The sequence below is a fragment of the Pseudomonas sp. B21-053 genome, from assembly GCF_026016365.1.
In the GTDB taxonomy this organism is placed as follows: Bacteria; Pseudomonadota; Gammaproteobacteria; order Pseudomonadales; family Pseudomonadaceae; genus Aquipseudomonas; species Aquipseudomonas nunensis.
Genome location: NZ_CP087205.1, coordinates 3442629 through 3904001, shown reverse-complemented (window position 1 = coordinate 3904001; position 461373 = coordinate 3442629). Strand labels below are relative to the sequence as shown.

358 protein-coding genes, 3 tRNA genes and 9 pseudogenes (2 of these 370 running past the window's edge) are annotated in these 461373 nt (G+C 59.7%); 164 read left to right on the top strand and 206 right to left on the bottom strand.

What is annotated here, in order from left to right; translation table 11 throughout:
- The 12 genes and pseudogenes from LOY68_RS17605 to LOY68_RS17585 all read left to right on the top strand — a co-directional run.
- Positions 1–3599: the end of an amino acid adenylation domain-containing protein gene (locus LOY68_RS17605; protein ID WP_413787158.1), read on the top strand. 11335 nt of this gene lie to the left of the window's left edge; the window shows 3599 of its 14934 coding nt (coding positions 11336–14934); the start codon falls outside the window, past its left edge; it ends in the stop codon at positions 3597–3599.
- Positions 3557–3706 (top strand): hypothetical protein, encoded by a 150-nt coding sequence (locus tag LOY68_RS32315; protein ID WP_413787211.1) that lies wholly within the window; start codon positions 3557–3559, stop codon positions 3704–3706. The genes LOY68_RS17605 and LOY68_RS32315 overlap by 43 nt, the downstream gene beginning before the upstream one ends.
- Positions 3694–3918 (top strand): annotated as a pseudogene (locus LOY68_RS32310) (AMP-binding protein); the annotation flags it as partial. The gene LOY68_RS32315 and the pseudogene LOY68_RS32310, both read left to right, overlap by 13 nt.
- Before the next feature lie 311 nt (positions 3919–4229).
- A pseudogene (locus LOY68_RS32305) lies at positions 4230–4307 on the top strand (hypothetical protein); the annotation flags it as partial.
- 3 nt (positions 4308–4310) lie between these two features.
- Positions 4311–4553, top strand: a complete 243-nt coding sequence (locus tag LOY68_RS32300; RefSeq protein WP_413787157.1) for a hypothetical protein — start codon at positions 4311–4313, stop codon at positions 4551–4553.
- Positions 4466–4735 (top strand): phosphopantetheine-binding protein, encoded by a 270-nt coding sequence (locus LOY68_RS32295; RefSeq protein ID WP_413787199.1) that lies wholly within the window; start codon positions 4466–4468, stop codon positions 4733–4735. Before LOY68_RS32300 ends, LOY68_RS32295 begins: the two co-directional genes overlap by 88 nt.
- A gap of 453 nt (positions 4736–5188) precedes the next feature.
- Positions 5189–5449, top strand: a complete 261-nt coding sequence (locus tag LOY68_RS32290; protein ID WP_413787156.1) for a hypothetical protein — start codon at positions 5189–5191, stop codon at positions 5447–5449.
- On the top strand, positions 5446–11169 hold the full coding sequence (locus tag LOY68_RS32285; RefSeq protein ID WP_413787155.1) for an amino acid adenylation domain-containing protein: 5724 nt from the start codon (positions 5446–5448) through the stop codon (positions 11167–11169). The genes LOY68_RS32290 and LOY68_RS32285 overlap by 4 nt, the downstream gene beginning before the upstream one ends.
- Complete coding sequence (locus LOY68_RS17600; protein ID WP_265038752.1) at positions 11166–24293, top strand: non-ribosomal peptide synthetase; 13128 nt, start codon at positions 11166–11168, stop codon at positions 24291–24293. The genes LOY68_RS32285 and LOY68_RS17600 overlap by 4 nt, the downstream gene beginning before the upstream one ends.
- Positions 24294–24630: 337 nt before the next feature.
- Positions 24631–55464 carry a non-ribosomal peptide synthetase gene (locus tag LOY68_RS17595; RefSeq protein WP_265038750.1) on the top strand — a complete coding sequence of 10278 codons (30834 nt, stop codon included), beginning with the start codon at positions 24631–24633 and terminating at the stop codon, positions 55462–55464.
- 167 nt (positions 55465–55631) lie between these two features.
- Positions 55632–56783: a macrolide transporter subunit MacA gene (gene macA / locus LOY68_RS17590; protein WP_163910374.1), complete on the top strand. Its 1152-nt coding sequence runs from the start codon at positions 55632–55634 to the stop codon at positions 56781–56783.
- 2 nt (positions 56784–56785) lie between these two features.
- Complete coding sequence (locus LOY68_RS17585; RefSeq protein WP_054050453.1) at positions 56786–58747, top strand: MacB family efflux pump subunit; 1962 nt, start codon at positions 56786–56788, stop codon at positions 58745–58747.
- 325 nt (positions 58748–59072) lie between these two features.
- Here LOY68_RS17585 and LOY68_RS17580 read toward each other — a convergent pair whose 3' ends face one another.
- Positions 59073–60413 (bottom strand): diaminobutyrate--2-oxoglutarate transaminase family protein, encoded by a 1341-nt coding sequence (locus LOY68_RS17580; RefSeq protein WP_265038747.1) that lies wholly within the window; start codon positions 60411–60413, stop codon positions 59073–59075.
- 536 nt (positions 60414–60949) lie between these two features.
- On the opposite strand from LOY68_RS17580, the gene LOY68_RS17575 reads away from it, so the two are divergent.
- The 3 genes from LOY68_RS17575 to LOY68_RS17565 are packed head-to-tail and all read left to right on the top strand — an operon-like array spanning position 60950 to position 66554.
- A complete protein-coding gene (locus tag LOY68_RS17575; protein ID WP_320110077.1) occupies positions 60950–62371 on the top strand; it encodes an efflux transporter outer membrane subunit in 1422 nt (473 codons plus the stop codon).
- 50 nt (positions 62372–62421) lie between these two features.
- Positions 62422–63483 (top strand): efflux RND transporter periplasmic adaptor subunit, encoded by a 1062-nt coding sequence (locus LOY68_RS17570; RefSeq protein WP_265045803.1) that lies wholly within the window; start codon positions 62422–62424, stop codon positions 63481–63483.
- Positions 63480–66554, top strand: a complete 3075-nt coding sequence (locus tag LOY68_RS17565; RefSeq protein WP_265038745.1) for an efflux RND transporter permease subunit — start codon at positions 63480–63482, stop codon at positions 66552–66554. Before LOY68_RS17570 ends, LOY68_RS17565 begins: the two co-directional genes overlap by 4 nt.
- Positions 66555–66615: 61 nt before the next feature.
- On the opposite strand, the gene LOY68_RS17560 is transcribed toward LOY68_RS17565, so the two are convergent.
- Positions 66616–67464, bottom strand: coding sequence for a helix-turn-helix transcriptional regulator (locus LOY68_RS17560; protein ID WP_163910370.1), 849 nt, complete (start codon positions 67462–67464; stop codon positions 66616–66618).
- Positions 67465–67599: 135 nt separating this feature from the next.
- Entirely contained in the window at positions 67600–68286 is a 687-nt protein-coding gene (locus LOY68_RS17555) for an acyl-homoserine-lactone synthase (protein WP_054614550.1), read from the bottom strand.
- 541 nt (positions 68287–68827) lie between these two features.
- Here LOY68_RS17555 and LOY68_RS17550 point away from each other — a divergent pair.
- Entirely contained in the window at positions 68828–69427 is a 600-nt protein-coding gene (locus tag LOY68_RS17550) for a LysE family translocator (protein WP_265038744.1), read from the top strand.
- A 120-nt stretch (positions 69428–69547) separates the two neighbouring features.
- Here the strand turns inward: LOY68_RS17550 and LOY68_RS17545 are convergent, their stop codons facing one another.
- From LOY68_RS17545 to LOY68_RS17530, 4 genes are all read right to left on the bottom strand, one after another.
- The gene (locus LOY68_RS17545; RefSeq protein WP_082356697.1) at positions 69548–70273 is read right to left on the bottom strand and encodes a helix-turn-helix transcriptional regulator; all 726 of its coding nucleotides are present in this window, start codon (positions 70271–70273) and stop codon (positions 69548–69550) included.
- 283 nt (positions 70274–70556) lie between these two features.
- Complete coding sequence (locus LOY68_RS17540) at positions 70557–70991, bottom strand: hypothetical protein (RefSeq protein ID WP_163910369.1); 435 nt, start codon at positions 70989–70991, stop codon at positions 70557–70559.
- A gap of 141 nt (positions 70992–71132) precedes the next feature.
- Complete coding sequence (locus tag LOY68_RS17535; protein WP_265038743.1) at positions 71133–71906, bottom strand: L-iditol 2-dehydrogenase; 774 nt, start codon at positions 71904–71906, stop codon at positions 71133–71135.
- 63 nt (positions 71907–71969) lie between these two features.
- Positions 71970–73280: an ABC transporter substrate-binding protein gene (locus tag LOY68_RS17530; protein ID WP_265038742.1), complete on the bottom strand. Its 1311-nt coding sequence runs from the start codon at positions 73278–73280 to the stop codon at positions 71970–71972.
- 244 nt (positions 73281–73524) lie between these two features.
- On the opposite strand from LOY68_RS17530, the gene LOY68_RS17525 reads away from it, so the two are divergent.
- Positions 73525–74415 (top strand): helix-turn-helix domain-containing protein, encoded by an 891-nt coding sequence (locus LOY68_RS17525; RefSeq protein ID WP_054614554.1) that lies wholly within the window; start codon positions 73525–73527, stop codon positions 74413–74415.
- A gap of 4 nt (positions 74416–74419) precedes the next feature.
- Here the strand turns inward: LOY68_RS17525 and LOY68_RS17520 are convergent, their stop codons facing one another.
- Together LOY68_RS17520 and LOY68_RS17515 are read right to left on the bottom strand one after the other, a co-directional pair.
- Complete coding sequence (locus tag LOY68_RS17520) at positions 74420–75223, bottom strand: putative hydro-lyase (protein ID WP_265038741.1); 804 nt, start codon at positions 75221–75223, stop codon at positions 74420–74422.
- Between the two features lie 91 nt (positions 75224–75314).
- Positions 75315–76262: a LysR family transcriptional regulator gene (locus LOY68_RS17515; protein ID WP_054050478.1), complete on the bottom strand. Its 948-nt coding sequence runs from the start codon at positions 76260–76262 to the stop codon at positions 75315–75317.
- A 261-nt stretch (positions 76263–76523) separates the two neighbouring features.
- Between LOY68_RS17515 and LOY68_RS17510 the strand changes: the two genes are divergently transcribed.
- Positions 76524–77765 carry an OprD family porin gene (locus LOY68_RS17510; protein ID WP_265038740.1) on the top strand — a complete coding sequence of 414 codons (1242 nt, stop codon included), beginning with the start codon at positions 76524–76526 and terminating at the stop codon, positions 77763–77765.
- Between the two features lie 155 nt (positions 77766–77920).
- Here the strand turns inward: LOY68_RS17510 and LOY68_RS17505 are convergent, their stop codons facing one another.
- The 3 genes from LOY68_RS17505 to LOY68_RS17495 all read right to left on the bottom strand — a co-directional run bounded on the left by LOY68_RS17505 (position 77921) and on the right by LOY68_RS17495 (position 80373).
- A complete protein-coding gene (locus LOY68_RS17505) occupies positions 77921–78709 on the bottom strand; it encodes a transporter substrate-binding domain-containing protein (protein ID WP_265038739.1) in 789 nt (262 codons plus the stop codon).
- Positions 78710–78778: 69 nt separating this feature from the next.
- Positions 78779–79486 carry a cupin domain-containing protein gene (locus tag LOY68_RS17500; RefSeq protein ID WP_265038738.1) on the bottom strand — a complete coding sequence of 236 codons (708 nt, stop codon included), beginning with the start codon at positions 79484–79486 and terminating at the stop codon, positions 78779–78781.
- A gap of 41 nt (positions 79487–79527) precedes the next feature.
- Positions 79528–80373, bottom strand: coding sequence for a GNAT family N-acetyltransferase (locus LOY68_RS17495; protein WP_265038737.1), 846 nt, complete (start codon positions 80371–80373; stop codon positions 79528–79530).
- 241 nt (positions 80374–80614) lie between these two features.
- Between LOY68_RS17495 and LOY68_RS17490 the strand changes: the two genes are divergently transcribed.
- The 13 genes from LOY68_RS17490 to LOY68_RS17430 all read left to right on the top strand — a co-directional run bounded on the left by LOY68_RS17490 (position 80615) and on the right by LOY68_RS17430 (position 96839).
- Positions 80615–82087 carry an aldehyde dehydrogenase family protein gene (locus tag LOY68_RS17490; protein WP_265038736.1) on the top strand — a complete coding sequence of 491 codons (1473 nt, stop codon included), beginning with the start codon at positions 80615–80617 and terminating at the stop codon, positions 82085–82087.
- A 574-nt stretch (positions 82088–82661) separates the two neighbouring features.
- On the top strand, positions 82662–83330 hold the full coding sequence (locus LOY68_RS17485; RefSeq protein ID WP_265038735.1) for a haloacid dehalogenase type II: 669 nt from the start codon (positions 82662–82664) through the stop codon (positions 83328–83330).
- A 25-nt stretch (positions 83331–83355) separates the two neighbouring features.
- Positions 83356–84630 carry an NAD(P)/FAD-dependent oxidoreductase gene (locus LOY68_RS17480; RefSeq protein ID WP_054050492.1) on the top strand — a complete coding sequence of 425 codons (1275 nt, stop codon included), beginning with the start codon at positions 83356–83358 and terminating at the stop codon, positions 84628–84630.
- An 83-nt stretch (positions 84631–84713) separates the two neighbouring features.
- On the top strand, positions 84714–86351 hold the full coding sequence (locus LOY68_RS17475; protein WP_163910358.1) for an ABC transporter substrate-binding protein: 1638 nt from the start codon (positions 84714–84716) through the stop codon (positions 86349–86351).
- A 45-nt stretch (positions 86352–86396) separates the two neighbouring features.
- On the top strand, positions 86397–87353 hold the full coding sequence (locus LOY68_RS17470; RefSeq protein WP_265038733.1) for an ABC transporter permease: 957 nt from the start codon (positions 86397–86399) through the stop codon (positions 87351–87353).
- On the top strand, positions 87350–88225 hold the full coding sequence (locus LOY68_RS17465) for an ABC transporter permease (protein ID WP_054050498.1): 876 nt from the start codon (positions 87350–87352) through the stop codon (positions 88223–88225). Before LOY68_RS17470 ends, LOY68_RS17465 begins: the two co-directional genes overlap by 4 nt.
- Before the next feature lies 1 nt (position 88226).
- A complete protein-coding gene (locus LOY68_RS17460; protein WP_265038731.1) occupies positions 88227–90068 on the top strand; it encodes an ABC transporter ATP-binding protein in 1842 nt (613 codons plus the stop codon).
- Complete coding sequence (locus LOY68_RS17455; protein WP_163910356.1) at positions 90065–90373, top strand: (2Fe-2S)-binding protein; 309 nt, start codon at positions 90065–90067, stop codon at positions 90371–90373. Before LOY68_RS17460 ends, LOY68_RS17455 begins: the two co-directional genes overlap by 4 nt.
- Complete coding sequence (locus LOY68_RS17450; RefSeq protein WP_265038729.1) at positions 90355–91731, top strand: NAD(P)/FAD-dependent oxidoreductase; 1377 nt, start codon at positions 90355–90357, stop codon at positions 91729–91731. Before LOY68_RS17455 ends, LOY68_RS17450 begins: the two co-directional genes overlap by 19 nt.
- The gene (locus LOY68_RS17445) at positions 91728–92882 is read left to right on the top strand and encodes an NAD(P)/FAD-dependent oxidoreductase (protein ID WP_265038728.1); all 1155 of its coding nucleotides are present in this window, start codon (positions 91728–91730) and stop codon (positions 92880–92882) included. The genes LOY68_RS17450 and LOY68_RS17445 overlap by 4 nt, the downstream gene beginning before the upstream one ends.
- Positions 92879–94036, top strand: coding sequence for an acetylornithine deacetylase (argE, locus tag LOY68_RS17440; protein ID WP_265038726.1), 1158 nt, complete (start codon positions 92879–92881; stop codon positions 94034–94036). The genes LOY68_RS17445 and argE overlap by 4 nt, the downstream gene beginning before the upstream one ends.
- A gap of 238 nt (positions 94037–94274) precedes the next feature.
- Positions 94275–95732 (top strand): NAD-dependent succinate-semialdehyde dehydrogenase, encoded by a 1458-nt coding sequence (locus LOY68_RS17435; protein WP_265038724.1) that lies wholly within the window; start codon positions 94275–94277, stop codon positions 95730–95732.
- Between the two features lie 27 nt (positions 95733–95759).
- Entirely contained in the window at positions 95760–96839 is a 1080-nt protein-coding gene (locus LOY68_RS17430) for a tartrate dehydrogenase (protein ID WP_163910351.1), read from the top strand.
- Positions 96840–97101: 262 nt separating this feature from the next.
- Here the strand turns inward: LOY68_RS17430 and LOY68_RS17425 are convergent, their stop codons facing one another.
- A complete protein-coding gene (locus LOY68_RS17425) occupies positions 97102–98028 on the bottom strand; it encodes a 2-hydroxyacid dehydrogenase (protein WP_265038723.1) in 927 nt (308 codons plus the stop codon).
- Positions 98029–98300: 272 nt separating this feature from the next.
- On the opposite strand from LOY68_RS17425, the gene gabT reads away from it, so the two are divergent.
- The 10 genes and pseudogenes from gabT to LOY68_RS17380 all read left to right on the top strand — a co-directional run bounded on the left by gabT (position 98301) and on the right by LOY68_RS17380 (position 107780).
- Positions 98301–99593: a 4-aminobutyrate--2-oxoglutarate transaminase gene (gene gabT / locus LOY68_RS17420; RefSeq protein WP_265038722.1), complete on the top strand. Its 1293-nt coding sequence runs from the start codon at positions 98301–98303 to the stop codon at positions 99591–99593.
- Between the two features lie 95 nt (positions 99594–99688).
- Positions 99689–100345, top strand: a complete 657-nt coding sequence (locus tag LOY68_RS17415; protein WP_265038720.1) for a 2-haloalkanoic acid dehalogenase — start codon at positions 99689–99691, stop codon at positions 100343–100345.
- Between the two features lie 45 nt (positions 100346–100390).
- A complete protein-coding gene (locus LOY68_RS17410; protein ID WP_027616181.1) occupies positions 100391–100879 on the top strand; it encodes an Lrp/AsnC family transcriptional regulator in 489 nt (162 codons plus the stop codon).
- Between the two features lie 392 nt (positions 100880–101271).
- The gene (locus LOY68_RS17405; protein ID WP_265038715.1) at positions 101272–102042 is read left to right on the top strand and encodes a DUF4198 domain-containing protein; all 771 of its coding nucleotides are present in this window, start codon (positions 101272–101274) and stop codon (positions 102040–102042) included.
- Positions 102043–102069: 27 nt separating this feature from the next.
- Positions 102070–103275 carry a DUF1624 domain-containing protein gene (locus LOY68_RS17400; RefSeq protein ID WP_163910346.1) on the top strand — a complete coding sequence of 402 codons (1206 nt, stop codon included), beginning with the start codon at positions 102070–102072 and terminating at the stop codon, positions 103273–103275.
- Positions 103276–103341: 66 nt separating this feature from the next.
- A complete protein-coding gene (locus tag LOY68_RS17395; protein ID WP_265038713.1) occupies positions 103342–104685 on the top strand; it encodes an OprD family porin in 1344 nt (447 codons plus the stop codon).
- Positions 104686–104914: 229 nt separating this feature from the next.
- Positions 104915–104988: transfer RNA gene (locus tag LOY68_RS17390), tRNA-Cys, on the top strand.
- A gap of 195 nt (positions 104989–105183) precedes the next feature.
- Positions 105184–105270: transfer RNA gene (locus tag LOY68_RS17385), tRNA-Leu, on the top strand.
- 758 nt (positions 105271–106028) lie between these two features.
- Positions 106029–106682, top strand: a pseudogene (locus tag LOY68_RS32280) (Tar ligand binding domain-containing protein); the annotation flags it as partial.
- Positions 106668–107780, top strand: a complete 1113-nt coding sequence (locus tag LOY68_RS17380) for a methyl-accepting chemotaxis protein (protein ID WP_413787198.1) — start codon at positions 106668–106670, stop codon at positions 107778–107780. The pseudogene LOY68_RS32280 and the gene LOY68_RS17380, both read left to right, overlap by 15 nt.
- 24 nt (positions 107781–107804) lie before the next feature.
- Here LOY68_RS17380 and LOY68_RS17375 read toward each other — a convergent pair whose 3' ends face one another.
- Entirely contained in the window at positions 107805–109790 is a 1986-nt protein-coding gene (locus LOY68_RS17375; RefSeq protein ID WP_265038711.1) for an acyltransferase family protein, read from the bottom strand.
- Positions 109791–110112: 322 nt separating this feature from the next.
- Here LOY68_RS17375 and LOY68_RS17370 point away from each other — a divergent pair, with 322 nt between their 5' ends.
- Positions 110113–110331, top strand: a complete 219-nt coding sequence (locus LOY68_RS17370; RefSeq protein ID WP_163910292.1) for a hypothetical protein — start codon at positions 110113–110115, stop codon at positions 110329–110331.
- Between the two features lie 53 nt (positions 110332–110384).
- Here the strand turns inward: LOY68_RS17370 and LOY68_RS17365 are convergent, their stop codons facing one another.
- The 10 genes from LOY68_RS17365 to LOY68_RS17320 form a co-directional block, all read right to left on the bottom strand.
- On the bottom strand, positions 110385–110669 hold the full coding sequence (locus LOY68_RS17365; RefSeq protein ID WP_054050529.1) for a hypothetical protein: 285 nt from the start codon (positions 110667–110669) through the stop codon (positions 110385–110387).
- Positions 110670–110957: 288 nt separating this feature from the next.
- Positions 110958–111188 (bottom strand): hypothetical protein, encoded by a 231-nt coding sequence (locus tag LOY68_RS17360; RefSeq protein WP_054050531.1) that lies wholly within the window; start codon positions 111186–111188, stop codon positions 110958–110960.
- A 129-nt stretch (positions 111189–111317) separates the two neighbouring features.
- Entirely contained in the window at positions 111318–111539 is a 222-nt protein-coding gene (locus LOY68_RS17355; RefSeq protein ID WP_054050533.1) for a hypothetical protein, read from the bottom strand.
- Between the two features lie 298 nt (positions 111540–111837).
- The gene (locus LOY68_RS17350) at positions 111838–112875 is read right to left on the bottom strand and encodes a DNA topoisomerase IB (RefSeq protein ID WP_265038710.1); all 1038 of its coding nucleotides are present in this window, start codon (positions 112873–112875) and stop codon (positions 111838–111840) included.
- A 75-nt stretch (positions 112876–112950) separates the two neighbouring features.
- The gene (modC, locus tag LOY68_RS17345; protein WP_265038709.1) at positions 112951–114030 is read right to left on the bottom strand and encodes a molybdenum ABC transporter ATP-binding protein; all 1080 of its coding nucleotides are present in this window, start codon (positions 114028–114030) and stop codon (positions 112951–112953) included.
- A 3-nt stretch (positions 114031–114033) separates the two neighbouring features.
- On the bottom strand, positions 114034–114714 hold the full coding sequence (modB, locus tag LOY68_RS17340; protein ID WP_163910289.1) for a molybdate ABC transporter permease subunit: 681 nt from the start codon (positions 114712–114714) through the stop codon (positions 114034–114036).
- On the bottom strand, positions 114715–115482 hold the full coding sequence (gene modA / locus LOY68_RS17335; RefSeq protein WP_265038708.1) for a molybdate ABC transporter substrate-binding protein: 768 nt from the start codon (positions 115480–115482) through the stop codon (positions 114715–114717).
- 279 nt (positions 115483–115761) lie between these two features.
- On the bottom strand, positions 115762–116826 hold the full coding sequence (locus LOY68_RS17330) for an NAD(P)H-dependent flavin oxidoreductase (RefSeq protein ID WP_265038707.1): 1065 nt from the start codon (positions 116824–116826) through the stop codon (positions 115762–115764).
- Positions 116827–116944: 118 nt separating this feature from the next.
- On the bottom strand, positions 116945–117538 hold the full coding sequence (locus tag LOY68_RS17325; protein WP_163910286.1) for a hypothetical protein: 594 nt from the start codon (positions 117536–117538) through the stop codon (positions 116945–116947).
- Between the two features lie 32 nt (positions 117539–117570).
- Positions 117571–120027, bottom strand: a complete 2457-nt coding sequence (locus LOY68_RS17320; RefSeq protein WP_265038706.1) for an autotransporter — start codon at positions 120025–120027, stop codon at positions 117571–117573.
- Positions 120028–120205: 178 nt separating this feature from the next.
- On the opposite strand from LOY68_RS17320, the gene LOY68_RS17315 reads away from it, so the two are divergent.
- Positions 120206–121189, top strand: a complete 984-nt coding sequence (locus LOY68_RS17315) for an MDR family oxidoreductase (RefSeq protein WP_265038705.1) — start codon at positions 120206–120208, stop codon at positions 121187–121189.
- 52 nt (positions 121190–121241) lie between these two features.
- Here the strand turns inward: LOY68_RS17315 and ada are convergent, their stop codons facing one another.
- The 6 genes and pseudogenes from ada to LOY68_RS17285 form a co-directional block, all read right to left on the bottom strand.
- Entirely contained in the window at positions 121242–122309 is a 1068-nt protein-coding gene (gene ada, locus LOY68_RS17310) for a bifunctional DNA-binding transcriptional regulator/O6-methylguanine-DNA methyltransferase Ada (protein WP_265038704.1), read from the bottom strand.
- 78 nt (positions 122310–122387) lie between these two features.
- Positions 122388–123068: a DNA oxidative demethylase AlkB gene (alkB, locus tag LOY68_RS17305; protein ID WP_265038703.1), complete on the bottom strand. Its 681-nt coding sequence runs from the start codon at positions 123066–123068 to the stop codon at positions 122388–122390.
- Positions 123058–123747 (bottom strand): 2OG-Fe(II) oxygenase, encoded by a 690-nt coding sequence (locus tag LOY68_RS17300; RefSeq protein ID WP_265038702.1) that lies wholly within the window; start codon positions 123745–123747, stop codon positions 123058–123060. Before LOY68_RS17300 ends, alkB begins: the two co-directional genes overlap by 11 nt.
- Positions 123744–124016: pseudogene (locus LOY68_RS32275) on the bottom strand (methylated-DNA--[protein]-cysteine S-methyltransferase); the annotation flags it as partial. The pseudogene LOY68_RS32275 and the gene LOY68_RS17300, both read right to left, overlap by 4 nt.
- 357 nt (positions 124017–124373) lie before the next feature.
- The gene (locus tag LOY68_RS17290) at positions 124374–124544 is read right to left on the bottom strand and encodes a hypothetical protein (protein ID WP_204280823.1); all 171 of its coding nucleotides are present in this window, start codon (positions 124542–124544) and stop codon (positions 124374–124376) included.
- A gap of 35 nt (positions 124545–124579) precedes the next feature.
- Positions 124580–124885 (bottom strand): DUF1883 domain-containing protein, encoded by a 306-nt coding sequence (locus tag LOY68_RS17285; protein WP_054050556.1) that lies wholly within the window; start codon positions 124883–124885, stop codon positions 124580–124582.
- 211 nt (positions 124886–125096) lie between these two features.
- Here LOY68_RS17285 and LOY68_RS17280 point away from each other — a divergent pair, with 211 nt between their 5' ends.
- A complete protein-coding gene (locus LOY68_RS17280) occupies positions 125097–125453 on the top strand; it encodes a hypothetical protein (protein WP_163910279.1) in 357 nt (118 codons plus the stop codon).
- 69 nt (positions 125454–125522) lie between these two features.
- Entirely contained in the window at positions 125523–125753 is a 231-nt protein-coding gene (locus tag LOY68_RS17275) for a hypothetical protein (RefSeq protein WP_054050560.1), read from the top strand.
- 11 nt (positions 125754–125764) lie between these two features.
- On the opposite strand, the gene LOY68_RS17270 is transcribed toward LOY68_RS17275, so the two are convergent.
- Together LOY68_RS17270 and LOY68_RS17265 are read right to left on the bottom strand one after the other, a co-directional pair.
- Positions 125765–126046 (bottom strand): hypothetical protein, encoded by a 282-nt coding sequence (locus LOY68_RS17270; RefSeq protein WP_054050561.1) that lies wholly within the window; start codon positions 126044–126046, stop codon positions 125765–125767.
- 137 nt (positions 126047–126183) lie between these two features.
- Positions 126184–126372, bottom strand: a complete 189-nt coding sequence (locus LOY68_RS17265; protein WP_054050563.1) for a hypothetical protein — start codon at positions 126370–126372, stop codon at positions 126184–126186.
- Between the two features lie 258 nt (positions 126373–126630).
- Here LOY68_RS17265 and galU point away from each other — a divergent pair, with 258 nt between their 5' ends.
- Both galU and gorA read left to right on the top strand, forming a co-directional pair.
- The gene (gene galU, locus LOY68_RS17260) at positions 126631–127470 is read left to right on the top strand and encodes a UTP--glucose-1-phosphate uridylyltransferase GalU (RefSeq protein WP_054050566.1); all 840 of its coding nucleotides are present in this window, start codon (positions 126631–126633) and stop codon (positions 127468–127470) included.
- 130 nt (positions 127471–127600) lie between these two features.
- On the top strand, positions 127601–128959 hold the full coding sequence (gene gorA, locus LOY68_RS17255; protein WP_265038700.1) for a glutathione-disulfide reductase: 1359 nt from the start codon (positions 127601–127603) through the stop codon (positions 128957–128959).
- Here gorA and LOY68_RS17250 read toward each other — a convergent pair.
- Entirely contained in the window at positions 128956–129966 is a 1011-nt protein-coding gene (locus LOY68_RS17250; protein ID WP_265038699.1) for a DNA-binding protein, read from the bottom strand. The genes gorA and LOY68_RS17250 overlap by 4 nt on opposite strands.
- A gap of 178 nt (positions 129967–130144) precedes the next feature.
- Here LOY68_RS17250 and LOY68_RS17245 point away from each other — a divergent pair, with 178 nt between their 5' ends.
- The 3 genes from LOY68_RS17245 to ahpF all read left to right on the top strand — a co-directional run bounded on the left by LOY68_RS17245 (position 130145) and on the right by ahpF (position 133495).
- Positions 130145–131089: a site-specific integrase gene (locus LOY68_RS17245; protein WP_265038698.1), complete on the top strand. Its 945-nt coding sequence runs from the start codon at positions 130145–130147 to the stop codon at positions 131087–131089.
- 145 nt (positions 131090–131234) lie between these two features.
- Positions 131235–131798: an alkyl hydroperoxide reductase subunit C gene (gene ahpC / locus LOY68_RS17240; protein WP_054050573.1), complete on the top strand. Its 564-nt coding sequence runs from the start codon at positions 131235–131237 to the stop codon at positions 131796–131798.
- A gap of 131 nt (positions 131799–131929) precedes the next feature.
- A complete protein-coding gene (gene ahpF / locus LOY68_RS17235) occupies positions 131930–133495 on the top strand; it encodes an alkyl hydroperoxide reductase subunit F (protein ID WP_265038697.1) in 1566 nt (521 codons plus the stop codon).
- A 150-nt stretch (positions 133496–133645) separates the two neighbouring features.
- Here ahpF and gloA read toward each other — a convergent pair whose 3' ends face one another.
- Positions 133646–134167 carry a lactoylglutathione lyase gene (gene gloA / locus LOY68_RS17230; protein WP_265038696.1) on the bottom strand — a complete coding sequence of 174 codons (522 nt, stop codon included), beginning with the start codon at positions 134165–134167 and terminating at the stop codon, positions 133646–133648.
- A gap of 145 nt (positions 134168–134312) precedes the next feature.
- Between gloA and LOY68_RS17225 the strand changes: the two genes are divergently transcribed.
- Complete coding sequence (locus LOY68_RS17225; protein WP_265038695.1) at positions 134313–134837, top strand: DUF4946 domain-containing protein; 525 nt, start codon at positions 134313–134315, stop codon at positions 134835–134837.
- 215 nt (positions 134838–135052) lie between these two features.
- Here LOY68_RS17225 and LOY68_RS17220 read toward each other — a convergent pair whose 3' ends face one another.
- The 3 genes from LOY68_RS17220 to LOY68_RS17210 form a co-directional block, all read right to left on the bottom strand.
- The gene (locus LOY68_RS17220; protein WP_054050582.1) at positions 135053–135418 is read right to left on the bottom strand and encodes a histone-like nucleoid-structuring protein, MvaT/MvaU family; all 366 of its coding nucleotides are present in this window, start codon (positions 135416–135418) and stop codon (positions 135053–135055) included.
- Between the two features lie 224 nt (positions 135419–135642).
- Positions 135643–137178 carry an EAL domain-containing protein gene (locus LOY68_RS17215; RefSeq protein ID WP_265045802.1) on the bottom strand — a complete coding sequence of 512 codons (1536 nt, stop codon included), beginning with the start codon at positions 137176–137178 and terminating at the stop codon, positions 135643–135645.
- Positions 137179–137239: 61 nt separating this feature from the next.
- Positions 137240–138112 carry a LysR family transcriptional regulator gene (locus LOY68_RS17210; RefSeq protein ID WP_265038694.1) on the bottom strand — a complete coding sequence of 291 codons (873 nt, stop codon included), beginning with the start codon at positions 138110–138112 and terminating at the stop codon, positions 137240–137242.
- A 70-nt stretch (positions 138113–138182) separates the two neighbouring features.
- On the opposite strand from LOY68_RS17210, the gene LOY68_RS17205 reads away from it, so the two are divergent.
- Together LOY68_RS17205 and hppD are read left to right on the top strand one after the other, a co-directional pair.
- On the top strand, positions 138183–139127 hold the full coding sequence (locus LOY68_RS17205) for a DMT family transporter (RefSeq protein WP_265038693.1): 945 nt from the start codon (positions 138183–138185) through the stop codon (positions 139125–139127).
- A gap of 253 nt (positions 139128–139380) precedes the next feature.
- Complete coding sequence (gene hppD, locus LOY68_RS17200; RefSeq protein WP_265038692.1) at positions 139381–140457, top strand: 4-hydroxyphenylpyruvate dioxygenase; 1077 nt, start codon at positions 139381–139383, stop codon at positions 140455–140457.
- Between the two features lie 179 nt (positions 140458–140636).
- On the opposite strand, the gene rarD is transcribed toward hppD, so the two are convergent.
- The 3 genes from rarD to LOY68_RS17185 all read right to left on the bottom strand — a co-directional run bounded on the left by rarD (position 140637) and on the right by LOY68_RS17185 (position 144512).
- Entirely contained in the window at positions 140637–141518 is an 882-nt protein-coding gene (rarD, locus tag LOY68_RS17195; RefSeq protein ID WP_054614594.1) for an EamA family transporter RarD, read from the bottom strand.
- A gap of 473 nt (positions 141519–141991) precedes the next feature.
- On the bottom strand, positions 141992–143005 hold the full coding sequence (locus LOY68_RS17190; RefSeq protein WP_265038691.1) for an aldo/keto reductase: 1014 nt from the start codon (positions 143003–143005) through the stop codon (positions 141992–141994).
- A gap of 196 nt (positions 143006–143201) precedes the next feature.
- Complete coding sequence (locus LOY68_RS17185) at positions 143202–144512, bottom strand: MFS transporter (RefSeq protein WP_265038690.1); 1311 nt, start codon at positions 144510–144512, stop codon at positions 143202–143204.
- Positions 144513–144682: 170 nt separating this feature from the next.
- Here LOY68_RS17185 and LOY68_RS17180 point away from each other — a divergent pair, with 170 nt between their 5' ends.
- The 5 genes and pseudogenes from LOY68_RS17180 (at position 144683) to LOY68_RS17165 (ending at position 150342) form a co-directional block, all read left to right on the top strand.
- Positions 144683–145795 (top strand): sugar diacid recognition domain-containing protein, encoded by a 1113-nt coding sequence (locus tag LOY68_RS17180; protein WP_054050595.1) that lies wholly within the window; start codon positions 144683–144685, stop codon positions 145793–145795.
- Positions 145796–146005: 210 nt separating this feature from the next.
- Entirely contained in the window at positions 146006–147148 is a 1143-nt protein-coding gene (locus LOY68_RS17175; RefSeq protein ID WP_265038689.1) for a glycerate kinase, read from the top strand.
- 307 nt (positions 147149–147455) lie between these two features.
- Positions 147456–148256: pseudogene (locus LOY68_RS32270) on the top strand (MCP four helix bundle domain-containing protein); the annotation flags it as partial.
- A complete protein-coding gene (locus LOY68_RS32265; RefSeq protein WP_401322605.1) occupies positions 148251–149114 on the top strand; it encodes a methyl-accepting chemotaxis protein in 864 nt (287 codons plus the stop codon). The pseudogene LOY68_RS32270 and the gene LOY68_RS32265, both read left to right, overlap by 6 nt.
- A 40-nt stretch (positions 149115–149154) precedes the next feature.
- Positions 149155–150342: a pyridoxal phosphate-dependent aminotransferase gene (locus LOY68_RS17165; RefSeq protein ID WP_163910265.1), complete on the top strand. Its 1188-nt coding sequence runs from the start codon at positions 149155–149157 to the stop codon at positions 150340–150342.
- Positions 150343–150482: 140 nt separating this feature from the next.
- Here the strand turns inward: LOY68_RS17165 and LOY68_RS17160 are convergent, their stop codons facing one another.
- The 5 genes and pseudogenes from LOY68_RS17160 to LOY68_RS17140 all read right to left on the bottom strand — a co-directional run.
- Positions 150483–151460, bottom strand: a complete 978-nt coding sequence (locus LOY68_RS17160) for an NAD(P)-dependent oxidoreductase (protein WP_265038687.1) — start codon at positions 151458–151460, stop codon at positions 150483–150485.
- Positions 151461–151481: 21 nt separating this feature from the next.
- A complete protein-coding gene (locus tag LOY68_RS17155; RefSeq protein WP_265038686.1) occupies positions 151482–152780 on the bottom strand; it encodes an MFS transporter in 1299 nt (432 codons plus the stop codon).
- Between the two features lie 124 nt (positions 152781–152904).
- A complete protein-coding gene (locus LOY68_RS17150; RefSeq protein ID WP_163910262.1) occupies positions 152905–153888 on the bottom strand; it encodes a sugar kinase in 984 nt (327 codons plus the stop codon).
- A complete protein-coding gene (locus LOY68_RS17145) occupies positions 153881–154663 on the bottom strand; it encodes a sugar phosphate isomerase/epimerase family protein (RefSeq protein ID WP_163910261.1) in 783 nt (260 codons plus the stop codon). The genes LOY68_RS17150 and LOY68_RS17145 overlap by 8 nt, the downstream gene beginning before the upstream one ends.
- A gap of 192 nt (positions 154664–154855) precedes the next feature.
- Positions 154856–155869 (bottom strand): annotated as a pseudogene (locus LOY68_RS17140) (LacI family DNA-binding transcriptional regulator); the annotation flags it as partial.
- 218 nt (positions 155870–156087) lie between these two features.
- Here LOY68_RS17140 and LOY68_RS17135 point away from each other — a divergent pair.
- The gene (locus tag LOY68_RS17135) at positions 156088–158976 is read left to right on the top strand and encodes a hypothetical protein (protein WP_265038685.1); all 2889 of its coding nucleotides are present in this window, start codon (positions 156088–156090) and stop codon (positions 158974–158976) included.
- A 194-nt stretch (positions 158977–159170) separates the two neighbouring features.
- Positions 159171–161444: an autotransporter outer membrane beta-barrel domain-containing protein gene (locus LOY68_RS17130; protein ID WP_265038684.1), complete on the top strand. Its 2274-nt coding sequence runs from the start codon at positions 159171–159173 to the stop codon at positions 161442–161444.
- Between the two features lie 82 nt (positions 161445–161526).
- On the opposite strand, the gene LOY68_RS17125 is transcribed toward LOY68_RS17130, so the two are convergent.
- From LOY68_RS17125 to LOY68_RS17100, 6 genes are all read right to left on the bottom strand, one after another.
- Complete coding sequence (locus tag LOY68_RS17125) at positions 161527–162033, bottom strand: hypothetical protein (RefSeq protein ID WP_265038683.1); 507 nt, start codon at positions 162031–162033, stop codon at positions 161527–161529.
- Between the two features lie 180 nt (positions 162034–162213).
- Positions 162214–162828 carry a LysE family translocator gene (locus LOY68_RS17120; protein WP_265045801.1) on the bottom strand — a complete coding sequence of 205 codons (615 nt, stop codon included), beginning with the start codon at positions 162826–162828 and terminating at the stop codon, positions 162214–162216.
- Between the two features lie 52 nt (positions 162829–162880).
- Positions 162881–163720, bottom strand: a complete 840-nt coding sequence (locus LOY68_RS17115) for an AraC family transcriptional regulator (RefSeq protein WP_265038682.1) — start codon at positions 163718–163720, stop codon at positions 162881–162883.
- A 76-nt stretch (positions 163721–163796) separates the two neighbouring features.
- Positions 163797–164438 carry a DUF1345 domain-containing protein gene (locus tag LOY68_RS17110; protein WP_054050623.1) on the bottom strand — a complete coding sequence of 214 codons (642 nt, stop codon included), beginning with the start codon at positions 164436–164438 and terminating at the stop codon, positions 163797–163799.
- A gap of 178 nt (positions 164439–164616) precedes the next feature.
- Positions 164617–167715 (bottom strand): efflux RND transporter permease subunit, encoded by a 3099-nt coding sequence (locus LOY68_RS17105; RefSeq protein WP_265038681.1) that lies wholly within the window; start codon positions 167713–167715, stop codon positions 164617–164619.
- Between the two features lie 14 nt (positions 167716–167729).
- The gene (locus tag LOY68_RS17100; protein ID WP_054050627.1) at positions 167730–168887 is read right to left on the bottom strand and encodes an efflux RND transporter periplasmic adaptor subunit; all 1158 of its coding nucleotides are present in this window, start codon (positions 168885–168887) and stop codon (positions 167730–167732) included.
- A gap of 271 nt (positions 168888–169158) precedes the next feature.
- Here LOY68_RS17100 and LOY68_RS17095 point away from each other — a divergent pair, with 271 nt between their 5' ends.
- Positions 169159–169860 (top strand): response regulator transcription factor, encoded by a 702-nt coding sequence (locus tag LOY68_RS17095; protein WP_163910253.1) that lies wholly within the window; start codon positions 169159–169161, stop codon positions 169858–169860.
- 4 nt (positions 169861–169864) lie between these two features.
- Complete coding sequence (locus LOY68_RS17090) at positions 169865–171166, top strand: ATP-binding protein (protein WP_163910252.1); 1302 nt, start codon at positions 169865–169867, stop codon at positions 171164–171166.
- Positions 171167–171635: 469 nt separating this feature from the next.
- Here the strand turns inward: LOY68_RS17090 and pncA are convergent, their stop codons facing one another.
- The 5 genes from pncA to LOY68_RS17065 all read right to left on the bottom strand — a co-directional run bounded on the left by pncA (position 171636) and on the right by LOY68_RS17065 (position 174823).
- Complete coding sequence (gene pncA / locus LOY68_RS17085; RefSeq protein WP_265038680.1) at positions 171636–172277, bottom strand: bifunctional nicotinamidase/pyrazinamidase; 642 nt, start codon at positions 172275–172277, stop codon at positions 171636–171638.
- Positions 172278–172327: 50 nt separating this feature from the next.
- On the bottom strand, positions 172328–173104 hold the full coding sequence (locus LOY68_RS17080) for an anti-sigma factor family protein (protein WP_265038679.1): 777 nt from the start codon (positions 173102–173104) through the stop codon (positions 172328–172330).
- A complete protein-coding gene (locus LOY68_RS17075) occupies positions 173101–173640 on the bottom strand; it encodes an RNA polymerase sigma factor (RefSeq protein WP_082356791.1) in 540 nt (179 codons plus the stop codon). The genes LOY68_RS17080 and LOY68_RS17075 overlap by 4 nt, the downstream gene beginning before the upstream one ends.
- A gap of 12 nt (positions 173641–173652) precedes the next feature.
- The gene (locus tag LOY68_RS17070; RefSeq protein ID WP_054055355.1) at positions 173653–174183 is read right to left on the bottom strand and encodes a tetratricopeptide repeat protein; all 531 of its coding nucleotides are present in this window, start codon (positions 174181–174183) and stop codon (positions 173653–173655) included.
- A 79-nt stretch (positions 174184–174262) separates the two neighbouring features.
- Positions 174263–174823 carry a cytochrome b gene (locus LOY68_RS17065; protein ID WP_265038678.1) on the bottom strand — a complete coding sequence of 187 codons (561 nt, stop codon included), beginning with the start codon at positions 174821–174823 and terminating at the stop codon, positions 174263–174265.
- A gap of 135 nt (positions 174824–174958) precedes the next feature.
- On the opposite strand from LOY68_RS17065, the gene LOY68_RS17060 reads away from it, so the two are divergent.
- The 3 genes from LOY68_RS17060 (at position 174959) to nudC (ending at position 177593) form a co-directional block, all read left to right on the top strand.
- The gene (locus LOY68_RS17060) at positions 174959–175732 is read left to right on the top strand and encodes a class I SAM-dependent methyltransferase (RefSeq protein ID WP_163910248.1); all 774 of its coding nucleotides are present in this window, start codon (positions 174959–174961) and stop codon (positions 175730–175732) included.
- 211 nt (positions 175733–175943) lie between these two features.
- The gene (locus tag LOY68_RS17055; RefSeq protein ID WP_265038677.1) at positions 175944–176756 is read left to right on the top strand and encodes a crotonase/enoyl-CoA hydratase family protein; all 813 of its coding nucleotides are present in this window, start codon (positions 175944–175946) and stop codon (positions 176754–176756) included.
- Positions 176757–176762: 6 nt separating this feature from the next.
- The gene (nudC, locus tag LOY68_RS17050; protein ID WP_054045794.1) at positions 176763–177593 is read left to right on the top strand and encodes an NAD(+) diphosphatase; all 831 of its coding nucleotides are present in this window, start codon (positions 176763–176765) and stop codon (positions 177591–177593) included.
- On the opposite strand, the gene LOY68_RS17045 is transcribed toward nudC, so the two are convergent.
- Positions 177561–178340 carry a TSUP family transporter gene (locus LOY68_RS17045; protein ID WP_054614618.1) on the bottom strand — a complete coding sequence of 260 codons (780 nt, stop codon included), beginning with the start codon at positions 178338–178340 and terminating at the stop codon, positions 177561–177563. The genes nudC and LOY68_RS17045 overlap by 33 nt on opposite strands.
- 181 nt (positions 178341–178521) lie before the next feature.
- Positions 178522–179760: an acyl-CoA dehydrogenase family protein gene (locus LOY68_RS17040; RefSeq protein WP_265038676.1), complete on the bottom strand. Its 1239-nt coding sequence runs from the start codon at positions 179758–179760 to the stop codon at positions 178522–178524.
- A 355-nt stretch (positions 179761–180115) separates the two neighbouring features.
- Here LOY68_RS17040 and sfnG point away from each other — a divergent pair, with 355 nt between their 5' ends.
- Positions 180116–181210, top strand: a complete 1095-nt coding sequence (gene sfnG / locus LOY68_RS17035; protein WP_054045800.1) for a dimethylsulfone monooxygenase SfnG — start codon at positions 180116–180118, stop codon at positions 181208–181210.
- Between the two features lie 122 nt (positions 181211–181332).
- On the opposite strand, the gene LOY68_RS17030 is transcribed toward sfnG, so the two are convergent.
- A complete protein-coding gene (locus LOY68_RS17030) occupies positions 181333–181812 on the bottom strand; it encodes a DUF1348 family protein (protein ID WP_054045802.1) in 480 nt (159 codons plus the stop codon).
- A gap of 57 nt (positions 181813–181869) precedes the next feature.
- Positions 181870–182433, bottom strand: a complete 564-nt coding sequence (locus LOY68_RS17025; RefSeq protein WP_163910244.1) for a TetR/AcrR family transcriptional regulator — start codon at positions 182431–182433, stop codon at positions 181870–181872.
- 218 nt (positions 182434–182651) lie between these two features.
- Here LOY68_RS17025 and pssA point away from each other — a divergent pair, with 218 nt between their 5' ends.
- A complete protein-coding gene (gene pssA / locus LOY68_RS17020; protein WP_265038675.1) occupies positions 182652–183995 on the top strand; it encodes a CDP-diacylglycerol--serine O-phosphatidyltransferase in 1344 nt (447 codons plus the stop codon).
- Positions 183996–184155: 160 nt separating this feature from the next.
- Here the strand turns inward: pssA and efeO (LOY68_RS17015) are convergent, their stop codons facing one another.
- From efeO (LOY68_RS17015) to efeU, 4 genes are read right to left on the bottom strand one after another with little or no spacing between them, the layout of a single operon-like run.
- A complete protein-coding gene (efeO, locus tag LOY68_RS17015; RefSeq protein WP_054045816.1) occupies positions 184156–184980 on the bottom strand; it encodes an iron uptake system protein EfeO in 825 nt (274 codons plus the stop codon).
- 36 nt (positions 184981–185016) lie between these two features.
- The gene (gene efeB, locus LOY68_RS17010; protein WP_265038674.1) at positions 185017–186324 is read right to left on the bottom strand and encodes an iron uptake transporter deferrochelatase/peroxidase subunit; all 1308 of its coding nucleotides are present in this window, start codon (positions 186322–186324) and stop codon (positions 185017–185019) included.
- 18 nt (positions 186325–186342) lie between these two features.
- Positions 186343–187542: an iron uptake system protein EfeO gene (gene efeO / locus LOY68_RS17005; protein WP_265038673.1), complete on the bottom strand. Its 1200-nt coding sequence runs from the start codon at positions 187540–187542 to the stop codon at positions 186343–186345.
- A gap of 8 nt (positions 187543–187550) precedes the next feature.
- Positions 187551–188390, bottom strand: a complete 840-nt coding sequence (gene efeU, locus LOY68_RS17000; protein ID WP_265038672.1) for an iron uptake transporter permease EfeU — start codon at positions 188388–188390, stop codon at positions 187551–187553.
- Positions 188391–188676: 286 nt separating this feature from the next.
- Between efeU and LOY68_RS16995 the strand changes: the two genes are divergently transcribed.
- From LOY68_RS16995 to LOY68_RS16970, 6 genes are all read left to right on the top strand, one after another.
- On the top strand, positions 188677–189693 hold the full coding sequence (locus tag LOY68_RS16995; RefSeq protein WP_265038671.1) for an AraC family transcriptional regulator: 1017 nt from the start codon (positions 188677–188679) through the stop codon (positions 189691–189693).
- A gap of 249 nt (positions 189694–189942) precedes the next feature.
- On the top strand, positions 189943–191607 hold the full coding sequence (locus LOY68_RS16990; protein WP_265038670.1) for an AMP-binding protein: 1665 nt from the start codon (positions 189943–189945) through the stop codon (positions 191605–191607).
- A 16-nt stretch (positions 191608–191623) separates the two neighbouring features.
- Positions 191624–192385 (top strand): SDR family NAD(P)-dependent oxidoreductase, encoded by a 762-nt coding sequence (locus tag LOY68_RS16985; RefSeq protein ID WP_054045828.1) that lies wholly within the window; start codon positions 191624–191626, stop codon positions 192383–192385.
- 12 nt (positions 192386–192397) lie between these two features.
- Complete coding sequence (locus LOY68_RS16980) at positions 192398–193591, top strand: acetyl-CoA C-acyltransferase (protein ID WP_265038669.1); 1194 nt, start codon at positions 192398–192400, stop codon at positions 193589–193591.
- Between the two features lie 166 nt (positions 193592–193757).
- The gene (locus LOY68_RS16975) at positions 193758–194885 is read left to right on the top strand and encodes an acyl-CoA dehydrogenase (RefSeq protein WP_265038668.1); all 1128 of its coding nucleotides are present in this window, start codon (positions 193758–193760) and stop codon (positions 194883–194885) included.
- Between the two features lie 13 nt (positions 194886–194898).
- Positions 194899–195672, top strand: a complete 774-nt coding sequence (locus tag LOY68_RS16970) for an enoyl-CoA hydratase (protein WP_265038667.1) — start codon at positions 194899–194901, stop codon at positions 195670–195672.
- Between the two features lie 116 nt (positions 195673–195788).
- Here LOY68_RS16970 and LOY68_RS16965 read toward each other — a convergent pair whose 3' ends face one another.
- From LOY68_RS16965 to argH, 11 genes are all read right to left on the bottom strand, one after another.
- Positions 195789–196940 carry an acyl-CoA dehydrogenase family protein gene (locus tag LOY68_RS16965; protein WP_265038666.1) on the bottom strand — a complete coding sequence of 384 codons (1152 nt, stop codon included), beginning with the start codon at positions 196938–196940 and terminating at the stop codon, positions 195789–195791.
- Between the two features lie 3 nt (positions 196941–196943).
- Entirely contained in the window at positions 196944–198050 is a 1107-nt protein-coding gene (locus tag LOY68_RS16960; RefSeq protein ID WP_265038665.1) for an enoyl-CoA hydratase/isomerase family protein, read from the bottom strand.
- A gap of 284 nt (positions 198051–198334) precedes the next feature.
- A complete protein-coding gene (locus tag LOY68_RS16955; RefSeq protein ID WP_265038664.1) occupies positions 198335–199030 on the bottom strand; it encodes an HPP family protein in 696 nt (231 codons plus the stop codon).
- Between the two features lie 156 nt (positions 199031–199186).
- Positions 199187–200365, bottom strand: a complete 1179-nt coding sequence (locus tag LOY68_RS16950) for an MFS transporter (RefSeq protein ID WP_054045841.1) — start codon at positions 200363–200365, stop codon at positions 199187–199189.
- Positions 200366–200516: 151 nt separating this feature from the next.
- The gene (locus tag LOY68_RS16945; RefSeq protein WP_265045800.1) at positions 200517–201860 is read right to left on the bottom strand and encodes an MmgE/PrpD family protein; all 1344 of its coding nucleotides are present in this window, start codon (positions 201858–201860) and stop codon (positions 200517–200519) included.
- A 29-nt stretch (positions 201861–201889) separates the two neighbouring features.
- A complete protein-coding gene (locus LOY68_RS16940; RefSeq protein WP_265038663.1) occupies positions 201890–202777 on the bottom strand; it encodes a polysaccharide deacetylase family protein in 888 nt (295 codons plus the stop codon).
- Positions 202770–203618, bottom strand: a complete 849-nt coding sequence (locus LOY68_RS16935; protein WP_265038662.1) for a polysaccharide deacetylase family protein — start codon at positions 203616–203618, stop codon at positions 202770–202772. Before LOY68_RS16935 ends, LOY68_RS16940 begins: the two co-directional genes overlap by 8 nt.
- A gap of 274 nt (positions 203619–203892) precedes the next feature.
- Positions 203893–204717, bottom strand: a complete 825-nt coding sequence (locus LOY68_RS16930) for an ABC transporter substrate-binding protein (protein ID WP_054045846.1) — start codon at positions 204715–204717, stop codon at positions 203893–203895.
- A gap of 39 nt (positions 204718–204756) precedes the next feature.
- Entirely contained in the window at positions 204757–205521 is a 765-nt protein-coding gene (locus tag LOY68_RS16925) for an amino acid ABC transporter ATP-binding protein (RefSeq protein WP_054045848.1), read from the bottom strand.
- A 10-nt stretch (positions 205522–205531) separates the two neighbouring features.
- Entirely contained in the window at positions 205532–206410 is an 879-nt protein-coding gene (locus LOY68_RS16920; RefSeq protein WP_054045850.1) for an amino acid ABC transporter permease, read from the bottom strand.
- A gap of 151 nt (positions 206411–206561) precedes the next feature.
- A complete protein-coding gene (argH, locus tag LOY68_RS16915) occupies positions 206562–207989 on the bottom strand; it encodes an argininosuccinate lyase (protein ID WP_265038661.1) in 1428 nt (475 codons plus the stop codon).
- Between the two features lie 362 nt (positions 207990–208351).
- Here argH and LOY68_RS16910 point away from each other — a divergent pair, with 362 nt between their 5' ends.
- The gene (locus tag LOY68_RS16910) at positions 208352–209317 is read left to right on the top strand and encodes a LysR family transcriptional regulator (RefSeq protein ID WP_265038660.1); all 966 of its coding nucleotides are present in this window, start codon (positions 208352–208354) and stop codon (positions 209315–209317) included.
- A gap of 246 nt (positions 209318–209563) precedes the next feature.
- Here the strand turns inward: LOY68_RS16910 and LOY68_RS16905 are convergent, their stop codons facing one another.
- From LOY68_RS16905 to arnB, 12 genes are all read right to left on the bottom strand, one after another.
- The gene (locus LOY68_RS16905; protein ID WP_265038659.1) at positions 209564–210304 is read right to left on the bottom strand and encodes a DUF4225 domain-containing protein; all 741 of its coding nucleotides are present in this window, start codon (positions 210302–210304) and stop codon (positions 209564–209566) included.
- On the bottom strand, positions 210292–210786 hold the full coding sequence (locus LOY68_RS16900) for an Hcp family type VI secretion system effector (protein WP_265038658.1): 495 nt from the start codon (positions 210784–210786) through the stop codon (positions 210292–210294). The genes LOY68_RS16905 and LOY68_RS16900 overlap by 13 nt, the downstream gene beginning before the upstream one ends.
- 113 nt (positions 210787–210899) lie before the next feature.
- Positions 210900–211298 (bottom strand): GNAT family N-acetyltransferase, encoded by a 399-nt coding sequence (locus LOY68_RS16895; RefSeq protein ID WP_320110076.1) that lies wholly within the window; start codon positions 211296–211298, stop codon positions 210900–210902.
- Positions 211299–211513: 215 nt separating this feature from the next.
- Positions 211514–213040 (bottom strand): ArnT family glycosyltransferase, encoded by a 1527-nt coding sequence (locus LOY68_RS16890; protein ID WP_413787197.1) that lies wholly within the window; start codon positions 213038–213040, stop codon positions 211514–211516.
- A gap of 62 nt (positions 213041–213102) precedes the next feature.
- Positions 213103–214482, bottom strand: a complete 1380-nt coding sequence (locus LOY68_RS16885) for a UDP-glucose dehydrogenase family protein (protein WP_265038655.1) — start codon at positions 214480–214482, stop codon at positions 213103–213105.
- Complete coding sequence (gene arnF / locus LOY68_RS16880; protein ID WP_265038654.1) at positions 214479–214892, bottom strand: 4-amino-4-deoxy-L-arabinose-phosphoundecaprenol flippase subunit ArnF; 414 nt, start codon at positions 214890–214892, stop codon at positions 214479–214481. Before arnF ends, LOY68_RS16885 begins: the two co-directional genes overlap by 4 nt.
- A complete protein-coding gene (gene arnE / locus LOY68_RS16875; RefSeq protein WP_265038653.1) occupies positions 214889–215233 on the bottom strand; it encodes a 4-amino-4-deoxy-L-arabinose-phosphoundecaprenol flippase subunit ArnE in 345 nt (114 codons plus the stop codon). The genes arnF and arnE overlap by 4 nt, the downstream gene beginning before the upstream one ends.
- Positions 215230–216879 (bottom strand): lipid IV(A) 4-amino-4-deoxy-L-arabinosyltransferase, encoded by a 1650-nt coding sequence (arnT, locus tag LOY68_RS16870; RefSeq protein WP_265038651.1) that lies wholly within the window; start codon positions 216877–216879, stop codon positions 215230–215232. Before arnT (LOY68_RS16870) ends, arnE begins: the two co-directional genes overlap by 4 nt.
- The gene (gene arnD, locus LOY68_RS16865; RefSeq protein ID WP_265038650.1) at positions 216876–217760 is read right to left on the bottom strand and encodes a 4-deoxy-4-formamido-L-arabinose-phosphoundecaprenol deformylase; all 885 of its coding nucleotides are present in this window, start codon (positions 217758–217760) and stop codon (positions 216876–216878) included. The genes arnT (LOY68_RS16870) and arnD overlap by 4 nt, the downstream gene beginning before the upstream one ends.
- Positions 217760–219751, bottom strand: a complete 1992-nt coding sequence (gene arnA / locus LOY68_RS16860) for a bifunctional UDP-4-amino-4-deoxy-L-arabinose formyltransferase/UDP-glucuronic acid oxidase ArnA (protein WP_163910218.1) — start codon at positions 219749–219751, stop codon at positions 217760–217762. The genes arnD and arnA overlap by 1 nt, the downstream gene beginning before the upstream one ends.
- Positions 219748–220767 (bottom strand): undecaprenyl-phosphate 4-deoxy-4-formamido-L-arabinose transferase, encoded by a 1020-nt coding sequence (gene arnC / locus LOY68_RS16855; RefSeq protein ID WP_265038649.1) that lies wholly within the window; start codon positions 220765–220767, stop codon positions 219748–219750. The genes arnA and arnC overlap by 4 nt, the downstream gene beginning before the upstream one ends.
- A complete protein-coding gene (arnB, locus tag LOY68_RS16850) occupies positions 220764–221912 on the bottom strand; it encodes a UDP-4-amino-4-deoxy-L-arabinose aminotransferase (protein ID WP_265038647.1) in 1149 nt (382 codons plus the stop codon). Before arnB ends, arnC begins: the two co-directional genes overlap by 4 nt.
- 375 nt (positions 221913–222287) lie before the next feature.
- Here arnB and xerC point away from each other — a divergent pair, with 375 nt between their 5' ends.
- Positions 222288–223226 (top strand): tyrosine recombinase XerC, encoded by a 939-nt coding sequence (gene xerC, locus LOY68_RS16845; RefSeq protein WP_265038645.1) that lies wholly within the window; start codon positions 222288–222290, stop codon positions 223224–223226.
- 6 nt (positions 223227–223232) lie between these two features.
- Here xerC and LOY68_RS16840 read toward each other — a convergent pair whose 3' ends face one another.
- The 13 genes from LOY68_RS16840 to LOY68_RS16780 all read right to left on the bottom strand — a co-directional run bounded on the left by LOY68_RS16840 (position 223233) and on the right by LOY68_RS16780 (position 239278).
- Positions 223233–224285 (bottom strand): ABC transporter ATP-binding protein, encoded by a 1053-nt coding sequence (locus LOY68_RS16840; RefSeq protein ID WP_265038643.1) that lies wholly within the window; start codon positions 224283–224285, stop codon positions 223233–223235.
- Positions 224282–225880, bottom strand: a complete 1599-nt coding sequence (locus tag LOY68_RS16835) for an ABC transporter permease (protein WP_265038642.1) — start codon at positions 225878–225880, stop codon at positions 224282–224284. The genes LOY68_RS16840 and LOY68_RS16835 overlap by 4 nt, the downstream gene beginning before the upstream one ends.
- 3 nt (positions 225881–225883) lie before the next feature.
- Positions 225884–226897: an iron ABC transporter substrate-binding protein gene (locus LOY68_RS16830; protein ID WP_265038640.1), complete on the bottom strand. Its 1014-nt coding sequence runs from the start codon at positions 226895–226897 to the stop codon at positions 225884–225886.
- A gap of 311 nt (positions 226898–227208) precedes the next feature.
- Positions 227209–228711, bottom strand: coding sequence for an ArnT family glycosyltransferase (locus LOY68_RS16825; protein WP_265038639.1), 1503 nt, complete (start codon positions 228709–228711; stop codon positions 227209–227211).
- A gap of 139 nt (positions 228712–228850) precedes the next feature.
- Positions 228851–230569 carry a lipid IV(A) 4-amino-4-deoxy-L-arabinosyltransferase gene (gene arnT / locus LOY68_RS16820; RefSeq protein WP_265038637.1) on the bottom strand — a complete coding sequence of 573 codons (1719 nt, stop codon included), beginning with the start codon at positions 230567–230569 and terminating at the stop codon, positions 228851–228853.
- Between the two features lie 159 nt (positions 230570–230728).
- Positions 230729–231406: a histidine phosphatase family protein gene (locus LOY68_RS16815; RefSeq protein ID WP_413787154.1), complete on the bottom strand. Its 678-nt coding sequence runs from the start codon at positions 231404–231406 to the stop codon at positions 230729–230731.
- Between the two features lie 298 nt (positions 231407–231704).
- Complete coding sequence (locus tag LOY68_RS16810) at positions 231705–232253, bottom strand: membrane integrity-associated transporter subunit PqiC (protein ID WP_163910209.1); 549 nt, start codon at positions 232251–232253, stop codon at positions 231705–231707.
- A 17-nt stretch (positions 232254–232270) separates the two neighbouring features.
- Entirely contained in the window at positions 232271–233926 is a 1656-nt protein-coding gene (locus tag LOY68_RS16805) for an intermembrane transport protein PqiB (protein WP_163910208.1), read from the bottom strand.
- Positions 233907–234563: a paraquat-inducible protein A gene (locus tag LOY68_RS16800; protein WP_265038635.1), complete on the bottom strand. Its 657-nt coding sequence runs from the start codon at positions 234561–234563 to the stop codon at positions 233907–233909. Before LOY68_RS16800 ends, LOY68_RS16805 begins: the two co-directional genes overlap by 20 nt.
- Positions 234560–235156: a paraquat-inducible protein A gene (locus LOY68_RS16795; RefSeq protein WP_163910206.1), complete on the bottom strand. Its 597-nt coding sequence runs from the start codon at positions 235154–235156 to the stop codon at positions 234560–234562. Before LOY68_RS16795 ends, LOY68_RS16800 begins: the two co-directional genes overlap by 4 nt.
- Before the next feature lie 226 nt (positions 235157–235382).
- Positions 235383–236684, bottom strand: coding sequence for an NAD(P)/FAD-dependent oxidoreductase (locus LOY68_RS16790; RefSeq protein WP_265038633.1), 1302 nt, complete (start codon positions 236682–236684; stop codon positions 235383–235385).
- A complete protein-coding gene (locus LOY68_RS16785; protein WP_163910204.1) occupies positions 236681–237769 on the bottom strand; it encodes a polyamine ABC transporter substrate-binding protein in 1089 nt (362 codons plus the stop codon). Before LOY68_RS16785 ends, LOY68_RS16790 begins: the two co-directional genes overlap by 4 nt.
- Before the next feature lie 150 nt (positions 237770–237919).
- Positions 237920–239278 (bottom strand): glutamine synthetase family protein, encoded by a 1359-nt coding sequence (locus LOY68_RS16780; RefSeq protein WP_265038632.1) that lies wholly within the window; start codon positions 239276–239278, stop codon positions 237920–237922.
- Positions 239279–239440: 162 nt separating this feature from the next.
- Between LOY68_RS16780 and LOY68_RS16775 the strand changes: the two genes are divergently transcribed.
- The 4 genes from LOY68_RS16775 to LOY68_RS16760 all read left to right on the top strand — a co-directional run bounded on the left by LOY68_RS16775 (position 239441) and on the right by LOY68_RS16760 (position 243494).
- The gene (locus LOY68_RS16775) at positions 239441–240349 is read left to right on the top strand and encodes a helix-turn-helix domain-containing protein (RefSeq protein WP_265038631.1); all 909 of its coding nucleotides are present in this window, start codon (positions 239441–239443) and stop codon (positions 240347–240349) included.
- A gap of 201 nt (positions 240350–240550) precedes the next feature.
- Positions 240551–241750, top strand: coding sequence for an alpha-xenorhabdolysin family binary toxin subunit A (locus LOY68_RS16770; RefSeq protein WP_265038630.1), 1200 nt, complete (start codon positions 240551–240553; stop codon positions 241748–241750).
- A gap of 27 nt (positions 241751–241777) precedes the next feature.
- The gene (locus tag LOY68_RS16765) at positions 241778–242821 is read left to right on the top strand and encodes an alpha-xenorhabdolysin family binary toxin subunit B (RefSeq protein ID WP_265038629.1); all 1044 of its coding nucleotides are present in this window, start codon (positions 241778–241780) and stop codon (positions 242819–242821) included.
- A 169-nt stretch (positions 242822–242990) separates the two neighbouring features.
- Positions 242991–243494, top strand: coding sequence for a cupin domain-containing protein (locus LOY68_RS16760; RefSeq protein ID WP_265038628.1), 504 nt, complete (start codon positions 242991–242993; stop codon positions 243492–243494).
- Positions 243495–243724: 230 nt separating this feature from the next.
- Here the strand turns inward: LOY68_RS16760 and LOY68_RS16755 are convergent, their stop codons facing one another.
- From LOY68_RS16755 to LOY68_RS16745, 3 genes are all read right to left on the bottom strand, one after another.
- Positions 243725–244495, bottom strand: coding sequence for a molybdopterin-dependent oxidoreductase (locus LOY68_RS16755; RefSeq protein WP_265038626.1), 771 nt, complete (start codon positions 244493–244495; stop codon positions 243725–243727).
- Positions 244488–245090, bottom strand: coding sequence for a cytochrome b/b6 domain-containing protein (locus LOY68_RS16750; RefSeq protein ID WP_265038625.1), 603 nt, complete (start codon positions 245088–245090; stop codon positions 244488–244490). Before LOY68_RS16750 ends, LOY68_RS16755 begins: the two co-directional genes overlap by 8 nt.
- A 72-nt stretch (positions 245091–245162) precedes the next feature.
- A complete protein-coding gene (locus LOY68_RS16745; protein WP_163910452.1) occupies positions 245163–245768 on the bottom strand; it encodes a hypothetical protein in 606 nt (201 codons plus the stop codon).
- Between the two features lie 189 nt (positions 245769–245957).
- Between LOY68_RS16745 and LOY68_RS16740 the strand changes: the two genes are divergently transcribed.
- Together LOY68_RS16740 and LOY68_RS16735 are read left to right on the top strand one after the other, a co-directional pair.
- Positions 245958–246653 carry a heavy metal response regulator transcription factor gene (locus tag LOY68_RS16740; protein ID WP_265038624.1) on the top strand — a complete coding sequence of 232 codons (696 nt, stop codon included), beginning with the start codon at positions 245958–245960 and terminating at the stop codon, positions 246651–246653.
- Positions 246626–248020 (top strand): heavy metal sensor histidine kinase, encoded by a 1395-nt coding sequence (locus tag LOY68_RS16735; RefSeq protein ID WP_265038623.1) that lies wholly within the window; start codon positions 246626–246628, stop codon positions 248018–248020. The genes LOY68_RS16740 and LOY68_RS16735 overlap by 28 nt, the downstream gene beginning before the upstream one ends.
- Positions 248021–248027: 7 nt before the next feature.
- On the opposite strand, the gene LOY68_RS16730 is transcribed toward LOY68_RS16735, so the two are convergent.
- Both LOY68_RS16730 and LOY68_RS16725 read right to left on the bottom strand, forming a co-directional pair.
- Positions 248028–248786, bottom strand: a complete 759-nt coding sequence (locus LOY68_RS16730; RefSeq protein WP_265038621.1) for an SDR family oxidoreductase — start codon at positions 248784–248786, stop codon at positions 248028–248030.
- Positions 248759–250225, bottom strand: a complete 1467-nt coding sequence (locus tag LOY68_RS16725; protein ID WP_265038619.1) for an MFS transporter — start codon at positions 250223–250225, stop codon at positions 248759–248761. Before LOY68_RS16725 ends, LOY68_RS16730 begins: the two co-directional genes overlap by 28 nt.
- Positions 250226–250406: 181 nt before the next feature.
- On the opposite strand from LOY68_RS16725, the gene LOY68_RS16720 reads away from it, so the two are divergent.
- Positions 250407–251258 carry a LysR family transcriptional regulator gene (locus LOY68_RS16720; protein ID WP_265038618.1) on the top strand — a complete coding sequence of 284 codons (852 nt, stop codon included), beginning with the start codon at positions 250407–250409 and terminating at the stop codon, positions 251256–251258.
- Positions 251259–251262: 4 nt separating this feature from the next.
- On the opposite strand, the gene LOY68_RS16715 is transcribed toward LOY68_RS16720, so the two are convergent.
- Together LOY68_RS16715 and LOY68_RS16710 are read right to left on the bottom strand one after the other, a co-directional pair.
- The gene (locus LOY68_RS16715; protein WP_265045798.1) at positions 251263–251904 is read right to left on the bottom strand and encodes a dTMP kinase; all 642 of its coding nucleotides are present in this window, start codon (positions 251902–251904) and stop codon (positions 251263–251265) included.
- 33 nt (positions 251905–251937) lie between these two features.
- Positions 251938–252537, bottom strand: coding sequence for a TetR/AcrR family transcriptional regulator (locus LOY68_RS16710; protein ID WP_265038616.1), 600 nt, complete (start codon positions 252535–252537; stop codon positions 251938–251940).
- 168 nt (positions 252538–252705) lie between these two features.
- Between LOY68_RS16710 and LOY68_RS16705 the strand changes: the two genes are divergently transcribed.
- The 4 genes from LOY68_RS16705 to LOY68_RS16690 all read left to right on the top strand — a co-directional run bounded on the left by LOY68_RS16705 (position 252706) and on the right by LOY68_RS16690 (position 256838).
- Positions 252706–253806, top strand: a complete 1101-nt coding sequence (locus tag LOY68_RS16705; RefSeq protein ID WP_265038615.1) for an alkene reductase — start codon at positions 252706–252708, stop codon at positions 253804–253806.
- Positions 253807–253858: 52 nt separating this feature from the next.
- On the top strand, positions 253859–254647 hold the full coding sequence (locus LOY68_RS16700; RefSeq protein ID WP_265038613.1) for an SDR family NAD(P)-dependent oxidoreductase: 789 nt from the start codon (positions 253859–253861) through the stop codon (positions 254645–254647).
- 97 nt (positions 254648–254744) lie between these two features.
- Positions 254745–255743 carry an NADP-dependent oxidoreductase gene (locus LOY68_RS16695; RefSeq protein ID WP_265038611.1) on the top strand — a complete coding sequence of 333 codons (999 nt, stop codon included), beginning with the start codon at positions 254745–254747 and terminating at the stop codon, positions 255741–255743.
- Positions 255744–256025: 282 nt separating this feature from the next.
- Positions 256026–256838, top strand: a complete 813-nt coding sequence (locus LOY68_RS16690; RefSeq protein WP_265038609.1) for an oxidoreductase — start codon at positions 256026–256028, stop codon at positions 256836–256838.
- Positions 256839–256952: 114 nt separating this feature from the next.
- Here the strand turns inward: LOY68_RS16690 and LOY68_RS16685 are convergent, their stop codons facing one another.
- From LOY68_RS16685 to LOY68_RS16650, 8 genes are all read right to left on the bottom strand, one after another.
- Positions 256953–257393, bottom strand: a complete 441-nt coding sequence (locus tag LOY68_RS16685) for an SRPBCC family protein (protein ID WP_265038608.1) — start codon at positions 257391–257393, stop codon at positions 256953–256955.
- Between the two features lie 118 nt (positions 257394–257511).
- Positions 257512–257898, bottom strand: a complete 387-nt coding sequence (locus tag LOY68_RS16680; RefSeq protein WP_265038606.1) for a nuclear transport factor 2 family protein — start codon at positions 257896–257898, stop codon at positions 257512–257514.
- A 59-nt stretch (positions 257899–257957) separates the two neighbouring features.
- Positions 257958–258338, bottom strand: a complete 381-nt coding sequence (locus tag LOY68_RS16675) for a nuclear transport factor 2 family protein (protein ID WP_163910186.1) — start codon at positions 258336–258338, stop codon at positions 257958–257960.
- A 70-nt stretch (positions 258339–258408) separates the two neighbouring features.
- A complete protein-coding gene (locus tag LOY68_RS16670; protein WP_265038605.1) occupies positions 258409–259152 on the bottom strand; it encodes an SDR family oxidoreductase in 744 nt (247 codons plus the stop codon).
- Between the two features lie 79 nt (positions 259153–259231).
- A complete protein-coding gene (locus LOY68_RS16665; RefSeq protein ID WP_265038603.1) occupies positions 259232–260338 on the bottom strand; it encodes an alkene reductase in 1107 nt (368 codons plus the stop codon).
- Between the two features lie 57 nt (positions 260339–260395).
- A complete protein-coding gene (locus LOY68_RS16660) occupies positions 260396–260977 on the bottom strand; it encodes a TetR/AcrR family transcriptional regulator (RefSeq protein WP_163910183.1) in 582 nt (193 codons plus the stop codon).
- A 110-nt stretch (positions 260978–261087) separates the two neighbouring features.
- Complete coding sequence (locus LOY68_RS16655; protein WP_265038601.1) at positions 261088–262347, bottom strand: cation:dicarboxylate symporter family transporter; 1260 nt, start codon at positions 262345–262347, stop codon at positions 261088–261090.
- Between the two features lie 113 nt (positions 262348–262460).
- On the bottom strand, positions 262461–262886 hold the full coding sequence (locus tag LOY68_RS16650; RefSeq protein WP_265045797.1) for a VOC family protein: 426 nt from the start codon (positions 262884–262886) through the stop codon (positions 262461–262463).
- Positions 262887–263092: 206 nt separating this feature from the next.
- Here LOY68_RS16650 and LOY68_RS16645 point away from each other — a divergent pair, with 206 nt between their 5' ends.
- The 3 genes from LOY68_RS16645 to LOY68_RS16635 all read left to right on the top strand — a co-directional run bounded on the left by LOY68_RS16645 (position 263093) and on the right by LOY68_RS16635 (position 265662).
- Positions 263093–263971, top strand: a complete 879-nt coding sequence (locus LOY68_RS16645; RefSeq protein WP_163910181.1) for a LysR substrate-binding domain-containing protein — start codon at positions 263093–263095, stop codon at positions 263969–263971.
- Between the two features lie 304 nt (positions 263972–264275).
- Positions 264276–264656, top strand: coding sequence for a hypothetical protein (locus LOY68_RS16640; protein ID WP_265038599.1), 381 nt, complete (start codon positions 264276–264278; stop codon positions 264654–264656).
- Between the two features lie 109 nt (positions 264657–264765).
- A complete protein-coding gene (locus LOY68_RS16635; RefSeq protein WP_265038598.1) occupies positions 264766–265662 on the top strand; it encodes an NAD(P)-dependent oxidoreductase in 897 nt (298 codons plus the stop codon).
- Positions 265663–265780: 118 nt separating this feature from the next.
- Here the strand turns inward: LOY68_RS16635 and LOY68_RS16630 are convergent, their stop codons facing one another.
- A complete protein-coding gene (locus tag LOY68_RS16630) occupies positions 265781–266770 on the bottom strand; it encodes an isopenicillin N synthase family dioxygenase (RefSeq protein ID WP_265038597.1) in 990 nt (329 codons plus the stop codon).
- Positions 266771–266980: 210 nt separating this feature from the next.
- On the opposite strand from LOY68_RS16630, the gene LOY68_RS16625 reads away from it, so the two are divergent.
- Complete coding sequence (locus tag LOY68_RS16625) at positions 266981–269017, top strand: NADH:flavin oxidoreductase (RefSeq protein WP_265038595.1); 2037 nt, start codon at positions 266981–266983, stop codon at positions 269015–269017.
- A gap of 35 nt (positions 269018–269052) precedes the next feature.
- Here the strand turns inward: LOY68_RS16625 and LOY68_RS16620 are convergent, their stop codons facing one another.
- Together LOY68_RS16620 and LOY68_RS16615 are read right to left on the bottom strand one after the other, a co-directional pair.
- Entirely contained in the window at positions 269053–269829 is a 777-nt protein-coding gene (locus tag LOY68_RS16620) for a pyrroline-5-carboxylate reductase family protein (protein ID WP_265038593.1), read from the bottom strand.
- Positions 269819–270526 carry a TetR/AcrR family transcriptional regulator gene (locus LOY68_RS16615; protein WP_265038591.1) on the bottom strand — a complete coding sequence of 236 codons (708 nt, stop codon included), beginning with the start codon at positions 270524–270526 and terminating at the stop codon, positions 269819–269821. Before LOY68_RS16615 ends, LOY68_RS16620 begins: the two co-directional genes overlap by 11 nt.
- A 232-nt stretch (positions 270527–270758) precedes the next feature.
- Here LOY68_RS16615 and LOY68_RS16610 point away from each other — a divergent pair, with 232 nt between their 5' ends.
- The gene (locus tag LOY68_RS16610) at positions 270759–271526 is read left to right on the top strand and encodes an SDR family NAD(P)-dependent oxidoreductase (RefSeq protein WP_265038590.1); all 768 of its coding nucleotides are present in this window, start codon (positions 270759–270761) and stop codon (positions 271524–271526) included.
- Positions 271527–271538: 12 nt separating this feature from the next.
- Positions 271539–272294, top strand: coding sequence for an SDR family NAD(P)-dependent oxidoreductase (locus LOY68_RS16605; protein ID WP_265038589.1), 756 nt, complete (start codon positions 271539–271541; stop codon positions 272292–272294).
- A gap of 41 nt (positions 272295–272335) precedes the next feature.
- Here LOY68_RS16605 and LOY68_RS16600 read toward each other — a convergent pair whose 3' ends face one another.
- Genes LOY68_RS16600 through LOY68_RS16590 form a run of 3 tightly spaced genes read right to left on the bottom strand, consistent with a single transcriptional unit; the run spans position 272336 to position 276100 of the window.
- Complete coding sequence (locus LOY68_RS16600) at positions 272336–273682, bottom strand: NAD(P)/FAD-dependent oxidoreductase (RefSeq protein ID WP_265038588.1); 1347 nt, start codon at positions 273680–273682, stop codon at positions 272336–272338.
- Positions 273679–275196: an aldehyde dehydrogenase gene (locus LOY68_RS16595; protein WP_265038586.1), complete on the bottom strand. Its 1518-nt coding sequence runs from the start codon at positions 275194–275196 to the stop codon at positions 273679–273681. The genes LOY68_RS16600 and LOY68_RS16595 overlap by 4 nt, the downstream gene beginning before the upstream one ends.
- Positions 275189–276100, bottom strand: a complete 912-nt coding sequence (locus LOY68_RS16590) for a dihydrodipicolinate synthase family protein (protein WP_163910170.1) — start codon at positions 276098–276100, stop codon at positions 275189–275191. The genes LOY68_RS16595 and LOY68_RS16590 overlap by 8 nt, the downstream gene beginning before the upstream one ends.
- A 594-nt stretch (positions 276101–276694) precedes the next feature.
- On the opposite strand from LOY68_RS16590, the gene LOY68_RS16585 reads away from it, so the two are divergent.
- Positions 276695–277930, top strand: a complete 1236-nt coding sequence (locus LOY68_RS16585) for an aromatic ring-hydroxylating oxygenase subunit alpha (RefSeq protein ID WP_123508397.1) — start codon at positions 276695–276697, stop codon at positions 277928–277930.
- 53 nt (positions 277931–277983) lie between these two features.
- Here LOY68_RS16585 and LOY68_RS16580 read toward each other — a convergent pair whose 3' ends face one another.
- Positions 277984–278946 (bottom strand): LysR family transcriptional regulator, encoded by a 963-nt coding sequence (locus LOY68_RS16580; RefSeq protein WP_163910168.1) that lies wholly within the window; start codon positions 278944–278946, stop codon positions 277984–277986.
- A gap of 448 nt (positions 278947–279394) precedes the next feature.
- Between LOY68_RS16580 and LOY68_RS16575 the strand changes: the two genes are divergently transcribed.
- The 9 genes from LOY68_RS16575 (at position 279395) to LOY68_RS16535 (ending at position 290811) form a co-directional block, all read left to right on the top strand.
- Complete coding sequence (locus tag LOY68_RS16575) at positions 279395–280432, top strand: quaternary amine ABC transporter ATP-binding protein (RefSeq protein ID WP_123508352.1); 1038 nt, start codon at positions 279395–279397, stop codon at positions 280430–280432.
- 46 nt (positions 280433–280478) lie between these two features.
- Positions 280479–281444 carry a glycine betaine/L-proline ABC transporter permease ProW gene (gene proW / locus LOY68_RS16570; RefSeq protein ID WP_123508353.1) on the top strand — a complete coding sequence of 322 codons (966 nt, stop codon included), beginning with the start codon at positions 280479–280481 and terminating at the stop codon, positions 281442–281444.
- Between the two features lie 109 nt (positions 281445–281553).
- Complete coding sequence (proX, locus tag LOY68_RS16565; RefSeq protein ID WP_239512035.1) at positions 281554–282552, top strand: glycine betaine/L-proline ABC transporter substrate-binding protein ProX; 999 nt, start codon at positions 281554–281556, stop codon at positions 282550–282552.
- A gap of 86 nt (positions 282553–282638) precedes the next feature.
- A complete protein-coding gene (locus LOY68_RS16560) occupies positions 282639–283988 on the top strand; it encodes an MmgE/PrpD family protein (RefSeq protein ID WP_163910165.1) in 1350 nt (449 codons plus the stop codon).
- Positions 283989–283990: 2 nt separating this feature from the next.
- Entirely contained in the window at positions 283991–285025 is a 1035-nt protein-coding gene (locus tag LOY68_RS16555) for a GlxA family transcriptional regulator (RefSeq protein ID WP_265038582.1), read from the top strand.
- Positions 285009–286160, top strand: coding sequence for an MFS transporter (locus LOY68_RS16550; RefSeq protein ID WP_265038580.1), 1152 nt, complete (start codon positions 285009–285011; stop codon positions 286158–286160). The genes LOY68_RS16555 and LOY68_RS16550 overlap by 17 nt, the downstream gene beginning before the upstream one ends.
- 128 nt (positions 286161–286288) lie before the next feature.
- Positions 286289–287698, top strand: coding sequence for a putrescine-ornithine antiporter (gene potE / locus LOY68_RS16545; protein ID WP_265038578.1), 1410 nt, complete (start codon positions 286289–286291; stop codon positions 287696–287698).
- Positions 287695–289980, top strand: coding sequence for an Orn/Lys/Arg decarboxylase N-terminal domain-containing protein (locus LOY68_RS16540; protein ID WP_265038577.1), 2286 nt, complete (start codon positions 287695–287697; stop codon positions 289978–289980). Before potE ends, LOY68_RS16540 begins: the two co-directional genes overlap by 4 nt.
- A 180-nt stretch (positions 289981–290160) precedes the next feature.
- Positions 290161–290811 carry an MliC family protein gene (locus tag LOY68_RS16535; RefSeq protein ID WP_265038575.1) on the top strand — a complete coding sequence of 217 codons (651 nt, stop codon included), beginning with the start codon at positions 290161–290163 and terminating at the stop codon, positions 290809–290811.
- Between the two features lie 18 nt (positions 290812–290829).
- Here the strand turns inward: LOY68_RS16535 and LOY68_RS16530 are convergent, their stop codons facing one another.
- Complete coding sequence (locus LOY68_RS16530) at positions 290830–292248, bottom strand: aldehyde dehydrogenase family protein (protein WP_265038574.1); 1419 nt, start codon at positions 292246–292248, stop codon at positions 290830–290832.
- Between the two features lie 108 nt (positions 292249–292356).
- Between LOY68_RS16530 and LOY68_RS16525 the strand changes: the two genes are divergently transcribed.
- Positions 292357–293253: a LysR family transcriptional regulator gene (locus LOY68_RS16525; protein WP_265038572.1), complete on the top strand. Its 897-nt coding sequence runs from the start codon at positions 292357–292359 to the stop codon at positions 293251–293253.
- Position 293254: 1 nt separating this feature from the next.
- Here LOY68_RS16525 and LOY68_RS16520 read toward each other — a convergent pair whose 3' ends face one another.
- A complete protein-coding gene (locus LOY68_RS16520; RefSeq protein ID WP_265038571.1) occupies positions 293255–294160 on the bottom strand; it encodes a LysR family transcriptional regulator in 906 nt (301 codons plus the stop codon).
- Between the two features lie 115 nt (positions 294161–294275).
- On the opposite strand from LOY68_RS16520, the gene LOY68_RS16515 reads away from it, so the two are divergent.
- On the top strand, positions 294276–295271 hold the full coding sequence (locus LOY68_RS16515; RefSeq protein WP_265038570.1) for a zinc-dependent alcohol dehydrogenase family protein: 996 nt from the start codon (positions 294276–294278) through the stop codon (positions 295269–295271).
- 25 nt (positions 295272–295296) lie between these two features.
- The gene (locus tag LOY68_RS16510) at positions 295297–295872 is read left to right on the top strand and encodes a chorismate mutase (protein ID WP_265038568.1); all 576 of its coding nucleotides are present in this window, start codon (positions 295297–295299) and stop codon (positions 295870–295872) included.
- A 4-nt stretch (positions 295873–295876) separates the two neighbouring features.
- Here the strand turns inward: LOY68_RS16510 and LOY68_RS16505 are convergent, their stop codons facing one another.
- Positions 295877–296755 (bottom strand): LysR substrate-binding domain-containing protein, encoded by an 879-nt coding sequence (locus LOY68_RS16505; protein ID WP_265038567.1) that lies wholly within the window; start codon positions 296753–296755, stop codon positions 295877–295879.
- A gap of 100 nt (positions 296756–296855) precedes the next feature.
- On the opposite strand from LOY68_RS16505, the gene LOY68_RS16500 reads away from it, so the two are divergent.
- Complete coding sequence (locus tag LOY68_RS16500; RefSeq protein WP_265038566.1) at positions 296856–297272, top strand: ester cyclase; 417 nt, start codon at positions 296856–296858, stop codon at positions 297270–297272.
- On the opposite strand, the gene LOY68_RS16495 is transcribed toward LOY68_RS16500, so the two are convergent.
- Positions 297245–298168, bottom strand: a complete 924-nt coding sequence (locus LOY68_RS16495) for a DMT family transporter (RefSeq protein WP_265038564.1) — start codon at positions 298166–298168, stop codon at positions 297245–297247. The two genes, LOY68_RS16500 and LOY68_RS16495, sit on opposite strands and share 28 nt — an antisense overlap.
- Before the next feature lie 126 nt (positions 298169–298294).
- Between LOY68_RS16495 and LOY68_RS16490 the strand changes: the two genes are divergently transcribed.
- Positions 298295–299140: a LysR family transcriptional regulator gene (locus LOY68_RS16490; protein WP_265038563.1), complete on the top strand. Its 846-nt coding sequence runs from the start codon at positions 298295–298297 to the stop codon at positions 299138–299140.
- A gap of 12 nt (positions 299141–299152) precedes the next feature.
- Here LOY68_RS16490 and LOY68_RS16485 read toward each other — a convergent pair whose 3' ends face one another.
- The 3 genes from LOY68_RS16485 to LOY68_RS16475 all read right to left on the bottom strand — a co-directional run bounded on the left by LOY68_RS16485 (position 299153) and on the right by LOY68_RS16475 (position 302033).
- Positions 299153–299932, bottom strand: coding sequence for a creatininase (locus LOY68_RS16485; protein ID WP_265038562.1), 780 nt, complete (start codon positions 299930–299932; stop codon positions 299153–299155).
- An 80-nt stretch (positions 299933–300012) separates the two neighbouring features.
- Positions 300013–300564 carry a VOC family protein gene (locus LOY68_RS16480; protein WP_265038560.1) on the bottom strand — a complete coding sequence of 184 codons (552 nt, stop codon included), beginning with the start codon at positions 300562–300564 and terminating at the stop codon, positions 300013–300015.
- Between the two features lie 38 nt (positions 300565–300602).
- Positions 300603–302033 (bottom strand): purine-cytosine permease family protein, encoded by a 1431-nt coding sequence (locus LOY68_RS16475; RefSeq protein ID WP_265038558.1) that lies wholly within the window; start codon positions 302031–302033, stop codon positions 300603–300605.
- A 333-nt stretch (positions 302034–302366) separates the two neighbouring features.
- Here LOY68_RS16475 and LOY68_RS16470 point away from each other — a divergent pair, with 333 nt between their 5' ends.
- Entirely contained in the window at positions 302367–303035 is a 669-nt protein-coding gene (locus LOY68_RS16470; protein ID WP_265038557.1) for an FMN-dependent NADH-azoreductase, read from the top strand.
- Between the two features lie 36 nt (positions 303036–303071).
- Entirely contained in the window at positions 303072–304436 is a 1365-nt protein-coding gene (locus LOY68_RS16465) for an amidase family protein (RefSeq protein WP_265038555.1), read from the top strand.
- Here the strand turns inward: LOY68_RS16465 and LOY68_RS16460 are convergent.
- Together LOY68_RS16460 and LOY68_RS16455 are read right to left on the bottom strand one after the other, a co-directional pair.
- The gene (locus tag LOY68_RS16460; RefSeq protein ID WP_265038554.1) at positions 304404–305345 is read right to left on the bottom strand and encodes a LysR family transcriptional regulator; all 942 of its coding nucleotides are present in this window, start codon (positions 305343–305345) and stop codon (positions 304404–304406) included. The two genes, LOY68_RS16465 and LOY68_RS16460, sit on opposite strands and share 33 nt — an antisense overlap.
- An 82-nt stretch (positions 305346–305427) precedes the next feature.
- On the bottom strand, positions 305428–306042 hold the full coding sequence (locus tag LOY68_RS16455; RefSeq protein ID WP_265038553.1) for an urea carboxylase-associated family protein: 615 nt from the start codon (positions 306040–306042) through the stop codon (positions 305428–305430).
- A 131-nt stretch (positions 306043–306173) separates the two neighbouring features.
- On the opposite strand from LOY68_RS16455, the gene LOY68_RS16450 reads away from it, so the two are divergent.
- Positions 306174–307043 carry a LysR substrate-binding domain-containing protein gene (locus LOY68_RS16450; protein ID WP_163910146.1) on the top strand — a complete coding sequence of 290 codons (870 nt, stop codon included), beginning with the start codon at positions 306174–306176 and terminating at the stop codon, positions 307041–307043.
- Positions 307044–307052: 9 nt separating this feature from the next.
- Here the strand turns inward: LOY68_RS16450 and LOY68_RS16445 are convergent.
- The 3 genes and pseudogenes from LOY68_RS16445 to LOY68_RS16435 all read right to left on the bottom strand — a co-directional run bounded on the left by LOY68_RS16445 (position 307053) and on the right by LOY68_RS16435 (position 310452).
- Positions 307053–308194: pseudogene (locus LOY68_RS16445) on the bottom strand (patatin-like phospholipase family protein).
- A 169-nt stretch (positions 308195–308363) separates the two neighbouring features.
- The gene (locus LOY68_RS16440; protein WP_265038550.1) at positions 308364–308999 is read right to left on the bottom strand and encodes a response regulator transcription factor; all 636 of its coding nucleotides are present in this window, start codon (positions 308997–308999) and stop codon (positions 308364–308366) included.
- 4 nt (positions 309000–309003) lie between these two features.
- A complete protein-coding gene (locus tag LOY68_RS16435; RefSeq protein ID WP_265038548.1) occupies positions 309004–310452 on the bottom strand; it encodes a sensor histidine kinase in 1449 nt (482 codons plus the stop codon).
- A 229-nt stretch (positions 310453–310681) separates the two neighbouring features.
- Between LOY68_RS16435 and LOY68_RS16430 the strand changes: the two genes are divergently transcribed.
- From LOY68_RS16430 to phaR, 6 genes are all read left to right on the top strand, one after another.
- A complete protein-coding gene (locus tag LOY68_RS16430) occupies positions 310682–312304 on the top strand; it encodes an acyl-CoA synthetase (RefSeq protein WP_265038547.1) in 1623 nt (540 codons plus the stop codon).
- A gap of 126 nt (positions 312305–312430) precedes the next feature.
- Positions 312431–312757: a DUF485 domain-containing protein gene (locus LOY68_RS16425; RefSeq protein ID WP_213939546.1), complete on the top strand. Its 327-nt coding sequence runs from the start codon at positions 312431–312433 to the stop codon at positions 312755–312757.
- Positions 312757–314427 (top strand): cation acetate symporter, encoded by a 1671-nt coding sequence (locus tag LOY68_RS16420; RefSeq protein ID WP_265038543.1) that lies wholly within the window; start codon positions 312757–312759, stop codon positions 314425–314427. The genes LOY68_RS16425 and LOY68_RS16420 overlap by 1 nt, the downstream gene beginning before the upstream one ends.
- A gap of 60 nt (positions 314428–314487) precedes the next feature.
- Positions 314488–316260 (top strand): acyl-CoA dehydrogenase C-terminal domain-containing protein, encoded by a 1773-nt coding sequence (locus tag LOY68_RS16415; protein ID WP_265038541.1) that lies wholly within the window; start codon positions 314488–314490, stop codon positions 316258–316260.
- Between the two features lie 130 nt (positions 316261–316390).
- Positions 316391–317659, top strand: coding sequence for an OprD family porin (locus LOY68_RS16410; RefSeq protein ID WP_265038540.1), 1269 nt, complete (start codon positions 316391–316393; stop codon positions 317657–317659).
- Positions 317660–317886: 227 nt separating this feature from the next.
- Positions 317887–318408, top strand: coding sequence for a polyhydroxyalkanoate synthesis repressor PhaR (phaR, locus tag LOY68_RS16405; RefSeq protein WP_054045976.1), 522 nt, complete (start codon positions 317887–317889; stop codon positions 318406–318408).
- Positions 318409–318443: 35 nt separating this feature from the next.
- Here phaR and phaP read toward each other — a convergent pair whose 3' ends face one another.
- Entirely contained in the window at positions 318444–319013 is a 570-nt protein-coding gene (phaP, locus tag LOY68_RS16400; protein WP_163910141.1) for a TIGR01841 family phasin, read from the bottom strand.
- A gap of 244 nt (positions 319014–319257) precedes the next feature.
- On the opposite strand from phaP, the gene LOY68_RS16395 reads away from it, so the two are divergent.
- On the top strand, positions 319258–321594 hold the full coding sequence (locus LOY68_RS16395) for a DUF3141 domain-containing protein (RefSeq protein WP_265038537.1): 2337 nt from the start codon (positions 319258–319260) through the stop codon (positions 321592–321594).
- Positions 321595–321784: 190 nt separating this feature from the next.
- Here LOY68_RS16395 and LOY68_RS16390 read toward each other — a convergent pair whose 3' ends face one another.
- Positions 321785–322822 (bottom strand): AraC family transcriptional regulator, encoded by a 1038-nt coding sequence (locus LOY68_RS16390; protein ID WP_163910139.1) that lies wholly within the window; start codon positions 322820–322822, stop codon positions 321785–321787.
- Between the two features lie 241 nt (positions 322823–323063).
- On the opposite strand from LOY68_RS16390, the gene phbB reads away from it, so the two are divergent.
- The 5 genes from phbB (at position 323064) to LOY68_RS16365 (ending at position 329001) form a co-directional block, all read left to right on the top strand.
- The gene (phbB, locus tag LOY68_RS16385) at positions 323064–323810 is read left to right on the top strand and encodes an acetoacetyl-CoA reductase (protein WP_163910138.1); all 747 of its coding nucleotides are present in this window, start codon (positions 323064–323066) and stop codon (positions 323808–323810) included.
- A gap of 57 nt (positions 323811–323867) precedes the next feature.
- Complete coding sequence (locus LOY68_RS16380) at positions 323868–325046, top strand: acetyl-CoA C-acetyltransferase (RefSeq protein ID WP_265038535.1); 1179 nt, start codon at positions 323868–323870, stop codon at positions 325044–325046.
- 94 nt (positions 325047–325140) lie between these two features.
- Positions 325141–326844, top strand: coding sequence for a class I poly(R)-hydroxyalkanoic acid synthase (gene phaC, locus LOY68_RS16375; RefSeq protein WP_265038534.1), 1704 nt, complete (start codon positions 325141–325143; stop codon positions 326842–326844).
- Between the two features lie 132 nt (positions 326845–326976).
- A complete protein-coding gene (locus LOY68_RS16370) occupies positions 326977–327630 on the top strand; it encodes a hydrolase (protein ID WP_163910135.1) in 654 nt (217 codons plus the stop codon).
- A 60-nt stretch (positions 327631–327690) separates the two neighbouring features.
- The gene (locus tag LOY68_RS16365) at positions 327691–329001 is read left to right on the top strand and encodes an OprD family porin (RefSeq protein ID WP_265038531.1); all 1311 of its coding nucleotides are present in this window, start codon (positions 327691–327693) and stop codon (positions 328999–329001) included.
- Positions 329002–329274: 273 nt separating this feature from the next.
- Here LOY68_RS16365 and LOY68_RS16360 read toward each other — a convergent pair whose 3' ends face one another.
- Positions 329275–329919: a hydrolase gene (locus tag LOY68_RS16360; protein WP_169369454.1), complete on the bottom strand. Its 645-nt coding sequence runs from the start codon at positions 329917–329919 to the stop codon at positions 329275–329277.
- A gap of 144 nt (positions 329920–330063) precedes the next feature.
- Between LOY68_RS16360 and LOY68_RS16355 the strand changes: the two genes are divergently transcribed.
- Complete coding sequence (locus LOY68_RS16355; protein ID WP_265038528.1) at positions 330064–330951, top strand: LysR family transcriptional regulator; 888 nt, start codon at positions 330064–330066, stop codon at positions 330949–330951.
- Positions 330952–330954: 3 nt separating this feature from the next.
- Here LOY68_RS16355 and LOY68_RS16350 read toward each other — a convergent pair.
- From LOY68_RS16350 to fdnG, 7 genes are all read right to left on the bottom strand, one after another.
- Positions 330955–331050: transfer RNA gene (locus tag LOY68_RS16350), tRNA-Sec, on the bottom strand.
- On the bottom strand, positions 331051–332955 hold the full coding sequence (gene selB / locus LOY68_RS16345) for a selenocysteine-specific translation elongation factor (protein ID WP_265038527.1): 1905 nt from the start codon (positions 332953–332955) through the stop codon (positions 331051–331053). It abuts the tRNA gene before it with no gap.
- Complete coding sequence (gene selA, locus LOY68_RS16340; protein ID WP_265038525.1) at positions 332952–334358, bottom strand: L-seryl-tRNA(Sec) selenium transferase; 1407 nt, start codon at positions 334356–334358, stop codon at positions 332952–332954. The genes selB and selA overlap by 4 nt, the downstream gene beginning before the upstream one ends.
- 51 nt (positions 334359–334409) lie before the next feature.
- On the bottom strand, positions 334410–335336 hold the full coding sequence (gene fdhE, locus LOY68_RS16335; RefSeq protein ID WP_265038523.1) for a formate dehydrogenase accessory protein FdhE: 927 nt from the start codon (positions 335334–335336) through the stop codon (positions 334410–334412).
- 4 nt (positions 335337–335340) lie between these two features.
- Complete coding sequence (locus LOY68_RS16330; RefSeq protein ID WP_163910129.1) at positions 335341–335991, bottom strand: formate dehydrogenase subunit gamma; 651 nt, start codon at positions 335989–335991, stop codon at positions 335341–335343.
- Entirely contained in the window at positions 335988–336923 is a 936-nt protein-coding gene (gene fdxH, locus LOY68_RS16325) for a formate dehydrogenase subunit beta (RefSeq protein WP_265038520.1), read from the bottom strand. Before fdxH ends, LOY68_RS16330 begins: the two co-directional genes overlap by 4 nt.
- The gene (gene fdnG, locus LOY68_RS16320; RefSeq protein WP_265038519.1) at positions 336924–339989 is read right to left on the bottom strand and encodes a formate dehydrogenase-N subunit alpha; all 3066 of its coding nucleotides are present in this window, start codon (positions 339987–339989) and stop codon (positions 336924–336926) included.
- A 288-nt stretch (positions 339990–340277) separates the two neighbouring features.
- On the opposite strand from fdnG, the gene LOY68_RS16315 reads away from it, so the two are divergent.
- From LOY68_RS16315 to LOY68_RS16295, 5 genes and pseudogenes are all read left to right on the top strand, one after another.
- On the top strand, positions 340278–341423 hold the full coding sequence (locus tag LOY68_RS16315; protein ID WP_265038518.1) for a MalY/PatB family protein: 1146 nt from the start codon (positions 340278–340280) through the stop codon (positions 341421–341423).
- Positions 341424–341590: 167 nt separating this feature from the next.
- Positions 341591–341746, top strand: a pseudogene (locus LOY68_RS16310) (SDR family oxidoreductase); the annotation flags it as partial.
- Between the two features lie 89 nt (positions 341747–341835).
- Positions 341836–343182, top strand: coding sequence for a cation:proton antiporter (locus LOY68_RS16305; RefSeq protein WP_265045734.1), 1347 nt, complete (start codon positions 341836–341838; stop codon positions 343180–343182).
- A 130-nt stretch (positions 343183–343312) separates the two neighbouring features.
- Positions 343313–343609 (top strand): hypothetical protein, encoded by a 297-nt coding sequence (locus LOY68_RS16300; RefSeq protein ID WP_265045733.1) that lies wholly within the window; start codon positions 343313–343315, stop codon positions 343607–343609.
- 262 nt (positions 343610–343871) lie between these two features.
- Positions 343872–344348, top strand: coding sequence for a hemerythrin domain-containing protein (locus LOY68_RS16295; protein ID WP_054614760.1), 477 nt, complete (start codon positions 343872–343874; stop codon positions 344346–344348).
- Positions 344349–344387: 39 nt separating this feature from the next.
- On the opposite strand, the gene LOY68_RS16290 is transcribed toward LOY68_RS16295, so the two are convergent.
- Both LOY68_RS16290 and LOY68_RS16285 read right to left on the bottom strand, forming a co-directional pair.
- Positions 344388–344924, bottom strand: coding sequence for a hypothetical protein (locus tag LOY68_RS16290; protein WP_163910447.1), 537 nt, complete (start codon positions 344922–344924; stop codon positions 344388–344390).
- Positions 344925–344997: 73 nt separating this feature from the next.
- Positions 344998–346920, bottom strand: coding sequence for a PAS domain-containing sensor histidine kinase (locus LOY68_RS16285; protein ID WP_163910123.1), 1923 nt, complete (start codon positions 346918–346920; stop codon positions 344998–345000).
- A 157-nt stretch (positions 346921–347077) separates the two neighbouring features.
- Between LOY68_RS16285 and LOY68_RS16280 the strand changes: the two genes are divergently transcribed.
- Positions 347078–347851 (top strand): type 1 glutamine amidotransferase domain-containing protein, encoded by a 774-nt coding sequence (locus LOY68_RS16280; RefSeq protein WP_265045732.1) that lies wholly within the window; start codon positions 347078–347080, stop codon positions 347849–347851.
- Here LOY68_RS16280 and LOY68_RS16275 read toward each other — a convergent pair.
- Both LOY68_RS16275 and LOY68_RS16270 read right to left on the bottom strand, forming a co-directional pair.
- Positions 347757–350069 carry an ATP-dependent DNA helicase gene (locus tag LOY68_RS16275; RefSeq protein WP_265045731.1) on the bottom strand — a complete coding sequence of 771 codons (2313 nt, stop codon included), beginning with the start codon at positions 350067–350069 and terminating at the stop codon, positions 347757–347759. The genes LOY68_RS16280 and LOY68_RS16275 overlap by 95 nt on opposite strands.
- Positions 350066–351733: a VRR-NUC domain-containing protein gene (locus LOY68_RS16270; RefSeq protein WP_265045730.1), complete on the bottom strand. Its 1668-nt coding sequence runs from the start codon at positions 351731–351733 to the stop codon at positions 350066–350068. The genes LOY68_RS16275 and LOY68_RS16270 overlap by 4 nt, the downstream gene beginning before the upstream one ends.
- A gap of 459 nt (positions 351734–352192) precedes the next feature.
- On the opposite strand from LOY68_RS16270, the gene LOY68_RS16265 reads away from it, so the two are divergent.
- Positions 352193–352417, top strand: a complete 225-nt coding sequence (locus tag LOY68_RS16265) for a YgdI/YgdR family lipoprotein (protein WP_163910119.1) — start codon at positions 352193–352195, stop codon at positions 352415–352417.
- Positions 352418–352523: 106 nt separating this feature from the next.
- Here the strand turns inward: LOY68_RS16265 and LOY68_RS16260 are convergent, their stop codons facing one another.
- The 14 genes from LOY68_RS16260 to LOY68_RS16195 form a co-directional block, all read right to left on the bottom strand.
- Positions 352524–352889 carry a hypothetical protein gene (locus tag LOY68_RS16260; protein WP_265045729.1) on the bottom strand — a complete coding sequence of 122 codons (366 nt, stop codon included), beginning with the start codon at positions 352887–352889 and terminating at the stop codon, positions 352524–352526.
- Positions 352890–353114: 225 nt separating this feature from the next.
- A complete protein-coding gene (locus tag LOY68_RS16255) occupies positions 353115–354968 on the bottom strand; it encodes a polyurethanase (protein WP_265045728.1) in 1854 nt (617 codons plus the stop codon).
- A gap of 97 nt (positions 354969–355065) precedes the next feature.
- Positions 355066–356760, bottom strand: a complete 1695-nt coding sequence (locus LOY68_RS16250; protein ID WP_265045727.1) for a polyurethanase — start codon at positions 356758–356760, stop codon at positions 355066–355068.
- A gap of 23 nt (positions 356761–356783) precedes the next feature.
- On the bottom strand, positions 356784–359855 hold the full coding sequence (locus LOY68_RS16245) for an autotransporter domain-containing protein (RefSeq protein ID WP_265045726.1): 3072 nt from the start codon (positions 359853–359855) through the stop codon (positions 356784–356786).
- A gap of 202 nt (positions 359856–360057) precedes the next feature.
- Complete coding sequence (locus LOY68_RS16240; protein WP_265045725.1) at positions 360058–363015, bottom strand: autotransporter serine protease; 2958 nt, start codon at positions 363013–363015, stop codon at positions 360058–360060.
- Between the two features lie 135 nt (positions 363016–363150).
- Positions 363151–364515, bottom strand: coding sequence for a TolC family outer membrane protein (locus tag LOY68_RS16235; RefSeq protein ID WP_265045724.1), 1365 nt, complete (start codon positions 364513–364515; stop codon positions 363151–363153).
- A gap of 2 nt (positions 364516–364517) precedes the next feature.
- On the bottom strand, positions 364518–365867 hold the full coding sequence (locus tag LOY68_RS16230; protein ID WP_163910112.1) for an HlyD family type I secretion periplasmic adaptor subunit: 1350 nt from the start codon (positions 365865–365867) through the stop codon (positions 364518–364520).
- A complete protein-coding gene (locus tag LOY68_RS16225; protein ID WP_163910111.1) occupies positions 365864–367642 on the bottom strand; it encodes a type I secretion system permease/ATPase in 1779 nt (592 codons plus the stop codon). Before LOY68_RS16225 ends, LOY68_RS16230 begins: the two co-directional genes overlap by 4 nt.
- Positions 367643–367855: 213 nt before the next feature.
- Positions 367856–368278 carry an AprI/Inh family metalloprotease inhibitor gene (locus LOY68_RS16220; protein WP_163910446.1) on the bottom strand — a complete coding sequence of 141 codons (423 nt, stop codon included), beginning with the start codon at positions 368276–368278 and terminating at the stop codon, positions 367856–367858.
- Between the two features lie 97 nt (positions 368279–368375).
- Positions 368376–369830, bottom strand: a complete 1455-nt coding sequence (locus LOY68_RS16215) for a serralysin family metalloprotease (RefSeq protein WP_265045723.1) — start codon at positions 369828–369830, stop codon at positions 368376–368378.
- Between the two features lie 557 nt (positions 369831–370387).
- Positions 370388–371473 carry a polyamine ABC transporter substrate-binding protein gene (locus tag LOY68_RS16210; protein WP_265045722.1) on the bottom strand — a complete coding sequence of 362 codons (1086 nt, stop codon included), beginning with the start codon at positions 371471–371473 and terminating at the stop codon, positions 370388–370390.
- 53 nt (positions 371474–371526) lie between these two features.
- Positions 371527–371868, bottom strand: a complete 342-nt coding sequence (locus LOY68_RS16205) for a cupin domain-containing protein (RefSeq protein ID WP_163910107.1) — start codon at positions 371866–371868, stop codon at positions 371527–371529.
- A gap of 31 nt (positions 371869–371899) precedes the next feature.
- On the bottom strand, positions 371900–373306 hold the full coding sequence (locus LOY68_RS16200; RefSeq protein WP_265045721.1) for an NAD(P)/FAD-dependent oxidoreductase: 1407 nt from the start codon (positions 373304–373306) through the stop codon (positions 371900–371902).
- Between the two features lie 50 nt (positions 373307–373356).
- On the bottom strand, positions 373357–374172 hold the full coding sequence (locus tag LOY68_RS16195; protein ID WP_265045720.1) for a helix-turn-helix transcriptional regulator: 816 nt from the start codon (positions 374170–374172) through the stop codon (positions 373357–373359).
- A gap of 264 nt (positions 374173–374436) precedes the next feature.
- On the opposite strand from LOY68_RS16195, the gene LOY68_RS16190 reads away from it, so the two are divergent.
- The gene (locus LOY68_RS16190) at positions 374437–374712 is read left to right on the top strand and encodes a DUF1652 domain-containing protein (RefSeq protein ID WP_054046061.1); all 276 of its coding nucleotides are present in this window, start codon (positions 374437–374439) and stop codon (positions 374710–374712) included.
- Between the two features lie 139 nt (positions 374713–374851).
- Here LOY68_RS16190 and LOY68_RS16185 read toward each other — a convergent pair whose 3' ends face one another.
- The gene (locus LOY68_RS16185; protein ID WP_265045719.1) at positions 374852–377326 is read right to left on the bottom strand and encodes a UvrD-helicase domain-containing protein; all 2475 of its coding nucleotides are present in this window, start codon (positions 377324–377326) and stop codon (positions 374852–374854) included.
- Positions 377327–377606: 280 nt separating this feature from the next.
- On the opposite strand from LOY68_RS16185, the gene LOY68_RS16180 reads away from it, so the two are divergent.
- Positions 377607–378302: a pirin family protein gene (locus tag LOY68_RS16180; RefSeq protein WP_265045718.1), complete on the top strand. Its 696-nt coding sequence runs from the start codon at positions 377607–377609 to the stop codon at positions 378300–378302.
- A 179-nt stretch (positions 378303–378481) separates the two neighbouring features.
- Here the strand turns inward: LOY68_RS16180 and pgm are convergent, their stop codons facing one another.
- Positions 378482–380128 (bottom strand): phosphoglucomutase (alpha-D-glucose-1,6-bisphosphate-dependent), encoded by a 1647-nt coding sequence (gene pgm / locus LOY68_RS16175; RefSeq protein WP_265045717.1) that lies wholly within the window; start codon positions 380126–380128, stop codon positions 378482–378484.
- 193 nt (positions 380129–380321) lie between these two features.
- Between pgm and LOY68_RS16170 the strand changes: the two are divergent.
- The 6 genes and pseudogenes from LOY68_RS16170 to LOY68_RS32260 form a co-directional block, all read left to right on the top strand.
- Positions 380322–380502, top strand: a pseudogene (locus tag LOY68_RS16170) (integrase); the annotation flags it as partial.
- Between the two features lie 149 nt (positions 380503–380651).
- The gene (locus LOY68_RS16165; RefSeq protein ID WP_265045716.1) at positions 380652–381491 is read left to right on the top strand and encodes an SDR family oxidoreductase; all 840 of its coding nucleotides are present in this window, start codon (positions 380652–380654) and stop codon (positions 381489–381491) included.
- A gap of 137 nt (positions 381492–381628) precedes the next feature.
- A complete protein-coding gene (locus tag LOY68_RS16160; RefSeq protein ID WP_265045715.1) occupies positions 381629–382642 on the top strand; it encodes an SDR family oxidoreductase in 1014 nt (337 codons plus the stop codon).
- A gap of 128 nt (positions 382643–382770) precedes the next feature.
- Positions 382771–383145: a DUF1330 domain-containing protein gene (locus LOY68_RS16155; protein ID WP_265045714.1), complete on the top strand. Its 375-nt coding sequence runs from the start codon at positions 382771–382773 to the stop codon at positions 383143–383145.
- An 87-nt stretch (positions 383146–383232) separates the two neighbouring features.
- Positions 383233–384303, top strand: coding sequence for an alpha/beta hydrolase family protein (locus LOY68_RS16150; protein ID WP_265045713.1), 1071 nt, complete (start codon positions 383233–383235; stop codon positions 384301–384303).
- Positions 384300–384590: a hypothetical protein gene (locus LOY68_RS32260; protein WP_413787184.1), complete on the top strand. Its 291-nt coding sequence runs from the start codon at positions 384300–384302 to the stop codon at positions 384588–384590. Before LOY68_RS16150 ends, LOY68_RS32260 begins: the two co-directional genes overlap by 4 nt.
- Here LOY68_RS32260 and LOY68_RS16145 read toward each other — a convergent pair.
- The 4 genes from LOY68_RS16145 to LOY68_RS16130 form a co-directional block, all read right to left on the bottom strand.
- Positions 384557–385474: an AraC family transcriptional regulator gene (locus LOY68_RS16145; protein ID WP_265045712.1), complete on the bottom strand. Its 918-nt coding sequence runs from the start codon at positions 385472–385474 to the stop codon at positions 384557–384559. The genes LOY68_RS32260 and LOY68_RS16145 overlap by 34 nt on opposite strands.
- A 162-nt stretch (positions 385475–385636) precedes the next feature.
- Positions 385637–387037, bottom strand: a complete 1401-nt coding sequence (locus tag LOY68_RS16140) for a PLP-dependent aminotransferase family protein (RefSeq protein WP_265045711.1) — start codon at positions 387035–387037, stop codon at positions 385637–385639.
- A 67-nt stretch (positions 387038–387104) separates the two neighbouring features.
- Positions 387105–388559 carry a hypothetical protein gene (locus LOY68_RS16135; protein ID WP_265045710.1) on the bottom strand — a complete coding sequence of 485 codons (1455 nt, stop codon included), beginning with the start codon at positions 388557–388559 and terminating at the stop codon, positions 387105–387107.
- 572 nt (positions 388560–389131) lie between these two features.
- On the bottom strand, positions 389132–390154 hold the full coding sequence (locus LOY68_RS16130; RefSeq protein WP_054046080.1) for a zinc-dependent alcohol dehydrogenase family protein: 1023 nt from the start codon (positions 390152–390154) through the stop codon (positions 389132–389134).
- 270 nt (positions 390155–390424) lie between these two features.
- Here LOY68_RS16130 and LOY68_RS16125 point away from each other — a divergent pair, with 270 nt between their 5' ends.
- Together LOY68_RS16125 and LOY68_RS16120 are read left to right on the top strand one after the other, a co-directional pair.
- Positions 390425–391339, top strand: a complete 915-nt coding sequence (locus LOY68_RS16125) for a LysR family transcriptional regulator (protein WP_054046082.1) — start codon at positions 390425–390427, stop codon at positions 391337–391339.
- Positions 391340–391530: 191 nt separating this feature from the next.
- Entirely contained in the window at positions 391531–391914 is a 384-nt protein-coding gene (locus LOY68_RS16120; RefSeq protein ID WP_265045709.1) for a putative quinol monooxygenase, read from the top strand.
- Positions 391915–392152: 238 nt separating this feature from the next.
- Here the strand turns inward: LOY68_RS16120 and LOY68_RS16115 are convergent, their stop codons facing one another.
- From LOY68_RS16115 to LOY68_RS16105, 3 genes are read right to left on the bottom strand one after another with little or no spacing between them, the layout of a single operon-like run.
- Complete coding sequence (locus LOY68_RS16115) at positions 392153–393388, bottom strand: nucleoside permease (RefSeq protein WP_163910096.1); 1236 nt, start codon at positions 393386–393388, stop codon at positions 392153–392155.
- 42 nt (positions 393389–393430) lie between these two features.
- Entirely contained in the window at positions 393431–394534 is a 1104-nt protein-coding gene (locus tag LOY68_RS16110; protein ID WP_265045708.1) for a sugar phosphate isomerase/epimerase family protein, read from the bottom strand.
- The gene (locus LOY68_RS16105; protein ID WP_265045707.1) at positions 394531–395697 is read right to left on the bottom strand and encodes a Gfo/Idh/MocA family protein; all 1167 of its coding nucleotides are present in this window, start codon (positions 395695–395697) and stop codon (positions 394531–394533) included. The genes LOY68_RS16110 and LOY68_RS16105 overlap by 4 nt, the downstream gene beginning before the upstream one ends.
- 185 nt (positions 395698–395882) lie before the next feature.
- Between LOY68_RS16105 and LOY68_RS16100 the strand changes: the two genes are divergently transcribed.
- The gene (locus tag LOY68_RS16100; RefSeq protein WP_265045706.1) at positions 395883–396899 is read left to right on the top strand and encodes a LacI family DNA-binding transcriptional regulator; all 1017 of its coding nucleotides are present in this window, start codon (positions 395883–395885) and stop codon (positions 396897–396899) included.
- 154 nt (positions 396900–397053) lie between these two features.
- Here the strand turns inward: LOY68_RS16100 and LOY68_RS16095 are convergent, their stop codons facing one another.
- Positions 397054–397947 carry a LysR family transcriptional regulator gene (locus tag LOY68_RS16095; protein WP_265045705.1) on the bottom strand — a complete coding sequence of 298 codons (894 nt, stop codon included), beginning with the start codon at positions 397945–397947 and terminating at the stop codon, positions 397054–397056.
- Positions 397948–398064: 117 nt separating this feature from the next.
- Between LOY68_RS16095 and LOY68_RS16090 the strand changes: the two genes are divergently transcribed.
- Positions 398065–399057 carry an aldo/keto reductase gene (locus tag LOY68_RS16090; RefSeq protein ID WP_265045796.1) on the top strand — a complete coding sequence of 331 codons (993 nt, stop codon included), beginning with the start codon at positions 398065–398067 and terminating at the stop codon, positions 399055–399057.
- A 163-nt stretch (positions 399058–399220) separates the two neighbouring features.
- Here the strand turns inward: LOY68_RS16090 and LOY68_RS16085 are convergent, their stop codons facing one another.
- Positions 399221–399967: a YkgJ family cysteine cluster protein gene (locus LOY68_RS16085; RefSeq protein ID WP_265045704.1), complete on the bottom strand. Its 747-nt coding sequence runs from the start codon at positions 399965–399967 to the stop codon at positions 399221–399223.
- A gap of 525 nt (positions 399968–400492) precedes the next feature.
- Between LOY68_RS16085 and LOY68_RS16080 the strand changes: the two genes are divergently transcribed.
- From LOY68_RS16080 to LOY68_RS16055, 6 genes are all read left to right on the top strand, one after another.
- Entirely contained in the window at positions 400493–401596 is a 1104-nt protein-coding gene (locus LOY68_RS16080) for an alpha/beta hydrolase (protein ID WP_054046112.1), read from the top strand.
- Positions 401597–401704: 108 nt separating this feature from the next.
- Positions 401705–402424 (top strand): NADPH-dependent F420 reductase, encoded by a 720-nt coding sequence (locus LOY68_RS16075; RefSeq protein WP_265045703.1) that lies wholly within the window; start codon positions 401705–401707, stop codon positions 402422–402424.
- A 79-nt stretch (positions 402425–402503) separates the two neighbouring features.
- The gene (locus LOY68_RS16070) at positions 402504–402977 is read left to right on the top strand and encodes a (2Fe-2S)-binding protein (RefSeq protein WP_265045702.1); all 474 of its coding nucleotides are present in this window, start codon (positions 402504–402506) and stop codon (positions 402975–402977) included.
- Between the two features lie 12 nt (positions 402978–402989).
- A complete protein-coding gene (locus tag LOY68_RS16065) occupies positions 402990–405230 on the top strand; it encodes a xanthine dehydrogenase family protein molybdopterin-binding subunit (RefSeq protein ID WP_265045701.1) in 2241 nt (746 codons plus the stop codon).
- Between the two features lie 59 nt (positions 405231–405289).
- Positions 405290–405667, top strand: coding sequence for a c-type cytochrome (locus LOY68_RS16060; RefSeq protein ID WP_239511995.1), 378 nt, complete (start codon positions 405290–405292; stop codon positions 405665–405667).
- Positions 405668–405722: 55 nt separating this feature from the next.
- A complete protein-coding gene (locus LOY68_RS16055; protein WP_265045700.1) occupies positions 405723–405971 on the top strand; it encodes a twin-arginine translocase TatA/TatE family subunit in 249 nt (82 codons plus the stop codon).
- Between the two features lie 186 nt (positions 405972–406157).
- Here LOY68_RS16055 and LOY68_RS16050 read toward each other — a convergent pair whose 3' ends face one another.
- The 7 genes from LOY68_RS16050 to LOY68_RS16020 all read right to left on the bottom strand — a co-directional run bounded on the left by LOY68_RS16050 (position 406158) and on the right by LOY68_RS16020 (position 413185).
- On the bottom strand, positions 406158–407051 hold the full coding sequence (locus tag LOY68_RS16050; RefSeq protein ID WP_413787196.1) for an AraC family transcriptional regulator N-terminal domain-containing protein: 894 nt from the start codon (positions 407049–407051) through the stop codon (positions 406158–406160).
- Positions 407052–407091: 40 nt separating this feature from the next.
- Entirely contained in the window at positions 407092–408060 is a 969-nt protein-coding gene (locus LOY68_RS16045; RefSeq protein WP_265045699.1) for an XdhC family protein, read from the bottom strand.
- A 219-nt stretch (positions 408061–408279) separates the two neighbouring features.
- Positions 408280–409578, bottom strand: coding sequence for an NTP/NDP exchange transporter (locus tag LOY68_RS16040; protein ID WP_265045698.1), 1299 nt, complete (start codon positions 409576–409578; stop codon positions 408280–408282).
- Between the two features lie 65 nt (positions 409579–409643).
- Positions 409644–410000, bottom strand: coding sequence for an antibiotic biosynthesis monooxygenase (locus LOY68_RS16035; protein WP_163910084.1), 357 nt, complete (start codon positions 409998–410000; stop codon positions 409644–409646).
- 52 nt (positions 410001–410052) lie between these two features.
- On the bottom strand, positions 410053–411147 hold the full coding sequence (locus tag LOY68_RS16030) for an NADH:flavin oxidoreductase/NADH oxidase (RefSeq protein ID WP_163910443.1): 1095 nt from the start codon (positions 411145–411147) through the stop codon (positions 410053–410055).
- Between the two features lie 150 nt (positions 411148–411297).
- Complete coding sequence (locus tag LOY68_RS16025; protein WP_265045697.1) at positions 411298–412191, bottom strand: LysR family transcriptional regulator; 894 nt, start codon at positions 412189–412191, stop codon at positions 411298–411300.
- Positions 412192–412204: 13 nt separating this feature from the next.
- Complete coding sequence (locus LOY68_RS16020) at positions 412205–413185, bottom strand: LysR family transcriptional regulator (RefSeq protein ID WP_265045794.1); 981 nt, start codon at positions 413183–413185, stop codon at positions 412205–412207.
- Positions 413186–413338: 153 nt separating this feature from the next.
- On the opposite strand from LOY68_RS16020, the gene LOY68_RS16015 reads away from it, so the two are divergent.
- Positions 413339–413965, top strand: a complete 627-nt coding sequence (locus LOY68_RS16015) for a flavodoxin (protein WP_265045696.1) — start codon at positions 413339–413341, stop codon at positions 413963–413965.
- 105 nt (positions 413966–414070) lie between these two features.
- Here LOY68_RS16015 and LOY68_RS16010 read toward each other — a convergent pair whose 3' ends face one another.
- From LOY68_RS16010 to LOY68_RS15935, 16 genes are all read right to left on the bottom strand, one after another.
- Positions 414071–415213 carry an efflux RND transporter periplasmic adaptor subunit gene (locus LOY68_RS16010; RefSeq protein WP_265045695.1) on the bottom strand — a complete coding sequence of 381 codons (1143 nt, stop codon included), beginning with the start codon at positions 415211–415213 and terminating at the stop codon, positions 414071–414073.
- 1 nt (position 415214) lies between these two features.
- Entirely contained in the window at positions 415215–418409 is a 3195-nt protein-coding gene (locus LOY68_RS16005) for an efflux RND transporter permease subunit (RefSeq protein ID WP_265045793.1), read from the bottom strand.
- A gap of 86 nt (positions 418410–418495) precedes the next feature.
- Positions 418496–418780, bottom strand: a complete 285-nt coding sequence (locus LOY68_RS16000) for a LysR family transcriptional regulator (RefSeq protein ID WP_265045694.1) — start codon at positions 418778–418780, stop codon at positions 418496–418498.
- Positions 418770–419087: an antibiotic biosynthesis monooxygenase family protein gene (locus tag LOY68_RS15995; RefSeq protein WP_265045693.1), complete on the bottom strand. Its 318-nt coding sequence runs from the start codon at positions 419085–419087 to the stop codon at positions 418770–418772. Before LOY68_RS15995 ends, LOY68_RS16000 begins: the two co-directional genes overlap by 11 nt.
- A 623-nt stretch (positions 419088–419710) precedes the next feature.
- Positions 419711–420925: an OprD family porin gene (locus tag LOY68_RS15990; protein WP_265045792.1), complete on the bottom strand. Its 1215-nt coding sequence runs from the start codon at positions 420923–420925 to the stop codon at positions 419711–419713.
- 265 nt (positions 420926–421190) lie between these two features.
- On the bottom strand, positions 421191–422192 hold the full coding sequence (locus LOY68_RS15985; protein WP_265045791.1) for a branched-chain amino acid ABC transporter permease: 1002 nt from the start codon (positions 422190–422192) through the stop codon (positions 421191–421193).
- Between the two features lie 5 nt (positions 422193–422197).
- Positions 422198–423085, bottom strand: a complete 888-nt coding sequence (locus tag LOY68_RS15980) for a branched-chain amino acid ABC transporter permease (RefSeq protein WP_265045692.1) — start codon at positions 423083–423085, stop codon at positions 422198–422200.
- Positions 423086–423156: 71 nt separating this feature from the next.
- Positions 423157–424371, bottom strand: a complete 1215-nt coding sequence (locus tag LOY68_RS15975) for an ABC transporter substrate-binding protein (RefSeq protein WP_265045691.1) — start codon at positions 424369–424371, stop codon at positions 423157–423159.
- Positions 424372–424479: 108 nt separating this feature from the next.
- Positions 424480–425202 carry an ABC transporter ATP-binding protein gene (locus LOY68_RS15970; RefSeq protein WP_265045690.1) on the bottom strand — a complete coding sequence of 241 codons (723 nt, stop codon included), beginning with the start codon at positions 425200–425202 and terminating at the stop codon, positions 424480–424482.
- Entirely contained in the window at positions 425199–425975 is a 777-nt protein-coding gene (locus LOY68_RS15965; RefSeq protein ID WP_265045689.1) for an ABC transporter ATP-binding protein, read from the bottom strand. Before LOY68_RS15965 ends, LOY68_RS15970 begins: the two co-directional genes overlap by 4 nt.
- Before the next feature lie 276 nt (positions 425976–426251).
- A complete protein-coding gene (locus LOY68_RS15960) occupies positions 426252–426686 on the bottom strand; it encodes a heme-binding protein (RefSeq protein WP_163910073.1) in 435 nt (144 codons plus the stop codon).
- Between the two features lie 67 nt (positions 426687–426753).
- Positions 426754–427536 (bottom strand): ABC transporter substrate-binding protein, encoded by a 783-nt coding sequence (locus LOY68_RS15955; protein WP_265045688.1) that lies wholly within the window; start codon positions 427534–427536, stop codon positions 426754–426756.
- Between the two features lie 157 nt (positions 427537–427693).
- Positions 427694–428047 carry a RidA family protein gene (locus LOY68_RS15950; protein ID WP_054046155.1) on the bottom strand — a complete coding sequence of 118 codons (354 nt, stop codon included), beginning with the start codon at positions 428045–428047 and terminating at the stop codon, positions 427694–427696.
- Positions 428044–429444, bottom strand: coding sequence for an FAD/NAD(P)-binding oxidoreductase (locus tag LOY68_RS15945; protein ID WP_265045687.1), 1401 nt, complete (start codon positions 429442–429444; stop codon positions 428044–428046). The genes LOY68_RS15950 and LOY68_RS15945 overlap by 4 nt, the downstream gene beginning before the upstream one ends.
- Positions 429437–429769: a (2Fe-2S)-binding protein gene (locus LOY68_RS15940; protein WP_265045686.1), complete on the bottom strand. Its 333-nt coding sequence runs from the start codon at positions 429767–429769 to the stop codon at positions 429437–429439. The genes LOY68_RS15945 and LOY68_RS15940 overlap by 8 nt, the downstream gene beginning before the upstream one ends.
- Positions 429759–430883, bottom strand: a complete 1125-nt coding sequence (locus LOY68_RS15935) for an NAD(P)/FAD-dependent oxidoreductase (RefSeq protein WP_265045685.1) — start codon at positions 430881–430883, stop codon at positions 429759–429761. The genes LOY68_RS15940 and LOY68_RS15935 overlap by 11 nt, the downstream gene beginning before the upstream one ends.
- 166 nt (positions 430884–431049) lie before the next feature.
- Here LOY68_RS15935 and LOY68_RS15930 point away from each other — a divergent pair, with 166 nt between their 5' ends.
- Positions 431050–431955 carry a LysR substrate-binding domain-containing protein gene (locus LOY68_RS15930; RefSeq protein ID WP_054046161.1) on the top strand — a complete coding sequence of 302 codons (906 nt, stop codon included), beginning with the start codon at positions 431050–431052 and terminating at the stop codon, positions 431953–431955.
- Here LOY68_RS15930 and LOY68_RS15925 read toward each other — a convergent pair.
- Positions 431952–432737 carry a GntR family transcriptional regulator gene (locus LOY68_RS15925; protein WP_265045684.1) on the bottom strand — a complete coding sequence of 262 codons (786 nt, stop codon included), beginning with the start codon at positions 432735–432737 and terminating at the stop codon, positions 431952–431954. The genes LOY68_RS15930 and LOY68_RS15925 overlap by 4 nt on opposite strands.
- A gap of 248 nt (positions 432738–432985) precedes the next feature.
- Here LOY68_RS15925 and LOY68_RS15920 point away from each other — a divergent pair, with 248 nt between their 5' ends.
- The 5 genes from LOY68_RS15920 (at position 432986) to hisM (ending at position 437100) form a co-directional block, all read left to right on the top strand.
- Complete coding sequence (locus LOY68_RS15920) at positions 432986–433999, top strand: SIS domain-containing protein (protein WP_265045683.1); 1014 nt, start codon at positions 432986–432988, stop codon at positions 433997–433999.
- Positions 434000–434001: 2 nt separating this feature from the next.
- Entirely contained in the window at positions 434002–434856 is an 855-nt protein-coding gene (locus tag LOY68_RS15915) for a PfkB family carbohydrate kinase (protein ID WP_265045682.1), read from the top strand.
- 61 nt (positions 434857–434917) lie between these two features.
- Positions 434918–435688, top strand: coding sequence for an ABC transporter substrate-binding protein (locus tag LOY68_RS15910; protein ID WP_265045681.1), 771 nt, complete (start codon positions 434918–434920; stop codon positions 435686–435688).
- A gap of 24 nt (positions 435689–435712) precedes the next feature.
- Positions 435713–436402 carry an ABC transporter permease gene (locus LOY68_RS15905; protein WP_054046171.1) on the top strand — a complete coding sequence of 230 codons (690 nt, stop codon included), beginning with the start codon at positions 435713–435715 and terminating at the stop codon, positions 436400–436402.
- Positions 436399–437100, top strand: a complete 702-nt coding sequence (hisM, locus tag LOY68_RS15900; protein ID WP_265045680.1) for a histidine ABC transporter permease HisM — start codon at positions 436399–436401, stop codon at positions 437098–437100. Before LOY68_RS15905 ends, hisM begins: the two co-directional genes overlap by 4 nt.
- 42 nt (positions 437101–437142) lie before the next feature.
- Here the strand turns inward: hisM and LOY68_RS15895 are convergent, their stop codons facing one another.
- A complete protein-coding gene (locus LOY68_RS15895; RefSeq protein ID WP_265045679.1) occupies positions 437143–438006 on the bottom strand; it encodes an aldo/keto reductase family oxidoreductase in 864 nt (287 codons plus the stop codon).
- 99 nt (positions 438007–438105) lie between these two features.
- On the opposite strand from LOY68_RS15895, the gene LOY68_RS15890 reads away from it, so the two are divergent.
- The 4 genes from LOY68_RS15890 to LOY68_RS15875 all read left to right on the top strand — a co-directional run bounded on the left by LOY68_RS15890 (position 438106) and on the right by LOY68_RS15875 (position 445123).
- On the top strand, positions 438106–439014 hold the full coding sequence (locus tag LOY68_RS15890; RefSeq protein WP_054046177.1) for a LysR family transcriptional regulator: 909 nt from the start codon (positions 438106–438108) through the stop codon (positions 439012–439014).
- Positions 439015–439259: 245 nt separating this feature from the next.
- Entirely contained in the window at positions 439260–440513 is a 1254-nt protein-coding gene (mexE, locus tag LOY68_RS15885; protein ID WP_054614810.1) for a multidrug efflux RND transporter periplasmic adaptor subunit MexE, read from the top strand.
- Between the two features lie 12 nt (positions 440514–440525).
- Positions 440526–443705: an efflux RND transporter permease subunit gene (locus LOY68_RS15880; RefSeq protein WP_054046181.1), complete on the top strand. Its 3180-nt coding sequence runs from the start codon at positions 440526–440528 to the stop codon at positions 443703–443705.
- On the top strand, positions 443702–445123 hold the full coding sequence (locus LOY68_RS15875; RefSeq protein ID WP_163910060.1) for an efflux transporter outer membrane subunit: 1422 nt from the start codon (positions 443702–443704) through the stop codon (positions 445121–445123). The genes LOY68_RS15880 and LOY68_RS15875 overlap by 4 nt, the downstream gene beginning before the upstream one ends.
- 210 nt (positions 445124–445333) lie before the next feature.
- Here the strand turns inward: LOY68_RS15875 and LOY68_RS15870 are convergent, their stop codons facing one another.
- From LOY68_RS15870 to LOY68_RS15860, 3 genes are read right to left on the bottom strand one after another with little or no spacing between them, the layout of a single operon-like run.
- A complete protein-coding gene (locus tag LOY68_RS15870) occupies positions 445334–446284 on the bottom strand; it encodes an HlyD family secretion protein (RefSeq protein WP_054614813.1) in 951 nt (316 codons plus the stop codon).
- A 4-nt stretch (positions 446285–446288) separates the two neighbouring features.
- Entirely contained in the window at positions 446289–446489 is a 201-nt protein-coding gene (locus LOY68_RS15865) for a DUF1656 domain-containing protein (protein ID WP_054046186.1), read from the bottom strand.
- Positions 446479–448626 (bottom strand): FUSC family protein, encoded by a 2148-nt coding sequence (locus LOY68_RS15860; RefSeq protein ID WP_265045678.1) that lies wholly within the window; start codon positions 448624–448626, stop codon positions 446479–446481. Before LOY68_RS15860 ends, LOY68_RS15865 begins: the two co-directional genes overlap by 11 nt.
- 204 nt (positions 448627–448830) lie before the next feature.
- On the opposite strand from LOY68_RS15860, the gene LOY68_RS15855 reads away from it, so the two are divergent.
- The 4 genes from LOY68_RS15855 (at position 448831) to LOY68_RS15840 (ending at position 454245) form a co-directional block, all read left to right on the top strand.
- Positions 448831–449730: a bestrophin family protein gene (locus LOY68_RS15855; RefSeq protein WP_265045677.1), complete on the top strand. Its 900-nt coding sequence runs from the start codon at positions 448831–448833 to the stop codon at positions 449728–449730.
- Between the two features lie 76 nt (positions 449731–449806).
- On the top strand, positions 449807–450862 hold the full coding sequence (locus LOY68_RS15850; RefSeq protein WP_265045676.1) for a tetratricopeptide repeat protein: 1056 nt from the start codon (positions 449807–449809) through the stop codon (positions 450860–450862).
- Positions 450863–451075: 213 nt separating this feature from the next.
- Positions 451076–452578 carry an ATPase domain-containing protein gene (locus tag LOY68_RS15845; RefSeq protein ID WP_054046194.1) on the top strand — a complete coding sequence of 501 codons (1503 nt, stop codon included), beginning with the start codon at positions 451076–451078 and terminating at the stop codon, positions 452576–452578.
- Entirely contained in the window at positions 452575–454245 is a 1671-nt protein-coding gene (locus LOY68_RS15840; protein WP_265045675.1) for an ATP-binding protein, read from the top strand. The genes LOY68_RS15845 and LOY68_RS15840 overlap by 4 nt, the downstream gene beginning before the upstream one ends.
- 105 nt (positions 454246–454350) lie before the next feature.
- Here the strand turns inward: LOY68_RS15840 and LOY68_RS15835 are convergent, their stop codons facing one another.
- The 5 genes from LOY68_RS15835 to LOY68_RS15815 all read right to left on the bottom strand — a co-directional run bounded on the left by LOY68_RS15835 (position 454351) and on the right by LOY68_RS15815 (position 460905).
- Positions 454351–454728, bottom strand: coding sequence for a response regulator (locus tag LOY68_RS15835; RefSeq protein WP_054046198.1), 378 nt, complete (start codon positions 454726–454728; stop codon positions 454351–454353).
- A gap of 77 nt (positions 454729–454805) precedes the next feature.
- Entirely contained in the window at positions 454806–455987 is a 1182-nt protein-coding gene (locus tag LOY68_RS15830) for a hybrid sensor histidine kinase/response regulator (protein WP_054046200.1), read from the bottom strand.
- Positions 455981–456574 (bottom strand): chemotaxis protein CheB, encoded by a 594-nt coding sequence (locus tag LOY68_RS15825; RefSeq protein ID WP_265045674.1) that lies wholly within the window; start codon positions 456572–456574, stop codon positions 455981–455983. The genes LOY68_RS15830 and LOY68_RS15825 overlap by 7 nt, the downstream gene beginning before the upstream one ends.
- Positions 456571–457386 (bottom strand): CheR family methyltransferase, encoded by an 816-nt coding sequence (locus tag LOY68_RS15820; RefSeq protein WP_163910052.1) that lies wholly within the window; start codon positions 457384–457386, stop codon positions 456571–456573. Before LOY68_RS15820 ends, LOY68_RS15825 begins: the two co-directional genes overlap by 4 nt.
- Before the next feature lie 27 nt (positions 457387–457413).
- Positions 457414–460905 carry a response regulator gene (locus LOY68_RS15815; RefSeq protein WP_265045673.1) on the bottom strand — a complete coding sequence of 1164 codons (3492 nt, stop codon included), beginning with the start codon at positions 460903–460905 and terminating at the stop codon, positions 457414–457416.
- A 264-nt stretch (positions 460906–461169) separates the two neighbouring features.
- Here LOY68_RS15815 and LOY68_RS15810 point away from each other — a divergent pair, with 264 nt between their 5' ends.
- Positions 461170–461373, top strand: the 5' portion of a protein-coding gene (locus LOY68_RS15810; protein ID WP_163910050.1) for a response regulator. It continues 159 nt past the right edge of the window; 204 of the gene's 363 nt are visible here — the first part of the coding sequence; it begins with the start codon at positions 461170–461172; its stop codon lies beyond the right edge, outside the window.

Below are 461373 nucleotides of genomic sequence, written 5' to 3'. Positions count from 1 at the left end.
CGCTGGATCCGGCTTATCCGCTGGACCGGATTGCCTACATGCTCGAAGACAGCGCGCCGGCTGTGGTGTTGGCGCAGACCGCAACTTTGGGTCTGTTAGCTGAAGCGTCGATGCCGGTGATCGATCTGGATAGCAGCGTTTGGCAGGACGAATCCGTCTCCAATCCTGTGATTGAAGAGCTGACGTCGTCGCATCTGGCGTATGTGATCTACACCTCCGGTTCAACCGGTTTGCCGAAAGGCGTGATGATCGAACACCGCAACACGGTGAACTTCCTGACGTGGGCGCATCGTTCATTCGATGACGCCACGTTGGCGAAAACGCTGTTCTCGACTTCGCTCAACTTCGACTTGGCGGTCTACGAGTGCTTCGCGCCACTGACGTCCGGCGGCAGCATCGATGTCGTCACTAATGTGCTGGAACTGCGAGACGACATCACGCTGATCAACACTGTGCCGTCGGCGCTCAAGGCGTTGCTGGAGTCCGGCGGACTCAGCAAAAACGTGCACACGGTCAACGTCGCGGGTGAAGCGCTCAAACGCAGCCTCGTGGAAAACCTGTTTGACCAAACCGGCGTTAAGCGTCTGTGCAACCTCTACGGCCCCTCGGAAACCACAACCTACTCAAGCTGGGTCTCGATGGACCGCGAAGACGGTTTCGCCGCTCACATCGGCAAACCGGTGGCCAACACCCAGTTCTACTTGCTGGATGAACACCAACAACCAGTCCCTCTGGGCGTCCCAGGCGAAATCTACATCGGCGGAGCCGGAGTGGCACGCGGGTACTTGAACCGCGACGACCTCACCGCTGAACGCTTCCTCACCGATCCATTCCGCACTAACGCCCGGATGTATCGTACCGGCGACCTCGGCCGTTACCTGAAAGACGGCAACATCGAATACCTCGGCCGCAACGACGACCAGGTGAAAATTCGCGGCTTCCGCATCGAACTCGGCGAGATCGAAGCCAAACTCGCGCAACACGCTGACATCAACGAAGCCACCGTCCTGGCCCGCGAAGACGTGCCGGGCGAAAAACGCCTGGTCGCGTACTACACCGCGCAAGCATCACTGGACATCGACCAACTCCGCCGTCACCTGCAAACCCAACTCCCGGACTACATGGTCCCGGCAGCCTACGTCCACCTCGACACCTTGCCACTGACCCCGAACGGCAAACTCGACCGCAAGGCCCTGCCAGCACCAGACCTGGATTCCGTGATCACCCGAGGCTACGAAGCCCCACAAGGCGAAACCGAAACCACCCTGGCGCAGATCTGGTCAGACGTCCTCAACGTCGACCGCGTCGGCCGCCACGACCATTTCTTCGAACTCGGCGGCCATTCCCTGCTGGCAGTCACGCTGATCGAACGTATGCGCCAGGCCGGCCTCAGCGCCGACGTGCGCGTGTTGTTCAGTCAACCGACACTCGCCGCACTGGCCGCCGCAGTCGGTAACAACCAAGCGGTCAGCGTCCCGGTGAACCTGATCCCGGACAACTGCGAGCACATCACCCCAGCCATGCTGCCGCTGGTCACGCTGACCCAGGCGACCATCGAGCGCATCGTCGCCAGCGTCCCCGGTGGCGCGCGCAACGTGCAAGACATCTACCCGCTGGCGCCGTTGCAGGAAGGCATCCTCTACCACCACATCTCGTCCGAACAGGGCGATCCGTATGTGCTGCAAACCCAGTTTGCGTTCGCAACCCGCGCTCGCCTGAATGATTTTGCGCAAGCGCTACAGCAAGTCATCAACCGCCACGACATCCTGCGCACCTCGATGCTGTGGGAAGGCCTCGACCAGCCATTGCAGGTCGTATGGCGCGAAGCACAGCTGATCCAGGAACAAATTGAGGCGCTTGGCGACGATGTCGCGGCGCAACTGCTTGAGCGTTTCGATCCAAGGCATCACCGCCTCGACATCACCCAGGCGCCGATGCTGCGTCTGGTCTACAGCCACGACGCCGCCAGCAACCGCTGGCTGGCGATCTTGCTGTTCCACCACATGGCCCTCGACCATACGGCGATGGAAGTGGTGCAGCACGAGATGCAAGCGTTCCTGCTGGGTGAAACCGAGCAATTGGGCGCCGCGATGCCGTACCGCAACTACGTGGCTCAGGCTCGGTTGGGCGTGAGCCTGGAAGAACACGAAGGATTTTTCCGCGAGATGCTCGGCGACGTCGACGAACCGACGCTGCCGTTCGGCCTGAACGATGTGCAAGGTGCCGGGCAGGGGATCGAAGAGGCCACGCTGGCGCTGGAAAACAGCCTGAGCCTGCGATTGCGCGGGCAGGCCCGTCAGCTTGGCGTGAGTGCCGCAAGCTTGGTGCATTTGGCCTGGGCGCAGGTGCTGGGTCGGGTGTCGGGCAAGGACGATGTGGTGTTCGGCACCGTGCTGATGGGCCGGATGCAGGGCGGCGAGGGTGCTGATCGTGCGCTGGGTATGTTCATCAATACCTTGCCGTTGCGGGTGAATGTCGGCGTTCAAGACACCCGCGCCGGGGTCAAGGCAACCCATGCGCGGCTGACCGGGCTGCTGGGGCATGAACATGCCTCGCTGGCCCTGGCGCAACGTTGCAGCGGGGTCGTCGCGCCGCTGCCGTTGTTCAGTGCATTGCTCAACTATCGCCACAGCGGTGTGGCCGAAGCGATTTCAGCCGAGGCGATTCGTGCCTGGGAAGGGATCGATGTGCTGGGTGGCGAAGAGCGCACCAACTATCCGTTGATGCTGTCGGTGGATGACCTGGGTGACGGCTTCAGCCTGACGGCGCAGGCCAGCCTTGGCGTCAGTCCGCAGCGGGTTTGCGCTTATATGCGCACGGCGCTGGAAAGTCTGGTGGCGGCGTTGGAGCAGAAGGCTCCGGTGCCGCTGCACAGTGTGACGATTGTGCCGCAGGATGAGCGGGCGAAGTTGCTGGTTGATTTCAATGCGACTGAGGCGTCGTATCCGCTGGACGAGACGGTTCATGGGTTGTTTGAGGCGCAGGTAGAGCGCACGCCGGATGCGGTGGCGGTCGTTCATGTTGGCAACACGTTGAGTTATCGCGAGCTGAATGAGCGGGCGAACCGCTTGGCGCATTACCTGCGTGGGCAGGGCGTAAGACCGGATTCGCGGGTGGCGATTTGCGTTGAGCGCTCGGCGGATATGGTCGTCGGGTTGCTGGCGATTCTGAAGGCGGGTGGCGGTTATGTGCCGCTGGATCCGTCGTATCCGCTGGACCGGATTGCCTACATGCTGCAGGACAGCGCGCCGGCCGTGGTGTTGGCGCAAGCCGCAACTTGGGGTCTGTTAGCTGAAGCGTCGATGCCGGTCATCGATCTGGATAGCGGGATTTGGCAGGACGAATCCGTCTCCAATCCTGTGATTGAAGGTCTGACCTCTGCGCATCTGGCCTACGTGATCTACACCTCCGGTTCGACCGGTCTGCCGAAGGGCGTGATGATCGAACACCGCAATACCGTGAACTTCCTGACCTGGGCGCATCGTTCGTTCGATGACGCAACGTTGGCCAAGACGCTGTTCTCGACCTCGCTCAACTTCGACTTGGCGGTCTACGAATGCTTCGCGCCGCTGACGTCGGCGGCAGCATCGATGTCGTGACTAATGTGCTGGAACTGCGCGACGACATCACGCTGATCAACACGGTGCCGTCGGCGCTCAAGCGTTGCTGGAATCGGGCGGACTCAGCGAAAACGTGCACACGGTGAACGTCGCCGGTGAAGCGCTAAAACGCAGCCTCGTGGAAAACCTGTTCGAACAGACCAGCGTGCAGCGCCTGTGCAACCTCTACGGCCCCTCGGAAACCACGACGTACTCAAGCTGGGTCTCGATGGACCGCGAAGACGGTTTCGCGGCGCACATCGGCAAACCGGTAGCCAACACCCAGTTCTACCTGCTGGATGAACACCAACAACCGGTTCCTTTAGGCGTGCCAGGCGAAATCTACATCGGTGGCGCCGGCGTAGCGCGTGGTTACCTGAACCGCGACGACCTGACTGCCGAACGCTTTCTTAACGATCCATTCCGCACCAACGCCCGCATGTACAAACCGGTGACCTCGGCCGCTACCTCCGGATGGCAACATCGAATACCTCGGCCGCAACGACGACCAAGTCAAAATCCGCGGCTTCCGCATCGAACTCGGCGAGATCGAAGCCAAACTCGCGCAACACGTCGATATCCAGGAAACCGTAGTCCTGGCCCGCGAAGACGTGCCCCGGCGATAAACGCCTGGTCGCGTACTACACCGCGCCGACAACCCTCGATATCGACGCGTTACGCCGTCACCTGCAAACCCAACTCCCGGACTACATGGTCCCGGCAGCCTACGTCCATCTCGACAAACTGCCACTGACGCCCAACGGCAAACTCGACCGCAAGGCCCTGCCAGCACCCGACCTGGACGCCGTGATCACCCGAGGCTACGAAGCCCCCATCGGCGAAACCGAAACGACACTCGCACAGATCTGGCAAGACCTGCTCGCCTGCCGCAAGTCAGCCGCCACGACCATTTCTTCGAACTCGGCGGCCACTCGCTGCTGGCCGTCAGCCTGATCGAACGCATGCGCCAGGCCGGATCTAAGCGCCGACGTACGCGCATTGTTCGGCCAGCCAACCCTCGCCGCGCTGGCTGCCGCCGTCGGCAGCGGCAACGAAGTCGTGGTCCCGGCCAACCTGCATCCCGTCCGACTGCGACGCACATCACCCCGGCCATGCTGGTCACTGCCACGAGCTGACTCAAGCACGCTATCGACAGCATCGTCGCCAGCGTCCCAGGCGGTGCGCGCAACGTGCAGGACATCTACCCGCTGGCGCCCGTGACAGGAAGGCATTCTCTACCACCACCTCGTCCGCCGAGCAGGGCGATCCGTACGTGCTGCAAGCGCAGTTTGCACTGGACAGCCGGCAGCGTCTCGACGATTTCGTGCAGGCGTTGCAGGCGTGATCAACCGCCACGACATCCTGCGCACCGCGATGGCTCTGGGAAGGGCTCGACGAACCGCAGCAGGTTGTCTGGCGCCATGCGCAACTGGGCCTGGACGAAGTAGCGCTGGCAGCGGCCGAAGGCGACGTCGCCGAACATACTGCGACAGCGTTTCGACGCGCGCCACTATGGCCTCGACATCACCCAGGCGCCGCTGCTGTGCTCAGGCTTTGCGCAGGATGCGGTCAACCAGCGCTGGGTCGCGATGCTGCTGTTCCACCACATGGCACTCGATCACACGGCGCTGGACGTGGTGCGCCACGAAATGCAGGCGCATCTGCTGGGTCAGTCCGACCAGTTGGGCACCGCCGTGCCATATCGCAACTACGTGGCCCAGGCGCGTCTGGGCGTCAGCGAACAAGCGCACGAAACCTTCTTCCGCGAGATGCTCGGCGACATTGACGAGCCGACACTGCCGTTCGGTTTGACCAGGTCCAGGGCGACGGACGCGGGATCGAAGAAGTGACGCAAGCCGTCGATCAGGCCCTGAGCCTGCGTCTGCGAGCACAGGCCCGGCGCCTCGGCGTGGGTGCCGCGAGCCTGGTGCATCTGGCCTGGGCTCAGGTGCTGGGCATGGCTAGCGGTCAGCCGGACGTGGTATTCGGCACCGTGCTGATGGGCCGGATGCAGGGCGGTGAGGGCGCCGATCGTGCCTTGGGCATGTTCATCAACACCTTGCCGATCCGCGTGCAGATTGACGCACAAAACGTCCGCGCCGCCGTCACCGCCACCCACGCACGACTGACCGGGCTGTTGGGGCATGAGCATGCCTCGCTGGCCCTGGCCCAGCGTTGCAGTGGCGTGGCCGCACCGGCGCCGCTGTTCAGCGCACTGTTGAACTACCGCCACAGTTCAGTCCAGCTGACCGATGAAGTGCTGTCCGCCTGGAGCGGCATGCACCTGCTGGCCAGCGAAGAACGCACCAACTACCCGCTGACCCTCAACGTTGATGACTTGGGCCAGGGCTTCAGCCTGACCGCGCAGGTCGAGGCGCAGATCGGCGCGCAACGCGTCTGCGGCTATATGCAGGTCGCGTTGGAAAGCCTCGTCCACGCCCTGGAGCACGCACCGCACAGCGCGATGCGCGATTTGGCTGTGTTGCCGATGGCAGAACGTCAACAACTGCTCGAGACCTGGAATGCACCGACCGGCGAATACGCCCATGACTCCACCATTCATGGTCTGTTTGAAGCGCAAGCAAGCGCACAACCTGATGCAGTGGCCGTGGTGTTCGGGGATCAATCGCTGACCTACGGCGAACTCAACGCCCGGGCCAATCAGGTCGCCCATCGCCTGCTGTCGTCGGGCATTCGCCCGGATGACCGGGTGGCGATTTGCGTCGAACGCGGCGTGGAAATGATCGTCGGCCTGCTGGGTATCCTGAAATCCGGCGCCGGCTACGTGCCGCTGGACCCTGCGTACCCGGCAGAGCGCATTGCCTACATGCTGGAAGACAGCACGCCCGTGGCGATCCTGGTTCACGCCGCCACCCGCGAGTTGCTGGCGGAAGAATCGGTGCGGGTGATCGACCTCGATTGCGCGTCGTTGCACAGCCAATCGACGACCAATCCGCCGATACCGGAGCTGACTTCGGCGCACCTGGCTTACGTGATCTACACCTCGGGTTCCACCGGCCTGCCGAAAGGCGTGATGGTCGAACACCGCAACGTCGCCCGGCTGTTTACCGCGACGCAGGCATGGTTCGATTTCGGCCCGCAGGATGTCTGGGCGCTGTTCCATTCCTTTGCGTTCGACTTCTCGGTCTGGGAAATCTGGGGGGCGTTGACCCATGGCGGCCGTCTGCTGGTGGTGCCGCAAGCAACCAGCCGTTCGCCGGACGAGTGTTATGCCTTGCTGTGCGAGGCCGGTGTCACGGTGCTCAACCAGACGCCGAGCGCGTTCCGTCAACTGATCGCCGCCCAAGGCGAAAACCCTAGAGCCCACAACCTGCGCCAGGTGATTTTCGGCGGCGAAGCGCTGGAGCCGGGCCTGCTCAAACCATGGTATGCCCGCGCGGTTAACGACCAGACGCAACTGGTCAACATGTACGGCATCACCGAAACCACGGTGCACGTTACTTATCGCCCACTGACAGCTGCGGATGCGCAACGGACCGGCGCCAGCCCGATTGGCGGGCGCATTCCGGATTTGCAGTTGTACATCCTCAATCCACAGCGCGAGCCGGTGCCGGTAGGTGTCATCGGTGAAATGTACGTCGGCGGTGCCGGCGTCGCCCGGGGTTACCTGAACCGCGACGAATTGACCGCCGAACGTTTCTTGAGCAACCCATTCAGCACCGAGCCGAACGCCCGCATGTACCGCACCGGTGACCTCGGTCGCTGGCTGGTGGACGGCACGGTCGAATACCTTGGCCGTAACGATGAGCAGGTGAAGATTCGCGGTTTCCGCATTGAACTGGGTGAGATCCAGGCCACGTTGGCTACCTGCGCAGGCGTCAGTGAAGCGCTGGTCATCGCCCGCGAAGATGCGCCGGGTGACAAGCGCCTGGTGGCGTATGTGATTGCCGAGGACGGCGCGCAACTTAGCGCCACCGAGTTGCGCGCCCAACTGCTGGACACCCTCGCCGACTACATGGTGCCAAGTGCGTTCGTGACGTTGACGGCGTTCCCGCTGACCGCCAATGGCAAGCTCGACCGCAAGGCACTGCCGGCGCCGGATCAGGCCTCGGTGGCGTCCCAGGCCTACGCCGCCCCACAAGGCATCGTCGAAACAACACTCGCGTCCATCTGGCAAGAGCTGCTGGACCTTGAACAAATCGGCCGTCACGACAACTTCTTTGAACTGGGCGGCCACTCGCTGCTCGCGGTGAAGTTGATCGAGCGCATGCGCCACGCCGGTTTGAGCGCCGACGTGCGGGTGCTGTTCGGCCAACCGACCCTGGCGGCGCTGGCGGCTGCGGTCGGTGGCTACACCGAAGTGATCGTGCCGCTGAATCGGATTGCTGCCGATTGCCAACGCATCACCCCGGACATGCTGCCCCTGGCGCGTCTGGAGCAGTCGGCGATTGATCACATCGTCTCGATGGTGCCTGGCGGCGTCAGTAATGTGCAGGACATCTACCCGCTGGCGCCTTTGCAGGAGGGGATCTTGTATCACCACCTCGCGGCCGCCCAGGGTGATCCGTACCTGCAATACGTGATGTTCGGCTTCGACAGCTTCGCGCGCCTGAACAGTTTCAGTCAGGCGCTGCAAGCCGTGGTCGCCCGCCACGACATCCTGCGCACCGGTGTGCTGTGGGAAGGTCTGGCCGAACCGATGCAAGTGGTCTGGCGTGACGCGCGACTGGTGGTAGAAGCGGTGGAGCTGGAACCGGTGGCCGGCGATATCGCCACCCAGCTGCACCAGCAATTCGACCCACGGCACTATCGCCTGGACATCCGCGAAGCACCGATGATGCGCATCGCCTATGCGCAGGACACGGCGAATCAGCGCTGGGTCGGCATCTTGCTGTTCCATCACCTGGTGGACGATGCCACGTCGCTGGCGGTGCTGGCCTCGGAAATCGAGGCGCATATGCTCGGCCAGGCACAACGCCTGCCGATGTCGGTGCCGTACCGCAATTACGTGGCCCAGGCTCGACTCGGTGTCAGCCGCGAGGCCCACGAAGCGTTCTTCCGCGACATGCTCGGCGAGGTCGACGAACCGACCTTGCCGTTCGGCTTGCAAGACGTGCAAGGCGATGGCAGCGGCATCGAGGAAGTACGCGAGGACATCGACGCCGACCTCAGCCGTCGCTTGCGAGTGCAGGCCCGTCAGCTCGGGGTGAGTGCGGCGAGCCTGTATCACCTGGTCTGGGCGCAGGTATTGGCCAAGGTTTCGGGCCGCGACGACGTGGTGTTCGGCACCGTGCTGATCGGCCGCATGCAGGCCGGCGAGGGCGCTGATCGTGCCTTGGGCATGTTCATCAACACCTTGCCGTTGCGCGTGCAAGTGGGCGAACAGGCGGTGCGTGCCGGCGTGAAAGCCACGCACAAACAACTGACCGCGCTGTTGGGCCACGAGCACGCCTCGCTGGTGCTGGCACAACGTTGCAGCGGCGTGGCAGCACCGACGCCGCTGTTCAGTGCCTTGCTCAATTACCGCCATACCGGAGCGATGACCTCGAAGGAAGCGTTGTCAGCCTGGAATGGCATCGAATTGCTCAGCGGCGAAGAACGCACCAACTACCCGTTGACCTTGTCGGTGGATGATCAGGGCGAGTCGTTCAGCTTCACCGTCATGACCCCGGCGCGGATCGGTGCGCAGCGTATCTGCGGTTATGTGCAGCAGACGTTGCAAGGCCTGATCGGCATGCTCGAACAGACCCCGGATGCGCCGCTGCACCAATTGTCGATCCTGCCGACTGCCGAATCCGAGCAGTTGCGGGTGACGTTCAACGCCACCGAGCGCGATTACCCACGGGACCTGTTGATTCACGAACTGATCGAGCAGCAAGTCGCACGCCGTCCCGAGGCCTGTGCGGTGAGCGATGACAGCGGCGATGTCCTGACCTACGCCGCGCTCAATCGCCGGGCTAACCAAGTCGCCCATCAGTTGATCGAACTCGGCGTCGGTCCTGATGCGCGGGTTGCCGTGTGCCTGCGCCGTAGCCCGGAAATGGTGATTGCGCTGCTGGCGATCCTCAAGGCCGGCGGCGCCTATGTGCCAATCGACCCGGACCTGCCGGACGCTCGCCGCGAATACATGCTCGACGACAGCGCGCCGTTGGCGGTGTTGAGCAGCGCAGAACTGGCGCAAACCCTGCCAGAGCTGAGCGCGCCGGTGTTGGTGCTGGATCGCGATTCCCCTGACTTCCCCGATACCAACCCGCAAGTGTCGGGCCTCAACGCCACGCACCTGGCCTACGTGCTCTACACCTCGGGCTCGACCGGCATGCCCAAAGGCGTGATGAACGAGCATCGCGGCGTGGTCAATCGCCTGCTCTGGGCGCGAGATGAATACCGCGTCGATGAAACCGACCGCGTCCTGCAAAAGACTCCATTCGGCTTCGACGTCTCGGTCTGGGAATTCTTCCTGCCGTTGCTGGCCGGTGCGCAACTGGTGATGGCGCGTCCCGGCGGCCATCAGGAACCGGATTACATCGCGCAGACCATTCGCAGCGCTGGCATCACCCTGTTGCACTTCGTGCCGTCGATGCTCGAGCTGTTCCTGGAACGTCGCGACAGCCAAGGCTTCCCTGGCTTGCGTCGAGTGCTGTGCAGTGGCGAGGCATTGCCCCGCAGTTTGCAAAAACGCTTCGAACAACAACTGGCCGAGGTCGAGCTGCACAACCTTTACGGACCGACAGAGGCCGCCATCGACGTCACCGCGTGGCAGTGCCGTCCGACGGATCAGGGCGACAGCGTGCCGATTGGCCGACCGATCGCCAACATCCAGATCCACATCCTCGACAACCACGGCGCGCCAACGCCACTGGGCATTGCCGGAGAAATCAATATCGGTGGCGTCGGCGTGGCTCGGGGTTATCTGAACCTGCCGGAACTGAGCGCTGAGCGCTTTGTGGCTGATCCGTTTTCCTCGGATCCGCATGCTCGACTGTACAAAACCGGTGACCTCGGTCGCTGGCTGCCCGACGGCTCGGTTGAGTACCTGGGCCGTAACGACTTCCAGGTGAAGATTCGCGGTTTCCGCATTGAGTTGGGCGAGATTGAAGCCAAGTTGGCCAATCACCCTGAGGTCAAGGAAACCGTGGTACTGGCCCGTGAAGACGTGCCGGGCGAGAAACGCCTGGTGGCTTACTACACGACCCCGGGTGGCGCGCTGGAGGTGGAAATCCTGCGCTCGCACCTGCAAAGCCGGCTGCCGACCTACATGGTCCCGGCGGCTTATGTACACCTCGAGGCCTTGCCGCTGACCGCCAACGGCAAACTCGACCGCAAGGCGCTGCCGGCGCCGGACCTCGCGTCACTGATCACCCGCGGCTACGAAGCGCCTATCGGCGACACCGAAATCACCCTGGCCCAACTCTGGGCGGAAGTTCTCAACGTGGAGCGCGTTGGCCGTCACGATCACTTCTTCGAACTCGGCGGGCACTCGCTGCTGGCCGTCAGCCTGATGGAGCGCATGCGCCAGGAAGGCCTGGAAGCGGATGTCAGGACGTTGTTCGAGCAACCCACGCTCTCGGAATACGCAGCAACGACAGAAAAAATGGAGATTGTCCTGTGACTGTGATCGAACTGTTGGCAACACTAAAAGAAAAAGACGTACAGCTCTCAGTCAAAGGTGACCAGCTTGTTGTTCGAGGCCGCAAACAGTCTCTGGGCGAACCGGCCGTGCTGGCCTTACTGCGTGAGCACAAAGCGACGCTGATCGAGTTGATCCAGACCGGGCAATACGACGCCAGCAAGGCCGGCGAAATCGAGATCCCTGGCAACGGCATACCGCTCGGCTGCACGCGCATCACGCCGTCGATGCTGACCCTGGTGAGCCTGGATCAACCGGCCATCGAGCGCATTGTCGCCACGGTGCCGGGCGGTGCGGCCAACGTGCAGGACATTTATCCGTTGGCGCCGTTGCAGGAAGGGATTCTTTATCACCACCTGACCGCCAGCCAGGGCGATCCCTACGTCCTGCAAGCACAGTTCAGCATCACCACCCGTGAACGCCTGGCGGATTTTGCCGACGCGTTGCAAAGCGTGGTCGATCGTCACGACATCCTGCGCACCGCCATCGTCCGCGAAGGCCTGGATGAACCGGTGCAAGTGGTGTGGCGCCATGCGCGCCTGGGCCTGCAAGACATCAGCGCCGAGATTGTCGACGGCGATGCCATGGCGCAACTGCAAGCGCGTTTCGACCCACGTCATCATCGGCTTGACGTCAGCCAGGCGCCGCTGCTGTTGCTGGTGTTCGCCGAAGACCCGCTGAACCAGCGCTGGGTCGCGATGTTGCTTTTTCACCACATGGCCCTCGACCATGCGGCGCTCGCCGTGGTCCAGCATGAAATGCAGGCGTACCTGATGGGGCAGGCCGAGCAGTTGCAAGCTGCCGTGCCGTACCGCAACTACGTCGCGCGCACTCGGCAGGCCGGTCAGCGCCAGGCCGACGAAGCGTTTTTCGGCGAGATGCTCGGTGATGTCGACGAACCGACCTTGCCCTTTGGCCAGCAGGATGTGCTGGGCGACGGCAGCGCCATCGAAGAAATCCAGCGTCCATTGCCATCGGAACTGAGCCGTCGCCTGCGAGCACAGGCGCGATTGGTCGGAGTCAGCGCCGCGAGCGTGATCCACCTCGCCTGGGCTCAAGTGCTGGGCTGTGTGTCGGGGCGTGAAGATGTAGTGTTTGGCACGGTGATGCTGGGGCGCATGCAGGCTTCGGAAAACATGAGCCGGGCGCTGGGCATGTTCATCAACACCTTGCCGCTGCGGGTCGGCGTGGGCGCGCAGAGCGTGCGCGACGGGGTCAAGTCCACCCATGCGCGGCTCAGCACCTTGCTCAGTCACGAATACGCGTCCCTGGCATTGGCCCAGCGCTGCAGCGGAGTGGCGGCGCCGACGCCGTTGTTCAGCGCCTTGTTGAATTATCGCCACAGCACCAGCGCGACCCAGGCGATCCCGGCCGACGCGAGCCTGGCCTGGCGCGGCATCGAAACCCTCAGCGCTCAGGAACGCACCAACTACCCGCTGATTATCTCGGTCGACGACTTCGCCGATGACTTTGCCCTGACCGTGCAGGCGAGTGCGCAGATCGGTGCGGCGCGCCTGTGCGACTACATGCAGACCGCCGTCGAAAGCCTGGTCGCAGCGCTGGAAGAGGCCCCGGATTCGCGGCTCAACAGCCTGTTGATCCTGCCGGCCGCCGAGCGAGAACAGGTGTTGCTCACGTTCAACCAGACCGATCGCGAGTACCCCCGGCAGCAGACCGTTCACGCCTTGTTCGAAGCCCAGGCCGAGGCGCGCCCCGACGCGCCTGCCGCCGTAGAGGCCGGGAAAACCCTGACCTATGCCGAGCTGAACGCCAAGGCCGAACGCCTGGCCGCACACCTGACCAGCCTTGGCCTGCAACCCGGCGAAGCGGTGGCGATCCTGTTGCCACGCTCTTTGGATTTGCTGGTCAGCCAACTGGCAATCCTCAAATGCGCAGCGGTGTATGTGCCGCTGGACATCAATGCGCCCGCCGAACGCCAGCACTTCATGCTGCAAGACAGCCGCGCCGTCCTGGCCTTGACCCGCAGTGGCGAAGTATTGGCCGATGGCGTGCGCCGGGTGGATCTGGATACGCTTGATTTCGCTAATCAATCAGCCCGCAACACACCGAGCCTGCAGTCCAGCGAAACCCCGGCGTACATCATGTACACCTCGGGCTCTACCGGCACCCCCAAAGGCGTGCTCGTACCACACCGGGCGATCAGCCGACTGGTGATCAACAACGGCTATGCCGATTTCAATTCAGCGGACCGGGTGGCCTTCGCCTCCAATCCGGCCTTCGATGCCAGCACCCTGGAAGTCTGGGCACCGTTGCTCAATGGCGGTTGCGTGGTGGTGGTCGAGCAGGAGGTGCTGCTGTCCCAGTCACGTTTGCGCGAATGGTTGCTGGCGCAATCGGTGAGTGTGTTGTGGATGACGGCGGGGCTGTTCCATCAATACGCCGATGGCCTGATGACGGTGTTCGGGCAGTTGCGTTACCTGATTGTCGGGGGCGATGTGCTGGATCCGGCGGTGATCGGCCGCGTCCTGCGGGACGGCGCGCCGCAGCATCTGCTCAATGGCTACGGCCCGACCGAAGCCACGACCTTTTCCACCACGTTCGAGATTACCTCGGTCGGCGCCGGCAGCATTCCGATTGGCCGGCCGATCGGCAACACGCGGGTCTACGTGCTCGACGCACAGCTTCGCGCCGTACCCTTGGGCGTGCCCGGTGAGCTGTTTATCGCTGGCGCGGGGGTTGCCAACGGCTATCTGAACCGTCCCGAATTGAGTGCGGAAAAATTCATCGCCGACCCGTTCAACGGTCAATCGATGTACCGCACCGGCGACCTTGGGCGCCACTTGCCGGACGGCAGCATTGAGTACCTGGGCCGCAACGACGACCAGGTGAAAATCCGTGGCTACCGCATCGAACTGGGTGAAATCGAAGCCCGCTTGGCGCAACACGAAAGCGTGAAAGACGCGGTGGTGCTGGTACGTGAAGACGTGCCCGGGGAAAAACGCCTGGTGGCCTATTTCACCGGCAATGGCACGGCGGACCTCGACAGCCTGCGTACTCATCTGCAATCGGCGCTGCCGGACTACATGGTACCGGCCGCCTATGTGCAGCTCGACCGCTTGCCGTTGACCGCCAACGGCAAGCTCGACCGCAAGGCGCTGCCGGTGCCGGACCTGGCGTCCATCGTCACCCGGGGTTATGAAGCGCCGCAGGGCGAAATCGAAATTACCCTGGCGCGGCTCTGGGCGCAGGTGCTTAACGTCGAGCGCGTCGGTCGTCACGATCACTTCTTCGAACTGGGCGGGCATTCGCTGCTGGCGGTCAACCTGATCGAGCAAATGCGTCAGGTCGACCTCAGCGCCGACGTGCGCGTGCTGTTCGGCCAGCCAACCTTGGCAGCCCTGGCCGCCGCTGTGGGTGGCGGCAACGAAATCCAGGTGCCGGCGAATGGCATCACCCCGGACTGCCAGCGGATCACCCCGGCGATGTTGCCGCTGGCCACGCTGGATCAGGAAGCGATTGATCGCATCGTCGCCACGGTTCCCGGCGGCACGGCCAACGTGCAGGATATTTACCCGTTGGCGCCGTTGCAGGAAGGCATTCTCTACCACCATATTTCCGCCGGGCAGGGCGACCCTTACGTCCTGCAATCGCTGTTTGCCTTCGACAGCGAGACGCGTCTTCAAGCGTTCACCCAGGCGTTGCAAGGCGTAATCGACCGCCACGATATCTTGCGCACGGCGGTGCTTTGGGAGGGCCTGGAGCAACCGGTGCAAGTGGTCTGGCGCCAGGCCCGGCTCGGCGTCGAGCACGTGGCGTTGAACACCGACGACGGCGATGTCGTGACCCAGTTGCACGCGCGTTTCGACTCGCGTCATCACCGTCTCGATATCCGCCAGGCGCCGCTGATGTGCCTGCGGGTGGCCGAGGACCCGGCCAATCAGCGTTGGGTCGCGATGTTGCTGTTCCACCACATCGCCCTCGACCACACCGCGCTGGAAGTGGTGCAACAGGAAATGCAGGCGCATTTGCTGGGTCAGGAAAGTGGTCTGTCCGCGGCGATGCCGTACCGCAACTACGTGGCCCAGGCACGCTTGGGTGTCAGTCAGATGCAGCACGAAGACTTTTTCCGCGAGATGCTCGGCGATATCGACGAGCCGACGCTGCCTTTCGGCTTGCAACAGGTGCAGGGCGACGGCAGTGGCATTGAGGAAGCCAAACTTGAGGTGAACGCCGAGCTGAGCCGACGCCTGCGGGCCCAGGCGCGGCAGCTTGGCGTCAGCGCCGCCAGCCTGCATCACTTGGCCTGGGCGCAGGTCATCGGGCGTTTGTCCGGGCGCGAAGACGTGGTGTTCGGCACCGTGCTGATGGGCCGGATGCAGGGCGGCGACGGCGCGGACCGTGCGCTGGGGATGTTCATCAACACCTTGCCGCTGCGGGTCAATTTGGACGAGCAGGGCGTGCGCGTCGGGGTCAAGGCCACGCATGTGCGGCTGACGGCATTGCTCGGTCACGAACATGCTTCGCTGGCCTTGGCTCAGCGTTGCAGCCGCGTGGCATCCCCGGCGCCGCTGTTCAGCGCCTTGCTCAATTACCGCCACAGCGCGACCGGCGAAGTCTCGGCTGAAGCCACGAGCGCGTGGCAGGGTATGGAAAACCTTGGTGCCGAAGAACGCACCAATTATCCGCTGACCCTGTCGGTGGATGACCTGGGCGCTGGTTTCCTGCTGAGCGCCCTGGTGCAGAAAGGCATCGGCGCCGCACGTATCTGCGCCTACATGCACACCGCGCTGGAGCAGTTGGCCCAGGCGCTGGAACAGGCGCCGCAAACACCGCTGCGTCACCTTGAGATTTTGCCGGATGCTGAGCGCCATCAATTGCTGGTGGATTTCAACGCCACCACCCGCGCCTATCCCCAGGACAAAACCGTCCTGGCGCTGTTCGAAGCGCAAGTGGCACGTACACCGGACGCGGTCGCGGCGGTGCACGGTCAGGAAACGTTGAGTTATGCCGCATTGAATCTGCGGGCCAACCAACTGGCGCATCACCTGATCGGCCTGGACGTGCAACCGGACGATCGCGTGGCGATCCTGCTGCCGCGTTCCCTCGACTTGCTGGCCAGCCAACTGGCGGCGCTCAAATGCGCGGCGGCCTATGTGCCGCTGGATCGCAATGCGTCCCTGGAACGCCAGCGCTTCATGCTGGAAGACAGCCAGGCCTCGGTGTTGCTGACGTTCAGCGATCAGGATGCGCCCGAGGGCGCGCGCCGTATCGATCTGGACGCATTGGATCTGCACGGCGAGGCCATCCACGATCCGGCGCTGAGCCAGTCCGCCGAAACCATCGCCTACATCATGTACACCTCCGGTTCCACCGGCCAGCCCAAGGGCGTGCTGGTGCCGCACCGGGCGATCAATCGGCTGGTGATCAACAACGGTTATGCCGATTTCAATGCGCAGGACCGCATCGCTTTCGCTTCGAACCCGGCGTTCGACGCCAGCACCATGGACGTGTGGGGCGCCTTGCTCAATGGCGGCCGGGTGATTGTGATCGACCACGAAACCCTGCTGGAACCGTCACGCTTCGCCGCCGTCCTGACCGAATCCGGCGCGACGGTGTTGTTCGTCACCACGGCGATCTTCAATCAATATGTGCAGCTGATCCCGCATGCCATCGGTGGCCTGCGCATCCTGCTGTGTGGCGGTGAACGGGCGGATGCGGCGTCCTTCCGGCGCTTGTTGAGCCTGGCGCCGAATCTGCGTCTGGTGCACTGCTACGGCCCGACCGAAACCACTACTTACGCCACCACCTATGAAGTGAAAGCCGTGGCGCCCGACGCTGAAAGCGTGCCGATTGGCGGGCCGATTTCCAACACGCAACTCTATCTGCTCGACGCTCGCCAGCAGCTCGCCCCGCTGGGCGTGGTCGGCGAAATCTACATCGGTGGTCGTGGTGTGGCGAAGGGTTACCTCAATCGCCCGGAACTGACGGCGCAGGCGTTTATCGCCGACCCGTTCAGCGATGAGCCCGGCGCCTTGCTGTACCGCACCGGCGATCTGGGACGTTGGTTGTCCGAGGGCCAGTTGGAATGCCTGGGACGCAATGATGATCAAGTGAAGATTCGCGGCTTCCGCATCGAACTCGGTGAGATCGAGGCCAAACTGGCTGCTTGCGCAGGCGTGAAGGACACCGTGGTATTGGTCCGGGCCGATGAGTCCGGCGAAAAACGCCTGGTCGCCTACGTGGTGGCGCAACCCGAGCTCACGCCGACGGTGGCGTGGTTGCGCGAGCAATTGTCCGCGTCCTTGTCCGAATACATGGTGCCGAGCGCGTTCGTGATCCTGCCGGTGTTTCCCCTGACCCTGAATGGCAAGATCGATCGCAAAGCGCTGCCCGCGCCACAAGCCGACGCCTTCGCGAGTCAGGCCTACGAGGCGCCGCAAGGTGAGATCGAACAGACCCTGGCCGGTTTGTGGGCAGACCTGCTGAATGTGGAGCAGGTCGGTCGTCGCGATAACTTCTTTGAACTGGGCGGGCATTCGCTGTTGGCCATGCGCCTGATCGAACGGATGCGCCAGGTTGATCTGGCTGTGGATGTGCGGGTGCTGTTCAGCCAGCCGACGCTGCTGGCGCTGGCCGCCGCCGTGGGCGGACACGCCGAAGTGGTGGTGCCGGCCAACGCGATCGTCGAAGGCTGTGAACGCATTACCCCGGCGATACTGCCGCTGGCGACCTTGAGCCAGTCGGCGATAGACCGGATCGTCGAAAGCGTGCCCGGCGGCGTCGCGAATGTGCAGGACATCTATCCACTGGCGCCGTTGCAGGAAGGCATCCTGTTTCACCACCTTTCGGCGGAACACGGCGATCCCTACGTGCTGCAATCGCAATTCGGCTTTGAGAGCCGTGCGCGTTTCAATGATTTCGCCCAAGCGCTGCAACAGGTAATCAACCGCCATGACATCCTCCGGACCTCGATGGCCTGGGAAGGACTGGCGGAACCGATGCAAGTGGTGTGGCGCCAGGCACCGCTGGTGTGCGAGCAGTTTGAGCCGGCCAGCGGCGATGTCGCCCAGCAGTTGTATGCGCATTTCGATGCCCGGCATTACCGCCTCGATGTGCGTCAGGCGCCGATGCTGCGCCTGGTGTTTGCCGAGGACGTGGCCAACCAACGCTGGGTCGCGACGCTGTTGTTCCACCATATGGTGCTCGACCACACGGCGCTGGAAACCCTGGAACATGAAATGCAGGCGCATTTGCTCGGTCACGGGCAGCGTCTGGGCGCTGCGGTGCCGTATCGCAACTACGTGGCGCAGGCGCGGCTGGGTGTCACTCAGGATCAGCACGAAGCGTTCTTCCGCGAGATGCTTGGCGATATCGATGAGCCGACCCTGCCGTTTGGGTTGCAGGATGTGCAGGGCGATGGCACCGGCGTGACTGAAGTGAAACGCGCGGTTGATGCCGGGTTGAGCCAGCGCCTACGCGCCCAGGCCCGGCAACTCGGGGTTAGCGCCGCCAGCGTGGTGCATTTGGCCTGGGCCCAGGTGTTGGGGCGGGTCAGTGGTCGCGACGAAGTGGTTTTCGGCACCGTGCTGTTGGGGCGGATGCAGGGCGGCGAGGGCGCCGACCGCGCGCTGGGGATGTTCATCAACACCTTGCCGTTGCGGGTCAGCCTAGGCGGGCAAGGTGCAGGTGCGGCGGTGAAAGCCACCCACATGCGCTTGACCGGCCTGCTCGGTCACGAACACGCGCCGCTGGCATTGGCCCAGCGTTGCAGCGGCGTGGTCGCGCCGACGCCACTGTTCAGCGCCATGCTCAACTATCGCCATAGCGCTACCGAAGTCACTGAACAAATGGTCTCGGCCTGGCAAGGCATCGAGGCGCTGGGCGGTGAGGAACGCACCAACTATCCGCTGACACTGGCCGTGGATGACGAGGGCCAGGGTTTCAGTCTGGTAGTTCAGGCCGTGGAAGGGATCGATGCGCAGCGGATCGGCGATTACATGCAGATTGCGCTTGAGCGTTTGGTTAACGCACTGGAACAGGCGCCGGAAACGCCGCTGCATCAACTCGATAGCCTGCCGGACGCAGAGCGTCGGCAGTTGCTGGAGACCTTCAACGCTACGGCGGTCGAGTATCCGCAGGGTTTGACCTTGCATGGGATGTTTGAAGCGCAGGTGGCTTCGGGGCCGGATGCGATTGCGGTGAGCTTTGAAAACAGTCACTGGACGTATACCGAACTGAATCGCCATGCCAACCAGATTGCCCATCGCTTGATTGAACTGGGTATTCGCCCGGATGACCGCGTCGCGATTTGCGTGGACCGTAGCCTGGAGATGGTCGCGGGGTTGCTGGGGATTCTGAAATCTGGTGCCGCGTATGTGCCGCTGGATCCGGATTACCCGGCTGATCGGTTGGCTTACATGCTGGAGAACAGTGCGCCGGCGGTGGTTCTGACGCAGCATTCATTGCAGGCAAGCCTGCCGGCGACAAATGCACAGATTCTGCTGCTGGACGGGGACGGTTTCTCGACGCAGCCGACTGTGGATCCTTTGGTAGAAGGACTGAAATCAGAAAATCTGGCCTACGTGATCTACACCTCCGGCTCAACCGGGATGCCCAAAGGCGTGATGAACGAACACGCCGGTGTGGTTAACCGTCTGCTGTGGATGCAGGACGAATACCAACTGACGCCGTCAGACACCGTGCTGCAAAAGACCCCATTCAGTTTCGACGTCTCGGTCTGGGAATTTTTCTGGCCACTGTTCACCGGCGCACGCCTGGTCATGGCGCGTCCCGGTGGCCACCGCGAGCCTTCCTACCTGCGCGAAGTGATCCAATCCGAACGCATCACCACGCTGCACTTTGTGCCGTCGATGCTCGACGTGTTCCTCGCCGCTGGCGACGTCAGCGACTGCAAAGGTCTGGTGCGAGTGATGTGCAGCGGCGAGGCGCTACCGGGTCAACTGGTTCGGCGCTTCAAGCTGCAACTGCCGGGCACCGAGTTGCACAACCTCTACGGTCCGACCGAAGCCGCCGTCGATGTCACCGCGTGGAACTGCGCCGGTCCCGATACGCCGGACAGCACGCCCATCGGTAAACCGGTGGCCAACACCCAAATCTACCTGCTCGATGCCCATCAACAACCTGTGCCCATGGGCGTAGCGGGGGAGATCTACATCGCTGGCGTTCAAGTCGCCCGTGGTTATCTGCACCGTCCTGAGCTGACAGTCGAACGCTTCCTGACCGACCCGTTCAGCACCACGCAAAATGCACGGATGTACCGCACCGGCGACCTCGGTCGCTATCTCGCGGACGGCAATATTATTTACCTGGGCCGCAACGACGATCAGGTCAAGATCCGCGGTTTCCGAATCGAACTGGGCGAAATCGAAGCCCGTCTCGCCGAGCATCCAGCGGTCGCGGAAGCGGTGATCCTGGCCCGGGAGGACGCCAGTGGCGACAAGCGTCTGGTGGCCTATTACACAACACCGACAACGGACGAACCCCTCGACATCGAGACCCTGCGTGCCTACCTGCAAGCCCGACTGCCGGAGCACATGATCCCGGCAGCCTACGTGCATCTCGATGCATTGCCGCTGACCCCGAACGGCAAACTGGATCGCAAGGCGCTACCGGCGCCGGACGCGGATTCGGTGATCAGCCGTGGTTATGAAGCACCGCAGGGTGAAGTGGAAATCACCCTGGCGCAGCTCTGGAGCGACTTGCTCAACGTCGAGCAGGTCGGGCGTCACGATCATTTCTTCGAATTGGGCGGGCACTCATTGCTGGCGGTGAAGCTGATCGAGCAGATGCGTCAGGTCGGATTGAGCGCCGACGTGCGCGTGCTGTTCGGCCAGCCGACGCTGATGGCGCTGGCGGCGGCCGTGGGCGGAAGCAGCGAGATCGTGGTGCCGGTCAACGGCATCCCGGACGGCTGTGAACGGATCACCCCGGACATGCTGCCGCTGGCGCAACTGGATCAAGCGACGATTGATCAGATTGTCGCGAGAGTGCCCGGTGGCGCACGCAATGTGCAGGACATCTATCCGCTGGCGCCGTTGCAGGAAGGGATTTTGTATCACCACCTCGCGGCGGCCCAAGGCGATCCGTACTTGCAATACGTGGTGTTCGGTTTCGACAGCTTTGCCCGTCTGGAAGGTTTCAGTGAGGCGCTGCAAGCCGTGGTCGCCCGTCACGACATTCTGCGTACCGGCGTGCAATGGGAAGGCCTGGCCGAAGCGGTGCAAGTGGTCTGGCGCGATGCGCCGTTGGCCTTTGAGTCCGTGGCGCTGGACCCGGCGCACGGCGACATCGCCACGCAACTGCACGAACGTTTCGACCCGCGCCACTATCGCCTGGACATCCGCCAGGCGCCGATGATGCGTATCGCTTACGCGCAGGACACCGCGAACCAGCGCTGGATCGGCATGCTGCTGTTCCATCACTTGGTCGACGACGCCACCTCCCTGGCGGTGCTGGCCTCGGAAATCGAGGCGCATATGCTCGGCCAGGGGCAACGTCTGGCGGCGTCGGTGCCGTACCGCAACTACGTGGCCCAGGCGCGGTTGGGTGTCAGCCGTGAAAAACACGAAGCGTTTTTCCGCGAGATGCTCGCCGATGTCGATGAGCCGACGTTGCCCTTCGGTTTGCAGGATGTGCAAGGGGATGGCAGCGGTATAGAGGACCTTCGCCAGGACGTCGACGCCGACCTCAGTCGCCGTTTGCGCCTGCAGGCCCGACAGCTCGGCGTGAGTGCGGCGAGCCTGTATCACCTGGTCTGGGGCCAGGTGCTAGCCAAGATCTCGGGCAAGGACGATGTGGTGTTCGGCACGGTGCTGATCGGCCGCATGCAGGGCGGCGAAGGTGCCGATCGGGCGCTGGGGATGTTCATCAACACCTTGCCATTGCGGGTGACGCTGGGCGCGCAAAGTGTGCGCGACGGCGTCAAGGCCACCCATGCGCGACTCACCGCGTTGTTGGGGCACGAGCACGCTTCCCTGGCGCTGGCGCAACGTTGCAGTGGCGTGGAAGCACCGACGCCGCTGTTCAGCGCCTTGCTCAACTACCGTCATGCGTCCGCGACGGCCTCGACCGAGGCGCTGTCGGCCTGGAGCGGGATCGAGATGCTCAGCGGCGAAGAGCGCACCAACTACCCACTGACTTTGTCGGTGAACGACCTGGGCGAAGGCTTCAGCTTCACGGTCATGACCCCGGCGCGGATCGGCGCGCAGCGTATCTGCGGCTATGTACAGACTGCGTTGGAAAGTCTGGTGCGGGCGTTGGAGCATGGACCGAAGGCGCCGCTGCATGGTTTGCGGATTTTGCCGGCGGATGAGCGGTTGAAACTGCTGGTCGAGTTTAATGCGACTGAGGCTGCGTACCCGTTGGACGAGACGGTTCATGGGTTGTTTGAGGCTCAGGTGGAGCGTACGCCGGATGCCGTGGCCGTGGTTTATGGCTTGGAACAGTTGAGCTATCGCGAGTTGAATGAACGGGCGAACCGGTTGGCGCATTACCTGCGCGGGCAGGGCGTAAGGCCGGATTCGCGAGTGGCGATTTGTGTAGAACGTAGTGCCGACATGGTCGTCGGGTTGCTGGCGATTCTGAAGGCGGGCGGGGGTTATGTGCCGCTGGATCCTGCATATCCGCTGGATCGGATTGCCTACATGTTGCAGGACAGCGCGCCGGCGGTGGTGTTGGCGCAAGCCTCGACATTAGGACTGTTAGCTCAAGCGTCGATGCCGGTGATCGATCTGGATAGCAGCATTTGGCAGGATGAATCCGTCTCCAATCCTGTGATTGAAGGGTTGACCTCTGCGCATCTGGCTTATGTGATCTACACCTCGGGTTCGACCGGTTTGCCGAAAGGCGTGATGATCGAACACCGCAACACGGTGAATTTCCTGACTTGGGCGCATCGTTCATTCGACGGTGTCACATTGGCTAAAACCCTGTTCGCGACCTCGCTGAACTTCGACCTGGCGGTCTACGAATGCTTCGCGCCGCTGACCTCGGGCGGCAGCATCAATGTCGTGACCAACGTATTAGAACCGCGAGACGACATCACCCTGATTAACACCGTGCCTTCAGCACTCAAGGCGTTACTGGAATCCGGCGGACTCAGCAAAAGCGTGCACACAGTCAACGTCGCCGGTGAAGCGCTAAAAAGAAGCTTGGTCGAAAACCTGTTCGAACAGACCAGCGTTCAGCGCCTGTGCAACCTCTACGGCCCTTCGGAAACCACCACGTACTCAAGTTGGGTATCAATGGACCGCGAAGACGGTTTCGCCGCCCACATCGGCAAACCCGTGGCCAACACCCAGTTCTACCTGCTAGATGAACATCAACAACCGGTTCCATTGGGCGTCCCCGGCGAAATCTACATCGGCGGCGCCGGCGTGGCGCGCGGTTACCTGAACCGCGACGACCTCACCGCCGAACGCTTCCTCACCGACCCATTCCGCACTAACGCCCGCATGTATCGTACCGGCGACCTAGGCCGTTACCTGAAAGACGGCAACATCGAGTACCTCGGCCGCAACGACGATCAGGTCAAAATCCGTGGCTTCCGCATCGAACTCGGCGAGATCGAAGCCAAACTCACCCAACACGAGGACATCCACGAAACCGTCATCCTCGCCCGCGAAGACGTGCCCGGCGAAAAACGCCTGGTCGCCTATTACACCGCCCGGGCAACCCTCGACATCGACGCATTACGCCGCCATCTGCAAGCGCAACTCCCGGACTACATGATCCCGGCGGCCTACGTGCATCTCGACAACTTGCCGCTGACCCCCAACGGCAAACTCGACCGCAAGGCGCTGCCGGCACCCGACAGCAGCGCGTATTCCACCCGTCACTATGAAGCCCCGGTGGGCGACATCGAGACGAAACTCGCGGTGCTGTGGGCCGAGCTGCTGAAGGTCGAACGGGTGGGGCGCCATGACCACTTCTTTGAACTCGGCGGGCATTCGCTGTTGGCGGTCAGCCTGATCGAGCGCATGCGTCAGGACAACATGGAGGCCGATGTCCGCGTGCTGTTCGGTGCGCCGACACTCGCGTCGGTGGCGGCCGCCGTGGGCCAGGTGCAACGGGTCGACGTGCCGCTGACGACCATCCCCGCGCTCACGCGCAAACGCCGTATCTGATTGATCCGCGATCCCGATCCGATGGGGTTCTCCCATCGGATTGCCGGCCTCCGCACAAATCTGCAGCGCTCGACGCCGGGGCTTGTCCCTGCTTCCCATGACAGACATTCAGCCCCGAATGTTCTAATTTTTTCGACCAGTAAAGGGCGTCATTGCTGCGAGTAGACCACTCCCGATCAGCGATCGCTTTTGACCCGATATTCATTCAAAGCCCTGACCCAAGCGCCGCCCTCGGCCCCTGAAACGCTGCCGATTCCCGCGTTCAGGCGCCACGCCGTATCTGAAAAGCACAATTTTCATCGTCAACCACCCCCGAATTCACACAGCAGGTTCTTCGATGCAATTCAGCGATTTGATGGCCGTTCTTTCTCTGCACCCGATCCGTCTTCAACTGGATGATGGCGACCTTGTGATCCTGGGCGATGACGAAGGGCTGGACAGCGCGCTGTGGGACAGTCTTGGCCTCCACAAGAACGAATTGATCGCGCTGGTGACGAGAAATGGCGGTGACTGGCTCAGCCCGGCGTTCCGCATCACCCCGGACATGCTGCCCCTGGCCAGCCTCAGTCAGGCGGAAATCGACCGCATCGTCGAAACCGTGCCCGGCGGCGCCGGCAATGTGCAGGACATCTATCCGCTGGCGCCGTTGCAGGAAGGCATTCTTTACCATCACCTCGCCGCCGAGCAGGGCGACCCGTACGTGTTGCAGGCGCTGTTCGGCGCCGAGCAACGTTCGCACCTCGAAAACTTTACCCAGGCCTTGCAAGGCGTGATCGATCGCCATGACATCCTGCGCACTTCGGTAGTGTGGGAAGGGCTCGACGAGCCGGTGCAAGTGGTCTGGCACGCGGCAACCCTGCCTTTGGAAGAGTTAGCGCTCGACCCGGCACACGGCGACATCCTCGCGCAACTGCGTGAACGCTTCGATACCCGCCAGCATCGTCTGGATGTGGGCCAGGCGCCGCTGATGCGCCTGGTCTGCGCCCAGGACCTTGAGCACAAGCGTTGGGTCGCGATTCTGTTGTTCCACCACATGGCCCTGGATCACGCGGCACTGGAACTGGTGCAGCACGAAATGCAGGCCTTCCTGCTCGGCGAAGGCGACGCCTTGCCCGCCGCGATGCCGTTTCGTAACTACGTGGCGCAGGTTCGGCTGGGTGTTGGCCGCGATGCGCATGAGGCGTTTTTCCGCGACATGCTGGGCGAGGTCGATGAACCGACCCTGCCATTCGGTTTGGCCGGTGTGCCTGAACTCGACCCGGTCATCGAAGAGGTGCATCTGACGGTCGATGCCTCGCTCAGCTTGCGCCTGCGCGCCCAGGCCCGGCAGTTGGGCGTGAGCGCCGCGAGCCTGCATCACTTGGCGTGGGCGCGGGTGTTGGGCTGTGTTTCGGGACGTGAAGACGTGGTGTTCGGCACCGTGCTGATGGGCCGGATGCAGGGCGGCGATGGTTCGGATCGGGCCTTGGGCATGTTCATCAACACCCTGCCGCTGCGGGTCAAACTGGCCGGGCAGGGCGCGCGCGACAGCGTCAAAGCCACGCATGCCGACCTGGCGGCGCTGCTCGGGCATGAACACGCCTCGCTGGCACTGGCCCAGCGTTGCAGCGGGGTGCCGGCACCGGCGCCGTTGTTCGGTTCGCTGCTCAATTATCGCCACAGTGGCACCGCACAAGTGCCGACCACCGATTCGCTGAAAGCGTGGGCGGGTTTGCAGTCGCTGGGCGGTGAAGAACGTACCAACTACCCGCTGACCTTGTCGGTGGACGACCTGGGCGAAGGCTTCAGCCTGAGTGTGCTGGCGTTGGCCGAGATCGGCGCGCAGCGGGTCGGCGATTACATGCTGACCGCGCTGGCGGGACTGGCACGGGCGCTGGAACAGACGCCGGAGTTGCCGCTGCATGAGCTGTTGGTTTTGCCGGACGCCGAGCGTCAGCACGTGTTGCTGGATTTCAATGCGACCACGCGCAGCTATCCGCAGGACCAGACCGTGCATGGGCTGTTTGAAGCGCAGGTCCTGGCTCATCCTGATGCGACAGCGGCGATCCACGACGGGCAACGCCTGACGTATCGTGAACTCAACGCCAGGGCCAATGGCCTAGCCCATTACCTTGTCGACCTCGGCGTGCGGCCGGGCGAATCCGTGGCGATTCTGCTGGAGCGTTCCCTTGAATTGCTGATCAGCCAATTGGCGATCCTGAAATGCGCGGCGGTGTATGTGCCGCTGGACATCAGTGCGCCGATTGAGCGCCAGGATTTCATGGTGCAGGACAGCGCGGCACGAATGGTGCTGACGTTGAGCACGGAATCGGTGCCCGAAGGCGCTCGGCGCGTGGACCTGGACACCGTTTTGCTCGATGACTTGGCCGCTGACCTGCACCTGCCACAGTCCAGCGAATCGCCGGCTTACATCATGTACACCTCGGGTTCAACCGGCACGCCGAAGGGCGTTTTGGTCCCGCACCGGGCGATCAACCGACTGGTGATCAACAACGGCTACGCGGACTTCAACGCCGAGGATCGCGTGGCGTTTGCCTCGAACCCGGCGTTCGACGCCAGCACCCTCGACGTCTGGGCTCCGTTGCTCAATGGCGGTTGTGTGGTGATCGTCGAGCAGGATGTGTTGTTGTCCCAGGAACGTTTCCGCGCGCTGTTGCTGGAGCAAAAGATCAGCGTGTTGTGGATGACGGCAGGTCTATTTCATCAATACGCCGCCGGTTTGATGTCGGTATTCGGTCAGTTGCGTTACCTGATCGTCGGCGGCGACGTGCTCGATCCCGCCGTGATCAGCCGCGTCTTGAAAGAAGGCGCGCCGCAGCACCTGCTCAACGGCTACGGCCCGACGGAAGCGACCACGTTCACAACGACTTATGAAATCAACGCCGTGGGCGAGGGCAGCATTCCGATTGGTCGCCCGGTCGGCAACACCCGGGTTTATGTGCTGGACGCCTGGCAGCGGCCAGTGCCCGTCGGTGTGGCGGGCGAGTTGTATATCGGTGGCGACGGCGTGGCCAACGGGTATTTGAACCGTCCAGAGTTGACCGCCGAGAAGTTTGTCGCCGACCCGTTCAGCGCAGACCCAAGCGCTTTGCTTTATCGAACCGGTGACCTGGCGTGTTGGCTGGCGGACGGCAATGTGGAATACCTGGGTCGCAATGACGACCAGGTCAAGATCCGTGGTTTCCGCGTCGAACTGGGCGAAATCGAAGCCCGATTGAGCGAATGCGCGGGTGTGAAAGACGCCGTGGTGCTGGCGCGTCAGGACGAATCGGGCCCCAAACGTCTGGTCGGTTATGTGATTGTCGAGCCGGGCATGAGCCTGTCAGCGCAGGACTTACGCGCCGAACTGATCGCCTCGCTGGCCGAGTACATGGTGCCAAGTGCCTTCGTGGTGCTGGAAAGCTTCCCGCTGACCGCCAACGGCAAGCTCGACCGCCGCGCGCTGCCGGCCCCTGATGCAGACGCTTATGCCAGTCGCGAGTACGAAGCGCCACAAGGTGAAGTCGAGGAAATCCTCGCACGCCTGTGGGCTGATGTGCTCAAGGTGGAACGCGTGGGTCGTCACGACCACTTCTTCGAGCTCGGCGGCCATTCGCTGCTGGCGGTGACGCTGATTGAGAGGATGCGTCAGGCCGAATTGAGCGCTGATGTACGCATTCTGTTCAGCCAACCGACATTGGCGGCACTCGCCGCTGCTGTGGGTAGCGGTAAAGAAGTCAGCGTTCCCGAGAATCTGATTCCGCTGGACTGCGCGCACATCACCCCGGACCTGCTGCCCCTCGCCACTCTGACTCAGGACACCATCGACCGTATCGTCGCCACCGTCCCTGGCGGCGCGCGTAATGTGCAGGATATTTATCCGCTGGCGCCGTTGCAGGAAGGCATCCTCTATCACCATTTGGCCGCCGAGCAGGGCGACCCGTACGTGCTGCAAACGCAGTTCGCCTTTGAAAATCAGGAACGCCTCGATGCGTTCATTCAAGCGTTGCAGGTGGTGATCGATCGCCACGACATCCTCCGCACCGGCGTGGTGTGGGAGGGTCTGGAGTCCCCGGCCCAAGTGGTCTGGCGCGAGGCGAAGTTGCACCTTGAGGCAGTCGACCTCGATCCGGCGGCCGGCGATGCCGTAGCGCTGTTGAGCCAGCGACTCGATCCTCGTCATCACCGACTCGACGTTAGCCAGGCCCCGATGATGCGGTTGGCTTACGCGCAGGATGAAGCCAATCAGCGCATTGTCGCGACGCTGTTGTTCCACCACATGGCGCTGGACCACACCGCCATGGAAGTGGTGCAGCACGAGATGCAGGCGTACTTGCAGGGTGAAGCGGATCAACTCACCGACGCCGTGCCGTATCGCAACTATGTGGCCCAGGCGCGCCTTGGCGTCAGTCGTGAAGAACACGAAGCGTTTTTCCGCGAGATGCTTGGCGATATCGATGAGCCGACGCTGCCGTTCGGTTTACAGGATGTGCAGGGCGATGGCCGGGATATCGAAGAACATGCGCGGTTTGTCGAGACTGCGCTGGACCTGCGACTGCGGGCACAGGCGCGTCAGCTCGGTGTGAGCGCGGCGAGCCTTGTCCACCTGGCGTTTGCCCAGGTGCTGGGCAAGGTGTCGAGCAAGCAGGACGTGGTGTTCGGTACGGTGCTGATGGGCCGGATGCAGGGCGGCGACGGCGCCGACCGCGCGCTGGGGATGTTCATCAATACCCTGCCGTTGCGCGTGGATGTCGGCGCCCAAGGGGTGAAGGCCGGAGTCAAGGCGACCCATGCAAGGCTGACTGCGTTGCTCGGTCATGAGCATGCCTCGCTGGCATTGGCCCAGCGTTGCAGTGGCGTGACCGCACCGACGCCGCTGTTCAGCGCGCTGCTCAACTATCGCCACAGTGCGACGGACGCGGTATCGGCCCAGGCCGTGGACGCGTGGCGTGGGATGCAAGTGTTGAGTGGTGAGGAACGCACCAACTATCCGCTGACGTTGAACGTGGATGATTTGGGTAATGGCTTCAAGTTGACGGTGTTGGTGGCCGCGCAGGTCGGGGCGCAGCGGGTTTGCGCGTATATGCAGGCGGCGCTGGAAGGATTGGTGTTGGCGCTGGAGCAGACGCCGCAGGCTGCGTTGTATCGGTTGCCGATATTGCCGGCGTCGGAGCGGGAGCAGGTGTTGGTCGGGTTCAATGCGACTGAGGCTGTGTATCCGTTGGACGAGACGGTTCATGGGTTGTTTGAGGCGCAGGTAGAGCGCACGCCGGATGCGGTGGCGGTGGTTTATGGCGAGCAACGGTTGAGTTATCGCGAGCTGAATGAGCGGGCGAACCGCTTGGCGCATTATCTGCGCGGGCAGGGCGTGCGGCCGGATTCGCGGGTGGCGATTTGTGTAGAGCGTAGTGCCGACATGGTCGTCGGGTTGCTGGCGATTTTGAAGGCGGGCGGGGGTTATGTGCCGCTGGATCCGGCTTATCCGTTGGATCGGATTGCCTACATGCTTGAGGACAGCGCACCGGCCGTGGTGTTGGCGCAGACCGCAACGCTGGGGCTTCTGAGTGAAGCTTCGATGCCGGTTATCGATCTGGATAGCGGCATCTGGCAGGACGAATCCGTCGCCAATCCTTCGATTGAAGGCCTGACATCGGCGCATCTGGCGTATGTGATCTACACCTCCGGTTCAACCGGTTTGCCGAAAGGCGTGATGATCGAACACCGCAACACCGTGAACTTCCTGACGTGGGCGCATCGTTCATTCGATGACGCCACGTTGTCGAAAACCCTGTTCTCCACCTCGTTGAACTTCGACTTGGCAGTCTATGAGTGCTTTGCACCGTTGACGTCCGGCGGCAGCATCGATGTCGTCACTAATGTGCTGGAACTGCGAGATGACATCACGCTGATCAACACTGTGCCGTCGGCGCTCAAGGCGTTGCTGGAGTCCGGCGGACTCAGCAAAAACGTGCACACGGTGAACGTCGCTGGTGAAGCGCTCAAACGCAGCCTCGTGGAAAACCTGTTCGAACAAACCGGCGTCCAGCGCCTGTGCAACCTCTACGGCCCTTCGGAAACCACAACCTACTCAAGTTGGGTATCAATGGACCGCGAAGATGGTTTTGCGGCGCACATCGGCAAACCGGTAGCTAACACCCAGTTCTACCTGCTGGATGAACATCAACAACCGGTTCCACTGGGCGTGCCGGGCGAAATCTACATCGGCGGCGCTGGCGTAGCGCGGGGTTACCTGAACCGCGACGACCTGACTGCCGAACGTTTTCTTAACGATCCATTCCGCACCAACGCCCGCATGTACAAAACCGGCGACCTGGGCCGCTACCTGCCAGATGGCAACATCGAATACCTCGGCCGCAACGACGACCAAGTCAAAATCCGCGGCTTCCGCATCGAACTGGGCGAGATCGAAACCAAACTCGCCCAACACCCCGACATCAACGAAGCCACTGTCCTGGCCCGCGAAGACGTGCCGGGCGAAAAACGCCTGGTCGCCTATTACACCGCACAAGCATCGCTGGACATCGACGCACTCCGCCGCCACCTGCAAACCCAACTCCCGGACTACATGATCCCGGCAGCCTACGTCCATCTCGACAAACTGCCGCTAACCCCCAACGGCAAACTCGACCGCAAAGCCCTGCCAGCCCCGGACTCCGCAGCCGTCATCACCCGCGCCTACGAAGCCCCGGTCGGCGAAGTCGAAATTGCCCTCGCACACATCTGGCAAGACCTGCTCGGCCTGCCGCAAGTCGGCCGTCACGACCATTTCTTCGAACTCGGCGGCCACTCCCTGCTGGCCGTCAGCCTGATCGGGCGCATGCGCCAACTCGACCTGTCGGCGGACATCCGCGTGCTGTTCGGCCAGCCAACCCTGGCCGCGCTTGCCGCAGCGGTGGGTGGCAGCAGCGAAATCGTGGTGCCAGCGAACAATATTCGCCTGGGCTGCACGCACATCACCCCGGACATGCTGACCCTGGTCAAACTTGACCAGGACGCCATCGACCGCATCGTCGCCAGCGTCTCGGGCGGCGCGCGCAACGTGCAGGACATCTACCCGCTGGCGCCGTTGCAAGAAGGCATTCTTTACCATCACATCGCCGCGTCTCAGGGCGACCCCTATGTACTCAAAGCCACGTTCACCGTTGCCGATCGCGAGCGGTTGGACGCCTTCGCCCATGCCCTGCAAAGCGTCATCGACCGCCACGACATCCTCCGCACTTCGGTGGTGTGGCAGGGCCTCGACGAGCCGGTGCAAGTGGTGTGGCGCAAGGCGCAACTGGCGGTTGAGGAAATCAAGTTCGACGCCGGCGAAGGCGAGATTGCTGATCGCTTGCGCGCAGAATTCGACACCCTGCATTACCGTCTCGACATGCAACAGGCGCCGCTGATGCGCATCGTGTTCAGCCAGGACGTCCCCAACCAGCGTTGGGTCGCCATGCTGTTGTTCCACCACATGGCCCTCGATCACGTGGCGCTGGAAGTGGTGCAGCAGGAAATGCAGGCGCATTTGCTCGGTCAATCCGAGCACCTCGGCGATGCGGTGCCGTATCGCAATTACGTGGGCCAGGCGCGTCTGGGTGTCAGCCGCGAAGAACACGAAGCCTTCTTCCGCGACATGCTCGGCGATATCGACGAGCCGACGCTGCCGTTCGGTTTGCAGGATGTGCGCGGCGATGGCAGCGACATCGAAGAGTCCGCGCTGGACCTCAGCGCCGACCTGAGCCGCCGTCTGCGCGCCCAGGCCCGTCAGTTGGGCGTGAGCGCCGCGAGCCTGCATCACCTGGCCTGGGCGCAAGTGCTGGGCCGGGTGTCGGGTCGTGAAGACGTGGTGTTCGGCACTGTTTTGATGGGCCGGATGCAGGGCGGCGAGGGCGCCGAACGGGCGCTGGGCATGTTCATCAACACCTTGCCGCTGCGGGTCAGCCTCGGCGAACTTGGTGTACGCGACGGGGTAAAAGCCACCCACGCGCGGTTGAGCGGTTTGCTGGGGCACGAACATGCCTCGCTGGCCCTGGCCCAGCGTTGCAGCGGGGTGGTCGCGCCATTGCCGTTGTTCAGTGCTTTGCTCAATTACCGCCACAGCTCCGTCCAAGCGCATTCAAGCGAAACCCTGACGGCGTGGGAGGGGATCGAATCCCTGAGCAACGAAGAACGCACCAACTACCCGCTGACCCTGTCGGTGGACGATCTCGGTGAAGGCTTCCGCGTGACCGCGCTGGCCATGCCGCAAATCGGTGCCGAGCGTATTTGCGCCTATCTGAATATTGCGCTGGAGCAGTTGGTCGATGCCCTGGAGCAGGCGCCGCACACCGCGCTGCTCAGCCTGCCGATCCTGCCGCCCACCGAGCGCGAGCAACTGCTGGTGGGCTTCAACGCCACGACGCGCAGCTATCCGCAGGACCAGACCGTTCATGCATTGTTCGAAGCGCAGGTCCACGCCCAGCCAGAGGCCACAGCGGCAGTCCACGACACGCAAAGCCTGACCTACAACGAACTCAATACCCGGGCCAATCAACTGGCCCACCACCTGATTGGCCTCGGCGTACAACCGGGGGATCGCGTGGCGATTCTGCTGGAGCGCTCCCTTGAGCTGCCGATCAGCCAGTTGGCGATCCTCAAATGTGCGGCGGTCTATGTGCCTCTGGACTTCAGCGCACCCACCGAACGTCAAGGCTTCATGGTGCAGGACAGCGGGGCACGAATGGTGCTCACGTTGAGCACAACCACGGTGCCCGTAGACGCGAAGCGCGTGGATCTGGACAGCGTAACCCTCGATAACCTGACCACGGACCCGCAACTGCCACAGTCCAGCGAATCGCCGGCCTACATCATGTACACCTCGGGCTCGACCGGCACGCCAAAGGGCGTTTTGGTCCCGCACCGCGCCATCAACCGCTTGGTGATCAACAACGGTTACGCGGAATTCAATGCCGAGGATCGCGTGGCGTTTGCCTCGAACCCGGCCTTCGACGCCAGCACCCTCGACGTCTGGGCGCCACTGCTCAATGGCGGTTGCGTGGTGATCGTTGGGCAAGACGTGTTGCTCTCGCAAGAACGCTTCAGCGCATTGCTGTTGGAGCAAAAAATCAGCGTGTTGTGGATGACGGCAGGTCTGTTCCATCAATACGCCGCCGGTTTGATGTCGGTATTCGGCCAGTTGCGCTACCTGATCGTCGGTGGCGACGTGCTCGATCCCGCCGTGATCAGTCGTGTATTGAAAGAAGGCGCGCCGCAGCACCTGCTTAACGGCTACGGCCCGACGGAAGCGACCACGTTCTCCGCGACTTACGAAATCAAGAAAGCAGGCGAGGGCAGCATTCCGATTGGTCGCCCGGTGGGCAATACACGGCTTTACCTGCTGGACCCACAGGGCAATCCGGTGCCGATTGGCGTCGCGGGCGAGTTGTATATTGGTGGCGACGGCGTGGCCAAGGGGTATTTGAACCGTCCCGAGCTGACTGCCGAGAAGTTTGTGGTGGACCCGTTCAGCACTGCGCCGCAAGCCTTGCTTTACCGCACTGGCGACCTCGGTCGCTGGCTGCCGGATGGCAATGTCGAATACCTCGGCCGTAACGACGACCAGGTGAAAATCCGTGGTTTCCGTATCGAACTCGGCGAGATCGAGGCGCGATTGGGCCAGTGTGCCGGCGTGAAAGACGCCGTGGTGCTGGCACGCCAGGACGAATCGGGACCAAAACGCCTGGTCGGTTATGTGATCGCCGAACCGGGCAACACCCTGTCGGTACAGGACCTGCGCGCCGAACTGGCCGCCTCACTGGCCGACTACATGGTGCCCAGCGCCTTCGTGGTGCTGGACCTGTTCCCGCTGACCGCCAACGGCAAGCTCGACCGCCGCGCATTGCCCACCCCGGACGCAGACGCCTACGCCAGTCGCGAGTACGAAGCACCGCAAGGCGAAGTCGAGGAAACCCTCGCACGCCTGTGGGCCGACGTGCTCAAGGTCGAACGCGTCGGTCGTCACGACCACTTCTTCGAACTTGGCGGTCATTCGCTGCTGGCGGTGACGTTGATCGAGCGCATGCGCCAGGCCGAATTGAGCGCCGATGTGCGCGTGCTGTTCAGCCAGCCGACCCTGGCCGCATTGGCCGCGGCGATCGGCAGCGGCAAGGAAATAACGGTTCCGGCCAACCTGATTCCGCTGAACTGCGAACACATCACCCCGGACTTGCTGCCTCTCGCCACGCTCACTCAGGAAACCATCGACCGCATCGTCGCCACCGTCCCCGGCGGTTCGCGCAATGTGCAGGACATCTACCCGCTGGCGCCGCTGCAGGAAGGCATCCTTTATCACCACTTGGCCGCCGAGCAGGGCGACCCGTACGTGCTGCAAACACAATTCGCCTTCGACAGCCGTGAGCGTTTCGACGCATTCGTCCAGGCCTTGCAGGTGGTTATCGGGCGTCATGACATTCTGCGCACCTCGGTGGTCTGGGAGGGGCTCGACGAACCGGTGCAAGTGGTATGGCGCGGCGTCCTGCTGACCCCGGAACACATCGAACTCGACCCGGCCGCCGGCGATATTTCCGCACAGCTGGGCAGCCGTTTCGATGCGCGGCATTACCGCCTCGACCTGCGTCACGCGCCCCTCATGCATCTGGCGTACGCCCACGATGCAGCGCAAAACCGCTGGGTCGCGATCCTGCTGTTCCACCATTTGGCGCTGGACCACACCGCGCTGGACGTGATGCAGCACGAAATGCAACTGCACCTGCTGGGTCAGGACGATAAGCTCGGCGAAGCGATGCCGTACCGCAACTATGTGGCCCAGGCGAAATTCGGTCTGAGTGCCGACGATCACGAAGCGTTCTTCCGCGAGATGCTTGGCGAAGTCGATGAACCGACACTGCCATTCGGATTACAGGATGTGCAGGGCGACGGGCATGGCATCGACGAGGCCCGCCAACCGGTGGATCTGGCGCTGTCCAAACGCCTGCGAACCCAGGCGCGACAGCTCGGTGTGAGCGCGGCGAGCCTGGTGCACCTGGCTTGGGCGCAAGTGCTGGGCAAGGTGTCCGGCAAACAGGACGTGGTGTTCGGCACCGTACTGCTGGGCCGTTTGCAAGCCGGCGACGGTGCGGACCGGGCGTTGGGGATGTTCATCAACACCTTGCCGCTGCGGGTGGATGTCGGTGCCCAAGGCGTGAAAGCCGGGGTCAAGGCGACCCATGCGCGGCTGACCGCGTTGCTCGGCCACGAACACGCGTCACTGGCCCTGGCCCAGCGTTGCAGCGGTGTGACCGCACCGACGCCGCTGTTCAGTGCGTTGCTCAACTACCGGCACAGCGCTGGCGAAGTCAGCGAGGAAGCCTTGTCCGCGTGGCAAGGCATCGCGGCGCTCGGCGGTGATGAACGCACCAACTACCCATTGACCCTGAACGTCGACGACTTGGGCGAAGCCTTCCACCTGACTGCTTTGGTTGCCCAGCCGATCGGCGCCGAGCGTATTTGCGCCTATATGCAAGTCGCGCTGGAGAATCTGGTCGCCGCGCTGGAAACCGCGCCGCACACGCCACTGCAAGCGTTGACCGTGCTGCCAGCCGCCGAGCGTCAGCAACTGCTCGACACCTGGAACACCACCGACGTCGTCTATGAACATGACGCGTTGATCCACCACCAATTCGAAGCCCGGGCCGCCGCGCAGCCCGACGCCGTGGCGGTGGTCTATGAAGACCTGAGCCTGACCTACGGCGAACTCAACGCCCGCGCCAATCAGATGGCCCACCGTTTGCTCGCACTCGGTGTGCGCCCGGATGATCGGGTGGCGATCTGCGTCGAGCGTGGTCTGGAAATGATTGTCGGTTTGCTGGGCATCCTAAAGTCCGGCGCCGGTTACGTGCCACTGGACCCGGCTTACCCGGCCGAGCGCATCGCCTACATGCTCTACGACAGCGCCCCGGTGGCACTGCTGACTCAACTGCCGTTGCGCGATCAACTGCCGCAAATGAACATCCCGACGCTGCTGCTCGACCTGATCGAAGCCAGCCACGAAGCGCCGCCCGCGCAACACAACCCTGACGTTGCGGGCCTGACCTCGGCGAACCTGGCCTATGTGATCTACACCTCTGGCTCCACCGGCCTGCCCAAAGGCGTGATGATCGAACACCGCAACGTCGCGCGGCTGTTCTCGGCGACCCAGCCGTGGTTCAACTTCGGCGCGCAAGATGTGTGGGCGCTGTTCCATTCCTTCGCTTTCGACTTCTCGGTCTGGGAAATCTGGGGCGCGCTGACCCACGGCGGCCAGTTGCTGGTGGTGCCGCAACTGGTTAGCCGCTCGCCACAATACTGCTACGCACTGTTGTGCGAAGCCGGCGTGACCATCCTCAACCAGACGCCGAGCGCCTTCCGCCAGTTGATTGCGGCCCAGGGCGAAATCGACCTGAGCCACAGCCTGCGCCAGGTGATCTTCGGTGGCGAAGCCCTGGAAACCGGGATTCTCAAGCCGTGGTATGCCCGAGCGCAGAACGCGCAAACGCAACTGGTCAACATGTACGGCATCACCGAAACCACGGTGCACGTGACCTATCGCGCACTCGACGCGGCGGATGCGCAACTGATCGGCGTGAGCCCGATTGGCGGGCGCATTCCCGACTTGCAACTGTACGTACTGGATACCCAGCGTGAGCCAGTACCGGTCGGCGTGATCGGTGAAATGTACGTCGGCGGTGCAGGCGTGGCGCGGGGTTACTTGAACCGCGACGAACTCACCGCCGAACGCTTCCTCGACAACCCGTTCAGCGCCGAACCAGGCGCGCGGATGTACCGCACCGGTGACCTCGGCCGCTGGCTGGCGGACGGCAGCGTCGAATACCTGGGTCGCAACGATGACCAAGTGAAAATCCGCGGTTTCCGCATCGAACTGGGCGAGATCCAGGCCAAACTCGCCGCGTGCAAAGGTGTGCGCGAAGCCGTGGTGCTGGCCCGTCAGGACACCGGCGACAAACGCCTGGTGGCATATGTGATTGCCAAGGAAGGCGAGCAACTGACGGCCGCCGAACTGCGCGCCGAGCTGCTCGAAACGCTGGCCGACTACATGGTGCCGAGTGCCTTCGTGACGCTCACATCATTCCCGCTGACCACCAACGGCAAGCTCGACCGTCAGGCGCTGCCGGTGCCGGACCAATCCTCGGTGGTGAGCCGCGCCTATGAGGCTCCGCAAGGCGAAGTTGAAATTGCCATCGCGAAAATCTGGCAAGAGCTGCTGCAACTGGAGCAGGTCGGGCGCCACGACCACTTCTTTGAACTGGGCGGGCACTCGTTGCTGGCGGTGAAGTTGATCGAACGCATGCGTCAGGTTGATCTGGCGGCTGATGTGCGTGTGCTGTTCGGTCAACCGACTCTCGCGGCACTCGCCGCAGCGGTTGGCGGCACCGTTGAAATCGTGGTGCCGGCCAATGCGATCCCGGACGACTGCACGCGCATCACCCCGGACATGTTGCCGCTGGCGACGCTGACCCAGGATGAAATCGACCGCGTAGTGGCGGCGACTCCCGGTGGCGTGGCCAATGTGCAGGACATCTATGCGCTGGCGCCGTTGCAGGAGGGGATTCTGTATCACCACCTCGCGGCGGAGAAAGGCGATCCGTACCTGCAATTCGCGATGTTTTCCTTCGACACTCGCGAGCGCTTGAACATCTTTGCCAACGCGCTGCAAGGCGTGGTTTCGCGGCACGACATTTTGCGCACCGGCGTGGTCTGGGAAGGCCTGGACGAACCGGTGCAAGTGGTCTGGCGTGCGGCTCAGTTGGGTCTGGACGAGATTGTGCTGGACCCGGCGGCGGGCGATATCGCTGAGCAACTGCGTGAACGCCTCGACCCACGGCATTACCGCCTGGACATTCGTCAGGCGCCGATGATGCGCATCGGTTACGCCGAAGACCCGGTGAATAACCGCTGGATCGGCATGCTGCTATTCCACCACATGGTCGACGACGCGACTTCGCTGGGCATGCTCACGGCGGAAATCGAAGCGCACATGCTCGGTCAGGAGCACCTGCTGGGCACTTCGGTGCCGTACCGCAACTATGTGGCCCAGGCACGCCTGGGTATCAGCCGCGAAGACCATGAAGTGTTCTTCCGCGACATGCTCGGCGACATCGACGAGCCGACGCTGCCGTTCGGCCTGCAGGATGTGCAGGGCGAAGGACGCGATATCGAAGAAGTCCGACAGGTTGTGGATGCGGTGCTGAGCAAACGTCTGCGAGCGCAGGCCCGTCAGCTTGGCGTGAGTGCCGCGAGCGTCTATCACCTGGCGTGGGCGCAGGTGCTGGCCAGCGTTTCGGGCAAGGACGATGTGGTGTTCGGCACGGTGCTGTTGGGCCGGATGCAGGGCGGCGAGGGCGCCGATCGGGCGCTGGGCATGTTCATCAACACCTTGCCGCTGCGCGTCAGCCTCGGCGCACAAGGTGTGCGCGCCGGGATCAAGGCGACCCATGAGCGCCTGACCGCGTTGCTCGGTCACGAACATGCGTCGCTGGTACTCGCCCAGCGTTGCAGCGGCGTGACCGCGCCGACGCCGTTGTTCAGTGCATTGCTCAATTACCGTCACCTCGGCACCCGCGCGGTGTCGACTGAAGCCATTGCTGTCTGGGACGGCATCGAGGCGCTGGAAGGCGAAGAACGCACCAACTATCCGCTGTCATTGTCGGTGGATGACCTCGGTGAAGGCTTCAACCTGACGGTCATGGCCTCGGCACAGATTGGCGCCGGGCGCGTGTGTGGCTACATGCATTCGGTGCTGGAAAATCTGGTCGAGGCGCTGGAGCAAAACCCGCAAGCGCCGTTGCATGGTTTGAAAATCCTGCCAGCGGCCGAGCGTTCGCAGTTGCTGGAAACGTGGAACGCGCCGGTTGGCGAATACGCCAGCGAGCACACGGTCCATGCTTTGTTTGAAGCCAGGGCGGCGGCGCAGCCTGATGCCGTGGCGGTGGTGTTTGAAGAATTGACCCTGACTTACGGCGAACTCAACGCCCGGGCCAACCAGGTCGCCCATCACCTGATCGGGTTGGGTATTCGCCCGGATGATCGGGTTGCGATTTGTGTTGAGCGCGGTCTGGAGATGATCGTCGGGTTGCTGGGGATCCTGAAGTCCGGCGCCGGTTATGTGCCGCTGGACCCGGCTTATCCGCAGGATCGCATTAGCTACCTGCTGGAAGACAGCACGCCGGTTGCGGTGTTGGCTCAAGCCTCCACGCGGTGGTTGCTGGAGGCGGTCGTGGTGCCGGTGGTTGATCTTGATGGCGAGAGCTGGCAGGGCGAATCCGTCACCAATCCTGATGTTGAAGGCCTGACGTCTGCGCATCTGGCCTACGTGATCTACACCTCCGGTTCGACCGGTCTGCCAAAGGGCGTGATGGTTGAACACCGCAACGTTGCGCGCTTGTTCTCGGCGACTGAGGCGTGGTTCAACTTCGGCCCGCAGGACGTCTGGGCCTTGTTCCACTCGTTTGCTTTCGACTTCTCGGTCTGGGAAATCTGGGGCGCGCTGATCTATGGCGGGCGTTTGCTGGTGGTGCCGCAACTGGTCAGCCGTTCCCCGGCGGATTGTTATGCGTTGCTGTGTGAGGCCGGCGTCACGGTGCTGAACCAGACGCCTAGCGCGTTCCGGCAGTTGATTGCCGCTCAGGACACGACGGCGCACAGTCTGCGCCAGGTGATTTTTGGCGGTGAAGCGCTGGAAACCGGGATTCTCAAGCCTTGGTATGCCCGTGCGCAGAACGCGCAAACGCAACTGGTCAACATGTACGGTATCACCGAAACCACGGTGCACGTAACCTATCGTCCATTGACCGCCACCGACGCGTTATTGGTCGGCGTCAGCCCGATTGGCGGGCGCATTCCCGATCTGCAACTGTATGTGCTCGACGCCCGGCGCGAGCCGGTGCCGGTCGGCGTGGTTGGCGAAATGTACGTCGGCGGTGCCGGTGTGGCTCGGGGTTACCTGAACCGCCCTGAACTCAATAACGAACGCTTTATCCCCGACATTTTCAGCGGCCGTGCCGATGCGCGGTTGTATCGCACGGGTGACCTCGGCCGCTGGCTGGCGGACGGCACGGTTGAGTACCTGGGGCGTAACGACGACCAGGTGAAGATCCGTGGTTTCCGCATCGAACTGGGTGAAATCGAGGCGAAACTCGCGGCTTGTGAGGATGTGCGTGAAGCCGTGGTCATCGCTCGTGAAGACGAACCGGGTGACAAACGTCTGGTGGCCTACGTGATTGCCGATCAGGACGTGCAGTTGTCAGCGTCCGACTTGCGCACGCAATTACTGGAGTCTTTGGCTGAATACATGGTGCCCAGCGCCTTCGTGATGCTGTCGGCATTCCCGCTGACCACCAACGGCAAACTCGACCGCAAGGCACTGCCAGCCCCCGATTCAATGGCCTACGCCAGTCGCGAATACGTCGCCCCGCAAGGCGAGATCGAAAGCACCATCGCCGGAATCTGGCAGGACCTGCTGAAGATCGAGCAGATCGGTCGGCATGACAATTTCTTTGAACTGGGCGGGCATTCGCTGCTGGCCGTGAAGCTCATCGAGCGTATGCGCCAGGTTGATCTCGCCGCTGACGTTCGCGTCCTGTTTGGCCAACCAACGCTGGCCGCGCTGGCCGCTGCCGTCGGCGATCAGACCGAAGTGCTGGTGCCGGCGAATCGGATTGCCGAGGATTGCCAACGCATCACCCCGGACATGCTGCCGCTGGCCGATCTCGATCAGCAGGCCATCGACCGTATCGTCTCCACCGTGCCGGGCGGCGTCGCCAACGTGCAGGACATCTATGCGCTGGCGCCGTTGCAGGAAGGGATTTTGTATCACCACCTCGCGGCCACCCAGGGTGACCCTTACGTCTTGCAAGTGCTGTTCGGTTTTGATGATCGTGACCGCGTAGACGCGTTTGCCGAGGCCTTGCAGAGCGTGGTGTCGCGTAACGATATCCTGCGCACCAGCATGGTCTGGCAAGGGCTGGTCGCGCCGGTGCAAGTGGTCTGGCGCCGGGCGCAAATGGTGGTTGAGGAAGTCGCGACCGACCCGGCAGCGGGGGATGTGGTGCAGCAACTGCACGAACGTTTCGACCCGCGTCACTATCGACTGGATATTTCCCAGGCTCCGCTGATGCGGCTGGCCTATGCGCAAGACCCTGCGAATAACCGTTGGGTCGGTATGCTGCTGTTCCACCACATGGCGCTGGACCACACCGCACTTGAAGTGGTGGTGCATGAAATGCAGGCCCATCTGCTGGGCCAGTCTGAGCAACTCGGCGCCGCCGTGCCGTACCGTAATCATGTGGCGCAGGCCCGATTGGGCGTGAGCCGTGAGCAACACGAAACATTCTTCCGCGAGATGCTCGGCGATATCGACGAGCCGACGTTGCCGTTCGGTTTGCAGGATGTGCAGGGCGATGGCAGTGGGGTCGAAGAACAACATCAGATGGTCGATACGGCGCTGGCCGTGCGTTTGCGAGTGCAAGCGCGGCAGCTTGGCGTGAGTGCGGCGAGCCTGGTGCATCTGGCGTGGGCGCAAGTGGTCGGTCGGGTGTCGGGCCGCGAAGAGGTGGTGTTCGGCACCGTACTGATGGGGCGGATGCAAGGCGGCGAGGGCGCTGATCGCGCGCTGGGCATGTTCATCAACACCTTGCCGCTGCGTGTGAGCGTAGGCGCACAAGGTGCGCGCGCCGGGGTCAAGGCGACCCACGCGCAACTCTCGGCCTTGCTCGGGCATGAGCATGCCTCGCTGTCCCTGGCCCAGCGTTGCAGCGGCGTACCGAGTTCATTGCCGTTGTTCAGCACCTTGCTGAACTACCGGCACAGCGCGGGTGAAGCGGTGTCGGATCAGGCGGTTTCGGCCTGGCACGGGATCCAGACCCTGAGCATGGAAGAGCGCACCAACTACCCGTTGTGCCTGAACGTGGACGATCTGGGCGAGGGCTTTATGCTCACCGCGCAGGCCGTTGCCGAGGTGGGGGCGCAGCGGGTTTGCGACTATATGCAGGCGGCGCTGGGTGCGTTGGTTGCGGCGCTGGAGGCCGCGCCGGAGTCGCCGTTGCGTGGGTTGTCGATCATGCCGGTGGCGGAGCGTTTGAAACTGCTGGTTGAGTTCAACGCGACTGAGGCTGCGTATCCGCTGGATCAGACGGTTCATGGGTTGTTTGAGGCGCAGGTTGAGCGCACGCCGGATGCGGTGGCTGTGGTTCATGGCTTGGAACGGTTGAGCTATCGCGAGTTGAATAGTCGCGCTAACCAATTGGCGCATTACCTGCGCGGGCTAGGTGTGAAACCTGATTCGCGAGTGGCGATTTGTGTTGAGCGCTCGGCGGATATGGTCGTTGGGTTGCTGGCGATTTTGAAGGCTGGCGGGGGTTATGTGCCGCTGGATCCGGCTTATCCGCTGGACCGGATTGCCTACATGCTGGAAGACAGCGCGCCGGCCGTGGTGTTGGCGCAGGCCTCCACACTTGGATTGTTGGCCGAAGCTTCGATGCCAGTGATCGATCTCGATAGTGGCATTTGGCAGGACGAATCCGTCTCCAATCCTGTGATTGACGGTCTGACATCGGCGCATCTGGCCTATGTGATTTACACCTCGGGTTCGACCGGTCTGCCGAAAGGCGTGATGATCGAACACCGCAACACGGTGAACTTCCTGACCTGGGCGCATCGTTCGTTCGATGAAGCCACGTTGGCGAAGACGCTGTTCTCGACTTCGTTGAACTTCGACTTGGCGGTCTACGAGTGCTTCGCGCCGCTGACGTCGGGCGGCAGCATTACGGTCGTGAAGAATGTGTTGGAACCGCACCACGACGTCACGCTGATCAACACCGTGCCGTCGGCGCTCAAAGCCTTGCTGGAGTCCGGCGGACTGAGCGCCAATGTGCACACGGTCAACGTCGCCGGTGAAGCGCTCAAACGCAGCCTGGTCGAAAACCTGTTTGAACAAACCAGCGTCCAGCGTCTGTGCAACCTTTACGGCCCTTCGGAAACCACCACTTATTCAAGCTGGGTCTCGATGGATCGCGAGGATGGATTCGCCGCACACATCGGCAAACCCGTGGCCAACACCCAGTTCTACTTGCTGGATGAACACGGTCAGCCTGTGCCACTTGGCGTTGCGGGTGAAATCTACATCGGCGGCGCCGGCGTGGCGCGCGGTTACCTTAACCGCGACGACCTGACTGCAGAGCGCTTCCTCACCGATCCATTCAGCACTAACGGCCGGATGTATAGAACGGGCGATTTGGGCCGCTACCTGCCCGACGGCAACATCGAATACCTGGGCCGCAATGACGATCAGGTCAAAATCCGCGGCTTCCGCATCGAACTCGGCGAGATCGAAGCCAAACTCGCGCAACACGTCGACATTCACGAAGCCGTGGTCCTGGCCCGCGAAGACGTGCCGGGCGATAAACGTTTGGTCGCGTACTACACCGCGCCGCAAACCCTCGACATCGACCAGTTACGCCGTCACCTGCAAACCCAACTGCCGGATTACATGATCCCGGCGGCCTATGTGCACCTCGAGGCGTTGCCGTTGACCCCGAACGGCAAACTCGACCGCAAGGCGTTGCCAGCTCCGGACGCTGCCGCCGTCATTACTCACACCTACGAAGCCCCGGTCGGTGAAGTCGAAATCGCCCTGGCGCAGATCTGGCAAGACCTGCTCGGTCTGCCACAAGTCGGGCGTCAGGACCAGTTCTTCGAACTCGGCGGCCATTCGCTGCTGGCGATCCAGTTGATCTCTCAAGTCCGCCTGCGTCTGGGTGTCGAGTTGGGTCTGGCCGACTTGTTCGCCCAGCCTGAACTCGCCGCACTGGCGCAAGCTGTGGCGCAGGCCAGTCGCAGCACCTTGCCGGAGATCGTCACGGTTTCCCGCGAGGACGACTTGCCGCTGTCCTTCGCCCAGCAACGTTTGTGGTTCCTGGCGCAGATGGAAGGTGGCAGCGCGGCGTATCACATGCCGGCAGGCCTGCGTTTGCGTGGCACGCTGGACACCGATGCCCTGCAACGGGCGCTGGACCGCATCGTGTTCCGTCACGAAGCGCTGCGCACCACCTTCGTCCAGACACAGGGCGAAGAAGCGCTGCAACGCTTCGCTGCGGCAGATTGCGGTTTCACCCTGCATCAGCAGGATTTGCGCGGACAGGCCGCTGCCGAAGCGCAATTGCAGGCTCTGGCGGCTGAAGAAGCCGTCGAATTGTTCGACCTGGAACACGGCCCGTTGATTCGTGGCCGACTGATCCGGCTCGATGCCCAGGACCATGTGCTGCTGGTGACCATGCACCACATCGTCTCCGATGGCTGGTCGATTGGCCTGCTGACCACGGAACTGGCGGCGTTGTATGAAGCGTTCCGCCACGGTCTGGAAGATCCGTTGCCAGCCCTGACCGTGCAATACGCCGACTACGCCGTGTGGCAACGCCGCTGGTTGAGCGGTGAAGTGCTGCAAATCCAGAACCTTTACTGGCAACAAACCCTGGCCGATGCGCCAGCGCTGCTGATGCTGCCGACCGATCGACCTCGTCCGCCGCAACAGGATTACTCGGGTGCCGCAATTCCGCTGGTCTTCGATGAAGGCTTGACCGCAGCCCTGAAAAACCTCAGCCAACGCCACGGCACCACGTTGTACACGACACTGATGACCGGTTGGGCGTTGCTGCTCAGCCGCCTCTCGGGGCAGGATGAAGTGGTGATCGGTTCGCCGGTGGCCAACCGCACCCGCGCCGAAGTCGAAGGTTTGATCGGCTTCTTCGTCAACACCCTGGCGGTGCGTGTCGATGTCTCCGGCGCGCCGAATGTTGAAACCTTGCTCGCTCGGGTCAAGGCGCAAACCCTTGGCGCCCAGGCCCATCAGGACCTGCCGTTCGAGCAAGTGGTGGAAGTGCTGAACCCGGTGCGCAGTCTGGCTCACAGTCCGTTGTTCCAGGCGATGTTGTCGTGGCAAACGGCGGGCGGCGACGACCTGGTGCTCGGTGAACTGAAACTCGAAGGGCTGGGCGTGGCCAACCATGTGGCGAAGTTCGACCTGTCGCTGGAGCTCGGTGAGATTCAGGGGCAACTGTTCGGCAGCCTCGAATACGCCACGGCGTTGTTCGACGAATCCACCGTGCAGCGTTATCTCGGGTATTTCGAACGGGTGCTGCGCGGGATGGTGGCGGACGATCAGACGCAAGTCGATCACATCGAACTGCTTGATGCCGGCGAGCGTCAGCGTTTGCTGGTTGACCTCAACGCCACCCACGTCCCGTACCCACGCGACAAAACCATCCACCAGTTGTTTGAAGCCCAGGTCGAAGCGCAGCCGGATGCCATCGCGGTGATCTTCGACGGCGAGCAATTGAGCTACGCCGAACTGAACCGCCAGGCCAACCAACTGGCCCATCATCTGATCGGGCTGGGCATTCGTCCGGATGATCGGGTGGCGATTTGCGTCGAACGGGGTGCGGAAATGCTGGTTGGCTTGTTGGCGATCCTAAAGTCCGGCGCGGGTTATGTGCCGCTGGATCCGGCATACCCGGCTGAACGTCTGGCCTATATGCTCAGCGACAGCACCCCTTCGGTGTTGCTGACCCAACGTGCATTACAAGCGAATTTGCCAACGCTGGACATTCCGGTGGTCCTGCTCGATAAAGCCGAACGCATCGCCGACGGCTACGACGACAACCCGGTGATCCTGTCCCTCGGCGTGCGGCATCTGGCCTACGTGATCTACACCTCCGGTTCGACCGGCACCCCGAAAGGCGTGATGATCGAACACCGCGGGTTGGTCAACTACACCCTCGACGCGATTCGGTTATTCGGCCTGACAAGTGCCGACACCGTGCTGCAACAAAACACCCTGAACTTCGACTTGTCAGTGGAAGAAATCTTCCCGGCACTGATCGCGGGTGCGACCCTGGCGCCAAGCCGCAATATCTTCGGCACCTCCCAGGACGACATCCGCCCAACCTTCCTGCACCTGACCGCCGCCCACTGGCACACCCTGGCCGCCGAGTGGCACTACAACCCGGCATTGGCGCAGGACCAGTTGCGTGACGTGCGCTTGATCAACGTCACCGGCGACGCGCTCTCCACGCAAAAATTGCAAATGTGGGAACAGATCCGCCCGGCGCACACCCAACTGGTCAACACCTACGGCCCGACCGAGGCTACGGTGTCCTGCACCGCGAGCTACGTAACCTTCGAAGCGCTGAACAGCAATGCGAGCATCGGCACACCGATGGCCAACACCCGCATCTACCTGCTAGACGCGCACCTTCAGCCAGTACCGTTTGGTGCCACGGGCGAAATCTACATCGGCGGCGACGGCGTGGCGCGTGGTTACCTGAACCTCGACGCGATCACCGCCGAACGCTTCCTCGCCGATCCGTTCAGCGACGTACACAACGCCAGGATGTACAAAACCGGCGACCTCGCACGCTACCGCCCGGACGGCGGCCTCGAATACCAGGGCCGCAACGACTTCCAGGTCAAGGTCCGGGGTTTCCGTATCGAACTCGGCGAGATCGAAGCCAAACTCGGCGATTGCACCGGCGTAAAAGAAGCCGCCGTCATCGTCCGCGAAGACGCGCCGGGCGAAAAACGACTGGTCGCTTATGTGGTCCCGCAAGCCAATACAATCCTGACCGTCGCCAACCTGCGCGGCCAGCTGGCACCGCAACTGGCCGAATACATGCTGCCCAGCGCCTTCGTCAGCCTCGACGCGCTGCCGCTGACGCCTAACCGCAAACTCGACCGCCAGGCCCTGCCAATTCCCGACGCAGAGGCCTACGCCAGCCGCAACCACGAAGCACCACAAGGCGCGACAGAAATCGCCCTGGCGCAGATATGGCGAGACCTGCTCAAGGTCGAGGACGTGGGCCGCCACGACCATTTCTTCGAACTCGGCGGCCACTCGCTATTGGTCATGCGCCTGATCTCGCAAGTCCGCCAGCAGCTCGGCGTAGAGATGAACCTGACCGACGTCTTCGCCCACCCGAGCCTGATCGCCCTGGCGCAAATCCTGTCGCAAGCCGCACACAGCACTCAGCCGGATATCGTCCCGGTATCCCGCGACCAGGCCTTGCCACTGTCCTTCGCCCAGCAACGCCTGTGGTTCCTTGCGCAACTGGAAGGCGCGAGTGCGGCGTATCACATTCCCACCGGTCTGCGTTTGCGCGGCGAACTCGACAACATCGCGCTGACCCGCGCCCTGAACCGGATCGTCGCCCGTCACGAAGCCCTGCGCACGACGTTCGTGCAGGAACACGGTCGGGACGCGGAGCAACGCATTGCCGAAGCCGACTGTGGTTTCGCCTTGCAATTGCATTCGCTGGCCAAGCATCCGGAGGCCGAAGCCGAACTGCTGATCATGGCCGCAGAAGAGGCTCGCGAGGCCTTTGATCTGGAGCGTGGCCCGCTGATTCGCGGACGTCTGGTGCGCATGGCCGAAGACGACCATGTGTTGCTGGTGACCATGCACCACATCGTCTCGGACGGCTGGTCCGCCGACGTACTAACCCGCGAACTGGGCGTGCTGTACGAAGCATTCCGCGCCGGTCGCGCCGATCCATTGCCGGAGTTGTCGGTGCAATACGCCGACTACGCGATCTGGCAACGCCTGTGGCTGACCGGCGAAGTGTTGAGTCAGCAGGAAGTCTACTGGCAGCAGGCATTGAGCGGCGCGCCGGCCTTGTTGACCTTGCCGACTGATCGGCCACGTCCGGCGCAGCAGGATTATTCCGGCAGCGCCGTCGGCCTCGCGCTCGATGAAACCCTGACCAGTGAGCTCAAGGCTTTGAGTCAACGCCAGGGCACCACGCTGTTCATGACGATCATGGCCGCGTGGGCCACGGTGCTCAGTCGCCTGTCTGGGCAAAGTGATGTGGTGATCGGCACGCCGGCGGCGAATCGCCTGCGCGCCGAGGTGGAAGATCTGATCGGCTTCTTCGTCAACACCCTGGCGCTGCGCGTCGAGGTGTCGCCTGAGCTGACGGTCGAAGCCTTGCTGCAACAAGTGAAGACCCAGACCCTCGGTGCCCAGGCGCATCAGGACTTGCCGTTCGAACAAGTGGTGGAAGTGGTCCGGCCGGTGCGCAGCCTGTCCCACAGTCCGGTATTCCAGGCCATGTTGTCGTGGCAGAACGATCAAGGCGCCGGCCTCGAACTGGGCGACATGACGCTGCAAGGGTTGGGCGTGACCAGTCGCACCGCGAAGTTCGATGTGCTGCTGGACATGGCGGAAATCGGCGGTCGCTTGTTCGGTTCGCTGGAATACGCGACTGCGCTGTTTGACCAGACGACGATGGAGCGTTACCTCGGTTACCTCGAGTGCGTGCTGCGCGGCATGGTTGCCGACGAACACGCGTTACTGGCGCAAATCCCGCTGTTGGGTGACGACGAACGTCTGCATTTGCTGGAAACCTTCAACAGCACCGCCGTCGAATATCCGCAGGGGCTGACCTTGCACGGGATGTTTGAGGCGCAAGTGGCTTCGCGTCCGGATGCGATCGCGGTGAGCTTTGAACACAGTCACTGGACGTATGCCGAACTGAATCGCAGTGCCAACCAGATTGCCCATCGCCTGAATGAACTGGGCATCCGTCCGGATGACCGCGTGGCGATTTGCGTGGACCGCAGCCTGGAAATGGTCGCGGGGCTGCTGGGGATTCTGAAGTCCGGTGCGGCTTATGTGCCGCTGGATCCGGATTACCCGGCGGATCGGCTGGCCTACATGCTGGAGAACAGCGCGCCAGCCGTAGTCCTGACCCAACTTTCTTTGCAGGGCAGTTTGCCGGCAACAGACGCGGACATTTTGCTGCTGGACGGTGACGGCTTCTCGAATCAACCGACCGTAGATCCCGTCGTAGAAAGCTTGAGTGCGGACAATCTGGCCTACGTGATCTACACCTCAGGCTCCACAGGCATGCCCAAAGGCGTGATGAACGAACATGCCGGAGTGGTTAACCGCTTGCTGTGGATGCAGGACGAATACCAACTGACAGCAGCGGACACCGTGCTGCAAAAGACCCCATTCAGCTTCGACGTCTCGGTCTGGGAATTCTTCTGGCCACTGTTCACCGGCGCTCGCCTGGTCATGGCGCGTCCCGGCGGTCACCGCGAACCGGCGTACCTGCGCGAAGTGATCCAAACCGAAGGCATCACCACACTGCACTTTGTGCCGTCGATGCTCGACGTGTTCCTCGCCGCTGGCGACGTCAGCGAGTGCAAAGGCCTGATGCGCGTGATGTGCAGCGGTGAGGCACTACCGGGTCAACTGGTGCGGCGCTTCAAGCTGCAACTGCCGGGCACCGAGTTGCACAACCTCTACGGCCCGACCGAAGCCGCTGTCGATGTCACCGCGTGGAATTGCGCCGGCCCTGATACGCCGGACAGCACGCCCATCGGCAAACCGGTGGCCAACACGCAAATCTACCTGCTCGATGCCCATCAACAACCTGTGCCCATGGGCGTAGCGGGGGAGATCTACATCGCTGGTGTTCAAGTCGCCCGTGGTTATCTGCACCGTCCTGAGCTGACAGTCGAACGCTTCCTTAATGACCCGTTCAGCACCACGCAAAATGCACGGATGTACTGCACCGGCGACCTCGGTCGCTACCTGGCAGACGGCAATATCATCTACCTGGGCCGCAACGACGATCAGGTCAAGATCCGCGGTTTCCGCATCGAACTCGGCGAAATCGAAGCCCGTCTCACCGCGCACCCAGCCGTGCTGGAAGCCGTGGTGATGGCCCGCGAGGACGAGCCCGGCGACAAACGTCTGGTGGCCTATTACACCTTGCAGCTGCAAGAGCAACCGGTGGACATCCAGGCCCTGCGTGCGCACTTGCACCTTCAGTTGCCGGAATACATGGTGCCGGCCGCCTACGTGCGCCTCGATGCCTGGCCACTGACCCCGAACGGCAAACTCGACCGCAAGGCCTTGCCGGCGCCGGACCTGGATTCGCTGGTGACCCACGGTTACGAGGCACCGCAAGGCTCTGTCGAAACCACCCTGGCGCAACTTTGGGCCGAATTGCTCAACGTCGAGCAAGTCGGTCGTCACGATCACTTCTTTGAACTCGGAGGCCATTCGCTGCTGGCGGTCACGTTGATCGAACGCATGCGCCAGGCCGGTTTAAGCGCGGATGTGCGTGTGCTGTTCGGCCAGCCGACACTCGCCGCGTTGGCGGCGGCAGTCGGTGGCGGCATGGAAGTCGTGGTGCCGGTCAACGGCATTACCTCGGATTGCCAACGCATCACCCCGGACATGCTGCCGCTGACCACGTTGTCCCAAGAGGAAATCGAGCAGGTCGTCGCGCGAATCCCCGGCGGCGTGGCGAATGTGCAGGACATCTATGCCCTGGCGCCATTGCAGGAAGGGATTCTGTATCACCATCTGGCAGCACAGCAGGGTGATCTTTATCTGCAACAGGCGTTGTTCAACCTGGCGGATCGAGCGCGGCTGGAGGCCTTCATCGATGCGTTGCAAGGCGTGATCGGTCGCCACGACATCTTGCGCACCGCTGTGCTTTGGGAAGGACTGCGCGAACCGGTGCAAGTGGTCTTGCGCGAAGCTCGATTGATCGTAGACGAGTGCGTTGTCGAGCACGGCGATGTCTCGGCACAGCTTCGCGAACGTTTCGACCCAAGCCACTACCGACTCGATGTGCGCGAGGCTCCGTTGATGCGTCTGGCTTTCGCCTATGACGAAGCCCATCAGCACTGGGTCGCCTTGCTGCTGTTCCATCACATCGCCCTCGACCATACCGCGCTGGAAGTGATCCAGCACGAAATGCAGGCGTATTTGCTGGGCCAGCAAGCGCAACTGGGCGAGGCGGTGCCGTACCGCAACTATGTGGCGCAGGCTCGCCTCGGCATGAGCGATAGTGCCCACGAAGCGTTCTTCAGCGACATGCTCAGCGACATCAAGGAACCGACCTTGCCGTTCGGCCTGCATGATGTGGAGGGCGACGCCACGGGCGTCGAGCAAGCGCAGTTGGTGGTCGAAGAAGGCTTGAGCCGGCGTCTGCGAGCGCAGGCTCGGCAACTGGGCGTCAGCGCCGCGAGCCTGCATCATCTGGCGTGGGCACAAGTGGTGGCGGGCGTGTCCGGCCGGGAAGACGTGGTGTTCGGCACCGTGCTGATGGGCCGGATGCAGGGCGGCGAGGGTGCCGACCGTGCGTTGGGCCTGTTCATCAACACCTTGCCGTTGCGGGTGGATGTCGCAACCTTGGGCGCGAAAGCCGGGGTCAAGGCCACTCACACGCGCCTCGCTGCTTTGCTCGGCCACGAACACGCATCGTTGGCCCTGGCGCAACGTTGCAGTGGCGTGGCGGCTCCAGCGCCGCTGTTCAGTGCGTTGCTGAACTATAGACACAGCGCCACCCAGGTCACCAGCGAGGCGCAGTCAGCCTGGAGCGGGATCGAAGGGTTGGGCGGCGAGGAGTGGAGCAACTATCCGTTGTCGCTGAACGTCGACGATCTCGGCGAACCGTTCGTGCTCACGGCGTTGGTGGTTTCGCAGATCGGCGCGAAACGGGTCTGCGGCTATATGCATGCAGCACTGGAAAGCCTGGTCGATGCGCTGGAACGCACACCGGAAGCGCCGCTGCGCAGCCTGTCGATCCTGCCGTTGAGCGAGCGTCAGCAATTACTGGTCGAGTTCAACGCCACTGACGCGATCTACCCGCAAGAGCAGACGGTGCACAGTCTGTTTGAAGCCCAGGCTGCGGCGCGTCCCGACGCAATTGCCGTCGAACATGCCGGGCAGCAACTGACCTACGGCGAGCTGGAATCACGGGCCAATCGCCTGGCGCATTACCTGCTCGACCAAGGCGTCACGCCGCAAGCTCGCGTGGCGATTTTGCTGAATCGTTCGTTCGACCTGATCATCAGCGAACTGGCGATCCTCAAGTGCGCCGCCGTGTATGTGCCGCTGGATCACCATGCACCGCAGGACCGCCAGCGCTTCATGCTGGAGGACAGCGCGACGACGTTGATTCTGACCAGCAGCGACCGCGTTGTCCCCGAAGGCACGTTGCGGGTGGATCTGGACACGCTGTTGCTGCCGGATGAATCGCCTGCCGCCGCACCGGTTCAGGCCAGCGATACCCCTGCATACATCATGTACACCTCGGGTTCCACCGGCCAACCGAAAGGCGTGATCGTGCCGCATCTGGCCATCGGCCGACTGGTGATCAACAACGGTTACGCGGACTTTGCCGAGCAGGACCGCGTGGCTTTCGCCTCGAACCCGGCCTTCGACGCCAGCACCATGGAAGTCTGGGGCGCGCTGCTGAATGGCGGGCGGATTGTGGTGATTGATCACGAAGCGTTGCTCAACCCGACATCATTCGCCGAGGTGCTGACGGACTCGGGTGCCACGGCGCTGTTCCTGACCACGGCGATGTTCAACCAGTACGTGATGCTGATCCCGGACGCCCTGGCACGCCTGCGCATTCTGATGTGCGGGGGTGAGCGCGCAGACCCGATGTCGTTCCGCCGTCTGTTGGCCCATGCACCGGCCTTGCAGTTGTTGAATTGCTACGGCCCCACCGAGACCACGACCTTCGCCACCACACAAAGGGTGACTTCGGTGCCGGATAGTGCCGTGAACATCCCCATTGGCCGACCGATTTCCAACACCCGCATCTACATCCTCAACGCGGCCGGACAACCGGTGCCTGTCGGGGTGGCGGGGGAGATTCATATCGGCGGCGCCGGTGTGGCCCTGGGTTACTTGAATCGTCCTGACTTGACCAAGGAGAGCTTTATCATCGATCCCTTCAGCGATACCACAGGGGCACGCCTGTACCGCACCGGCGACCTCGGCCGCTGGTTGCCCGACGGCAGCGTCGAGTACCTCGATCGCAATGACGGCCAGGTGAAAATTCGCGGTTTCCGTATCGAAGTCGGCGAAATCGAAGCCCGCCTGCACTTGTGCGACGGTGTGCGCGAAGCCTGGGTCATGGCGCGTGAAGACAGCCCGGGCGACAAGCGTCTGGTGGCTTACTTCACCGTGCAGGCCCGGGGTGAACACCTCGACGCCGAGACCTTGCGCCAGCAACTGCAATCGTTGTTGCCGGAATACATGATCCCGGCAGCCTTTGTGAAACTCGATGCGTTGCCGCTGACGCTCAACGGCAAAGTCGATGTCCGCGCATTGCCGGCACCGGAAGCCGACGCCTATACCAGCCGCGATTACGAAGCTCCATCGGGCGAGCTGGAAACCACGCTGGCCGGGCTGTGGGCCGAAGTACTGAAGCTGGATCGCATCGGTCGTCACGACAACTTCTTTGAAATGGGCGGCCATTCGCTGCTGGCGATCCGCTTGATCGGGCTGCTGGCCCAGGCTGACCTGAACGTGTCCCTCGCCGAGTTGTTCCAGCACGAAAGCATCGCGTCGATGGCATCGATGCTTGAGGCGCGCAGTGGCGATGTTTCTTCACCGACCGGGATCCTGCCGGTGCGCGAGGCGGGCACGCAGAATCCGCTGTTCCTGGTGCATGAATTCAGTGGCCTCGACGTGTACTTCCCGGCACTCGGCAAACACATTGATCCGGATACGCCGGTCTACGGCTTGCCGGGCATTCCGTGGGGCGAGCAGCAGCTGCAAACCATGGAATGCCTGGCGACTCGCCTGCTGGGTATCATCCGTTCGGTGCAACCGCAAGGGCCGTACAGACTGGCTGGCTGGTCGTTCGGTGGGGTGCTGGCCTACGAGATTGCTATTCAACTGATTGGCCTGGACGAGAAAGTCGAATTCCTCGGTCTGATCGATACCTATCTGCCACGCCTGGTGGATCAGGGCCGGGCACGCTGGTCGCCGGTCGATGCGCACAAAGTGCATCTGCTGGACCGTTGCGAAGTGTTCTGGAAAGCCCAGGACTCGGACGTCTCCGCTGTCCTGGCGAAACTGACCCGTTTGCAGGTGAACACTTTCGACTTTGAAGCGCTGGTGCAGCATTGCGCCGCCGAAGGTCTGCTGCCGGCGGAACTCGCCGATTACAGCGCCGCGCAACTGTGGCACTACCTGGACCGCGAGGTCGCGCACGGTCACGCATTAGCCCACTACACGGTGTACCCGGTCAGCGCGCCAGTGCACCTGTTCATTGCCGAGCAACGCAAAGAGGATGCACCGGCGCATTCCGGTTATCTGGGCTGGGACGCCGTGCTGCCGAAGGCTCAGATCCAATGCGTCACGGTGCCCGGCGATCACCAGACGATGATGCAGGCACCGCATATCCAAACCCTGGCGCGGTTTATCGACGAGGCACTTCACGCCGCCGCAACACGTCCGCCAGCCGTCGCATCGAAGACCGACTACCAACCGCTACTGACCATTCAGGGCGGACGTTCCGGACAGGCACCGATCTTCTGTGTGCCAGGGGCGGGTGACAGCGTGACCGGGTTTATCGGGTTGACCGATGCCTTTGGCCCGGACTGGCCGATTCATGGGCTGCAACCTCGCGGACTGGACGGCACCACCGTGCCTTACAGCCTGGTGGAAACCGCCGCCGAAGCGTATCTGCAAGCGGTTGATAGGGTGCAACCCGAAGGGCCGGTGCATTTGCTCGGGCATTCCTTCGGCGGCTGGATCGTGTTCGAGATGGCCGCACGCTTGCGCGCCAATGGCCGTGATGTGGCGTCGCTGACGTTGATCGACAGCGAGTCACCGGGCGGCAACGGCGTGGTCGGCAAACCTTACACCGCAACTGGCGTGTTGAAGCGCTTGATCGAAGCGATGCAACTCGCGTCCGGAAAGTCGCTGGGGATCGATGCCACGGCCTTCAGTCAGCAAGACGACGCCGGACAGATGCGCATGTTGCACGCCGGCATGGTCCGCGCCGGCATGTTGCCTCAGCGTTCGGCGGCGAATTCCATGAATGGACCGGCACGCGCCTTCGGCACGGCGCTGCGCACGGTCTATCAACCTGAACATCAATACACCGGGCCGGTGCGCCTGGTACTGGCCGATGATCCGACTCTGGACACGGCTGGTAACAAACGCGAGCAAGAAGAAATGATCGAAGGCTGGCGCAAACATGTACCCAATCTGAGTATCTGGTACGGTCCGGGCAACCATTTCACCATCCTCAAAGCACCTCACGTACACAACCTGGCAGCCTGGTGGCAGGACAGCCTTCCGATCCTCGATGAGGAGGCCGCCAATGACTACGTCTAGGCGTCGTCTCCTCGTGCAGAACAGTCGTCACTCGGCAGTGCCGGCGAGCCCCTGAACCGGGCTTCGCCAACCATGAGCGGCGACGGTTCCAGGCAACACGACGCTCTTATCAATGGCTCCCGGCCGCAGTCTGGCCGGGCCTGACATCAACGCATTCGTGGTCATTTATGGAAAAGTCGAAGTTTCGCAAGATTGCTATCGTGAGCGTACTGGTCGTGGTGGCTGGTCTGATTTTCTACAGCGCTCAATCCCCCGGCAAACCACCGGAGTACCTGACTGCCACGGTTGAACGCGGCGACATCGAGAACGCCGTGCTGGCCGCCGGGATCCTGCAGGGCATCAAGCAGGTTGACGTCGGTGCGCAAGTTTCCGGCCAGCTCAAATCCCTCAAGGTCAAACTGGGCGACAAGGTCACCAAGGGCCAGTGGCTGGCGGAGATCGATCCGGTGGTGCTGCAAAATGCCCTGCGCCAGTCCCAGGTCAATGAAGAAAACCTGGTGGCGAAAAAACGCGCGACCGCCGCGCAACTGAAGGACGCCAAGGCGACCTACGACCGCTACAAAAAACTGCAACCGGACGATGCCATTTCCAAGCAGGAATACGAGACGGCCGAGTCCAACTACCAGGTGCAGAATGCCAACCTGGTGTCCCTCGACGCGCAGATCAAGGACGCGCGGATCCAGATCGAAACCGCACGGGTCAATCTGGCCTACACCCACATCGTCGCGCCCATCGACGGCTATGTGGTCGGGGTCGTGACCCAGGAAGGCCAGACCGTGATCGCCCAGCAACTGGCGCCGGTGCTGCTCAAACTGGCTGACCTCGACACCATGACCGTCAAGGCCCAGGTCTCCGAGGCCGACGTGATTCACATCACCCCCGGCCAGGAAGTGTATTTCACCATCCTCGGCGAGTCCGAAAAACGCTACTACGCCAAGCTGCGCGGCACCGAGCCGGCGCCGCAAAACTTCCTGGAAACCCAGGCCTCCGGCACCACCAAGCAAAACACCGCGGTGTTCTACAACGGCTTGTTCGACGTGCCGAACCCCGACCATCGCTTGCGCATTTCGATGACCGCGCAAGTGCGCATCGTGCTGGACAAGGCCAAGGATGTGCTGACGGTTCCGGTCGCGGCGCTGGGCTCCAAGAACAGCGACGGCAGCGTTTCGGTCCGGGTGCTGGACGCTCAGGGCGTGGCGCAGATGCGCAATGTGAAGACCGGCATCAATAACAACGTCAAGGCCGAGATCAAGGAAGGCCTGGCCGAAGGCGACAAGGTCGTGATCGGTGAGCCGGCGCCGGCCGTGGCAGGGGCCTGACCATGAGCCGACCATTACTGGAACTCAAGGGCGTCAGCCGCAGCTTTATGGCGGGCGAGAAGGATTTCAAGGCGCTTAAAGACATCAACCTGACCATCAACGCCGGCGAGATCGTGGCGATCACCGGGGCCTCGGGTTCGGGTAAATCGACGTTGATGAACGTGCTCGGTTGCCTCGATCACGCCAGTTCCGGCAGCTACAAGGTCGACGGGCGCGAAACCAGCGCCATGGACGACCGGGAACTGGCGGTGCTGCGGCGCGATCACTTCGGCTTCATCTTCCAGCGTTATCACTTGCTACCGCATTTGAGCGCTTTGCATAACGTGGAGATGCCGGCGATCTATGCGGGTGTCGCCGAAACCCAGCGGCACAACCGAGCCGGAGAGTTGCTGGCGCGGTTGGGGCTGGACGGGCATTTGTTGAATCGGCCGAGCCAGTTGTCCGGTGGTCAGCAGCAGCGGGTGAGTATCGCCCGGGCGCTGATGAACGGCGGCGAAGTGATTCTCGCGGATGAACCGACCGGCGCCCTCGACACCACCAGCGGCAAGGAGGTGATGAAGATCCTGCTGGAGCTGAACGCGGCGGGGCACACGGTGATCATCGTCACCCACGATGAAAAAGTCGCGGCCAATGCCAAGCGCATCATCGAGATTCAGGACGGAGAGATTGTCAGCGACCGCGTCAACCTGGAGCGTCCGGTTGAGGACCTGCCGGTGCAGGATGAACGTCCGCCCAAGGTCAAGCAGGCTAACCGCCTGGTCGCTGGCCTGGGGCTGTTCAGTGAAGCGTTCAACATGGCTTGGGTCGCGTTGATCTCGCACCGGATGCGCACGTTGCTGACCATGCTCGGGATCATCATCGGCATCACCTCGGTGGTGTCGATCGTGGCCATCGGCGAAGGCGCCAAGCGCTACGTGCTCAAGGACATCGCCGCGATCGGCAGCAGCACCATCGAGATTTTCCCCGGCACTGACTGGGGCGACAGTCGTGCGTCCGCCATCGAAACCCTGGTGCTGTCCGACGTCACCGCGTTGAGCGATCAGTACTACATCGACAGCGCCACCCCCAACGTCGGTCGCAACCTGTTGCTGCGTTACGAAAACATTGATGTGACCGCGACGGTCAACGGGGTCAGCGAGAGTTACTTTCAGGTGCGCGGGATCAAGCTGGGCGAGGGCGTGGTGTTCGGCAAGGACGATGCCCGGCGCCAGTCCCAGGTGGTGGTGATCGACCACAACACCCGCGTGCGCATGTTCGGCCCGAACGTCGATCCGCTGGGCAAGGTGATCCTGGTCGACAACCTGCCATGCACGGTCATCGGCGTTACCGAGGACAAGAAAAGCGTGTTCAACACCAGCAAGGCCCTGAACGTGTGGATGCCCTACGAAACCGCAGCCGGTCGGCTGCTGGGCCAGCGCTACCTCGACAGCATCACCGTGCGCATGAAGGATGGCCAGCCAAGCAAAGTGGTGGAGGACAACATCATCAAATTGATGGAGCAACGCCACGGCGTGAAGGATTTCTTCACCTACAACCTCGACAGCATCATGCAAACCGTGCAGAAAACCAGTCAGTCGATGGCGTTGCTGCTGTCGCTGATCGCGGTGATCTCGCTGGTGGTCGGGGGGATCGGGGTGATGAACATCATGCTGGTCTCGGTGACCGAGCGCACCCGTGAAATCGGGATTCGCATGGCGGTTGGCGCACGCCAGTCGGACATTCGCCAACAGTTTTTGGTCGAGGCGGTGATGGTGTGCCTGGTAGGTGGCACGATCGGGATCGCGCTGTCATTCGGGATCGGCTTCATCTTCTCCTTGCTGGTCAAGGAATGGCAGATGGTGTTCTCGATGGGCTCGATCATCATGGCGTTCGTGTGCTCGACACTGATCGGCATCGTGTTCGGCTTCGTACCGGCGCGCAATGCAGCGCGGCTTGATCCAATCGAAGCACTGGCGCGGGACTGACAGGAAAAGACCATCCCCCAGTGGAAGACAATCCCCTGTGGGAGCTGCTGTGAACTCATAATTTGTGAGCGCCCGAGATCAAGTGTGGGAGCGGGCTTGCTCGCGAAGAGGTTGTGTCAGTCGACATCAATGCTGACTGACCCACCGCTTTCGCGAGCAAGCCCGCTCCCACAATGGGATTTGGTGTGAACTCATGATTTGTGAGTGCCCGAGATCGAATGTGGGAGCGAGCCTGCTCGCGAAAGCGGTGGGTCAGTCAACAGAGATGTTGAACATGCCACCGTCTTCGCGAGCAGGCTCGCTCCCACAGGTTGAATGTTGGGGATTAGGCTTTTTCGCCGGCATAGAGCTGGCGGGCTTCTCCGGATTTTTTCACCGCTTGTTCGAAGCGATCCAGCACCATGCCAACCTCGGATTCGGTGATGGTCAGCGGCGGCAGGAACCGCAGCACAGCCCCATGCCGTCCACCCGTCTCCATGATCAGTCCATTCTCGAAGCAGTTGAGCTTGATCGCCCGTGCCCGGGCACCGTCCCCAGGGCCAGCGCGTCCGTGGGTGCCGGGTTTGGTGATTTCCACCCCGAGCATCAACCCGCGACCGCGCACGTCACCCATGAATGAATAACGCTGCGCGATCTGCTGCAGACCGCTTTCCAGCAGCGTGCCCATTTTCGCCGCGTGGGCAACCACGTTAGCTTCCTTGATATGCCGCATGGTGGCCGCACCGGCGACCATCGCGATCTGATTGCCACGGAAGGTGCCGGCGTGCATGCCCGGACTCCAGGTGTCCAGGTGCTCGGCAAACACAATCACCGACAGCGGATAACCGCCGCCGATGGCTTTCGACAGCACCAGAATGTCAGGAACGATCCCCGCGTGCTCAATGGCAAAAGTGCTGCCAGTGCGGCCGAGTCCGGTCTGGACTTCGTCGACAATCAACAAAATCCCCTGTTCCTGGGTAATGTCCCGCAACGCCCGCAGCCAATTCGCCGAGGCCGGAATACAGCCGCCTTCACCTTGCACGACTTCGACAATGACCGCCGCCGGTTTGGTCACGCCACCTTCGGGGTCGGACAGCACGGTGCGAATGTAATCGATGGACAGCTGATCCGTGGCCTCGCCATCGGTGCCGAACGGGCAACGAAAGCGATAGGGGAACGGCAGGAAGTGTGTGCCCTGGGCGATCAAGCCGTTATCGGCTTTCGGATGCAGGTTGCCCATCGCCGACAGTGCACCGGCGGTCATGCCGTGATAGCCGCCATGGAAGGCCATGAGGGTCGAGCGTTTGGTGTAATGCCGCGCCAGTTTGATCGCGGCTTCGACTGCATCCGAACCGCTGGGGCCGCAGAACAGGATCTTGCTGGTGTTGCGCATTTTCGCCGGCAACATCGAAAACAATTCCTGCACGAAGGCATGCTTGGCCGGCGTGGCCAGGTCGAGGGCCTGCTGCAGGTGATCGCCGCCGAGGAAATGCAACACCGCGTCCCGGACCTCGGACGGATTATGTCCCAGGGCCAGCGTGCCGGCATTCGCCAGGCAATCGAGAAACTCATGGCCGCTGGCGTCCTTGACGCGCATGCCCTTGCCACTGACAAACAGGCGCTGGAACGTTCGCGCGTAAGTGCGCGCATTCGATTCGACTTTGCTGAGATAGCTTAACTCTTCCATATTCGATCACTCATTGGCCGTAGGAAAGATCATCTGACCGGCGTTGAAGTCCGGGATAGGCGATGTCGCAGTGTTCGCCCGCGCGATGGGTTTCGATCAGGCGTAGTTAGCCAATTGGCTCAACAGCCGATTGGCTGGCCCGATCAAGTTTGCCTGTCATGAGAAACAGATAACGACGTTATCTTTTGTTGTTCAATCGTTTGTATTTAAAGGAATTAACTGTTCAGGTTGGCGAACTTTCGACTCGATGGAAACCGAAGTTTTATCTAGTGCGAAAGACGTTTTTTGAACCGGATTTGATTCTGCTGGAGCCCTGCGTTAATCGCCAATTTATCTGCCCGGACATGTCCCTGTTTCCCATGCCAGACATAAAAACAGGCATAGGTTTAAATCAATCACATACCCGCCTCATTCATTCATGTCGAGGCCAGCAATTTTGAAGCACAACTATTACGTCGTCTTCGTTGACTGATCATCTTGCATGTATCGCCTTCCTGAGCCGTGCCTGTGCCTGCGTCAGGCGCCAAGGGACTTTTATGTATGCCTTCAAGCCTTCAGGCCGAAAATTGTGGATGGCACTGTGCGCCATGGCTCTGAGCGGCTGCACGCTTGGACCTGACTATAAGGAACCGGCGGTGCCGATCCCCGCGAAATGGCAAGCGCCGCTGCCGCATGGTGCCTCCGTGGTCGCATTGACCAACTGGTGGCAGCAATTCAATGACCCGGCACTGGCCGAGTTGTTGCGCCTGTCCGAAGCGGACAGCCCGTCGCTGGATCAGGCCTTCGCAAAAATCGCCCTGGCCCGGGCGACCCTGGACAGTAATTCAGCGGATGCATTGCCGAATGTCCAGGGCACGTTGTCCGGAGGGCGCGGAGGGCAGTTGACCAGCGTCGACCGCATCAGTGGATCCGGCTCTTCCGCCGAGTTCGATGCGGCGTGGGAGCTGGACCTGTTCGGCAAACTGCGCCGTAACAAGGAAGCTGCGCGGACCCGAATCGAAGCGCGGGTAGATGACTGGCATGACGCCCGCGTCTCGTTGGCGGCCCAGGTCGGCGACAGTTACGTGCAATACCGCGGTTGTCAGAAACTGGCGCTGGCCTACAGCGATCAGGCCCAGTCCCAGCAACAGACGGCACGTTCGACGCGCCAGTCGCTGCTGGCTGGATTCACTTCGTCTGCCGATGCCGCCCTGGCAGACGCCACTGCTGCGAGCAACGAATCAACCCTGATCAGCCAGCAGAGCGAGTGCCAGGTGCTGCTTAAAAGCCTGGTCGCGCTGACCGGCAGCGACGAAGGCAAACTGATCGAAGTGCTCAGCCGGACCCCGGCGCAATTGCCTCAGCCTGCCCAGCTCGACGTCCAGCAAATCCCCGCCGACCTGCTGCGTCAGCGCCCGGACCTGGCGTCCAGCGAGCGCGAACTGGCGGCGGCCAATGCGGACATCGGCGTTGCCCAGGCTGATCGCTTCCCCAGCCTGAGCCTATCCGGCAACTTTTCCGTGAGCAGTATCCTCGGTGATCTGAACCGTTCCTGGACATTTGGCCCGGCCTTATCGATTCCAATATTCGATGGCGGCAAGCGCCGTTCGGTGGTGGACAGCGCCAAGGCGAACTACGACTCAGCGCTGGCGCTGTATCGCCAGACCTTGCGCACCAGCGTGATGGAAGTCGAACAATCCCTGGTGCGCCTCGATGCAGCGCGGCGCCGGGAGGTCGAGGTTGAGCGTTCCACCGCCGGCTACCGAGAGTCCTACGCGGCCATCGATCGCAACTGGCAGGCCGGCAGTGTCAGCCTGCTTGACCGTGAAACCGCACGCCGTTTGGCCCTTACGTCAGAGATTGAATTGATCACTTTGCAGCAGGACCAAGTGCGTTACTGGATTGCCCTGTACAAGGCCTTGGGTGGTGGCTGGCAAGCTGGCCAGGCGCAAACGGCATCCCAGGGAGACGGAGCGTGAGACCGGCCTTGCGCAATGGGTTGATCGCTGCGGGCGTGATCGTGGCGGTAATGACTTTTGTCTCGCTGCGCCGAGGCCCGGAACCGGTGGCGGAAGCGGCGGCCCCGAGTGTCAGCAGCTTGAGCGTCGAAGTCGTGCAGGCGCGGCGGCAACAGTGGCCGCAGTTGCTGTCGGCCAGCGGTGCGTTGGCGCCGTGGCAGGAAGCGGTGATCAGTGCCGAGACCAGCAGCCTGCGCATCGCCAGCCTCGAAGCGGATGTCGGCAGCCGGGTGAAAAAAGGCCAGTTGCTGGCGACCCTGGCCCCGGACACCGTGCTGGCCGAAGAGAGCAAGCAGCAGGCGCTGGTCGCCCAGGCTGTCGCCAGTTTGCAGCAAGCCAATTCCAATGATCGCCGTGCCGGTATCGTCGGGCAGGGCGGCGCCTTGTCGGAACAACAGCGCGAGGATTACCGCATCAAGGTCGCCACCGCGAAGGCCGATCTGGCCGGCGCCAAAGCCGAACTGCAAACCGCGCAAATCCGCCTCAAGCAGACGCGCATCGTGGCGGTTGACGATGGCATCATTTCCTCGCGCACCGCGTTGCTCGGCCAGGTGCCGACGGCGGGTGACGAGCTGTTTCGACTGGTGCGTGACGGGCGTATCGAATGGCAGGCTGAACTGGATGCGCGTCAACTCTCCCGCGTCGAGGCCGGGCAAGTTGCGCGCCTGACACTGCCGGGCGGGCAAAGCCTCGAAGGGCAGGTGCGGCTGGTGTCGCCGACGCTCAGTACCAAAACCAGTCGCGCCGTGGTCTATGTCGCGCTGCCGAAAGACAGCCCGGCACAGGCTGGCATGTACGCCAGTGGCCAGATCGAACTGCCGCCGCGCGAAGCCCTCACCGTGCCGGACACGGCGGTGATCCTGCGCGACGGTCGCTCCTACGTGTTCACCCTGAGTGACGATTCCCACGTCGCCCAGCGTCCCGTCGAAGTCGGCAGGCGCCTGATGAACTCAGTGGAAATCCTCTCTGGCCTGGATGAACCCGCGCGCATCGTGCGTGCCGGCGGCGCCTTTCTCAGCGATGGCGCGAGCGTGACCCTGGTCCCGGCGCAGCCGCAGGTGGCCCAGCCATGAATATTTCGGCGCTGTCGATCCGCCATCCGGTCCCGGCGGTGATGTTGTTTATCCTGCTGACGATCTTCGGCCTGGTGGGTTTCGACCGGCTCGGCATCCAGGATTTTCCGGACATGGACTTGCCGGTGGTGGTGATTAGCGCCTCCCTCGAAGGCGCAGCGCCCGAGCAACTGGAAACCGAGGTGGCGCGCAAGCTTGAGGATCAACTCACCTCCCTGCGCCTGCTCAAGCATGTGACGACCGTGATCACCGACGGCGCGGTGAATATCAGCGTCAGCTTCGCCATCGACAAGGATGGCAACGAGGCGCTCAACGAAGTGCGCAACGCGGTGGACAGTGCCATGCCGCAATTGCCGGCCAGCCTGGATACGCCGTCAGTCTCGCGGCTGACCACCAGCGCCAGTTCGCTGCTGACTTACGTGATCGACTCCGACAGCCTCGATGAAGAGGCGTTGTCGTGGTTCGTCGACAATGAATTGAGCAAGAAGCTGCTGTCGGTGCCAGGTGTGGCGCTGATCTCCCGGGTCGGCGGCGTCGATCGGGAGATCCAGGTCAATCTCGATCCTGCGTTGATGGCGGGGCTCGGCATTCGTGTCGCGGACGTGGCCAGCCAGTTGCGGGCGATGCAAAAGGACAACTCCGGTGGCCAGGGCAACCTGGGCAGTGGACAGCAATCACTGCGGACCCTGGGCGCGATTGACGACCCGGCCGCACTCGGTGCCATCGACATTCCCAGCGGCGACGGCAGGCTGTTGGCGTTGCGGCAACTCGCTGACATCCGCGACACCCACGCCGAACGCAGCACCCGGGCGTTTCGCGATGGCAAACCGGTGATCGGTTTCCAGGTCGTGCGCTCGCTGGGTTTTTCCGATGTTGGTGTGGCTACGGATGTGCGCGAGGCGATGACTGAGTTTGCCAAGCAACATTCCAACGTGCACATCGTCGAAGCCAGCGATGCGGTGGAGTCGGTCCTCGACAATTACCGTGGCTCGATGAGCCTGCTGTACGAAGGCATGCTGCTGGCGGTGCTGGTGGTCTGGTGGTTTTTGCGCGATTGGCGCGCGACGCTAATCGTGGCCACGGCGCTGCCGCTGTCGATCATTCCGACGTTTGGCGTGATCTACCTGGCCGGGTTTACCCTCAATACCGTGTCCTTGTTGGCCTTGGCATTGGTGATCGGCGTATTGGTGGACGATGCCATCGTCGAGATCGAGAACATCGCCCGGCATTTGCGCATGGGCAAGACCCCACGCGAGGCGGCCATCGAAGCCGCTGACGAAATTGGCCTGGCGGTACTCGCCACAACGGTGACGCTGGTCGCGGTGTTCCTGCCCACGGCATTCATGGGCGGGATTGCCGGCAAGATTTTCCGTGAGTTCGGGGTGACAGCTTCGGCGGCGCTGCTGTTTTCGTTGCTGGTGGCGCGGCTGCTGACGCCGATGATGGCGGCGTATTTCCTGCGGGCCCGGCACGAAGCCGAACATGACAGCGGCTTGATGACGCGCTACCTCGGCTGGATTCACGGCACCCTGAACCGGCGCAAAACCACCATGCTCTGTGCCGGACTGTTCTTTATCGGCTCGCTGATGCTGATTCCGCTGTTGCCCACCAGTTTCCTGCCGCCCGCCGACACGGCCCACAGCAAAGTCATTCTGGAGCTGCCGCCCGGTACGACCCTGGATCAGACCACCGCGATCACCCAGCAGGCCAGCGAACGACTGAACGCCATGCCCGAGGTCAAACACGTCTTCAGCTCGATCGGCACCGCCAACAGCTCGGGCTCGGGACCCAAGGACATCACCGGTAACGGCGACGCGATCCTCACCGTCGACCTGGTGCCTCGCGATGAACGCGATCTCAAGCAAGTCGAGGTCGAAGCGAAGATCCGCCAGGTGCTGCGCTCACTGCCCGGTGTGCGGGTGAATGTCGGCGGCGATGGCAGCGGTGAGAAACTCGACATCGTGCTGGCCAGCGACGACGGCGACTTGCTGGTGCGCACCGCCAGTGCGCTGGAGCCGCAGCTGCGGCAATTGAAGGGCATCGGCAACGTGACCTCCAGTTCTGCCTTGCAGCGCCCGGAAATCCAGATGCACCCCGATTTCGCCCGGGCCGCAGAGCAAGGCATCACCAGTCAGGACATCGCTGATACGTTGCGCATGGCGACCTACGGCGAGTATTCCTCGGCACTAGGCAAGATCAACTTGTCCCAGCGCCAGGTGGATGTGCGAGTGCGCATGGATCCGCTGGTGCGCAACGATCTTGATGCGATCAACCAATTGCGCGTGACCGGTCGCGATGGCCAGGTGGCGCTGGCGTCCCTGGGTGAACTGCGCATGGGCAGCGGGCCGGCGCAAATCATGCGTCTGGATCGCTTGCGCAACATCACGCTGTCCATCGAGCTCAACGGCCGCACCCTCGGCGAAGTCATGGCCGAGGTTACCCAGTTGCCGGTGATGCTCAACCTGCCCTCCGAAGTGAAACTGGTGGAGGCCGGCGAGTTGCAATTGATGAGTGAACTGTTTGGCAGTTTCGGCCTGGCCATGGCCATCGGTGTGTTTTGTATCTATGCGGTGCTGGTGCTGCTGTTCCACGATTTCCTGCAGCCGGCGACGATCCTCTCGGCATTGCCGCTGTCTTTGGGCGGTGCATTGGTGGCGCTGCTGGTATGCAACCTGAGCTTTTCCCTGCCGTCGGTGATCGGTTTGCTGATGCTGATGGGGATCGTGACCAAGAACTCCATCCTGTTGGTGGAGTACGCGATCATGGCTCGGCGTGATTTTGGCCTGGGTCGCTATGACGCACTGATCGATGCCTGCCACAAACGGGCGCGTCCGATCCTGATGACCACCATCGCCATGGGCGCCGGGATGCTGCCGACTGCGATGGGTATCGGCGAAGACCCGAGTTTCCGTCAGCCGATGGCCGTCGTGGTGATCGGTGGTCTGCTGACATCAACGTTGCTGAGTCTGTTGGTGGTGCCGGTGATCTTTACCTACGTGGACGACATATTGCAGTCGCTCAAGCGTCGAGTTGGAGTAGTGCCGGACAGGGAGGTGGTGAATGAAGGCTGAAGCGGGTTTCCCCGACACGCGCCTGTTGTGGGCTGCGGTCGGGAAAAGAGTGGAAGTGGGGTTAGACGGCGTTGCGCAGTGCGGGTGTGGCAGATTGAGCATCCACCGAATGCATCCAGCGAATCAGCGAACGGCGTCCGCCGATCCCCATTTTTATCGCCGCGCGTTTCAGGTAGCTCTCGACGGTATTGACTCGCAGGTCGAATTGCTCGGCCAGTTCCGGCGCCGTATGCCCGGCCAACAGGCCAACGCACACTTCGGTTTCGCGAGATGAGAGGGTCAATCCCGATTCCAGCAGGCGATCGGCAAAGCGCTGGCGCAACGTTTCCATGCCGCCGTGCTCAGGTTCATCCAGCGCAATGTGCGCGTCTGGTCGAGACGGTGCCGAGGGGAGCAGGGCAGCAACGTGCTCTTCAACCATGGGCAGCAGCAGGCAGGAAAAATCTTTCAGGAAGGCACATTCCTGTGGCGAAAAGCCTTGGGAAAGATGGGAGCGGTAGACCGACAGGACGTAGCGGCGACCGTTTTTCCGGGAGGTCAGATGCAACTGGGCGCCTGCCTTTGGCGGCACTTTGTCTGACTGGTCCTGGGCGAGCAAGCAGCAGGAAAAGTCTGGCAGCTTCTGATATTTCGCGTCTTCGAAAAAAATATCATCGGCCAGCAGGTACGGCTTTTTTACCGTGTGGGTGTCCATAATGGCATCGATACAGGTGTTGTTCAGTCCGACGCAGCCAATACTTGATGTGCTCAGTTCAGAAATATCCCTGTCGTCTATCCACTGCTCCGTAATATGGGTGGCGTCTACAGGTACTTCCGTCACTATCAGATCATGCAACATTCGGGGAAAGTGGCGGCTACCTGTACTGGCAATGACTTTGCCAACGTGCGGGAACAATCTTTGTAAGTTCATCGGCTCTCCATGTCATGATTTCGATTGGGGTTGTTTTTGTTCAATTTCGACATGCCATCAGTGTATATACAGCGCGTTTCTGATTTGTTTCAGTTTGTGGTTTAAAGTTCATTCGGGTGGGATGGCTCTATGATGTTAGCAGGCCATCAATGAGTCGCTTAGAACTTCGTCGTATAACGTTGTGCGGGCTGGAGTGTTCTTGTTGAATACCTCTTCGAAGACTGAGGTTGTGCAGGGGAGAGTGCCATATATGACCTTTTCGCCCTTTGTTCCCTGGGCAATGTTACGCCTGTTAACTGTCCATCCGGAGCGTTTGAGGATCTTCTCCATCATGGCATCTACAACAACTTCATAGGTATGTACGTTTTGTTTGAAGGCGAACTTTATCATTGACAGAAAAATTGCCGCCGTGCGAAAATCGATGTTCGATTTATTAAGTTCTCCCATGCAGTTATCGTTGGCTGCCAGTGCAAATCGGGTGGCCTCCCAACAATGTTTTGTGTTGGGTCTGGTCTTATCCGTGGTCAGCATGAAACTTAATGCGCCAGATATAAGGGTTGGCTTGCTGGAAGGACGAAGTCTTACGCATCCGGTGACGCGATCTCTTTGGTGGGAGTAGATATAGATGGCGTCGGTGTCGTCGTACTCGTCGGACTCATAATCGCTGCCTTGATAGCTTTCAATGTCCCATTTTTTTCTATCAATGAACGCGACTTTTCGAATTGAGAGTATTTGCTCTAGGATTGTTGGCGGGATTGTCGAGTAACTGCCGACGCTTGTGTATACACCGGAAAACTCGAATTCACTATGAAATTGTTTCATGGTCTGACGTTCTTGGTTGTGCGTGGGGACTTTACTGTTAACGCTAGACTAAAGTATTACAACTGTCCTTAAGTACAGTGTCTGGTTTTTGCCAGTTGTTGTTTAATTGATAGTTTGGTTTTTCAATCGGTGTGGCGCATTAATATTAGTTGTCCTACCTGTGCTGAATACCGACTGTTGAATAAATTATTGGCAGGCCTGTGGCCTCGATCACAAACTCGACGACAGGTAGTTTCGGGCTGTCATTATTCTGGGTAGGCGGGAGGTGTGGAGCCATTGATACAGTTGAGCTTTTTATTCGCATAATAAAATAGCAATAAAGGTGTGGGAACGTGGTTCCCTTGCCCGAGAACTCTGTCCGCTTGAGTCATGGCCGATAATTATTGCAGTTCTGCCAGCTGGCGAGTGCGGTTGTAATCCCGATTCTTCTTTCGGTGTGATGCCATATAACGCTTATCAGTCCTGGCACGTATTGCATAAGGATGGACTGATTCGTCTCCTGAAAATATAAGCCGCCTCGGCTTTTGGTATGGATGACCTTATGTACTACATTGCGATTTCCCTGCTGACCGTGCTGTTGGTTCCGGGCCCCACCAATTCGCTGCTGCTGCAATCGGGCATCAGCCGGGGCCTGAACGCCCACTCGTTCCGGCTGATTGCCGCAGAATGGCTGGCGTATATGATCCAGATTACGCTCTGGGGTGTGTTCATTGACCGCCTGGCCGTGGATTATTCATGGGTGGTGACTGGCACCAAGATCTTTGCTGTGTGTTTCTTGTTCTACATATCGCTGAAGTTATGGTTTTCGACCAGGGGCAATGCCTCTTCGGCTGTCGCAGCGATTACGGTTCCTGAACTGTTTCTGGCGACACTGACAAATCCCAAGGGTTTGTTTTTCGTTTCGTTCGTTGCACCCACCGGCACATTCCTGGCGCTTAATAGTTATGTGCCATTCATGTCGCTGTTTTCGATCGTTATCTTTCCGGTTGGACTTGTCTGGGTGGCAACGGGTGCCTACTGCGGGCGCAAACTGCATTCGTCTATAACCGGGCGGATGGTCAATAGAACAATATCCGTGGTGATCGGGCTCTTTGCTTCGGTGATGCTGTTTAACGTCGCATCCAAAGTCGTGTTTGCATGACTTGGAAAAAACGTGATGACTGTCCCATTTCTGCACTATTGATGTGCGGTCATGGGGCGGTACGGAACTTGAGGTGGGGAGGGGTGTCGCGGAAGAATTAACTGACCAGTACAGTAAAGGTTAAATCAGGTTCAGGTAGAGCGCTTTGATCATGGCCTGCTTGACGTTTATACAATCGAGTTTTTCGGTCATTTGCTTGGCATGGAATTTAACCGTGCGCTCGGTAATGCTCATGATCAGGCCTATTTCCTTATAGTTCTTCCCAAGCGCGAGCCAGTGCAAGAATTCGTGCTCTCTGGGCGTCAATTTCAGTGCACTTTCGGTACTGGTTTCGATGGGGCGATACTGATGGGCAATAATGCTGATGGTTTTGATGATGAACATGTTTTCCCGGACAATGCGCACAAAGTCAGGATCGTTGTCTTCCGACGTTAAATGAATGGAGCCGAATGCCCGACCTGGCTCATGCAGCGGAATACTGAACCCTTGCTGGATGCCATATTCCTGCGACTGCTCGAATATCTCGGTGTTTGATTCGACCGGAATTTCATTCCAGAAAAACGGATTCGAGGTGATGGCGGAGTTCGCCATGACGGGATCTGACTTGTAGAGGGCGTTTTTGCGATAGGTCTCGACCCATTCAGCGGGGTAATTGCTGTGAATCGCAATGTCGGAGCTTTCGAAAGGACTGGCGTCCATATGCACATAGGCGAATTTACTCACCTCTAACTTGCCGAATATCCACTCCAGTATTTCAACGTACTCTTTTTTATTCAATCCCGGGATGTTGTTCTCAAGCTCTTGGATTAAATCAAAAATGCTTTGGCTTGAGGAAAGCTTGGGCATGATGGGAGGGCTCGGATAATGGGGCGATTTTTATAAAGCAAGAGCCCTTATTAGACCAATTGCTCTAATATTCGTTGGATGTTAGTTGGAATATGACGGAGTTATAGCATCGGCAGTCAGTGATGACAAGAATGTTTTTTACGGTGAAGAATTGAAAAATTAGCATGGCATATACATGCTTTTTCAGAGAATCTGAGGGGCTGTGTGCTCAGTAAAAGCAGGACAAAGAGTTGGCGCACCTGCACTCGGCGGGTGCGCTTTTTTGCGGGTTATTCAATGATAATCAGGCAGCCAGTTGTTGCTGCAGTTGCAGATTCCCGTCAACATCCTTGACCAAACCACTGGCCAAAAACAGCGGTTGCAAGCGCTTGTGCAATTGAGGTTCGGTAAACTCCTTGACGGTCGCCAGCACCAGATTCCCGTACATCTCCAGCTCCGCTTTGGTATACGACAGCCAGGCCTTCTTCAGCACCATCAAAACATCGCTACCGGCGGTGGACGCGAAGCGGCGGTGCACCACTTGGCCTTCCAGATTGAAGGTGTGCTGGTACTCATAACCGGTCTCGTCGCCCTGGCTTTCGACACACCGAATGCAGGTGCACTTGCCGTCGCCGAACGCCACGCGCAGATAGCTGTTGAAGTCCACGACGGGCTTGAGCCCCAGACGCTTATCGTCGACTGCGAACAAATCCCCGGTCATTTTTTCTTCAGTACTCAACGTCAAATTCCCCTCAGTCATACGGCGTATTTTCACAGCGCTGCACAATACCAGCCGGATCGGCCTTGCGGTGACTTTCCAGGCCGGCGGACACGCAAACGCCACTCAATGAGTGGCGTTTTTTTGTCCCGGATTCAGGGGTCAACTCATCCAGTTACCGCCATCAACGTTGTACGTCTGGGCCACGATGTAGTCGCTTTCGGCCGATGCGAGGAAGATCGCCATGCCGACCAGGTCTTGTGCGGTCGCCATGCGTCCGAACGGCACTTCTTCGCCCACCAGTTTTTTCTTTTCCCCGAGCGGCCGGTTTTCGTACTTGGCGAACAACGCGTCTACGCCGTCCCAGTGCTCACCGTCCACCACACCCGGAGCGATGGCATTCACATTGATGCCGTGCTTGATGAGGTTCAGACCCGCCGATTGCGTGAGGCTGATCACCGCAGCCTTGGTTGCGCAATACACCGCCACCAACGCTTCGCCCCGGCGCCCGGCCTGGCTGGCCATGTTGATGATCTTGCCGCCATGGCCCTGGGCGATCATTTGCCGGGCGGCGGCCTGCAATGTGAACAGGGTGCCGGCCACGTTGATCGAGAACAGTCGGTCGTAACTCTCTCGGGAAATATCGGTGATGGGCGCGAGGTCGAACAGCGCTGCGTTGTTGATCAGGATATCGAGCTTGCCGACTTTCGCGACGACGGCTGCGATTGCGCCGTCGATGGACGATTGGTTAGTCACGTCCATCTCCACCGCGTAAGCATTCGGCCCCAACTCGGCCGCTGTGGCTTGTGCCTGTTGCAGGTTGATGTCGGCGATCGCGACAGTCGCGCCTTCGTTGATATAGGCGTGGGCGAATACCCGGCCGATACCTCGGGCGGCGCCAGTGATGAGGGTGCTTTTTCCTTCCAGGCGTTTCATGTTCTTCTCCGGTTTTGGGAGTTATAGGCAAGTACATCAATCCAGTGTGGGAGCGGGCGCTGATTATTTGGGATAGCCCGCGCGTTTCATTTCGCGTTCGGTGGACTGTTGCGCACTGGCCAGGGCCTGTTCGACCGACATCTGCCCGGTGAGGGCGGCGGACAACTGCTTGCCGACCGACGTACCGATGGCCTGGAACTCGGGAATGGTCACGTACTGGATACCCACGTAGGGCACCGGCTGCATGGACGGGTGCGCCGGGTCGGCGTTCTGCATCATCTGCAAGGTGACCTTGGCAAACGGCGCGGCCTGCAAGTAGGCGTCGCTGTAGGTGGACATCCGCGTACCTGGCGGCACGTTGGTGATGCCGTCCTTCTGCGCGACGAGCTGGATGTATTCCTTGGAGGTGGCCCAGGTGACAAAGGCTTTGGCCGCGTCTTTGTGCTGGGAGCTGGTCGGAATCGCCAGCGACCAGGCGTAGAGCCACGACGAGCCTTTGTCGGTGACCTGCGTCGGCGCCGCCACGAAGCCGACCTTGTCGGCGACATTGCTCTGGGTTTTGTCGGTGATGAAGGAACCCGCGACGCTGGCGTCGACCCAGATCGCGCACTTGCCGCTGTTGAACAGGGCCAGGGTTTCGTTGAAACCGTTGCTCGACACGCCGGGCGGGCCGTAGCGCTTCAGCGTATCCACGTAGAAGTTGGCGGCGGCGGTCCATTCCGGACCGGTAAGCTGTGGCTGCCATTTCTCGTCGAACCAGCGCGCCCCAAAGGCGTTGGCCATGGTCGACAGCAACGCGATGTTTTCACCCCAACCGGCCTTACCCCGCAGGCACATGCCGTATTGCTCTTTGTCCGGGTGGTGCAGCTTGCCGGCGAACTCGCCGAGCTGGGTCCACGTCGGGTGCCCGGGCATGCTCAGCCCGGCGTCCTTGAACAGGTCGGTGCGGTAATAAGTGACGGTGCTTTCGCCATAGAACGGCAGGGCGTAGAGCGTGTCGTTGATTGAAAGGCCCTGGCGAACCGAAGGAAAGATGTCCTCGACGTCATAGTCGGCGGGCAGATCCTTCATCGGTTCCAGCCAGCGTTTGGCCGCCCACAACGGCGTTTCGTAGGTACCGATGGTCAGCACGTCGAACTGGCCACCTTGCGTGGCGATGTCGGTGGTCAGGCGCTGGCGCAGGACATTCTCTTCCAGCACCACCCAATTGAGCTTGATGTCCGGGTGCGCGGCTTCGAAGGTTTTCGAGAGCTTTTGCATGCGGATCATGTCGCTGTTGTTCACCGTGGCGATGGTCACGGTGTCGGCCGCGTGGCCGAGCAGGGCGAAGGAAATACCGGCGGACAGAAAAAGTGCGTTGGGCAATAGCTTCATCGTGTTCTCCGCTCTGCGGCTTGGGCAGCAGAAACTTTTATTGTTGTAATCCGGGATGGCGAATCGATTACAACAGTTGCCCAAGGGCCTCACAAATGAATGGCATACGCTGCACTGATACTTTTTTAACCGCTCGTGCTTGCGGCAAAAAAGTATCAGTCGTCGCCTGGCATTGCGCTAGGCAACCCCTACGCCTTAGTGTGAATCTTGCTTGGTCTACAAAAATAATAAGGACTCGACAGTGATGAGCCATTACGCCACCGCGGAAAAACAGCCCGCGCTCGAAGTCATCCTCAACGAGCCACAACACAGTTTTCGTTGGTATCAGCATGACTATCCCTTCGACCTGGCGCGTTGGAATCATCATCCCGAATTCGAAATCCACCTGATCCGCGAGGGCAGCGGTCGGCTATTGGCGGGGGACTACATCGGCCTGTTCGAGGCTGGCCATGTGGCGTTGATCGGCCCCGGCCTACCGCACGACTGGATCAGCGACCTGGGCAAAGGCGAGGTGATTGCCGGCCGCGACGTGGTCTTGCAGTTCGACGGCCAGGCGCTGATGCAACTGCGCAACCTTGTGCCGGAACTCAATGAGTTGCAAAGCCTGTTCCGCCAAGCAGCCCAGGGCATCGAGTTCAGCGGTGCGACGCGCAAGAAAGCCGCCGAGTTGCTGGAACAGATCGGCCAGAGCCAGGGGTTTGCGCGGTTGTGCCTGTTCCTGTCGCTGCTGCAACTGCTGGCCTCGGCGCCGGAAAGCCAAAGAAAAACCCTCGCCAGCCTGCAATACGCACCGATGCTCGACGCCTTGACCGCCCAGCGCATGAGCATCGTCTTCGACTACATCCTCAACGACCTCGCCGAGGAACTGCGCCTGTCCGTGATCGCCCAACGCCTGGAGATGAGCGAGCCGGCGTTCTCCAAGTTCTTCAAGCGCGCCACCGGCCACACCTTCGTCGACCTGACCCGCAAGCTGCGAGTGCAGCGGGCCTGCCGTTTACTGGCGCAAAGCAGCCTGAGCGTGGCGAATATCTGCTTCGAAGTCGGCTATGCCAACCTGTCGAATTTCAACCGGCACTTCCGGCATGAAATGCACGAGACCCCGAGCGAGTATCGGCAGCGGTTGCAGGCTGGCTGAACAATCACATCGTGCTGTTCCACAGATCCGTCACCAGCATGCAGCCCGGCGCATGGGTGATGCACAGCGGTGGACGCGAGGCCTGCACCACCGATTGCGGCGTCACGCCACAGGCCCAGAACACCGGGATTTCATCGGCTGCGATCGGCACCGCATCGCCGTAATCCGGCGCGTCCAGCGAGCGAATACCGATCAAGGACGGATCGCCAATATGCACCGGAGCGCCATGAACGTTGGGCATGCGCGCGGTGATCTGGATCGCCTGGATCGCGGCGGCGGCTTTCATCGGGCGCATGCTGACCACCAGTTTGCCGCCCAGGCGCGCAGTGGGGCGGGTGTCGATATTGGTCTGGTACATGGCGACATTGCGCCCGAGGTCGATGTGCTTGAGGGCGATGCCGGCGTCCAGCAGCGGTTGTTCGAAGGAGAACGAACAGCCGATGGCGAAAGCCACCAGGTCGTCCTGCCACAGGGACTCGATGTCCAGCGGCTCCTCGCACAACTCGCCGTGGCGATAGACCCGGTAGCGCGGCACGTCGTGGCGAATGTCGATGGCGGTGCCGAGGTTGCGGAAGAACGGATCCCCAGGTTCGGTTACATCAAGCAGCGGGCAAGCCTGGCGATTCAGGGTGCAGTAGCGCAGGAATTCATTCGCCCAGTCGCTGGGCAGAATCACGATATTGGCTTGCACCCGGCCTTGGCCGAGGCCGCTGGTGTGGCCCTGATAGTGTCCGGCGGCGATGCTTTGGCGCAGGGCCAGCGGGGCGCGCTGTTGTAATTGTTCGAAGGACAGGGCGGGTTGATTCATCACGGTAGCTCCACAAGTTCGTGGGTACTTTTTAGAAAACCGTGGCGATGCCGTCCAACAAGGAATGTTGTTGCCCCCAGACAACTAAAAGTTATTCGAGGGGTTGCCGACTGTTCAGACCCGGTGCCGCGACCATGCGTTGCGGGCCGACATCAATGGCGTATTGGCCGACAACCTGGCGGCTCATGTCGACAATGTTTTCGATCAGCTCCAGGCCGACCCCGGCGCGCCACGAAGCCACCACATCCAGTTGCGGCAGGCCGGTGCCGGGCTCCAGCTGAATCAATTCGCCGCTGGCCAGGGGCTTGGCCACCAACGCCGCTGGCAACGCGCCAATCCCGAAGCCGTCGCGAATCAGCCGGGTCATGGCCGACACCGAATTCACGCAACTGACCCGCGGCGCGCTGATGCCATGGGCGTGCAGCAGGTTGAGCACATCCTGATGCGGCCGTGAGTGTTTGACGAACGTGATGATGCGCTCGCTGGCCATTTCGATCAGCGACGCGTAGGGCCGGGCATAAATCGAGTTGCTGGCAGCGATCCAGTGCATGGGGTAGTGCGCCAGTTCGAGGTTGCGCACGCTTTCGTGGCGGATCAGGTCGGTCTGGAACACGATGTCCAGATAACCCTTTTGCAGTTGTTCGCAGAGATTGCGCGCGGCGTCGGCGGTGATTTCGATTTCCACGGCGGGAAAGGTCTGCATCAGGGTCGACATCAACGGGCTGAGCCAGGTGTGGATCACCGTGTCCATCACGCCGATGCGCACCAGGCCCTGTTGCGGGCTGGTGTTGTCCAGCGAATGCTTCAACGCGCGCTGAACCTCAAGCATCTGCTCGGCATAGTCGAGCACCTTGAGCCCTTCGGGGGTCAGCGACACCCCGCGTGAGTCCCGCACGAACAGGCGCAGGCCCAACTCGTCTTCCAGCGCAGCGATGCGGCTGGAGATCGCAGCCTGGGTGCTGAACATTTTCTCGGCGGTCAGGCTGAAGCTTTGCAGGCGGGCGACCCAGACGAAGGTTTCGAGGAATTTGAGGTTCATGGCGGTTCTCTTGGTGTTTGTGGTTCTTATGCAGAGACTGGTTGCAATTGTTACTCCAGAGTCGGCCTTCGGGCGCATCAAATTTTCTTATGCCTGACCTCGCTTTTTTCCCGTTTGACGCCGCTGCGCCCTGACGCAAAGAATCCGCTCCCGACGCCGCTCATTGCGTCAGCTCCCCCATGACCACTTTATAAAAACAATATCGGACGCGACCGCCACGCCCCCGAGAGGGTCCGCTCGTGTCTGCAAAAGGAGCACGGCATGCGCCATTTCAATTCCACCCAGCGGCTGTACACCCCGGTCGGCACCTTGCTCGGCTTGAGCCTGATCGGTGTGCCGAGCGCTCAGGCGGATTTTATCGCTGACAGCAAAGGCAGCCTCGAAGCCCGTAACTTCTACTTCAACCGCGATTTTCGCCAGGACGGTTCCCGGGACAAAGCCGAGGAATGGGCCCAGGGTTTTCTGTTGCGGATGGAGTCAGGCTACACCGCCGGCACCCTGGGTTTTGGCCTGGACGCCCTGGGCATGGCCGGTTTCAAACTGGATTCCGGTGGCGGCACGGCGGGCACCAATCTGTTGCCACCGGACTTGTCCGGCGGTTCGCAGGATCAATATGGCGAACTGGGCCTGACCGCCAAAGTGCGTTTGTCCAACAGCACGCTGAAGCTGGGAACGTTGCAGATCAAGGACCCGGTGGTCAGTTCCAACGACACGCGTCTGTTACCGGGCACGTTCAAGGGTGGATTGCTCAGCGTGCAGGAAATCGAGCGGTTGAAGCTGACCGCCGGGCAATTTACCCAGATCAACTTTGTCGACTCCACCGACTATCAGGACATGACTGCCAACCGCATCGGCGGCAACAGCGACAAGTTCCAGTTCGCCGGGGCGGACTACCAGTTCCTGCCCAACCTCACGGCGCAATACCGCTACGGCAAACTGGAAAACATCTACCAGCAGAACTACCTCGGGTTTGTCCACGCGCTGGATCTGGGCTCTGGCCAGTCATTGAAGAGCGACGTGCGTTATGCCCGCAGCGCTGAAGACGGCAACTTTCGCAAGATTGATAATCAGGCCTTTGGAGCGCTGTTCACCTACAGCCTCGGCGGCCATGCGCTGGGCCTGGGCTACCAGCGCATGAGCGGCGACGATCCGTTTCCATACATCGGTCGTAGCGATCCGTACCTGGTCAACTTCGTGCAGATCGGCGACTTCGCCAATATCGACGAACACTCCTGGCAAGCCCGCTACGACTACAACTTTGCCGCACTCGGCGTACCGGGATTGACCTTCATGACCCGCTACATCTCCGGCGACAACGTGCAACGCAGTGCACCGGGAGAGGGCAAGGAATGGGAGCGCAACACCGACATCGCCTATGTGGTGCAGGACGGCACATTGAAAGGATTGGGGTTTAAATGGCGTAACGCTTCCGTGCGTTCGAATTTTGGCAACGATCTGGATGAGAATCGGCTGATCGTCAGTTATACCGTGGGGCTTTGGTAAGCCCCAGTTAGCCTGAGCAGACACTGATCCTGTGGCGAGGGAGCTTGCTCCCGCTGGACTGCGCAGCAGTCCCCCTTCTTTTAGGGCTGCTTCGCAACCCAGCGGGAGCAAGCTCCCTCGCCACAAAAGCCCGCTCGGTCATAGGTATGGGGACATCATTGCCCAGGCACCGCCAACCACTCACCCACAACTTTCTGATAATTCCCGGTGACCTTGCTCAGGTGCAGCCACTGATCGACATACTGCTTCCAGGTCACGTCGTCACGCGGCAGCAGATACGCCTTCTCGCCATACTGGAAATACTGACTCGGATTCACCGCACACAGCCCAGGCTTGAGTTTCTGCTGGTACAGCGCCTCGGACGCATCGGTGATCATCACGTCAGCTTTCTTCTCGAGCAATGCCTGGAACAGCGTGACATTGTCGTGCAGCATCAACTGCGCCTTGGGCAGGAACGCATGCACAAACGCTTCATTGGTGCCGCCGGCCGGTTCAATCAGCCGCACCGATGGCTGGTTGATTTGCTCGATGGTCTGGTAACGCGACTGGTCTTCGCAGCGCACCAGCGGCACCTTGCCATCGACGTCGAGGGTGCTGCTGAAGAAGGCTTTTTTCTGCCGCTCCAGCGTGACGGAAATCCCGCCCATGCCGATGTCGCATTTGCCGGCGAGCAAGTCGGGCATCAGGGTTTTCCAGGTGGTCTGCTCCCATTTCACCTTGACGCCCAGGCTGTCGGCGAGTGAGCGGGCCATCGCGATGTCGATGCCTTCGTACTCGCCGTTTTCATTTTTGTAGGTGTAGGGCTTGTAGTCACCGGTGGTACAGACCGTCAGCACACCTTGCTGGATGACGCTGTCCAGGTGCGAAGGCGTTTCCTGTGCGTGCGCGCCCAAGGGCAGGGCGAGTAATCCGCAGAGGAGCAGGGCGTGTTTTTTATCGTTCATATGCTCGGCGCTCACTTCAAATCCTATGAAAGGTGCGCCGAGTATTGCCGAAAAATCGCTGCGATTCGACTACTTGACCGCATACACCTTGCGCACATACCGCGTGCTTTTCCACGCGCACGGCGCACCTTGTGGCACGAACACGCTGTCGCCAGTGTTGACCGTCACGCTTGATCCATCGGGTGCGAGCAAGGTCACGCTGCCTTCGATCAAGTGCATCAGCTCATTGAGTTTGTGCGCTCGGCCGTGGCGCTCGTAAGGCGTCGAGTCCCAGACGCCGACGCGCAGATCGGTTACCGCGTCTTCGAAGGCGTTACGCGACCGGCACTGTGGCGTCGGGCCGATAAGTATTTGCGGTTCCGGTGCTGCGGAGGGCGAGAGCATCGCCAGCGGGTCAAGCAAGGTCAGGCCGGGTGTTGGCGCTTCGGTGGCCATGGCACAAAATGCCCACTGCGTGCCGGGATGCGCGTCGATCCGCAGCCCCGTGCCGCGACCGATCACGGCGCTGCTGCCGACACCCAGTTCCAGCGTCTGCTCCGGGGTTTTCAGAGCTACGTGACCAGCGTGGACCACCAGTACTTCAGTGTGCGGGAAGTCCTCGATATCAAACACATCGCCGGTTTCGACGATGCCGGCCGACACGCCATCAACGCCGGACCAGGCCACCTGGCGAGTGTCCATAAATGGGTCGGCCGCATTTAATGCCAGCGTTTTGAAAGGCGTGACAACGCGGCTGCCGTCGGCGCGCGCCAACAGCAGAACAGTAGGTTGGGACATGCGGGTGATGCTCCAGACAAATAAAGGTGTGGGTTCGGCCATCAGCCGATGGCTTGGGTGACCAGGGCAAACTGAGTGACGCCGTTAGCAGCGTGCGGTGGCGTACCACGGGCCATTTGCGCCACGGTGTCGATGTTTTTGAGGCCGACCGTTTCCAGCCAATCGCTCAAGCCGCAATCCGCCGGAATGTCGATGCGCACGAAGGTTTCTGGCATTTGCGCAAGCAGCACCGCGATCAGGTGTTGAGCTTGTTCGAGGTTTTCGGCGACCACCGGGCCAACACCGCGACCACGACCATAGGGGCGCAACATCGCAAAGGCACGCAACTGGCCGTCGCGCTCGATGCCGACCGCAGACTCGATGACATCGAACAGATCGGTGATCACCGTTCGCCGGTCCAGCCCGGTCCCGGCGTTGGCCAGTTCCAGCACTCGCGCCTGGTCAGCGCTACACAGCGCACGACAGGTTTCACCCTCAGCCAGCGGCTTGAGATCCGGAGCTTGTACCAGGCCCTGATGTTGCTGGATCCGCCCGAACTCGACAAAACCCTGGCTGACATACAACGGTGCTCCAGCGAGGGTCGCGTTCAGGATCGGCGTGCGTGACTGACACGCCTCAAGCGCCATTTCCATCAACCTGCGACCGATGCCCTTGCCTTGATAGTCGTCGCTGACGATCACCAGCCCGATGGTGGCGAAATCCCCTTGAGGGCAGGCGAACGCCGTACCGATCAGACGCTCGTCGTCGAGCACCACAAAGCCGTCGCTGAGGCGCAGCACCATCGCCCAATCGTCCAGCCGATGCGGCCACTTCAATTGCACGGACAAGGCATGGGCCGAGGGCAGGTCGGCATCGGTCATCGGGCGATAAACATACGGGGCGGACATGGCGAGTCTCCGTTGAACAAGGTACGCGTGCGGCCGGTTATCCGGCGTGATGGTGCCTGTATCCCATCTGCGTGCAGGCCTGACAAGGGGCCTGCGAACATTCGGCAGATTCCGCGAGGCAGAGGCCACAAGACCACACTTACTACTAAATTGCACCGCAAGGTCGGCAGCAAATGCCAGGGCTTTTTTTCTACGATGGAAGCCTGAGTCAATGACTCGCCGACCCTATTTGGAGTGCTCCATGGATAGCTTCGATCCTCGTCTCATCGCTGTGCGCAGCGCTCACTTTATCGGCGGCCAATACCGCGATGCTCAACCGGGTCTTGATGTGGTGCGACCCTCGGATGGCCAGGTGTATGCAGAGTTGCCGATTGCCGATGCTGACCTGGTGGATGAAGCCGTCAACAGTGCCTGGCAGGCCTTCAATCGCAGCGATTGGGCCAGCCGCCCGCCGCGAGAGCGCGCGCGAGTGATGCGACGTTGGGCTGACCTGATCGAAGCGGACGCCGAGATCCTCGCACCACTGGAAGCCGTCGGTTCGACGCGCCCGCATAAAGATGTGATCGCCTGGGACATTCCGTATGTCGCCGAAGGCATTCGCTTCTTTGCCGAACTGGCGGACAAGCACGGTGGCCAGGTGGCGGCGACCCAGACTGATCGACTCGGCATGCAGATCGCCGAACCCTACGGCGTGATCGCGGCCATCGCGCCGTGGAATTTCCCGTTGAGCATGGCCTCCTGGAAAGTCGCCCCAGCCCTCGCAGCAGGCAATGCCGTGGTGCTCAAGCCGTCGGAATTGACACCATTCTCCAGCCTGCGCTTTGCCGAGCTGGCCTTACAGGCAGGGATGCCAGCGGGGATTTTCAATGTGGTGCAGGGCGATGGCCGCACCACCGGCGATGCCTTGTGCCGGCACCCGCGCGTTGGCAAGGTGACCTTTACCGGCTCCACCGCGACCGGGTCGAGCATCATGTCCACTTGTGCGCTGGTAGGGCCGAAACCGGTGACCCTGGAGCTGGGCGGCAAGAGTCCGCAACTGGTGTTCGCCGATATCCCGGACATCGCCAAAACCGCGCGCACCGTGGCGCTGGCGATTACCGGTAACGCCGGGCAGGTTTGTGTGTCCGGTTCGCGGTTGTTGATTCAGCGCTCGATCATGGAACCGTTTGTTGCGCACTTGCAGGCGTATTTCGAGGAGCTGCGCCCCGGTCCTACGTGGTCGCCAGAGAGCACGCTTTCGCCGATCATTTCCCGGCTCCAGGCCAGCCGCATCGACGGCATCGTCCAGCGCTCGCGCCAGGCCGGGGCCGAAGTACTGACCGGCGGCGGATTGTTTGAAGGCTTGGGCGGTGCCTATTACCAACCGACACTGCTGGCGGGTCTCGACAACCAGAACCCGGCGGTCTGCGAAGAGATTTTTGGCCCGGTGCTGACGGTGCAAGCGTTCGATGACGAAGAACAGGCGCTGAGTCTGGCGGCGCACGCCACTTATGGCTTGGCGGCCGGGGTGCACACGGCTGATATCAATCGCGCGTTGCGACTGGTGCGTAAGCTGGAAGCGGGGACTGTGTGGGTCAACCGTTACGGGCGCAGTAATGATTACATCCTACCGACGGGTGGCTATAAGCGTTCCGGGATCGGCAAGGATCTGGGGCGCGAAGCATTCGAAGCCAATTTGCGCTTCAAAAGCGTGCTGATCGATATCCTCCAATAACCCCCTGTAGCAACTGCCGAGCCCTCATTCGCAGTTGTAGCAGCTGTCGAGCCTGCGAGGCTGCGTTCGGCTGCGAAGCAGTCGTAGAACCGTAGTCCCCGATCTGACTGAAACACCGCAGTGTCAGATTTTGCGACTGCTTCGCAGCCGAACGCAGCCTCGCAAGCTCGACAGCTGCTACGGAGGTTTGTGGGCAAGCTCGACAGCTGCTACGGAGGTTTGTGGGCAAGCTTGAAAATCTCGGCCAAACGGGCGCTTCCTCAGGGAAGCGCCCGTTTTCGTTCAGCCCGGCGCAGTTTCTGCGGCCAATCGCGGCACAGCGGGGCCGTACGGGGTTATAAAGGTCCATAAGAGCGCATAAATACGGGGTTTGCCCAAGGCTGGAGCGAGCCGCAAAGTCTGCTGAGGGGGGTGGCTAAAACGGTGGTTTGTATCGGGCAGAGGCTGCTTTTAACGCCATCTGCTGATTTCACGGTGTTGTAATGACGGTGTGCTGCAGCGTTGCATCAGCGCTTCGCAAATGAAGCAAATGCTCGTCGCGCCATGACCTCAACGAACTTCAGGACCGCACTCAATGAGCTTTCTTCGCCCCAAATTCATTACGTTCGACTGCTACGGTACGCTGACCAATTTCCACATGGGCACGATGACTCGCGAGCTTTTCGCCGATCGCGTCAAACCCGAGCAGATGGATCAGTTCGTCAAGGATTTCTCGGCCTATCGCCTGGACCAGGTCATGGGCGACTGGATGCCCTACGACGAAATCCTCAAGACCGCCCTGGCTCGTACCTGCAAGCGTTGGGGCGTCGAGTACCGCGACGAAGGCCAGCTGTATTACGACGCCGTGCCGACCTGGGGCCCACACCCGGACGTGCCGGCCGGCCTGTCGAAAATCGCCGACACGATCCCGCTGGTGATTTTCTCCAACGCCAGCAACAGCCAGATCATGTCCAACGTCGACAAGCTCGGCGCGCCGTTCCATAAGGTCTTCACCGCAGAGCAGGCCCAGGCCTACAAGCCACGTCTGGCGGCGTTCGAGTACATGCTCGACAACCTCAACTGCGGCCCGGAAGACATCTTGCATGTGTCCTCCAGCTTCCGTTACGACCTGATGCCGGCCCACGACATGAAGATCAAGAACAAAGTCTTCGTCGCCCGTGGCCATGAAGTCCCTGGCAATGCCTTCTACGGCTATCAGCAGATCACCGACATCGGTGGGCTCGCGGCACTGGTTGGTCTCTGAGTCATTAGCGCATAAGGGGTTGGACATGGGCAGTGAATCCTACTGGCTCGACACCGCACCGGCCTTCACCGGTGCCCAGCTCGGCGCGTTGCCGGGACAGGTCGACGTGGCCATCGTCGGTGGCGGTTTCACCGGTCTGGCGGCGGCCCGGGCATTGGCCCTCAAGGGCGCCAGTGTAGTGGTGCTCGAAGCCGGGCGGGTGATCGGCGAAGCCTCGGGGCGCAACGGTGGTCAATGCAACACCGGGGTGGCCCAGGATTATGCCGGGCTCAGTGCCAGCCTCGGCGCCGACAAGGCCCGGGCGTATTACCAGGCTTATGAAAGCGCCGTGCAAAGCGTGGTGTCGCTGGTGGAACAGGAGCAGATTGCTTGCGACCTGATCCGCAACGGCAAGCTCAAGTTGGCCGCCAAGCCGATGCACTACGAAGGCCTGGCTCGGACCTGCGAATTGATTCGCAAGGAAGTCGATGCCGAGGTCGAGTTGCTGTCCGCCGAACAGACCCGCGCCGAAGTCAATTCGGCACAGTTCCACGGCGGTTTGCTGCAGCGTAACGGCGTGCAGATGCACGTCGGGCGTTTCGGCGTCGGTTTGGCCGAAGCGGCTGCTCGCCACGGCGCGCTGATCCATCAAGGCACCTCGGTGCTGGACTGGAAGGCCCAGGCCGGCGGTTATCAGGTCAACACCAGCAAGGGTTCGCTGCACGCCGGGCAAGTCTTGCTGGCGACTGGTGCCTGCCAGCACGGCGGTTTGGGCTGGTATCGGCGGCGCATCGTGCCGGTGGGCAGTTTTGTGATCGCCACCGAAGTGCTTTCAAAAGAGCTGATCGAGCAACTGCTGCCGGGCCGTCGCGCCTATGTCACCAGCCGCATGATCGGCAATTACTTCCGCCTGACCCCGGACAACCGCCTGCTGTTCGGCGGCCGCGCACGGTTCGCGATGTCCGACAGCGTCAACGACGCCAAGAGCGGCAAGGTGCTGCAAGCGGCGATGGTGCAGATGTTCCCGCAACTGGCCAACGTGAAAATCGATTACTGCTGGGGCGGACTGGTCGACATGACGTCCGACCGCTTGCCCCGCGCCGGTCAGCACGGCGGGGTTTATCACTCCATGGGCTACAGCGGCCACGGGGTGCAGATGTCGGTGCACATGGGCCAGGTCATGGCCGAAGTGATGGCCGGCAAAGTCGAGGCCAACCCCTGGCGCGAACTCGACTGGCCGGCGATCCCCGGGCATTTCGGCAAGCCGTGGTTCCTGCCGTTCGTGGGCGCCTATTACCGCTTCCAGGATTATTTGCATTGAGTTGATGTTGTGGCGTCACCGTCGTTTGCGTTTCAACGCTCCGGACAACCCGAGCCTTCTCATTATCGACAGGTACAACTGATATGACTGACAAAAAGATCGACTCCCCACTGATCTCCGGCCAAGAAAGCCTGCGAGTATTTGAAGGCCTCAATCGCGGTATGTCGCGCCGCAACGCCCTGCAAATGCTCGGTGTGGCGGGTGTCGCCGCAGCGGGCGCCGGCAGCCTGTTTGGCGCCGCCGGCAAACTGTTCGCCGAAGAAGCCGCCACCCCCGGCAAAGGCAAGCCAGGCGGGCGGATTCGTGTCGCTGGCATGTCCAGCTCCACCGCCGACACCCTCGACCCGGCCAAAGGCGCGCTGTCCACCGACTACGTGCGCCACTTCATGTTCTACAACGGCCTGACCCGTTTCGACACGCACCTGGTGCCGCAACTGGAACTCGCCGAGCGCATCGACAACACCGACGCCACGCTGTGGACCATCACTCTGCGCAAGGACGTGACCTTCCACAACGGTAAGACCCTGAGCGCCGCCGACGTGGTGTTCTCGCTGTCGCGGCACAAGGATCCACTGACCGGTTCCAAGGTCATGCCGCTGATGGAGCAATTCGCCGAGATCAAGGCCACCGGCACCAATGAAGTGCAGATCCGCCTCAGCGCGCCAAACGCCGAGCTGCCGTCGATCCTCGCCGTTTCGCACTTGCTGATCGTTCCCGAAGGCACCACCGACTTCAACCAGGGCATCGGCACCGGGCCGTTCAAGGTCAAGGAGTTCAAACCGGGCGTACGTTCGATTGCCGCGCGCAACACCGGCTACTGGAAACCCGGCTTACCGTACCTCGACGAGATCGAGTTCATCGCGATTGGCGACGAACCGTCGCGAGTCAACGCGCTGCTGTCCGGCGACGTGCACATGATTAACGAGGTCAACCCGCGTTCCACCACACGGATCAAGGCCAGCGCCAAGCACCGGGTCGTCGATGCGCCGTCGGGCAACTACACTGATTTGATCATCCGTCAGGATCAGATGCCGGGCAAAAGCGCCGAATTCACCCAGGCCATGAAGTACCTGCTGGACCGCGAACAGGTGAAATCTGCCGTGTTCCGTGGCTTTGCCGTGGTCGGTAACGACCATCCGATTGCCCCCGGTTCGCGCTACTACAACGCCGACCTGCCGCAAACCGTCTACGACCCGGAAAAAGCCAAGTTTTTGCTCAAGAAGGCCGGCATGGAAAGCATCAGCATGCCGCTGGTCGCGTCGCCAGCCGCCACCGGTTCGGTGGACATCGCGGTGCTGTTGCAGCAATCGGCGAAACAGGCCGGGCTCAAGCTCGACGTCAACCGCTTGCCGAGCGACGGCTACTGGTCCAACCACTGGATGAAGCATCCGCTGAGCTTCGGCAACATCAACCCACGGCCGAACGCCGACGTGATGTTTTCGCAGTTCTTCCAGTCGAAGGCGCCGTGGAACGAGTCCGGTTGGCAGAACGACCAGTTCGACCAGTTGCTGATGCTCGCGCGCGGTGAAACCGACGACGCCAAGCGCAGCAAGATGTACGCGGACATGCAAACCCTGGTGCATGACCACAGCGGTATCGGCGTGCCGGTGTTCATCAGCAACATTGATGGCGTCGACCAGCGCATCAAAGGCTACGGCAGCAATCCGCTGGGTGGCTTCATGGGCTACATGTTCGCCGAGCAGGTCTGGCTGGACGCTTGATGGGTAGTTGGGTTGTACGTCAGGGACAGTGCAGGAGGGTAGGCGATGAATAGCAACACACTGTGGTTGATCGGCCGGCGTCTGGGCGCCGCGATCGTGACTTTGTTGATCGTGTCCATGGTCGTGTTTGCGATCACGGCGGTACTGCCGGGGGACGCGGCGCAACAATCCCTCGGGCAGTTCGCCACGCCGGAACAGGTGGCGGCACTGCGCCTGAAACTGGGGCTCGACCAGCCCGGTGTGCTGCGTTACCTGCACTGGTTGATGAACCTGCTCAGCGGCGACATGGGCCTGTCGGTGTCCAACGCGATGCCGGTCGGCGAACTGATGGCCGGCCGCGTGCCCAACACCCTGATGCTGGCGGCCGCCACGGCGCTGGTCTCAGTGCCGGTGGCGTTGATACTCGGCATTGGCTCGGCGATGGGCCGTGGCGGGCGCATCGACAGCTTCCTGAGTTTTTTCACCCTGGCCATGGTCGCCGTCCCGGAGTTCCTGGTGGCGACCCTGGCGGTGCTGATTTTTGCGGTGAACCTGGGCTGGTTGTCGGCGTTGTCGTATGCCAGCGACATCACCTCACCGTGGCAATTCATGCGCACTTACGCCTTGCCGGTGATGACCCTGTGCTGCGTGATCGTCGCACAAATGGCCCGCATGACCCGCGCTGCGGTGATCGATCAGCTCGACAGTCCTTATGTGGAAATGGCCCGGCTCAAAGGCGTCAGCCCGATGCGCATCGTGCTGCGGCATGCCTTGCACAACGCGATCGGGCCGATTGCCAACGCCATCGCCCTGAGCCTTTCGTATCTGCTGGGCGGGGTGGTGATTGTCGAAACGATCTTCAACTACCCCGGCATCGCCAGCTTGATGGTCGATGCCGTGACCAACCGTGACATGGCGCTGGTCCAGGCCTGCACCATGCTGTTTTGTACCGCGTACCTGGGGTTGGTGCTGATTGCCGACCTGTGCGCGATTCTGTCCAATCCGAGGCTGAGAAACCAATGAACAATCTCATTGTGAAATCGACGCCTGCAACCCCCGACCTGTCGGTTGGCAAGGTGTCCCATGGCCCGGCGTGGCTGGGCCTGATCGGCGCCGGGATGTGTGTGATCTGGTTGCTGGTGGCGTTCTTCGGCCCGTGGCTGGCGCCGCACCCGGTGGGTGAAGTGGTCTCCGATAATGTCTTTGACAGCATCAGCGCGCTGTACCCGTTCGGCACCGATTATCTGGGCCGCGACATGCTCAGCCGCGTGCTGGTTGGGGCGCGGTTTACCGTAGGCCTGGCGTTGATCGCGGCGGTGTTGGCCAGCGGCCTGGGCACCAGTTGCGCGTTGTTGTCGGTGGTGTCGCCGAAGTGGCTGGACGAGGTGATCAGTCGCTTGATGGATGCGTTTATCTCGATCCCGAGCAAGATGCTGGCGCTGATCATGGTCTCGGCTTTCGGTTCGTCGGTGACTTTGCTGATTTGCACCGCCGTCCTGAGTTTCACCCCCGGCGCATTCCGTATCGCCCGCAGCATGGCGGTGAACATCGAAGCCCTGGAATACGTGCAAGTCGCCCGTACCCGTGGCGAGCGCCGGTTGTACATCGCTTGCGTGGAAATCCTGCCAAACATGCTTAACCCGGTGCTGACTGACCTGGGCCTGCGTTTCGGCTTTATTGTGTTGCTGCTCAGCGGCATGAGCTTCCTCGGCCTCGGCGTGCAACCGCCGGATGCCGACCTCGGTTCGCTGGTGCGGGAAAACATTGGCGGCCTCAACCAAGGCGCGCCGGCCATCGTGATTCCGGCGCTGGCCATCGGCACCCTGACCATCGGTGTGAATCTGTTTATCGACAGACTGTCGTCCCGACGTAGTCGCCGCACGGGAGGGCATTGATATGAGCGAATTGATCCGAGTTGAAGACCTGCGCGTGGTCGCCTGTGGTGAGCGCGGTGAAACGGAAATCGTCAAAGGTGTGAGCTTCGCCCTGGAAAAAGGTGAAGTGCTGGCGTTGATCGGTGAATCCGGCTCCGGCAAGACCACCATCGCGTTGGCACTGCTGGGCTATGCACGACGCGGCTGCCGGTTGTCCGGCGGCGTGGTACAGGTCGGCGAGCACAACATGCTCGCCCTTAGTGAAAAGGAATTGCAGGGCCTGCGCGGCAACCGCGTGTCGTACATCGCGCAAAGCGCGGCGGCGGCGTTCAACCCGGCGAAGAAGTTGATCGACCAAGTGGTGGAAGGCGCATTGATTCATGGCCTCGGCACCCGCGCAGTGCTTGAAGCCAAAGCCATCCAGTTGTTCCGCGACCTGGCGCTGCCGGACCCGGACCACATTGGCCAGCGCTATCCGCATCAGGTGTCCGGCGGGCAACTGCAACGGGTGATGGCGGCCATGGCGCTGATCAGTGATCCGTTGCTGGTGGTGCTCGATGAACCGACCACCGCCCTCGACGTCACCACGCAGATCGACGTGCTGCGCGCCTTCAAACGCGTGGTCCGTGAGCGCGGGGCAACGGCGGTCTACGTGTCTCACGACTTGGCCGTGGTCGCGCAAATGGCCGATCAGATCGTCGTGCTCAACGGCGGCCAGATCTTCGAACAGAGCGCCACCGCGCCACTGCTCAAAGCGCCAACCCACGAATACACCCGCAGCCTGTTGGCGGCGGCGCGGCCGGACACGACGATTCGTCCGCCCTGCGGCGTAGCGGAAGACACGCCGTTGCTGACGATTCAGGGCTTGACCGCCGGTTACGGCAACAAGAACATGCACGGCATGCCATCGATTCGCGTGCTGGAAGACATCGACCTGACTGTGCGCCGGGGCCAGGCCATCGGCGTGATCGGTGAGTCGGGTTCCGGCAAATCGACCCTCGCACGAGTGGTCGCGGGCTTGCTGACCCCGGCGCTCGGCGGCTTGACCTTCGACGGCCAACCCTTGGGCGGCTGCTTGTCCGAACGCACTGATGAACAGTTCCGTCGCATCCAGATGGTGTTCCAGAACGCCGACACCGCGCTCAACCCGATGCACAGCGTCAGCACCATTCTGAGCCGGCCATTGAAGATGTATTTCGGCCTCAAGGGCGCGGCGTTGCGCGAGCGTATCGGTGAACTGCTGGACCTGGTGCGTTTGCCTCGGACCTTGGCTGAGCGGCGGCCGAATGAACTGTCCGGCGGGCAAAAGCAGCGGGTCAACCTGGCCCGGGCGCTGGCGGCGAAACCGGACCTGATCCTCTGCGATGAAGTGACCTCGGCACTGGATACGGTGGTCGGCGCGGCGATTCTCGAACTGCTGCGCGACCTGCGTCAGGAGCTGGGCGTTTCCTATCTGTTCATCAGTCACGACATCTCCACCGTGCGCGCGCTGTGCGACGACATTGTGGTGATGTACAGCGGCCACAAGATCCAGGCCGGCACCCGTCAATCGTTTGCCCAGGCACCGTTCCATCCGTACACGGATCTGTTGATCCATTCGGTGCCGGAACTGCGTCAGGGCTGGCTGGAAAACTGCGGCACCACCTGCGCCGAGCTGCCGCCGATTGGCGCCAGGGCCAACGTGCCGGAGCTGTGCACGTTCCTCAGTCGCTGCCCGGTGCGGGTCGATGGCCTGTGCAATCGCACCGCGCCGAACCGCCGGATCATCGATGGCGGCAGCGAAATCCTCTGCCACCACGACAGCGCCGAGTTGCTGAAAACCCAGCAGGATCTGATCACCATGAGCCACGGAGCCTACGCATGAAGGGACGTTTTGTGAGGCTGGCCGAGCAGGGCCGGCCGACCGTCAAACTGCAAGTGGACGGCACCGCCATCGAGGCCTTGCAGGGCGATACCCTGATGGTCGCGTTGCTGACCCAGGGCAATGCGTTGCGCCAGTCGGAGTTCGACTCCGGCCGGCGCGCCGGTTTCTGCCTGATGGGCGCGTGCCAGGATTGCTGGGTCTGGACCCGCAGCGGCGAGCGTCTGCGTGCCTGTTCGAATGAAGTCCGCGAAGGGCTGGACATCGTCACCACACAACCGGAGGCGACATGGCCACTGCACGGATAGTCATAGTCGGCGCCGGGCCGGCGGGTATTCGCTGCGCCGAAACCCTGGTGGCGGCGGGGTTCAAACCGATCCTGATCGATGAAAATCGTCGGGATGGCGGACAGATTTATCGTCGCCAGCCTGAAGGGTTTACCCGTAATTACGCGACGCTGTACGGCACCGAAGCGCGCAAGGCTCGCGACCTGCACGACAGTTTTGATCGTCTGCGCGGTTCTATCGATTACCGCCCCGATACCTTGGTGTGGAACCTGACAGCGGGGCAATTGTGCTGCGTCAGCCAGGGCAAACACTCGACGGTGGATTACGACGCGCTGATTCTTTGCACCGGCGCCACCGACCGTTTGATGCCGATCGAAGGCTGGCAGTTAGCAGGCACCTATAGCCTCGGCGGGGCGCAGATTGCGCTCAAGTCCCAGGCGGTTTCGATTGGCCACAGCGTGGTGTTTATGGGCAGCGGGCCGTTGCTGTACCTGGTCGCCAGCCAATACGTGAAGGCTGGCGCGAAGGTGGCAGCGGTGCTCGACACCTCGCCGTTCAGCAAGCGCATTGGAGCCTTGCCGAAACTGTTGGCGCGGCCCGGATTGCTGTTCACCGGGATGAAATTGTTGGCGCAGCTGTATCAGGCGAAGATCCCGGTGCACCTGGGGATCAAACCTTTGCAAGTACGCGGCGATGCGTCCAGCGGTGTCAGTGGCGTGCGAGTGCTGACGGCGCGTGGCGAAGACTTGAGCGTCGAGTGCGATGCTGTGGCGCTGGGTTATCACTTGCGCCCGGAAACTCAATTGGCGGACCTGGCTGGTTGCCGCATGCGTTTCGACGAGGCGTCCGGTCAATGGTGGCTGGCGGTGGATGATGAAGGCCGGACTTCGGTGAGCGGCGTGTATGCGGCTGGCGATGGTTCGAAGATTCGCGGCGCGGATGCCGCTGAACACGCTGGACGGCTGGTCGCTATGGCATTCCTGGAAGACCAGCAGCAACCGGTAAACGCCGGGTTGCGCGACGAACAACGCCAGGCCTTGGCCGTAATGGACCAGTTCCGCCTCGGTCTGGCCCAGGCGTTTCCCTGGCCTGCCGAGCAAGCCAAAGCCTTGCCTGACAGTGCAATCGTGTGCCGCTGCGAGATGATCAGCGCCGGTGAATTGCGCCGCACCGTCAGCGAGAAGGGCGCCTGCGAAGTCAATCGGGCCAAGGCTTTCAGTCGGGTCGGCATGGGCCGTTGCCAAGGTCGTTATTGCTCTCAGGCTGGCGCCGAAGTGATCGCCGCAGCAGCGGGCGTCAGCGTGCAACAGGTCGGCCGCCAACGCGGCCAGGCGCCGGTCAAACCGCTTTCGATGCTCACCGAGGAGGTGTCGCCATGACCGTACAGAAAGCCGATGTGTTGATTGTCGGCGGCGGCCTGATGGGCTCGGCGACGGCATTTTTCCTGCGCAAGCGCGGCCAGTCGGTGATTCTGCTGGAGCGCGACCAGATCGGTCAGTACGCCAGCGGCGTCAACTTCGGCAACGTGCGGCGGCAGGGGCGTTACCTCGGGCAACTGGAATTGGCCAACCGCTCCTGGGCCTTGTGGAAACGCTTGCCGGAATTGATCGACGATGACCTGGAATTCATCGCCAGCGGGCACATGCGCGTGTGTTATCGCGAAGATGAAATCGCCGAGCTGGAGGCGTATTCCGCGGCGCCTGAAGCTGCGCAACTGGACCTGAAGATTTATCGCGGTGCCGAGTTGCATCAGCGCTTTCCGTTTCTCGGGAAGGACGTGAAGGGCGGTTCCTATGCGCCTCATGATGGTCACGCCAACCCGCGTCTCGCCGCACCGGCGTTTGCCCGCGCCGCACGCCGACTCGGCGCGCAGATCGAGGAACAGACCGAAGTCGCCGAAGTGCAAAAAGTCGGCGGCGAATTCAGCGTCACCACCACCGACAGTCGTCAGTTCAGCGCCGCGCAACTGCTGATCACGGCCGGGGCGTGGGGGCAAAAGCTTTCGGGTCAGTTCGGCGAACCGGTGCCCCTGGACACCCACGGCCCGCAAATGGCCGTGACTGAACCGGTGCCCTACGCCTTGCCGACGGTGATCGGTGTCTACACCAAGATTCCCGAAGAAGTGATCTACTTCCGGCAGATTCCGCGCGGCAACATCGTCATCGGCGGCGGTTATCGCAGCAAACCGGACATGCTCAATCGCCGGGCCTACGTCGAGCCGCGCAGCATCCTCAACCAGATGGATCAAATGCGACGCCTGCTGCCGGGTGTCGGCAACCTCAACATCATCCGCGTCTGGAGCGGCATCGAAGGTTATCTGCCAGACTCCTTGCCGATCATGGGCCCGAGTGGCACCACCGACGGTTTGTTCTACGCGTTTGGCTTCTGCGGTCACGGCTTCCAGCTCGGCCCCGGCGTCGGCGACGTGATGGCCGAACTGATCAGCACCGGCAGCACCAGCACTTCGATTGAGCCGTTCTCCATTCGCCGGTTCGCCCCTTTAGCCGAGCAACGGAGCAAGGCCTCATGAAACCCCGTGTACTGGATATTCTCAAACGCCTGATGGCCTTCGACACCGTGTCTTCAGAGTCGAACATGGCCCTGATTGGCTACGTGCGCGACCTGCTGCTGAGCAAGGGCATCGAGTCGCTGATCGTCAAGGACGAAACCGGCAAGAAGGCCAACCTGTTTGCCAGCACCGGACCGAAAAACCTGCCGGGGATTCTGTTGTCCGGCCACACCGACGTGGTGCCGGCGGCGGGGCAGGCCTGGACCGTGCCGCCGTTCCAGGCGACGGTGCAGGACGGCAAGATCTACGGGCGCGGCAGTTGCGACATGAAGGGTTTTATTGCCCTGGCCATCGACGCCATGCTCGACGCCGCCGACCATTCGCTGAGCCGGCCGCTGCAACTGGCGCTGTCCCATGACGAAGAAACCGGTTGTGTCGGCGTGCGGCGTTTGCTCGACGTGCTGCACCTGACCCCGGTGCGCCCGTTTTTGTGCCTGATCGGCGAGCCGACCAACATGCAATTCGTGCTCGGGCACAAGGGCAAGGGGTCGTATCGCACCTATTGCCGGGGACTGGAGGCGCATTCGTCGTTGGCGCCGCGCTCGGTCAATGCGATTCACGTGGCCTGCGATTTCATCGCCGCGCTGCGCCAGAGTCAGCAGCAATTGCAAGAGCAGGGCGCGCAGGACGCTGATTACGACGTGCCTTACAGCACCGTGCATGTCGGGCAGATCGGCGGCGGTCGGGCGCTGAATATCGTGCCGAACCTGTGCACCCTGGACTTCGAAGTGCGCAACTTGCCGGCGGATAACCTGGATCAGTTTCTGGAGCAGATGCAGGAACGCGCTGAACTGATCGTGCGCGAAGCGCGGTTGTTGTCGAGCGTGGCAGCGATAGAAATCGAAACGCTCAACGTCTATCCCGGCCTCGATACGCATCCGAGCGTCGAAGCGGTGCGTTTCCTGAAAAACTTCGCCGCGCCGGATACCGGAACAGCCAAGGTTTCGTTTGGCACTGAGGGCGGGTTGTTCAAGCAACGGCTGGATGTGCCGGTGGTGGTCTGCGGACCGGGCTCGATTGAACAGGCGCACAAGCCGGACGAGTTTATCGAGATCAGCCAGATGGAGGCCGGGGAGCGGTTTCTTGAAGGATTGTTGGGTTCGTTGAAGATTTAAGATCAAAAGATCGCAGCCTTCGGCAGCTCCTACAGTGGATTGAGTTCACCCATAAATTGCGGTGAACACCGCTTCTGTAGGAGCTGCCGAAGGCTGCGATCTTTTGACTTTCCGGGGCCGGTAGAGCCTGCCGTTCCACCGCCAATTTCAGCATCCAACACCGCGCAAACCGTGCTTTCAGCATCCTCCTCCGCCACACCTCCCTAGACTGGAGCATGTCTCGGATCAGGACTCGACCATGCTCAAGAATCGTTTGAAAGACCCCAGCCTTCTGGCAGAACTCGCGTATGTGGACGGGCAGTGGATCGGCGCCGATAACGCCGCGACACTCGACGTCATCGACCCCGCCAGCGGCCAGTTACTCGCCCGTGTCCCGGCCATGCAAGGCGCGGAAACCCGGCGTGCCATCGAGGCTGCCGACAAAGCCTGGCCGGCCTGGCGCGCACGTCCGGCCGCCGAGCGTGCGGCGCTGCTGGAGCGCTGGTTTCAGGCCATGATCGACAACCTCGACGACCTGGCGCTGATCATGACCTGCGAACAGGGCAAGCCACTGAACGAAGCCAAAGGCGAAATTCGCTACGGCGCCGGTTTCGTCAAATGGTTCGCCGAAGAGGCCCGACGGGTCTACGGCGAAACCATGCCGGCCCCCAGCGGCGACCGTCGATTGCTCACGCTCAAACAACCGGTAGGCGTCTGCGCCGCCATCACCCCATGGAATTTCCCCAACGCGATGATCACCCGCAAATGTGCGCCGGCATTGGCGGCGGGCTGCCCGATCATCGTCAAACCCTCGGACCTGACACCGCTGTCGGCCTTGGCTTTAGCGGTGTTGGCCGAACGCTTCGGCATTCCGGCCGGGGTGTTCAACGTGTTGACCGGCATGCCTGCCGGCATTGGCGAAGAGCTGACCAGCAACCCGACGGTGCGCAAGATTTCCTTCACCGGTTCGACCGCCGTGGGCCGCTTGCTGATGCGTCAAAGCGCCGAACACATCAAACGCTTGAGCCTGGAACTGGGCGGCAACGCGCCGTTTATTGTGTTCGACGACGCGGACCTGGAGCAGGCCGTCGCCGGGATCATGCTCAGCAAGTTTCGCAACGCCGGCCAGACCTGCGTCTGCGCCAACCGGATTCTGGTGCAAAACGGTATCTACGAACGTTTCGCCCAGCGGCTGGTGGAGGAGGTGGGCAAGCTCAAGGTCGGCAACGGCCTCGACGCCGACGTCACCATCGGCCCGCTGATCAACCCGGCTGCGGTGAGTAAAGTCGCCCGGCACATTGACGATGCCTTGAGCCAAGGCGCGACATTGCTCTGTGGCGGCATTCCCGAGGGCGACAACCAGTTCGTGCAACCCACGGTGCTCGGCGATACCCACGCCGGCATGTTGTTGGCCAACGAAGAAACCTTCGGCCCGGTCGCGCCGTTGATGCGGTTTACCTCTGAGGCCGAAGCCCTCGCGCTGGCCAACGCCACGCCTTACGGTCTGGGCGCCTACTATTTCACTCAGGATTTGCGCCGTTCATGGCGTTTCGGCGAGGCGCTGGAGTTCGGCATGGTCGGCCTCAACACCGGGATCATTTCCATGGAAGTCGCGCCGTTCGGCGGCATCAAGCAATCCGGACTGGGCCGTGAGGGCAGCAAGTACGGCCTGGACGAATACCTTGAAGTCAAAGCCTTCCACATCGGCGGGCTGTAATTCACAGACACTGGGGGAGGCATGTTGATGAGCAAGACATTCAGAATCGCCGCGATTGCCGGCGATGGCATCGGCAAGGAAGTGCTGCCGGAAGGGTTGCGGGTGTTGGAGCAGGCCGCGAAGAAATGGCAGCTCGATCTGAGCATCGAAGTGCTGGATTGGGCGCATTGCGATTACTACCTGGAGCACGGGCAGATGATGCCCGATGACTGGTTCGAACAACTCAAGGGTTTTGACGCGATCTACTTTGGCGCCGTCGGTTGGCCGGACAAAGTGCCGGACCACATTTCCCTGTGGGGTTCGCTGCTGAAGTTTCGCCGCGACTTCGATCAGTACGTAAACATCCGTCCGGTGCGGTTGTTTCCCGGCGTGCCGTGTCCGTTGGCCGGACGCAAGCCGGGTGACATCGATTTTGTGGTGATCCGCGAGAACACCGAGGGCGAGTATTCCTCGGTTGGCGGCAAGATGTTCGAAGGCACCGAGCATGAATTCGTGCTGCAGGAATCGGTGTTCACCCGGCGTGGCGTCGACCGGATTCTAAAATTCGCCTTCGACCTGGCCCAGACTCGACCGCGCAAACGGCTGACGGCGGCGACCAAGTCCAACGGGATTTCCATCAGCATGCCGTATTGGGACGAACGCACCGCGTTGATGGCGGCGAAGTACCCGGAGATCACCTGGGACAAGCAGCACATCGACATTCTGTGCGCGCGGTTTGTGCTGCAACCGGATCGGTTTGATGTGGTAGTGGCGTCGAATTTGTTTGGCGACATTCTTTCGGATTTGGGGCCAGCGTGTGCCGGGACCATCGGGATTGCGCCGTCGGCGAACCTTGATCCGGAGCGGCGGTTTCCGTCGTTGTTTGAACCGGTGCATGGTTCGGCGCCGGATATCTATGGGCAGAACATTGCGAATCCGATTGCGATGATCTGGTCCGGGGCGTTGATGCTGGATTTCCTGGGCAATGGCGATGAACGCTATCGCGCGGCGCATGACGGGATTTTGCAGGCGATTGAGCGGGTGATTGCTGACGGGCCGATTACGCCGGATCTGGGCGGGAAGGGTTCGACGCAAGACGTCGGCAAAGCCATCGCCGATATTCTCTAAACCCACCACCGCCTAACCAATGTGGGAGCGGGCTTGCTCGCGAAGGCGTCCTGTCAGTTGATATTGATGTCGTCTGACACACCGCTTTCGCGAGCAAGCCCGCTCCCATAGGGGATTTGCGCCGCTAAGAAGTTCTCTGTCAAACATCGACTCAGTGTGGGAGCGAGCCTGCTCGCGAAGGCGGACTAACATTCAACATCCGAGTTGACTGACATTCCGTCTTCGCGAGCAAGCCTCGCTCCTACAGGTGTTCGGGGTGTGGTCAGTAACCCTGGCTGCGGTCGATCTGGCCCAGCATCGGCTGGCCTTTTTGATGTCGCCGGATATTCTCCAACAACACCCCAAACGCACTTTCCGGCTGTGTCATCGCGGCAATATGCGGTGTCAGCAGAATCTGCGGATGCGTCCAGAACGGATGATCCTCCGGCGCCGGTTCCTGCTGCAGCACATCCAGCACCGCGCCGCTGAGTTGCCCGCTGTCCAGCGCCTCCAGCAGATCAGCTTCCACCAGATGCCCGCCACGCCCCATATTGATCAACGCCGCGCCATGGGGCAGTTGCCGGAACAAATCACGATCCAGAATCCCCTGGGTCTGTTCCGTCAGCGGCAACACACACAACAGAATGTCGCACTGGCTGAGAAACGTCGGCAGTTGCTCGCGCCCGGCATAACAATCCACGCCCGCCACCTGATGCGCACTGCGCGCCCATCCCTTCAACGCAAACCCCAACGGTTGCAACGTCGCCAGAATCTGTTGCGCCTGCGCACCCAGCCCCATCACACCCACCCGACGTTTGCTCGCCGGTTGCAACATGTGCGCCTGCCAACACCGCGCCATCTGCTGCTGCCGATAACGCAGCATGTCCCGGTGCAGGCTCAACACGGCAAAACTCGCGTACTCACACATGCCACGGGTGATGCCCGGGTCGAGCAATCGCACCACCGGCAAGCTCTCCGGAATACGGCCGAGGTCCAGTTGATCGACCCCGGCGGACAGCGCGAACAGCACTTTCAGGTTCGGCAACAAAGCTTCCAGATCGTCCGGCGCCTGCCATGCGGCCAGGTATTCAATCTGCGACGGGTCGCCAATCTCCGGCCAGGCGCGCCATTCGATATCCGGGGCGTGTTCGGCGAACAGCGCTTGCCACTGTTCGCCGCGCACGGGGTCAGCTTTATATAGCAGGGCCATGGGCAATTCCTGAATGGATGAAGGTGCTCTCATCATCGCGCAATGCCAGCGCAGGATCTGTCGAAAGCGCCGGGTTAAACGGCTCCGGCCACGGTGTATCGCCAAGGCTGCGGCAGATTCGGCGGGCTGAAGGAATCTGCCGTTTGGCAGGGTGAAAACAGTCGATCCGAATTTCTCAGGGGGCAAGTTCGGCGTAGTTCGTTTCGCTCAAGCCTTAATCTGAACAGCATCGCAACCACCTCCCGGTTGCCGGACTCACGATGGGAAATGCCATGAATAGCAAAGTCGACGAAACCCCTCATTTGCTCCGTCAGCGCGATCAATTCGTGCCGCGTGGCCTGGTCACCGCTCACCCGTTGGTGATCGATCGCGCCCAAGGTGCCGAGTTGTGGGATGTGGACGGTAAGCGTTACCTGGATTTTGTCGGCGGCATCGGCGTGCTGAACATCGGCCACAACCACCCGAAAGTCGTCGCGGCGGTGCAAGCGCAACTGCAAAAAGTCTCCCACGCCTGTTTTCAGGTGGTCGCCTACAAGCCTTATCTGGACCTGGCCCAGCGCCTGTGCGAAATGATCGGCGGTAAAGAAGCCTATAAAGCGGCGTTCTTCACCTCTGGCGCCGAGGCCGTGGAAAACGCAGTGAAGATCGCTCGCGCGCATACCAATCGCTCGGCGGTGATCGCGTTTCGCGGCGGTTTCCACGGACGCACCTTGCTCGGCACCACGCTGACCGGCATGAGCCAGCCGTACAAACAGAACTTCGGGCCGTTCGCGCCGGAAGTGTTCCATACGCCGTATCCGAATGCCTATCGCGGCGTCACCAGTGACATGGCGCTCAAGGCACTGGACGAATTGCTCGCCACCCAAGTGGCACCAGAGCGGGTCGCCGCCATCATCATTGAACCGGTGCAGGGCGACGGTGGTTTCCTCTCGGCGCCGGTAGAGTTCCTCAAAGGCCTGCGTGCGCTGACCGAGAAGCACGGCATCGTGCTGATCCTCGATGAAATCCAGACTGGTTTCGGCCGCACCGGCAAGTGGTTCGGCTTCCAGCACGCCGGCATCCAGCCGGACCTGGTGACCGTCGCCAAAAGCCTGGCCGGTGGCTTGCCGCTGTCGGGTGTGGTCGGCAAAGCCGCGATCATGGACGCGCCGTTGCCCGGCGGCCTCGGTGGCACCTACGGCGGCAACGCGCTGTCGTGCGCGGCGGCACTGGCGGTGATCGATGCCTTCGAGGAAGAACAGCTGCTGGCTCGCGGTGAAGCGTTGGGCGAGCGTCTGCGTCAAGGCCTGCTGAACTTGCAGAGCCGTCACCCGCAAATCGGTGACGTGCGCGGCGCCGGGTTCATGCTGGCGATTGAGCTGATCAAACCGGATGAGGCTCGCACGCCGGACGCCGACCTCAATCAGCGGCTGATCGATGAAGCGCGCAAGGGCGGTTTGCTGGTGATCAAGTGCGGCGTGTACCGCAACGTCCTGCGGTTCCTCGCGCCGCTGGTGGCAACCGAAAGCCAGGTCGACGAAGCGCTGCAAATTCTCGAAGGCGCTTTGGCACGCGTCTTGAACTGAGCTCCTGAAGGCGTGGGGCGCGGCTGCAAGGCCGCGCCCGTGAGCGTTTATGGAGCATGGATTGATGGAATGCATCATCGGAGGCTTGGCACACCATGGGGCTGACTGAATATCGCGCGCTGCTCATCGATTGCGATGAAGTCCTGGTTGATCGCGACTCGGGGGTCTGGGCGGCGTTGCAACCGCTGCTCGACAGCCGGGGCGGGCACCCGGACAAGGAACAGGTGCTGGCCGAATACAGCGAGGTGGTGCGCGCACTGTATCCGCGCTTCGGTGAGCTAGGCTTCAGTGGACTGCTGTGTTTCGCCCATCGCCAACTGGCCGAGCGCTGGGGCCTGAAAGCCAGTTGGGAGGAGGGCATGAGCTTCGCCCGTTCGGTGGCCGGCTGGTCGCTGTTCGAGGATGCGCCGGGGGCGATGCTGTACCTGCGCAAGTTCTATCGCCTGCTGGTGCAGGGTGATCGGGATGCCGAGGATCGCGGGCTGCTCTGTGAGCGGTTGGGGATCATGCCCGATGACTTTATCTCGCTGGCCAGCGACCCGTTGCAGGACGCGGATTGGCTGGAAGCCAATGCGTTCAAGCCCGGGGAGATCCTGCAAGTGACCCGGCCTTCCGCCGGTCGGCAGGCGATCAGCGACGTGTGCCTGATCTGTCGTGGCCGGGTCAAACACCCGACACCGTGCGCGGCAGATTACTGCATCAACAGCATGGCGGATCTGGTGGCGCAGCATCAGCTGTCTTTACGGCGCTGATTTTGCTAGAAGATTGTCTTACAAACGGCAGTCAAGAGGTACGCAATGGAAGGTTTAGTAAAACTGGACCGAATCGACATCAGCATCCTGGTCGAGCTGCAAAAGGATGGGCGCATGACCAACGTCAGCCTCGCCGATGCCGTGGGTTTATCGGCCAGCCCCTGCCTGCAACGGGTCAAACGGCTGGAATCGGCCGGGTATATTTCCAGCTACAAGGCGCACCTGAACCTGGCGAAAATCACCGAATCGGTGACGGTCTTCACCGAAATCACCCTCAGTGACCACAAGCGCGAAGACTTCGCCAAGTTCGAATCCAACATTCGCCTGGTGGACGAAGTGCTCGAATGCCATTTGATCAGCGGTGGCTACGATTACCTGGTGCGCTTCATGACCCGCAGCATCCAGCATTACCAGGAAGTGATCGAAAGCCTGTTGGACAAGAACATCGGCATCTCCAAGTACTTCAGCTACATCGTCATCAAGTCGCCTGTGCTCAAGGATGGCGTGCCGTTGCGTAAGTTGTTGCGGCACTGACATAACCCTTTCTCAATTTGAATATGATCCACTGTGGGAGCGAGCCTGCTCGCGAAGAGGCCTTTACATTCAACATCACTGTTGGCTGTGAAGCCGCCTTCGCGAGCAGGCTCGCTCCCACAGTTGCATTCGCAACGCACTGTGTTTGGACATCCCGCCTGCGAAACCACCCATCCCGCCTCATCCTGGCGCAAGCCGCATAAACCGCTGTTTCCCGCCGTAAAAACAGTTTCCGATTGCCCCCCAGGCACTGATTACAGAACAACGCGCAAAAGTCTTCGCGCTGTAATGCGTTCAGAAGAGGGGCGCGGTTTGTGATGTCGCTGATTTCGGGAGGATGAAGCGTCGGCACGAATCGCGGAATAACACCAATCGGAGCCAAAAAAATGCGAATGAGCAACGCAAAAGCACTGTTGGGTTACGGCGTCTTGCTGCTGGCTGGCAGCAGTGAGGCGCATCAGATCTGGTACGAACAGCCACCCGGGCAACCGTTGGCGCTGTACTACGGGGAATACGACAAGAACATGCTGGAGGTGACGCCGGGCGGGATGGACCGGTTCCAGCAACTCAAGGGATGGTCGATCAGCAACAATTCGAAACCATTGAATCTGACCTTGCAACGTCAGGCATTTGCGGTGGCGCATCAGGCCAAGCGCGATGACTCACTTCTGGCCCAAGATCCGCATTATCCGATCTTCGACCTGCACGAAGCCGACAAGACGCTGAAAACCCACTGGACGCCGGCAACCCGCTGGGTCGGCGATTTACGTGCGCGAACCCCGGAACTGACCCTGGACATCGTGCCCACCGGCATCGCTGACGCAAACAAGGCGCAGTTCCAAGTGTACTATTCGCAAAAACCGCTGGCGGATCAGGACGTTATATTGGAAACCGGCTCCGGCGAGGTCTTCACCCAGCGCACCGATGCGATGGGCAAAGTCAGCTTCGAGTTGCCCTGGCAGGGCACGTATGTGGTGGCCGTCGAATACAAGGACCGCACGCCCGGTGAACGCGTCAGCCCCCAAGGCAAGACCGAGCCGTACGACTTGAAGAGCTTCAGCTCCACGCTGTCGTTCTATCGGGCCGAGGGTAAGCCGTCGTTGCCACGGGCACCGTCGCAGCTGCCGGCTTCCGAAGTCGCCCGGTTGAAGAAACAGGCCTGATCCATCGCCCCCAAAGGAGTCACCACTATGTCCCAATCTTCAGGATTGGCCGGGCAGGCGGGAAGTATTTCCCCGGCGCTGGCCACCCCCGCTGTAAAAGCCAACACCCGTATGTTGGCGATCGATGCCCTGCGTGGCTTCGTCATGTTATTGATGCTGATCGACCACGTGCGCGAAACCTTCCTGCTGCACCGTCAGGTCACCGACCCGATCGATGCCTTGAGCGTGACGCCGGACCTGTACTTCACCCGCATGCTCAGCGAAATCTGCGCGCCGGTGTTCATCTTCCTCACTGGCCTGTCGGCATGGCTCTACAGCCAGAAACACACCGCCAGCGAAACCTCGGTGTTCCTGCTCAAGCGCGGGTTCTTCCTGGTGTTTCTGGAAATCACCTTCGTCTGCTTCGCCTGGAACGCCGAATTCCCGCCCAAGACTCTGTGGCTGCAAGTGATCTGGTGCATCGGTATCTGCATGATCGTGCTCGCCGGGTTGCTGCACTTCAAACGTAGTTGGCTGATTGTGCTGGGGCTGGCCATCGTCGCCGGGCACAACCTGTTCGATAACGTGGTGGTCGGGCCGGAATCGCCGTTCTATGTGCCGTGGTCGATCCTGCACCAGAAGGTGTTTATCGACATCACCGAATTCACCCGGGCCCGCACGACCTATCCGGTGTTGCCGTGGATAGGTGTGATCCTGTTGGGCTGGGCGATCGGGCCGTGGTTCGGCAAGGACATGGACCCGGCGGAGCGGATTTCCCGCTTGGTCAAACTCGGCGCAGGCCTGCTGGTGGCGTTCGTGTTCATCCGCTACCTAAACGTCTATGGCGAGAAGCCGTGGGTGCAGACCGGTGATTCGTTGCGCACCTTCATGAGCTTCATGAGCGCGAAGAAGTATCCGCCGTCGCTGATGTTCCTGATGCCGACTCTTGGCTTGGGCCTGCTCCTGCTGGCGTTGTTCGAGAAGCTGCAGGATCGCTGGTCCACCGCGACGCTGGCGATCTACGGCGGGGCGCCAATGTTCTTTTATTTGCTGCACCTCTATGTGCTCAAGGCCATGTACCTGGTGGCCGTCGCGATCTGGGGCGCCAATCAGGGCGCGTACTACGGCTTCGATAACCTGCCGACCGTGTGGCTGTGGAGCGCGATTCTCGGCGTATTGATGTTCTTCCCGACACGCTGGTTCGCCAGCCTCAAGCAGCGCCGTCGCGACATCGCGATCCTCAAATACCTCTGAGTTGGCCATGGGTGTCCCGCGTCTGGCGGGACACCTTGCAGACCCCGAATTTCGTGGAGTTGCCTTGTGAAAACCCTATCGACACACACCCTGCTATTGGCATTGGGCGGGCAGTCGCTGCTCGCCCTGGCTTCAGAGCAAGACAACGCAAAAGGCTTTGTCGAGGACAGCCAGTGGAGCCTGCTCAACCGTAGCGTCTACGACCGCCGCGACTATGAACACGGTGCACTGAGCAACGGCGCACGCAATGCCTACAAGCCGCGCGCCCAGCGTAGCGACCTCGCCGAAGAATGGGCCTACGGCCTGATGGCCGATTTCACCTCTGGTTATACGCGCGGCACCCTAGGCTTTGGCTTCGATGCCCACGCCTATTCTGGCTGGGAACTGGACAGCGGAGGCGGGCGGGCCGGCAAGGCGCGGTTGCTTGGCGTGGACAATGACGGTCATCCCAAGGATGAATACAGCCGCGGTGGCGCCGTAGCGAAAGTGCGTTTCTCTTCAACCGAACTGCGTTATGGCGAGCAACGGGTGAAAACTCCAGTGTTCGGCTCATCCGACAGTCGCCTGCTACCGGAAACCGCCACCGGCTGGCTGCTGACCAGCCGCGAACTGCCGGCCACCACGCTCTACGGCGGACACTTCAACGAAAGCACCGACCGCAACGCCACCAGTCACGACCAGGGATTTGTGGTCAATTATTCCAACGGCAAACAGGGCGACAGCTTCGATCTGGTGGGTGTGCGCAACACCGCGCTCAAAGGACTGAATGCCAGCCTGTTCAGTGCGGTCTACGCCGACACCTGGCGCCAGCACTACTTGGGCGCGGTCTACACCCAGCCGATAGCGGACGGCCAGGACCTGACTTTCGACCTCAATCTGTATCGCACCCAGGACACCGGCAAAGCCTTGTCCGGCCGGATCGACAACACCACGTGGAGTTTTCTCACCACTTATAAGGCCGGTTCCCACAGCTTTGGCCTGGGTTATCAGAAGGTCGATGGCGATACGCCCTACGACTACGTCACCCGAGGCGCGATCTACCTGAGCAACGCCGTGGCCCTGTCCGACTTCAACGCCCCGCAAGAGGCGTCCTGGCAAGCACGCTACGACCTGAACCTGGCCGGCTACGGCATCCCCGGCCTGACCTTCGGCGCACTCTATGTGCGTGGCAGCGGCATCGACGGCAGCCACATGGACCCGAGCGGTGGCTACAAATGGCTGGGTTACGGACAGGGCGGCAAACACTGGGAACGGGATCTGCAGGCCAAATACGTAGTGCAATCCGGCGCAGCAAAAAATCTCGCGTTCACCTTGCGCCACGCCGTGCATCGCGGCAACGCGGCGCAGGCCGAGCTGGATGCCAACCAGATTCGGCTGGCCGTGGAGTATCCGTTGGGTGGGAAATTCTGAAAGAATAAACGGGGGAGAGGGGGCTCACGCGGCCCGTTCAACTCGGAAGAAATTTTTTGAAATCAAGGGGTTGCCAGCCTCGGGAAATCAGTACATAATTCACGCCATCGAAAGCACTGACGGCTTAAAAAGCTCAATGTTTTCAAAGAGTTAGAGAATGATTCAATCAACTCTCGAAGCTCAGCGTTTGTATGCATTTGGTGTCGTGCTACTGACATCAGATGTTTGAGGCCGAGTAGCAAAATGGTTATGCAGTGGATTGCAAATCCACCTACGCCGGTTCGATTCCGACCTCGGCCTCCACTTTAAACGAGCTCCGTAGATCCTTGATCTACGGAGCTTTTTTATTTTCGCTGTCCTGCAAGATTTAGTCTTGAAAAGGACATATGCGAACTTGCTTCACGGGGGAGGGATGTATATATTTCCACCTCTGTTGCACAAGCGTCAGAACTGCCAGGTGTTTATCCGGCAGCCTTCAGACGGCTTCACAGCGCTACCGCCCGAATGGCGAAACTGGTAGACGCATGGGACTTAAAATCCCCCGCTCGTAAGGGCGTGCCGGTTCGATTCCGGCTTCGGGCACCATCTTGCATTCCACAGAGCGCTTTTGAGTTCTTTGGAAACCTTGAAAAACCTGCCTTCTGGCGGGTTTTTTCGTTTTAGCGTTCCGTCGGATGCTTGCCCATTCTTCTGGAATGTCGCGCACAACTGCTCCGCATTACCAATGCCGCTTGGCGTTTAGCCAAGCCAGCAGGCCGTCCCTAAAAACCTTTCGACGGCGACGGTCTCTATCTCTTGATCCAATCCATTGGCCGTGGTTGCTGCCCGAGACAGCGAGCTCTTGTGTTTGAGAAGGAGCTTTAAATAAACTTCCGCATAAATATGCGGGACTTTTTGGGTTTTAATTTTCACCAGGGAAGTGAGTCTTTTATCGTTGAAATCGCTACTAAGGTCCTATTGATAATAGAGCCTGGCTTAAAATGTTGTAGCAATAATGATTATGTTAGTTGGCTAGGTATTTATTATTTGGCATGAAGTGTCTACGTCTCGGTAAATATTTTTAGCTATCATAAAGTCGTCTTGATGGCTGTGCTAGCTTCTGTCCTGGTGATTTTGGCGTTTTGAATGGCTGAATGTATTTGGGAAACTTCTATTCGTAAAGTTTTCTATGCGCTAGTATTAAATTCAAGGACGCTTTAAATATAGCAAGGAACCTAAGTACTTTGCAGAGTAGGTGGCCTGCTGATCGCATAAAATTCAGCTGTAACTTTCTTAACGCCTGGTGGAGGCGGTGAGCCTGTTTGTGTCTACTCTTGACGAGTCTTTTTCATACTATTGTGGCGATGCCAATTAAGGCGCTTCGCCTACCCGCCATGCCTGGCCATACGTCCACTGTCGAAGGCTCCGATCTGCTTTGCCCGCTGTTCGCTTTATCCCTGCAGGATCGCCAACCCAAGGAAGTACGCACCATGGAAAGTTGGAAAGTCAGAACTCATCTTTTTTTGCTTGCCGGATTTTTAATGCTTGGGTTGCTGTGTGTTGGTGGACTCGGGCTGTATGGCATGCGCTCTACGTTACATGGTCTGGAAACCGTTTACCTGGATCGAGTTGTTCCACTAAGGGATTTGAAAAAAATCGCCGATCTGTATGCGGTGAACATTGTTGACGCCACTCACAAGGCGCACAACGGCAATGACACCAAGGCTCATGCGTTGGCTCAGATCAAGCAAGCTCAAGTTGAGATAGCCAACACGTGGTTGACCTACAAGTCGACTGAACTAATCGCTGAAGAGACTCGTTTGATCGGGCAGATCACACCGCTGATGGATGCGACTCAAGGTCCGTTGATGGAGCTCCAAGCCATGCTGGGTCAAGGTGATGAGGCAGGTTTGGCGCAGTTCGCGGCAAAGCGGCTTTATCCGCTGATTGATCCATTATCGGAGAAGTTTTCCGAACTGATCGAGGTGCAACTGAGCGAAGCCATGCATCACTTCGAAGAAGGACAGGCTGCCTATCGTGCCTTCGTAAAGCTCGGTTTGTTGATCCTGTCGCTAGCCCTGGTTCTGGGCGGCGTTTATGCGTTCTTTTTCTCAAGGCGCTTGAGCCTTCAACTGGGAGCGGAACCAGGCGAGCTGGCAGCAATGAGTTTAAGCATCGCTGAGGGGCATCTGGCCAGCTCTGTGCTCGATCAAGGTAAACACCCGACCGGCGTGTTGCATTCGGTGCAAGGCATGCGCCAGAGCCTGCGGGCTATGATCGGCAACATCAACCAGGCTTCGGTGCAAATCGAAAGCGCTACGCGGCAGTTGGCTCTCTCGTCTGAACAAGGGCTGAGCAGTGCTTCCTTGCAAAGCGATACAGCATCGTCCATGGCGGCTACGGTCGAGCAGCTTTCGGTGAGCATCAATCACATCGCCGACAACGCTCGTCAGGCCCAAAGTACGGCGCAGAGGGCGGGGCAGATCACTGATGAAGGGATGGGGGTGATGCGCAAATCGATCCATGAAATGAGTCAGATTGCCGAGTTGGTGACGCAAAGTTCGTCCGATATTGATCAGTTGGCAATTCAGTCCAACGATATCAGCCAGATTGTCGGTGTGATTCGTGGCATCGCCGAGCAGACCAACCTGCTGGCACTCAACGCCGCCATTGAAGCAGCACGGGCGGGTGAACAGGGTCGAGGCTTTGCCGTCGTGGCCGATGAGGTACGCAACCTGGCAAGTCGCACGGCACAGTCGACGAAGGAGATCGTTACCCTGGTCGATGCCATACAAAACGGTATGCTCAAGGCGAAAGGAAGCATGGCTGCCGGTTGCGAGCGAGTGACCAATGGGCTTCAACTTGTGGAAAGTGCCGGCGCTTCGATGGTCACGATAAAAAAGGCACTGGATGAATCAATGGAGGCTGTCAGTTTCATTTCGTTGTCGCTGCAGGAGCAACGTGCCGCCAGTGATCAGGTGGCCTATAACGTGGAGCAAGTAGCGCAGATCGTTGAACAGAATTCCGCTGCTCAGGGGGGGATTGTGCAAGCGACTCAGGCACTGAAGGCAATGTCCGCCGGGTTGGAGGTCAGCTTGAGCCGCTTTAGTTTGTAGTGAACCCTTGATCGTTTCGGGCCATTAAAGATGCACGGTCGCATCAAACTTCGCCCCGTTAGACGGGGCAGTCACCGGATCGTGCAGTAACGAGTAGCCGCGGTCCAGCAGCGTGCGGCCGATAAAGCGTGATCCCACCTCATTCAAGTGCGAGTCATCCAGGTACAGCAGTTGGCCGTTGATAATCGGGCTGCACACGCCTTCCGGGCATATCACCTGGTTAGGATCGATGAAGTGCACCTGCGGGAATTCCACACGTATATCAGCCCAATAAGGCGCTAATGCACTTTGGGTAACCGAGCAATCGTGTTTGGTACCGAACATCAGGTGGCGAATCGGGCAACTGGCCGCTTTGTCGATGTGTTGATTCCTCAGGATGACGATGACTTCGCCGCTGTTCTCCACTGCGCGCTTGATACTCGCTTCGACCATGTCATGGGCAATCGCATCCCTGGGCCAGATCGCCGCCAGCACCACATACCGGTAATGGTTGCGCTCGATCAGGCTGAACACTCGCTCGTTGCGTTTTGCACAATGGGCGGCGTAGACGGCCGACATGTCGATGGTGTAGCCGACAATCGGCGGGCACGAGTCCATGGTGTAGTCCATGATCGACAGGTTGTTCGGCTTGGCCAGCAGATCGACCATGCCGGTGAAGTGATTGGCAAACGAATCACCGATCATGATGCCGTCCAGCTCGGGTTTTTTGACCCCCAAACGGCATGCGTCATTCGGCTCCGTGCTGTACAGGGCATTGGTGACGTGGCAGCCCTTGCGAATCTCGCTCGGCTTTTGCAGGGTCATCGCTTCAAGGACTGAAACTTCAGGGCTGAAACGTTGTGGAAATCCATTGAAATGCAGGCTCAGCACCGCCAACGCCGCCAGGCTCAGTGCCGGAAAGGCGAATCGACGTGTGAACACCCGGGAAAAGTGCCACGTCGCCCCATCGCGCCGAAACGGCACCTCGACATAGCGCCAGGATAGCCACGCGAGGATGACCGAGCTCGCGATCAGCATCACCCCGACCGGCAAATCGATGGGGATCTCCAGGTAATTCAGGTAGGCAATCAGCGGCCAGTGCCACAAATAGAGTGAATAGGAAATCAAGCCGATGAACACCATGGGCCGGCTGGTGAGCAAGCGCGAGCGCATCTCGCCACTGCCAGCCAGGATCAACAGCGCAGCTCCCAGGCAAGGGATCAGGGCGTTAATCCCGGGAAAGGTTGAGTCCGCGTCCAGACCGAACAGCGAAAAACCGATCAACAGAAAGCCTGCTACAGCGACCCCGTGGGCCGTTAGCTTGCCGATGTTGCGTGGTTTATTCAGGTAGACCGCCAGCAATCCACCCAACATCAATTCGAAAAAACGCGTAGGCAGCAAGTAATAAGCGGCCGTCGCGAAGACGCCTGTTGCGTATTGGGAAACGCCTACCGCAGCCACCACGCCAATGCCCAATATTGGCAATACATAGCGCGGTGCGAAGCGATAGAGCAACACAATGAATAGCGGCCAGACCAGGTAGAACTGTTCTTCAATGCCCAGCGACCAGGTATGTAGCAGCGGGGCTTCATGTGCGTCAGCGGCGAAGTAGTTGCCGTACTTCATCCAGATATAAACGTTCGAGACCCCCAGCAAAGACAGTAGTGCGCTGACGTTGAGTCGGATCAGGTCGACCGGGGAAAGGATAAAGATCCCGACGATTACAGTCGCCAGCAATACCGTGACCAACGCAGGAACAATCCGATTGATGCGTCGCTGATAAAAACCCTTTAGTGAGAAAGCACCTAGCTTGACCTCGGAAAACACCTGGGAAGTGATCAAAAAACCGGAAATCACAAAAAAGATGTCAACGCCTACGAACCCCCCAGGTAGCAGGGTGGTGTTGATGTGATGCAAAAGCACCGCTATTACCGCCACGGCCCGCAGTCCATCGATGTCGGAGCGGTACTTTCCTTTAGCCATGTGCCTGACCATCCCTATGCTATTGCATCTATTGGGCGTCCGACTCATGGCAGAAACTGTCAAGATTTGGACGTAGTTAACCTCCAATATCATTTGTAGTTGGAAATTTGACGGTAAGCAAAATCGAAAATGGAATAACGGCGTCGATTGAGGACGGCGTAAAGGCAGGTCGGTTCGAGTACGTCTTCGAGCATCTTTTAATATCAAGCGTTTGCCAGCGAAAACTGATGCAAATCCTTGTTTGTGTTCGGACCATTATTTTTGCGGACTGTACCGGTGATCGGTATCTATGAATCATTCACCGAAATACGCGCTCAACTGATCCGGGAGCATTTGCTCTCAGTCGTGGCAAGACGGGAGGGTTGACCCAATGACATCTGTTGATGATTTCAGGATCAAGTCACATGAACTTCTTATGGATCTGGATGCTGCAACGACGGAGATGATGAAGCTGATTTCATCCCGATCGGTGTCGGGGCCAATATGGGAAGACGCCGTCAAACGCCAGCACGATGCCTATGTGCACTGGAACGCCTTCATCAATAGTCGCGATGGCAGTGATCCGCCCGATGTCACGCCTGTCGTCTGAATAGACCAGGATGGACACCGTTGCGGATCGCTGGTTGGAGTACAGCGGGTCAGCTAAACGAAAGGTTGGCCTCTGAATCCGCGTGGCAGGCGTTGCATTCCGGCCATCGCGGTCAGTCGTTGAACCCACTCGGCACGCCAGTCATTGGCGGTATGAGTGACCTTGGCCTTGCGTGCCGCGCGCCGTGCCGCATTGCGTTCGTCTTTTCGTGCGTCCTTGAACGCATCGGTGTTGCGGCAGCTTCTGCATTTGACCTGGGCGAGTATTTTGCTCGAAACCAGTTTGCTGCCCGTATGACCGCAGGCCAGATGCCCGCCGACTTTGAAGTGAGTGACCATTGGGACGTCTCCTTTGTGACGTGTGATCGTTTGACCTCCAGCGGTCGGCAGCGTTCGTTAGTGGAATCCTGGGCAAAAAAAGGCCCGCATGCGGGCGGGCCAAGGGATTCTTCAAAGGAGTGGGCCCACAGTAGGGCGTCGGTTGTGAACAGGATGTGAAAGACATGGGCAAAAAAAGCCCAGCGCTTGGCCGGGTTGCGGGTGTGGCAGGAGGCTATCAGGCAGGCAGGGGCTCGGTGACAAGGCTGTCGCCGTTCATGCTTCCTGAATCAGGCCTGTCCTTAATGATTATCTGAACCGGGGCAGCGGTGGTTCGACAGGGCGCAGAGATGACAGCGTGCTGCGAATCAGCGGTGCGTCTTTCTCGATGTCGTTCAGCCGGTCACGAATTTTCAGGGCCGTAGGATGCCCGCCTTGATGATCGACCCAGTCGGCAATCTCCTTGCACGCGGCCGCGAGTCTTGCCTGACGTGAATCAAGCAGGGTAAGCAGGGTGGTGATGGACTCTTTTTCGGACATGACACACCTCCATTTAAAGCAAACCTGGCAGTTGCAGCAAAAAGCCCGCTGATGCGAGCTCTCTGCCGATGGGGTCGCTGGTCCTTCAGCTGATTTCAGTATAGCCCCGGTATAAAATCCTGGAGTTATTCAGCTTTGCCGGGCTGTCACTTGTGAGCGGGCGTTGAGTTGGTGACATTCACGGCGGGCGTCTTCTTCATGATCGTAACCGTCACCTATAAAGCCGCGAGTGCGGGTATCGGCGATGCGATACCAGACGGCGGCGTCGGGTGGCGCGTGGTTCACTTCTCCGGCCCGGCGGCCATGAATGATGATTTTGTTGCAACGCTTCACAACGAAAATGTCTTCCATGGCACCACCGTAGCTGATTCGTGTTCAGATCAACTATAGAAGCCCTTTGCGATCGTGCAAAAAATAGACAGGTCAGTTCGTCGGTTGGTTGCCTGTTCAAGTATCGACGGATTCAAGCTGCCAGCGCTCCGGGCGCCATTTCAACGTGTGGTCGTGGGACGCCATTGCGGCCGACGATCGCGGTGGGGATTCGATCAAGGCCCCCGTAGGAGCTGCCGAAGGCTGCGATCTTTTGACTTTTCTTTTCAAAAAACAAGATCAAAAGATCGCAGCCTTCGGCAGCTCCTACAGGGTACGGTCAGGATTTTTCGGCGGCGGCGACCATTTTCTCGAGAAAGATCGCCAGCCCGACTTCTTCTGCCCTGAGCCCTTTACGCACCCGTGGCCGGGGCAATTCAGCCAAGGCGCCAAGCAGGAAACCATCCAGAACCGCCGGGTGGATGTAGCACTTGCGGCACACCGCCGGGGTGTTGCCCAGTTGTTTGGCGACGTTCTTGACCATCTCCACCACATGCCGCTTGGCGTCGGATTCCGGTTCCCATTGCAGTTCGCGCAACACCGCCAACGCCAGTGCACTGCCGGCCCAGGTGCGGTAATCCTTGGCGGTAAAGTCGGCGCCGGTGAGGGTTTGCAGGTAGGCGTTGACGTCGGAGGAGGTGACGGTGTGTCGCTCGCCGTTTTCGTCGAGGTACTGAAACAGGTTTTGCCCGGGGATTTCCAGGCAGCGCTTGATGATCCGCGCCAGGCGCCGGTCTTTCACGGTGATCTGGTGTTCGACGCCACTCTTGCCGCGAAACTGGAACAGGATTGCGCTGCCATTCACCTCGACGTGCCGGTTGCGCAGGGTGGTCAGGCCATAGGAACGGTTGTCCCGCGCATATTGAGTGTTGCCGACGCGGATCAGCGTTGCGTCGAGCAAGGTGATGACCGTGGCCATGACCTTGTCGCGGCTGAAACCCGGTGCCTCCAACAGGGCTTCCAGCTGTTTGCGCAGTTTTGGCAGGGCAAGGCCGAAGTCGCGCAGCCGCGAATACTTGTCGGCATCGCGTACTTCGCGCCAGCGCGCGTGATAACGGTATTGCTTGCGGCCCCGGGCATCGCGGCCGGTGGCTTGCAGATGGCCGCGCGGGTCGGCGCTGATCCACACGTCGATGTAGGCCGGTGGCACCGCAAGAGCGTTGATGCGCTTGATTTCGTCGGGATCGGTGATGCGCTGGCCCGCCGGATCGAAATAACAGAACTTGCCGCGCAGTTTCTTGCGGGTAATGCCGGGCTGGGTGTCATCGACGTAATGCAGGTCGGGCGGCAACACATCGATCAGCGCGGTATCGGGCATGGCAGTAGTCCTTGGCAACGAATAGAGGGCTTGTAAAACCATTGACCGCGCGCTGTTGCCGTGGTGCCAACGGATTCAAGCCAGCACAGCGACTGCCTTAATCTGCGCCCATAACGCCTGGCCAGGATGAATGCCCAGTTGATCCCGGGAATAGCGGGTGATCCGTGCCAGCAACGGCGTGCCGCCAGCGTCGAGTCGGATCAGCACATGGGCGGCGTTGTCCGCACCCAGTTCACTGATCACCGTGACCGGCAGGCGATTGAGGATGCTGCTTTGCTCGACGCTGTGCAGGCTCAAACTCACGTCCCGCGCCTGCACTTTGCAGCGCAGGGCCTGGCCTTCAGTCATTGGCGAATGAGGCACGCGCAGATTCAGGCCGGAATTAGGCAGTTGCAAGGTCAGCAGCTGATAAGCGCTGTCGTAGGCGCTGACGTGTCCTTCAATCACCACGCCAGCGTCGTCGCCCAACGCCAGCGGCAGGTCGAGCCGGGCCAGGGTTTCGCCGATCGGACCGCTGGCCAGGGCCTGGCCGTCGCTAAGCAGCACAATATGGTCGGCCAGTCGCGCCACTTCATCCTGAGAATGGCTGACGTACAGCACTGGAATGTCCAGCTCGTCGTGCAGCCGTTGCAGGTACGGCAGGATCTCGTTTTTGCGCCGGCTATCCAGTGCCGCCAGCGGTTCGTCCATCAACAACAGTTTCGGACTGGTGAGCAACGCGCGGGCAATGCCGATGCGCTGGCGCTCGCCGCCGGACAGGTGTTGCGGATGCCGGTCGAGCAAATGGCCGATGCCCAGCAGTTCGGTGGCGTGGGCCATATCGACGCGGCGCTGCTGTTTCGGGATGCGCTTGAGGCCGAATTCCAGATTGGCCAGCACCGACAGATGCGGAAACAGGCTGGCTTCTTGAAACACATAACCAAGGGCGCGTTTGTGCGGCGGGACGAAAATCTTCCGACTGCTGTCCTGCCAAACTTCATCGTTGATCTGGATAAAGCCTTCTTCGGCTTTCTCCAATCCGGCAATGCAGCGCAGGCAAGTGGTCTTGCCCGAGCCGGAGTGGCCGAACAAAGCAGTCACGCCACGACCGGGCATTTGCAGGTCCACATCCAGGGCGAACCCCGAATAATTCAGTTTCAGACGGGTTTGAATCATCAATCAGCTCCAGCCCGCTTTGGTTTTACGGCTGGAGTAGAGCGCCAGCAATACCAGGAAAGAGAACACCAACATTGCCCCGGCCAGCCAGTGGGCCTGGGCATATTCCATGGCTTCGACGTGATCGTAGATCTGCACCGACACCACACGAGTCTTGTCCGGGATATTGCCGCCGATCATCAGCACCACGCCGAACTCGCCGACCGTATGCGCGAAACCGAGAATCGCGGCGGTGATAAAACCGGGACGGGCCAAGGGTAGGATCACACTGAAAAACGTGTCCCAGGGATTGGCGCGCAACGTGGCGGCGACTTCCAATGGACGAGTGCCAATGGCGGAAAAAGCGTTTTGCAGCGGTTGCACCACGAACGGCATCGAATAGAGCACCGAGCCGATCACCAACCCCGCAAAACTGAAGGTGAGGGTGCCGAAGCCCAGTGATTGGGTGAACTGGCCGACGAAGCCGTGAGGCCCGAGCGCCAGTAATAAATAGAAGCCAATCACCGTGGGCGGCAACACCAGCGGCAGGGCGACGATCGCCCCGACCGGGCCGCGCAGCCATGAGCGGGTGCGCGACAGCCATAACGCAATCGGAGTGCCGATCACCAACAGGATGACGGTCGTCAGGGACGCCAGTTTCAGGGTCAGCCAGATGGCGGAAAAATCGGCACTCGTCAGCGTCATTTAGAGTTGGTAACCGTAGGACTTGATAACGGCGGCGGCTTTCGGACCTTTCAGGTATTCAACCAGCGCCTTGGCGCCCGGGTTGTCTTTGCCTTTGTTGAGGATCACCGCGTCTTGTTTGATCGGGTCGTGCAGGCTCGCCGGAACGATCCAGGCCGAACCGCTGGTGACTTTGCCGTCTTTGTAGATCTGCGACAAGGCTACGAAGCCCAATTCAGCGTTGCCGGTGGAAACGAACTGGTAGGCCTGGGTGATGTTCTGGCCTTCAACGATCTTGTCCTTGACCTTGTCGGTCAGGCCTTCTTTGGCCAGTACCTGGGTTGCAGCCAGGCCATAGGGTGCGGTTTTCGGGTTGGCGATGGACAGGTGCTGGTATTCGTTTTTCTTCAGGACTTCGCCTTTGGCATCGACATAACCTTCCTTGGCCGACCACAGCGCCAGGGTGCCGACGGCATAGGTGAAGCGCGAGCCCTTGACGGTGTCGCCTTCGGTTTCGAGTTTTTGCGGGGTGGTGTCGTCTGCCGAGAGGAACACTTCGAACGGCGCGCCATTCTTGATCTGGGTGTAGAACTGACCGGTCGCGCCATAGGCCGCTACCAGTTTATGCCCGGTGTCTTTTTCGAAATCGGCGGCGATCGCCTGGATCGGCGCGGTGAAGTTGGCGGCGACAGCCACCTGGACTTCATCCGCCTGGGCCGAGCCGAAAGCGAAGACAGCGAGCAGGCTCGCCAGGCAAGTAGGGGCAAAACGTGAGGCACGAATGGTCATGGAACGGCTCCGTGGTAGGCAAGTGCAGTGGGCAGTTTTTATAGGGGTGAACTGCGCCGATGCGAGGGGTGAAACGCTATATATCGGAATATATAGCGAAATGCCTGTAAACGGAATTGTTGGTATTGCGCGGGATTTGATTGGGGTTTCAGGGGTACCGCTATCCCCTGTGGGAGCGAGCCTGCTCGCGAAGGTGCTGGATCAGTCAACATGTCTATTGAATGTTGATCCGCTTTCGCGAGCAGGCTCGCTCCCACAGGGGTTTATGGTGTTCTCAGCTTAGCTGTGGGTCAGTTTTGCCAAAGCTTCTTCGGCCAAGCGCCGGGTCAGCTCCGCCGTGGGCAATTCAACGCCCAGCCTGAATGCCTGCCCGGCCCACAAGTTGGCAAAATCCGCCGGATCCTTGGCCCGCAATGGCATCAATGCACCGCCAGCCAAAGGAAAGGCTGGGGCCTTGTCGCTCATCGGCCCGATTTCACGCATCACCCGATTCAGCAGTCCGCGCGCCGGGCGCCCGGTGAAGAGATTAGTGACAGCGGTCTCGCTTTCCTTGGCGGTGCGCAACGCCTTGTGGTGCGCCGCGCTGATCTTCGCTTCCGGCGTGAACAAATACGCCGTCCCCACTTGCACCGCCGAGGCGCCCAGATGGAACGCGGCGGCAATCCCGCGCGCGTCCATAATTCCGCCAGCAGCAATCACCGGTACTTTCACGGCATCGACGATTTGCGGCACCAGCGCGAAAGTGCCGACCTGACTGGTCAAGTCAGCGCTGAGAAACATCCCGCGATGACCACCGGCCTCGTAACCCATGGCGATGATCGCGTCGCAGCCACGCTGCTCCAGCCACACCGCTTCTTCAACGGTTGTTGCCGACGACAGAATCTTCGCACCCGTGGCTTTCACCCGATCCAGCAGCGATTTCTCTGGCAGGCCGAAGTGGAAACTCACGACCTCGGGGCGAAATTCTTCGATCAATGCGCAAGCAACTTCGTCGAACGGTGCGCGATTGGACACCGGCGTCGGCGCGTCGAAATCAGCGCCCAGTTCACGGTAGTAAGGCTCCAGCAGATTCTTCCAGTCCCGGGCTTTTTGCTCGTCGGGCGCTGGCGGTTGATGGCAGAAAAAGTTGACGTTGAACGGCCGCTGGCTGTGCTGGCGGATGGTCTTCAGCTCTTCGCGCAACTGCTCGATGCTCAACAGCGCGGCGGGCAACGAGCCCAGGCCGCCGGCGTTACTCGCCGCAATCACCATGGCTGAATCGTGGGCGCCAGCCATCGGCGCCTGGATGATCGGCAGTTCGATCCCGAGCAGGTCAAGAATGCGGGTGTCTGGCCATTGGCTCATTTGAAGCTTCTCCGACATCGACGGTATTGCCCGTTTTGTATCAGCTACGAGGAGGGCAGGCCAGTCGGTTTTTCTGAACGGTCCGGGTCGGTTTTTCAGAATGGACCGACGCTAGTGTTTATGCTTCTGGCAGCCAGGGCGCCGCGAGTGCCAGCGCGCCGTGACCGCCACGCCGGACGCAGGCCAGCACCTGCACCCACGTCAGTTCGGTCAGGCGAACCTGGGAAGCCGGGACCACGCGGACTTCGCCCGACGTACCGCCTGCCGGGCCTGCATCGAGGATAAACACCGAATACCACGCCTGCTGCTGTTCAAGCACCAGGCAAAACAACCAGCCGTCGTCTTCATTGATCAACCCGACCTTCGCGCCTTCGGCATTTTCCAGGCCGGCGAGGTGCGCTGTCGCATCCTTGAGCAGGGCATAGCCGGGCACCTTGCCGAGCACGTTGTCTTCCAGCGCATTGAACAGTGAAGTGCCCAACCGGGTTTTGGCCAGAATCCCGGCGAAAAAACAGATCAACACCAGCACCACCAATGCCACGAGGGTGAACAGTGTCACCCCGGCGATGCTGTACTCGGCGAACATCGGCAGCAGTTTGTGGATCGGTTCGCGCAGCAGATGCACGCCTTTTTCCAGCAACAGAAACACCAGCACCAACGGCAGGATAAACAGCAGCCCACCCGCCACGGTGGTTTTGATAAAACGAAACATGGCAGCCCCTTAAGCGGTCATTCAAACGGCATTCAACGGCGATGGAATCCGCCGCCACCCCCTCCGCCAAACGAGCGATTCATGACCTGGGAGGAGTTGTGATAGTTGTTGAAGCGCTCATTGCCGAAAGAGCGCGCCGCCGATTCGCGATTGAGATTCTGCAACTGGGCATTGTTCGTCGGATTGACCCGTGTCGCGTTGCCCTTGACCATCGATTGCCAGCCGTCATCGGTCTTTTTGTAGACGTTGCCGTCATGCCCGGCGTAGACGTTGTCGCCCACCTTGGCAGCGCCGCTGTTGCGTCCGCGAATGGCGCCGTACTGGGTGGTTTTGTCGGTGTTGGGGTTGTAGACCGCGCCGCGATTGGCGGTGACCTGGGTGCCGTTGCGCACGTTGCCCGCTGTGACTTTGCCGCCTGCAATCGCTGCGCCGCCAGGCCCGACGATCTCGCCGCTGCGCCCGGCGGCGTAGTTGCCGGTGTAGACGTTGTGCACTGCGCCGCGCTGCCCGGCCGTGGCGATACCGGTGCGCGAGTTATAGGAAGAGCCGACCTGACCAGCCCAGCGGTTACCGGTCCAGGCGTTATAGCCCGCGCCGTAACGGCTGACCGAAGCACGATCCCCCCATTGACGATAGAGGTTGCCGGTGCTGCCCGCCCAGCCGCCAGGACCCCAGGCCACCGCACCGCCGTGATAACCGTAGGCCGCGCCACCCCACGGCATCGGCGCCGGGTAAAGGCGCGGGCCCCAGGCGTAACCCCAACCGTAATTGCCCCACCAGGGATAGGCGCCCCAGCCCCAACCCATGGCCACGGTGCTGCCGCCCCAACTCCAGCCAAAACCGAAACCGAAGGTCCAGCCGGTCCACGGGGTATAGCGAATCGCGACGCCAAAACCGTAGGTCACTGGCGGGCCGTACCAGACAGTGCCGACCCACGGCGTATACGGGTAACCGGTGCCATAAACCACCACGCCACTGGCCGGGTCCACCGTGGAACCCTGATACCCCGGCGTATACCCCACGACCACCGTATCGCCGTTGGCCTCATAGACTTTCACGTAGGTGATGTAGTGCATCGGCGAGCTCGGTGGAATCGAGTAAATCACCGCCGGCACCGAAGTCGCGACCGACCACGGTCCCTGCACCGATGTGGCGTTGAACCAGATCCCGTTCTCCACCGCGTACCAACTCTTGGCATCGACCATGATGATGGGTGTCGGTGTGTTCACCACGTATTGCAGCGGCGTACCGCTGATAGCCCTGAGCTGTGGTTGACCGTCGAACTGCGGCGCGGTCATTTTCACCTGGCTCTTCTTGATGGCCGAGGTCTGCGGGATGGTCGCCGCAATCGCCGCTTCCCGAGCCTGGGGCGTGCCGGCCACCGAAGCCTTGACGTTCTCTTTGGCGCTGTCATCAGGAATATTGGCGAAGTCGGCCGGCAATTTGTCCGCCGGGGCGAAGGTCCACGGGCCTTTCATGTCCGTTGCTTTGAACCAGCGCCCGGAGATCAGCACATAGCTGTCCTGATCGCCAATTTCCTTGAAGATGTGCCCGGTGGTGTTGGTCACGTAGAGCAATTGCGTGTTCTGGATCGGCTGCCACTGGGGCGCGCCATCGGTGACGATCAGCTCGGTAGGTGTCGTTGCGATATGGATCTGTGGGATGGGTGGATTGGCCAGTGTAGGAATTTTGTCCTTCGGATCACTCTGGCCGGTCAGCAAATCAACCTGGCGGCTCTGGATCGCGGCTTTCTTGGCTTTTTCCAGATCGGCTGACGGCGAGGGCAGCGGTGCATACGGGCCGTCGAGCTGATCGGCGGCCATCCAGCCGTCGAACACATGCAGGTAATGTTTGCCCTGGGCATCCTTCAGCAGTAACGGACGGGTGTTGATCACCCGTTGCAACGCCGTGCCGTCCACCGGCCGGTAAGCCGGCTCGCCATCGATGTACACCAGCAGCGCCGGGACATCGGAGGTGATGATGGTCGGCGGGGTGTTTTCGATCGGATCGCTGCTGGACTTCTGTTCCGCCGCGAGTACGCCGACGGCGGCTTCGAGCTGGTCCAGGGAAATGGTTTTCTTGCGGTTCGCCGCGTCTTTTTTCAGGGCGGCGACCCAGGCGTCGGACTGCGCGGCACTGGACGGGAAATCTGCTTTGATCAGGGTGTATTGATCGAGCGCCACCCAACGTGTGGCTTTATCAACGAGGGTATGGGCGCTGAACTGGACGATGCCATAAGTGGATTTTCCATCGGCCCCGGTGGCTTCGACTGCGGCCCGGGCCTGTAGGGTATAACCGTCCCAACTGTCGAGTTGCGGCTGATAGATCGTCAGTTTGGTATCACCGGCGGTCAGGACTTGCGGCCAGCTCGGGCTCGCTGCCGCCTGAGCCGCAGGGGCTTTCGATGCTTGGGGCTGTGCAGCCTGAGCGCCACTGAACGCCAGCAAACAGAGCATCAGCAAAACGGTAAACGAGCGAAGGTAAGGCATTGTCAGCTCCATCGACAGGGCGGTTTTTGCAGGTAATTCAAGGCCGCGAAAAAAGCATAGCCTCCGGTGTTGGAAACGCTCGGTGGATTTTGCGATTGGATGAAAGTCGGGTAGGGCAATGTGTTGCATTGTGTTATTTCAATGTCACCAACCTCAGCGAACCCATCGGGAGAGAGCAATGTTCAACGGCATTTTGATCGACAAAGACGACAGCGGTTACCGGGCCACACTGCAAGAGATCAATGACGATCAACTGCCCGAAGGCGATGTGACGGTACGCGTGGCGTACAGCACGCTGAATTTCAAGGATGGCCTGGCGATTACTGGCAGCAGCCCGGTGGTGCGAAAATTCCCTATGGTGCCGGGGATCGATCTGGCAGGCAGCGTCGAAGTCAGCGGGCATCCGGACTACAAGGTCGGTGACCTTGTCGTACTTAATGGCTGGGGCGTGGGCGAAGGGCATTGGGGCGGACTGGCGCAGAAAGCGCGGCTCAATGGCGACTGGCTGATTCCACTGCCGAAGGCGTTCACGACGGCGCAAGCCATGGCCATCGGCACCGCCGGTTACACGGCGATGCTCTGCATCCTGGCGCTGGAGCACAATGGCGTCACGCCGGATCAGGGCGAAGTATTGGTGACCGGCGCCAACGGCGGGGTTGGCAGCTTTGCCATCGCACTGTTAAGCAAACTCGGCTACCGGGTGGTGGCGTCGACCGGACGCACCTCGGAGCACGACTACCTTAAACAGTTGGGCGCCAGCGATATCATCGACCGCGCCACGCTGTCCGAACCCGGGAAACCGCTGGCCAAGGAACGTTGGGCGGCGGTGATCGATTCGGTCGGCAGTCACACCCTAGCCAACGCCTGCGCCAGCACCAAGGCCAACGGCACGGTCGCAGCGTGTGGCCTGGCGCAAGGCATGGACTTTCCGGCCTCCGTTGCGCCGTTCATCTTGCGCGGCGTGACCCTCGCCGGGATCAACAGCGTGACTCAGCCGAAAGCCAAGCGGGTGCAGGCATGGGATCGCCTGGCCGAGGATCTCGACTTTGCCTTGCTGCCGCTGATCAGCCACGAAATCGGCTTGAGCGAAGCCATCGAAGCCGCTCCACGTTTGCTCGCCGGCCAGTTGCGGGGCAGGGTTGTCGTCGACGTCAATCGCTGAAGGGAGGCGTCGTTGCGGCTCGAAAGGGCCGCGATGGCGGCAACGGCACTCGCTAAGGCTGGTTTTCCCGCTCCAGCAACTGCCGCTTGCGCTCCACACCCCAGCGATAACCGGACAGGTTGCCGTCGCTGCGCACTACCCGGTGACAGGGGATGGCGACCGCCAGGCTGTTTGCGCCACAGGCCTGGGCCACGGCGCGCACGGCTTTCGGCGAACCGATGCGCTGGGCGATATCGGCGTAACTGGCAGTGGCGCCGGCAGGGATTTCCCGCAGGGCTTGCCAGACTCGCTCCTGAAAAGCGGTGCCGCGCACATCCAGGGGCAAGTCCAGGCCTATGGCAGGCGCCTCGATGAAGCCGACGACTTGGGCGATCAATTGCTCGAATCCGTGATCGGCGCCGATCAGATTGGCGCGGCGAAATTTGTCCTGCAGATCGCACACCAGTTGGTGTGGATCGTCCCCCAACAGAATCGCGCAGATACCCCGTTCACTTTGCGCCACCAGGATCGCCCCAAGGGAACATTGGCCGACCGCAAAGCGGATGTCGTTGTTCTGGCCTTCGGCGCGGTAATCACCGGGCTTCATGCCCAATAACTGATCGGCTGCTTCATAGAATCGGCTGTTCGAATTGAAACCTGCGTCATACAGCGCGTCAGTCACCGAACCGCCGACGCTCAAGCGCTCGCGAACCTTGCGTGAACGGTGTGCGCTGGAGTAACCCTTGGGCGTCAGGCCAGTGACGGCTTTAAACACGCGATGGAAGTGGAAGCTGCTGAGGCCCGCCGCCTCGGCCAGTTCACCCAGCGCCGGCAGGTTCTCGGCGGATTCGATCTGACGGCAAGCAGCCGCCACCGTCGCAGCATGCTGGGCGGCCACATCGCTTTGATCCTTCGCCGCCCGTTTGCTCGGGCGATAACCCGCTGCCTGGGCCTGCTCGGCGGTATCGAAGAATTCGACGTTCTGCGGTTTCGGCAAGCGCGCCAGGCTGCTGGGGCGGCAATAGATGCCGGTGGTTTTAACCGCGTAGACAAACTGCCCGTCAGCCTTGGAGTCGCGGGCAACCACAGCCGCCCAGCGTGGGTCATTCTCGGTCGCGATGTGGGTCGAAGGGGTGGTCATGGCTTCAAGTCCGTTGACGGGTTTCATACAGATTAAGCAGTCGGCGGGAACGCAACACTCCGGGTCTTGCGGTCAAATTCAACCCGCGCTACGAAACGTGAAATTGATCCGCTGTTCGCCGAGTCGCGGGTGCTGGCCGTCCTTGATCGGCAAGACGCCGTGATAACGCAAGCGATCAACACCGCCCCAGACCACGATGTCCCCATGAAACAGCGGCACTCGCTGGCTCTTGTCGCTGCGTTCGAAGCCGCCAAACAAAAACATCGCCGGCAAGCCCAAGGACACCGACACGATGGGTGCAGCGTAGGAACCTTCGTCTTTATCCTGATGCAAAGACATCTTGGCTCCAGGGATATAGCGGTTGATCAGGCAGGAATCCGGCACGAAATCGTCAAAACCTGCTTCCCGCGCCGCCGCTTGCGCCAGCTCGAAAAACACCTCGGGCATCGTTGGCCAGGGTTGCCCGGTTTGCGGATCGTTGTGGGTGTAACGATAGCCGCTGCGGTCCGTGGTCCAGCCCAGCGTGCCGCAACTGCTCAGGGCCACCGACATGGTAAAACCGCCAGGCGTGACCATTTGCCGAAACGGCGCAGCCAGCAGAACGGCTTCCAGTGCCGGCAGCAATCGGTCAATCAAGGGCAGGGCAAAGCCCCGGAGCACGTAGGACTGTTCGCCGATCTGTTCGCGGCGGGGCGGCTGTTCGGGCTCGCTGTCGGCGAACAAATCGAGGGTGGTCGGGTTCATGGGTTCATAGCGCATCGTGAAAGATGATTCCAAGGGTATGCCGTTTGCCACTGTGCAGGCGACTGACGCCGTGGCGCATCGTGACTCGGTAATAGCCGCGAACACCTTTGACCGGTCGCTGGTTGACGGCAAAGATCAGGCCGTCGCCTTTCTTCAGACCGATCACCTGGGGCCGCGATTGCATCCTTGGGCGCTGCTCGGTCAGCACAAACTCGCCACCGGTGAAGTCTTCGTCCGGTTCTGACAGCAGAATCGCCACTTGCAGTGGGAAAACGTGTTCGCCGTACAAATCCTGATGCAGGCAGTTGTAGTCCTGAGGACCATATTGCAGCAACAACGGTGTCGGACGCTCCTGACCAGCGGCATGGCAGCGTTCGAGAAACGCTGCGTGGTTGTCGGGGAATCGGGTCGGCAGGTCCATTTGCTCGTACCAGCGATTGGCAATGGGCACCAGTCGCGGGTAGAGCGCGCCGCGCAACCGGGCCACCGTGTCCGGCAACGGGTACTTGAAGTACTTGTACTCCCCGCGCCCGAATCCGTGGCGGGCCATCACCACTTGTGAGCGAAAGGGCTCGGGTCGGGGGTACAAGGCGCTGACCTGATCACACGTTTCGTGGCTCACCAACGAACGGATAATGGCGCAACCGTCCTGATCGAGTTGTTGTTCCAACAAGGCCCAGTCTAGCTTGCTCATTGCCGCGCCTCACGATCCAGCAACTGCCGTTTGCGCTCCAGGCCCCAACGATAACCGCCGAGGCTGCCGTCCTGGCGCAGCACCCGATGGCAAGGCACGATCACGGCAATAGGGTTGGCGCCGCAGGCATTGGCCACTGCACGAAAAGCCTTGGGCTGGTCGAGGCGTTGTGCAATGTCGCGATAGCTGGCGGTTTGACCGACAGGAATTTGTTGCAGGGCATTCCAGACTTGCCGCTGAAAGTCGCTGCCCGCCAGATCCAGCGGCACATTGAATGCTTGGTGTGGATCGTCGAGGTGGCGCAAGGTCTGCTGCAACTGAGGCATCAAGCCTTCATCGCGTTGGAGAACGCCGCTAAAGCGCCGCGCGAGATCGCGTTCAAGAGTGGCCAGGTCATCGCCGAGCAGCAACGCACAAAGGCCCTTGTCACTGAAGGCCAGCAACAATATGCCCAGCGAGCAAGTGTCGCTGATGTAGCGAATCGAGGAAGTAGACATGTTCTGACTCCTTAACCAAAGGTTGAGGTGGCCAGTCTAAGGAGCGCCGATCGAGCGAACACTCCGGCGCTTGCGGTCGAATTCGAGCGGGGCGGGGAGCCGACGTCCGTGTTATCGCTCCCGGTCGTGTTACAGCGCTTTGCTGACGCTGATCTCGCTGATCACGTCTTCGCCCTGGCCATGAATGGCGTCCAGCGCAGCTTTGGCTTCTTCTTCAGAGCCGTTTACAAGCTGGGCAAATTCGAAGCGGCGCTCGCCGTTGAGTTTGTATTTGATGACGTACTTGGTCGTTTGGGCCACGGTGATGTCTGCCTTTTTGCGTGTGTGGACGTTGATCAGCTCAGTTTGGTGCTGGAACGGCGAACGATCTTGATCGAGTGGGTCAGGGTCGGCTTGCGCGTAACGCTGATGGCTTTGCGGCTGTTGACCATATCGATGGTGATGTTCCAGAAACCAGTGCTTGGAGCGGTGATGCGCGCAGGGAAAGTGTCGAATGCGCCGCCGTGATAAGTGTGACGGCCGCCATTCTTGAAACTGCGGAAGTTGGCGTCGTTCATCAAGCGGATGTTGCACATTTGGGAGCACTGGATGACGACGATGTCGTCTTCATTGAGGTGCTCGCGCTGGTGGATAAATTTCATGAGGCGCCTCCAGAAGGGCTTTTTCTACAAAATCAAAACGATAGCAGGGCAATTGGCACAGTTTATCAGCCCGAACGGGTTATTATCCGGCTGTCAGCGTCGTGTTTGACAATTAAAAACAGTTATTCGGAATTCTATGAGCGATAAATGCAACGAGCCTCGGAGAAAAACAGTCATTACGCTGTCGGAGGGTCTTTATCGGAGGTTTTGTATGAAATGGGGTGTCCTGGTCTTGCCACTGGCTTTTGCGGTGAGTGGTTGTGCAAACGTCGCAGAAATCAACGAGACACTGCCAACCATGAGTGTGATCTCAGGTAAAAAACCCCACGAGTATGCGCAGTGCCTGGTCGAGAAACTGGCTTCCAGCCGCGGTGCCTTGCAGCTCGAACCGCACAAGGACGGCGTGCGTGTGATCGTTCCAGGCAAGTTTTCCTCGGGGCCGGCCGCCGTATTCGATATCGAAGACCGCTCCGGTGGCAGCGGAATCAAGCTGCATGAGCGCATGTCCAACGTGCCGGTACGTCCCAAAGATATTCAGCGTGCCGCCACCGCGTGCATTTCCGGCTGATAGAATCGACAGCCCGCCTGATGCCGCCAAGGCAACACTTTGGCGGCATTGTCATTTCTGGAGCCGCGCATGAAGCGAGAGCAAGTACGGGAACGCCATGCAGAGGGCCATATCTCTGCCACCCACGTGATTCAGAACCCGGCAAATTCGGGGGAATGGATCGTGTTTTTCAAGAAGAGTGCCGGGCGCAGTTATTTCCTGGTGGATGATAACGACGAAGTCGAATCCTTCAGTCGCTTGGACGATCTGATCGAGACCGTGCGCGGCCTCGGGATCAAGTTTGCCGAAATCCACATGTAGGGCAGGGCGCCCTACTTGCAGACCACCACTACGCTGCGGTTCTTGAAGTTGCCCACATCGACACCCAGGGTTTTGTCGCTCTCCTTGGTCGAAGGGGTTCCGTCGGTTCCTACGATCCGGTAGCCGGTGCCGGCACACGAGTCATCGGCTTTTTCATAGCAGGTGGCCCAGGAATTGGCTTCCCCGGAGCAGTCGATGGTCAGGCCTTGCTCACCATTGTTCAGATAGGTCTTTTCGGATGTGGCGCAGCCAGTGAGCGCCAGTACTGCAATCAGTGCTAGAAGTTTGTTCATGTCGTTGTCGTCGTCGGATGATGGGGCTAAGCCTGTGACAGCAGCGGTGTCAAAAGGTTATAGCGATTGGCCACTTTGTTGCGAACAAGCGTAAAAAAGCCCTGCACAGGGGCAGGGCTGCTCGAATCAGGTGCGTTTCAGGACTTGTCCTTGCCGCGCCGCTTGGGGCCTGCGGGTTGGTCTTGCAACACCGATGCCACCTCGATCGCCAACGCTTCGGTCGGGAAAGGTCCGGCGATATTTTCGCCAGCAACGCTGTCTACCCACCATTGGCCGTCCTTCGCCTGGTTGATCAGGTACCCGTTGACGCTTTTTGCTACCGACATCTATCTGCCTCGTTGGCTGGTTCAATCGCGCCATGATAACGCCAAATGCCCTCAACGTGGGCTGATGGGCGTATGGTGATGTGATTGTCGGTCAGTGCAAAGCCGATGGTCTGTGCTATCTATAAAAGCTTACGGGAACTATCCGCCAGAATATTTCTCTATGATGGCATCGGTTAGCCAGCGCGGGGCATTGTAAGGTGCACGCCGCCTGATTAGACTGCGCCGAAACTCGTACACACAGCCCTTTCAAGGACTTATATGATCAAGAAATGCTTGTTCCCAGCAGCCGGTTACGGTACTCGCTTCCTGCCAGCGACTAAAGCCATGCCCAAAGAAATGCTGCCGGTGGTAAACAAGCCACTGATCCAGTACGGCGTCGAAGAAGCACTGGACGCTGGGTTGACTGAAATCTCCATCGTGACCGGTCGCGGTAAACGCGCTCTGGAAGACCACTTCGACATCAGCTACGAGCTGGAAAACCAGATCAAGGGCACCGACAAGGAAAAATACCTGGTTGGCATCCGTAAACTGCTCGACGAGTGCTCGTTCTCCTACACTCGCCAGACCGAAATGAAAGGCCTGGGCCACGCGATCCTCACCGGCCGTCCACTGATCGGTGACGAACCTTTCGCCGTGGTACTGGCGGATGACTTGTGCGTCAACCTCGACGGTGACGGCGTCCTGACCCAGATGGTCAAGCTGTACAAACAGTACCGCTGCTCGATCATCGCGATCCAGGAAGTCGATCCGCTGGAAACCAACAAGTACGGCGTGATCGCCGGTGACTTGATCGGTGACGACCTGTACCGCGTACGCAACATGGTTGAGAAGCCGGCGCCGGAAGATGCACCGTCGAACCTGGCGATCATCGGCCGTTACATCCTGACCCCGGACATCTTCGACCTGATCAAGCAAACCGAGCCAGGCAAGGGCGGCGAAATCCAGATCACCGACGCCTTGATGAAGCAGGCGCAAAACGGTTGCGTGATTGCCTACAAGTTCAAAGGCAAGCGTTTCGACTGTGGTGGCGCTGAAGGCTACATCGAAGCGACCAACTTCTGCTTCGAGAACTTCTACAAGACTGGCAAGGCTTACTGATAGCGCTTGAGCCACTTGTATTGAGAAAACCACCTTCGGGTGGTTTTTTCGTTTTCCGGCCCCATATTGTTCGCAGCGCTTGCCCAATAGACGTCTGCGGGTATGCTGATGGCCTGCCGAGGAGATAGAAATGGCCTACGATTTTGACCTTTATGTGATTGGCGCCGGTTCCGGCGGTGTGCGGGCTGCGCGATTCGCGGCCGGTTTCGGCGCGAAAGTGGCGGTGGCCGAAAGCCGCTACCTGGGCGGTACTTGCGTGAACGTCGGCTGCGTGCCGAAAAAACTGCTGGTCTATGGTGCGCACTTCGCCGAGGACTTCGAACAGTCTTCCGGTTTCGGTTGGAGCCTGGGCGAGGCGAAGTTCGATTGGGCGACGCTGATCGCCAGCAAGGATCGCGAGATCAATCGCCTGAACGGCATTTATCGCAACCTGCTGGTCAACAGCGGCGTGACCTTGCACGAAGGCCACGCCAAGATCGTCGACCCGAATACGGTCGAGATCAATGGCGAGCGCCATACCGCCAAGAACATTCTGATTGCTACGGGCGGCTGGCCGCAGATCCCGGAGATTCCGGGGCACGAGCACGCGATCAGCTCCAACCAGGCGTTCTTCCTCAAAGAATTGCCGAAGCGCGTTCTGGTGGTCGGCGGTGGTTACATCGCGGTGGAATTCGCCGGGATCTTCCACGGTCTGGGCGCACAAACCACGCTGCTGTATCGCGGCGATCTGTTCCTGCGCGGCTTTGACGGTGCGGTGCGCAAACACCTGCAGGAAGAGTTGACCAAGCGCGGCATGGATTTGCAGTTCAATGCCGACATCGAGCGTATCGAGAAACTGGCCGACGGTAGCCTGAAAGCGACCCTCAAGGATGGCCGCGAGCTGGAGGCCGATTGCGTGTTCTATGCCACTGGGCGACGTCCGATGCTGGACAATCTCGGGCTGGAGAACACGGGCGTCAAACTCGATAAGAAGGGTTTCGTCGAAGTCGATGAGCAATATCAGACCGCCGAGCCGTCGATCCTGGCGCTGGGCGATGTGATTGGTCGTGTGCAACTGACTCCGGTGGCGCTGGCAGAAGGCATGGCGGTTGCGCGACGCTTGTTCAAGCCTGAGCAGTATCGTCCGGTGGACTACAAGATGATCCCGACGGCGGTGTTCAGCTTGCCGAACATCGGCACCGTCGGTCTCACCGAAGAAGAAGCCCGGGACGCCGGGCATGACGTGGTGATCTACGAAAGCCGTTTCCGGCCGATGAAGCTGACCCTGACCGAGTGTCAGGAGCGCACGCTGATGAAACTGGTGGTGGATGCCAAGACTGACAAGGTGTTGGGCTGCCACATGGTCGGTCCCGATGCCGGGGAAATTGTCCAAGGCTTGGCGATTGCCCTGAAGGCCGGCGCCACCAAGCGCGATTTCGACGAAACCATCGGTGTGCACCCGACGGCCGCCGAAGAGTTCGTCACCATGCGGACGCCGGTCGCGGGTTAATCGTCTTTAGCTGCGTCTGGCGCGGTTGCAACGACTGCCGCCAGGCGCACGCTTTCATCCAGGCTGGCCTGGGTCTTCGCCAATTCGACTTCCAGTGACTGGTTAATCTGCGACTGCTCGTCGACGTTCTGTTTGAGTGCCTGACTTTCCAGCAGGGCGATGCGCAAGCGTTCCTGGAGGAGGGTGCGTTCGCTGTCGACGCGGTTGGCTTGCTCCAGCAATTGATCCTGGCGAGTGTTGGCTTGTTTGAGTTGCTCTTGTAGCAGGCTCAACTCCCGCAGCGTTCCACGGTTCTCTGTCAGCAAGCGTTCGTTGTCACGATGCAGTTGAGTGATCTCATCCTGGCGGACGAGGGCGTTTTGCTGGGCTTGGCGCAATTCCATCTGAATCTGTTGCACCTGGGCTTCATGGCGGCGCTGATCCTGTTCGCGCTGCTCCTTGACGGCATTGCGATAGTGTTCGAGCGCGTCCCGGGCGTGCAGGTGTTTTTCTTCGAGGGAGCGGATCTGCTCGTCCTTGTCTTTCAAGCGCAATTCAAAATCTGCCAGCGCCTGGTTCAGCCCGGCGTTGCGGGTTTGCTCGGTCTGCAGCATCGAGCGGGTTTCCAGCAGCGCGTCGGATTCCTGGGTCAGGGCCAGGCTTTGAATTTCATATTGCTGATGCAGTTCGCTGTTGGCCTCGCGGGCTTCATCCAGCTGCGTCTCCAGCTCCTTGCGCTGGCGGTCGAACTGCTCGCGGGCCTGATCGATCGGTTCTTGCGCCTGTTCCTTCAAGCGTTGCGCCAGGCGCGATACCAGTCCTGCCAGCTCATCATCGATGGGTTCGGACGTCGCTTCAGTACGCTCCAGGCCGCCATCCAATTCCTTCAAATAGCGATGAATCGTGGTTTTCGAACCAGTGTTGCCCATTTCGATTCGTACCGCATCAATGCTGGGGTTTTCGCCGCGGGCGAGGATCGCCAATCGTGCTGCTTGAACCACTGCTTTATTTACACCGCCACGAGCCATGAGTCTTCCTACGATTTCGTAATGTGGTACGTACCACTGTTGTACATATTGTACCATCGAACAAAAAAAGTTAAATACTCTAGATTACTGGTGCGGGATATACTGGTATTACCCCGTGTGATGAGCTGTAGACGCGGTTTTAACCCGCCACAGCGGTACGTTTTCGAGAGTTGAGCCCATGACCGATCTGGATCGCTACCTGCAAGCCGCAACGCGCGACAACACCCGTCGCAGCTACCGGGCGGCCATCGAGCACTTCGAAGTCAGTTGGGGCGGGTTCCTGCCGGCGACCAGCGATAGCGTCGCGCGTTATCTGGTCGCGCATGCAGGCGTGCTGTCGGTGAATACGCTGAAGCTGCGCCTCTCGGCATTGGCGCAATGGCACAACAGCCAAGGCTTTGCCGACCCGACCAAGGCGCCGGTGGTACGCCAGGTTTTCAAGGGGATTCGCGCGCTGCACCCGGCGCAGGAGAAGCAAGCCGAGCCGTTGCAGCTGCAACATCTTGAGCAAGTGGTGGCGTGGCTGGAGCAGGAAGCACAAACCGCCCGAAACGAAGGTGATCAGCCAGGATTGCTGCGGGCGCGGCGCGACATGGCGCTGATCCTGCTGGGCTTCTGGCGCGGCTTTCGCAGCGATGAGCTGTGCCGATTGCAGATCGAGCACGTAAAAGCCGTCGCCCAGTCGGGCATCACGCTCTATCTGCCACGCAGCAAGAGCGACCGTGAAAACCTAGGCAAGACCTATCAGACGCCAGCGTTGCAGCGCTTGTGCCCGGTGCAGGCTTACATCGCCTGGATCACTGAAGCCGCATTGGTTCGCGGTCCGGTGTTTCGTGGCATCGACCGTTGGGGCCACCTGAGTGAGGAGGGCTTGCACGCCAACAGCGTGATTCCACTGTTGCGCCAGGCACTGGAGCGCGCCGGCATTTCGGCCGAGCACTACACCAGTCACTCCTTGCGTCGCGGTTTTGCAACATGGGCCCATCAGAGTGGTTGGGACCTGAAGTCGTTGATGAGTTACGTGGGATGGAAGGATATGAAATCCGCCATGCGCTATGTTGAAGCCAGCCCGTTTCTCGGGATGACGCCCCTCGCGGAAAAGGCCATTGGCGCTGCTAAGTAAGTTTTCTTCTATTAATACGTTCCGCTAATAGCGAAAACCAATGAGCAGCATGAGCTTTGCCAATGAGCCATCCGGCCATCGAGTGGGTAGGATTCACTCCATCAACTTCTCAACCCAACTTTTCAACCCTGACGGAGAGTCACCGATGCCTATCATCAACAGCCAAGTAAAACCGTTCAAAGCTACCGCTTACAAAAATGGCGACTTCGTACAAGTGTCGGACGCAGACCTGAAAGGCAAATGGTCTGTCGTGTTCTTCTACCCAGCTGACTTCACTTTCGTTTGCCCAACCGAACTGGAAGACCTGGCTGACAACTACGCCGCGTTCCAGAAACTGGGCGTCGAAATCTACAGCGTTTCCACTGACACTCACTTTGCTCACGCTGCCTGGCACAACACTTCGCCAGCTATCGGCAAAATCGAATACACCATGATCGGCGACCCAACCCACGCCATCTCCCGCAACTTCGACGTACTGATCGAAGAAGTTGGCCTGGCTGACCGTGGCACCTTCGTGATCAACCCGGAAGGCCAGATCAAAATCGTTGAGCTGAACGATGGCGGTGTTGGTCGTGACGCTTCCGAACTGCTGCGCAAAATCAAGGCTGCCCAGTACGTTGCTGCTCACCCGGGCGAAGTCTGCCCAGCCAAGTGGAAAGAAGGCGAGGCCACTCTGGCTCCGTCCCTGGACCTGGTCGGCAAGATCTAAGTCTGTGACGCAAGCATCACCAGGGCGGGTTTCCGCACCTAAGTAAGCTGCAACCGCCCAATAAAAACGCCCGGGCGAGATTCGCTCGGGCGTTTTTTTTCGCCTCAAATAAAGTAAAGGAAATCGCCCGTATGTTGGACGCCAATCTTAAAGCCCAGTTGAAATCGTACCTGGAACGGGTCACCCAACCGATCGAGATCGTTGCCTCCCTCGACGACGGTGCGAAATCCCAGGAAATGCTCGAACTGTTGAAAGACGTCGCCAGTCTTTCCACGCAAATTACGTTGCTCGACAACGGTGATGATGCACGCAAGCCATCGTTCTCGATCAATCGCCCGGGTGCCGACATCAGCCTGCGTTTCGCCGGCATCCCGATGGGCCACGAATTCACTTCGTTGGTGCTGGCCTTGCTGCAAGTCGGCGGTCACCCTTCGAAAGCCAGTGTCGAAGTGATTGAACAGATCCGCTCGCTCAAAGGCGAGTTCAGCTTCGAGACTTACTTCTCGCTGTCCTGCCAGAACTGCCCGGACGTGGTCCAGGCGCTGAACCTGATGGCCGTGCTCAACCCGAACATCCGCCACGTCGCCATCGACGGCGCGCTGTTCCAGGCTGAAGTCGACAAGCGCCAGATCATGGCGGTGCCAAGCGTTTACCTGAACGGTGAAATCTTCGGCCAGGGCCGCATGGGCGTGGAAGAAATCCTCGCCAAGATCGACACCAGCGGTGCCGAACTGCAAGCCGAGAAGATCAGCGCCAAAGAAGCGTTTGATGTGTTGATCGTCGGCGGTGGCCCGGCCGGTGCTTCGGCTGCCATCTACGCTGCTCGTAAAGGCATTCGTACCGGTGTGGCCGCTGAACGTTTTGGTGGGCAGGTGCTCGACACCATGGCCATTGAAAACTTTATCTCGGTGCAGGAAACCGAAGGGCCGAAACTGGCCAGCGCCCTTGAAGAGCACGTCAAGCAGTACGACGTCGACATCATGAACCTGCAACGTGCCACCGCGCTGATCCCGGCAAAAAATGCCGGCGAGTTGCACGAAGTGCGCTTCGAAAGCGGTGCCAGCCTGAAAACCAAGGCACTTATCCTTGCCACCGGTGCCCGTTGGCGCGAAATGGGTGTGCCGGGCGAGCAGCAATATAAAGCCAAGGGCGTGTGCTTCTGCCCGCACTGCGATGGTCCGTTGTTCAAGGGTAAACGTGTAGCGGTAATTGGTGGCGGTAACTCCGGCGTCGAAGCAGCCATCGACCTGGCCGGTATCGTCAGCCACGTCACGCTGCTGGAATTCGACAGCAAGCTGCGCGCCGATGCGGTCCTGCAACGCAAGTTGTACAGCCTGCCGAACGTCAACGTCATCACCAGCGCGCTGACCAGCGAAGTGAAGGGTGACGGGCAGAAAGTGACCGGTCTGGTCTACAAGGATCGCGACTCGGGTGAGTTCACCACGGTCGAGCTGGAAGGGATCTTCGTGCAGATCGGTTTGCTGCCGAACACCGACTGGCTCAAAGGCACCGTCGAGTTGTCGCCGCGCGGCGAGATCATCGTCGATGCGCGTGGCGAGACTTCGCTGCCAGGTGTGTTCGCTGCCGGTGACGTGACTACCGTGCCGTACAAGCAGATTGTGATTGCAGTGGGCGAGGGCGCCAAGGCTTCCCTGAGCGCATTCGACCATCTGATCCGCACCTCGGCCCCGGCGTAAACGCCAGCGCTGAAACAAAAAACCCCATGAGTGATCATGGGGTTTTTTGTTGTCTGCCGAAAAGATCGCAGCCTGCGGCAGCTCCTACAAAAGCCAAGTCATGCGGGATTTTGTAGGAGCTGGCGAAGCCTGCGATCTTTTGACTTTGTTTTACATCGGTGCTGGCTGGATGATTTCGACCCAGTAAGCATCCGGGTCCTTGATAAACGCCAGGCTCTTCATGCGGCCATCGTTCAGGCGCTTCTGGAAATCGCAGCCCAAGGCTTCGAAACGTTCGCACGCCGCACGGATATCCGGCACCGAAATGCAAATATGACCGAAGCCACGCGGGTCGGTGTTGCCGTTGTGGTAGGCGAACTCCGGATCGTTTTCGGTGCCGTGGTTGTGGGTCAGTTCCAGAATGCCGGGGATCGACTTCATCCACTCGGTACGTGCTGCTGCATCGGCCGGGATCTGGTTTTTATCGACCAGCGCCAGGAAGTACAGGCTGAACTCGGCTTCCGGGAAGTCGCGCTTTTCAACCAGCGAGAAACCGAGGATGCGCGTGTAGAAATCCAGGGACTTGGTGATGTCCTTGACCCGCAGCATGGTGTGGTTGAAGACGAACTTCTGGGTTGCGGTGTCCGGTACGGCGGTGACGCCGGGGAAGGTGTTCAATTCGTGCAGGCTCATGGGCCCTCCGGAAAATAAGTGGGGCTGGCGAATGGTCGCAATGATACGCAAGCGTCCGGACATCGCCAAACCAAAACGCCCGGCTATTGCCTGACGGCCGGGTGAGGCTCAGACTTTGTGGTTCAATCTGTGAGTGCCTCTCGTAATGATCCGACCGTTTGCATCGCTATTCGTTTTCATGGGTTTGTTTGCGCTGGCCTCGACGGTGCAGGCAGACGCCCCAAGCATTACCTGGCCAAGTGGCTGGGAAGTGGAAGTCGTCGCGCCCAATCAAGCCGCGCCACAAGTGTCACGCCAGCGCGCGGTGAAAAACGATGCCGATGGTAACCAGGTGCTGGTAATGGAGCTGACCATGACCCCAGTGGAAAGCGGTCACCAGGTGAACTTGCAGGGCGTGTTGCTGGAGATGCGCAAGTCGGTCCAGAAAGACTTTTTCCAGGGTGGTTATCAGAGTGTCTGCAACAAGATTCACCCGGCCACATTGAGTCAACTGTCAGCGCTTGAAACCACGTGCACAATCACCCAGAACGGACGACACGTGCTTTCTCAAACATTGGTCGCTGCCGTACAGGCAGACACGGCCTATGTTCTTTCCTACGCGGGTCAGGCTGAGGTTTATAAGGCGAGTCAGGATGAAATAGCGGCGGCCCGTAACAGCTTGAAACTTTAGATGAAGAATTTAAGGCGGTGATTTTTCAAGGCCCGGGTTTTTTAGATGCCCAAAGGGATTAAGCACAAAGTACACGACAAGTATTGAGTGCGCCCGGGGTCTGGCACCTCCGTACAAGGTATTTCCAACTTGATCGACGACTATCGTTGCATTTGTTAGATAGCAGGCATGAAAAAGCCCTGCATTAGCAGGGCTTTTTTTGTTGCCGCGAAGGGTTAACCGCGCAACCAGGAATCGACGGTGGCTGCACCGTACTGTTCCTTCCAGGCTTTCAGGCCACGGTGATTGCCGCCCTTGGTTTCAATCAGTTCACCGGTGTGCGGGTTGTGATAGACCTTGACCACGCGGGCGCGGCGGGTTTTAGGCGCGGCGGTCTGTTGCAGGCCCGATTTAGCCGGGTTCGGATCGAGAATGGCGATGATGTCGCGCAGGCTTTTGCCGTAGGTTTTCATCAGCCCCTGGAGCTTTTCTTCGAATTCGATTTCTTTCTTGAGCCCGGCATCGTTCTTCAAGGATTCCAGCTGCTTGAGCTGTTCTTGAAGGGCCTTTTCAGCTGCACGAAATTCAGCGAGTCTGGACAATATCTTTACTCCAATAGTGTGTTTGGCTGATACCAACCGCAAACAAAGCTATAAGCCAAGAGCCTTGAAGCGACTCGGTGATAATGGCTCACCTGCCAATCTTGCACAGGGTAAGAAAAATTGTAGTAGTTAATTGCTCAAGAGTAAATCATGTCTTTTTCTTCATGTAACAACAGCAGTCTTTTGATTCAATTTGGTGCGGGTTTCGTTATCTGCAGCGTCGGTTAATGAAGACTTAATGCATTAATGAAGTCCGCGCCGGGCATCGGCCTGCCGAACAGGTAGCCTTGCAGGAAGTTCACGTGGTGGGCGGTCAGGTAATCGCTTTGTGCCTCGGTTTCTACACCTTCGGCAACAATTCCCAAGTCCAGCTTGGCCGAGAGTTCGATGATGCTGTCCAGAATGTGCCGCGAGAGGGCGTCGGCACCGATCATGGCGACAAAACTCTGATCGATTTTCAGGAAGTCCACGTTGAATTGGCGCAAGTAACCCAGGCTTGAATGGCCGGTGCCGAAGTCATCGATGGCGATCATCACGCCCAACTCGTGAAGTTGCTCGAACAATTGGAGAGTGATGGCCGTGGGCTCGATCAGTTCGCGCTCGGTCAGCTCCAGCACCAGGCTGATGCTGCCGGGTGCGAAGGCGCTGAGAAATACGCGGCAATCCTGCACCAGTTCCAGGTCCCGGCAGTGGCTGGCGGTGATGTTGATACCAATATGAAACGGTCCGACAAACGAGGCCGATACCGGCGCCAGCAACGCGGCAGTCTGCTGCATCAATGAGCGGGTCATCGGCACGATCAGCCCCGAGTGTTCGGCAAACGGGATAAACAGGTCCGGGCGCACCAGGCCTTCCTTGGGATGATTCCAGCGCATCAACACCTCGGCGCCGCTCCACTTTTTTGTGTCGCCATGCACCACGGGCTGGAAATACGGAATGAACTCGCCAGCCTCCAGCGCCCGCTGCAATTCAACACTGGGCGACGAGGCGCGTTTTTGCAGAATGTGCCCGATTAAACCCGAGACCACGCCAAAAAATATCAGCAGACTGAACAGCGGCGGATATTCGCGGCTCATGTAGCGCCAGGTTTCGCCCTCGGGGAAACCGGCGGCCACGGTAAACGCGTACTGCTCGGAAACCCGCGTGCTTTGCGCCACCGGCAAGACGGGCAGGGCGCTGTCATGCACTTTGCCGTCGGCGGATAACCAGTTATTGCCGACTTGCAGCAACAGCGAAGTCTGACGGCCGATCAGTCGCAGTACGTTGCTCAAGTGATAACCGTCGAGGGTGGTCAGCGCGCCTTTTTGGCCATCGCTGAGGCGATAAACCAGCAACGCGGTATTGGGCGTCACCGGGTTGCCATTCATCAACCACAACTGGCCTTGCGTGTAGTCGCCGGGGTTGACCTTCTCCTGATAGTCGCCAAACAACGAGCTGCAATAGAGGTTGTCGTTCCACACCAGATTGGTCGAGCGCACAAAGGGGCGGCGAGTCACCTGTTCACGCAGCGCCAGTTTCGCATCTTCGCAACGGTCGCCGGCCAGGGGCAGCAACACTCGCGCCGCTTCGGCAGTGTTGTCGAGCATCAGGTTGAATTGACGCAAGGCTTCCTCGGCGGTTTGCTCGGTGCTTTGTTTCAGTACGCGCCCGGCTTGCATATAAAGGATGGCGACGCCCAACAGAACCGGGAGCACCCCGCTTAATGCAGTCACAGCAATTCGGGTGCTGCGCTTTCGGCGGGATTTGACGGTCAGAGGCATTTGCGAAACCAGGAAGAATTCAGTTATGGCCATGATAGTTGGCCGTTCGTGCTCGTGTTGCTCAGCGATAGGTTAGATTTGAGGCCAGTTCGATAAAGGCCAGCGTCGCCGGAGATGACTGACGCTGATCCAGCACGGCCAACCCGACCTGACGTTTGACCGGCGGCGACAGAGGTCTTTTCACATAACAACGGTCGTTGTCGTGCGGCAGTGAGCTTTCGGCGACGACGGTCAGGGCCGCGCCACGTCCCACGGTGTCGAGAGTGCTGAGCAGTTGCGAGCAGCGATAGCGAATGTTCGGCGTCAGTCTGGCGGCGTTGAACAGCCGGGAAACCAGCTCCGAAGAACCGGCTTCGGTCAGCACGAACGGGTCATGACACAAGTCCTGCAAACTCAGGCTTTCATGCGCGCCCAGCGGATGATCGGCGGGCAATAGCGCAACCATCTGATCTTCGACAAGCGCAAACGTGTCGAAGCGCTCCTCGGGCAACACGACAAAACCGACATCGATGCGCCGCTCTTCCAGCCATTGAATCACCTGGCGGTCCGGGCCTTCGTCGATATGCACTTCGATGCCGGGATGGGCCGCGCGAAATGGCTCCAGGATCATCGGCAACAACTTGATCGACGAGGTCGGGCCGAAAGAACCGATGCGCAGCGTGCCGCGTTTCATTCCTCGGGCATCGGCGGCTTCCTGGCGCAAGGTATTGGCCAGCCCGAGCATCGCCCGGGCGCGCAATAGTAACTGCTGACCGATATCGCTGAGTTCGACCTGGGACTGATGACGGCGCAACAGTTCGACGCCGAGTTCCTGTTCCAGCGCCTTCAGCGCATGGGAAACCGCTGACTGCGAAATGCCCAGGCGATTGGCCGCAGCCGTGAAGCCGCGCAGTTCGGCGACCAGGGAGAAGATCTCCAGTTGGGTCAGGGTCATGAGTTTTTACTCATTTTACGATGATCAGACATTAGCCCGATGATACGTCATCCGATTCTTCTGGTGACATATGAATAGCTTTGAACAAAGCCTGACAAAACCGTCGGACCTACCGGTTTACTTGAAACTGGCCGCGGTAACGATGATTTGGGGCGGGACGTTCGTGGCCGGGCGATTCCTGGCTGACAGCCTGAGCCCGTTGTTTGCCGCGAGCCTGCGGTTTCTGTTCGCCAGCGTGGCACTACTGCTGTTTTTGTTGCTGGCCCGCGTGCCGCTGGTGAAGCCAAGCTGGCGGCAATGGGCGCAATTGGCGCTGCTGGGATTCTTCGGAATTTTCTTCTACAACCTGTGCTTCTTTTATGGGCTGCATTACATCAATGCGTCCCGGGCGTCGTTGATTGTGGCGTTGAACCCGGCAGTGATCGGGCTGGCGTCGTGGTTGCTGTTCAAGGAGCGCTTGAGCCGGGCGAAAGTGGCGGGCATCGCGATTTGCATCGCCGGGGCAGGGATGGTGATCGTCAGCCGCAACCCGCAATTGCTGGCGGCCAATGCCGATGCGTGGATTGGTGATCTGTTGATTTTCGGCTGTGTGCTGAGCTGGGGTATTTACTCGCTGTTTTCCAAAGAGCTGAATCAGACACTTGGGCCGGTGCAAACGGTGACGTACTCGGTTCTGTTGGGCACTGCGATGCTCTGGATAACCAGCGCATTGCGCGGCGAATTGAGTGTCGATGCGCTCCTCAGCCTGGGTCCGCAACAATGGCTGAGCCTGATGTACCTCGGCGTGCTCGGCTCGGCGCTGGCCTACATTGGCTATTACGACGGTATCCGCAAAATCGGCGCGACCCGTTCCGGCGTGTTCATTGCCCTGAATCCGCTGACCGCGGTGATCCTCGGCGCGTTGCTGTTGGGCGAGCAGCTGACGCTGGCCATGTGCCTGGGTGGCGGCTTGATTCTGGCGGGGATTTACCTGTGCAACAAACCCCTTGCGCCGGCCACGAAAAAGGGGATTTGATACAGAAGGCGGACAAACCGTTTTACGCTGTGTAGAATCGGTTTACGCATACAATAATAAACGACTTCTGACACCAGAAGCCTCGCCCGCAAGAGCCTTGGGTCGACAATGAAGAGTTTTGGGTTTCAATTGATCTACGGTGACTTCCTCGCCCGCAGCGTTCGGGGCATCTCCTGTGCGCCACCCGCCAGTCTCAGCATTGCTAGCAACTAACGATCCGTTAATTTCAAATGCAGATGATGAGGCGCCAACCATGGCAGATTTATACGAAAACCCGATGGGCCTGATGGGCTTTGAATTCATCGAGTTCGCATCGCCGATCCCGAACACCCTGGAGCCGATCTTCGAGATCATGGGCTTCACCAAGGTCGCGACCCACCGCTCCAAAGACGTGCACCTGTATCGCCAGGGCCAGATCAACCTGATCCTCAACAACGAACCTAACAGCGTCGCTTCGTACTTCGCGGCCGAGCACGGCCCGTCGGTGTGCGGCATGGCGTTCCGGGTCAAGGATTCGCAAAAGGCCTATAAGCGTGCCCTCGAACTCGGCGCCCAGCCGATTCACATCGAAACCGGTCCGATGGAGCTGCACCTCCCTGCAATCAAAGGCATCGGCGGCGCGCCGCTGTACCTGATCGACCGTTTCGGTGAAGGCAGTTCGATCTACGACATCGACTTCGTGTTCATCGAAGGTGTTGACCGCAATCCGGAAGGGGCGGGCCTGAAGATCATCGATCACCTGACCCACAACGTGTATCGCGGGCGCATGGCCTACTGGGCCAACTTCTACGAGAAGCTGTTCAACTTCCGCGAAATCCGTTACTTCGACATCAAGGGCGAATACACCGGCCTGACCTCCAAGGCCATGACCGCGCCGGATGGCATGATCCGCATCCCGTTGAACGAAGAATCGTCCAAGGGCGCCGGTCAGATCGAAGAGTTCCTGATGCAGTTCAACGGCGAAGGCATCCAGCACGTTGCGTTCCTCAGCGACAACCTGATCGACACCTGGGATCGCCTGAAGAAAATCGGCATGCGCTTCATGACCGCGCCACCGGAAACCTATTACGAAATGCTCGAAGGCCGTTTGCCGAACCACGGCGAGCCGGTCGATCAACTGCAAATGCGCGGGATTCTGCTGGACGGTTCGTCCGAGTCGGGCGACAAGCGTCTGCTGCTGCAGATCTTCTCGGAAACCCTGATGGGGCCGGTGTTCTTCGAATTCATCCAGCGCAAAGGCGATGATGGTTTCGGTGAAGGCAACTTCAAGGCGTTGTTCGAATCGATCGAGCGCGATCAGGTACGTCGCGGTGTGCTCACAACTGAGTAAGCCGTTTCAGCTGTAAAAAAGCCCGGTCAGCAGCAATGCTGGCCGGGCTTTTTATTGGTGTGTACAAAACCAATGTGGGAGCGGGCTTGCTCGCGAAGAGGCCGTGTCAGTCGCCATCAATGTGACTGATACACCGCCTTCGCGAGCAAGCCCGCTCCCACAGGTTTTTTGCGCAGACTTTAAGGTCGGCGATTACGCATCATGTGCTTGAACCCTTCAAACACCAGCACCACCACCGCCAGCCAGATCGGAATATACGTCAGCCATTCCCCAGCCTTGATGCTTTCCCCCAGCAGCAATGCCACGCCCAGCAACAGCACCGGTTCGACATAACTCAACAGCCCGAACAGGCTGAACGGCAACAAGCGGCTGGCGATGATGTAGACCACCAATGCCGAAGCACTGATCAACCCGAGTACCGGGATCAGCAGCGACAGCCACGGGTATTGGTCGAACACGCCGAAGCCTTGGGCGCCGCCCCAGACAAACCAGAACGCCACCGGCAGCATCAGGATCATGTCCAGCCATAAGCCGCCGAGGTTGTCAGTCTTCAGCCATTTGCGCAGCACGAAGTACAGGGGATAGCCGACCACCACCAGCAAGGTCGCCCACGAGAAACCGCCGACCTGATACAACTCGTTGAGCACGCCGAGGGTGGCAAAAAACACCGCGACTTTTTGCAGATAGGACAAGCGCTCGCCATAGGCAATCCGCCCGGTCAGCACCATCGACAGCGGCAACAGGAAATAACCCAGCGACACGTCGAGGCTGTAGCCGTTGAGCGGCGCCCACATGAACAGCCAGAGTTGCAGGCCCAGCAACGTCGCCGACACGATAAGGGCCGCCAACAACTTCGGCTTGCCGCCCAGGCGCTTGAGGATCTCGACCGCGCGCCGCCATTCGCCGGACACCGCCATGAACACCGTCATGCAGGGCACGGTCAGCAGCATCCGCCAGCCGAAGATCTCTACGCCGCTCAGGGGAGTGAGCAACGAAGTGTAGTAATACATGACGGCAAACAGCACCGAAGCTGTGACCGATAAAGCGATACCTTTAGACAAACTGTCCTCGCGAGGTTGAACGTGAAACGGGGGCGCAGAGGATACGTGGTTTTAGCTTAGAACATTGTCCGATTGATCAAGAACAACGCAAAACCTGTAGGAGCAAAGCTTGCTCGCGAAAGCGGTCTACCAGGCAGCATTGATGTTGAATGTAATACCGCCTTCGCGAGCAAGCCCGCTCCCACTTTTGATCTTTGTTCATCTACAAGATTTGCAATCAACACAAACCCCCCTGTGGGAGCGAGCCTGCTCGCGAAGACGGACTTTCAGCCAGCATTGATGTTGAAGGTTAGACCGATTTCGCGAGCAGGCTCGCTCCCACATTTGATCTTTGTTCATTTACAAGATTTGCAATCAACACAAACCCCCTGTGGGAGCGGGCTTGCTCGCGAAGGGGCTGTGTCAGTCGACATCTGCATTGCCTGACACACTGCCTTCGCGAGCAAGCCCGCTCCCACAGGTTATGGGTTGCTTCAGTTATTCCGGGGGTTACGGCCGGACACGAAGTGGCTGACGTCATTGAATCCCGGTGTCGACGAATGCCCTGGCTTCACCAGCGAATCAATGAACGCTTCATCTTCCGCCGTGATTTTCACTGCTTGAGCCTTGGTGTACGCATCCCACTGCTCTTCGGTACGCGGGCCGACGATGGCGGAGGTGACGGCGCTGTTGTTGATCACCCACGCAATCGCGAATTCGACGATGCCGACGCCGCGACCCTGGGTGTATTCCTGGATCTGCTGGGCAATGCGCAGCGACTCGATGCGCCATTCGGTTTCGAGGATGCGTTTGTCCTGGCGCCCGGCGCGGCTGTTGGCGTCCGGCTTCACGTCTGGTGCGTATTTGCCGCTGAGCACGCCGCGCGCCAACGGGCTATACGGCACGACACCCAGGCCATAGGCGTGGGCCGCCGTAATCTGCTCGGTTTCAGCCTGGCGATTGACGATGTTGTACAGCGGCTGGCTGATCACCGGCCGGTCGACCCCGAGCTTGTCGGCCACGCGAATCACTTCGGCGATGCGCCAGCCACGGTAGTTGGAGAGGCCCCAGTAACGAATCTTGCCCTGGCGAATCAGGTCGCCGATGGCAGAAATCGTCACTTCCAACGGCGTGTTGTGGTCTTCGCGGTGCAGGTAATAGATGTCGACGTAATCGGTGCCCAGGCGCGTCAGGCTGGCATCGATGCCGTTGAAGAGGTGCTTGCGACTCAGGCCGCTGCGGTTTGGTACGCCGTCCACCGGGCCGAAGCCGACTTTGGTGGCGAGCACCCATTCGTGGCGATTGCCGGCAACGGCTTCACCGACGATTTCTTCGGAGCGTCCGCCGGTGTAGACGTCGGCGGTGTCGATGAAATTGATGCCCTGGTCCCAGGCCTTGTCGATGATCCGCAGGGAATCTTCGGTGCTGGTCTGTTCGCCGAACATCATGGTGCCCAGGGTCAAGGTGGACACCTGCAGACCCGAATGACCCAATGTGCGGTAGCTCATGACGAAATCCTTTTGCCGATGGGAAAGGCGTCAATCAAATACCAGAACCATTGCCGGGAGCAACCGGAAAATCCACTCAAATCCCCTTGTGGGAGCGAGCCTGCTCGCGAAGGCGTCGGCACATTCAACATTGATGTTGACTGGCACATCGCCTTCGCGAGCAGGCTCGCTCCCACAAGGGGGATCAGCGGTGGGGTCAGGCGCGCAGGGTGCGCGTCATGCGCAACGCCAGCACGCTCCCGCAGACAATCACACCCGCCAACAGATACAACGCCGCATCGGTCGAGCCGGTGCTGTCCTTGACCCAACCCACCAGGTACGGGCTCAAGAATCCGGCCATCTGCCCCATGGAGTTGATCAGCGCCAGACCACCCGCCGCCGCACCCGCGCTCAGCAGAGCGGTCGGCACCGGCCAGAACATCGGCAGACCGGTGAGGGCGCCCATGGTGGCGATGGTCAGGCCGAGAATCGCAATGGCCGGCGTGGTCGCGAAGTTCACCGCAATCAACAGCCCCACCGCGCCCATCAGCATCGGCACCACCAAGTGCCAGCGACGTTCTTTGCGCAGGTCCGCCGAACGACCGACCAGCAACATGAATACCGCCGCCAGCAGATACGGAATCGCACTCAACCAGCCAATCACCAGGTTATCGCTGAAGCCGAGGTTCTTGATGATCGACGGCAGCCAGAAGTTGATCGCGTAAACGCCGCTCTGGATGCAGAAATAGATCAGGCCAAACGCCCAGATCGCCGGATTCTTGAACACCGCCGCCAACGAATCGGTGGTGGTTTTCGGTTTGTTCGCCAGGTCTTCCGCGTGATCCGCTTCGAGTACCGAACGCTCAAGCGGCGTCAGCCACTTGGCATTCGCGTAACTGTCGCTGAGCAGGAAGTAGGCGAGGGCACCGAGGATGACCGTCGGAATCCCTTGCAGCAAAAACATCCACTGCCAGCCGGCCAAACCCGCCTGGCCTGCGCCGAAGTGGTTGAGAATCCAGCCGGAAAACGGGCTGCCGAGCAGGCCGGACACCGGGATCGCCGACATGAACAGCGCCATGATGCGGCCACGGCGGAAGGTCGGGAACCACTGCGAAAGATAGAGCACCACGCCCGGGAAGAACCCGGCTTCAGCCGCGCCGGTGAACAGGCGCAAGGTATAGAACTCGGTCGGTGTGGTGACGAACAGCAGGCAGGTCGAGAGCGAGCCCCAGACGATCATCATCAGCGCGATCCAGCGCCGTGGGCCGAATTTGGTCAGGGCCAGGTTGCTCGGTACGCCGCACAGCACGTAACCGATAAAGAAGATCCCGGCCCCGAGGCCGTACACGGTTTCGCTGAATTTCAGCGCGTCGAGCATCTGCAACTTGGCGAATCCAACGTTCACTCGGTCGAGGTAGTTGAACAGGTAGCAGATGAAAATGAAGGGGATCAAACGCAGGGTAATGCGTTTGTAAACGGCGTTTTTTTCGTCAACGATGGTCTGGGTAGCGGCTGCGCTCTGTGACATGGCGGGCTCTCTCTTTATTATGATTTTTTGCGATGCAAAGGGTAACGTTGATCGCCCTGTGAGTCTCGGCCACCCCTTGGGTAATTGTCTTTGTGCCTGAGCACAGGGTTTGCCACCAAGGCCTGTGCGGGTGAACAACCCGTCCCACCCCGTTTTCAAGGACCTGACCCATGTTTGAACTCGATCACGACCTGGCCCAGGACATCGTCGACCGGGCCATGGCCATCCTGCCGTACAACGTCAACGTCATGGACAGCCAGGGCTTGATCCTCGGCAGCGGCGAACCGGAGCGGATCAACACCCGCCACGAAGGCGCGCAACTGGTGCTGGCCAACGGCCGTGTGGTGGAAATCGATGCGCAAACGGCGATACACCTCAAGGGCGTGCAACCGGGGATCAACCTGCCGTTGCTGCTCGATCAGCGGCTGATCGGCGTGCTCGGCATCACCGGCGAACCGGAGCAACTGCGCACTTATGCCGAACTGGTGCGCATGACCGCCGAGATGCTGGTCGGTCAGCGCAATCAGCAAGCCGAACAGCAATGGCGGCGCCAGCGTTGCGATGATTTGCTCGCGTTGCTGCTGACCGATGCCGGGGATTCGCCGCGCCTGGTGGACGAAGCGCAACAGTTGGGGCTCAAGCCGCAACTGACGCGGGTGCCGTACCTGTTCGAATTGGGCCTGGAACACGGTCCGGGCCAGACCGTCGAAGCCCTCAGCGCCTGGCTGATCAGTCGTTACCCCGACAGTTGGTGCGTCAGTTCAGCCAAGTCGTCGCTGCTGTGGTGCCGACCGGCGAGCCAGGCGATCGAACATGAGCGGCTGCTGGAAAAACTCGATGGCCTGGGCTGGAACATCCTGCGCATTGCCGTCGGCGGGCAGGCCGATGGACTGCCGGGTTTGCGCCGCTGCTATCGCCGGGTCGGGGACTTGCTGGCCTACGGGCGCGATGTACTGCCGCGTTCGCGACTGCTGACGCTTAACCGTTATCGGCTGCCGGTGATGCTTTGGCGGCATCGCAACGACGATGCGCTGGACGAGTTGCTCAAGCCGCTGCGCAAAGTCATCGCCAAGGACAACAACGGCCAACTGCTGGCGACCCTGCGCAGTTGGTGCGATCACGATGGGCAGAGCCAGGCCTGTGCCGATGCGCTGGGGATTCATCGCAACAGCTTGCGTTATCGGATGGAGCGGATTGCCGAGTTGAGCGGGGTTGATCCGTTGCGGCTGGATGGGATGTTGGCGCTTTATCTGGGTGTGCAGTTGCTTCCGCAAACCGACTGACTTCACTGACGCCTTCGCGAGCAGGCTCGCTCCCACATTTGAAATGCATTTCCCTGTGGGAGCGAGCCTGCTCGCGAATAGGCCATCCCTGACACCCTCTACACTGACTTTGTATAAATGAACAACAAACGCCACCCCCGCTTGTGCAACGGACTGGCGTCAGCGCTCCTGGCAACTGGCAGCATGGAAGCACTGAACTGGAGAATTCACATGAAAATCGTCATCGCCCCCGATTCGTTCAAGGACAGCCTGAGTGCCCAGGGCGTAGCCGATGCCATCGCGCTGGGTTTGGCCGAAGTCTGGCCGGACGCGCAATTGGTCAAATGCCCGATGGCCGACGGTGGGGAAGGGACGGTCGAGTCGATTCTGGCGGCGTGCGAAGGCGAACTGCGCCGCACGCCGGTGCGCGGTCCATTGGGCGTCAGCGTCGAAGCGGCGTGGGGCTGGTTGCCGCACAACCACACCGCAATCATCGAGATGGCCGAAGCCAGTGGCTTGCAACTGGTTCCGCCAGGGCAACGCGATGCCTGCATCAGCAGCACCTTCGGCACTGGCGAACTGATCCGCGCCGCGCTCGATGCCGGCGCGCAACGGGTGATCCTGGCGATCGGCGGTAGCGCCACCAATGACGGCGGCGCCGGGGCGATGCAGGCGTTGGGTGTGAAACTGTTCGATACGCAGGGCCAAATTCTCGCGCCGGGCGGACTGGCGCTGGCACAACTGGCTAACATCGACCTGAGCAAAATCGATCCACGCCTGAACGCCGTGCGCTTCGACATTGCCGCCGACGTCAACAATCCACTCTGCGGCCCGCATGGTGCGTCAGCGATTTTTGGCCCGCAAAAAGGCGCATCGCCGCAGCAGGTCCAGCAACTGGACCAAGCCCTTGGGCACTTTGCCGATCTGTGCGCGCAGGCGCTGGATAAAGACGTGCGCGACGAACCCGGCAGCGGTGCGGCGGGCGGTCTGGGCTTTGCGGCCAAGGCGTTTCTCGGTGCGCAATTTCAGGCGGGTGTGGAAGTGGTCGCGGAACTGGTCGGCCTGGCTGAAGCCGTCAAAGGCGCGGATCTGTTGATCACCGGCGAAGGCCGCTTCGACGCCCAGACCTTGCGCGGCAAGACGCCGTTTGGTGTGGCGCGGATCGCTCGTCAGCAGGGTGTGCCGGTGATTGTCATCGCAGGAACCCTGGGCGAGGGTTATCAGGAACTGTATGGCCACGGGATTGATGCGGCGTTTGCCCTGGCGAGCGGGCCGATGACGTTGGAGCAAGCCTGTGCCGAGGCGCCGCGGTTGTTGCGCGAGCGGGCGAGTGATATTGCCAGAGTGTGGCGCATGGCTGCCCGCAACGCCTGATCTGCGTAGCAGCTGCCGAGCAGCGCGAGGCAGCGTTCGGCGGCGCAGCCGTCGTGAAATCAGCCAGCAAAATGTATCAGGCAAACCGTGAACGCAGGGTTTAGACGGCTTCGCCGCCGAACGCTGCCTCGCGGTGCTCGACAGCTGCTACAACACCCGTAACCCCTTGAAATATATTTCCACTTCCCGCGCAAAAATCCTCAAGTCCAGCCGATAACCCTCATAGGCGCACACAAACCTATTACAACAGTGGCGCCAGGCTGATCCGGCCGGCTTACACGCCCACCTGACAGCGATCACGGCACGGATGCTCGAAGCTCAATCACCCGAGACTCATCCTATGTCCATGCGTAATCTGAATATCGCGCCCCGCGCCTTCCTCGGTTTTGCCTTCATCGCCTTGCTGGTCATCGTGCTGGGTGTGTTTGCCGTGAGTCGAATGTCGATCATTCGCCAGGCCTCCGTGGACATGGAAAGCAACCATCTGCCCAGCATCGGCTTCCTCGGCACCATGACCGAAAACGTGCTGCGCCTGCGCATTCTGTCGTTCCGCGTGCTGGTGAACCGTGAGCCGGCGAGCCTGCAAGAAGCCGCCACCCGCATTGACGTGCTGGTCGGCAAAGTCAAAACGGCCCAGGCCGGTTATGCGGCGTTGCCCGCGGGAGGTGAAGAGGCGACGCTGTACAAAACCTTCGCCACCACCCTGGACAACTACCTGCAAGCCCAGCGCGAGATGATGGACCTGTCCCGCCAGGACAAGCTGGATGAAATGCGCAAGTTGATCAACTCACGCATCAAGGACGGCACCGATCAGATGGGCGAGCAGTTGAACAAACTGATCGCCATCAACAAGGCCGACGCGACAGCGGCCGATGCCGAAGCCGACGACCAGTATTCCTTTGCCACCAACGGCATTATCGTGGTGTCGGTGGTCGCGGCGCTGATGACCGTTCTGCTGGCGTGGCTGCTGACCCGCAGCATCATCGAACCATTGAACCGCGCCGTGCAGGCCGCAGAAACCATCGCCGGCGGCAACCTGATCAAAACCATTGAAGTCGATGGCAAGGACGAACCGGCCCGTTTGCTCGGCGCCTTGGCCGCCATGCAGAACAGCTTGCGTAAAACCATCGAGCAGATCGCCGGCTCTGCCACCCAGTTGGGGGCCGCCGCCGAAGAACTCAGCACGGTCACCGAAGAATCTTCCCGTGGCCTGCAAAAACAGAACAACGAAATCGAACAGGCCGCCACGGCGGTGAATGAAATGACCGCCGCCGTGGAAGAAGTCGCGCGCAACGCGGTGTCGACGTCCGAAGCCTCGAACCAGTCGACCCAGGCCGCGCGTGAAGGGCGCAATCGCGTGGTGGAAACCGTCGACGCGATCCAGACCATGACCCACGACGTGCAAAACACGTCGGTGATGATCGAAGGCCTGGCGGCCCAGGGCCGTGATATCGGCAAGGTGCTGGACGTGATTCGCGCCATCGCCGAGCAAACCAACCTGCTGGCGCTCAACGCCGCAATCGAAGCTGCGCGTGCCGGTGAAGCCGGGCGTGGTTTTGCGGTGGTCGCGGACGAGGTTCGGGCACTGGCCCATCGCACCGCGCAATCGACCCAGGAAATCGAAAAAATGGTCGCCGGCATTCAGAACGGCACCGGCGAAGCGGTCTCCTCGATGCAACAAAGCAACCAGCGCACCCAAAGCACCCTGGAAATGGCCCGCGCTGCCGGTGTGGCACTGGAGCAGATCACCCAATCGATCAACCTGATCAACGAGCGCAACCTGGTGATCGCCAGTGCTTCCGAAGAACAGGCGCAGGTGTCTCGCGAAGTCGACCGCAACCTGGTCAACATCCGCGACCTCGCCACCCAGTCCGCCGCCGGTGCCAACCAGACCAGCGCCGCGACCCACGAATTGTCGCGATTGGCGGTGGATTTGAACGCGATGGTGGCGCGTTTTGTAATTTGAGATAGGGTTGAGTCTGGAGCACGCGCGACAGGAGAAGTACATGCGCTATTCAGCCTTGACCCAACGCATCGCCGGTGACGGAGCGGCAGCCTGGCAGATTCATGATCGAGCGCTGGAGATGCGCGAGCAGGGGGTTGATGTGCTGCTACTGTCGGTGGGCGATCCGGATTTCGACACGCCCAAACCCATTGTCCAGGCGGCCATCGACAGCTTGTTGGCCGGCGACACGCATTATTCGGATGTGCGCGGCACTCGGGCGCTGCGCAACAGCATTGCCAGTCGACATCGGCGCCGCAGCGGTCAAGCGGTGGACGCCGAGCATGTGATCGTGTTGCCGGGCGCGCAATGCGCGGTGTACTCGGTGGCGCAGTGCCTGCTGGATCCGGGCGATGAAGTGATCGTCGCCGAACCGATGTACGTCACTTATGAAGGTGTGTTGGGTGCCTGCGGCGCCAAAGTGATGCCGGTGGCGGTGCGTCCGGAGAACGGTTTTCGGGTAGATCCGGCGGATGTCGCGGCGCTGATCACACCCAGGACCCGGGTGATTCTGCTCAACAGTCCGAACAATCCTTCCGGCGCCAATCTGTCCTTGAAAATCTGGCAGGAACTGGCGCAGCTCTGCGTTCGTCACGACTTGTGGCTGATCAGTGACGAGGTCTACAGCGACTTGCTGTACGAAGGCGAACACATCAGCCCGGCCAGTTTGCCGGGTATGGCCGAGCGCACCGCGACCCTCAACAGTTTGTCCAAATCCCACGCCATGAGCGGCTGGCGGGTCGGTTGGGTGATCGGCCCCAAACCCTTGGCCGAACATTTGGTGCACCTGTCGTTGTGCATGCTGTTTGGCATTCCGGACTTCGTGCAGAAAGCCGCGCAAGTCGCGCTGGACCGGGATTTGCCGGAAGTCGCGCAGATGCGCGAGGAGTATCGCCAGCGCCGGGACCTGGTGTGCGCGCGACTGAGCAATTGCCTGGGCATCCGCCCGATCAAACCCGATGGCGGGATGTTCGTAATGGTCGATGTGCGCCCGACCGGGCTCTGCGCCCAAAGGTTTGCCGAGCGGTTGCTGGAAGGCTATGGCGTGTCGGTGCTGGCGGGGGAGGCCTTCGGGCCGAGTGCGGCGGGGCACATCCGGATCGGGTTGGTGGTGGATCAGGTGAAACTGGCGGATGCGTGTCGGCGGATAGCGCTGTGCGCGGCGGATCTGTTGGAAGCGCGTAGGGCCTGAAAGATTTGTATTGTCTGGCCTCTTCGCGAGCAAGCCCGCTCCCACAGGGGATCTTCAGTGGACACAAATTTTGTGTATGACCGAGATCCCCTGTGGGAGCGGGCTTGCTCGCGAAGGCGCCCTCACAGGCGCCAAATGGCTCAGGCCTTCCACGCCCCGGCATTCACCAGGTTCACCGGCCGCTCACCGGCCAACGCCATCAGCAAATTGTCCACCGCGCACTTGGCCATCGCTTCGCGCGTCTCATGCGTCGCCGAGCCAATGTGCGGCGTCGCCACCACGTTGCTCAACTGCATCAGCGGCGAATCATGATTCAGCGGCTCGCGCTCGAATACATCCAGCCCGGCAGCGCGAATCTGCCCCTCGCGCAGCGCCCGGATCAACGCCGCTTCATCCACCACCTTGCCCCGGGAGATATTGATAAAGATCGTCGCCGGGCCCATCAAGGCGAACTGTTCAGCGCCGATCAAACCCTCGGTTTCAGCCGTCAGCGGCAAGGTCAGGCAGACAAAATCCGCCTCCTGCAACAGCTCCGGCAAGCTGCGGTATTGCGCATTGAAACGCTGTTCCACCGCCGGTTTCGGCGAGTGGCTGTGATAGATCACCGGCATGCCAAAGCCGAAATGCCCGCGCTGGGCCAGCGCTTCGCCGATGCGGCCCATGCCAATAATGCCCAAGGTCTTGCCATGCACATCAGTGCCAAACTGCGCCGGGCCGATGTTGCGGTGCCAATGGCCGGAACGAACCATGTTCGCCAGTTCCACCACACGCCGGGCGGTGGCCAGGATCAACGCGAAACCGGTGTCGGCGGTGGTTTCGGTGAGCACATCCGGGGTGTTGCTGAGCAGGATGCGTCGCTCGGTCAGGTAATCGATGTCGTAGTTATCGACGCCCACCGAAACGCTGGCAATCGCTTCCAGATTCGGCGCGAGGTCGAGCAATGCCGCATCCAGTTTCAGGCTGGCACCGAGCAAACCCTGGGCCCGGGGCAGGGCCGCGCGCAATTTGGCCAGGCCTTCGGCATCAAGGCTTTCGATCAGGGTCACGTCGGTCTGCTCGTGTAGGCGGGCCATCAGCAACGGCGAGAGTTTCTTGTACAGCACAACCTGCTTTTTCATGGTGATCGTCTCAACTTCAATTCAAGGGTGAGCCGCCATCGGCCGTTTCACTGCGGCTTTGGCCACGACCCGGTCACTGGCGCCGGGCTTGAGGAAAATCGTCAGCACCACCGAGAGCATCAGCGCGCCGCTCATCAACAGGTACGAAGCGCCGGGCGAACCGGTGGTGCTGTTCAGGTAACCGACCAGATAGGAACCGCCAAACGAACCGAGGGCGCCCATGCTGTTGATCAGCGCCATGGCGCCACCGGCCACGTTGGCCGGGAGGATTTCCGGAACGATCGCGAAGAACGGCCCATAAGGCGCATACATGCAAGCGCCGGCGATCACCAGTAATGTGTAGGACCACCAGAAATGCTCAGCGCCCAAGGCGTAGGAACCGTAGAACGCAATCGAAGCGATCAGCAGTGGTGGCCAGACAAAGCGTTTGCGCTTCTGCAATTTGTCCGAGCCCCAGGACACCGCGAGCATGCCGATCACCGCCGCCAGATAAGGCAGCGCCGACAGCCAACCGGCTTCGACCATGTCCATCTGCAAACCGGCCTTGAGGATCGACGGCAGCCACAGCACGAAACCGTAGACGCCAATGCTCCAGCAGAAAAACTGCAACGCCAGCACGATGACTTTCGGCGAGCGGAAAGCTTCGGCGTAGTTCTTCACCGCTTTGATGCCGACCTGTTCGGCGGCGAGGGCGCTTTCCAGATCCTGTTTCTCTTCATCGCTGAGCCACTTGGCCTGGGCCGGACGCTCATCGGCCAGGCGCCACCAGATAAACGCCCAGAGCACCGCCGGCAAACCTTCGACGATAAACATCCAGCGCCAGCTGAAATGCTGCACCAAATACCCGGACACCACCGACATCCACAGCATGGTCACCGGGTTGCCGAGGATCAGGAACGTGTTGGCCCGGGAGCGTTCGGCGCGGGTGAACCAGTGGCACAGATAGACCAGCATCGCCGGCATCACCGCGGCTTCGACCACGCCGAGCATGAAGCGGATGACGATCAGCCAATAGGCGTTGGAGACGATCCCGGTCAGGGTGGCGAGGCCGCCCCAAAGGATCAGGCTGACGAAAATCAGTTTTTTTACGCTGTGTTTCTGGGCATAGATCGCCCCCGGCACCTGGAAGAAAAAGTAGCCGAGGAAGAACAGCGCGCCGAGCATCGACGAAAGGCCCGGTGTGATCATCAGGTCTTCTGCCATCCCGGAGGCGGCGGCGAACCCGTAGTTGGCGCGGTCCAGGTACGCCAGGCTGTAGGTGATAAACACGATGGGCATGATGTACCACCAGCGGCGGGCGGCGAGTGTTGCGGTTTTCATAATGGTGCTCCTGAGCTTGTTGTTTTTGTCGCAGCAGGTAACGGTCTAAATCTTCAGTGCTTGTGCGGGCCTCATCGCGAGCAAGCTCGCTCCCACAGGGATTTGTGCCGATCACATACTTTGTTTACGCCGGCGTTCCACTGTGGGAGCGAGCTTGCTCGCGATTGGCGGCCTCAACCCCGGTAGATAGTTCAAGCCGAGTGGGCAACCCCTCCATATCCCCCCGACTCTGCACCGCACGGCTGCCAATCCAGTTGGCGCGCTGCACGGCTTCGGCGAAGCTGAGGTTTTCCAACAGGGCGCTGATCATGCCGACGGCAAAGCCATCGCCAGCACCCACGGTATCGACGACGGTTTGCACCGGCACGCCGGCCACAAACCCCTGGTCCAGATGCGTGCGGTAATAAGCGCCGTGAGGCCCAAGCTTGATCGCCACCGCTTCCGCCCCTTGATCGAGGTAAAACGCCGCGATGTCCGCCGGGTCTTCAAAACCGGTGAGCAAGCGACCTTCGCTCAACCCCGGCAGTACCCAGTGGGCGAGGGCGGCGAGGCGGTTGATCTCGGTGATCATCTGCTGCTCGCTGGCCCACAGGCTCGGGCGCAGGTTCGGGTCGAACGACACACTGCGTCCGGCCTCACGCATGCGGGTCATCAATTCACAGGACATTTCCCGGGCGCTGGCCGACAACGCTGGAGGAATGCCAGTGGCGTGCAGGTGCCGCGCGTTCAACAGTTCGGCCGTGATGGATTGCACCGACAAGTGACTGGCCGCCGAACCGCGACGGAAATACTCGACCACCGGATCGCTGCCATCGTCGGTGCGGGACTTGAGCTGGAAACCGGTCGGGTGCGCCGGGTCGATAGCGACATTGCGGCAATCGAGGCCTTCTTTCTCCAGCGTATCGATCACGAAACGACCCAAGGAGTCCGCGCCGACCCGACTCAACCAGGCAACGTTGAAGCCCAACCGCGACAGACCGATCGCCACGTTACTGTCAGCCCCGGCAATGCGTTTATGAAACTGGCCGACCGCGGCCAGATCACCGCTCTGCTCGGCCACGAACATCGCCATGGTTTCGCCGAACGAGAGGATATCGATCTCAGACATGCGCATTCTCCAAGCGTGATTGACCGAGGCGGGCGAGGGTGGCGACATGTTCAGTGGTCAGTTGCACCAGGTCGTCGCCTTGCAGCGGATATTCCGCCGCCCGCATTACGCCTTGGGCCATGTGCCGCAACAGTTGTTCCCACAGATGCAGGTCGCTGGCGCTCGGCGGCATCGCCACCAGTTTGCCGTCGGCCCGGCGTGCCACCGCTTTGCAGTGCACATAACCGACGTGCCGGCCGAGTGCACGCGCGGCGCTGGCGGCGGACTGGTCCTGCCATTGCCAGTTGCCGATGTCGAAGGTCATCTTGATCGGCAGATTGTGCTGCTCGACCTCACCGAAGAAACGCTGGAACGGTTCGATGCGCCCGCCGTGCAAGGTCTGGTCGTTTTCCACCAGCAGTTGCACCGGGCTCTGGGTCAGCAACCGAGCCAACGCTTGAAGATCGTTATTGTCGGTGAAGTAACCGAGGGAGACCTTCAGCCATTTGGCGCCGAAGGCCTCGGCCCGTTGCAGGGTGGTGACCAACTCGGGATTGGGCCGCGATTGACCGGCCAGCCACAGTTCCATGGGCGAGGAATACACGCTTTCCAGACCGCGAGCCTGGGTGGCGTCGGCCAGTTGCGCGGGTTCTTCATGGGTCAGCAACTCTTCGCGCCATTCAATGCGCGTGGCGCCGGCAGCGGCCAACAGATCGACGAAACTGCCCTGTCCGCGCTGACGGACCAGATCGGCGCCGTAGCTCGACAGGCTGATGGAAACGGGTGGTTTATTCATTGTTATCTACCTCTGAAACCGGTTTCATTTTTGTTCAAAAAAAAGGATCAAGTGATGCGGTGTTCTTTAGGGCCTCTTCGCGAGCAGGCTCGCTCCCACAGGGGATTTGTGGTGGCCCTATTTTTGTGTTCGATACAGATCCAATGTGGGAGCGAGCTTGCTCGCGATGGCGTCAGCCCAGTCACCGCAAATCCCTTGTGTAGACCCACGCACAACCAACCGCGCCGCAAAATCCACCGTCCGCACCGCCCCGACATCCCCACGCAAACGCTTGAGCAAACACTCAAACGCACTCGCGCCAATCTCCGCCGTCGGCTGGGCGAGGGCGGTGATGCCGCTGCCCACCAACGGATACCAATCCAGATCATCCAGGGCAATCAGCCCGATATCCTCGAACAGCTTGCAACCCAGCTCACGCAGCGCGTGGGTGCTGGCCAGCGCCGCAATCCCGTTGGCACAGAACAACGCTTTCGGCCCCGGGCCGGGGGTGTCGAGGAAGGTTTTCAAATGTGAAGTCAGGTCGCCGCCGGTTTCGATCACGGCGCCTTTTAGCGCCGAACGCTGCGAGATCTGCGCGTTGAAACTGCTCACCCGCTCAATCCGCGAACTGGTGCCGTCGAAGGGTTCGGTCACCAGCAACACATCGCGGTAACCGCGTTCTTCCAGATGGGCGAGGGCCATTTCAACGGCGGCCGGATTGTCCAGGCCCACCAGATCACTCTCGAGTTGCTCGACCTTGCGGTCCACCAACACCAGCGGCATTTCCCGATGCAGTTCGCGCAGTTCATCGCGGTGATGGCCCAAGGTATTCACGATCAAGCCTTCGATGTTGTACGAGCGCAGCAACGCCAGGTGCTGGCGTTCCTGCTCGTCATCGCGATCGGTGTTGCACACCACCAGGCTGTAGCCGTGACGCCGGCACGCGGTTTCCACGCCATGCATCACGGCAATCGAATAAGGGTTGCGGATATCGGCCACCAGCATGCCGATCAGACGGGTTCGCCCGCGTTTAAGGCCACGGGCCATCTGGTTCGGGCGGTAGCCCAACTCGCTGATGGCTTGCTCGATGCGCTGGGCGATGGCATCGGAGAGCAGGGCACGGTCGTCACCGATAAAGCGCGACACGCTGGCCTTGGACACACCGGCGTGTTCGGCAACATCGAGCATGGTGACGCGGCTGCGCTGGGCGGCGGAGAAATCGTTCACGGTGGTGGACCTTGTTATTGGAGTTGTCTGGGGTTTCGTGGTGAGGCTCTGAAACCGGTTTCAGAAAACACCAGCGGCCCCAATCCGTCAAGCCCGGCGTGTCAGAAGATTCGCTCGGAACCCGACCGACGGTAGGTTTACCTGTCAGATCTGACAGTAGGCCAATAAGAAAAACAGGCGCTTAATTTCTTCAAGGCAAAACTCAAGAGAAATTAACCATGGCGCCTGTTGATGTTTTGGTTTACGACGCACCCACAGTAATCGGTGTGGATGAAAATGATCCGGAAGGCTATATCCCGCTTGAGCTTTTGCAGTCGGGTATAGAAGTCAGAGTTCCGATCTGGCCCATGCCGGCACTGCCCGGACAAACAGATACGCTAACTGTCTGGTTGAGGCGTAATGGGGTTGTAGTTTTTACCTCAACAACTAGGCATCTCGGGCCTATCACTGAATTGGAGTTTCTCATTCCGATCGGCCCGCAATACCTAATCAATGACGGTGTTGTGGAGGTGCTCTATGAAACACGCAATCACTTTGGAAATCCACATCCGTCGTTGCCTCGGAAGTTGACGATTGACCATATACCGATTCCGCAGGATCTTCCGGGGGTCACTTTCCCAAAAGCTACGCTCCATGGATATTTTAATTGCAATACCGTACCACCTATCTGGATGGGCATCGAAGTCAAAGTCCCCTCGCTGCCTTCATTTTGCAGAGTGGGTGATACTTGCAGAGTTGAATGGAATGGATACCTCGGCCTGGTTGGCAAAGAACCAGCAATCGCCGGTACTTATAAACGAATTGACAAACAGTTATTGTCAGATCAAGAGATCCGAAATGGCTTCTCTGTCACCGTGGAGCCCTATGTTCCGCATATAGAACCCATGCGGGCCGATGCATCAGCTTTTGCCAACTACAGCCTGTATAGAACAGGCAGAAAAATAGGGGCTTCAATCAGAGTACTGGTAAAGATTGATCGAAAAATATCAGGTGGAGGCTTTTGTGGTCCGAGTGTTGCGTTAAATGACGTTACCAGCATTCCCCGTATTACGCCTTGTTGTTGGCGAGAGGGGGTTACTTCTACTAGTGGAGCTATTTCAATGAATGCGAAAGTTGAAAACCCTGGGGTAAATAAACAAGTATCGCTACAAGGTTCAGGCGCACTTCTATTCCCCGCCGTTATTCCAGCACAGAATCTTCCGGGAGGCGACTTGCGCATTCCCGTGGCGGCGCTGGGTGCCGCCCTGCGTTACTTAATCCCTCAACCTGCAGACGAATATGACCGTGACCGGCTGGATGTTTTTTTGAGGCTTAAAGGTAATCCTACGAGAATACCTCTCTTGTCTGGGCATCAGTTAGGTCCGGTTGCCAGTCGTATCTGGCCATTGCCATTAGATATTCCACTTTCTCAACTGACTGAACGGCAAACACCTGAAACGCCTACGCAATATGAGCTGGTGTATATTTTATATGCCAATGGTGTAAACCCGCAGCCTGAGCAAGTGACCGAATACCATATCGACAGGACCAAACCCTACCAATCCAAAACGCCGCCAACGGACTTCTCTCCGCCAGCCGCCAGTTTCCCGGTAGATTTGCCTCCGGGTCGAGACATCGACGATGCCTATTTGGGCGCGAATCCTACCGGCATAGTGATCACCATTCCACGGGCTGCCGCCAATGCCGAAGCCACTGACGTTTGCAATATTTATTGGGGAAACCCTGCGGACCCTGCGTTTGCATCGCCCGTATTGCGCGACGTCCCAGTACCCCTAGTAGACGGAAAAATTACGCTACTCGTGGAAATTTTTGAGCGTTCCGCTGAAGGTTTGAATACGTTGCAGTACGAGGTCAGAGATCTGGCGGGTAACCTCAGCCGACGCTCAAGGCCCGATCAACGCAACGTCCGTCGTTTGGCTCCGCCTGTTCCCCTGCCGCCTGTGGTGCCTTTGGCCGATGGTACAAACGGCGACACCTTGATCGATGTGGCGGACTGCAAACAGGGTGTAACGATTGAAGTACCGGTGCCGCTACCCAACGCCCCAAGCGACACGATTATTGCTTATTGGCAGGGCACTGCTGTTGCTCTTGAAGAAAGGGTAGGAACTAACACTGTCCTTGTGTTCAATGTGGATTACGCCATTATCAAGGCCGCGTATGGATCGACCGACGGCGTCGTCCCCACTACGGTCTCGTACAACATGTTCCGGGGCTCGGGAGCACCTATCGCAACGGAAGATACAGATATTGGCGTCGATATCTTCCAGCCCGGGCCGCCAAATCCAGATGAGCCAGATCCAATCAATCGGGACCTCGAGTTGCCTCGACTGGTGTCTTCCCAAGGTGTGAACAACAAACTCGACGATAACGACTTTGGCAAAGATGCGGATATTTTCATCCAGCTCTATGCCGCCCCACCCACCGAATCGGCGCAGAGCATCACGGTGTTTTACGATGACGTGGAGTTGTCGCCTCCCTATCTATTGCGACCAGGCGAAGAAGGTACAGAAATCAAGGCAGTAACGGTGCCGTGGGCCGTAATTGAGCGGAAGCCAAACGGTATAGCAAAAATAAAATGGAGGTTGTCGCAAGTTTTAGGTAACAACCCGGTCTGGTCCGAAGATCAGGATGTTGATGTCAATATTACGAAGATCGATTTGCCCGCACCCCAGGTGCAAGGACTTCTATTTGATAGCATTTCTTGCCCTACATTGAATTTCATGCCTGCAAGTGATCCAAATTGGCCGGGCGATGGGACGAATCGGCGGAATTTGAAGGTCATTATTCCAAACAGCCCTTCACTGCTTGATGGCAGAATGCTGATACTGGTGTGGGAAGGGTTTACTGACGAGTTCGGCACAGTCCCTATCCCCTGGACTCGCGCTACCAAAAATATACCGATTGTCGGCACCGTACCTCCGACGGGTATTGAAACGGACATTGGTGATTACTTCGTCAACTTCAAACCGGTTTCGAATGGTTTTGGGAAACTGACTTATACCGTCTCCGCGGTGCTGCCTGAATCGGACCCTGCTATCCACTTTGTATTCCTGGTGGATAACAACAGAGATTACTGCGAGGTGGCCAACCCGATACCAGGCCCATAAGGAGGAAGAAAGTATCACGGCGGGCATGAGATCAAATTCTCATGCCCTCCGGGCTCATGCCGAATTTTTTGTAACCGTTCGCAGGACTTGTCGCTACCGAAATAAAGAATAGTCCTACATAAGTTTGCGTGTTTACTCGATAGCCTTGCGCACTTTCAAAGGCAGACGTTCGTTGACGACTGGCCAAGAATTTGATGTCAGTACTTCACCAGCAGGTATTCGGTATGCATTTCTACCCTATGTTATGTACTATTCCCCCCTTTGCAAAAACCGCCCTTTGCGTTCCATTCCTGATGTTTTCGTCCATCGCTGTTGCAGCTCCGATCGTCGGAGGCAACGTTACCCTTAACAATGGCGACCCGGTGGAAAGCTGGTTTCTCAGCTCCAACGCTTCATTGACTGTCAATAACTCACAGACACTCGGTATCGATGCCGACAGTTCAACCGTGAACATCAATGCGGGTAGCAGTACTCAGGAAATCACCGTCAGAAGCGGCTCCTCCGTCAATGTGAGTGGTGCCACCGTAACGGGTACCGGCGGACAATCGGGTCTGCAACTGGTCTCCAGCCAGGGAAATATCGATAACAGCACCATCAGCGGCGAATTCTTCGGGGTATCGGCCGTACGGTTTGCCAATACCCTGGACGGTTCCACGATCAATATCATCGGCAGCAGCACCATTACAGGCGTGGACGCCGGCGCCTTTGCGTCTTCCCACAGCCTCATCAATCTCACAGATTCCACCCTTGAGGGCACCTCTGCTTCAGGCTACGGCTTATGGCTCCAGAGTGCCGACGCCGTTGCCAAAAACAGTACGATCATTGGTGGAAAGGACGGGGTGTTCATCGAACTTGATACAACTGGCGTAGCGCCCGCGACCCTGAATCTGGACAACACCACCGTCCAGGGTAAAAACGGCTCGGCCATCGTCGTGGACTTCGACAATGTTGAACGTTCAACGGCCACTATTACATTGAACAACTCCCGACTACTGGCCAGCAACGATACGTTGCTCGAGGTCAAGGGGGGCGCCAATGCGTCGATGGTCGTCAACGGCAGCACGTTGGGTGGCAATATCGTCACCGAGTCCGGCAGCACCACTGACCTGACACTGCAAAACCATTCTGTGCTCACCGGCCGTCTGGAAAACGTCGCCAGCGCGACGATCAATGACACCTCCCAGTGGGTGCTGGTGGGTGATAGTGAAGTAGGAAAACTGAACCTGAATGGCGGTGCGGTAACATTCGGTGCCGAGAACGCGTACTACCAGTTGAATGTAACGGACCTGTCAGGCAATGGGCGGTTCATCATGGGGACAAACCTGGCCACGGGGCAGACTGATTTGTTGAATGTCACAGGAACCGCCTCTGGCACCCATGAGCTGGTGATTGCCAGCAGCGGTACCGAGCCGGCTGCCGGTCAGCCCGTCACCGTGGTAAAAACAGCCGGAGGCGATGCCCGGTTCTCACTGTTCAACAATGTGGTTGATCAGGGAGCCTTTTCTTATGCCCTGGCCAAAAGTGGTAACGATTGGATTCTGGACCCCAGCACTCGCATCGTCAGCCCGGGCGCACGCTCCGTATTGGCGCTGTTCAATACGCCACTTCCCACCTGGTATGGCGAGTTGACGTCGTTGCGTACCCGCATGGGTGAGTTGCGCTTCAATCCTGGCCAATCGGGCGCTTGGGGTCGCACCTATGGCAATCGATTCGAAATTGCCGATGGTTCGGGTGTGGGATACCGGCAAACCCAGCAAGGCTTCACCCTTGGGGCTGATGCGGCGTTGGGAGACGGTCAATGGCTGGTCGGGGTAATGGGGGGACATAGCACCTCCGATCTCGATCTGCACGCTGGCACCTCCGGTAACGTCGATAGTTACTACGTTGGCACTTATGCAACCATGTTGAACACGACCACGGGTTACTACGCTGACGCGGTGTTGAAAGTGAACCGGTTTCGTAACGAAGCCAAAGTCGGCTTGAGTGATGGGACCAGGGCCAAAGGTGACTACGACAATACCGGGGTAGGGGGGGCCGTCGAGTTTGGTCGGCATGTCAAACTTGACGATGGTTATTTCATTGAGCCGTTCACCAAATGGTCTGCCGTGGTCATTCAAGGTAAGCATTTCTCTTTGGATAACGATCTGCAGGCCGACGGAGATCGCGCACGCTCACTATTGGGTGAAGTCGGAATGACCGCCGGGCGCAACTTCAAATTGAAAAACGACATGACATTGCAACCCTATGTACGTGTTTCCGGCGCCTACGAATTTGAAAAGAATAATGAAGTAAAGGTGAATGACAATGTGTTCAAAAATGATCTTTCGGGTTCACGAGTTCAGCTGGGCGCTGGCGTAGCGGCCTCGATGACGAACAGTCTGCAAATTCATGTGGACTATGAATATAGCGACGGGAAAAACTTCAGACAACCAGCCGGGTTGACATTAGGTCTGCGCTACGCGTTTTAAAAAGAAAATAAAATAATAAAAAAAGGAGTCCTTGGACTCCTTTTTTATAAGCATTTATTTACTTGTTTTGTTGCTAACACGTTCAGCAGTGCGCCGCAGGTGATGAAGGACGACGGGGGTTTCTACGTACGGGGACATACGGATGCGCTTCGAAATTCACTCTTACGTCTACTATTTTTCGGGTGTCTTCATCCAGATTCTCCAGTGTCGCACTGATTTCACCCGAGAATGTCGAACTCGCACTGTCGTATTTAACCCTCGCGATACCTTGGTACTGTGTGTAAACCACGGGTGTTTGAGGCGCAGAGCGGTCGATAAAAAGTACCCGAACCGTGTACAGATCTGGAAACAGACCATACTCGCCATCGGGGGAACCCTTGGAAAATGACACTTTAAGTTCTTTGGTTGTGAAGCTTGGGGCGGGAGCACGTTCTGTAGCGAGCATGACATACGCCTGGCCATGAGGAGGCGGGTAACTCGCTTCTGAAAGCTCAACCATCCCGGCCTCAAATGTATTGGTCCCGTTGATTATTCCTTTGCACGTTCCCTGCACTACAGCTTGTGTAGCCACTTTCACAATTGCGTTCATTGATACGGTCTCCACTGTCATGACAAGTGATATCTCGCCATGGAAACAGCAGGCGGGATGGGTCTATAAAATGCCAGCTGGACAAACTTGTAAACTGTCAAGTCTGACAGTTTACAAGCGAGTATTGATGTGGATGATTTTAAGGGAGCCGTCCATTTCAAGTGACATTATTAACCTCCATCACCACCACAGTCCCAACCAGGTTGAAAGCAATAACAACACTCCCAGCATGCGATTGAAGTTGTTTCGTATACGAGGCGAACTCATCGACTGTCTTGAACCAGCCCCCAGTGCCGCCCACACACTCAGGCAAGGCATCGCCACCAGGAAAAAGCTCAGGCTCATCCACCCGACTTGCTCAAGACGATCCGGTCCTTTGTCGTTAAAGACACTGATGACGGCAAGGGCCATCATCCAGGTTTTAGGATTGATCCATTGCAGGCTGATCGCTGTCCAGACGCCTGCAACCGAGCCCGTGCCCAATGTTTCGGAGTCCACCAGAACGGGGGGCGAGCGAAAGATCTTCCAGGCCAGAAGGCTAAGCCATAAGGTGCCCGCCCATTGCATCGCGATTTGGAGCCTTGGAACCAGACCCAAGACATCGCCTAATCCACATCCCACCAGAAGAACGACGCTCGCGGCACTCGCACTGGCGCTCACGATGAAAGGCATGCTCGCCTTGAACCCGAATTGCGCGCTGTTGCTCAGGACCAGAATATTGGTCGGGCCTGGCGTGATGGAGGCAACGAAGGCGAATAGCAGGAACGGCAGGAGAGATAACAGGGAAGACAACATGACCTTGAGCTCCAGTGAATGATCGATGGCTTCGATCTTCACAAGCCGAGGGTCACGCGTCTGGAAGATTTGAGCAGCGCTTGCGGTACATCGCCGGCGTCAGCCCATAGGCCCGAACAAACCAGCGCCCCAGGTGACTCTGATCGGCAAACCCCAATTCCATCGCCACCGCTGCCGGTTGCAAGCCGCTGGCAAGCATTCGCCGGGCTTTGGACAGGCGCAGTTGCACCAGATAGGCGTGGGGCGCCAGACCGTAGGCAGCCTTGAACGCGCGGGTCAGGCGAAAGCGATCCACGCCGGTCGCGGTGGCCAGTTGATCGAGGCCGATGTCGAGATGCGCATTGGCGTGCAGGTATTCCCGGGCCTTTTGCGCCACCAGCGGCAGGCGTGGGTCTTCGCCGTAGCGGGTGCGCCAATGCAGGTGACGGGTCAGGTGTTCGAGCAAGCCGTCGAGGGCGGTCTGGCGCACGATCTTCAGCTCGCCACCGTGTAAGGTCTGGAACGCCAGGCTGGTGGCCTGGGCCAGTTGCGGGTCGCTGGTCAGGGTGTTGGCGAAGCTCAGTTGGCTGTTGAGTGGAGCGTCCTCGAACAGCTCGACCAATTCCCGCTCCAGCCAATGCGGGTCGAGGTAGAGCATGCGGTAGGTGAAGCCCTCGTCGGTGGGCGCTTCGCCGTCATGGATGTCGCCGGGTTCCAGCAGGAACACCTTGCCCGGCGTACTTTGATGCCGGGCCCGGCGGCAGTTGAATTGCTGCACGCCTTGCTCGGTGACGCCCACCAGGTAACTGTCGTGCCAATGCGGGTCGTAGGCGTGGCCCTCGAAATGCGCGCGCAGGGTCTCGATGCCGGTGTCGGCGTCCTGGGCCAGGTCGATCCAGTTATGCGGGCTCATGCTGCACCTGTGAGACGGATTGCCGACTTATTTAACGCCCCCGACGCAGGCGATGCCTAGAACGTTTGTGCAGCGTTCAGCTGAAAAGTCCGGCGGCGATGTTGATCGAAAACCCGAGAATCGCCGTATTGAACAGAAAACCGATCAACGATTGCGCCAGCACAATCTTGCGAATGCCCCGAGTGGCGACGCCGACATCTGCCGTTTGCACCGCCACGCCGATGGTGAACGAGAAGTACAGGAAGTCCCAGTAATTGGGGGTGGTCAGTCCTTCGGCAAAGCGCAATGCCGGCTCCTTACCGTCCCAGGTGTAAAACAACCGGGCGTAGTGCACGCAGAAAATCACTCCGATCAACAGCCATGAGCCGATCACGGTCGCGGCGGTGAAGGCGTAATGCAGCAGTTTGCGCGAAGTTTCCAGGTCTTTGCTGCCGGCCAGTTCGAAGGTAATGGTCGCCAGGCTGGCAATCGCCGCAATGCACACCACGAACAATACTAGCCCGGCGTTTTCGTCTTCGACCTCGGCGATGCGCTTGACGTCCGGGGCCTTGGCGCGGGCAGCGAGCCAGAACATCAGGATCAGGTAAGTCCAGACCCCGGCGTTCCAGCCGATGAGGATTTTGCTGATGATCGAATCGGCCGGAGCCAGAATACCCACCGCGATGCCGAGCGTGGCAGCGGCGGACAGGCGAGGGTGGGTGCGGGCGAGGAGGGGCATGAGAACTCACAAAAGCAGAATTCCACCCACCATAGCTCAGGTCACCGGGCTTTTGTAGGAGCTGCCGAAGGCTGCGATCTTTTGATTTTGAATTTGATTTTCAAGATCAAGATCAAAAGATCGCAGCCTTCGGCAGCTCCTACAGGGGAATGGGTTCACATTCCCGGGCGTGGATGGATCAGGTGTCTTTGTGGCGCTTGCCCACCAGTTTCATCACCACCACAAAAAACACCGGCACAAACAGCACCGCCAATGTCGCGGTGATCATCCCGCCGATCACCCCGGTGCCGATGGCTTGCTGGCTCGCCGAGCTGGCCCCGGTGGCAATCGCCAACGGCACCACACCAAGAATGAACGCTAGAGACGTCATCACAATCGGCCGCAACCGCAGGCGCGCGGCTTGCAGTGTGGCGTCGATCAGGTCGTGGCCTTCGTCGTACAGGCTCTTGGCGAACTCGATGATCAGGATCGCATTCTTCGCCGACAGACCGATGATGGTGATCAGCCCGACCTTGAAGAACACGTCGTTAGGCATCCCGCGCAACGTCACCGCCAGCACCGCGCCGAGCACGCCGAGCGGCACCACCAGCAACACCGAAGTCGGAATCGACCAGCTCTCATACAGCGCCGCCAGGCACAGGAACACGATCAACAACGACAACCCGAGCAGAATCGGCGCCTGACTGCCGGACAAACGTTCCTGCAGCGACAACCCGGTCCATTCCTGGCCCAAGCCCGCCGGGCCTTGCGCCACCAGCCGTTCGATTTCCGCCATGGCTTCGCCGGTGCTGTGGCCCGGTTTGGGTTCGCCGGAAATGCTGATGGCCGGATAGCCGTTGTAGCGGGTCAACTGCGCCGGGCCCTGGGTCCACTTGGCCTGGACGAAGGCCGACAACGGCACCATTTTTCCGGCGCTGTTGCGCACGTTGATCTTCAGCAGATCCTCGACCTGACTGCGCTGATCGCCTTCGGCTTGCACCACCACGCGCTGCATCCGCCCCTGGTTGGGGAAGTCGTTGATGTAGGCCGAGCCGACCGCCGTGGACAACACGCTGCCGACATCGGCAAACGAAACGCCCAGGGCATTCGCCTGTTTACGGTCGACTTCCAGTTGCACCTGCGGCGCTTCGGCCAGGGCGCTTTCGCGGACGTTCATCAGGATCGGACTTTTCTCCGCCGCTTCCAGCAATTGCGTGCGTGCCTGCATCAGCGTGGCATGGCCGAGGCCGCCGCGATCCTGCAAACGGAACTCGAAACCACTTGAAGTGCCGAGGCCGTCCACCGGCGGAGGCAACACGGCAAACACCATTGCATCCTTGATCTGGCTGAGGGCCATATTCGCGCGGTCAGCAATCGAGCTGGCCGAATCATCGCTGCTGCGCTCGGACCAATCCTTCAACGTGGTAAACGCCAACGCTGCGTTCTGCCCGCTGCCGGAGAAGCTGAAGCCGAGAATCACCGTGCTGTCGCCAACGCCGGGTTCCTTGGCGTTGTGCTTTTCGATCTGCTCGACCACTTGCACCGTGCGGTTCTTGCTCGCGCCCGGCGGCAACTGGACGTCGGTGATGGTGTAACCCTGGTCTTCCACCGGCAGGAACGAGGAGGGCAGGCGACTGAAACACAGGCCCAGCCCGATCAGCAGCACGCCGTAGATCAGCAGGTAGCGTCCGGTGCGTTTCAGCGCATAGGCGACCCAGCCTTGATAACGCACGGTCAACTGTTCGAAACGACGGTTGAACCAGCCGAAGAAACCGCGCTTTTCGTGATGCTCACCTTTGGCGATCGGTTTGAGCAGCGTGGCGCAAAGTGCCGGGGTCAAGGTCAACGCGAGGAACGCAGAGAACAGGATCGAGGTGGCCATCGACAGCGAGAACTGCTTGTAAATGACCCCGACCGAACCCTGCATGAACGCCATCGGAATAAACACCGCCACCAGCACCAGGGTGATGCCGATGATTGCGCCGGTAATTTGCTTCATCGCCTTGCGCGTGGCTTCCTTGGGCGACAGGCCCTCGGAAACCATGATCCGCTCGACGTTCTCCACCACCACAATCGCGTCGTCCACCAGAATGCCGATGGCCAACACCATGCCGAACATGGTCAGCACGTTGATCGAGAAACCCAGCGCGAGCATGGTTGCGAAGGTGCCCATCAGCGCCACGGGTACAACCAATGTCGGGATCAGCGTGTAGCGGATGTTTTGCAGGAACAGGAACATCACCGCAAACACCAGCAACATCGCCTCGCCGAGGGTGTAGACCACTTTGGTGATCGAGACCTTCACGAACGGCGAAGTGTCGTAGGGGATCTTGTATTCGACGTTGGCCGGGAAGTAGCGCGCCAGTTCATCCATCTTCGCCCGCACGGCGGTGGCGGTGCTCAGGGCATTGGCCCCCGGCGACAACTGCACGCCGACGGCGGTGGATGGCTTGCCGTTCAGGCGCGTGCCGAACTGGTATTCCTGGCTGCCGATCTCGACCCGCGCCACATCCTTGATGCGCACGGTGGAGCCGTCGGCATTGGCCTTGAGCACGATGTCGGCAAACTCTTCAGGTGTCGACAACTGACCCTTGACCGTGATGGTCGCGGTGATTTCCTGAGTACTGCGGGTCGGCAAGTCGCCGATGCTGCCGGCGGACACCTGGGCGTTCTGCGCAACAATGGCAGCGTTTACATCGGCAGGCGTGAGGTTGAAGCCGATCAGCTTGCGCGGGTCGATCCAGATCCGCATGGCCCGTTCGGCGCCATACAGTTGCGCTTTGCCGACGCCGTCCAGGCGCTTGATCTCGTTCATCACGTTGCGCGCCAGGTAATCGCTGAGCGCCACGTCGTCGAGCTTGCCATCGCTGGAGGTCAGGGTGATCAGCAACAGGAATCCGGAAGAGACTTTCTCCACCGACAACCCTTGCTGGTTCACCGCTTGGGGCAGGCGCGATTCGATGACTTTCAGGCGGTTTTGCACGTCCACCTGGGCCATTTCCGGGTTGGTGCCCGGTTGAAATGTAGCCTTGATGGTGGCGCTGCCGAGGCTGCTCTGGGATTCGAAATACAGCAGGTGATCGGCGCCGTTGAGCTCTTCCTCGATCAGGCTGACCACGCTTTCGTCGATGGTTTGTGCCGAGGCGCCGGGGTACGTGGCGTTGATCTCGATCTGCGGCGGCGCGACGTCGGGGTACTGCGCCACCGGCAGCTGCGGAATGGCCAAGGCACCGGCCAGCAGGATGAACAGCGCGACCACCCAGGCAAACACCGGGCGGTCGATAAAGAACTGCGGCATAAAAAGCGTCCTGCTTACTGACCAGAAACCTGGGCGAGTGGAAGAGGGGTGTCGTCGATCTGGACTTTCTCGCCGGGCTTGGCGTGTTGCAGGCCTTCAGTGACGATGCGGTCGCCGGGTTTGAGACCGCCGCTGACGATCCAGCGATCGTTTTGCACTGCGCCCAATTGCACCGGTTGCAGGCCTACACGCTGATCGGCATCGAGCAGCAGCACCTGGGCAACCCCGGCGCTGTCACGCTGGATCGCCCGTTGCGGCACGCTGATGCCTTGCTGGTTGACCCCTTGCTCGATGCGCACCCGCACGAAGCTGCCGGGCAGCAAGTCGAGGTCCGGGTTGGGGAATTCGCTGCGCAGGATGATCTGGCCGGTGCCCGGGTCCACGGAAATCTCTGCGAACAGCAGCTTGCCCGGCAGCGGGTACAGGCTGCCGTCGTCCTGAATCAACGTGGCCTTGGCCTGATCCTGACCGACTTGCTGCAATTGTCCGGAGCGGAACGCCCGGCGCAGGTCGTTGAGTTCACGGGTCGACTGGGTCAGGTCGGCGTGGATCGGGTTCAGTTGCTGGATCAATGCCAGCGGTGTGGTTTCGTTCTGCCCCACCAGCGCGCCCTCGGTGACCAGGGCCCGGCCGACGCGTCCAGAAATCGGCGCGGTGACGGTGGCGTAACCCAGGTTCAACTTGGCCCGTGCCACGGCAGCCTTGTTGGCGGACACTTCAGCGGCGGTTTGCCGGGCATTGGCCCGGGCGTTGTCGTAGTCCTGGCCGCTGATGGCATTGCCTTCGATCAACTGCGAATAACGCTGCTCTTGCAGCTTGGCCTGGAACGCATTGGCCTCGGCCTTGCGCAACGCCGCTTCGGCGCTGTCCAGGTCAGCCTTGAACGGTGCCGGGTCGATGCGGAACAGCACGTCACCCTGTTTCACGTCGCTGCCTTCGCGGAAGGTGCGTTGCAACACGACGCCGGCCACTCGTGCGCGGACTTCGGCAATCCGTGGCGCGGCGATGCGCCCGCTCAGTTCGCTGGAGATCGACAGAGGTCGCGCTTCGATGGTTTCGACCCGTACCGTGGCCAGTGGCGCGGCTTCTTCGGCGGTCGAAGACTTGTCACAAGCGCTCAGTGTCAACGCCAGTGCAAGCAGGCTGAGCGTGGCAAGCAGATTCTTTGACATGTAGTTACCCCAATAATGACCCCCAGCATCCTACGGGGAGGCGACGAGGGTAGCGGTGAAGCTTTGTAGGCGCTGTGTGAAATTGTGTAAGGGTTTTACTCTTAGACGTACGAGGGCGTATATCCTTTGCCGCTTGATTACTTTTGCGACGGTCAGATTGCCTTCGCGGGCAAGCCTCGCTCCTACATAAGAATGCGATATCCCTGTAGGAGCGAGGCTTGCCCGCGAAGAGGCCGGACCTGTCGCCACAGCACTTTTCTGGAAACACCCCATGCCCAACATCCTCCTGGTCGAAGACGACACCGCGCTCTCCGAACTGATCGCCAGCTACCTGGAACGCAATGGCTATTCCGTCAGCGTGATCAGTCGCGGCGATCATGTGCGCGAACGCGCGCGGGTCAATCCGCCGGACCTGGTGATCCTCGACCTGATGCTGCCAGGGCTCGACGGCCTGCAAGTCTGTCGCTTGCTCAGGGCTGATTCGGCCACGCTGCCGATCCTGATGCTCACCGCCCGGGACGATAGTCACGACCAGGTGCTGGGCCTGGAAATGGGCGCCGATGACTACGTGACCAAACCCTGCGAGCCGCGCGTGCTGCTGGCTCGGGTGCGCACCTTACTACGCCGCAGCAGCCTCGGCGAACCGCAGACTGCCAACGATCGCATCCTGATGGGCAACCTGTGCATCGACCTGTCCGAGCGCACCGTGACCTGGCGCGATCAATTGGTCGAACTGTCCAGCGGCGAATACAACCTGCTGGTGGTATTGGCCCGGCATGCCGGCGAAGTGCTGAGCCGCGACCAGATCCTGCAACGCCTGCGCGGCATCGAATTCAACGGCACCGACCGTTCGGTGGACGTGGCGATTTCCAAATTGCGCCGCAAATTCGACGACCACGCCGGCGAGGCGCGCAAGATCAAGACCGTGTGGGGCAAGGGCTACCTGTTCAGCCGCTCCGAGTGGGAATGCTGAGTCGATGTTCAGAATCCTCTTTCGCCTGTATCTGGTGACGATCGTTTCCTACAGCGCGGCGATTTACCTGGTGCCAGACGTTGTGATCAAGCTGTTCCATGAACGCTTTGTCACCTACAACCTCGACTATTCCCGTGGCTTGCAAACCCTGATCGTCAAACAGTTTCACGGGGTGCCAGAGGCGCAGTGGCCGGCGCTGGCGGCGGAGATGGACAAGGAATTCCAGCCGCTGCACATCGTGCTGGCGGGCAAGGATGACGCCGACTTCACCCTCGATGAGCGTGAACGTTTGCAGCGCGGCGAGAATGTCGTGCGCATCGGCGACTGGGGCTGGCGCACCCTGGCCGTGGCACCGTTGAACGAGCGGACGGTGGTGCAAATGGTCGTGCCGCCGGACCCGCTGGACGTCAATCTGTTGTACTGGAGCATCAACGTACTGATCGGCGCGACCATGCTCGCGTGCCTGTTGATATGGCTGCGCCCGCACTGGCGCGATCTCGAACGCCTGAAAGGCACCGCCGAACGTTTCGGCAAAGGTCATTTGAGCGAGCGCACGCAGATCTCCCAAAAATCGAACATCGGCAGTCTGGCCAACGTGTTCGACACCATGGCCGGCGACATCGAGAACCTGCTCAACCAGCAACGTGACTTGCTCAACGCCGTGTCCCACGAACTGCGCACACCGCTGACTCGCCTGGATTTCGGCCTGGCCCTGGCGCTGTCCGATGACATGCCGACGCCGAGTCGTGAACGCCTGCAAGGCTTGGTGGCGCACATTCGTGAGCTGGATGAATTGGTGCTGGAACTGCTGTCCTACAGCCGCCTGCAAAACCCGGCGCGCTTGCCGGAGCGGGTTGAAGTGTCGCTGGATGAGTTCATCGACAGTATATTGGGCAGCGTCGATGAAGAACTGGAATCGCCGGACATCGTGATTGATGTGCTGCTGCATGGTCAGCTTGAGCGCTTCACCCTCGACCCGCGTTTGACCGCGCGTGCGTTGCAGAACCTGCTGCGCAACGCGATGCGCTATTGCGAAAAACGCATCCAGATTGGCGTGCAGGTGTGCCCGAAGGGCTGTGAGATTTGGGTGGATGACGACGGGATCGGTATTCCGGAGGATGAGCGCGAGCGCATATTCGAGCCGTTTTATCGACTGGATCGGAGCCGGGATCGGGCTACCGGTGGTTTTGGGTTGGGGTTGGCGATCAGCCGCCGCGCCCTCGAAGCCCAGGGCGGGACACTGACGGTGGAAGCTTCGCCGTTGGGTGGGGCGCGGTTCAGACTATGGTTGCCGACACCTGCCTGACACAGCACGCTCATCGCTTCTGTAGCAGCTGGCGAAGCCTGCGTTCGGCTGCGCAGCAGTCGTCAAACCTGAGCACAAGGTCTTCCTGAAGCACCGCGCCGCATGATTTTACGACTGCTTCGCAGCCGAACGCAGGCTTCGCCAGCTGCTACAGATCGTGGGGTGTCAGGCGAGTATCGCCGTGTTTTGGATTGGGGTTGGCATCAGCCGCCGCGCCCTCGAAGCCCAGGGCGGGACGCTGACGGTGGAAGCTTCGCCGTTGGGTGGGGCGCGGTTCAGACTATGGTTGCCTACGCCGGGTTGAAACAGGGCGCTCTTCGCTTCTGTAGCAGCTGGCGAAGCCTGCGTTCGGCTGCGCAGCAGTCGTCAAACCTGAGCACACGGTCTTCCTGAAGCACCGCGCCGCATGATTTTACGACTGCTTCGCAGCCGAACGCAGGCTTCGCCAGCTGCTACAGATCGTGGGGTGTCAGGCGAGTATCGCCGGGGATTGAATCAATCCAACCCCAGCCACCTGCATCCGCTCAATCGCCGCCGCCAGCGAGCCATCCAGATCAATCGCCCGGCAGGCATCCAGCACCACAAACGCATTGAACCCCGCCGCCCGCGCATCCAGCGCAGAAAACATCACGCAGAAGTCCAGCGCCAGGCCGACCAGGTAAACCGTGTCGATGCCGCGTTCCTTCAAATAGCCGGCTAACCCTGTGGTGGTGGTTCGATCGGCCTCCAGAAACGCCGAATAACTGTCGATATCCGGATTGCAGCCCTTGCGGATGATCAGTTGCGCATGGGGCAAATCCAGCTGCGCATGTAATTCGGCGCCGTGGGTGCCGCGCACGCAATGCTCCGGCCACAGCGTCTGCTCGCCGTAGGGCAGTTGAATCACATCGTAGGGTTTGCGATGCGGGTGGCTGGAGGCAAACGAAGCATGCCCCGCCGGGTGCCAGTCCTGGGCAATGACCACTTGATTGAACTGGCCACCGAGGCGATTGATCAAGGGTACGATCACGTCGCCTTCGGGTACCGCCAATTGGCCGCCGGGGATAAAGTCGTTCTGCACGTCGATCACCAGCAGGGCCGTGCGGGAAGGGTGAAGCGAGGGATGTGACATGGTTGGGTTCCTCCTTGGAAGTCAGGTGCCAAGCATAGTGAGGATTCCCGTCATGCGCTAAGCCGACCTCTCAAAACCCTGGCCATCTCCTCAAGATCCGCCACAGAGCTGTGCCCGATCAGCATCCAAGCATGTTCCGTATCCGCCCAGTACACGACGTTCATCTCGTGCCGGCGCTCATGGGCAAACGGCCGGCTGCCTTTGTTGGAGCGGGTGACGCACAGCGCCATCGGGCCGTGGGTCGGGTCGAGGTAGGTGATCTGCGCGATAGGCACGCCGTCGTATTCGAGAATTTGCGCGCGCTTGAGCTCCACGCGCGGCAAGGCCAGTTTTGCCGGCGCGAGGTTCAGGCCCAAACGGCTGTCGATGGTGCGCAGTTGCGCGCGCTGGGTGGACTCGTCGCTGGGCAAGTGTTCGAGGGTTTGCGGCACGTAGAGCGACATATAGTCGGCCACCAGCCCACGCCAGTTGCTTTTCTGCTGGCTCAACTGCCAGCCGAGGAACAACCGGTCCGCCACCACACTGCTGACCACCAGACCGGCCGCCGCCGCCAAAAACCAGCGCCGGTTCAGGGCCGGACGGGCAGGGCTGGGCAAGGTGTCGAGCATCGCTTGCAAGCGATCCAGCGGCGCTTGTTGACCCAGTTCGTCGTAGGCCGCTTTGAACGGCAGGTTGCTGCGCGCCAGCCATTGCAGACGCAGGTTGAGCGCCGGGTCATCGTTGATGGCGGCGTCAATGAGGGTGCGCTGCTCGGCGTCGAGCTGGTCGTCGAGGTAGGCCACCAACTGTTCATCCGACGGTATTGTCGGTCGTGAGTGGTCGTTCATCGACGTTCTCCCGTGGTTGGGTTCGGTACAGCATGCAGGGGCGGGTACTCCGCGAGTTTCAGGCGCGCGGTGGCCAGTCGGCTCATGACCGTGCCGATGGGCACCTGCAGCACATCGGCCACTTCGCGGTAGGACAAGCCTTCGACATAGGCCAGGTACACCGTTTCACGCTGGGTTTCGGGCAGCGCATCGACTCGCCGGATCACCTGCGCGGCCAGCACATGGGTTTGCGCCGCGTGCTCACCGTCGAACGACAGCGCCTCGTCGGCGTTCACCAGGCCCTGGCCCAGACGCACTCGCCGGGCCCGTACTTCATTCAGCCAGATCGAGTGCAAGATACTCAGCAGCCAGCGGTCCATGCGGGTGCCGGGCTCGTATTGCCCGGCCCGTTCCAGCGCCCGCACGCACGTGGCTTGCACCAAATCCTCGGCTACATGCCGTTGTCGGGACAGCAGCAAGCCGTAGCGCCATAAACGCGCCAGATGCTGGCCCAACTCTGCTCGTATTGCCTGATCGCTGGCGATAGCGACCTCCATCCATTCGGTGTGTCAGGTTTTCGATGAATCGTTGATGGCTTCGGCCAGGTCCTGGTATTCCTCGCAGGTGCTGCCGCAGATCGATTTGATGTGCTGCAACTGTTCCTGGGCCAGATCCAGCCGACCTTTGATCACATACGCCTCGCCGAGGTATTCGCGCACTTGCGCATACTGCGGGTCGAGTTTGACCGATTGCAGGTAATAGCCGATGCCTTCGTCGGTACGGCCCAGTTTACGCGTGGCGTAGCCGCGATAGTTAAGCGCTTTGGCGGTGTTTGGATCTTTCAGCGTATCGAGCAAGGCCAGCGCTTCTTCGTACCGACCGTCCTTGGCCAGCCGATAGGCGTAGTCGGTGCGGTCGGCGTCCGGTACCAGGCTGCTGGTTTGCAGTACGCATTTATTCGACTTGGTGTCGAACACCTGGCCTTTGGGGCAATTGGGTTTGGCTGGCGCGTCGTCGTCACCGTTGGCAAACGCCAGCGTGCTCGATAACGCAGCGACGAGTAGCAGCGGGGCGGTGAACACAGCGAAACGGATTTGCATTTGCGAAACTCCATTCACAGGGAAAACAGAATTCAAGGGCAGGTATCCATAGAACACCTCGCCCCGGTGTTTTATTCGTTCAGTTCGTATCCTGCCCCGGCAACATCCGGCGCAAAGTGCCGTCGCGCATCCCGTAATGATGGACCAGCGCCATCACTGCATGCAGCCCGGCTAATAGGATGATGGCCCAGGCCACGTTTTCATGCAGGCCGCCGAATACCGACTTCATGCTTTTATCGAAGGTCAGCAAGGTTGGGACATCGAACAGGCCGAAGAAGTTGAATGGTTCGGCCTGGGCCCAACGAAATAGAAAACCCAGCACGATCTGGCTCAACAGCAGCAGATACAACGCCAGATGCGCGGTTTTCGCCGCAATGTTCATCACGCCTTGATTGGCCGGCGGCAGACGCCGGCCACGGGACAGGCGCCAGAGCAACCGGCCAATGACAATCACCGCCAGCAAGATGCCGCAGGAAATATGCACCGACTGCAAACCCTTGCGCAGCGGCGTGCCTTTGGCCAGTTGTTCCCAGATTTGCGCGCTGGCAAACATGAAAATCACCAGTGCGGCGGTCAGCCAATGCAGGCTCATGGTCAGGCGGTCATAACGTGTCGGCGAATCGGCGTTCAGGCGGTTCATGGGTAATCCTCATGGGCGGTGGCAAGTGAACACCGCTGTATGAACAATTATTCATTTCTTTCTTGAGATCTTTGCAGGGGAAGTTCAGGTCCATTCGCTATGCTCGCAGCATCGCTGTCAATCGGGAGAACTGCCATGCGAGAACACATTCACCATGCTGCCGCCGATGGCTACAAAACCGGGGCCGACACTTACGTGCGCGGCCGTCCGGACTACCCGCCGGAAGTCGCCGACTGGCTGACCGGCACCCTGGGTTTGAACGACGATAAAACCGTGATCGACCTCGGCGCCGGCACCGGTAAATTCACCGGGAGACTGGCGGCCACCGGGGCGCAGGTGATAGCCGTGGAACCGGTACCGGAAATGCTCGACAAGTTGGCCGCCGCGTATCCCGACGTGCTGGCGGTCAGCGGCACCGCCACCGATTTGCCGCTGCCGAATGCTTCGGTGGACGTGGTGATCTGCGCCCAGGCCTTTCACTGGTTCGCCAGCCCCGAAGCGCTCACTGAAATCGCCCGAGTGCTTAAACCGGGCGGCAAGTTGGGGCTGGTGTGGAACCTGCGCGATACCCGGGTAAGTTGGGTGCCGAAACTGGATGCGATCGTCAACGCGCTGGAAGGCGATACCCCGCGCTACTACACCGGGGCCTGGCGCCTGGCGTTTCCGCACAAGGCGTTCGGACCGTTGCAGGCGCAGCATTTCGGGCATGGGCATACAGGCTCGCCGGAGGATGTGATTTTCAATCGGGTGCGGTCGACGAGTTTTATTGCGGCGTTGCCCCAGGTGCAGCGGGACAGGGTGGATGCGCAGATTAAAGCCTTGATTGAAAGTGAGCCGGAGTTGCGGGGTAAGGAGGTGATAACTGTGCCTTATGTGACGGCGGCGTTTGTGGCGGTGAAGGGCGGTTAGATGTGCGGTGTTGCGGATATTCGCGAGCAGGCTCGCTCCCACAGGGGAATGCATTCCAAATGTGGGAGCGAGCCTGCTCGCGAAGGGGCCAGACCAGACAACACAAAACCATAAGCCAGTCCCGCATTTGGCCGAACCACTGCCTTACTCCCACCCGCGATGCCTTGTTATAGTTCGGGCCTCATTTTCTGCCCGGTCAAGGATCTCTGCCATGTCTCAGTACACCGCGTTCACCGTCGAACTCGCCGACAAAATCGCCCATGTGCAGATCAACCGCCCGGAAAAGATCAACTCGATGAACGCCGCGTTCTGGAGCGAGATCATCGAGATTTTCCAATGGATCGACGACACCGACGAAGTGCGGGTAGTGGTCCTGAGCGGTGCCGGCAAGCACTTTTCTTCCGGAATCGACCTGATGATGCTGGCCGGTGTGGCCAATGAACTGGGCAAGGACATCGGCCGCAATGCGCGCCTGCTGCGCCGCAAGATTCTCGCCCTGCAAGCCTCGTTCAATGCCGTCGATAACTGCCGCAAACCGGTACTTGCGGCGATCCAGGGTTATTGCCTGGGCGGCGCCATCGACCTGATCGCCGCTTGCGACATGCGTTACGCCGCCGAAGACGCGCAATTCTCGATCAAGGAAATCGACATCGGCATGGCCGCGGACGTCGGCACGTTGCAACGCTTGCCGCGGATCATCGGTGACGGCATGCTGCGTGAACTGGCTTACACTGGTCGCAACTTCGGGGCCGAGGAAGCGCGCGGCATGGGCCTGGTCAATCGCGTCTACAGTGACCGCGACAGCCTGCTCGATGGCGTGATGGGCATTGCCCGCGAGATCGCCGGCAAGTCGCCGATTGCGATTACTGGCACCAAAGAGATGATCAGCTACATGCGCGACCATCGCATCGACGACGGCCTCGAATACGTCGCCACCTGGAACGCCGCCATGCTGCAATCCACCGATTTGCGCGTGGCCATGGCCGCCCATATGAGCAAACAGAAACCCGAATTTCTGGACTGATTAACCATGATTTCACGCTGGACCACCGCAGTACTGGACACCGATCAACCCGGCGGCTGGGCCGTGGCGCGCAGCCCCGAAGGCTTTCTGTTCGATGACAACGGCGCGCTGTTCCCACGGGAATGGCTCAAGCGCCAGGACCTGTCGATCCTCGCCGAACACGGCATCGGCCACCTCGATGGCGAGCCGGTTTACCTGCTGGAATTGCGCAGCCCAAGCGAAGTGCCGGGCTGCAACTGGAAAGGCCTGCGGGCGTTCATGCTCGAAGGCGATCACACCGTCTACAAGGTGCTCGGTTACGCCGCGCAGATCGGCACCTGGTACCGCGAGCACCGTTTTTGCGGTAACTGCGGGCAAGCGACGCATCAGGTTCCCCGCGAGCGGGCGATGTACTGCGAGCCGTGCGATATCCGCTATTACCCGCGGATTTCGCCGAGCATGATCGTGCTGGTCACCCGTGGCGATGAAGTGCTGCTGGCGCGTTCGCCGCGCTTCGTCACCGGGGTCTACAGCACGCTGGCGGGGTTTGCCGAGCCGGGTGAGTCAGCCGAGGATTGCCTGATCCGCGAGGTTCGCGAAGAGGTGCAGATCGAGGTCAAGAACATCCAGTACATGGGTAGCCAGTGCTGGCCGTTCCCGCACTCGATGATGTTGGGTTTCCACGCGGAATATGCGGGTGGTGAGATCGTCTGTCAGGAAGACGAAATCGAAGACGCCCAGTGGTTCAACATCCACGCGATGCCGCCGTTACCGGCATCACGCTCGATTGCCCGTTACCTGATCGACGTCTACCTGGCGCGGCGCTTAGGCCACGCTGAACCAGTGTTGCCAGGCTAGCCGCACGGTCAGGCCCAGCACCACGGTGATGAACACCGGGCGAATGAACTTGGCACCGCCGCTGATGGCGGTGCGCGCGCCGAAAAACGCGCCGACCATCACCGACACGCCCATGCTCAAGCCGATGATCCAGTCCACTTGCCCGGAAAACACGAACACCGACAGCGCCGCAATGTTGCTGACGAAGTTCATGCTGCGCGCCACGCCGCTGGCCTTCACCAGGTCGATGGGGTACATGAGCAGGCTGCTGACGGTCCAGAACGCACCCGTGCCGGGACCGGCCACACCATCATAGAAACCGAGGCTGAAGCCTTGGGTCGATTGCCACTTTTTCTTGATCGGCGCGTCGCTGTCCAGCGGCGCTTTCGGCGTGCCACCGAACAACAGATAGACGCCGCAGGCGAAGACGATCACCGGCAGCATCTTGTTCAGCCATTCGGCGGGCAGGTAATGCGCGACCACCGCACCGGTCAACGCGCCAACCAGCGTGCCGACGATGGCGTGAACCCACTGTTTCGGATGGAACAGCTTGCGGCGGTAGAAGGTGAAGCTGGCAGTGGCCGAGCCGAAGGTCGAACTCAGTTTGTTGGTGCCCAGCACCAAGTGCGGCGGCAGGCCGGCGGTCAGCAAGGCCGGGGTGGTCAGCAGACCGCCACCGCCAGCGATGGCGTCGATGAAACCGGCAATGAATGCGACAAAGGCCAGAATGGCCAGGGTGGTGAGGTCAACGCTGAGTTCGAAAGGCATGGAATCGGCTTATTCGGCGGGGCGCCGAAGGTGGGCTGCGGGAAGGGCTCACATCTTACCCACATCCAACTTCTGCGGCGACCCGTCTGGCGCTTTCGCGAGCAAGCCCGCTCCCACAGGGGAACGCATTTCAAAATGTGGGAGCGGGCTTGCTCGCGAAGGCGTCATCCCTGACGACACATTACTTACGCTCAGGCCCATTCCCGATCTGCCACACAAACGGCGGCTCGGTCCCGTTGATCGCCCAATCTCCGATAATTCGCGCCTTGTAGATCACCGGATTGTGCGACGACACCGTCCGCGCATTGCGCCAATGCCGATCCAGGGATTTCCCCTGGCGAATATCCGAAGCCCCCAGCGCATTGAACAGTTCACTGGTCGCGCGCTGGATCAGTTCGGTGACCACCACCTGAGCCTTGGCCGATTCGATTTCCGCCGCGACATTCGCCGCTTGCTCTAACGCATCATCACCCGAGAAGCGTGCCTCATAAGCCCGTTGCGCCGGTTGCGCCGCCTTCAACGCACTGGCCTCGGCTGCATACACCAGCGCCGCAATCTCACCGACCACCTGCTGCACTTGCGCATCCTGGCTGACATGCGGGGCATTGCCATGGCTGTAGATGCGTTTGCGCTCGCGCACCTGATGCGCCACATCGCGTAACGCGGCGCGGCCGATGCCGGCCAGGGACGCCAGTAGCACCAATTGATAGAACGCGGTCTGGTATTTGAAGCGAGTGGCGAAGTCGATGATGTTTTCGGCGTCGACTTCGGCATCGACAAACCGCGACGTCCCGCTGCCGGTGGTGCGCTGGCCGAAACCGTCCCAGTCATCGCTCTGCACAATGCCCGGCTGGCGGGTGCGCACGGCGGCGATCACGTCGCCACCGGTGTCGCTGCGTTGGGCGTAGACGTCGATCCAGTCGGAGAAAATGCTCCCGGTGCTGTAGAACTTCTCGCCGTTGAGCCGCCATTGATCGCCGTGGGGCGAGACTTTGGTGATTACATCACCGATCGCCACGCTGCCGATTTCGGTCCATGCGCAACCGACGATGTCGCCGGCCACGAAGCGTTTGAACCAGACATCCCGCGCCGGACCGGGCGCAGCGTTGAGTCGGTCTTCGGCAAAGGCGAAATGCCCGCGCAGGGCCTGGGGCACGTTGGAATCGGCTTCGGCCAGCTCGATCAACAGTTCGAACAGTTGCGGAACTGATGCACCGCCACCGCCATATTCCACGGGCACGCGCACGGCGCCGAAACCGGCTTCCTTGAGCCACTGGATCGGTTCGTACGGCAGGCTGCGGGACTGTTCGCGCTCGACGGCGCCGGCGGCGATGCGCTGGAAGATCGGCCGAAAACGCGCGGCCAACGCTTCATAGTCAGTACCGGTGGAGAGAGGATTGATTACCTGGTGTTCGGTCATGGCACAGTTCCTGGGATCGGCAGTAGAGACTGGAGCGATTGCACGGTCCATGCCGAAGTTCGCAGGCCATGGTTTATGGGGTTTTGGCGATTCAGGAGTGGCTTGAACTGTTGCTGCACCAACAGCACAGCAGCAAATTGCCCCTGACACACCCGAATTCCTGTGGGAGCGGGCTTGCTCGCGAATGCGGTGTGTCAGCCAATGAAGATGTTGAATGCCAGACCGCATTCGCGAGCAAGCCCGCTCCCACAAGGATTTGACCAGGCTCAAGACAGTAGCGGCCTGCGCGGGATTCGGTGCTGGCACGGTTGCTGCTCTTGTCCAAAGACTTCCCAAAAGTCCTGAGGACAAACCTATGAGTCAGCAAGCCGTCAAATTTGCCTACTGGGTACCGAACGTCAGCGGCGGGCTGGTGGTCAGCAAGATTGAGCAACGCACCCACTGGGGCATCGACTACAACCGCAAACTGGCGCAACTGGCTGAAGAGGCGGGGTTCGAATACGCCCTGACGCAAATCCGCTTCACCGCCGGCTACGGCGCCGAGTTCCAGCATGAATCCGTGGCCTTCAGCCATGCGTTGCTGGCTGCCACCACCAAACTCAAAGTGATCGCCGCGATCCTTCCCGGCCCGTGGCAACCGGCGTTGGCGGCCAAGCAATTGGCGACCATCGACCAACTCACCAATGGCCGCGTTGCGGTGAACATCGTCAGCGGCTGGTTCAAGGGCGAATTCCAGGCCATCGGCGAACATTGGCTGGAGCACGACGAACGCTATCGCCGTTCCGAAGAATTCATCCGTTCGCTCAAGGGCATCTGGACTCAGGACAACTTCACCTTCCGTGGCGATTTCTATCGTTTCGACAATTACAGCCTCAAGCCCAAGCCACTGGGCCAGCCGGAAATCTTCCAGGGTGGCAGCTCCCGCGCGGCCCGGGACATGGCAGCGCGCGTATCGGATTGGTACTTCACCAACGGCAACACGCCCGAAGGCATCAAGGCCCAGGTTGACGACATCCGGACCAAGGCTGCGGCGAACAATCATTCGGTGAAGGTCGGGGTGAATGCGTTTGTCATCGCCCGCGACACCGAAGAAGAGGCGCGCGCGGTGCTGGCACAGATCATCGACCAGGCCGACCCGGAAGCCGTGAATGCGTTTGGCGACGCGGCGAAGCAAGCGGGCAGGGCGTCGCCAGAGGGCGAGGGCAACTGGGCCAAGTCAACGTTCGAGGATCTGGTGCAGTACAACGACGGCTTCAAGACCAACCTGATCGGCACGCCGCAGCAGATTGCCGAGCGCATCGTGGCGTTGAAAGCAGTGGGGGTGGATCTGGTGCTGGCGGGGTTCCTGCACTTCCAGGAAGAAGTGGAGTATTTCGGCAAGCGCGTGTTGCCGTTGGTGCGAGAGCTTGAGGCCAAGGCACTGAGCCAACAGACCGCCGCAGTCGCCTAAACACCAAAAATCCCCCTGTGGGAGCGAGCCTGCTCGCGAAGGCGGCTGAACATTCAACATCATCGTTGACTGATACACCGCTTTCGCGAGCAGGCTCGCTCCCACATGGGAACTGTGTGAAATTAAAGACCCAGGTCGGATAGGCCCGGATGATCATCCGGACGACGCCCCAGCGGCCAATGGAATTTGCGCTCGCTTTCCTTGATCGGCATATCGTTGATGCAGGCAAAACGATTGGCCATCAAGCCGTTTTCATCGAACTCCCAGTTTTCATTGCCGTAGGAACGGAACCAGTTGCCCGAGTCGTCGTGCCATTCATAGGCGTAGCGCACGGCGATGCGGTTGCCGGTGAAGGCCCAGAGTTCCTTGATCAATCGGTAATCCAGTTCCTTGGCCCACTTGCGAGTCAGGAAGCCTTTGGCTTCTTCGCGGTTGTAGGCGAATTCAGCGCGGTTACGCCACTTGGTGTCCAGGGTATAGGCCAGCGACACGCGCTCCGGGTCACGGGAGTTCCAGCCGTCTTCGGCCAGGCGGACTTTTTCGATAGCCGATTCACGGGTGAACGGCGGCAATGGCGGACGAACTTCGGCATTAGATGACATTTGAATGTCTCCTTATCAAAGTAAAGTTAAAACACAGTGTCGAGCTTGATTAAGCAGTTACAGGTCCAATAACTTTCGCGCCATGCATTGCGCATTATCGGCGGCACTGTGATCACCCATCACAAGCGCTACGGTAATGGCACCCTCGATCAGGATCAGCAGCTGTTTGGCCAGTGCCTGCGGGTCGGTGGCGCCATGTTCGGTGCAAAGCTCGCTCACGTAGTCGAGCAGTTTCTGTTTGTGGTCTTTGGCGACCAGCCGAACCGGGTCTTGCGGGTCGCCGGTTTCGCCGCTGGTGTTAATGAAGGCGCAGCCGCGGAAACCGTCGGAGCCGAACCAGGTCGTGAGCACGCTAAACAGGTTTAGCAAGCGGTCGGCCGGAGTCGGGGCCTTGTCGACTTCGGTCCTGAACCAGTTCATCCAGCGCACATCCCGGCGTTGCAGGGCTGCGACGACGAGCTCGTCCTTGTTGGCGAAGTAGCGGTAGATACTCTTTCTGGAGACGCCGGCGGTTTTCACCAGAAGATCCATGCCGGTGGCCGCGATGCCACTTTTGTAGATCAGCTTTTCGGTGACATCCAGAATGATGTCGCGTGTGTCGTTGCTAGTGATTTCGTTCATGCGGCAAACAGTAGAACGATCGTTCTCCTTGGTCAACCGGTTTTTTATGGCGTCTGCGAAATTGTCTTCGCGGGCAAGCCTCGCTCCTACAGTTAAGCGTATTCCCCTGTAGGAGCGAGGCTTGCCCGCGAAGGCGTCATTACAGACAGTAACAAGACCCAAACGGATCCATGGTGTAAGCTCTCGGGTTCTTCGGATTCGACCTTTTTGCGAGCCTTATGCCGTCGCTTTTCAAACGCTCTCTGCTGCCCAAACTGCGCAGTTTTCCGCTGACCGCCGATGCCGTCACCATTCTTTCCGGCGCCGCCGAATATCGTCGTTGCCTGCTGGAAAAAATCGCCTCGGCGACCCGGCGCATCTATATCGTCGCGCTGTACCTGCAACAGGACGAAGCTGGCCAGGAAGTCCTCGATGCCTTGCACGCCGCCAAATTGGCGCGTCCGGAGCTGGACGTGGTGGTCGTCGTCGACTGGTTGCGCGCCCAACGCGGTCTGATCGGTGCCGGCAAGCAGCCGGGCAACTCGGCCTGGTATCAGGAAATGACCCGCACCCACGAAAGTGTTGTGCCGGTGTATGGCGTGCCGGTGCAGACCCGCGAGCTGTTCGGCGTGCTGCACTTGAAGGGTTTCGTGATCGACGATTGCGTGATCTACAGCGGCGCGAGCCTGAACAACGTCTATCTGCACAAATTCGACAAGTACCGCTACGACCGCTATCACCTGCTGCAGAACAGCGCGCTGGCCGATTCCATGCAGCACCTGATCCAGCACGGTCTGATCGCCTCCAAAGCGGTGCACCGCCTCGACCTGCCGAACCTGCCGACCACCCGCAGCCTGCGCAACGACATCGGCGACCTGCGCAGCCGTCTCAAGCATGCGACCTACGACACCACGGCGGGTGGCGTGGCCAAGGGCGGTCTGTCGGTCAGTCCGTTGCTCGGTGTGGGCAAGAACAACCCGCTGAGCCGGGTGATCTGCGAACTGATCGCCAGCGCACAGCACCAACTGACGATCTGTACGCCATATTTCAACCTGCCGCTGCAAGTGACCCGGGAAATCAACCGCGCCCTGGCCCGTGGGGTGAAGATCGACATCATCGTCGGCGACAAGACCGCCAACGACTTCTACATCCCGCCGAGCGAGCCGTTCAAAGTGATCGCCGCGCTGCCGTACCTCTATGAGATCAGCCTGCGCCGCTTCGCCAAACGCCATCAGCAGAACATCGACAGCGGCCAGTTGAACCTGCACCTGTGGCGTGACGGAGACAACACCTATCACCTCAAGGGCATGTGGGTCGACGAGCGCTATACCTTGCTGACCGGCAACAACCTCAACCCGCGCGCGTTCCGTCTCGATCTGGAAAACGCGCTGTTGATCGACGACCCGAAAAACGAGTTGCAGGCGCCGCGTCGCAAGGAGCTGGCGGAGATTTTCGAGAACACTGAACGCGTCGCCCGTTACCTGGACCTGGAAACCCTGCCGGAATATCCGGGAGCGGTGGCCAAGTTTCTCAAGCGGGTGAGTCGGGTGCGGATTGAGCGGTTGCTCTATCGGATGTTGTGAGGGTTAACACACAGCCTTGATGCTGTGGTGTTTTTGAGAACGTCTTCGCGGGCAAGCCTCGCTCCTACAGGTTGTGTGTCGTGCCGTAATAACGCGACCAACACAAACCCTGTAGGCGCGAGGCTTGCCCGCGAAGGGGACAGCCCAGACGCTACAAAACTCAGTTCAGACCCAACTTCCCACGCAACGTCGACAAATCCTCAGCCAAGGTATTCACCGGCCCAACCAGCGCCTTACGGTCAGCTTCTTTCACTTTGTCGTAAGTCTCGAAACCGCCATCCTTGGTTTTGTACTTGGCCAGGATCTTGTCCACGGTCGCGAAGTTCTTGTCGACCTTGGCGATGAAGGCTTTGTCTTGTTTCTCGATCTGCGGGTGGAACAGGTCGACGATTTTCTTCGCGCCGTCGATGTTGCCCTGGAAGTCATAAAGGTCGGTGTGGCTGTAGCGGTCTTCTTCACCGGAGATCTTGGTCGCGGCGACTTCTTCTAGCAGCGCAGCAGCGCCGCCAACGACTTTCTCAGGCGGGAAGGTCAGGCCGGCCACGCGGGTCTGCAGGTCTTTCACGTCGCCGTTGAGTTTGTCCGCCAGTTCGTCCAGGCCCTTGGTGCTCTTTTCCGAGAACAGGGTGTATTCGATGCGGTGGAAACCGGTGAAGTCGTCGGCTTTCACGCCTTTTTCGTGGTCGTCCACACGCGAGTCGATGGACGCATCCAGGTCACTGAACAGTTCGGCAATCGGCTCGATCGATTCGTAGAACACGCGGGTCGGTGCGTAGAGTTTTTGCGCGGTGGCCAGGTCGCCTTTTTTCACGGCGTCGGTGAACTGTTGAGTGTGGCTGCCCAGTTGGTCCAGTTGTTCGGTGACGTAGATCTTGTAGTCCGAAACTGGGCCCACCAGATCCAGCGGCGCCGTCGCCGCGAAAGCTGAAAACGGGGTACTGAGCAAGCCAAGGGTCAGCATTAAAGCGAGTGGCGACTTTTTCATGGGACGGTTCCGTGTTTGGGGGTTGTTTTAAAGTTGTTATGCGGTTGTTTTTGGCTGATGGGCAGGTTGTGTAGCGTCAAGCAGTGAGCGACCGATGAAGTCTTTGTCGCCTGTCACACCCGGTAAGGTGAAGAAGTACCCGCCGCCCACCGGCTTGAGGTATTCCTCCAACGGCTCGCCGTTGAGTCGGGTCTGGACGGTGATGAAGCCCTTTTCCAGGTCGGCCTGGTAGCAGATGAACAGCAAGCCCATTTCCAGCTGGCCGTTCTTGTTCACACCGTTGGAATAGTTGAACGGGCGACGCAGGATCAGGTTGGCCTGGGTTTGCGCGGTGCGCGGGTTCGCCAGGCGAATGTGCGCGTCGAGCTTGGTCAGCTTGCCTTCCGGGTCCTTGGCGTAGTCCGGGACCTGGTTTTCGTGCTCGCCGCCCATCGGCGCGCCGGTGCTCTTGACCCGGCCGAGGATGCTTTCCTGTTCCTGCAACGGCGTGCGGTCCCAGCGCTCAACGAAATTGCGGATGATCCGCACTGCCTGGTAGCTGCCGTTCGCGGCCCAGGCGGGCTCGTCGCTGCCCGGTTGCACCCAGACAATGCTGTCCATGGCCTTAGTGTCGTTGGAATCGGGGTTGGCCGAGCCGTCGCGGAAGCCGAGGAAGTTGCGCGCACTTTGCGCCGGCACACTCGGTTTCGTCGGGGCTTGCGGCGGCACGCTACCTTCCTGTTTCCAGCGCACCAGCAGCAGGTCCGGCAGGTTTTTCACGATGTCGCGCAGGGCGTGGATGTTGGTGTCGGTGGTGTTGGAGCAGAACTGCAAGCTCAAGTCGCCGTGGCAGCAATCCGCTTCCAGGGCATCGTTGGGGAAACCGACCATGCGGATCAGCCGCTTGGGTTTGGCGTTGGCCAGGCCGAAGCGTTCGTCGAACAGCGACTCGCCGACCGACACGGTGATGGTCAGGTTGTCCGGCGTGACCACCGGGCCAAGAATCCCGGAATCCACTGGCGGCAGTTTCGGATCGACCTGCGTCACAGCACCGCCCTTCATCAGGAACGCGATGCGCTCGTTGAGGGTGCGGAACAGTCGCTCCAGATCATCGCGGTCGGCGGCCAATACATCAAACGACACCAACATGCCCGACGCCGGGCGCGGGGTCACGATGCCGGTCTGGTGCTTGCCATAAAAGGTGTGGCGGTCTTCGGTCTTTTCGCTGCTCGGCGCTTCGGTCACCTGGCTGGAAGCGGCCATCGCCGGGCAGCTCAGGGCGGTGCCGGCCAACGCGACACCGGCGGCGCCCATGCCCATCAATACACGGCGACGCTGGGCGGAAAACTGATCCAAGTCTTTCATCTAAATGTCGTCTTCTACTTACAGGCCGGAAAGGCCAAGGGCTGGGTCGATTTCGTCGAGTACGGCGGCCAGGGTCTTGGCCTTGTCGGCGATCTGTTTGCGCTGCTCGGCACTGACTGTGTCGTAGCTGGCGTAGCCATCCTTGACCTTGAATCCATTGAGTTCGGCTTCAAAAGCACTGATGGCGCTGTCGATTTTTGGCAGCAACTCGGCGGCGGACTTGGTCAGCAATGGCCGCAACAGATCGACAACCTTGCGCGCCGCGTCGAGGTTGGCGGCAAAGCCGTTCAAGTCGGTGTGGCTGTAGCGTTCTTCTTCACCGCTGCTGGCGCGCACGTCGGCGATGCTGTTGAGGTTGCGCACCACAATGCTCACCAGTTGCTCCGGCGGCAGGGACTGGGCGAGCAGTTGCTGTTTGAGCGTGGTGATGTCGATGATCAGTTGCATGGCCACCGGCGCCAAGGCGTCGAGTTTGCGTTGCTGGAACAGCGCATATTCGAGGCGATGGAAGCCGGTGAAGGCCGAATCCTGCTCGCGTTTTTCGAAGTAATCGGCACGGGCGTTGACGGCGTTGTCCAGTTCGGCCAAGCGTTGCGCCGCCGGGGCGATCCGTTGATAGGCCGCACGGGCCGGCACATAAAGCGCCTGGGCCTGGGCCAGATCGCCGGCCTCAATCGCTTGCTTCAGGGCGGTCACGGCTTTGATCAGCGCGCTGCTTTGGCTGCTCAGGTACACGCGGAATTCCGACAGCGGACCAATGAACGCGACCATCGATGGACGGGCCTTGGCCGCTGCTTCGGACGCCGCCGTCGGGGTCACGTGCAAGGTGCCACGCGGGTTGCTCAGCAAGCCGCAAGTGATCGCATAGTCACCGGGCGCCAGGTTGGCGTTGATCACCTGGCTCAGGCCCGGCGCAATGTTTTCCCGTTCTTCGACCACCAGCACACCGTCGAGGATTTCCCACTCCACGGCCCGGTCGGAGCGGTTGACGATGCGGAAACTCGCGTGCCCGGCCGGGACCGTCAGCGCGTTCGGTTCGCAACTTTTCGGGTGGATGTTCACCACCACTTCGTCATGGTTGGTCTGACGCTTGGCAGCGGCCATTTTCGAGGCGTAGTAGAACAGGCCACCGGCCGCGATCATCACGATCACCGAACCGGCCACCGCCCAGCGCAACGCGCGGGGAGGTGAAGCCACGGGAGGAGTAGGCGTTGACATGAATGCCCTTATTGGCTGGAAACGGAAGAAGATTGCTTGACGGGCGCGGCGGCCGGAAGGAAGAACATCACCAGCGCCACCACCAGATAAATCAGATACGCGCCGAGGGTGCTGACGGTCGGCGAGTCCTGGTAACCGAACATGCCGGCCAGTACCGAGCCCAGCGGGCCATCCATCGGCAGCGTGGCGCTGAAGTCGAAAAGCACGGTTTGCAGGTGATTCCACACGCCTGCTTCATGCAGAGCCTGCACAGAATTGGAGAGGATGCCGGCGGCGACTACCAGGATGAACAAACCGGTCCAGCGGAAGAACGCGCTGAGGTTCAGGCGCATGCTGCCGGTGTAGATCAGGAAGCCGACAATGATCGCCAGGATCAGTCCGAGCAGGGCGCCAATCGGTGCCGCCGCGCCTTCGCTTTGCTGGAACACCGCCAGCAGGAAAAACACGGTTTCCAGACCTTCCCGGGCCACGGCGAAAAACACCATGGCGATCAGCGCGGTGACCTGATGCTTGGAACCGGCCAGTGCGTGATCGAGGGAAACGTGCAGCGAATGCTTGATCGAACGCGCCACTTTGCGCATCCAGAACACCATCGAACTGAGAATGCCGACGGCGACCAGGCCGACGATGCCTTCGAACAGTTCCTGTTGCTTCTGCGGGAACTCGGCGCTCATCAATTCCAGGCCACCGCCAACCAACAGCGCCAGCGCAGCGGCGAGGAACACGCCAATCCATACAGCGGGCATCCACTGGCCACGGCCGGTTTGCTTGAGGTAACTGGCGATAATGCCGACGATCAACGCCGCTTCAATGCCTTCGCGCAGCATGATCAAAAAGGGAACAAGCATTCAGCACCGTGTCGAGTTAGTTAGGTTGCTAAGTTGTAACATAATGACACTCATTCTCACATGAGATCGATTGACTTTAGCTGAACCTTAGCTGAACGACCCAAAAGATCACCCCAATCCCTTGTGGGAGCGAGCCTGCTCGCGAATGCGGCTTAACATTCAACATCATCGTTGACTGATCCACCGCTTTCGCGAGCAGGCTCGCTCCCACAAGGCTCTCCCACAGGGGCTCTGCGCTGGGCTAATATGCCCGCCACTTGAACAAGAACAGGGCTCACCCCGCGCAATGTCGGAAAAAGACACCATCGCCATCCAACTGGTGCGTGAAGCGCTGTTGCAGAGTTGCGCGCCTGGCGCGGCCACCGAAGAGGTGTTGCACAAAGTCGGGATTGATCCGGCGTTGCTGGACGCTGTTGACGCCCGAGTCCCAGCCACTTCGTACGCACGACTGTGGCGTTTGCTGGCCCGGCGCGGTGACGATGAGTTTTTCGGCATGGACCCGCGCCAGCTCAAATCCGGCAGTCTGGAGTTTTTATGCCGCTGCGCCATGGTCCAGCCCAACCTCGCCGCAGGTCTCACCTCGGGCCTGGCCTTTCTTTCGTTGATGCTCGAACACCTGCCCGCGCAACTGGTGCGCCAGCAAAGTCTGGCGGAAATCGTCTTGCTGGAAGATGACCAGGAGCCACGCCGGGCCTTCACCTACTTCACGTATTGGATGATCGTCCACGGCGTTGCTTGCTGGCTGGCAGGGCGGCGGATTCCGATCCTGGCCATCGAATTGCGCTGCCCGGCGCCGGACTTTTGTGATGACTATCAGGTGATGTTTTCCGAAAACTTGCGCTTCGACCGCCCGCGCACGCGGATGATTTTCGCCGCCGATTGCCTGGACCTGCCGATCAAGCGCAGCCCGGAAGAACTCAAGCGTTTCCTGGCCCATGCGCCGGCCAATATCCTGGTCAAATACCGCGACCCGGAAAGCCTGGCCAGCCGCATCAAGCACGATCTGCGGCAACTGCCCGCCGAACAATGGCCGGAAACCGAAGCCCTGGCGCAGCAACTGTGCATGTCGGCCTCGACCCTGCGCCGGCGCTTGGCCGAAGAAGGGCAGACCTGGCAGGGTTTGAAGGACAGCGTGCGCAAGGAGTTAGCGATTGTCTGGCTGGCGGAACCGAGCATCAGCTTTGCCGAGATTGCGGCGCGGTTGGGGTTTGCCGATGCGAGTTCGTTCTACAAGGCGTTTCGCAAGTGGTCGGGGACTAATCCGGGGCATTATCGGAGTTTGATCCTGAGCGAAGCCAGCTGATCCGGATCCTGTATTGATCCATCTGGCCTCTTCGCGAGCAGGCTCGCTCCCACAGGGGAATGCATTCCAAATGTGGGAGCGAGCCTGCTCGCGAAGGGGGCTGGCCAAACAACACATCTCCTGAACCTTGGCCAAACCAGTCAAACAACTTGATAGCTTTGACCATTGCCCCGCACCCCGCGCGGCGCGAGTATTCCTGTGTTGATTACGGTTCCCCCAACCTAATAAAAATACAGAGGGATTCTGGCAATGCGCGATTACTTGTCTGCCACTTCACAGTTCGATTACCAGCACACCGTGGATGCCGCGCTCGCCGGCAATTTGTCGGCGCTTAACGCCTGCGTCGAATGTTGCGACCGTCATGCATTGCCGGGTCGCATTGCGCTGTTCTGGGAAGGGCGCGACGGCGCCAGTGCGACGTACACCTTCACGGATTTGCAGGACAAAGCCGCGCGTCTGGCCAATTTCCTCCTCGCCCAGGGCGTGCAAAAGGGCGACAAAGTCGCCGGTCTGCTGCCGCGTAACATCGAATTGCTGATCACCGTGTTCGCCACCTGGCGCATCGGCGCGGTCTACCAGCCGCTGTTCACTGCGTTCGGGCCGAAAGCCATCGAACACCGCTTGAGCAGCTCCGGCGCCAAAGTCGTGGTCACCGATGCGGTCAATCGCTCGAAACTCGCGGAAGTCACCGATTGCCCGACCATCGTTACCGTCTGCGGTCCCAAAGGGCAGGGCATCGTGCGGGGCGACTACAGTTTCTGGGCCGAACTGCCCAATTATTCCCCGGTATGCGAACCGGTATTGCTGAGCGGCGAAGACCCGTTCCTGCTGATGTTCACCTCGGGCACTACCGGCCCGTCGAAAGCGCTGTCGGTGCCGCTCAAGGCCATCGTCGCGTTCCAGAGTTACACCCGCGACGCCGTGGATTTGCGCCCGGAAGACGCGTTCTGGAACGTTGCCGATCCAGGCTGGGCCTACGGCATTTATTTCGGTGTCACCGGGCCGATGTCGATGGGGCATCCGATCACCTTCTACGATGGCCCGTTCACCCTCGAAAGCACCTGCCGGGTGATCAACAAATACAACATCACCAACCTGACCGGCTCGCCGACGGCTTATCGTCTGCTGATTGCCGGGGGCGAAGAGTTCGCCAAGTCGATCAAGGGCAAGCTGCGCATCGTCAGCAGTGCGGGCGAGCCGCTTAACCCGGAAGTGATTCGTTGGTTCGCCGACAACCTCGGCGTGGTGATCCACGACCATTACGGCCAGACCGAACTCGGCATGGTGCTGTGCAACCACCATGGCCTGGACCATCCGATCCACATGGGCGCCGCCGGGTTTGCCTCGCCTGGGCACCGCATCGTGGTGCTGGATGACGAGTACAAAGAACTCGGCGTCGGTCAGCCCGGCATCCTCGCCATCGACCGCACCCAGTCGCCGATGTGCTGGTTCAACGGCTACGAAGGCGCGCCGACCAAGGCCTTCGTCGGCAACTATTACCTGAGCGGCGACACCGTCGAGTGGAACCCGGACGGCAGCATCAGTTTCGTTGGGCGCAGCGACGACGTGATCACCACTTCCGGCTACCGCGTCGGCCCGTTCGACGTTGAAAGCGCGTTGATTGAACACCCGGCAGTCATCGAAGCGGCGGTGGTCGGCAAACCCGATCCGGAGCGCACCGAACTGGTCAAAGCCTTCGTGGTGATCTGCGAGCAATACCGCGCCACGCCCGAACTGGCCGAAGAGCTGCGCCAACACGTGCGCAAACGACTGGCCGCGCACTCGTACCCGCGTGAAATCGAATTTGTCAGCGAGTTGCCGAAGACCCCAAGCGGCAAATTGCAGCGCTTTATCTTGCGCAACCAGGAAATCGCCAAGGCTCAAGAGGCCGCGGCTCACAAAGCTTCTGCTTGAATCGAAGGAAATAATGATGCAGATCGAAAACAAGGTTTTTCTCGTCACCGGCGGTGCGTCCGGCCTGGGTGCCGCCACCGCTGAAATGCTGGTGGGCGCTGGCGCCAAGGTGATGCTGGTGGACATGAACGCCGAGGCTGTCGCGGCCCAGGCTGAACGTCTCGGCGCGCAAAGCGTAGTGGCCGACATCAGCAACGAAGCCGCTGCCGAAGCCGCCGTCGCCGCCACCGTCAAAGCCTTCGGTGGCTTGCACGGTCTGGTGAACTGCGCCGGCATCGTGCGGGGCGAGAAGATCCTCGGCAAGACCGGCCCGCATGCGTTGGCCAGTTTCAGCCAGGTGATCAACGTCAACCTGATCGGCAGCTTCAACATGCTGCGTCTGGCCGCAGCGGCGATCGCGGAAACCGAAGCGGACGCCGACGGCGAGCGCGGTGTGATCATCAACACCGCATCGGCAGCGGCCTACGACGGCCAGATCGGCCAGGCTGCTTACGCTGCGTCCAAAGGCGCGATTGTCAGCCTGACCTTGCCCGCCGCCCGGGAACTGGCGCGTTTCGGCATCCGTGTGATGACCATCGCTCCCGGCATTTTCGAAACACCGATGATGGCCGGTATGACCGAAGAAGTCCGCGCGTCCCTGGCCGCTGGCGTGCCGTTCCCGCCGCGCCTCGGTAAACCGGGCGAGTACGCCGCGCTGGTCCGGCATATCATTGAAAACAGCATGCTCAACGGCGAGGTGATCCGTCTCGACGGTGCCTTGCGTATGGCCGCCAAATAAGGAGGATTTGTCATGACCCTTTCCAACGATCCGATTGTTATTGTCAGCGCCGTTCGTACCCCGATGGGCGGTTTCCAGGGCGAACTGAAAAGCCTGACCGCACCGCAACTCGGCGCCGCTGCGATCAAAGCCGCCGTCGAACGTGCCGGTGTCGACTCTGACGCAGTTGACGAAGTGCTGTTCGGTTGCGTGTTGCCCGCCGGCCTCGGCCAGGCGCCTGCACGTCAGGCTGCACTGGGTGCCGGGCTGGATAAGTCGACCCGTTGCACCACCGTGAACAAAATGTGCGGTTCCGGCATGGAAACCACGATCCTAGCCCACGACATGCTGGTTGCCGGCAGTGCCGATGTGGTGATCGCCGGTGGCATGGAAAGCATGTCCAACTCGCCGTACCTGCTGGACCGCGCGCGCAGCGGTTACCGTATGGGCCATGGCCGGGTGCTGGACTCGATGTTCCTCGACGGCCTCGAAGACGCCTACGACAAGGGGCGCCTGATGGGCACCTTCGCCGAGGATTGCGCCGAGACCAACGGCTTCAGCCGCGAAGCTCAGGATGCGTTTGCCATTGCCTCGACCACCCGCGCACAACAGGCGATCAAGGACGGCAGCTTCAAGGCCGAGATCGTGCCGCTGACCGTCACCGTCGGCAAAGAACAGGTGCTGATCAGCAACGACGAACAGCCACCGAAAGCCAAACTGGACAAGATCGCCTCGCTGAAACCGGCATTTCGTGATGGCGGCACCGTGACGGCGGCCAACTCCAGCTCGATCTCCGACGGCGCGGCGGCACTCGTACTGATGCGCCGTTCCGAAGCCGAGAAACGCGGCCTCAAGCCACTGGCCGTGATCCATGGTCATGCGGCGTTTGCCGATACCCCGGGCCAGTTCCCGGTGGCCCCGGTCGGCGCGATCAAGAAGCTGATCAAGAAAACCGGTTGGTCCCTGGACGAAGTCGAGTTGTTTGAAATCAACGAAGCCTTCGCGGTGGTCAGCCTGGTGACCATGAGCAAGCTGGAAATCCCCCACGAGAAGGTCAACATCCACGGCGGCGCCTGTGCGTTGGGCCATCCGATTGGTGCGTCAGGCGCGCGGATTATCGTGACCTTGCTCTCGGCCCTGCGCCAGAAAGGCCTGAAACGCGGCGTTGCAGCGATCTGCATTGGCGGCGGCGAAGCAACGGCCATGGCCGTGGAATGCCTGTATTGAGGCAAACGCCAATCCCCCTGTGGGAGCGGGCTTGCTCGCGAATGCGGTGTGTCATTCAACATTAATGTCGACTGACACTGCCTCTTCGCGAGCAAGCCCGCTCCCACAGGGGGTCAGCATTTCAGCCAGACATTTGGTGCGTAAGGTTCATTTTTAAGGATTCACCATGATTCCCAATGACGAACAACTGCAGATCAGCGAAGCCGCCCGGCAATTCGCCCAGGAGCGGCTGAAGCCCTTCGCCGCCGAGTGGGACCGCGAGCATCGCTTCCCGAAAGAAGCCATCGGCGAAATGGCCGAGCTGGGCTTCTTCGGCATGTTGGTGCCCGAAGAGTGGGGCGGTTGCGACACCGGCTACCTGGCGTACGCCATGGCCCTGGAAGAAATCGCCGCTGGCGACGGCGCCTGCTCGACAATCATGAGCGTGCACAACTCCGTGGGTTGCGTGCCGATCCTCAAGTACGGCACCGACGAACAGAAAGAACGCTTCCTCAAACCGTTGGCCAGCGGTTCGATGCTCGGCGCGTTTGCCCTGACCGAACCCCAGGCCGGTTCCGACGCCAGCGGCCTGAAAACCCGCGCCAAGCTGAATGGCGACCACTACGTGCTCAACGGCTGCAAGCAGTTCATTACTTCCGGGCAGAACGCCGGGGTGGTGATTGTGTTTGCCGTGACTGATCCAAGTGCCGGTAAACGCGGGATCACCGCGTTGATCGTGCCCACCGATTCGCCGGGCTACAAAGTCGCGCGGGTCGAGGACAAACTCGGTCAGCACGCGTCCGACACCTGCCAGATTCTGTTCGAAGACGTGAAAGTGCCGGTGGCCAACCGTTTGGGCGAAGAGGGCGAAGGTTACCGGATCGCCCTGGCCAACCTTGAAGGCGGGCGCGTCGGCATCGCTTCGCAATCGGTGGGCATGGCCCGCGCCGCGTTTGAAGCGGCTCGGGATTACGCCCGTGAACGCGAAAGCTTCGGCAAGCCGATCATCGAGCACCAAGCGGTAGCATTCCGCCTGGCGGACATGGCGACCCAGATTGCTGTCGCCCGGCAGATGGTGCATTACGCCGCAGCGCTGCGAGACAGCGGCAAACCAGCGCTGGTCGAAGCCTCGATGGCCAAGCTGTTCGCCTCGGAAATGGCCGAGAAGGTCTGCTCGTCAGCGTTGCAAACCCTCGGCGGTTACGGTTACCTGAACGACTTCCCGCTGGAGCGGATCTACCGCGACGTGCGGGTGTGCCAGATCTACGAAGGCACCAGCGATATTCAGCGCATGGTTATTTCGCGCAATCTTTAAGAAGGAAATCTTTATGACCTATGAAACGATTTTGCTGGAAACCCACGGTCGCGTCGGCCTGATCACCCTCAACCGTCCGCAAGCCTTGAACGCGTTGAACGCGCAACTGGTCAGCGAAGTGAACCACGCCCTCGATGGCCTGGAAGCCGATTCGAACATCGGCTGCATCGTGCTGACTGGCTCGAAAAAGGCCTTCGCCGCCGGTGCCGACATCAAGGAAATGGCCGAGCTGACCTATCCGCAGATCTACCTCGATGACCTGTTCAGCGACAGCGATCGCGTGGCCAACCGCCGCAAGCCGATCATTGCTGCGGTTAACGGCTTCGCCCTCGGTGGTGGCTGCGAACTGGCGCTGATGTGCGACTTCATCCTGGCGGGCGACAACGCCAAGTTCGGTCAACCGGAAATCAACCTCGGCGTGCTGCCGGGCATGGGCGGCACCCAACGCCTGACTCGCGCCGTGGGCAAAGCCAAGGCGATGGAAATGTGCCTCAGCGGTCGTTTGATCGATGCCGTGGAAGCTGAACGCTGCGGGATTGTTGCGCGGATCGTACCGGCGGATGAGCTGCTGGAAGAAGCGCTGAAAGTCGCCGCGCTGATTGCCAAGAAGTCGTTGCCGATTGCGATGATGGTCAAGGAAAGCGTGAACCGCGCGTTTGAAGTCAGCCTGTCCGAAGGCGTGCGCTTTGAGCGTCGGGTGTTCCATGCGGCGTTTGCGACGCAGGATCAGAAAGAAGGGATGGCGGCGTTTATTGGTAAGCGTGAAGCTGAGTTCCAGGGTAAGTGATGTAGCGTTTTCGAGGATGCCTTCGCGGGCAAGCCTCGCTCCTACAGGTTATCGGTGTCCGTGTGACCGATACCAAACCTGTAGGAGCGAGGCTTGCCCGCGAAGCTTTTAAGGCATCACACCAAATAGTTCTTCAATTCCCGCGCAATCACCATCCGCTGTATCTCGCTCGACCCTTCATAAATCTGGGTAATCCGCGCATCGCGGTAATACCGCTCCACCGGGTAATCCTCCAGATACCCATACCCGCCATGAATCTGCATCGCCGACGAACACACCTTCTCGGCCATCTCGGACGCAAACAACTTCGCCTGTGAAGCCTCCGACAGACACGGCTTGCCGGCACTGCGCAACCGCGCGGCGTGGAGGATCATCAATCGTGCGGCGTTCAGCTGCATGTGCATGTCCGCCAGCATGTTGGCGATGCTCTGGTGCTCGATGATCGCCTTGCCGAACTGCACCCGATCTCGCGCGTAAGCCAGCGCCGCTTCGAACGCTGCCCGCGCAATGCCCAGCGCCTGGGCGGCAATGCCGATGCGCCCGCCTTCAAGATTGGAAAGGGCGATGGCCAGGCCTTTGCCGCGATCACCCAGCAGATTGGCTTCAGGAATGGTGCAGTTGCTCAGGGTTACCGCGCAGGTATCGGAAGCGCGGATGCCCATTTTGTGTTCGGTGCGATCGACGATGAAACCCAGGGTGTCGGTCGGCACCAGGAACGCCGAGATGCCGCGCTTGCCCAGGTCCGGGTCGGTCACGGCAAACACAATCGCCAGTTTCGCCCGTTTGCCGTTGCTGACAAATTGCTTGGCGCCGTTGATCACCCACTGGCCGTCCCGCAGTTCAGCGCGGGTGCGCAGGTTGTGGGCTTCGGAACCGGCTTGCGGCTCGGTCAGGCAGAAGCAGCCGATGGCCTGACCGCTGGCGAGGTCCGGCAGCCAGGTCTGTTTCTGCTCGTCAGTGCCGTAGTTCAGGACTGGCCCGCAACCCACGGAGTTATGGATGCTCATCAACGCGCCGGTCGCGCCATCGCCGGCGGAAATCTCTTCCACGGCCAGGGCGTAGGCGACGTAATCGACATAAGTGCCGCCCCATTCTTCCGGGACCACCATGCCCAGCAGGCCCAATTCACCCATCTTCGCCACCAGACCGTCGTCGATCCAGCCAGCCTTTTCCCAGGCCTGCGCATGGGGCGCGATTTCGCCGCGGGCAAAATCCCGGGCCATGTCGCGGATCATCACTTGCTCTTCGCTCAATTCGATATCGTGCATGGCTCAGCTCCCGCTCTGCTCAAAACCCGTGAAGAAACTCTCGACATGCTCGGCGTGCAGCGCCTGCAAGGTCGGCGGGTTCCAGCGCGGTTGCTTGTCTTTGTCGATCAGCAAGGCGCGTACGCCTTCGATCAGGTCGCCACGTTCGAACCACTGGCGGTCCAGGTGCAGCTCAAGGGCAAAGCACTGTTCCAGGCTCAGCTTGCGACCGCGTCGCAACATTTCCAGGGTCACACCCATGGCCAGTGGCGAACGGGTTTCAAGCAGGTCGGCGGTGGCTGTCGCCCATTGGTGGCTGTCGGCGACGGTCACTTCGCGCATTTGCTCCACCATACTTGCCACATCCGGCAGGGCGAAGAAGTGGTCGATGGCCGGGCGCAACGCAATCAGCGGCGCATCGGACAGTTGTTGCACGGCGAGTTTGGCCAGTACGCCTTGCAGGTCCTTGAGCGGCGAGTCGTGCCATTCCAGATGATCAAGTTGCTCATCCAGGCTGCCCAGTTTTTCGCTTTCCAGGTACCAGTCAGCCAAACCGCAATACAGCGCATCCGCCGCGCGAATCTGTACGCCGCTGACGCCCAGGTAAATCCCCAGTTCACCCGGAATCCGTGGCAGGAAGTAGCTGCCGCCTACGTCCGGGAAATAACCGATACCCACTTCCGGCATCGCCAGGCGACTGCGCTCGGTCACCACGCGCATATCGGCGCCTTGCACCAGGCCCATGCCGCCGCCCAGGACAAAGCCGTCCATCAAGGCCAGGACCGGTTTGCAATAATTGTGAATAGCGAGGTCGAGGGCGTATTCCTCGACGAAGAAATCTTCGTGCAAGGTGTCGCCGTTTTTGTAGCTGTCGTACAGCGAACGAATGTCGCCGCCAGCGCAAAAGGCTTTCTCGCCGGCACCGCGCAACACCACGGCGTTGACCTGCGAATCTTCGGCCCAGGCATCGAGCTGGTTTTGCAGGCGACGGACCATGTCCAGGGTGAGGGCGTTGAGACCGGCGGGGCGATTGAGGGTCAGGTGACCGATGTGATTGCGTACCTCGGCCAGCACTTCATTTTGCATGGCATCCATGGCGGTAGTCTCCTGGGATGAAACCTGAGCAGTCATCGATAACTCCCTGCTTTTATTGTTCTTTATAGACAAGCTCGCGCGCGAGCGATGCTCGATCGTAACAGTGCAAATTTGTGATGTACAACCGGGATAACTGCAGGTCGTGTATGCATTTTTACCTTAGTGCAAAATCCAGCGGCCGCGGTCGAATAGTTTTCCCTAGGCACGCGAAAACCCTGTGGGAGCGAGCTTGCTCGCGATGGCGGCGTGTCAGTCGACGTTGATGTGACAGACAGATCGCAATCGCGAGCAAGCTCGCTCCCACAGGGTTCGGTGGTGTGTCAGGTTCTGCTGCTAAGCACTTCGCCGATGCTGCGCCGCTTCGCATGCAATTCACTGGCATGAATCAACTGCTCAAGGTCTTCCGGAGTGACGTCGAAAAACGCCTCCATGTCCGCCAAGGCCAGTTTCAAATCCTCGGCAGTAATCGCCTGGCTGTCCGCCGAGGGCATGACTGGCGCCGGGTCAGCGGGGCGTTTTGGGTAGCGGATCTGCGTGAGGTTGTTATACGCCAACGCACTGAGCAGCATGGCCGAGGCGCTGAGCATCACCGGGCCGAGGGCTTTCCAGTCCAGGGCGATGGTCGCCGGGTCGGCCAGCACCAGCAACAGCGCCAAGGCCCCGGCCGGCGGGTGCAGGCAACGCAGCCAGCACATCAGGATCAGCGCCATTCCGGCTGCAAGGCATGCGCTGCCGAGCGTGCGGCCGAGTACATGAGCGACCAGCAGCGAAACCACCCCGGCGCTCAAGTAGCCACCGAGGATCGACCACGGTTGGGCGAGGGCGCCGGAGGATACGGCGAACAACAGCACCGCCGAGGCACCCAGCGGTCCGACCAAGTGTTGCGCCACTTCGATGCCGAACACCTGACTGCACAACCAGACGCTGAACAGCGTGCCCAGGGACATGCCGATGGCGGCGCGGCTCCATTCCGAAGGACGGGTGTTGACGGCGGCGGGTAACCAGCGTGCGAGCATGATGATTCCGTAGACAAAAAACCCAAGCAAAAAAAAGGCTTAGCTGGGATACCCAGAAAGCCCTTGAAGGTGTTCCAACTATTGGGGGAGGAACGAGGCACAGTGTGCCGTTGATTCCCGGTGCTGACAAATTCATATTAATGCAGATTCAGTGCATTATTTTTGCAGTAAAGCCACGCGCCGACCGGCCATGAAACACAACGATCCGCCCATCGCAGTCAGCGCACACAAGGCGTAGAACATCGTCGGCGCCGGGGTGTGCATCAGCAGGAAACCGCAAATCACCGGGCTCAACGCGCCACCGAGGGCCGCGAGGTTCTGTGCGCCGTAGTAACTGCCGCGCAGTTCTTCCGGGGCCAGGGTGTCGACGAACAGGAACTCCGCTGGATAGATGATCATTTCGCCGAGGGTGAAGATGAACATCGCCACGCACCAACTGACCAGGCCGTCCGCCAGGCTGAACCCGATCAACCCGACGATGAACAGGCTGGTGCCGCCGGCAATCCAGTAGCGCAATTGTTCGCGCTTGAGGAAGCGGCCGATCTGGTATTGCAGCAGGATCACACTGATGGCGTTGCAGGCGAGCAGGGCGGCCATGGTTTCCAGGGCGCGCTTGGAATCGTGGGTCACCAGCAGGTATTGCGACAGGTACAGGGTGAAACGGCCGTGGACCACGGTGCTGAACAGACAGCCGCAGGTGAACATGATCAGCGTACGGTCGTTCTTCAGGGTGGTCAGGGTCTTGAGAAAGCTTTGCGGCTGGCCGATGGCGGGCACTTGGGCCGCGTCTTTTGGAATCCCGCTCATCAGGAAGATACTGAAGAACGCGATGCCGCCGGCGATCAGGAACGGCGCAATCGGATACACCCCGGCGATCACCACGCCGAGCATGGGGCCGGTGGCGTAGCCGATGTTGGTCAGCGTGTAGCGCAGGGAAAACGCCTTGGCCCGCTGGCCCATCGGCAGGTTTTCGCTGAGGATCGCCTTCGAGCCGATCAGGAACAACGCCGAAGCGGTTTCGGTGATCACCAGGGTGGCGGTGGTCAGGTAGAGGTTCTCGGCGAAGGTCAGCAGCACGAAGCCGATGGCGCTGGAGAGCATGGCCAGGATCAACAGCCGCCGTTTCTCCAGCCGGTCGATGATGTAGCCGCCGTAGAGCGCGAGCAGGGTGGCGATAAACACCGCGATGCCCAGCAGCAGGCCAACGTCCTGTTGGTTGAGACCGAGTTTGTTGCTCAGGAACAGCGTGAGCAACGGGCTGGTGATGGCGCGGCTGACGACAATGGTCAGCGAGCAAATCATCAACCGGCGGATAACGAGCGAGTAAGTGGCCACGGTGGTGCGGATGTCCTTATTCAGATGTTGTAGTGCTAGGCGTCATACCGAGTCGCTGCCATTCGCGGGCAAGCCTCGCTCCTACAGGTGTGCGCTAACCCCGTAGGAGCGAGGCTTGCCCGCGAAGAGGCCAGTGCAGGCAGTACAGATTTCAAGTCAGCCACCGATCCAGCATCGCAACAGATTCCAACTCTTCAACCCGCCACAGCTGCTCAAGCAATTCCTCAGCCTTCCCCCGCGCCAATACCCGCCCGGCCAGACTGAAAAACTTCTCCTCCAGCGCCGCATCACTCAGCGGATTCCCCGGCGCGCCCAGCGGCACTTCAACGCACAGGCTCGCCTGCCGACCGTCCACGGTCCGCACGCTTACAATGGGCTCGCCATCCTCAGACAATCGCGGGTCCACCTCAAGCCGAATCCTCGACATCCAGTGCGCGATTCGCGGGTCACCGCGTTGTGCATCGTCATACGCCTGCAACCGGCAATGCCCCAGTACCAGCCGCGCGGCGAGGGCATAACGCAAACTCATCTGCGCCGCTGCCAGACTCGCGACTTCCTGGCCGCCGCACATGTCCTGCAGGAACCCACACAGCGACACCTGGATGTCCTCGACCTGATCGACATCAACCTGCAACTGCGCCAGCAACAACCCAAGGGCATCAATCGCCGAATGGGTCCCGCGACACGCGGCGTAAGGCTTGATCGAGCAGCGGGCGAGTTTCCACACCCGGCCCAGCTCCGCGTCCAGCGCCTCGGGCACGGCGGTATCGCCGGCGAGGGTCTTGAGAAAACCGCCCCAGACATCATCGAACAGTTTCGTCGGCCCGGTGATGCCGCGCTGGGCAAACCGCGCCGCGAGCAAACCACCTTCGGCAGCGCGACCGCTGTGAAGTTTTTTGCTTTGGGAGCCGTCATGGATAAAGGCCCAAAGCCCGCCGCTGAAACTGCCGGCGATGCCGAGCGCGGACAGGGTTTGCGCAGCATCGAGGCCGAGAATCCGTGCACTGGCCGCTGCCGCACCGAACACGCCACAAGTTGCCGTAGAGTGCCAACCGGCGCCGTTATGCGCCGAATAGCTGCCGCAGGCTTCGAGCACGCGACGGCCGATTTCGTAGCCGATGACCACGGCGGTGATGAATTCCCGGCCGCTCACGGTTTTGCCGGACATCGACACGGCAGCCATGACTGCCGGCAGCACCACGGCGCCGGAATGATCGCAACCACCGGTGTCGTCCAGCTCCAGCGCATGGGCGGCGATGCCATTGAGCATCGCCGCTTGAGCCGCGCCGACTCGCCAATCGGTGCCCCAGACCAGCGTGCTGCCGGTTTCGCCTTCGAACACCAGACGCGCCTGTTTCGCCACATCACTGCCAGCCCCGGCCAGGGTCGCGCCGAAGGTGTCGAGAATGTGGCGCTTGGCTTGTGCCACCAGCGCCGTCGGCAAATCCTCAAAGTGGGTATCGACGCAAAACTGCGCCAGGTGCTCCATGCGCATCACGCCCTGGTAGGCGCTGGCGAACTCGTTCATACGCCGTAATCCCGATAATGCCGTTCATACACCGCCGCTGGATGATCCTCCGTCACGGTCACCCCCGAATCCGCCCACCATTGCGCGACTTCGCCCGCCGTGGCGATCCACACGTCCTTATGTTGCTGAATGCCTTCGAGCAACTCGCGCAACACGCCGATCCGCCCCGGCGTGGCGATGATTTCCGGGTGCAGCCTCAGCACGTAGCACAGGCCAAAGCGATGAAACCCGGCGAAGTCCATTTGTAGGTTGCCGAGGGTGTGGCTATAGGAAGCGATCCGCGATTGCGCTGGCGGCACCGCCGGGCTGAGGTTGAAGGCGAAGTAGGGTTCGTCTTCCAATTCGTAGTGCAATGGCAACTCGATGACTTCGGGTGCCGTCGGGTGAGCGAATGGCAAATCATCGCCGCGCCACGACGAGGACCAGCGAATGCCTTGATCCCGTAACGCTTCGATGAATCCTGGTGCGCCATTGCCCGCCGGAATGCGAAACCCGGTCGGACGCACGCCGGTCAACGCGGCCAAGGCTTCGCAGCCCTTGGCGATGTCGGCGCTCTGTGCAGCCAAATCAAGGTCGTCGTAGTTCTGATGGCGATAACCTGCGCAGGCGATTTCATGTCCGCCAGCGAGTATTGCCCTTATGTGTTCAGGGTTTTCCTCGGCGACGATGCCGGGAATGCACCAGCTGCTGGACACGCCCAATTCTGCAAACAAACCCAGCAGGCGATCCACGCCGCGCTGGCTGCCATAGCGCCACACCGATAGCGTCTTGTCGCGCCCGGCGACTTCCGGGGCCTGGGTCAGGATGCCGTGGATGTCGTTGTAATCGACGGTCAATACGACGGCGCAGCGATAGCCGTTGGGCCAGACATTGGAATCAGCCATGGTGATGCTCCTTCAGCCACCACTGGGCGACATCGCGGCAGGTGGCGAACCACACGTCATCGCGCTGGCGCATGTGTTCGAAAAGTTTTTCCAGCAACAGGATGCGTCCCGGTTTGCCGGTGATCTTGGGGTGGAACAGGGTGGTCAGGCACAAACCTTCGTCCATGGCGCCGTCGTATTCGCGGCACCAGTTGTCGAGGGTCAGTTCGTAACTGGCGGTACGGTCCAGCCCGGAAGGGAAGTTCGGGGCGCGGGTGTAGGCGAGGGAGGCGTAGTCGTCCATTTCCCAGCGCCCGGGGATTTCTACCAGCGGGGTGTCGAAGCCGGGGACGTTGACCAAGTAAGGCCGGTCATCGCCACGCATGCTGCTGGAATAGGTCACGCCGGCTTCCACCAGCATCGCCGGGGTTTCGGCGCGCCAGTCACCGGACGGCGTGCGAAAGCCTTCGGCGCGGATGTTCAGGTGCTTCCAGAACACCTCGCGGGATTTCTTCATCACGTCCTTCTGCTGGTCCAGCGTCAGGGCGTAAAAGGATTCGTGTTTGTAGCCGTGGTACGCCACCTCATGCCCGCGCTCGACAATCGCCTGGCATTGTTTCGGCCAGTTTTCCACGACCCAGGCCGGGACGAAGAACGTCGTCGGGATTTTGAACGCGTCGAGCAAATCGAGAAGACGGGGCAGGGCGCGATACGGGCCGTAGCCACCGAAGCCGAAGTACTCGGGCTTGTGCCAGATCGAGCCGTTGAGCATGGCATCGCCGGTCGGGCCGTCGAGATCGAAAGCCAGGGCGAGGCAGGCCTTGTGCGGGGCGGGCCAGGTGGGTTGTAGCGAGGAGGACATCAGTGGCACTCCATTCATCTATAAGTAAAAACACAGTCCCCTGTGGGAGCGGGCTTGCTCGCGAAAGCGGTGTGTCCGTCAACATCAATGCTGGCTGACAGGGCCCCTTCGCGAGCAAGCCCGCTCCCACATTGGATTTGAGTCGATCACAATCTCTTGGCCAGGCAAGAACCCTGTGGGAGCGAGCTTGCTCGCGATGAGGTCGTCACATTCAACATCTCTGCTGACTGACACACCGCCTTCGCGGGCAAGCCTCGCTCCTACAGGGCAAGCATTACTTGCCGGCGTTGATAGTCACAGTCTTGATCGCGCCCAATTCCAGGTCCCACTTCTTCAGGATGGTCTGGTACGTGCCGTCATCAATCATGCTCTGCAACGCCACCTTCACCGCTTCACTCAGCTCAGGCTTTTTCTTGCTCAAGCCCATGCCGGAGAACTGCACGGAAATCGGCTGGCCAACGGTCTTGTACATGTCTTTTTCCTGAGTCTTCAGGTACGACAAGGTCTCGCTACCCTGCATCGCTGCATCGATGCGGCTCTGGCGCAGTTGCGCACGGGCATCCGCCGAGCCTTCGGTGCCGACTACCACGATCGCCGGTTTGCCGGCGGCTTCGCAGTTGGCTTTGCTGTACTCGGCGATTTCCGCCGGGAAGGTAGTGCGGCGGCTGGTGCCGACTTTCTTGCCGCACAGGTCGGTGATCTCGTTGAAGTCCTTGTTCTTTTGCAGGGTGTAGAACTGCGGACCGCTGGTGAAGTAGTCGACGAAGGTCACGCTGGCCTGACGCTCTACAGTGTCGGTCATGCCCGAAAGCACCATGTCCACGCGGTCAGTGGTCAGCGCGTTGATCATTTGCTCGAAGCCGGTTTCCTGCCATTTGATCTTCACGCCCAGACGCTCGGCCAGGGCGTTGCCCAGGTCATAGTCGAGGCCCGTCAGCGTGTTGGTCGCCGGGTCCTTGAAATCCATCGGCGGGTAGTTCGGCATGATCGCAACGACGATCTCGCCCTTGGCCTTGATGCTGGCCGGCAATTCGGCGGCGAAGCTGAAGCTGGAAGCCATCAGGCCGGCGAGTACTGCTGGAATTACGAAGTTCTTCATGGTCGTTCTCTTATGAGTGTTGTGAGCGCCAAGCGACGCTTAGGTTCGAACGGCAGAAATGAAGCTTTGGGTGCGCGGGTTTTGCGGACTTATTAGTATTTCTTCGGGGCTTCCAGCCTCCACGATCTGCCCGCCGTCCATAAACACCATGCGGTTGGAAACTTCGCGAGCGAAGCCCAGTTCATGGGTGACGACGATCATGGTCATGCCGGTTTGCGCCAGATCGCGCATCACCGACAGCACCTCACCGACCAGTTCCGGGTCGAGTGCCGAAGTGGGTTCATCGAACAACATCAGCTTGGGCCGCATCGCCAGGGCGCGGGCAATCGCCACCCGTTGTTGCTGGCCGCCCGACAGTTCAATCGGGTAGCTGTTGCATTTGTCGGCCAGGCCGACGCGAGCGAGCAATTCCAGGGCTTCTTCGTGCGCTTCTTTGGGCGAGCGCTTGAGCACCTGGCACGGGCCTTCGATGATGTTTTGCAGCACAGTCATGTGCGGGAACAGGTTGAACCGCTGGAACACCATGCCGGTGGCCAGGCGTTGACGGGCGATCTGCGACTCATTGAGTTCGTGCAGTTTGTTGCCGACGACCCGGTAACCCACCAGTTCGCCGTCGACCCAGAGGCCGCCCTTGTCGATTTTTTCCAGCTGATTGACGCAGCGCAGCAAGGTGCTCTTGCCCGAGCCGGACGGGCCGATGATGCACAGCACTTCGCCTTGCTCGACCTCGATGTTGATGTCCTTGAGCGCGTGGTACTGGTCGTAATATTTGTTCAGGCTTACGGCCTTGACGATGTTTCTCATGTCGGATTCCTCAAGAACGCTTGCCGGCGCCGCGAGCGAAACGACGCTCCAGACGGCTTTGACCAAAGGACAGGACGGTGACGGCGACCAGGTACCAGATACCGGCGACGATCAGCAACTCCATGACCCGGGCGTTGGCGTAGTAGATGTTCTGGGCGTTGTAGAGCAGTTCCGAGTACTGGATGACGCTCGCCAGCGAGGTCATTTTCACCATGCCGATGAATTCGTTGCCGACCGGCGGAATGATGATCCGCATGGCCTGCGGCAGGATGATCCGGCGTAGCGCTTGCAGGCGCGGCATGCCGATCGACTTGGCGGCTTCGTACTGCCCGGTGTCCACCGACAACAGGCCGGCGCGCACCACTTCGGCGGTGTAGGCGCCCTGGTTGATGCTCAAGCCGAGCAGGGCGGCCACGAACGGCGTCATCAGGCTCACGGTGTCCATTTCGAACAGGCCGGGGATGCCGATAGTGGGGAAGATCAGCGCCAGGTTGAACCACAACAGCAGTTGCAGGATCAACGGCGTACCGCGGAACAGCCAGGTGTAGGTCACCGCCACATAGCGCAGGATCGGGTTGGCCGACATGCGCATGATCGCGGTGATTACCCCGAACACAATCCCCAGCGCCATCGCCAACACCGCCATGACGATGGTGTTGAACAAGCCCCACATGATCGCCTGGGAGGTGACGAACTGGCCGATGTACGACCATTCGATCTTGCCTTCAGCGAAGGCGCGCACCAAGCCGAGAATCGCGATGACGATCACGGTAGCGAAGAAAATCCGCCCGTAATAACGCCGTGGCACATGGTGGTACTGGGTGATATCAAACTGGTTGTCCGCCAGGTTGCGCTCCGCCTGGAGACGTTCTGCTTGAGTCTGGCTCATGATGTTTCTCCGTACACTGGTGTTTCAGGTCTAACTCAATCCCTGTAGGAGCGAGGCTTGCCCGCGAAGGCGGTGGGTCAGTTTGAATCAGTGGTGACTGACACACCGCCTTCGCGGGCAAGCCTCGCTCCTACAGGGTTTTCGCTCTGGTTCAGAGGCGAAAGCCCTGATAGTTTTCGGTCCACTCTTGCTGCGCGGCGAGGGCGGTTTTCAAGCGGCCGATCTGTTCGCGCACCTGTTGCGGCGCGGTGCCGCCCCAGCCACTGCGGGCAGCGATGGCGGCTTCCAGGGTCAGGCTGTCGCGTACTTCCGGGGTCAGGCGTGGGTCGATCTCGGCCAGCAGCGCCGTCGACGCTTCCCACAACTCGATGTCATGTTTCTCACAGGCCTGGACCAGTGCACCGGTAATCTCGTGGGCTTCCTTGAACGGTACGCCGCGCATGGCTAGCCAGTCGGCGACTTCGGTGGCAAGGGTGAAGCCCAGTGGCGCCTGGCGCCGCAGCTCTTCAACGTTGACCTTCATGGTCGCGACCATCCCGGCCATCGCTGGCAGCACCAGCAACAAGGTGTCGACACTGTCGAGCACGCCGTTCTTGTCTTCACTCAAGTCGCGGTTGTAGGACAGCGGCAAAGATTTAAGGGTGGAGAGCAGACCGGTGAGGTTACCGATCAGGCGGCCAGCCTTGCCGCGAGCGAGTTCAGCGATGTCCGGGTTTTTCTTCTGCGGCATGATCGAGCTGCCAGTGGCGTAGGCATCGTCCAGCGCGACCCAGCGAAATTGCCGCGACGACCACAGGCAAAACTCTTCAGCGAGGCGGGAAATGTTGATCCCGAGCATGCTGGCGATAAACAGGAATTCGGCGACGTGGTCACGGCTGGCGACGGCATCAATGGAGTTTTCGCACACGCCGCTGTAGCCCATTTCCTTGGCCGACTGCTGCGGCAGGCGAGCAATGGCGGAACCGGCCATGGCCGCAGCACCGAGTGGCGACAGCGAAGTGCGCACGTCCCAGTCCACCAGGCGTTGCACATCACGCAGCATCGATTGGGCGTGGGCCAGCAAGTGGTGGGCGAAGACGATCGGTTGCGCCTGCTGCAAGTGAGTGAAGCCAGGGCAAATGCTTTCGATGTGTTGTTCGGCTTGATCCACCAGCGCCTGTTGCAGGGCCAGGACTTCAACGGCCAGGGTGCGCACGTGATCACGCAGGAACAGACGCAGGTCGTTGGCGGTCTGGTCGTTACGCGAACGACCGGCGCGCAGCTTGCCACCGAGGGCGCCGAGGCGTTCGGTTAGCAGGCGTTCGATAAAGGTGTGGACGTCTTCGTCGTCCAGGGTCGGGGCGATGCTGCCAGCCTTGAAGTCGGTGCCGATGCGCTCAAGGGCATCGAGCATGGTCAGGGTTTCTTCTTCGCTCAACAGGCCGGCTCGTTGCAGTTCCCGGGCATGTGCCTTGGAGCCGGCGAGGTCGTAAGGCGTGAGGCGAAAGTAGCGCTCGGGGCAACGGGACAGGGCCGCCAGGGCTTCGGATGGGCCGCTTTTGAAGCGTGCACCCCAGAGACGGTCGGTGGTTTGAGACATTGTTGTTTTTCCTCGTCGTTACGCGAAAGTCAGAAATTGATCTGGTGTTTTGCGAAGAGCTTCGCGGGCAAGCCTCGCTCCTACAGATCGGTGTGCCAGGCCCCGAACACTTGCCTTGAGTCGATAAAAAATCGACCGGGCGTGGTCAGGCCAAAGCAGTTTTCAAAGGGGCAGTTGCGAAGGGGCGAGAGCTGATCGAAGTGTCAGCTTTTAATAGTGCGAAATCAGTGAGTTGGCACTCAGGTACGGATTTTATTAACGGTTGCCAAGCCTTGTTTTCTGTGTTCATTATTATTGGCCAGCTATGTTTTTTGTTGTTGGACACAGATTGTTTGCTAGAGCGCCAGAGGTAAATAAGCATTATGGAAACCCCACTTTCCAATTCCGGAAACCCGCCGCCAAAACCGACTCAGCGGGCTCCATTGGCGCTCAGCGGCCTGGACTTCAAACTGCTCAAAGTGTTCAAGGCGGTGGTCGAGGCCGGTGGCTTCAGCGCTGCGCAGAACGAGCTGAATGTGGGCCTGGCCGCTATCAGCAAACAAATTTCCGACCTGGAAATCCGCATCGGCATGCGCCTGTGCACCCGTGGGCGAGAAGGCTTTCACCTGACTGAAGAAGGGCGCCTGGTGTATCAGGCGTCGATTGATTTGTTTGCCTCGGTCGATAACTTTCGCGATCGGCTTAGTTCAGCGCAGAACGAACTTATTGGTGATCTGGGTGTGGGGATTATTGATAATACGATCTCCGACCATAATTCCCCGTTAGTTGCAGCGCTTAGAAGGATTAATACCGAGTCGCCGAAAGTAAGGTTTCAACTTCAGGCCTCGCAACTGGATGAAGTAGAACGAGGGGTTGTGGAAGGGCGATTAGTTGCGGGGATTGTGCCGGTTTATCAGAAGCGTGAAGAGTTTGATTACTACACGCTTTACGAGGAACGCTCCGAGGTTTACTGCGCGGTCGGCCATCCGTTGTTCGCGGTGCCAGAAGCGGAAATCGGCAGCAACGTGCTCAAGGATTACGAGTGCGTGAACCATCGCTACGCGATCCATCGGGACAAACTCAACTTTGCCCGTTACGACAGTTTTTCAGCCTCGGCGACCCAGGTCGAAGCCGTGGCGCTGCTGATCAAGACCGGATGTTTTGTGGGTTTTCTGCCGCAGCATTACGCCGCGAATCTGGTGGCCCAGGGGCAATTCCGGGCGGTGCGCCCGGACCTTATTCATATCGTCACGCCGTTCAACCTGATACTGCGCCACAACACCGTGCGCAGTCCGCTGGTCAAGGCGTTTGCCCAGGCGTTGGGGGTCGATTTGAAAGCGCTGATTTGAACGTCAGCCACATCGATGTGTTATGGCTCTTGTTTTTTTCCGTAAAGAGCTTCCTGGAGCTTCTCAGGGAAGGCAATCAAAAAATAAATTGATAGCCCTATAAAACACACACTACCTATTATTCTGACAGCTATATAGTCGACATCTACGAAGTAAAAAACTACGGCCAGAATAATCATTGTGTGGAAACCGGCACAAGCGATGATCAATAGATATATTCGAAAGAGAATTATCATATTTTTTATTTTAACGAGGTTCATGACGCAGCCCATCCTTGTCTACCCATTGATCATGTATTCCTTTCGCGGTGATTGCATCAGCGCTACGATCCAATATAAAAGCAGGGGTAGATGTGTTTCTATATGCTCGAACATAATCCGTTCTAACGTACCTAAACAATCGCCATGAGTCAGCCTTTAACACCAATCTCCCAGCACCAACTATCGACATTCCCAAGTCAACGCTGCCGTAGGCGATGTTTCCTTCACGCTCGGAATACTTAAATGACTTGGCTATATTTTGATAAGTCTTCCTGAGCGGACCTTCTGTATCACTTCTATTCCCTAATATGTTACGTCCGTTTTCATAAATATTGTTCGCGCCGTGAGCCATCATTGGCGCCCCGAAAAAAAGGCATAACGTTCCGGCCGACCCGTAACAAACCCCAGCCCCTGTGGCTATTTGAAGTGCTCCTGCAATTGCCCCAACTCCTTTTTGTGCTATCTCCAACGCCTGACTCAGCAAGCTACTCTGTTCGCTCTTTATCGCCTTCAACCCCTGATCAGCGCTCTTCCTCCCCTGCGCCACATCATTAACAATCCCTCTCGCGTAATAAGAAACCTCACGATTGAACTGCAGACGCAACGTCCCATCCTTAATATGTCGGGCAGACAACGTACAAGCCTGACTCGTCAGACTCCCTGCGGCCTTACTCACCGCCCAATAATCACAACTATCGGGTTCGCAGCGTTCCTTTAGTTGTCCCATTCATTATTCCCCCATGAACCATGCCCACTTGTACCCGCGAGATGGTGACGCCATGTGATCTCGCGATAACGAATGGCAACGTGTTCTTGGGGTTCGGCGTCGTTCTGTAAAACAGAGTGCGGCATATCAAGTGTCAGGTCGGCAATGATGCCGCCTTCAATATCGATGGTGAAGAATTTCTCTTGAAGGCCATAGGCGGAAATTCGAAAAAAGCTGATCGAACAGTTGATCTCTTCTCTGGTTGAAAGGGCTTGGGCGAGCAAAGGCGACGACTTGTCAACGTTCTTGGTGATGATGAGCGGGCTGTGTGTTGGCTTATTAATATTTCCGATATTGGACATGTTATGGCTGTACGAAAGCACCATGATTTCATCGGTGTGTCCCGCCTGACATTTATTACCAATAGACTCCTGGGTTGAACAGCCCGCTGAAATCAGTCCCTGAGACTTACCATTGATACTCATGTAACCGTGATTCGCCATTTACCTGCCACTCCTGTTTGTCGGCGAGGCACTTTATGGCAAACGTCTCACGGGTAATGTAGGGGGATTCCGCATAGCTTGTAGGAAGGGAGTATTTTTCTGGACCTGCTGGCCTAGAGCAGTCGCAGCCACATCGCACACCGCCGTTCCTCAGGCAAACCGTGGTCGATTTCCTGCCTCAAAATCGCCAATAACCGTGGACTCGTTTCAGCAGCGCTCAATGTTTCAAAGCCGGACCGTTGATAAAACGGTGCATTCCACGGCACGTCGCGAAACGTGGTCAGGGTCAGACCGTCGAGTTCTCGTTCACGGGAATACTCAATTGCCGCTAACAGTAACTTTCGACCGATGCCCTGGCCCTGAAAGGGTTGGCTGACGGACAGTTCCTGAATATGCAGTTGGTTGTCGACTTGTTCGGCACTGAGAAATCCCGCAAGTACCCCATCGGGTAATTCGGCGACCCAAATATCCTGAGTTTCGATGGCGTGCAGATGTTGCCGGGCGCCGGTCACGGGGGCGTCGGCGAGCCAGGCGAGTGAAGGGTCGGTGCGAAACTATGCGGCCGCTGATCGTTCGATGGCGGGGAGGGCGTTGGCGTCAACAGGTTGGGCACGGCGCAGGGTGATGGTCATGATGATCGTGTGGAGCTGCCGAAGGCTGCGATCTTTTGATCTTAAAGGCAAAGTCAAAAGATCGCAGCCTTCGGCAGCTCCTGCGGGGTCATGCGTCAAGGTTTGAGATGCAGCAACACATAATCATTTTTATCGAAACGACCGATCAACGCGGGTTCCAGCGAACCCAGCGAAGTGCCTTTCAGGACTTTGTAGTCACTCTGATCCAGCATTACCCAAACCGGCGCCTTGATGGTTTCCAGTTCCTGAACCGATTCGGTGAACACCGGTTGTAAATCCTGCTCGATATTGACCATGAACTTGATCGCCTTGGCGTCTTTGCCCATGCCGAACAGCACCAGCGGCGCCGCGTCTTGTTGAACCTTGGCGAAGGCTGCGCGACTGAAACTGCGCGTGTCGTAGAGCTGTCGTTCCACCGGTTCGACCACCAGGATGTACACCGACCACAACCCCAGCACCGCACACAACGTCAATACCTGCGCCCGCCAGGCCGGCCGGAAAAACGCGGCCAAAGCGACCGCTTGCAACACGCCGAGCAGGATCAATATTGGTGTCAGCGAGGTCAGCATGTCGGGAAAACGCCGCTGGCCAGCCAACAAACCGATTATCAACAGCCCCGGGATCACCAGCCACAACCCTTGCATCACACCGCGCAACAGGCCAAACAACCGACCGTGGATCACCTGGAACGGATACGCCGCAATGATCGCCGCCATAGGCAACATCGGCAGTAGGTATCGAGCCTTTTTTGCCTGGGGAATCGACAGCCCGAGCATCACGACCAACCCGGCCGCCGCGCAGTACTGCACCAGCCGCAGCGACTGTCCGGCATCACGTGGATTGGTCAGAAAGATCGCCGCCAGCGCCAACAATCCCAGCGGATACGCCAGCGCATAGTTGCCCATGGAACTGGTGAAGTAATACAGCGAACCGCTGACACCTTCACTGCCGTCCATGCGTCCCATGAACTGCATGCGAATCACGTCTTGCATAAAGGCCGGGCCACCACTGGCCTTGGCCAGCAGCAACAGCAAACCGATGCACAGCACCAGCAATCCAGCGGCGACCAACCCGAACGCCAACAGCCGGTGCCACTGGCGATTGAGCAGGAAATAACTGCACAGCATGCCAGTCGGCACCACCAGCCCAATTGGCCCACGGATCCCGAAACCCAGCAGCAACAAGGCAAAGATCAACAACCAGCGGCGTGGCGCGCCAAAGTGGTCGGCGGCGTAAGCCAGGTAAAACACCGCAAACGCCACCGCCGCGAGCATCAAATCCAGGGACACGGCGCGGGTTTCGGTGATGAAGGTGTTGGTCAGCAACAGCAGGGCAATGCTCAGTAACGCCCAGCGCGTGGAGTAGGGCGCCAGCAGGCGGTACATCAACGTGACGATCACCGCGCCAGCCAGCGCACTCGGCAACCAGGCACTGAAAGCGTTCACCTGCCCGAATGGCAGCGACAGCAACCAGACAAACAGCGTGCTCAGTGCCGAATAGTCGGCATAGGGCTGGCCATAGGTGGTCGGGAACACCGTCGGCCCGTGGCGCAGCATTTCCTGGGCGAACAGCACGAACCGCGAATCGAAACCGATCGCGGCCTGCTGATAAACCCCGGCCATGAACAACAACAGCGCCAACAGCCCCACGCCGAGGGACTGTCGACGGACAGTGTCATTCACGCTCAGGCAACCGACGAAATGGCAGACCATTGCTGATACGGAATCGGCAGGTTGCGCGATTCACCACGACCCATCGGGAAGTACAGAAACCCGGCGCGCGACAGACGCTCGGCGTCATACAGGTTGCGCCCGTCGAAGATTACCGGCGCGGCCAGGCGCTGGCGAATCAGGTCGAAATCCGGTGCCTTGAACTGCTGCCACTCGGTGCAGATGATCAGCGCATCGGCGCCGGCCAATACCGATTCCGGGGTGCCCATCAGCATCAGTTTCGATTCGTCCGGGTACAGATGCTGGGTTTCCTGCATCGCTTCCGGGTCGAACGCCCGCACATTGGCACCGGCCGCCCACAACGATTCCAGCAACACCCGGCTCGGCGCATCGCGCATGTCATCGGTATTCGGCTTGAACGCCAGACCCCACACGGCAAAGGTCTTGCCGGCCAGGTCGCCCTTGTAGAACGCTTTCACGCGCTCGAACAGTTTGTGTTTCTGCCGTTGGTTGATCGCTTCCACCGCTTGCAGCAAGTCGCTGGAGCAGTGCGCCTCTTCGGCGCTGTGGATCAACGCGCGCATGTCCTTGGGAAAGCACGAACCGCCATAACCGCAGCCCGGGTAGATGAAGTGGTAGCCGATGCGCGAGTCCGCGCCGATGCCCAGGCGCACGGACTCGATATCGGCCCCTAAGTGCTCGGCCAGTTCGGCAATCTGGTTGATGAAGCTGATCTTGGTCGCCAGCATGCAGTTGGCGGCGTACTTGGTCAGCTCGGCGCTGCGCAGGTCCATGAACATGATGCGGTCGTGATTGCGGTTGAACGGCGCGTAGAGATCGCGCATCACCTCGCGCACTTCGTCACGCTCGCAGCCGATGATGATGCGGTCTGGGCGCCGGCAGTCAGCCACTGCCGAACCTTCCTTGAGAAACTCGGGGTTGGAGACGATATCGAACTGCAACAGCCGATTGGCTTCCAGAAGCCTGCGCTCGATGTGAGCACGCAAGGTGTCGCCAGTGCCCACCGGCACCGTGGATTTCTCCACCAGAATTACCGGTTGCTCACGATGACGGGCCACCGCATCACCGACCGACAGCACGTATTTCAGGTCGGCCGAGCCGTCCTCGCTCGACGGCGTGCCCACGGCGATGAACAACACCTCGCCATGCTGCACGGCCAGCTTCTCGTCGGTGGTGAACTGCAGGCGCTTGGCCTCAAGGCTTTCCCTGACCAGACTGGCCAGCCCCGGTTCGAAGATGCTGACATGGCCCTGCTGGAGCAATTCGACTTTTTTGGCATCGATGTCCATGCAGATCACATCGTGGCCGACTTCAGCCAGAACGGCAGCCTGTACCAGGCCAACGTAACCACTACCAAATACACTGATTTTCATGGGTCATTCCTGAGAACGGAGACGCGAGCAGGTCGAGAGTTGATGGTGATGACACCCAGGATGACCAGGGCCACCCCGAGGCTTTTTGCGAGACTGAAATGTTCGTTGAACGCCGGCAGGCTGGCGGCCAGCAGGTACACCAGCGCGTAGCTGATGCTTAGCAGCGAATAGGCGCGACCCAGCGGCACGTCGCGCAGGGCGAGTAGCCAACTGAGCATCGACAGGGCGTAGGCGAAGATTGCCGCCAGCACCACGCCGATGGCGGTCAGATCGACGCTGCCATCGCGCAACACGGTCAGCCACTGATCGGGTTGCGGCAGGCGGCTCATGCTCCAGCGCATGCCCAGTTGCGCAGCGCTGGCCAGGGTTACGCTGCCCAGGGCAAAGGTGATTCCACGGCGCATGCTCATGCGTGTTGCCCCAGCAAAACCACGCCGCCGATCACCAGCGCGACACCGAGCCAATGACGCCGGTCGACGGGTTCGTGAAAGATGAAGCGCGCGACCAAGGTGATCAGCACGAAATTGAGGCTCAACATCGGGTAGGCGATACCGACTTCCAGGCGTTGCAACACCAGCAACCAGACCAAAAGCCCGAGGCCGAGAGAGAACAACGCCAGCCACAGCCACGGCGAACGCAGTTTCTCGCCCCAGCCTGTGTCCCTACCGCGCCAGCTCTCCACGGCGTATTTCTGGGCGATCTGGCCCAGGCACGTCAGCAGGCACGCGGTCAGCAACAAAAGCAGGCTCATGCCGCGTCCTTGGGGATGATCAGAATCACCAGGTTGCCTTGCTCATAACGCTTGCCCTCTTTAGGCAGCAGATCCACTTCCTGCAGTTCGTCGTCACCCTTGACCCGCATGACCACGCCCACGGAACCCTGCTTGCGAGCATCGCGCATCCACTGTTGCACTTTGTCGAGGTTGATCCGCCGATTGCGCGATTCGGGAAAATTAAGGCCGTATTTCAGCTCGCCGACAGTGTTGAACAACCCCACTTGCGCTGTTTTCAGGCGCCAGGCCAGGGCCGAAGCAGCGCCGAGGTCGTTGCTCATCAGCTGGCTGGTCTGGCTGAGTTCCTCGGCGTGTTCGAGGATGAATTGGTCAGGGGTCTTGTTCGCCACCACCGAGTTGGGCAGCCCCGACGGAATCAGACCGATGAACAGCAAGCTGCCGAACGCCGGTGCCGCCCAGCATTGCAGGGGCCGGAAGGCTTGCAGCAGGTTGGCCATGATCCAGCCGATCAGCGCGATAAATACCAGCACCAGATTGTGCAGTTCGAGTTCGTAGAGCGGCTTTTTCAGTTGCAGGTAAACCAGCGCCAAAAGCACCGTGAGGCCCAGCACCAGATTCAGCAGGCCGTTCAGTCCCAGCGCCCGGCCTTGCTCAAGGCGCAAACGGTCGGCCACCGCATTGCCCAGCAACAGGGCCAAAGGCAGCAGGCACGGCAGGATGTAAGTCGGCAATTTGCCGTTGCTGAAGCTGAAGAAAATCAGCGGCATCAACAGCCACAACAGCAGGAAGACCATGCTCGCCTGGCGTCGCGAGTCCCAGGCCTGCTTAAACGCAGTCGGCAGCAACACCGCCCACGGCAAGCTGAACGCCACCAGCAGTGGCAAGTAAAACCACCACGGCGCGTCATGCTGGGCATCGTCGCCGGCAAACCGCCGAATATGCTCGTGCCAGAAGAAGAACCGCCAGTAATCGGGCTCCTGGGCATGCACGGCCAAGGCCCACGGCAGGCTGACCGCGATGGCCACGACGATCGCGAGCGGGCCGTAGACCAACAGTTCACGCCAGCGCTTTTGCCAGAGCATCCATGGCAGCGCGACCAGCACCGGCAACACCCAGGCCAGAAAGCCCTTGGTCATGAAGCCCATGCCGCAGGCCAGTCCCAACGCGGCCCAACTCAATAGCCGCTGGCCACGGGTGATGCTGTCGAGCGCAAACCACAGCGCCACCAGACTCAAATTGACCCAGAGCGTGAATTGCGGATCGAGGTTGGCATAACCCGCCTGGCCGGCGACCACGGTGAAACTCATGTACAGCAACGCGCAGGCAAAACTTTTGCGCGGGTCGTTCCATAAACGGCGGGCGATCAGGTAGCAGAGCAACACGCTCAGCCCGGTGCTCAGGGCCGAGGCGAACCGCACGCCGAACAGGTTCTCGCCAAACACGGCCTGCCCGAGGGCAATCATCCAGTAGCCGGCCACCGGTTTTTCGAAGTAGCGCACGCCCATGAAATGCGGCGACACCCAGTTGCCGCTCAGGAGCATGTCCTGGCTGATCTGGGCGTAGCGGGTTTCATCGGGAATCCACAGGCCATGGGTGCCCAATGGCAGCAAGTAGGCCAGCAACATGACGACCAGCAACACCGGCAGGGCCCAGCGTTTACTCATGCGCCTTGCACTCCCAGCCAGCCTTCGCGGCCATCGAGGGCGCCGCGTACCACACGCCCGGCCGGCAGGCTGGCGAATGACTCGGGCAACAAGTCGCCCAAGGGTTTGAAACAGATGTCACGCTGGCGCGCATCGGCCAGCAGCTGACGAAATTCGTTAGCCATGAGAATCCCTTCTACTTCGGCGTGGATTGTGTAGACGTTGAGTTTTTCAGGGGTGAAGCGGTCGAGAATGAAAGCGTTGAAATCCTTGGCAGCCACGGTTGGCCCGACCACCTCATCGAACGTCGGTAAATCCACCGGGATTTGCGGCGCGCCCAACAGGCCATTGGCCAAAGTCGGCTGGAATAGGCTCTGGCCCCGGCAATCGCTGTTGTAGCGAAAGCCGAACGCCTGCTTGGCTTCGATCACGCGCTCGTCCGCCCGCCAACCGGCGGAGGCCGAGCAGTCGACCTTTTCCCCGAGGATGTCACTAAGGCTGTCGACGCCCCGGCGAATCTGCTCGATCAGTTGCGCATCGCTCCAGCGCCCGGCATTGGCTTGCCAGCCGTGGTGGTCCCAGGCGTGCAGGCCGACTTCATGACCGGCTGCCTTGGCCTGACGCATCAGGTGCCCGAGGTCGCGACCGATGGCTTTGCCCGGCCAGGCAGTCCCCGCCAGCAAAATGTCCCAACCATACAGGCCAGCGGCGTTGGAACGCAGCATTTTCCAGAGAAATTGCGGGCGGATGAGGCGCCACAAATGGCGCCCCATGTTGTCCGGCCCGACGCTGAAGAAAAACGTCGCCTTGACCTGGGCCTCATCGAGGATTTCCAGCAACCGGGGCACACCGTCACGAGTGCCTCGGTAGGTGTCGACATCGATTCGAAGGCCTGCCTGCATCAGTGCTTGTCCGCGATTTCGAGCATGGCTTCACGCAAGAAGAAGTCCAGCGTGTTGCCGATGGTCTCGCTCATCTCAACGGTCGGCGTCCAGTCCAGCAGGCGCTTGGCGTTATCGATGCTCGGTTTACGGTGCGATACGTCCTGGTAACCGGTGCCGTAGAACGCCTTGCTTTCCACGTCGCGGAAACCGGCGAACGGCGGGAAGTTGTTGCGCAGCGGATGCGCTTCGAACTGACGCAGCAGCTCTTCGCCCAACTGGCGGATGCTGGCTTCGTTGTCCGGGTTACCGATGTTGATGATCTGGCCGTTGCACACGTCATTGTCGTTGTCGATGATCCGCGCCAGTGCCTCGACGCCGTCAGCGATGTCAGTAAAGCAGCGTTTTTGCTCGCCGCCATCGAACAGGCGAATCGGCGTGCCTTCCACCAGGTTCAGGATCAGTTGGGTGATGGCGCGGGAACTGCCGATCCGTGCCGAGTCCAGACGGTCCAGGCGCGGCCCCATCCAGTTGAAAGGACGGAACAGGGTGAAGTTCAGGCCTTTCTGGCCGTAGGCCCAGATCACGCGGTCGAGCAGTTGCTTGGAGACCGAGTAGATCCAGCGTTGTTTGTTGATCGGGCCAAGGACCAGGTTCGAGGTGTCTTCGTCGAAACGCGCGTCCTGGCACATGCCATAGACTTCGGAGGTCGACGGGAAGATCACGCGTTTGTTGTACTTGACGCAGTAGCGCACCAGTTTCAGGTTTTCTTCGAAATCCAGTTCGAACACGCGCAACGGGTTGCGGGTGTATTCGATTGGCGTGGCGATGGCCACCAGCGGCAGGACCACGTCGCACTTCTTGATGTGGTACTCGATCCACTCGGAGTGAATGCTGATGTCGCCTTCGACGAAGTGGAAATTCGGATGGCTGCGCAGACGCTCGATGGCGTCGGAGCCGATGTCCAGGCCATAGACTTCATAGCGGTCGTCACGCAACAGACGCTCGGACAAGTGATTGCCGATAAAGCCGTTGACGCCGAGGATCAGCACGCGAGTGCGGCGGGGTTTGCGACCGGATTCAGCACCACGCAATACCGAACCGTCTACCAGACCGAGCTCATTGGCCAGTTGCGGCCCGCTCAGGTACAAACCGTTGTCATTGCGCTGACCGGCAGTGATCACCAGCGAGTCTTCGCCACACGCAATGCGCAGCGGATCGACGCTGATCACACGGCCCGGGGCCTGGCCTTCATTGCCTTTTGCAACTTGCGCGCCCCAGACAATCAGCTTGTGCTCGCCGACGTCGCAGAACGCGCCCGGATACGGTTGGGTGACGGCGCGCACCAGGTTGAACAGTTCTTCCGCCGGTTTTTTCCAGACCAGTTTGCCGTCTGCGGGGGTACGACGGCCAAACACGCTGGCCTTGGATTCGTCTTGCGGGGTTTCTGTGACTTTGCCTTGCAGCAACGCCGGCAGGGTGTCGCGCAGCAACGAACTGGCGGCGTCGCGCAACTTGGCGTGCAGGCTCAGGGCGGTGTCGGAGCGCTCGATCCCGACCCTTTGCTGGGCAAGGATGGCGCCGGCATCGGCACGCTTGACCATGCGGTGCAGGGTCACGCCGGTTTCGGTTTCGCCATTCACCAGCACCCAGTTGGCCGGGGCGCGACCGCGATAGAGCGGCAACAGCGAGCCGTGCAGGTTGAACGCACCTTTGCTCGCGGTGGCCAGCAGTGGCTCGCTCAGCAGGTTGCGATAGTAGAACGAGAAAATGTAGTCCGGGTTGAGCTTGCTGATGCGCTCGATCCACAGCGGATGGTTGGCATCTTCCGGGGCGTGCACCGGAATGCCGTTAGTGGCGCACAGTTGTGCGACGGAGCCGTAGAAGGCGTTTTCCTTCGGGTCATCGGCGTGGGTGAACACGGCCGCAATCTCATAACCTGCGCCGAGCAGGGCGTCGATGCCGGCACAGCCGATATCGTGATAGGCGAAGACAACAGCTTTTTTGCTCATGAGAGAACCTGTTCTGGAGAAGTGGAAGTGAGACCGTCGACCGTGACAACGGGAGCAGGAGGGGCGGGTTGGCTACGCAAGACTTTTTCGATAAAGAACCGTGGGCGCGCGCGGACATCGCTGTACATGCGGCCCAGGTATTCACCCAGCAGGCCCATGCCGATGAATTGCCCGCCGGTGAAGACGAACAGCACCGCGAACAGCACGAACATGCCGTCGCCGGCCCATTCAGAGCCGAATGCCAGACGCAACACGATCAGCGCCATCGCGAACAACACGCCAAGGCCCGCCATGGTGAAACCGACGATGCTGAGCAGGCGTAGCGGGGTGGTGGTCATGCAAGTGATCAGGTCGAACATCAGGTTGACCAGGCGCATCGGGCTGTACTTGGATTCGCCGTGCTCGCGCTCGGCGTGGGTCACGAGGATTTCCGTGGTGTGGCGGGCGAAGCTGTTGGCCAGGATCGGAATGAAGGTGCTGCGTTCGCGGCAGGCAAGCATCGCGTCGACGATGGTGCGGCGGTAGGCGCGGAGCATGCAGCCGTAGTCGCTCATGGCCACGCCGGTGGAGCGCTGCACGGCGAGGTTGATCAGTTTCGACGGCCAGCGGCGCAGGGCCGAGTCCTGGCGGTTGTTGCGCACGGTGGCGACCACGTCGTAGCCGAGTTCGGCCTGGGCCACCAGACGCGGGATTTCTTCCGGCGGGTTCTGCAGGTCGGCGTCGAGGGTGATCACCACGTCGCCTTTGCACTGTTCGAAACCGGCCATGATTGCCGCGTGCTGGCCGTAGTTGCGGTTGAGAATGACCGCGACCACTCGGCTGCCCTCACGATTTGCGGCGTCTTCGAGGATCTGTGCCGACTCATCACGGCTGCCGTCGTCGACCAGCACGATTTCGTACTCGTGGTGCAATTGGGCGCAGGCCGCTTCGGTGCGCCGCAGCAACTCGGGCAGGCTTTCTTCTTCGTTGTAGACCGGGATAACGATCGACACGCAGTGGATTGGATAAGGTTTCAAAGGCTTCTGTCCGTAATGTTGGCGATGGCTCCGACGACTCGTTCAACGTCGTCGGTGGTCATGTCGGGGAACAACGGGATCGAACACAGCCGCGCCGAGTTCCATTCGGTATTGGGCAGGTAGATGTCCGGGAAACGCTGGCGGTAGTAGGTGTGCAGGTGGGTGGCGATGAAGTGGATGCCGGTGCCGATGTTCTGCTCCTGCAAGGCTTTCATGAACGCTTCGCGGTCGAGGCCGCAGCGATCGGCATCGATGCGCAGGATGAACAGGTGCCAGGCGTGCTGCTGCGCGTACGCCGGGATCGTCAGCGGCTGCACTGGCAGACCTTCGAGCTGTTGCAGGTAGGTCTGGGCCAGTTGCGTGCGCTTGGCATTGATCTCGTCCAGGCGCTCCAGTTGCACTAGGGCGATGGCGGCGTTGATGTCGGCCAGGTTGTACTTGAAGCCGGGCTCGATGACCTGCGCCTGGGGTTTGCGGCCACCGGTCAGGCGGTCGTAGGCGTCAACGCCCAAACCGTGAAACTTGAGCATGCGCACGCGGCTGGCCAGCGCTTCATCGTCGCTGACAAACATCGCGCCTTCGGCGCAGGTCATGTTCTTGATCGCGTGGAACGAGAAAATCGCCGTGCCTTGGGCGCCGACGTGGCGACCTTTGTAAAACGTACCCGCCGCGTGGGCCGCGTCTTCGATCACGGCAATCCCGTGTTTGTCGGCCAGCGCATAGAGCGGATCGAGATCGAACGCCGCACCGGCGTAATGCACCGGGATGATGGCTTTGGTCCGGGGAGTGATTGCCGCTTCGATGCTGTCCAGATCGGTCATCAGGGTGTCGCGATCAACATCGACAAACACCGGTGTCGCGCCCAACAGGCAGATCATGTTGGCGGTGGACACCCAGGTCTGCGACGGGGTGATGACTTCATCCCCGGGACCGATGCCCAAGGCCAGCAAAGTGATGTGCATACCCCCGGTGGCCGAGGACAATGCCACGGCATGTTTGCAACCGACATAGTTGGCGAAGTGCTCTTCCAACGCCTGGTTTTTTGGCCCGGTGGTGATCCAGCCAGAGCGCAATACTTGCTCTACGGCTGCAATTTCTTCATCGCCGATACTGGGGCGCGAGAAGGGGAGAAAAGCCTGACTCATGGGGACCTCGGGGCTGGCACAACAATGAAATTTTGGCTGCAAGGATTGGATCCACACCGAAGCGTAGACGCTAAAAAACAAAGCGCATCAATGAGTTGCTACATAAATATTACAAAATGCTTAGGTTGACTTTTGGCGGCGGCCTCGTCAGGTTGTGCTGACTGATTGCTGGCGGCCTGTTTGAATTAGAGTAGGCTCGAAAATGTGAAAGGGACATGAAAAACCGGTCGGCGAATCGTTTATCTGAAGTTCAGACAGCTAGAGTTCAGACTTCGACCGTTTATCGCGTTAATCCCAACGTTTGCTACTCCTTACAGCAAGTAGCCGAACTCTTTAGTTGTTGTGTTGAACCGTTTTCATTCAAGGCTTTTTCGTTTGATTGACTTATCCGTTAATGAATCCAGGGCTGCAAAAGCCAACCCGTTGACCCTGTATCTGGCGCGACTGGCGCCGTCCAGCCAACTGACCATGCGCTACGTGTTACAGGACGCGGCCGATCGCCTGGGCTTCGAAGACATGAACATCGAGGAGATTCCCTGGCACGAACTCCAGCCCGAAGATGTCGTTGCGTTAGTCGCCGCTTTGCGCACTGACGGTTACGCGCCGAATACCTCTTCGCTGTATGTGAACGCGGTGCGTGGGGTCATGAATGAAGCCTGGCGAATGAGCCTGATCAGCCAGGAACACTTGCTGAAGATGCGCTCGGTCAAAGGCATTGCCGGCACGCGGCTGTCTCAGGGACGTAATCTCAAGCGCACGTTGATTCAGGAATTGATGGAAGTCTGCGCGGCGGATCCGCGACCACAAGGCCTGCGGGACGCGGCGATCATCGCGGTGTTGTACGGTTCGGGCATGCGCAAGTCGGAGTCGGTGAACCTGGACTTGAACCAGGTGGACTTCAACGAGCGCAGCCTGCAAGTCACCGCCAAAGGCAACAAACAGTTGATCAAGTACGCGCCGGCCTGGGCCTTTGCCAAACTGGACGCGTGGCTGGAACTGCGCCGTTCGCAGTTGGGAGAAGGGCAGGAGGACGATCCGTTCCTGTTCAACCGTATCCGTCGCGGCAGCCACATTACCCGCGAGCGCATCACTAAGCATGCGATCTACTACATCGCGCGGCAGCGCGGCGCGCAGGTCGGGGTGAAGATTATGCCCCACGACTTCCGCCGCTCGTTTATCACTCGCGTGATTGAAGAACACGACCTGTCGATCGCGCAGAAACTGGCGCACCACAGCAACATCCAGACTACGGCCAACTATGACGTGCGCGATGACAATGAACGGCGGCGGGCGGTGGATCGTTTCGATTTGTGAAGGCTGTCAGTCGTTCAGCACATGGGCGTTGCCGAGCGTGGTGACGTGAACCGCGCTGCCGGCGGGTGGCGCGTGCATGCCGGAACTGCGCACCAGCAACGATCGGCCCGGTTCGAACTCGCCGGGCAGTAGCTCCACGGTCAAGGTGCAGGTGTTGCCACCAAAATCGCGTTCGGTGACGACCCCCGGACAACCGTGGGCATCTGTCACCGAATCGCCGATCTGTAATTGCTCGGGCCGCAGCATGATCTGCACCGAGCCGTTTCTGTCCTGATCGTTGACCGGTATCCGGCCCAGGTCGCAATGGGCCCAACCGGCCTCGATTCGCGCCGGCATGACCACGGCATCGCCAAGAAATAGCGCGGTTTGCTCGTCGTCGGGGTAGCGGTACAAATCCATCGGATGCCCCGACTGCACCAACCGACCCTGGCGCATCACCGCGAGTTGATCCGCGAACGACAACGCCTCGCTCTGATCGTGGGTCACCAGAATAGTGGTGACGCCAGCTGTTTCCAGCAGTCGCGCGACCATCTTGCGCATGGCCGCGCGCAAGCCGGTGTCGAGGGCCGAGAACGGTTCATCCAGCAGCATCAAACGCGGTTGTTGCGCCAGCGCCCGGGCCAGGGCCACCCGTTGCTGCTGGCCGCCGGACAGTTCATGGGGCCAACGCTTGGCCATGTTCGCGTCCAGATTGACGCTGTCCATCAACTCGGCGATGCGTTGATGCCGGGCCGGGCCTTTGTCGGTTAAACCGAAGCCGATGTTGGCGGCCACGGTCATGTGCGGAAACAAGGCGCCGTCCTGAGGCACGTAACCGATCAAACGCTGGTGCGCCGGCACCGAGTGCGTGCTGTCCACCAGAGTCTGGCCGTTGAGCGAGAGGCTGCCGGTATCGGGGAATTCAAAACCGGCGATCATCCGCAACAAGGTGGTTTTGCCCGAGCCGGACGGGCCGACGATCACCGTGCGGCTGCCGGTGGGCACCGACAGGCTGATGTTCTCCAGGGCTTGCTGGGCGCCGAAGGATTTGTAGATCGAGTTCAGTTCGAGGGCGTTCATCGGCCAGCCGTGCGTTTGGATTGGTGATAGAGAAGTCCGGTCAACGGCAGTGACAGCAGGATCATGATCAGCGCGTAAGGCGCAGCCGCCGCATAGTCGATTTCGCTGGTCAGGGCCCAGAAACCGGTGGCCAGGGTTCGCGTGCCGTTGGGCGCCAGCAGCAGGGTGGCGGTCAACTCATTGGTGATCGCCAGAAACACCAGCGCAGCGCCCGCCGCCGCACCCGGTGCGGCCAGGCGCAAAGTGATCAGCCATAGCGCGCGACCGGGGGAACGCCCGAGGCTGCGGGCCATGTTTTCCAGCTCGACCGGGGCCTGGGCGATGCCGGCGCGCAAACTCACCAGCGCTCGCGGCAGGAACATCAGCAAATACGCGAGCAGCACGGTGATGGTGGTCTGGTAGATCGGCCGGGCGAAGTGAATCGTCACCGTGACCAACGCCAGGGCCACGACGATGCCGGGCAATGAACTGGTGATGTAGTTGCAGCTTTCCAGCACCCGTTGCAGACGCCCCGGCGAGCGAATCGACAGCCAGGCAATCGGGATCGCGGCGCAGGTGGTCAGGGCGGCGCCGGCAAGCCCGAGCAGCAAAGTCTGCTCCAGGGCTGGCAGCAATTCGTCCCATTGCCAGACTTCGCTGCCCCCGGCGATCAGCCATTTACCCAAGGTAATCAGCGGCACGCCGAGCGCCAGCAGGCAGGTGACGATTTGCAGGGTGAGGGCGAGCCGGGTTGTGTTGCCGTCCAACAGGACGATCCGCTGCTCCCGTGCACTGCCCGAGCCAACACGGGCATAACGCGCACTGCCACGCGCCGCCGACTCGACAGTCAACATGGCCAGGCAACACAACGCCAAAACCCCGGCCAGCATGTGCGCGGCCGGGCCGTTAAAAGTCGATTTGAACTGATCGAAAATCGCCGTGGTGAAGGTGTCGAAACGGATCATCGCGTACAGGCCGTATTCCGCCAGCAGGTGCAGACCGACCAGCAAGGCACCGCCGCAAATGGCCAGGCGCAGTTGCGGCAACACCACCCGGAAAAACACCGCCCAGGGCTTGAGACCCAGGGATTCGGCAACGTCTTCGATGGCCGGATCAAGCCGACGCAATGTCGCGGCCACCGGCAGATAAAGGAACGGGAAATACGCGATCACCGACACCAGGACACCGGCCGGTAACCCATGAATCGATGGCACCAGGCTGACCCAGGCGTAACTGTGCACGAACGCCGGCACCGCCAGCGGCGCGGTCGCCAACAACGACCATGCGCGTCGCCCCGGCAGGTTGGTGCGTTCGGTCAGCCACGCCAGCGCCACACCCAACGCGATGCACAAGGGCAGGGTGATCACCACCAGCAACACGGTGTTGATCAGCAATTCGCCGACCCGTGGCCGGAACACCAGCTTCTCGATACCGGCCCAACCGGTTTGCCAGGACACGCCAATCACAAAGGCAATCGGCAACAGCGCCAGCAACGACACCAGCACCGACAAACCCGTCACCCACGCGCCACCGCGGCCGACAAACAAACCGCGGGAGCGTCGCAGTGAATTCGCGGGTATCGCCGAAGCGACACCCGACGGCAGGGTTTCAGGCATCAATTAGAGCAGTCCGGCCTGGGTCATCAGTTCCACCGCTTTTTTGCTGTCGAGCTTGGAGGCATCGACGGTCGGTGCATCGAGTTGCGCCAGCGGCACCAGTTTCGGGTTGGATTCGGCATTCACGCCCACGGCGTATTCGAACGAGTTGCCGTTTTTCAGCACCGCCTGGCCGTCCTTGCCGGTCACCCACTTCAGGAAGGCCTGGGCCTGATCCTTGTGTTTGCTGGAAGCCAGCACGCCGCCACCGGAAATACTGACAAACGCGCCCGGATCCTTGTGCTTGAAGTAGTGCAGCTCGGTGTTCTTGCTGTTTTCGCCGGTCTTGGCCTGATCGCCGAAGCGGTAGTAGTGGTAGATCACACCGCTGTCGATCTGCCCGGCGTTCACCGCTTTCAACACCGCGCTGTTGCCACGGTACGCCGTGGAATTGGTTTTCATCGCCTTCAGCCAATCGAGGGTGGCGGCTTCGCCCTTGAGTTCGAGCACGGCGGCGACGATCGCCTGGAAGTCCGCGCCGCCCGGCGAAGCGCCCCAGCGACCTTTCCAGTTTGGCGAGGCAAGATCCAGCAGCGACTTGGGCAGATCGGCTTCCTTCAGTTTGCTCGGGTTGTAGACAAACACTGTGGAGCGCGCGGCGATGCCGACCCATTTACCGTGGGCCGGACGGTACGGCGCGCCGACTTGCTCCAGGGTTGCGGGTGCCACCGGGGCGAACAGTCCGGCGTTATCCACCAACACCATGGCTGGCGAGTTCTCGGTCAGGAACACATCCGCTGGCGAGGCCGTGCCTTCCTGGACGATCTGGTTGCCCATTTCGGTGTCGTCGCCATTGCGCACGGTGACCTTGATGCCGGTCTCCTTGGTGAAGCCTTCGATCCAGGATTTGGTCAGGCTTTCGTGCTGCGCGTTGTAAACCACGATGCCGTCGGCGTCGGCGGCATACACGTGCCCGGCGCTGACCAGTGCGGCGGTCAGCAGTGCGGTTTTAAGAAACGAAGGGATACGGGAAGTCATGCGATGCGTGCTCCTGTTTTTTTTGATTTTTGCCTGCGCCGTCCACCGTGTTGACGAGGAAGGTTCTCAATAACTGTAGATCAATAGGAATCATTTGCATGTTTGAGGCGCGGCGAATGTAGAGCGCGGAATGAGAAAAAAACGTTAAAAAAATAGTGAATTCGTGTGATTGGCTACAGAGGCGCGACCGGCACAAAACCCTGTGGGAGCGAGCCTGCTCGCGAAAGCGTCGTGTCAGTCAACATGGATGTTGAATGTGATGGCCTCTTCGCGAGCAGGCTCGCTCCCACAGAGGGAAATTATCGGTGATCTCAGGACTGCGGGATGAACGCCACGCTCTGGTCCTCGCGTCCATGGAACATCCGCTCGCCATTGGTGGGCGTGGTGGTAATCACCTGATGGTCAACACTCAAGTAGTTCAGCGGCAGCGCATCGCCATTGCGGTAGTGCGCCACGATGATGGTGCGCTGCGGATCCCAATGCTGTCCGCTGGTGGTGTCCAGCCACGTCATCAACGCGGCGCTGTCGCCGCTGCGTGGGAAGTCCTGGTTTTCCTGCACGTAGTAAAACGGCGCACCGCCGGTTTGCAGGTACATCGGCACTTTGTTATCGACTTCGATCATGACCATGCGCCAGTCCTTCAGCGGTGCACGCTTGCTGGCTTCCAGCCTGACCGTCTCACCGAACTGGATCACGCCGCCACCGCCATTGGTCCACGGGTAGAGCACGCCCAGCACCGCGAGCAACAGCAGCGTCGCGGCACCAAATCCGATCTTCCAGCCACGGCTCACCGGGTTGCGTTGGGTGATCCACCAGGCCCCGAGCAATTGCGCAAATGGCACCAAGGGCAACACGTAGTAACTGCGTCGGCTGCCACTGGCGGTGAAGAACAGCATCAGCAACCCCAGGCCCCAGATCAGCCAGCGGGTATTCGGTTCGACGCTGCGCCAGCGCCGTACCGCGACCCACAACGCGATGATCCAGACAGGCGCCCAAGGCAGGGTGTAGACCGGCAGGTAAATCAGGTAGGTGTAAATCGGCCCGATGTTGTCGAACGGCTGGAAAAACCGCACGACGTTTTCCCGCAGCACCAGGCCCAGGCCGCTTTCGCCATAGGTCGGCGCGCCGTAGAAATTCGACAGGATAAACGGCGTCATGTAGAACCCGCCGGCGATCAGCAGCGCCAGGCACATTCGCAGATTCAGATGGCGTTTCCAGCGACCGTCCTGCAACAGATGCGGCAACAGCAGCAAGCCCGGCAGGATGAAACCGATCAGGCCTTTGAACAGCGAGGTCAGCGACAGCAGCAGGAAAAACCCGAGGTAACGGCCGAGGCGTGTGTCATCCGGTCCGCGCCAGTACCACCAGACGGCGGCGAGTACACCGCAGACGGTGAGGATGTCGGCCGTGGCGACCCGTGCCCAGAACACGAAATAGAAGGTAGTCGCCAGCATCCAGCCGGCAACCAGCCCGGTGCCTTTGCGGAATAATTGCTCGCCCAGCGAATACACCAGCCACACGCTCAACCAAGCCGAGATCACCGAGGGCAGGCGCACTGACCAATTCCCCAGGCCGCCAGTCAGCCAGGCGGTGGCGGTGATCAGCCAATAGGACGGCAGCGGTTTGTCGTAATACGGGCCGCCCTTGAGATACGGGTCGAAGTAGTCACCGCTTTGCAGCATCTGCAGGGCGATGTTGGCCCAGCGGGTTTCCGCGCCCCACAGCTCTCGTGCGCCTAAACCTGAAAACAACATCAGGGCAGTTGCACCCAGCAGCAGCCATAGCGCGGCCCTGTCACATGTTTGGAGTTTCATGGAGAGTTTCCTGGAACTTGAATTTGGCACTACCCACTGTGGGAGCGAGCCTGCTCGCGAAGAGGCCGGTACATTCAGCATTGATGTTGAATGATCTATCGCCTTCGCGAGCAGGCTCGCTCCCACAAGGGTTCGGTGTTTAAGGTTGGGTTTGCGGGAATATCAGGATTTCCAGGTTGCCGCGCTCATAGCGCTTGCCATCCACCGGCAGCAACGCGACTTCTTCGACTTCCTGCACGCTGTTGACCCGCATCACCACCCCGACCGAGCCTTTCTTGCGCGCTTCGGTCATCCATTGGCCGACGCTGCCCTTGGTGACTTTGCGCGAGTCCATCGCCGGATCCTCCAGGCCATATTTCAGCTCGCCAACGGTGTTGAACAGATCAACCTGCGGCCGCTTCAGCCGCCAGGATAGGGCCGACGCCGCGCCCAAATCGTTACTGAGCAACGAAGTAGTCTGACTCAACGCATCCAGGTGTTCGGCAATAAACTGATCAGGCATCTTGCTGTTGACGATCGTCGCCGGCATCGCCGCAGGCAGCAGCGCCACCAGCAGCCAGCTCCCCAACGCCGGCGCGGCCCAGAACTGCAAGGGTCGCGAGACTTGCAGCGCATTGGCGATGATCCAGCCGGCCAGCACGATGTAGCCCAGGGACAGGCTGAACATCTCGGTGTTTTCGAAGATTTCCTTGGTCGCTTGCAGGTAAATCAACGCGATCAGGCCGACGCTGGCAAGCAGCACATTGAGCACACCGTTGCAGCGAATCGCGCGTCCTTTCTCCTGATCCACCAATCCGACAACGGTATGCCCCATCAGTAACGCCAGCGGCAAAAGGCACGGCATGATGTAGGTCGGCAACTTGCCGCTGCTCAGGCTGAAAAACCCCAGGGGCAACAACAGCCACAACAGCAGGAACCCCATGGCCGGTTGGCGTCTGTTTTTCCAGGCCTGGATAAAGGTGGACGGCAACAACAATGCCCACGGCATGCTCGAAGCCACCAGCAATGGCAGGTAGAACCACCACGGACGGGCGTGTTGCGCATCGTCGGCAGCGAACCGGCGAATGTGCTCATTCCAGAAGAAGAACCGCCAGAAGTCCGGCTCCTGATGATGAATTGCAAGCACCCACGGCAGGCACACCAGCGCTGCGGCAACCACGGCGAGTGAGCCGTAGCGCAGCAGTTCGCCAAGCCGTCGCTGCCACAGCATGTAGGGCAGGGCGATCAGCACCGGCAACAGCCAGGCAAGGAAACCCTTGGTCATGAAGCCCATGCCGCAAGCCGCGCCCAATACGGCCCAGGCACCGAGTCGGCGTTTACCCGAAGGACTGTCGATGGCAAACCACAACGCCACCAGACTCAAATTGACCCAGAACGTGAACTGCGGATCGAGATTCGCATAACCGGCCTGACCGGCAATCAATCCGAAACTCATGTAGAGCAACGCGCAGGCACCGCTTTTGCGCGGGTCGTTCCACAAACGGCGAGCGATCAGGTAGGTCAGCCATACGCTGAAGCCGGTGCTCAGTGCCGAGGCGATCCGCACGCCGAACAGGTTGTCGCCGAACACGGCCTGGCCGATGGCGATCATCCAGTAGCCGGCGATGGGTTTTTCGAAATAACGGATGCCCATGAAGTGCGGGGCGATCCAGTCGCCACTCAGGCGCATTTCCTGGGCGATCTGACCGTAGCGGGCTTCATCGGGAATCCACAAGCCGTGGCTCACCAGCGGCAGTAAATAGAACAACACGAAGGCCAGGAGCAAACCGGGAACGATCCAGCGTTCGACGGCAGATGGGGCAGGGCGGCGGGATATTTTCACCGCCGGGTGTTGCAACACATTGTTGTGGGACGTCATGACTCGACCTTAACGCAGGGACGCAGTGGCTCCAGAGAACTATCAACCTTCCCGACTGAACATTTCCTGAAGGAATACACATCAGACAAACTTAAATAGCGCGCGCGATAAATCGGCAAACTAAGCGTTTCAACTTTAGTTATCTAACGACGGGGCAGATTATTTCAGGGTTTTATCGCTCAGCAGCGAGTGCCAATCAGCGTCATTCAGTATGCCCAGCACTTTAAGTTGCCCATCGGCGCCGATACTGGCAAACAACGAACTGCTGTATTGGCTGGCGTCCGCATGCTTGAAACCGGTCTGCACTTCGAAGTCGTTGATACAGCCACTATGGGTGACCAGTACGGTATTGCGATGAGCAACCTTGTGCGCGACCACATCGTTGCGCAGGGTGGTGCCACAACTGGCCAGCCATTGCTGGGTCAGCGCTTCCTTGCCGAACATGAAATGCGCGGATTGCTCCGTGCGGGTCACCGGGCTGGTGAAGACATCGGTTTGTGCCATGCCGAGTTGTTTGAAACCTTGGCCCACGGCGCTGGCAGACTCACTGCCGAGCCGGGTAATGCCGTCGGCCGGGCCCAGGCACGGATTGCTGGAACGGTCGCAGCGCTCGGCATGCCGCACCAGCACCACCACGTCACCAGCGCGCCAGTGCTGGAGCAATTCGGCACGCGCCTGGGCATTCGCACTGCCCAGATCGGTCGGGGATCGATGCCACACGACGAAACCCGTCACCAATGCAGCCGCCATCAGCAGCGATGACAGGCTGATAATCCGGGTGAGTCGCGATGGCAGCCAACGACGAGTCGGCATGGCGGATGACACTGATTCGAACACGCTGCGGCCCCTTTAACGACATTATTGAAAGTTACTGATTCGAACTTCCTGCAATGCTCGGCACACTAAGGGGCGGTACGTGTGAGCGTGGTGAAACGGATGTGAAAAATTTGCTCGGATAAAACGACTGTGTTTATTAGTTTGAATGTCACGCAGTTGTCATTATTAAATGCAGTATTTGATATTCGATATCAAACACACTTGGCGGGGTTTTATCTTGTAGGAGCAAAGCTTGCTCGCGATGGCGTCCTCAAAGACGCCTTCGCGAGCAAGCCATGCTCCTACAGGGTTGTGTCGATCAGAGGGACGCGGGGCAACCGCGTTGCGAGGCGGCCGCCTGGCTGATCACGGCGGCCAGGCGTTTGACGTTGTTTTGCTGCGCGGTCACCAAATCCTCGATGGACGGCCCCGAAGGCGTCTGCAACGTGCTGCGGCAGGTAACCAGCGCGTTATCGCCTGCGCCAAGCGGCCGCAAACGCCATTTGACGTCGATCAAGCCGTACTGGCCGGGAATCGAGTCGAAGCGCTGCACATCCACCCGCAACGAGACTTTGTGTTGTGGGTTGCTATTGGACAGTTGATCCACCAGCGCACTGCGCAATTCATCAGACAGGCTTGCGCCCCACCAATCGGTCTCGAGGATCGACAAGCCGCTGTTGCCCTGGCGAATGACAATCTGCGCGCGATCGACCTGTGGCGGCACGCTGATGCCTTCGATCTTGATCTCGTCGCCGCTGGTGCGGGGCGGTTGTGCCGGGGTCAGGGTGTGAAAGTGAATCGGGTCGCTGCGGCACGCCGCGAGCAGCACCAACGCGGCGACCAAGGTAATCTTCGGCGAAAAAGCCATGGGTGTTGCTCCTGTGGTCAGTTGCGCGGTGGTCCTTGCAGATCCGATGGCGCGGCATTTTCGGGACGGCCGCGAATCAACGATTCCGGGTGACGACCGAGGTAATCCGAAAGTTCACGCAGGGATCGCGACATGCGTTTGAGTTCGTCCAGGGTCTGGGTCAGTTGTTCGCGCTGCGGCGAATCTTCGGCCAGGGTCGAACTGGCCGAGTTCAGGGTCTTGCTGACGTCCGCCAGGGTGGTTTGCACGCCGGGCAGGGTCTTGGCATTGAATTGCGCCAAGCCTTTGCGCAGCTCGACGAGGTTGCTGTCGAGGTTGCTGGCAATCCGTTCCACCGGCAGTTGGTTGATCTTGTTGACCATGGCCTCGAGTTTTTCCTGCAATTGTTCGAGGCTGCCAGGGATGGTCGGAATGCTGACCGGCCGGGCGTTCGGATCGAACGCGACTTTCTCGGCTTTTGGGTAGAAATCCAGCGAGATATACAACTGGCCGGTCAGCAGGTTGCCGCTGCGGGCCTGGGCGCGCAGGCCATTTTCGATAAAGGTGCCCATCAGGCGCACGCCGGCAGCCTCGTCATTCGGATCATGCATCAGCGCCTTGATCATTTTGGTGTGGGCCTGACCCAAGCGTTGCGGGTAGATCACGATGCCGACGTTGACCGGGAAGCTACGTTTTTTCTCGTCGAAATCCAGATTGATCGCCACCACCTTACCGATTTCCATGCCGAGGAATTCCACCGGCGCATCGACCTTGAGCCCGCGCAGGGCCTGGTCGAAACGCAGGCTCAGGTATTGCGCCTTGCCATTGGGCGGGGCGAGGGCGGTGGTTTGGTCATCGAACAATTCGTAGGTTTTCTCCTCGGTGGCCGGTTGATCGTTGGGGCTGTATTGCGGGGCGAGAAAGGCAATGCCGCCCACCAGCAACGAGGACAACGACTCGGTCTTCACCGCAAAACCGTTGGCGCCGATGTTCAGGTCGATGCCGCTGGCGTTCCAGAACCGGGTGTTTTCGGTGACATACGCGTCATTCGGCGCGTGGATGAAAACCTCGAGATTGACCCCTTTGCCGTCGGCATCCAGCGCATACGCCACTACTTGGCCGACCGGAATCTTGCGGTAGTAGACCGGCGAACCGATATCCAGCGAGCCGAGGTCCTGTGAGTGCAGGGTAAAGCGCTTGCCCGGCTCGCCGTAGGTGATCGGCGGCGGGTTCTCAAGACCTTTGAAGTTCTTCGAACGTCTGTCGGCGTGACCGATATCGGCGCCGATGTAGTCACCGGAAAGCAAGGTATCGATACCCGAAACGCCGCCGGCACCGATGCGCGGGCGCACCACCCAGAATTGCGAGTCTTCGCGGGTGAACGTCTCGGCCGTTTTGGACAGCTTGATCGTGGCGTCGACGCTCTTATGGTCGTTGCTCAGCTCCACGTCCGAGACATGGCCGATCACCACGTTGCGATATTTGACCTCGGTCTTGTTCGCGGTCAGGCCATCGCCGGTCTTGAACGTCACGGTAATGGTCGGGCCTTCCTGCATCACGCTGTGCACCACCAGGGAAATCCCCACCAGCACCGCCACAATCGGCACGATCCACACCAGCGAAACGCTGAAACGACGAGTCTTGATACTGGCCTGGCCTGGGGCCTGAGGCCCGTCAGTGGCTTGCGACTTCATCCATGTCCTCCTCGTTGTGTAATGGGTCCGGCGTCTGATCCCAAATCATCCGGGGATCGAAGCTCATCGCCGAGAGCATGGTGAACACCACCACCAGGCCGAAAAACAGAATGCCCGGGCGCGGTTCGATATCCGCCAGGGCCTGGAACTTCACCAGGGAGGCCACTAGGGCGACCACGATCACGTCGAGCATCGACCAGTAACCGATGACCTCGACAAAGCGGTACAGCTTCGAGCGCTCTTTGCGCGCCCACAGGCTGTCGCGCTGGACGGTCACCAGCAGCAGCGTCAGGGCGACGAACTTGATCCCGGGCACCGCGATGCTGGCGATAAAGATGATCAGGGCAATGTCCCAGGCACCGGCCTCCCAGAACTCCAGCACGCCGCTCATGATGGTGCTGTCGGCGCCGTTACCGACCATTTTGGTGTTCATCACCGGCAACAGATTGGCCGGCACGTAGAACGCCAGGGCGGTGAACATATAGGCCCAGGTCCGGGCGAGGGCGTTGGTCTTGCGCCGATGCAGGGGCGCGCCACAACGCTCACATTCATGCGGTTCGTTGGTCATGTCGCAGGCCATTCCGCAGCTGTGGCACAGGCACAGGCCGAGTTCGCTGGCGACCGGAGGCGTTGTCATAGGATGTCCCACAGATCACGGATATCGCGCCCGGCGATGCGGATCATCATCAGACTGAGCACGGCGAGGGCGAATAGGCCGATGCCGGGCAGCACATCCAGCAACCCCGCGAGTTTGATCACCGCGACCATCGCTCCCAGCAGGCAGACTTCGAGCATGCTCCAGGGCCGCAGCGTTTCCAGCCAGCGCATGCAGAACCGGAAACCCGGCGAGCGCTGGCCCTTGAGGGCGAAGCTCAAGACCCAGATCAGCAGTAATAACTGGAAGATCGGCGCGATGATCATCGAAATCGCTGCCACCAGGGCGATGAACGTGATCGGCCCCAGGCTCAGGGCCAGCACCGAATCCCAAAGCGTGGCGCTGTTTTTCAGGCCTTTGAGGCTGATGCTCATGACCGGGTAGAAGTTGGCAAAAACCCACAACATCAACGCGGTGAAGGTCAAGGCCAGGCGCTGCTCGATCGTCAGGCCGTTATAACGCTGGAGCACGCCGCCGCAGCGGGTGCACAGGGTTTTCTGATGTTTGGCGAGCGTGACTTTTTCATACACGCAGTCGCAGTGCTCGCAGATGATCAACTGGTCAGTGGTGGCCATGGGTCGCATTCGCAAGGAGGCAGAAAGTCAGAGCACCCCCTCAATATAGAAGTGCCTCGCGATAGAGCAAATTAAAAGGCTGTTCAATGGGATGCACGCCCGACCTGTGGGAGCGGGCTTGCTCGCGAAGGCGGTGTGTCAGTCGACATCGGCATTGACTGACATGACGCCTTCGCGAGCAAGCCCGCTCCCACAGGGGTAAGGTTTTTGCCGGGAGAATCGGGGGTTAACCGAGCATTTCGCGCAGGCGATACCAGAACATGCCAAGCGCCAGCAGTGGTGAACGCAGGGCGCGGCCACCGGGGAAGGTCATGTGCGGCACGGCGCTGAACACGTCGAAGCCTTTGCTGTGGCCGGCATGGATCGCTTCGCCCAGCAACTTGGCGCACCAGTGCGTCACGTTCAGGCCATGCCCGGAGTAACCCTGGGCGTAGAACACGTTCGGGTGCTGGCTCAAGCGGCCGATCTGCGGGAAGCGATTGGCCGAGATGCCGATCTTGCCGCCCCATTGATAATCGATGCGCACGTTGGCCAGTTGCGGAAACACCTTGAGCATCGCGGGGCGCATATAGGCCGCTATGTCCGATGGATCGCGCCCGGAGTAGTGACAGGCACCGCCGAACAGCAAACGCCGATCTGCCGAGAGCCGGTAGTAATCCAGGCCGACTTTCTGATCGCACAGCGCCAGGTTGTGCGGGATCAACTGCGCGGCGACCTCGGCGGACAACGGTTCGGTGGCGATAATGTAGCTGCCAGCGGGCAGCACTTTGCCGCTGAGTTTCGGTTCCAGTTCTTCGAGATGCGCGTTGCAGCCCAGCACCACGCTGCCGGCGCGTACGGTGCCGCCAGCACAACGAACCTGCACGGTGCTGCCATGGATGATCTCCAGCACCGGGCTCTGTTCGAAGATTCGCACCCCAAGGGATTCGGCCAGGCGCGCTTCGCCGAGGACCAGGTTGAGCGGGTGCAAGTGGCCCGAACCCATGTCGATCAAACCGCCGGCATACACACCGGAATTCACCACTTGCTGGCGGATCTGTTCCGGGCCGACGAGTCGGGTTTCATGGGCGTATCCGGACTCAATCAAGTCAGCTTGCTCAGCCTGGAACGCGGCGAACTGCGCCTTGGTGTTGGCCAGTTCACAGAAGCCCCAACGCAGGTCGCAGTCGATCCCGTTTTCGCGGATGCGATCACCCACCAGCGCCACGGACTCAACCCCGGCGCGCTCCATATACCGCACGCCTTCTACGCCGACATAACGAGCGAACCCGCTGACGTCATGGCCGATGCCACGGATCAACTGCCCACCGTTGCGCCCGCTGGCGCCCCAGCCAATCCGCCGGGCTTCCAGCAGAATCACCGAGAGCCCGCGCTGCGCCAGCTCGATGGCGGTGTTGACCCCGGTAAACCCGCCACCGATCACGCAGACATCGGCATCCAGATCCGAGGCCAGCGTGGGGTAGGGCGCCAGACTTTTCGCCGTGGCGGCGTAATAGGACTGGGCGTGTTCATTGCTGTACTGATTCATTTGTTGGACTTCACTTTGCTCCAGGAACGGGTCATCAGACGCATGATCGCCTGGGGCGGGGTGGTCGAAATGTAGAGTTTGTCGAGGACGGCCTGTGGCGGGTAAACCTCAGGATTGTCCACCAGCGCCTCGTCCATGTATTGCTTGGCGGCCGGGTTCGGGTTGGCGTAACCCACCGAGGCACTGACCTTGGCAATCACTTGCGGATCGAGCAGGTAATTGATGAAGGCGTGGGCTTCTTTCGGGTTGGCGGCGTCGGCGGGTACGGCCAACAGGTCAAACCACAAGTTGCTGCCCTCCTTCGGGATAGCGTAGGCGATGTTCACGCCGTTCTTCGCTTCCTTGGCGCGGTTCGCGGCCTGGAACACGTCGCCGGAATAACCGAAGGCCACGCAGATGTCGCCGTTGGCCAGGTCCGACACGTACTTGGAAGAGTGGAAGTAGGTGATGTAGGGGCGGATGCTCAACAGCTTGGCTTCGGCTTTCTTGAAGTCTTCCGGGTTTTCGCTGCGTGGGTCCATGCCCATGTAGTTGAGGATCGCCGGGAACACTTCATCCGCCGAGTCCATCATCGACACGCCGCACTGGCTGAGCTTCTTGATGTTCTCCGGTTCGAACAGCACGGCCCAGGAATCGATATGGTCGATGCCCAGCACCTGCTTGACCTTGTCGACGTTGTAGCCGATGCCGTTGGTGCCCCAAAGGTACGGCACCGAGTGCGCGTTCTCGGGATCGTTTTTCTCCAGCAGCGCGAGCAGTTTCGGGTCGAGGTTCTTGAAGTTCGGCAGTTGCGAGCGGTCCAGTTTAAGGAACGCGCCGGCCTTCACCTGGCGCGCGAGGAAGTGGTTGGACGGCACCACCACGTCATACCCGGTGCGCCCGGCGAGCAATTTGCCTTCGAGGGTTTCGTTGGAATCGAAGACGTCATAGATCACCTTGATTCCGGTTTTGGCCTGGAAGTCAGCGAGGGTGGTTTCGCCGATGTAGTCGGTCCAGTTGTAGACGCTGACCTGTGGCTGGGCCTGGGCTCCGGCACTGAACATGATCGCCAGCGCGACCGGAACCACGGATTTCAATAGACGCATTCGACACCTCTTTGAGTTGTTGGATTTTTCAGGCGTTGGCAATTTCCCCTTGTGGGAGCGGGCTTGCTCGCGAAAGCGGTGTGTCAGTCGACATCTCTATTGACTGTGCCGCCGTCTTCGCGAGCAAGCCCGCTCCCACAGGGGTGCGGTTTAGACGCTGAGCAACAGGAACTCCCGCTCCCAGGAGCTGATCACGCGCTTGAAGTTTTCATGCTCGGCGCGTTTCACCGCGACATACCCGCGCACGAATTTGCTGCCCAGGTAGCGGCCGACGGTTTCGCATTCTTCCATCTGGGTCAGGGCGTCTTCGATGGTGATCGGCAGGCGCAGGTTGCGACGTTCATAGGCGCGGCCCTGCACTGCGGCGCTCGGTTCGATCTTCTCGACCATGCCCAGGTAACCGCACAACAGGCTCGCAGCAATCGCCAGGTACGGGTTGGCATCGGCGCCGGGCAAACGGTTTTCCACGCGCATGGCGTCCGGAGTCGAGGTCGGCACACGCAGGCCGACGGTGCGGTTTTCTTCGCCCCATTCGACGTTCACCGGTGCCGATGTGTCCGGCAGGAAGCGGCGGAACGAGTTCACGTTCGGCGCGAACATCGGCAGCACTTTCGGGATGTACTTCTGCAGGCCGCCGATGTGGTGCAGGAACAGCTCGCTCATCTTGCCGTCGGCATCCGCGAAAATCGGCTGACCGGTGGCGATATCGACCACGCTCTGGTGCAAGTGCATGGCGCTGCCGGGTTCATCGCCGATCGGCTTGGCCATGAACGTCGCGGTCACGTTGTGCTTGAGCGCCGCTTCGCGCAGGGTGCGTTTGAACACGGTGATCTGGTCCGCGAGGTCGAGGGCATCGCCGTGACGGAAGTTGATTTCCATCTGCGCCGGGCCGTCTTCGTGGATCAGCGTATCGAGGTCCAGGCCCTGGAGTTCACACCAGTCGTAGACGTCTTCGAACAGTGGATCGAATTCGTTGGCAGCGTCAATGGAGAACGACTGCCGACCGCTTTCCGCGCGACCGGAACGGCCCAGCGGAGCCTTGAGCGGCAAGTCCGGGTCTTCGCAGCGCTGGGTCAGGTAGAACTCCATTTCCGGCGCGACAATCGGCTTCCAGCCTTTATCGGTGTAGAGCTGCAGGACTTTCTTCAGCACGTTGCGCGGCGACAGTTCGATCGGGTTGCCGAACTTGTCGAAGGTGTCGTGGATGACGATGGCGGTGGGCTCGATGGCCCATGGAATCACGTAGACCGCGTCGGCGACCGGGCGGCAGATCATGTCGATATCCGCCGGGTCGAGCAGGTCGTAGTAGATGTCGTCGTCGACAAAATCCCCGGTTACTGTTTGCAGAAGCACACTTTCCGGCAGGCGCATGCCTCGCTCATGCAGGAACTTGTTAGTGGGTGCAATCTTGCCGCGAGCGATGCCGGTCAAGTCACTGACCACACACTCGACCTCAGTAATCTTGTGATCTTTCAGCCACGTGAACAGCTGATCGAAAGGGACATTCATAAAGACCTCGTTATTGGTTTTAGTAACGCCAGGGAGGGTGGTCGCATCCGACAGACACTTCCCCTGAAGCGCGTTGACGACTATCTTGGGCGAGCCTTGCGGTTCCATCTATCCACTTTAAGCAGCACCAAAACGCACCAAACGAGTGCGTAAGGTCACCCCATGACAGTGTGCAATCCGTTACAAGTCCAAGCGTTCAACACCGCCGATGTCGCCGAGCAAATCCGCGCCACACCGGGTTGGGTGCAGCATTACCAGCAGATGTCGCCGGGGCATTTCGCCGGGCTGGTGCGCTATTTGGACTTGCAAGGCGTGGAGATTTACGAGGAGCACATGAACACTCGGGTCGAGCAGAATTTCAGTGCGCCACAAGGCTCGCTGGCGTTCTGTTTCGATCGCAGCGACAACTCGCTGTATGTGTTGAATGGCGAAAGTCGCAACATCTGGATCACCCCGGAGAACTACCAGGAGATTGCAGTGGTGTTCGGTCCGGAGTTCGTCCAGCGCCATGGCTTGAACGTGGCGCGGCTGGAAGGTCTGTTCATGTCGCCGCTCAATTGCCAGCAGAACGCGCTGTTCAGCCGTTGGCTGAGCACCACACTGACGCGACTGGCACAGACGTTCGATCCGCCCAGCCGCGAAGCGTTGACCCTGCAACTGCTGGAGGACTGCCTGTACATCCTCGACAACGCTTGTGTACGCCTGGACCGCGGCGGTTTGCAGCGGCGTTCCGAAGAGCGAACGATCATGAAGCGGGTAGGGGAGTGGGCCGCCGACGCGCCGGAAGAAACCCTCAACCTGCTGGAACTGTCCCAGGTCGCCGGGGTTTCACTGCGTCAGTTGCAGCATGCGTTCAAGGCCTTTACCGGCATGACACCGACCCATTGGCTGCGCCTGCGTCGGCTCAATAGCGCTCACCGTGAACTGCTCAGCCGGACAACAATGGACACGACAGTCGCCGAAGTGGCGATGCACTGGTCATTCTGGCACTTGGGGCGGTTTTCCAGTAGTTACCACGCGTTGTTCAAAGAGTTGCCGAGTGAAACGCTCAAGCGTGGAAGCCGAGTGTAACTAATGGAATGATTAATACTTGGCTGTAGGATTTGTCCTGCATATGTAGCGTCATGTTTCCAGCTGTAACTATTTTCCTTATTAATCAATTGCTTGTGGTTCTTTCAAGTCTTCAAATTGTTTGACGTAAAACCAGTCTCGTCTAGCTTCTGTTCATCGATACAAAAGGTGTGTCGATCTTATTGAACAGAGGCAAACGTGATGGCTTTTCAGTTGAAAGATGCAGAATGCAGCAATGATCTTCCTAAAGCCGTGCTCCATCTGATTTCAGGCGAGTATCCCGGTGTAGCACGCAGCGCCGGGGTATTTACCAAAGAAGATGTGATCAAGATCAAACAGTATGTGAAGAAGGGCTTGTCACTGCCGAGCGAATTGCCGGAAGTCGAGTCGTACCTGAAATACACCAAGTTGGATATTCCCGGGCTGGAACCCAGTGACGTTCAGGTCTTATTCAAGAAAATCCGGATTCATGCATCCAGCTGGGATGCGGTGGAAAACAAAATCGTCCAGCAAAGTATCGACTTGAGTTCTGCGGCCAAAAACATAGTCAGCAGCGGTGGCGAAATCATTTCCGTGATCAAGGAAATGCCGATCATGGACCGGGTCAGAACCACGCTGGGTCAGTTAAGCAACAGTGATCTGGAAGGCATTCGATACACCTCTGACGATGGTGAAGTGGCATCTGCCGTAACTGAAATCATCGAGCTGATGAAGGTCGATATCAAACGCCAGCAAAGCGCGACGCAAGAGCTCAAGGACCGCATCTCCAACTTCAAGATCGAGCTGGCTGGCGGCGAATTGTCGAGCGGTAAACGGGTCTTTGGTTTGCAGTCCGAGGTCAGGAGCAAGTATGACTTGATGGAGCGCAACAGCTTGCTCGAATCCATCGCCAGTACCAGGGAAACTATCCGCACCAAGAAAGACCGGATCACGCAGTTGGACAAGGACTACGACTATTACGTCGGCATGTCGTTTTCCGGTGGCCTACCGATTTTCTGGCCGATTTCGGGATCGATCTTTGGCCCGAAAGCAGAGACAGCCCGCAAAGAACGCAATGCGCTGAAGACTGAAGTTGATGAGTTGGAACTGTCCGTCAGTGGCAAGGAAGGCTTGCAGAGTGCCATGGAAAGTTCCCTGTCGAACTTTGGCGATATCGGCATCCGAATGGCCGGCGCAGAAGCCGCTCTTAATATCTTGAACACCATGTGGCAGACGATCCTGAGCAAGATTGATGCTTCGGCCGCACAGTTCGGGCGTATCAACGATGCGTTGCGCCTGACCTCATTTGTCGCCGAGTTTGCGATGGTGATTGACCCGTGGCGCGATGTGAAAAACACCGCCAGTGATTTGGTGGCTGTATTTAATGAAGCCCTGGAAGAATACAAAAAGAGCTTTAACTGATTGCCCGGCGACCAAAGGATGACTGCCATGAACAATGTGACACCGATCGACACCCAACTTATTCCCGCAATTGACGTTAAAAAGATCATTCAAACCATTCGCGACATTACGAGGCTGGCCAATTTTAGACAGGAGCGATCCGATGTATTGCAGGAGAGGGCGCAGCGAGCTTCCGCGTACCTGAATAACCTGGATAAAACCCTGCGCGAATCCTTACCGGTGCTGCTGACCGCATTGAACAGCGCCTCTGGGCAAAGCTATTTCGATGCGCTAGCAGAACTCAACGACGCCCTGGCCAGGACTGACCTGGCAGCACAGGATCGGGAGATGGTCAGCGCAGAGATCTCGAGTATCAAACGTAATATCGAATCGATGCTCGAAGACGTCGAGGCGAAGTTTACCGATCGCTCGCGGTTTCTTGAGAACGAAGTTCGCAGCTTGTATAGAGTTGAAATCGGCGAGCGAGCCGACGAGCCGCTGAAAGTCGCGCGGTCGCGCAAAGCCAGGATTCTGCTGGACTTGAACGATCACACCCTGACCAAAGCGAAACGCTCGGAACAGCGAGACGCACTGATCAAGGCTCAGGACGTGATCCGTGAATTCAACCTGGCCGACCTGTATAAAAACTACATTCCCGAAGGCAAGGAACTCGATAGCCTGGACATGCAGAACCCGAAAAAAGAGGCGGTGAAGCAGGGAATTGAACTGGTCAGGAAGGTGCTGGGCGTAGTGTCCGACGGCATAAAATACAGCGAACTCGCGACCTCTCGGAACAATCTGGACAAGGAAATCCAGAGCCTGACTTTATTGATGGAAGGGCTGAACCATGAGCTTCAGATCGCCGAAGATGCATTGTCCGATATTACCGCGGTCGTCGACATAAGCCGCCAACGTCGCGTGGTTGGTGAGGAAATCATTACGGTGGCGGGCGTGTGGCTGGGGTTTTCGTTGAATCTGGATAATCTGAAACGTACGGATTACACCCAGGCGGAGTTATCGAGATTGCTGAATCGGTACAAAATCCATCTGGAGACGTTGAGTGCTGACTACAACAGCATCATGATTCATTGATGTAACGGTGCGGTTGATCATAGTGATTGACCGCGCTTTAAGTGTTGCAGCCGAGTGTGGAGTCGAGGCTTAATATTCTAAATAATAATAACTACACTAAATGACCGTTTAGTTTAGTTATAAAAGATGGTTCTGAATCAGCTTAATTATGGACGAAGGACACAGGACGATGCGTAGCTCACCGAATGCCCGAGAACTGATCACAGCCCTCGATCTGGAACAACACGTAGAAGGCGGTTATTTCCGCAGAACCTTCCAATCGGATCGCCCGATGGTAGCGACCGAGCGTGGCCAGCGCTATTTGATGACGTCCATTTATTACCTGCTGACCCAGGATTCACCCATTGGCTACTTTCATTTCAACCAATCCGACATCGTGCATTACTACCATCTGGGCGATGCAATCGAGTACAGCCTGATATTCCCGGACGGCACATTGCAAACCGTGGTGATGGGCAGCGACGTTGTTGGCGGTCAGTGTCTACAGCTACACGTACCAGGCGGCACCTGGAAAGCTTCGCAGATTATCGATGGGCCTGCGGGTTACGGTTTGATCAGTGAAGCGGTTTCGCCAGGGTTTGATTACGCGGATATGGAAATGAGCGACCGACAAAAACTCACGGCAGAGTTTCCACAGCATGCAGCGCTGATTGGAAAAATGACGCAGGGGTGATTAGCTGCAGGTGATGGTCGTGACGAGGAAATCGTTGCGGTGAGCTCAGTTGCATTTGTACGTGAAGGGCCTGGCGTGGACAGCTGCAATCTGTGGGCAACCAGGCTAATCTTGTAGTACCTTGTTACGTGTAATGTATATTATGTTAAATGATGTGTCTGGGTGGAACTCTTCCCTAGGCCCTTTCTTGCTATTCCGCTAATCCCGCTTGTGCATGGCTACTCCGAACATCAGATCCCGCTAAACCAGTTATAGCCCTGGTCTTCCCAATATCCGCCCGGATTATCATTGCTGACGAAGATCTCAACGATGTGCTTGGGATTTTTGAAGCCTAACTTGGTGGGCACTCGTACCCGCAGCGGATAGCCATACTCTGGCGGCAATGCGACTTCGCCGTAATCCAGAGCCAGCAACGTTTGTGGATGTAATGCAGTCGGCATGTCCAGGCTGGAGTAATAACGGTCCGCACATTTGAAACCGACGAACTTGGCCGTGGTGTCAGCGCCGATGTGTTCCAGGAAGGTTTTCAGTGGTACGCCTCCCCATTGGCCGATGGCGCTCCAGCCTTCAACGCAGATCAAGCGTGTAATGTCGTTGCGCTGCGGCAGTTTGCGCAAGCCTTCGAGCGTCCACGGTGCCTTGTCGCGTACCAGACCCGAAACGGCGAGCGAGTAATTCGGTAAGTCCACTTCCGGAATGTCGTCCTGGCCGTAGAACGCGTTGAAAGGAAATGGCGTGGTCATTTGTGCCTTGGTGAAGGTCGGCGCCAGCTTCTGCCCGCTGAATAGCCAGGCCTGGACCCGGTCGTTCCAACGCGACATCGCCCACAGCACCTTGTCGACCTGGTCGCCGTCCTGCAGGTTACAACCGCTCAGCATCGCCATCGCACCGACGGTCAAGCCACCCCGAAGAAAATTCCGGCGCTGGAGATTTTCCAGTTGGAGTTGCTGTGCGGGTTCAAGCTTGATGCGTTGAACTGCGGGTTTTTTGGGCTCAATCATGGTCGAGTTTTCCGCCAGTGATCATGGGCAAAAGGGTTTTCGGCACCAGCAGCACCAATGCCAGATGCACTACGACGAACGCGCCAATGCCTGCCATCGCCGCGAAATGCACGTAACGGGCAATGTCATAGCCGCCCAGGAGCGCGACCAGCTCTTGAAGTTGAATGGGTTTCCAGATTGCCAGCCCCGAGATCAGGACCAGTACGCCTGCTGCCAGCACCATCCAATACATCAGGCGCTGCACCGCGTTATAGACACCCTTTTCGTGCACCAGTCGAAAACGCAGTGCATCCGTCAAATCATGCTTTACCGCCTGAATGCTGATCGGCAAAAAATCACGTTTGAAATGGCGGCTGGTCAACCCGTACAGCACATAGATAAGGCCGTTGATGAACAGCAGCCACATAAATGCGAAGTGCCAGGCCAGCGCGCCGCCCAGCCAACCACCCACTGTAAACGCCACCGGAAACCTGAACGCGAACAATGGCGAGGCGTTGTAAATCGCCCAGCCGCTCATGAACATGCAGATCATGCAGGCGGCGTTGAGCCAATGGGTTAGGCGAACGGGCCAAGGGTGGATTGATTTTCTACTCATGTTTTTCCCTGCCTTGGAAACCGCGCATGGTTGGAACGAGGCCAGGCGCCCCGCTCCACCGGGTTCAGGCGATTACATCGGCGGCTGGAAGCCATCTTTACCAACGGCTATACCGCGTGCGGTTGTGCCACCTTCGGCCGGGAACACGACAATTTTCGCGCCTTTGACCAACTCGTCTGCTTTGCCTGGCTCTACGTAGGCAATGGGTACATCGTCTGGCACGACGAGTTGCTTCTCGCCACCCTTGTAATTAACGGTCAGCGTGCGGCCATTGGCTTTGGACAATTTGCCCACGGTGCCATTGGTCATGGTGCCTGTGCTGCCGTCCGCATTTTGCCAACCGTAGTGACCTTCGCCGCTGCCCTTGAGGCTGGACTCGAAGACAGTGACTTCAAGCGCCTTCAGCGAACCATCGGCCTGTGGCGTGGCTGCCGAGCCGACGAAGCTGTCGGCTTTGATCGAATCGATATTTGCCTTTGATACCCGCTTGAAATCAGTCTTGTCAGTCAGGCCGATGGTCTGCTGCGCGCCGGAACGCGTGGTGAACGTCAGCGTGTTGTTGCTGACACTTTCGACGGTGCCCCGCAGTGGCTTGATTACCGGTACATCGGCCGCGGTGGCCATGACAGCAGCGCTGAGCATCAACAAACCGAACGTGGTGGACAGAGCAGTCTTCAGCTTCATTGCGACGATTCCTCACTGTTTTATGTGCCGCCATCCTCGGCCCCCGACCGGGACCTCACGATGACCGCCGGATGACATTTTTGTCATTCGAAATGACGCTTGTACAAATGACAGAAATGTAACCGACTCAATCTCCTCGGCTGGTTACACTGCAACGCTGAGAGACCCGAGCGCCCACTGACGATGCATATTCTGCTGATCGAAGACGACACAAAAACCGGCGAGTACCTGAAAAAGGGACTTGGCGAGTCCGGCTACAACGTCGACTGGACCCAGCACGGCGCCGATGGCTTGCACATGGCACTGCAAACGGTTTACGACCTGATCGTGCTGGATGTGATGTTGCCCGGCATCGATGGATTCCAAATCATCGAGCTGTTGCGCGCCAAGCAAGACGTGCCCGTGCTGTTTCTTACCGCCCGCGATCAGTTGCACGATCGCATTCGCGGCCTGGAACTGGGCGCCGATGACTATCTGGTAAAACCGTTTTCCTTCACCGAATTGTTGTTGCGCATTCGCACCATCCTGCGTCGTGGCGTGGTCCGCGAAGCCGATCATTTTCACATCGCGGACCTGGAACTGGACTTGGTGCGTCGCCGCGTCACGCGCCAGCAGCAAGTGATCGTGCTGACCAACAAGGAGTTTGCCCTGCTGCATCTGTTTCTTCGTCGTGAAGGCGATGTCCTGTCCCGGGCGCAGATTGCCTCGGAGGTCTGGGACATGAATTTCGACAGCGATACCAACGTCGTGGACGTGGCCGTCAAACGCCTGCGCAACAAGGTCGACCAGCCCTACCCGATCAAGCTGATCCATACCATCCGCGGTATCGGCTATGTGTGCGAGGTGAGGCCATGCGGACCCGACGCCAACCATCCCTGACCCTGCGTTCGACCGTGGCCTTTTCGCTGGTGGCGATGCTCGCCGTGGCCGGGGCCGGGTTCTATTTGTACCAGTCGATGAAAGCCTCGGTATTGATCTACAGCGATCACGCGGTCATGGGCCGTCTGGATCATTTTCGCAAGCTGTTGCATTACGAACTGGCCATCGAAAAGCTTCGCGACAGCCCACAGATTTTCAAGAACATGCTCGACAGCGAAGACGACATTTTCATCATCGGGGAGCCCGGTCAGCCGCCGGTGATCCTGGTCAATCCGCTGAACGTCACGCTGCCCGAATTACCCGTGATTGGCCAGGAAGCGCAGTTGAGCGTCAATGACCTGCGCAGCGGCGTGACCGACTCTGGCACACCGTTGCGCGCTGCCTCCGTCATAACGACTTCGGGCGGACGCGAAGTTCGCCTGACGGCTGCGCACATCATGGGCAAGGAAATGGCCATGCTCGCGGCGTTTCGCGAACGTATTTACCTGGCCGTGACGCTCGCATTTCTGCTCACCGCGTTGCTCGGTTACGTGCTGCTGCGTCGCGGCCTGCGCCCGTTGCGCAAAATGGCCGCGCATGCGGCAAACATCACGCCTGAGCGGCTCGACAGCCGGATGGACAGCGCCGACACACCGGTTGAACTGCAGCAATTGAGTGACGCCTACAATGCGATGCTCGATCGCCTGGCCAAGGGTTATCAACGCCTGACGCAATTCTCTGCCGACCTGGCTCACGAAATACGCACGCCAGTGGGCTCGTTGATGGGCCATTGCCAGGTCGCCTTGCGCCAGACCCGCAGCCAGGACGACTACCAGGCGCTGATCGCCTCGAACCTCGAAGAACTGGAGCGTATTTCCAGGATCGTCGAAAGCATCCTGTTCCTCGCTCGCGCTGACGACGCGCAATCGGTGGTCGAGCGTCAGCCATTGTCGCTGCATGACGAAACACAGCGCATCGCCGGCTATTTCGAAGGCCTGGCCGAAGAGCGCCAGATGACCCTCCAGACCACTGGCGATGGCACCGTTCAAGCCGACCCTTTGCTGTTGCGCCGGGCATTGAGCAATCTGGTGGCAAACGCGATTCGCTATGCCGACGAAGGCAGCGAGATCCTGATGCGGGTCGTTGCAGTCGAAGGTGGATGCCGAATTGAGGTGGAAAATCAGGGCCCCGTGCTAAGCGACGAAACCCTGCGCAAACTGTTCGACCGGTTTTACCGCGGCGATGCGTCCCGGCACCAGAGCTCCGACTCATACGGTCTTGGCCTCGCCATCGTCGTGGCGATCATGCAATTGCATGGCGGTAATGTGAGTGTTGAACAGCCCCAGCCCGGGACTATTCGGTTTTCGCTGTTTTTTCCGACTGTTTGAGCAACCTTTAGATTTGCGAAAGACCACCGTCGACCATCAGCTCCACGCCGTTGACATAACTGGCGTCAGCGGATGCAAGGAACAGCGCGGACGCCGCGATTTGTTCCGGTTGGGCCATGTAGCCCAGCGGTACGATTTGTCCTACGTGACTTTTCAGTGCTTCGATCTGGCTCTCATCCATCTTCAGTCCGTTGTCCATCAACGGTGTCCTGGTAAAGCCAGGGCTGAGCACGTTCGCGCGAATTTTTCGGCCTTTGAGCTCATTGGCCCACGTCCGTGCAAATGAACGAACCGCAGCCTTTGAAGCGTTGTAAAGACTCAGGCCTTCCATCCCGTTGCTGGAGCAAATGGAGGCGGTGAGAACGATTGACGAGCCATCCTTCATCAGCGGCAACAGCGTCTGAACAGTGAAAAATACGCCCTTAACGTTAATATCGAACGTGTTGTAGTAAGCGGCTTCAGTCGTTTCTCCCACCGGGTTTTTTTCGCAAATACCGGCGTTGGCAAACACCGCATTGAGTTGACCGTCCCGTGCTTCGACCAAGGCCTTGAGCGCATCGAGGTCGGCCTGCCGAGCGACGTCAGACACCACCGCCACGGCATTTTCGCCGAGTGCGGTAACCGCCGCGTCCAGCGTTGCCGCCGAACGTCCGGTGATATAGACGCGTTTTGCACCCTCGGCCAACAACGCTTTTGCAATGGCGAAGCCGATGCCAGTCGAGCCGCCGGTGACGACCGCTACTTGATTGATAAATTTACCAGACATGTTTTAACTCCTGAGTGACGAGGTATTGAGGCATAAACGGACAGCAGCGCTGAAACCACCAGGCAAGCAGCGATGCCCAGCAGCGCGGCAATGAATCCGTTGGCAAGCGACGAAGGGTTTTGCGCAGGCGCGGCGACCGCGTAAAACACGCCACCGAGGACCGCCACCCCCAGCGCGGCGCTGATCTGCAATGCCGAATTGACGACGCCGGAGATCATTCCTGACCCGCCTGGTGGCGCTCGATCGATAACCGTGCGAATCAGTGTGGGCAGCGCCCAACCCTGGCCGAAGCCGAGTAATCCCACCGCCAGGATCACGAGCGCCAATTGAGGGCTCTCCCCTGCCGGCGCGGTCGCGACCGCTGCGCTCAGGATCAGACATCCCAGTACCTCAAGCATCATGCCCATGGCGGGTACAAAACGGCCGAACCAGTGGATGGCAAAGGGAGTTGTCAGAGGGCCAATCAGAAAACCCACACCGAAGGGAACGAACATCAGCCCCGAGACCAATGGCGTTGCGCCTAGCGCGTCTTGCAGGTAAATCGAAAACGTCAAAAAGAACGCGGATACCACGTAGAAAAACAATACGCCTGTCAGCCCGGCGACCAGCCCGGGTGCCCGGCTGAGCTGCGGGCTGACCAAAGGTGTGCCGCCTCGGCGCTCCAGCGCAGTTTCGTAATGCCAAAAGCCGGCGGCGGCTAATGGCGAACTCAGCAGCATCAGGCAAAGCCACCAAGGCCACCCTGCTTCCCTGCCCTCGACTAACGGCAGCACTAGCAGCCCGACCGCCAGCGCACACAGCAATACGCCAACGCGATCCAACGGCGCCGGGGTTTTACTTCGCGAATCCGGAAGCAGTGGTATTCCGCCAATAAAAACAGCGGCGACGATGGGCAGATTGATCAAGAAAATGGCTCGCCATTGCAGGTCGAAAACGTTCGCCGAAATCAGCAGGCCGCCAAGCGCCTGGGCGACAACCGCCGCAAAGCCAATCGTCGCGCCATATATCGCTAAGGCGCGCGAACGTTCGTGTTCCGGAAATAGCGTGTGGATGGACGCCAGCCCTTGCGGCGCCATTGCCGCTGCGCTCAACCCTTGCAACACGCGTCCGAAGATCAACATCGTCGGCGAGTTGGCCAGTCCGCAAATCAGCGACGAAACGCCGAACCCGGCGATGCCGGCCAGGAACACTCGGCGGCGGCCCAGCAGGTCGCCCAGGCGACCTCCAGTGATCAGAAAGACGGCGTAGCTGGCGGCATAGCCCGAGATGATCCATTGGACTTGCGCGGGTGTAATAGCGAGGCCGCTGCGAATGGACGGCAACGCAACATTGACGATGAAAAAGTCCAGCGGTGGAAGGAACGCGCCGATCAGAAGAACGGCGAAAGCAAACCATCGGCGAGAATCGGCTGCTTGTGAATAATCCTCTTGGGATGTCATTGGGCAACTCCAGAAAGACACGGCAAGCGCCCATTGTGGGAGCCAGCCAGCGGCCACGGCACTGCCAGATTTGCACGTTTTCCGTTCATATTTGTAAGGGGGATTGGCGTTGGCCTGAAGGATGTTGCAACGCAACGGTCATTGCGGCATCTTCGCCGTTCATTTTCGTTAGAGGTGGGCCATGGACTGGGACGACTTACGCGTCTTTCTGGCAATAGTCCGAACCGGCTCGCTGGGCGCCGCCGCGAAGCAACTTGGTGTTAGTCACCCCACCGTCGGACGGCGGTTGCACGTTCTTGAGCAGCACAGCGGGCAGGTTTTCTTTCGCCGCACCGGGCAAGGTCTTGTCCTGACGGACAGCGGTGAAAAAATTCTGGGGCTGGCCGAGGAAATGGAGCGAAGCGCGCTTTCCATTGAGCGGCACCTGGCGGGCGACAGCGATCAACCAGAAGGATTGTTGCGGATTTCATCGGCGGACTGGTTCGCCTGCTATGTGCTGGCTCCGGTACTCAGCGAACTGTCGCGACGCTACCCATTGATCGTTCCCGAGGTCATCGCCGGACATCGCCTGTTCGATCTGACGCGCCGCGACGCGGATATCGCCTTTCGCATCGTGCCGTTCACCGAACCGGACATCGTTCAACGTCGACTCACGACCCTAAGCTATGGGCTCTACGCCGCGGCTGACTTGCCTTTCTCATCGTCCCAAAATGGAGAAGGCCTCGGATTGATCCTCATGAACACAGCACAGGCTCACTATCCCGACGTGCTCTGGCTGAAGGAGATGTTTCCACTCGCCAACACGGTGCTCACCAGCAGCAGCCGTACCGTGCAGGCGCAGATGTGTGGCCGCGGATTGGGTGTGGCGGTTCTGCCACGGGCGTTAGGCGATCAATTGACCGCCCTGAGATTGCTAGACGTCGGCAGTGAACCACCAGGACGCGATATCTGGATGGGGTATCACCACGATATACGGCAGATGGACAGGCTCCGCGCCCTTGCGAATCTCGCGGGCGAAATGATTGGTACGTAGGGCCTCAAGCGGTGCGCGCAGATGCGCGGATAAGGACTTTATTGATCTCAGAAACCACCTGCATCGTTGCGTCTTCGATCGTTCCTTCATTGCGACATAAAACCCAGCCGTGATCTGCAACCGCTCGCTCGAATGCCTTGGTACTGGCGACCTGTTCTTCCAGCTTATGCATCACCGTACTGCTCAGCCCACGCGATCGTGCCGCAGCCCTGGCCCATGAAATATCGGGGTCGGTGACAACCCCGACATGCAGGTCCGGCACTCGCACGTTTCGATCAATGTTCATCTGCAGAATTTCTGCAAACGGGACCATCCGGCGAAACGCAGCATCTGACGGGTACCAGCGATCGATCAGGATGATGCTGCCGGGCGGCTGCTTAGGCAGGACGTGCCGGGAAATCCAGGCACGGCTATCGGCAAAGCGTTCACAAACCCTCAGCTCCAAATCCCGGGAGGGATGCCTGACGAGTTGGTTAACGAGAGCCATTGTTTCACCCCTGAAGGGATCGCTTTTACTCTCGCAGAGTCGGATCACCTTTTTGTTGTCGGCCCTCAGTACTTTCGTAATGGCTTCCAACAGTGTGGTTTTGCCGGTTCCCTTGGGCCCATCTAGAGATACAAACAGCGGACGATTCCTTCTTCGAATTCAGACTGAGAAACGCGCAGTTACGGCCCGTCGTCAGATGCTCTCCTGTGACTGATTAGCCGGAGACAACGGCAAGGATGCCAATATCTCAGCGCGGCAAACTTCGAGTATTTCATCAGCGAGTGAAGAATCATCCGGGCAAGCGCGCGACAACATGACCGCACCGATTGCATGCGCCAGCAGGTCGATCATCTTTGCTCGCACTCCTTCCTGCAGCGTGTCCTGAGCATCTTTGTACTTTTCTTCGAGCGCCGCCAGTGTGTTTTCTATTCCGTCGGCAAAGGTCGCCTTCAACTCACTCGACTGACGAGCAGCGTCGCCACACAGTGCTGCCATCGTGCAACCCACTCCCCTGCCGTCTCTGTGATCCCTCGACACGTACAGATTTACAAATCCCGTAACGTCGAGATCGCTGGCACTCGATAGGGATTTTGACAGGCTATTTTCGGCTGCTTCTGCCATCAAATCGGCTTTGGAGCCGAAATGCTTGTAGAAACCACCTTGCGTAAAACCGGCTGCGGCCATCAGTTCCGCCACCCCCACGCCATCGTAGCCACGGTCACGAAAAAGCTCGGAAGCCGTCTCGACGATATGCGCTCGGTTAGCGAGTGATTGCGTCTTGGTGATCTTCATTTCGTGCGCCTCTGCATCTCAAAGCAATGTCCGCATCATACTCTGATGTTGGTCGTAATCAAAAGCGTTGACAGTTTTGAGCATGAGCGACATCATAAATCTCGTCATCGCGAATCTTCGCGGGCACGGCGCACGTCGCCGTCATTGATCAACGATTATGGAAACGATATGAACGATAAGACGTTGTTTGAGCCATACACGCTTGGCTCGCTGACACTTTCCAACAGAATCGTAATGGCGCCGTTGACCCGTAACCGAGCTGGCGAGGGTTTTGTACCGAGCGAGTTCGCTGCGACCTATTACAGCCAGAGAGCGTCCGCAGGCCTGCTGATTTCCGAGGCTTCGCAGATCTCGCAGCAAGGACAGGGCTATCAAGATACGCCCGGAATTTATACCCAGGCGCAGATAGATGGGTGGCGCAAAGTCACTGAAGCCGTTCATGAAAAAGGCGGACGAATTTTCCTGCAACTTTGGCATGTCGGGCGCGTTTCCCACATCGACCTGCAGGAAAACGGTGCCGCTCCGGTAGCGCCCTCTGCTCTGCGTCCCGCCACAAAAGTATTCGTCAACAATCACTTCGTGGACGTTTCGGAACCGCGAGCCCTCGATATCAGCGAACTTCCCGGGATCGTTAACGACTTTCGCCAGGCGGCGTCGAACGCCATCGCTGCGGGGTTTGACGGCGTAGAGATCCACGGGGCAAACGGGTATTTGCTGGATCAGTTCCTCAAGGACGGTGCCAATGTTCGCACTGATGCCTACGGTGGCTCGGTCGAAAATCGTGCTCGTTTGTTGCTTGAAGTGACTGCGGCTGTTGTGAACGAGATCGGTGCTGGGCGAACGGGTATCCGACTTTCCCCCGTCTCGCCTGCCAACGGTGTTTCCAGCACCGAACCGCAAGCCCAATTCGATTACGTTGTCGATCAACTCGACGCCATGGGCCTCGTTTACCTTCATGTGGTCGAAGGTGCAACCGGCGGCCCGCGTGATGTTGCGCCCTTCGACTTCGGCTCCCTGCGTCAACGCTTCAAAAATACCTACATCGCCAACAATGGCTACGACCTGAATCTGGCCACCTCGACGCTCAACGATGACAAGGCGGACCTCATTGCTTTCGGGCGTCCGTTTATTGGCAACCCTGATCTGGTTGAACGACTCAAAACCGCTGCCTCTTTATCAGCACTCGATCCTGCAACCCTGTATGGCGGTGGCGCAGCAGGTTACATCGACTACCCGACGCTTGCCGAGTCCAGTTCCGCGCAGCGCTGAACAGTCGCGGTGACTGAATCGCTTATCGACATCCATTCAAGAGAATCTATTTATGAGCATCAATGAAACCGTACTCATCACCGGCGCCTCGACTGGCATTGGCGCCACTTACGCCGAGCGTTTTGCGCAACGCGGGCACAATCTGGTGTTGGTTGCCCGCGACAAAAACCGGTTAGACGCACTGTCCTCCCGGCTAAGTGAGAAATACGGCGTGGCCATTGACGTTATTCAAGCTGACCTGACTCAAATCACTGATTTGGCGACCGTCGAAGCTCGTCTGCGCGATGACGCCAGCATTGGGATCCTTGTGAATAATGCGGGAGCCGCCCAATCCGGCAGCTTCATCGAACAATCCACCGACAGCGTTACCAACCTGGTCGCGCTCAACACCACCGCGCTGGTACGACTCGCCAGCGCAATCGCCCCGCGCCTGGCACACGCCGGCAATGGCGCGATTATCAACATCGGCTCCGTCGTCGGACTCGCCCCGGAATTCGGCATGACCGTCTACGGCGCGACCAAGGCCTTTGTCCTGTTCCTATCGCAAGGGCTGAGCCTTGAACTCTCGTCCAAAGGCGTCTACGTGCAAGCTGTTCTGCCAGCGGCCACTCGCACCGAAATCTGGGAACGCGCGGGCATCGACATCAATACCCTGAGCGAAATCATGGACGTGGGCGATCTGGTCGACGCTGCGCTGGTCGGCTTTGATCGTCGCGAGCCGGTGACCATTCCACCGTTAAAAGACGCCGGTCGTTGGGATGCTCTGCAGGCTGCCCGCCAAGGTTTGATTTCAGAGATCCGTCAGTCTGAAGTCGCCGAGCGCTATCAGGCCGAGGCGTGATTGTCATGCAGCAGATGCTGATCCTGCCGGGTTTTTCATTAGGCGGATGCGTGGCACAGGCAGGCTGCCATCCCATTAAAACCATGAGAACTGAATCATGAAAGCCTTCTTGATCGACCGTTACGGCAAGAGTCATGGACGTATTGGCGAGGTACCGGTACCTGAACTTGGAATCAACGATGTCCTGGTTGAGGTGCATGCCAGCAGCGTCAATCTGCTGGATTCGAAGATCCGTAAAGGTGAATTCAAACTGATCCTGCCGTACTCATTCCCTTTGATTATGGGTAATGACTTGGCCGGCGTCGTGGTTCGCGTGGGATCGGGCGTGCACAACTTCAAGGCGGGTGACGAGGTCTATGCCCGTCCTCCTCAATCACGCATTGGCGCCTTTGCCGAGCTGATCGCGGTGGATGAAAGTGCTCTTGCGCTGAAACCCAAAAATATCTCCATGGAACAGGCCGCTGCCCTCCCCTTGGTTGCACTGACTGCCTGGCAGGTGCTGGTTGAAACAGCCCGGTTGAAAAAGGGGCAAAAAGTCTTTATCCACGCGGGTTCCGGTGGTGTCGGCACAATTGCCATCCAGCTTGCAAAGCATCTGGGCGCGTTTGTTGCGACGACGACCAGCACAAGTAACGTGGGTTGGGTCAAGGCGTTGGGAGCGGACGTCGTCATCGACTACAAGCAGCAAAACTTCGAAAGCGTCTTGCGCGACTACGACGTCGTATTAAACAGCCTCGGCCCTGTCGACCTGGAAAAATCACTCAGCATTCTCAAACCGGGTGGCCAACTTATCTCCATCTCGGGGCCACCGACGCCAGAGTTCGCACAAGAGCAAAAGCTGTTCTGGGGACTGGGTTGGATAATGCGTCTGTTGAGCAGCGGCATCCGCAGAAAAGCGCGCAAACAGGACGTCAGATATGCGTTCGTATTCATGCGTGCGAGCGGTGCTCAATTGGAGAAAATCACTGCGCTTGTCGAGTCCGGAGTTATCACACCTGTGATCGACCGAACCTTCCCGTTTGAGTCAACGGCTGAGGCATTGAGCTACGTCGAACGGGGCAGAGCCAAAGGTAAGGTGGTTATCAAGCTCATATGACTAAGCAGGTACCCAATAACGGTCGCTGCGGCGTCGACTTAATGATCTGTAACTCGACCAGCCTGCCGGACGAGACTCCTGATTCGGTTACACGTGAAGGTCACTTATCAGAAGTGTCCTGTATTAACCCGACGTCACCACCGGGGAAAATTGAGTTGCAGTCCCAACCCGCTGCGCCAGCGCCTTCAACAATAGTCTGGCGAAAATTAATGCTGGAGCAATAGCGTCGAACCAGCTGCTTGCTATCGCCGAAAGCAACTCACGGACACACTGGAGTATCAATTGAAAACATCTTCCGAAAAAACCGCGATAGTGACCGGTGCATCATCCGGTATTGGTCGCGCTACTGCTGAAGCTCTGGCACGAGCCGGGTATACGGTGTTTGGCACGAGTCGGAAGGCTGGTGACAGTCCAACGCAGGTTTCCATGCTCAGTTGCGATGTGACGGATGATGAATCTGTCAGTGCGCTCGTTTCCACCGTACTCGCGCAGACCGGGCGGATCGATCTCTTGGTCAATAATGCGGGTGTTGGTTTACTTGGGGGCGCAGAGGAATTCTCGATCCCGCAGGTGCAGGCACTGTTCGATGTGAATTTGTTTGGAGTAATCCGCATGACGAATGCGGTATTACCGTCGATGCGACAACGTGGACAGGGGCGCATCATCAATATCGGATCTATTTTGGGGTTAGTGCCCGCGCCCTACTCCGCTCATTATTCGGCGGTCAAGCATGCTTTGGAGGGCTATTCGGAATCTCTAGATCACGAGGTTCGCGCCTTCAATATTCGAGTATCGGTCATCGAGCCGGCATTCGTGCGTACCGTCTTCGATCAAAACGGCATTGAGCCGGACTCGAAGTTGAAGGAATACGATCAGGCTCGAGCCGGGTTCAAGGCACTGCTAGGCGATGTGATGCCCAAAGCCGATCTTCCAGAAGTCGTGGCGGCAGTTGTAGTGAAAGCGGCGACCGATGTCCGCCCTCAGCATCGCTACACTGCGGGCAAGGCCGCGCGACAAATCAGCATGCTGCGCCGTTTTGCCCCCGCAAAGATTTTTGACAAAGCCTTGCGCAAGCAATTTCGCCTGCCAGTTTGAAGCCGGCGCAGTAAAAGTTGAACCAGAAAAAAGGGCCATCAACGGCCCTTGTGTACCCAAACCAAATCACTTGATCAGCCAGGACTCGACGCTATCGCGGCCCCACCTGAGTGTTCAGTGCTGAGTAAGAAATAACTGGAGACTGTTGTGCCCATCCACGATCAGTCCTCGAACAAGTTCCTGGTACTGTTCTGCGGTATTCAGATCTTGCAGATCGAAGCTTGCAGACCAATGGATGAACGTCTTGGACTGTCCAGTAAGCGAGGCCAATTTCACCGTGGCCACATAGTTGTCCAGCGGCAATGGAGCTTCCTCGAAGCAGTAGGACAGCGTTGTATTGCGATCATCGACCGATAACAGGCGCTCCCTGACAACTGCGCCATCGGCCAACGTGAGTTTGCGAATACAGCCCACCAATCCATCGAGTTGGTTGTCCTCAATGCTGCTTTCGACAATCGAGGGATGCCATTTATGAATCTCACCAAATTTCTTCAATACGCCCCAGGCGTGTCCTGCATCGCTGTCCAGGGCAGCGGAAAACTCAACCATCGGCATTGTGTATCTCTCTTCAAATGATCTATTTTCGAAAACGGCTAAGCTCGGCTTTTGCCAGCGCCGTCGATGATGATCGAGCTCCGATCCCGGCTTTGATTCAACCGGGATCGGTGCACGCTCAACCTTCGAACTGGTGATAAACCTTGGCGATGACCTTCCAGGTGCCGTCGATTTTGATCAGGGTCAGGTAGTCGTTGTAGTCGGCACCGATCGCATCCTTTTCCATATCGACACGCACCACGGCTGTCGTGGGTGTGATCGCCAGAATGTCGAGCCGAGTCGTAATTTCTGGGGCACTGCCGTTCTTCTGAACGAAATCAAACAGATTCTTGATCGGGCCGCCAAGCAGCTCACCGTTTGTGAAACCGTACATCACGGCGTCTTTATGGAAAGCTTGAGCAACGCCTTCTGTACTGCCCACACGCAGACCTTCAACGTATTGATTGGCGGTAGCGATGACAGCGTTGTACTCGGAAGTCGGTACTGCCTTGATATTCTTTGACATGGTTCTCTCCTTTCAATAAGGGCGAGGTACAGCACACCTCGCCAGAGGCGCTCGATTGCTCAAACGCTTGGATGGGTGTGGTAAATCTTGCTGACGATCGTCCACTTGCCTTCTACCTTCAGCAGGTTGAAGAAGTCGGTGAAACGAAATCCCGAAACGTTGTCGGTATCGACGCGAGCACTGGCGGCAGTGCCCACAATGTCGATGCGAACGATCGCGGCTTTGGCTTCGGGAGATGGGCGGAAAGCGTTGTCGATGACGTCGTACAGATTCTGGATCGCACCGCCGACGAGCTTGTCGCCGTCGACCCCAAACATGGTGGCCTGCTCGTTGAACGCGGGCTTCATCAAAGCGCTGTCAGCCTTGGCCCCACCTTCGTTGTATTGGCTAAGCACGTCGACGATCGCGTTGTATTCCTGGACGTAAGTTGGATTGCTCATGATGTGACTCCTGATTGGGTATTTCCGGTGAGCCGTTTGGCTGAGCGGATGGGACAAACTCAGCCGACAATCACCAATCCTGGCGTGTCGGCGAGATGATCAGATCGTTGACGGTGACGTTTTCCGGTTGGTTGAGCGCGTAAATCACAGCGCGGGCGATATCGTCAGGCGCGATGGCGATCCGGTTCAGCTCCTGAGCAGCCTTGCGCCCTTCAGGATCGCTGACTTTGTCCGCCCAGCCGGTATTGATCACGCCGGGGCTGACGGTGTTGACGCGAATGCCATGCTGCACGCCCAACTCCTTGCGCATGGATTCGGTCATGGCCTGGACGAAAAACTTGGTTGCGCTGTAAACACCCGCCGCCGGCCCGACCTGATGACCTGCAACAGAGTCCATGTTGAGAATCTGCCCGGATTTCTGTTCAAGCATGAACGGCAATACAGCCGCAATAGCGTTGAGGTAGCCCTTGATGTTCACATCGATCATCTTTTCCCAATCTTGCACGGCCAGATCGACCCAGTTGGAAAAGAGCATCAGGCCGGCGTTGTTGACCAAGATGTCCACGGCGCCATAGGTGTCTTGTGCAAACTTCGCCAACGCTTTGGTTTGATCCGGATGGGTAACGTCGGTGGTGAAGGCAACCACGTCGCTGCCTGACTCACGCAGTTCTGCAACAAACGCCTCCAGCCCTTGCTGATCGTGTGCTGCCGCTACTACGCGGACACCCTGTGCGACGAGCGCACGAGTGGTGGCGGCGCCAATGCCGGAAGATGCGCCAGTGACGATGGCGACCTTGTTTTGCAGATAATTCATACTTGAGTGCCTCTTGTTCGGCGAAATGCGCTCGCGACGGAGCCTCCCCGCGCCGAGTCGACGCAGGGGGAACCTGTGATTAGTTGGAGTTGGCCGTTGGCCAATCGGTGTAGCCCTTGGCGCCTCCGCCGTAATAACTCTCACGTGGCGCGATGGTCAGTTCGGCACCACGACGCAGGCGCTCTACAAGGTCTGGATTGGCAATGAACAAACGACCGAACGCTACCGCGTCAATCCGGCCTTGCGCCCGGCGTTCCAGCGCCATGTCCAGGTCGTAGTTGTTGTTACCAATGAACGGCCCTTCGAACTGCGCACTCAGCGCGTCCAGATCCACCCCTTCCGGAACGGTGCGAGAAGTGGCGGTTGCGCCTTCGACGAAGTGCAGATAGGCCAGGTTGAATCTGTTCAGCCGCTGAATGAGGTAGCCGTAAGTCGCCATGACGTTGCTGTCAGGGGGTGTATTACCTGCGTCAGGTGTCACCGGCGAAAGACGGATGCCGACCCGATCACTGCCCCAGATCGCGACCACGGCTTCGGTGACTTCAAGCGTCAGCCGCGTCCGGTTCTCGATGGAGCCGCCGTACTGGTCAGTGCGCTGGTTGGTGGAATCACGCAGGAACTGATCGAGCAGATAGCTGTTGGCAGAATGGACTTCCACACCATCAAAACCGGCTCGCTTTGCATTTTCTGCCGCATGCCGGTACTGCTCGATGATCCCCGGGATCTCAGACGTCTCAAGCGCCCGAGGCATGGACACTTCGACCATGCCATTGTTGGTGTAGGTCGTGCCTTCGGCCTTGATTGCCGAGGGAGCGACCGGTGCCTCGCCGTTTGGCTGTAACTCGACGCTGGAGAATCGGCCTACGTGCCATAGCTGACTGACGATCTTGCCGCCCGCCGCGTGTACCGCATCAGTGACTTTTTTCCAGCCTGCCACCTGTTCTTCCGACCAGATACCCGGCGTCATGGCATAGCCGCGACCCTGGGCAGAAATGTTCGTGGCTTCGGCGATGATCAGGCCTGCGCCGGCACGTTGGGCGTAATAAGTGGCGTGCAGTTCATTCGGCACGCCGTCCTCCGCCATCCGGCTGCGTGTCACCGGAGCCATGACAATACGGTTGGCCAGTTGCAAGGCGCCCATCTGCGTGGGCGAAAAAAGGTCGGTGTTATGACTGTTATCAATCATGTTGAATACCTCAAATATTAGACCGGTCGTCTAGTAATTTGGTTAAAAAAAACGCCCCTAGGCCAGCAGGCGTTTACTTGTGATCAGTGCGGTTTCAAACGGGGCCGTGGTCTTCTTGACCTTGACCAACAGCGAGGCGCCCAGCCATAGCTGATAAAGCGATTCGGCTAATATCGCCGCGTCCTGAGTCTGCGAGATGGAACCATCGGCCATGCCCTGCTCGACGCAACGCATGATCCGCTGAATGATCAGTGCGGTGCCTTCCTCCAGCACCGTGCGCATGTCTTCCGACAAGTCGCAGACTTCAGCGCCCAGTTTCACCACCAGGCATTTCTCCTCGGGGTGATCGAACGCTTGCGTCTTCGCCCAGTAGTGCAGATAGCCCAGCAGCCGCTCCGCTCCGGTTCCTTCAGCGGCCATGACGATATCGACGCGCCCGATGTACTCCTGAAAATATTCTTCGAGCAGTGCCTGGCCGAATTCTTCTTTCGAGCGGAAGTAGTGATAGAACGACCCTTTGGGTACGCCAGCGGTTGTCAGCACTTCCGACAGCCCCACGGCGGTGTAACCCTTGTTGGTCATCAACGACTTGGCCACATCGATGATGTGCTGTCGCATGTCTTGGATAGGTTTCTTCATAGGGAAGGCAGCCTACACAAAACTAGACCGGTCGTCTAGAAACTCCTGCCTGCATCTGATCAACCGACTCAACCGTTAGCGTTTCCTGCCGGACGCCTTCCTGCGGACTGCTAGGCTTTTTGCGCTACCTGATTGACTCGTGAAGGCTCAAGGGCCGCCCTCTCCCACTTGGCGATTACCAAGGGTGCGATGGCATTACCCAGCACGTTCAGCGTGGTGGTTCCGCTATCGATAATCCTGAAGATCCCTGCGATAAGCGCCACTCCTTCCAATGGAAGACCGGCAGAAGCCAACGTCGCCGACAAGATAATGATGGCGAATCCAGGCACCCCTGCAGCACCTTTGGAGGTCAGCACCATCGTGACCACCAGCAAGATCTGCTGAGACAGCGACAGGTCAATTCCATAAAGCTGAGCGACAAAAATCGTCGCAACGCCCAGGAAAATCGATGCACCATCCAGATTGAACGCATACCCCACCGGCACCACAAAACTGACGATTCGGCGCGGGACTCCATAGCTCTCCAGCTTGCTCATCAACTGCGGCATGACTGCTGCCGATGCGGCACTCGAGAACGCAAGAATCAGCTCATTCCGGAAATACTTGATCAGCTTGAAAATGTTCTCGCCGATCAGATAGCAAATACCGCCAAGTACCACCAATGCAAAGACAATCAGTGCCAGGTAGACCACGCCAATCAGCTTGAGCAAAGGCAATAGCGAGGCAAAGCCGAAGGTTGCGACGGTAGCGCCGATCATGCCGAACACGCCTATTGGTGCGTAAGCCATGACGATTGAGACGACTTTGAACATCGCATCGGAAATACCCTGAACCACCGCGACCACTGGCGCGCTTTTCTCTCTGGGTAGCGAGTTCAATGCCATGCCGAACAGGACAGCGAAGAACAGCACCGACAGCAACTTCGCTTCCGACATCGCCACAAAGACGTTGTCCGGAACGATGTTCTGCACAATCACGAGAGCGCCCTTCGAAGGCTCCATCGTGATGGACGCAGCACTATGTGTAATGCCGGAAATATCAGTGCCTGTGCCAGGCGCGAATACATTCGCGAAGCAAAGCCCCATCACAATCGCCAGGCCGGTGATCGCAAAAAAATACCCCAGCGACTTGACGCCCATACGACCAAATGACTTGTTATCTCCGCCTCCTGCGATGCCCAGGATCATGCAACAAAACACGATCGGAACAACGACCATCTTCATCATCTTGATGAAGATATCGCCCAGCGGTTTCAGGATTTCCGCGCTAACCCACAATTGATACTGCGGATGGGTATTGAAATACCAACCGACGAGCACGCCAAGCAACAGCCCGGCAATGATTTGCCACACCAAGGGAATACGTTTCATGTCTAGCCTTCTTGTTGGAATGAAAGGACTGCATTAACAGGCAGTTGCTAGATTCATGAGCTTCCAGCTCACTTGAGTTCAAATGGCACAACGCTGTTGTGCCAACACGGTTCTTATTTGGTGAAAAGCTGGCTCATATCCTTGAAGGCCTTGAATTCAAGGGCATTACCGCAAGGGTCAAACAAAAACATGGTGGCTTGCTCGCCAACCTGCCCTTTGAAACGAATGTAGGGTTCGATTACAAACTCAGTGCCAAACGACTTGAGTCGCTCGGCCAGCGCTTCCCACTCTTCCCAGCCCAGGATGATGCCGAAGTGCGGAACCGGTACGTCGTGGCCGTCTACCGGGTTGCTATGGACACTTTCCTGGGACGCGGTTTTTGGGTGTTCGTGAATAACCAACTGGTGGCCATAAAAGTTGAAGTCGACCCACTGGTTGCTGGAACGACCTTCTTCCAGGCCGAACACTTCGCCGTAAAACGTGCGTGCGCCAGCGAGGTTGTAAACGGGGATTGCGAGGTGGAATGGCGAGAGGCTCATCAGAACTCCAATACAGTTTTTTGTTGGTAAAGGACGGAGCGCATGAATGCTGGCCGTTGGTTTTTCGCGACGCTTCAAGTTCCGTCATCCCGCCGACATCAGCGCATGGGTTCGGGCTGTTGCCGAGGGGACAGGCACATCGTAGGGCGCCCCACAAAACAAAAAAATCAATATAAATTTCTTAGAAACACAATTAATATTTGTGAATGATCAAAGAACTCAAAACACTCATCGCCGTTGCACGGGAAGGTACGTTTGCCGCTGCCGGGAATAAAATCGGCCTCACCCAGGCAGCGGTGAGCGCCCAGATTCAGCGTCTGGAGGCCGAGCTCGGCTTTGAGATATTCGACAGGAAGGGACGCTCGGCCCACCTGAACAGGATGGGCCATCAAATACTCCTGCAAGCGCAAGAGCTGCTTCGGCTTTACGACAATCTGGGCTCCACCACGGTCGGACTTCCTGCGAGCGTGCTGGTGAACATCGGTGCCATCGCTTCCGTACAGCGATCCTATCTTCCAGACGCACTGGCCAGGTTTCACCAACAATGCCCGCAGTGCCGAACCCGCGTAATTCCGGGGCTATCGATGGAGTTGGTGAACCTCGTGGATGCCGGCGAGATCGACATGGCCGCAATCATTCGCCCACCCTTCTCGCTCCAGAGCGATCTACGCTGGACGACTTTGGCGCTTGAGCCCTACCGGCTGATCGTCCCGCGCGACGTGCCGGGAGACGATTGGTCAAAGCTGCTTTCAAGCCAACCATTCATTCGGTACGACCGATCATCCTTCGGGGGCCGGCAGGTGGATCGCTTCCTTCGGCAGATGCATTTCACCTTGCGCGAAGTTTGCGAGCTGGATGAACTGGAGGCGATCATCAAGCTCGTGGAGAACGGCGTCGGTGTAGCGCTGGTGCCGCAGACCGCAACCGATCAGGAATGGCCCGAAGGTGTAAGAGCGCTCGATCTCGGACAGCACACCTTCCACCGTGATATCGGGCTCGTACACAGGTCTCGACAGAGCTTCACCGAACCGGTACGGATACTGGCCCAACTTATCAGTGAGCAAGTCAGGACTGGTTCTGAATAAATTCACGCAGGAAAAGGCCTGACTTGGTGGCACGTACCGCCTCCTTCGCCATGTTGTAAGGGGCATATCCCTGCAAGCCGGTCACACCTGCCAACGAGGCGAAGTTAATGAACCTGCCCTCCCCGCTGGCTTTGAGGTGTGGCAACAGATTTGTATCCGTCTGTATAAAACCCCGAGCTAGATACGCAACACCCGATTTCGCGGCGTCCACGCACACATCACCGATACACCCGAGCGTTTAACTGTGTTCACCGGATAGCAGCAGCTACCGACCCACTCAAACTAAACGCACGGAGCATCACCCATGTTCAACTTCTCGAAGGTCTCGTCCCTGGCACTCGGTCTGGCATTGATTGGCGGCCTCGGCTTGTCGAACCTGGCCTCGGCCAATACTGTGAGCGCTGCCGCCCACAGCCCGGTCCAGCAACTGCTGGTGGAAGGTGGTTCGGATCGGCTGCAACAGAATCGCGTCGCGGAATATGGCTCTGAGAACCTGCAAAAGAATCGTGTCGCCGAGGGTGGTTCGGATCGCCTGATCCAGAATCGCGTAGCCGAAGGCGGCGCTGATCGCCTGCAAGAACAGCGCGAACGTGTCGCGCTGTTCAGCCCAGGCAATGCAGCGCACGCCAGTGTGGTCGTCGCCGAAAACCGCCCTGAGTTCGGCTCGAAATATCAGCGGTATTGATTGCCTGCTTATATCCGCAAAGCCGAGACTGTGACGCTATAGCTTCTGGTGTTATGAACGATCCCTTCGGCAGATTCATTTGGACTCTCGCAGACAAGGAGCACAGCTTATGAAAATTGGTTTCCTGGGGCTTGGCAGCATGGGCCAGGCGATTGCTGCCAATCTTTTGAAAAGTGGTCACGAAGTGTGGGTGTGGAATCGCTCACCGGAACCGGCGCAGAAACTGGTCGAGCTTGGCGCCCACGCTGCGGCGACCCCGGCACAGGCCTTTAACGCAGATATCGTGTTCAGCATGTTGGCTGACGATAAGGCACTGCGTGCGGTACTACTGGACTCCGGGTTGCTGGCCCAGCTCAAGGGGCCGCTGATTCACGTCAACCTGGCGACAATTGCCGTGGCCTTCGCCGAGGAGCTGGCCGCCCTGCATGAAGCCCAGGGCATCGACTACATCGCCGCGCCAGTGATGGGTCGCCCCAACGTCGCGGCCACGGCTCAACTCAACATCCTGGTCGCCGGACCGGAGGCGGCTATCGATCGCGTCCAGCCGCTTCTTGATCTGATCGGGCGAAAAACGTGGCGCCTGGGTGATAAAGCCGCGAGCGCCAACGCCATGAAGTTGGCCACCAACTTCCTGCTGGTGTCGGCGGTGCAAGCCATGAGTGAAGCGGCGGTGTTGGTGACCCGTCACGATCTGCCCTCCGCCGCGCTGATCGATCTGGTATCGACCACTATCTTCACCGGCCCGGTCTATCAAGGCTACGGCGCCCTGATCGGTGAGCGCCGATATGAGCCGGCCGCTTTCAAGGCGTCCCTCGGGCTCAAAGACGTCGACTTGATCCTCGCCGCCGCTGCCGACGTATCGATCCAGCTGCCGACAGCGGACCTGATCCGCGCCAACCTGCTGGATGCCATCGCGCATGGTGAAGGCGATAAGGATCTTGCCGTACTGGCCGAAGTCGAGGAAAGACGCACATTGGCAGCGGCGGGACAAACAGCACCTGATTGAGCCGAATCTACGGTTCAATCAAGCAAGAGGAGCCAAGTGTCATCACTCCTCTTGCCACCGCGATTTATTGCTCGTCCGCCGCTCAAGCACGGCAGACGGGCAATAAGCAAAAGAGCAATCACACCGCCGCAACGTCCTGCAGGTGCGCATAGCTATCGACGAAGCGTTTAAATTTGTGTTGGCCACAGGTGTAGGCGGCGTACTTCGCAGGTAGCGCCTCACTGACGCAGGTGGGCACGGGTTCAACGACGGCATCGAAATCCAGATCGATGAAGAACGGAATGGAATAGCGTTCCAGACCGCTGGTGTTGATCACGCGATGCATGGTCGAGGTGTAGCGATCGTTGGTGAGGGTTTGCACCAGGTCGCCAATATTGACGATGAACGTGCCTTCAACCGGCGGAGCCGTCACCCAGTCGCCGGCGCGGTTGCGTACTTGCAAACCGCCGACGGCGTCTTGAGACAGCACGGTCAGGAAACCGTAGTCCGTGTGCGCCCCAATACCGATTTCCTCCTGGGTCACCTTTCCCATCTGCGGTGGGTAACGCAAGATTCGCTGGATCGTGATGGGCTTGCGCTGACGCTGTTCAAAGTAATCTTGTGGCAGGTCCAGACTCAGCGCGATCCCGCCGATGAGGGTTCTGGCGAGCGCCAGTACAGCGCTGTGATAAGTCTCGGCAACCGCTTGGAATTGCGGCAGCGTAGTGGGCATCAGATTCGGCCCGAAAAACGGCGAAACCTCATCGTAATGAGCGCCGCAATCAAAGCACTCCTTGAAATCCCGGGTGTTGGCGGGATCGACGTTTTCCGCATACATAGGGATATAACCGCGTAGCGTCGGCCCGGAGTTGACGATGTTCAGCCGGTTCTTTTCTTCATAAGGCAACTTGAAGAAGCGCTTGGTGAGCCGGTACATCTCATTGATCAATGGCTGCTCGACGCCATGGTTCTTTATGTAAAAGAACCCGACCTGTTCGCAGGCATCGCCAATTTGCCGGGCCACCTGAAGCGGATTCTCGCCATTAAGCAGCGACGAGATATCGATGATTGGAATCTCGGTAAACGCGGTTTGCTTGCTGGCCAGACGGCTATCGAATAACTCAGTCACGTATGCACTCCTTTCCAAAACGTCATCAGGCGGAAGATTGAGAAAGCACGGCTGCGCCCTCTTCAATCCATGTTTTGCCGGATCTTAGTCCTGGATTTTTTGGTACGCAAGCAAAATGTACACAGGTGTACATCATGATTGACACTTGTGAACATTCGACTTACCGTCATGTCAAACCCTGCATGATGTTCTGTTCGAGGAGCGCAATACATGTCCAGCGATCCCTTGCTGCAACCCTACAAAATCAAAAACCTGACGCTGCGCAATCGCATCATGACCACCTCCCATGAACCGGCCTATCCGGTCGACGGCATGCCCAAGGAGCTTTATCGGGCGTATCACGTCGAGCGTGCCAAGGCTGGCGTGGCACTGACGATGACTGCCGGTTCCGCCGCGGTGTCGCGCGATAGCCCGCCAGTGTTCAACAACATCCTGGCGTACAAGGACGAAGTGGTCGGCTGGATGAAGGATTTGACTGATGAGTGCCACGAGCACGGCGCTGCGGTGATGATTCAACTGACCCACCTGGGGCGGCGCACCCGTTGGGACAAGGCCGACTGGCTGCCAGTGGTTTCGCCGTCTCACCGCCGAGAAGCGTCGCACCGCTCCTTCCCCAAGAAGATGGAAGAGTGGGATATCGAACGGATCATCAAGGATTACGTCGATGCGGCCGAGCGCATGAAAGCAGCCGGGCTGGACGGCCTGGAGCTCCAGGCCTACGGGCATTTGATGGACCAGTTCTGGTCACCGCTGACCAATGATCTTGAAGGCCCCTACGGCGGTTCCCTGGAAAATCGCCTGCGGTTTACGTTCGATATCCTGCGCGGTATCCGCAAGCAATGCGGCGAGGACTTCTTGCTGGGTGTGCGCTACACCGGGGACGAGGATCTTCCCGGTGGATTTGGCGCGCAGGAAGGCATCGCGATTTCGCACATGCTCAAGGACAGCGGCCTGGTCGATTTCCTCAACGTGGTGCGCGGGCATATCGATACCGATGCCGGCCTGACCGATGTGATTCCCATCCAGGGCATGCGTAACTCGCCACACCTGGATTTCGCCGGTGAGATCCGCGCGGCGACCGGTTTCCCGACCTTCCATGCCGCCAAGATCCCCGACGTCGCCACCGCTCGCCACGCCATTGCCTCCGGCAAGATCGACATGGTGGGCATGACCCGCGCGCACATGACCGACCCGCATATCGTGCGCAAGATTATCGAAAAGCGTGAAGAAGAAATCCGCCCGTGCGTGGGGGCCAACTACTGCCTGGATCGCATCTACCAGGGCGGCGCCGCGTATTGCATCCACAATGCCGCGACCGGCCGCGAAACCACCATGCCCCACGAAATCCCGAAGGCAGCGACCAAGCGCAAGGTCGTAGTCATCGGCACCGGCCCGGCGGGCCTTGAGGCGGCACGGGTCGCCGGTGAGCGCGGTCACGCCGTCACGGTGTTCGAAGTGGCCGACCAACCCGGCGGACAGATTCGGCTGACCGCCCTTAGCGAGCGTCGTCGCGAGATGATCAGCATCATCGATTGGCGCATGGCGCAGTGCGAACGGCTGGGCGTGAAGTTTCACTTCAACACCTGGGCCGAGGCCTCGACGGTCATGGCCGAGGAACCGGACGTGGTGATCGTCGCCACCGGTGGTTTGCCGCACACCGAAGTGCTCAAGCATGGCAATGAATGGGTGGTGTCGGCTTGGGACATTATTTCCGGTGACGTCAAACCCGGCCAAAACGTACTGATCTTCGACGATGCCGGCGACCATGCGGCGCTACAGGCAGCCGAAGTCATTGCCAACAGTGGGGCGAAACTGGAGATCGTCACACCTGACCGGTCGTTTGCACCGGAGGTGATGGCCATGAACCTGGTGCCTTACATGCGCAGCCTGCAAGACCTCAACGTCACCTTTACGGTTACGTACCGGGTGGATTCTGTTGAGAAACGCGACGGCCAACTGGTGGCCCACTTCGGCAGCGATTACCGCCAGGTGCGCAAGCAGCGGGTGGTCGATCAGGTGGTGATCAACCACGGCACCCTGCCCCTGGATGATCTGTACTTCGACCTGCGCCCCCATTCCAGCAACGATGGAGCGGTCGAGCAGCACAGCCTGATTGCCGGCAAAGCGCAGAACATCGTGACCAACCCCGAGGGGCGATTCCAGTTGTTCCGGATTGGCGATGCCGTCTCGGCGCGCAATACCCACGCCGCCATCTACGATGCCCTGCGACTGCTGAAAGACATTTGAAGCGATGCCCTGATCCTGGCGATCAGGGCACCTCTCTACATCCCGCGCCGCGCCACTGCAGCGCCAGCCGCCACGGCCCGGCCGATGACGGCTTCGATGTTTTCATCCGCCATCGACTGCAATGCCGCTGCGGTCACGCCACGGTAAGCCATTAACGACTCGATCAGTTGCTGCGGATCATGGCTCGCAAGCATCTGCCCTCCCCCAACCACTGCGCCGCGTGCCGCCTGCTGGGCGATGGCAAGTGGAATCCCGGCGGCTACGGCCTGATTGGTCAGCGCCAGTTGCAGCATCGCCGGAAAGGCCGGCCCGGTCCCGGACAACGCACTCAGGTAATCGATACAGTCTTCGTCCGGCACCTCACTCGCCGTGCCAACGCATTCGAACAGACGCTGCACCCAGGCGCGTTCGCGCTCATCCAGTGGTCCGGCGCTGTACCAAGGCGTGAAGGATTGCCTGATTTCCACGGCCGCATTGGGCATGGCGCGCACGACCACTGCTGCACCGCTGGCGGCACGAATGTCCGTCGCAGTGACACCCGCCATCAGGGAAATCACTACTTTGCCGCTGGCGTTGATCTGCAGTGTTCGAAATTGCTCCGGCCGGATGGACAGCACCACGACATCACTGAGGTCCACCAATTGCTGGTTATCCGCCAGCAGCCGCACATCCGGCCCGAAGGTGCTGGTACCGGAGCGATTCGAGATCAATACGTGGTCAGTCTTCAGAAGATGCTGTTCGAGCAGCGCCTCGACGATGGCGCGCCCCAGCCAACCTGTGCCGCCGATAACGCCCAGGGTTCTATTGGCCATCGGCAGCCGACTCTTCGAAGGTATCGACCAAGGGAACAAAGACGCCCGGCTCTTTTTCCGCGTAGCCGAACTTCCCAAAAAAACGGTCCAGCTCGCGGCGCTTGGGGGCCTTGCCGGTAAACACGCTCACGTACTGGGGAATCCGTCGAAAGCGCACGACGATGTCTTCAGTGGTCTTCATGGAGATGTAGCCGATCTGCGTCAGGTAGATGGTCCTGGCACGCACGTCCGCCGCCTCGTTTTCGTAGCCGAACCGTCGGAACATGGCGGCCAGGGCATTCATCCGGGTTTCGTCCGCCAAGGCGATTTCGTCTTTGACCTCGTCTGATTGCAAGGCCCAGCTGCGCACCGCAAATTCAAACTGGGAATCGAACAGATCAGGGTTCACCCAGCACTCGAAGATATTGAGGATCGCCTCGGAAATACTTTCCGCGTAGCTCTCGCACTGGTTAACCATGCCGCCGGTGTTTTTGTCGCGCCATCGGGCCAGAAGCGCCGCGAGCAGTTGTTCGCGGTCGGTGTAGAACCAGTAGAAGCTGGTACGCGACAAATTCAAGCGTTTGGCCAGCGGCATCACCCGCACCGCATCCACACCAGACTCTTTGAGCGCATCGTAAGCGGCGTCCAGCCAGACATCGACGGAGCCGCGCCAGCCTGCATCCTGCCCTTTGGTTTTCGCCCTTGCTGCCTGCGACATCCGCGTGCACCTTCTTTTGAAAATTCTTCGCCACTCTACACCTCAGGATCCGTGGCGTACACGCCATGTACAGCGGCGTACATTTTTTGGACGCTGATCCTCCGTCTCGACTGCAATTCCCTCTTTTTGGATAACAGCACGTTATCTTTGGCCCGGTAAAAAAGTTGCTAGACGCTACGAAGCCGTGAAACCAAATAATGGTTCTACCGAAAAACAATAATAGGTAGGTGCCATGAAGTTCGATAACAAAGTGGTGATCGTTACAGGCGCGGCTGGGGGTGTGGGACAGGCGCTGGCGTTACGGTTTGCCCGTGAAGGCGCCAGGCTTTTCCTGTCTGATCTTGACGAAGCCGGTTGCAAATCAATTGCCGCCAAGGTCCGAGAACTCGGCGCCGAAGTGCACTATCTGGCCGGCGATCTGCGCCGCAAAGAATATTGCGAAGCCATCGTCCAAACGGCCGTCGATGTCTTTTCGGGGATCGATATCGTGTTGAACAACGCGGGCATTATTCCCCGGGGCACCATTGAGGAAACCACTGACGAAATGTGGTTCGACGCCATGGGCGTCAACCTGAACGCCGTGTTATTCATCTGCCGCGCAGCGATACCGCACATGAAAAATCGCCCCGGCGCCGCGATCGTCAATACCTCTTCGGTCTGGGGCATTTACCCCGGCCCGGCCCACGTGGCGTATTGCACCAGCAAAGGGGCGGTGGCGGCGCTGACCAAGAACCTCGGCCGCGACTGTGCGCCGTTGGGCATCCGTGTGAACGCTGTCTGCCCCCACGAAATCAATACGCCGATGATCCGCAGTGGCTTTGAGCGGCGTGGCCTGGACCCGGACAAGGCCGTGCAGGAGTTGAACAAGAGCGTGCCACTGGGCCGTATCGCCGAGCCCGAGGACATCGCCGATGTCATCGCGTTTCTGGCGTCCGACGAAGCCCGGTACATCGCCGGTGAAACCGTAGAAGTCACCGGCGCCAAGCCGGTATCAGGTTAAGGAGAACGCGCGATGCTCAAGGGTAAAAATGTAGTGGTGACCGGGGGCGGCCGAGGCATTGGCCGGGGGATTACCGAGAAACTGCTTGAAGCGGGAGCTTCGGTGCTGATCGCTCAGCGCCAGGCGCTGGACGCGCAATTGCGCAAGCACCCCCGCGTGCATTTCGTCGAGGCTGATCTTGCCTCGGTCGAGTCCCCGGGATTGATCGCGCAAGTCGCCCAGGAGCAACTCGGCGGCGTTGATGTGCTGGTCAACAACGCGGGGTTCATGTTCGAGAAAACCATCGATGACATGACCGAGCAGGATTGGGATCGCATGATGGCGGTCAATCTGCGGGCGCCGGCATTTCTGTGCAAGGCGCTCGTGCCTCAGATGCGGCGCCGAGGCGCAGGCAGCATCATCAACATCGGGTCGATCGAAGGGATCGGTTCTAACCCTGAACATGCCGCCTATTGCGCCTCCAAGGCGGGCATCCACGGGTTGACCCGGGCGTTGGCGGTCGATCTTGGGCGGGACAGCATTCGCTGTAATGCCATCGCCCCTGGATGGATCAATTCCGAGTTGAGTGATGCGTATCTCGCCACCCAGGCTGATCCGCGCGCGGCACGTCAGGCCTTGCTGCGACTTCATCCGGTCGGGCGCACCGGCATGCCGACGGATATTGGCGGCGCCGTGGTGTTCCTCGCCTCCGAGTTATCGGCCTTCATCACCGGGCAAGTGCTGGTGGTGGATGGCGGCCGCACCGCGAAACTGCCGCTGCCGTTTTGAACGCCTAAGTTGCAAACGGAGGGGGCGTTCGCCCCCTCCCCTTAACCTTCCCGCCCGGCCCAGAACTCATGCCAGCGAATCACCGAACTCACCCCCAGCTTGGTGATCAGTTTGGGTGGCAGCCTGCTGGGTCCTGGTGCGTGACTGAAACTGTCAAGAAACTCCGACCGCGTACCTGACGCCAACTCCGCCGCCATCACCCCTGCCAGGGTGCTCTTGACGGTACCCAGTCCATTTTCGCAGCACGCCGAGTAAAGATTTTCTTCAATCTCCCCAAATGCAGCGGCACTGTTGCGGCTCAAACACAGACGCCCGGCCCAGCTGAACTCCAATGCCGTGGATTGCAACTCGGGAAAGCGCGCATCCAGCGAATGCCGCTGTTCCTTGGCAACCGCCGCCACACGTTCTGGCGTTACCTGGATCGTCGGGTCATAGGTGAACTTGGTCCGGATGACGATGCGGGATTGACCGTCCGCAGAGATCTTGCGCACGGTCGCGCCCATGGGATCCGCCGGTAACAAGGCCCACCTGGCTTTGCCCGACACCCCTTTGCCGAACGCGTCGTCGCTGTACGCTGCTGTCATGGAGGCGTAAGTGAAGACATGCAGAAGTCGTCCTTGATAGTGGCCAAAATCTTCAATGTGACCGTTAACCCCGAGTATGACCTTGGGTGCATGCACCGACCCGTCAGGCGACCGAGCCACCCAGCCGCTGCCCTGCTTCGACAATTCAACAATCGGTGAGCACTCATACAGCGTGATGTTCCCGGCCAGCCCCGCGGCCAGGTCCCGGATGTATTGCGCGGGTTGAATCATCACCGCGCCGGGGGTGTAGATCCCACCGTGGTAATAGGTCGAGCCGGTGATTTCACGCATCTGCGCGGCATCCAACATTTGGTACTTTTCGCCAATACTCTCAAGGGAGTGAGCGTAATTGACGTTCAGTTTCAATCCGCGCTCGGTGGCGGCCGCGTTGATCTTCCCTGAAGGGTCGAACGTCTCGGCCGACATCCCGTACTCGCGTGCCGCCTGGGCGGCGAACTCGATCGCAAAGCGATTTTGCGTGATCTCCAGCGCCGTGGCCGACTCACTCGCCACGGAATATTCACCAGACGACAGACTGTGCGGCACATCGATCATGAAGCCCGAGTTCCGGCCTGCCGGTCCCTTGGCCACTTCATGCGCATCGACCACCACAATGCGGTCACCGGGGTGCAGCTGCGAAAGCCTGCGCGCAGCGGAAAGGCCGGCGAAACCGGCACCAATAATCAACCAGTCCGCCATCACGTTTCCATCAAGCCTGCGCACGGGCGCAGTGCGAACGGAAATCGCCTCCCAACCTGAGACTCCGGTGTCGACCGGCAGGCGCTTGATGGTATGGGTGCTCATTTTTCGGTCTCTTCATCCGACCGATCAGACACATCGATCCAGATGGTTTTGATTTCGGTGTACTGGTCATGGGCAAAAATGGATTTGTCCCGACCGCCGAAACCCGATTCCTTGTAGCCGCCGAACGGGGTCGACGCATCGCCCTCGCCAAAGCAGTTCACGGTGACGATGCCGGCACGGATTTCCCGCGACAACTTGATCGCCCGGCGCAGGCTGCCGGTGTAAACCGAGGCCGCCAGGCCGTATAGCGTGTCATTGGCCAGGGCAATCGCTTCGCTGAGCGTATTGAACGTGGTGACCGACAGGATCGGGCCGAAGATTTCTTCCTGGAACAGCCGGCTATTGCGGTCCACGCCGTCAATCACGGTCGGTTCGACAAAGGCACCGTCCTGGGTGGCACCACCGTACACGACGCTGAGATTCCCGGCAGTCGCGTGCTCAAGGTACGACTTCACCTTGGCGAAATGTTCCGGGCTGACCAGTGACCCGACACGGTTTTCCGGATCAAGCGGGTCGCCCATTTTCCACTCGCGGATGTAGGCGCCCATGCGTTCCAGCAGTTCATCTTTCACCGAAGCATGGACAATCAGGCGCGAAGTCGCGGAACAGTTTTCACCCATATTCCAGAACGCGCCGTTGACCACATGCTGGGCGACGAGATCCAGGTCTTGCGCATCATCCATCACCACCGCCGGGTTTTTCCCGCCGCACTCCAGCACGATGCGTTTCAGGTTCGAATCGGCGGCGTAATGCAGGAATCGGCGGCCGGTCGCGGTTGAGCCGGTGAAACTCACCATATCCACGTCGTTATGCAGGCCAATCGGCTCACCGACCTCCTTGCCCGTGCCGGTCACAATGTTCAATACGCCGGCGGGTATCCCGGCTTCAAACGCGAGTTGAGCAACGCGCAAGGTGGTCAACGAGGTTTGCTCGGCCGGTTTGACGATGACTGAACAACCGGCCGCGAGCGCCGGACCGATTTTCCAGGCCAGCATCAGCAGCGGGAAATTCCACGGCAATACGCAGCCCACCACGCCGATGGGCTCGCGGACCACCAGGGTCAGCGCGTCGCTGCCCACCGGAGCGGTGTTGTCGTAAATCTTGTCGATCAATTCCGCGTGCCAGCGCAGGGTGTGGATGGTGTCCGGCACGTCCACCAACTGGCATTCACTCACGGGCTTGCCGCTATCGAGACTCTCAAGGACAGCCAGTTCGTGCTGATGGCTTTCCAGCAGGTTGGCAAACTTCAGCAGCACGGCTTTGCGCTCCCGAGGGGAAATCGAGCGCCAGCGTCCATCCTCGAACGCCTCTTTGGCATTACTCACCGCAAAGTCAACATCCTCGGCCGAACACGCCGCGACGTCCGTCAAAAACGCGCCCGTCGCCGGGTTGTGCGTCGCGAAGGTTCGGCCCGAGATCGCCGGTCTGAACGCGCCGTTGATAAACGCCCTGGAGGGCAACGAAATGTCTTTGGCCAGGGCCGCATATTCGGCTTTGCTGAGAAGATCACCCATGGCTGGCTCCCGAAGTAATGTTGGCTACATTGCGTTTAAGTTCGGCGATGACCGCTGCCAGGCTTTGCTGTTCTTCGGCTTCAAGTGGCTGCAGCGGCAAGCGCACGTCGCCTACGTTCAACCCGGCAATTTCGCAGCCGTGCTTGATCGACTGCACGAACTTGCCGCCGTCCAGGGCATTCATCAGCGGCATCATCGCCGACATGATCTGGCGGCCCTTGTCGAAGTTCTTTTCGATCACACAGGCTTCATAAAGCGCTACGTGCTCCCGGGGCAGGAAGTTGGACCCTGCGCACACCCAGCTCCTGGCGCCCCAGGCAAAGAATTCGAGCGCCTGGTCGTCCCAGCCGCATGACAGGCCGATATTCGGAAACTGCCGCGCCAACAGATGCACTCGGCCCATGTCGCCGGAGCTCTCTTTGATGGCAATCACGTTTTTCGACTCGCTCACGCGGGTCAGGTATTCCTCATCCATCGACACGCACATGCGACCCGGGTAGTTGTAAAGCATGATCGGCAAGTTGGCGGCGCGGTCGATGGTCAGCGCGTGGATCGCGTTTTCCCGGGAGGTTGGCAGTGCGTAAGGCGGCGACGTGACGAGAATGGCGTCGGCGTTAATCGCTTTGGCGTCCTTCGCGTACTGGACGGCATCTTCGGTGCGAATGGCCCCCGTGCTGACGATCAGTTGCACCCGCGTGCCGATGACATCTTTGGCGTAGGCCGCGAGCTCAGTCCGTTCTTCCGACGTCTGCGCATAATATTCGCCGGTCGAGCCGCCGATAATAATGCCGTGCACCTTCGCTTCGATCAGCGACTCCAAAACTTCCGAATACACACTCCAGTCGATCTCCCCGTCGGGTTTATAGGGGGTAACTGCTGGCGTATAGATACCTTCAAATTTCAAGATAAATGCTCCGAATGTGGATTGTATGGAAGATCAACGTTGCCAATATTCAGACACGGGAATAACGACGGTACTTTTATCGCGCCGTTCATAGGCTTCAATAAAGCGTCATGATGTCCGTTGATCCGAAGTGGTTTACCGACTGGCAGGAGTAACTCTTGAATCCAGACTGGCATGGGCCAGGAAGGTGGTCAATAGAGTGTATTTCTTGCTTGCAGGTGTTTAAACAACAGAGCGTCAAACCCTGCCTGATTTTTATGCGTTGAATTTCAACTACTTATAAAACATGCAGCGAAGCCGCGACCTCAATCGATAACATTTGTTTATGCATTGCTCAGCGTAAAAGTTTCTTGTTGATAGATGATTGGGGTCGTAGCCTTACAGCAGCGATATTTTATCAACGAATAAACGGCGAAGTTTTTCCGCACGCCCATCTCATTAGTTTGAATCTGCTGATCGGGCTTGAATAAGTGGATATGAAAATATTGCTATACATGCACACATTGACAAATAAACGAAACAAGTGACCTTCAGCCTCATCACGCTGAGCAGGCTGGATATGTCGCCCCCTTGGTAATCTGGAGTGTGTTGACCGTGAGCACTAAATCGGCCGTTTCAAATCTTATCGCGCAGCGCAAGCCTGACTACGCGCTGCCAGGTGCCCTTTATAGCGACCCGGACGTTTACCGGCAGGACCTGGAACAGATCTGGCACAAAAGCTGGATCTTTGCCGGGCACACCTTCGAGCTGGAGAAGCCAGGCCAGTACCTGTCGCTGCAAGTGGGCGACTATCCCGTCGCGGTCGTGCGTGGCGCCGATAAACAGATTCGGGCGTTCCATAACGCTTGCCGTCATCGCGGTTCCAAGGTGTGCCCGGAAGCCAGCGGCAAGGTCGCCAAACTCGTGTGCCCTTACCATAAATGGACCTATGAGCTGGACGGTAAATTGTTGTTCGCCGGCAACATGGGGGACGATTTCGACAAGTCCCAGCTTGGATTGAAACCGGTGCATTGCGAGGTCGTCGAGACCTACATCTATGTGTGCGTGGCGGACATCGCCCCGGACTTTTCGTCGTTCAGGAAATCCGTCACCCCGTTCGTGGCGCCGCATTACCTGGACGACTGCAAAGTCGCGTTCGAGTCGAACATCATCGAAAAAGGCAACTGGAAACTGGTGTTCGAGAACAACCGCGAGTGCTACCACTGCGACTTCACTCATCCGGAATTGATGCACTCCTTCGTCGACAACCCGTCAGTGGGCGGCGCGGGTGGCGATGAAGACCTCGAACTCAAGGAGCATTGGGACCGCTGCGAAGCGGCCGGCCTGCCGAGTCGCCTGGTCATGGACGATAAGGGTCGGTTCCGCATGACCCGCATCCCGCTGTTTTCGGGGGCCGTCAGCTACACCATGGATGGCAAGCCTGCGGTCGCCGGTCGCCTGGACACCACTGGCGAAGCCAATATCGGCGCATTGCTGTATTTCAACTATCCCTCGACCTGGAACCACTTCCTGGGCGATCACGCATTGAGCTTCCGCGTTCTGCCGATCGGGCCGAACGAGACGATGGTTACCACCAAATGGATTGTCAAGAAGACCGCGCAGGAAGGCGTCGACTACGACATCGATCGACTGACCAAAGTCTGGCTCGCCACCAACGACCAGGACCGCATTTTGGTGGAAGGCGCTCAGGTCGGTGTCAACTCGCCGGCTTTCGAGCCTGGCCCGCTGTCGGTGGCCAGCGAAATTGGCGTGTGCCAGTTTGATGATTGGTACTGCAAGACGATGCTTGAGCAACTCAATGACACGATCACCTTAAGGTCGGTCGGCTAAGTTCACCCCTGCCGGCGGTGAGAACCCTGCAGGGCCACCGCTGGCATCCCCGTCTAATCGCTTCGGGAGAACTGCGCAAGAATCCAGTCTCTAAGCCGGCAACAGGCGTCGTCATTGATTCGGTCTTCACGAAAGGTCAGGTAATGCTGACTTTCATGCAGGACCACTTCCTCCTCGACCGGCCGAATCAACGTGCCATTTGCGATCAGGTTTGCCACCAGGTGATTCCAGCCGAGGGCGACGCCCTGATGGGTCAACACCATGCTGATCACCAGGTTGTAGTCATTCGCGTTGAAAACGTGCGGGCTGTCGTGGGGGCGTTTTTCGATATCGACATCGTGATAAGCCAGCCAGACGCCCCAATCGACGTGCTCCGCCACCTGGGATCTGCCGTAGGGGCTGAGGTTCAGCAACACCCCGTCGCGCAAACCCTCAAGGCTGGAAAGCTCCGGATGCTCCTCTTTATAACGAGGCGTGCACACCGGGTAGATGACGTCATGAAACAGCGGATAACTGCGGTAGCCATCCTGAACCCTGGCCATTTTGGTGATGAAAATGTCCGGAGTGACACCCGGCTCCATCGACAGGAAGTTTTGCGTGGTGACGAGGTTGAGGTCGATGTCTGCGTTCTTGGTGAAAAAACCCGGCAGCTTGGCGGCGAGCCAGAGGGCTGAAAACGCGGGCGAACAGCACAGCGTCAACGTGCGTTTGCCGGCATTGTTGGTGCGAATCCGCTCGGCGGCCTGGGAGATATTCACGAACGATAACTGTGCGGCATCGAAAAATATCGAACCGGCTTCCGTCAGCTCGACCGCCCGCCCCACTCGCTTGAACAGGTCCACTCCGAGGTACGCTTCAAGCTCGCGTATCTGTCGACTGATCGCTGCCTGAGTCACACAGAGTGCTTCAGCCGCACGGGTGAAACTCTGGTATTTGGCGGCGGCAACGAATGACTTGACCGCTTTGAGCGACGGCATTTTCAGCAGCGTCATATCTGGATCGATGTGCTTAACCATAACCTAGAGTATTGAATGCCTGGTCAGGGGCCCCTGGAAGGGCCTTGAGAGATGAAATCAGCGGCAAGGTTCCCCCCACAGCGCAAGCCCGAGAGTAGCTGAAACAAAGCGTCTACGACAGCGGGAAACAGCGCTTGAATGCATAAAACGATGCTGTTCAAACGGAAAGGCCAGTCTGTTCGCAATCGATAACATAGGGTTATTGATAGGTCAGAAGAAATGTTGTTAGACGTTGACCTTATTAGGTAATAACTTGGGTCTCAAGGAACTGTTCAATTCAGCGCCGACAAAAGAAAAACAATAAACATCACATAATAATGAGGATAGTCACAATGACTAAATCCCGTCCCTTCCCCCAGCTTGACTGCCCTCACACGCACCGTCTTAACTGATCAAGATACGTACCGCAAAGTCTTGATTTTATGTCGTAATTGCAGCAGGAGGGGTTATGAGTCTTGGTGACGAGATACTCTCGGTAAAAAACATTTATAAAGTTTTTGGTACTCAACCAAAACTCGCCATGGACATGCTCGCCCGCGGCGCGGACAAGAATGAAATCTTCAGCAAGACGGGCCAAGTTGTCGGTGTTTTTGACGCCAGTTTTTCAGTAAAACGCGGAGAGATATTCGTCATCATGGGACTCTCCGGTTCCGGGAAGTCGACCATGGTTCGGTTGTTCAACCGACTGATCGAACCGACCTCGGGCACTATCCATCTCAACGGCCAGGAAATCACCGGTCTCTCCGACGCGGATCTTTTAAGTGTTCGACGCAAAGACATGAGCATGGTGTTTCAGTCCTTTGCGTTGATGCCTCATATGAGCGTGATCGACAACGTGGCGTTCGGCCTGGAAATCTCGGGTGTCGAAGAAAGCGAGCGTCATCTTCGTGCGCTGGAGGCCCTTAAACAGGTGGGCCTCGACGGACACGCCTACAGCTATCCGCACCAGCTGTCGGGCGGTATGCAGCAACGGGTCGGCCTGGCCAGAGCGCTGGCCAATGACCCGGCCATCCTGCTGATGGACGAAGCCTTCTCGGCACTCGACCCGCTGATCCGCAGCGAAATGCAGGGCGAATTGATTCGACTGCAAGCGGAGCAACACCGCACGATCATCTTCATCTCACACGACATCGACGAAGCGATTCGAATCGGCCATCGCATTGCGATTATGGAAGGCGGCCGGGTCGTGCAGATCGGCACGCCCCAGGAACTGCTGTGTCACCCGGCGAATGATTACGTCAGGGCATTCTTCAAAGGTTTCGATGCATCAAAGATCCTGAAGGCTGGCGACGTTGCCAGGATCTGTGCGGAACACCCTTACGCGAAGGATCAAGCCACGCCTACGCTGCGCGATGATGTGCTACTTCAAGACATCTTCCACATTGTTGCAGATGCGGTTAATCCGGTTGCCGTGCTGGATCGCCAGGGAGTGTTCAAAGGCACGATCTCCAAGAGCCTATTGCTCCAGACAATGAGCCGCCACTAAGGCGTTACTTGCTGGCTTGCCAGGCTCAGACATTCAGGTGATTAGCATGAACGAATTCAATCTTTTAGACCCGTTTCAATCGATCAACGTTCCTCTGGGCCAATGGGTAGAAGTTATCCTTAATTACTTGGTTCATAACTTCCGCGATATATTCCGTTCGATCAGATGGCCAATCGATCAAGTACTTAATGGTATTCAGTTTGGCTTGCTGTCCATTCCCCCATCGATATTTATCATTGTTGCCACGTTGTTTGGCTGGCAGGTGGGTGGGAAGAAAATAGGCATCCTCTGTTTCGTTACGCTGACGCTGCTGGGCGTAATTGGCGTGTGGAATGACGCGATGATCACCCTCGCCCTGGTCCTCACTTCACTGTTTTTCTGCGCGGTCATTGGCATACCGCTGGGGGTCTTGTGCGCCCGCAGTGACCGGTTGGAGATGCTGCTGCGCCCGGTACTCGACGCCATGCAAACACTGCCTGCATTCGTTTATCTGGTGCCCGTCGTCATGTTGTTTGGTATCGGCAACGTACCGGGGGTGTTGGTCACCATCATCTTTTCGGTCGCCCCGCTGGTCAGGCTGACCAACCTGGGTATTCGGCAAGTACCGGAAGACAAGGTCGAGGCCGCCCGTGCGTTCGGCTGTACCCCTCGGCAAATGCTGAGGCGCGTGCAACTGCCGTTGGCGGCTCCGACGATCATGGCGGGCCTGAACCAGTCATTGATGTTGTCACTGTCGATGGTGGTCATCGCCTCGATGATTTCGGTGGGTGGCTTGGGAATGATGGTACTTCGCGGGATCGGTCGCCTCGATATGGGCCTCGCGACCGTCGGTGGCGTGGGCCTGGTATTGCTGGCGATTTTCCTCGACCGCCTGACCCAGGCCATGGGTGAGCGCAGTAACCGCGCCACCAAAGGTGAGCGCTGGTACCAGACAGGCCCTGTAGGCGTGTTGTTTCGCCTGAAAAGAAAACCCCCCATTCAAAAGATCGAAGTCAGTCCGAAAGAAAGTTAACCCGCCTGGCGGTGCCGTGAACCATAAGAAATGCCAGCTCCTTAATTCACACAGGGTAACGACAATGAATTTCACACAACGCGCAATTGCACAAAATCTTATTCGTTCCGTGGCGCTTCTAGCCTTGGCGGTATCACCTGTTTTCGCGTCCGCCGCGAATGCGCCAGAACCAGGCAAAGGGGTATCGATCACCCCTATTTTCCCGGCAATCGCCGAGGAGCGATTCCGCGGCGAGATCGCCATGGCGGGCCTCAAGGAACTTGGCTACAAAGTCCAGACGCCCAAGGAGACCGAGTACTCCACCATGTTTGTTGCGCTCGCCAGTGGCGACGCCGACTTCACCGTGCACATGTGGGAGAAGCTGCATGAATCGTTCTACGACAAAGCCGGTGGCGATGACGCGATGGTGAAATCTGGCGATATCATGCCGGGCGTGTTGCAGGGCTACATGATTGATAAAAAAACCGCTGACCAATACAAAATCACCTCGATTGAAGACTTGCAGAAACCCGAGATTGCCAAGTTGTTCGATGGCGATGGCGACGGTAAAGCCGACCTCACCGGTTGCAATCCAGGCTGGGGTTGCGAACTGATCATTGCGCACCAGATGAAAGCCTATGGCCTGACCAAGACCGTTTCAAACAACCAGGGCTCCTACTTTGCGCTGATGGCCGACACCATTGCCCGTTATAAACAAGGCAAGTCCATCCTCTATTACACCTGGGTGCCACAGTGGATTTCCGGTGTGCTGGTTGAAGGTAAAGACGTTGTCTGGCTGACCGTACCGCGTACCGATCTCCCCAGCGGTAAAAACGATACCAATACGACGTTTAACGGCAAAAACCTCGGTTTCCCGGTGGATTCGGTCAGGGCTGTCCTGAACAAAGAGTTCGCCGAGAAAAATCCGGTGGCCACCAAGTTCCTGTCTGAGATGCAAATCTCCACCGACGATGAAAGTGCGCAGAATCTGAAAATGCACAACGGCGAGAAAAGTGCAGCGGACATCACTCGTCATGCCGCTGAATGGATCGCCGCCCATCGCGCGAAGTACGACAGCTGGTTGGCGGATGCACGCGCCGCTGCCAATACCGCCACTGCACAGAAATAACCTCCGCGTTTAAAGCTGCTTAATAAGTTGCCCCTGGCCGGGCAACTTTTCTTCTGTTTCGGAATTCACTCTTCAGGAATCATAAGATGCCGTTGTATTCGTTCGTCCAGAATTTCAGTTACAAGGACGTTCCGCAGCACACCCGCGAGCTGGTTGAAACCTGCCTGCTGGACATTATCGGCGTGGCCGCGGGCGCTCGTGATAATCAAACCAGCGTCTTGCTCAAGGCCTACGCTGAGGCGAACTTCTCGGCCAATCAACTCACCAGCCGACTGTGGTTCGACGGCAGGGCTGTACATCCATTGGGCGCCGCGTATGCGGGCGGTTTCAGTGTCGATAGCCTGGACGCCCATGAAGGCCACTTCACCTCCAAAGGCCACGCCGGTGCAACGGTGGTGCCTGCGGTGATTGCGTTGGTGGATGCGTGCCTCAATCAAGGTCAAGACATCAGCGGCGAAGAGCTGCTCATGGCGCTGTGTATCGGTTATGAAACGGCGTTGCGCGCTGGCCAGGCCTTGATGGCCACCGCCCCGGAATATCATGCGTCGGGGGCTTTTTCCGGGATCGGCGTTGTCTGTGCGGGTACACGCTTGCTGAAGCTGGACGAAACGACGTTTCGTCACGCCCTGGGTATCGCCGAATACTTCGGCCCGAGGTGCCCGATGATGCGGTTGATCAGCTTCCCGTCGATGCTGCGTGATGCCCACGGTGCCGGGGCGTTTACCGGAGTCAACGCGCTACTGATGGCCCGGATGGGCATTACCGGTGCCCCAGCCGCAACGGTCGAACCGCTGGAGATCTCCAGCTTCTGGCAGGACATCGGCACCCGCTGGGAAATCGACGAGCAATATTTCAAACCGTGGCCCGTGTGTCGCTGGGCGCAACCGGCGCTCACCGCCATGACCGCACTGATGCAAACGCATCCCGCCATCACGCCTGAGTCGATCGAAACCATCGACGTTGAAACATTCCATGAATCCGTGTGCTTGCAGGGGCATTTCCCGAAGAATGCGGATGAAGCCCAGTATGCGCTGGCGTTTCCACTGGCCGCGTTGATTGCGCGCGGACAGCTTGGCCCTGGCGAAGTCACCGGGGAAGCCATTCATTCACCGGACATTTTGAGTGTCAGTGCGAAAATCACCCTTCGCGAGGCGCCCGACCTGTCCAGCCGATTCCCGGAGGAAATTCTTTCCCGCGTGACCGTGACCCTGAAAGACGGCAGCCGTCTCGCCAGCCCTACGGCCACCGCCAAGGGCGATCCGGGCAACCCGATGTCGAGCGCCGAGCTCATCGATAAATACCATCTGCTCGCGGATGACAGCCTGGGCATCACCCTCAGCGACGGGATTAAACAGGCCATTCAAGCATTGCCCGACAGTCAGGATTGCCAGGCCTTTCTTGAGTTGTTGCTCAGCGCGCCGAAAAGCGCTGTCTAGTCATGCCATTCGTATTCGAGAGCGTGCTGAAGGACAAGAACATGGGGTACGCCTGCACGGCGGAAAAAACCGTGAAGCCGCAGGCCCTGACCCGTGTCGCCTTCGTCCTTTTGAACAATTTCTCGATGATGTCGTTCACCGGCGCGATTGATGCACTGGTCACCGCAAACCTGATCAGCGAGACGCCGGGGTTTGAGGTGCTGACGGTCGGCCTGAAGAGTCGCCTGGTGATGAGCGACCTGGGAATTGCCATTTCCGCAGACCTGGAATTGGCCCACTTGCCCGATCGGATCGACGTCCTGATCGTGGCCGGTGGGTTGAGGGTAAAGCTGATCAGCGACCCGCTTTTACGCCGCAAACTGCGCAACGTCGCCTCGCTCGGCGCGACCCTCGGGGGTTTATGGAATGGCGCTTTCTTCCTGGCCGACGCGCAACTGATGGATGGGGTCGAGTGTGCGTTTCATCCAGACGGGCGCGCGATGATGCAGGATGTATTTCCCAAAGTAGTGGTCTCCAGCCGAACCCACGTCATCGACAGAAACCGCATCACCTGCGCCGGCGCCAGCAGCTCGTTGCGCATGATGCTGCAGCTCATCAGCGCCAAAAAAGGCGTGTCGCTGACCCACGCCGTAGAGGAAATCCTTGGCTGCGATCAAACCGGCGAAGTCTCTGGCATATCAGCGGTCACCGTGGATTCGGACCCCACCCTGCCCCAATCCCTCAAACTCGCGCTGGAGCTGATGCAGAAAAATATCGAAGAGCCGCTGTCGATCGACGAGCTGGCGGGCTGGGTGAACATCAGCAAACGTCAATTGGAGCGGCGGTTCTGCCGCTTCGTTGGCGCCACGCCCAAGCGCTACTACCTTGAGCTTCGCCTGACCCGGGCGCGGCAGCTGATTTTGCAGAGCAACCGGCCCATCACCGATATCGCGATTGCCACCGGTTTTTGCAGTTTCGCCAATTTCCATCGGCGATTTCGCGACTTCTTCGGCGTTGCGCCGAGCAACTACAGGGCCACCTATGAACGCAGGCGCTGAGTTTGCCGATGCCCGGGCTCAATATGGCGAGCGCCTGTCCACGCGCATCGCCTTCCTGATTGCGGGCCTGCTGATGTCTGCCTGGGCGCCATTGGTGCCTTTGGTGAAGCAACGCGTTGGCCTGGATGACGGAAGTCTCGGGTTGCTGCTGCTCGGGCTGGGAGGCGGTTCGATTGTCGCCATGCCCTTCGCGGGCTACCTCACGGCTCACTATGGCTGTCGGCCGGTGATCATTTTCGCGACGATTGCACTGTGTGCCGTTTTTCCAGTCTTGAGCACAGTGATCTGGCTACCCGGCCTGGTCATCGCGGTCATTTTCTTCGGCGCCAGCATGGGCATGCTGGATTGCGCGATGAACATACAGTCGGTAATTGTCGAAAAGAACAGCGGGCAAGCACTGCAATCCGGTTTCCACGGCCTCTACAGCGTCGGCGGCATCCTGGGCGCCGGCGCGATGACCGCGCTGCTGTCAGTAGGACTTGATCCACTGATAGCGACGCTCTGCATCGTTGCCGTCGTGATGGGCGCGCTGTACAAGGCGGCGCCTGCGTTGCTGGTTTATGGCACTGAACGCGGCGGTCCGTTGTTCGCGATCCCCAGAGGTATCGTGCTGCTGTTGGGCATGCTGTGTTTCATCATCTTCATGACGGAAGGCGTGATGCTCGACTGGAGCGCAGTGTTCCTCGTCTCGCACCGAGGGCTGGACCCGAGCATTGCGGGCCTGGGCTACGCCTCCTTCGCCGCCGCCATGACGGTCGGCCGCCTGACAGGGGATGCCATCGTCAGCCGATTGGGCGGCGTGCGGGTGATTGCGCTGGGTGGGTTATGCGCAGCGGCGGGCATGGCCGTATCACTTGGGTTCGATGGCTGGCCCGCATCCTTGGTGGGTTACGCGCTGGTCGGGGCGGGTTGCTCGAACATTGTCCCCGTGCTCTTTACCGCGGTCGGCCGCCAGCAACGCATGCCACAAGCGGTGGCCATTCCCGCGGTCATCTCGATGGGCTACGCCGGCATTCTGCTCGGCCCGGTAGTGATCGGCGCAGTCGCCCATCTCAGCAGCTTGTCCGTCGCGCTGAGCGGCGTAATTGTGCTGCTGGTCTTCGTCAGTGCGACTGCGCGATCGATCAAGCAATAACCGAACTGACATCGAAACGTCCTGACGTCGACTTATTCCAAATCGTGATTAAACACCTCCATTCCTTGCGCCCTCCTCATCCTTTGCTATATCTAAAAGTCCACAACGCAATCTAAAGAGGCAACGGAATGTCAGTCGCGAAGAAAATGAGTGTGGGGCAACTGACGATGTTGACGGCCGTCAACATGTTGGGCTCGGGCATTGTGTTGTTACCCACCAAACTCGCCGAGGTCGGCGCTATTTCGATTCTGTCCTGGCTGATCACGGCCACCGGCTCGCTGGCACTGGCGTATGCCTTTGCGCGGTGCGGGATGCTCAGTCGCAAGACCGGCGGCATGGGTGGCTATGCCGAATACACTTTCGGCAAGGCCGGTAACTACCTGACCAACTACACCTATGGCTTATCGCTGTTGATTGCGAATGTGGCGATCAGCATCACGGCGGTGGGTTACATCCAGGTGCTGTTCGACGTGAAACTGGACTCGCTGCAAGTGGGCCTGGCGACCATTGCCTTGCTCTGGATCACCACCTTCGCCAACTTTGGCGGCGCGCGGATTACCGGGCGGATCGGCGCGGTGACCGTGTGGGGCGTGATCGCGCCCGTGGTGCTGGTGTCGACGGTCGGCTGGTTCTGGTTCGACAGCAGTGTCTACGCCGCTGGCTGGAACCCGCACGACAAGGGCTGGTTCGAAGCCGCCGGGGCTTCGGTGGCGATCACCTTGTGGGCCTTCCTCGGGCTGGAATCGGCATGTGCCAACACCGACGCGGTTGAAAACCCCGAGAAGAACGTGCCGATTGCGGTACTGGGCGGCACCCTGGGGGCGGCGGTGATCTACATCGTTTCCACCAACGTCATCGCCGGGATCGTCTCCAACCCGGAACTGGCCTCCTCCACCGCCCCATTCGGACTGGTGTTCGCCAAAATGTTCACTCCGCTGATCGGCGATATCGTGATGGCGGCCATGATTCTGGCCTGCATCGGCTCGCTGCTCGGTTGGCAGTTCACCATTGCCCAGGTGTTCAAAAGCTCGGCGGACACCGGCTATTTCCTGCCGATCTTCGCCAAGGCCAACAAGGCCGGCACGCCCATTGTCGGCATGTTGATTCTGCTCGCCGGCCAGACCGCGCTGGGCCTGCTCACCATCAGCCCGGACCTGAGCAAGCAGTTCGACACCCTCGTCAACCTGGCGGTGGTGACCAACCTGGTGCCGTACATCCTGTCCATGGCTGCGCTGGCGACCATGCAGAAAGTTTCCAACGTACCGGCCGGCAAAGCGCTGGCCACCAATATCATTGCCTGGGTCGCGGCGGCCTACAGCTACCTCGCGCTCTACAGTTCGGGCGAACAAGCGCTGATGCTCGGCGGCGTGGCGACGATCTTCGGCTACACGCTGTTCGGCTTCGTCAATAACCGCCTGATCCGTCTCGAAGCACTGAATAACAGCGTAACGACGCAGACTGTCAGTGCGCAGCACATCAAGGGCGAGCCGGTGCCGGTCAACCACTTGCAATCCGCCACTTTGGAGCCTCAATCATGACGGAATATAGACACACGCTCGGGATGCTCACGCTGCTGGTGAGCAACCCGCCGGACAAACGCACCGTGTTCGGTCGCGCCCTGGATCAATTGATCAATGATGTGGAAGAGCGCGCGGTCCACGTCATCGCCTCGGAAACCCTGAGCGACGCCACGTCGATCCTGCGCTCGGATCCGGCCGTGCAATGCGTGCTGCTCAGCTGGGAAATGGACAAAAGTGAAGGCCACGAGGAATGCATCCAGCTGCTGGTCAGCCTGCGTGAACGCAATACCCGCGTGCCGGTGTTCCTGATCAGCGACCGCAGCACCGCGTCGAGCATTCCGCTGGTGGTCATGCAGCACGCCGACGACTTTATCTGGTTGCCCGAGGACACCAGTCGCTTCCTCAGCGGCCGCATCCTGGCCGCCATCGAACGCTATCGCCAAGCCGCGCTGCCGCCGATGTTCGGCGCGCTGGTGAAGTTTGCGCGGACCTATGAATACTCATGGCACACGCCGGGGCATGCCGGCGGCACGGCGTTCCTGAAAAGCACTGCGGGCCGCGCGTTCTACGAGTTTTTCGGGGAGAACTTGCTGCGTTCCGACCTGTCGATCTCGGTCGGCGAGCTCGGTTCGCTGCTCGATCACAGCGGCCCGATCGGCCAGGGCGAGCGCTACGCCGCCAAGGTCTTCGGCGCCCACCGCACCTATTACGTCACCAACGGCTCGTCGACCTCCAACCGCGTCATCCTTATGGCCAGCGTCACGCGCAACCAGATTGCCCTGTGCGACCGCAACTGCCACAAGTCCGCCGAACACGCGATGACACTGTCCGGCGCGATCCCGACCTACCTGGTGCCGACCCGCAACCGCTTCGGCATCATCGGCCCGATCCTGCCGCAAACCCTGAGCGCCGAAGGCGTCAAAGCCGCCATCGCCAACAACCCGCTGGTCAAGGACGGGATCGACCCGACGCCGATTCACGCGATCATCACCAACTCCACCTACGACGGCCTGACCTACAACGTCACCCGCGTCGAAGAGCTGTTGGGCCAGAGCGTCGACCGTCTGCATTTCGACGAAGCCTGGTACGGCTACGCACGGTTCAACCCGTTGTATCGCGAGCGCTTTGCGATGCACGGCAGCCCGGACGATCACGACGCATCGAAGCCGACCGTTTTCGCCACTCAATCAACCCACAAACTGCTGGCTGCCCTGTCCCAGGCTTCGATGATCCACGTGCGCAACGGGCGCAATCCCATCGAACACGGGCGCTTCAACGAGTCGTTCATGATGCACGCCTCGACCTCGCCCAACTACGCGATCATGGCCTCCTGCGACGTCAGCTCGGCGATGATGGAAGCCCCGAGCGGGCAGATCCTCACCAGCGAATCCATCGAGGAAGCCGTCGCCTTCCGCCAGGTCATCTCGCGCATGCACAACGAGATGCTGAGCAAGAACGACTGGTTTTTCACCTGCTGGCAACCGCCGACCGTGCAAGTGGGCAATGCCACGGTGCCGTTTCATGAAGTCGATCCGCTACTGCTGAAAACCGAGCCGAACTGCTGGGTCCTGCACCCGAACGAGGTGTGGCACGGTTTCGGTGATATCGAGGACGGCTATTGCATGCTGGACCCGATCAAGGTCTCGGTGCTCAGCCCCGGCATGGGCGATGACGGCAATCTGCTGGAATCCGGGATCCCGGCCTGTGTGCTCACGGCATACCTCGGTCGCCAAGGCATCGTGGTCGAGAAAACCACCGACTTCACCATCCTGTTCCTGTTCTCGATCGGCATCACCAAAGGCAAGTGGGGCACCCTGGTCAACGCCCTCCTCGACTTCAAGCGCGACTACGACGCCAACGTCGAACTGGAACTGTGCCTGCCGGACCTGCTGGCCGCCAATCAGGCGCGCTATGCCGGCATGGGCCTCAAGGACCTGGCCGACGACATCTTCGCCGCCATGAAAAAACACAAGACCACCGCCAACATGGCCCAGGCCTTCGGCATGCTGCCCAAAGCCGAATTCAGCCCGGTGGAGGCCTACGAGAAACTGGTGCGCAACGACATCGAACTGGTCACCCTCGAAGAAGCCGCCGGCCGCATCGTCGCCACGGGCATCGTGCCGTATCCACCGGGCATTCCATTGTTGATGCCGGGCGAAAACGCCGGGCCTGCGGACGGGCCGCTGCTGGCGTATCTCAAGGCGCTGGAAGCCTTCGATAAATCCTTCCCGGGCTTCACCCATGACACCCACGGGATCGAAAGCGAGGCCGGGGTTTATCGTTTGCTGGTGTTGAAATGAGGTAAGTGGGGTTCACCGCTGCTTGCTGGCCTGAACCTGAAAACGCCCTGACGACATGTCGGGGCGTTTTTGTATCTGCGTGATCAGGTGACGATGGCCCGGGCGGAGTAGACATTGCGTCAACTACCGGCCAAGCTCTAACCCGTTTAATCACAGTTGCTGACACTGGATGAAACCCACATGAAAACGGTCATGGCCCTTTTCACCTGTCTGCTCGCTGCCAACGTCTGCGCGGCGACGCCTCCCAGTGCCGAGCCCCCAACGCTCATCAAGACCACCTTCGATTGCACCTTGGCAAAGGCCTCTGTCGAGAAGCTGATCTGTCGCGACCCGCAATTGAAGCAGATGGATATGGAACTGATGCGCCTGTATCGCCTGGCGCTGACCGATGAACGCGCGGTGCCGCGTCCAGACAAAATCGTCATCGACCAGCGATTCTGGATGGACGCGCGCAATCAGTGCGGCACCGATCCGGAGCCCAAGACGTGCGTGATCCGCAGTTATGCCGAGCGTGCTCACCAGCTGCGCCAGGGCTCGGCCATCGTGCGGACCAAGGATCCCGACCGCCTCACCGAAGGCCCTCTGGCGTTTCGCTGTACCGGATTGAACGCGCTGATTGCCGCCACGTTCTATCTCACGCAACCCGGTGCCGTGTACCTGAAATGGGCGAACGCCTCGATCACTCTGAACCAGGTGCCGAGCGATTCGGGCACCCGCTACACCGGCAAGGATCGCCAGGGGGATTACAGCTTCTGGCAAACCGAAAACGGGGTGCTGTTCCAGAAGCCAGGCTCAGGCGCCATGAGTTGTACGGCAGAGCCGGTCGGCTGATGTTGGTACCGGCAGCCTTTATTGCGATGCAACCGTCTTTGCTTCCAGAAATGCCTCAAGCCCAAGAATGCCAAACTCCCTGCCGATCCCGGACTGCTTGACGCCGCCGAACGGGGCGAGAAGATCCGGATTAATTCTGTTGATAAGTACGGTGCCGGCCTCCAATCGGGACGCGATGCCGTTCGCGTGTTCCTGCCGTTGCGAAAACACATACGCCTGTAAACCATAAATCGTGGCGTTGGCGATTTCTATGGCGTGCGCCTCGCTGTCATACGCAAGGATCGACAGCACCGGGCCGAAAATTTCTTCACGCGCGATGTCCATGTCGTTGCTAACGTCAGCAAATACCGTGGGCTGCACGAAGTAACCCTTTTCCAGCCCGAAGGGTCGGCCCTCCCCACCTGCAATCAGCGTCGCGCCTTGCTCTTGCCCGCGGCGGATGAAACCTTGCACCCGATCGTATTGGGCCCGGCTGACCAGTGGCCCAATAACCGTTGCCGGATCTTGAGGATTTCCCACGACCATCGCCGCGACTAACGTCTTGACCCGCTCGATGACTTCCTTCAAGCGCGCACGCGGCACCAACAAGCGCGTACCGGCGACGCAGGCCTGGCCGTTGTTCATGAAGGCGGCATTCAGAGCCAAGGGAATGGCGGTGTCGAAGTCTGCGTCGTCGAGGACGATAGAGGCGGATTTCCCTGTGAGCGCCAGGCTCACCCGCTTCATGGTCTCGACACCGGCGTGAGCAATCAGCTTGCCTGTCGGTGTCGATCCGGTGAATGAGATTTTGGCAATCTGGGGACTGGTGCTGATTTCGTCGCCCACGTCGCCGCCACGACCCAGCAGGATATTCAAAACACCGTCAGGCAGACCTGCGCGATCAAGGGCTTGAGCCAGCGTGTGGGCCTGCAGGGCACTCAACTCACTTGGCTTGATGACCGATGCACAACCGGCGGCAATCGCGGAGGCCAATTTGCTGCAAATCGTGCCGGCGGTGCTGTTCCAGGGGGCAATCAGGCCCGCAACGCCGACGGGTTGCATAAACACCTTCGCGGCTCCCATCGGACGAACCAGTTCGTAGGCCTCCAGTGTTTGCGCCGCGTTGGCAAAACACTGCGAAGCATACTGGCTGACCCATTGAGCGCGGGCAAACGGGGCGCCGTATTCTTCGATGGCGGTGTCGCGTATCTGCTCGGTGCTGGCCAGCACGGCCGCCTGGAGGCGTTTGAGCATGTCGATACGTTCCGCCTTGGTGGTGCGCCCCATTGCGACCTGAGCACGATGGGCCGCCGCAATTGCGCGTTTCGCATCGTCACGATTGGCCAGTGTGACGGTGCCCATGAGCGCTTCTGTCGTTGGATTGATGCACTCCACGATTTCACGTCCCTGCACGGGAACGAACTTGCCGTCGATATAAGCCTGATTGATGTGCCACATGATGAGGGGTTCCTGACTGTGTCCGGGCTCGGTCCCCACAATCTAAGGTCTCCTCACTGTTTTAATAATATGATCAAACACGGATGAGTTATTTCGGAAACCGGGACTATGTATAAAAGTGGTCTGACTGAACTGGAAGTGGTACTGGCCGTGGCCAGGCGCAACGGCTTTCGCGCGGCAGCGGTAGAACTGGAGATGTCGACCACCGCCGTCAGCAATGCCGTGGCCGGGTTGGAAGCACGGCTGGGTGTGCGACTGTTTCACCGCACCACTCGCAGTGTCTCGTTGACCGAGGCGGGGCAAACCTTTGTGAATCAAATCGGCCCATCGGTCACCACTATTCAAGAGGCGATGGCCACACTGTCGGAACACAATGCCCTGCCTACCGGCACATTGCGCATCAACAGTTCCCTCGGCGCGGCGCTGATGATTTTCCAACCCATCCTGTTGACGTTCCTGAGTCGCTATCCCGGCATGACGGTAGACATCGCGACTGACGGGCGGATGGTGGACATTATTGCCGAGGGTTTCGACGCCGGCCTGCGGGCGAGTTCACGGGTACCGCAGGACATGATCCGCGTGCCCATCAGTGAAGACATCTCAATGGTCGTGGTGGCTTCGGCTGACTATTTGAGTCGACATCCCGCGCCAGACACGCTCGATGACCTTACGGCGCACACCTGCATCCGAGCCCGACTTCCGAGCGGCGTTGCCTCACCGTGGGAGTTCATGCGCGAAGACACATTGCTGAAGTTTGAAGTGCGGGGCCCCTTGGTTCTGGACAGTCCCATCCTGATGCTGGAGGCCGCGAGGCAAGGCTTGGGGCTTGTGCAGTTGCCCGAGTGGTACGTCACGCATGATCTGGCAAGCGGACGCCTGACAAGTGTGTTGCAGCAATGGGCTACGCCGGCTCCCGGGCTTTCCCTTTACTACTCCGGTCATCGGCACTTGCCCGCCGGGCTGCGTGCGCTGATAGGCGTGATTCATGAAGTAGCCGACCTTTAGCTCAAGCAATACAAACATCACCATCCACCGCAAACGCATCCCGCAGATAATCGGTAAACGCCCGCACCCGCGCCGATTGCCGGCGATCCGGTGGAAACACGGCATGGATCGGCAGCGACGATGGCGTGTACCCGTCCAGCACCGCCACCACCCGCCCGGCCTGCAGATCCTCGCGAAACAACCATGAAGGCGACAGCGACAGGCCCAACCCACTCAGGACCATTTGCCGAATCGCTTCGCTGTTGTTGCTGCGTACATTGCCCTTGACCTGCACGCTCTGCCATTCACCGGCGTGTTCGAAGCGCCAACTGTCGAAATGCTCCAGCTGATTGAACACCAGGCAGTTATGCGCGCTCAGGTCATCCGGTGTGGCGGGCACACCATTTTGTTCGAGATAACCGGGCGCCGCGAAAACCCGACGTTTTGTCAGTCCGATCTGACGGGCAACCAGACTGCTGTCCTTCAACTCGCCAATGCGCACCGCGACATCGATCCCCTCGCTGACCAGATCGACGTTCTCATCGCTCAACTGCAAGTCGATGGTCACCTCGGGGTGCTGCTGAAGAAATCCGTGCAGCCTCGGCGCGATCTGTATCCGCCCGAAACTGCCGGAAGAAGCGATGCGCAGCGGCCCGGCGACCCGTTCCTGGCCGGTCAGGAAGCTGTGTTCGGCGTTGTCCACCGCCGCCAGGATCTGCCGGCAATGGTCGTAATAGCGCTGGCCTTCATCTGTCAGGCTCAGGTTGCGCGTGCTGCGAGCAAACAATTGGCCGCCCAGACGTTTTTCCAGTGCGCCGATCTGTTTGCTGATCGTCGGCTGGCTGAGCCCGAGCTCTCGGGCAACCGCTGAGAAGCTGCCCCGCTCCACCACTCGCGTGAAAATCGACATCGCGTCCAACGTATCCATGACTGCCTGCTTGGCGATGATTTGGAATGAATACTATAGGCATTTATCGTCTTATCGGAATCCATCGGCGGCGTGAAACTGTGGCCATCAACCTCATCGTCCTCAGGAGTTCCCCATGAACCAGACCACCATGCGCGCTGCCATCGCTGTAAACGCAGGCGCCGACCTGCAAGTTAAAAATCTTCCGCTGCCTGAACTCAAGGCAGGCCAAGTGCTGGTCAAGATCATCGCCAGTGGCGTCAACCCGCTGGATACGAAGATCAGCAGCGGCCAGGGTGGGCATGCCCGGCAACCGTTGCCCGCTGTTTTGGGGATGGATCTGGCGGGTGTGGTTGCAGCGGTCAGCGCCGACGTCAGCGCATTCAACATCGGCGATGAGGTCTACGGCATGGCCGGCGGGATTGGCGGTAATCAGGGGTCGCTGGCGCAATACATCGCCGTCGATGCCGATTTGCTGGCACGTAAACCGAATAACCTGAGCATGCGCGAAGCCGCCGCCCTGCCGCTGATCTTCATCACAGCCTGGGAAGGACTGGTAGACCGGGCCAATGTTCGGGCCGGGCAGAAGGTATTGGTGCAAGGTGGTGCCGGTGGCGTCGGGCATGTTGCCGTGCAGATCGCCAAGGCTCGCGGGGCCGACGTGTTCGCGACCGGGAGCGCCGATAGCATGGCTATCATCGAAAGCTTCGGAGCCACGGCGATTGATTACCGCCGTCAGGCGCCGGCCGATTACCTTGAGCAACACACCCACGGCGAAGGCTTTGACATCGTGTACGACACCGTCGGCGGCGCGACACTCGATGCCTCGTTCGGCGTGTTGAAGCTCTACACCGGGCATGTCGTGAGCTGCCTCGGTTGGGGCGAACACAAACTCGCACCGCTGTCGTTCCGGGGCGCGACTTACTCCGGAGTCTTCACCCTGCTGCCGCTGATCACCGGCAAAGGACGCAAGCACCACGGCGAAATCCTCGCCCAAGCCACGCGCATGGCTGAAGCGGGACAACTGCGGGTACTGCTGGATGATCGACGCTTCAGCCTGGAAAACGTTAATGACGCCCACGCAATCGTTGCCGCCGGACAGGCAATCGGTAAAGTAGTCATCGACATCTGACCGATCCCTTCCAGGATATTCATGAATGAGCGTTAAACCGACACTCCAACTGCTTTGCTGCGCCACACTTGGCCTGGCCGTCCTCACCGCCCAGGCCAGTGCGCCCGCCTCGCCGCCCCAGGCCTTGCAACCGTTGCTGATGACCTTGAATGAACGCCTGAACATCGGTGATCTGGTCGCCCTGACCAAATGGGACAGCGGCAAACCGATCCAGGACAGCCCGCGCGAAGCGCAAGTGATCGCCAACGCCCGGCAACTGGCCACCGATCGCAAACTGGACCCGGAAGACGTCGGCCAGTTACTTGCGGCGCAGATGGAAGCCAACAAACTGGTGCAATACGGCTTGCTGGCCAAATGGCAAACCGCCGGCAAGGCGCCGGACACCCCGCGCCCGGACTTGGCCAAGCAAATCCGCCCGCGCCTGGATGAGCTGCAAAACCGTCTGTTGCAGCAATACGCGGACTTCGCGCCTTATCGAAACGACCCACACTGCGCGAGCTGGATTGCCCAGGCTCGCCCCCGTCTGGCCAAGGACAAGTTGCATGAACTGGCGCTGATTCGTGCTACCGGGGAGCTGTGTACGGCGGCTCTGCCCCGGTAAATCCTCAGGTCAGCCGAGCACCTGACATCAGCCCTTCGGTCAGCAACGACACCAAGGGCTGGACCAAATGCTGAGTGCGCACATCGTCGCCGATCACCGCCACTTCGGTGCTGGGCAAGGTCGGCAACTTTTCCGACGGTTGCAGAATCCGCATCCCTTCTTGCAGGAACGAGGTTCCCAGCGCAGTAATGCCCAGCCCACCGGCGACGGCGGCCTGAACCCCCATCAAGTTGCTGGCCAGGCAGGCCGACACCCACTCTCGCCGGACCGACGCCAAGGCCTCGATCATGATGGCCCGGTACGCGCACGGCGGCCGCATCATCACCAGGCGCACGGGTTTGGAGGCTTGCATGTCGAAGTCCTGCGCGGCGATCCAGACCAAAGGCTCGCGCCAGATAACCCGCCCCCGTTGTGCGGTGGCACTGGCCTTCTGCTTGGCAATCACCACGTCCAGCAACCCGGCTTCGTGGTCGGCCAGCAGGTCGTGGCTCAGGCCGGTGGTGAGTTCCAGTTGAATCTCGGGATACGCCTTGCTGAAGCGCGATAACAACGTCGGTAGTTGCGTGAGCACCAGGTTTTCGGAGATCCCCAGGCGCAGCAGATTAACGGTTTCGGGCGCCTTGATTTCGCGGATGAAGGTATCGAAATGCACCATCAACTTTCGCGCGCCCACCAACAGCCGTTCGCCGTCGGGCGTCAGGGTCAGTGTGCGGCTGGTGCGTTCGAACACACGCAAACCGAGGATGTCTTCCAGACGAATAATCTTCTGGCTGACCGCCGATTGCGAGCGTGCAATCACCTGCGCTGCCGCCGTGAAACTGCCCGTCTCCGCCACCGCGATAAACGCTCGCAACAGGTCGATTTCAAGGTCACTGGCTTGCATGGTCGATTCGCCTTTCAACTGGATTCCATAAGAGTTATGCGTTTGAGTTCTGGATAGCAAGCACCGAACATCGTATTCAATCTGAAACGAGGTGTTTGAAATGACCGATAGAACAGCCGTAAAAATCGTCGAAAGCTTCTGGCGCGAGGTGTGGCAGGCCAAAGACCCGCAAGCCGCCGCGCGCTTCGTTGCCGAAGACTTCGTGATCACGTCCGGTGGTGTCGATATTGTTGGCCGCGAAGCCTTCATTCGCTGGATTGGCGCCTTCCTCTCGACCATCGAAGACTTCGAATTCGGCGCCATCGAGACCTTCCAGAATGCGCAAGGCACCCGCGTTGCCTCGCGCTGGAAGTTGACCGGAAAAAATCAGGGGTTTATCGGTGGCCGCTCCTGCAACAGCCCGTTTGAAATGCTCGGCACCGCCGTCTGGGAAGTGCGCCCGGACGGCTTGCTGGCGCATAACTGGGTCGAGCGCAATGCTCTGGAAGTTCACCGGGACATGATCGGCTTGGGTTGAGCCGGGCTGAAGACCATACCCGACGCGAACACCACCCCAAGGATGACGCCTGCCGCACCGAGCAATTGCCAGACATTCGGCAACACACCGAGGATCGATGACACCAACATGGTGAACACCGGCGCCAGGTTGAAGAAAATCGAAGTGCGTGCGGCACCAATGGCATGGATGCCTTTGAACCACAGCAAGTACGCAATCAACGAACCGAAGACCGCCAGATAGATCACCGCGCCGTGAATGGCCAGCGAAGCGTTGCGGATGTCGGCCAGCGGATCTTCATAGATGAAGCCCAGCACGATCAGACCGATGACCCCGAACAACATGGAAAAACTCGTGGTTTCCAGCGGCGTGGAGTCTTTGACGAAGCGCCGGGTGCCGACCATGTTCGCCGCCCAGGCCATGCTGCCGGCGAGGATCATCGCGTCACCGCTGGCGACTTTCAGCCCCAGCAGCACCTGAATATCCCCACGAGTGATCACCAGCCCAACACCGAGCAGGCCCAAAATCAGCCCGATAGCGCGGCCGCGATCAATGCGTTCGCCTTCAAGCAGCACCGCAAAGATCATCGTCCACAGCGGCGTGGTCGCCAGGATCAGCGCGCCGTTAATCGGCGTGGTGGTTTGCAGGCCAAAGAAGGTCGCGAGGCTGAACGCGGTAAACCCCAGCAGGCCCAGGCCAATGAAGGCCAGCAGATTGTTTTTAAGCGTGCTGAGCCGCAGCTTTCCGGCCAGACTGAAAATCAGCACGAGCAACAACGTCGAGATGGCAAAGCGCTCAATGGAGGCGCTGATCGGTGCCATGCTCTTGATGATGTAGGCGCCGGCATTGAAGTTGGTGCCCCAGAAAAACGTGGCACCGACGATGCCGGCATACGCGAGCGGCGTTGATTTAGACATGGTGGTTTCCTCGGCAAAGCGTGCGATGAACATTCAAACCTGCCCATCAGGTTTTGAAGGATTCTTGCAGGCTTGCCGATGGGGCAAAATTCCCCATTCATTCACCTTCAATGTGAGAAAACGCCCATGTTCGATTGGGAGGATCTGCGCTACTTCATCGTCTTCGCTCACGAACGTTCGTTATCGGGGGCAGCACGCGCGCTCAAGGTCGACCACGCCACGGTGGCGCGGCGCATCAGCGCACTGGAGAGCTCGCTGAACCTCAAATTGGTGGACCGGCGCCCGCGTGCCTACGTCATCACCGAGGACGGCGAACGCATTGCCCAATTGGGGCGGCGCATGGAAAACGAGTCCTTCGCGGTACAACGCACCGCGCTGGCCGGACAGGACAACTACGTCGGCGAAGTCACGGTCAGCGCCCCGCCCGCGCTGGCCTCCGCCCTGATAGCGCCGCACCTGAATGAATTGCGGGCGAACTATCCGCAGTTGTCGTTGCAGTTGATTGGCAGCCTGGGCAGCGCGTCGTTGTCGCGGCGCGAAGCCGATATTGCCGTGCGTTTGAGCCGCCCCAAGGAACCGGACCTGGTGGCCCGCAAGGTCGCGACGATACCTTTTTACCTCTACGCCTCGGCGGACTACTTAGCCGCGACCGCCGCTCAAGACCTGGCCTTCATCGCCTACGACGAAACCATGGAGCAATCCCCGCAACAGGCCTGGCTGAAGCAGCAAGCGAATGATCGACCGATCCTGCTGCGCAGCAATGATCTGAATATCCAGGCGACTGCCGCCCAGGCCGGCGCCGGTGTCGCGGCGCTGCCCGGTTTTCTTGGCGAACGCTACGGCCTGCAAGCGGTGCCGTCCGTGGGAGCGGACCTGACCCGTGATGTGTGGCTGGTGGTGCACAACGATATCCGGCACACCCCGGCAGTCCTGGCGGTGATGAGTTTTCTGGTGTCCTGCTTTGAACGTTGAATCACCCGTGGACTACTTCACGGAGTGATCGAGCCTGAACTCGAACCGCACGGCCTGGACGATGCCGCTGATGACATCGTTGATCAGCAGTTTGCCCTTGTCTGCGCTGGAGCCCCGCGCAGATGACAGCACTCCGCTCTCCGGCACCCACTCCGTGCGGGTCGGGTACATGTCGTACACCGGAAACTCGGCGGGACCGTGATCCGGAATCTGGTCCAGGGCGACCATCTGCGGGTGATAGTGCAGCATCATCGACGTCTCGATGACCGCGGCATGTTCCAGCGCGATGCCCGGAAAACCCTCGGGAAAGATCGTGTCCAGCGTGGTTGATTTGACGAACTCCCAATGCTCCAGGCGCATGACCTCCAGACCGGCATTCGCGCCAATATCACGCATGGCCAGCTCGATGCCTTCGGTCACGAACCATTGGTTTTCGTAGTGACCGATCACCAGAACCAGACGCTTCACGCCATGGCGGTGAAACTCACGTACGGCGTCCCGGACCATGGCGATCAGCGTGGCGCCATCCACACTGGTGGTGCCGCAAAAGTGCTGCCCTCCTCCACATTTCGGCTGGGATTTGTACCCATAGGACAGCGCCGGCGCGACGATCCCGTTGATTTCCCTGGCCACGTCTTCACTGATAGCGCTGGCCAGCAATGCGTCGGTGCCGAGGGGCAAGTGAGGGCCGTGTTGTTCAGTCGCGCCGATTGGCAGAAACACCACGGCACCGGATTGCACCCGGCGCTCGTAGTCGACCCAACTGATGTTATCCATGCGAACGCTGTTCATGAGGCTGTACTCCGGGCGTCGTTCTCTGTGGTGAAAGCCTCAGCGCAGGGTGTCCGCGCTGAGGCAATGTCGCCGTAGCCTTATGCTCGCGGCGGATACCATTGCTCCGGTTCCGGGTAATCCCAATCCGCAGGAAAGGCATAGGTCTCAAACACAGTGGTGGTGTCGGCCTCGGTGCCAAAGAACGCGAAATGATTCACGCCCATCCAGGAACCTGATTGCACGCACTGGTAGCCGCGTCGTTCCAGCTCGGCGATGCGCTCTTCAAACGGGATGTTGTTGCAGTCATAAGCGACGTGCTGGATGCCCTCGCCATGCTCTTCGAGGAAATCAGCGAAAATCGTCGGTCCGGAAACCGGCTCCATCAACTCCCAGACCATGTTTCCCGACTGCGCGAAGCAGACTTTCAGGACAAACTCCGCAGGCTCGCCACGATAGGTCTGGTTCCGGGTGTTTTCCGGGCTGAAGGTGTAGACACGCCATGGACCGATACCCAACTTGAGCAAGCCATCCATGGTCCGCTTGTGGTCACGGGTCACAATCGCGATCTCGACGACGTTGCCCAGAAACCCATCGACTTCAGCACCCGCATTCAATGCGGTCAGGACATTCAGTTGTTCAAGATGAGACATCGGTTTACTCCTCTTTCAATCAATTAAAAGTTATCGAATTACTTTGCCAGGATGGATGACTGGGCAACTTCCGTTCGCCGCGAACGGTGCAACAGATAGTAAATCCCGCCGCCCACCGTGAATCCTGCCAGCCACGACAAATCAATTCCGCCCAGAGCCATGGCAAGTGGTCCTTGCAAGGATTTAATCGTGCCAACTTGAAATAACCACGCGGCCAATACACCTGTTGCAAGTGCAAACACGCCTCGCCAATTGACGTCGTTGCAGGCACTTTCGGAGTGATGGCAATAAAGTGATTTCAGATCAACTTGACCACGACGGATCAGGAAGAAATCAACCAGGGTGATACCGGCCCACGGACTGATCCAGACCACAAAGAACACCATCAGGTTTTCAAAGGCGTGCACAAATTCCCCGGATTGCAGGAACAGGTAGAGCATGAACAGCGCCACCACTCCCGAGATCATCGAAACAACCCAGCGTGGAACACGGATATCCAGCGATAGCGTGGCCAGTGCCGCCGAGTAGATGACCACGATGTTGGTAGCGACCGGACCGTGCAGCAACACCAGCAGCACCGGCAGCGCCATCGTGCCAAACACCGCAATGATCAGTTGCGCAGGGTCTGAGCCGCCGCCGGCGGACGCAATAGCTGCGCCCAGGAATGCCAGCCAGACGGTGGGCAGGAACATGCCGAGGAAGGTCGAGCGAAACACCTGGCCGTCAGACAGTTTGCTTTGGGTGAAGCGGGTGTAGTCCGAGGCGTATACCAGCCACGAAATGCCCCAGCCAATGCCGATCGCAGTCATCAGGCTGCTCATCGCCGCGAGCTTGCCGATGCCCTCGGTGGCCGAGGCTTGCCATTGAATGTCCACGTGGGTGAAGGCCAGCACGGTCATCACCACCATGATCAGCAGAATCACCGGCATGGTGTAGCGCTCGAAGCACTTGATGGCATTGAAGCCCCACGCCGCGATACCCACTTGGAGAACCATCACCACCAACGCGACACCGTACTTGAGTTCCATCCCGCCGCTGATGCCGATTTTATCCAGGGCGGCCACCGCAAGATCGAGGACGATCCAGGTATTGGTGGCAACCCATCCCATGGGCATCAACACCTGCATGAGGGTGGGCAAATAGGCACCGCGCCGACCAAACGCCAACCGCGAGAGCACCATCTGCGGCACTCCGGTGCGGTGGCCCATGATGCAGATGCCGCCAAACAACGCGGCGCCCAACAGATTGCCGACCACAATCACCAGCAGGGTTTCAATCAGGCTCAAGCCCAGCTGGATGCCAATGGCCCCGAGCACCCAGTTGATGGGCGCTACATTCGCGCCCGCCCATATCCAGAACTGGTCCAGCGGGCTCGAAGTACGATGGCTATCAGGCACAGGTTCAATACCCAGAGCATCATAATCGGCCTCGTTCATTACGCTTTTTTCAGAATCACGACGCGTTGACATTATTATTTTCCTCGCTGTGCGGCGACCACTTGTATCGCCCGAAACCATTAAAGCGAGGTATGCCAATTTACGTAATTGATAATAACTAAAAGACACTTTAGAAATATTGTGCGCTTGAGGAAACATCAATTGCGCAGGTTGGCGAGACATGTAATTTCTACCAAAAACCCCAAACAAGACAACTTTAAAAGCTCGCACCCCAATAAAACTCGCTGGTTGAGTTTTACTTGACCGTCTTCAAATAAATATCAATAGCTGAAGCATCAATGCTCGTGGCCCACTTGTTCCAGTTGCCGAGGTCATTCCGCCTCAGGCTTGAACAGGAAACTCACCATGACCACTCTTCTGCACATTGATGCCAGCGCACGATCCGATCGCTCCCTGAGCCGCAAACTCTCTAAAGCCTTTGTCGAGTCCTGGATTGAGCGAGATGCCAAGACTCAAGTCATTACCCGCGACGTAGGCCATAACCCTCCACCCTTTGTGACCGAGGAATGGATCGCCGCAGTCTTTACCCCCGAGTCGCAATTGACGCCTGAAAAGCGTGAGGAGATCCGGCTTTCGGATGAGTTGATCGATGAAATCGATCGGGCCGATGTCATTGTCATTGGCGCACCGATGTACAACTACGGCATGCCCGCCTCCCTCAAATCGTGGTTCGATAAAGTGATTCGTATCGGCAAGACCTTCACCTTTGACCTGGCGCGCGGCGACTACCCGCTGGAACCCATAATGAGCGGCAAGAAACTGGTGATTTTGTCTTCTCGCGGCGAATTCGGCTTTGGCCCGGGCGGTGTTCGCGAAAAGATGAATCACCTGGAGACTCACATCCAGACCTGTGCGCACTATCTGGGCGTGAACGAAACCCACGTCATCACCATCGATTTCCAGGAATTTGGCGATGCTCGCCATGAGGACTCCATCGCCGATGCGTTCGATGCCGTTCCAATGCTGGTAAAACAGATGATTGAAGCGCGTCAAAGTGAGCTGCTGCCTGCTTGATTGACCGGTACAGTCGTCCAACGAATTGGAGAAACCATGATCACGATGCTGGAAACCGCCAAGCGCCTGGAACAAGGCCTCACCACGCCGGATGCCTTGATCGAGGCCGCACTGGCCGCGTCCATGGGCGCGGAACATGTGTTCATCGCCGTGCTGGATCATCAGGCAATCGATGCCGCAAAAGCCTCGACCGAGCGCTGGCGCCGAGGGTCGCCACTCAGTCCTTTTGACGGCATTCCCTACACAGTCAAGGATCTGCTGGATGTGGCCGGTAGCCGCACCACCGCAGGTTCCATCACGCGCATCGACGTGCCCGTTGCGCTTGCGGATGCCAAGGTGGTCGGTGCACTGGCCTCGCTGGGGATGATCCCGATCGGTAAAACCAACCTCACTGAATTCGCGTATTCCGGTCTGGGGCTGAATCCGCATTTCGGAACACCAACTGCGGACATTCAGGTCGCAGAAGCCCGTATTCCCGGCGGTTCTTCCTCAGGCTCGGCCATCGCGGTGCAAAGGGGCATCGTTAGCGTTGCCATCGGCACTGACACGGCGGGTTCCATTCGAATCCCGGCGGCATTCAACGGTTTGGTGGGTTACAAGGCATCCACCGACCGCTACAGCATGGCGGGCGTGCACCCGCTCGCCATGTCGCTGGACAGCCTGGGGCCTTTGGCCCTGACCGTGGCCGATTGCGTGGCCTTCGATGCGGCAATGCGCGGGTTCAAGGACGTGGCGATCCAGCCTGCACACCTGGCCGGTCTGCGCTTTGTCGTCGACGACGGTGTGATGGCCGATCCAGCGTTACAACCAGCGGTGCGCGAAAACCTGCTTTCAATGATGTCGCGGCTGCATGCGGCGGGAGCGCAGGTTGAGCGGCGTCCGGTCGCCGCCGTCACGCGTACCCGCGAGCTGATTGCCGAGACGGGATGGTTGGGCGCCATCGAAGCCTGGCGACTCCTGGGTGAGATTGTGGAAGGCCCGCAGGGGTTGCGCATGGACAGACGCGTGCGTGCGCGCCTTCTCTCTGCCCGGCAGATCGATGCGGCTGCGGAAGGCAAGATTCGGCGTCTGCGCCTTGAGTTGATGTCTGCGATGGAGGAAGAGCTTCAGGGCGCGATCCTGGTCATGCCCACGGTGAAACACGTCGCGCCGCCACTGGCGCCGCTGGAAAACGATGACGAACTGTTTGCTGCCGTCAATCTCGCCACCCTGTCGCTGACCATGGTTGGCAGTTTGCTGGACATGCCGGGGTTGGCCATTCCGTCGGGCACGGACAGCGATGGACTGGCTACCTCAACCCTGTTTTCCACGACGCGGGGCCGCGATGATCAACTGCTCAGTGTCTGCCTGGCGATCGAGGCGGCCCTGTCAGGAAGTGAGCACCCGCCGACTGCCGGATGATCCATCCAGCGCGGTTTCCCTGAACGATTTGGCTTCGTTCAGGAGCCAGTCGCGAAACAACGAAAGGCTGCGGCGTGGATCGGTCCTTGTGTCCTCGATCAGGTGATAGGTAAAACCTGGCAAGGTCGGTCCCGTCACTCGGCGCATGCGACCGGAGCGCAGCTCATCGTCCATCAGCACGTTGCTGCACAGCAGCGGCCCCAATCCTCGCTCGACCGCATGTAGAGCCAGTGTTTCTTCGCTGTACCAGGAAATGCGGAAATCCCGGCTCGTATCGTGCTCGACCCCGGCCAGCCACGCGGACCAGGACGGCGCCTGCAACGCCTGATTCTTCCATTTGAACGCCAGCAAGGAGCGATTGTGAAAGTCGCTGATCACGGGTTGGCGACCGACAGGGCAAATGCTCTGATCCGCGACGGCGATGTACTCATCGCGGAACAACACCGGCCCCAGCTCACCGGTATCGCCCGGGCCGTACCGAATGGCCAGGTCGACAGTCTCGGAACGCAGGTCCACGACCTTCTCCGAGGCATGAATGTGCACCATGATGTCCGGATAAATCCCGTTGAATTTTGCCAGGCGCGGCATCAGCCAGCGCTCGGCGAATGCGCGCGTGGTGGAAACCTGGATCGCATCCCCTTCCTTGGGCGCACTGATCAGGGCAAACGCCTGGGCAATCTGGTCAAAACCGTCGCGCAACAGCGGATAGAGGGTTTTGCCTGCCGGGGTGAGGGTCACCGTGCGGCCCCTCTCCAGCAGCTTCTGCCCCAACCCATCTTCCAGTTGCCGGACCTGATGACTGACCGCCGCGACCGTGACCGAGAGTTCGTTGGCCGCTGCGGAAAAACTCTGGTGACGTGCGACCGCTTCAAACGCTCGCACGGAATTCAATGGGGGGATTTTGCGCATGGGTTACTCCGGGCACCTGTCTTCGCTAACCAAAGGTTCAGTGTATTGCCGGCAGACAGGGCCCGCCGGCAATGGTTGTCTGTCAGATGACGCTGTAGTGAACGTCCTGGGGGCGCATGCCATTCACGGCGGTTATGTCCTGCGGACAGGCGGATAAAACCACGATCGCATCCATTTCAGCCTTGAGGGTCACGTATTGCCCGGGTTCGCTGATCGGCGCGGCAAACTCGATACGCCCGTCCTGATGCACCGGCACGTTCATGAACAGGTTCAACGGGCTCGGTGTTTCAGGTGTCGCCAGGCCGATGGCATCCAGGGCCAGAAACAGGTTTTCGTTGCAACTGTCATGATGGCCGATAACGCCCAGTTGCTCATAGCGCGTCGGGTCGCAAGCCGCCACCAGTGTGTCGTGGACACCCGGTGAGGTGTCCTCGATCAGCGTCAGGATTTTCCGGCGTTTGTTGGTCACCAGGCTGTCGCCTCGCCGAGGGTTGAGCTTCAGCCAGTAGGGACGACTGTGCTCCATCGACATCGCCTCTTGGAGGTCGTCCGGGTTGAACGCCCACGTGTCGACGACCTGCTGGCCATGGGTGTTGATGAGCTTGAGGGTCTGCCCCCGCTTCAAGCGGATGGCGACACCGCGCCGGGCAGGCAAGCGGACCAGTTCACCGGGATAAACGGACGTAATGGCAGTCATGTTGTGTTGTTCTCCTGTCGCACGCTGATGGCCCGGAGGCCGGGTACCTGCCATCAAGGAAAACACACAGGAAAACCTCAAACCAATAATATAAAGTCGGCCCGGTATAAGTGAAATCTATAGGGTGGACCATGCGGATCCGGCAACTTGAATGCTTCAGAACCTTGATGATCCACGGCACGATGACCCGTGCAGCGGAGCTTTTGGGTATTTCTCAGCCGGCCATCAGCAGCACCATCGCCAATCTGGAACATGAGACCGGCCTGAAACTCTTCGTACGCAAAGGTGGCCGCCTGCAACCCACTCCCGAAGCCCGGCTGTTCTTTGTCGAGGCTGAACGAGCGCTGGAGGCCGTGGAGAAAACCCAGCGCATCGCCAAGGAAATCCGCACCGGGAAGCGCGGTCACCTGGCGATTGCCGCTTACGCCAGTATCTCGATCAACCTGTTGCCGCGCTTGATGGCCGAGTTCGCGCAAGAGCGTCCGGGGCTTGAACTCAAGATCATCACCCGCAACTCTCAGGCCGTTCGTGAGCTGATGTCGACACAGCAATTCGACCTGGCCATCGCGGAGCTGCCCCTCGATTACCCGACCTCGAACATGCAGGTCATTTCGTACGAATGCCAGTGCATGCTGCCGATGGGACACCCGTTGGCAGCCCTGGACGTGATTACGCCCGCAGACCTGGATGGCGTGCCGTTCGTTTCGCTGTTCAAGGGTGATCCGATCTACCAGCAGTTGGCCATGGCCTTTTCGACCTACGGGGCCGCCTGGAACGTGGTGGCCGAGACTGAGTTCTTCTCCACGGCCTGCGAACTGGTCGGCGCCGGCATGGGTGTCGGGATCATCGACCCGGTGGTTAGCCGGCCATTCAGCAAAGATCTGGTCCTGAGGCCCTTCTCACCGGCGATCAAGTATGAAATCGCCCTGCTGCTGCCTACTCAGGAAGAGCCCTCGCAATTGGCGCGAGAGTTTGCCGGGTTCCTCAGGCAACACCTTTAACGCTTGCTGTCAGGTATGCGGTGATTTGTGCCACGGATAGCCTTTCGAGCTGGCTTCAAAGGCGTAATCGAACAAACGCTTCATGTATTCGCCATCGAATTTATGATTACGCGGGCACAGAAAGTCAGAGCCGATGTAGGCCAGGTTGAAGTCCGCGCCGTCCTGCTGCGCAATGCGGTAGATACGGTCCAGGTCGCTGATCCCCTGGGTCTGAATCAGTGTGCTGATGGCGCGACCGCCAATGCTCAAGGTGCGGCGCTTGGTGCCGGACCACTGCGGTTCCAGTTTGCCGTTGCGAATAACATAGAAATGTCGCTCCCGACGCAGGCGCGCGCCGGGCACTTTGCTCAGCTCCATGACGGTGGCCGCCGGTTAAGAAATACCTGGGTGAGGACCCCGCCGTCCACGTGCATTTCCTGGAACTGTTTACCCTCAACCTCCACATCGATCATGACCGGCGAGACAGCGCCGGGAATGCTCATCGACGCGACCATGATGTTGCGAAACAGGTCGAGCGCCCCCGGTGCTTTGCTTGCGGCAATGGCGCCCATGTTCCAGGTGACCGGGCGCCCTGCATCCAGGTCGGTGGTGCCGATCATCAGCAGGCGTCCCTTGGCGTATTGCCCGGCGATGGCTGCCAGCAACTCCGCGTCGACGTACTTGGCAATCAACCGCGACAATGGCTTGCTGTCCGCGATGCCGTCGCTCGCCAGGCGGGTCAGCACGTTGCGCGAATGGAACACGTCTTTTGGGCCGATGCCGTTGCAGATTCGTTGAATCACCGCGTCGTACTCAGGCCCCAGGTACGCGAACGGCGCGACCAGTGCCCCCGCGCTGATCCCGGTGACAACCTTGAACACCGGCCTCGTGCCACTCAGGGTCCATCCCGCAATGATCCCCGCTGCGAAGGTGCCAGCGTCGCCACCACCGGAAACGGCGAGCATATCGGCCAGCGGCAGCCTGTCATCCGGCTCATCGACACTGGCGAAGGCCTCGTACTCCTGAAGGTTGGCCTCACTCGCATCGCGGATAAATGCCGTCAGGTCATGATCCAGCCAATAGCGCGCATTCGGGATGCCGGGGATGAGCGCTTTTTCGGTCAACGGTTGTGGCACCGCATCACGGCGTTGCAGGCAACCTTGGCGCAACATGTTTAGCGTTGAGGCGCTGGGCCTGGGCAGAAAGGGTTTCAAGACGCCTCCTCCGGTCCCTGCAATTGACAGAGAACGCGCTCGACTACTGGGTGGTGAGTGGCTTGTACACCTTCCAATTTAGCTCAAGCCCAGGCAGTCAGGACGCCGGCGGGACGTCCGGTCTGGCTTAGCGCAACTTCAGTGGATCAACCATCCCCGCCGCAATCGCCATTCCCACCAGGTCCGGCAAGGTGCTGGCCTGCATACGTTTCATCACCCGCGAGCGATACAGGTCGACGGTTTTCGCGCTGACGCCCAGTTGCTCGGCGATTTCCCGCGTGGTGTAACCCTGCACCAACGGCAGCAACACATCGCGCTCCCGTGGCGTCAGCGTCAGCAAACGGGCCTGCAATTCTTCATGACCGACATTGCCTGAACGATGGGTCGCGCAGTTGCTGAGGGCCTGTTGCACGCTGTCGAGCAGCAGCTGTTCGTTGTAGGGTTTTTCGATGAAGTCATGGGCGCCGGCCTTGAAGGCACGGACCACGATGGGCACATCGGCGTGGCCGCTGACGAAGATGATTGGCAGTTTCAGCTCGCGCTCGCGCATGGCTTCCTGCACGTTCAAACCACCCATGCCGGGCATGCGCACATCCAGCAGCACGCAGGCATTGAGCTTTGCATCACAGGCATCGAGAAATTCAACGCCACTGGTGAACGGCAAGGCTTTCAGCCCGACCGATTCCAGTAACCAGACCGTCGAATCGAGCATGCCTTGATCATCATCGACCACGTACACCACGTGTTCCGTCACCACTGCCATTGCGTTATTCCTGTTGTTGTTTTGTTGGGCCGGCCAGCGGCAAACGGCAATACAGCAGCAGCCCGACCGGTTGCCGACGCGCCTGCAGTTCGCCACCGAAACCTTCGATGATGCTGCGGCTCATGGACAAACCAAGGCCCAGGCCATCGGGCTTGCTGGTGTAGAACGGGGTGAAAATCTGCTCAAGCTGCGACTCACTGACGCCGGGACCCTGATCGTGCACGCTGATTTCCACCGTTGCGCCACTGACCTGCCCCGCCGCCATCACGATCAGTGACGGCCGGCCCGGATGTTGTTCGCGGTTGGCATCGATGGCGTTGCGCAACAGATTGAGCAGCACTTGCTCCAGCTGCACCCGGTCGGCGTAAACGGGCGGCAGATTATCCGGCAGCCGATCGTCGATTGTCACGTGGCACTGAGTCGCCTCCCAGGCACACAAACGCACGGCGCCACGGGCGACATCGGCGACGTTCAGGGCCTGCATGCGCCGCTGCCCTTTGCGCAGAAAACCGCGCAGACGGCGGATCACTTCCGAAGCGTGAGTGGCATGCAACGTGATGCGTTCCAGGCCTTGGGCCACGCGTTCGGCGGCTTGCGGATTGGTGCCCAGCGCCTGCAAATAACGTTGGCTGGCGTTGGCATAATTGACCACGGCGGCCAGTGGCTGGTTGATTTCGTGGGCGATGCCCGACGCCAATTCCCCCAGCGTCACCAAACGCGCGGTGTGCGCCAGTTCATCTTCCAGACGCCGCCGGTTCTCTTCGGACTGCACGCGGGCGGTGATGTCGCGGGAGACGCAGACCACTTCCACCACGGCCCCGGTGTAGGTTTCACGAATCGCCCGACTGGCGGTTTCGAACCACAAGTAATGCCCGTCGCGATGGCGGATGCGGTAGGTCATCGTGTGATAACCGTCCTGCTCCAGCGCATCGCGGGCGGTTTGTACGAGGTTGGCCAGGTCCTGGCCGTGGAACAGGCCCTGGGCCATTTGCCCACGCAACTGTTCGGGCCAGTAACCGAGCAAGGTCCAGGACGCTGGCGACGCATCGAGAAAACGCCCGTCCGGGGTATGCCGGGAAATCAGGTCGGTAGTGTTCTCGATGATCAGCCGATACAGGCGCCGCGCTGTGGCCGCCTCGCGTTCCGCCAACACTTGCGTGGTCGCCACATGACAACGGCCGAGCACGCGGCTGTTCTGCGGGTCCGGGATAAACGTCCAGATCAGAATCTGCGCCTGGAACTCGGCCTCGACCCCTTCGATGGCGCGTTGCTGCGCCAGGCAGGCGCGCACCAGATCCCGGTGATTTTTCGGCAAAAAGCCCAGCACGTAGCTGTGCGGATGCTGCGCCAGCAATGCCAGCAGCGCTGCATTCAACTCCAGCGGCTGACCTTGGGTGTCGAGCAGCACGCTCGGCTGTGGGTCATAGCTCAACAGGGGTGAGTCAGGAGTCATCACGGGTCCGCTACGTGGGGGAAACCAAGGATATACCGGCCGTGGAGCTTTGGCGGCATTCATTCAGCGACAGAAGAATAAGCTATAGTAGATATACTATACAACGTAGGTTGTACTTCCATATCTCTGGCAGATTGTTATATAAAGCACACCGGACATAAAAGTTGACCTCAGCGGCTACGCTGAAAGGTCAGCTATAGAGCTAACAATCAGCCACCGAGTACCCGTCATGTCGATCTTCGAACAAGGGCTTAGCCCTACGGCTGTCAATCATATTGCCTTGTCGCCGCTCAGCTTCCTCGAGCGCACCGCCCACGTTTACCCCGACTACCCTGCCGTCATCCATGGCTCGATCCGCCGTACCTGGGCGCAGACTTATAGCCGCTGCCGGCGCCTGGCTTCAGCTTTGGCTGGTCGCGGAATCGGCAAGGACGACACCGTTGCGGTGATGCTGCCCAACATCCCGGAGATGCTGGAAGTGCACTTCGGCGTGCCGATGATTGGCGCGGTGCTCAACCCGCTGAATGTGCGCCTGGACGCCGAAGCCATCGCGTTCATGTTGCAACACGGCGAAGCCAAGGTGCTGATCACTGACCGCGAGTTCCACAGCGTGATTCACGCAGCCATCGGCATGCTCGACCACCCGCCGCTGGTGATCGACGTCAACGACCCGGAATACGGCGAAGGCCAGGCCGTCAGCGACCTGGACTATGAAGCGCTGCTGGCCGAAGGCGATCCGGCGTTCGCCTGGCAATGGCCGGATGACGAGTGGCAAGCCATCTCGCTGAACTACACCTCGGGCACCACCGGCAATCCGAAAGGCGTGGTCTATCACCATCGCGGCGCCTACCTGAACGCATTGGGCAACCAGATGACCTGGGCCATGGGCAACCATCCGGTGTACCTCTGGACCTTGCCGATGTTCCATTGCAACGGTTGGTGCTACCCGTGGACCATCACCGCATTGGCCGGCGTGCATGTGTTCCTGCGCCGGGTCGATCCACAGAAAATCCTCACGCTGATCCGTGAACACCAGGTGACGCACCTGTGCGGTGCGCCGATCGTGCTGAATGCGCTGGTCAACATGCCGGACTCGGCGAAAGCCGCCATCGATCATCCGGTGAATGCCATGGTCGCCGGTGCCGCGCCGCCAGCCAAGGTGATCGGCGCCGTGGAAGAAATGGGCATCAAAGTCACTCACGTCTATGGCCTGACCGAAACCTACGGCCCGGTGACGCTGTGCGCCTGGCACGCCGAGTGGGATGAATTGCCGCTGGATGAGCGCGCGCAGATCAAGTCCCGCCAGGGCGTGCGTTACCCGACACTCGAAGGCGTGATGGTCGGCAACTCGACAACGCTCAGACCCACTCCGCGAGACGGCAAGACCATCGGCGAGATCTTCATGCGCGGCAACACCGTGATGAAGGGCTACCTGAAAAACCCGACCGCCACCGCCGAAGCCTTTGAAGGCGGCTGGTTCCACACCGGCGACCTGGCGGTGTGTCATCCCGACGGTTATGTCGAGATCAAGGACCGGCTCAAGGACATCATCATTTCCGGCGGCGAGAACATTTCCACCATCGAGCTAGAAGGCGTGCTCTACCGCCATCCTGCCGTGATGGAAGCTGCGGTGGTTGCGCGGCCGGATGAGAAATGGGGTGAAACCCCGTGCGCGTTTATCACCTTGAAGGCCGATCACCCGGACGTGCGCGAGGCGGACATCATTAGTTTCTGCCGCGAACACCTGGCCGGGTTCAAAGTGCCGCGCACGGTGATCTTCACCCTGTTGCCGAAGACCTCCACGGGCAAGATCCAGAAGTACGTGCTGCGCGACCGGGCCCAGGCCCTCTAACCCTCACCGACGTTAAACCCTTCAAGCGGCAGGTCGCGAACCTGCCGTTTCGGGCTCGTGCGCGCCCAATTCGGCTGCACGGCCCTGCCCCCACACACCGACAACAAAAACAATGTGGAGCTTCCGATGATCGACATCCATTCAACCGACACCCAGCGCTGCGAACGGATTCGCACCAACCCGAAATTCCTTCAACTGGTCAGCAGCCGCTCGCGCCTGGCCTGGACGTTGAGTGCCACGGTGCTCGGCACGTATTACCTGTTCATGTTGGTGGTGGCGTTTGCCCCCAAATGGCTGCATGCGCCACTGGGAGAAAACCGGATGTTGACCCTGGGCATGCCGGTGGGCGCGGCGATCATCATTTTTTCCTGGCTGCTGACGGGTTGGTACGTCTACCGCGCCAATACCCGTTTCGACGCACTCGGCGCCGCGATTCTTGAGGAGAGCAAGTGATGACTCTCCTCAGGAAACTGACCTTCGCCGGTCTGGGTCTCTTGCCGGCCTCTGTTGTGCTCGCCGCGCCACTGACGGGCGCAGCGGAGAAACAACCGCTCAACCTGAACGCGATCAGCATGTTCTTCGTGTTCGTGCTCGGCACGCTCTGCATCACCTGGTGGGCGGCGCGGCAAACCAAATCCACCTCGGATTTCTACACTGCGGGCGGTGGCATCACCGGGTTCCAGAATGGTCTGGCGATTGCCGGTGACTACATGTCCGCCGCCACGCTGCTGGGGTTGTCGAGCCTGGTGTTCGCCAAGGGTTACGACGGTTTCATCTATACCATCGGCTTCTTTGTCGGCTGGCCGATCATCACGTTCCTGATGGCCGAGCGCTTGCGCAACCTGGGGCGCTACACCTTCGCCGACATCGTTTCCTATCGACTGGACCAGAACAAAGTGCGGATCTTCGCCGCGTTCGGTTCGCTGACGGTGGTGTGCTGCTACCTGATCGTGCAGATGGTCGGTGCCGGTCAGTTGATCAAATTACTGTTCGGCCTCGACTACCCGGTGGCCGTGGTCATCGTTGGCGCGCTGATGCTGGTGTACGTGATTTTCGGCGGCATGATCGCCACCACTTGGGTGCAGATCATCAAGGCTGTGTTGCTGCTGACTGGCGGCACGACCCTGGCGGTCATGGCCATGTCGCAGTTCGGCTTTAGCTACGAAACCCTGGCAGCCAAAGCGGTTCAGGCCCATGCCAGCGGCTGGAACATCATGGGCCCTGGCGCGATGCTTGCCGACCCGATCAACACCGCGTCCATGTCCCTCGGCCTGGTGTTCGGGATCGCCGGCCTGCCGCACATCCTGATGCGTTTCTTCACCGTGCCCAACGCCAAGGAAGCGCGCAAATCGGTGTTCTACGCCACCGGTTTTATCGGTTTCTTTTTCCTTGTGGTCTGCACCCTGGGCTTCGCGGCGATGGTCATCATCGGCACCGACCCGCAGTACTACGTCAACGGTGAAGTCGGCGGCGCCTTGATCGGCGGCGGCAACATGGTCGCCATGCATTTGGCCAAAGCGGTGGGCGGCAACCTGTTCTTCGGCTTCCTCGCAGCGGTGGCGTTCGCCACCATTCTGGCGGTGGTCTCCGGTCTGGCGCTGGCCGGTGCGTCGGCGATTTCCCATGACCTCTACGCCACGGTGTTCAAGCAAGGCAAGGCCAGCGAGAAACAGGAAATGCGCGTCACGCGCATGGCCACTGTGGGCCTGGGCATCATCGCGATTCTGCTGGGCATTCTGTTCGAGAAGATGAACGTCGCGTTCCTCGTGGGCCTGACCTTCGGCATCGCCGCGTCGACCAACTTCCCGGTGCTGATCATGGCCATGTACTGGAAAGGCCTGACCACCAAAGGCGCGATCCTCGGCGGTTTCGCCGGCCTGATCTGCGCGCTGGTGCTGGTGATTCTGTCGCCTGCGGTGTGGGTCACCGTGCTCGGCCATGCCCACGCGATTTTCCCGTATGACCACCCGGCGCTGTTCTCCATGCCACTGGCGTTTCTGGTGATCGTCGTCGTGTCCCGACTCGACCGCAGCGTGCGCGCCGACAAGGAACGCGATGCCTACGCCGATCAGTTCGTGCGTGCCCAGACCGGCCTCGGCGCCGCCAGCGCTTCCAGTCACTGATTGAGCAAGCACGGCCCGCCGTTGCGGCGCCGTGCCCACCGTCCCGAAGAGGTTCACGTTATGCCCGAATTCAACGCTCCCCTGCGCGACATGCGCTTCGTGCTGCATGAAGTGTTCGACGCCCCGGCCCTGTGGGCACGCCTGCCAGCCCTGGCCGACAGCGTCGATGCCGACACTGCCGACGCGATTCTTGAGGAGGCGGCGAAAGTCACCTCGCACCTGATTGCGCCACTCAATCGCAGCGGCGATGAAGAAGGCGCGCATTGGGTCTACGGCCAGGTCACCACGCCGATCGGCTTCAAGCAGGCTTACACCACCTACATTGAAGGTGGCTGGGTCGGTTTGTCCGGCAACGCCGAGTTCGGCGGCATGGGCATGCCGAAGATGCTCGCGGTGCAGTTCGAAGAAATGCTCTACGGCGCCAACTCCAGTTTCGCACTGTATTCGGCGTTGAGCTCCGGCGCGTGCCTGGCGCTGGATGCCCACGCCAGCGAACAGCTGAAACGCATCTACTTGCCGCCGATGTACGAAGGCCGCTGGGCCGGTTCCATGTGCCTGACCGAAGCCCACGCCGGCACCGACCTGGGGCTGATCCGCACCCGCGCCGAGCCCCAGGTCGATGGCAGTTACCGCATCAGCGGCAGCAAGATCTTCATCACTGGCGGCGATCAGGACCTGACCGAAAACATCATTCACCTGGTGTTGGCCAAACTGCCGGATGCACCGGCCGGGCCCCGTGGCATCTCGCTGTTTGTGGTGCCCAAAATCCTGGTCAATGCCGACGGTTCCCTCGGTCATGCCAACGCCGTGAGTTGCGGTTCGATTGAACACAAGATGGGCATCAAGGCTTCAGCCACTTGTGTGATGAATTTCGACGGTGCCAGCGGTTGGCTGGTGGGTGAAGCCAACAAAGGCCTGGCGGCGATGTTCACCATGATGAATTACGAACGCCTGTCCATCGGCATTCAGGGCATTGGCTGCGCAGAGGCCTCCTATCAAAGCGCGGTGAAATATGCGCGGGAACGGGTGCAGAGCCGCTCGCCGACCGGCGCGATGGCGCCGGAGCAAATCGCCGATCCAATCATCGTCCACCCCGACGTGCGCCGAATGCTGCTCAGCATGAAAGCCATGACCGAAGGTGGCCGCGCGTTCGCTAGTTATGTCGGCCAGCAGCTGGATCTGGCGAAGTTTTCCGATGACGCCCGGGAGCGCGACAACGCGCAAACCCTCGTGGCGCTGCTGACCCCGGTGGCCAAGGCGTTTTTCACCGACACCGGGCTGGAGAGCTGCATCCACGGCCAGCAAGTGTTCGGCGGTCACGGCTACATCCGCGAGTGGGGCCAGGAACAATTGGTGCGTGACGTGCGCATCGCGCAGATCTACGAAGGCACCAACGGCATTCAAGCGCTGGACCTGCTCGGGCGCAAAGTGCTGGCCGACAGTGGTGTTGCGCTGCGCCAGTTCACCGGCGAGATCCGCCACTTCGCCCATCAGCCCGACGCGCCTTACTCGATTCAATTGTTCGACGCCGTGCAGCGCCTGGAAAACCTCAGCGACTGGCTGCAAGACCAGGCCGCGACCAACCGCAATGAGGTCGGCGCCGCGTCGGTGGAATACCTGCATTTGTTTGGGTATGTCGCCTACGCCTGGCTTTGGGCGCGGATGGCCCAGGTGGCGAAGAAAAAGCGTACTGACGATCAGGCGTTTTATGGCGCGAAGATCGCCACCGCTGACTTCTACATCGAACGCCTGCTGCCACGGATTCTCAGCCTGGAGCAGTCCATTCGCGCCGGCAGCGGCTCGTTGTATGGCCTGAGCGCCGAACAGTTCTAACGATTGAACCGCACGCGGCGCCCCGCTCCTCTCTTTGGGCGTTCGCGTTTTTTACTGAACAAGCCCTCGCCTGTCTGGCGAGGGTGTGTGAATCGCTGTTCCAAAAAAATAAAAACAAAGGGGCTTCACCATGGACCGTCACACCTGCACGCGCGCTACCCGACTGTTACTGGCCGGCGGCGTCATCAGCCTCTCGGCGCCCGCTTCGGCGGACTTTATCAAGGACAGCAAGGCCAGCCTCGAGCTGCGCAACTTCTACTTCAACCGCGACTTTCGCCAGGACAACGCCGCCCAGTCCAAGCAAGAGGAATGGGCCCAGGGTTTCCTGTTGCGTTACGAATCGGGCTTCACCGACGGCTTGATTGGCTTCGGTGTCGATGCCATTGGTTTGGTCGGGGTCAAACTCGATTCCAGCCCGGATCGCGCCGGCTCCGGCTTGCTGCAACGCCATCGCACCACCCGCAAAGGTGCTCAGGATGAATATGGAGAGCTGGGCGTAACCGCCAAGGTCCGCACCTCCAAAACCACGCTGAAGCTGGGCACTTTGCTGCCGAAGTTGCCGACCGTGCTGGCCAACGATTCGCGGCTGTTGCCGCAGACGTTCGAGGGCGGTCAGTTGACCTCGCTGGAATTCGAAGGCCTGACCGTGGACGGCGGACGCCTGAAGCAGGTCAACCAGCGCGATTCCTCCGACTACGAAGACATGAGCATCACCAAGACCGGCGCCAAAGGCATCATCACGCCGCAGGCCACCAGCAATAAGTTCGACTTCGCCAGCCTCAACTACAAATGGACCGGCAACCTCGCCACGGGCTACAGCTATGGCCATCTCGATAATTTGTACAGCCAGCACCTGGTCCACCTGACCTACGTGTTGCCGGTAACCGCCGGCCAGTCGTTCAAGAGTGACTTGCGCTTCGCCCGCTCCATCCACGATGGCGGCAGCAACGTCGATAACAAGGCGCTCGGGGCGATGTTCACCTACTCCCTCGGCGGGCATGCGCTGGGACTCGGTTATCAGGGTATGAGCGGCGATACAGGTTTTGCTTACATCAACGGCACCGATGCGTTCCTGGTGAACTTCGTGCAGATCGGCGACTTCGCCAGCAAGGATGAAAAGTCCTGGCAGGCGCGCTACGACTACAACTTCGCGGCCATGGGCGTGCCAGGGCTGACCTTCATGACCCGTTACCTGACGGGCGACAACATTGACCTGGGCGGCAATCGCCCTGAGGGAAAGGAGTGGGAGCGCGATACCGATATCGGTTATGTCGTGCAGAGTGGCCCGTTGAAGAACGTTGGGGTGAAATGGCGCAATGCGACCGTGCGCTCGACTAACTTTGGCAGTGATCTGGATGAAAACCGGTTGATCGTCAGCTACAGCTTGGCGATTTGGTAGGAGGACTTGGCATCACAAGATGGGACTCGCTTTGCGGCGGGTCCCTTTTTTTTGATCCGGAATCTTCGGTGTGCTGGCGAGCCTCTTCGCGAGCAAGCCCGCTCCCACAGGGGATTTGTGAACGACGAAGATCCTGTGTGGGAGCGGGCTTGCTCGCGAAGGCGGCCGCAAGGGCAACAAAGAAGGTTAAGATGCCTGCAAATCAGGCTCGCCACGAGACGCCCCGCATGACCGATAACAATCGCAACACACCCCGCCTGATCAAGAAATACCCCAATCGCCGCCTGTACGACACCCACACCAGCAGCCACTTGACCCTGGCCGACATTCGTCAATTGGTGGTTGATAAAGTCCCGTTCCAGGTGGTCGATGCCAAAAGTGGCGAGGACCTGACCCGCAGTATTCTCCTGCAAGTCATCCTGGAAGCTGAAAGCGGCGGCGAGCCGATCTTCAGCAGTGAAATGCTGATGGGCATCATCCAGTTTTACGGCCCGTACCAAGGCGTGCTCGGCAGTTACCTGGATAAAAGCATCCAGACCGTGATCGACATCCAGTCCCAGACCGGCGCTCAGTCGACCGAGGCCTGGAGCACCTTCATGCACCAACAGGCACCGGTGATGCAGGATTTGATGCGCCAATACGTCGACCAGTCCAAAGCCCTGTACCTCAACACCCAGAACATGTTCGGCCTGTTCGGCGCCAAGCCTGCCGCCGATAACGAGCCGAAAAAAAATGGCGATGGGGAATAATCCCATCGCCATCGGTGCCGCTGGCCTGATCTGACTTACTTGTTAGCGCTGGTCGCCTTGGCGCCCGCTTCTGGAGCGGCTTTGCCGGCGGCGGCCGTCGCTGCGTCGAAGCTGCTCTGAGCCACATCAGACGCCTGTTTCACGGCTTTCTGAGCGTTTTCAAACACGCTGCCGGCATTCGCCAAACCCGATTTGAACGCTGCAACCACTGGCTCGGAACCCGCCGGGGCATTCTTGCTGATCGACTCAACAAACTCATTCACCTGCTGGGTGCCCGCCTCAACCTGACGCTCGGTCAGTTTGGCGATGTCCGATTGCGTGCCGACGATCAGCGCTTGTACCTGACGATTGAATTCGGCCAGGCGTTCGGTCTGCGCGCTCGGCTGGGTGAACGACGCCTGCAAATCGGCGAAGCCTTGTGGATCACGTACCGCCAACAGCTTGCGAACACCTTCGAAGTGCTCTTCGGTGGAGTCGCGCAGTGCCTTGAACTGCAACTGGCTCAGTTGCTCAACGCTGGCGAAGACTTTGCCGCTGATTTGCTGCAAAAGGTCGAGGTTGGCTTTCTGAGTGGCTTGCAGTTTTTCCGAGTTGAAAAAAGACATGCTGAAATCTCCTGGTACTGGAAGGCCCATTCAGGCCTGAGGACGCGACAGCGATCCGGGCAGTCGTCGCGTTAGCCTTGATATTGCAGTGCACAAAACTGTTTGGCAACGGATATTTTGTGCAGTGCAAAATAAACGGTACGCCTCTTGTGGTTAATCCCTATAGACTTGGGAAAATCCGATGATCGGCCTAGCCATTGCTAGTCTGGCTGAAGACTCCCTCGCACTATGTCAGGAGATCACGATGGGCCAGGACGAAAATATTGCAGCGCAAGAAGAAGTGCTTTCCTCAGCTACCGGTTTGTTCGGGCACCTGAACCACCTCCAGCGCCTTAATGCTCGCAACGTGTTCGACGCCGTGCAGCAGCGCCAGGCCAAAACCTTCGCGCCGCTCAGCCAAGGCCAACTCAAACAGCCCACGGCGGCTGACTGGCAGGAATACTTCACCGACCTCGGCCAACGCAGCCTGTTGTTCTGGGACACCTTGCGCCAGCGCGGCGACAACACCCTGGCCCACGAACGTGCAGGCTTTCCGCTGTTGCTCAAGTTCGAGCACGAAACCCTGGTCAGCGGTGCCGACCTGCCGCGCCCGGTCAACTACTCACTGTTGCGCATCCTCAGCCACGAGCCCTCCATCGACGGCCAACCGCCGGTGATCATCATCGACCCGCGCGGCGGTCATGGTTCGGGTATCGGCGGTTTCAAGCAGGATTCGCTGATCGGTGAAAGCCTGCGCGCCGGGCATCCCACCTACTTCATCGCCTTCAGCCATTCGCCAAGCCCCGGGCAAACCCTGGCGGACATTGTCGAAGCGCAGGCGCACTTCATCGAAGCGGTCAGCGCCCGGCACCCCGCCAGCGCCAAACCGGTGGTGATCGGCAACTGCCAGGCCGGTTGGGCGCTGATGGGCCTGGCCGCGACCAGACCCGAGTTGCCAGGACTGATCATCGTCAATGGCGCACCGTTGTCGTACTGGGCCGGGGTCAACGGGCGCAACCCGATGCGCTACTCCGGCGGCTTGCTCGGTGGCGGCTGGATGGCGCGTTTGGGCAGTGATTTGGGCAACGAGCGTTTCGACGGCACTTGGCTGGTGAGCAATTTCGAGAACCTCGACCCGGCCAACACTTACTGGGGCAAGTACTACCACCTGTTCAGCGAGGTCGATACGGAAGCCGCGCGCTTCCTCGATTTCGAGCGCTGGTGGGGCAGCCCGACGCTGCTTAACAGCGAAGAAATCGAGATGATTGTCGATGACCTGTTTATCGGCAATCAGCTGTCCGGCGGTTTAGGGCGCAAGAGCAGCGGGCTCGACCTCAAGCGTATCGAAGTGCCGGTGGTGGTGTTTTGTTCCTATGGCGACAACATCACCTCGCCGCAACAGGCGCTGGACTGGATCGCGGATGTGTACCCCAGCGATCTGGCCCTGCAAAACGCCGGGCGCACCATTGTCTATCTGCGTCACGCCAGCATCGGTCACCTGGGGATTTTCGTCTCCGGCGAAGTGGCCCGGCGTGAACACCGCGAACTGCTGGGCGCGGTCGACAGCATCAATGCCCTGCCCGCCGGGCTCTATGAAATGCTGATCGACGATCTGCCCGATTCGCAATACGCCGTGCGTTTCGAAGCCCGGCGCATCGCCGACATCCATGGCGATGGACAGCCGTCCCGTGATGATGATCGCGAGTTCGCCCTGGTCGAGCGCACCTCGGACCTGAATAACAAACTGTACGATGGTTTTGTCCGTCCGTGGCTACGCCCGTTGATCAACGAATCCACCGCCGAGTTGATCCGCAAAGCCCATCCGTTCCATCAGCAGCAAGCGCTCTGGAGCAGTTCGAACCCGGCGTTGTGGTGGCTGGCCGGCAGCGCGGCGCAGGTGCGCAAAGATCGTCGCCCCGCTGCTACCGCCAACCCGTTGTTGGCCTGGCAGGCGTTGTTTTCCAATCAGATCCAGGACGCCTTGAACGGCTATCGCGATCTGCGCGATGCCACCCAGGAACTGTGTTTCTACGGCGTGTATGGCGCGCTCAACGGCTTCGCTGGCAACCCGCCGGAGCGCGATCTTCAGGCGCACGCCGAGCAGCACGACAAAGTATTGCTCGAACGCCTGCAAACCGCCCTGCCCCTTGGCGGCCTGATGGAAGCCTTGGTCCGCATCCTGTGCCTGCTGGGTCGTGACAGCGATGCGGCGGGCAAGGCCAACCTGGAAAAACTGCTCGAGCAATTGCAGGTGCTGCTGCAAGACCACAGCGCCGAACCGCTGGACCTTCGCGAAACCCTGCAAACCCAGAAAATGCTGGTGCTCACTCACCCACAAGAAAGCCTGCGCAGCCTGCCGCTGTTGCTGCCGGAAACCGAGGAACGCCAGCAGGTATTGGCTGCTGTTGCCAATCTGCTGCCGCAATTGCTGAACGAAAGCGCAACCGGCCATGCCTTCTGGTGCGAGCTGCACACCTTGCTTGAAGTGCCGTTGCCGGGCTTCGACCTGACTCAGCCGCCCGGTGAAGCACAAGTGGCTGCGCAGCCCGTACACAAAGCGACCAAGGTCAAGAAAGGTCCGAAAAAGCCTCCAGCCAAATGACCTGAAACGCAATCCCCGTAGCAGCTGCCGAGCAGCGCGAGGCGGCGTTCGGCGGCGAAGCCGTCGTAAAACCTGACCGCGAGATATTCCTGATACACCGCGTCGTCTGAATTCACGACGGCTGCGCCGCCGAACGCAGCCTCGCGGTGCTCGGCAGCTGCTACGTCAGATGGGTTCGGCTTCGGTTACGTCAGACCGGCTCGGCTTCTTCAACCTCAAAGGATTCATCCGCCCGGTACTGCCCCGGCGTCATGCCGAACCAGCGATTGCACGCCTTGTTGAAACTGCTGTGGTCATGAAAACCAAGGAGATAGGCCACATGCTTCATGTTGAAGTGAGAATGGCGCAGGTAAAAATCCGCCAGTTGCCGACGCACCGCGTTCTGCACGTCCTTGAATTGCGTGCCGTCCTTCTCGAGCGAGCGTTGCAGCGTGCGCTTGCTGATGTTCAACGCGGCGGCAATCGATTCCATGTCGTATTGCCCCTTGCCCTGGCTCAAACGCTCGCTGATCAAGGCGCGAATCCTGCCGACAATCGAGAAGCCGAACAGCAAGTCCAGTTGCGCTTCGGCAAAGCTGTCATGCAGCACCGCCAGCGTCTCGTTGGCCATGCTCAACGGGCGCAGCACCTCCTGGCCGTCGAACAGAATGCTGTCGTAGGCCGCGTCAAACTGCAGGTTGCAGCCAAACAGGCGCCGATGTTCGGACGTGTCCGCCGGTTCCGGATAACTGAACTCCACGTTCAGCGGTTGCGGCGAGTTACCGCCCGCCAGCCAACGGCAAAAGCCCATCAACGATGCGAGTGCCGCGTCGACGTATTGCCTGGGTTTGACCGAGCCGGCCTGCTGATGATCGAGGGCGGCCAATCGATAGTTCTGCTGCTCGGCCATGAAAAACAAACTGAAGCCAGTGCCGATCAACGGGCTGAAACGCACCAGCCGTTCGAGGGCGCGTTTCAGGTTGAGGCTGGACATCATGGTGTAGCCGACGATCTGAAAACTGCCGGGATGGAAGTTGCCATAGGCTTTGAGGCCGATGTCCGGATCACCGCTGGCCTGGGCCGCCAGTGTCCACAATTTATAGATCGCCCTGCGCTCGCAAAACGCTCCTGGCAGGTTCGCGAGCCTGATGTCCAGTCCAGCCTCCCGGCACAGACTGGCGACATCCAGTCCTTGAGCCGAGAGCGTATTCACCAGCACGCTGGCATAGCCTGAACTCATTCTATACATGGCGTCCTCATTGACCTGTGGAACCGGACATCCTGTCCGGAGCCATTACTGATCTGCGTTGAATCAAAGAATATCGGGCCGCTCAATGGCGAGTGTTGATCCCAGTATAGGTATTCCTCGTTTTTAACCACGTTTGGCACCGTTGGACACCACACCGTCACCTCACAACACTTCCGCAGGCCCCGGCAATACCCAACAATCTCCCCATCTTGCAGCGCAAAAGAAAAAAGGGAAGAAGTCTATGAAGTCGCTTGGTCGTATTGCGTTGGTAACCGGTGGTATGGGTGGGATTGGTACGGCGATCAGTCAGCGTCTTTACAAGGAAGGCTTCAAGGTTGTGGTGGGATGCAGCGCTGATTCCGCGCGCAAGAATGAATGGGCCGCGACCCAGTTGGCAGCCGGGTTTGAATTCGAGTTTGTCTACGGCGACATCACCGACTGGGAATCAACCCGCAAGGCATTCGAAATGGTCAGGGAGACGCTCGGCCCGGTCGATGTGCTGGTCAACAACGCCGGCATAACCCGGGATGCCTCGTTTCGCAAACTCACCCACGAAGACTGGAATGCGGTAATCGGCACCAACCTCACCGGCCTGTTCAACACCACCAAACAGGTGATTGAAGGCATGTTGAGCAAAGGCTGGGGACGCGTGATCAACATCTCTTCCATCAACGGCCAGCGCGGCCAGTTCGGGCAAACCAACTACAGCGCGGCCAAGGCCGGCATCCACGGTTTCACAATGGCCCTGGCGCGGGAAGTGTCCGCCAAGGGCGTGACCGTCAACACCGTGTCGCCGGGCTACATCCAGACCAGCATGACCGCCGCCATTCGCCCGGACATCCTCGACAGCATGATCGCGGCCACGCCGGTCGGTCGCCTCGGCCAGCCTGAGGAAATCGCCTCCATCGTCGCCTGGCTGGCGTCCGATGAGTCGGCCTACAGCACCGGTGCCGACTTCTCGGTCAACGGCGGCATGAACATGCAGTAACCCGCGCGGGGCATGGAGGCCCTGCTGCCGTTCGCTACATTCCTGATGAGGTCACGCATGAACGAAGTCGTAATCGTTGCCGCTACTCGTACCGCCATTGGCAGCTTCCAGGGTGCCTTGTCCGCGATTCCGGCCACCGAACTGGGCGCGGCGCTGATTCGCCGCTTGCTCGAACAGACCGGGATCAACGGCGAACAGATCGATGAAGTGATCCTCGGCCAGGTGCTCAGCGCCGGGTCGGGGCAAAACCCGGCCCGCCAGACTGCAATCAAGGCCGGCCTGCCCTTCACCACGCCCGCCATGACCTTGAACAAAGTTTGTGGCTCCGGACTGAAGGCTGTGCAACTGGCGGTCCAGGCGATTCGCTGTGGCGACGCCGAGTTGGTGATTGCCGGCGGCCAGGAAAACATGAGCCTGGCGCCTTACGTCCTGCCCAAGGCCCGAACCGGTTTGCGTTTGGGCCACGCGCAATTGCAAGACAGCGTGATTCAGGACGGTTTGTGGGACGCCTTCAACGACTACCACATGGGCATCACGGCAGAGAATCTGGCGCAGAAATACAGCCTCACTCGCGAACAGCAAGATAGCTTCGCCGCCGCCTCGCAGCAGAAGGCCGCTGCGGCCATTGAAGCCGGTTACTTCAAGCGGGAAATCACCCCGATTCTGATTCCCCAGCGTAAAGGTGAGCCGCTGGCCTTCGACACCGATGAGCAGCCGCGACCGGACAGCAGCCTCGCGTCCCTGGGCAAACTCAAACCGGCGTTCCAGAAAGACGGCAGCGTCACCGCCGGCAATTCATCGACCCTCAACGATGGCGCCGCCGTGCTGTTGCTGGCCAGTGCCGCCAAGGCCCAGGCGCTGGGATTACCCGTGCTGGCACGGATCAAGGCTTACGCCAGTGCCGGCGTCGACCCGTCGATCATGGGCATCGGCCCGGTACCGGCCACCCGCCGGGTGCTGGAAAAGGCTGGTTGGAGCCTTGATGACCTGGACCTGATCGAAGCCAATGAAGCCTTCGCCGCGCAGTCACTGGCGGTCGGCAAGGAACTGGGCTGGGACACCAGCAAAGTCAACGTCAACGGCGGTGCGATTGCCCTCGGCCACCCGATCGGAGCATCGGGTGCGCGGATTCTGGTGTCGCTGCTGTTTGAGCTGATCCGTCGCGATGGCCACAAAGGTTTGGCCACGTTGTGCATCGGTGGCGGTCAAGGCGTCAGCCTGGTCATCGAGCGCTAGTCACACCGAACTGCTTGCCTTAGCTACTGACGCGGCACCGTACACGGTGTCGCGCTTTTTTCTGCCCGGTTGATCTTTGTGGGCAAGGAGTTCCATGGATAACAATGCGCACACGTTCAACACGTTCTGGTCTGGCCAGGTTCCGTTCGTTGCTTCCTTTGCAGTGCAACAATTACGCCTGTGGGTCAGCACCAATCCGTGGTTCACAGGGCAGGAATACAACGACTGGTTCGACCTGCCCCGTGGCACCCTCGACAACCTGCAGTCCGACTATCAACTGCAATGGGGCGACCTCGGCCAGCGCCTGATGACCGGCCAGCCGTTCACGTTTGAGGATCGGCGTTTCGCCAGCGGCGCCTGGAGCCAACCGCTGTTTGGTTCGCTGGCCGCGTTTTACCTGCTCAACGCCGGTTTCATGCTGAAGCTGCTGGACAAGCTGCCGATCAAGGACAAAAAACCGCGCCAGCGCCTGTTGTACCTGGTGGAGCAAGCCATCGCCGCCGGGGCGCCGAGCAACTTCCTCGTCAGTAACCCGGATGCCTTGCAACGGGTGGCCGACACCCAAGGCGCCAGCCTGATCACAGGAATGCTGCACCTGGCCAACGACCTGCAAGAAGGCAAGATGCGCCAGTGCGACAGCAATGCATTCAAGGTCGGCGTGGATTTGGCCACCACCCCCGGCGAAGTGGTGTTCGAGAACGAACTGTTCCAGCTGATCCAGTACTACCCGCAAACCGAAACCCAGTACCGGCGCCCGGTGTTCGTTGTGCCGCCGTCGATCAACAAGTACTACATCCTCGATTTGCGCCCCGACAACTCAATGATTGGTCACCTGTTGCAGCAAGGGCATCCGGTATTCCTGATGTCCTGGCGCAACTTCGACCAGGCACATGCCGGCACCACCTGGGATGACCTGATCGAAACCGGCATCATCAAAGGCCTGCAAGTCACCCGCGACATCAGCGGCGAGCAACGGCCCAATTGCGTCGGTTTCTGCATCGGCGGCACGCTGTTAAGCACGGCGTTGGCGGTACTGGCCGCTCGCGGCGATAAAGACATCGCCAGCGTCAGCCTGCTGACCACTTTCCTCGATTACCTCGACACCGGTCCCATCGACATCTTCGTCGACGAACAGCTGGTGGCTTACCGCGAGCGCACCATCGGCGGGAAGGACGGCCCGATCGGCCTGTTCAAGGGCGAGGACATGGGCAATACCTTCTCGCTGCTGCGGCCCAATGATTTGTGGTGGAACTACAACGTCGACAAATACCTCAAGGGCCTGAAGCCGACGGCTCTGGACCTGTTGTTCTGGAACAACGACAGCACCAACCTGCCCGGCCCGATGTACTGCTGGTATTTGCGCCACACCTACCTGCAGAACGACCTGAAATCCGGTGAGCTGGATTGCTGCGGCGTCAAACTCGACCTGCGGGCCATCGAGGCGCCGGCGTACATCCTCGCCACCCACGACGACCATATCGTGCCGTGGAGAAGCGCCTACGCCAGCACTGAATTGCTCGGCGGCACCAAGCGTTTCGTGCTCGGCGCCTCGGGGCACATCGCCGGGGTGATCAACCCGCCGGCCAATCAGAAACGTCACTACTGGACCAACAACCGCGTGACCAAAAAACCGGACACCTGGTTCATGAATGCCCAGCAACATCCCGGTAGCTGGTGGAACGACTGGTTCGTCTGGCTGGCCGAACACGCCGGCGAGCGCCAGCCTTCGGCGCTGCACACCGGCAATGTGCAATACCCGGCGCTGGAGTCGGCACCGGGGCGCTATGTGATGCAATGACCCACTGCCCTGCGTGATAGATGACTGTCGCGCAGGGCTCGCTCACAGCACAAAACACAGCACACCCACTCAATATCCCCGCCCGAATCTGCGCAACCATGAGCCTTCACTCACTCCCGTAAGGACCTCGTGATGGCCATTGCAAAAGCAGTTCCCGGCAAAACCCTGCTGAACCCTACCGATCACACCCTGATCATGATCGATCACCAGTCGCAGATGTCCTTTGCGACCAAGTCCATCGATGCCGTGACCCTGCGCAATAACGCCGCACTGGTGGCCAAGGCTGCTCGTGGCTTCAACGTTTCGACCATTCTTACCACCGTCGCCGAGAAGAGCTTTTCCGGGCCGATCTTCGACGAGATCAAGTCGGTGTTCCCGGAACACAACGTGATCGACCGCACCAGCATGAACACCTGGGAAGACGAGCGCATCGCGGTTGAAGTCAACAAGTTCGGCAAGCAGAAAATCGTCCTCGCCGGCCTGTGGACGTCCGTGTGCATCGTCGGCCCGGCGTTGTCGGCTATCGATCAGGGTTTCGAGGTTTATTTCATCGCCGATGCTTGTGGCGACGTGTCCATCGAAGCCCATGACATGGCGATTCAACGCATGATCCAGCTCGGCGCGCGGCCGATGACTTCGTTGCAATACCTGCTGGAACTGCAACGTGACTGGGCTCGCACCGAGACCTACGAAGAAACCGTGAAAACCTCCATCGCCAATGGCGGCTCGTATGGCCTGGGGCTGATCTACGCGAAAACCATGTTCGGCGCGTCCGAAGGTCATTAAGCAACATCAGCGACTGCGTGATTTGCTCGCGCAGTCGCTGCCCCTCGTGGTGATCGATCGATGATGTTTTCCGCACAACACCGTATTGCTTGTTTGTCGATACTGTTCGTCGGCACCGCCCTGGCGGATGAACCGGCGCCCACAGGTTTTCTGGAGGGCGCAACGCTTGGGGTGCTGAGTCGCAACTTTTACCTCAACAGCGACTATCGAACGCCCTCGCCCTCTGGCAAAAGCTACAAAGCTGAATGGGCTCAAGGGTTTATCAGCACTTTTGAATCCGGTTTCACCGAAGGTATTCTGGGTTTTGGCCTGGACGCCCATGGGTTTTTCGGGCTCAAGCTGGATGGTGGCAAGGGGCATTCGGGCACCGGGTTGTTGCCGGTCGATAGTGACGGTCGCAGTGACAGCAATTATTCCAGTGGCGGTGGCGCGATCAAGATCAAGGCGTCCCGCACGACCCTGGCGTTTGGTGAAATGACCGTGGAAACCCCGGTGTTCGATACGTCGGACAAACGCCTGCAACCGGAGTACGCCACGGGTTTTCTCATGAACAGCCGGGAAATCGACGGCATGAACCTGGTGGCCGGGCATTTCACGGCGTTCAAGAATCAGGACAGTTCATCGGGCAAGGATGACTTTTATGGTTACGGTGCGAATACCGAGGCTGGCGGGATTTCCTTTCTCGGGGCCGATTTGTTCACCAACAGTCCGGTGGGCGGCGCTTGGTATGCCTCCGAGCTGAGCGACACCTGGCATCAGTACTACGGCAATCTGCACCTGAAGCAATCGGACGTGTTTCTTGACGCGAATCTGTATCACACGCAGGACACCGGCCGGGCGTTGGCGGGTGCAATCGACAACACGGCCTACAGCTTGTCGGGCAAATACAGCCTCGGCGCGCATGGATTTACCCTCGCCTATCAACAAATCGACGGTGACACGCCGTTCGATTTCGTCGGTGGCGACTCCATCTACCTGGCCAACTCGATCAAATACGCCGACTTCAACGGCGCCCATGAACGCTCCTGGCAAGCGCGCTACGACCTCGACCTGGGTGCATTTGGCATTCCGGGGCTGAAGTTCATGACCCGCTATGTGACCGGTCGCGATATTGACGGAACGCATGCGCCGAAAGGTGGCGCCTACAACCCGTTCGATAGTGAAAGCAGCGAGTACGCACCACAGCAAGGGGACGGTGGAAAACATTGGGAACGCGACATCGACTTGCACTACGTCGTGCAATCCGGGACGGCCAAAGGCTTGTCCCTGCAACTGTCCCACGTCTCGCACCGAGGCAACACCGCCCAGGCTGGGGATGACATCGACCGGGTGTACGTCGTCATCCAATACCCACTGACCTTCGGGCTCTGAAATCCCTGTAGGAGCGAGGCTTGCCCGCGAAGACGGCGGCACATCCAACCTCGCCGCGTCAGACAGACCGCCTTCGCGAGCAGGCTCGCTCCCACAGGGGGAATGGCAGCGGTCACAGGATCGGGTTTCACGCAGGACAAAATGTGGGAGCGAGCCTGCTCGCGAAAGCAGTAGCCCAGGCAACATCTCTGTCGACTGACACTCCCCCTTCGCGAGCAAGCCCGCTCCCACCTGTTTGGCCCTGTATTGAATCCAGGGCCGGTGATCGTTCGCTTATTTGACCTGACGCTGCGGGGCTTTGTGCACCATGGTGTAGGCGTAGTCCACGCCCATGCCGTAGGCGCCGCTGTGTTCGCGTACCAGTTCCATCACGGCGTCGTAGGTTTCTTTGTGGGCCCAGTCGCGTTGGTATTCGAGCAGTACTTGTTGCCAGGTCACCGGCACCGCGCCGGCCTGGATCATCCGTTGCACGGACATGTCGTGGGCTTCCTTGGTGGTGCCGCCGGACGCGTCGGTGACGATGTACACCTCGTAGCCTTCAGCCAGGGCTTCCAGCGCCGGGAAGTTCAGGCAGACCTCAGTCCACAGCGCCGCCATGATCAGCTTTTTGCGCCCGGTGGCTTTGACCGCAGCGACCAGTGCCTTGTCTTCCCAGGAGTTCATCGAGGTGCGCTCGATTGGCTGTTGATCCGGGAACACACCCAGCAATTCCGGCCAGATGAAACCGCTGAAGCTTTCGGTTTCCACCGAGGTCAGGATGGTCGGCACGTTGAAGATCTTCGCCGTCTTGGCCAGGGCCACGGTGTTGTTCTTCAGGGTCTGGCGATCGATCGATTGCACGCCGAAGGACATCTGCGGCTGGTGGTCGATCAGGATCAGGGTGGAGTTGGTTGGGTTGAGCAATTCACGGATGGACATGGCGAGTTCCTTTTGATGTCGATGAGTTTTGTTTAATGGGTTAGTCGCTGTTTGTTGGCGGCTTGGTTGCTAATTTAGGCGCTAGTCATAAAAGGAACAATTCCCTAAAATCGGGAATCATTGATTCCAAATTGGGGACAATCCTTGGATCGTATCGAATGCATGCGCGCGTTTATCGTGACCGTCGGTGAAAACGGCTTCGCCGCCGCAGCCCGGGCGATGGATGTACCGCGCTCAAAAGTCAGCAAACAGATTCAGGCGCTGGAAGAGGCGATCGGCGTGCAATTGCTGCAACGCACCACCCGCAGCCTGCACCTGACCGAGGCCGGCGCCGAGTATTACGATGCGGCGCGGGAGCTGATCGCCTCGTTGGATGAAGCCGAACAACGGGCCCGTGATGGCGTCGGTGAATTGCGTGGCGTGCTGCGGATCAACGCGCCGATGTCCTTCGGGTTGCGGCGTCTCGGGCCGCTGATCCCGGTGTTCCATGATCTGCACCCGAACATCGAGCTGCAACTGGTGCTGAGTGATCAGCAAGTGGACCCGGTGCGCGGCGGTTTCGACGTAACGCTGCGGATTGCGAGCATGCCCGACTCATCCATGGTCGCCCGCCTGTTGGCCCCGGCGCCGCGAATCATGGTGGCCTCGCCGGCCTACCTGAAACGTGCCGGCACGCCCCAGGTGCCGAAGGACTTGACCCACCATCAATGCTTGAACTACGGCTATTTGCAAAGCGGCGTCAGCCTGCAATTGAGCAACGGCAAGGACACCCAACGGGTCAACGTCACCGGGCCGTTGCACGCCAACAACGGCGACTTGCTCGCCCAGGCCGCCGAAGCCGGCATGGGCATCGCCCTGCTCCCGGATTTCATTGTCGAAGAGGCGCTGACGGCCGGTCGGCTGGTGTCGGTGTTGTGCGAATGGCAGGCACCGCCGATCACCATCAACGCGGTCTACCCGTCCGCGCGGCGCGTGCCGCAGAAGACCCGCACGTTCATTGATTTCCTGATCAAGGAACTGGCGCCACGGTGAAACTGGCGGAAGGCAGCCGGAGTCGAACCTGCCCGGGAACGGATGCCGTCCCCAACCGGGTTTGAAGCCCGGCCGCGCCACCGGGCGCGATTGCCTTCCTTATTCGTTGGCCTGGGCCAGTGCACTTTCGAGGCGGATCTGGCGCCGGTCACCAAGGCGTCGGGTCAGGCCGATCCGGTCGAAGTACTCAAGAATCTGCACGCTGCGCTTGCGACCCAAACCCACCGAATCACGAAACGCCGCGACCTCGATCACCGGGCTTTCAGCGGCCAGTTGCAACAGCATAGCCGCCAATCCGCGCAGCGCCGTGTCGGTGTAGAACAGGTCGCGCACCACTTGATGCAGCAACCCGAGACGCGCCATTTTGCGCAGCAGCAGGCGCACCACCACTTCGTCATGCCCCAGGTCACGCACCCATGGCGGATTGAAACCTGCCTGTTCAAACGTTGGCTGCAATTGTTGCCACAAGGCTTCGTCGTCGGCACTCAGGCGCACTTGATGATCGGGCAGATGCAGCCACGGTCCACTGCTGACCACCACGCCGCTGGCCAGTAACTCGTCGAGCAGGCTGATGAACGTCGGACGGTCGAGCACGGAGCCCGAAAACCGGCGCAGGCGATCGCGGTCCGGGCCCATCTGATCCGGTTCCAGTTGATGGAAGCGTGCGAGGTGTTCCAGCAGCGGCGGTTTGAAAGATTCCCAGCGTTCGGCGCTGAATAACAGCGGGCCTTGGCGGGTGTTGATAAGGCGCACGTCCTCGGGCAAGTCCCAGCTATTGCGCGGACGGTTGAAATGACGTTCGAGGCGTTGCGGATCAAGTCCGGTGTCGCTGTTGGCCAGCAGCGCAGGCATGACAGCTTCAAGACTGTCGGCGCTGGCGAGCGCCTGTAGCTGCGCCAATCGCTCGGGACTGCGGCGATGGCGGCTCGGTGCAAACGGATCGAGCACCCGACCACCGCCGAGGGTGCGCTGGGCGCTTTGGTCGCGCAGGATCAGCGGATCGCCCTTCACTGCGTGTACCGGCGCGTTCAACAACAACTGCGCGAACATCCGCTCGCCGGGTGCCAGGCTCGGGCCTTCCAGTAATGCGACACGCCCGGTCACGTCTTGCGTGCCGAGGTGCACGTGCACCGGGTGGAAATGCACGAACGGCACGGCTTCAGCGGGCAACAGGCGCATCTCGATATCGAGTCGCTGGGTCGGCGCGTGCAGCCACTCGGCGAGCAGCCATTGGCCGCGGTGGATCTGTTCCAGGTTCAGGCGTTCGGCGCTCAGGTTCAGCGCCACCCGTTGCCCGGCGAAGGCATGGTCGGCAGCTTGATTCTGCGCATGCAGACCTCGTATTCGCACCGGTTTGCCCAACGGTCCGAGCAGCAAAGTATCGCCCACGGCCACCGAACCGGACAACGCCGTGCCGGTCACCACAATGCCGGCGCCGGCAACGCTGAAGGCTCGATCAATCGCCAGCCGAAACCCGCCGTTTTTGCTGCGTTGCAGGACGTGTTTTTGCTCAGCGAGCAGCGCTTCACGCAATGCCCCAACGCCCTCGCCGGTGACACTCGACAATGCGAACTGCGGCGCGTCTGCATAGGGGCCGGGCGCAAGCAACGCATGGATCTGTACGCGGACTTCCTCGACGCGCGCAGGCTCAACCCGATCAAACTTGGTAATCGCCACCAACGCCCGAGGAATCCCCAGCAACTCGACAATCGCCAGATGCTCGCGAGTCTGAGGCATCACCCCGTCATCCGCCGCCACCACCAACAGCACCAGATCAATCCCTTGCGCCCCGGCGAGCATGTTGTGGGTGAAGCGCTCATGCCCCGGCACGTCGATAAACCCGGTCAACTCCGCCCCCGTCTCCAGCGCCGCGTAGAGGTAACCGAGATCGATGGTCATGCCACGCTCACGCTCTTCGCGACGCCGATCCCCCGCCTGGCCGGTCAGCGCCTCCAGCAACAACGTCTTGCCGTGGTCAATGTGCCCGGCCGTACCGACAATCACCCTTCCCGTCCTTTCAGTTGATCAAGTTGCGCGAGCCACGCCGCTTCGTCGTCCAGTTGCCGCAAGTCCAGCCACAACGCGTCGTCATCGATGCGCCCGAGCACCGGAATCGGCAAGCCCCGGAGCGCTGCTTCCAGCCCATTCAAGGTTCGACCGCGCAAGCGTTTGGAAGCCACTGGCCGCAGGCACAACGCCGCACTCGGCAGACGCGCCACCGGTTGGCTGCCGCTACCGATCATGCCCAGTGCCGGCACCGCGCTGACATTCCAGCCTTCGCCCAACACTTGCGCCAATGAAGGTTGCAGGCGTTCGGCCTGGGCGAGGATGTCGGCTTGAGGTCGGGTCAACAGGCGCAGGCTCGGCAAGCGTTCGGCGAGTCGATCTGGATCGCGGTACAAACCCAACACCGCTTCCATCGCCGCCAAGGTCAGTTTGTCGACCCGCAGCGCACGCTTGAGCGGGTTCTTCTTGATCTTCTCGATCAAGTCCTTGCGCCCGACAATCAGCCCGGCCTGCGGACCGCCCAGCAACTTGTCGCCACTAAACGTCACGATGTCCGCGCCATCCAGCAGCGCCTGGCGCACCGTCGGCTCAGCCGGCAGGCCCCAACGGGTCAAATCCAGCAAACTGCCGCTGCCCAGGTCTTCCAGCAACGGCAAGGCATGCTTGTGCGCCAACTCGGCCAGTTCCGCCGTCGGCACACTGGTGGTGAAACCGGAGATGGCGTAGTTGCTCGCGTGCACGCGCATGATCAAGCCACTGCGCAGGCCGATAACCGCTTCATAGTCCCTGGCGTGAGTTCGATTGGTGGTGCCGACTTCAACCAGTTTCACCCCGGCCCGGGCCATGATGTCGGGGATGCGAAACGCGCCGCCGATTTCAATCAGCTCGCCCCGAGAGATGATGCCTTCCTTGCGCGCGCCCAGGCTGTTGAGGGTCAGCAGCACGGCGGCGGCGTTGTTATTGACCACGGTGACCGCTTCGGCACCGGTCAACTCGCGGATCAGGCCTTCGATCAGGTCGTCACGGTCGCCGCGCTTGCCGCTGTGAAGGTCGAATTCCAGATTGATCGGATAGCGCGCCGCCATTTGCACGGCATCGATGGCTTCGTCCGGCAACAGCGCGCGTCCCAGATTGGTGTGCAAAACCGTGCCGGTGAGGTTGAAGACCCGGCGCACATGGCTGCGATGTTGCGCTATCAGCCGTTCACCCGCCCTGCCTGCCAGCACTTCAGGCGCGATCTCGACGGCCGCCAGTTGTCCTGACAAAACCGGCTCGCGCAAGTCATCGAGCAACTGCCGCAGACTCGCCAGCAATGCATCCCGGCCGTAGCGCTCAGCCAGCGGCCGGCACGCCGGATGGCGCAATAAACTGTCGATGGAAGGCAGACGCAGGTTGGACATCGGTAACTCCGTAAAGCAATGAACCGTCGCGCCTGAGTGTAGACGTTGGGTTCATTCGCCTCCGGGAGCCAACAACAGATTCGGCGCCAGGCGCTGATAGCCTTCCTGTTCCAGGCGCATATCGAGCAGCAGGCTGGTCAGGTCGGTCGACAACGGCTCGGCCTCGGCATCGTTTTCCAGATACAGCAGTTTCAAATAGCTGTTGCAGCCTGGGCAGACCTCCGCGCGCAGCGGCGCCTGATCCGCCGCGTATCGATCATCATCCAGGCTGACGTACTCCAGGCCTTTGCTCTGCTCGCAGTACACGCACTTGACCCGCACCACATGCCATTCACAGGCACACAGCGAACACACCAGATAGCGCAAACCGTTGAACTTGCCACGATGGCGAATCACCCCGGCCATGGCCGGTGACCCACAGGCCGGGCATTGGCTAAGACTGTCGCCGGGCTTGAGATCCAGGTTCGGCGTGTCCAGCAACCAATGGCTCCACGCCACTTGCAACGCCGCGCCGAGAAACGGCACCACCGCCGCCGGCAGCAAGGTGAATTGACCGCTGATCAAGGCAACCGCCCAGGCCTTGAGCTGTCCGGGATTGGCGCCCAGCAGCGTGTTGATCGCGCTTTTGACTGCCGGTTGTGGCGGTGGCTTATAGCGCAGCAACAGCGCGTATAGAAACGGCAGCCAATCCTCCTCACGCACCCGACTGTCAGCGGCGAACGGCGGCAAACCGTGCTGCTGACAGACGCTCAACCGCTCGGTGTCTGGCAGCTCATCAACCGGCAGGTCATCCAGCATTTCCTGTTGCAGATGACACAAGCCGGCCATCAGTCGCAGGTAATCAGCGAGCGGATGCCCCTCGGCCAACCGCTCCAGCCCCTGCGCGCGCAAGGTGAACAGGTTGCGCGGTGGCAGGTGCAGAAACGGCGGCGAACTGGCCGCCGCTTCAATCTGTCCAGGCTCAAGAATCGTCGCCATGGGCTTATCCTTTTCTGATCGGTCGGTCGGGGTCTTCGTCGCGGGTCACTTCGCGATACCAGAGCTCATGGTGCTTCTTCGCCCAGGCGCGGCTGACCCAACCGTGGACCATGGCGCTGATGGAACCCTTGATCCAGATCCCGGCGTAGATGTGAATGATGATGCTCAACACCAGCACAAACCCCGCCAGCGCATGCAACAGCATGGCCCAGCGAATCGTGGTGATGCCGAAATACACGCTGAAGTACGCGCGCCAGATCACCAACCCCGTGAACAACAACCCTAACATGCATAACAGCAGCGTCCAGAACAGCAGCTTCTGCCCGGGGTTGTACTTGCCAATCGGTGGCACGCCTTCCTCTTCATTCTTGATCACCCGGTCGATGCGCTTGAGCCACAGCCCATCGTTGCGAATGAAGAAGTTCGCCCGCCAGAAACGAATCACCAAGCCGAGGAACAGCACAAACATCAGCACGCCCATGAACGGGTGCAAAACCCGCGTCCATGGCCCACCGCCAAACAGGTGGCTCAGCCAGAACAGCGCCGGATGAAACAGTGCCAGCCCGGACAGCGCGGCCATGAAAAACAGGATCGCCACCAGCCAGTGATTGGTTCGCTGGTTGGCGGTGTAGCGCAGGATCTGCTTGCGGATCATGGTCTGTCCTCCCCGCGCGGATCAAAGGTATGCACCGATGCATCGACTTCGTGCACCGCCGGATCCTTGAACGGTGGCAACTCATCCTCTTCCACAATCTGCGGCCCGATGCGCACGTAATGGAAGAACCCGGCCAGCACTGCCAGACCCATGGCCAGCAAGCCCAGGGGTTTGCTCAGGCCTTTCCACAAACCCACCAACGGGCTGATTTCCGGGTCCTTCGCCAGTCCCGCATAAAGCTGCGGCGTGTCGGCATGGTGCAGCACGTACATCACGTGAGTGCCGCCAACCCCGGCCGGGTCGTACAGGCCGGCGTTCTCAAAACCACGGCTCTTGAGATCGACGATGCGCTCGGCGGCGTGTTCCTTCATGTCGTCCTTGGTGCCAAAAACGATCGCGCCGGTCGGGCAGGTTTTCACGCAGGCCGGTTCCAGGCCTACAGCGACCCGGTCCGAACACAGCGTGCACTTATAGGCCTTGTGATCTTTTTGCGAGATACGCGGGATGTTGAACGGGCAACCGGTGATGCAATAACCGCAGCCGATGCAATGGTCCTGATCGAAATCGACGATGCCGTTCGCGTGCTTGATGATCGCCCCCGGACTCGGGCACGCAGCCAGGCAACCGGGTTCGGCGCAGTGCATGCAGCCGTCCTTGCGGATCAGCCATTCGAGGTTGCCGGCGTCGGTTTCGTGCTCGGTGAAGCGCATCAGGGTCCAGGTTTCTGCGGTCAGGTCCTGGGGATTGTCGTAGGTGCCGAGGTTGTGGCCGACGTCGTCGCGCAACTCGTTCCATTCCGAGCAGGCGACCTGGCACGCCTTGCAGCCGATGCACTTGGTGGTGTCGATCAGCTTCGCCACTTCCTCCTGATTGCGCGCCGACGGCGGCACCGTTGTGGTGGCCGAACGGGCGATGATGTCTTGGCTGGCCATTTAGACTTTCTCCACGTTGACCAGGAATGACTTGGATTCCGGGGTCTGAGTGTTGCCATCGCCGAGGAACGGCACCAGGGTGTTGGTCAGGTAACCGTGACGCGTCAACCCGGTGAATCCCCAATGCAACGGGATCCCGATCTGGTGCACCACCTGGCCGTTGACCTGCAACGGACGAATGCGCTTGGTCACCACCGCCACCGCTTCGATAAAACCCCGCTTGCTGCTGACCCGGACCTTGTCACCGGCGACGATGCCCTTCTCTTTCGCCAGCACTTCGCCGATCTCGACGAACTGCTCCGGCTGCGCGATCGCGTTGAGCTTGCAGTGCTTGCTCCAGAAGTGGAAATGCTCGGTCAGCCGATAACTCGTCGCGGCGTACGGGTAATCCTTGGCCACGCCAAGGGTGTCCCACACCGAGTCGAAGATCCGCGCCGCCGGGTTGCTGGTGGCTTGCTTGTTGTTCGGGTGCAACGGGTTGATGCCGATCGGGGTTTCGAACGGCTCGTAGTGCTCGGGGAATGGCCCTTCGTTCATCTTGTCCACGGCGAAGAACCGCGCAACGCCTTCGGGGTTCATGATGAACGGGTTCATCCCGGCATCCGGTGCCGAATCGACCTTGAAGTCCGGCACATCGGTGCCGCCCCAGGCCTTGCCGTTCCACCACACCAGGCGTTTTTTCTCGTCCCATGGCTTGCCTTGCGGATCGGCTGAAGCACGGTTGTAGAGAATCCGCCGGTTTGCCGGCCAGGCCCAGGCCCAGCCGAGGTGCTGTTTCATGCCATACGGATCGCTGTTGTCGCGGCGGGCCATCTGGTTACCGCTTTCGGTCCAGCTGCCACAGAAAATCCAGCAGCCGGACGCGGTGCTGCCGTCGTCCTTGAGCTGGGCGAAACCGGCCAGCTGTGAATTGCCCTTGATCGCCGCACCAGTGGCATCGGTGAAATCGGTGGTGGCAACGCCGTTGATTTCCCTGGCCAGTTCTTCCGGCGAAGGCTCGTCGGGAATCTTGTACGGCCAGGACAGTTTCAGGATCGGCTCGGGATACGCCCCGCCCTGCGCCTGATAACGCTTGCGCAGGCGCAGGAACAACTCGCCCATGATCTTGATATCGGTCAGCGCTTCACCCGGTCCGTCGGCGCCTTTCCAGTGCCATTGCAGCCAGCGGCTGCTGTTGACCAGCGAGCCGTCCTCTTCGGCGAAACAGGTGGTCGGCAGGCGAATGACTTCGGTGTGGATATCGGCGCTGGTCACGTCGTTGTACGGCCCGACGTTTTTCCAGAACTCCGACGTCTCGGTGGACAGCGGATCCATCACCACCAGCCATTTGAGCTTGGCCAGTGCCGCCATCACGCGGTTTTTGTCCGGCAACGCGGCAATCGGGTTGAAACCCTGGCACATGTAGCCGTTGACCTTGCCCTGGCCCATCAGGTCGAACATTTTCAGGATGTCGTAGTTGGGGATGTCGAGTTTCGGCAAATAGTCGTAGGCCCAATGGTTCTCGGCGGTGGCGTTGTTGCCGTACCAGGACTTCATCAGGCTGACGTGGAACTTGCTGTAGTTCTGCCAGTACGACAGTTGCCCAGGCCGCAAGGGTTTTTGCGTACGTTTGGTGATGTAGGCGTCGTAATCCTGCTCGGCATCCAGGCCCAGGGTCAGGTAACCGGGCAGCGAGTTGGAGAGCAAGCCGAGGTCGGTCAGGCCCTGAATGTTCGAGTGCCCACGCAAGGCGTTGACCCCGCCGCCAGGCATGCCGACGTTGCCTAGCAGCAATTGCACCATCGCCGCGCTGCGGATGATTTGCGAGCCGATGGAGTGCTGGGTCCAGCCCAAAGCATAAAGAATCGTCATGGTCTTGCCCGGTTGCGAGCAAGTGGCGATTTCTTCCCAGATTTTCTTGATCGCTTCCACCGGCATGCCGCAGATCTGGCTGGCCAGGTCGATGTTGTAGCGGCTGTAGTGGGTTTTCATCAGTTGATAGACGCATTGCGGGTCTTGCAGGGTCGAGTCGACCTTGGCAAAGCCGTCCTCGCCGATTTCATAGCCCCAGCCGGACTTGTCGGTGTACTGACGCTTGGCCACGTCGTAGCCGCTGAAAATCCCGTCCTCGAAGCCGTACCCGGCTTTGACGATGAACGATACGTCGGTGTAGTTGCGCACGTACTCGTGCTGGATCTTGTCTTCGGTCAGCAGGTAATTGATCAGCCCGCCCATGAAGGCAATGTCGGTGCCGGTACGGATCGGCGCGTAATAGTCGGCCACGGACGCGGTACGGGTGAATCGCGGATCGACCACGATCAGCCGTGCCTTGTTATGCGCCTTGGCTTCGGTCACCCATTTGAAACCGCACGGGTGCGCTTCTGCTGCGTTGCCGCCCATCACCAGGATCAGGTTCGCGTTGGCGATATCGGTCCAGGTATTGGTCATGGCACCACGGCCGTACGTCGGGGCAAGACTTGCCACCGTCGGACCGTGTCAGACACGCGCCTGGTTATCGAACCCCAGCATGCCGAGACTGCGGATCACCTTGTGGGTGATGTAGCCCGCTTCGTTGGACGCCGCCGACGCCGCGAGGAACCCGGTGGTCAGCCAGCGATTCACTGTTTGGCCCTGGGCGTTCTTCTCGATGAAATTGGCGTCGCGGTCAGCCTTCATCAGGTCGGCCACGCGGTCCAGGGCTTCGTCCCAGGAAACTCGCGTCCATTCTGTGCTGCCCGGCTTGCGCACTTGCGGGTATTGCAAGCGGCTGGGGCTGTGAATGAAGTCCAGCAGGCCCGCGCCTTTCGGGCACAGGGTGCCACGGTTGACCGGGTGATCGGCGTCGCCTTCGATGTGGATGATGCTCTGGGCGACGTTCTTGGCCTGGTCGCCCTGGCTGTACATGATCAAGCCGCAACCCACCGAGCAGTACGGGCAGGTGTTGCGGGTTTCATGGGTGTGGGCGAGTTTGAAATGACGCACTTGCTCGGCAAAGGCCGGCGCCGGGAGCATGCCCAGCGCGCCGAGGCTCGAGCCCGCAAGGCCGATACCGGCGACCTTGAAGAACTGACGACGGTTGAGGTCCATCGTGCACTCCTTTTTTCTGGACAAATACATTTCAAACTCTAGGCCAGTGAAGCAGCGCCCCAAATGAAAACCGACCGTCGGCACAACCCCGATCTAAATGTGGGAGCGGGCTTGCTCGCGAAAGCGACCTTACATTCAACATCATTGCTGACTGACCCGCCGCCTTCGCGAGCAAGCCCGCTCCCACAGGGGATGGTGTCCTGATTATTTTTGTGAGGTGTCACCAGAGGTGAACATTGGGGCTTATCATGCCGCCATGATTAACCCCCACCCTTTATGAGACTGAGCATGACCTTCGATTTCGATCAGGTGTTCGACCGCCACGCAACCGGCAGTACCAAATGGAGCCGTTACCCGGCCGACGTGTTGCCGATGTGGGTCGCAGACATGGATTTCGCCGCGCCGCCGGTGATTATCCAGGCCCTGCAAAAACGCCTGGAACACCCATTGCTCGGCTACAGCGTGGCCCCGGACACCCTGCGTGACGCCATCGTCGCCGACCTCTGGAACAAATACGCCTGGCGCGTCCAGCCGCAGGAAATCGTGTTTCTGCCGGGTGTGGAATCGGGTTTCAACATGGCGCTGAATGCGCTGGTCGAGCCTCAGCAAAACGTCGTGGTGCAGACGCCCAACTATCCGCCTCTGCGGCATGCTCCGGGTCACTGGGGCCTGAACAAGGTTGAGCTGGAATTTGATGCCCAGGCCAACGGTTCCTACGCCACGCCGCTGGAAGCATTGCGCGAATCCCTGAGCGGTGGCGGCGCGCTGTTGCTGAGCAATCCGCACAACCCGCTGGGCAAGGTGTTCCCGCGCGAAGAACTGCAAGCCGTGGCGGATATCTGCCTGCAACAGGACGCCTGGATCATCTCCGATGAGATCCATGCGGAGTTGTGTTACGACGGTCGCGTACACATTCCTACTGCCTCGCTGAGCCCGGAAGTCGCCAAACGCACCATCACCCTGATGTCGGCGAGCAAGGCGTACAACATCGCCGGTTTGAAGACCTCGTTCATGATCATTCAGGATCCGGCGCTGCTGTCGCGGGTCAATCATGCACGTTGTGGTCTGGTGGACAGCGTCAACCCGCTGGGCCTGGAAGCTACGCGGGTGGCCTACACCGAGGGCGGTGCGTGGCTTGCCGAGTTGATGACGTATTTGCAGGGCAACCGTGACTATCTGGTGGACGCGGTTCGTACGCGACTGCCGGGCGTGACTATCAACGTGCCACAAGGCACTTACCTGGCGTGGCTAGATTGCTCGGCGCTGGGGCTGGACGATCCGCAGCGGTTCTTCCTTGAACAGGCCAAGGTTGGCTTGAGCGCTGGTCTGGATTTCGGTGATCACAGCAAACAGTTCGTGCGCCTGAACTTCGGCTGCCCGCGGGCATTGCTGGAAGAAGGGATTGCCCGGATGGAGCGCAGCCTGAAGGCCTGACACCCCCCCTGTAGGAGCGAGGCTTGCCCGCGAAGACGGTCTATCAGTCAACATCAATATTGACTGGACTGCCGCCTTCGCGGGCAAGCCTCGCTCCTACAAAAGCAGGCGCATCCGCGCTTGATCTCATCTGAAATCCAAACGAACTCCCCGTAAAAGCCTAGGCCGATGAAGAAGTGCATAACTTTGGCGGCGAGACAACGCTCGGTCGGCCGGGACAACCGGTGGAAGTCGCGCCGATCTGCGTGCTGCTGGCCTCGGACGAAGCCAGCTACATCACCGGCCAGCGCTACGGCGTGACGGGCGGCAAACCGATGCTTTAAATGGAACCTGCCACCCCCTCCAGAACTCAACACTCCATGGGCCTGCCACTGGCGGGCCTTTGAGTTCACCCACCCAGCGAGCGTCCGGCATGAGTTTTATTTTATGGGTAGCGGTGTTGGGAGCGGTGCTGTTGACGCTGGCACTAACCTCGTCGTTTCTACGCTGGATGCCGGTGACCACTTCGGCCGTCTGTCTGGTGCTGGGAGTGGGCATCGGTCCGGCGGGCATGAATTTGCTCAAGCTGGACATCAAGGACGCGTCAAACTGGATGGAGCACCTGACGGAAGTCGCGGTGCTGTTTTCGCTGTTTGTCTGCGGCTTGAAGCTGCGTCTGCCGCTCAGGGATCGCAGGTGGCGAGTCGCGTTTGGGCTCGCCGGGCCGGTGATGCTGCTGAGTATTGCTGGCGTGAGCCTGTTGCTGCACTACGGCCTGGATCTGGCGTGGGGGCCGTCGATGTTGATCGGCGCAATCCTCGCACCGACCGACCCGGTGCTGGCAGCGCTGGTGCAGGTCAATGATGCCAAGGATTACGATCCGGTGCGCTTCGGACTCTCGGGTGAAGCGGGCCTGAACGACGGTGTCGCGTTTCCTTTCGTGATCCTCGGTTTGCTGTTTTTGCAGCAAAGCGGCAGTTCCAGCGCCTGGCTCGATGACTGGGCCTTGAAAAGCCTGTTGTGGGCGGTGCCCGCCGGATTGCTGACCGGTTATTGGATGGGCCACCGCATCGGTCGCGTGACGTTGTCGATGCGCATCCGCAATGCCGACAGCACCTTCTCCCCCAATGATTACCTGACCCTGGCACTGATCGCCCTGGCCTATGTGGCGGCCGAATCGATTCACGGCTACGGCTTCCTGTCGGTGTTCGCCGCGGGTTTGGGCCTGCGTCAGGCCGAGGTCAAATCCACCGGCGACACCCAGACCCCGGCCGAGCATTTGGTGCAACCGGTGGTCGGCCATCAGAACGTCGAGCCCGAGGCAGCGGTGCATGGTGATGTCGCCAATCTGCAAGACACCCAGGTCGCGGCCGGCATCATGATGGGTGACATGCTTGCCTTCGGCAGCCTGGTGGAACGGGCCATGGAAGTATTTTTGGTGACGCTGCTCGGGGTGGTGCTGGTGGCCCATTGGGACTGGCGCGCGCTGGTGATCGCGGCGGTGCTGTTCTGCGCGATTCGGCCCTTGAGCGTGTGGCTTATTCCCTGGGGAGGCTTGCTCGACCGGCGGCAACGCTCATTGATCGGCTGGTTCGGGATTCGCGGCATCGGTAGTTTTTATTACCTGTTCTACGCGTTGAACCATGACCTCCCACCGTCCGTTGCGACGCTGTGTACTGACCTGACGCTGTCAGTGGTGGCGTTGAGCATCCTGATTCACGGCATCAGCACCCAGCCGATGCTGGCGTGGTATGAGCGCAAGAATCATCCAGAAAGCTGATTGATTTTTACGATAGCAAGCTATGTATCCATCCATTTTCCAAACCGAAAATAATGAAATTACTTAGGGGCGCATGCAGTCACAACATTATCCAGCCGTTGAGGCTACTTCCAAAAAAGAGGTTAACGTTATGCAGTATTCGGCCCCGGTGAATCCAGATGCATGCCGCGACTTTGCACTCGAATGTAATCGCCAGCTGTTCGAGGACGCTCATCTGTTGAGCCAGGAAGCCTTTGAACTGCTGGAGAAAGCCGAGCTGGATGCCGAATTGTTCACCCATTACCAGGTCTTGCGGTACAAGGCTGATATGAAATTCGAAGAAGCGATTGATCATCTGCGTTTGATCGAGGAAGAGTTTCCGTCGGCAGAGAGGTTGGCTTTGCTGCGTTCGAAATCGTCTGGCAAGGGTTTTGATTCGCGGGCTTGAGCCAGTAAAAAAGATCGCCGCCTTCGGTAGGAGCTACCGAAAGCGGCGATCTTTTTGTTTCAGGACCGCGATTTGCACTGAGCAGCCTCGTCAATTCATGCACCTTGCACGGCAAATATATTAAACCGTCCTCCCAAGCAATTGTTTTAAAACGGCTTTTATCTCAACTGAAATCAGGCACAGGAAATGCTCTTGAACTGTAAGCGACTGACGGCAACCCGATCGTCTGCGCTGCCCAGTGATTAAACCAAGAGGTTCGACCATGAACGCCATTGACCTGTTGAAAGCCGACCACGAACGCGTAAAAGGCATCCTCGGCCAGTTGAGTGAGTCCACGGAGCGCGCAGTCAAAAAACGCACGGAGTTGATTGCCAAGCTGGAAATGGAGATCACCATCCACACCCGTCTGGAAGAGGAAGTGCTCTACCCCGCCTACAAGAAGGCCGGTGGCAAAGAGCAGGAAGTCATGTACTACGAAGCCAAGGAAGAACACCGGACCGTAGATTCCCTGGTGCTGCCAGACCTGAAAACCACCGATCCTTCGACACCCGAGTTCTCGGGCCGGGTGAAAGTGGTCAAGGAACTGCTGGAACACCACATCGAGGAAGAAGAAACCGAGATGTTCCCGCAAGCCAAAAAGCTGCTGGGCAAAGCCACATTGGAAGAGCTGGGGCAGCAGATGGAAATGCTCAAGGTTCAGTACAAGAAGGAAATGACGGCGGCTAATCTGGCGGCTTGAAGTTGATGCAAGAGGCCCGGTGTATACCGGGCCTCGCGTTTATGCCCCTGGATTCGTTACCTGGATGTAGAACGAGTAACTGCCCAGCAACATCCAGAACGTTGCAAAAATCCACGGCGTGCGCACCGAGAACAACAGCGACTTGCGATAGCCCTTGTGGCTCGACTCCGTTTCAGCGAACAGCGGCGATTCATCGTAGGCCAACCCCATCAGCGGTTCGCTGTCCAGCAATTGGCTTTGCTTGAAGTGCCAGTGATCGATGATGTCGTAGGCGGCCCGAATGCCCGGCCAGGCGTTCAACGAACTGAGCACGCCCAGCAACGCCAGAAACGGTGGCACCACCAGCGTGAACAGCTTGCCCCACTCCGGATTGAGGTTGGACATGCAGGACGCGAAGGCAATTACCAGAAACGATTGTGCTGCCAGATAAGCGTCGGTGCGGTTGGCCAGAATGCTGGTTTCGTATTGGATTTCCCGGCGATAGAAGTCCAGGCGTTCCTTGGGTGAACCGAACATCTTGGCGTTGTGTTCGTTCAGGGCTTCTTCAGCCAGAGTGTCAGTCAGAATTCTTGGCACGGTGCTCACACACAGAGTGGAAAGCATTTAGAAGAAGCCTGCACTGGCAAAGTTCAGCCCGATTTCCCGCCTGTCATTTCATTGCCTGAGCAATGATCTCGACCAAATGCAGTTGGGTAAACGGTTTGGACAAGCGCGGTAGTTCAGTCACGAAGCCTTCCAGGCGGTCGGCGTAACCGGTGGCCAGGATGATCGGCAGGTCGGGTTTCTGCGCCCGGATAGCCTGTGCCAGTTGCGCGCCATTCATTTGCGGCATGGCCATGTCGGTGATGACCAGATCAATGTTTTGACCACTGTCGAACGCTTGCAGCGCCTGCGCACCGGATGCCGCACTGATCACCCGATGCCCCAGATCCTCAAGCAGCAAACTGGTGCTGGTCAGTACCAGGCTGTCGTCATCCACGACCAGCACACTGAGCCCCGGTATCGTCGACATGGCCGGCGTCTCGATAACAGGTGCTCGTACTTCGCCGGGGGTTGCGACGGGCAACCAGAGTTCTGCGGTGGTTCCAGCGTCCTTCTGGCTCTTGAGAATGAAGCGTCCGCCCAACTGCGCGATAAAGCCGTGAACCATCGACAATCCCAGCCCGGTGCCTTTGCCCACGCCTTTGGTGGTGAAAAAAGGGTCCGTCGCCGACGCCAACGTAATCGGGTCCATGCCCTCCCCGGTATCAGCGACACTCAGGCACACATAGCGACCGACCGGCAAGGATGAGCGGGCCGGATCGCTGACCTGTTCGTTGCGGGCACTGATGACAATCTTGCCGCCGTCGGGCATGGCATCACGGGCGTTGGTCGCCAGATTCAGCACCGCCAGTTCAAGTTGATTAAGGTCGGCTGCAGCAGGTTCAAGGTCGGGCGCGAAGCGGGTTTCGAGATTCACTGCCGGCCCCAGGGAGCTGCGCAACAGGCCGGTGATCCCTTGAATCAGCGCCGGGATTTCAACCGATTCGGTCTTGAGTTCCTGGCGCCGGGCGAAGGCCAGCATGCGCTGGGTCAGGGACACACCACGCAAGGCACCCTGGGTGGCGTTGTCCAGCAAGCGCAAGATTTTCGGATCGTCCGACACGCGTTTACGCACGATCTCCAGATTACCGAGGATCACCGTCAGCAGGTTGTTGAAGTCGTGGGCAATCCCGCCACTGAGTTGGCCAATGGCCTGCATCTTTTGCGCCTGGAACAGCGCTTCACGGGTTTGCTCAAGGGCCTGCTGAGCTTGCGTCACTTCGGTGATATCGCGGGTGATCTTGGCGAAACCGAGCAGCGTCCCCGTCTCGCCCCAAATCGGGTCCACCACGACATGGGCCAGGAACTGTGTCCCGTCCTTGCGCAGGCGCCAGGCCTTGTTTTCGAAGCGACCTTCCCGCGTAGCTGTCGCCAGCGCTCGTTGCGGTTCGCCGGCTTCGCGATCTGCGGGGGTGTAGAACATCGAAAAATGCTTGCCGATGACTTCTTCCGGCCGGTAACCCTTGATGCGCTGGGCGCCAAGGTTCCAGTTGGTCAGGTATCCGTCCGGGGAGAGCATGTAGATCGCGTAGTCAGTGACGCTCTGAACCAGCAAACGAAACTGTTGCTCGCTTTGCTTGAGAGTTTCTTCGGCCATTTTGCGGTCGGTCAGGTCCCGAGTAATCTTGGCGAAACCCACTAACGTGCCCGACGGGTCGATAATCGGATCGATCACCACATGCGACCAGAACAGCGTGCCATCCTTGCGCACCCGCCAGCCTTCGCCCTCGAAACGCCCTTCCGTCCTGGCCGTATCCAACGCGCGCTGGGGCAGACCGGCCAGACGATCGGCTTCGGTATAGAAACGCGAAAAATGCTGGCCGAGAATCTCCGCCTCTTCATAGCCCTTGAAACGCCGGGCGCCAGCATTCCAGCTGGTAATGATGCCATCGGGATCGATCATGTAGATCGCATAATCCACCACGGAATCGATCAGCTGACGAAATCGGCTGTCCTCGATAGCCTTGGTTTTTGTCCGATCACCGCTCATTGATCCCTCCCGACGTTTTTGTTCTGTGGAGTATGCGACAAACCCAAGGATAGGACAGCCGTAATACCGAGGCCTCGCAATGTTGGAGTGGAGCGTCGGTGCCTGAACACCTATTCTCGATACCACCTGCCCCGTCCGGCCAAGGAACCTGCCCTCGATGATTCTGATTCTGTTGCCGACCCGCGATTACGATCCGACTGAAAGCAGTGTGCCCTGGCAGGCCATGCGCCAGGCCGGGATCGAAGTGCGTTTCGCGACGCCCGAAGGCTTGCCCGCTTACGCGGACCGACGACTGGTGGACACCGGTTTCGGTCTGTTGAACCCGCTCCTGATGACGCGTAAATCCGACCTCGCCAGCTACGCCCGAATGATCGAAGACGAGGCGTTCCTCCAGCCATTGGCCTACGCCGATGTCGACCCTGCGCAATTCAGCGGGCTGCTGATTCCCGGCGGTCACGCCCAAGGCATGCGTAGCCTGCTGGAATCCGGGCAGGCCCGGCGTATTGCCCGGCACTTTTTCAAGACCGCCAAACCTGTCGCCGCGATTTGCCATGGCGTACTGCTGCTGGCCCGTACCCTTGACCCTGACACCGGGCGCCCGGTCATCGATGGATACAAAGTCACGGCGCTGGTGGCCAGCACGATGGAACAGCCAGCCTGGATCCTTACCGCACTGTGGCTGGGACGCTACTACCGGACTTACCGGCAGACCGTCGAAGCCGAAGTGCGCGCCGCCCTGGGCAAACCTGCGGATTTCCAGCGCGGGCCGTGGGTGTCCAAACGCGATTCGGCGGACAAGCCACAACACGGTTTCGTGGTCCGCGACAGGCAGTTGCTCACCGCTCGCTGGCCAGGTGACTGTCATCGCTTTGCCTCTGAATGGCTGCGGATGCTGAGCGAACAGACCACCAGCGCGGCAGCAACTGCTTGACCTTGCTATCCCCGAACCGGTCATCGATCAGCATCACCACGCCTTGATCCTGCTGAGTGCGGATCACTCGCCCGGCGGCCTGCACCACTTTCTGCACGCCGGGATACAGGTAGGTGTAGTCATAACCGGCGCCGAAGATCGCCGCCATGCGGTGTTTCATTTGTTCGTTGACCGGGTTCAGTTGTGCCAGCCCCAGGGTCGCAATGAAGGCGCCGATCAGCCGCGCGCCGGGCAAGTCGATGCCTTCGCCAAACGCCCCGCCCAGCACCGCGAAGCCAACGCCCTGACTGTGGGCGGTGAATTGGTCGAGAAAGTCCTGGCGCTGACGCTCGGCCATGCCCCGCGATTGCGACCACAACGTAATGTGCGGATGCCGCTCGGCCAGCAACTGGGCCACTTGCTGCAAATAATCGAAGCTGCTGAAAAACGCCAGGTAGTTGCCGGGACGCTCGGTGAACTGCCGGGCGATCAGCTCGACAATCGGTTCAAGGGACGCCTGGCGGTGCACGAACCGGGTCGAGATCTGGCTGACAATGCTGACCTGCAACTGATCCGCGTGAAACGGCGATTCGACGTCGATCCACACCGTATTCGCCGGGGTGCCCAGCAGGTCGGCGTAGTAATGCCGAGGGCTCAAAGTCGCGGAAAACAGCACAGTACTGCGCGCCGCCGTCAGGCGTGGACGGATAAACCCGGCGGGTACCACGTTGCGCAGGCACAACTGCGACAGGTTGCGTTTGCGCTCGAGGTCGCGCTTGCTGATGTCGAACAGGAACTGCTCATCGAACAGCTCCGCCACCCGGCCAAACTGCAACATCTCGAAGTAGAAATTCTGTAAGGCACTGTCCAGCCCTTGCGAGTGATCGTTGAGGTAGTCGCCAATGCTCGCGCTGCACGACGACAAGGCCTGGAGCAGTTTTTCCGGGGCCTTGTCGTAGGCTTGATAGGGGCTGAGTTGCAGGTCATGCAGCGCGTTCCACTCGCGATTGACCCGCTGCAAGGATTTCTTCAGCGGCTCGGGTGCGGTTTTGCGCACGGCGTTGAGGGTCGCCTGATCGAGGCTGGCGCTGTACATCTGCCGGCCGCGCTCCACCAGGTTGTGGGCTTCGTCCACCAGCACCGCGACCCGCCAGTTGTTGGCCTGGGCCAGACCGAACAACAAGGCGCTGAAGTCGAAGTAATAGTTGTAGTCGGCGACCACCACATCCGCCCAACGCGCCATTTCCTGGCTCAGGTAATACGGGCAAACGTTGTGTGCCAGGGCGACGTCACGCAAGGCGCTCTGGTTCAACAGGCTCAACTGGCTGGCGGCCTGGCGCGCAGCGGGCAAACGGTCGTAGAAGCCTTGGGCCAACGGGCAGGATTCGCCGTGGCAGGCTTTGTCCGGGTGCTCACACGCCTTGTCCCGGGCGATCATCTCCAGAACCCGCAATGGAGGCGCATCGGCGCTGTCGAGAATGACCTGTGCCGCGTCCAGCGCCAGTTTGCGCCCCGGGGTTTTTGCCGTGAGGAAGAACACCTTGTCCAGTTGCTGCGGCGCCAGCGCCTTGAGCATCGGGAACAACGTGCCGACGGTCTTGCCGATCCCCGTCGGCGCTTGCGCCATCAGGCAACGACCGGTGCTGACCGCTTTGAACACCGATTCGGCCAAGTGCCGTTGCCCCGGACGAAACCCGGCATGCGGAAACTTCAATGCTTGAGCCGCCTGATTGCGGGCCTCACGGTGAGCCATTTCCTGCTCGGCCCAATGCAGGAACAACTGGCAATGATGTTCGAAGAACGCCTCCAGTTCGGCGGCGCTGAACGCCTCGACCAGACAGGTTTCCTTTTCGCTGACGATGTCGAAATACACCAGCGCCAGGTTGATTTCGGCCAGTTGCAGCTTCTGACACATCAGCCAGCCGTAGACTTTGGCCTGGGCCCAGTGCAATTGGCGATGGTTGGCCGGTTGTTTGCTCAAGTCGCCGCGATAGGTTTTGACTTCTTCCAGGCAGTTTTGCGTCGGGTCATAGCCGTCCGCCCTGCCCCTGACCTTCAGCGTTTGATACAGCCCTTCCAGCGCCACTTCACTCTGGTAGCTGTCGTTGCGGCGCGAGGCAACGGTGCGATGGCCGACGATGCCTTCGAGTGCAGTGGGTGACGGGGTGAAGCGCAGGTCCAGGTCGCCGACCTTGGCGGTGAATTCACATAAGGCCCGCACCGCAATGCTGTAGCTCAAGCGCTCTGCTCCGCCCATTGCACATAGCAGACGGCAATCGGCATCTGGTGTTCGTGGCAGAACTCCAGCCAGCGCAGTTGATTGTCTTGCAGGCGATCGCCGGGGCCTTTGACTTCGATCATGCGGTAGGTCTTGTCCTGCGGCCAGAACTGGATCAGGTCCGGCATGCCGGCGCGATTGGCCTTGATGTCGAGCAACAGGCGATTGAACCAGTGTTTGAGGTGTTCGGCCGGCAGGCAGTCCAGCGCCTGATCGAGCAGTTCTTCGCTCAACGCGCCCCAGAACACGAACGGCGACTGCACGCCCCACTTGGCCAGGAAACGCTCGCGGATGGTCTGGCGATAGCGCCCGTCGTTCAGTTCGGCGAGGCAGGCCTGGAACAACTCGGCGCGGCGTTCGTGGAAGTCTTCATTATGTAAATCCACCGGCCCGCGCTGGAACGGGTGGAAAAACGCCCCCGGCAACGGCGCGAAGATCGCCGGCCAGCAGAGCAAGCCAAACAGCGAATTGATCAGGCTGTTCTCGACGTAGTGCACCGGCGCCGCGTCTTCAGCCAGGTGCGCCTGCACGTAATACTCCACCGACAGCGCCAGATCGGTGCGGGGCAATTGCAGGTCCAGGCGTTCCATGGCCCGAGGGGCTGCGCGTTTCATCGGCGGCCCGCCCAACTTGCGGCGCAGCCTTGGCAGCACTCGCAACAACTTCTGCTGTTCGGTGGCGCTTTCCGGCGATTGCTCGGCGAAAGACGCCAGATCCAGCGCCAGCGCGTATTCTCCACAACGCTCCAGCACCCGGATCAGCCGCAATCGCGCGCCGGGATAAGCGCATTCACGGTAGATGCCCAGGGCATTGGCGAAATCGGCGATACGTTCGCAATACTGGCCGATCTGGAACAACAACTTGCCCCGACGCCGTTGCAGCCAGGGATTGCTCAGCGCCAATGCGTTGATCTGCTCGACAACCTCCGCCACCGCTTCACCGGCCTCGAACCGCTGCTGGCACTCGTGCAGGAACACGCAGGCGTCCACGTCTTCGCGGCTGCGCAAGCCTCGGGACTCGGCGCAGAACTCGACTTTTTCATAGGTGTAGATGCCGAGATCAGCCAACACGAACTCCGACCAATCCTGGTAAAGATTACCGAAGAACATCAGGCGCAACCGGTCGCACAACCCCATGATGGTCAGGCTGAACAAGCGCTCATCCAGTGTCGGGCACCACTGCTGGAAGCTGCGGGACTCGGGAAACTGTTCGCTCAGCAGTGGCAGCCAATCGGTCTTCTTGCCTTTGGGCTGGTCGATGGCATGGCCCAGGCATTGCAGAATCTCGGCCTTGAGCAAGACGTCGAACACGTCCTCTATCAACAGTGGTGATTGCTCGTCGATCCAGCCCAGTTCCAGCAGCGGAGCGGCCGCGTTGGCGATATCGCCGATCTCGACGTAATGCAACTTGCTGGCCCGGAAATGCAGGCCCTTGCGCATCACCATCCGCACCAGCAATGCCCGGGATTCACGCGGCAGCCGGTTGAACTCCGCCATGAAATGCTGTTCTTGCGGGCTCAACACATCGGCATAGCGATGCTCAAGCCAATCAAGCACTTGCATGAAGTTGTTCAAGTAATAAAACGGATCGTCGAGCGGATTTGCAGTCACAGGAAAAAGGGCCATGGCGAGCGAGTACTGGTTATGCGTACAGATACCAGCTACAGCCGGTGCGAGGCAAACGGAAAAAGATGGGCGGCGCGGTTAAAACATCAATTGCCGCCGGCTTTGTAGCAGCTGTCGAGGCACGAGGCTGCGTTCGGCGGCGAAGCCGTCGTGAAATCAGGCCACGCGGTGTTTCAGGCAGACCGCGTGCTCAGGTTTGGCGACGGCTTCGCCGCCGAACGCAGCCTCGTGCCTCGACAGCTGCTACGAGCGAACGTAGGCTCCTACGAGCCGTGCGCAGGTTTCGATGGCTGCCATAGGGTGCCTTGCGGTTTAACTGACGGGCATCTGGCGGCGCGGCTAATCGTGGATTTTTCAGGTGACCATCGAACTTTCTGCCGATCCACGGCACCAACCGCCATAGAGCGACAGTGATGACAGAAACCGTCACACTGATTTTTTGAGCATCATGGAGGTGTTATGAATATCAAGACCCTGGGCCTGCCCCTGGCCGTTGCAGCCTTTCTGGCCCTGGCCGGTTGCTCCACGCCAACCGTGGTAACCCTGCAGAACGGCACCCAGTATTTGACCAAGGACATGCCGAAAACCAAGACCAAGGACGGTTTCTACGAATTCGAAGACATTTCCGGGGCGAAAGTGAAGGTCAATGCCAATGATGTGGCGACGGTCCGCGAGGAAGACTGAAAACCGCGTTATCGTTCTTCGCGAGCAGGCTCGCTCCCACAATGGATCGCGGTCTAATGTGGGAGCGGGCTTGCTCGCGAAGAGGCCAGTCAAATCAACGCAAAAATCAAGGCATCCCCGGAACACTGGTATCGCAGACGAAATAGCGATCACCACGCTTGATCATCTCCGCCCGCAGCTTCTGGCACTGGTCATATTCCTGCTGCACCGAATTATCGATGCTGATGTTGCCAGTCACTGGCGGCTTGTTCCCGTCACCGATCCGAATCGTCGCCCAAGGCTGCTCCGGCTCGATATGAAAGCGGCTTTTCTCTTCGACAGGTTCTTTGGTTTCGATCGCTGCCGGTTTCGGCAACTCATCTGGCGTCAGGCCATAACGGCTCAAAATCGAGCTGTGAGGCAGTTCTGCAGCGGCGTTCGCCGATAACACGGCCAAAGCCAACCCCAAGACATACCCCTTGCTGTTATTCACGTTGCTGAATCTCCTGTACTCAATGGCGGCATACCGCTGTGCGTTTAGACATAACGCAGAAGTGGGCGGATGCTTTAGTGCCGGTTCCTGTTGGTGCAGGTGTTTGAGTCCGGGAATGGCCGGTGAGTCACTGGAATACCGAGTAATCGTTCTTCGCGAGCAGGCTCGCTCCCACATTGGATCGCAGTCTACTGTGGGAGCGAGCCTGCTCGCGAAGGGTCCCTATCAGGCGATAACGATCCCGGAGCCAGACAAACTCTCCAACCCAACCCCCACCAACGTCACCGAATCCCCGCCAAACGTCAGCACCGTGTCATGCCCGACCGCCGAGGCATGCGCCCGGTAATCATCATTCGGCGCCACGCCTTGAACGCCCATGAACACCAGCTTGTCGCTGGCCTGATAGCCAATCACCTTGTCCTGACCAAATCCGCCAGTGAACAGGAACGTATTGACCCCGCCCCCCGACTCCATCAGGTCATTGCCCGCACCGCCGACAAACACGTCATTGCCCTTGCCGCCAATCAAATGGTCGTTGCCGTCCAGGCCAAACAACCAGTCGCCGCTGGCGTGGGCCGTGAGCGTGTCGGCGCCCGCGCCGCCCTTCACCGTCGAGGCGTACTGGGTCAGGTTGTTGCCGACTTTCAGGCCATCCGCCGTGACGCTGTGGGTCACGTCGTCCTTGAACACACCCCACAAAAACGCCGGTTCCTTGGTGATGATGTTGCCGATGTCGCGGGTTATGCTGATCCCGCCATTGGCGTCCTTGACGTAGAGGTTGCCGACGCCGTCATTGGCGAACACGAAGTTCTTCACCGATTGCTGCAAATCCAGCACGTTGCTGCCCTTGCCGCCCAGCACGATGTTGTAGCCGCCACCGTCGCGGAACGTGTCGTTGCCATCCCGGCCTTCGAGGTAGTCGTTGCCCTTCCCGCCCTGGATCAGGTCATTGCCGTCGCTGCCGATGATGAAGGTGCTGCCCTTGTGGGTTTCGGCATTGCGATTCAGGTCCTGGACCCAAGTGTTGGCCTTCGCCGGGTCCGAAAGGTTGGCGACGATGATGGTCGAGTCTTTGCTGGTGAGGTCATAGAACTTCGATTCGATCACCCGGTTCATGCCATCGCCGTACGCGGTCGGCAAGTGGGAAATCCAGGTCGGAATGTTCAGGATGGAAAACGGCAGCACGTTCCACGCGGTCGAGGCGTAGTGATCGTTGAAGCTGACGATGTTGTCGGTGGTCGAGGCCTTGGCGCCGTCGTGCACGCCCACGGACGCCAGGTTGAAGGTCGAGCCGTCGAGAGCGCGGAACACCGGATCATTTTCGTAGCCGACGTTCAACACTTTGTCGGTGCTGCTTTGGGTTGGCGAGGCGTAGGCGATGTAGTTCGAGTCCTTGTAGAAACCCGACCACTTGTCCGTACTCAAATCCGCCAAACTGTTGACCGCCAAGCCGCCGAGGCTGTGGCCGCTGACCAGCACGTCCTTGCCCGACAGGCCATGAGCACTGGCAAACGCTGCGACGTTGCCGAACAGTTTGCCAAAGGCTTCACCGGCGTAGTTCTTCGCATAATCCTTGGGGCCGAGTGCGGCCAGCAGATCATTGATCGCGTCGCCGATGGAGTCGCCGATCAGGATTTCCCGTGGGCCGCTGGTGCCACGAAAGGCAATGCCAAGTTCCGTGAGATGGCCCTGGGCGTCGTACTTGCCGAGGATCTCGACCTGCGCGCTGGTGTAGCCGGCCTTCTCGCCGTAGAAAGTTCCGCGTGCGTCGGTTTTGCCGTCATAGCCCAATTGCGAGGCGGTGATCGGCGTCCAGCCGGCCTTTTTTACGGCGTCCAGGGCGAGTTTTTCGGAGTCGGGGTTCCACGGCACGCCGGGAATGACGCCCTGGGAATCGGTGCCACCGATCAGCGCGGTGACCAGCGTCGCCGGCAGCCCGAGGCCAAAACCATTGTGCTGATAACCGGCCGCAAAGCCGTTGTCGAGGTTGTGATAGGAGTACAGCGTGATGGCCATGGCGTCGCTGAACAACGCCTTGGATTCTGCCGTGCTGAAGTTTTTGTAATCGTAAACACCCATTGCTATTGCCTCTCTTTTGTTGGAATTGTCAGAGATAGCTCACAGCCAAAGCGCCTCGGGAATGAGGCGCTCCGGAGCATTTCAGTGCATGTCGCCCTTATGCAAAGGTAAAACTTGAAGTGGACAGGTTATCCAGCCCGACACCGACCAGGGTCACGGCAAAATCGCCGACCTTGAGCAGCGTGTCATGCCCGGACTGGGTCGCATGTTGCTTGTAGTCATAGCCCTGCCCCGCGCCCTGCACGCCCATGAACACCAGTTTGTCGCTGCCCTGGTAGCCATTGATCGCGTCGAAACCGAAGGCGCCGCTGAACAGGAAGGTGTTGTTGCCGCCACTCGCATGCATCACGTCATTGCCCGCGCCACCGACGAAGGTGACGTGGCTTTTGTCGCTGCGCAGCAGGTCATCGCCGGCATTGCCGAACAACCAGTCACCATCGACCGTGGCCGCCAGGGTGTTGCCATAAGCGTCGCCATTCAGCGAGTGGTTGTAGTGGGTCAGTTCGCTGCCATTGAGCAAGCCGTTGGCCGTGACGTTATAACTGACGTCCTTGCTGCCCAGCCACGAGCCAGGCTCCTTGCTGACTATCGCGCCAATATCGCGGGTCAGGCTGATGCCGCCGTAGGCATCGCGCACATACAACGTGCCGTCGCCGTCGTTGGCAAAACTGAAGTTCTGCAACGGCTTTTGCAGCTCGAAAGTGTTGCTGCCCTTGCCGCCGAGCAGGATGTTGTAGCCACCGTCATCGCGGAAGCGGTCGTTGCCGTCGCGGCCCTCGATGAAATCATTGCCGGCGCCGCCCTTGAGCAAATCGTTGCTGTCGGTGCCGATAATAAAAGTGCTGCCGGTGTGCGGCTCGCCGCTGCGGCCCAAATCCTCGACCCAGGTTTTACCTCGGGAATCGACCGCCAGGTTGGAGACGATCAGCGTCGAGTCCTTGCTGGTCAGGTCGTAGAACTTCGAGTCGATCACCCGGTTCAAGCCATCGGCGTAACCCAGCGAACCATGGGCCGACCAGCTCATCGGGTTGAGGATGCTGAACGGCACCAGGTTCTGCGCGGTGGAGGCGTAATGGTCATTGAAGTTGACGATATTATTGGTCGCCGACGCCTGATAACCATCGTGCTTGCCCACCGAACCAGTGCTGAACGTGGTGCCGTCCAGCGCGCGGAACACCGGATCGTTTTCGTAGCCGATGTTGAGCACGTTGGTGGAGATGCTTTGGGTCGGCGAAGCGAAGGCCACGTAGTTGGCCTCCTTGAAGAAACCACCCCAGTTGCCGCCGCTCAGCTCTGCCACGCTGTTGACCCCGAGCCCGCCGAGGCTATGGCCGCTGATCAACACGTCCTTGGCACCCACGCCGTGGGCGATGGCGAACGCGGCGACGTCCTTGAGCAAGGTATCGAAGGCGTTTTTCGCGTAGTTCTTCGCGTAATCCACCGGGCCGATGGCGGCCAGCAGGTTGTTCTTGATGTCGCCGAAGGTGTCGCTGTAGCCCAGGCCACCGGTGCCGCGAAATGCCACGCCGATGCCGATCAGCTTGCCGGCCGCGTCGTACTTGCCGAGCACTTCGGCTTCAGCGCTGGTGAAGCCGTCCTTCTCGCCAAAGAACGAACCTTGCGCACTGACCTTGCCTTGATAACCCAGCGCCGTCGCGCCAATCGGCGCCCAAGCGGTGGCGGGCAATGGCTTGCCCGTCGGCGTGTAGGCGTAAAGCGTCAGCGCGATGGCATCGCTGTACAACGCCTTGCCGGCAGCACCGCCGGCATTTTTGTAATCAAACAGTCCCATGTGTTGGCTTCCTTAGCGTCAAATCAGAACTGCCAGTCCAGGGTCAGGCCCACGCCGTGGTCCTTCTCGTTGGAGCCGATCAGCCCGTTGTAATCCAGGTTTACGCGGGTGGCCTTGTTCAAGGCCAACCCGGCACGCAGGCCGACCACGGCGGCGTTGCGATCCATCGACACGCTCTGCACATTGAATCCAGTATTGCCGTTGGCAAACGCCAGGTGTTGATCGGTATCGACACTGCTCAGGTTGTGCTGCCAGCCGAGGCTGCCGGACAGTTCGAGGCTTTTCTGGTCGGACAGCGCAATCGCTTTGCTCGCCCGCAGACCGAGGGTCGAGAGCACCGCATCGCGATTGTCTTCACCGCCCTTGAGCGCGGCTGCATCACCCTTCTCGGTGAAGCTTTCAGTGTTCAGGTGCACGTAGGCCAGTTTGGCGAACGGTTCCAGGGCCAGCGGTTGCAGGTCCAGACGATACGCCGCTTCGGTGAACACCTGCGCGGTGCTCGCATCGTGTTTGGTTTTCTGCTTGCCGCTGACATCGGCGAATTGCAGGTCACGTTTCGCATCAATGCGATGCCAGCTGTAGGCACCGCCGACGCTCAAGCGCAGGGCATCGATTTCATGCCCCAGGTACGCACCCAAGTGGTAGCTGTCGACGTCGGCCGACGAATGCGTGCCATCACCCATGCTCAACGAACTGTTGCTATAACCGGTGACGAAACCGAGACGGGTATCTTTAGCGATCAAGCCATCGCCACCCACCAGCAAACCGCCGATGGAGCTGTTGGAGCTGGCGTTGTCCTTACCGCCATCACTTTTGCCCCAGGCGCCCAGGACCTTGACCCACAGGTTGCTCTTGTCATCGGTCGGTGCACCGGCATCGAACAGATCACGTTCACGCAGACGATCGCTGACGGCATCGCGCAGGTAACGGCTGTCGTTGATCAGCATCGTGCCAACGGCCGGATGAATCTCGCCGGACAGTTGCTGGAACGCTTGCTGGGCCACCGCCGCAGTCGGCGACAACAGCAGGGTTTCGTACAGCGCATTGCCCGCGCCCAATTGCTCGGCGGCTGCAGCCACGGCGCGTTGGTTCGGGGTCTGGCCGACATCGCTGAACGTTGTCGCGTTACGCTCTACCGCCAGTTGAACGCCGGTGGCCGAGTAATCCAGGGCGCCGCCGATAAACAGGTAGTTCGGCAGGACCGCACCGAATTGGCCCTGGATGCCGCCCGCCGCTTGCAGGATGTTGTACTGATGGCCGAGCAGGCTTTGCGTTTCGGCAGTGGTCAGCAAGGTCGGGCTGTTTTCCAGGGACAGGCTGACGGTGGCGCCATCGATCACGGCTTGGCCGCCGGCGATGATCTGGTCGCTGCTGGTTGGCGACAGTTCCACGGCGTAGGTCGAGCCGCGCTCGAAGACCACGTCGCCGGCCACTTGCAAGGTGCCGATGGAATTGCCCGGCGCCACGGTGCCGCCGCTTTTCGCGGTGAGTGCGCCGATGCGGCCGTTACCGCCGAGGATACCGCTGTCATTCACAGTGACCGCCGACGCCAGCGAACCGTTGATTGCCAGCCGTCCTTGATTGACCAGCGTCGGGCCGCTGTAGGTGTTGGCGCCGGTCAGCACCAGGGTGCCGATGCCTTGCTTGGTCAGGCCGCCATGGCCGGAAATGTCGTTGCGCCAGGTGTCGAGCCCGCAGTGCACGTCGTTGCAGACGCGCTCGGTGGGCTTGCCGGCGTCGATGATCCCGCCGATGCCCGGCAGGTTCGCGACAAACTGGCTGTCGCCATAGGCGCCCTGGATGCGGAACTCTTCAGGAATGTCCTGCTCGGTGACGAACATCGCCGGGCCGTCGATGCCTTTGCCCAGGTTGATCATGCCCCAACCGTACAACGCATCGACGCCAGGCGCGCCGAGGTCGGTAGCCGTGGTGCGCAACACGCTGGCGACCTGAGCACCGGTCATGTACGGAAAGCGCTCCATCAACACCGCCATGGAACCGGCCACGTGCGGCGCCGCCATCGAGGTGCCGTTGTAGTTGGCATAGCTGGTGCCGAGGTTATCGGCGCTGGTGCCGGTAATGATCGAGCTAAAGATCCTGCTGCCCGGCGCCGACACGCAATAACTCGCGGTGTAGCCGCAGCGCGATGAGAACGTGCTGATGTTGTAGAGGTCGGTGCTGGTCAGGTCCGGGTTCTTTTGCAGCGCCGCCACGGTGATCCAATTCGGCGCGATGTCCGGCACGAAATACGCCAGGCCGGCGATGGCATCCGGGTTGTTGAGGTTGTAGTCGTTGCCGGCGGCGAAGATCGTGACGATACCGCTGCGGGCCGCCGCGATAGCGCCGTCATAGGCACCGCCGGGTTTGGTGCCGAGCAAGGGCTGAATCTCGTTGAACTGTAACTGCGCGTCTTGCACGGTGAAGTGCGGGAACGCCGGATTGCGCCCGCCGAGGTCGAAGCGATCGGTGATGCCGATGCCCCAGCTGTTGTTGATGATCCGTGCGCCGCTGGCGATCAGCGCATCCCAACCGGCCTTGTAGACCGCGCCGTCGTTGCCGCGAATGATCCCGTCTTCCGGGCCCGGGTCGCCGTTGTCGGCACTGATGATTTGCGCGCCGAACGCTACGCCGTGCATCGGCCCGCCATCGCGGCTGCCAGCGGCAATCCCGCCGACATGGGTGCCGTGGGCGCCGAGCTTGCCGTCGGAACCGACCGAGGGTGCGCCGTCATAACGGAACGCATCCCCGGCTTTGACCGGGATGTACGGGTCGGTGTATTCGCGGATGCCGCTGGTGACCAGGTTGATCACCTTGTTGGCGCCGGAAAATTCCGGGTGTTGGGCGTAGACCGGCTGGTCGAAGATCCCCAGTTTCACGCCTTTACCGGTGTAGCCGGCGGCGTAGGCTTGCTGCGCATTGATCGCGCCCACGCCCCAATCGGCGTTGAACTCGGCGCTACGCCAACTGTTGGGATCACCGAGTTTGCCGTTTTCCACGTCCGGCGCGGCATGCGCGGTGCCCAGACTGGCCATGGCGCAGAGCACGGCGAGGTTGAGGGTTTTCAGAGCAAATTTGTTGTTGTTTACAACAGTCATCCAGTTACCTTCCTTAGTTGTGTTGCCAAAATCCGTATGGCTGTGCGCCTGGCTTTACCTGTGGGAGCGGGCTTGCTCGCGAAAGCGGTTTTACATCCAACATCTTCGTTGGCTGACACACCGCCTTCGCGAGCAAGCCCGCTCCCACAGGGGGATCTATGCAGCCGGGAGATCCAGTCCGGCACAGCCACTGGTTAATGTCTTAAAACTGCCAATTGAGGCTCAGCCCCACGCCATGGCTTTTCTCGCGGCTGGCCAGTTGCCCGGTGTAGTCGAGGTTCAGGCGAATGTCGCGGCTCAGCGCGAGACTGGCATGCGCGCCCACCAGTGCGGCATCGCGCACCAACGGGGAACTTTCCACCGCGAACGCCGTGCCGCCGCTGGCAAACGCCAAGTGTTGTTCGGAATCGACGCTGCTCAGGTTGTGCTGCCAGCCGAGGCTGCCGCTCAGGTCCAGTTGTTGCTGGCCGGAGAGGTTTACGGTTTTCAACGCTCGCAAGCCCAATGTGCTGAGCACTGCATCGCGGGTGTCGCCATGGCTCTTGAGTGCGGCGGCATCACCCTTTTCGGTGAAACCTTCGGTGTCGAGGTGCACGTAGGCCAGATTGGCGAACGGCTCCAGCGCCAGCGGATGCAGGTTCAAGCGATACGCTGCTTCGCCGAACACCTGGGTGGAGGCCGCATCGACCTTGGCTTTCTGCTTGGCGCTGACATCGCCGTATTGCAGGTCACGTTTCACATCGGCGCGATGCCAGCTGTAGGCACCGCCCGCGCTCAGGCGCCAGGCACCCAATTCGTGGCCGGCATAGGCGCCCAGGTGATAGCTGTCGACCTGTGCCGAGGAATGCGTGCCTGAACCCATGTTCACCGAGCTATCGCTGTAACCGGCGACCAGACCGATCCGGGTTTGCTCATCCACGGCGCCATCGACACCGGCCAGCAAACCACCAATCGAAGTGGTGTAGCCCGCCGTGTCGTGGCGATCATCAGTCTTGCCCCACGCGCCGAGGGCCTTGATCCAGCCGTTGCTTTGCACACCTTTGGCGTCATTGAGGCGCTCACCCACGGCATCACGCAGATAACGGCTGTCGTTGATCAACACCGAGCCCAGTGCGGGGTAGATTTCCCCCGACAGTTGTTGGAACGCCTGTTGCGCAGACGTGGCGGACGCCGACAGCAACAGGCTTTCGTAGACCGGATTACCCGCGCCCAAGCCTTCCACGGCGCTGGCAACGGAGCGCTGGTTCGGGGTTTGACCGACGCTGGCGAAACTCGTGGCATTGCGTTCCACGTTCAACTGAACGCTGGTTGCCGCGTAATCGAGGCTGCCGCCGATAAACAGGTAATTGGGCAACACTGCGCCGAACTGGCCCTGAATGCCGCCGCCCGCTTGCAGGATGTTGTACTGATGGCCGAGCAGGCTTTGCACTTGTTGGGCGCTGAGCAAGGTCGGGCTGTTTTCCAGGGACAGGCTCACGGTGGCGCCATCGATCACGGCTTGGCCACCCGCGACGATCTGGTCGCTGCTGGTCGGTGACAGTTCCACGGCGTAGGTCGAACCGCGCTCGAAGACCACGTCGCCGGCCACTTGCAAGGTGCCGATGGAATTGCCCGGCGCCACGGTACCGCCGCTTTTCGCGGTGAGTGCGCCAATACGGCCATTGCCGCCGAGGATCCCGCTGTCATTGACGGTGACCGCCGATGTCAGCGAACCGTTCACCGCCAACAGACCACCGTTAACCGTGGTCGGTCCGCGATAGGTGCTGTCGCCCGTCAACATCAAGCGACCGGCGCCGGACTTGATCAGGCTGCCTTCATAGACACGGGTGGCCGCTGCGGTATCCCGCGCTGTGCCCACCGCGTAGTCGGTCTGGTCTTGTTGACTGGCACCGGCCGCCACGCCGTTTTCCCAGCCTTTATCCCTGAGAGTTTGTTGCCAGGCGCTGTGTTCGGCGGCGTCTTCGGCCTGGCGCTGGATCAACGCTTTGTCGCTGATGCCGTTGCTCCAGACATCACTCTGCCCTGCCTCCAGATTGGCGTCGAACGCGCCAAGCAATTGCCCCGGCCCGTGCAGCGCCCGCTCCAGGTTAGCGACGCCCCAGCCGACTTGGGCATTCGGCGCATCAGTGATCGAACCGTCGAGCTGGGTCGCGGTGGTCAGCAGCACTTGCAGCGCCTGCTGGTTGTTCATGTACGGGTAGCGTTCCATCACCAGCGCCAAAGCACCCGTGGCGTGCGGCGCGGACATCGAGGTGCCGGACTTGATCGCATAACCGCCATCGGGAATGGTGCTGTCGATCTTCGCGCCGGGGGTGGTGATGCACCAGTACTTGGCGATCCCGCACTGGTTGTACTTCTGCAGATTGCCTTGATCGAGCCCCGACACCGCCAGCCAATGGCCTTCCAGATCTGGCTGGAAGTACGGCAGCGCCGAACGCACGCTGGCGTTGGGATAGCCGCTGTTGCCGGCGCTGAACACGTTGATCACACCGCGACGGGACACGTCGGCGGCGGCATCCAGCCAGGTGTCTTTGTTGAAGTGCTGGGCGTAGGCCGCGTGCAGGTCGTCGAGGGTTCGATAGCTGACATCCGGCGGCTGACTGCCCCAGCTGTTGTTGATCGCACGCACGCCGGCATCCGCCAGCGCGTCGTACGCCGCTTTGAAATAGCGCGGATCGGGATTCGGGCCGAACAGGAAGCTGTCGGTCTTGTTGGTGTTGGCCACATAGAGTTGCGCGTTGTACGCCACGCCGTGCATGCCGGTGCCATCGCGGGAGGCGCCGATCGTGCCGGCGACGTGGGTGCCGTGGGAATCGTTGTTGGCGTTGAGCGCACCGTTAACGTTGAACGGCGTGCCATCGACGTAGCTGCCGCTGGCCGTGACCGCGTGATAACGGTCTTTGGCGAATTCGGGGTGGGCGGAATCGAAGCCGGAATCCAGTTCACCGATGATCACGCCTTTGCCGGTGATGCCGGCGGCGTAGGCTTGATCGGCCTGCATGCGCGCCAGCCCCCAGTCGCGCTGGAACTCGGCCGAACGCCAACTGGCGGCGTCGCCTGGCTTGCCGGTTTCAAGGTATTGGGCCTGGGCGGGTGCGGGGATGGCCGAAACCAGGAGCAATAGCGTGCCGACCGAAATCGGCTTGATCTGTACGTCCATGTCTTTCTCGCTTTTTTATTTTTGTAGGAGCTGCCGCAGGCTGCGATCTTTTGACGTTTGCAAGATCGCTGGAAAATCAAAAGATCGCAGCCTTCGGCAGCTCCTACGGGGATAGGCGATCTTTCCTTGTGACATTTATCGGGATTTCGGGCCTTGGCCAAACGCCTCGTCAACCTTCGCCAGATCCTGCTCGTTCAACGTCCCGGCGTAGTAATGCAGCTTGGTCCATGCCATCAGGTAGTCGTAGCGTGCCTGAGCCAAATCGCGGCGGGTGGTAAATAGTTGTTGTTCGGCGTTCAGCGCATCGAGGTTGACCCGCTCGCCACCAAGGATGCTTTGCTTGGTCGAGACCACCAGCGCTTCAGCGGAAGCCAGGGCCTTTTGATAGGCGCGCAGCTTGTTCACGCCCGACAAACAGGCGCTGAACTGGCGACGCAGTTCGATCAGGGTTTCGCGGGTCTTGCCGTCGAGGTCGTACTCGGCCTGCTCCATCGTGCGGCTGGCCTGACGGGTCATGGCCGACACCCCACCGCCGGCATACAGCGGCACGCTGACTTCAATACCAATGGTGTTGGTGTCGTAACGCTGGTTGTAGGTGTTGCCGCTTTCCGACTCGTTCTGCCGCACCGTGGCGTACGCGTTGACTTTCGGCAGGTGCCCGGCGCGGTTGCGCTCGACTTCGTAGCGCGCCACTTCCACGGCCTGGCGCTGCGAAGCCAGGTTCGGGTTATTGGCCACGGCCATTTCGTGCCAGGTGTCGTAATTGGCCGGGGTCAGGGCGAAGGTCTGGAAGTTCTGGTCCAGCGGTGACAGGTCGCCGATGTTGAGCGCCGGCACGCCGATCAACGCGCCCAACTCTCGCAATGACGCGTCCTGCTCATCCCGGGCTTCGATTTCCTCGGCCGTGGCCAACTCATAACGAGACTCGGCTTCAAGAATATCGGTGCGCGTGCCCTCGCCCTGGCGGAACATCTGTTCGTTCTGCTGGAACTGTTGCTCGAACGCCTTCTTCTTCGCTAGGGCGATATCGATCTGATCCTGGGCGAACAACGCCTTGGTGTAGTTCTCCAGCACCCGCACCAGCAATTCCTGGCTCTTGCCGCGGAAGGTTTCGTCGGCGAACAGCGACTGCGCCACGCCTTTGCGGTATGACGCATAAGCCTCGTAGTCGAGCAACGGTTGTTGCAGGCTCAGGGTCGAGCCGTAACTGCTGTAGTTGCGGTCATCGGTCTGGTTCTGCCCGCGTTCATTCAGGGCGGTGGCCTTGGACGAGTTGCGACCTTTGTTGTAGTTGTAACCGATCCTGGGCAACAGCCCGGCGCGGCCAATGATGCGGTTTTCCAGTCCGGCATCCCGCTCCTTGATGGCGCCGAGGAACACCGGATCATTGCGCAACGCCTGTTCGTAGATTTCAAACGGCCCCAGGGCCATCGCACTGTTGCAAGTCAGTAACGCCAGGACTGCCCCGAGCATGGAAAGCTTATTCATACAACCGAACATCCTTATTCCTCGGTCAACGCGGAGTTTGCCCGGTCGAGCAACGGCTTGAACAAATAGTTGAGGAGTGAACGCTCACCGGTGCGCACGAACATTTCCGCTGGCATCCCAGGCTTGATCACCAGCCCGTGGAGTTTTTCCATGGCCTGGTCACTGACGCTGCTGCGCAACACGTAATACGGCGCGCCGGTTTTCTCGTCGATCATCTGGTCGGCGGAAATCAGGCTGACTTCACCCGGTACTCGCGGGGTGCGGCTCTGGTTGAACGCGGTGAACAGAATGTCTACCGGCAAGTGCGTGCCGACCTTGTCGATCAGGTTGACCGGCAAGTGCCCTTCCACTTCCAGGGTGGTGCCTTGCGGGACGATCTCCAGCAGGGTTTCACCCTGGCGGACCACTGCGCCTTCGGTGTGCACGCCGAGGTTTACGGCGATGCCGTCAGCGGTGGCGATGATCTCGCGGTGTTGCAGATCGAACCCGGCGGAAGTCAGTTGCTCCTTCAGGGTCACGCTCTTGAGCTGAGCGTCGGCCAGTTGCGTGCGGACTTCTTTCTGGTACTCCTCGATGTGCTGTTGCAGCTTGAGTTTCGCTTCGAGGATGCCCTGCTCTACCCGACCGCTTTCACCGGTGTTCTCGGCCAGTTGTTGCTGCACTTGCGAGAGTTGGCGCTGATATTCCATCAAGCGGTTGCGCGGAATGTAGCCGTTGTCCGCCAGCGGTTGCAGGTTGCTCAGCTGTTGTTGCAGCGAGTTGGCCTGAGCCGTAAGGTCGGTTCGCGCACGGCGCATGCCGGCCAGTTGCGCGCTGGCGCCTTCGATATTGGCGCGCAACCCGCCCTGTTCACGGGCATAGGCTTCGCGGCGGCTGCTGAACAGTTGGCGCTGGCCTTCGAGGACCAATGCCAAACGTGGATCGGCGTCCTTGCTCAACTCGGCGGGGAACGTCACTTGCTTGAGGTTATCGCGCTCACTTTCCCAACGCGCCACGCTGGCCCACGCCATGCGGTATTGCGCCTGCAACGAATCGACGTCGGCGGCGGCCTGGGTCTGGTCGAGCTGGAACAGCGGCTGGCCCTGCTTAACCACTTGGCCTTCGCGCACCAGAATCCGGCTGACCACGCCATTGCCAATCGATTGCACGGCTTTGCGCTTGCCGGATACGACGACGGTGCCCTGCACCGGAATCCCTTGATCGAGCGGCGCGAGGCTGGCCCAAGTGAAGAAACTGCCGGCGCCGACGATCGCGAGGATCCAGCCCATGCGCGCGAAGAATTTGGCGTCGCGTTCCGGGCGCTCGGCGATGTAATCGTGTTCCATCGTTGCTTCGTTTTCAGTGTTCATGCGTGCGCTGCTCATACACCCGAATTCCTTGTCGTGGGCTGATACTGCCGGCTCATGCTGAGCCCGCCCGGTGCCTGCGCCGCTTTCTGTTCCTGATTTGCCGATTGATTGCCGGACAGTGCCTTGAGCACTTCCTGACTTGGGCCGTAAGCCTGCAAGCGACCGTCGTTGAGCACCAACAACTTGTCTGCCTGGGCCAGTGCCGAGGAGCGATGGGTCACCAGAATCACGCTGGTGCCCCTGGCTTTCATGTGCGCGATGGCGCCGGCCAATGCCGCTTCGCCGACGGTGTCGAGGTTGGAATTGGGTTCATCCAGCACCACCAGGCTCGGGTTGCCGTACAACGCACGGGCCAGGGCCACGCGCTGTTTCTGGCCGCCGGACAAACCGCTGCCGTCTTCGCCGAGCACGGTGTCGTAGCCTTGCGGCATGCGCAGGATCAGTTCGTGGACGCCGGCGTGTTGCGCCGCTTCCACGACTTTCTGCGGATCGGCATCACGGAAACGCGCGATGTTCTCGGCGATGCTGCCGCTGAACAATTCGATGTCCTGGGGCAGATAGCCGATGTACGGGCCGAGGTCGTCGCGGTTCCAGCGATGGATGTCGGCGCCGTCGAGGCGCACTGTGCCGCCGAGGGTGGGCCAGACGCCGACCAGCACTCGGGCCAGGGTCGATTTGCCGGAGCCCGAAGCACCGAGCACGCCCAGCACTTCACCGGCGCCGAGGCTGAAGTTGACCATGTGCAAGGTCGCCGCACGTTGGCCCGGCGGGCCGGCGCTGACTTGCTCAAAAGTGATCTGGCCTTTCGGTGCCGGCAGCGCCATGGCTTCGTCGCTGGGCGGATAAGCTTGCAGCAGCGCGTCGAGGCGGCGGTAGGCGAGTTTGGCGCCGCTCCATTGCTTCCACACGGCAATCAGTTGATCGATGGGGCTCAGGACGCGGCCCATCAAGATCGAACCGGCAATCATCATCCCGGCGGTCATGTCACCCTTGATCACCAGCAATGCGCCCAGCCCCAGCACCAGCGATTGCAGGCACAGGCGCAGGGTTTTGCTCAGGGAGCTGATCACCGCACCGGTGTCGCTCGCCTGATTCTGCAAGCCCAGGAAACGCGAATGCACCTGGAACCAGCGCTTGCGCAAGACGCCAAGCATGCCCATGGCCTGGATGGTTTCAGCGTTATGCAAGTGACTGGTGGCCAGTTGGCTGGACTTCTGCGAGAACCCGGCGGCTTCGCCCAGGGGCTTTTTGGTCATCGCCTCGTTGAGGCACGCCAGGCCGATCAGCAGCACCGCGCCGGCCGTGGCCAACACGCCCAACCACACGTTGAACAGGAAAATCACAAACAGGTACACCGGGAACCACGGCGCATCGAAGAAGGCGAACAGCGCGGGGCCGGTGACGAATTGGCGAATGTGGGTCAGGTCCCCGAGGGATTGCCCGGCGTTGCCCTCGCCCTTGAACAGATTGCGCTCGAACGCGGCCTGGTAGACCCGCAGGTTAAAGCGGCGCTCCAATTGGCTGCCGATGCGGATGACGATAAAACTGCGCACGACTTCGAGCATTCCGATAAACACGAAAAACCCGACCACCATCAATGACAGCATCGCCAGCGTCGTTTCGTTTTGCGAAGACAGCACCCGGTCATACACCTGGAGCATATAGATGGAGGGAACCAGCATCAGCACGTTAATCAGTGCAGTAAAACAACCGACGCTGATCAGGATGCTCTTATAGTCGCCCAGTGCCTTGAATAAGGGTGCGGTGCCTGGGGCCTTCGCCATCTTCATTGGTTTTTCCTGAGATGTTAGTACTCGTCAATCTTTGACGAGGTTTCAATTAACTGCCTGCACGTGAGCCCAGGCCTTCTTTGCTAGTTAGTGCTTACAAATGAATAACAACTCTTTCAGATCAAACGAGAGTCAGGGTTATTGATTCGCCGCCTATAACTGCATTGATGGGCTTTATATCCAGCGTTCAGTGCGTCGATCTTGTAATTATGCTTAATGCGCCGAGCGCTTGAGCGTAATGATCAGTCCTGACTTCAAAGTGCTTGTATAGAGCCCTTCGCGTTGTCGGCTGAAAAACACAATTCTTGAGCCTTCCTTACCGGTGATCGAGATCCCGTCGGGCTCGGTGAACCAGCCAATCGCCGGTTCTTCCAGCCAGGCGCTGAGGCATTCGGCGCCGTCACCCAGGGTCTGCTTTGGTTGGAAATCGATGCTGCAAACGTTCGACGGCTTGTCCTGCAATGCCTGGGACTCAGCAGTGTCTTGCGGGGCGTTAAGGGTGGCTTGCCAAAGGCCTGCCAGTTCCGAGGGGTCCGCTAATTTCAGGCTGCTTGCCATGGCTACATCTCCAAAAAACATCATCAGCGTCGCCAATAGCCACGCGGTTGCTTTGTAGGTAACGGCGTTATGGGTCATAGGACTTTTTACTCCGGGGTGTAGCCTCACCCACCGCAGGCACGGATGCAAGGACAGAGCGCGGCGCATGACGCGCCGCGCTCCTTTTCGCCCTGGATCAGGCCACGATGTCCGTGGTTGCTGCCTGGCCAACGGTGCTGACGAGGAAATCAGCCACGCCGTGCCCGGAGAAGTCCACTGCCAGTTGGCTGTTGCCACCCGACGAGGTCAACACTGCGTCGCCTGCCGCACCAGTGAACGAATTCACGAAGTGCACGCCTGCGCCTTTGGTGATGCCGGTCAGGTCAATCTTGTCCAGGCCGCTGACAAAATCGAGGATCTGATCGGCTGCACCTGGCTTGGAATCAGTGCTGGCGGCAAACACGAAGGTGTCCGAACCCGAACCACCCCACAGTTTGTCCGCACCGCCCGCGCCGTAGATCAGGTCGTTGCCGGCACCGCCCTTCAGTTCGTTGGCGACGCTGTTCCCGATCAACAGATCGTTGCCCGAACCGCCGATGGCGTTTTCGATGATTGCGCCCTTGGCGATGGACACGTTACCTACCAGGCCGCCAACGTCGGAGAACGAGGCGTCATTGAGGTTGATCTTCTGGTTTTGGGTAAAACCTGAGAAATCCAGGGTGTCCTTGCCGCCCGCATCCCAGACCGAGAACACGAGTTTGTCGGCGGACGACGAAGCGCTCAGAAAGTCACGACCGGCGTTGGAGTTGAAGCCGTAGGTGGTGTCGCCGGTACGGGTTTCAGTGTTGGCGCCGTAGAGCTTCTGGATGGCCGCGATATCGTCCATCAGCGGGCCGGAAGCATAGGCTTCAACGCCGGCCTTGCTGAAGTTCTGGCTAGTGTTGCTTTCACTCCAGTAGCTCATCAGGCTGTAGCCACGGGTGTCCTGGCCGTAGGACGCGTCGTTGTAGGTCGGGTTGCCTTCGCCGGCGTTGTAGTCGCCAGGGTGAGACAGGCCCAGGGTGTGGCCGATTTCATGAGTGAGCGTCTGACGCCCGTAGTTGTTCACGCCCGGGGTCTTGTTGACGTTGTAGCCGCTGCCGGTCAGGTACCAGGACTGGCCGTCATAACCCGGCTCGGTGCCCGGCAGGAATGCAAATGCCGCTGCGCCGTCCTGACCACCGCTGTAGTTGCCGAAGCTCATGTGCCCGTCGCCGCCCTTGGCCGCTTCGGCAAAGGTGACTTTGGCCACATCGGCCCAGGATTGCATGGCGAGCACGGCCTGGGTTTTTTGCAGGGCGCTGAACTGACTGAAACCGGTGACGCCCAAGCCGCTGAAATTCGAGGTCTGGGACGTCAGAAAGGTGTAGGTCAGTTCGATCTTGCCGCTGCCGTTGAGATCGTGCCAGGCGGCACCGTCACGCAGCAGTTGAGTCGCGGCTTGATCCACCGAGAAGGAGGGTTTGCCATTGACCGTGAGGTTGCCACCCCGGTCGTACTGATGGCTGAAGCTATTGATCTGGTTGAACGCAGAACTCGGCGCGGCCAGTGCTTGCAGTGGCTGGAAGGCCAGTTCGGCGGAATCAATAGCCTTGGCTTTTACTTTCGACATAAACACACTTCCTTGTTAAGCAATGGAACAGTTTTTGTCAGACAGAGACAATCTCTGGCGAGATCGTCCTATCACTCGCCCAATGAAGGCGTAAGAAACCTGACACAATTTGAAATCAAACGTCTACTACTTTTTCAAGGTCAAATTGTTGTGTTCCAGCAAGTGCCCGGAAATAAGGGGGATGGGGTTGGAATATAGTTTTTAGTGCGCGGGGGATGGGCGAATTGTCTGACAATTTCAAATTTAAATATTAAATAGGGGTAAGTTGCTTTTTGTCGAGAGCGTCTCACTTTGTTGAACTTATTAATATGAGTGCCAGTGCATTGCCATCAACTAAATTAAATACTTAGTGAATAGGAGCGGTAGACATAGCGCACATTCAGAAACCGAACTCAGTACCTGTGGGAGCGGGCTTGCTCGCGAAAGCTGATTGGCAGGCAACACGTGCGCTGAATGTAAATCCGCTTTCGCGAGCAAGCCCGCTCCCACAAGGATTGCGGGCTCATCCCCGCCGCTGGCCGGCGTTAACGCAGGTCACTCTGCACAAGAGCGTTGCCTCAACTCCCCGTCCGAATCTTGTTCCACACCCGTGTCCGAATCCGGTCAATGTTCAGCGGCATCGCCTCAAGCGCAAACAATTTCCCCATCATTTCCGGGCTCGGATAGACCTTGGTATCGTTCTTGATCGCCGGTTCAATGAGGCTGTCGGCCTGTGCGTTGCCATTGGCGTAGTGCACGTAGTTGCTGATGCTGGCCATGACGTCCGGGCGCAGCAGGTAGTTCATGAAGGCGTAGCCGGCCTTGTCGTCCGGGGCGTCGGCGGGCATGGCGACCATGTCGAACCAGATGGCGGCGCCTTCCTTGGGAATCGAGTAGCCGATGTCGACGCCGTTCTTGGCTTCCTTGGCGCGGTTTTCCGCTTGCAGGATGTCGCCGGAGAAACCGACCGCTACGCAGATGTCGCCGTTGGCCAGGTCACTGGTGTATTTGGACGAGTGGAAATAGCTCACGTACGGCCGGACTTTCAGCAGCAGTGCTTCGGCTTTTTTATAGTCTTCGGGATTTTTGCTGTGGTGCGGCAAGCCCAGGTAATTCAGCGCTGCCGGCAGCAGCTCCGGGCCGTTGTCGAGGATGGCCACGCCGCACTTCTGCAGTTTCTGCATGTTTTCTGGCTTGAAGATCAAGTCCCAGGAATCCACCGGCGCGTTGTCGCCCAGCACGGCTTTGACCTTGGCAATGTTGTAGCCGATGCCGGTGCTGCCCCATAGATACGGGAAGCCGTGTTCGTTGCCCGGATCGTTGGTCTGCAAGGCTTTGAGCAGCACCGGGTTGAGGTTTTTCCAGTTCGGCAACTGACTCTTGTCGAGTTTCTTCAAGGCCTTGCCTTCAATCTGCCGGGCCATGAAGTGGTTGGACGGAAACACCACGTCATAACCGGATTTGCCGGTCATCAACTTGCCGTCGAGGGTTTCGTTGCTGTCGTAGACGTCGTAGGTGAAGCCGATACCAGTTTCTTTCTGGAAGTTCTTGGTGGTGTCCGGGGCGATGTAGTCCGACCAGTTGTAGATTTTGACTGTTTCGGCCGCGTGGCCGAGGGTCGCGACGAGTGCAAGGGGCGCCAGGGTCAGTGTCTTTCGGATCATGAGTCGATTCCTGTAGGGGCTATTGTTATTGGCAGGCAATCAAAAGATCAAAATCAAAAAATCAAAACGTAGGTCTTGCGCACGGTTTCCTGGATATCCCAGATACCGAGACTGTTGGCTGGCAACATCAGTGCATCGCCGGCTTCTATGTGAAGGGTTTCACCGCCATCAGGGGTAAAGGTGCAGCGGCCCTGAATGAAGTGACAGAACTCCTGGGCCACGATTTGCCGGCGCCAGCGGCCGGGAGTGCATTCCCAGACGCCGGTTTCGACGCCGTCGTCGCGCTCGACGCTGGTGGTCGAGGCCACCGCCACTGGGGTTCCCAATGGCACGGCGACGGGGTTGGATTCGTCCAGTTTCAGGGTGGCGGTGTTCTTGAATTGCGTGATGCCCATGGGAGTACCTGTCGATGAGAAAGAACGCTGTTTAGTGCATGAAACCTTCCATGAACCCCGCCACGCCGCTGGCGAGTTTGCGCCGCCAGGGTGCGGTGGCCGGGTTTGCAAGAGTCTGGTCTTCGTGGACGAAGCTGCGGATGATCGCGTTGTAGCCCAGCCAGCGGCAGGGTTCCGGCTCCCAGGCTTTCAGCGCATTGAGGCCGCCCTGCGGGATGACCCAAGGCTGACGCACCAGCTCGGTATCGCGCTCCAGAATCAGATCGGCCAGGGTTCGCCCGCCCAAATTGCTGGCACCGACACCCTCCCCGCCATAACCGCCAGACAACGCGATGCCAGTGGCCCGATCGCAGAGCATGTGCGGCTTGAAATGTCGGGACATGCCCAAATTGCCGCCCCAGGCGTGGGTGATGCGCACGTTCTTGAGTTGCGGGAACAGTTCGACGAAGAGGTAACGGCGCAACTCGACTTCGCTGGTGGTCAGGTCGAAGTCATGGCGCAATTTACCCGCGAACTGATAGCCACCCCGAGCGCCGAACACCAGGCGATTATCGGCGGTGCGCTGGCCGTAGGTGACCTGGCGGCTGCTCTCGCCGAAGGCCTGGCCACGGCTCAAGCCGATTTCGTCCCACGTCGCGGCGGACAATGGCTCGGTGGCCACAATCAGGCTCTGTACCGGTAATTGATAACGTCCCAGGGGCGGCAGCGTGACGGCGTAGCCTTCTACCGCAGGCACAATCCAGCGACTGCGCACCTGAGCTTTGGCCGTGCGCAAACTGCCGGACTGCCACTGAGTGACCGGGCTGTTCTCATAGATCTTGACGCCCATACGCTCCACCGCCCGAGCCAGGCCACGCACCAGTTTTGCCGGGTGAATGGTCGCCACGTGCGGTGCATAGATACCGCCATAAGGCTTGGCGATTCTGATCTGTTGCGCCAATTGCTCGGGGCTGAGCCAGCGGTAATCGTCTTCGGTCAGGCCCTGGCCGTGCAGTTTGTCCAGATAACTGCGCAGGCCGGCCTCCTGCTCTGGATACCGCGCCGCACAATACAGAACGCCACCTTTGCGGTAATCGCAGTCGATGCCTTCGCGTTCGAGGACGATCTCTACTTCATCGGGAATGCTGTGCAGCAGCTCAAACGAAGCGCGGCGTTGTTCGGGCGAGAGCCCGGCGAGCAAGCGGTCCTCACCCAGCAGATTGCCCATCAGCCAGCCGCCATTGCGGCCCGAGGCGCCAAAACCGGCGGTTTGCGCCTCGACGATGGCGATCTCAAGGCCTGGGGCCAGGCGCTTGAGGTAGTACGCGGTCCACAGCCCGGTGTAGCCAGCGCCGATGATGGCAACGTCGACGTCCAGGTCCTGTTCCAAGGCGGGACGCGCCAGCAACGGCTCGTCGAGTTGATCCATCCATAAACTGATGTTGCGCCACGCCGGCATACCAGACTCCACCACTCAAACTTCGATGGCGTCGATCCTAGAGCGTGACCTCAGAGGCTGTCTTGCGCGCGTGCACGCAAAGAAATTTGTTTGACGTAGGCCTTGGGCGATTGGCCGGTGTGCTGACGGAAACAACTGTAGAACGCCGACAGCGAGTTGAAGCCAGCGGCAAACGCCAGCTCATCGACCCGCAATGGTGGCATGGCCTGGTCCAGCGCCGCGAGCAAATGCTGCAGGCGCGCCTGGTTGACGTAGCGATAGAAGCTTTGCCCAAGCACTTGGTTGAGCAGGTAGGAAATCTGATTGCGGCTGTAACCGCACTCCTTCGCCACCCGCTGCAAATCGAGTTCGGGGTCCAGGTAAGGTTGCTGGCGCTGAAAATACTGCTGCAGGTCTTCGGCCATAAAGCTCAGTTGGCGCGGTGACAATCCAAGCCGGCTGGCCGCCGGACGCAGGTTATTCGGCGTTTTACTCGGCGGCTGTTCACGCACCAGCGACGCGTATTCGTTAACACGCCAGATCAAGCCGTCACGCACGGTGATCGCTTCGCTGGAGCGAAACGACACCAGCCCATCGGTGCCGCGCAGGGTCATCTGGTATTGAATGAACGCGGTATTGCCGTCCAGGCGAATGCGATCCGAATGCTCCAGCGCTTCGCCGGGATTGCGCGGCATGCTGTCGCGTACGTACTCGCGCAATTCGTCCAGGCCCATCACGCGGTTCTGGAAATAGTCGCTGTACTGGATGTCCGGGTGATACAGCGCCATGACGCCTTCCAGGTCCCGGTGTTTCCAGCACAGGTGGTAGCGCATGACCGTCTCGCCCGTGGCGTGGGTTTGCAGCGGACCATCATCATCGGCGTGCATAAAGGGCTCTGTGAAATAAACCGAGCTTGCCCAACTTGGGCCTCGGCTTCAATGGCCGAGCAATGATGGCCTTTTGGCGATGAATGCCCGAGGCGTGACCCATATCAAAAAAAATCGAACCAATCGCTAAACGGACTGAAAAAATCCACATGGTTTTCACATCTGGATGCTACTTTTAAATGCATTCACCGGTTGAACCATTGAAGGTTCTACCCCTCCTCACATGAGCTAAAGGAAGCGCTCGATGACTAAGGCGGGCAACACATGAACAAAGGGTCATTCAGCAAAGTCACCTTTCCAAACGCCTGCCAGCTGATGCGCTGGCATTTTCATCCCATGGGTTTCGAGGCGAGCATGGACGCGCCGGGCAGCATGATTGCCCGTCTTTTTGACCGTGCCAGTGGCGAAACCATGATCGCCATTGCCGGCATTCCTTGCGCGACCGTGATGAATGCCGCGGATGTAGAACGAATAATCGAAGCGGTGGAAGATGAACTCGAAACGTTCATTCCGCCGGTGGCGCTCAGGAGTTATGCCTGAGGTTGATGGCAGATAACAAGAAGCCCACAGGATGTGGGCTTTTTTGTGGGTGGAAGATCAAAAGATCGCAGCCTTCGACAGCTCCTACAGGGAATTGAGTACACCTGTAGGAGCTGCCGAAGGCTGCGATCTTTACAAATCACACCGTTTTTTGAACTTGCCGATGATCCGCAAAGAATGCCTTGCCCTTACCGACCTTGTCGGACGCCTTGGGCATATTGACGGCTTGGCCGTCCTGGCCATCGACGTACCAGTAGCAATGACTCACCGCCCGGGTGATCCCGACATAAGCCAACCGCAGAATCTCGTCTTTCTGCGCGGTGTCATAAGCCTCGCTGTCCCCAGCCTTGCCCAGTCCGGCCATGCGATACACCTGGTTCTTGTAAGGCGAGCTGGTCAGATGCTGGCAATCGCCCAGCAAGAACACAGCGTCCGCCTGAAGCCCTTTGGCGCTGTGATAGGTCAATTGCTTGAGCCGGCGAGCGTCGTACGGCAAGCTAGAATCAACATTAACTACTGACTGAATGTGCTGTTCTATCAACAACTTATCGCTACTTTTTCGATAAAGCATCAAGATTGAATCACCGCGCCGGTAGTGTTCCATCAGCCGCTGCGCCATGCCCTGGTCATCGCGGTCCAGCACGTTCACCGGCTGGAGCGCCTTGGATTCCCCGCTGGCTTTTGCCTTTTTGCCAGGGATGGCTGGCGCGGCTCGCACGATGTGTTCGGCGGCATCAATGATGTGCTGATGACTGCGGTAATTGTCGCTGAGCATGACCCGAGTGGTGCTCGGCGACGGGAATTCCTTGTTGAACTCCATGAAGTACGTCGGCGAACTGCCGCGCCAGCCATAGATCGACTGCCAATCATCGCCGACACACAGCAACGAGGAACGCTGCGCACCACGCCCTACATGCATCGCCGGACCACGACTGCGGATCTCGGCCAGACTGGCGCGAATCCAGGAGACAATCTGCGGCGATACGTCTTGAAATTCGTCGATCATCAGGTGCGACAGCGGCCGGAGCAGCTCGTCGCTCAACAGTTTCAGGTTTTCGGGCGAATGTTCGCTGAACAGGGCAAACATCCGGTTGTAGGTCATCACCGGCGGTTTCTGATCAAGCAAATGATCTTCCAGGGCGCGCCAGAACAGGCTCAAGGCTTCAAAGAAAAACCGGTCCGGGTCGTCCTTGGCGAAATTCATACGGCCCACGGCATCTGGCACGTCCAGCCCCAGGTTCTCGATAAACCCGGCGGCAGCGACGAAACAGTCGAGCAGCGGCGAGGAGCCCAGCTCACCCTTGACCTTGTAATCGAACCCCGGCCCGGCACTGGCATCCCCGGCCAACGAGGCCAAAACCCGCTTTGACGACTCGTATGAATCTAACCATATCAAAGGCTTACGACAGAAAGCTTGAAACAGGGTGCGCTTTGCTGCCCACTCGGCGCGCACCGTCAGCTTGGCATTCGGACGGCTGACTTGCGGGTTTTCCCGAGGATCGAAGCCCAACACCAGCCAGGCATCCAGACTTGGAATGTAGCCATGGCAATGAAAGGTCGAGCCGTTGATATCGAACGTCTGACGATTCGGCTCGATGCCCTTGATCGGCCAGGCGCCCGCGCGAAACCACAGGTCTTCAATCGTGTCACAGAGTTCTTCATCGCGCTTGGCCGCCAGTTCGGTCACGGCCACGCGCTTCTGTACATCCGGGTGATCGCGCTCCAGCTCCTTGAGCTGCAAGGCGTGACGGGATAACGGCAGGATCAGCTCACGGAAGCGTTCGTTGTTGGTAAACAAGGCGTGATAACAAGCATTGAGCTGCTGGCGCTGGGCGTCGTTGATTCGCAGGTCGAAGGGATTGCTGTCGACCTCCTCGTCGCCGTTTTGTGGGCGATTGCTGAGATTTTCGAAAGCTTGCAGGCGTTCGAACCCCGGCAAGCTACGGACCATCGGCAGAATCCGCGAGTGAAAGGTGCGCATCAGGTCCCGGGCGTCTTTAAGGCCGAGCGTCCGGCCCCACAAGCCAAACAGCTCGATCAGTTTGTTGATGAAGTCTTTGCGCGATTCGCGGGTGAAAGTCACCACAGTCATCGAACTCAATTCGAACCCTAAATAGTGGGTCAGCAACAGAATGCGCAGCACCAGGGTCGTCGACTTGCCTGCGCCCGCACCGGCGATCACCGAGGTCGAAGGTGTATCGCTGAAGATCATCTTCCATTGCGCAACGCTGGGCTGAGCATGAGCAGGCAGCAGTCGCGCGACATCGGCCTTCATGCGTTTCTTGATCTCGGCATTCAACGGCAGCCGCCAATCATCGAACAGGTTGTCATCGACATTCGGCGGTCGGTGCTCGGTGGAGCGCGAGTCGCGGATCAACAACACCTGCCGGCCTTCTTCCAGCCCTTCGAGCTTGCCTTCCTTGAAGCCGTAATCCACCCCGGCGCTGTGACCGCTGCGAAAGCCGTCAGCTTGCCCGTGCAGCCATGACGCACGGTGTTGCGCGCGCATTTGGGTCAAGCCATACCCGAAAAATCGGGCGGCCAGGCGCTTGAGCCAAGGCATCTCAGTGAGGGGACGAAGTTCAGGTGGGAGATCGGGGGTGTGTTGCGGCACGCGGACGGACTCCAGGGTGTGAGGCTGTTGAGGGCTATGGTGTCTGCATTTGCCGTTGAGTTCTAGTGAAATGCTTACAGGTCATTGGTTTAGGCGATGAAGTGAAGGCTGGATGAGAATGTTTCGAGGTTATTTAACATCAACTTATTAGATTGTTTTGAAGCACTTTTTACGCTTTTTATCGATCATCGGCTGATAGATGATGCTCGCCATCAACCACCGGTTCTTGTTTCGTGGCTCAGGCGCACCGCCCCATGACGAACCTTTTCAGGAGACGATCATGCTTGAACTCAGACCTTTCAATACCTTGGGCGGCGCCCATCATGGCTGGTTGGATGCCCATCACCACTTTTCGTTCGCCGAGTACCACGACCCGAAACGCATGAACTGGGGCAACCTTCGGGTCTGGAACGATGACGTGATCGCCCCGGGCACCGGTTTCCCACAGCATCCGCACCGTGACATGGAAATCATCACTTATGTGCGTGAAGGTGCGATTACCCACCAGGACAACCTGGGCAATAAGGGCCGTACCGAAGCAGGTGATGTTCAAGTCATGAGCGCCGGCACCGGGATCGCCCACAGCGAGTACAACCTGGAAGCCACCGAGACCCGGATTTTTCAGATCTGGATCATCCCCAACGAGGCTGGTTCGGCACCGTCGTGGGGCGCCAAGCCTTTCCCGAAAGGTCAGCGCGAAGGTTTCGTGACCTTGGCGAGCGGCAAGGCTGGCGATGATCAAAGCCTGCGGATTCGCGCTGATGCGCGATTGGTGGCGGCGAATCTGAAGGCTGGGGAATCGGCGGAGTATCACCTGGATAACGGGCGTCGTGCCTATCTGGTTCCGGCCACCGGTGTGATTGAAGTCAATGGTTTGCGTGCACAAGCTCGAGACGGTGTAGCAGTCGCCGATGAGCAGGTGTTGCGTGTGACGGCGATTGAGGACAGTGAAATCGTGTTGGTAGATCTGGCTTAAATACCAGGCAAAAAAAATGGGCGACCTTGTGGTCGCCCTTTTTGTTTGATTTGGATTCTTTTGCGTTCGTGCTGCCGCCTTCGCGGGCAAGCCTCGCTCCTACAGGGCGGTGTCGATCACATGATTTGTGAACGATCATCCTCTGTAGGAGCGAGGCTTGCCCGCGAAGGGGCCGTCAATCACTTCGCAGTAATAGCGCCATCCACCAGGGTCTGAGCCTCAGCCACCAGCTGCTTGAGATGCTCGTCGCTGATAAAGCTTTCCGCATAGATCTTGTAGATGTCTTCAGTACCCGACGGACGCGCCGCAAACCAGCCGTTCTCGGTCATGACCTTCAAGCCACCGATTGCCTGGTTGTTACCCGGCGCATGGCTGAGGATGCTCTGGATCGCTTCGCCAGCCAGTTGGGTCGAAGTGACCTGATCCGGCGACAATTTGCTCAGCAGCGCTTTCTGCTCAGGGTTGGCCTTGGCATCCACTCGTACCGAGAACGGTTCGCCCAACTCGTCAGTCAATGCGCGATAGGCCTGGCTTGGGTCGCGACCGGTGCGAGCGGTCATTTCTGCCGCCAACAGCGCCGGAATCAGGCCGTCCTTGTCAGTGCTCCAGACACCACCGTCCTTGCGCAGGAAGGAAGCGCCAGCGCTCTCTTCGCCACCAAAGCCCAGGGAGCCGTCGAACAGGCCATCGGCAAACCACTTGAAGCCGACCGGCACTTCGTACAGACGACGACCCAGGCGCTTGGCCACGCGATCGATCAAACCACTGCTGACCACGGTTTTGCCCACGCCAGCATCCGCACGCCAGTGCGGGCGGTTCAGGAACAGGTAGTCGATGGTCACTGCGAGGTAGTTGTTCGGCGCCAACAGGCCGCCGGACGGAGTGACGATGCCATGACGATCGTGATCAGGGTCGCAGCCGAAGGCCACGTCAAAACGATCTTTCAGACCGATCAGGCCTTGCATGGCGTGGGTGGACGATGGGTCCATGCGGATCTGCCCGTCCCAATCGACGGTCATGAAACGGAAGGTCGGATCGACCTCGGTGTTGACCACTTCCAGATCCAGGCGGTAATGCTCGGCAATCGCCGACCAGTAGCGCACCCCTGCTCCGCCCAACGGATCGACCCCCAGATGCAGCTTGGCGTCACGAATGGCGTCGAAGTCGATCACGTTGATCAGGTCGGCGACATAGGTGTTGACGTAGTCGTGGCGATGGGTGGTGCTGGCCTTCAATGCCTGCTCGTAGCTGATGCGCTTGACGCCGGCCAGCTTGTTGCCGAGCAGTTCGTTGGCCTTGGCTTCGATCCACTTGGTGATGTGGGTGTCGGCCGGGCCGCCATTGGTAGGGTTGTATTTGTAGCCGCCGCTTTGTGGCGGGTTGTGGGACGGCGTAATGACGATGCCGTCCGCCAGGCCTGAGGTGCGGCCACGGTTGTAGCAAAGAATTGCATGGGAGATGGCCGGGGTCGGCGTGTACTCGTCGCCCTCGGCGATCATCACGGTGACGCCGTTGGCGGCCAACACTTCGAGGGCGCTGGCACCGGCCGGGGTCGACAGCGCGTGAGTGTCGATACCGACAAACAGCGGGCCGTCGATGCCTTGGGCTTCACGGTACAGGCAAATGGCCTGGCTGATCGCCAGAACGTGCCATTCGTTGAAACTCAAGTCGAACGAACTGCCACGGTGACCGGACGTGCCAAAGGCGACGCGCTGTGTAGAGATGTTGGCATCAGGCTGGCCGGTGTAATAAGCCGTTACCAGTCGCGGGATGTCGACCAACAATTCTGCCGGTGCCGGTTTGCCCGCAAAAGGACTGAGTGTCATGCAAAACCTCTGGAAAAGAGTGGTTCAGGAATAGAGACGGAGTTTACTGGCAGTTTGACCACAGCGCGATAGCAACGATCCGCGCGGTCCGCGACCTTTTTTAACTCAGGATGACTCCAGTACCGCATTTCGCTGGACTACGCCACAGCCCGCTACAGCAGGTTTATCAAGGACTTAGGCGAGAGAACTACGTCCGCTGGCGATCCGTCTGCAATTCGAGTTTGCCGCCCGCCGCCCGCCGCTCCGAAATCGTCACGCTCGAATGGGAATGGGTCGATCTGGAGAATCGGCGCGTCGTCTGGCCCGACAGCAAGACCGGCGGCATGTCCAAGCCCATGAGCGAAGAAGCCTATCGGCTGCTTTCGACGGCACCGATGCATTCGCCGCGCGCGTCGAAGCACGCCGATAACTGTTCATACAATCTTCGCGAGAAATCATATTGGGCAATAAATGCTGCGTAACGTGCACCCAATTCAATGAAATGACGGGCAACAATGGGTAATCGTTAAAAGAGGTTACCCCCATGACTGACAAGAAGGTTTGGCTCGTCACCGGCGCTGGCCGCGGGCTGGGCACCGAGATCGCCAAGTCGGCGCTGGCCGCAGGACATGCCGTGGTGGCAACCGGCCGCGATGTCGCCAAGGTCGGCGCGGCCATTGGCGAGCATGACGATCTGCTCACCGTCCAGCTCGACGTTACCCGTCCCGAGGATGCCCAGGCCGCGGCCGAGGCCGCCATCGGCAAGTTCGGCCGGATCGACGTTCTGGTCAACAACGCGGGCAATTTCTACGCAGGCTTCTTCGAAGAGCTGAGCCAGGATCAGGTGCGCAAGCAGATCGAGACCCTGCTGTTCGGTCCGATGAACGTCACCCGTGCCGTGCTGCCGGTGATGCGCCAGCAGCGCTCCGGCCTGTTGCTGAACATCTCTTCGACCGCGGGCATTGCCGGCGGTATGTTCTGCACCGCCTACGCGGCCGCCAAGTTCGGTATCGAAGGCTGGACCGAGTCCCTGGCTCCCGAGATCGAGCCCTACGGTATCCGCACGATGCTGGTGGAACCGGGGTTCTTTCGCACCGAACTGCTGAGCGCCGACTCCACCACCTACGCCGAGCCGGCCATCGACGACTACGCCCAGCGCACGCGTGAGATCGTCGCGGCCTGGAGCGGCATGGACGGCAAGCAGGGCGGCGACCCGGCCAAGCTTGCGGCCGCCATCGTGCAGCTCGCGGGACGAGATGAACCGCCGACGCGTTTCGCCGCTGGCGCCGATGCCGTGCAGACCTTCGAGGCCAAGGCCAAGACGCTGCTCGATCAGGCCGAGGCGCATCGCGCGTTGTCGTCCTCGCTTGCCTACGACGGCTGACGCGATCGTTCGCAACATCAACCCGTGCAACGCATGTGGATGACTTCATGACGCTTCGGTCCCGCCCTGCGCCCACCCCTGCATTGCCGACCACGCCCACCATCCAGGCCTGGCCATCAACCCAAGGAGCCCTCACCATGAGCAATCTACCCACAGACCAAGTCGAATCCGACGACGCAGCAGGCCGTGAACGCCGGGAATTCATCAAGGCCGGCCTGGTCGTGACGGCCGCTGCCTTGCTGCCTGGTTTGGCTGCGAGTGCGTCGGCCGCGACTGCAACCGCAACCGGCGCGCAAGCGCAAGCGCTTCGAGGGGCAGGCAAAAAGGTGTGGATGATCACCGGTTCCAGCCGGGGCCTGGGCTTGGCGATCGCCAGATCGGCACTGGCTGCCGGCCATGCGGTCGTGGCTACCGGGCGCAATCCGCAACGGGTCGCGGCGGCGCTGGGCAACCACCCTGACCTGCTCACCGTCAGGCTCGATGTCACCCGTCCGGAAGAGGCCCACACTGCGGTCGAGGCGGCCGTGGGCAGGTTCGGCCGGATCGATGTCCTGGTCAACAACGCGGGCAACTTCTACGCGGGCTTCTTCGAAGAGCTCAGCCCGGATCAGGTTCGCAGCCAGATCGAGACCCTGCTGTTCGGCCCCATGAACGTCGCCCGTGCCACGTTGCCGGTGATGCGCAAGCAGCGCTCGGGGCTGCTGCTCAACATCTCCTCGAGCGGCGGCATCACCGGCGGCATGTTCTGCACGGCGTATTCCGCCGCAAAGTTCGGCATCGAAGGATGGACGGAGTCACTCATCCCGGAAATCGAGCCCTACGGCATCCGTACGATGCTGGTGGAGCCCGGCTTCTTTCGCACCGAACTGCTGACCCCGGCCTCAACCACGTACGCGGAACCCTCGATTGATGATTACGCCCCGCGCACGCGGGAGACCGTCACGGCGTGGAAGGGCATGGACGGCAAGCAGCCGGGAGATCCGGCCAAGCTCGCCAACGCCATCGTGCAACTCGCGGGGCGCGAGCAACCGCCGCTCCGCTTCCCCGGCGGTGCCGATGCGGTGCAGACCTTCGAGGTTAAGTCCAAGACCCTGGCCGAGCAGGCCAATGCCAATCGCGCACTGTCGAGCGCCCTGGCGCATGACGCGTAGGCCCGGGCCAACTACGGCGTCTACAACATGACCAAGTTCGGCGTGAACGGCTTCACCGAATCGCTGCGCCAACCGCCGCTCTGGCGCTTGACCTCAATCTTGACCTCAATGCAGTGGACCCAACTCCAATGAAGAAATACATCCTCACCGCAGCCGCCGTCATGGCGATGGCACTCTCTGCAACGGTTTACGCACAGCCGCCCGGCTACATGATCGCCAACTACACGATCACCGACCAGGCCGGATTCCAGCGGTACATGGATGCCGCGGGGCCGCTGGCCCCCAGGTACGGCGGCAAGATCATCGTGTTCAACATGAACGCCACCGCCGTGGAGGGCAAGCCCAAGATGGTGATGGCCATCGCGGAGTTCCCGAGCCTGGCCGACGCCCAGCGGTTCTACAACTCGCCGGAATACACCGCCGCCAGAAGGCTGCGCATCGAGTCCACAGAAGGCTCGGTCGTCATCACCGAAGGCTTCGTCGCGCCGACGCAGAAGCCGTGATGCCCTTCGTGCTGCGGTTTTGACCGCGCCTCGGGTGAACGCGCCTCATCCAGCACCGATCTCTCACCTACATCGAAGGAATCCACCATGAGCAATCCGGACAACTCTCCCGCTCTGCAGGAAGGCGCCTCATCCCATAGTCGCCGGCAGATTCTGAAGGCCAGTGCATCGCTGGCTTCCCTCCCCTTGCTGGCCATGGCTGCGTCCGGCGTGGGTGCGGCGCAAAGCCAGGCCGCCGCACCAGCCGCCGCGGCCACCGATGCCGGCACTGATGCCTTCATCAATGGCATGGCCGATCTCATGGCCCACTCGACCCGCACGCCCATCCTGCGGTGGCCCAACGAGTACGGCATGGAGTACGAAGAGATCTTCTTTCCCGCGATGGACGGCGTGACCATCGAGGGCTGGTTCATCCCCGGCAATTCGGACCGGCTGCTGATCTTCAACCACCCGATGCCGTGCAACCGCTACGGCTATCCCGGCCACCTGGCCCCGTGGCAGGACTTCGGCGGCTTCGAGGTGAACTTCCTGCCCGAGTACAAGATCCTGCACGACGCCGGCTACAACATCCTGACCTACGACATGCGCAACCATGGCCGCAGCGGCATGGGCAGCGGCGGCGTCAACGGTCACGGGATACTGGAGTACCGCGACGTGATCGGCTCGATGCGCTACGCCAAGTCGCGGCCCGATACCCGCAAACTGAAGACCGCGCTGTACAGCCGTTGCCTGGGTGCCAACGCCACCATCGTCGGCATGCACAAACACCCCAAGGAGTTCGCGCATATCAGGGCGATGATCGCGCTGCAGCCGGTATCGCCGGCGGTGTTCGTCCAGACCGCCGTCGAGAGTCAGAAGATTCCCAACGGCGTCGCACGGTTCGATGCCGCCTTCCACAAGCGCACCGGCTACCACCTCGCCGATGTATGGCCCATCGAGTACTCGCGGTCGGTCACCATTCCGACGTTCGTGTCCCAGGTGCGGCGGGACTTCCTGACCCAGCAGTCCAACGTGCAGGAGATCTATGACCTGATCTCATCCAAGGACAAGAAGCTGTTCTGGATTGAAGAGACGGACAAGCGCTTCGAGGGCTACAACTATTTCGGGCGAAACCCGCAGCTCGTCCTCGACTGGTTCGAGAGCCACATGCGCTCGTGACGGGCTCCAGCAGCAACATCGGCTTCGCGATAGCCAAGGATCCGGCAGACAGCGGCGCGCTGGTGATTCTCAACGGCCGCCATCAAGACAGCCTGGACAGGGCCGTCGCGGCCATCAGCTCAGAAGTGCCCAGCGCGATGGGCGCGTTCGTACTGGTCGCGTCAGAGTTCAGAGTGGTGGAAGCTGCCTCAGCAGACGATTCGAGAGCCACTTCTGGCTTATCGCCACGCGGCGTCTCTGCCACTCGGTGCAATCAACTCAGTCGCATGCGTTTGATATCACGTTGAGGCGGTGCGCCGAACAGGCGGCTGTACTCACGGTTGAACTGAGAGGCGCTTTCGTATCCAACGAGCCCGCCCGCGTAGCCGGCATCGAGGTTCTGGTTGAGCATCAGTTGCCTCGCCTCCTGCAGCCGCAGTTGCTTCTGGAACTGCAGCGGGCTCATCCCGGTGATGGCGCGAAAGTGCTGACGAAAAGTTGAAGGGCTCATGCGCGCACGCTCAGCCAACTCGTCGACGTGCAGCGGCTCTCTGAAGTTCTGCTTGAGCCACGCTACCGACTTGGCGATTTGCTGGCTCGGTGAGCCCGCCGCGACCAAGTGCTGCAGTTGTGCGCCGTGCGGGCCTGTGAGGAGGCGAACGGTGATCTCGTGTCGAATCAACGGGGCCAACTGAGGTATCACCTGCGGCTCGTCCAGCAGATTGACGAGACGGACCAGGGCATCACCCAAGGCGCCATCGAGCTTTTCGATGGTGACCGGTTGGCAGGAGCTACCCTTGCCCGGTTGCGACAGTTCCAGCTCCAAAGCGATCTGCATGATCAGGCGCATGTCCAGCGTCAGCATCATGCCGAGGAACGGCTCGCGCGTGGTCGCGTGCATGATGTGCGCCAGTACGGGGAGATCGATCGTCGTCAGCATGGACTGGCCCGGCCCGTAGTGCGCCACCTCTTCTCCAAGCGTGACCTGCTTGCCGCCCTGCACGACGACGCCAAGCCCCACGCCATAGATGCAGTGCAGCGGCGCGGTGGGTGCCTTGCGGCGATGGAAGGTCAAGCCGGGAATGACCGTGGCGTGATCACCGTCGTTTTGGGCAAATCTTCCGATGACACGCGCCAACGCCTCCACCGTCGTCGGAGTCGCCGATGGTTTGGGCGATTCATACTTGAACATGGGCTTCTCTTTTGCCTTGAGTACCACGGTCAAGCCTAGCATCGGCCGACATCACCCACACCGTGTTACGGCGATCATGAATCATTTTAGGCAAACATAAGGATGAATCCGGCAAGCAAAAAGAGGGCGATCCGGCGACCTCGGTATATTTTTCAACCCTGCTCAATCAATCGCTTCCAGACGCAATGCATCCCCAAGTAATCCCAGTGCGGAACCGAGGTCATGGTCGCCGCTGAACGTATGGCTCAAGCGAAGATGCTGACCGTACAAGCCTTGCAGGCTGAACAGCTCGCCTGGCGCGATCACTACTTGCTGCTTAAGCAAGCGCTGGAATACCCGGCGCACATCGACCTGACGCAACGAACGCGCCCAGATCGTCGCCCCACCCTGCGGCTCGACCGGTTGCAGCGCATCCCCCAGACGCTCGTGCAACAAATGGATCATCTGCACCTGACGATCCTTGAGCAAACGCCTCAGCACTTGCAGGTGCTGGTCGATACGGCCATTGCTGTACAGGCGGGCAATAGCTTTCTGGCGGATCGGCGACAGGCGAAACGCACGCAGCAAAAAATGCCGCTGCAGTTCTTCGCCCAGTCGTCGTGAAAGCAGATAGCCGTAAGGTGCTTCCGGCCCGATGATTTTCTCGAAAGTGGAAAACACGATCAGCCGGTCAGGCGCCAGAAGATCCCGAAACTTCGGCCCTTCCGGCTCGAAACCAAGCTCGCCATAGCAGTCGTTTTCCAGCACCCAGCAGTCATGTCGGGCCAACAGCTGCGCGACCGACTGCCGGTTGTCATGCGGCACCTGGCTTCCCCGCGGCATGCTCAGCCCTGATGACAGCATCACCAGCCGTACCGACTCGATCTCCAGCACGTTATTTAGCTGGTCCAGGTCCAACGCGCCGCAGGCTTGCAAGGGCAACTCGATCAGCCGCACCTCCGCCGCCTCAAACAAACGCAGAATCACCCAATCACACGGCGACTCGACCACCACCGTGGCACCTTTGAGGCACAGGATGGTGATCAGTATTTCCAGCACGCCGCGCAGATCAGCGCCGATGTAAACCTCGTCGGCATGCCAGCAACGCGCTGGTGACGTGGTGTAGCGCGCCGCCAGGGCTGTACGCAATTCCAGCTCGCCACAGGGTTGCGAGGCCGAGAGCGGCTGGCGCGGATACTGGCGCAGCAGTTCGCGCTCCAACGTCAGCAGCGGACTGTCCAGCGGCTGCAACAGGGCCGGTTCATCGGCGCTCAACACCAGCATTTCGGGACGCCTAGCATTGAAATAGACGGTTTCAAGCAAATCATTGCCGCTGGCCAACGGACCAATGGCGGCGATCGGCTGCGAGTAATACCCGGACTTGGCCACCGAGTAGACCCGCCCTTCCTTCTCCAGCAGCGAATAGGCGTACTGGATGGTTGAAATCGACACATTCAGGCGCAGCGCCAATTGCCTCAAAGAAGGCAGGCGAGTCGGCGTGCCGCACCCCGGTTCATTGATGAGGTGCGTCAAATATCGATACACCGCCTGATAAGCAAAGTCCGTTTCTCTGGGTCCTTTCATCGGTATTGGCCGGGCACGGTGCAAGCGATTGCCTGGACGGTTGTGGATCGCGACAGCCCCTGCACTTTCAATGCCCCGCTGACAGTTCGCCAATTGCGCCAGCGTCATCGTCCTGCGGATCTTCGACGCAAATTTCTTCCTGCACGGTGACTGATCCCATGCGGTAAAGCGTACCTATCAGGCTGACCGGCAAGCCGCTGACATCGACCATCCATTGCACGACCTGCTCGGGCACCTGATGGCCCTGCATCGCCTTGTGCAGGTCCGGCATGGCCACCAGCATGCCGGGGTGGCAACTACGCAGGAAACGCTCGAGTCCCGCGCCGCCATCGACAAAGGGCGCAAAGAGCAGGCAGATCAATTGAGCCTCGGTCAGCCCGAGGGTTTTCAGCACCTCGTCCGCCGCCAGCAAGCGGCGTTCGGTCATGACGACCGGATTACCGAATGACTCCAGTGCCAATTCGCAAAAGCGTTCCGGCACCAGTTTGCGCCGCATCATCACCAGGGCTCGCTGCAAGTATTCAGCGATCCCGGTTTCATAACTGTCGCCCGACACAACGCTCGCCTGTAAACCGCGCAAGTGGGCTGCTATCACTGGGCTGACGTATTCGCTGTCGCTCAGGTGCGCCGCCATTTCGTCAATCTGGACACCCAGGAATTCGGTGAGCAACGGCCAGCGCTCCTCCAGTTTGCCGACCACCATGTCGTGAATATCGATATTGGTCGTGCGCCGGCAAGCTTCGAATCCGCCGTACGGGCGCCATTGCGCGCGCTCATGGCCAGCATAAAATTCAAGATAATAGTCGCTGCCCAGGTCATCGAGCACGGCGAACAACCCGTCAAACCCCGCGACGTTGTCATTCAGGGTCCCGAGACCTGCCTTTTGCGCCGCGCGCTTCAAACCGTCGAGAAACTGCTTCTGCTGGCGCGGCGTTTCGCTGCTGATCAACGCATCGACGCCATTGCCCCAGCGGGCAATCTGCCCGTAAAACTCGCCCGTTGTCAGGTAACCATCATCCCAAAGATCGAGCGGCCCATCCCAAGCCCGGCGATGGCCGACCATCAACAGATTGAGTCGATTCGACTCGCGCCCGGCCTCGGAGATCGGCGCCAAATGGTTGAATGGCAGGACTTCACGGTTATCCACCATCAACAATTCGACCCGAGGATCGTCGTAGAGGAACAGCGCCGCGTTGGTGCGATGAATGTTTTCCAGCGCTGTGGAACCGGTCCCATTCAGGCGCAACGTGGCCACGCGTAGCTGAAACGTCGCCGGTGCCCGGCTGGCGATGCTCAGTTGGGCGGCGCGCAACAATGCCAGGGTGTAACAACTGTCGAGCGTGCCGGACTGGATCGACATCACCTTGAATTCGCCGATGCGTTCCATGCCGCCGGCCGACACCACCAGGCGCTGAATCATAAGCTGCAAGGCGGTGCGCTCGGCGCGCGAGAAAAAACTCAGCAGCCTTTGCAGTACTTGCTGGTAAACATAGTTCATTGCCTGATCGTGAATTGTGGTCATCAGTGTTTTACCTGGTATTCGGAAGTTCAACGTCACGCAAACAGTGATAGACACTGCGCGACCGATTCTCGCTATGAAGTGCTTGATCCTGTCATAAAATGCTAGCACTTAAGTTTTGGGTAATTATTTGAAATGTTTGAACTCTGCCTATGCCAAGGCGACAGCCACCTCCTCGCAAAGCCTGACGGGGCAAGGCCCGCGAGGTTTGGCACGACTTCCTAGGAAACTTCCGACAGCGTCCCACAGACATTGAGTACAAAAAATAGAGAAAGAAGATACTGATTGGTCTTTAGTCTTCAAACGTTGTGACATTTGCCCATCGTCTGTCGCAAACATGCGCTGATTAATATCAGCCGAACGCCCACTCATGACTCATTCCTTGAGATGAAAGTAATCATTCAATTATCAGGGCTTATATGATGATTAGAAGATACAGATCGAAAGCAAAAACCGGTTCAGTTGCTGAAACCCGGTAGACAGAAACGAAAATGCCCTCTGCGCAAGGAACGCAGAGGGCATCGGGAAAGCTTGAAGAGCAAGCGTACGTGCGGGCACGGACGCCTGCGTAAGGCTTACGCCGGTTCGACCTGAAGGGCGACCCGTTCGCGGCATGGGCATTCGTCCATGTAGCGATGCGCTTCGACAAACTCGGAAAACGGGAAGACCCGAGTCTTGAGCGGCAGCAGCACGCGGTCGGCGGTCAACTGGTTGATGTCGCGCAACGCCCGTTGCAACGCCACCTGATCCTGAATGATGCCCAGCTCCGGCTTGCCGGTGAAGTTACCGATACAGTGCACGAAGAACTGAATGTTCTTCTGGAACGCTGCACAGGCCGGGAATGGCGTCTGGTTGCCGCCTTGCAGGCCATACAGCACCAGGCTGCCACGCGGCGCTAGCACGTCACCGAGCATCGACATCTGTGGCCCGCCAAGCCCATCGAACACCACATCGACGCCACGGTTGTCGGTGATCTTGTTGATCTGCATCAGCAGATCCTGTTCTTCGGTGACGATGACTTTCTCGGCACCGAGGGACAGCAGGTAGTCACGTTCTTCCGCGCTTTTGGTCGCCGCGATCACTCGCACACCCAGGGCTTTGCCCAGTTGTACAAAGGACGGCCCTGCGCAATGGCTTGCGTCGGTCACCAGGGCAAACTGCCCCGGTTTGACCCGCGCCAGATCGACATAGGCAAAATAGGCGATCAGCAGCGGCGTGTAATGCACGCTGGCTTCGATCGGGCTGAGCACGTCCGGGTAGCGGGTCAGTGCCGAGCGCGGCAGAACAATCTGTTCGCCGTAGACCGGATAATCGTTAGGGCTCTCGGCCGGAAAGCTGGCGACCTTGTCGCCCACCGCCAGGTCATCGACACCGTCGCCGACGGCCGTCACGACACCCGACATTTCATGGCCGAGGCCTGAAGGCAGACGAGCGTGGGACGAAGCCAGGTTCTGGCGCCAGAGAATGTCGTACCAGCTGATGCCGATTGCTTCGACGCGCACCTGCACTTCACCTGGTGCAGGCAGAGCGGCCGCATGCTCTTCGCATTTGAGCACCTCGGCTGGACCAAACTTGTGAAAACGGATCGTGCGGGACATCGCAAACCTCGTCAAAGTAACCTCTAATGCCACGAACTCTATCTGGGCTTTCTACCCAAGACCATCAGTGGCTATTAATAGTCGACATGCCTGTCATTGATTCCGCAGCGCCGGCGGCATCACCAGATGCCGTAAAAAACCGAAGCAGCCATTTAAGTAAAAAGTGAATTACACGGTGCAGAGTAGCAGCCTTTGCCCGTAAGATTCATGCCGGCCATTGTTCTCATATGGCCGCCCACGTCAAGTTTGCTGACTCTGCCAGGACTCCAGATGAATCGTAATGACCTGCGTCGTGTCGACCTGAACCTGTTGATCGTTTTCGAAACATTAATGCATGAACGCAGTGTGACCCGTGCTGCGGAGAAATTGTTCCTTGGACAGCCCGCGATCAGTGCGGCGCTCTCGCGCCTGCGCGGGCTGTTCGATGACCCGCTGTTCGTGCGCACCGGCCGCAGTATGGAACCGTCGGCCCGGGCAGTGGAGATCTTCGCCCTGCTCTCCCCGGCACTGGACTCGATTTCCACGGCGGTCAGCCGTGCGGCGGAATTCGATCCAGCCACCAGCACTGCGGTGTTTCGTATAGGTTTGTCGGACGACGTCGAATTCGCCTTGCTGCCCATGCTGCTCAAACGCCTGCGCGCCGAATCACCGGGTATCGTGCTGGTCGTTCGCCGGGCCAATTACATCCTGATGCCAAGCCTGCTGGCCTCGGGCGAAATCTCCATCGGCGTCAGCTACACCGCCGACCTGCCGGCCAACGCCAAGCGCAAAGTACTGCGCCGCAGCATGCCCAAGCTGTTGCGAGCCGACACCGTGCCGGGGCCGCTGAGCCTGGACGACTTCTGCGCGCGGCCCCATGCGCTGGTGTCGTTCGCCGGCGACCTGAGCGGCTTCATTGATGAAGAACTGGAGAAGCTCGGGCGCAAACGCCATGTCGTGCTCGCAGTGCCGCAGTTCAACGGGCTGAGCACACTCATCAGCGGGACGGATATTGTCGCCACCGTGCCTGATTACACGGCCGAGGCGTTGACAGCCGCAGGTGGTGTGCGGGCGGAAGATCCACCGTTGCCGGTGCGTACCTTTGAATTGCACATGGCGTGGCGTGGGTCGCAGGACAATGACCCGGGTGAGCGTTGGTTGCGGTCGAGGATCCAGATGTTTTTTGGGGATCCGGATAGTCTCTAGGCGGCGTCGGGCAGGCTGTTCATCTGATCATTTTTGGCTTTCCACAAACGGTGGAGCTCCATTCACTTCCAGTGGATTGCTACATTGGGGGCATATCTGAGGGCATGCTTTGGATGGTTTGAAAAGGATGCCCCAGGGCTTGCTCAACGTCCCGAGAATGCCACATCAGTAGCTATCTGGAATAAATGCACATGTCGGTCCTGCGTATAGCTTTTGTAGTTGGATGCATTTGGGTAGGTTCGGTGTTGGCCGAGGAGCCGACCGATAAAGTCGTGCGGATTGCACAACTCGTGATAGACCCTGCTCAATTGGCGGCTTACCAAACGGCAGTCAAGGAGGAAATAGCTGACTCTGTTCGCCTTGAGCCAGGCGTGCTCGCGATTTATTCGGTAGCGGAAAAGGACCACCCGAACCGCCATCACTTCTTCGAAATCTATGCAAACGAAGCGGCCTACAAAAGCCACATCGCATCTGCCCATTTTCAGAAATACGTGAATACGACAAAGTCGATGATCGTGTCCAGAACGCTTATCGAAACCGACCCGGTGCAACTCAGCGCACAGCAAGGTCAATGATTGGGCAATCAGGCCCGCAGGCACAGCTCTATAGTTAGCCGTTATCAAGAGCAAGCTGCTGCTCACACATTCCGTCATGAGGAACTGGCGGCGTGGCGTGATCTCTCTGTCTCTCTCGCTCACGACTGATATCGCACTGTCCAACGCGGGGCTCTGAAAGGCATTCGGTTTACCATTCAGTTTTTGCCCGCCCCGCGCATTGCCATTTCATGGTGGGTTGTTATCAAGTCATGACCGCTCAAGCCTTGGCAGGCGCCAACTCAGACCGCCGCGCATCGCGAAAGGCAAACATGAACACCAGCACCACGCCCAGGGAAAAGAACGCCGGGAACAACCAGATGCTCTGCCACTGGTGCCCCGCAGGGGTGGCGTAGTAATCAGAGACATGGCCCGCAACCCAGAAACCGATCAGCATGCCAACGCCGTAGGTGGCCAGGGTAATCAGGCCCTGGGCCGAGCTTCTGAAGCGTTCGGGGGTTTTCGCGTCGGTGTAGATCTGCCCGGACACAAAGAAAAAGTCGTAGCAGATGCCGTGCAGGGCAATGCCGGTGAACAGCATAAAGGCCAGGTCGGCATTATTGCCGTAGGCGAACAGCACATAGCGCAAGGCCCAGGCCAGCATGCCCATCAGTAACGCGATCTTGATGCCGAAGCGCTGAATGAACAGGGGCAGCAGGAGCATGAACAGAACTTCGGAGACCTGCCCGATGGCCATCTTCGCCGTGGGATTGGTCATGCCTATGTCGGCGAGGAACGGATTGGCATTCTGGTAATAGAACGCCAGCGGGATGCAGATCAGAATCGAGGCAATGAAGAACACCAGGTAGCTGCGGTCTTTCAGCAGGCCCAAGGCATCGAGGCCGAGGATCTGTTTAAACCCGGTTCGAGTTGTATCGGATTTCAGCGGTGCCGTACTCGGCAGCGTGAAGCTGTAGACGCCCAGCACTAGCGACGCCAGCGCCGCCATCAGGAAGGTGTTGCGCAGGCCACCGGAGGCAATCGCGGCTTTCGAGTCCCAGGCAAAGACAAAACTGATCACCACCCCGGCGACGATCCAGCCCACGGTGCCCCACACCCGAATACGTGAGAACTCCAGCGCCGGGTCGCGCATCTGCCGAAAGGCCACGGAGTTGACCAATGCCAGGGTCGGCATATAGATCATCATGTAGGCCAGCACGTAGGGATAAAACGTGCCGAAGTCCGGCGCCCGATACAGCTGATAGAGCAACACCGCCCCCACCAGGTGCAGCACCGCCAGAATGCGTTCTGCATTGAAGAATCGGTCAGCGATCAGCCCGATCACGAACGGGGCGATGATCGCGCCCCAGGACTGAGTCGAGAATGCCATGCCAATCTGGCCGCCGCTGGCGCCCAACTGACTGGACAGGAAAGTGCCAAGGGTGACGAACCAGCCACCCCAGATAAAGAACTGCAGAAACATCATGGCGCTCAAGCGCGCAGTCATCCACGTCATAACAGTCACCGTCTTATTGTTATTGAAAGAAGCAGGTGAAACTCAGGCGTCAGGCAAGCCCAACAAACGCCTGTTGGAAGCCGCATCGCTGGCCACGCTGACAAAATCGTCAAAGGCCTTTTGGCTTCGGGTAATCATGTTGTCGCGGATAAACCCCGCGCCTTCAGCAGCGCCTTGGGCAGAGTCTTTCAGGCAACACTCCCACTCCAGCACGGCCCAGCCGGTGAAACCGTATTGAGTCAGCTTGCTGAAGATCGACTTGAAGTCGATCTGGCCATCACCCAGCGAACGAAAGCGTCCCGGGCGCTCGACCCAGCCCTGGTAACCGCCATAGACACCCGAGCGCGCGTCGGGACGGAACTCCGCATCCTTGACGTGGAACATGCGGATACGTGAGTGATAACGGTCGATAAAGCCCAGATAGTCCATCTGCTGAAGCAACAAGTGGCTGGGGTCATAAAGGATTGCCGCGCGGGGGTGATGATTGACCGCCTCAAGGAAACGCTCAAACGAGGCCCCGTCGTGCAGGTCTTCACCGGGGTGAATTTCGTAGCACAGGTCGACACCGGCCTCATCGAAGCAATCGAGGATAGGCAACCAGCGCTTGGCCAGTTCGGCAAAACCTTGCTCCACCAAACCGACGGGGCGCTGCGGCCATGGGTACATATAGGGCCAGAGCAAGGCCCCGGAAAACGTTGCGTGTGCCGTCAGGCCCAGACGCTGGCTGGCCCGCGCTGCCAGCTTCAATTGCTCGATCGCCCATTCGGTACGCGCCTGGGGCTGGCCACGCAGATGAGCCGGCGCGAAGTCATCGAACAGCGCATCGAACGCCGGGTGCACGGCCACCAACTGCCCTTGCAGGTGAGTGGACAGTTCGCTGATTTCAACCCCCGCGCTGGCGCACACGGCCTTCAGCTCATCGCAATAGCTCTGGCTTTCGGCTGCGCGTTCAAGGTCGATGTAGCGCGTGCCCAAGGTCGGCAGTTGAATGGCCGTGTAGCCCTGGGACGCTGCCCAATGGGCGATATTGGCCAGGGTGTCGAAAGGCGCTTCATCGGCGATGAACTGCGCCAGGAATATTCCGGGGCCGCGCAGACCTTGAGGGGCCAGGGCGTTTGGGGTAACGGCAGGCGTCTGCGGTTTCATCGGCTGCACTCCAGCGGTGTCCACTTGGCATCGCTGGTATGGCTGGCGATGGCCGCTTCGATAAAGGCCATGCCCCGCAGGCCCACCTCGATCCCTGGCACACCCGGCGCGGTGTGGCCTTTAACCTCGCCGCGAATAGCCTGGGCAAAATCGCCATACAGATTGGCCATGGCTTCCAGGTAACCTTCGGGATGGCCAGCGGGCAAGCGCATACGCTGGGTCGCGGCCTCGCACAACCACGACTGCCCGGTACCGGAGCGCAAGACGCGCATCGGTTGGTCCAATGAACGATGAATCAGGCTGGCGGGTTGTTCCTGGCGCCATTCAAGGCCGCCCTTGTCACCGTAGACACGAATGCTCAGCGGGTTCTCTTCCCCCGCGCAGACCTGGCTGGCGATCAGCACTCCACTGGCACCCTGCGCCATCTTGAGCAGCATGGCGGCGTCGTCGTCCAACTGACGGCCCTCGACGTGCACTCCCAGGGTGGCGCACAGGTGGGTGACTGTTTGATCAGCCACAAACTCCGCCAGGGAAAAGGCATGGGTGCCGATATCGGCGATGCAGCCGCCCACCCCGGACAATTCCGGCTGCCCGCGCCACTCGGCCTGCTTGTTGCCCTGCCCGGCCACATCCTGGCTGAGCCAGCCCTGGGGATACTCCACCAGGACCTTGCGCACCGCGCCAATCACGCCACTGCGCACCATTTCCCGCGCTTGCCAGACCATCGGGTAACCGAGGTAGGTGTGGGCCAGGCCATACAGGCCGGAGCTGGTGTCCAACACGTCCTTCAACGCGCGCAGTTCAGCCAGATTCAGCGCAGCGGGCTTCTCGCTGAACACATGGAAACCGGCGGCCAGCGCTTCGCTGGCCACCGGTGCGTGAAGATGATTGGGGGTGACAATCACCAACAGCTCCATGCGCTGTTCGGCCGGCAGCGCGCGCTCGGCCTCCAGCATTGTTTGCCATGTGCTGTAGCAGCGCGATTGCGCCAAGCCAAGTCGGCTACCCGTACGCTGATTGTTCTGCGCGTCGCGACTGAACGCACCGCAAACCAGCTCAAAGCGCCCATCGAGCCCCGCGGCCTGGTGATGAGCTTGGGCGATAAACGAGCCCTCCCCTCCACCGACAAAGCCCATTCTTATTTTGGGTATCACTGTGTTCATCGCTGACCTTCTCTGTCCGGCTCGGTTGAAAGCTGTTTTCATTAGAATGTAACCGGTTACATTTCAGCTGAAATTTATGCGCTGGAGGGTAAGCTGTCAAATCGATAATCCACGGTCGCGAGGATTTAAGCGCAGGCAGACCTGCTGTAAGCTCGCCCGACGCACAGTTCAAACATGAGGTGATTTTGTCCAATATTCGTGAAGTCGCCCGGCTCGCCGGCGTTTCGGTGGCTACCGTATCGCGCACCCTGACATCGCCCGACCGCGTGCGTCAGGCCACACGGGACAAGGTCAACGCTGCCGTCGAAACTGCGGGTTATCGACCCAACTTGATGGCAGTCCAGTTTCGCTCTCGGCGCACCGCCAACCTGGTCATCCTCGTCCCAAAGATTGCCAACACGTTTTTCGCGCGCGTGATCAGCGGCGCGCAACAGGCCGCCCAGGCCGCGGGTTATCGACTATTGCTCTGCGACACCCAGGGCCGCGAAGAAATCGAGCGCGAGTTTGCCGAGCTGGTTGACGCCCATCAGGCGGATGGCGTGATTCAGTTGCGCGCCTTCGATCCTTTCCCGGCCGACCGCGCAGACACCCCGCCGATGATCAACGCCTGCGAAGTGATCAAGGGCGGGCGCCATCCCACAATCAGCCTCGACAACCAGGCAGCCGCCAAAGCGATGACCGAACACCTGATCGGCTTGGGGCATCGTCGGATTGGCTTGATCAAGGGCCCTCAAAGCAGCCCACTGACCCAGGATCGAGTGGCGGGCTACCAGGCGGCATTGGCTCAGGCAGGCCTCACCAACGACCCGGCGATTATTTGCCATGGCGACTTCAGCTTGCGCGCCGGCTATGACGGTGCTGCCACCCTGCTGGCGCTACCCGATCACCCCACTGCGCTGTTTTGCGAGAACGACGAGATGGCCATTGGCGCGCTCAAGCGCATCAAGGAAGCAGGCCTACGCGTGCCTGAAGATATCTCTTTGGTGGGATTCGATGATATTCCGTTGGCGCATTACTGTGATCCGCCGCTGACCACCATTTCCCAGCCCGCCGAAGGCTTTGGGCGCAGGGCCGTGGAGATGCTGATCAACCTGATCGAGAAAAAAACCAATCTTCAGCAGCATGTGATCCTGCCTTTTGAACTGACTATACGTAAAAGCTCTGCTGCGCCGTCAGTACAACAGACAGAGGGGCGCCCCTGATATCGTGGAAAAGCAGCCACACCAGGACCAGCAAAGATAGTGGCTCGCAAGAGGCTGACCGGATCAGTGATACCTCGACATCTGAATCAAGGAGTGTTTTGCGGCTTTCCTGGAAGTGGCCATTAGGTAGGGCTGTGGTAGGGGCTCGACCTTATCATCCACGATAACGAAGTGCCTCGACGATCAGGGCAAAGGCCGGTGACTTGCTCTTCCGGCCAGGATAATAGAGGTGGTACCCGGCAAATGGAGGTGACCAATCTTCGAGCACCTTTACAAGGCGACCATCGGCAATCAGGTTGTCGACATAGTCATTGGTTACGTAAGCGATCCCGAAGCCATCAAGCGCACCCGCGACTAGCATGCTGCCAGAATTAAAAGTGAGTGCACCTTCGACACGTACACGAAGGGCTTGACCCTCTTTTTCAAACTCCCATGAATACAATCCACCCGATGAGGGAAATCGTAGATTAATGCACGTGTGATCAGCGAGATCATGCGGCTTAAGTGGTTTAGGCTTGCGAGCAAAATAGGCAGGTGACGCTACTGCCACCATCTTCAATTGAGGGCCGATTCGAACGGCTATCATGTCTTTCTCAACCAGTTCTCCGATCCGAACGCCACCGTCGTAGCGACCTGAAACAATGTCTACGAGTCCAGACTCAGACACTATTTCAACCTGGATATCTGGGTAGTCGGGCAGCAGGCGCGCCAATACCGGCCACAAGAGGGTCTGGGTAACATGCTCCGTTGCATTGATGCGGACGATACCTGCCGGCTTATCTCGCAGCTGTGTAAGGTCTGCGAGTTTTGCGTCGATACTTGAAAATGCAGGCGTCAACGTTTCTAACAATCGCTCTCCAGCCTCTGTCGCTGCGACGCTTCGGGTGGAGCGCGTCAGCAGTTGCAAGCCTAAGCGCGTCTCCAGGCGCTGGATTGTCTGACTAAGCGTTGATTGGGAGGTGCCCAAAATCCCCGCCGCGCGGGTGAAGCTGCGTTCCTGGGCTACGACCATGAAGGCGTTCAGTTCACCAAAATCTTGCCGCCGCATTTATCGATTCCTGACATAAGCCCATTCGTATTATAGCGACTACTCAATCATCAACGTTCACTGCAAGATAAAACGAAGATGTAGCACTACTGCTACAGCAGTTGATAGGTGACGATTATGAAGAGCAGGACTCTCGGTAATAATGGGTTGGTCGTTTCAGCGCTTGGTTACGGCTGTATGGGTTTGAATACCACCTACGGCCAACCATTGGGCAGCGCGGAAGGCGTGCGAATGATTCACGCAGCGGTAGAGCGCGGAGTGACGTTATTTGATACCGCTGAAGTGTATGGCCCCTTCATCAATGAATCGTTAGTGGGTGATGCCCTTTCCTCCTATCGGGATAAGGTACACATCGCGACAAAGTTCGGATTCGGTTTGAATCCCGATGGTTCTCGCTACGGTCTGGACAGTCGACCTACGACCTTGCTCAAAGCGGTCGATGGAATGCTGGCTCGGCTGAAGGTCGATAAAATTGACCTTTTGTATCAACACCGCGTCGATCCCAACGTACCGATTGAGGATGTTGCGGGCGCAGTCGGCGAACTGATTGCACAAGGAAAAGTCATGCACTGGGGCCTTTCCGAGGCCAGTGCCGCAACCATTCGCCGCGCGCATGCTACTCAGCCGACCGCAGCCGTTCAAAGCGAATATTCCCTGTGGACTCGAGATGTAGAGGACAACGGAGTTCTCGCAGCTTGCGAGGAACTTGGAATCGGCTTCGTCCCTTGGAGTCCTCTGGGCGCAGGCTTCCTGACCGGCACCATCACAGCCGAAACCAAAATCGACGAGAAAGATTTCCGAAGTGCGGTGCCTCGATTTTCGCCAGAAGCACGCTTGGCTAACATGGCGCTGGTCGACATTTTGAAACAGATCGCCATAGACAAGGAGGCAACTCCCGCGCAACTCGCCCTGGCGTGGTTACTGGCTCAGAAACCATGGATCGTGCCAATTCCGGGCACAACCAAACTCCACCGGCTCGAAGAAAATCTAGGCTCGACGAACATCACACTCACTGAACATGACTTGCAGAGAATCCAACAAGTACTGTCGACCATACCCGTGCAAGGACAACGCCTGCATCAGGCGGCTCTTGGCCTGGTCGACGCTTGACGCTTGAGACTGGAAGTCAACTTTGCTCTTTGAAGCGTAGCGGCGCTGAAGCCAAGCCGAACGACCGTGTAAGGCGAAGTTACAGCGTCGCAAACTTATCGTTTCGCGCGACGTATTACGAGCGTTCAAAGAGGGCCGATGCAGGAATTCAAACGGGGACTCTCTACACCCTATGAAAAATGTATTCGCCCTGCCTTTGATCATCCAGCGAAACACCTAGCAATTGGAGCCGTTCTCGCAACTCGTCGTCATCCGCCCGAACCTTCCACCCCTTCCCTTCGGGTGCGGATTCCCCTGCATCGTGACGATTGATCGCCGCAAGCAGCGTAGCGTGCTCAGGCAGGTAAACTGCCAGTGCGTTGCCTTTCCAAGCGGCGACGTTCAGCCCCATGCTTTCACACATAGCGATCTTGGCCCTGGCATCGTCCCTGTCGGCCTGTCGAGAGCGCTCAATCTGATCGGCAAGAATCGGATCGACTACGCGGTCAGTAAACAGGATTTCGCCCGCCTCCCAAACCTGCGGAGGGCAGGCCTTTTCTTCAGGACGCAAAACAATGAATGGATTTATCTCCATTGGATATATACGGCATACCAGCGGCCGATCGTCATAGATTCCACATCGATCGTCTTCGCCTAGATTCGGGCACTTCTCAAGCGCATTCCCGGCCAGCACCGCTACTACGTTTATCCGTGCACTACCACTGTCGACTTCCATGGCCCGCTGCGCGCCATGGGCATATTGGCCGGGCTGAGACAGCCAGGTCGACTCATTGAATGCCTCCACCACCACGGCCACATCATGACCCCGTTGTAGCCATTGCCTGGTTTCGTTCAACGTCAGAGGGATCAGGCGCCCTTTGCAGCAAACACCGCAACCGTTACAGGCAAACCGAATCGGTTGATTATTCATATGAAGTTCTCACGCAGGATTTAGATCAACCATGGCGGTGTCTACCACCGCAATACACAGGGTTAGAGCACCAACTGCGCGCAGGGATTATGAAAACTTAAATACGAATAAAATTGCCCGATCCGGGGATCTGATTGCCTGATTCGATGGAGTTGCAGGTCACATAGCGATAGATTTCTGCGAGCACACATCAGGTGAGCGGCGCATGGCTGCGATGGCCGCTGACACTCCGGTTCCAAGTAAATGAAAGTGCCTTCGAGACAACTCATCCTGTGCGACGAATGTCGACGCATTGGGCAATCATTTCAGCAGATTGTGCAATCAGCCAATGATGGCGCCACCCTATACTTCTTAAGCATCCATGTATGGATGAATCAACTTTTACCTCATTCCTTCCATGCCGCCACTCGAGCGCGGATCAACAGATGTACCCGCTCAGTGATTAAGTTTTTGGAGAAGTTTTCGCGCAAGCAAGCTTTTAGATCGGTGTCCTTTCCTGCCCCATGCTCGACTCTGGAGTTAGCAATGAAGAATATTGAAGTAGACAAGAATCGTCGTGTTTTCATTGGCACCTCTGCGGTCGCGTTGTGCGGCATTGCAGTTGCGAGCGCAGGATTGATCACACCCAACTTGGCATCTGCTCAATCTAAAGCTAAAGCGTCGACAGGTCCCGCCGTGATTGGCCAGCCTGACACTAAAGGTATTTCGGTCGAGAGGGTCAGCTATCCCAACAGGAATACAGACAGCCATATAGCGGCCAACTTGTTCAAACCGGCTAATTTCGATGCCAGCAAAAAGTACCCTGCCATCGTCATTACGCATCCGATCGGCGGAGTCAAAGAGCAAACCGCGGGGTTGTACGCCCTTCGGCTGGCCGAGCAGGGCTTTATCACCTTGGCTTACGACGCCTCCTATCAGGGGGATAGCGGGGGTGAACCGCGCTTGATGGAACTTCCAACCGCTCGCGTGGATGACGTCAGCAGTTCGATAGATTTTCTGACCACGCTTGCGCAAGTGGATGCCAATCGAATCGGCTCTTTGGGCATTTGTGGTGGCGGTGGCTATGTTCTGAATGCGGCTCAAACGGAACAGCGCATCAAGGCAGTAGCCACTGTCAGCGCCGCCGATATTGGCGATCTGCGCCGCAATGGCCTGGCCAACTCCCGCAGCTACGAGGAGCGTATGAAGTTGCTGCAAGACGCCTCTGCACAGCGCAGCCGTGAGGCTCGTGGGGAGCCTATTCGCCTGACGCCTACGGTGCCGGAGTCGACAAAGGATTTCACCGCAAGTACTCCTGTCATGTATCGGGAAGGTTACGAGTATTACCGCACGGCGCGAGGCCAACACCCGAATGCTCCCGGCCGTTCGGTGTTCTCCGCCCTTCCCGCCCAGATGGCTTTTTTCGCCTTCGATCAGGTCGAGACGATTTCGCCACGGCCCGTACTCATGATCGCAGGCGGTAACGCAGACAGCCTGTATTTCAGCGAAAACGCGTACAAGAAAGCGAAGGAGCCCAGGGAGCTTCACTTGGTTCCAGGCGCGACCCATATCGATATGTATGACAAGCCGCAATATGTGGGCCCGGCGGTAGAAAAATTGACGGGGTTCTTCGACAAGCATCTGGTTTAAAACAACTGAGCCGTGCGTGCGACTGCCCAAGTCGCTTTGTTTTGCCAAGAACACCCGGCCACTTTGGTGGACATGAATCGCCAGACGGCAATGAAAAGGATCGTCCTTATGTCAATGTTTCTACGCTCCGTCGTGTTTGCACTCGCTGCATTCTGGGCCCTGTTGCTTTGCCCGGTCACTGCCAATGCCGCTGAAAAACTGCGTATCGCGGTGATCGGTGCTGGATCACACGGAGGGACTATAGGTCAGCTCTGGGTGAAGGCTGGTCATGAGGTCATGTTCTCCTCGCGCAATCTCTCAGAGCTTGACGCTATGGTGAAGCGATTAGGCCCGTTGGCGTCGGTAGGTACTCCGCAACAGGCAGCAGAGTTCGCAACCGTAGTTTTCTTCGCCGTACCCTACGACGCACTTCCAAAACTCGGACGCGACCTGGCGCCGGCACTGCGCGGCAAAATAGTGCTGGATGCGACAAACCCTCCGGATGACGGCAATCCCCTTTCTCGCGAAGCCTACGCCAATGGCGTTGGTGAAACCTCGGCCAAATACCTACCAGGGACACGGCTGGTGCGTGCATTCAGTGCAACCGATGCAACATCGATCAATGCGTCCTCGCGTCGTGACGGTGACAAGTTGGGTGTCCCGATTGCCAGTAACGACCCCCAGGCCCTTCAAGTCGCCGCACAACTGGTGCGCGATGTCGGAAGCGAGCCCGTCATAACCGGCAACCTGGCCACTGCACGCACCTTTCAACGCGGTGGCGCTGGATTCAGAGCCAACACGGATGCCGCAGCGTTGCGACAGTTACTGAATTTGCCGCCTGATGCATGACACCGGTCACGGCCAATTTCATTTTGAACACGTCACTTTCAAAAATTGACCCTATCCAATTCTCAGAGAGTTGCCTCCCATGAGCGTCCTCAACATCAATGGCCGTGATTACACAGTTGCCGTGGATCCTGGCACCCCGATTCTTTGGACCCTGCGCGACGCGCTGGGCATGACCGGCACCAAGTTCGGTTGCGGCGCAGCTCTGTGCGGAGCGTGCACCGTTCACCTGGATGGCCAGGCCATTCGTTCCTGTGTCACGCCCATTGTCGCTGCCCAGGGTCGCAAGATCACCACCATCGAAGCGGCGACTAATGGCAGCGACCCGGTCGGTACGGCGGTGCACGAGGCGTGGGTCAAGCACGACGTGGCCCAATGCGGCTACTGCCAGAGCGGGCAAATCATGAGCGCAACGGCGTTCCTCAAAGCTCAACCCAAGGGCAAGCAACCCACAGCGGCCGAGATCGACTCGGCCATGGCTGGCAACATTTGTCGCTGTGGCACTTATGTCCGTATCCGCGCTGCGGTGGCTGACGCCGCCAAAGCCCTTGCCTGATCGGAGCTCTCCATGCTGAACGACCTCTTCCCGGACGAACTCCCCCGCGTCCTGCAACACATGCTTGAACGCGAGCATGGTGACGGCCCCGCCACACTCCCACGCCGCAGTTTCCTCAAGATCGTGGGCATCGGCGGCCTTGCGCTAGGCGCTTTTCCTCACCTGGCCCTGGCACAACAGACCAATGGCGCGGCTGTAGAACCGCTCAAGCCGACTCAGCAACCCAACGCATTCGTGCAGATCGCGCCCAACGGCGAGGTGACGGTAACCATCAATCGACTGGAATTCGGCCAGGGTGTGCAAACCGGACTGCCGATGATCCTCGCAGAAGAGCTCGATGCCGACTGGAGCCTTGTGCGCAGCCGCAACGGCACCAGCGACATCGCCTACCAGGACCCGCGTTTCGGGATGCACCTCACCGGCGGTTCCAATTCGATCAAAAACAGCTACACCCAGTACCGTGAACTCGGTGCGCGTGCTCGCGCCATGCTGCTGGCAGCGGCGGCTGCACGCTGGAACGTGGACGTGGCCACCCTAAGCACACAGGCCGGCACAGTGCTCGGCCCAGCGGGTCGCAAAGCGAGCTACGGAGAACTGGCCGAGGCCGCAATGGCGCTGCCCGTCCCCGAGCAGGTCACACTCAAGGATGCTAAAGACTTCCGGATAATCGGCCAGGCCACCACGCGCATCGATGCCAAGGCCAAGAGCAGTGGCCAGCAGGATTTCGGCATTGACATGCACTTGCCAGCGCAGCTCACCGCCGTAGTGGCGCGCCCGCCGGTGTTCGGTGCCAAAATTGCTTCTTTGGATGACAGTGCGGCACGTGTCATCAAAGGCGTGAAGGCAGTGCTGCGCGTGCCACTTGATGGGGGCGCTGAGGGCGTGGCGGTCATCGCTGACGGCTACTGGCAGGCCAAACAAGGGCGCGATGCACTCAAGCTTGAATGGAATACGTCGGCCGTAGAGAAGGTCGATAGCGAGAAGCAGTTGGCCGACTACAAGGCGCTGGCAGGCCGCCCCGGTCCACACCACTTCGAGGCTGATATGGCGCCGCTCGCGACAGCGCCGCATACGCTGGATGCCGAGTTCGTATTTCCTTACCTGGCTCACGCGCCCATGGAACCACTGAACTGCACAGTCCAGCTGTCCGAGGGTCGCGCCGAATTGTGGGTGGGTACTCAGTTTGCCGGGGCCGACAACGCGGCCGCTGCGCGCGTGCTGAATCTCAAGCCCGATCAGGTTCAGATTAACGTGCAGACCGCTGGCGGCGGTTTTGGCCGGCGTGGAATCGCCACCTGCGACATTGTGGTTTTAGCATGCGAAGTAGCCAAGGCCGCGAGAACCGCAGGTTTGAATGTACCGGTGCGCACACTGTGGAGCCGTGAGGACGACATCAAAGGCGGCTACTACCGCCCAATGCACCTGCACCGCGCGCGCATCGGTTTCGACGACAGCGGCAAGGTACTGGCCTGGGATCACGTCCTGGTAGGACAGTCCATCGTAACGGGCACCATGTTCGGAGGTCGTGTGAAGAACGGCATTGACCCCACGGCAACCGAAGGGATGCGCGACCCCTATCCGATGCCCATGCGCCTGACCGTGCATCACCCGAAACTCAACGTACCGGTGCTGTGGTGGCGCAGTGTGGGCTCCACTCACACTGCGTTCGTCATGGAAACGTTGATCGATGAGATCGCCCGAGCAACCAAACAGGATCCCGTGGCTTACAGGATGAAGCTGTTTGCCGATAAAAGTCCGCGCCACATCGCGGCGCTGCAATTAGCGGTAGATAAAAGTGGGTACGGCAAGCGTCAACTGCCTGATGGTCGAGCCTGGGGTGTCGCGGTTCACGAGTCGTTCAGTTCGGTCGTGGCTTATGTGGTCGAAGCCTCGGTGCAGAACGGCCGCCCGGTGCTGCATCATGTGACGGCGGGCGTGCACTGCAACCTGGTCGTCAACCCTCGCAGCGTGGAGGCTCAGGTGCAGGGTGCGGCCCTGATGGGGTTGTCGATGTGCCTGCCAGGCGGTGCCATTACCCTGAAAGATGGCGTCGTGCAGCAGAGTAATTTTGCTGACTACAGCGTTCCGCGCATCACCGACATGCCCGAGTTTTCCATTCACGTAGTACCCAGCGCTGAACCCCCTACAGGGATGGGGGAGCCAGGCCTACCCCCTCTCGCCCCTGCCTTCGCCAACGCGATTGCCCGTATCACCGGCAAACCGCTACGTGAACTGCCTTTTAAACTCGCGTAAGCAAGGCGGTGCAGTGGACTGCACTGCACCGCCTTTTGATTGATGAGAGAGAAATCCAATTGACCAAGTACCTGAAATCACCTTGTACTCCAGACGTGCAGCCCCTGACGAAAGGCGCCATGGTCGCCACACTTATTCTGTCACTGGGAACACTTGCCAGCGTCGTGTGGCCGGCCCAGGCAGCAGCAAGCCAGGCTTTGGTCCAGAGCTACGCTTGCGTCGGCTGCCATCAGGCCAATGCCAAGGTCGTTGGTCCATCCTGGAAGGACATCTCGCAAAAGTACGGCGACGGCAAAGCGACCGCAGAGCAAATTGCAAGCAGCATCAAGGCCGGCAGCACTGGCAAATGGGGATCGATTCCGATGCCGCCGCAAGCCCAGGTATCTGACGCCGATCTGAAGTCAATCGCCCAGTGGTTGCTAGACGGCGCACAGTAATCGCCACAATCAGCATCTGCTTTCATCATCAACCTGTATTCAGCGAGATCACTGCATGGGTATTTTCGACTGGAAGCACTGGATCGTCATTATCATCGTCGTGGCACTGGTGTTCGGCACTAAAAAACTGAAGAGCCTGGGTCCGGATCTTGGCGAGACGATCAAAGGCTTTCGCAAAGCAATGAACGAGGACGAGAGCAAGCCCGGCGAGCAGCCCCTGGAGTCCCAGCAAGCACCAGGCAGCCCACCTCGAACCGTATACGTGCAAGCAAGCAAGGATGAAGTACTCGCCGGGAAAAATTGAGTAGCGTCGCATGTTCGGCATCAGTTCACCGAGCTGATGCCGCAACGGCTAGTGGCCGCGGGCGCCCTCCCAACGCAAGCAAAAAAGCCCGTCACTGGAGCAAGTGAGCGGGCTGCCAAAAGGGCCATCAATGCGGGTTAGTACCCGCGCATCATGGCGAACAGGCGATCGTTGCGCGTGTTTCTATCACAAGCGAATCCGCTTGATGTCCCGTTGTGGCGGCTCTCCAAACAGGCGGCTGTACTCGCGGCTGAACTGTGACGAACTTTCATACCCCACCAGCCCTCCCGCACTGCTCGCATCGACATTCTGGCTCAGCATCAGCTGGCGCGCCGCTTGCAGCCGGAGTTGTTTCTGATACTGCAAGGGACTCATTCCGGTCACAGCGCGAAAGTGCTGACGAAAGGTCGACGGGCTCATATGTGCATGGGTTGCCAGGTCATCCATGCGCAAGGCCTGGCGATAATTCAGTTTCAGCCAGGCTACGGTCTTGGCGATGTGCTGACTGGGTGAACCCGCCGCAATGACGTGCAGCAACTGTGGACCGTGAGCACCGCTTAACAGGCGAGCAATAATTTCTTCTTTGATCAGGGGCGCCACGGTCTCAAGCAATGTCGGCTCGCCGAGCAAATCCACCAGGCGCCTCAGCGCATCCAGCACTCCAGCGTCAAGGGCCTGTACGGTAACCGGCCGAAATTCGTCATCTCTCATGCGCTGCGACAACTTCATGCGGTCGGCTATATGCATCACGGAGGCGCTGTCCAGCGTCAACATAATGCCCAAAAACGGTTGAGCGGCACTCGCCTGGCTGACCTGTGAAATGACGGGCAGATCGATACTCGTGACCATGGACTGCCCGGGGCCGTAAGTCAGCACCTCATCCCCGACCAACACGCGCTTGCAACCTTGTAAGGTAACGCCGATGCCCAAGCCGTAAATACAGTGCAAAGGCGCAGTGACTGAATTGCGCCGGTACAGGTTCAGGCCTGGCAGTGCAGCGATCTTGTCAATATCGCTGCCCAAAACCAGACTCACGGCGCTCGCAAGACGACTGATATCGCCAGCAATCTGGTTGCTCATCGTTTCAGATTGCACATTCAACTCCTCGATAAGAACAGGTTTATAACTGGCCACGGTCAACACCATTGCTCAAGCGAACAATATCCGCCATGACCGCGAGGGCAATCTCCGCCGGAGTCTTGCTCCCCAAGTTAAGCCCGATGGGCGCATGAATGCGTTCGAGGGCCTGCGACTCCAACCCGCCAATGCGCTTCACCCGCTCCAGACGCTTTTCGCTGGTACGTCTGGAGCCCATGGCGCCGATGTAGAAAGCTGAGGTTCTCACGGCCTCCAGCAAGGTCAGATCATCCAGACGGGGGTCGTGGGTCAACGCCACAATCGCTGTGCCGGCATGACATCCGCCTTGGGCAATGAAGGTAGCGGGAAGCACCTTGAGCAACTCTACACCCGCCATGCTGAATCCCTCCGTCAACTCGGCGCGCGGGTCGCACACGATCACTTCATAGCCTAAAGCCACAGCGAAACCGGCACAGAACTCGGCAACCGGTGAAAGGCCTGCTACCAGCAGCCGCTGGGCGGCACCCACGCGAATTCGCACTTGATCACCGTCTACCAGGACAGGTGTGGTCACGCTCGCATCAGTTTCGTTGCGTCGTGCATTTGTTCCGAGTGAGACGTGACGTATAACTATCTGCCGCCCTTGCAGTGCACCGAGCAATACAGTGAAGTGCTCTCGCGCCTGGCAATCCGGCTCAAACCTTTCCAGCAGCACATCGAGCACGCCGCCACAAGGCAACGCCATAGACGGCGCAAGTCCACCCTCGCCGTAACGAACGATCTGGTTGCATTCGGCGAACTCATTCCGGGCGAGCCGCTCCAGAAAGTCCTCCTCTACACAGCCTCCAGACAGCGAACCGCAGAATGCCCCTGTCGGCAGCGCGACCAGCAGGGATCCTGGCCCACGAGGTGCAGAGCCAAACGTCGCAACGACCGTGCACATCCACACACAATGACCCTGTTCGAGCCATGCCAGCGCTTGCTGGATTACCTGAAGGTCAAGATTTTTCATGAGTCGGTACCGGACCGCACTTCCTCCGATGAGTATTCCACTGTGATCGACAAGCCTTGAACACGCTTGTCGGTGGAGTGACAAACCGGCCATGTGTGGACGGTCTCAGCAATCGCCTGAGTATGTGTTGCCCTCATGCTGGAGCGATTGCCTGATCGACGTGATTTATTGCCTAATCTGACGATAGATTTCGAAAATGGCAGAGTGTGACAAAGTATTTCAGGCAGCGTCACTGCTCAAACTGACGACGTGCTCACCGTTGTCTTTTGCTTTTTGCCTCTGCCGTCTGGCTAGCCAGAAGCATAGGCCGCTCCACAGTCCGGCCACGGGCACAATGATAATGGCCACGAATCCAAACCCCGCGCCCACTGCCGTCAACCCAACGGACAGCCAGCCACTGATGGCGTCCCCGCCTCGGTACACCAGCGTCTCGATAACATTCTTGGCTTTGTACTTTTCCTCGCGACTGACGACGGTCCAGAGCACTTCCCGCGCGGGACGCACAACGGAAAATTCGATAGCGCGACGCAGGCCTTGCGCCAGAGCAACCGTGGCCGGCACGGGTGCCAGTGCCATGGCAGTGAAAGCCACTATGGTCGCCACGGGCAGTGCGACCAGCGCCCCGCCGACGCCAACGAGGCGGATCAACGGCCCCGTCAGCAACAGTTGAAAGGTCAAGGTCAGCGCCGACACGATCAGATCGACGACAGCAAAAAACTGGGTTCTGCTGGCCACGTCCGAGTAACTGCCAGCGACTATCCGGCCCTGTTCGAAATACAAGAAGGTGGCGGCGGTCGTGTGCAGCAGCATGAATAACACCAGCCCCAGCAGATACGGTGATCGTGTGATCAGTGTGATGCCCGCGAGCATGCTGCCACCCATGCTTCGATCCCCAGGTGTCGGGTCGACAGACTGCGCATCAGTTCGCGACAACAGTGCCCGGTAGCAACGCACCGCCAACTCCAGCAGCACGGCCGCCACCAAGGTCAATGCGATCGGGCCAAGCTTCGTCGCCATGGTCGCTGCCAGCAGAGGGCCGACGAAAGTGCCCAAGGTTCCTCCCGCCGCAATAAAACCGAACAAACGCAGGCCCTGTTCGCTGGAAAACCGGTCGACCAGTACGCTCCAGAAAATCGAAACGATGAACAGGTTGTAGATGCTGATCCAGACGAAAAACACCTGACCCACCTGGACCGGCGCAATCTTGTTGGCAATCAATACGCCAAACACCAGCATCGTCAAGGCGACGAAGCGATAGATCAACGGCACAAAACGCGTGGCGGGTAGCCGCGAAACCAGTGCGCCAAACAGCGGAACCATCAGCAGCATCACCAAAAAAGTCGCGGTGAACAGCCACTGCAATTTGTCTGCGCCGCCCTCCAGGCCTAACGCATCACGCAGAGGGCGTACGAGGTAGTAGCTGGCCAGCACACAGAAATGAAACGCAAAACCCAGTAACAGCGCGGCTCTTTCGGATGGCAAGACGTTTGCCCACTTGAGCGTCCCCGCCGGCGTCATCGCTCAGCACCATTGATCGTGCGCAAATGGCTAGTGATAGACATGGGAACAAGCTCCTGTGCGAGTCATGCGGGTAGCTCTGTCGACACGCACTCTGCGCGCACCTCAGCAACAGCGTTGAAGGTACTGAACAGCAGAGCGCGGGCGTGATGCTGGCGCGCAAGGTGAAACAGATCTGGCTCAAACGTTTGAGAACGCACAACCGCCTGCTCGCCGTGCTCCCTGGTTGGCCACACAAGCTGCATGAGCACCCGATCGCCCCCTTCACTGACGTGCACACGAGCGCTGATGAAGCCCGGGCAGCATCGGGTAAAACGCTCGACACGCGAGATCAACGCTGCCACCAGATCCTGCACGTGAAGCGGGTCGACGATGAATTCAACGAACTGGCTGAACTGCTGATCGCGGGTTGACGAATTCATGAGTGTTCTCCAAAAAAGGTTCCCACAGAAAGCATCTGACGGCTGAGAACACTCAACTCATCCAGTTCTTCAGCCAGTACGCATAGGGCGTTGGAAGCACCGTCGACGCGTCCGGGATGTTCAGATCCCGCGCAGCCTGGAATGGCCAATGCGGGTTCGCCAGCAACGTCCGGGCAAAGCACACCAAGTCGAGCTGCTCGTTGCGCACGAAACTATCCGCTTCCCGGGCATCCGCGATCATCCAGCTGGCACCTACCGCCAGCCCGGTCTCTGCGCGAATGCGCTCGGCGTAGGGCACCATGAAATTGGGCGCCCATGGCACTGGCTCATCCGCGCCGGTGAGCACGAGCGAAACGTCAACAAAGTCCACCCCGTCTGCTTTCAGCCATCCCAGCACCTGGATGGATTCCGACAAAGACACCTCGGCCTCCTGACCGAACTCCACCACTCCCATGCGTACGGTCAATGGCAAATGATCCGGCCAGACTTGCTTGACCGCTGCCACGGTCTCGATCAGGAAACGTGCGCGATTCTGCAAATCCCCACCGTATTGATCAGTGCGGAGGTTGGCGTGCCGAGACAAAAAGCTCTGACCCAGAAAGCCGTGGGCGAAATGCAGCTCCAACCACTCAAACCCTGCCTGCAGAGCGCGAGTGGCAGCGCGGGCAAAATCATGTTGAGTTCGCTGAATTTCTTCTACGCTCATCTCGCTGGGAGTGTGCGACGTGCCAGCCAGGTACGGCAGTGCGCTAGGCGCAATAGGTTGCCAGGCTTGCGGATCGGATTCCGGCAGTGGCGCACCACCCTGCCAGGGCGGAGTACACCCAGCCTTGCGTCCGGCATGCCCAATCTGAATACCGGCTACCGCTCCGGCTGCCTTGATGGCGTGAGCCACAGAAGCAAAACCCGCAACCTGTGAATCGCACCAGAGGCCAGCGTCCCCGGGCGTGATCCGTCCTCTGGGTGACACCGCAGTAGCTTCGACCACCACCAGGCCGACACCGCCTTTGGCCAGGGTTTCGTAGTGGGTCTGGTGCCATTCATTCAGCAGCCCGTCACGGGCCTGGTACTGACACATCGGTGAGGCGACGATACGGTTACGTAGCGTGACGTCTTTCAAGGTGTAAGGGGTAAACAGAGAGGCCATCTGCAATTCATCCACGTCTATCAGCATGCCAGCAGTATGCTGCGCCCGCGACGTGATCCGGTTGCCTGATCGGCGCGATTGATTGCACGATTTGACACGCACTTGGAAGTACCTGCGCGTGCTCCGTACACGCAATGAAGCAAGTGTTGATTACCCTTGGTGACGCAACGCGTCAACGATGACCGTATGGGCGCGGGAAGATTGTTTGCGGCTTGGATAGTAGAGGTAGTAACCCGGATAAAATGCACACCAGTCATCGAGAACACGGACCAATCGCCCGGCGGCGATGTGCTCCAACACCATGTCTTCGGGAACGAACGCCAGACCGTAATCGGCAAGAGCGGCCCTGACAATAGGTGAACTGCTGTTGAATACCCATTGCCCACTGAAACGCAGTTTGACTTCCTGCCCATCCTTTTCAAAATCCCACGGCAGTAATCCGCCATGGGTTGGAAGACGCAGGTTGATGCAGTTGTGCTGAGCTAAATCCTGGGGTATCGCCGGTTTCGGCCGTGTCGCGAAATACGCTGGAGAACCCACAACGGCAATACGTAAATCCGGGCTGATGCGTACAGCGATCATGTCCTTGGCCACTTGGTATCCCAGACGGACACCGGCGTCATAACGCTGGGAAACTATGTCCGACAGCGTGTAATCGACGGAAATCTCGACGCTGATGTCGGGATACTCACACAGCACTTTCGACAGCTTGGGCCACAGGATGCTATTGGCGGCGTGTTCGGCTGATGTAATGCGGATCGTCCCCACGGGCTTGTCGCGCAATTCCTCCACCGCAGCGAGCTCGGCATCAATCTCTTCAAAGCGCGGTGCCACGTTGTTGTACAGGCGTTCGCCCGCCTCGGTCGTTGCGATGTTTCTGGTGGCTCGCGTGAGCAGTCGGACGCCCAGATGCGCCTCAAGTCCGCTGACAGCATGACTCAGCGCCGAGGGTGATACGCCGAGCAACGCGGCTGCCCGGGTAAAGCTGCCTTCGCGCACGACCTGAACAAAGGCGAGCACGCTGTTGAAGTTCTCTCGTGCCATTCAAAATCCCGGTTCAATCGTTAGTGCAGTGACCATCAATAATGCCGACTGGTCCGCCATCAGTACGCGTTGAATTCACGCCCGCAGTCTTCAGTGTTCCGTCCGCCGGATAGCGTAGTGCTTCGATCAACAAGGTCATCGCACGCGACAGGTGCCGACGACTCGGGAAGTAGAGGTAGTACCCGGTAAACGTCGGGCACCAGTCTTCGAGAACCTGTTGCAGTTGCCCACTGGCGACATACTGCCTGGCAACTTCCTGCGGCACATACCCCAGACCTAATCCGGCCAGAGCGGCCTGAAGGACCTGCCGTGTGTCATTGAAAACAAGTTGCCCCTCTACGCGCACATCAATTTGCTGCTCGCCTTTCTTGAGCGCCCATGGATACAGCTCGCCGTGACTCATCAAGCGCAGGTTGATGCACTCGTGATCGGCCAGGTCTTCAGGCTTCATGGGCGCAGGATGCGAGGCCAGGTAGGCCGGTGCACCGACGATTGCCACCTGCATGTCAGCGCTGATACGTACGGAATTCATGTCCTCGGCCAGTTCGTCGCCGAGTCGAATGCCCATGTCGTAGTTCTGCGCAACGATGTCGGTAAAGCGTGGCTCAACGCAAACTTCCACTTTGATCTCGGGATACCGGGGAAGTAACTCCGCAAGCCTCGGCCAGAGCACAGTCTCGGCGCCATTTTCTGATACACAGATGCGAATAGTGCCAGCAACGCTATCGCGCAATTCCCCAACGGCGGCCAGCTCTGCCTCGATCTCATGAAAATGGTGAGCGACGTTCTGCATCAATCGCTCGCCCACTTCCGTCGTGGACACGCTACGCGTGGTTCGGGTGAGCAACCGAACCCCCATTTTCTTTTCAAGTGCGCGAATCGTGTGACTCAGTGCTGACTGGGAAACGCCAAGTTGTGCCGCCGCGCGGGTGAAGCTTCGCTCGCGCGCAACCGCAATGAAGGCCATCAGGTCGTTGTAGTTTTCTCTCGGCATTGATGAGTTCACTTCAATAGGCTTTGCCACATTAGCATCTAGTCCCGTTGGCAAGCGGCCGTTAGATTGTTACAGGACATAAGCGGTATTTCGACGGACGCCACACCGTGCCGCGCTACAGATGCGGGTGGGACGCTAACAGGAGAGAGCTGGATGGATGAGCAACACGACCCGGTCCGTCGCGCAGTGATGATGGCGCTGGCGGCGCTGCCTCTGAGCGGGACATCGTCAGCCTCGGCTGACAACGACGTGCGACAAACAGGGTCACGAACACTCGTAGCCTACTTCTCTCGCTCCGGAAACACGCGCGTTATCGCAGGTTTGATACAGCGTGCGCTCGGTACTGATCTCTTCGAAATACGCCCTGCCACGCCCTACCCCGATGATTACTTGAAAACGGTCGAACAGGCGCGGCATGAAAGTGACGTCGAATATAAGCCGCCCCTGGAGGCCATGATTTCGAACATGACGAACTACGACACGGTGTTTCTCGGCTTCCCGATTTGGGGAGCGACCACACCACCAGTCATACGCTCCTTCATGGACGCGCACGACTTTTCTGGCAAGACCTTGATCACCTTCATCACCCATGGCGGCTATGGGCTCGGTAACAGCCAGTCCGTGCTCGCCAGTCATGCACCGAAGGCACACCTGTTGGAAGGCTTCGTGATGGAGGCAGACCAAGAAAGGCGCACCATGGAACGCGTGACGAGCTGGCTGAAAAACGTAAAGGTCCTTGCTTCAGAGGACGGCGTACGGAAGTCGCCCCGCTCTCAGTGAGTCAAGCGTGAAGCCGTCGCGAGTTCGGCGACCTGAGCAAACAGTCTGTGCAATCGACTTTCGGTGCGCACTCGCGCGCGCTACCGAGTTCCTCGGCAGCAGCGCTCAACCCTTCGGAGCGGTAGCGACGCGCACCTGATCGCCGCTCGCCAAACCATCGGGAGGGTTCGCAATCACCTGTTCACCCATGGCTAGCCCACCCGCTAACTCAATGACCGCCCCATAATCACGAGCGATCATCACGGGTTTGAGCTCGACGATCCCGCCAGCGTCCACGGTAGCGACGTGCACCCCATTCTTGCCGATGATCAATGCGCTCGGCGGCAGCCCCACGCCATTCGCATTGCCGCTGGATTCGAACTGCACGTTGGCGAATGCCCCTGGCAGCAGTTCACCTTGCGCATTATCTACAGACAATTGAACTCGCATGGCACCTGAACCACTGTCGACTGCCTGGGAGAGGGATTCGACGGTGGCCGCATAGGCTTTCCCCGGGCGTTCCGGGACGAAGATTTGCGCCAGACCGCCTGGACGGATCAGTGCAAGTTGGCGCTGCGGTACGCTCACGTACACTCGCAACCGCCGCACATCAGACACCACAAACAGTTCGCTGCCAGGTGTCATGCCGACATTGATCAGCGATCCGATATCGGTATTGCGTTCGGTCACGATCCCGTCAAAAGGCGCCACGAGGCGCTTGTAGCTTTGCATGACCTGAACGCGATCGACATTGGCTTGCAGAGCGTTAACCACCGAGCGTCTGCTCGCCAGGTCACTGGTCCGCTCTTCGACTTCTTGCTGTGACACCGCCTGGCTCTGGGCCAGCAGTTGCCATCGTCTTGCGGTGTTTGCAGCCTGATTCGCCGCGCTCCGAGCGGTTACCAGTTCGGCCCTGGCCTGAAGCAGTTGTTGATCCAGGTCTGGCGTTTCGATCTCCGCCAGCACTTGGCCGGCTTTCACCGAGCCACCTATATCGACGGTCCAGTGCGTGAGATAACCGCTGACTCGGGCATAGATCGGTGCCCTGGACCAAGCTTCAATCCGCCCGGGCAATTGCAGTGCGGCATGGGTAATGGAACTCGGCGCCACCAGGGCGACGGTTGCGAGAGCCTGTCCGGCAGCCAGTTCTTGAAGCTGATTGGCTTGGGTTCGGCGGTTCATGACACCGAACACCACGATGGCGGCCGCGACCGCGACCATGGCCACCGCAAACAAATGTCGACGCGGACGGGAAGTTTGAACAGGCATATCAATGAGCTCCAGGCACAAGCCGAGACGTCGAGGTCGAGGTCGCACGGCGGGAATCAGGGGTGTGGACAAGGCTGAACAGTACCGGCACGAACATCAGGGTCGCGACCGTGGCAGCGAGCAGCCCGCCGATCACGGCACGACCCAACGGAGCGTTCTGCTCCCCGCCTTCACCGATGCCGAGGGCCATGGGCAACATTCCGATGATCATCGCCAAGGCAGTCATCAGCACGGGGCGGAAACGCGCGACGCCGGCCTCCAGTGCAGCGGCGGTCGCGTCACCCAATTCGTCCAGGCGCTCACGAGCAAAACTGATGACCAACACGCTGTTGGCCGTCGCAACCCCCATGCACATGATTGCCCCTGTCAGCGCCGGCACCGATAGCGTGGTCCCGGTGATGAACAGCATCCAGACAATCCCGGCCAGCGCCGCGGACAGGCCTGCGACAATGACCGCAGGATCCAGCCACGACTGAAAATTCACCACGATCAGCAGATAGATCAGTACGACGGCGCCGATCAATCCGAACATCAGGCCATTGAACGCACGTTCCATGGTCTGCACCTGACCGAGCAGGTGGACTGTGCTGCCCCGTGGCACCTCACCCGCCATCTCGGCTATAACGCGACGGATATCGGTTGCCACTGCGCCGAGATCCCGGTCCTGCGTCGCGGCATGAATCTGCACCATCGGCTGGACGTTGTATTGAGTGACCAGTGCGCTGCCGGTGGTGCGCTCAAAATCAGCCACCGCGCCCAAGGTGGCGGCACGGGCGGTCGTCCCGTTACCCACCGGCAGGTTGGCCAGCGCTGCGAGGGAATCCAGTTGCGATTGGGGCGTTTGCATCACGATGGGATAACTGACGTTATTGGCCGGGTTCAGCCAGTAGGTCGGCGCCACTTGGCTACTGCCTGCCAGATTGACCACCAGACTGTTAGTCACATCGCGAGTGGACAGGCCGAGTAATTGCGCTTGCGTGCGGTCCAGGTCGACGTTGAACACGGGTGACTTGTTTGACTGTTGAATGCGAGCATCCGCCAGGCCGGGGATCGAACGAATCCGTTTGAGCAACGCCTGGGCATAGGCAAAATTGCCCTCCATGTTGCTCCCCCGGACCTGGATGTCTATGGGTGCCGGCGCACCAAAATTGAGGATCTGACTGACGATGTCCGCCGGCGGAAATGAAAACGTAGTGTCCGGAAACTCCTTGGGCAAGCTCTCACGCAAAAGGCGCACATAGTCAGCCGTAGGACGATGACCATCGCGAAGCGCAATCTGGAAATCCCCATCCTGCGCGCCCATCACCCCGGTGTTGTTGTAGGTCAGATTGATGTTGCTGGGCGGCAAGCCGATGTTGTCGACCATGGTTACAATTTCTTCGGCGGGGATGACTTTACGGACGGCCCGTTCGATGTCTGCGAAACGCACAGCCGTTTCTTCCACGCGGGTACCGACTGGTGCACGGACATGCATCAGCACCTGACCGGAGTCCACCGACGGGAAAAAATTGCTACCGATAAAAGGCACCAGACCAAACGACAGCAGGACCACTGCCATGAAGCCAGCGAGGAAGACCTTGCGACGAGCCAGTGCCTGTTCCAGCGTGGCGCGGTAGTTCTCGCGTATCCGGGAAAAGCCTGCTTCGAAGCGCTGCTGGAAACGCACCAGCGGATTACGCGATGGTAATGCCTGGTCCCCTTCCGCGTGTGCCACGTGTGGCCGCAGCAGGTACTTGGCCATGGTCGGCACAAGCGTGCGCGACAGAACGAACGAACAGACCATCGCGAAGATAACGGCTTCGGCCATGGGTACGAACAGGAAACGCGATACACCGTCGAGGAAAAACATCGGCACAAAGGCAATGCAAATACACAGCAAGGACACAAATGCCGGGGTGACGATCTGCTTTGCGCCATCGAGGATCGCGGTTTCAACATCCTTGCCTTGTTCCAGGTGCCAGTTGACGTTCTCGATCGTCACGGTCGCATCGTCCACCAGAATACCAATGGCCAGCGCCAGCCCGCCCAACGTCATGAGGTTGAGTGTTTCGCCCATAGCGGCCAGGGAGATAATGGAACCGAGGATAGCCAGTGGAATCGACACCGCAATAATAATGGTCGAGCGCCAACTGCCCAGAAACAGCAGGATCATCACGCTAGTCAGTGCCGCCGCCAACGCGCCTTCCAGCACCACCCCCTTGATCGCGGCACGCACGAATACCGATTGGTCGTTGATCGGCAGAACCTTCAACGCTTCCGGCCACGAATCTTTCAGGGTTTCGATCCGGTCGCGAATGCCGTCAACGATCGCCAGAGTCGAGGCCGATCCGTTTTTCAGTACGGTCATCAAGACCGAGCGGTTGCCATCCACATGCACGATGTTGGTCTGCGGCGCGTTGCCGTCGTGAACATCGGCCACATCGCGAAGATAAATGGTGCTGCCGTCTACAACCCTGACCGGTATCAGGCCCAGTTCGTCAATGGCCGACGGCGCACTATTGAGTTGCAGGGTGTATTCGCGGTCGCCGATCTTCTGGCTGCCAATCGGCGTCAGGATATTGTGTGCGGCCAGGGCCGCGGCGACGTCTTGTGCCGAAAGGCCTCTGGCCTGCAACGCGGCCGGATTGATGTCAATCTGCACTTGGCGCTGCTTGCCGCCGTAAGGCAGTGGAATGACCGCACCGGGCACGGTCACCAACGGGGTACGGACCGTGTTCATCCCGAGGTCGAACAAGCTCTGCTCCGACAGCCCTTCACCCGACAATGCCAGTTGCAAAATCGGCACCGTGGCGGCGTTGTAGTTGAGGATCACCGGCGGCTGAATCCCTGCAGGCATCAGCCGTAATGCCACTTGCGAGGCCGCCGTGACCTGAGCGCTGGCAACCGCCACATTAACGCCAGGCTGGAAGAAGATTTTGACTACGCTGACGCCGGCATAGGTGTTTGCCTCGATATGTTCGACATCGTTGACGGCCGTGGTGAGGATGCGCTGGAACACTGTGGAAATACGCCCGGCCATCTGGTCTGGCGGCAACCCGGTGTACTGCCAGGCCACTGCGATCACTGGAATCCGAATCTCGGGAAAAATGTCCGTGGGCGTACGCAACGCTGTGAGCGGCCCGACAATCAGCAACAACAAGGCCATCACCACGAAGGTGTATGGACGCCGCAACGCGACGATTACAGTGCGAATCAACACGGAATAACTCCAGATCTCTGAGGCGAAGTGTTACGGCTGACGTCTGGTTCTGACGTTGAATAAACACTAAAAAGGCGCAGGGCTCAGTTGGCTGCTGCCATCAGCACTTTCTGAATTTCCAGCAACGCAGGCTCCAGCCTCTTGACGATTTCGGTGGCCTTGGGCGTGGGCAACAATGTTCTGCAATGCCGGGTAAACAACGGGTCGCAAAAGTAGCAGCGCAGCTTCGCCAAGGTGTTGCTCACGGCAGGTTGATGGACCTCCAGCCGTCCGGCTGCTTTGGTAACTCCCTGCTCGCGATATACCACCAGAAGCGTCAGTAAACTGTTGAGGTCAATCTCAAGAAACAATCGCTCATCAAACTTCATCTTGCGCAGCCTCATCCATCAGCGGGGTGAAACTGGCAAAAGTCAGGTTCGCACGCGCCTCTATCAACGCGTTGACCAACTGGGTCATGTGAGTGCTTGAAAAGTGCAGGGTCATGTCCGATGCGCTTGACCAGTAACCGCTCAGAATCCACAAGTTCGATTCGGCAGGGCTGCGACTGACCACATATCCCAAACACCCTGGCGCCTCCTCGAAGCGAAAGGCGAACGAATGCAAACGGCGTTCGAAAAGCGCGTCGGCCGCTTCAAAGAAACGAATCTCCAGCGTGTTCACGGCTTCGATGTTCATACAAAGATCCTTCCTGAAAAACCGACGACAACGTTGATCAACCCCTCCGTGATGCCGAGTCGATCGTCACCAAGCGACACAACGGATGCGGCAAAACACGGTTAATCCACGACGGTCTGAATAAATCGGGGACCTTCAAAAGCGACTCTTGAAGGGGACGGTTCCGAACTTAATGAGGGAGATGATCAATGACTACATGGGTTTTTCCGCATAACCACATGAAGCTCACTCATCAATCCACCCGGCACGCTTTTTTTACCGTCAATGCACCACTGAAAACGACACATGAGAGCTAGGCCGCTCAAGCCGTAAAGGGGCATGAGGCAGAACGTCTTTCAGTCACGGCGCGGTGGCCACACCCAAGGCGAACCGGGGCTTGGCGACAATCGCAGGCTCGACCAACCAAAGATTCTCGAATGGAGACTGCCCCCAGGACCGAAGTAACTGAATAGGAGGAACGGGCCATTCAATAGCCCGACTGAACCTGCGTCAGATACAAAAAATCCTGGGCGCATGGATACATCCAGCAATGATTAAAGCGACACAGAAGTGGCGCATGACCGCTCAAGTGGTCGGCGGCAACGGCCGCCAATTAGCGGCCGCAAGCCTTGCGAAGGACGCGCTTACCAGATCGGTACGCTGTAACTGACGATTACGCGGTTTTCATCGAGATCACTGCCGATATTGCTCCGGGTCGAGGCATTACGAAGGCGCAAGCCCAGGTTCTTGAGCGGCCCCTCCTGAAACACATAGGCGAGGTCTGTGTTGCGCTCCCAAGTCTTGCCCTCGCTCAATCCTGGCCCGCGGTCGACGTTATCGCCATTGATGTAGCGGGTCATGAAAGTCAGCCCGGGTACGCCGAGTGCCGCGAAGTCGAAGTCGTAGCGCAATTGCCAGGAATGTTCGTCCTGATTGCCGAAATCGTTGATCTGCACCAGATTGATCAGCGCGTTGTCGGCACCTGCGACGTAAGCGAAACCGGTGTCCCCGCTCATCTGCTGATAGCCGGCGGTAAAGCCGTTGGCGCCGAGTCGATAGGTGAACAGTGCGCCGAAGGCATCGTTGTCGACATTACTGCCGCCGTCATCAGTGGACCGTGCGAAACGCAGGTCGGACTTGAAGCTCTGCCCCTCGCCTAACGGCAGCTGGTGCACCAGGTTGACCAGGTGCTGCTTGTAGATACCATCGAGACCGCCGTAGTAGTAGCTGGTGGACAGTTGGGGTGTCCATTTGTAACTGGCACCGCCGAACAGGAACTCATCACTTGCCTTGACGCTGCCTAATACGATGTTGCGTCTACCCCCATTGAATACGGTCATCTCCTCGTTATCCGATGAATCGCGCTGGTTGACCCGATCAATGCGACCCAGGTCGAGTGTGAGGTCTTTTACCTCGTTGCTATTGAGCCAGGCGCCACGAAAAGTCTGTGGCAGCAGGCGAGTATCGTTGCGCATCAGCATCGGCAACACCGGCTGTAGCGTGCCGAGTTTGAGTGTGCTTTTTGACGCTCGCAGTTTGGCGGTAAATCCAGCTTCACCGTACTCGTCCTGGGCGCGTCTTGGAGCTTCACGATCACTTTTGAGGATGCCGGTGCCGACTCGGTCAGGGCTGGAATCGAGCTTGACGCCGAGCAGGCCTGTCGCATCGACGCCCACGCCGATCGGGCCATCGGTGTAACCCGATTCAAAGCGCAATATAAAACCCTGGGCCCACTCCTCAGCCTTGGACTGCGCAGCACCGCTCTGACGGAAGTCGCGATTCATGTAGAAGTTGCGCGTGTCCAGATTGGCTTTGCTCTCGTTGATAAAGTCAGCCGAGACCGGCGTCGAGACGCACATGGCAGCAGTGAGACCGGAGAATGTGCAGAATGGAGCAGAACGATGGAGGTACATAAGGCTCTCTTCTCATAGGGGGGTAGTGCGTCCTCGAAACCGGCCTTGCAACGCGATACCCAGGTGGCGGCCGCTGGAAGCAGCCTGTTTTTGTTTTTTTCCACACTTTGCAAACAACTGATCAACCACTCGAACAGCTGAATCGGGCAAACAGTTCCCCGCAACGCGGATCTGGGGATCCGCGCCCTGAGGACACAACCGATTACAGGATTTAGAAGTTACGTCGCGCCAACTTAAGTACCCAGCCGACGATCCCGACGCGGAATAACAACACGCAGATGACGAAGATCATCCCCAGGATGACGTGCACCCATTCACCCAATGGTCCGTTAGACAGGTAGCTCTGCAGAGTGACCACTACCGCGGCGCCAACGAAAGGACCCAGTACGGTGCCCACGCCCCCCAGCAGCGTCATCAAGATCACCTCTCCCGACATATGCCAATGGGCATCTGTCAAAGAGGCCAACTGGAACACGACTGTCTTGGTTGATCCGGCCAGGCCGGTCAGCGCGGCAGAGATGACGAAGGCCAATAGCTTGTGCGCGTCGACGTTGTAACCCAGGGAAATCGCCCGCGGCTCATTCTCACGAATCGCCTTGAGCACCTGCCCGTAGGGCGAGTGGATGGTGCGCTGGATAACCGCATAACCGAACACAAACACGGCGAGAACGAAGTAGTACATTGTCAGGTTGTCGTTCAGATCGAACAGACCAAACAACTGGCCACGGGGCACGCCGTGCATACCGTTTTCACCACCGGTAAATGGCGCCTGCACGTAGATGAAGAACACTAACTGCGCCAACGCAAGAGTAATCATGGCGAAGTAGATACCTTGGCGCCGGATGGCCAGCAGGCCGAACAACAATCCGAGGGCTGCAGATGCCAAGGTTCCGGCGAGAATGCCCAATTCGGTTCCCAGGCCGCTGTAGTGGCTGAGTAGATAGCCAGTGACATAGCCGCCGCTGGCGAGGAAGGCGGCATGCCCGAAGGACAGCAGACCGGCGTAGCCGAGCAACAGGTTGAAGGCGCTGGCAAACAGTGCAAAGCACAGTAGCTTCATCAGGAATACCGGGTACACCGCCAACGGTGCGGCCAGCGCTACGATAGACACTGCCAGATAAAACCAACGCTTGCGCCGCACAGCGGCCTGACGCCGCTCGTGGTCGGCATTCGGCTGCAGGACCTGAGCGCCTTGCTTGATTTGCAGACTCATCATGTTTACGCCTCTTTTCCGAACAGTCCCGCAGGACGAATCAGCAATACGAGCACCATGACCAGGAACACCACAGTGTTGGCCGCCTCGGGATAAACGACCTTGGTTAATCCCTCGATCAGCCCCATGGCCAGCCCGGTGACGATGGCGCCCATGATCGAACCCATGCCGCCGATCACCACCACGGCAAACACCACGATCAGCAGGTTGGCGCCCATGGTCGGCGTGACTGAGTAGATCGGCGCGGCCAGCACGCCAGCGAATGCTGCCAGGGCTGCGCCATAGCCATAGGTCAGGGTGACCAGCAGCGGAACGTTGATGCCGAACGCCTGCATCAGCTTTGGATTCTCGGTGCCGGCACGCAGGTAAGAGCCCAGACGAGTACGCTCGATCAAGAACCAGGTGGCCAGACACACGATCAACGCGGCGACTATCACCCAGGCGCGGTAGGTAGGCAGGAACATGAAGCCAAGGTTGTAGCCGCCCTTGAGCTGCTCCGGCATTGGGTAGGAGGAACCGGACACCCCGAACAACTTGACGAATGAGCCCTCGACGATCAGCGCCAGGCCAAAGGTCAGCAGCAGGCCGTAGAGGTGATCCTCACCGGCTATGCGCCGCAACAGGCCGCGCTCGATGAGCATGCCAAGGACACCCACCAGCAATGGTGCCAGCACCAATGCAACCCAGTAGTTCAAGCCCAGGTAGTTGAGCCCAAGTACGGCGATGAAGGCACCCAACATGTACTGGGCGCCGTGGGCGAAGTTGATGATCCGCAGGAGCCCGAAAATGATCGCCAGACCCAGGCTGAGCAAAGCATAGAAGGCCCCGTTGATCAGCCCCAGGAGCACCTGGCCGAACAATACACTCAGGGGAATACCGAATACGACAGTCATGATTTACCACCCGCTGGAAGTCAGTGACACCCGGCGGCCAGCAGCCGGGCAATAGCTGGAATCACAACCGTTCAGTTTTTCGTGACCAGCTTGCACTTGCTTTCAGCCAGAGGGCGGTAGGCTTCCTCGCCAGGAATCGTGCGAACGATTTTGTACAGGTCCCACTCCCCTTTTGATTCCGCTGGAGTTTTGACCTGAGCCAGGAACATGTCGTGAACCATTCGGCCATCGACACGAATTTTTCCGTTCTTGGCGAACATGTCATTGACCGGTGTCGCCACCATCTGTGCGCGTACCGTCTGCGCATCATCGCTGCCAGTCGCCTTGATGGCATTCAGGTAATGAGTGGTCGCCGAGTAGATGCCTGCCGGCACCATGCCCGGCATCTTGCCGGTGCGTTTGAAGTAGCGCTGAGCCCATGCTCGGCTTTCATCGTTCATGTCCCAGTACCATCCAGTGGTCAGCATCAGACCCTGAGTCACCGCCAAACCCATGGCATGGATGTCGTTGAGGAACACCACCATACCGGCGAGTTTTTGTCCGGACTGCGCGACGCCAAACTGGCTGGCAGTCATCAGCGAATTGACGGTATCGGAGCCGGCGTTGGCCAATGCAATCACTTCTGCGCCAGACCCCTGGGCCTGCAAGATGTAGGAAGAAAAGTCGCTGGTCGGGAATGGATGACGGACCTTGCCAACCACCTTGCCGCCATCAGCCTCGACGACCTTGGTGATGTCCGCTTCCATCGCATGGCCGAAGGCATAATCGGCGGTCAGGATGAACCAGCTCTTGCCGCCAGACGCGAGCACAGCCTTGGCGGTTCCATTGGCCAAGGCGTAGGAGTCATAGGTCCAGTGAATGTGATTGGGTGAGCAAAACTCATTGGTCAGGCTGGAGGCCGCTGCGCCAGAAATCAACGCCAGCTTACCGGCCTGCTCAACCACCTTGCTTGCCGCCAGCACGACCGAGGAAGCCACCATGCCGGTGACCATGTCGACATTGCGCTCATCCACCCATTGGCGAACGGTGTTAGCGCCGACATCAGGCTTATTCAGGTCATCGGCACTGAAGACCACGATTTTCTTGCCATTGACCTGACCGCCGAAATCCTCGACGGCCATATTCAGTGCTTCCAGTCCGCCGGGGCCGGAGAGGTCGCGGTAAGTGCCGGACATATCGGCCAGATAACCGATTCGAATCTCGTCATTGCTGATCTGAGCCTGGGCGGCGCTGACAAGCAGGCTGGAGACAAGAACGGCACGTGCAGTCTTCTGAAAAACCTTCATTTAGCTCACCCATTCTTCACAGTTATTGTTGTTGTTTCGGGCAAAACGATCCCGTATCGGCGGGTCTTGAGCCACGTCGACACCTATGTCGCAGGGATAAAACGGATCTCAGACGCCGAGACAGCTCTGCAGGAGTTCCTGTTTCGACTCCAGTTCAGCAGCGCTGATTTCTTCCACGATCTGACCGTGGTCCATCAAGTAATGGCGGTCAGCCAAAGGTGCTGCGAAGCGAAAATTCTGCTCCACCAACACAATGGTCAGGCCTTTGTTCTTGAGCTTGATCAACACTTCGGCCAGCTTCTGCACGATCACCGGGGCCAAGCCTTCGGTGATCTCATCCAGCAACAACAGATTGGCGCCCGTGCGCAGGATCCGCGCCATGGCCAGCATCTGCTGTTCGCCGCCGGACAGGCGTGTGCCCTGGCTGAAACGCCGTTCATAGAGATTGGGAAACATCTCGTAGATTTCGTCGAGGCTCATGCCGTCGTTGCGCACCACCGGTGGCAGCAGCAGGTTCTCCTCGACATTGAGACTGGCGAAAATACCCCTCTCTTCCGGGCAGTAGCCGACGCCCAATCGCGGGATCAGGTGCGCGGCGAGACCGATGGTCTGGTTGCCATTGACCACGATCGAGCCGGTGCGACGGCCGACCATATTCATGATTGCGCGCAGCGTGGTGGATCGCCCGGAGCCGTTGCGTCCAAGCAAGGTGATGAGTTCGCCACGCCGCACTTGCAGGTCGATGCCGTGCAAGATGTGAGATTCGCCATAGAAAGCATGCAGATCACTGACCCGCAGTTGCTCGAAATCCAGAGCGTGCGGACTGTTCATGCGTGCTCTCCTGCAAGGCTGACAGCTTCACTGCCAAGGTAGGCCTCGCGCACCAACGGATTGGCGGAGACGCTGGCATAGTCTCCTTCGGCGAGAATCGCCCCGCGTGCCAGCACGGTGATGCGGTCGCACAGCTCGCTGACCACTCCCAGGTTATGATCGACCATCAATACCGTGCGCCCTACGGCGGCCTGACGTATCAGGTCAATGACTATGTTGACGTCCTCGTGACCCATGCCTTGGGTCGGCTCGTCGAGCAGCAACACCTCCGGATCCAGTGCCAGGGTGGTGGCCAACTCCAGTGCGCGTTTACGACCGTAAGGCAGCTCGATGGTCAGGGTATTGGCGTCGTCGAGCAGACCGACCTGCTCCAACATCTGTAAAGCCCGCTCATTAAGCCCCTCGAGGCTGCGCTCGGACTTCCAGAAGTGAAAGGAGTTACCCAGCTTGCGCTGCAAGGCCACCCGCACGTTCTCCACCACACTCATGTGGCCAAACACTGCGGATATCTGGAATGACCGCACCAAACCCAAGCGGGCAATTTCATTGGGTTTCAAACGGGTGATCGACTGGCCACGGTAGAGGATCTCACCGCGGGTGGGCGGGAGAAACTTGGTGAGGAGGTTGAAAACGGTGGTTTTGCCGGCGCCGTTGGGCCCGATCAGTGCATGAATATGGCCCGTCTGCACACGTAGATCGACCGAATCCACCGCAGTGAAACCGCGAAATTCTTTGGTCAAGCCACGCGTTTCCAGCACGATTTCTGACGACATTTGAAGCCCTCTAACCTTAGTTATTTTTATTGGTTATGGCGCTACAGCGCGATTTGACGTTTACGTAAACGAAACCGCTCATTCAAAAAAAATCTACTTGATACAAACTCTCCAGCTGGCCTCAGGCACGCTGATGGAACAGCTCCAGATTGATCAATCAACGCTCATTCCGCATGCCTAAAATGGCGAATTTGTTGCACGATCCGAGGTATGCGCGATCCCGGTCCTCTGCCGATGCGCCTGGCGGTGATTTGACGGGAAAACCAGCACAAAGACCTAAGGCGCAGTAACGCCGTTGCCACCAGCACGCAGCAAATCCTCAACCGCCAACCGCGCCACTTCGGCATCCTGCTCCGCCTTGACGCCGGACACACCGACAGCGCCAATGCAGTGACCTTCGTGCCAGATGGCAACGCCGCCCTCAAGCATGCCTTGCAGGTTCGGCGCACTTAAAAATGCCTGACGCCCGCCATTGATCATGTCTTCGTAAAACTTGCTGTCGCGACGGCCCAGCGCTGCGGTGCGGGCCTTGTCGGTGGCGATGTAGCCGGCGATCGGCGCCGCACCGTCCAGACGCAGCAGTCCCAGCGGATGCCCGCCGTCGTCGACGACAGCAATCGCCACGCCCCAGTTGCGCGCCTGTGCCAACTGTTTTGCCGTAGACAGCAGGTGTGAAACCTCTTGTTCACTGAGAAAAGCCTTGGTTTGCATCCCGCCTCCTGATCAAAAAAGAACGGCACGCCGGCTCAAGCAAGCGTGCCGATAGAACACACGCGGCTTAATCGCCGTAGATGTCGAAGTCAAAGTACTTCTGGCGAATTTTGTCGTAGGTGCCATCAGCCCGAATCGCCGCCAGGGCCTGGTTGAAACGGCCTGCCAGCGGATCGTTCTTGCGCACGGCAATGCCGATGCCTGTGCCGAAGAATAGCTCTTCAGTGAAATTCGGGCCGACGAATTCATAATCCTGCCCTTCCGGCCGCTTCAACAGGCTTTCATCGATCACCACCGAACTGGCCATGGTTGCGTCGAGGCGCCCGCCCAGCAGGTCGAGGAAGATTTCGTTCTGCGAGCCGTAGCGCACCACTTCGGCGCCGGCCGGGGCGAATTTCTCGGTGACGTAACGATCGAAGTTGGTCGCGCGCTGAACGCCAATGCGTTTGCCCTTGAGCTGCGCCGGAATGTCGACGATGCCGCTGCCTTTCTTGAACACCAGGCGCGCCGGAATTCGGTAGTAGCGATTGCTGAAGTCGACCGACTTGAGGCGCTCCGGGGTCATCGACATCGAAGAAATCACCGCGTCGACTTTCTTCACCTTGAGCGCGGGAATCAGGCCGTCGAACTCTTGTTCCTTCCACTCGCACTGGACTTTCATTTGCGCGCACAAGGCCTGGCCGATGTCGTAGTCGAAACCGACAATCTGGTTATCGGGGGTCTTCGAAGCGAACGGCGGATAAGCCGCTTCGATGCCCAGGCGCAGCGGCTGCTCCGCCGCGTGAAGGTTGCCGGCCAATGCCAGCAGCGAGATGAAACCAGCCTTCAATAGCGTATTTTTTACGTTCATACATGACTCCAGATGCGATGTTGTTTGTGTCGGGCGCTCCGCAAAAGAAGGCGTCCGTTATGGCAGCGGAAATGTGAACAGGCGGAGATGGCGGCTCTGATGGCCCCTGCTCCGTTGTTGCGCCGTGTGGAACCGGCGCAACGGGGTCGGGCAACACTCAGACGGCGGCGGTGACGATCAGCTCCAGCAGGATCTGCGGGTCATCGAACATCACCTGGGCGGTGGCGCGTGCCGGCGTTTGCGCGGCATCGACCCAGGCACTCCAGGTTTCATTCATGCCGGCGAAATCGGCACTCATGTCTTTCATCCAGATCTGCACACTGAGCAGCCGGCTCTTGTCGCTGCCGGAGATTTCCAGCAACTCGTCGACCCGTTGCAGCACCTGGCGCGTCTGGCCACGGATGTCCTGGCTGCAATCGGCGGCGACGATGCCGCTCAACCAGGCGACGCCGTTGTGCACGACGCTGCGGCTCAGGCGTGGGTTGCTTTCGATGCGTTGGATAAGGCTCATACAGGCTCCTGGGTCAAAGGTGTCTCGGTTGATAGTTGGGCAAGGGTGATGGGTTTGAGCGGTGATCGAATGCGGTAGTAGCCGACTTCTGTGGCAGGCACCTGGCGCTGCGCGGCAATGATTTCAGTGACGCTCAAGCCACACTGGCGCCCCTGACAAGGCCCCATGCCGCAGCGACCGAACGCCTTGGCCTGATTGGGCCCCAGGCACCCCAGCTCGACGTACTGGCGAATCGAACCGGCGCTGACTTCTTCGCAGCGACAGACAATCACCTCGTCGGCGGGTATGCGGTTTTGCTGCTGCGGGCGGTACAAGGCATCGATCAGTGGCCGCGCGGCAAGCTGGCGACGCAACGCCTTGCGATACGGCGCGGCGAGTCGTTGCGCCTGTTGCGCATCGAGCTTTCCCGAGCGGGCGGCAATCGCCAGCCCGACCAGACGGCCTTCGAGCCGCGCCACCTGCGCCCCGCCGATTGCCCCGCCATCACCGGCGATGTAAATGCCCGGCAGGCTGGTTTCACCTTGGCTGTCACGGCGCGCAATCCAGCACAATTGCTGTTCGCTCCAGTCGTGTTCCAGGCGCAACGACCAGCTGATCTGTGTGTTGGGCACCACGCCTTGATGCAGCAGGATCAACGAAGCGCGAATGGTCCTGTTCCGTCCGTGACTGACGAAGCTCAAGGCGCTGGCGTGCGCCTGCCCTTCGATACGCAAATCCCGCGCATCGCGAAAATGCCTGACGTCGGCGCGCTTCAGTTCGGCCAGCAGTTGCAGGCCCTTGAGCAAATCGCGCCAGCCGCGCAAGGCGCTTGGGATGTTGCGCCAGGCACGCAGCAGATCCTTGCGGCCACTGGTGTCCACCAGCGCTTCAATCGCAACCCCGGCGCGCAGGTATTGCACCGCCAGCAGGTACAGCAACGGTCCGCAACCAGCGAGTACCACGGGGCCTTGCGGCACCAGTGCGGCATTTTTCAGCAGGATCTGTCCGGCACCGGCGGTCATCACGCCCGGCAAGGTCCAGCCCGTAATCGGCATGGGGCGCTCGAACGCCCCGGTGGCGATCAACACATGCCGCCCCTGGAGGATTTGCGCCCGCCCCTCGATCAGGAAATGCACCTGACGCTGCGGTGTCACCTGCCAGATCGCCGCATTGGGCAGGTATCGGGCGGCGCATTGCAGAAACTTCGCAACCAGTGGCGCGCCCGCTTCATAGTCGCGCCCCAATAGCTGGCGGCTGCGCGCGTCGGCCTGCTGGATGTTGCGATAAATCTGCCCTCCCGGGCTGCCCAGCTCATCCAGCACCACCACCGAAAGCCCGCGCTCCGAAGCCTCAAGGGCGGCACTCATGCCGGCCGGGCCGGCGCCAATCACGATGAGATCGACCGTTTGCTCATTCATCAGCCACCTCCTCCTCTCCCCCCAGCACATCGCGAGCGCCACGCTGACGCTGGACTCGCATGCCCGCTCGAACCGGCAGCAAACAGGCCTGGCAGTTGGCTTGGCCATCGACCTCAACCAGACATTCGAAGCACACCCCCATCATGCAAAAGGGCGCGCCGGGCCGGCCGTTGACCGCGCTTTCACGGGTATGAGTGACGCCGCTGCCGAGCAATGCCGCGGCGAGTGACACGCCGGCCGGCACTGACAATGGCGCGCCTTCGAATTCGATCTGCACGGTGTTTTGCCCAGGGCCGATCGCCCGAAACAACGAATCAACCGACATGGCGCACCTCGCTTTTGTGGTGAAAGCGCCCAAGGCCGAACGCCTCGACCGCCGGATCGTCGAACTCACCGTCGATCCACGGCGCCAGGCGCAAGGCGTGAATCGCCGCCAGGGTCACGCCGCTGTGGCAACTGACCACTACGGCTCCCGGACATGCCTGGGAGGCTTCATAAATGGGATAGCCATCGGCGCTCATCACCCGCAGCGCGCCCCAGGCCCGGACCAGGCGCACTTGCCCCAACCGGGGAAAACAGCGCACCGCGCGCGCGGCGATCGTCGCCATCACTTCGCTGCCGGTGCCGTCATCGAACCCGGCGGACTCATGCGAGTCGCCCAACTGCACCGTGCCTTCGTCGGTCTGGCGTATGTAGGTGGTGGGGTAATGCAGAAAAGGTTTGAGGCGCTCGGTGACCAGGATCTGCCCTCGGTTGGGACTCACGGGCACGTCGATTCCCAACTGAGCGCCCAGCTCACGATTGCCGAGTCCGGCGGCCAGGATCACTCGCCCGGCATACCAGCGTTGTTCACCGGCCTGCAGCTCGAAGCCCGAGGCGCGTTGGCCGATGGCGCTGACCCGATGACCATTGATGATCCTGACCCCACGCGCCCGGCAGGCGGCGTACAGCGAGCGCAGCAGCTTGAGCGGATTGACGTGCCCGTCCATGGGCGAATAGCAGGCACCCACGACCGTCGGCCCCACGCCCGGCAGCCGCGCCTTCAGTTGTTCGCCATCCAGCAACTCGAAGGGGTAATCGCCTTGCATGGCATCGCGCAGCCAGAGCAGCCGACGGCTTTCCTCGGCCATTTCCTCGTCACTCAAACACAGCTGGAAACCGCCCGGCTGACGCAAATGAAGATCGATGCCAGTATCGGCCTGCAACGAGGCCGCCAAGCGTGGCCACAGCGCCACCGCTTCACGCGTCCATTGCGCATAGGCACTCATCCCGTATCCCTTGCCCTGCACCCACAGCAGACCGAAGTTGCCACGGGCCGCGCGCAAGGCATCATCGCCTTCATCCAGTACGCTGACCTGACGCCCCATCAAGGCCAGCCCATAAGCAATGGACAGCCCGACCAAACCACCGCCGACGATCATGACATCAGTTTTTTGCATGAGCTTCACTGCCGCCCTTTCAACGCCAGGCAATCAGCCCAGGCGCAGGCATTACGCCTGGATAATCTTGATAGGGACGATGCTAAACAGCAGACAAGCGCTTGAAAAATGCTTTATTTTGGCAAGGCCATGTCTTTTTGTTATGGCTTTTTTGAAGGATATCATCATGAATCTTCGCCAGCTGGAAGCCTTCCGCGCGGTCATCCTCGGCCAGACCGTCACCCGCGCTGCCGAGATGCTGCACATTTCGCAACCGGCGGCGACGCGACTGATTGCCAGCCTCGAGGAGGACATCGGCTTTGATTTGTTTGTCCGCGCCAAGGGCCGATTGCAACCCACTGCCGAGGCCATGACGCTGTATCAGGAAGTGCAACGCTCACTGCTCGGGGTCGAGCGCATTGCCCGAGCGGCACAAGACATCCGCAGCTTGAAACGCGGTTCACTGCACATCGCTTGCGCACCGGCCATGGGACTGTCATTCCTGCCGCGAGCCATCGCCGCGTTCATGGCTGAACATGATCAAGTGCAGATCTCGCTGGTGGTGCATTCATCGCGCGAGATCGTTGATCTGGTGGTCGGTCAGCGCTGCGATCTGGGCATCATCGTACTGCCCAACACCTACCCGAGCCCGCGCGCAGAAAAACTGCTGGCAACACGGATGCTCTGCGCACTGCCGGCCAATCATCGCTTGCAGGACAAGGCCACCATCCGCCCGGAGGATCTGCAAGGCGAGGCGTTTATTTCGTATCCACAATCCATCGGCTCGCGCCAACACATCGACTCTATATTTGCCGCACACGGGGTCGAGCGTGAACTGCGCCTGGAGACCCAGCTGTCGCTGCCAATGTGCATGTTCGTCGAACAAGGATTGGGAATAGCGCTGGTCGATGCCATCAGCGCGGTCGAGTACCGGGGCAATGGCATCGTGTTCAGAGCGTTCGAGCCGGCCATCGAGATGGACTTCAACATGCTGTTGCCGGTTCAAGGACCGGCGTCGAAACTGCAAATCAGCTTTCTCGAACACATGCAGCACTTCATCGCTCGGGAGGTTCCGGCGGATTATCGGTTTTAGACGCGAAAGCTGTTGACCCGACTGTCTGCCAGTTTGAACACCACGCGCTGCGGGTGATTGATCGAGACCAGATACTCCACCGGCTGCCCTTGGGTGTCGAAAATCACGCCCCGATACACCAACGCGGCCGTCCCGGGATCGACCTCCAGCAGACGCGCCTCCTGGTCATTCATCGTGGCAATACTCAACGTCCCCTCGTCGCTGTCGATTTCGATCTGATAGCGCGACAGCAACAACGCATACAACGAGCCGCCCTCGATCAAATCCCCCGCCACCAGTTCCGGCACACGGGCCGCAGGAATATAACTGGTCTCGATGCAGAACGGCTTTTGGTCCACGGTGCGCAGACGCCTGATGGTCAGCAACACATCGCCTTCCTGAATCTTCAGCAGTTTGGCGACGCGGACGCTGGCCTGGGCTTGTTCGAAATAGAGCAATTTGCTGCCGGACCGGGCTCCCGCTTGTTCAACCACTTCGGCGATGCCTTTACGCGCCACCGTATTAAGCGGCCGTTCGACGCCCGGAGCGGTCACGAAGGTTCCGCGATTGCCGCGGCGCTCCAGGACCCCACGATCGATCAGTGTTTGCAGCGCCTTGCGCAAGGTCATCCGGCTGATCCCCAGATGTTCGGCCAGGTCCCGTTCTGCCGGGATTCGCTCAGCCGGCCCGAACTCCGGGCGCTCAAGCATTTCAAGCAACGCCTGGACCGCCTGCCAGGCCACCTGCTTGCGTTGGGGCGCGGGAAACGCCACGTCGGAGGGTTTTTCGCTGGTCACTTTCATGGTCTACATCCTGGAATATTTTTCTGGCGATCCACTGCGACTGTAAAAACCGAAAACCGACGCAAACCCGCCAACTGGGCGATGACAAAGAATACCTGGTTCAGGAAAACCCTGAAAACCGCGTATTTGGCCCATTAGACCACGGGGAAAAAGCCTTGTAATGGTATTTTTCATGGTATAGCTTTTGGTCTAAATGGTGGTCATGAACAGCAACATGCACCGCCTTGACAAGGCACCCAGGAGTCCACATGGCGATCCAGTTCAACCGAGAAGGCTTCATCGCTTCCTTGCAGCAATCCGTTCAAATCGTCGACGACGCCCAGCAGTTTGGCCAAGAGCTGGCAACGCGGATTGACCGCATCTATTTCGTCAGCTGCGGCGCTCCCAACCGCATCATGCTCGGCTTGCAGTACTGGCTTGAGCGCTACAGCCATTCACTGGAAGTGCGCCGTTACTTCCCGGCCGATTTCATGGACATCGACCCGCCGCGCCTGGATGAGCGCACCCTGGTCGTGCTCGCGTCCAAATCCGGAACGACCCAGGAAACCATCGCCGCTGCACGCTTCCTGCAAGACAAACCATGCCTCACCGTAGGCGTGACACAGACCGCCGAGTTGCCGCTGGCCCAAGCCGTTCAACATTGCTTCCTGCTGGGCCGCACCGACGAGGCGTACTTCGGCTGCTTCATGATCCTTCAGGCGTTGATCGGCGGTATTTTGGCCAAACGCGAAGGCTGGCCGCTGTTGGAGAAGCTCACTCGCTCACTCAAGGCGCTGCCGCAAGCGCTGGCCGATGCGGCGATCAACAACGACCAACGGGCGACCGAAGAGGCGCGTCTCTATAAAGATGATCGCGTCATGTACTTCCTCGCGTCGGGTCCGATGTTCACCACAGCCTATGTGTTCGGCGTGTGCGTGGTGATGGAAAGCCAATGGCTGCATTGCCTGCCGGTGGAGGCCGCTGAGTTTTTCCATGGTCCGTTCGAAGCCATCGATGCCTCCACCCCGCTGCTTCTGCTGGTCGGCGAAGACCCCAGCCGAGCGCAGATGGAGCGGGTCGTGAGCTTCTGCCATCGGTATACCGAACGGGTCATGGTCTACGACTCGAAGGACTTTCCAATGGTCGGTATCGACCCGGAGATCCGCGCGATTGTTGCGCCCTACATCGTTGGCATCGCCGCTGAACGCATCGCGGCTCATCTGGCGGTCTGGCATCAGCAACCGCTGACGACTCGCCGCTACATGTGGAAAACGGAGTATTGAGCATGACCAGCCTGATCGCGGTCGGCGACAACACGATGGATGTGTACCTGGACCGGAACATCGAATACCCGGGTGGGAATGCGCTCAACGTTGCGGTATTCGCGTCCCGGCTGGGCACTCGCAGCGCCTACCTGGGCTGCGTAGGTGACGACCGGTATGGCCAGCGCCTGCTCGATTGCCTGCAACAAGAAGACGTCGATGCATCCCGTTGCCGAACGCTGCCGGGCGCCAATGGTTGGGCGTGTGTCGACAACATCGACGGCGAGCGTGTGTTTCTCGGCAGCGACCCCGGTGTTTGTCGTCAGCTGCGACTCAACATCGAGGATCTGGCCTATATCTCGACGTTCCCGCTGGCGCACAGCAGCCTCTACAGTGGCCTCGAAAACCAACTGGCGCAGATTCGTCACGCCAGCGGCTACCTGTCCTTCGACTTCTCGGACAACTGGGTCGAATTCGATTGGCCGGCCCTGATCAAGCATGTCGATATCGCCTTTTTCTCGGCGGCCGATCTGTCTTCGAGAGAAGCGTATGAACTGGCGCACTCGATGCGGGCGATGGGTCCCTCGATTGTGGTCATCACTCGCGGTGCGCTGGGCGCCCTCGCGGTCGATGTCCACGGCATTCATGAACAGCCAAGCCTGCCCTGCACGGTTGTCGACAGCATGGGCGCCGGTGACGGCTTCATTGCCGCGTTTCTGCTGGCATGGCAAGCCCGGCACAGCCTCGCCGACTGCCTTTTACGTGGCGTCGATTATGCCGGCCAGGTGTGTGGCTGGTCGGGTGGTTTCGGCCATGGGCAAGCCCTGGACGCCGAACGTTCCGAGCATCTGAAACAAGCCTTGAACATTCGAGGCTGATCCGTGCTGCCCCGGGCCAATCCCGAGGCGGCTCAACCAACCTGTCGTGGATACCCTGTCGATGAAAAAATATCTGATCGGTTTGATGCTCGTGACCAGCCCGCTGATGAGCTGGGGCGCCAGCGAAGAGCTGCGCTTCGGGGTCGACCCCACCTATCCACCGTTTGAGTCCAAGCGGCCGGACGGCTCGCTGACAGGTTTCGATATCGAGTTGGGCGAAAGCCTGTGCACCGAGTTGAAACGTCGTTGCGTCTGGGTAGAAAACGCCTTCGACGGGATGGTCTCAGCCCTTAAAGGCAAAAAATTCGACGGCATCCTGTCTGCCTTGTCGATCACCGAAGAACGCAAAACCGAAATTGCCTTTTCCAACACGCTGTATGACACCCCGGCTCGTCTGGTGGCACCTGAGGGCAGTACCTTGCAACCGAACGCCGAATCCTTGCGCGGCAAGCGTATCGGCGTGCAGCAAGGCAGCGTGTTCGAGGTCTATGCCAAGCGGATGTGGGGTTTGAAAGGCGTGGAAGTGGTGCCGTATCAAAGCAGTGATTTGACCTACTCGGACTTGATCAACGGTCGGCTCGATGCAGCGTTCGACGATGCCATCGCGGTCTCCGAAGGTCTGCTGAAGAAGCCGATGGGCAAAGGCTTCGGCTACGCCGGCGAGGTGGTTAAATCCCCTGAAATCTTCGGGCCGGGAACCGGGATCGGCTTGCGCAAAAGCGATACCGCGCTGGCTGGCGACATCAATCAGGCGCTCGAACGAATCCACCAGAACGGCACCTACGAACGCATCGCCAAAAAGTACTTCGACTTCGACATCTCGCCTAAATAAACCACCATCGCGGAGCCTGGAACCATGTTTCTTGAGGGATACGGCCATCTTATTTTTCAGGGCGCGTGGTTGACGGTGCAGGTGGCCACCTGGGCTGCCTGCGTGGCTATCGCGCTTGGCCTGCTCGGGGCGTTGGCGAAACTCTCGCCACTGGCGCCGCTAAGGCTGATCGCAACGGTCTATACCACGCTGGTGCGCAGTGTCCCGGACCTGGTCTTGATGCTGCTCATTTACTACAGCGCGCAAATCGGGCTGAACCAGGTGGCGGAAGCGTTCGGCCAGGAATCGTTGCAGTTGAACCCTTACGGCACCGCAATCGGTACGCTGGGATTCATCTACGGTGCCTACTGCACCGAGACCTTTCGCGGTGCCTTCCAGGCCATCCCGTTCGGGCAACTGGAAGCGGCTCGAGCTTATGGCATGAGCCACTGGCAAGTACTGCGGCGTATTCGCTTCCCGCAGATGATGCGATTCGCATTGCCTGGCATCGGCAACATCTGGCAAGTGCTGTTGAAAAGTGCCGGCCTGATTTCGCTGCTGGGTCTCAACGACATGGTTCAGGTTGCCAAACAGGCGGGCAACGCGACCTCAAGGCAGATGTTTTTCTACTTGGTGATTGCCGCGATATTTTTCGCCTTTGCGATCCTTTCGAGTCTGGCGCTCAAACAGCTTGAGCGGCGCTACAGCGTCGAGCCGCAGCGGAGAGCGTCATGATCGAGATACTGAAAGAGTTCGGACCGAATTTCCTGTGGTCCGACGGTTACCGCTGGAGCGGTCTGTCCATCACGCTATGGCTGTTGGTGACGTCAGCCGTCATCGGTCTGTGTGCGGCAATACCGCTGGCACTGATTCGTACCTACGGCAGTCCGTGGCTCGCACTGCCCATTCGGCTGTACACCTTGGTGTTTCGCGGCACACCGTTGTTCGTGCAACTGCTGATTATCTACAGCGGCCTGGCCAGTTTGAGCTTCATCCGAGAGTCATCGAGCCTGTGGTGGTTCTTTCGTGACGGCATGCACTGCGTCATTCTCGCGCTGGCCTTGAATACGTGCGCTTACACCATCGAAATTCTTGCTGGCGTGCTGCGTACCACCCCGCGCGGCGAGATCGAGGCGGCACTGGCCTTGGGCATGACTCGCAGCCAACTGTTCATCCACGTGCTGATACCGAGCATGCTGCGACGCGCACTCCCCGCTTATAGCAACGAAGTGATTTTTGTCCTGCACGCCACGGCCATTGCCTTTACCGCAACCGTTCCCGACATCCTGAAAATCGCCGCCGATGTTAATGCGGCAACCTTCAAAACCTTTCAGGCGTATGGGATTGCTGCGTTGCTCTACATGTTGGTGGCATGTGCGCTGGTGGGCATATTCCGACTGGCTGAGCGCCGTTTGCTGGCCTATCAGCGATGAAACAGGCCAGCAGGTTAATGGCGCGGGCGGCGCTGAATAAACCTACGCCATGTCTTCCAGCTCTGCCAAAAGGTCAGGTGCAATCACCAAATCACTCGCCTTCAGATTTTCCTCCAGGTGCTTGACCGAAGATGTGCCGGGAATCAGCAAGATGTTGGGAGCACGCTGTAGCAACCACGCCAATGCCACCTGATTGGGTGAAGTGCCCAGGCGCGTCGCAACACTGGTCAGCGTTTGCGACTGCAGCGGTGTGAAGCCGCCCAGCGGGAAGAACGGCACATAGGCTATTCCTTGAGCGCCAAGCTCGCTGATCAGCAACTCGTCATTGCGGTGGGACAGGTTGTAATGATTCTGCACGCAGACAATATCGGCTATCCCCTGCGCCTGCCTGACTTGCGTGGCGGTGACATTGCTCACGCCGAGGTGGCGGATGAGGCCCTGACGCTGGAGTTCTGCCAGGGCAGTGAACTGCTCTTCAATGGACTCGTCGCCAGGCGAGTGCAAATTCCCCCAGGCCCGGTAATTCACCACTTCCATGACATCGAGCCCCAGATTACGCAGGTTGTCATGCACTGCCTGGACCAGTTCAGCCGGGGTTTGCGCCGGGTTCCAGGAGCCATCGGTTCCGCGCTGTGCGCCCACTTTGGTCACGATCACCAAGTCATCTGCGTAGGGATGCAAGGCTTCCCGAATCAGTTTGTTGGTGACGTGCGGGCCGTAGAAATCAGAGGTATCAATGTGGTTCACCCCCGCCGCGATCGCTGCGCGTAAAACGGAAATCGCCGCCTCGGGATCCTTGGGAGGTCCGAACACGCCGGGACCGGCCAACTGCATGGCGCCGTAGCCCATTCGGTTTACGGTCCGGTCACCCAGTGAAAAAGTACCGGCCTGGATTGCTTGGCTCATTTTGTGTGCGTCCTTCAATGTGTGTGGGGGCACTATAGGCATTGACGACTGCACTGATAATCCGCTGCAATCTGCACGGGCCGTACGGGTGAGCGAACAATGGCGACTGATATTCAAGACTTGTTGGCCTTCGTGGCCGTGGTGAAGGCGGGTGGATTTCGCGAGGGTTCACGCTCAAGCGGTCGATCGGCTTCAAGCCTAAGCGATGCTGTGCGGCGCATTGAAGCGGGCCTGGGTGTGCGCCTGCTTAACCGGACGACCCGCAGCGTAGTGCCGACCGAGGCTGGAGCGCGGTTGATGGAGCGTATTGTTCCTGCACTTGGCGAAGTCGAGTCGGCACTGGATGTGGTCAACGACTTCCGCGACCGGCCTTCAGGCACACTGAGGCTCAACGTTCCCGTCAGCGCGGCACGTCTGGTGCTGCCGAAGATCATCACGCCTTTTTTGCAAACCTATCCTGATATCTGTGTCGAGGTCGTTACCGAAGAGAGCTTCGTCGACATGCTCGCGGCCGGGTGTGACGCCGGCATTCGCTACGACGACCGTCTGGAGCAGGACATGATTGCCGTCCCTATCGGCCCACGATTTCAGCGCTTCGCCACGGCGGCATCACCGTCCTACCTGAACGCCAGAGGCCGCCCCGAACACCCACGAGACCTGCTCACTCATGCCTGTCTGCTCGGCAAGTTCCCCAGTGGCGCCGTGCCGCTCTGGGAGTATGAGCGTGACGGCGAAGTTGTCCGCATCGACCCGACGGGCCCATTGATCGTCCGGATTGGAGGTGCGATGGACCTGGCCGTACAGGCCGCTATTGATGGTTTGGGGATTGTTCATCTGTTCGAGGACTGGTTACAACCTCACCTGGAAAGCGGTGTGCTTGAACGGGTGCTCGAGCCCTGGTGGCAGCGCTTTACCGGGCCGTATCTTTATTATCCCGGACGCCGATACCTGCCCTCTCCGCTAAGAGCATTTGTGGACTTTATTCATTCAGAACCCTGGGCTGACTGATGCGATAGATTCACAGGCACGCTGCCTGCCAGCGAGCAGCAGACGCTTATGAGACCTTTGCACTCCCCGCAACACAGATTTGTCATCAATCCGATTGATAGCCCCCTAACTAAAGGTGCATGCTAGAGGGCTTGCTCGATGCTTATATCATTCCGAATGATAGTTACCTTTGCCTCATTCGATTCGTGCGATACAGCCCTGCCGAGCATCATCCGTCCATTCTCAATACATTGGCGGATGCATCCATGGAACAGTCACTTAAACATTTGCGCTTCCCGTTGGCCTTGTTGGCCGTTCTGGTGATGAGCGCTTGCGGCAAGGCTCCTGAGACCGCCGCCACCATGCCGGCGGCCAAGGTCAGCGTGGCGAAGGTGTTGGAGCAACCTGTCAACGAGTGGGACGAATTCACCGGGCGCCTCGAAGCGCCAGAAACCGTAGAAATTCGTCCACGGGTCTCCGGTCAGATCGATGAAGTTGCTTTCACTGAAGGCGCATTGGTCAAGAAAGGTGACGTGCTGTTCCAGATTGACCCCCGCCCATTCCAGGCTGAAGTCCGCCGCCTCGAAGCGCTCGTCGCCCAGTCCCGCGCCAACGCCACCCGCAGCGAAAACGAAGCCCAGCGCGGTGAACGCCTGCGCACCAGCAACGCGATCTCCGCCGAACTGGCCGATTCGCGCACCAGCGCTTCGCAAGAAGCCCGCGCAGCAGTTGGCGCCCTCCAGGCTCAACTGGACCTGGCCAAACTGAACCTGAGCTTCACCCGCGTCACTTCGCCCATCAGCGGTCGCGTCAGCCGCGCGGAAATCACCGCCGGTAACCTGGTGACCGCCGATACCACCGCGCTCACCAGCGTCGTGTCCACCGACAAGGTCTACGCCTACTTCGACGCTGACGAGCGTGTGTTCCTCAAATACACCCAGCTCGCTCGCCAGGGCAAACGCGGCGCCACTACTCCGGTGTACCTCGGTCTGTCCAACGAAGACGGCAACCCGCATCAGGGCGTGATGAACTTCGTCGACAACCAGGTCAACCCGAAGACCGGCACCATCCGTGGTCGCGCGGTCTTTGACAACACCGACGGGCAATACACCCCGGGCTTGTACGCTCGCCTGAAACTGGTCGGCAGCGGCACCTACTCTGCCGTGTTGATCAATGACGAAGCGGTCGGCACCGACCTCGGCAAGAAGTTCGTGCTGGTAATGGATGCGGACAACAAGACCGTGTACCGCTCGGTCGAGCTGGGTCCGAAGATCGAAGGCTTGCGCATCGTACGTAGCGGCCTGAACAAGGACGACACCGTCATCGTCAAGGGTCTGCAACGGGTTCGTCCTGGTTCGCCAGTCACGCCTGAAGTGATCCCGATGGCCACCAAGGAAACCCTCGCCGCTCTGGCTCAACAACGACAAGCGCTGGAAGCCAGCAACCTGCCTCAAGTCGCACCTGCCAAGGTCGCGCCGGGTGCGGTTGTGAAACTGGCTGCTACGACCCCACGCGGTTAAGGGATCTCTACGATGAATTTTTCCCAATTCTTCATTTCACGGCCGATCTTTGCAGCGGTACTTTCGCTGCTGATCCTGATCGCCGGTGCCATCTCGCTGTTCCAGTTGCCGATCAGCGAATACCCGGAAGTGGTTCCGCCGACCGTTGTGGTCCGCGCGAACTTCCCGGGTGCCAACCCTAAAGTCATCGGCGAAACCGTGGCCGCTCCACTGGAGCAAGCCATCACCGGCGTCGAGAACATGCTGTACATGTCCTCGCAGTCGACAGCCGACGGCAAGATCACCCTGACCATCACCTTCGCCCTGGGTACCGACCTGGATAACGCGCAGGTACAGGTTCAGAACCGTGTCACCCGGACCGAGCCGAAGCTTCCAGAGGAAGTGACGCGCATTGGTATCACCGTGGACAAGGCCTCTCCGGACTTGACAATGGTGGTCCACTTGACCTCGCCGGACAAACGCTACGACATGCTCTACCTGTCCAACTACGCCTTGCTCAACATCAAGGATGAGCTGGCGCGTCTGGGCGGTGTCGGTGATGTGCAACTGTTCGGTATGGGCGACTACTCCTTGCGGGTATGGCTCGATCCAAACAAGACTGCTTCGCGCAACCTGACTGCGACCGATGTGGTCAACGCCATTCGCGAGCAGAACCGTCAGGTCGCTGCCGGTGCCTTGGGCGCGCCTCCTGCGCCGAATGCCACCAGCTTCCAGTTGTCGGTTAACACCCAAGGTCGCCTGGTTTCCGAGGAAGAGTTCGAGAACATCATTATTCGCTCCGGCGACAACGGTGAAATCACTCGCCTCAAAGATATCGCTCGCGTTGAACTGGGTTCCAGCCAATACGCCCTGCGTTCCTTGCTGAACAACCAGCCTGCGGTAGCGATCCCGATCTTCCAGCGTCCTGGCTCCAACGCGATCCAGATCTCCAACGAAGTTCGCGACAAGATGGCTGAACTGAAGAAGAGCTTCCCGGAAGGCATGGACTTCAGCATCGTCTATGACCCGACGATCTTCGTGCGTGGTTCCATCGAGGCGGTGGTTCACACCCTCTTCGAAGCACTGATCCTCGTGGTTCTAGTAGTGATTCTGTTCCTGCAAACCTGGCGCGCCTCGATCATTCCGTTGGTGGCGGTGCCGGTTTCGTTGATCGGTACGTTTGCGGTGATGCACCTGTTCGGCTTCTCGCTGAACGCCCTCTCGCTGTTCGGCCTGGTATTGGCCATCGGTATCGTGGTGGACGACGCCATCGTGGTGGTGGAAAACGTCGAGCGAAACATCGAGCTTGGGCTAACGCCTGTCGAAGCCACCAAGCGCGCCATGCGTGAAGTAACCGGCCCGATCATCGCCACGGCACTGGTGTTGTGTGCGGTGTTTATCCCGGCAGCGTTTATCTCAGGGTTGACCGGGCAGTTCTACAAACAGTTCGCCCTGACCATCGCGATTTCGACCGTGATCTCGGCCTTCAACTCGCTGACCCTGTCGCCAGCATTGGCTGCGGTGTTGCTCAAGAGCCACGACGCGCCGAAAGACCGTTTCTCCAAGGTACTGGACAAGATCTTCGGTGGCTGGTTGTTCCGTCCGTTCAACCGCTTCTTTGAAAAGGCCAGTCATGGCTACGTCGGCACGGTAGGCCGGGTTATCCGCAGCAGCGGTATCGCCCTGCTCTTGTACGCTGGCTTGATGGTGTTGACCTTCTTCGGTTTCGCCAATACCCCGACCGGTTTCGTACCTGGCCAGGACAAGCAATACCTGGTGGCCTTCGCACAATTGCCGGATGCCTCGAGCCTGGACCGTACCGAAGACGTGATCAAACGCATGTCCGACCTGGCCCTGAAACAGCCTGGCGTGGAAAGTGCGGTGGCCTTCCCTGGCCTGTCGATCAACGGCTTCACCAACAGCCCGAACGCCGGCATCGTGTTCGTGACCCTGAAACCGTTCGACGAGCGTAAAGACCCAAGCATGTCCGCCGGTGCGATTGCCGGAGCATTGAACGGCAAGTTCGCCGGGATTGAAGAAGCCTACATGGCAATCTTCCCGCCGCCGCCGGTACAAGGCCTGGGCACCATCGGTGGTTTCCGCCTGCAGATCGAAGACCGGGGCAACCTGGGCTACGACGAGCTGTACAAAGAAACCATGAACATCATTACCAAGAGCCACAACGTGCCGGAACTGGCCGCCCTGTTCACCAGCTACACCGTGAACGTGCCGCAGGTCGATGCCGCTATCGACCGTGAAAAAGCCAAGACCCACGGCGTGGCCGTCAGCGACATCTTCGACACCCTGCAGATTTACCTGGGTTCGCTGTATGCCAACGACTTCAACCGCTTCGGTCGTACTTACCAGGTCAACGTTCAGGCCGAGCAACAGTTCCGCCTCGAACCAGACCAGATCGGTCAACTGAAAGTGCGTAACAACAAAGGCGAAATGATCCCGCTGGCGACCTTCATCAAGGTCAGCGACACCTCGGGCCCGGACCGCGTGATGCACTACAACGGCTTCATCACTGCTGAAATCAACGGCGCGGCGGCCCCAGGCTACAGCTCCGGCCAGGCTCAGACGGCCATCGAGAAACTGCTCAAGGAAGAACTTCCGAACGGCATGACCTACGAATGGACCGACCTGACCTACCAGCAGATTCTGTCCGGCAACACTGCGCTGTTCGTGTTCCCGCTCTGCGTACTGCTGGCGTTCCTGGTGCTCGCGGCTCAATACGAAAGCTGGAGCCTGCCACTGGCGGTGATCCTGATCGTACCGATGACCCTGCTGTCGGCCATCACTGGTGTGATTGCTTCGGGAGGCGACAACAACATCTTCACCCAGATCGGCTTGATCGTACTGGTGGGGCTTGCCTGTAAGAACGCGATTCTGATCGTCGAGTTTGCCAAGGATAAACAGCAGGAAGGCCTTGGTCCTTTGGCTGCGGTACTCGAAGCGTGCCGTCTGCGTCTGCGGCCGATCCTGATGACCTCTTTCGCGTTCATCATGGGTGTTGTGCCACTGGTTTTCTCCAGCGGTGCCGGTGCCGAAATGCGTCACGCGATGGGTGTGGCGGTGTTCTCCGGGATGCTCGGGGTGACCTTCTTCGGTCTGTTGCTGACGCCAGTGTTCTACGTATTGATTCGTAACTTTGTGGAGCGCGGTGAAGCGCGCAAAGCGGCCAAGGCCCTGAAACTGGAGTCGCAACAATGAGCCTGAAAGCCTTCCTGCCGAGCTTGCTGGTACTGGCCCTGAGTGCCTGTGCCGTCGGCCCGGACTACAAAACCCCTGCCACGGAGCCGGCCAATATCACGGCCGTCACCGATGGCGCCAACGGTCAGAAGAACTATGACCGCTCGCGTTTCGAAGGCATCTGGTGGCAACAGTTTGAAGACCCGACCCTCAACCAGTTGGTGATGCAATCGCTGCAAGGCAACCGTGATCTGCGCGTCGCTTTCGCTCGCTGGAAAGCCGCGCGAGCGATTCGCGATGACGCCAGCAACGATGCGATGCCGACCATCACCAGCCGCGCCAGCAGTGACCTGGCCAAGGGACAAATCCCTGGCCAGACCACCAAACGGGTGAATAGCGAACGCTACGACCTGGGTCTGGACATGGCGTGGGAACTGGACCTTTTCGGCCGGATCCAGCGCAACCTGGAATCCAGCGACGCCGAGCAACAAGCGGCCGAAGCCGATCTGTACCAACTGCAAGTCAGCATGATTGCCGAATTGGTGGACGCCTACGGTCAACTGCGCGGTGCGCAACTGCGGGAAAAGATCGCCCTGGCCAACCTGAATAACCAGCAGGAGTCGAGCAAGATCACCGTCAGCCTGCGTGATGCCGGCGTCGGCGATCAGCTCGACGTGGTCCGCGCCGATGCACGCCTAGCCTCTGTAGAAGCCAGCGTGCCGCAACTGCAGGCCGAACAGGTTCGGCAGAAAAACCGTATCGCCACCCTGTTGGGTGAACGTCCGGACAAGCTGACCGTCGACTTGAGCCCGAAAGATTTGCCAGCCATCGCCAAGGCCCTGCCGATCGGTGATCCGGGTGAACTGCTGCAACGTCGCCCGGACATCCTCAGCGCCGAACGCAAACTGGCCTCCGCCACCGCCCGTATCGGCGTGGCCAAGGCTGATTTGTTCCCACGTGTCAGTCTCAGCGGCTTCCTCGGCTTTACCGCCGGGCGTGGTTCGCAGATCGGTTCCTCGGCAGCCAATGCCTGGGCGCTGGGCCCAAGTATCACTTGGGCTGCATTTGACCTTGGCAGCGTGCGGGCCCGTTTGCGCGGTGCCGACGCTGATGCCGAAGGCGCCCTGGCGACCTACGAGCAACAAGTGCTGCTGGCCCTGGAAGAATCGGAAAACGCTTTCAGCGATTACGGCAAACGTCAGCAACGCTTGATTTCGCTGATTCGTCAGAGCGAGTCCAGCCGCGCCGCTGCCGATCTGGCGGAAATTCGCTACCGCGAAGGCACGGCGGACTTCCTCGTCCTGCTTGATGCCCAGCGTGAACGCCTGGCGGCCGAAGATTCCCAGGCCCAGGCCGAAGTGGATCTGTATCGCGGCATCGTCGCGATCTACAAGGCCCTCGGTGGCGGCTGGCAGCCGGAGACGGTCGCCAGCAAGTAAGCAGATTTTTAAAGAGCTCCTTTGGTTGGCCGCAACCAACCAAATTTTTTGGCCCCGCGTCTCATTCGGTCGCGGGGCTTTTTTTTGCCTTTTCAAAAGCCAGCACATATTCCCTGTGGGAGCGGGCTTGCTCGCGAATACGGTGTGTCAGTTGACATAGATGTTGGCTGACACACCGTATTCGCGAGCAAGCCCGCTCCCACAAGGGGTCTAGTGGTGACCCTCCATCACGGTTACCGTGGCCGTGGTACCCGCACGCAACCGGTTCTTGGCCGCATAGTCCGCATCAATCTGTATCCGCACCGGCACCCGTTGCGCCAGTTTGACCCACGTATAACTGGGGTTGATGCTGGCCAGCAAACGACCGCCAGGGGCGTTTTCCCGGTCGGCGATGGCGAACGCAATGCTCTGCACCGTACCGCCAAAGGTTTCGCCGCTCATCAACTCGATCCGGACCCGGTCGCCCTCCTCGATTCGCGGCAATTTGGTTTCTTCGAAGTAGCCGCTGACGTAAAACGAATCGCTGTCCACCAACGCCAATAACGCGCCACCAGCCGTGGCGTAGTCGCCCTGGCGGGTCAAAAGGTTGGTGACATAGCCACTGACCGGCGCTTCGACGCGAGTGCGCTGCAAATCGAGTTCGGCCTGGGTCAACGCAGCGATCGCCAGTTGCACATTTGCCTGTGCCAGCCCGAGGTTGGCCTGGTTGCGCAACAACTCGGCCTGGGCCACGGCGACTTCGGTGCTGGATTTTTCCCATTCCTCACCGGAAATCGCGAACCCCAGTTTTAACTTGCGTCGCCGCTGCTCTTCGCTCTGACGCTGTTTGAGCAAGGCTTCACTGGAGACAATCGAAGCCTGTGATTGGCCGAGGGTCGCTTTCGACACTTCCACGGAACGCTTGGCCCGCTCCACCGCCAGGCTGTAGCGCGCCGGATCGATTTCCAGCAATAACTGGCCTTTCTCCACATGCTGGTTGTCCTGCACACCCAGGCTGACGATGCGCCCCGCCACGTCGGCCGACAACGTCACCACATCCGCACGCACCCGTGCGTCCCGGGTCCAGGGCGCGCGGGTGTAATGTTCCCAAGCGAACCAGCCAAGGATGAACGCCAGCAATACCACCGCGACAGTCGCGAGTCGGGCAAGGATCTTCTTCAAGGCATCAGGCTCCCATGACCAGAATCAGCGTGGCGCAAACGCAGGCATACAACGCCCCTTCGAACAGCGCTTCATGCCAGACGAAACGCAACACACCCAAGCGCCGCAGCAACCAGTCCAACAGCAGGAAAATCGGCAAGGCCAGCAACAGGGCCTGGGCAATCGGCGGCAGATAGACCCCGCCTACTTCCAGATCAATGGGCAAGGGCCGGTACTCCTTGTGCGTCTACAGGTTGAAAGTAATCTCGGTAGCGCTGCAGAAACGACACCACGATCAGCAACGCTACGCGCATGCGGAACACCGACCACAGGTGTTCATGGACGTCCACATGCAGGTCATCCATTTCATCGCCCAAGACCCGCAAGATGCTCAACAGTCGCTCAAGATCAATCCCGGGCCGCCCGGCGACCAACCTTGCGGTATCACGGACCGCGCCCAATAAGCGATTTTGTTGATCGGTACTGAGCAAGGTGTTGCCCTGCCCTTGCTGCCTGAGCTGATTCAACGCCACACCCAGCGCCATGCAGCCGAGGCTGACTTCGAACAGCTCGCGGGACCGCCGGTCCTCAATCGCCGGCAACAAACCGAGCATCATGGTCAGGCGATCGACCATGCGGCTTTCAAAGGTAAACTGCTGCTCGTCGGTGGCCGGCGTCTTCATCAAGGCGTAGACCTGCTCGCAGTTCTCATTGAACAACCGGCGCATCCGCAACACCGGTCTGAACGGGAAGATCAGCGCATAGACGCTCAACGCGAGGACAGTGGCGCAGGTATAAGCGCCGGCAAACTCGAACCACTGGATCGCAGTGTTCTGGCCGCTCCCGATGTTTTGCGGCCCCAACAGCAGAAACGTGGACAGTCCTAGACCAATCGCGGTGCCGGTGGTGGCCGGCGTGGTCAGGCCGACCGCCACGGCGTATAGCAATGGGGCTAACAGCAACGCGAGCAATTCGAAGTTACTGATCATCGGAAACAGCAGAAACAGATAGAGCGCCGACGCCACTAATGCCAATAACAGGCCTCTCGCATACGCTTGGGCGGCTAGCAGCGGGCGCGGGAATGTCGCCATCAGCGAGCACAGAATCCCCACCAGCACCATCCCGCCACGGGCGCCGTCCCAGCCCGTTTCGATCCAGATCAGGCCCGCGACCACCAAAGCAGTAAAGGCGCGGATGGCATTCATCGCTGCCAAGGTGAAATCCAGGTGCAGCGGATTTTCCTGGCCGCGAAACATGCAGCTCGCTTCGCGCCCATCCTGTATCGCGTCGCTCAACTCGAGAATCTGCTCCAGTTGCTGCAACATCCGCGCTTGCTCCCACCGCAGTGCCCAGGCCAGAGAGCGCAAAGTGGCGGTCATGGTTTCGGTCAGTTGTTCGGCCTTATAAGCCTGGTTATCGAACCGTTGTTGCAACGCGACGAAATGCTGGCGAGCTTCGGGCGACAGCGAGCGTCCCTGCACCGCCAGTTCATCGAGAAAGGCCAGCTCTTCGGCACGCAACGCCTGTATGTCCGCGGGCAATGCGCCTTGCCAGCGCTCGGCCAATAACTCCCGCTGGTGACGCAACGCCGTGAGCCGTGAGGTCAGCAATACCAATTGATTGCCCAGCAACTGCACCAGGCTATTGGCACTGCGCAGTCGTGGCGCATCGAAGTACAAATGCCTGCGCAACCCTTCCAGCGCGCTGATCTCGCCCAGCAGTTGCATCTGTCGACGATGGAAATCGGCTTCGCTTTCCTCAGTACGAATCACCGCTGCGGCGTGGGTCGCCAGCAGCTTGATCACCTGATCGACCTTGGCGAAATAGTTGCGAGCCACCGTCTCCGGCCGCGCAGTCAGCAGGCTGACGACGCACACGCAAGCGACGGCCAACAAGGTTTCGGTCACCCGCGTTACCGCGAGCAAGAATGTGCCGTCCTGGTCCGGCACCGACAGCAACGCGACCACCACCGCGGTATAACCGCTGAGCACAAACGCCTGGGAACTGGTGTAGCGCAACAAGGTGCCGCCAGCGGTACACAGCGCCAGCCACAAGGCCAGGGTAATAATGAAAGGCAACGGCGCCTGAGGGAAAATCGCCATGATCAGCACCGCGACCGCCGCCCCCATGGTCGTGCCGATCACCTGGCCGAAGCTTCGGGCCAAGGCCATGCCGCCCAACGGCTGACTGACAATGACCACCGCCATGATCGACCACTTGGGTTGGTCGAGGTCGAACACAAATGCCAGGTACAACGTCAGCAACCCGGCCGCGATGGTTCTCAGGGCAAACAGCAATACCCCTTGGCCTGGGTTGAGCATCATCCTGAAGTATTGAAGCAGCGGTTGCATGGGCGCACTCATCGAGTCATCTCAAGCAAGCGTAGTCACTGCATCAGGACCTCGACAGGTTTCAAAGTCGACAGGAGTCGTAGGCAATTTCGCTGATGACGCACCAGCTTCCGATAGACGCGCTCGATAACCCCGTCAACCATAGCAATTGGACAGAAACGCCCTCGCCCCCTAGGCTTGAATCGCTGCGAAAGCGTCTATGAATAAGCCTTACCCATGATCGTGCGTCCCAAGCCGAACCTGATCGGCATCCTGTTTTCCCTCAAAGGCTCGATTGCCAAGCGCATTGCCTTGCGCAGTCTTTTAGTGACCCTGCTCGCCTCGGTGATTGTGCTGGTGGAAACCTGGCACCCGGACTCCTTCTCCAAGGTCAGCGCCACGCCGTTCACGCTGTTGGGTTTGTCGCTGTCGATCTTCATGAGCTTTCGCAACAACGCCTGCTATGACCGTTGGTGGGAGGGTCGCAAGCAATTGGGCCAGTTGATCATCGAGGTGCGCTCGCTGATCCGCCAGACCCAAGGCTTGATGGACGCCGATGAACGCGAACTGCTGTTGCGTGAACTCTGCGGCTTCGCCCATGGACTGGTTGCCAGACTGCGCTTTGAAAGTGAACGGCAAGCCGTCGCACCCTGGACACCCGACCCCATCGATCATCAACACCCGAACATTCCCGACGCTTTGTTGCAGCGGATCGGCGCGCGCTGCTCGGAGCTCGCCGAGCTCGGCCGCATCAGCGAATGGCGCTACACCCAACTCGAGGCGCGGCTGGTCAGCCTAAGCCAGGTCCAGGCCAGTTGCGAGCGGATCAAAAGCACGCCACTGCCCTTCCCTTACACCTTGCTGCTGCACCGCACCATTTACCTGTTTTGCATCTTGTTGCCGTTTGCCATGGCCGAACCGCTGGGCTGGCTGACGCCGGTGTTTACCGCCATCGTCAGTTACACCTTTTTCGGCCTCGACGAGATCGGCGACGACCTCGAAGACCCGTTCGGCTTCGATGAAAACGATTTACCGTGTAACGCGATATTGCGCACGCTGGAGCGCGAAGTGCTGGCCGCGTTGGGCCAAACCGATTTGCCGCCGGCCCTGGAACCCGTCGAGTACGTTTTGAACTGAGTCAGGGTTTGACTCATCGCCGCGCCTGACCGAAGCTGACGGCTTTGCAAAAGCTCGCCAGCTCCCGGATCCGTGCATGCCCCAGTCCCGCCGCTACCTGCTTATCAGCCTCTGCGTCCTGTTTGCCGTTGCCCTCGCCTGGTTTTTCCTGCGCAGTACCACGCCCGTGGTGCCGGAGGCGATCAAACATGGCTACAGCGAAGCGTTGGCCCAGGCGCGCGCCGGTCAACCGGGTGCGGCACGGGTGCTCTACCAGCAATTGGGCCGTCCTGACTTGTCGGCCAAACGTCGCATCTGGCTGCTCGCCGAACTGCCGAACTACCCCAGCCCGCAAGCCCTGAAACTGGCCGGCGCCGACTTGCAGAACGCTTCGGTGGATGTGCGGATCGCAGCGATCAAAAGCGTGGTCGGCCTGGTTCCCGGCGGCCAGCGCAGCCTGTTGCTCGGCCCCTTGCTCGATGACAGTGAGCAGACGGCGCGCTTTACCGCCGTCAACGCGCTGTTGGGTTTGTCGCCGGATGACCTGGGCTTGTATTTCGCGCCGTTGCAGCAAGCCATCGATGCCTGGGAACAGGTCCTCAAGGACGAGCCCGAAAGCGCCAATAATCACTACCAACTGGCGCGACTGTATTTGCACAATGCCGAGTTGAAAGAAGCGCAACTTTCGCTGGAGCGCACCTTGCAGCTTGACCCCGGCAACCTGCCTGCGCTGGTGATGCAAATCGAAGTGCTGGACAAGCAAGGCCAAAGCGATGCCGCTCGCCAGTTGTTGGCCAAACAGCTGAAGGCCCAGCCGGATTCTGCCTACCTGCAACATGCGCTCGGACTCTGGTTGCTGCACCACGGGCAGAGTGAATTCGCCGTGCTCGGACTCTCGAAAGCGGTTGAGCTGGAGCCGGACAACAAGGAATACCGCTACGACCTGGCCACCACGCTGCACAGCGAGGAAGAACTCGAAGCTGCACAGAAACAGCTGCAGGAAATCGTCCAACGCCACCCCGCCGACCGCAAGGCGCGGGTGTTGCTGATCAATTACTGGACGGAAAGTGGACAGTTGCAAAACGTGCAGATTCTGCTGGCGCAGCTCGAACAAATGAACCCGGATGATCCGGCGTTGCAGCAGGGTCTCTAAAAGATAGCAGGCGCCTACACACGTATCGCGGTCGAACCCTACCTCTGTAGGAGCTGCCGAAGGCTGCGATCTTTTGCTTTTTTTCGCACAAGAACAGCACACAAACAGAAAAGGTTGAACCGTCGTCTCGGCCAAGGGTCAAGAGAAACAGGCAGTCAATTCAGGCACTTCAGGCCTGCTGCCTCGCTTCCCCTAGTCATGAGAGGGCTTTTTTTGTCTACATCTAACGAGTTGTTCAGTGCAAAAGCCGCCACCGGCATCGAAGGTCTGGATGACATCCTGGCCGGTGGGTTGTCCCGCGGACATGTGTTCCTGCTGGAGGGTGAGCCCGGAACCGGTAAAACCACCGTCGCATTGCATTTTCTTCTTGCCGGCGCCCGAGCCGGCGAGCGCTCGTTGTACATCACCCTGTCAGAAACCGAACGGGAGCTGCGCCAAGGCGCGTTGTCCCACGGTTGGGAGCTGGATGAAAACATCCATATCTTTGAGCTGACGCCCCCGGAAAGCCTGCTCAACGCCGAGCACCAGCAAAGTCTGCTGTACTCATCGGACCTGGAACTGGGCGAAGCGACCAAACAGATTTTCGAAGTGGTCGAACGGGTCAAGCCGACCCGCGTGGTGCTCGACAGCCTTTCGGAAATTCGCCTGCTGGCCCAAAGCTCATTGCGCTATCGCCGACAAATCCTCGCCATCAAGCACTACTTCGTGCGCTATGACGCCACCGTGGTGCTGCTCGATGACTTGACCACCGAGTCCCTAGACAAGACCGTGCACAGCGTCGCCCACGGGGTGATTCGCCTTGAAGAACTGACTCCGAACTACGGCGCCGAACGCCGACGCATTCGCGTGGTGAAGTATCGCGGGCAGAAATACCGCGGCGGCTACCATGACTTCACCATCATGGGCGACGGTATCCACGTGTTCCCGCGTCTTGTCGCGGCCGAACACCGTGGCGGCTACGTGCGCCAGCAATTGACCAGTGGCATCAAGGAAATGGACGCCCTGCTCGGCGGCGGTATCGAGACCGGCTCCAGCACATTGATTCTCGGCCCGGCCGGTACCGGCAAATCACTGATCTCGATGATCTTCGCCGCTGCGGCCGTCGCCCGCGGCGAGAAAGCCGCTCTGTTTATATTCGACGAAGAACTGGGCTTGCTGTTTGAGCGCATGAAAAACATGGGCATCGACCTTCAGGCGCTGCAAGACACCGGCAACCTGTTGATCGAGCAAGTGGACGCGGCTGAATTGTCCCCCGGCGAGTTTTCCCACCGGGTTCGCCGCTGCGTCGATGAGCGCAATATCAAGACCGTGGTCATCGACAGCATCAACGGCTATCAAGCCGCGATGCCCGAGGAAAACGCGCTGGTGCTGCACATGCACGAGTTGCTGCTGTACCTCAATCGCCGAGGCGCAGCGACGTTCATGACCGTTGCCCAACACGGGCTGGTCGGCGACATGCAGGCGCCGGTGGACATCACCTACCTGGCTGACACGGTCATTTTGCTGCGCTACTTCGAAGCCTTGGGCAAAGTGCGCCGGGCCATCTCTATCATCAAGAAACGTACCGGCAGCCATGAATCAACCATCCGCGAATACCGCATCAGCGGCCAGGGCATGACCATCGGCGAACCGTTGGACGCCTTCCAAGGTGTGTTGCGTGGCGTGCCGACCTACCTGGGCGCAAGCAATCCGCTGCTCAAGGACGACAAGCAATGACTGCGCTGGCGGCGACCTCCGAGCGCGCGATCATTCTCGCGCCGCTGGGGCGCGACAGCCAGATTGCACTGATGATGCTCAATGAGGCGGGCTATGACGGTGTAATCAGCCGCGACCTGCCGGGTTTGTGCAGCGAACTCGAGAAAGGCGCCGGCCTGTTGCTGATCTCTTCCGAGGCATTACTCGGCGGCGATCTGGAGCCGTTGCTTGGCTTGATTGAACAACAACCGGCCTGGTCAGATTTGCCGATTGTGTTGCTGACGTACCACGGCGGCCCGGAACAGAACCCCGCATCCCGTTATGGCCCGCAACTGGGAAACGTGACCTTTCTTGAGCGCCCGTTCCATCCGGTGACGCTGATCAGTCTGGTGACCACCGCGTTGCGCGGGCGCCGACGACAGTACGAAGCCAGGGACCGGCTGATCGATCTGAGCCAAAGCGAACTGCGGCTGCAAAACACGCTGGAAACCCTCGAACAGCAGGTCGAGGAGCGCACCGCTGAGTTACGCAATAACGAAGAAGCGCTGCGCCAGTCACAGAAAATGGAAGCCGTTGGCCAGTTGACCGGCGGCATCGCTCACGACTTCAACAACATGCTGACCGGGATCATCGGCAGCCTGGAATTGCTGCGCCGACGCCTGGCTCGCGGGCGCACCGAGGACCTCGACAGCCTGATTGACCTGGGCGTGACCTCGGCCAACCGTGCGGCGGGCCTGACTCACCGCTTGCTGGCGTTTTCCCGACGCCAGTCGCTGGACTCCAAACCGGTGGCGATGAACACCCTGGTGACGTCGATGGGTGAACTGCTGGAACGCAGCATCAACGAAAGTATTCAGTTGGACATGCAGTTGAGCGAGCAACTGTGGGTCGCCGAAGCCGACCCCAATCAACTGGAAAGCGCCCTGCTCAACCTTGTGCTGAATGCCCGCGACGCGATGCCGAACGGCGGCAAGTTGGTGGTGAAATCCTTCAATCAGCACTTGGACACCGGTTTTACCGAGGCCCACGGTAATCTCCAACCCGGGGACTACGTGGTGCTGAGCGTCACTGACACTGGCTGCGGCATGCCGCAAAGCACCATCAGCCGGGCGTTTGATCCGTTTTTTACCACCAAGCCCATCGGCCAGGGCACCGGGCTCGGATTGTCGATGATTTACGGGTTCAGTAAACAGTCCCGAGGCCATGTCACCATCAACAGCGAGGTCGACCGGGGCACCACCGTTAACCTGTACCTGCCGCGTTACAGCGGCAACCTGGCGCAGGATCCCATGATGGAAGTCCAGCAGACGCCTTACGCCCAGGACGGCGAAACGGTGCTGATCGTCGAGGACGATCCGGCGGTGCGGGTGTTGGTGAGTGCGGTGTTGAGCGAGTTGGGCTATGCGTTTGTAGAGGCCGGGGATGCGGACAGTGCAGTGCCGATTCTCGATTCCGCCCAGCGCATCGACTTGCTGATCAGTGATGTCGGGTTGCCAGGGATGAATGGCCGGCAGCTCGCGGAAATCGGCCGGCAGTACCGGCCGGATCTCAAGGTCTTGTTCATTACCGGGTATGCCGAGCACGCAGCGGTGCGCGGTGGTTTCCTCGACCCGGGCATGCAGATGATCACCAAGCCGTTTACCTTCGATCTGTTGACGGCGAAGGTGCGGGAAATGATCCGGATCTAAAGAACACCCTGCCCTGTAGGAGCTGCCGAAGGCTGCGATCTTTTGATCTTGAAAGAAAAGTCAAAAGATCGCAGCCTTCGGCAGCTCCTACGACGGCAAGAGCGTTTAGGACAGCATCTGCTGCATCAATTCCTGCAACACATCCAGATCGAACGGCTTGCCCAGGATCGGCGCCTTGCGGGTGATCGGGCTGTCGGTCTCGCGGATTTCCTGCGGATAACCGCTGATGAAAATCACTTTGAGCTCCGGTCGGAGCTTGACCGCCGGTTCGGCGATCTGCACGCCGGAAATCCCGCCAGGCAGGCGGAAGTCAGTGATCATCATGTCCAGGTGCGGTTTGCTGGCAAGGATCTCGAAGGCTTGCTCGCCGTTTTCGGCCTGCAAGACCCGATAACCCTCGCCCGACAGATAGGCAGACAACACCATCAAAATCGAGGGATCGTCCTCGACAATGAGTACTACATCTTGCGCATCTTCACTCATGGGAAGCCTTTGTTCGGTCAATTGCTGCTGATACGACCGTGAGGTCGTTCAGAGGTTGCGTTTATCTGGCTGCTTTCCTACAACGGCAGACAAACGCGAAATAAGGCGCCTTCGTTGATTTTGCTCTCGACGACGATGGATCCGCCATGGGCGGCAACGATTTGTTCGGAAATAAACAGTCCCAACCCAAGTCCCGCGACCACGGTCTTGGCGGAAACCCGTTCGAACTGTTGAAAAATACGCTTCTGGTTTTCTTCACTGATGCCAATGCCACGGTCCTGAACCTCGACCCGGGCCTGACCCTCGTGACTGTACACCCGCACGTCGATCGGACCTTTGCCGCCATAACGCAAGGCGTTGGTCAGCAGGTTTGAGATCACCTGCTCGATGCGGAACTCGTCCCACGGCCCTTCTACCGGCGCGTCGGCGGTAAACGTCACCGTAGACTCGGCGGCATCGAATTGTGGTGCAAAGTTTTGCAGCAGGTTGGCCACCAGTTTCACCAGGTCGAAACGGCTCGGCCGGATCGACAGCTTGCCGGTACGAATGCGCGACACATCGAGCATGTCTTCGATCAGCCGGATCAGGCTTTTGATCTGGCGTTCATCCCGTTCGACCATGGCGTGCATCTTGTCCAGGGTGAACGCGGAGGCGTTGTCCCGGGCCAGATGCATCTTGCGCAACTGGGTTTCGAGGATCAGGCCGTTGAGTGGTGTACGCACTTCGTGGGCGACGATGGACATGAAGTCATCGCGCATACGCACCGCTTGCTCCAGTTCATTCTGGGTGGCCTGCAATTTCTTCAGCAGCGCCTCCTGTTCGCGGCGGCTCTGCTCCAGCGCTTCGACCTGTTGCTTCATGGCCTTGCTCTGGCGATACAGGTCGACGAACACATTGACCTTGCTCTTGACCGCGTGGATATCCAGCGGCTTGTGCAAGAAGTCCACGGCGCCACTTTCGTAGCCTTTGAACGCGTAGTTCAACTCACGCCCGGCGGCACTGACAAACACGATCGGGATGTTCTTGGTCTTTTCCGTACCACGCATCAATTCGGCCAGTTCGAAGCCGTTCATGCCCGGCATCTGCACGTCGAGAATGGCCATGGCAAATTCGTGTTGCAGCAGCAGCGACAAGGCCTCGTCGGCCGACAGCGCTTTATAGACCATGCGATCTTCACGCTTGATCAGCGCTTCTAGGGCCAGCAGGTTTTCCGGCAGATCGTCGACGATCAGCAGTTTGGCTTGGATGTTACTCAGCATGCTATTCGTTCCAGCTCGACAAGCAGACGGCCGATGCCGCGTATAGGGAGAATGTGGTCAGGTTGATGCAGGTCCAGCGCCGCCTGGGGCATGGTTGAAACCTGGGCTTCGTCCGGGTCTTGCACGACCGTAAATCCGCCACGGTGCTTGACCTGGGCCAGCCCGCTGGCGCCATCACGGTTGGCGCCGGTCAGCAGCACGGCGGCCAGCGCCGACCCGTAGGCGTCGGCAGCAGATTCAAAGAGAAAATCGATGGACGGCCGCGAATAGTGCACGCGCTCTTCCAGGCTCAACGAGAAACTGCGGTCCTGCTCCACCGAGAGGTGATAGCCCGGCGCGGCGAAATACAGGGTTCCGGCCTCGACCAGCGTCTTGTCGACCGCCTCCAGTACCGGCAGCGCCACACGCCGGGCAAACACCTCGGCCAGTTGGCTGCGGCGTTCGTCAGGCAAATGCAGCACCACAATGATCGGCAGCACAAAGCCTTCGCGCAGCGGGCTGAGGATGTTCAGCAGCGCCTCGACTCCACCGGCCGAAGCGCCAATCACGATAGCCTCTACGGTCGGCAAACCGGCTTCGTTGTTCATGATTTACGGTAGATCCGTTCTTGTTTGACCAAAGGCTCGAACTGCTTGCCGAATGCCGAGAAGTCCGGGGTTTCCTTGCTGCCCAACACCAGGAAGCCACGATGGCACAGGGATTCATGAAACAACCCAAATGCACGATCCTGAAGCTTTTTATTGAAGTAAATCATCACATTACGGCACGAAATCAATTGAGTTTCTGAAAAGACACTGTCGGTTGCCAGGCTGTGGTCGGCGAACGTCACGTTTTCGCACAGGGTCTTGTCGAAAATCGCGTAACCGTACGCTGCCGTGTAGTACTCGGCGAACGAGCGCTGGCCACCGGCCTGCTGATAGTTGGAAGTGTAGGCGCGGACGTTCTCCATGGAGAAAATCCCCTGCTTGGCCTTCTCCAGCGAACGCGGATTGATGTCGGTGGCGTAGATGATCGTGCGATCGAGCAAACCTTCTTCACGCAACAGGATCGCCATCGAATAGACCTCTTCGCCGGTGCTGCACCCGGCGATCCAGATCTTGATCGACGGATAGGTCTTGAGCAGCGGCACGACTTCCTGACGGATCGCCAGGAAGTGCGACGGATCACGGAACATCTCGCTGACCGGAATCGTCAGCAATTGCAGCAGTTGCATGAACGCGGTCGGGTCGTGCAGGACCTTTTCCTGCAACGCCGAGATGGTCGCGCATTCGAATTGAGCCAACGCATGTGCGACCCGGCGCTTGATCGACGCGCCAGAGTAGTCACGAAAGTCATAGCTGTATTTGAGGTAGATCGCCTCGATCAGCAGCCGCAATTCGATTTCGGTATTCTTTTCCACTAAAAGCTTTCCACTAAATGCTTTCCTTTAGATGCGTTCCATCTTCGGCAACCACACGCGAATCAGCGAGAACAGGCGATCCAGGTCGATCGGCTTGGCCAGGTAATCGTTGGAACCCGCCGCCAGGCAGCGTTCCTGATCGTCCTTCATGGCCTTGGCCGTTACCGCGATGATGGGCAGTTTGCGCCAGCGCGGATCCTGGCGGATCAAGGTCGTGGCCTCGAAACCGTCCATCTCCGGCATCATCACATCCATCAGCACCAGGTCGATGTCCTCGACTTCATTCAGTTTTTCAATCGCTTCCCGACCGTTACGACCGATCACCACGACTGCGCCTTTTTGTTCCAGTGCACTGGTCAGGGCGAAGATGTTGCGCACATCGTCGTCCACCAGCAGCACCTTGCGGCCCTCGAAGACCTTGTCGCGACTGCGCGCGGTCTTGAGCATCTTCTGCCGCTCATGGGACAACTGGGATTCGACTTTGTGCAGAAAGAGTGTCACCTCATCCAGCAGTCGTTCTGGCGAGCGGGCGCCCTTGATGATGATCGAGCGCGAATACTTGCGCAGCTCGGCTTCTTCATCCCGGGTCAGGTTGCGCCCGGTGTAGACAATCACCGGCGGGAACGAGCAGATGTCTTCGGTGGACATGCGCTTGAGCAGATCGTTGCCGAGCATGTCCGGCAGTTTCAGGTCGATGATCATGCAATCGAAAATCGTCGTGCGCAGCAGGTCCAGGGCTTCCTGGGCGAAACCAACCGCGGTGATCTCGATGTCTTCGTCGCCGATCAGACGGGCAATGCTGTCGCGCTGCAAGTCATCGTCTTCCACCAGCAAGACCTTTTTGACCTTCTGGGTCAGCTTGGCCTCGAGGCGGGCGAACACGTCCTTGAGCTCTTCGCGGGTGGTCGGCTTGACCGCATAACCGATGGCGCCCATGTGCATCGCGGCTTCGACCCGGTCTTCGACCGAGATCACGTGAACCGGAATGTGGCGGGTTTCGGCGTGTTCCTTCAGGCGCTGCAACACCGTCAGCCCGGAATGATCCGGCAGGCGCATGTCCAGCAGAATGGCGTCGGGGATGAATTCCCTGGCCAGGTCATAACCTTCGTCGGCACCGTGGGCCACCAGGCACTGATAACCCAGCTCATGGGCGAGGTCGTAGAGGATGTGGGCGAAATTCACCTCATCTTCCACCACCAGAATGCAGCGCGTGGCGAACGGCGCCTTGGTGCGGTCGTCGTTGAAACTCGGGATGTCGACTTCAGCGATCAACGGCACCGGAGCGGCCACCGGGGCGCTAGGCGCGTAGACCACCGGCGTCGCGCGCATCGGTTCAACCGGCTCATCGCCGGGTTCGACGTACTGCTGCGGCAACACCAGGGTGAACGCGCTGCCCTGCCCCGGCTCGCTGGTGACACTGATCGAACCGCCGAGCAGATTCGCCAGGTCGCGGGAAATCGACAGGCCCAACCCCGTGCCGCCATAACGGCGATTGGTGGTGCCGTCGGCCTGACGGAACGCTTCGAAGATGCTTTCCTGCTGATCAGGGGCAATGCCGATCCCGGAATCGCGCACGATGAAGGCGATCCCGTCGCCCGGCTGACTGGCCACGGTCAGGCTGACGCTGCCTTTTTCGGTGAACTTCACTGCGTTCGACAGCAGGTTCTTGATCACCTGCTCCAGGCGTTGGCGGTCGGTGTAGATCATCATCGGCGAGCCGGGCTGCAACTCGATCTGGAAGTCCAGATTCTTGTCCGTGGCCATCGGCTGGAACATCCCGCGCAAACCGTCCACCAAGCGCGCGACGCTGGTGTTTTCCGGGCGCATGTCCAGTTTGCCGGCCTCGACTTTGGAGATGTCGAGAATGTCGTTGATCAGGTTGAGCAAGTCGTTACCGGCCGAATAGATCGACTCGGCGAACTTGACCTGTTCGGCAGTGAGGTTGTCCTGCGGGTTTTCCGCCAACAGCTTGGCCAGGATCAGCGAACTGTTCAGCGGCGTGCGCAGTTCATGGGACATGTTGGCCAGGAATTCGGACTTGTACTTGCTGGAGCGCTGCAATTCTTCGGCGCGGTCTTCCAGCTGTATCTGCACCTGATTGAGCTCGGTGTTCTTCTGGTCCATGGCATCGCGCTGATCGGCGAGGATCTGCGCCTGTTCGGCCAGTTGCTCGTTGGTCTGCTCCAGCTCCACTTGCTGGGTTTCCAGGTGCGCCTGGGACTCCTTGAGAATTCGCGACTGTTCTTCCAACTCTTCGTTGGCGGTCTTGAGTTCTTCCTGCTGGACCTGGAGTTCTTCGTTGAGCTGCTGGGTTTCGGCCAATACTTCCTGCAAGCGTTGACGGTAGCGAGCAGCTTCGATCGAGGTGCCGATGTTGCCGGCAATCAGCTCGAGCAGCTCGATGTCACGCTCGTCCAATGGGCGCAGGAAACCCAGTTCGATCACGCCATTGACCCGGTCATCGTCGCTGGTCGGCACCACCAGCACACTGTGCGGCAAGCCTTCGCCCAGGCCGGAGCTGACCTTGAAGTAATCGGCGGGTACGTCGTCCAGGCGAATCAGCCGGCCCTGTTTGACCGCTTGGCCGACAATCCCTTCGCCGTCATAGATCGACTGTTCCTGTGCTTCCTGCTCGCGGGACAAGCCGTAAGACGCCACGCGCTTGAGGCCGCCATGTTCTTCGCGCACATAAATGGCCGCCACGGCGGTGCCCAGGTATTGCGCGCAGAATTGCAGGATGTTGCGTCCCAGCAAGTTAAGGGTCAGTTGCCCCAGCACTTGCTCAGCCAATTCGGTCTGGCCACTGCGCAGCCAGCCTTGTTTCTCCAGGCGCGCGGCGCTGGCCTGCTGGGCCGCCATGTTGGCGCTGTAGTTCTGGGAGAGATTCAGCAAATCGCGACGGCCAATGTAGGCCAGTAAGCCACTGATACCTGCCACGAACAGCAGGTACAGGGTGATGCTCCAGATCGTGGTGCGGCGCACTTCTTCGTTGCGCGTGGTGCGCAACTGTTGCTCCATATCGATCACATCCTGGAACTGGGCACGGATTTCATCGGTCAGGCGCTTGCCACGCCCGGCCTTGACCGCGCCGCGATAGTCGCCGCTGGATTTCTGCAAATCGATCATCGATTGCGCGTAGGTGGCCCATTCGGTTTGCAGGGCCTGAAGCCGGCGTAAACGGTCGGTCTGCACCGGGTTGTCGGCGGTCAGTTCGAGCAAGGTATTGAGGGCGACCGCGATTCTCGGCCTGGCCGTTTCATACGGGTCCAGGAAGTGCTCGTCGCCGCTGAGCAGGAAACCGCGCATCCCGGTTTCCAGATCGACTGTCAGCTTCACCGCTTCATTGGCGTTATTGATCACCCGGTCGGTGTGCTCCACCCACTGGATGACCGACAACAGGTACGTGATCAGCGCTACAAAGAAAACCGCGCTGATTGCACCTACGCCAAGCGGCAAGCTGACGTTGCGGCTCAGGAGTTTACGGAAGCGTTGCTCGTCAACCGAAGACGCAGAGGTCATGGGGAAGGCCTTGTCGAACTGTTGAAAACCAAGGAGTTTGCCCCAAAACCGCCCCATTGATCTAATTTTCTGACTGCTTTGTTAGCAAATTCCAGCAATTAACTGCTCTTGATCAATGCCGCGCGTTATCCTTGCCTATTGTTGTACAGCGATTGTTTTTTGTATCGGGTCGGGAACTTGTCGGGGTCTTGCATTTACTCAAGCAAGAGACCGGCGATTTCGATCGACCGCCGACCCGTAAATCCACCATTGAGAGCCCCTACTATGTCCTCCAACGCGTCCATCATTCTTGTCGTCGAAGACGATGCCATCGTGCGCATGCTGATCGTCGATGTGCTGGAGGAACTTGAATTCAAGGTTCTCGAAGCAGATGGCAGCGAGCAAGCCCTGGAGTTTCTCAATGACGAAGATCAGTACATTGACCTGATGATGACCGACGTCGGCCTGCCGGTGATGGATGGTCGTGAA

Excerpts from the sequence above, each read along its gene's own strand:
- phaC (WP_265038534.1), top strand. The coding sequence starts at position 325,141 with ATGGATAACAATGCGCACACGTTCAACACGTTCTGGTCTGGCCAGGTT.
- LOY68_RS16610 (WP_265038590.1), top strand. The coding sequence starts at position 270,759 with ATGAAGTTCGATAACAAAGTGGTGATCGTTACAGGCGCGGCTGGGGGT.
- LOY68_RS16790 (WP_265038633.1), bottom strand. The coding sequence starts at position 236,684 with ATGAATCAGTACAGCAATGAACACGCCCAGTCCTATTACGCCGCCACG.
- LOY68_RS16215 (WP_265045723.1), bottom strand. The coding sequence starts at position 369,830 with ATGTCGAAAGTAAAAGCCAAGGCTATTGATTCCGCCGAACTGGCCTTC.
- LOY68_RS17165 (WP_163910265.1), top strand. The coding sequence starts at position 149,155 with ATGCGCTATTCAGCCTTGACCCAACGCATCGCCGGTGACGGAGCGGCA.
- LOY68_RS16015 (WP_265045696.1), top strand. The coding sequence starts at position 413,339 with ATGGATGAGCAACACGACCCGGTCCGTCGCGCAGTGATGATGGCGCTG.
- LOY68_RS17280 (WP_163910279.1), top strand. The coding sequence starts at position 125,097 with ATGAAATGGGGTGTCCTGGTCTTGCCACTGGCTTTTGCGGTGAGTGGT.
- LOY68_RS16580 (WP_163910168.1), bottom strand. The coding sequence starts at position 278,946 with ATGGTTAAGCACATCGATCCAGATATGACGCTGCTGAAAATGCCGTCG.
- LOY68_RS17060 (WP_163910248.1), top strand. The coding sequence starts at position 174,959 with ATGCGAGAACACATTCACCATGCTGCCGCCGATGGCTACAAAACCGGG.
- LOY68_RS16600 (WP_265038588.1), bottom strand. The coding sequence starts at position 273,682 with ATGAGCACCCATACCATCAAGCGCCTGCCGGTCGACACCGGAGTCTCA.
- LOY68_RS16645 (WP_163910181.1), top strand. The coding sequence starts at position 263,093 with ATGATCAAAGAACTCAAAACACTCATCGCCGTTGCACGGGAAGGTACG.
- LOY68_RS15825 (WP_265045674.1), bottom strand. The coding sequence starts at position 456,574 with ATGAACAACGAAGCCGGTTTGCCGACCGTAGAGGCTATCGTGATTGGC.
- alkB (WP_265038703.1), bottom strand. The coding sequence starts at position 123,068 with ATGCGCTATGAACCCATGAACCCGACCACCCTCGATTTGTTCGCCGAC.
- LOY68_RS32290 (WP_413787156.1), top strand. The coding sequence starts at position 5,189 with ATGCTGCTGTTCCACCACATGGCACTCGATCACACGGCGCTGGACGTG.
- LOY68_RS15990 (WP_265045792.1), bottom strand. The coding sequence starts at position 420,925 with ATGTGCGTCTCGACGCCGGTCTCGGCTGACTTTATCAACGAGAGCAAA.
- LOY68_RS17555 (WP_054614550.1), bottom strand. The coding sequence starts at position 68,286 with ATGAAACAATTTCATAGTGAATTCGAGTTTTCCGGTGTATACACAAGC.
- LOY68_RS16180 (WP_265045718.1), top strand. The coding sequence starts at position 377,607 with ATGCTTGAACTCAGACCTTTCAATACCTTGGGCGGCGCCCATCATGGC.
- LOY68_RS16555 (WP_265038582.1), top strand. The coding sequence starts at position 283,991 with ATGCCATTCGTATTCGAGAGCGTGCTGAAGGACAAGAACATGGGGTAC.
- LOY68_RS16420 (WP_265038543.1), top strand. The coding sequence starts at position 312,757 with ATGACTCTCCTCAGGAAACTGACCTTCGCCGGTCTGGGTCTCTTGCCG.
- arnF (WP_265038654.1), bottom strand. The coding sequence starts at position 214,892 with ATGAGCATGCGCCGTGGAATCACCTTTGCCCTGGGCAGCGTAACCCTG.
- LOY68_RS16965 (WP_265038666.1), bottom strand. The coding sequence starts at position 196,940 with ATGCACGATATCGAATTGAGCGAAGAGCAAGTGATGATCCGCGACATG.
- LOY68_RS16265 (WP_163910119.1), top strand. The coding sequence starts at position 352,193 with ATGAATATCAAGACCCTGGGCCTGCCCCTGGCCGTTGCAGCCTTTCTG.
- LOY68_RS16615 (WP_265038591.1), bottom strand. The coding sequence starts at position 270,526 with ATGTCGCAGGCAGCAAGGGCGAAAACCAAAGGGCAGGATGCAGGCTGG.
- LOY68_RS16785 (WP_163910204.1), bottom strand. The coding sequence starts at position 237,769 with ATGCGTCTATTGAAATCCGTGGTTCCGGTCGCGCTGGCGATCATGTTC.
- LOY68_RS17135 (WP_265038685.1), top strand. The coding sequence starts at position 156,088 with ATGGCGCCTGTTGATGTTTTGGTTTACGACGCACCCACAGTAATCGGT.
- LOY68_RS17425 (WP_265038723.1), bottom strand. The coding sequence starts at position 98,028 with ATGGCCCTGCTATATAAAGCTGACCCCGTGCGCGGCGAACAGTGGCAA.
- ahpC (WP_054050573.1), top strand. The coding sequence starts at position 131,235 with ATGCCTATCATCAACAGCCAAGTAAAACCGTTCAAAGCTACCGCTTAC.
- hisM (WP_265045680.1), top strand. The coding sequence starts at position 436,399 with ATGATCGAGATACTGAAAGAGTTCGGACCGAATTTCCTGTGGTCCGAC.
- LOY68_RS32300 (WP_413787157.1), top strand. The coding sequence starts at position 4,311 with ATGGTCCCGGCAGCCTACGTCCATCTCGACAAACTGCCACTGACGCCC.
- LOY68_RS16490 (WP_265038563.1), top strand. The coding sequence starts at position 298,295 with ATGTTCGATTGGGAGGATCTGCGCTACTTCATCGTCTTCGCTCACGAA.
- LOY68_RS16090 (WP_265045796.1), top strand. The coding sequence starts at position 398,065 with ATGAAGAGCAGGACTCTCGGTAATAATGGGTTGGTCGTTTCAGCGCTT.
- LOY68_RS16995 (WP_265038671.1), top strand. The coding sequence starts at position 188,677 with ATGTCGGAAAAAGACACCATCGCCATCCAACTGGTGCGTGAAGCGCTG.
- phaP (WP_163910141.1), bottom strand. The coding sequence starts at position 319,013 with ATGTCTTTTTTCAACTCGGAAAAACTGCAAGCCACTCAGAAAGCCAAC.
- LOY68_RS16710 (WP_265038616.1), bottom strand. The coding sequence starts at position 252,537 with ATGAAGATCACCAAGACGCAATCACTCGCTAACCGAGCGCATATCGTC.
- LOY68_RS17120 (WP_265045801.1), bottom strand. The coding sequence starts at position 162,828 with ATGTTGTCTTCCCTGTTATCTCTCCTGCCGTTCCTGCTATTCGCCTTC.
- LOY68_RS16050 (WP_413787196.1), bottom strand. The coding sequence starts at position 407,051 with ATGAGCAACCAGATTGCTGGCGATATCAGTCGTCTTGCGAGCGCCGTG.
- argE (WP_265038726.1), top strand. The coding sequence starts at position 92,879 with ATGAAACCCCGTGTACTGGATATTCTCAAACGCCTGATGGCCTTCGAC.
- LOY68_RS17470 (WP_265038733.1), top strand. The coding sequence starts at position 86,397 with ATGAATAGCAACACACTGTGGTTGATCGGCCGGCGTCTGGGCGCCGCG.
- gloA (WP_265038696.1), bottom strand. The coding sequence starts at position 134,167 with ATGAGCCTGCACGAATTGAACACCTTCCCCGGCGTCACCGCCGTACCG.
- LOY68_RS15960 (WP_163910073.1), bottom strand. The coding sequence starts at position 426,686 with ATGCAAACCAAGGCTTTTCTCAGTGAACAAGAGGTTTCACACCTGCTG.
- LOY68_RS17315 (WP_265038705.1), top strand. The coding sequence starts at position 120,206 with ATGTTCAACGGCATTTTGATCGACAAAGACGACAGCGGTTACCGGGCC.
- argH (WP_265038661.1), bottom strand. The coding sequence starts at position 207,989 with ATGTCTCAAACCACCGACCGTCTCTGGGGTGCACGCTTCAAAAGCGGC.
- LOY68_RS17105 (WP_265038681.1), bottom strand. The coding sequence starts at position 167,715 with ATGCCGCAGTTCTTTATCGACCGCCCGGTGTTTGCCTGGGTGGTCGCG.
- LOY68_RS15925 (WP_265045684.1), bottom strand. The coding sequence starts at position 432,737 with ATGAAAGTGACCAGCGAAAAACCCTCCGACGTGGCGTTTCCCGCGCCC.
- LOY68_RS16480 (WP_265038560.1), bottom strand. The coding sequence starts at position 300,564 with ATGTCTCATCTTGAACAACTGAATGTCCTGACCGCATTGAATGCGGGT.
- LOY68_RS17055 (WP_265038677.1), top strand. The coding sequence starts at position 175,944 with ATGTCTCAGTACACCGCGTTCACCGTCGAACTCGCCGACAAAATCGCC.
- LOY68_RS32315 (WP_413787211.1), top strand. The coding sequence starts at position 3,557 with ATGCTTCGCGCCGCTGACGTCGGCGGCAGCATCGATGTCGTGACTAAT.
- fdxH (WP_265038520.1), bottom strand. The coding sequence starts at position 336,923 with ATGGCCAGCCAAGACATCATCGCCCGTTCGGCCACCACAACGGTGCCG.
- LOY68_RS16985 (WP_054045828.1), top strand. The coding sequence starts at position 191,624 with ATGCAGATCGAAAACAAGGTTTTTCTCGTCACCGGCGGTGCGTCCGGC.
- LOY68_RS17585 (WP_054050453.1), top strand. The coding sequence starts at position 56,786 with ATGAGCCGACCATTACTGGAACTCAAGGGCGTCAGCCGCAGCTTTATG.
- LOY68_RS16210 (WP_265045722.1), bottom strand. The coding sequence starts at position 371,473 with ATGATCCGAAAGACACTGACCCTGGCGCCCCTTGCACTCGTCGCGACC.
- LOY68_RS17110 (WP_054050623.1), bottom strand. The coding sequence starts at position 164,438 with ATGCCCCTCCTCGCCCGCACCCACCCTCGCCTGTCCGCCGCTGCCACG.
- LOY68_RS15975 (WP_265045691.1), bottom strand. The coding sequence starts at position 424,371 with ATGAAGGTTTTTCAGAAGACTGCACGTGCCGTTCTTGTCTCCAGCCTG.
- selA (WP_265038525.1), bottom strand. The coding sequence starts at position 334,358 with ATGTCCAACCTGCGTCTGCCTTCCATCGACAGTTTATTGCGCCATCCG.
- pssA (WP_265038675.1), top strand. The coding sequence starts at position 182,652 with ATGCCGTCGCTTTTCAAACGCTCTCTGCTGCCCAAACTGCGCAGTTTT.
- LOY68_RS17460 (WP_265038731.1), top strand. The coding sequence starts at position 88,227 with ATGAGCGAATTGATCCGAGTTGAAGACCTGCGCGTGGTCGCCTGTGGT.
- efeB (WP_265038674.1), bottom strand. The coding sequence starts at position 186,324 with ATGAAAGACTTGGATCAGTTTTCCGCCCAGCGTCGCCGTGTATTGATG.
- LOY68_RS16805 (WP_163910208.1), bottom strand. The coding sequence starts at position 233,926 with ATGAAGTCGCAAGCCACTGACGGGCCTCAGGCCCCAGGCCAGGCCAGT.
- modA (WP_265038708.1), bottom strand. The coding sequence starts at position 115,482 with ATGACCATTCGTGCCTCACGTTTTGCCCCTACTTGCCTGGCGAGCCTG.
- LOY68_RS16930 (WP_054045846.1), bottom strand. The coding sequence starts at position 204,717 with ATGAAGAACTTCGTAATTCCAGCAGTACTCGCCGGCCTGATGGCTTCC.
- LOY68_RS17550 (WP_265038744.1), top strand. The coding sequence starts at position 68,828 with ATGTACTACATTGCGATTTCCCTGCTGACCGTGCTGTTGGTTCCGGGC.
- modB (WP_163910289.1), bottom strand. The coding sequence starts at position 114,714 with ATGACGCTGACGAGTGCCGATTTTTCCGCCATCTGGCTGACCCTGAAA.
- LOY68_RS17095 (WP_163910253.1), top strand. The coding sequence starts at position 169,159 with ATGCCCAACATCCTCCTGGTCGAAGACGACACCGCGCTCTCCGAACTG.
- nudC (WP_054045794.1), top strand. The coding sequence starts at position 176,763 with ATGATTTCACGCTGGACCACCGCAGTACTGGACACCGATCAACCCGGC.
- LOY68_RS16750 (WP_265038625.1), bottom strand. The coding sequence starts at position 245,090 with ATGAGTAGAAAATCAATCCACCCTTGGCCCGTTCGCCTAACCCATTGG.
- LOY68_RS16885 (WP_265038655.1), bottom strand. The coding sequence starts at position 214,482 with ATGAAAATCAGTGTATTTGGTAGTGGTTACGTTGGCCTGGTACAGGCT.
- LOY68_RS16190 (WP_054046061.1), top strand. The coding sequence starts at position 374,437 with ATGAACAAAGGGTCATTCAGCAAAGTCACCTTTCCAAACGCCTGCCAG.
- LOY68_RS17480 (WP_054050492.1), top strand. The coding sequence starts at position 83,356 with ATGGGCAGTGAATCCTACTGGCTCGACACCGCACCGGCCTTCACCGGT.
- LOY68_RS16705 (WP_265038615.1), top strand. The coding sequence starts at position 252,706 with ATGAACGATAAGACGTTGTTTGAGCCATACACGCTTGGCTCGCTGACA.
- LOY68_RS15915 (WP_265045682.1), top strand. The coding sequence starts at position 434,002 with ATGACCAGCCTGATCGCGGTCGGCGACAACACGATGGATGTGTACCTG.
- LOY68_RS16925 (WP_054045848.1), bottom strand. The coding sequence starts at position 205,521 with ATGAGAAACATCGTCAAGGCCGTAAGCCTGAACAAATATTACGACCAG.
- LOY68_RS16530 (WP_265038574.1), bottom strand. The coding sequence starts at position 292,248 with ATGTGGCACATCAATCAGGCTTATATCGACGGCAAGTTCGTTCCCGTG.
- LOY68_RS16940 (WP_265038663.1), bottom strand. The coding sequence starts at position 202,777 with ATGGCTGATTCCAATGTCTGGCCCAACGGCTATCGCTGCGCCGTCGTA.
- LOY68_RS17030 (WP_054045802.1), bottom strand. The coding sequence starts at position 181,812 with ATGTCATCTAATGCCGAAGTTCGTCCGCCATTGCCGCCGTTCACCCGT.
- LOY68_RS16810 (WP_163910209.1), bottom strand. The coding sequence starts at position 232,253 with ATGGCTTTTTCGCCGAAGATTACCTTGGTCGCCGCGTTGGTGCTGCTC.
- pncA (WP_265038680.1), bottom strand. The coding sequence starts at position 172,277 with ATGTCACATCCCTCGCTTCACCCTTCCCGCACGGCCCTGCTGGTGATC.
- phbB (WP_163910138.1), top strand. The coding sequence starts at position 323,064 with ATGAAGTCGCTTGGTCGTATTGCGTTGGTAACCGGTGGTATGGGTGGG.
- LOY68_RS16735 (WP_265038623.1), top strand. The coding sequence starts at position 246,626 with ATGCGGACCCGACGCCAACCATCCCTGACCCTGCGTTCGACCGTGGCC.
- LOY68_RS16900 (WP_265038658.1), bottom strand. The coding sequence starts at position 210,786 with ATGGCGAATCACGGTTACATGAGTATCAATGGTAAGTCTCAGGGACTG.
- mexE (WP_054614810.1), top strand. The coding sequence starts at position 439,260 with ATGGAACAGTCACTTAAACATTTGCGCTTCCCGTTGGCCTTGTTGGCC.
- phaR (WP_054045976.1), top strand. The coding sequence starts at position 317,887 with ATGACCGATAACAATCGCAACACACCCCGCCTGATCAAGAAATACCCC.
- LOY68_RS17575 (WP_320110077.1), top strand. The coding sequence starts at position 60,950 with ATGTATGCCTTCAAGCCTTCAGGCCGAAAATTGTGGATGGCACTGTGC.
- LOY68_RS16195 (WP_265045720.1), bottom strand. The coding sequence starts at position 374,172 with ATGCACGCCGATGATGATGGTCCGCTGCAAACCCACGCCACGGGCGAG.
- LOY68_RS17375 (WP_265038711.1), bottom strand. The coding sequence starts at position 109,790 with ATGAGTCGGACGCCCAATAGATGCAATAGCATAGGGATGGTCAGGCAC.
- LOY68_RS17450 (WP_265038729.1), top strand. The coding sequence starts at position 90,355 with ATGGCCACTGCACGGATAGTCATAGTCGGCGCCGGGCCGGCGGGTATT.
- LOY68_RS16145 (WP_265045712.1), bottom strand. The coding sequence starts at position 385,474 with ATGTTCAAGTATGAATCGCCCAAACCATCGGCGACTCCGACGACGGTG.
- LOY68_RS15890 (WP_054046177.1), top strand. The coding sequence starts at position 438,106 with ATGGCGACTGATATTCAAGACTTGTTGGCCTTCGTGGCCGTGGTGAAG.
- proW (WP_123508353.1), top strand. The coding sequence starts at position 280,479 with ATGAACGAATTCAATCTTTTAGACCCGTTTCAATCGATCAACGTTCCT.
- LOY68_RS16095 (WP_265045705.1), bottom strand. The coding sequence starts at position 397,947 with ATGCGGCGGCAAGATTTTGGTGAACTGAACGCCTTCATGGTCGTAGCC.
- LOY68_RS16395 (WP_265038537.1), top strand. The coding sequence starts at position 319,258 with ATGGGCCAGGACGAAAATATTGCAGCGCAAGAAGAAGTGCTTTCCTCA.
- LOY68_RS15935 (WP_265045685.1), bottom strand. The coding sequence starts at position 430,883 with ATGCAAAAAACTGATGTCATGATCGTCGGCGGTGGTTTGGTCGGGCTG.
- LOY68_RS17330 (WP_265038707.1), bottom strand. The coding sequence starts at position 116,826 with ATGAGCCAATGGCCAGACACCCGCATTCTTGACCTGCTCGGGATCGAA.
- LOY68_RS15980 (WP_265045692.1), bottom strand. The coding sequence starts at position 423,085 with ATGACTGTCGTATTCGGTATTCCCCTGAGTGTATTGTTCGGCCAGGTG.
- LOY68_RS16890 (WP_413787197.1), bottom strand. The coding sequence starts at position 213,040 with ATGGCCGGGGTTTATCAGCAGGCCGCGATCGGTTTCGATTCGCGGTTC.
- LOY68_RS16755 (WP_265038626.1), bottom strand. The coding sequence starts at position 244,495 with ATGATTGAGCCCAAAAAACCCGCAGTTCAACGCATCAAGCTTGAACCC.
- LOY68_RS17155 (WP_265038686.1), bottom strand. The coding sequence starts at position 152,780 with ATGAAAACCGCAACACTCGCCGCCCGCCGCTGGTGGTACATCATGCCC.
- LOY68_RS15830 (WP_054046200.1), bottom strand. The coding sequence starts at position 455,987 with ATGCTGAGTAACATCCAAGCCAAACTGCTGATCGTCGACGATCTGCCG.
- LOY68_RS16595 (WP_265038586.1), bottom strand. The coding sequence starts at position 275,196 with ATGGGTGATCTTCTCAGCAAAGCCGAATATGCGGCCCTGGCCAAAGAC.
- galU (WP_054050566.1), top strand. The coding sequence starts at position 126,631 with ATGATCAAGAAATGCTTGTTCCCAGCAGCCGGTTACGGTACTCGCTTC.
- LOY68_RS17430 (WP_163910351.1), top strand. The coding sequence starts at position 95,760 with ATGAGCAAGACATTCAGAATCGCCGCGATTGCCGGCGATGGCATCGGC.
- LOY68_RS17125 (WP_265038683.1), bottom strand. The coding sequence starts at position 162,033 with ATGAACGCAATTGTGAAAGTGGCTACACAAGCTGTAGTGCAGGGAACG.
- LOY68_RS16080 (WP_054046112.1), top strand. The coding sequence starts at position 400,493 with ATGAAGAATATTGAAGTAGACAAGAATCGTCGTGTTTTCATTGGCACC.
- LOY68_RS17535 (WP_265038743.1), bottom strand. The coding sequence starts at position 71,906 with ATGAAACGCCTGGAAGGAAAAAGCACCCTCATCACTGGCGCCGCCCGA.
- LOY68_RS16560 (WP_163910165.1), top strand. The coding sequence starts at position 282,639 with ATGCCGTTGTATTCGTTCGTCCAGAATTTCAGTTACAAGGACGTTCCG.
- LOY68_RS17570 (WP_265045803.1), top strand. The coding sequence starts at position 62,422 with ATGACTTTTGTCTCGCTGCGCCGAGGCCCGGAACCGGTGGCGGAAGCG.
- LOY68_RS16370 (WP_163910135.1), top strand. The coding sequence starts at position 326,977 with ATGGCCATTGCAAAAGCAGTTCCCGGCAAAACCCTGCTGAACCCTACC.
- LOY68_RS16980 (WP_265038669.1), top strand. The coding sequence starts at position 192,398 with ATGACCCTTTCCAACGATCCGATTGTTATTGTCAGCGCCGTTCGTACC.
- LOY68_RS17090 (WP_163910252.1), top strand. The coding sequence starts at position 169,865 with ATGTTCAGAATCCTCTTTCGCCTGTATCTGGTGACGATCGTTTCCTAC.
- LOY68_RS17360 (WP_054050531.1), bottom strand. The coding sequence starts at position 111,188 with ATGTCCGAAAAAGAGTCCATCACCACCCTGCTTACCCTGCTTGATTCA.
- arnT (WP_265038651.1), bottom strand. The coding sequence starts at position 216,879 with ATGAGTAAACGCTGGGCCCTGCCGGTGTTGCTGGTCGTCATGTTGCTG.
- LOY68_RS16760 (WP_265038628.1), top strand. The coding sequence starts at position 242,991 with ATGCGTAGCTCACCGAATGCCCGAGAACTGATCACAGCCCTCGATCTG.
- LOY68_RS17410 (WP_027616181.1), top strand. The coding sequence starts at position 100,391 with ATGGAAGGTTTAGTAAAACTGGACCGAATCGACATCAGCATCCTGGTC.
- LOY68_RS16505 (WP_265038567.1), bottom strand. The coding sequence starts at position 296,755 with ATGCAAGCCAGTGACCTTGAAATCGACCTGTTGCGAGCGTTTATCGCG.
- LOY68_RS16770 (WP_265038630.1), top strand. The coding sequence starts at position 240,551 with ATGGCTTTTCAGTTGAAAGATGCAGAATGCAGCAATGATCTTCCTAAA.
- LOY68_RS16640 (WP_265038599.1), top strand. The coding sequence starts at position 264,276 with ATGTTCAACTTCTCGAAGGTCTCGTCCCTGGCACTCGGTCTGGCATTG.
- LOY68_RS17130 (WP_265038684.1), top strand. The coding sequence starts at position 159,171 with ATGTCAGTACTTCACCAGCAGGTATTCGGTATGCATTTCTACCCTATG.
- LOY68_RS16020 (WP_265045794.1), bottom strand. The coding sequence starts at position 413,185 with ATGCCGAGAGAAAACTACAACGACCTGATGGCCTTCATTGCGGTTGCG.
- LOY68_RS17265 (WP_054050563.1), bottom strand. The coding sequence starts at position 126,372 with ATGTCGGTAGCAAAAAGCGTCAACGGGTACCTGATCAACCAGGCGAAG.
- LOY68_RS16730 (WP_265038621.1), bottom strand. The coding sequence starts at position 248,786 with ATGTCTGGTAAATTTATCAATCAAGTAGCGGTCGTCACCGGCGGCTCG.
- efeO (WP_054045816.1), bottom strand. The coding sequence starts at position 184,980 with ATGAAAAAGTCGCCACTCGCTTTAATGCTGACCCTTGGCTTGCTCAGT.
- LOY68_RS15815 (WP_265045673.1), bottom strand. The coding sequence starts at position 460,905 with ATGACCTCTGCGTCTTCGGTTGACGAGCAACGCTTCCGTAAACTCCTG.
- LOY68_RS16540 (WP_265038577.1), top strand. The coding sequence starts at position 287,695 with ATGACGGAATATAGACACACGCTCGGGATGCTCACGCTGCTGGTGAGC.
- LOY68_RS16520 (WP_265038571.1), bottom strand. The coding sequence starts at position 294,160 with ATGGATACGTTGGACGCGATGTCGATTTTCACGCGAGTGGTGGAGCGG.
- LOY68_RS16945 (WP_265045800.1), bottom strand. The coding sequence starts at position 201,860 with ATGCGCATGGAGCACCTGGCGCAGTTTTGCGTCGATACCCACTTTGAG.
- LOY68_RS17320 (WP_265038706.1), bottom strand. The coding sequence starts at position 120,027 with ATGCCTTACCTTCGCTCGTTTACCGTTTTGCTGATGCTCTGTTTGCTG.
- LOY68_RS16390 (WP_163910139.1), bottom strand. The coding sequence starts at position 322,822 with ATGTATAGAATGAGTTCAGGCTATGCCAGCGTGCTGGTGAATACGCTC.
- LOY68_RS16140 (WP_265045711.1), bottom strand. The coding sequence starts at position 387,037 with ATGAAAGGACCCAGAGAAACGGACTTTGCTTATCAGGCGGTGTATCGA.
- LOY68_RS17270 (WP_054050561.1), bottom strand. The coding sequence starts at position 126,046 with ATGAACAAACTTCTAGCACTGATTGCAGTACTGGCGCTCACTGGCTGC.
- LOY68_RS16485 (WP_265038562.1), bottom strand. The coding sequence starts at position 299,932 with ATGAACAGCGTTCGCATGGATAACATCAGTTGGGTCGACTACGAGCGC.
- LOY68_RS17065 (WP_265038678.1), bottom strand. The coding sequence starts at position 174,823 with ATGAACCGCCTGAACGCCGATTCGCCGACACGTTATGACCGCCTGACC.
- LOY68_RS16920 (WP_054045850.1), bottom strand. The coding sequence starts at position 206,410 with ATGAGCCAGACTCAAGCAGAACGTCTCCAGGCGGAGCGCAACCTGGCG.
- LOY68_RS16415 (WP_265038541.1), top strand. The coding sequence starts at position 314,488 with ATGCCCGAATTCAACGCTCCCCTGCGCGACATGCGCTTCGTGCTGCAT.
- LOY68_RS17350 (WP_265038710.1), bottom strand. The coding sequence starts at position 112,875 with ATGCCCGATACCGCGCTGATCGATGTGTTGCCGCCCGACCTGCATTAC.
- LOY68_RS17210 (WP_265038694.1), bottom strand. The coding sequence starts at position 138,112 with ATGACCCTGACCCAACTGGAGATCTTCTCCCTGGTCGCCGAACTGCGC.
- LOY68_RS17185 (WP_265038690.1), bottom strand. The coding sequence starts at position 144,512 with ATGTCACAGAGCGCAGCCGCTACCCAGACCATCGTTGACGAAAAAAAC.
- LOY68_RS16105 (WP_265045707.1), bottom strand. The coding sequence starts at position 395,697 with ATGAACACAGTGATACCCAAAATAAGAATGGGCTTTGTCGGTGGAGGG.
- LOY68_RS15875 (WP_163910060.1), top strand. The coding sequence starts at position 443,702 with ATGAGCCTGAAAGCCTTCCTGCCGAGCTTGCTGGTACTGGCCCTGAGT.
- LOY68_RS17215 (WP_265045802.1), bottom strand. The coding sequence starts at position 137,178 with ATGCCTCTGACCGTCAAATCCCGCCGAAAGCGCAGCACCCGAATTGCT.
- LOY68_RS16460 (WP_265038554.1), bottom strand. The coding sequence starts at position 305,345 with ATGCGCAAAATCCCCCCATTGAATTCCGTGCGAGCGTTTGAAGCGGTC.
- LOY68_RS16235 (WP_265045724.1), bottom strand. The coding sequence starts at position 364,515 with ATGTTCGGTTGTATGAATAAGCTTTCCATGCTCGGGGCAGTCCTGGCG.
- LOY68_RS15945 (WP_265045687.1), bottom strand. The coding sequence starts at position 429,444 with ATGAATGAGCAAACGGTCGATCTCATCGTGATTGGCGCCGGCCCGGCC.
- LOY68_RS15840 (WP_265045675.1), top strand. The coding sequence starts at position 452,575 with ATGACTGCGCTGGCGGCGACCTCCGAGCGCGCGATCATTCTCGCGCCG.
- LOY68_RS17115 (WP_265038682.1), bottom strand. The coding sequence starts at position 163,720 with ATGAGCCCGCATAACTGGATCGACCTGGCCCAGGACGCCGACACCGGC.
- LOY68_RS17355 (WP_054050533.1), bottom strand. The coding sequence starts at position 111,539 with ATGGAAGACATTTTCGTTGTGAAGCGTTGCAACAAAATCATCATTCAT.
- LOY68_RS16695 (WP_265038611.1), top strand. The coding sequence starts at position 254,745 with ATGAAAGCCTTCTTGATCGACCGTTACGGCAAGAGTCATGGACGTATT.
- LOY68_RS16525 (WP_265038572.1), top strand. The coding sequence starts at position 292,357 with ATGTATAAAAGTGGTCTGACTGAACTGGAAGTGGTACTGGCCGTGGCC.
- LOY68_RS16330 (WP_163910129.1), bottom strand. The coding sequence starts at position 335,991 with ATGATCCGCAAGCAGATCCTGCGCTACACCGCCAACCAGCGAACCAAT.
- LOY68_RS17370 (WP_163910292.1), top strand. The coding sequence starts at position 110,113 with ATGACATCTGTTGATGATTTCAGGATCAAGTCACATGAACTTCTTATG.
- LOY68_RS15985 (WP_265045791.1), bottom strand. The coding sequence starts at position 422,192 with ATGAGTCTGCAAATCAAGCAAGGCGCTCAGGTCCTGCAGCCGAATGCC.
- LOY68_RS16220 (WP_163910446.1), bottom strand. The coding sequence starts at position 368,278 with ATGACCCATAACGCCGTTACCTACAAAGCAACCGCGTGGCTATTGGCG.
- LOY68_RS17100 (WP_054050627.1), bottom strand. The coding sequence starts at position 168,887 with ATGTCAAAGAATCTGCTTGCCACGCTCAGCCTGCTTGCACTGGCGTTG.
- hppD (WP_265038692.1), top strand. The coding sequence starts at position 139,381 with ATGGCAGATTTATACGAAAACCCGATGGGCCTGATGGGCTTTGAATTC.
- LOY68_RS16205 (WP_163910107.1), bottom strand. The coding sequence starts at position 371,868 with ATGGGCATCACGCAATTCAAGAACACCGCCACCCTGAAACTGGACGAA.
- LOY68_RS16245 (WP_265045726.1), bottom strand. The coding sequence starts at position 359,855 with ATGACTGTTGTAAACAACAACAAATTTGCTCTGAAAACCCTCAACCTC.
- LOY68_RS16045 (WP_265045699.1), bottom strand. The coding sequence starts at position 408,060 with ATGAAAAATCTTGACCTTCAGGTAATCCAGCAAGCGCTGGCATGGCTC.
- LOY68_RS15835 (WP_054046198.1), bottom strand. The coding sequence starts at position 454,728 with ATGAGTGAAGATGCGCAAGATGTAGTACTCATTGTCGAGGACGATCCC.
- LOY68_RS17580 (WP_265038747.1), bottom strand. The coding sequence starts at position 60,413 with ATGGAAGAGTTAAGCTATCTCAGCAAAGTCGAATCGAATGCGCGCACT.
- LOY68_RS16700 (WP_265038613.1), top strand. The coding sequence starts at position 253,859 with ATGAGCATCAATGAAACCGTACTCATCACCGGCGCCTCGACTGGCATT.
- LOY68_RS15970 (WP_265045690.1), bottom strand. The coding sequence starts at position 425,202 with ATGAACAGTCCGCACGCTCTGGATTTCGAGCAACTGCGGGTCAGTGAT.
- LOY68_RS17180 (WP_054050595.1), top strand. The coding sequence starts at position 144,683 with ATGTTTGAACTCGATCACGACCTGGCCCAGGACATCGTCGACCGGGCC.
- LOY68_RS16990 (WP_265038670.1), top strand. The coding sequence starts at position 189,943 with ATGCGCGATTACTTGTCTGCCACTTCACAGTTCGATTACCAGCACACC.
- LOY68_RS16685 (WP_265038608.1), bottom strand. The coding sequence starts at position 257,393 with ATGCCGATGGTTGAGTTTTCCGCTGCCCTGGACAGCGATGCAGGACAC.
- LOY68_RS17365 (WP_054050529.1), bottom strand. The coding sequence starts at position 110,669 with ATGGTCACTCACTTCAAAGTCGGCGGGCATCTGGCCTGCGGTCATACG.
- LOY68_RS16970 (WP_265038667.1), top strand. The coding sequence starts at position 194,899 with ATGACCTATGAAACGATTTTGCTGGAAACCCACGGTCGCGTCGGCCTG.
- LOY68_RS17565 (WP_265038745.1), top strand. The coding sequence starts at position 63,480 with ATGAATATTTCGGCGCTGTCGATCCGCCATCCGGTCCCGGCGGTGATG.
- LOY68_RS16455 (WP_265038553.1), bottom strand. The coding sequence starts at position 306,042 with ATGACTGCCATTACGTCCGTTTATCCCGGTGAACTGGTCCGCTTGCCT.
- LOY68_RS16230 (WP_163910112.1), bottom strand. The coding sequence starts at position 365,867 with ATGAGCAGCGCACGCATGAACACTGAAAACGAAGCAACGATGGAACAC.
- LOY68_RS15880 (WP_054046181.1), top strand. The coding sequence starts at position 440,526 with ATGAATTTTTCCCAATTCTTCATTTCACGGCCGATCTTTGCAGCGGTA.
- LOY68_RS17515 (WP_054050478.1), bottom strand. The coding sequence starts at position 76,262 with ATGAACCTCAAATTCCTCGAAACCTTCGTCTGGGTCGCCCGCCTGCAA.
- macA (WP_163910374.1), top strand. The coding sequence starts at position 55,632 with ATGGAAAAGTCGAAGTTTCGCAAGATTGCTATCGTGAGCGTACTGGTC.
- LOY68_RS16085 (WP_265045704.1), bottom strand. The coding sequence starts at position 399,967 with ATGAATAATCAACCGATTCGGTTTGCCTGTAACGGTTGCGGTGTTTGC.
- LOY68_RS17325 (WP_163910286.1), bottom strand. The coding sequence starts at position 117,538 with ATGTTTCGTTTTATCAAAACCACCGTGGCGGGTGGGCTGCTGTTTATC.
- LOY68_RS15965 (WP_265045689.1), bottom strand. The coding sequence starts at position 425,975 with ATGTCGTCAGAAATCGTGCTGGAAACGCGTGGCTTGACCAAAGAATTT.
- LOY68_RS16040 (WP_265045698.1), bottom strand. The coding sequence starts at position 409,578 with ATGACGCCGGCGGGGACGCTCAAGTGGGCAAACGTCTTGCCATCCGAA.
- LOY68_RS16065 (WP_265045701.1), top strand. The coding sequence starts at position 402,990 with ATGCTGAACGACCTCTTCCCGGACGAACTCCCCCGCGTCCTGCAACAC.
- LOY68_RS16975 (WP_265038668.1), top strand. The coding sequence starts at position 193,758 with ATGATTCCCAATGACGAACAACTGCAGATCAGCGAAGCCGCCCGGCAA.
- LOY68_RS16675 (WP_163910186.1), bottom strand. The coding sequence starts at position 258,338 with ATGAGCAATCCAACTTACGTCCAGGAATACAACGCGATCGTCGACGTG.
- fdhE (WP_265038523.1), bottom strand. The coding sequence starts at position 335,336 with ATGGCGACGATTCTTGAGCCTGGACAGATTGAAGCGGCGGCCAGTTCG.
- LOY68_RS17250 (WP_265038699.1), bottom strand. The coding sequence starts at position 129,966 with ATGGCTCGTGGCGGTGTAAATAAAGCAGTGGTTCAAGCAGCACGATTG.
- LOY68_RS16255 (WP_265045728.1), bottom strand. The coding sequence starts at position 354,968 with ATGGGTGTTTACGATTACAAAAACTTCAGCACGGCAGAATCCAAGGCG.
- LOY68_RS16075 (WP_265045703.1), top strand. The coding sequence starts at position 401,705 with ATGTCAATGTTTCTACGCTCCGTCGTGTTTGCACTCGCTGCATTCTGG.
- LOY68_RS16430 (WP_265038547.1), top strand. The coding sequence starts at position 310,682 with ATGTCGATCTTCGAACAAGGGCTTAGCCCTACGGCTGTCAATCATATT.
- LOY68_RS16725 (WP_265038619.1), bottom strand. The coding sequence starts at position 250,225 with ATGACATCCCAAGAGGATTATTCACAAGCAGCCGATTCTCGCCGATGG.
- LOY68_RS16305 (WP_265045734.1), top strand. The coding sequence starts at position 341,836 with ATGAGTTTTATTTTATGGGTAGCGGTGTTGGGAGCGGTGCTGTTGACG.
- LOY68_RS15930 (WP_054046161.1), top strand. The coding sequence starts at position 431,050 with ATGAATCTTCGCCAGCTGGAAGCCTTCCGCGCGGTCATCCTCGGCCAG.
- LOY68_RS16660 (WP_163910183.1), bottom strand. The coding sequence starts at position 260,977 with ATGAAGAAACCTATCCAAGACATGCGACAGCACATCATCGATGTGGCC.
- LOY68_RS16960 (WP_265038665.1), bottom strand. The coding sequence starts at position 198,050 with ATGACTGCTCAGGTTTCATCCCAGGAGACTACCGCCATGGATGCCATG.
- LOY68_RS15895 (WP_265045679.1), bottom strand. The coding sequence starts at position 438,006 with ATGAGCCAAGCAATCCAGGCCGGTACTTTTTCACTGGGTGACCGGACC.
- LOY68_RS16300 (WP_265045733.1), top strand. The coding sequence starts at position 343,313 with ATGCAGTATTCGGCCCCGGTGAATCCAGATGCATGCCGCGACTTTGCA.
- LOY68_RS16315 (WP_265038518.1), top strand. The coding sequence starts at position 340,278 with ATGACCTTCGATTTCGATCAGGTGTTCGACCGCCACGCAACCGGCAGT.
- LOY68_RS16800 (WP_265038635.1), bottom strand. The coding sequence starts at position 234,563 with ATGACAACGCCTCCGGTCGCCAGCGAACTCGGCCTGTGCCTGTGCCAC.
- LOY68_RS16450 (WP_163910146.1), top strand. The coding sequence starts at position 306,174 with ATGCGGATCCGGCAACTTGAATGCTTCAGAACCTTGATGATCCACGGC.
- LOY68_RS17070 (WP_054055355.1), bottom strand. The coding sequence starts at position 174,183 with ATGCAAATCCGTTTCGCTGTGTTCACCGCCCCGCTGCTACTCGTCGCT.
- LOY68_RS16440 (WP_265038550.1), bottom strand. The coding sequence starts at position 308,999 with ATGGCAGTGGTGACGGAACACGTGGTGTACGTGGTCGATGATGATCAA.
- LOY68_RS17505 (WP_265038739.1), bottom strand. The coding sequence starts at position 78,709 with ATGAACGATAAAAAACACGCCCTGCTCCTCTGCGGATTACTCGCCCTG.
- LOY68_RS16680 (WP_265038606.1), bottom strand. The coding sequence starts at position 257,898 with ATGTCAAAGAATATCAAGGCAGTACCGACTTCCGAGTACAACGCTGTC.
- LOY68_RS16295 (WP_054614760.1), top strand. The coding sequence starts at position 343,872 with ATGAACGCCATTGACCTGTTGAAAGCCGACCACGAACGCGTAAAAGGC.
- LOY68_RS17520 (WP_265038741.1), bottom strand. The coding sequence starts at position 75,223 with ATGAATCAACCCGCCCTGTCCTTCGAACAATTACAACAGCGCGCCCCG.
- LOY68_RS16620 (WP_265038593.1), bottom strand. The coding sequence starts at position 269,829 with ATGGCCAATAGAACCCTGGGCGTTATCGGCGGCACAGGTTGGCTGGGG.
- LOY68_RS16115 (WP_163910096.1), bottom strand. The coding sequence starts at position 393,388 with ATGACGTGGATGACTGCGCGCTTGAGCGCCATGATGTTTCTGCAGTTC.
- LOY68_RS16825 (WP_265038639.1), bottom strand. The coding sequence starts at position 228,711 with ATGAAACTCCAAACATGTGACAGGGCCGCGCTATGGCTGCTGCTGGGT.
- efeU (WP_265038672.1), bottom strand. The coding sequence starts at position 188,390 with ATGCTTGTTCCCTTTTTGATCATGCTGCGCGAAGGCATTGAAGCGGCG.
- LOY68_RS17415 (WP_265038720.1), top strand. The coding sequence starts at position 99,689 with ATGGGGCTGACTGAATATCGCGCGCTGCTCATCGATTGCGATGAAGTC.
- LOY68_RS16510 (WP_265038568.1), top strand. The coding sequence starts at position 295,297 with ATGAGCGTTAAACCGACACTCCAACTGCTTTGCTGCGCCACACTTGGC.
- LOY68_RS16055 (WP_265045700.1), top strand. The coding sequence starts at position 405,723 with ATGGGTATTTTCGACTGGAAGCACTGGATCGTCATTATCATCGTCGTG.
- LOY68_RS16830 (WP_265038640.1), bottom strand. The coding sequence starts at position 226,897 with ATGACTTCCCGTATCCCTTCGTTTCTTAAAACCGCACTGCTGACCGCC.
- LOY68_RS17225 (WP_265038695.1), top strand. The coding sequence starts at position 134,313 with ATGATCCGACCGTTTGCATCGCTATTCGTTTTCATGGGTTTGTTTGCG.
- LOY68_RS16665 (WP_265038603.1), bottom strand. The coding sequence starts at position 260,338 with ATGATTGATAACAGTCATAACACCGACCTTTTTTCGCCCACGCAGATG.
- LOY68_RS15850 (WP_265045676.1), top strand. The coding sequence starts at position 449,807 with ATGCCCCAGTCCCGCCGCTACCTGCTTATCAGCCTCTGCGTCCTGTTT.
- LOY68_RS16535 (WP_265038575.1), top strand. The coding sequence starts at position 290,161 with ATGAAAACGGTCATGGCCCTTTTCACCTGTCTGCTCGCTGCCAACGTC.
- modC (WP_265038709.1), bottom strand. The coding sequence starts at position 114,030 with ATGATTCAAACCCGTCTGAAACTGAATTATTCGGGGTTCGCCCTGGAT.
- LOY68_RS16515 (WP_265038570.1), top strand. The coding sequence starts at position 294,276 with ATGAACCAGACCACCATGCGCGCTGCCATCGCTGTAAACGCAGGCGCC.
- LOY68_RS16740 (WP_265038624.1), top strand. The coding sequence starts at position 245,958 with ATGCATATTCTGCTGATCGAAGACGACACAAAAACCGGCGAGTACCTG.
- LOY68_RS16225 (WP_163910111.1), bottom strand. The coding sequence starts at position 367,642 with ATGAAGATGGCGAAGGCCCCAGGCACCGCACCCTTATTCAAGGCACTG.
- ahpF (WP_265038697.1), top strand. The coding sequence starts at position 131,930 with ATGTTGGACGCCAATCTTAAAGCCCAGTTGAAATCGTACCTGGAACGG.
- LOY68_RS17495 (WP_265038737.1), bottom strand. The coding sequence starts at position 80,373 with ATGTCCGCCCCGTATGTTTATCGCCCGATGACCGATGCCGACCTGCCC.
- LOY68_RS16470 (WP_265038557.1), top strand. The coding sequence starts at position 302,367 with ATGACCACTCTTCTGCACATTGATGCCAGCGCACGATCCGATCGCTCC.
- LOY68_RS16650 (WP_265045797.1), bottom strand. The coding sequence starts at position 262,886 with ATGAGCCTCTCGCCATTCCACCTCGCAATCCCCGTTTACAACCTCGCT.
- LOY68_RS16495 (WP_265038564.1), bottom strand. The coding sequence starts at position 298,168 with ATGTCTAAATCAACGCCGCTCGCGTATGCCGGCATCGTCGGTGCCACG.
- LOY68_RS16125 (WP_054046082.1), top strand. The coding sequence starts at position 390,425 with ATGAATCGTAATGACCTGCGTCGTGTCGACCTGAACCTGTTGATCGTT.
- LOY68_RS16160 (WP_265045715.1), top strand. The coding sequence starts at position 381,629 with ATGAGCAATCTACCCACAGACCAAGTCGAATCCGACGACGCAGCAGGC.
- LOY68_RS15910 (WP_265045681.1), top strand. The coding sequence starts at position 434,918 with ATGAAAAAATATCTGATCGGTTTGATGCTCGTGACCAGCCCGCTGATG.
- LOY68_RS16500 (WP_265038566.1), top strand. The coding sequence starts at position 296,856 with ATGACCGATAGAACAGCCGTAAAAATCGTCGAAAGCTTCTGGCGCGAG.
- LOY68_RS17560 (WP_163910370.1), bottom strand. The coding sequence starts at position 67,464 with ATGAACTTACAAAGATTGTTCCCGCACGTTGGCAAAGTCATTGCCAGT.
- LOY68_RS16550 (WP_265038580.1), top strand. The coding sequence starts at position 285,009 with ATGAACGCAGGCGCTGAGTTTGCCGATGCCCGGGCTCAATATGGCGAG.
- LOY68_RS16935 (WP_265038662.1), bottom strand. The coding sequence starts at position 203,618 with ATGTCCTCCTCGCTACAACCCACCTGGCCCGCCCCGCACAAGGCCTGC.
- LOY68_RS16285 (WP_163910123.1), bottom strand. The coding sequence starts at position 346,920 with ATGAGCGGTGATCGGACAAAAACCAAGGCTATCGAGGACAGCCGATTT.
- ada (WP_265038704.1), bottom strand. The coding sequence starts at position 122,309 with ATGACCACCCCTTCGACCCACATCGCGACCGAGAATGACCCACGCTGG.
- LOY68_RS17205 (WP_265038693.1), top strand. The coding sequence starts at position 138,183 with ATGAATAGCTTTGAACAAAGCCTGACAAAACCGTCGGACCTACCGGTT.
- LOY68_RS17525 (WP_054614554.1), top strand. The coding sequence starts at position 73,525 with ATGAGCCATTACGCCACCGCGGAAAAACAGCCCGCGCTCGAAGTCATC.
- gabT (WP_265038722.1), top strand. The coding sequence starts at position 98,301 with ATGAATAGCAAAGTCGACGAAACCCCTCATTTGCTCCGTCAGCGCGAT.
- LOY68_RS16130 (WP_054046080.1), bottom strand. The coding sequence starts at position 390,154 with ATGTCCCGCACGATCCGTTTTCACAAGTTTGGTCCAGCCGAGGTGCTC.
- LOY68_RS16780 (WP_265038632.1), bottom strand. The coding sequence starts at position 239,278 with ATGAATGTCCCTTTCGATCAGCTGTTCACGTGGCTGAAAGATCACAAG.
- LOY68_RS16250 (WP_265045727.1), bottom strand. The coding sequence starts at position 356,760 with ATGGGACTGTTTGATTACAAAAATGCCGGCGGTGCTGCCGGCAAGGCG.
- LOY68_RS15995 (WP_265045693.1), bottom strand. The coding sequence starts at position 419,087 with ATGAACATCGAAGCCGTGAACACGCTGGAGATTCGTTTCTTTGAAGCG.
- LOY68_RS16165 (WP_265045716.1), top strand. The coding sequence starts at position 380,652 with ATGACTGACAAGAAGGTTTGGCTCGTCACCGGCGCTGGCCGCGGGCTG.
- LOY68_RS17040 (WP_265038676.1), bottom strand. The coding sequence starts at position 179,760 with ATGACCGAACACCAGGTAATCAATCCTCTCTCCACCGGTACTGACTAT.
- potE (WP_265038578.1), top strand. The coding sequence starts at position 286,289 with ATGTCAGTCGCGAAGAAAATGAGTGTGGGGCAACTGACGATGTTGACG.
- LOY68_RS16955 (WP_265038664.1), bottom strand. The coding sequence starts at position 199,030 with ATGCTCGCACGCTGGTTACCCGCCGCCGTCAACACCCGTCCTTCGGAA.
- LOY68_RS17490 (WP_265038736.1), top strand. The coding sequence starts at position 80,615 with ATGGATAGCTTCGATCCTCGTCTCATCGCTGTGCGCAGCGCTCACTTT.
- LOY68_RS17455 (WP_163910356.1), top strand. The coding sequence starts at position 90,065 with ATGAAGGGACGTTTTGTGAGGCTGGCCGAGCAGGGCCGGCCGACCGTC.
- LOY68_RS17475 (WP_163910358.1), top strand. The coding sequence starts at position 84,714 with ATGACTGACAAAAAGATCGACTCCCCACTGATCTCCGGCCAAGAAAGC.
- LOY68_RS17080 (WP_265038679.1), bottom strand. The coding sequence starts at position 173,104 with ATGAACGACCACTCACGACCGACAATACCGTCGGATGAACAGTTGGTG.
- LOY68_RS17025 (WP_163910244.1), bottom strand. The coding sequence starts at position 182,433 with ATGAACGAAATCACTAGCAACGACACACGCGACATCATTCTGGATGTC.
- LOY68_RS16775 (WP_265038631.1), top strand. The coding sequence starts at position 239,441 with ATGACAGTGTGCAATCCGTTACAAGTCCAAGCGTTCAACACCGCCGAT.
- LOY68_RS16360 (WP_169369454.1), bottom strand. The coding sequence starts at position 329,919 with ATGTCCATCCGTGAATTGCTCAACCCAACCAACTCCACCCTGATCCTG.
- LOY68_RS17275 (WP_054050560.1), top strand. The coding sequence starts at position 125,523 with ATGAAGCGAGAGCAAGTACGGGAACGCCATGCAGAGGGCCATATCTCT.
- arnD (WP_265038650.1), bottom strand. The coding sequence starts at position 217,760 with ATGCAGGCAGGCCTTCGAATCGATGTCGACACCTACCGAGGCACTCGT.
- LOY68_RS17285 (WP_054050556.1), bottom strand. The coding sequence starts at position 124,885 with ATGAAATTTATCCACCAGCGCGAGCACCTCAATGAAGACGACATCGTC.
- pgm (WP_265045717.1), bottom strand. The coding sequence starts at position 380,128 with ATGACACTCAGTCCTTTTGCGGGCAAACCGGCACCGGCAGAATTGTTG.
- LOY68_RS16670 (WP_265038605.1), bottom strand. The coding sequence starts at position 259,152 with ATGAATTATCTGCAAAACAAGGTCGCCATCGTCACTGGCGCATCTTCC.
- LOY68_RS17190 (WP_265038691.1), bottom strand. The coding sequence starts at position 143,005 with ATGAGCTACCGCACATTGGGTCATTCGGGTCTGCAGGTGTCCACCTTG.
- LOY68_RS15950 (WP_054046155.1), bottom strand. The coding sequence starts at position 428,047 with ATGAGCCTTATCCAACGCATCGAAAGCAACCCACGCCTGAGCCGCAGC.
- LOY68_RS16635 (WP_265038598.1), top strand. The coding sequence starts at position 264,766 with ATGAAAATTGGTTTCCTGGGGCTTGGCAGCATGGGCCAGGCGATTGCT.
- LOY68_RS17075 (WP_082356791.1), bottom strand. The coding sequence starts at position 173,640 with ATGGAGGTCGCTATCGCCAGCGATCAGGCAATACGAGCAGAGTTGGGC.
- LOY68_RS16365 (WP_265038531.1), top strand. The coding sequence starts at position 327,691 with ATGATGTTTTCCGCACAACACCGTATTGCTTGTTTGTCGATACTGTTC.
- LOY68_RS16030 (WP_163910443.1), bottom strand. The coding sequence starts at position 411,147 with ATGGCCTCTCTGTTTACCCCTTACACCTTGAAAGACGTCACGCTACGT.
- LOY68_RS17150 (WP_163910262.1), bottom strand. The coding sequence starts at position 153,888 with ATGTCTGAGATCGATATCCTCTCGTTCGGCGAAACCATGGCGATGTTC.
- LOY68_RS16425 (WP_213939546.1), top strand. The coding sequence starts at position 312,431 with ATGATCGACATCCATTCAACCGACACCCAGCGCTGCGAACGGATTCGC.
- LOY68_RS16795 (WP_163910206.1), bottom strand. The coding sequence starts at position 235,156 with ATGGCCACCACTGACCAGTTGATCATCTGCGAGCACTGCGACTGCGTG.
- LOY68_RS15920 (WP_265045683.1), top strand. The coding sequence starts at position 432,986 with ATGGCGATCCAGTTCAACCGAGAAGGCTTCATCGCTTCCTTGCAGCAA.
- LOY68_RS17175 (WP_265038689.1), top strand. The coding sequence starts at position 146,006 with ATGAAAATCGTCATCGCCCCCGATTCGTTCAAGGACAGCCTGAGTGCC.
- LOY68_RS17465 (WP_054050498.1), top strand. The coding sequence starts at position 87,350 with ATGAACAATCTCATTGTGAAATCGACGCCTGCAACCCCCGACCTGTCG.
- LOY68_RS16200 (WP_265045721.1), bottom strand. The coding sequence starts at position 373,306 with ATGCCGGCGTGGCGCAACATCAGTTTATGGATGGATCAACTCGACGAG.
- arnB (WP_265038647.1), bottom strand. The coding sequence starts at position 221,912 with ATGAGTCAGGCTTTTCTCCCCTTCTCGCGCCCCAGTATCGGCGATGAA.
- LOY68_RS16150 (WP_265045713.1), top strand. The coding sequence starts at position 383,233 with ATGAGCAATCCGGACAACTCTCCCGCTCTGCAGGAAGGCGCCTCATCC.
- LOY68_RS17400 (WP_163910346.1), top strand. The coding sequence starts at position 102,070 with ATGTCCCAATCTTCAGGATTGGCCGGGCAGGCGGGAAGTATTTCCCCG.
- sfnG (WP_054045800.1), top strand. The coding sequence starts at position 180,116 with ATGAGTCAGCAAGCCGTCAAATTTGCCTACTGGGTACCGAACGTCAGC.
- arnA (WP_163910218.1), bottom strand. The coding sequence starts at position 219,751 with ATGAGCAAAAAAGCTGTTGTCTTCGCCTATCACGATATCGGCTGTGCC.
- LOY68_RS16270 (WP_265045730.1), bottom strand. The coding sequence starts at position 351,733 with ATGGCCCTTTTTCCTGTGACTGCAAATCCGCTCGACGATCCGTTTTAT.
- LOY68_RS16765 (WP_265038629.1), top strand. The coding sequence starts at position 241,778 with ATGAACAATGTGACACCGATCGACACCCAACTTATTCCCGCAATTGAC.
- LOY68_RS16135 (WP_265045710.1), bottom strand. The coding sequence starts at position 388,559 with ATGACCACAATTCACGATCAGGCAATGAACTATGTTTACCAGCAAGTA.
- LOY68_RS16905 (WP_265038659.1), bottom strand. The coding sequence starts at position 210,304 with ATGGGACAACTAAAGGAACGCTGCGAACCCGATAGTTGTGATTATTGG.
- LOY68_RS15905 (WP_054046171.1), top strand. The coding sequence starts at position 435,713 with ATGTTTCTTGAGGGATACGGCCATCTTATTTTTCAGGGCGCGTGGTTG.
- LOY68_RS17405 (WP_265038715.1), top strand. The coding sequence starts at position 101,272 with ATGAGCAACGCAAAAGCACTGTTGGGTTACGGCGTCTTGCTGCTGGCT.
- LOY68_RS16070 (WP_265045702.1), top strand. The coding sequence starts at position 402,504 with ATGAGCGTCCTCAACATCAATGGCCGTGATTACACAGTTGCCGTGGAT.
- LOY68_RS17245 (WP_265038698.1), top strand. The coding sequence starts at position 130,145 with ATGACCGATCTGGATCGCTACCTGCAAGCCGCAACGCGCGACAACACC.
- LOY68_RS17595 (WP_265038750.1), top strand. The coding sequence starts at position 24,631 with ATGCAATTCAGCGATTTGATGGCCGTTCTTTCTCTGCACCCGATCCGT.
- LOY68_RS16025 (WP_265045697.1), bottom strand. The coding sequence starts at position 412,191 with ATGGCACGAGAGAACTTCAACAGCGTGCTCGCCTTTGTTCAGGTCGTG.
- LOY68_RS17485 (WP_265038735.1), top strand. The coding sequence starts at position 82,662 with ATGAGCTTTCTTCGCCCCAAATTCATTACGTTCGACTGCTACGGTACG.
- LOY68_RS17300 (WP_265038702.1), bottom strand. The coding sequence starts at position 123,747 with ATGAGCAAGCTAGACTGGGCCTTGTTGGAACAACAACTCGATCAGGAC.
- arnT (WP_265038637.1), bottom strand. The coding sequence starts at position 230,569 with ATGACGTCCCACAACAATGTGTTGCAACACCCGGCGGTGAAAATATCC.
- LOY68_RS17445 (WP_265038728.1), top strand. The coding sequence starts at position 91,728 with ATGACCGTACAGAAAGCCGATGTGTTGATTGTCGGCGGCGGCCTGATG.
- LOY68_RS16720 (WP_265038618.1), top strand. The coding sequence starts at position 250,407 with ATGGACTGGGACGACTTACGCGTCTTTCTGGCAATAGTCCGAACCGGC.
- gorA (WP_265038700.1), top strand. The coding sequence starts at position 127,601 with ATGGCCTACGATTTTGACCTTTATGTGATTGGCGCCGGTTCCGGCGGT.
- LOY68_RS17500 (WP_265038738.1), bottom strand. The coding sequence starts at position 79,486 with ATGTCCCAACCTACTGTTCTGCTGTTGGCGCGCGCCGACGGCAGCCGC.
- LOY68_RS16280 (WP_265045732.1), top strand. The coding sequence starts at position 347,078 with ATGATTCTGATTCTGTTGCCGACCCGCGATTACGATCCGACTGAAAGC.
- LOY68_RS15940 (WP_265045686.1), bottom strand. The coding sequence starts at position 429,769 with ATGTCGGTTGATTCGTTGTTTCGGGCGATCGGCCCTGGGCAAAACACC.
- LOY68_RS17545 (WP_082356697.1), bottom strand. The coding sequence starts at position 70,273 with ATGCCCAAGCTTTCCTCAAGCCAAAGCATTTTTGATTTAATCCAAGAG.
- LOY68_RS16120 (WP_265045709.1), top strand. The coding sequence starts at position 391,531 with ATGTCGGTCCTGCGTATAGCTTTTGTAGTTGGATGCATTTGGGTAGGT.
- LOY68_RS16435 (WP_265038548.1), bottom strand. The coding sequence starts at position 310,452 with ATGACTCCTGACTCACCCCTGTTGAGCTATGACCCACAGCCGAGCGTG.
- LOY68_RS15855 (WP_265045677.1), top strand. The coding sequence starts at position 448,831 with ATGATCGTGCGTCCCAAGCCGAACCTGATCGGCATCCTGTTTTCCCTC.
- efeO (WP_265038673.1), bottom strand. The coding sequence starts at position 187,542 with ATGTCAACGCCTACTCCTCCCGTGGCTTCACCTCCCCGCGCGTTGCGC.
- LOY68_RS16000 (WP_265045694.1), bottom strand. The coding sequence starts at position 418,780 with ATGAAGTTTGATGAGCGATTGTTTCTTGAGATTGACCTCAACAGTTTA.
- LOY68_RS17380 (WP_413787198.1), top strand. The coding sequence starts at position 106,668 with ATGCATCACTTCGAAGAAGGACAGGCTGCCTATCGTGCCTTCGTAAAG.
- LOY68_RS16110 (WP_265045708.1), bottom strand. The coding sequence starts at position 394,534 with ATGAAACCGCAGACGCCTGCCGTTACCCCAAACGCCCTGGCCCCTCAA.
- LOY68_RS16575 (WP_123508352.1), top strand. The coding sequence starts at position 279,395 with ATGAGTCTTGGTGACGAGATACTCTCGGTAAAAAACATTTATAAAGTT.
- LOY68_RS16835 (WP_265038642.1), bottom strand. The coding sequence starts at position 225,880 with ATGCCTGAAACCCTGCCGTCGGGTGTCGCTTCGGCGATACCCGCGAAT.
- LOY68_RS17160 (WP_265038687.1), bottom strand. The coding sequence starts at position 151,460 with ATGAAAAAGCAGGTTGTGCTGTACAAGAAACTCTCGCCGTTGCTGATG.
- LOY68_RS16840 (WP_265038643.1), bottom strand. The coding sequence starts at position 224,285 with ATGAACGCCCTCGAACTGAACTCGATCTACAAATCCTTCGGCGCCCAG.
- arnE (WP_265038653.1), bottom strand. The coding sequence starts at position 215,233 with ATGAGCCTGCTTTTGTTGCTGACCGCGTGCCTGCTGACGTGCCTGGGC.
- LOY68_RS16605 (WP_265038589.1), top strand. The coding sequence starts at position 271,539 with ATGCTCAAGGGTAAAAATGTAGTGGTGACCGGGGGCGGCCGAGGCATT.
- LOY68_RS16155 (WP_265045714.1), top strand. The coding sequence starts at position 382,771 with ATGAAGAAATACATCCTCACCGCAGCCGCCGTCATGGCGATGGCACTC.
- LOY68_RS16380 (WP_265038535.1), top strand. The coding sequence starts at position 323,868 with ATGAACGAAGTCGTAATCGTTGCCGCTACTCGTACCGCCATTGGCAGC.
- LOY68_RS16475 (WP_265038558.1), bottom strand. The coding sequence starts at position 302,033 with ATGTCAACGCGTCGTGATTCTGAAAAAAGCGTAATGAACGAGGCCGAT.
- LOY68_RS17510 (WP_265038740.1), top strand. The coding sequence starts at position 76,524 with ATGCGCCATTTCAATTCCACCCAGCGGCTGTACACCCCGGTCGGCACC.
- LOY68_RS16010 (WP_265045695.1), bottom strand. The coding sequence starts at position 415,213 with ATGCCTGTTCAAACTTCCCGTCCGCGTCGACATTTGTTTGCGGTGGCC.
- LOY68_RS16910 (WP_265038660.1), top strand. The coding sequence starts at position 208,352 with ATGGAAACCCCACTTTCCAATTCCGGAAACCCGCCGCCAAAACCGACT.
- LOY68_RS17145 (WP_163910261.1), bottom strand. The coding sequence starts at position 154,663 with ATGAATAAACCACCCGTTTCCATCAGCCTGTCGAGCTACGGCGCCGAT.
- LOY68_RS15955 (WP_265045688.1), bottom strand. The coding sequence starts at position 427,536 with ATGAACGTAAAAAATACGCTATTGAAGGCTGGTTTCATCTCGCTGCTG.
- LOY68_RS15860 (WP_265045678.1), bottom strand. The coding sequence starts at position 448,626 with ATGAGTGCGCCCATGCAACCGCTGCTTCAATACTTCAGGATGATGCTC.
- LOY68_RS32265 (WP_401322605.1), top strand. The coding sequence starts at position 148,251 with ATGCAGAACAGCTTGCGTAAAACCATCGAGCAGATCGCCGGCTCTGCC.
- LOY68_RS16655 (WP_265038601.1), bottom strand. The coding sequence starts at position 262,347 with ATGAAACGTATTCCCTTGGTGTGGCAAATCATTGCCGGGCTGTTGCTT.
- LOY68_RS17435 (WP_265038724.1), top strand. The coding sequence starts at position 94,275 with ATGCTCAAGAATCGTTTGAAAGACCCCAGCCTTCTGGCAGAACTCGCG.
- LOY68_RS17530 (WP_265038742.1), bottom strand. The coding sequence starts at position 73,280 with ATGAAGCTATTGCCCAACGCACTTTTTCTGTCCGCCGGTATTTCCTTC.
- LOY68_RS16625 (WP_265038595.1), top strand. The coding sequence starts at position 266,981 with ATGTCCAGCGATCCCTTGCTGCAACCCTACAAAATCAAAAACCTGACG.
- LOY68_RS16240 (WP_265045725.1), bottom strand. The coding sequence starts at position 363,015 with ATGGACGTACAGATCAAGCCGATTTCGGTCGGCACGCTATTGCTCCTG.
- LOY68_RS16465 (WP_265038555.1), top strand. The coding sequence starts at position 303,072 with ATGATCACGATGCTGGAAACCGCCAAGCGCCTGGAACAAGGCCTCACC.
- LOY68_RS17045 (WP_054614618.1), bottom strand. The coding sequence starts at position 178,340 with ATGCCTTTCGAACTCAGCGTTGACCTCACCACCCTGGCCATTCTGGCC.
- LOY68_RS16410 (WP_265038540.1), top strand. The coding sequence starts at position 316,391 with ATGGACCGTCACACCTGCACGCGCGCTACCCGACTGTTACTGGCCGGC.
- LOY68_RS16035 (WP_163910084.1), bottom strand. The coding sequence starts at position 410,000 with ATGAATTCGTCAACCCGCGATCAGCAGTTCAGCCAGTTCGTTGAATTC.